Genomic DNA, 461373 nt, shown 5'->3' with positions numbered 1-461373 from the left:
GAAAAGGGACAGCCAGTCCTTGTTGGTACGGTTGCCGTTGAAACATCTGACTTGATTTCTAAGATGTTGGTTGAAGCAGGTATTCCTCATGAAGTGCTAAATGCCAAGAACCACGAAAAAGAAGCGCATATTATCATGAATGCGGGTCAACGTGGTGCCGTTACGATTGCGACCAACATGGCCGGTCGTGGTACCGACATCAAACTTGGTGAAGGTGTTCTTGACCTTGGTGGACTCTGTGTCATTGGTACAGAGCGTCACGAAAGCCGCCGTATCGATAACCAGTTGCGTGGTCGTGCGGGACGTCAAGGGGACCCAGGGGAATCTCAATTCTACCTTTCACTTGAAGACGAATTGATGCGTCGTTTCGGTTCTGATCGTATCAAACAAGTCTTGGAACGTTTGAATGCTGATGATGAAGATATTGTTATCAAATCACGTATGTTGACACGCCAAGTGGAAGCGGCTCAAAAACGTGTCGAAGGAAATAACTACGATACTCGTAAACAAGTCCTTCAGTACGATGACGTTATGCGTGAACAACGTGAAATCATCTATGCTGAGCGTTATGATGTTATCACAGCGGAACGTGACCTTGAACCTGAGATTAAGGCTATGATTACGCGTACGATTAACCGTACAGTAGATGGTCACAGCCGCAATGATCAAGAGGAAGCTCTTAAAGGTATTTTGAACTTTGCTCGTCAGGCTTTGGTTCCTGAGAATGCCATCTCACTTGAAGATTTACAAGAAGTGGGAGAGGTAACGAAACGTAGTGTTAATTATGACGCTATTAAAGTTTACTTGAATGAGTTAGCAGATGATGTTTATGATCGTCAAATCAAGAAATTGCGTTCAGAGGAAGCTATCCGTGAATTCCAAAAAGTCTTGATTTTGATGGTTGTTGATAACAAGTGGACGGACCACATCGATGCCCTAGATCAATTACGTAATGCCGTTGGTTTGCGTGGTTATGCACAAAACAACCCAATCGTTGAGTATCAATCTGAAGGGTTCAAGATGTTCCAAGATATGATTGGGGCAATTGAATATGATGTGACACGTACAATGATGAAAGCACAAATTCATGAACAATCTCGTGAAAATGTGAATGAACGTGTTTCGACAACAGCAACAGGCAATATCCAGGCCCACCAAGCAGATGCTAATGGTCAAGAAATTGACTTTAGTAAGGTTGGTCGTAATGACTTCTGTCCATGTGGCTCTGGTAAGAAATTTAAAAATTGTCACGGTCGTAAACAATTTTAGGAAAAAATAGGTAATTATTATGGTTTTTAAAGCAGTAAGTGAAAAAATTGATTTTGATGCAGTTAAAGAATCAACTACATTAACAGGTGAAGCTCTTGCCAAGAAACAAGCTCGTGATAAAGAGCTTGAAGCAATCATCAAGGGTGAAGATGACCGTACGCTTTTGGTTATCGGTCCATGTTCATCTGATAATGAAGAAGCTGTTCTTGATTATGCTCACCGTTTGGCTAAACTTCAAGAAGAAGTTAAAGATAAAGTCTTTATGGTTATGCGTGTCTATACAGCTAAACCTCGTACAAATGGTGATGGCTATAAAGGACTTGTACACCAACCTGATGCTGAAGGGAAACCAAACCTAATTAACGGTATCAAGGCTGTGCGTAACCTTCACTACCGTGTTATCACTGAAACTGGTATCACAACTGCTGACGAAATGCTTTACCCAGAAAATCTTCCTTTGGTAGATGACCTTGTGTCATACATTGCCGTTGGTGCACGTTCTGTAGAAGACCAACAACACCGTTTTGTTGCGTCAGGTATTGATGTTCCAACTGGTATGAAGAATCCAACATCAGGGAACCTTAACGTGATGTTTAACGGTATCTACGCTGCACAAAACAAACAAAACTTCCTCTTTAACGGTGAAGAAGTTGAAACTCCAGGGAACCCATTGGCACACGTTATTCTTCGTGGTTCAACGAATGAATATGGTAAAAACGTGCCTAACTTCTACTATGATGATGTGCTTGAAACAATCGAACACTATGAACAAATGGGCCTTGAGAATCCATTCATCGTTATTGATACAAACCATGATAACTCAGGTAAACGTTACTTGGAACAAATCCGTATCGTTCGTCAAACCTTGATTAACCGTGATTGGAATGAAAAAATCAACAAAGTGGCACGTGGTTTCATGATTGAATCTTACCTTGAAGATGGCCGTCAAGATGCGCCAGATGTCTATGGTAAATCAATCACTGACCCATGTCTTGGTTGGGATAAGACAGAAGAATTGATTCGTGAAATCCACGATACATTGTCAAAATAATAAGGTAACAGAAACCATATATGGGGAGTGAACCGTTTGGATGACCAAGCGGTTCGCTCTCTTTTCACAAAGAGAGGGAAATAGATGGGAATTCATCAAAATAGTCCGCTGATTGATGTAGCGGAAGTAAGGAAATTGCATGCTCTTACGGGAGACGCACTAGTAACTAAACAGGCTAATGATGAGGCCTTGGCAAAAATTATCAAGGGTGAGGACAAACGTATTCTCTTGGTTATTGGTCCATGTTCATCTGATAATGAAGAAGCCGTTCTTGACTATGCTCACCGTTTGGCCAAACTTCAGGAAGAAGTGAAGGACAAAATCTTTATTGTTATGCGTGTTTATACAGCTAAACCACGTACTAATGGGGACGGTTATAAGGGGCTTATCCACCAGCCAGATGCAGAGGGTGATGTAGACCTTCTTGCTGGGGTTAAGGCGGTTCGCCACCTTCAGTCACGTATTATTACTGAAACAGGCCTTCCAATCGCTGACGAGATGCTTTATCCGTCAAATCTTTCCTTCTTTGATGATCTGCTTAGCTATCACGCTATTGGAGCACGTTCTGTCGAGGACCAAGAACACCGCTTTGTAGCTTCAGGTATTGATGTGCCAATTGGCTTGAAGAACCCAACGTCAGGGAATTTGAATGTCATGTTTAATGGTATCTATGCGGCGCAGAACCAACAGCATTTCCTTTACAATGGTGCTGAAGTTAAAACAGATGGTAACCCACTCGCTCACGCTATCCTGCGTGGTGCCAACAATGAAAATGGTCAGAACATTGTCAACTACCATTACGAGGACTTGGTTAAGGCTTTGGACAAGTATAGTGCATTTAATTTGGAAAACCCATTTATTCTTGTTGATACAAACCATGATAACTCAGGTAAAAACTTCATGGAACAAGTTCGCATTGTGCGTGAAGTCCTTCTTAACCGTGAGTGGGATGAGCGTATCGCGGATACCGTGCGTGGCTTTATGATTGAGTCTTACCTTGAGGATGGTCGTCAAGACACACCTGAAGTTTATGGTAAATCAATTACAGATCCATGTCTTGGTTGGGCTAAGACAGATAGCCTTATTCGTGAAATCCACAATCGACTTTCGTTATAATTATGATTTTTGGACATGGTATAGACTTGCAGGAAATTTCAGCTGTAAAAAAGGCTTATGACCGCAATCCACGCTTTGCAAAAAAGGTATTGACACCAAAAGAGTGGGAGCGTTTTGAATCCCTTTCTGGTAATCGTCAGATGTCCTATTTAGCAGGGCGCTGGGCCGGTAAGGAAGCATTTTCAAAGGCTTGGGGTACTGGTATTGGAGCAGTCGGCTTTAAGGATATTGAAATATTGACCAATGACAAGGGAGCTCCAGTGGTGACCCAATCACCTTTTGAAGGCAAGGTTTTTATCTCGATTTCCCATAGCGGTGATTTTGTTCAGGCAAGTGTCATTTTAGAAAAAAACTAAGAGATAGATGTTGGAAGAGGATAGCTTATGATTTCAAGTTTACATCGACCAACCTTGGCAAAGGTTGATCTATCAGCAATTTCAGAAAATATTGAACAAGTGGTTAGTCACATCCCTAAACAGGTAAAGACTTTTGCAGTTGTTAAGGCCAATGCTTATGGTCATGGCGCTGTCGAAGTGGCCAAGCATGTATCTAAGCAGGTGGATGGTTTTTGTGTTTCCAACCTAGACGAGGCGCTTGAACTTCGTCAAGCTGGCTTAGAACAACCGATACTTATTTTAGGAGTCGTCTTGCCAGACGAGGTTCCTTTGGCTATTCAAGAAAACATCACTCTGACGGTAGCTTCGCTTGAGTGGTTGGAAATGGCTAAGAATCAAGGGCTTGATTTAACTGGTTTGACCTGCCATATTAAGATTGATTCAGGTATGGGCCGTATTGGGGTGCGTAACCAAGAGGATGCGGTTAGCTTGATTGCTGGTCTGAAATCACTTGGTGCGGATGTCGAAGGTATTTTTACCCATTTTGCAACGGCTGATGAGGCAGATGATAGTAAATTCAAGCGTCAATTAGCCTTCTTCACGGATTTGGTTAATAACTTGGTGGACCGTCCTCGCTTGGTACACGCTAGCAACTCTGCGACGAGTATCTGGCATGCAGAAACAGTCTTTAATGCGGTACGTCTGGGTGTTGTTATCTATGGTCTCAATCCTAGTGGCAGTGCTTTAGACCTTCCATATAGGATTCGTCCTGCTTTAAGTTTGGAGACTGCACTTGTTCATGTTAAGACCCTGCCAGCAGGTCAAGATGTAGGTTATGGTGCAACCTATACGACGACAGCTGATGAGGTTATTGGAACCATTCCGATTGGCTATGCGGATGGTTGGACTAGAGATTTACAAGGTTTCCATGTTATTGTGGATGGACAGCTTTGTCCTATTGTTGGGCGTGTGTCTATGGACCAGATTACTGTTCGCCTTCCTAAGGTTTATCCCCTAGGAACTCCTGTCACTCTTATGGGTGAAAATGGGGGAGCAAGCATTACTGCGACAGAGGTGGCTGAAAAACGTGGCACTATCAACTACGAAGTTCTTTGTTTACTTAGTGACCGCGTACCTCGTAGCTATGATTAATATCAATAAAAAGAGAAATCCAGTTTGATGCTGGATTTTTTGGTTTTAGTGAAGACCATTTTCATGTGTTATAATAGCTGATAAGGCTTCCTTTTTCACGGGAAGAAGAACACGATAGAAATGATAGAGGATATGATTCAACTAGATTCACCAATTGCGGATTTGAAAGGCTTTGGGCCTAAGTCCGCTGAAAAATTTACCAAATTAGATTTATACACGGTTGGGGACCTCTTGCTTTATTTTCCTTTCCGATATGAGGATTTTAAGAGTAAGTCTATCTTTGAACTGATGGATGGCGAAAAGGCTGTTATTACGGGAACAGTGGTGACGCCTGCCAATGTGCAGTATTATGGCTTTAAACGGAATCGTCTGAGTTTTAAAATCAAGCAAGGAGAGGCTGTGATTGCCATTAGTTTCTTCAACCAACCTTATCTTGTGGATAAGATTGAGATGGGGGCAGAAGTGGCTATTTTTGGCAAATGGGACCAGAAGAAGTCTGCTGTGACTGGTATGAAAGTCCTGGCTCAAGTTGAGGACGATATGCAGCCAGTCTACCATGTAGCCCAGGGTGTTAGTCAGGCCCAACTGATAAAGGCCATAAAGGCAGCTTTTGATAGTGGGGCCCTTAATTTGTTGGAGGAAAATCTCCCTCAGGTGCTGCTGGACAAGTACCGTCTCATGGGACGTCAAGAGGCTGTGCGTGCCATGCATTTTCCGAAAGATTTGGCTGAATATAAGCAGGCTCTACGTAGGACCAAGTTTGAGGAGCTCTTTTATTTCCAGATGAATTTACAGGTGCTGAAGGCTGAAAATAAGTCCGAAACCAATGGTCTAGCAATTGCTTACGATGAAGCCAAAATCAAAGCCAAAATTGCAGCATTACCGTTCCCCTTAACAGAGGCCCAACAGCGTAGTTTATCGGAAATCCTAGCTGATATGAAATCTGGGGCTCATATGAACCGTCTCTTGCAAGGAGATGTGGGCTCAGGGAAAACAGTTATCGCTAGCTTGGCTATGTATGGGGCCTATACGGCAGGATTTCAGTCTGCCCTCATGGTACCGACGGAAATCTTAGCAGAGCAGCATTATCAGAGTTTACAGGGGCTTTTTCCTGAGCTAGAGGTAGTGCTCCTAACTTCTGGGATGAAGGCGGCGGACAAGAAGGTAGCTCTTTCTAAAATCGAATCGGGGGAGGCTCAGATGATTGTGGGGACTCACTCACTGATTCAGGATGCTGTGACTTATCACAGGCTTGGGCTAGTAATTACTGATGAGCAGCACCGTTTTGGGGTTAATCAACGTCGTATTTTCCGTGAGAAAGGTGACAATCCTGATGTCCTTATGATGACAGCGACACCCATTCCTAGGACTTTGGCAATCACTGCCTTTGGGGAGATGGATGTATCTATCATTGACCAGATGCCAGCTGGACGTAAGCCCATCATCACCCGTTGGGTTAAACATGAGCAGTTAGATACTGTATTGACTTGGATTAAGGGGGAGTTGGAAAAAGATGCTCAGGTCTATTTTATTTCTCCTCTGATTGAAGAGTCTGAGGCTCTTGATTTGAAAAATGCGGTAGCTCTTCATCAGGAACTCACAGAGTTCTTTGGGGATTCAGCTACAGTAGCTCTGATGCACGGTCGTATGAAAAATGATGAAAAAGACCAAATTATGCAAGATTTCAAGGACAGAAAATCTCAGATTTTAGTATCAACTACAGTTATCGAAGTAGGGGTTAACGTGCCAAATGCTACAGTTATGGTCATTATGGATGCGGATCGTTTTGGACTTAGCCAGCTTCACCAGCTTCGAGGGCGTGTAGGTCGTGGCGATAAGCAGTCCTACTGTGTTTTGGTGGCTAATCCTAAAAATGATACTGGTAAAAAACGCATGCAGGCCATGTGTGAGACCACGGATGGCTTTGTTCTAGCTGAGGAGGATCTTAAAATGCGTGGCTCAGGTGAAATCTTTGGGACACGTCAGTCAGGTATTCCTGAATTTCAGGTGGCCGATATTGTGGAAGACTACAATATCTTAGAGGAAGCCAGACGGGTGGCTAGCCAAATTGTATCTGACCCTAACTGGCGAGAGAATCCTGAATGGCAGGTGCTAGGAGCACATTTGAGAAGCCAAGGTGAGTTTGATTGAGGAGGAAACCAATGAACAAAAGACGGTTAAAACTCGATTTTTTTGCAATCTTGCATCCCTTATTTCTTATGATGTTAGGTCTCATATTTTATTTTTTCGCCTTCATCTTGATTTGGTTTATTACCGAATTGACAAAGCTGATAGAAGGAAAGACAGACTTTCATACCCTATATCTTTATTCACTTCTTATCTCTCTATCTTGTTCGGTATTACTGATTATGTACGTCGCGGGTCTTATAGCTCAACTGATTATCCATATACAGCATCAAAAGGAAAGAACGCTTTTGCCAGTCTGGTGCATGCTTACAGCTGTACTGATGCTTGTGCCCCTATTCGAAGATTTTAGTATCTTAGGCTCGGCCTGGAATTTTAAAGGGTATTTTCTTTCCATAGTTGCCTACATTGCCTATCTCTTTACAAAGCTACCCAAGGTTATTGAAAGTTACCGCTATCATGCGACAATTCGCTATGCCGTTTGGGTGGCTCTGGTGTTGGGTCTTATCTTATCCATGCTTTAGACAGAAAAACTCTCAGTAAACTCACTGAGAGTTTTAAGTTTCCTTCAAGCTTATTACAAGCTTTCTTTAAGTTAGGCAACCTATAATAAAACCATCAAAACGAGATAGGTTTTGATAATAAAACGTTTTGGCTAGGCCAAACCATTCCTAAAAAGGAGGACATAACAATGACAGTAAAAATTAAAGTAACCTACAACCCAAATTTCCAAAAGCATCCTCAAGACTTTAAGGTTTATCAAAACTAATATTGATGCTAAGAAGAGGCTAAATTTACCCATATTCTACAATTTTCATCCCTCATTTTCCAAAATCCCTTTTTCCTTTTTTTCATTACGTAGAATCCCTCTTCTTAAAATCATAAAAAGTCTAGACGGAAGCACGACCAGTCTAGGCGATTAAAATAAGTAAGCTAACCAGTTGAGATTTTCTTGACTGGTTTTTATTTTTTTGATTTTTAGATAAAAAATATCGAAAAACGATAAAAATGTGTTGACAAGGAGAAATAAAGAGTGTAATATATAATTATCGATAAACGATAATAAGTTTTCGATAAAGATAATCTTATTCGCGAAAAAGAGAAATTATTTACTAAAACTATTTAACAAAGGAAAAACTTATCATGAAAACACTTAAACCAATCATCAACGCTCTTCTTATTCTTCTTATGGCAATCTACGGTCTTGCAATGCTTGCTTTACTTATCCTTCCTTTTGTGAACGTGGCCAATCTTTTCCCAGGTGCAGAGGTTCAATACCTTTCTGGTTGGGGTTACTGGCTGGTCGCAGAGCTACAATTTGCCTTCTATCTTGCCTTGATTTGGCTCCTTCGTAAAGATCTTAAAGACTTTACTTGGAAGGCACTTTGGACAGAAGATTTCTCTCTTTTCTTGAAAAAGGCTGCCCTTCTAACCTTTGTGCCATCAGCCTTGAATATCTTCTTGCAGTTGGGAACGACAGATCACCTAGTAATGGACTTCAGCACATCAGTTTGGCTCTTCTTGGTCTCTCTAGCTTGTGATGCTATCCGTCTTCGTAAGGGACAAACAGCTGTCAAATAATTGAATGTATCTTAGTTGAAAAGTAGTAAAATCTTATCTATAAACTAGTATTTTATATTGATATTCGATATAATTGATACTGTTAATAGTTAGCTGCTGATTTAGTATAAGGTCAAGGGCTCCTAGAGGCACCTTGGCTTTTTCTAGTCTATACTCCCAAAAAATCAAAATGTATTTACAATCGAGGTAACACATGACAACTATCTTATTCTATTTTTTAATCGTCCTAGCCTTGGCTGGCTCTAGTTATTATGGTTGGAAATCGGCTAAAAGTGCTAAAAATCGTCAGGAGACGCAAGAACAAAAACGACTTCGTAGTGTTCTCCTGTTCGTTAATGTCCTCCTTTTTGCGGGCTTTTTAAGTCTTGTTATTACCATTCTTAATGACGCCTTTATTCTGACTGGTCATGAAGGACTCTTACAACAAGGTTGGCGTATGCTTCTTGGTTCGGGAGTTACCGTGAAAAGTACTAGCACTAGTCTGACACTTTTTGCAGCAACCATTGATTTCCTTCGTATGGTAGTCAACATAGGTTTCTTGTTGTGCCTACGTGCCTTTCTGATTAACCTTTATCGTTCTGATATTTTCATCGCTAAAAATGCTAAGTTGGTTCGTTGGTCAGCGCATTTGCTCGTTCTTGGGGCTTTTATCAATAATGGTATCTTTACATTTGGAACTGGCAACCAGAGTTATAGTTTCTTTAACATCAGTTATTTGCTAGTTAGCTTTGTCCTCTATGCTGTCGCTATGATTTTGACTAAGGCTAATGCCATTGCTGAGGAAAATGAGTACACGATTTAGGAGGGGCTTATGATTATTGTCAATTTGGACGTTGAACTTGCCAAGAAGAAGATGCGCTCGGGTGAGCTGGCAGAACGGATTGGTATTACCCCAGCCAATCTCTCGGTTCTTAAGACAGGCAAGGCCAAGGCAATCCGTTTTACAACACTGGACGCTATTTGTAAAGAGTTAGATTGCCAACCAGGAGATATTCTTGAATATAGACCTGACGAAGAAAACTAAAAGCCTGAAGCAGTTCAGTCACCTTTCTGGTGACCATGCTTCAAGCTTTTTTTATTTTTTCTTCAACCATGCGACTAGCGCTAGACTGGCTAGCACGGTACCACAGACCATGGCGATATGTGTTTTTGAGATGGTTAGTTCATAGTGGAAATCTTTATTTTCCAATCTATCGGTTGCTTCAATGCTAAGTTTCATGTCTTATCCCTCGATATAATCTTTCAATTCTTGGCCTTTTAGTCCTGCACTAAGTGCAATGAGGAGTTTGAGGCGAGCTTTTGGTGCATTGAGTTCTTTAACAAACATAACGCCAGCTTCTTGGAGTTTGACCCCACCCCCTTCATAGGCGTAGACAGGTTCGGCGATACCGTTGAAACAGCGAGAGACGAGCACAACAGGGACTCCTTTTTCCATAAGCTTTGTGATTTCTCCTGCAGCTAGTGGTGGAAGGTTTCCAGCACCCATGGCTTCGATGACGACACCGTCAATCTTCTCAGGATCCAGGAGACTGATGATACCATCTCCAATACCCATCCCTGCATAGGCTTTTATGATTGGTACTGTTCCTGTAATTTGTTCCAAATCAAAGCGAACACGAGGCTCAGCAGTTTTGAACCAGAGGATGTCATGCTTCATGATGATGCCTAGTGGACCATGGGTTGGTGTGTGGAAGGTTGCTACGTTTGTGGTATGGGTCTTAGTCACATACTTGGCTGCATGGATTTCATCATTCATCACGACGAGGATTCCTTTGTCAGCGGCCTTGTCATCACTGGCAACACGTAGGGCTGAGAGATAGTTATAGACCCCGTCGCTTCCTAGCTCGTTTGACGAACGCATGGCACCAGTTAGAACGATTGGAATCTCAGGGACGGCCATGGTATCTAGGAAGTAGGCTGTTTCTTCCAGGGTATCTGTCCCATGAGTGATGACCACACCATCATATTGACCAGCTGTTTCCTTGATTTTTTTGTAAATATCCAGCATGTGGTAGGGTGTGATATGTGGGCTTGGGATATTAAGAAAATCGAGAACGGTTAGTTCTAAATTATCTAAATCAAGTCCCACATGGTTCATGGGATTATCAGCGTTTTGGCTGACCCTGCCATCATTATCCGCTGACATGGAAATGGTCCCTCCAGTGTGAAGGACTAGGATTTTTTTTATCATTTATACTACTCACTATCATATTTATGTTATAATTTATTTTAGCATAAAATGTTAGAAGGAGGGGAGCTCTGTGGCCATTAAAGCAGTCTTTTTTGATATTGATGGGACTTTTCTAAATGACCGAAAACGCGTGTCTAGTTCAACCAAAAAAGCCATCAGTCAAATGAAGGAAGATGGTATCTTAGTTGGTTTGGCAACAGGTCGTGGTCCAGGATTTGTCCAGCCTTTCATGGACAATCTGGGTCTGGATTTTGCAGTCACTTATAACGGTCAGTATATTTTGACTCACGACAAGGTCCTTTATCAAAACCAGCTCCCTAAATCAACAGTCTACAACTTGATTCGCTATGCCACCAAGCACCGTAGAGAGATTTCTCTAGGGACTAGTACAGGTCTTGTTGGTTCCAATATTATCAGTATGGGGACGAGTAAGTTTGGACAAATCGTCAGCCGTATTGTCCCTAAGTCCTGGGCTAAGATGGTGGAGCGTAGTTTCAAGTCTTTGATTCGTCGTTTCAAGCCACAAAGCATTGAAACCCTTAAAACTATCATGCGTGAGCCTATTTATCAGGTGGTTATGGTAGCGACGGTGGGCGAAACACAAGATATTGAAGAAAAATTTCCTCATGTGAAGATTACCCGCTCAAGTCCTTACTCAGCCGATATTATTTCAGCGGATCAATCTAAGTTGAAAGGTATCGCTCATCTAGGTGAGGTTTTTGGTTTCGAACTCAGTGAGGTTATGGCCTTTGGGGATTCGGAAAATGACCTAGAAATGCTGTCTGGCGTTGGCGTTGGTGTTGCCATGGGAAATGGTGAAGACGAACTGAAAGACCAGGCTACCCATGTCACTGATACTAATAACCAGAATGGGATTGCCAAAGCCTTGTCACACTACGGTTTGATTCACTTTGAAACAGAGAATTCATTTACCAGTGATGATGGCAACTTCAACAAGGTTAAGGATTTCCACCATTTGATGGATGGCTCAACTAACGACATGCCTCGTGTTTACGGTATCGAGGAAGCTGGTCACCGTGCGGACTTCAAGTTGGAAGAAATCGTCGAATTTCTTTATGCTTCATCAGGTGGGGACAAGCGTGTCTTTGGTCAGGCTGTTCTGGATTTGCATGCTGCTCTTGATAAGGCAGCCCTCAAAGTTAGTTCTAAAGAGCACTCAGAGTCAACGATGGTTGGTCAGGTGGATGCTTTGACTGACTTGCTTTACTTGACCTATGGTTCATTTGTCCTTATGGGGGTCGATCCTAAGCCTTTCTTTGATACGGTTCATGAGGCTAATATGGGGAAAATTTTCCCCGATGGAAAGGCTCACTTTGATCCCGTGACCCACAAAATTCTTAAACCAAGTGACTGGGAAGAGCGATTTGCACCAGAACCACACATTAAACGAGAGCTGGATCGTCAGATTCAAAAATCTCTACAAAGAAGTAAATAGAAAATATAAAGGTTTGGACAGTTTGCTCCAAGCCTTTTTCTAATAAAAATGACATTTATTAATGTATTTATTTGTGATAAAATAAAGACATTCTATGTATTTTTAAGGAGATTATTATGACTAAAGCAGATTGGTTAGACTTTTTTGAAGCCATCAATGGTCGTTCAGCGACTGAAGAAGAAATTGCAGCAGCACTTGCAGCTGGTGAGTTCCAAGATGACGCACCAGCAGTAGAAACTGCCCCAACACAAGAAGCGCCAGTGCAACCAGCTTTCGCTAGTGCCCAAGAAACACCAGCCCAAGAGGCTCAACCACAGCCAACTTTCGCTGGTGCCCAAGAAGCGCAACCACAGCCGACTTTTGCGAGTGCACAAGACGCACAAGCGCAAGCTCCTTTTGCAACTGCTCAGGCAGCACAACCACAACCAACCTTTGCGGGTGCTCAAACTGCACCAGTACAAGGAGTGCCAAATCAAGCGGCCCAACCACAAGCTGGTTTTGCGAATGCTCAAGCTGGTCAACAAGCAGCTTTTGCTAACGGTCAACCTCTTCAACCAGGTCAAAACGTTCAATTTATCAACGGTCAAGCCGTAGTTGTTCCAGCACAACCATCAGCATTTGCGACAACATTCAAAAACTACTGGACATGGTTGCTTAATGCATGGCGTCGTCCAGCTGACATGACAGACTATGGTAAACACAATGGTTGGCTTAACTATATCTTCTTGTCACTCTTCACTGGACTTGCCTTCTTTGCAATTTTGAGCGCTGTGGCACGTAAATTTATTAGCCCAGTTGTATCAACAACAAATGCATTGTCTAGTATGTTTGGTTCTTATGGAACAGATGCTTACTCATCTCCAGTTTCAAGCCATACATCTAGCATTGGTTTTGGAGCCTTCTTTGCTAGTATCCTAGCTGCCTTCCTCTTTATCTTTGCTTTTATCTTGGCAGGATTTGTGACACGTAAGGCCATCTTCCGTGACCCTGAGACTACTTTCTTGAATAGCTTTGACCGTTTTGGTCGTTTGACATCATTAGCCTTGCCAATCTTGCTTGTAACAATCTTGTTGGGAGCTATTGGACTTGTTGCCTTCCCAGGATTCTTGTTCTATGTTGTTTACTTCTTATTTGCAATTGCTAATCTATTTACAATTGTTCCTGTAACAACAGCGTGGAAGGCTGATAAGTTCTATCAAATGATTTTGGCAGCACTTTTGAATGGTGTGATTTTGTCAATCTTGTTTGCAATCGTATTTGCTATCATGTCATCATTTACAGTAGGTCTTCTATTCTAAGTAAACCTCTGACGATTTTTGAAAAAGCAAGTTTATAGGAGTCTTTATGGCAACAAAAGAAAAGTGGATTGATTTATTTGAAAAGGCAGTTGGTCGTCCGCCCCATGCTTTGGAGATTGAAGAAGGCCAGAAAGCAGACTTTGACTTAAAGGCTATTAAAGGCATTTCGGCAATGGGCTTGGACCAAGCAGCCACTCCTTCTGAACCAACAGAAGAAGTTGATGAGTATGACGTTGCCGAGGAAGTGTTTGAAGATGTACCGCTTGGTGATGAAGAGGAAACGACTCCTTTAGAAACTGAGGAGCTTGCACCAGTATCTCAAGCAGATCAAGGTCAAGCTGAAGAAAATTCAGAGGCTGCTTCTAAAGAAGCACAAGCCATCTGGATGAAGGCTTTTAAAACCTATGTTGGACGTCAGCCTCTCCCTGAGGAATTCTTACTTGGTAAGTCTTCAGGTTATGATGTGTCAACCATCCATCAGTTTATCTCAGATGGTAAGGCTGCGAAACCAGCCAAGCCAGCCATGGCTAAAGGGAAGAAAATCTTGATTATTGCTGGTGTTGTTGCAGCAGTCTTGGCACTTGCTGGTTACGGCTTTGGTTCTTATTACTACTCACGTGGTCAAGTAGCAGAGCGTTATGAAGCAGCAGCTAAGAAGAGTTTTAAAGATAGCTTGGAATACCAAGTATGGTCTGATACTAAAAAGGAAATTAAAACATCCGAAGTCAAGTACACAGACACTAAAAGTACACAAGCCTATAGCAAGAGCCAACTCCTGTCTGGCGAACGTATGCAAAAGGTTGGACGTCAGTTCCTTATTTTTCCTAAGTGGAGAGTCGTGGTAGATCCTGGAACGGTTGATTTAACCGTTAATACAGCTGATTTGAATGTGACTATTAACGGAGTTTCTTATGCTACTACAGATGGCAATAACTACACGGCTAAATTGAACCATCTCTATCCAGGAACTTACAATTTTGTGGCTTCTGGTAAGGTCAATGACCAAGATATCACTGTCTCATCTGAGGAAAATGTTACTTCTAAAACAGAAGTCAACCTTTCTGTAGAGTATCTTAGCTTTACCGTTAAGTCTAATCTTAAGGACGGAGACCTCTACGTTGGTGGTACCAAAGTTGGAACCCTTAACTCAGGGAAACTAGATGTTAACAAGGTAGCAGTAGCAGGTTCATCAGCTGTTTATGTTAAGAAGAATTTCGAAGATGGTAGCTCTATTAAAACAGAGACATTGTCTATTAAGAAAATCTCTGAAGGCCAAACGGTTACTCTTGATGCTGATGGTGTTCTTGACCGTGATACGGCAGATCGTCTTTTGACCGCTGCTTACGGTAAATTTGGTAGCTACGCATCTAATCACAACATGACACCAGATGGTGTATCCGATATTTTCCTTAATGGTACTGATGATACCATGTATAAGGATGTAACGGCTGATATTGATAAAAATACTACAGGTGCTAAAAACCGTGCTGCTGATAGTATTACTTTCTCGGACGTTGACGTCACAGAAGTCGTTCAGACTGGTGAGAAGACCTTCAAGGTGACCTTCACAGCCGTTTATGATTTCTACTATGGTTATGATTCGAAATTCAAGTCATCAGGAGATATCAAAGATAAAATCTCATGGTCATGTAATGTAGAATATGTTGGTGATGATAGTGACTCTAGCAGCAATGGTTCTAACTACAGCGACTACCGTATCAATGGCAAGGCTGGCGAATCACAAAATGTGAGTCGTGAAAATACTGTGAAATAGTAGATGCTTTCTCATAGAGCTAGTCATTGTTGAACTGATTACAAATAGGAGGTTAGTCCTCCAGACTAAAAAATGAAGAACTTGGCAATTGCCAGGTTCTTTTGTTTGTCTGTTATTACCTCTTAGGGGCTAAACCGTGCCACTTACCTAAAAGGCCTTGTTTTGTGTAAAGCAGTTGTTATAATGGAAGCATCAAAAGGACAGGAAAGGAGTATTATGAAAGTTAGAATCGAATTGGACCCATCCATGGATGAGCCTGAAATCTTGATTCGAGCTCCTCGGTTAACACAGGAATTGGCCCAGCTCCAAGAATCTATTCTAAAGCAAAAGTTAGTTCCTTTAGCCTTTTACAAGGATCGAAGCGAATATTTTCTGGATTTGGCAAATATTCTCTTTTTTGAAACAGACGGGGAAAAGATTTTTGGACATACCAAGGATGAGGCCTATGAGGTGAAGCAAAAGCTCTACGAATTAGAAGAGTTGCTCCCGATTGCCTTTTGTCGGATTTCCAAATCGACGATTGTTAATGCTAAGCAGATTTATTCTTTAGAGAAGTCTTTTTCGGGGACTAGTACGGTGAATTTCTATCAGACCCACAAGCAGGTCCATGTATCAAGACGCTACTATCAAGTTTTAAAAGAACGACTAAACGAAATGAGGTAAGATAATGAGAAAGAAATTAATTGGGATCCTCTTGATCCTTTTGGCAGCTTTGGTAATTGTACAAGACTATTTTATAAAATGGGAAATTAGTATTTGGATGTTGGCCTGGGTAGTCTTATTGGCAATTTTGTCCCTTTCTAGTCTTTTGAAGCGACATTTTGGTCTTGGTTTCGCCTATGGCATTGTGGCTCTATTTTCACTTAATGGACAGTTCCATTTTCTTCCAGTATCTAATTCGGTCCTTATCTTTTCTTCCATTCTTGCAGTTATTGGCTTGAACATTCTCTTCAATCCTTCTAGTAAAACAAAGAATCGCTTTGGACTGGGTTCTACTGGTTCAGACGCTAATAATGGTGGAAATGATATTGATGTCACTTTTTCAGTAGTGACCAAATATCTCAATGACCAGCAATTTACGCATGGGAGTGCGGAAGTTAGTTTAGGACAGGCTTCCGTTTATTTTGATAATTGCCGTATTGAGGGGCCATCTGCCCAGTTTGATGTGGACGTTTCTCTTGGAAGTCTTAGCCTCTATGTGCCCAGTGATTGGCGGGTACATGTGAATGTGGATAACTCTCTTTCAGCTGTACAGCATGAGGAAAATCCTAGCAACTTAACTAACAAGGACTTCTACATCAAAGGTGATGTTTCCTTGGGTAATTTAGAAATTATTTATGTTGGTGAGAATGCGATTGATTAAGTTAGTGGAGGGAACCTCTGATTAATATAATACCTATTGTTTTATCTCATCTCCTGTGATAAGATAGGCTCAATCTATTTTCAGGAGGGACAAGACATGGTTTCTACTATTGGTATTATAAGTTTATCTAGTGGGATTATCGGTGAAGACTTTGTCAAGCACGAAGTGGACTTGGGTATTCAACGTCTCAAGGACCTCGGACTCAAACCTGTCTTTTTGCCCCATTCACTAAAAGGATTAGACTTTATCAAAGAACACCCTGAAGCTCGTGCAGAGGATTTGATTCATGCCTTTTCTGATGATAGCATCGACATGATTCTATGCGCCATCGGTGGGGACGATACCTATCGCTTGCTACCCTACCTCTTTGAAAATGACCAACTACAAAAGGTTATCAAACCAAAGATTTTTCTCGGTTTCTCGGATACAACCATGAACCACCTCATGTTGCATAAACTAGGAATCAATACTTTTTACGGTCAATCATTTCTAGCAGACATTTGTGAGTTAGACAAAGAAATGTTGCCATATAGCCTCCACTACTTTAAAGAATTGATTGAGACTGGAAAAATCTCAGAAATTCGACCTAGTAACGTTTGGTATGAGGAACGGACTGATTTTAGTCCCAAAGCTTTGGGAACACCTCGTGTCAGCCATGCAAATACAGGTTTTGACTTGTTACAAGGAACTGCCCAGTTCGAGGGGGAAATTCTCGGCGGTTGCCTCGAATCCCTCTACGATATCTTTGACAACTCTCTACACGCAGATAGCACAGACCTCTGCCAAAAATACAAACTTTTCCCTGACTTATCCGACTGGGAAGGAAAGATTCTATTGCTAGAAACAAGTGAAGAAAAGCCTGAACCTGATGATTTCAAAAAAATGTTGCAAACTTTAAAAGAAACTAGGATATTTGAGGTCATCAGTGGACTCCTGGTTGGGAAACCTATGGATGAAACCTTCTATGACGACTATAAGGAAGCTTTAATGGACATCATTGATAGCAATATCCCAATTGTCTATAATCTGAATGTCGGACACGCAACTCCAAGAGCCATTGTTCCCTTCGGAGTCCACGCGTATGTAGATGCAAAGAAGCAAGTCATCCACTTTGACTATAACAAAGAAAGCTGAGATAAGACTCTCAGCTTTTTTTAGAAAGTAGGAGTATCTTAGTTGCTATAAAGCATGACACTTTAAGTGGATAATACTCCTGTATTTCTAAGTTCATCCAGTCTATCAGATTGATTGATACTCAAGGGGAGTGGGGCAAGGAACAATTTTTAAAAAGTTGTTCGGTCCTACTCCCTTTTTTCCTATTTTATAGTCTCTTTATTTGTGATAATATAGTATAGTGAAAAAAACTAGACTGGAATAACTTTACTCTTTTGAAGTTTTATGTGACAGCGATGATGGAGATAATCTAAGCGGATGCCTGCTTGGAGCGATAGTCAAGTAAACTCAAAATGAGGCTAGAAGGGAAATTGTTATGAGAAAAAAAGCGATTGGTATTGATTTAGGAACAACGAATTCCGTTATGGCTGTTGTTCGTGAAGATGTGCCAGAGATTATTCCGATGGGGACGAATGACGATCAGGTCTTACGTTCAGCGGTTTATTTCTCAAATATTAGTGGCCAAAATCATGTGTCTTTTGGTAAGGAAGCCATTGAACGTGGGACAGAAATCGGAAGTACAGAAAACTTTAAATTTGATTTTAAACGTGATATTGGGCGTCCCATTGCTAGTGATACACCAGACCACACACGTGTCAATTCTATTATTCTTTCGGCCTTGGTTTTGAACGAATTTCGTAAACGTGCCTATGTAGTTGGGCAGGAGATGGGCCAAGCAGATGGTATCAAGGATGCTGTTATCACAGTGCCTGCCTACTTTACGTCAGATCAACGTGCGGCAACTAAGAATGCTGGTCGTATTGCAGGATTTAATGTTTTGCGTATTATCAATGAGCCTACAGCTGCGGCCATTGCCTATGCCCACACTAAAAATGCTCAAGGGAATGTCTTGGTCTTCGACCTAGGTGGAGGAACTTTTGACGTTACCATCATGCGCGTGGCTGATCATGCCTATGATATTTTGGCAACTGACGGGAATTCACGCCTTGGTGGGATTGATTTTGATAAGCGTCTTGTGGGCTACATCATGCAGGAGTTGGAAAAACAAGGGGTCAATATGACTAACCTTTCCGAGAAGGAAAAAATTCAACTTCAATATAAGGCTGAGCAGATTAAGACTAGTCTATCTGTGAATGACCAAGCTCTCTATGAGCACTATGTCAATGGTCAAGGTTACGGTGTCTTGATAACTCAAGCGATTTTCAATGAAATTACCTTGGACCTCCTCAAAGATACTGAAATCAAGGTGCAATCTACCCTTCAAGCATCTGGCTTGAAATGGGAAGAGATTGACCATATTCTCCTTGTGGGTGGGTCAACACGTATGCCAATGATTCGTCAGATGATTCGTTTGATGAGTGGTTTGGAACCTAAGTTTGACCTTAATCCAGATACTATCGTGGCACAAGGGGCTTCTATTTTGGCTGACCTTATCGTCAATAATGAGGTTAGCTTCTCTGAGCACCAGGATGGTAAGACAACTGAGACAGATAGAGTGGTTGTCAAGGATGTGACCTCTCAGGGAATCGGTCTGCTCTTCAAGAAAAATCCAAACAAGAACTACAGTTTTGTGGGTGACTACTATAATAGTGTCGTGGTTCCACGTAACTCAGTCTTGCCTTTGGCTGTTACCAAGGATCTCTTTGCGGTCGTGGATGGACAGAGTAAGTTTAAACTTCGTATCACAGAAGGAAATTATGAAAATCCATTTGCTGTAAAGATTTTGGGACAAGTGGGAGGACAAGTGCCACAACCTCGTCAGAAAGGCGAGCTTTTGGCACAAGTCACCTATGCTTTCGATTCAGAACAAATTGTTACCGTAACAGTGTCTGATCCTCGAAGCAATACTGTTGTGGCACGCTTTTCAGTCAATGCACAAGTCAACCAAACCCAAGAAGTGGTTAAGGAAGACTTGTCAGAACTTCAAGCTATTTTTGCTAAATTCATCTCATGATAGACTACTACAAAGCAATTGATACAGAGACAGGACAGGAAGTATCTTATTTAAGAGAGGTCAGTAACCGTATCTCTCCAGAGATGTCGGCTCAAGATTGTTTCGTGGCACTTTCCTTTTTACGTGAAGAGCTGGAGGAGCTCTGGACAAATGGTACCTTGGATAAAGAGGGAGAGCGTTTGCGTAGTGAGCTCTACACGATTCGCTCAATCTTTTTCTCAGACCATGAGAAGTTACAATACGATCGAAAACTCAGACAGGCTCAGAGAAAGGCATTGGAAGCTGAAAAGGGAACGACCACTGATACTAGCAATGTAACAGCTAAAAAGGAAATCCCTTTTGAACCTGTTGTGGTGACTCAAACTAAAGAGTCATCTCTTAAAAATTACCTCTTTGCGGCCTTCGCCTTTGTGATTCTACTAAGCTTGATTCTCTTTTTCAATATCAATGTCATCGTTCTTATTATCGGAGCCATTCTAATTGTGGCTTTGATGTTACTTATGTCTTAGGAGATATTAATGGAAACCAATCAATTAACATTTGAACATATCTGTTTCAAATATAAGGGAAATGATAACCAGCTCTTTACAGATTTGGATGTTACTATGGAGACTGGCCAAGTTGTCGGTATCTTGGGTGCCTCTGGTTCAGGAAAAACAACCTTAACTGAGATTCTCCTTGGCCAGCTTAAACCAACCTGCCAACAATTTCGTATTTTAGAAAATGGCAAACCTGTGACTGCTGGTTCACGCTCTTGGTCCTATGTGCCCCAACAAAATCTTCTACGTGAGTACCTCAAGGTATCTGAGACCTTTGATTTTTATGCGGACCATCATCTGAAAGGAAGTGGTAAGCTGACTAAAAAGCATCGTATTGCAGGAATTATGGATGATTTAGGGTTGACGGAATTTGCAAACAAGAAGATTTCAGAGCTTTCTGGCGGGCAAAAACGCCGTGTCTCAATTGGTATTGAGCTTCTTAGCCCTAGTCCCTACTTTATTCTTGACGAGCCATCTTCAGGTTTGGATGCTCTCAGTGACCGTAATCTCTTACGTACCTTGAAAATTTTGGCTAAATCAGCTAACAAGTCAATTGTGGTTATTACCCACAATACAGAAAATCTGGCTATTTTTGACAAGATTATCTTCTTGTCTAAGGGACGTCCAACCTTTGCAGGGACTTATGAAGACTTGCTTTTGGAATACAAGACTAGCGATCCTTACATGATTCGCAAATATATGGATATGAATATCGCAGATGTCTACCAGGAGCTCAATGCTTCAACGCGCATTTACAAGATTTAGGGAGACTTATGAACGCAGCATTACGATTAAGTTGGTATAAATTTAAACACCACTACATGGATTTTGTGAAGGTTCTTCTGGGCATTGTCGCTTTTGAAGGCTTAATCCTCTATATCCAAGACAAGGGATTTTTGAAAGATTTCGAAACAACTCGAATGACCCTCTTTCTCTTGCTTTTCTCAACCAGTCTCTTGATTGTGGTTCAAAACAGTATTTATATTTCTAAGGAACGCTCGGTCCTCAACCGTGACTTTTTCTCAGGTTTGAGTCGTTCAGCCTTCGCCTTGGCTAGTATGGGGATTCACGCCTTCTTTGCCGTTTTGGAAACCATTGTCTTTATCCTATCTTACTCTGTCTTTAGTAAGTTCTTTGACAAGGAATTTCCAGATGCTGGTCATATTTTTGGTTCCTACCGTTGGGAAGTTGGGATTACAGTGCTCCTGGTTTTCTTGGCGTCGCATTTTATTGCCCTCTTTATCTCAGCCTTGGTTGGCAAATCTGAGATTACCTCTGTTATCCTAGCAGTCGTTGTGGGTATCATGCAATTTTCATTGTCGGGAACTATCCTGTCTTTGCCAAAGGCCATTGATTGGGTACAAAAATTTATCTATCTAGGTTATGGCCACAAGCTTTTTGGGATTTCTAGTGACTTGTCAGACTTGCCATCTAGTTTGGCTAAGTACCATGTTCCTGTCCCTAAGAGCCAGTTGGAGGCTTTTCAAGGTTCTACAGGCGAATTCTGGGGACAATGGTGGGCCTTGGTGCTTCATTGCCTAGTTTATGCCCTACTCTTTTTCGTCACACTTCAGAAGAAGGAGAAATAAATGCAACAATATGATGAATGGCTGATTGACTTCCAAGTGCAGCATGGTCGCAAGCCAAGTGATAAGGAAGTCGCAGAAGCTGCTAAGGCTGGTTTTGCCCTTTCTAGTGGCTTGAGCAGACAGAAAAATTCTAAATTCAGACAAGTTTTGTCTAAGGTTGGTTTGGGTAATCTCAAGTTTAGCTGGTTTTTAGTTTTGGAAATTTTGCTCTTGATTTGTATTGCTCTCTTTGGCTATGTTGTTGGCTATCTATTTATCTAGGAGGACCTCATGAAACAGTTTAAACATAAAAAGTTTATCGGTTTAGCCTTGATTGTCTTTTTGGTCTTCATGGTACTTGGAAAATACACTCAGAGCACGGCATTTACATCATCTTCAAGAGTTTATGCCACAACCGTTGTCGATAAGAATACCGGGAACAAGGTGCGTTTTGAAGTTCGTAAGATCAAGGGAGACAAATACGAAGTCAAAAATACGGAGACCGGGGATACTTATCAGGCTAATGCCCAAGCCGGCGAAGACCGTTCTTTGAGCTTTAAGTTGCCTGGAACTAACGGCAGCTCAGATGGTACTATCCGTATCACACCAAGTATGGTACCTGGAGGAGATGCGAAGGTTGAAATGACTGAATCAGACACCTATACTCAGGTTGAGGGAGGCTCTGAAGTCGTTGAGTCTAGCGAGGCTTCGTCTAGTTCTTCAAGTAGCCAAGTTAAAAGTATAATTAAGGATATTTTGGAATCAAGTAGTTCATCCTCTGGTAGTGATGCAAGCTCAGAATCGTCTTCTAACGATCCAAATAAGCCAAATGCAGATATCAAGACTAAGACTGATGTCAATGGTGATAAGGAAACCACTTATATTGCAGACTATTCGACTGAGGACATTAAGTCTATCACGGAAGCTTTTGGGAAATGGCTCTATCAGTCTGATTATGCCAAGGATGCTGTTTTAGTTCAAAGCAGCTTTGACAGCATCACCAAGGTCAATGATGGTAGTCCAACCTTCCTGTCATTTAAGGCACCTAAGGAAAAAGGTAGCAGCCAAACGATTACCATCCTTGCTAATCTCATCAATGCGGATGGCTATGAACATATTACTGGTGTTCCGAGTGGTATCATCAATGGCAAGGAAGTCTCAAACTATGATTTCAAGGATTATAAAAACACGGTTGATTCCTTTGCTTTAGGGATTAATGAGAATAGTGGCAAGACCGCAGACTATAGCCCAACATCATCCTTCCGTCTTTATACCTTGAAGGATAAGAAACATGCTATGTATGAAGACGATGCTGCTGAACAAAAAGCCCTCTTTAAGGACTTTTCAGCTGATGATAAAACTGGTGGCAATTATAATGGTTACAACAAGCTCTATAAGGATTTGGTTGACCAAGATAAGGATTCTTACCAAATCGTTCTAGGCTCCAACGGTACCGTTTATTATGTGACGAACTACTGGAAGGGCAATTACGATAAGAAGGCTGTTCAGACCTATAAGGTAGCACCAGATGACATGCAAGAGGCTTACCAAGAGTTGCTCAAGCATTACTCTAGTGCTAGCACATCTGAAAGCTCAGAATCTTCAAGTTCTTCACAATCATCAGAGTCAACATCAAGCTCATCAGAGGCTAAAACAGAATCAAAAACGGAAACCAAGACCGAACAAACAGGTATGGATGTTAATGCTATCAAGGATAATAACTTCCAAAGCCTAGAAGGGACTTGGAAGAATGGGAATGGCTTAAGTCTGAATTTTTCTAAGGACAATTTAACAGCTCCTGAGAATTATGTTGTTGAAAATACAAATGGAAAACTTGAGAATGGCTATCTCACATCAAGTTTAAGGATGGGTATTTCCGGAGCAGCGATTGTCTTTATTCCTAAGGGAGTAACGCTTCCGACAGTACAGGGATTTGTGGACGGTTCGGATAATACTAAAGACCGTATTTTGATTACCCAGTCAGCATCACCACAATCTGACGCCAAACAATTCTACTATAAAGCTGATTAGACCTGACAAGGGTGAAAGTCTTAAAAAAGTAATGTTATAACCTAAAAGTTGAGATAAAATTATCTCAACTTTTTATGTTACATTTGTAACTTTAATTTAATAGTAAGTCCATCTTATATAAATAAATGGATTCTTAGAGGTATTATAGACTTTATTAGAACTTTAATTATTGTGAAAACTTACAAAAAGCTATATAATGAGTAGTGTTGTAAAAAGGGCTTCCTAGGGGATTTTTGAGGAAGTTTCTTAAATCAGATTAAAGGGAGAGGGGGAAAAGAATGACTTTTATTATTGAATCGCTATTTGCTGTTTTTAAAGATTTTCATTGGCTAATATCTATAGACACACTCTTGATTTTCTTTGTCAATTATCTGATGTTTCATGCAGCTGGTAGGGTCAAGATTTCTTGGAGGCTACTTTTATTAGGTGGTCTTTTGTCAGTTGTTTTGACTCCCCTTCTTCCTATGGGATTCAAATTTTTACTTAATCCTCTCATATTATTTTGTTTTAGTTATTACAAACGTCCAGACTTGCCATGGATAGAGCCGGTATTTAATAGCTTTTATGCCTGGGGAACAACTAATATCATTATACGGGGCTTGTCATTAATCGTCTTTCCTTTACTTTTGGGAGCCGACTTGACTAGCCGTATTCCAGAATCTTTAACGGAGTTTATCTGTGTGGTAGTTACCTATCCTATTTACCTCTTGGTTCACCGTTTTATTGGCTATGAATATTTGCAGGTCGAGGAAAAGGAGCGCTTGCGCATACACTTCACCCCTATTGTTATTGGGGTTAGCTTTGCCTTTCTTTCATATGGGCTTTTAAATGAATTCATGCCTTACTTTGCTAGTATCTGGCCTGTGGAAGTGGTTAACAATTATGCTAAGTTGGTCGTTCTATTGGCAACAGGAGCCTTCTTTATCGTTGTTTCCTATGCCAATCAGTGGATAAAGGATGAACTTTTTCTGGAGTTGAAAGAGGAGCAGGAACGTCATTTCCAGAGCTTACAGGAATCTAGTAGGCATATCCTCCATCTTTATCAGGAGTTATACCGTGATGGAGTGCCTAAGGTAGTTGTACCTAAGAAGGCTAAGACTGTTCTGGCTACTAGTCAAGAGGGAGACAGTCAAAACCTATCTGAGGAAGAAGTTCCCTTCAGCAAGGTTATGCCAGATATTCCCAACCTTCTTTCTCAATTGTTACGTTCCGTCATTGAGAGTAAGTATATGGAGTTTCATGCTGTTGGAATTGATTTTATCATGGAGGTTCCAGACCCTATATCCCCATCCCATATTGATATAGTGGATTTATCAGCTGTCCTAACGACCTTCTTGGACAATGCCTTGTTGAGAGCTCATGGTCAAGAAAATAACTTAGTTCGTCTGTCTTATTACCAAAGTGGTGAGGTTCAGGTCCTCTCTGTAGAGACAACCCTTTCGCAAGACAGTGCTGAGGCACCTCACAAGGCGTACGAGAATCATCTGTCAATCAATGAACAGATCGAAGATATTATGGAGCGTTACCCTCAGTCTAAACTTAGCTTTAAGAATGATAAGTTCATCTATAGACAGCAATTTGAATACTAACCAACTTGTAAAAAAATATATAGAAAGGAGATTCGATGTTTGAGTCGTTTTTGGGAATAAATTTTTTAAATCTCTATAATACAGATGCCTTTCTAGCCATTCAGATTATTATAACGCTGACGATAAACTGTGCTATTTTCAAACGAATGACAGACATTCGTATCTCCTGGACGGTGTTTCTGACCTTAGCCCTGCTAGATGTGGTTCTTCAGTATAATATTAAGAGTATGAACATGATTGCTGATGTCTTTATTCTGATGGTTTTGGCTATTCTGGCTAAAGGAAAGACTTGGACGGTAACGCAGTATGCTTTTCATACCTTGTTTCCAGTGGTGACATCAGATTTGCTTTATCGTTTATTGGGACTCTTCTTTATTCCCCTTCTCTTAAATCTCCCTGTAGCTGAGGTAGGGTCTAATGCACTTTTCTATCTCTTATCTTACGGTTTGATTTTGCCACTTTATTTTGTTTTTGACCGTTTCTTGGGCTTGGATTTGAAGTGTTGGAAGGTCTATAGTGATGACTCTTTCCATAACCTCCAGATTTCTAGAAGAGCTGCCTTAGCCATGGCTACTTATTTATTGGGAATCTTTCTCAGTATGAATTTAGATGACTGGTTACCTGGTTATTCTTTAGATTTGGAATTGAGACTTCGTATGTTAGGGGTTCTCTTGTCTGCAGTGGCCTTTATTTTCCTAGTTGCTCATCTTAATCAACTGTCTAGGCAGTATTTGGAAGAGAGTTTGGCCATGGAGGAAAAACGGCATTTGAATAGTTTGACCAAGGCCAACCAAAAGATTGATCTTCTCTACAATGAATTGTTACAATACAGACAGTCTTATCAGACGGTTGTGGAACAATTTTCAGAGGAAGTGCGTGACCAGGAAGAGGCCCTTGCTGAACAGGTGTATCAGAATGTTCTTAGAGAGAGTGCCAAGGAGTTTGAACGTTTCCGTGTCATTGATAATCCTAAGCTAGAAAATATTCAATCCTTGCCCTTACGTAGTCTTCTTTCGGCTCGTATGATGGAGGCTAAACGTAGTAATATTCCAGTGACTTGTGATATTCCTGAGGAGATTTCAGGCTTTACCATGAACGTGGTTGACTTGACCTTGCTGGTGTCCATTTTCTTTAGTAATGCGATTGATGAGAGTAAGCAGGTGCCTGCCAGTCAAATCAATTTTAGTTTTCATCGTCATGATAAGGATGGGAGTTACCATTTCGTCATGGAAAATAGGACGCAAGAAGAAAAAGTTGACCTTGATGCCATTATGCAGGAAGAAAATCAGAAGAAGACCTCTGGTCTTAACCTTCACTCAGCCAAGGATATTCTTAGGAAGTATAGTGATGCCAATCTGATTACAAGCAGTGGTGATTACCTCTTCAAACAGGAATTGATTTTTAAATAAATATATAGAGCTAAATCAAAGGATTTGGCTCTTTTTTTCGTTACAGATCCATAAAGTAGGGCTCTTTGCTGCTGAGCTTATGCTTATGTCTGAAGCTTAGGACATCGGAGGAGGAAGGCGTGAGGGAGGAGTCTGATTGTTGCTTCATTCTGTGTTATAATAGCAAGGATTAGTGGTTCTTAGAGCTAAGTGAATGGCGACTTGCTTAGCCTAACGACTGGTGTAGAGACAAGAAAGGGACGTCTTATGAAATTACTTTATACGGATATGTCTCAGGATTTAACAGAAATTCTGACGGAGCAGGCGACTAGCTATGCTCAAAAGGGAAAGAGGGTCTTTTATATTGCCCCTAATGCCCTATCATTTGAGAAGGAGCGTAAGGTCTTGGAATACCTGCCTCAGTCAGCGTCCTTTGAGATTACGGTGACTCGTTTTACTCAGATGGCTAGGTACTTTATTCTCAATACGAGTAACCCAAAAACTCAGTTGGATGATACTGGTCTGGCCATGATTTTTTATAAGGTCTTGTCACATATGGGCGATGATGAGCTCAAGGTTTATGGTCGTTTACGCAAGGATAGTAACTTTATTAATCAATTGGTGGACCTTTACAAAGAGTTGCAGCAGGCTAATATGACAGTTCTGGATTTGCAGCATTTGGATCAGGCGGAGAAACAAGAGGATTTGGTAAGGATTTTCAGTGCGGCTCAGGATCTCTTGTTGGCGGGAGATTTCGACAATCAATCAAAACTCAGTGCCTTCTTCAAGGAGATTACCTCAGGCCACCTAGATAAGGCCTTGAGTAACACGGTTTTGGTCATTGATGGTTTTACGCGTTTCTCAGCTGAGGAGGAAGCACTGGTTGCACTCTTGAATGATAAGTGCCACCAGATTGTCATTGGGACCTATGCCAGTCAAAAAGCTTATAAGGCTAACTTTGTTTATGGCAATGTTTATCAGGCTTCAGTGGATTTTCTGAGGACTTTGGCTCAGACCTATAAGGTGACACCTGACTACGTGACGACAGACAAAGAGGGCAATCCTTCTTTTGCACGTATTAGTCGTCTTTTGGAGAGCCGTCATGATTTTAGTACGGTAGATGAGAAGGTTATTGATCAAGACAAGCAAGCCTTGCAGGTCTGGGAAGTGGTCAACCAAAAGGAAGAAGTGGCTCAGGTTGCCAAGAGTATTCGTCAGTTGCTGGCGGATGGCAAGCGCTACAAGGATATCTTGGTCCTGCTTGGTGATGAGGAGAGTTATAAGCTTCAGGTGGGTCAGATTTTCCGAAAATTTGATATTCCCTATTATTTCGGTAAGGAAGAAACCATGTCTAGCCATCCTTTGGTGCAGTTTGTGGATTCGCTAGAGCGTATCAAGCGCTATAATTATCGTGCCGAGGATTTGCTTAATCTCGTAAAATCAGGTCTCTATGGCGGTTTTACTCAAGAGGACTTAGACCTTTTTGAGTATTATGTCAATTTTGCAGATATCAAGGGGCGTCACAAGTTCTTGTCTGATTTTACGGCCAATAGTCGTGATAAGTATGATTTAGACCAGCTTAATGCCTTGCGCTCACAACTGGTAGAGCCTTTGGACAAGTTGCTTAACAGTCGCAAACAAAAGGGTTCTAGTCTGCTTAAGAAACTTGCGGTCTTTTTAGAGGCTGTGCAAGTGCCAAGTCAGATGGCTAGTTTGACTGCCAAGGCCAGTGAAGCTGAAAAAGAGCAGAATGAACAGGTCTGGAAGTCTTTCACCCAACTCTTGGAACAGGTTGAGACTATTTTTGGAGAAGAAACACTGTCAGTGGACGACTTTTTGTCCATCTTGCGTTCGGGAATGTTGGCCTGTGATTACCGTACGGTTCCAGCCACTGTTGATGTGGTCAATGTGAAGAAATACGATTTGATTCAACCACATTCAGCTCCTTACGTTTTTGCCTTAGGCATGACTCAGTCGCATTTTCCAAAGGTTGGGGAAAATAAGAGTCTCCTGTCTGATGAGGAACGTAGTCGTATCAATGAGGCGACGGATGAGCATAGGAGTTTGGATATTGTTACGCAGAGCAATAGTCAGCGGGGGCATTTTGTGGCTATGTCGCTTTTCAATGCGGCTAGTGAACAATTGGTGCTTAGTCAGCCACAAATTCTCAATGAGACTCAAGATGACATGTCGGTTTATTTGAAGGAGCTGCTTGACCTTGGTCTTCCTTTGGTTGAAAAGGGACGTAATCGTTTCGAGGCCAAGGGTGACCAGATTGGGAACTACAAGGACCTTCTATCGACTGTCATTGCCCTTAACAGTAGCCATCTAGATGCTGATTTGGATAAGGAAACGCAGACTTTCTGGTCAGTTGCTGTGCGTTATCTCCGTAAGCGACTTGATAAGGACCAAGTCTTGATTCCAAATGTGATTGACGATGTGACGACGACCAAGGTGGATGATCAAGTCATGCAGCTGGTCTTTCCGGGCGAAGAACCACTGAAATTATCAGCCTCGGCTCTGACGACCTTCTATAACAATCAATATCTTTATTTCTTACGTTATGTTTTGGGCCTTGAAGAGTTGGAGTCCATCCATCCAGATGCTCGACACCATGGGACTTACTTGCACCGTGTCTTTGAGCGTGTTATGGGGGATTCTTCGTCAGAAAACTTCGATGATAAATTGGAAAAGGCTATTGCTCAGACCAATCAGGAACAACCCTTTGAACTTCTCTATACAGAGGACCAAGAGAGTCGCTTGTCTCGTCAGATTTTGGAAGATATCGTCCGTTCAACCGCCAGTGTTTTGCGTGACAATGCGGCTGTTAAGGTTGAGCGTGAGGAAGCCAAGTTTGATTTGCTCTTAGCAAATAGCATCAAGATTACAGGGATTATTGACCGTGTGGACCGTTTAACGGATGGGGCTCTGGGTGTCGTTGACTACAAGTCAGGTAAAAATGTCTTTGACATTCAAAAATTCTACAATGGCCTCAGTCCGCAATTGGTGACCTATCTGGAGGCCCTTCGACAAACCTATATAGTCGATGCTGACCAGCTTTTTGGTGCCATGTATCTTCACATGCAGGACCCACAGCTTAACTTAGCTCAGTTTGGTCTGGATAAGCTAGCAGCTCAGGCTCATAAGGAATTAACCTATAAGGGACTTTTTGTGGCTTCAGAAACAGAGCATTTGACTGGTGGAAACTATGATTTGCAAAAGACTGTCACCTATGACAAGGAGGACCTAGAAACCTTGCTAGACTACAATATAAAACTCTTTACAGATGCTGCTGAGATTATTCGAAGTGGGAATTTTGCGGTCAATCCTTATACCGAGGATGGCAAGTCTGTTCAAGGGGATCAAATCAAGTCTATTACTCATTTTGAGGCCGACCGCCACATGGGACAGGCTCGTAAACTCTTGCGTTTACCAAGTAAGGGCAAGAAGGAAGCCTATTTGGAGCTGATGACAAAAGACGAGGACAATAATCAGATGCAAGTTGCTGAAAATATCATCCCCTTTCCAGTCACTGATCAAGCTGTAAAAGCAGACAAAAAAGACCAGGAGGACAACCATGTTGACTAAAGCTTTTTTAAGTCCAACAGAGATTAAGGAACGCATTGCCCAAGAAGCAGCTTCTGACAAGGAACGCAAGTTAACACCTGAGCAGATTGAAGCCATTTACAGTAATGGTAGCAATATTCTTGTGTCAGCTTCGGCCGGATCAGGAAAAACCTTTGTCATGGTTGAGCGTATCCTTGATATGATTGGACGTGGCGTTGGTATTGACCAACTCTTTATCTCAACCTTTACGGTAAAGGCTGCAGGTGAGTTGAAAGAGCGTCTGGAAAAGCGTCTGACAGAGCAGTTGGGAGAAGTTGAGACGGATGAAGAGCGTGCCTTTCTTTCAGACCAGATAGCCAAGATTGGGACGGCTGATATTGGAACCATGGATGCCTTCACCCAGAAATTGGTTAATCAGTATGGCTATCTCCTGGGTGTGTCACCTATTTTCCGCATCATGACAGATCCTGCTGAGCAGATACTCATGAAAAATGAGGTTTATGTTGATCTCTTCAATGATTACATGCAAGCCAAGGATGCCCAACTTTTCCAAAAATTGGTCCGCAACTTCGCTGGAAATGGTAAGACTAGTAAGGCCTTCCGTGATCTAGTTTACGATGTCTATAACTTTTCTCAGGCTACTGCAGGTCCTGAAAAATGGCTACGTCAGAATCTCTTAAAAGGGCAGACGGATGCTAATCCAGACAAGGCTAAAGTTGAGCTTTTAGAGGGTCTCAAAGATGGCTTGTTGGCTGATTTCTTAGCCTTCTTAAGAGACCATTTAGGTCTAGCTCAGCGTGAATTTGCCAAGGCCAAGTATCTGATTAATGTGTCAGATGCCATTAGCCTTCTGGAGGGAGCCTTGGCCAATGACCAAACCGATATGGAGGACTTGCTCAAACAACTCTTGACTCTGTCAGGAGGGACTGGCTTGACAAATATGACCCGTCCTAAAGACGAGGAACTCAAGGCCTACAAGGAAGCTTACAACAAGACCAAAAATGAGTTTGTGGCCCAGTTGCGTGAGATTGATACCCAACTAACGGTCCTCGAGGTTTTGACCAAGCATAATGATGACATCCTACCTCTGTTAGAGCTGCTTCAGGCCTTTGTGCTTGATTTTTCAGACCAGTATTTACAGGCCAAGGTTCAGGAAAATGCCTTTGAATTCTCAGATATTGCCCACTTTGCCATCCGTATTTTGGAGGAAAATCCAGAGGTGGCAGCCAGCTACCGTGACCGTTACCATGAAGTAATGGTAGACGAGTATCAAGACAATAGCCATACCCAAGAACGCATGTTGGAGCTCCTCTCTAACGGTCACAACCGATTCATGGTGGGAGATATCAAGCAATCCATCTATCGTTTTCGTCAGGCAGACCCTCAGATTTTTAATGGCAAGTTCCAGCTCTTCCTTGAAAATCCAGATGCAGGTAAGCTAATTCTCCTTAAAGAGAACTTCCGTAGCCAATCTGAAGTTCTTGATGCGACCAATGGTGTTTTCAGCCACCTCATGGATCAGGAAATCGGAGATATCCTTTATGACAAGACGCATATGTTGGTAGCAGGTAGCGAGAAGCAAAAAGAGCCCCATCCTGAAAATGAGACTGAGGTTCTGATTTACAATAGTGATGAAGCAAGTGTGACTCCTGACGAGGAAGGTTCTGATCAACCTATCAGTAGTGGTGAGATTTCCTTGGTTATCAAAGAAATTATCAACCTTCATAAGCAGGGTGTACGTTTTGAGGACATTACCCTCCTAGCACCAACCCGCAACACCTATCTGGACTTGATGGCAAGCTTCGAGGAGCATGGAATCCCTTTGGTTCCTGACGAGTACAAGTCAAGTTACCTAGAGTCGCTAGAAGTTATGATTATGTTGGATACCCTTCGTGCCATCAATAATCCTCTTAATGACTATGCACTCGTTGCCCTCCTTCGTTCACCGATGTTTAATTTCAACGAGGATGATTTGGCTCGTATTGCTGTCCAGGCTGACGAAGGACAATTCTATGACAAGCTTCTTGTAGCTTGCACTAAAACAGGGCTTCATCCGGAAGTTGTCACACAAGGACTTGATGCCAAGTTGACTCTTTTCACTGAGACTCTGGCAGATTGGCGTGATTACAGTAAGTGGCACTCGCTCTACGACCTCATTTGGAAGATTTACGACGATCGTTTCTATTATGATTATGTTGGAAGTCTCCCTCGAGCTGAGCAACGTCAGGCTAATCTCTACGCCCTTGCTTTGCGTGCCAATGCCTATGAAAAGACTGGTTTTAAGGGACTTTCTCGTTTTATTGGTATGATTGATAAGATCATTTCTAGCGGTAACGACCTAGAGGAAGTGACAGACTTGGTTCCTAAAAATGCCGTTAGCCTTATGACGATTCACAAGTCCAAGGGGCTAGAATTCAAGTATGTTTTTGTCTTGCAGATGAATCGCAAGTTCATTGGTCACAGTAGGGATGGACTAAGTGGTAAGTATATTATCAACCGTGAAAAAGGACTTGGCATTAAGTACCTAGCTGACCTTAAAGACCAGATAAACACCAATTTGCCCAAGTTAAATGTTGTTCTAGAGACCTTAACCTTCCAGGAAAATCGTAGGGAAGAGCGTCGAGCAAGTATCTCAGAAGAGATGCGTCTGCTCTATGTTGCAATGACTCGTGCAGAGAAAAAACTCTACCTGGTTGGTAAGGGTAGTAAGGAAAAATTAACCCAGCAATTTGGCACGGATGTCGAAAATAATCGCCTACCAGTAGCTCTACGTGACCAAATCGCTACTTATCAGGATTGGGTCATGGCTTTGGATACCGCCTTTATGAGAAAGGACCTCAAGTTTACTGTTCGCTTTGTTGAGGCTGAGGAGTTGACACCAGAGGCTATTGGTCAGGTTCAAGTCAAGGCGGCAGTAGATGCCGATGACTTATCTAACAACCGCCAGACGGAAGACATTAAGCGTGCCCTAACTGTCTTAGAAAGTGTTGAAAAACTCAACCAGCTTTATGCACCAGCGATTGACCTACCATCTGTGCGTACGCCGAGCCAGCTCAAAGCCTTCTACGAACCTGTTATGGATACCGAAGGGGTGGATATTATGGACAAGAAAGAGGAAGTGCAACCTCTTGAGACTACCGCTACCTTTGAGCTTCCAGACTTTGGGCAAAAAACTAAGGTCACTGGAGCTGCAGTTGGTTCAGCCACCCATGAACTCATGCAACGCTTGATTCTTTCTGACAAGGTGACCCTCCAAGATTTGACACAGGCCTTGAGTCGGGTATCGGCAGATGATCAAGTTAAGGCGCGTGTGCAGTTAGAAAAGCTATTAGGCTTTTTTGACACCGAACTTGGGAAGCTCATTCTAGCTAACCGTGGTAAGTTGCGTCGTGAAGCACCATTTGCTATGTTGGCAGAAGATCCCGCTAGTAAAGAAGACTTTGTCGTCCGTGGTATCATCGATGGCTACCTTCTTCTTGAAGACCGTATTGTCCTCTTTGACTATAAGACGGACCGCTTCACTCATCCTAGTGAACTTAAGGAACGTTACAAAGGGCAAATGAGCCTCTATGCTAAAGCACTCAGCCAAGCCTATCAAATCGATAAGATTGATAAATACCTTATTCTCCTAGGTGGAAAAGACCTGGAAGTCGTAGAAGTATAAGCTATAACATAACCATTCTTTCATAGTGAAAGAGTGGTTTTTTTGTGTCTTAATCCCACCAAAAAAGACCGGTGTGCACACACCAGTCTTTTCGATAGATTTCCATCAGTATTGTAAGTTCGTTAAAATATTAGAGGATGGAAATAGTTATGAAAAAAAGTATCTTGTAGGTTGCTTAGGCCTACAAGGGCTATTATAACAAACTCATCTTAGTCTAAACAAGGTTAGAAAAATTAGAAATAACTGCCACAAATATTACTAGTTTTTAATAGTTAGAATCCATAATAGCAATAAATAGAGACAAAAACCGCCAGCATTAGACTGACGGTTTTAGTTTATTTTAATCCTAATATCAACTAATCAAAGGCACTACCCAATTGACCCAGGCCCAGGAAATAGGCATAACCAGAATCATGGCTGGAATCATATCTGCTGTTGGGAATTGACGCAGTTTCATAATACGAAAACCGGTCGCAATCATGAGGAAGCCCCCGCAAGCCTTAAAGTCTCCAATCATGGCTTTTGTTGTTAGAGGGAGAATGAAACCAGCACTAACAAAGAGGAGGAAGAAAACGATAAATTGTGGAATGGCAATCATGGAGACGATGTAGCCTAGACTACAAGAGAAAATCATAGCCGTAAAGAAATCTAGGATAGATTTAGAAATTAAGATAGAAGCATCGCCTGTCATCCCAGACTCAAGACTCCCGTAAATTCCTGTACCACTCGCACAAAAAAGGACGATAACTGTCAAGAGCTGCGCATAAAATTCATCGTGAGCTAACCCTGTTTGCTTGCTTGGTGTAATCTTGGACAAGCCTTTTTCCATAAGCCCAGCTCCCTTGTTGATGAGGTTTCCAAACTTTAGGGCCAGCCCAATGATGGTACCGATAACTACCGCAAAGATAACGGCAGGCATGTTAACCATATTCATAATAGCGCTAATCCCCATAACCATAGAGGCTAGACCAAAGATAAGGTTAAGATTTTCCTTGAAATCGTCTCTGAGATAGTCCCCGAAGAGCCCTCCAGCGATTCCTCCTAAGATAATAGATAGCGAGTTGATGATAATTCCAGTTGGCATCAGTGATTTTCCTCCTATTTATTCTAAATACTATAAGTTTAGCATTATCAAAAATCGAATGCAAAATTGTCTCGTTTTTACAAACGTTTTCTTGAAATTGTACCTTTGAAATGATACAATAAATGAGAAGGTAAGGCAATAGCCTTATCTAAATCTATTGCCAGTGTTCTTAGAGTATTGTCCATAAAAAACAAGGTAATAACTCTAATTTATAATCTAATATAAAGTGCAAAATGAGACTATTGTTAAATAGATTCTCAAGAAAGGATAAAAGATGATTCGTTTTGAACACGTAACGAAACGTTATGAAGATAAGGATGCTCTCTCAGATCTTAACCTCGAGATTCGAGATGGGGAGATTTTTGGTCTGATTGGTCACAATGGGGCTGGTAAGACCACGACTATTTCCATTTTGACGTCTATTATTGAAGCTAGCTACGGTGAAGTTTACGTCGATGATATGGCCCTCAGCCAACATCGTGATGCTATCAAGAAAAAAATCGCTTATGTGCCAGATTCACCAGACTTATTCTTAAATTTAACTGCTAATGACTATTGGTACTTTTTGACACGTATCTATGATTTGGAAGCTAGTCAGGTTGAGGAACGTTTGACTAATCTTATGGCTACCTTTGACTTGACGGAAAGTCGCTATAACCTCATTTCTTCCTTCTCTCACGGTATGCGTCAGAAGGTTGTCGTTATCGGTGCTCTTCTGGTTAATCCGCAGATTTGGGTTTTGGATGAGCCTTTGACTGGTCTGGATCCACAGGCATCTTATGATTTGAAAGAAGCCATGCGTAACCATGCTAAGGAGGGTAATAGTGTGCTCTTTTCAACCCACGTTCTAAGTGTAGCTGAGCAGCTCTGTGATCGTATTGCTATTTTGAAGAAAGGAAAACTCATCTTCCAAGGGTCTCTAGCTGAACTTAAGTCTCAGTACCCTGACAAGGATTTGGAAACCATTTATCTGGAAATGGCTGGACGTAAGATTGAGGAGGTGTAGTCATGAACTGGAACCATGTTTGGGAGCTTTTTAAAATTAATCTCCTCTATGCAAATCCTCAAGCAGTAACTAACCTACAGAAACGTCAGGAGAAAAAGAAAAAGGCTAATTTCTCCATCGTTAATGCCATGCTTAGACAACAACTCTTGATTTTAATTATTTTTACGGTTGTATATAGCTATCTTTTTGTAGGTGTCGATTATAAGGCCAATCCTGGAGTCTTAACCCTATATCTTTTGACATTTTCAATCATGGGGCTTCTACAGACTTTTACGGCTCTCTATAGTACCTTTTACGATAGTAAGGATAGCAAGGCTTATCTGCCTCTTCCCTTAAAGCCATCAGAAGTCTTTTTGGCCAAGACCTTGTCAGGTTCTATGGTTGGGATGACCTTCATGGTACCTATCCTTAGCCTCCTCATTCTAGCTTACTGGCAATTTATTGGCCCATTGGGGATAGTCGTTGGGCTTCTGATCTTTATTGTTTCTCTCTTTATCAATCTCGTTTTTTCAGTGATTCTGTCTAATAGTATTGGAACGCTGATTGTTCGTAGTTCTCATAAAAAGCTCTATTCAACCATTTTGATGACCCTGTCAACCCTATTGATTATGTTGCCTATTATGTTGGTTGGTTTTATTAAAGGCTATGTTGATGGTGCTGGACATGCCGATTTTCCTTTGCTTCCTTATCTAAGAGGTTACTATGATGTCGTAGCTGCCCCTCTATCTCCGGAGGCTCTACTAAATTTCTATCTTCCTCTTATCTTAGTGCTTATCTTGGGCTTTTGGTTTTATAAGGTCAGAATGCCTCGTTATTTCCACGAAGCCATTTATAACCAAAAGGCTAGAAAGCCTCAGGCCAAAGCTGTTACTCGAAGCCAAAGACAGGTCTTGATCCGCCATCATTTATCTACTTTGGGGAATTCAACCCTCATTATCAATACCTATGTGGTGCCGGTCTTATATATGATCATGTTAGGTGGGGGTGCGGTATTTTTGAAAGATCTGGGCCCAGACTATTTCGGACTCCTGCTTTTGGTCGGAATTGCCTTTGGTTTCTTTTCAGCTCAACCAACAAGTTTTCTTGGTGTAGCAACATCCTTAGAGGGGACAAACTTTGACTTTATTCGTAGCCTGCCAATCAATACGGGTGACTATCTTCGTCAAAAGTTCTGGCTTTTCTATGCCTTGCAAGTCGGTGTATCCCTCTTACTAGGAGGACTTGGTTTAATCTTCCTTGCACATCTCCATCTGATTTTGGTAGCAAGTTTCACTCTTGGTTTTCTCGTAACAACCTATCTTGTAGGTGGTTATTACTTTGAACGTGACCTTAAATTGTTGGAAGTGAATTGGCAGGAAGTTACCCAGCTCTTCAATCGAGGTGGCGGACAGTGGCTCTATATGGGTATCTTTATTCTTACAATTTTCATCGCTGCCTTGCTAGGAGGTATTGTTTTCTTTGCAAGTAAGTTCTGGATTGCCTTAGTAGTCAATGCTATAGTATCTGGGCTTATAGCTTTAGTTGTCCTAATCGTTTATCTCTTTGTTGATCGCAGACGTTGGAAACGTATTAGAGCCATGTTTTTTGCCTAGAACAAACTGTTTAAAGAGTCTCTCCGATTGGAGGGATTCTTTTTTACTGAAAATCCTTAATATGTAAACTTATGCATTATATATGTTAAAATACCTGAATTTAGTGTATAATCATAAACATGAAACGAAATTTTGACTCAGTAAAACGCCTGGTTATCAAAATCGGGACTAGCTCTCTGGTTTTACCATCAGGGAAAATTAATCTTGAAAAAATCGATCAATTAGCTTTTGTTATTTCTAGCTTGCATAATAAAGGAATTGAGGTTGTCCTCGTATCCTCTGGTGCCATGGGCTTTGGTCTCAATGTTCTAGACCTTGAGAAACGCCCAGCAGAAGTTGGTAAGCAACAGGCTGTCTCAAGTGTAGGGCAGGTAGCTATGATGAGCCTTTATTCTCAGGTCTTTTCACATTATCAGACCAAGGTATCTCAGTTGCTTTTGACGCGTGATGTGGTTGAGTATCCCGAGAGTTTGGCCAATGCCATCAATGCCTTTGAGAGCCTCTTCGAGCTTGGAGTTGTCCCAGTTGTGAATGAAAATGACGCTGTCAGCGTAGATGAAATGGACCATGCGACTAAGTTTGGAGACAATGACCGCTTGTCTGCTATCGTTGCTAAGATTGTTGGTGCAGACCTACTCATCATGTTGTCAGATATTGATGGGCTCTTTGATAAGAACCCAAATGTCTATGAGGATGCGACCCTTCGTAGCTATGTCCCAGAGATTACAGAGGAAATTATAGCCTCAGCTGGTGGTGCCGGTAGTAAATTTGGTACGGGTGGTATGATGAGTAAGATTAAGTCAGCTCAGATGGTTTTTGAAAATCAAAGCCAAATGGTTTTGATGAATGGTGAAAATCCACGTGACATTCTTCGTGTCCTAGAAGGAGCCAAGATTGGTACACTCTTTAAACAGGAGGACTAAGATGACATATATTGATACATTGGGCCAGCAGGCCAAGGTGGCAGGTCGTCAGATTGCTAAATTGTCAACAGCAGCTAAAAACGACCTTTTAAATCAAGTAGCTAAAGCTCTAGTAGCTGAGAGTGCCTATATTATCACTGAAAATGCTAAGGATATGGCCAATGCCAAGGAAAATGGTATTTCAGAGATTATGCAAGACCGCTTGCTCTTAACGGAAGACCGTATCGCAGGGATTGCTGAGGGTGTCCGTCAGGTGGCAGACCTTCAGGATCCAATTGGTCAAGTGGTTCGTGGCTATACGAATCTGGATGGTCTCAAAATCGTTCAAAAGCGTGTTCCTATGGGTGTTATCGCTATGATTTTTGAGAGCCGTCCCAATGTCTCAATCGATGCCTTTAGCCTTGCCTTTAAAACCAATAATGCTATCATTCTCCGAGGAGGACGTGATGCCATCAATTCCAACAAGGCCTTGGTTACAGTAGCCCGTAAGGCTTTGGAAAATGCGGGTATCACAGCAGATGCCGTTCAGCTGGTTGAAGATACCTCTCATGAGGTAGCAGAGGAACTCATGGCGGCGACCAAGTATGTTGACTTGCTCATCCCTCGTGGTGGAGCCCGTCTCATCCAAACGGTTAAAGAAAAAGCCAAGGTTCCTGTCATCGAAACGGGTGTTGGTAACTGTCATATTTATGTGGATAAATATGCTAACTTAGAGATGGCGACACAGATTGTCATCAATGCCAAAACACAGCGACCAAGTGTTTGTAATGCTGCAGAATCTCTCGTCGTTCATGCTGATATTGCGGAAGACTTCTTGCCTAACTTGGAAAAAGCTATTTCAAAAGTTCAAGCTGTTGAGTTCCGTGCAGATGAAACGGCTCTGAAACTCATGGAAAAAGCTGTACCAGCTTCACCAGAAGATTTTGCGACAGAGTTTCTTGACTATATTATGTCTGTTAAAGTGGTAGACAGCCTTGATGAGGCCATTAAATGGATTAATACTTACACGACATCGCATTCAGAGGCTATCGTGACTCAGGATATCAGTCGTGCGGAGCAATTCCAAGATGATGTAGACGCTGCAGCGGTCTATGTCAATGCCTCAACCCGTTTCACAGACGGCTTCGTCTTTGGATTGGGGGCTGAAATCGGAATCTCAACTCAAAAAATGCACGCCCGTGGCCCAATGGGACTGGAGGCCCTAACGTCAACCAAGTTCTATATTAACGGACAAGGACAAGTTAGAGAATAAACCATCAAGCTCCATGAAGGAGCTTTTTTAAGTTGGTTTGCTAGACGACAGGCCTTCTGATATACTGGTGGTATCAAGAATGAGGAGATTTTGCCATGTTTAAAGCTTATAAGAAGTATTGGATGGGCTATGTCGATTTTACAGGACGTTCAACTCGCTCAGACTATTGGTTGGCAGTTTTAGCGAATACTATTGTAGGTATCATTTTATTTAGCATAGTTATAGTTGTAAGTGTTTTTGATAGTCCGAATAGTCATTATCATGTTATTCTCAGCTTACTGTATGGGTTTGCAATGCTATATTGTTTTGCTAACTATATTCCATCTATTGCCCTTCAGGTGCGTCGCTTACGTGATGCCGGTTTTCACTGGGCATTGATTTTCTTACGCTATGCGCCTGTTATAGGTGATATCGTACTGTTGGTTTTGTGTTGTCAACCCACAAAAGTAGAATTTCCTTTCAACAATTTTAATAATCTTCAGCAATGATAGTTACTTAACAGCCTCCTTAGGTTGTTTTTTAGTTGATTTGTCAAATTCTTTTTTTATTGCTATACTATAAGTATCAAAAAATGAGGAGATTTTATTATGATCGAAGCTTATAAGAAGTTTTGGGAGGGCTATGTAGATTTTGAGGGCCGTTCAACACGTTCAGATTATTGGTTTGCATACCTTGTTAATGCTTTAATTACCTGGGGACTATATATTGTGGTAGCAGTATTTGGAGGAATCGCAAGTGCAACAGACTCAACTGTCTTAGCTATTTTTTCGCTTATCCTCGGATTAATCATGTTTATTTATGCTGTCGCTGCCTTCTTACCTGGTCTTGCTGTAACAGTTCGTCGTTTGCGTGATGCTGGCTACAATTGGCCGTATATTTTTGTTGCATTTATCCCACTTGTAGGTTGGATTATCCTAATTGTTTTGCTATGTAAACCAAGTAAAGTGGAATACCCATTCAACAACTTCAATAATCCACAGCAATAATAATGACTTAACAGCCTCGCTAGGCTGTTTTTTAGTTGATTTGTTAAACTCCTCTTGTCTTGTTAGACTGGTAGTAACATAAAAAGGGAGATTTTATTATGATTGAAGCCTACAAAAAATTTTGGAAGGGCTATGTTGATTTTAAGGGACGTTCAACACCCTCAGATTACTGGTTTGCATATTCGGCACATGTATTGATTCTCTTTTCTTGTTATTTGCTCGAAGCAGTGGTTGAAAGAATGACAGCTGAAACAGGGTCAAGCGATTTATTTACTATTGGACTTATTTTACTACTTATCTTTTTTGCCTATGGTGTTGCTATGGTTTTACCTGGTATTGCTATAACTGTTCGTCGTTTGCGTGATGCTGGCTACAATTGGCTGTATATTTTTATTCCTTTAATCCCATTTGTCGGTATTTTTATCCTTGTTTTTCTACTATGCCAACCAACAAAAGTAGAAGTGCCAGTTAAAAACGTCGATAACCCACGGCAATAATGACAACCAACCAACTCTTTGAGTTGGTTTTTCTGATGTCAAAAAACTTTTATGTCAATGTTGCACATTTTAATATTTCTGATATAATCTTATCTGAGACTAATCGATACTAAAAATATATTTAAGAAATGTGAATATTCTATGAAACTACTTCGTCATTTAAAAGAAAAACGTTACCTTATTTTGGCATTTACCCTACCAGCTATCCTTTTGGCTTTGGCAATCGTCTTTTTGCAACCTGCTCACAATCATGCTAAGGTCCAAGTCAAGGTAGCCACTAAACAGTCATCATCAAGCAAACCCAAGTCTTCGTCCAAGTCATCTAGCTCTAGTTCATCGTCATCTTCAACAAGCTCAAGTGAGTCATCAAGTGAATCTTCGTCAGCAAGTTCAACGGTAGTAGTGGCTAGTCAGACAGAGGCGAGCTCTAGCCCTGCGGTAGCATCGGCGCCAACGCCTTCTTCAGCACAAGAGGCTTATCAAGCGCCCCAGTATAACTATGTGCCACCAACAACTTATACAGAGTCACATAGTGAGTCTTCAAGCTATACAGCCCCTGCCTACAGCGCAGATGTTAGCTCTGGGACAGCAGAATAAGGATTAAAGAAAAGGAATTTAGGTTTAGAGATGAAAAATAAAGTTTTAGCATTAGTAACAGGATTATCTAGTTTAGTCCTATTAGCAGCTTGTTCAAACCAGCAAAATGGGTTGACTTCGATGACTTCATCTTCATCAGTAGAGCAGTCACAATCAAGTAGTAGTGAAAGCTCTAGCATAAGTACAAGTTCAAGCTCTAGTCAAGAGAAAAAGGTAGATACCTCTGCCTATGATAGCATCATTAGTAAGTACCAAACGGCTGTGGCCAACAACCAAACGGATGCATCACTTAATTCTCTCATTGTGACCTATGCTAATTCTCAAACAAGTCCTGCCTCAACGGTCTATACTTACCATGATTTGGATGGTAATGGTGTTGATGAGTTGATTCTTGCTTTTAAGCCAGGTAAACTCTTTAAAGAACATGTGATTACGGATATTTACACTATATCTAAGGATAGTGGTCAGGTTGTTCGTCTGACAGAGGGGCCACAACTGGGCATGTTGGGTGAGCGTATGACATTGGCTTACCTTATGGATAAGACCTTTAGCTACTATGGTAGTGCTGGTGCCACAGCAGGTGGTGGTTCAGGTTACCACTTTAATAATGACGGCCAGTCTCTTGTCAAAGACGACAGCGATTCAGGTGCTGAAAAAGCAGATCTTTCTAGTTGGGATTGGAAGGACTTGGACAGTGCTTCAAGTAATAGTAGTTCTAAAACATCGTCGGAAGGTAAAACAAGCTCAACCTCACTTAAGGCTGATGAACTGAAGAATGGTAACTACAAATCGGCTGTAGGGACATGGAAGTCTTCAAATGGAAAGACCATCACCATTACTTCGGACGGACAGTTGGATTTCTGGGGCTATACTTACCCTATCGACAAAGTCTCACCCAATCAGCATGTGTCTGGGATATATACTTTAACTTATGTTGATTCTAGTCCAGTAGGTAATACTCCAATTCAGCTTTGTCCTAAAGGAGTTAGCGATGCAAGTGATGCGGGAGATAACAGTAAAGACCGAATCTTAGCGACGAATGGGGTGCCTTCAGAGGAAAGTTATTTTTACAGAGTGGATTAATTTTTGAGAACCAATATATCAATCATAAAGTCAGGCCTAGGGTCTGGCTTTTTTGATATCCTAACAACTTACGGAACGAGACAATTTCTCTATTCTTGTGCTATAATAAAAGTCATGACTAATGAATTTCACCATGTAACCGTTCTTTTGCACGAAACTGTTGATATGCTTGATATCAAGCCCGATGGCATCTATGTAGATGCGACTTTGGGTGGCGCAGGACATTCATCTTATCTTTTGTCACAATTGTCTGAAAAGGGACATTTGTATTGCTTTGATCAAGACCAAAAGGCTATTGATAATGCTCAAGTGCGTCTCAAGGACTATATTGATAAGGGCATGGTGACCTTCATTAAGGATAATTTCCGTAATCTCAAGTCCAACCTTGAAGCCATGGGGGTGTCTGAAATTGATGGCATTCTCTATGACTTGGGTGTCTCTAGCCCACAGTTGGATGAGCGTGAGCGTGGTTTCTCCTATAAACAGGATGCCAAGCTAGATATGCGTATGAATGAGGAGGCGAGTCTGACCGCTTATGATGTGGTCAATACCTATCCTTACAACGATTTGGTGCGCATTTTCTTCAAGTATGGTGAGGACAAGTTCTCTAAACAAATTGCACGTAAGATTGAACAGGCCCGTCAGGTTAAACCAATTGAGACCACGACGGAACTGGCGGAAATCATTAAATTAGCTAAGCCTGCTAAGGAATTGAAGAAGAAGGGCCATCCAGCCAAGCAAATTTTCCAAGCTATTCGTATCGAAGTGAACGATGAGCTTGGTGCTGCGGATGAGTCTATTCAAGAGGCCTTGGATTTACTTGCTGTGGATGGTCGTATTTCGGTCATTACCTTCCACTCTTTGGAGGATCGACTGACTAAACAGCTTTTCAAGGAAGCTAGTACGGTAGACGTGCCTAAAGGTCTGCCCTTTATTCCTGAAGACCTCCAACCTAAGGTAGCCTTAGTTAATCGCAAGCCAATCCTACCTAGTCAGGAAGAATTAGAAGCTAATAACCGCTCGCATTCTGCTAAATTGCGTGTGGCTAAAAAAATCAGGAAATAATTATGGAAAATAAGGAACATCAGATTGTCAATAGAGCCATTAGAAACCATATTCGTTTTATGACGCGTATGGAAAAGGCTTTCTATTCGGCAATTGTTTTGACAGCTATTGTGATGAGTATCGCAGTTGTATTTTTACAAGGGCGTAATCAGGCTATCAAGCAACAAATCACAGACCTTAATAGCAAGATTAGTGATGAAAAAACAGAGCTTAACAATGCTAAGCAGGCGGTTAATGAGTTGACTAACTCTGACCGTATTAAAGAGATTGCTAATAAGGCAGGCCTGTCTATTAATAACGATAGTATTAAGAGTGTGAGGTAACCAATGAACAGATTAAGAAAACTTAAACATTTATTTCTAAACTATGTCGTTAGGGATAGGCGAAAGCCAGCCCAGAATCGACAGCACGTTGGTCAGAACCTTATGGTTCTCAGCATCTTTATCTTTTTCGTCTTTATTATCAACTTTGTGGTGATTATCGGGGCAGACAGTAAGTTTGGTGTCGATTTGTCGACCCAGGCTGCTAAATCTTATAACACTAAGACCACAGTGGCTGCCAAGCGTGGGACGATTTACGACCGAAATGGAAATGTTTTGGCTGAGGATTCAACCAGTTATGCCATTTACGCTATCGTGTCGACCAGCTATGTGTCAGCGACTCAAGAAAAACTCTATGTCCAAGATAGTCAGTTTGACAAAGTTGCTGATATTTTAAAGGATAAGCTAGGAATTGAAAAGAGTGATTCCTTGGCCCAATTGCGTACTAAGGGTGCCTACCAGGTTTCCTTTGGACTAAAGGGGAAGGGAATTACCTACTCTGTTAAAGAAGAACTAGAAAAAGCCTTTAAAGATGCGGGAATTAAGGGGATGGCCTTTGAAGCAACAACGTCACGAATGTATCCTAATGGAACCTTCGCGTCAGAGTTTCTTGGTCGTGCCGAAGCTGTTGAAAATAAAAAAGACGGCTCATATTCTTTGATTGGTCAAACTGGTTTGGAGCGCTCGCTCAATAGCCTCTTGACTGGAACAGATGGAGAGGCCATTTATGAGAAGGATAAAAACGGTAATACGCTTCTAGGTACGGAAACCATTACCAAGGAAGCTATCGATGGTAAGAACATCTATACAACCTTGTCAGCGCCTCTTCAAACCTTCCTAGAAACGCAGATGGATACCTTTATGGAGCAGACGCAAGGGGTAAATGCTTCAGCGACAGTTGTTAATGCTAAGACAGGTGAGATTCTTGCGACGACACAACGTCCAACCTATAATTCTGATACCCTTGAGGGACAGGCTAAGAAGAATTATGACTGGGTTAACCGTCTTTACGAAGCCCAGTATGAGCCTGGTTCAACCATGAAGGTTATGCTCTTGTCAGCTGCTATTAACAATGGAAGCTTCAATCCGAATGCGACCTTCAGTAATGCTAATGGTATTAAGGTTGACGACGTTGAAATTAATGACTGGTCAATCAATGAAGGTATCTCAACAGGTCGTACCATGTCATTTGCCCAAGGGTTCTCTTATTCAAGTAACGTTGCTATGACCATGTTGGAACAAGAGATGGGAGACAAAGTTTGGTCTAACTACTTATCTCTTTTCAAATTTGGTCTTCCAACCCGTTTTGGGATGGTTGGTGAGTCTTCAGGGGTTGTCTCTCGAAACTCTGTTAATATAGCTCAATCATCCTTCGGACAAGGGATTTCAGTGACTCAGGTCCAAATGCTTCGAGCCTTTACCGCCATTTCAAACAACGGTATCATGTTGGAACCTCAATTTATCAAACAAGTTGCCGATGTTAACCAGGGCACAGCTCGTACAGCTAAGAAGGAAGTTATCGGTAAGCCAGTTTCTAAGCAGGCTGCCTCTGAAACGCGTAACTATATGATTTCCGTTGGTACGGATCCAGAGTTCGGTACCCTTTACAATAAATCTGAAGGGGCACCTATTATCAAGGTTGGTAACTATGATGTAGCCGTTAAGTCTGGTACGGCCCAAGTTGCCGATGAAAAGACTGGGACTTACAAAGTTGGTTCCAATGAAACCCTCAATTCAGTTGTAGCTATGGTACCTAAAGATAATCCAGAATACATCATGTATGTGACTGTTCTGGAGCCTAAGACTTGGGATAATAATTTTTATGCGACTGTGGTTAACCCGGTTTTGGAAGAAGCCATGTCTATGGGAGACACCCTAGATACTTCTATGTCTGAAGGTAGTGAAAAGACCGAGGAAACGAGTTATCAAACCGGCGATATTATCGGTAAGAGTCCAGGTGAGACAGCTAACACCCTTCGTCAAAACTTGATTCATCCGATTGTTCTGGGGGTTGGTGATAAGATTGAGAAGGTTTCTGTAGATGCCAAAGCTAATATCAAGGCTAATGAACAGATTCTTATCATGACCAATGACTTCACAGAACTTCCAGACATGTATGGTTGGACCAAGAAGAACGTTGAAACCTTTGCCAAATGGAAAGGTATTAAAATTACTTACAAGGGTGGCAAGTCAGGGACTGTTACCAAACAAAGTGTTGCGGCAGGAAAAGCCCTGTCTAAAACCAAGAAGATTACCATTACTTTAGGAGACTAAGATGACTATGAGTCTGATAGCAGGCGTGGCCGCCTTTGTGTTGACGGTGCTCGCTATGCCTCACTTTATTACTTACTACAAAATCAAGAAAATCGGTGGCCAACAAATGCATGAAGATGTGAAGCAGCATCTGGCTAAGGCTGGGACGCCAACTATGGGAGGGACAGTCTTCCTAGTGGTTGCCATCTTGGTTAGCTTGATTTTCAACTTACACGTCTTTAGCGAAGGACACCAGGCTTATGGTGCCACAGTAGGGATTCTCTTTGTGATTTTGATATATGGAATCATCGGCTTCCTTGATGATTTCCTTAAGATTTTCCGTCAAATCAATGAGGGACTTAAACCTTGGCAAAAGATGGCCTTGCAGATTATTGCAGGTTTACTTTTCTACTTTATCCACGTACTCCCTAGTGGGACAGATAGCCTAGCTATTGGAGGCTTGACCATTCGCCTCGGTGTCTTTTATGTTCTCTTTGTCCTTTTCTGGATCGTTGGTTTCTCAAATGCTGTGAACTTGACAGATGGTATCGATGGTTTGGCTTCTATCTCTGTAGTTATCAGCTTGATTGCCTATGGGATTATCGCTTTTGTCAAGGGTGAGTTTGCTATTTTGACCATCATCGTTACCATGATTGGTGCTCTTCTTGGCTTCTTCGTCTTTAACCACAAGCCAGCCAAGGTCTTTATGGGAGATGTTGGTTCCTTGTCACTTGGGGCTATGCTTGCGGTTATCTCTATTGCCCTACGTGTGGAGTGGACCCTACTCTTGATTGGTGTGGTTTATGTCTTTGAGACAGCTTCTGTCATGCTACAGGTCAGCTATTTCAAATACACTAAACGTAAGTATGGAGAAGGTCGCCGTATTTTCCGTATGACACCATTCCACCATCACCTCGAATTAGGTGGTCTTTCAGGTAAGGGTGACAAATGGTCAGAGTGGAAGGTTGATGCTTTCCTTTGGACAGTTGGAGCACTTGCAAGTGCCATTACCCTTTGGATGGTTCTTGGAAACGTTATGAAATAAATGAAAAGAGCAGAAATGCTCTTTTTTTGTTATAATGATAAGGATAGACTAGATAGAAAAGAAGTAAATAAATATGTCATTTAAAGATTTTAATTTTAAAACATTTATTCAGGAGGCCCTTGATGAAATTAAGTTTAAGGAGCCGACGCCTGTTCAGCAGAAATTGATTCCTGTAGTCCGTTCAGGTCGTGATTTGGTTGGTGAATCAAAGACGGGTTCAGGGAAAACACATACCTTCCTCTTGCCAATTTTTGAGAAACTGAATCCAAAGAGTGGCGATGTTCAGGTTGTTATTACAGCACCATCACGTGAATTGGCGACACAAATTTACCAAGCGACAAAACAAATTGCCAAACACTCTGAGACTGAAATTCGTGTGGTCAACTATGTGGGTGGTACAGACAAGCAACGTCAGATTGAGAAACTAAAGGTAGCACAACCTCATATTGTTATCGGGACACCAGGGCGTATTTATGACCTGGTTAAGTCTGGTGACCTGGCTATTCACAAGGCCCATACCTTTGTTGTTGACGAAGCTGATATGACCATGGACATGGGATTCTTGGATACTGTAGACAAGATTGCGGCAAGTCTGCCTAAGGAAGTTCAAATTTTGGTCTTCTCAGCAACCATCCCTCAAAAACTGCAACCATTCTTGAAGAAATATTTGACCAATCCCGTCATGGAACAAATCAAAACTTCAACAGTTATTGCAGATACCATTGATAACTGGTTGGTATCTACTAAGGGTCGCAACAAGAATGAACAGATTCTTGAGATGCTTAAGGGAATGCAGCCATATTTGGCAATGATTTTCGTTAATACCAAGGAACGTGCTGACGATTTGCACAGCTACCTAGTGTCAAATGGTCTTAAGGTTGCCAAAATTCATGGAGGTATTCCACCACGTGAACGAAAGCGTATCATGAATCAAGTCAAGAAGCTTGATTTTGAGTACATTGTAGCGACTGACCTTGCAGCGCGTGGGATTGATATTGAAGGGGTTAGCCATGTTATCAACGATGCTATTCCTCAGGATTTGTCTTTCTTTGTTCACCGTGTAGGGCGTACCGGACGTAATGGTTTGTCAGGAACAGCCATCACCCTCTATCAACCAAGTGACGACTCCGATATTCGTGAGCTTGAAAAGATGGGGATTACCTTTGACCCTAAAGTCTATAAGGACGGCGAGTTTCAAGATACCTATGACCGTGACCGTCGTGCCAACCGTGAAAAAGCCTATCAAAAACTTGATACGGAAATGATCGGTTTGGTTAAGAAGAAAAAGAAAAAAATCAAGCCTGGCTACAAGAAGAAAATTCAGTGGAAGGTTGACGAAAAACGCAAACGTGAGCGTCGTGCGGCTAATCGTGCTAAGGGGCGTGCTGAGCGTAAAGCTAAGAAGCAAAGTTTTTAAGTATTGGCTTCTAGGTGAGAGCAAATTTTAATTTAAAAATTCAAGAGGTTGAAACCAAAGTGTTTTGGCTTTTTTGATTATTATCAAACTTTTTGGAAACTCAAAAGACCTTATTTAGTTTGAAGATATATTTTTCTTTTGAGCCTAAGGTCTCAAAACTTCCCAACGCTTATGACTACAAAGTCTTAGTCGTCATTATCACAGCGACAAGTCTCAGTATATGCTCACTACACTCGCAAAATAATTGGCTGTCTTAAGAACTGAAACTATGACAGATTTTAAATAGTTTTATCACAGCCATTTTTAAGAAGCTTTCCGTTTAAAGTAAAATAATGTGTAAGTTTGAGGTTATTAGTTGAGTCAACTCTCAAAATCAGGTAGTGACATTTATGTCACTACTTTTTTGTTGGCTTTCTATCTATAATACAATCATAGCTTTTGAGAAAAGGCTAAAAAATATTTTAAAGGAGGTTGTTTTAATGACAACACAAATCATTAACAATTTTAACTCACTTAATTCCGAAGATCTTTCTACTGTTAAGGGTGGAGCATGTAGTTTTTGGGGAGCTACAGCTGCCGTAGGCGTCGGGGCTGTTGGAGGAGCCATTAAAGGTGGTATTCAAACAGGTACTTGGCAAGGTGCAGCCTTAAAGGGTATTGGTTATGGTATTAAAGATGGGATTACTTATGGCCTTATTTGTCGTTATTAGGCGATTACTGAGTCAATTTTTTGGCCAAATAGTACTTGCGCTACTAATTTATGGGCTTATATTCTTTGCTTGGCAACACTTTAGAGGAGAAATTTTCTCAATTGTGTGCATCTATGTCAGTATATCCCTAGCAGATGACGTCTATCATCTCGCAGAAGAATATGTTAAAAAGAAAGTTAACTAGGAATACGTTCCTGTTTGAAAAATAGCATGTAAAAACTTGGCAGAATGATTGTCAAGTTTTTTTATAGCAAAAGTGCTACAATAGGAGTCATGAAAGACACGATTCGAATTCTTCATATCAATGATTTACACTCTCATTTTGAACAGTATCCACAACTCAAGCGAGCTGTGGATGATTTGAGTCGGACAGATAGAGAGTTGATCAAGGTAGATCTTGGGGACAATGTGGATAAGTCCCATCCCTTATCTGATGCGACAGCCGGGCGTTTTAATGTAGCCCTGATGAATGAGTTGGGGATAGACTATGCGACTATTGGAAATAATGAGGGGATTGGTCTGGCCAAGGATGAGCTAGACTGTCTTTATGAGCAGGCTAAGTTTCAGCCTATCATAGGAAATCTCAAGGATGAGGGGAGACAGCCTGAATGGGCCAAGTCCTATCTTATCCACAGAACTAAAGCAGGTACAAACATTGCTTTCTTAGCCTATACCTTCCCATATTACATCACCTATGCTCCCAATGGTTGGCAGGTGTTAGAGCCTATGGCTAGGTTGGAAGAGGATTTGGCTCGTCCTGAGGTAAAGGATGCAGACATAGTCGTCGTTCTTAGCCATCTGGGTGTACGCTATGATGAGCAGATTGCAGAGACTTATCCGCAGGTAAACCTTGTCATCGGGAGCCACACGCATCACCTTTTTGAAGAGGGGAAATTAGTCAATGAAACCTATTTGGCAGCTGCTGACAGATATGGCTATTATCTTGGCTGTATTGACCTTACTGTGGAAAATGGGCGATTGATAGAATATCAGATTGAGGCTATCCCCACCAAGTCCTACATCTTGGATTTAGACAAGGAGGACGAAACCTTTATAAAGGCTATGTGTGAGGAAGGCCATCGTCGTTTAGCTCAGAAAAAAGTAGCTAATCTAGGTCGAGAACTAGATTTTGATGAGACCTGTCAATTGGTTTTACAGGCTGTTTGTCAGGAGACCGATAGCCAATTAACGCTTTTAAATACTGGACTTATCATGAAAACACTAGGTCCTCAAGTGACCATGGCAGACCTGCAAGAAGCCCTTCCTCATCAGATGCGGATGGCACGTCTAGTCGTGACAGGAAAAGAACTCAAAGAAATCTGTCAGGAAGTTTTTACTAAGGCTGAACTCCTTAAAAATCAAGCTATTAAAGGTATGGGATTTAGAGGGAAGACATTTGGTGAAGTAATCACGGGGAATTTTGCTTACAAAAACGGTAATTTGTTGTATAATAGAAGGGTTGTAGATTCCAATGAGAAGTTTAGTTTGGTCCTTGTGGATCAGTACTACTTTGCTTCTTACTTCCCTACAATTAAGGAAAAGGAGGTTACTCTTCTTTTTCCAGATTTGTTAAGGGAACTTGTGGCCAAGTATTTAGGAAAAAATGGTGCCAATTGGGATAAGATATAGAGACATTATTACAGCATCAGGATAGAAAATAAGAGAGAGCAGAAAGGATGGCACATGCGTAAAGAAATCTTGCCAGAAATGTTTAATTATAATAAATATCCAGGGCCAGACTTTGTGTATGTGGCTGATCTTCTGAAATCAGATGCCTGTCAGTTCACAGTTCTTGAAAATCACAAGGATGCTTTAGACGCTACCCGCTTTGGGCAACGTTTTTCTGAAATCATGCTCAAGTATGATTATATCGTTGGGGACTGGTCTAATGATCAGCTTCGCCTTAAGGGATTTTACGAGGACGAGCGACCTAATACGCGTAAGACAGACCGTATTAGCCGATTGTCAGAGTATTTGCGTGAATACTGTGCCTTTGGCTGTGCCTACTTTATTTTGAAAAATGAAGAGCCGCAGTTAATCGTCTTTGAAGAGGAGACGGAGCCTCGTCGCAAGCGCCGTCGTTCTAATAATCGTCGTAATGCTTCTCAGGAATCTAGAGAGCGCAATGCTTCTCAAAAGAATAAGGGGCAAAAAGCTTCTGCGAAGCAAAAGCCAGAAAAGTCCAAACGAAGAGATAGGGATCAAGAGGGTCCAAGCTTTGAGAAAATCAAGCGTCGTCCTAAGTTCAAATCTAGATCCGAGGACGGTGGTCGTGAGCGTAAGCCTAACTTCAAGAAGAGTCAGAAGCAAGCTCCAAAATCTAAAGGTCAAAACACCCCATCGAAGAAACAAATCCAGACCAAGTCAGATGGTCAACATTTCACAATCAGAAAAAAAGGAAATTAAACTATGTCAGAAGTAACAACACAAGCAAAACCAGAACGCCGTAAACGTCAGAAGTTAGAGGATATGGAAGGCTACAAACCTTCTATTTATGGTCTTACTCGTGACGAGTTGATTGATTGGGCTATGGAACACGGTGAAAAGAAATTCCGTGCTACTCAAATTTGGGATTGGCTCTACAAGAAGCGTGTGCAATCTTTCGAAGAAATGACCAACATTTCTAAGGATTTCATTGCTAAATTGAATGAGAATTTCTGTGTGAACCCATTGAAACAACGTATCGTTCAAGAATCTAAAGATGGTACCGTTAAGTATCTTTTTGAATTGCCAGATGGTATGTTGATTGAGACGGTTTTGATGCGTCAACACTATGGTTTGTCTGTCTGTGTGACAACTCAGGTTGGATGTAACATCGGTTGTACTTTCTGTGCCAGTGGTTTGATTAAGAAACAACGTGACTTGACTGCTGGTGAGATTGTGGCACAAATCATGTTGGTACAAAAATACTTTGACGATCGTAGTGACGGTGAACGTGTCAGCCACGTGGTTGTTATGGGTATCGGTGAGCCATTTGATAACTATGACAATGTGCTTCGCTTCTTGCGTACCATTAACAATGACAATGGTCTTGCCATTGGAGCGCGTCACATCACCGTGTCAACATCTGGTTTGGCACCAAAAATTAAGGAATTTGCTAACGAAGGTGTTCAAGTTAACCTTGCCGTGTCACTTCACGCGCCTAACAATGACCTTCGTTCAAGCATCATGCGTATCAACCGCTCGTTCCCACTTGAAAAACTCTTTGAAGCTATCGAGTATTACATCCAGACAACCAACCGTCGTGTAACTTTTGAGTATATCATGCTTAATGAGGTCAATGACCATCCTGAAAATGCTCAAGAGTTGGCTGATTTGACTAAGAAAATCCGTAAGTTGTCATACATCAACTTGATTCCATATAACCCAGTTTCAGAGCACGACCAATATAGCCGTTCAACGAAAGAACGTGTGGCTGCCTTCTACGATGTGCTCAAGAAAAATGGGGTTAACTGCGTGGTTCGTCAAGAGCACGGTACAGATATCGATGCAGCTTGTGGACAATTGCGTTCAAACACTATGAAACGCGACCGTCAAAAAGCTGTAGCAGAAGCTTCTGGTAAATCAGAAGGTAAGTAAGATGTTTCAGCTTAAGACTTGGGTAGATAAGGATGGAGAACTAACATCAAAAGGAAGAAAGTTAAGCCGAGTTTTGGTCTGTGCTTATCTCCTTTGTTTAGTGCTCCTATGTTGGACACCCCAGTACGGGCTAGTTGAAGGTGTTGAAACCCCTGGTATTCAACATTTTGGTCGTGTCGTGGTCCTATTAACCCCATTCAATAGTTTGACCAACTTTTATCAGCTAGATAGTCTTAAAGAGATTGTCTTTGTGCTTGGGCAAAATGTGACCAACATTTTCTTACTAAGTCCGCTAATTTTAGGGCTTTTAGCCTTGTACCCCAGATTCAGGTCTTGGAAAAAGGTCCTTTTAGCGACCTTTGTCATGTCTTTGACGATTGAGGTTGGACAAGTCATTCTAGATCTTCTCATTGATGCTAATCGTGTCTTTGAGTTAGATGATTTATGGACCAACACTTTGGGAGGTTTGGTGGCACTAGTTGTCTACCGCTTTCTTGTAAAACTGATTCAAACGCATTTAAAAGAGTAAAAAACCTGGGAGCTTACGCGTCTCAGGTTTCACTTATTTTCTATCATACAAATACAACACATTCAAAAGAGGGAAAAATGAATAAACACGTTTGGAGAAATAATGAAACACTTAATGATGACAGTAGTCACCGTATTAACGTTAGGAGTAACAATGACGATGGTTAAGGCAGATACTTATCAAAGTGGCCGTGATGCCGATATCATGCGAGAAAGAGGACAGGTTTGGAATTATTCTGAGTCTAAGAGAGAGCCTCAATTAGCCAACTACAACACCGATGGTCGCTATCTCAGTGAGGCAACTAACTTTGAATTATACAATTTTGTCAGAGAGTATAAGACATCTGATGAAATCAGACGCATTTGGAACCCCAAGAAGGACGAATCAGTTATCCACGATAAGGATAGCTACTCTATTGATGATGGGCACAAGGTCTATAATTTTGACTCCTTTGCTTATCAATTGCCAGAGTCTACTGATTTTGGGAAATTGACTTATATTGGTTACTTTCAGTTAGAAGATGGTACAATTTATCGCTATTGGAAGCAACCTTAGCATACGAGACTTATACGAGGTCTATTATTAACCATTTGTAAGGATAGGGGGAATAACTTGTTTTTTAAAGAATCAATCATTGCAAAACTTTGGTGGTTTTTCAAGTTAGAAAAACGTCGGTATATTGTCGGGATTTTGGCACTGAGTCTGGTTTCGGTACTCAATCTGATTCCTCCTATGGTTATGGGGCGGGTCATTGATGCTATTACATCGGGAAAATTGACCAATCAGATCTTGCTTTTGAATCTTGTGTATTTGCTTTTGGCAGCTTTAGGAATGTACTATTTGCGCTATGTTTGGCGGATGTATATCTTGGCGACCTCTTATCGCTTGGGTCAGATTATGAGGTCACGCCTTTTTGAGCATTTTACCAAGATGTCGCCTTCTTTTTACCAAAAGTACCGAACTGGGGATCTCATGGCTCATGCGACCAATGATATTAACTCTTTAACCCGTTTGGCTGGTGGGGGTGTCATGTCAGCCGTGGATGCGTCTATCACAGCCTTGGTAACCTTAATCACCATGTTCTTCAGCATTTCCTGGCAGATGACCCTGGTGGCTGTCTTACCCCTACCCTTCATGGCTTTTGCGACTAGTCGTTTGGGACGCAAGACCCATAAAGCTTTTGGAGAATCCCAGGCAGCCTTTTCAGAACTTAATAATAAGGTTCAGGAGTCGGTATCAGGGATCAAGGTAACCAAGTCTTTTGGCTATCAGGAGGCTGAGCTTCAGTCCTTCCAAGAGACCAATGAGATGACTTTTAAAAAGAATATGCATACCATGAAGTATGACAGCCTTTTTGATCCTTTGGTCTTGCTCTTTGTTGGCTCATCTTATGTTTTAACCCTTCTTGTCGGGGCCTTTATGATTCAGGCTAATCAGATAACGGTCGGAAATTTAGTAACCTTCATTACCTATTTGGATATGTTGGTTTGGCCTTTGATGGCCATTGGTTTCCTCTTTAATATCACACAGAGGGGAAATGTATCCTACCAACGTATTGAAAATCTTCTGGAGCAGGAATCAGATGTTCAAGATCCTGCACATCCTCTCCCAAGTATCGAAAATGGTCGCTTAGAATATGCGATTGACCGCTTTGCTTTTGAGGATGAGGATACTTTGCGAGATATTCATTTCACCTTGGACAAGGGCCAAACCCTTGGTTTGGTTGGACAGACTGGCTCAGGAAAGACGGCCCTTGTCAAGTTGCTCTTGCGGGAGCACGATGTTAATCAAGGAGCCATCTATTTAAATGGCCATGACATCAGAGACTATCGCCTATCAGACTTGCGTAGCTTGATGGGGTATGTTCCTCAAGACCAGTTTCTCTTTGCCAGTTCCATTTTAGACAATGTTCGTTTTGGTAATCCTGACCTCGCCTTTGAAAAGGTGGAAGAAGCGACTAAGTTGGCTCAAGTTTATGAGGATATCAAGGCTATGCCTGAAGGCTTTGAAACGATCATTGGTGAAAAGGGTGTCAGCCTATCAGGTGGTCAAAAACAACGTCTGGCCATGAGTCGTGCCATGATTTTGGATCCAGATATTTTGATTTTGGACGACTCCTTATCTGCGGTTGATGCCAAGACAGAACATGCCATTATTGATAATCTCAAGCATACCCGCAAGGATAAGACGACGATCATTACCGCCCATCGTCTTAGTGCTGTGGTGCACGCTGACCTCATCTTAGTCATGCAAAATGGTCGTATCATTGAACGGGGCCGTCATGAGGACTTACTAGCTCAGGATGGTTGGTATGCCAAGACCTATGAGTCTCAACAGTTAGAAATGGAAGGAGGAGAAGTTGATGCCTAATCAAAACCAATGGTCTGTGTTTAAGCGTCTCTTGACTTATCTCAAGCCTTACAAATTCTTGACCTTTCTAGCTTTGACCTTCCTCTTGTCCACTACGGTTATCAAGAGTATCATTCCCCTTGTGGCCTCTTATTTTATCGACCACTATCTGCATGATATGAATCAGGCGGCAAGCTTGATTCTGATTGGTTACTATGGGCTTTATCTCTTGCAGACGCTAGTTCAGTATCTGGGAAATCTCTTTTTTGCGCGTGTGTCCTATAGTATTGTCAGGGATATTCGCCGAGATGCCTTTGCCAATATGGAAAAACTGGGGATGTCCTACTTTGACAAAACTCCAGCAGGCTCTATCGTTTCTCGCTTGACCAATGATACTGAGACTATTAGCGAGATGTTTTCAGGGATTCTGTCTAGCTTTATTTCGGCTATCTTTATCTTTGTTACCACCCTTTACACCATGATGATCTTGGACATTCGTCTGACCGGGCTTATTGTGCTCTTTCTCCCTCTGATTGTTCTTTTGGTTAATCTCTACCGCAAAAAATCAGTGGTCATCATTGAAAAGACCAGAGCCTTGCTTTCAGATATAAATGCCAAACTGTCAGAGAGTATCGAAGGGATTCGCATCATTCAGGCCTTTAACCAAGAGAAACGTCTCAAAAAAGAGTTTGATGCCATTAATGAGGAACACCTGATTTACGCCAGCCGTTCCATGTCACTGGATTCTCTCTTTCTACGCCCAGCCATGAGTTTACTGAAGCTCCTGGGCTATGCTGTTCTCATGGCCTACTTTGGCTACCGAGGTATCTATTTGAGCATCACAGCAGGGACCATGTATGCCTTTATCCAGTATATTAACCGCCTCTTTGATCCCTTGATTGAAGTGACACAAAACTTCTCAACCTTGCAAACCTCGATGGTCTCAGCAGGTCGGGTCTTCGCTTTGATCGACGAGCGCACCTATGAGCCTGAACAGAGAGACACAGATGCTAAGGTTACCGAGGGGAACATTAGCTTTGAAAATGTCTCTTTCTCCTATGATGGTAAACACCAGATTTTAGATAACATATCCTTCTCTGTCAATAAAGGTGAAACCATCGCCTTTGTCGGTTCTACAGGTTCCGGAAAATCCTCTATTATCAACGTATTCATGCGTTTTTATGAGTTCCAATCAGGACGAGTTCTTCTTGACGGTGTGGATATTCGCGATTATAGTCAGGCAGAGCTGCGTAAGAACATTGGTCTTGTCCTTCAGGAACCCTTTCTCTATCATGGTACAATCAAATCCAATATTGCAATGTATCAGGATTTAACTGATGAAGAGATCAAAGCCGCTGCTGAGTTTGTGGATGCCAACCACTTTATCGACAAACTTCCAGAAGGTTATGATGCTCCAGTTTCCGAACGAGGTTCAAGTTTTTCAACCGGTCAACGTCAGCTTCTAGCCTTTGCTAGGACCGTTGCTAGCCAACCTAAAATTCTAATCCTGGATGAAGCGACAGCCAATATTGATTCGGAGACAGAGGCTATTGTCCAAAATTCTCTAGCAAAAATGCGTCAAGGACGCACAACCATTGCCATTGCCCACCGCCTATCGACAATCCAAGATGCCAACTGCATCTATGTCTTAGACAAGGGCCGCATCATCGAACACGGTAGCCATGAGGAGCTCCTAGCCCTCGGCGGCACCTACCACAAGATGTACAGCCTACAAGCAGGTGCAATGGAAGGAGAGTAGGCTAGTCTAGACCATAGCTTCTATATTCGAAAAGATTTCTTAAAAATCAAAATCGAGTGGTGACATTCATGTCACTACTTTTTTGTTGTCTTCCACTCTATAATAAAACCATAGCTTGAGAGAAAAAAGCTAAAAAATAATATTTTAGGAGGTTGTTAGAATGACAACACAAACAATTAACACTTTTGAAACACTCGATTTCGAGGCACTTGCAAACGTTGAAGGTGGAAAAGTCAATTGGGACCGTTTATCTAGTAGCGCTAGTGGTGCTGCTGAGGGAATTTATTTCTGTGCCGCATCAGGTGCTCCACTCTTTACGCTTGCACCTTATGCTATTGTAGGGTGTGGAGTTGTCGGAGCTGGTCTTGGTTATGCTTTCCCACATTAATTAAAAATTTACTAATTATGAAACTACAAAATAATAATGCAGTAGCATTACAGTTATTAAGACTAGGAAGTGCTGCAATAGTTGTTCTTCTCATTAATTTAGGTTTTTACCTTTATGAAAAAGTGACTCCGGTATGGATTCTGTTTGGATTAGGCTTGCTTACTATATTCGTAGGAGTGATCAACATTATTTTTTACCGGTTATCAAAAAAACAATCAGTAACAAAAAGCTATTTGACGCTAAAACAATCATTTGGTATTTTCCTTAGTGTTTCATTGTTTGTCTTGTGTGTCGAGTTTTTCAAACTACTAACACTAACGGACTTTACGGATCGCATTGTATTATTTATTTTAATGCTTTTATTGATTTTATTTGATATTCTTACTTATTTTCAAGTTAAAAAATATTTCAAAAGATAAAAGGTATCCATACTCATGACTAAAAAACGCCTAGTGTCTCTAATGATGTCTATGGGCTTCATCCTTGTTGCCTTACATAACTTGGGAGAAAAACTGAATTTCGGACTTCAATGCCTAAATATTATTGGGTTATGTCTTTTTCTCTTTCTTATGTGTACGATTATCAAGTACATAAGGTCAGACAAGTAGTGACATTTATGTCACTACTTTTTTATCGGCTTCCAATCTATAATAAATTCATAGCTTGAACACAGAACGCTAAAAACACTTTAAGGAGAAAAGTATGTTTAAAAACTCAAAACCGTATTTACTGGCTACCATTCTCATCGGAATGGGCCTCGCTAATCTATTTAGAAGTTTGGATGCAGTCCACCATACCATTAACTTGTTGGGGCTAACCTTGCTTCTTTATAGTCTGCTTTTTAAAAAATGGGCACAGTTTAAAAAGTAACCTTTTGCCCCTTTGAACGTGAGGTGCTTGCAAATGCTTATTTTTGATGTTCCCGAAGTAAAATTATTCTTGCTAATGATAGCGGAGATTGTATTATATTTGATTGCATATTTTTGTAATAGAAAAAATAAAGATATGTATATTCGCTTATTTAAAATATCAGTGCTAATGACGCTATTGTATTACATCTCCAGTAGAATGTAATCGCTAAGGGATTACTTGAGATCTTACAACAGTATAAAAAAATACAGAAAGGAATAGCGTTAAATGTAATAGCTTATTCAGTTTACAAGACTGACTGAGGTTATTCATAGCTTAATTGTTTTATCATGAAATTAAAGAATATTAGTCCGAGAGTATTGCGATTTTTTAGGGTCGCTACTGCTATATTGGGAGTTTTCCTTATAAGTACCAGTATTTCTCTCTACAAAAGCAAGACTTCTCCAGAGATTTGGTTAGCAGTCGGAGCACTAGCTTTAGTGGTCATTTTGGTAAATGGGCTGCTCTACTGTTTGCTTAAGAAGCGTTCCAATTCAGTAAATCCGTTAACAATATGGCAGTCCTTCATTGTCTTTCTGGTCATCTCATTTCTAGTGCTTTGTGTAGAGTTTTACACATTACTAACATTCAGTGATACCACAGACCGCATAGTACTAGTCGTATTAATGCTTTTGTTAATTCTCTGTGATTTTCTAGCTTACCTTCAAGCCAAAAAATATTTTAAACAATAAACGCATTTGCTTGATTATTCTGTAAGCAATCTAGAAGATATTTGCGAAAAAGTGTTATAATAAGAAAGTGATTAATGAAAAATATGAAAATTAGAGAAGTATTTCCAATACTTGACGGATATTCTTCTATCGTATAGACAAAACTTGCAAGGTCTGGGTCTTCAAAATATGTCATGAAAGGAGGATTACTATTTGAAACAATCGCTTATTTCTAGGAAATACATAAAATTTATCCTACAAGTTATCTTGGCTGTCTGTATTCAATGTGTGATAACATTTTTCTGGCATCAAGAAAGGACATTTTTATTTTACACCTTGTCACTCTATGTTTCTTTATCGCTCTCTGATGATCTTAGTCAGCTGATTTTTAGAAACGATAAGTGATGTATTTGTTTTAAGCAGCATGGAAAGTGACAGATTCGTGTCTTTAGCCATGCTAGATTCAGAATAATAGCCAATCATTCTTTAGATAACGCCCTAGTAGTTTATGTAAATGACTCAAGTAGAAAAGGAATTACCATGGTGATATTACAAAAAATTAGTTCTGCTGTGTTACGTTCGTTACGTGTCGTATCAGCAATCCTAGGAGTAGTCATTGGGAATATAGATTTAAATGCTCTATCTAGTCAGCATCCAATCTGGATTTGGCTACCATTTAGGATATATAGCCACTTTTTGGGACGCTGGCTTTTAAATGACTATAAGGGTGCTATGCTAAAGATGTGATTGAAAAATTAGTTGAGAGAAATAGGGAGGTTTTCTTAATGACAGGACTTAAATGGTTTGTAGGAGGCAAAGAGAGACGAGAACAAGCAATAGCTATCATCGATGAAGTAATTGAAACTATTGGAGATAAGCAAGATTATGCTGATTTGAAGCAGGTCCTGCACTCCTACCGAACGGAACTTGCAGACTCTCGTTCAGCCACTCCCTATATCTTAAGCAGGATGTCACTGGAAATATCCGAAGTGGTCAGAAAAGACCAGCTAACCTTGTCTCCCTTTATCGAGGAGCGAATGGCAGAGTTGCGAAAATTGCTAGCGATTCGTTATGGCTATTGATGTCATTAGGGAGGATTTCTTGGTTTTAAGGTTGAGTTGTCCATTGAGAAAAGAAAGATGGGGCAAAAAGGTTCTTTTCCAACCTGTTGAGGAGCAGAGAAAGAACCTTAAGTCCTAGTTATGATTATGCCTAGCGGACAAGTGATTGTGATGAAAGAATAGCCGATCCTTTCGATGATAATGCCCTTATAACTTGTTTAAACTACTCTAGTAGAAAAGGAGTTAAAATGGTGATATTACAAAAATTTAGTTCTGCTGTGTTACGTTCGTTACGTGTCCTATCAGCAATCCTAGGAGTAGTCATTGGGAATATAGCTTTAAATGCCCTATCTAGTCAGCATCCAATCTGGATTTGGCTACCTTTGGCATTGCTATCAATCTTTTTACTCGTGTTACCACAGTTGCTTAAGCGAGAGCTTGACCGTCGTCCACTTGAGGAACGACAGTTTACTCCTAAACAAATTTACGCTGGTATGGGCTTGGCACATTCTGCTATTATTTTAGCTGGTATTTATCGTTTGCTGACGGTGAGAGATGCCGAATGGCGTCTAATCATTATTGTTGTGATTGTTTTGGATATTTGTTTACTAGTTTTTCTGACACCTAGAGTGCTTAAAATCATTAAACAAAGTGAACGAGGTTAGAATGGCAGTTTATGATGGATATGCTTATAAAAATAGTGTTTATCTATGCTTTGTAGGTGTAATTCAATATAGTGAAAACTTTCTGTTTGATAGAAGTGTGAGGTTTAAGTTTTATGTCAAAAAATCTACGTGCCCTTACGGCCATTGTTTTGTCCCAAGTGCTTATTGAGTGGATGGGATTCTTTTTAGGTATTCCTCTAAGTAAGATTCTGGTTTTAACAGTACTTAGCAGTCTAGCAGAGATTTTGATGCATCTTTTCCTAAGCAAAAAATCTAAAGTTACTTTGGGTGATAAAGAGATATGGCATCAATACTTTTTATTCGTTAAGAAGACACTGTGGCTTTCCATTTTGTTTGTTGCAATTTTTCTTTTTTATACGATAATCAAATCTGATAGCTTTATGCTTTATTTTTACTGGCATATCTTCGTGTTATTCCACTGTCTTGGCTACATCATTTGTTTAAATAACATTAAAATAAATCGTAAAAATTGAAGATTAAATCTTGTTTATTTCCACACAATAAAAAATCCCATGGGAGTTCTCATCCTATGGGAATTTTTGTGATAAAGACTAATAAGGCAATGTCATCTGACTTTGGCTTAGGTCCACAGTTAATTCGTAGTTGCTATTGTCACGAATAGTGTGCTCAAAGTCTGTGGTATAGAGAACGAGTCGGAGTTTTTCGCCCTTGTTGAGTTTGTAGATGGTTGGTTGCAAGTCCAAACCGATAGTCATCCATTCATTTGGAGTGACATTCTCAATGCTAAGGAGGTTCTTGCGATTTTGCAGGTTAAGGTGTCCTTTGGTAATCACACGATATTTTGCCTGCTTGAATGGCAATTCACGTAAGGCTTCTTCCTTGAAGAGACGGCCGTTATCTAAATTCATGCGTTTGAGTGCGGGAATAGGTGCGAGATACTTCTTGTCACCCATTTCTAGAACTTGGGCTGAAATGAGACCACGATTTGTGCTAGATTTAACTTTGAGCTCTAGGTGGACACGACCATTAATCTGGATGTCTTGGTCCAGTTCAAAGTCAAAGGTAATGGCGTTGGCTTTGTCTGCAAAGAGGTCATCCTTGAAGCTTTGGTAAGCTTTACCGTATTTGGTGAAGGTTTCCTCTTCGTAATGGTTAGCGATGCTAGCTTCAGCCTCACCAAGCTGAATGTGTTTACCATTGTCGTGTCCAAAGTTATCGAGAACTTCCCAGGTCTGTTCAGACTGGTTGTTTTGCCAGATCACAGTAGGTAGTGTGTAGCCGTTCTCCAAACCAAGGAGTTTCTGACAAATCAAGGCGTTCATGCTTTCTCGGAAGTCAATAGACTGCCAAGCATTCATGTAAACGTGGGCACCATTGTGGAAGAAGAGGTGTTTTTCAAGAGAGTCTGGAAGAGCATTGAACATTTGATAGACGTTAATCGGTTTGACATTCCAATCCTGGCTACCATGTGTAAAGACAACAGTGGCTTTGACACGATCTGCGAATTGCACATAGTTACGGTCATGCCAGAACTGGTTATAGTCCCCATGCTTACGATCAATGGCTTTGCTTAGCTCTTTGAGGTAGGTCTCATAGTCTTTTTGGTGGCGTAGGTATTCTCCAGCTAATAGGGCACGAGAATAGGTAAATTCAGTCAAGGTGTCGAGATCTTCACCAGGGTAGCCTCCAGGGCTGACGAGGAGCCCATTTTCACGATAGTAGTCGTACCAAGAAGAAATACCGGCTTCAGCAATAACCATTTCCAAACCGTCAACGCCAGTTGTGGCTAGGGCGTTGGACATGGTACCTAAGTATGAAAGTCCAGTAGTAGTCACCTTACCAGAAGCCCAATCAGCAGTGATTGTATGCTGTCTGCTACGGCTAGTAAAGGCGCGTGAACGACCATTGAGCCAGTCGATGACAGCTTTATAGGCCAGAACCTGTTGATAGTCTCCAGAGGTCATGAAACCTTCTGAGTTGAAGGTACCGACACCGGATACATAGATAGAGGCCACACCACGAGCTAACATGTAATCGTTGAGTGTGTAGGTATCTGTGTGAGCAAAACGCTCCTGAGCTTTTGTGACAGGATTGATAGGCGTAAGGTCTGCCTCTGGTACCTTGATTTCAGGTTGTCTAAGAGAGATTTCACCTGCTGGTTTGACGAGCAAGTCTCCCTCCATCTTGTGGGTGAGCTTATCTGAAGCAGGCTCATTAGTCCCTTGTTGATAAGGACTTGCGGTCATCATGGCTGGAACTGGGAAGTCTACATTAGGACGTAAGATAGTCACCTTGACCAAGTCTAACTGCCCGTCTTTATCAGTATCTACAGGTGTTTCGACATAAACCACTTCACGGTGAAGCTGATTAGTGTCAAATGTTGCTAAGCTCTTACCATTAAAGAAGACGTAGTCATTACTTACAGGGATTAAATCCTGAGCTACTAACTGATCAATTAAGGTATTGCCAGACTGTGTGCGTGTCGCCAACAATTGATGAAGGTTGTTAAGACTGCCATCAAAAGTGATTGGAAAGGCCATTTTCTCTAGGAAAGCAGCACTGTCTGTAAAGTCCACATTAGGGACAAATCCTAGCAGTTGAAGGGCTACCAAACCAAAGACTTCAGCAGTCAAAGGACGGTCTGATTGGAAAAAGGTCAGGAGGTCAGTCTCTGTATCGGCAATCCAATTTTTCAAAGCTAAGTCGGTGTCTTCAAAGAAGAGGAAGGACTTGCGAACAAAGGCCTCAAAATTGGCTTTGGCACTAGCATCTAGAGAGACTTCAAATCCTAAAGAACGAAGTTCCTGACAAGCTATTTCAGGACTAACTGGGATGTAACTAAACTGATTAAATTTCATATTCAAAAACCTCAAAAATAATACGTAAACATTTCAGAAATATCTTTACATCAGACATTATACTTGATAAAATGATAGATGTCTAAATTATTGTAAAATCGAAAGGAAATAAAGAGACAAATGAATGATTTTCTAAAAGAAGCGTTCACCAGTGAATGGGTTTTGAAATACCTCACTGAGTTTATCGCGACTGCTTTTCTTGTAGCCCTTGGTAATGGTGCTGTTGCCAACGTTGAGCTTAAGGGAACAAAAGGTAACAAATCTGGTTGGATTGTTATCGCCTTTGGTTATGGTTTTGGTGTTATGATGCCAGCCCTTATGTTTGGTGATGTTTCTGGTAACCACATCAACCCTGCTTTCACACTTGGACTTGCTGCTTCTGGCTTGTTCTCATGGGTAGGCGTTCCTGGATACCTTATTGCACAACTTCTTGGTGCCTTTGTAGGTCAAGCTATCGTGGTTTGGGTTCACCAACCTTACTATGTACAGACTGAGAATCCAAACAATATTCTTGGTACTTTCTCAACGATTTCAGCAGTTGACGATCATGATGACACTCCAGAAAATCGTAATCGTGCATGGGCTAACGGTTTTGCCAATGAGTTTGCAGGTTCATTCCTTCTCTTCTTTGGTGCCCTTGCCTTGACTAACAACTACTTTGGTCACAAATTGGTCTCACAAGCAGTCCAATATGGGTATGATAAAGAAGCTGTAACAGGCCAAATGGCGAATGGATCTCTTGCTGTAGCTCACATTGGTGTTGGTTTCTTGGTTTGTGCCTTGGTTCTATCATTTGGTGGACCTACAGGACCAGCCCTTAACCCAGCCCGTGACTTGATGCCACGTCTTCTTCACCACATCTTGCCAACATCAGTTCTTGGTGAGCACAAAGGTGATTCTAAATGGTGGTATGCTTGGGTTCCAGTTGTAGCTCCAATCCTTGCAGGAATTTTGGCTGTATACTTGTTCAAAGCCCTCTACCTTTAATCAATAACAAAAAATCTGAAGTTAGTGCTTCAGATTTTTTTACGCTAAAAATTTTGAAAGTAGCAAAAAAACTGAGAAAGTTTTCTCAGTTACATAGGAGTAGTTATAACTAGGATTGTAGCACCTAAGGTGAAAAGATTCCATAGGACATGAAGTGAGATAGCCGCTGATAGATTTTCTCTTTTTTGGTAAATCATAGAGAGAGCCAAGCCCATTCCAATATAAAGGAGGAGGTGGGCAAGGTTGGTAGGCATATGGAATAGGCAAAAGAGACCGGTACTCACTAAAACAGCAACTGTCGAATAAGGAGCCAGCCAAGAGAAAATCCACTTGCGAAAGAGTAGTTCTTGTAAGAAGGCTGTGGTCATCATGCCAATGGCTACTGGTAGGATAGGGGTTGTCGTAAGAGTTCTTTGAAGTTCTGCATGATAGTTGGTGTGAGTCAGTAGCATAAGATTGCTTCCAATAACTCCCATCAGAAAAATAAGCACAAAGCCCCAGATAATAGCTTTAGTATCCTTTCGGTCGAGTCTAAAGTGAGTAAGCAAACCTTCATTTTTAGCCCAAAGATAGGTAATATAAAAAATAATGAGATTGACAGCGATAATTCCCCAGCTTTCAAGGCTAGTGAAGGTCAACCCAGTCTGATTGTTATAGGACGTTGTCATACCTAAAGCCAGGTTTGGGATAGCTATCATCAGCAGTAAAAAGAGTCCCTGATAGGTATGTCTAAACGCCAAATGATTGACGAGAGTTTTCATAGTCTCTATTATACTCTAAAATGAGGAAATAGCTAGTCCTACGGTAAATATAATATAATGATTTTCATAATTTATGTGAAAGAATGTGAAAAAATTACAATCCTGTTTTTTCTTAGGAAAATCCTTGTCACACAGGCTCTTTTCGGATAAAATAGAAAAGAATGGAGGTTGTCATGACGCAATCAGGGAATTTTAAGTTTCACACACCAATCTTTCGTGTGAATAACAGACAAGAAAATATTGATTTTTACCAAAATACATTAGGATTTAAGCTTTTGACTGAGGAAAATGCCCTTGCGGTCTTCACAGATTGGACAGACCGTAACTCACTTTTTGTGATTGAGGAGTCACCAGCTTACCGTTGCCGTGCGGTTGAAGGCCCTAAGAAAATTAATAAAGTGGTTATCAAGGTTTCAGATCCACTTGAGATTGAGTACCTTTTGGCGCGTGATGATCACCAAGCCAAGGCTATTTTCCAAGGGGAAAAAGGGTATGCTTTTGAAACAATCTCACCTGAGAATGGTCTTATTTTGATGCATGCCGAAGATGACTTGTCTACTCTCAAGACAGTCGAGTACGCAGATGTTGAAGAAAAAGAAGATTTCAAAGGAATGTCAGACTTTACGGTCGAGTCTTTGACCTTGAACGTTGTTGATACAGCTCAAGCAGCTTTCTTTTACGACAATCTTTTTGGTGAAGAATTGCCTTTGTCTATCCACTTTGAGAAAGCAGAAGGTCCTGACCTCCAAGTGAGTCCAGACCAGACTTGGGATTTGGAAATTCTAGAATTTAAGGTAGCTGAAGACTACGACTTGGTTGCCTTGCATGAGAAACTTGAAAAGGAACAGTTCTCAAGTTATCTAGATACTAAAGAAAGCCTACTCGCACTGACTGATATGAGTAATATTGAGGTTTGGCTAACAAAATAATGACTAATTTTAAACAAACATTGTCAACAATTACAGACTACATCAAGGCTGACATCTTCCCGGGTGCCAGCCTTGCACTTTATGACGGACAAGATTGGCAGGAGCATTATCTAGGAACTCAGGATGGAAATATTCCGGTAGTTCCAGGACTGACCTATGATCTAGCCAGTGTTTCCAAGGTGGTAGGAGTAGGGACCCTCTGTCTTTTCTACTTGCAGATGGGAAAATTGGACTTGGACGAGAAACTATCGACCTATTATCCTGCAGTAGTGGATAAGACGCTAACCCTTCGTCAGCTTCTTTCTCATAGTAGCGGCATTGATCCTTTTATTCCAAACCGTGATGAGTTAGACCAAGCTGGCTTGATTTCTGCTATTAATGCCATCAAAGTTAAGGATGATAAACCTTTCTTGTATACCGATATTAATTTTATTCTCCTAGGCTTGATGCTTGAGAAAGTCTCTGGACAAAGACTGGACAGGCTCTTTGACAGCGAGATTTTTCAACCGTTTGGTATGTCTGAAACACGGTTTGGGCCAGTTGAGGTTGCTGTTCCAACTGTTGAGGGAATTCCGGGAGGAACTGTTCACGATCCCAAGGCTCGAGTGCTCAAAGAGCATACAGGGTCAGCAGGTCTCTTTTCAACCCTAAAGGACTTGGAAATCTTTATTGACCATTATTTGAGGGATGATTTTGCTAAAAATCTGACGCAGAATATCAGCCAATCCAATAAGGAACGCAGTGTCGCTTGGGACCTTCAAGGCGATTGGATTCTTCATACTGGTTATACAGGTACCTTTGTGCTTATCAATATCTCAGCTCAACGTGCAGCTATTTTCCTCAGTAATCGTACCTATTATAGGGATGAGAGGGCTCAATGGATTAAGGACAGAGATGCTTTGATTGAGATAATGAAGAAGGAGCTGATTCGTGAAACGGTCGAGTAGACATTCTAAGGAAAGCAAACTTGTCCCTTGGTTTTTGAGTCTCCTCTTTTGTGTGCTTAACGGGAGTAGTCTCTTTGTCTGTGGTATGTTTTTTGGGGTGATGGTCGACTTGTTGGCATTTGATAAAGATTCCTTCTATTTAGGTGTTCTTGTATTTTCTTGTATAGTAGTCCCTATAATCGCTTCTTCTTATATCTTGATAAGAGAGATACTATACAAATTGATTCATTGCCTTGGTTATCGTGCCCAACCTGATTTGAAAGTCATTCGTATGAGGAGAGGATTTGATATTCACTTTCCTGTATTTGAAAAGTACAGTCAGGACTATAAGTTACTCTACAAGAAGCGTTCCAAGAAGCTTCAAATAGGGTATTTGCTTATATGTTTAGGATACTTTAGTGGACTTAGCCTTATAATAATTACCTTTACAGTTCTATTGAGAGGACTGTTTGAGCTCCTAGAACTAGAATCAAAACTGTCATCTTCTGAATATAAACAATTTCTTGGTTTTTTGGTCTGCATGGGAGTGTTTGTCTTTCTTTTTAAAGGGCAGAAATACTGGAAAAAGATCGTAGAGACATTAAAGAAAAGAGAATATGTATCAGTTCTTGCTGTCGAGCATGGCTATCCTATATTTGCGACAAAAGAAGAAGCTTAAGCAGTTGACCTACTGCTTAAGCTTTTTTACTTAGTAATGATTTTTCAACAGTAATGTGTTGGATACCAGCCTCTTCAAAGATTTTACCGACTTCCTGATAGCCATTATTGAGGTAGAACTTAAGTGCCCCGAGTTGAGCATGGAGAGAAATAGTCTGGAAGCCTTGCTCTTGTGCGAAATCTTCAGCTTCTTTCAAGAGAATGCTTCCCAGACCTTGACCTTGGTAGGCCTCGAGCACTGCCATACGTTGGAGGGTAAGCTGAGTCAAATCTTTATTAGGTAGTAGGCGTACGGTTGCTGCAGCCTTGTCTTTATCATCGTATAAAACAAAGTGAATACAGTAGGCTTCATTTGCGTCAATCTCGATAGAGTGAGGAACTCCTTGGCCTTTAACGAAAACGGTGTTTCGAATAGCCACAGCATCTAGATAAGTCTCTGAAAGTGTATCTCTTGTATGTTTGATAATCATAGAACCAGTGTAACAAAGATTCTAGTATATCGTCAACGAAAAAAAGCTTGATGAGAGGAGTTATCATCAAGCTCTTTATCTTGTTTTATTCATTTATCTTTCGACCGTTTGTATCTTGGATAGGACGGTTATTTTCAAATCCAAGGGTTTGAGTGAATTTCTCCACTTGTTCCTTGCTGACAGTTTCTTGATTCTTGAAGACAATCCAGTTAACACCTTCAGTACATGGAGGTGTTGTTAGGGAACCTTCAAAGTTGTAGTAGTCCTTGTCTTCAGGATAGAATTCATCAAGTGAGATGACTTGAGAAAGCTCAGTTTCAGTATTGGCCGCCTGAGGCATTTTGTCCCAGATTTGTTTTAAGGCTTGATTTTCATCACCATAATTATAGAGAACTGAGATAACTGTGATTTTCCCATTATCTGTCTTATAGACGAAGTGCCCCTCTAGAGGATAAGTCTGACCATCAATTTCATTCTCAGCTGGTGCGTGAAAATGGAACTGTTGCAACTTGTAAACTTCGTTACCAATCGTTAGGGTATTCTTTGGATTTTTAAAGCTGACTTCAATAGTATGCCCGTTATTTTCAACTTGAGCTTCTGATTCTTGATTATTAAGGTTTAGTTCAGGAAGATCAACATCCTCAGCTACGGTGATATTGATCGGAGATTGTTCTTTACCATTTTTGCTGAGTTCATAATCTTTCGAAAGGTCACCCCAATGGTCTGGACCAGTAGAGCCAGTATAACCCCATTGAACGTCCTTGGACTTTGAGTTTTCGGTTTTTGTCTCGGATTGGCAGGCTACGAGTAGGACTGTACTTGCTACGAGAGCTACTAATCCAATTAGCTTAAAACTTTTCTTATTCATTTATCCTCCTTATACTCTTTGGTCATATAACAATGATAGTTTACGTGTTATTAGAAACCATCCATTTGACGTAATTGAGTATCGTTTCTCTATGGTGCTTCTGAGAAGGAAGTGTTTGGAGATACCAAACGGAAACGCTTTTATTTTATAGCTAATCTGAGAAAAAGTCAAATGTAAATTATAGTAGATTTAGAAAAATATAATGAAAACAAGTGTTTTACAAAAAGAAAAGAACTCGCAATTGCGAGCTCTTTATTCATTTTTATCCCAAAGCGTCGTCCATTGAAAGAACTTCGTGGAAGACACGTTGTGTCAATTCGGTTTTTTGTTCTGGAGTGAGGTATTTAGTGTTTACACAGTATCCAGAGATACGTACGATAACATCTTCACCGCTCATGATCTTTTCATAAACGTCTGACAAGTCCATTACGTTCAAGTTAACGTGTTGTCCACCATTTTCGAAGTATCCGTCGAGGATAGTTACGAGGTTATCAACTTGTTCGTCGTGAGTCTTACCAAGGGCACGAGGTGATACTTGAGTAGTAAGTGAGATACCGTCAGCTGCATAACCGAAGTCAAGGCTTGCAAGTGAGTTCAAGTTTTGCAACCATCCACCTTTAGCTTTGTTAGATGGGTTAGCACCTGGTGAGAAGAATTCCAATTTAGACAAGTTCACTGAACCATCTTCGTTGAGATATACCCCTTTGTGAACTGGAGAGTTACCAGTTTGTTTAGAGTAAGCAACGTTAGAAGTGATTGTAAGAAGTGAAACTGTAGCTTCTGCATCTTTGTAGAGTTTGTGGCTACGAAGACGAGTAGTGTAAGCTTCAATCAACCATTCTGCCAATTCGTTTGAACGTGGGTCATCTTCACCCCAACGTGGGTATTCACCGATTGTTTCGTAGTCGTAGATGTAGCCATCTTCGTCACGGATTGGTTTAACTGTAGCGTATTTGATTGCTGACAATGTATCAACAGTATTTGCGAAACCACAGATACCGAATCCCATGTTAGCACGTTGTTTAGTTGGCAAGAAGGCCATTTGAACAGCTTCGTAGTTGTACTTATCAGTCATGTAGTGGATGATGTTAAGGGCATCTACGTAAGTGTCAGTCAACCAGTCAAGAGATTTTTCGAAGTTAGCTTTAACAGTGTCAAAGTCAAGAACTTCATCACGGATTGGATCGATGTCAAATACTTTGTAGTCTTTATGAACATCGTCGTAACCACCGTTCAAACCAGTAAGAAGGGCTTTAAGTACGTTAACACGAGCACCGAAGTATTGGATGTTGTGGCGTTGTTCTTCGTTTTCTGGGTCAAGTGGTGATACACAACATGAGATACAGCTCATTTCCCCGTATCCGTCTTTAGCCATAGTAGTCACACCTTCATATTGGATAGAAGAGTGCTTGTGGCTCATGTGCATACAGTAGCGACGGAATGAGTAAGGCAATTTGTCAGTCCAAAGAACTGTCAAGTTTGGTTCTGGAGAGTTACCGATGTTGTCAAGAGTGTTCAAGAAACGGTAGTCCATCTTAGTAACACGGTGACGTCCGTCAGCACCCATACCAGCCATAGAAGTTGTGATGAATGTTGGGTCACCTGAGTACAATTGGTCGTAAGCTTTTGTACGAGCAAACTTAACTGTACGAAGTTTCATAACGAAATCATCAACGAATTCTTGGATTTCTGATTCAGTGTAGGTACCACGAGCAAGGTCACGTTCTGCGTATACGTCAAGGACGATTGGCACACGACCAAGTGAAGTAGCGGCACCATTGATTACACGACATACTGCCATGAAGGCGATGTTTGTCCATTGGATAGCTTCTTTAGTATCGAAGGCAGGACGACGAACATCTACACCGTAAAGGTCACCAAGGCGAACGACATCTTGAAGTGCTTGGTATTGAAGGTTAACTTCTTCACGAAGACGGATAGTTTCTTCGTCGATTTCTTTAATAGCATTCCAGTCGTTAACTTTTTCTTGCATCAAGTAGTCAGCACCGTAAAGGGCAAGACGAGCGTAAACCCCGATGATACGTCCACGTGAGTAAGCATCTGGAAGACCAGTAACTGTGTGAGCGTGACGTGCACGACGGATGTTTGAAGTGTAAGCACGGAAGATACCATCGTTAACTGTAGTCACGTATTTTGTGAAAATTTCGTGTACAGCTGGGTCTGGTTCATAACCGTGTTCTTTCAAAGCAGTTTCCGCCATACGGATACCACCTTTAGGCATGAAGTTCAATTTGAAGAGCTCATCATTTTGGATACCATAGATAAGTTCATCTTCTTTTGAAATGTACCCTGCGTCAATGTCAGCAATTGAAGTTGGACGAGTATCCATTGGGAAGCGTCCTTCAGCTTCATAGCCTGCTTTAGTTTCATCTACGATTTTTTTAATTTTTAGAGAGCGTTCAGTTGGTCCTGCAAGGAAGCTTTCGTCACCATCATAAGGTGTGTAGTTTGCTTGAACGAAACGTGAAACGCTAGCTTTTTCTTTCCAGTCAGTTCCTTTAAAGCCTTCCCACGCTTTTTCAAAAACATCTGTGTTGGTTTTAACCGTTGCCATAGTTTGGATCTCCTATAATTCTAGTAACAAAATCATCTGTTACATTCTCTAGAAGTATTCTATCACACAGTAACCGCTTACACAACTTTAAAACTCCATTTTTAGAGACATTCTTTTATAATACAGTTTTGAAAACGATAAATCTGTATTATAAATTTCTGTTTTTTGATAGATTTTGGTATCATAAGGGGAGAATGCTTTGTAGGCCCAAAGTTTTATGTGAAAAGCTTTACAATGAGATAAATCTGAGAAAGGAGGCAGGAAGCCATGTTAGAGTTTCCTCTAATAAATGATACCAGTCGGAAAATCATCCATATTGATATGGACGCCTTTTTTGCTCAGGTCGAGATGAGGGATGACCCCAGTCTTAAGGACAAGCCGGTTATTATCGGTCATGATCCTAGAAAAACAGGGGGACGTGGTGTGGTATCAACTTGTAATTATGAGGCTAGAAAATATGGTGTCCATTCAGCCATGTCTTCTAAGGAAGCCTATGAACGTTGTCCTAATGCTGTCTTTATCTCAGGAAATTATAGCCATTACCGAGAGGTAGGGATGCAAATTCGTGAGATTTTTAAACGCTATACTGACTTGGTTGAGCCTATGTCTATCGATGAAGCCTATCTTGATGTGACGATAAATAAGCTTGGTGTCAAATCGGCGGTTAAGGTGGCTAAGCTCATCCAGTATGATATTTGGCAGGAACTTCACCTGACTTGTTCGGCAGGTGTTTCCTATAATAAATTTATCGCCAAACTAGCCTCTGATTTTCAAAAGCCTGCTGGTTTGACGGTGGTACTTCCAGAGGAGGCTCAGGAATTTTTGGAAAAGCTCCCTATTGAAAAGTTTCATGGGGTAGGTAAAAAGTCAGTTGAACGTCTTCATGACATGGACATCTACACCGGTGCCGATCTTCTGAAGGTTCCTGAGATGACACTGATTGATCGTTTTGGACGTTTTGGATTTGATCTCTTTCGAAAGGCTAGGGGGATTTCCAATAGTCCTGTTAGGCCCAATCGTGTCCGTAAATCGATCGGAAGTGAGCGAACCTACGGCAAGCTTCTCTATAATGAAGATGACATCAAGGCTGAGTTGACTAAGAATGCTAGGCGAGTAGCTGAAAGTGCTCAGAAAACTAAAAAAGTCGGTCGAATTATTGTCATCAAGGTCCGTTATTCGGATTTCTCAACCTTAACCAAGCGTATGACCTTGGACAAATCGACCCAGGATTTCGACACCATCGAAAGGATTGCTCACACCATTTTCGACCAGCTGGAGGAAAATAGCAGTGGTGTTCGTCTCTTAGGTGTTACCCTGACAGGTTTGGAAGACCAAGAGGGCAGGCAGTTAGATTTGGATGATTTGGAGTCATGATTAAAAAACAATATAATAGGTAGAGTTTTGCTTCATACCCTGAAAAGTGACCTTGAAGAATCATCAGACCTATGCTATCTTAAATAGTAACCAATAGAAATGAGGGAATAATCTTAATGAAAAAACTGTTTACTTACTTAGGACTCGTCCTAGCAGCTTGCCTGATTCTCGTAGCCTGTGCGTCAAACAAGCCAGCGGAAAAGAAAAAGGCCACACCAACACCGACAGAGCGTGCCAAGGCTGATGCGACGATTTTGATTGACACCATGCTTGGAAAATCAAGTAACGGTTTTTCAAAACTCTACGGAGAAAATTACGAAACATGGACTGAAACGAATGTCTTTGAAAAACAGGTTGCAGACACTATTGAAGAGAAGGGGTATACACCGGAAGAAAAGTATACGTTTAAATACATTGAAGGCTATGATGCCAAGACTCCAACTCAAGTACTTTCTAAGTTCCTTAAGGTCCGTCGTAATATGATTGGTAAGATTCAGGACTATAAGCTGAAGGATGTCAAAGTTAAGGGAAATGATGCGACAGTTACCTTTACTTCACGTTCTGTTAGTGCCTATGGAGCTGCAGCTGCTGTTCGTACTCTCCTTATGAGTCTCTATGACAACGACATTGACAAGTTGAAACAATGGAATCAAGCTGATAACAACGATGTGGAAAAGGGGAAAGCCAAAGATCTCACAACGAAGTTCCTTTATGGTGAAAACTTTAACGGTGATTTGACGCAATTTAAGGACATTGATAAAGAAATGTCCTATACACCTTTGACAGGTGCTGATAATCTGGAAAAGACCTTCAAGCTTACCAAAGATGATGGTGGAAACTGGACTATTTCTGTAGAAGATTATAAAGAGCTTGCCGAAGCCTTGGTCGACCATGACGAATCAGGAAGCAGAGCCGTTTACGCCGAACGTATCCATAAGAATTTGTCAGACTATCAACCTGAAGATAGTAGCGACTCAAGCAGTAAGTCATCAGATAAGGATAAGTAGTGTTTTATTGGATTTGATGTTAAACATGTACGGAAAGCTGTTTTGGACGAAAGGAGTTGTCACATGAGTGGCAGCTTTTTTCTATCTTGTTATTCTTCCTCTCACCCCCTATAACCTTTATCTATCACCACTTAGGATTTTATTATTAGACGAGTTGGGATGAAGATGGTAAACTGTTATCACTAACTATTAATGAAAGTATCGAGGAATATAGATATGAAAAAATGGCTTGCAGGTTTAGGGATTCTTGGCTTGTCAGTTTTGACTTTGGCTGCTTGTGGAAACAAGAGTGACGGTAAGGCATCTGGTGAGAAGCAGACGATTACTGTTGCGACGGACTCTGATACGGCGCCCTTCACTTTCAAAAAAGGTGACGACTTCAAGGGGTATGATATTGATTTGGTCAAGGCTATTTTCAAGGATTCAGACAAGTATGAGGTCAAGTTTGTGACGACGCCTTTTGATTCCATCTTGACAGGGGTGGATTCTGGACGTTATCAGATTGCGGCTAATGACTTCAACTACAATGAAGAGCGTGCGCAGAAATATGGTTTCTCAGATCCGATTTCACGTTCTAACTACGCCATCACTAGTGCTGAGGGGACCAAGTATACCAGCCTAGACGATTTGTCTGGTAAGACGACAGAAGTACTTCCTGGCTCTAACTATGCTCAATTGCTTGAAAATTGGAACCATGCCAATTCGGACAAGACACCAATTACAATCAACTACGCTTCTAGCTCAACTGGTCTTTCAACACGTGTTCAACACATTCAAGAAGGAAAAATTGATTTTATCCTTTACGATGCGATTTCGTCTGAGTACATTGTCAAAGATCAAGGCTATAAGTTGTCAGTAAACAAGATAAAAGACGATATCGGTATGAAGACTGATGGTCTTGAATATCTTCTTTTCTCAAATGATAAGCAAGGTAAGGAACTCAAGACTTTTGTCAATAAACGTATCAAAGAACTTAAGAAGGATGGAACCCTTGCCAAACTCAGCAAGGAATACTTCGGTGGCGATTACGTCAGTGATTTGAAATAAGACTGTTAAAAGTTGAGACTGCTGTCTCAGCTTTTTGACGTTAATAAAGTTGAATTATCAGTGATATGATTTCCTTATCACTTTGATAAGAAAAGACTATTTCACAGACTTTCTGAGTCGTGCTAAAATGAATATTATAAAATTTATGATAAGATATTTGAACGGTTAGCTCTAGGCTAACCGACTTTTTTAGAAAGAAAGGGCGACATTGTGAAAAAAAGTATTGAAGTATTTAATCGGTTACCTTGGTACCTCCAAGTTGTCGTTGGCTTAATTGGTTTGAGAGTAGTTGTTGCTCTGGCTAATCTCTTATCATGGTTAGTGGAGATCCTTTGGGGCTATGTTTTGCAATTGGTTACAATTGTCTTCAAATGGATTGCATCTTGGATGCCAGCTGGTAAGCTCTTCTCATGGAAGGCTGTCTTTGATGCAGTTCCTCAGATTGTAGAACGCTTGCCTTTAACCTTGGGCTTGACCATTGCAGGTGCCTTCTTCGGTTTGATTTTGGCCCTTGTCTTTGCGGTTGTTAAAATCAATCGAGTACGTATCCTTTATCCAATTCAAGCCGTTTTTGTGAGCTTCTTGCGTGGGACACCAATCCTTGTCCAACTCATGTTGACTTACTATGGTATTCCACTCTTCCTTCGTTACTTGAATGGTGAGTTCGGTTTAGATTGGAACATTAATGAGATTCCACCAGCTATCTTCGCTATTACAGCCTTTGCCTTTAATGAAGCAGCTTACATGAGTGAGACCATCCGTGCAGCGATTCAGGCCGTTGACGCTGGGGAAATCGAAGCTGCCCGTTCTCTTGGGATGACATCAGCACAAGTTTACCGTCGTGTCATCATTCCAAATGCGGCAGTTATTGCGACACCAAGTTTGATTAACAGTTTGATTGGTTTGACTAAGGGAACATCACTTGCCTTTAGTGCAGGTATCGTCGAAATGTATGCACAGGCTCAAATCTTGGGTGGTGCCGACTACCGTTACTTTGAACGTTATATCTCAGTTGCCCTTGTATACTGGGCAATCTCAATCTTGATTGAGTACATTGGTCGTTCAGTTGAAAATCACATGGCCATTAAGGCTCCTGAAGCGACTGACATTTCTGGCATTGGAGGTGACCGCTAATGATTAGTATCAAAAATTTGACCAAAGAATTTTCAGGACAAAAGGTTCTTGATGGCATTGATATTGACATTGAAAAGGGTGAAGTTGTAGCTCTTGTTGGTGCCTCTGGTGCAGGTAAGTCAACAATCCTTCGTAGCTTAAACTATTTGGAGCAACCTGATTCTGGTACCATTACCATTGATGATTTCAAGGTAGATTTCGAAACAATTACCAAAGAGCAAATCCTTACTCTTCGTCGTAAGTTGTCCATGGTGTTCCAACAGTTCAACCTCTTTGAACGTCGTACAGCCTTGGATAATGTTAAGGAAGGTCTTAAGATTGTTAAGAAACTTTCTGACGACGAAGCTACCAAGATTGCTAAAGAAGAGCTCGCTAAGGTTGGGCTTTCTAATCGTGAAAATCACTACCCACGTCACTTGTCAGGTGGTCAAAAGCAACGTGTGGCCTTGGCCCGCGCCCTTGCAATGAAGCCTGATGTGCTCTTGCTTGACGAACCGACATCTGCCCTTGACCCTGAGTTGGTTGGTGAGGTTGAAAAATCAATCGCTGATGCGGCTAAGTCAGGTCAAACCATGATTTTGGTCAGTCACGACATGAACTTTGTTTATCAAGTAGCTGACAAGGTGCTCTTTCTTGAAAAAGGGCATATCCTTGAACAAGGAACACCTGATGAAATCTTTAACCATCCAAAAGAAGAACGAACAAAAGAATTTTTCGCTTCTTATTCAAAACAATATCTTTAAGATGGGATTTTTGTTACAATAGAAAAGGTAGTGGGATAGGACTACAGTTTAGTCCATAGTCAAAATCCCACAAGGATGATTAGGAACTTTTGAATGTTTCAAAGGCGACTATAGTCCAATCAGAGGCTGCATCGTGCAGTTATTACTAGTCGAATTTAGAGGTTGGAGAATGTTATCTCAGCCTTTTCTATTTCTCACTTTAGGATGATTTATGTTATTAAATATTTTTAAATTTTATCTCTTAGGCCTTGTGATTGCTTTCTTTGTGTGCTTGGTGATTGGTGCCATTTGGCTTGGATGGCGTGCGTTACGTCGTGCAGACAAAACTGTTAAGGAGCGTCAAGGTGCCCTCTATGATGCTATTATGATGTCGATGGTTTCGATTCCAGTTTTGGCATTTGCTTTTATGGCGATTCTTATCGTGCTGAATGCATAATTCTAGCTTTGTTGGCACATTAGGTGTAAGATATCTCTACAAGAAAATCATATAAGGAGTTACTCATGTACGATACAATTGTTATTGGAGCTGGTCCTGCGGGGATGACTGCAGCACTCTATGCAGCACGTGCCAACCTTAAAGTGGCAACTTTGGAGCAAGGTGCTCCTGGTGGACAGATGAATAACACGTCTGATATTGAAAATTACCCTGGTTTTGAAAGTATCTCTGGTCCAGAATTGTCAATGAAGATGTTTGAACCCTTGGAAAAATTGGGCGTTGAAAATCTTTATGGTATTGTGTCTGGTATCGAAGACAAGGGTGACTATAAAGTTGTTAAAACTGGTGATGAGGAGTACCAAACCAAGACAGTTATCATTGCGACTGGTGCCAAACACCGTCATATTGGTGTTGCTGGTGAAGAAGAGTACAACAGCCGTGGTGTATCTTACTGTGCGGTGTGTGATGGTGCCTTCTTCCGTAATCAAGACCTCTTGGTTGTTGGTGGTGGAGACTCTGCCGTTGAAGAAGGAATTTATTTGACACGCTTTGCCAATAGCGTGACCATTGTTCACCGTCGTGATGAATTGCGTGCCCAAAAGGTTCTTCAAGACCGTGCCTTCGCCAATGAAAAGGTCAAGTTTATCTGGGATTCAGTCGTTGAAGAAATCAAGGGTGATGATATCAAGGTTCGCAGTGTTGATATCAAGAATGTCAAAACTGGTGAGGTGACTAACCACGAATTTGGCGGTGTCTTTGTTTATGTGGGACTTGATCCAGTTTCAGATTACTTGACAGGTCTTGACATCACTGACCAAGATGGTTGGGTAATTACAGATGATAAGATGGCGACACGTATTCCTGGTATCTTTGCCATTGGGGATGTCCGCCAGAAAGACCTTCGCCAAATTACAACAGCCGTAGGGGATGGTGCCACAGCAGGTATCGAAGCATACAACTACGTGACTGCACTTGGTGATAAGTAAAATAAATGGAAACTCGGGAGGTTCTCGAGTTTTTTGTGTGGTCTTGTAGGTATTTAGCATGACTAGATTTCTTTGTGGCAACATCTATGTGTAATTTTTTGTTATAATAGAAAAGTCTTACTAAAAAACAGTAAAAACGAGGTGACCAACTTGCGTGTTGTAGCAGGTGATTTTGGCGGGCGTCCGCTTAAAACATTAGAAGGCAAAACGACTCGTCCAACAACGGACAAGGTCAAAGGTGCTATTTTCAATATGATTGGTCCATTCTTTGATGGAGGGCGTGTTTTGGATCTTTTTTCTGGGAGCGGTAGCCTGGCTATTGAGGCTATCAGTCGTGGTATGTCGTCTGCTGTCCTCGTGGAAAAGGATCGTCGGGCACAGGCTGTTATTCAGGAAAATATCAAGATGACCAAGAGTGAGAAGCAGTTCCAGCTTTTGAAGATGGATGCGGCGCGTGCATTGACACAATTGACAGGTCAATTTGACTTGGTGCTTTTAGATCCGCCTTATGCCAAAGAGCAGATTGTGGCTAATATTACTCAGTTAGAGGAGCAAGGGCTCTTGGCTGAGGAGGTTATGTTGGTTTGCGAGACAGATAAGGCTGTGGATTTGCCTGAAGAAATTTCAAACTTTGGGATTTGGAAGCAGAAAACCTATGGTATCAGTAAGGTGACCGTTTACGTGCGTTAGCCTTTGATAGGGAAGTTGTAGAAAGGAATGCTATGACAAAGATTGCTATGTTTACGGGGTCTTTTGATCCAATTACCAATGGGCATGTGGATATCATTGCCAGAGCCAGCAAGCTCTTTGATGAGCTCTATATTGGACTATTTTATAATAAAAATAAGCAGGGCTTCTGGGACATTGAGACTCGCAAGCGTATCTTGGAAGAGGTTGTAGCAGATTTTCCCAATGTCAAGGTTATAACGGCTCACGATAGTCTGGCTGTAGATGTTGCCAGAGATCTTGGGGTGACTTATCTGGTTAGAGGCCTTCGCAATGCGACAGATTTTGACTATGAGGCTAATATGGATTATTTCAATAAGGGGCTGGCGCCTGAGCTTGAAACGGTTTATTTGATTGCTAGTCATGAGGTGACACCAGTGTCATCGAGTCGTGTGCGTGAGTTGATTTATTTTGAGGGGGACATTAGTTCTTATGTTCCGCAAGCAGTTGTTAAGGAAGTGGAGGCCAAGCGTGGCAAACAAGAACGAATCTAAATCACTATTAGGGAAAATTTGGCGGATTAAGTGGTGGTTATTAAGTATTTTTACGGTACTTTTCCTCCTCTTTTCCCTCTTTTTCCCGCTAAATAATTATTATGTTGAGCTTCCGGGTGGGGCTTTTGATACTAAGGAAGTTTTGACTGTAGATAAGAAAGCTGATGATTCAAAAGGATCCTACAATTTTGTGGCGGTGGCTCAAACCAAGGCAACTTTGGCCCTTATGCTCTATGCTCAGCTTAATGATTTTGCAAAGCTTCAAACAGCTGAAGAGGCGACTGGAAATTACTCTGACGAAGATTTCATGCGTATCAACCAGTTTTACATGGAGACTTCACAAAACCAGGCGATTTATCAGGGCTTGACTCTGGCTGGTAAGGAGGCTAGCTTGGAGTATATGGGTGTTTATGTGCTTCAGGTGGCTGATGATTCTAGTTTCAAGGGTGTCCTTAATATTGCGGATACGGTGACAGCTGTCAATGGCAAGACCTTTGATAATTCTACTGACTTGATTAAATACGTCCAAGGACTTAAGTTGGGTTCAAAAGTCAAGGTCACTTATACGACAGAGGACAAAGAAAAGACTGCCACTGGTAAGATCATTAAGATTGCTAATGGTAAAAATGGTATCGGTATTGGTTTGACGGATCATACTGAGGTCAAGAGTCCTGAAAACGTGAAGTTTAAACTTGATGGTGTTGGTGGACCAAGTGCGGGGCTTATGTTTACTTTGGCTATTTACGATCAGGTGTCTGGTCAAGACCTCAAGGCTGGCCGTAAAATTGCTGGAACAGGCACTATTGAAAAGGATGGGGCTGTCGGTGATATCGGTGGGGCCTACCTCAAGGTGAAATCAGCGGCTGATAGTGGCGCAGATATTTTCTTCGTGCCAAATAATCCAGTAACTAAGGAAATGAAAAAGGCTGATCCGGATGCCAAGACTAACTATCAAGAGGCCAAGGAAGCTGCCAAGAAACTGGGGACCAAGATGAAAATCGTCCCTGTTAAAACAGCTCAAGAAGCCATTGATTATTTGAAAAAGACTAAGTAAGAAGAGAGAGTAGGACAGGCAGAAATCCATGATTTTTGTCCTAGTCTTACTCTCTTTTTAAGGTCAAAGTGTTATAATAGTCTTTATGAAAAAACGTTATAGAACAGTCAATGATTACTATCGTGAGATTTTTGGCGAAAAGATTTTCAAACTTCCTATAGATGCGGGCTTTGATTGTCCCAACCGTGATGGAACAGTGGCTCATGGTGGCTGTACCTTTTGTACGGTATCGGGGTCTGGGGATGCTATTGTAGCTCCTGAGGCGCCGATTCGTGAGCAGTTTTACCATGAGATTGACTTTATGCACCGCAAGTGGCCAGAAGTTCAAAAATACCTAGTTTATTTTCAAAACTTTACCAATACCCACGCGCCGCTTGAGGTTATCAAGGACCGCTACGAACAGGCAATCAATGAGCCTGGTGTTGTTGGCATCAATATCGGTACCCGTCCAGACTGTTTGCCAGATGATGTGATTGATTATCTGGCAGAACTCACAGAACGTATGCATGTGACCGTCGAACTTGGCTTGCAAACGACTTATGAAGAAACGTCAGAGCTCATAAACCGGGCACACAGCTATGAACTCTATGTGGAGACGGTTAAGCGTGTGCGTGAGCGTGCGCCAAAGGCTGAGATTGTATCGCATCTGATTAATGGGCTGCCAGGGGAAACCCACGAGATGATGGTGGAAAATGTTCGCCGTTGTGTGACGGACAATGACATTCAGGGAATCAAACTCCACCTCCTCCACCTGATGACCAATACCCGTATGCAAAGAGATTACCACGAGGGGCGTCTTAAATTGCTGAGTCAGGAAGAGTATGTGTCAATCATCTGTGACCAGTTGGAAATCATCCCTAAGGATATCGTCATTCATCGGATTACTGGTGATGCGCCGCGAGATATGTTGATTGGTCCTATGTGGAGTCTCAACAAGTGGGAAGTCCTTAATGCCATTGACAAAGAGATGGAACGTCGTGACTCATGGCAAGGGTGCAAAGTAGCTAGCGAGAAGGAGGAAAAAGCATGATTAAACGCCCCATTCATCTATCTCATGACTTTTTAGCAGAAGTGCTGGATGATGAGAGTGTAGCTATCGATGCGACCATGGGAAACGGCAATGATACAGCCTTTCTGGCTGGCCTTGCCAAGAAGGTCTATGCCTTTGACGTGCAGGAGCAGGCGCTTGAAAAGACCAGTCAACGCTTGTCAGACCTGGGAATTGAAAATGCGGAACTCATTTTAGATGGTCACGAAAATCTGGACCATTATGTCACGGAACCTATTCGAGCAGCTATTTTCAATCTGGGCTACTTGCCATCTGCAGACAAAAGTGTCATCACTAAGCCCCATACGACTCTTGAGGCCATTGAGAAAATCCTTGACCGCTTAGAGGTTGGTGGGCGCTTGGCTATTATGATTTACTACGGTCATGATGGTGGTGATATGGAGAAGGATGCTGTGCTTGAGTACGTTATCGGTTTGGACCAGCGTGTTTTCACAGCTATGCTTTACCAACCCCTTAATCAAATTAATACCCCACCATTTTTGGTGATGTTGGAGAAATTACAATGATTACAGATATTAAAGAAAAACTTGCAGATATGCAGGCAAAATATATTGATAAGCAGAGTGCCGAGGGTACTTTGAAAAAGGTTGATAATCGTAAAACGGCTAAAATTAAGAAAAAGTTAGCTAGTCTTGAGGTCGAGCGTTGCCATAAACTTTTGGCCAAGGAAGATGTCACTGCCATTGATAAAAAAATTAGTAAGCAAAAAGAACTATTCTCAAACTGTTGTCATAAGGAAGGGTAGGAGGAGCTATGCATCTATCGTTAGCTTTGCTTGTTCTTCTTTTTAGCTTGATTTTATCGAACGTTATCAATCGTGTTTTTCCACGTCTTCCCTTACCCTTGATTCAAATTATTTTTGGAGTGGGTATCGGTTTTCTTTTTAAGGGACGTGCTTTCGAGCTTGAAACGGAACTTTTTCTAGCTTTCATTATTGCTCCCTTGCTGTTTCGTGAGGGTGAAGAAAGTGATATTACCAGTATTTTACGTAACTGGAAACTCATTCTATTTTTGATTTTTCCAGTCATCTTCGTGTCTACGCTGGGAATCGGTTATCTTGCTAAGGCTGTCTTGCCTGCCTCAGTGCCTTTGTCTGCCTGCCTAGCCATTGGGGCAGCCCTTGGGCCAACGGATTTGGTGGCCTATTCAGCTATTTCTAAACGCTTCAGTTTTCCAAAGTGGATTAGCTATATTTTGCAGGGTGAAGGACTTCTAAACGATGCCTCTGGCTTGGTTGCCTTTCAGGTGGCGGTTACCGCTTTGACAACGGGTGCTTTCTCCCTCCTTGATGCGAGCTGGAATTTGGTTATTTCTGTGCTTGGTGGTTTTTTGGTTGGCTTGATTACAGCCTTATTTAATCGTCTCTTTTTGACCATTTTGGATAATATGGATGCCGCAGATGTCACAGGTGCTCTCTTACTAGAGTTGGTACTACCGATTTCCTCTTACTTTGTAGCCGAGGAAATTCATGCTTCCGGAATTATTGCTGTTGTCGTAGCAGGGATTTCACTTGCCAGTCGCTTTAAAAAAATTACCGTTTTTGATGCCAAGTTGGATAGTGTTTCTCATACGATTTGGGGAACCATTACCTTCATGCTTAATGGCATGGTCTTTTTCCTCTTGGGGACAGAACTTCCAACCCTAGCAGCCCCAGTACTGCGTAGCACTACCTATGATAATCTCTGGATGCTTCTTGCTATCGTCCTTTTAACAGCGACCATGTTTGGCATTCGTTTTGTTATGATTAGTGCGGTATTTGCCCAAAGAGCTTGGAGGGCCAAACGATCACTGAAAAAAATCTGGAAGGGTGCAACTCTTTTAACCTTTTCTGGTGTCAAAGGAACGGTCTCAATTGCAACCATCCTTTTGCTTCCGGTTGCCAATATGACGGCTTTGGAACATAGTCTCTTGCTCTTTACGGTAGCGGGTGTCACTTTATTAAGTTTCTTAACAGGTATCTTAGTCTTACCTAAGCTAGCCACTGGACCAGCGCACACAACCAACCATTATATGCAGATTGCCATTCTTAATGATGTGGTCGGCGAGTTGGAAAAAGATCTAAAACAGTCAACTAATCAAGGAGCTGTCTATGCTACTATTGACAACTACAATCAACGCTTGGAAGATTTAATCTTGGAGCAGGAATCAAATGATGTCAAAGAAGAGTTGGCCAATATCCGAGTCATGATTATGGAAATTGAGAGTGAGGGTCTGGAATATGCCTACAAGAAGGGTAAGATTTCAGAACTCGAATACAATCTCTACCAACGTTATATCAAGAGCTTAGAGCGTCGTATTAACCGTGGTTTTGTCTCTAGTCTTTCTTACGCTCTAGCTGTCTTTGTGCGTGGCCTTCGTAGATTGTTGCACTTTGCTCTTACTTTCAAGTTTCGTATTAATCAGGATGAAACTAGGAGGGGTCCTAGGTTGACGGAAGAAAACCGTGACCATATGGCTGAACTTTATTTAACAAATACGGAGCAGATTTTAGAAGCCTTGAGTAATCTGGAAGGTGTTTATCATTCAGATCTCTTGTCTTATTTGAAGCGCAATCGACTTCAAGAGGCTGAAATAATTCAATCAGGTGCCTTTGTTGAGCGGGTTATCACCCACCTTCATCCAGACAATGTCGATGAAATGTTACGAGGCTACTATTTGGAACGTAAGGTTATCAACGAGTACGAGCAGGCTGAGCTTATCTCTAGCCGTTATGCCAAGCAGCTTCGTAAGGAAGTCAATACTTTGGAGGATTACTCTCTCAAAGAAACTAGCAACACGTTAACCTATGATATGATTAATCTGGCTCGAGGTCGAGCTTAAGCAGGCGTTTAGAGTATACAGCTTGTAGCTAAATGAGCAAAAAAGTCAATTTTTTAGAAAAAATATTGACTTTTTGTTTTTTTAGGGGTATAATTTCAGCGAAAAATTCATTTTTCTAAAAATTTTATGAGAATGTTCCTATGGAGGATTTATTTTGTCTATTAATAAGTTGTCTAAATATGGTATTGTTTTGGTTGCAGCTGTTACAGTTGCGACTGTAGCACAGTCCCAATTCGGTCAATCGTCTTCAAAAGTGTATGCCGATGAAATTGCTAGTACGGCGCCAAAAACGAGTGAATCTCCAAGCATAATAACTGCTACTAGCGAAAACGTTAGTACAACTCCAGCTGTGAGCACGAGTCCTGAGACAAGTGAAGCACCAGTGGTCAGCACAACACCAGCGACGAGTGAAGCATCAGCAGTAGTCTCGACTTCAGAAAATAGCGAAGCACCAGCGACGAGTGAGAATTCAGAGACAGCCACTATGCCAATTTGGAGTGAGACTGATACAGATAGTCCAATAAATGAAAAAGCTTTTAAATATATTTCTACACGTTTTGTTGAGTCAACGGATAGAGAAAATGATTTTGGTGGGGGCTCTTTCGGCTTAGCAAAAGACCAAATTTTTACTGTTCCTGATGAAAAAATTGCCGGCTATTATTATACAATCACCTCTGCGGATGGAAAAAAATATTTGCCTGGTGATATCATTAAATATGCTGATTTAAAATTTGATGACCCTTCGAACTATAGAGTTGGTGAAATTAATGTTTTAACTTATACGTACTATAAAGACAAGTCTTCTATGATAGAGGCTCCAAGTTTAAGTAAACCTTCTGGGTATAGTTATAAATACAATAGTTTAAAACCATCAACTTTTGATCAAGGAATTCGTTCGGCATGGGATCATGGTGATACTATGACATATCATGTTCATTATCGAGTCTTTGACAGAGATAGTAAATATGGTGTGCCGGTATTTGAGGATATTGCCCCCTATGATACTGTTATTGTTCCGAAAAATGGCTCCATTAAAGTAAATGCTAAGGTAATTCCAGGTTATACTTTAGATAGTCAACACATGTTTAATATGGATTTTAATTCCTCTGATAAAACTATGACTATTCAATCTGGAATTAGTGAAGATGGTTATTTCAGCGGTGTTGTCGATAAAAATGGAATTCCTATGGTCAGTTTTACTTATTTTAAAGATAATTCTGAATCGGCATTCAAGGATAGTATGACTCCAGCAGTCTCATCCTTAAATACTTCAGGTAAAACTTTAACTTACACAGTGAGAAAGTATTATAATGGTAGATTATGGAGTTACTATCAGCCCAATATTGAACCAGGAGAGTCAAAACAGCTTTTTTCATTTTCTATAGGGGCATTGGGACAACCAGATACTACTCTCTACGGGACTCCTGGTTATTTTGAAGTTACTTATGATGATGTGAAAGCTGGTAAGAATCTTTACGAATTTTGGCGTTACCAGCCAGATTTCTTTAATGCAGACGGTACACCTAAAGATACTGCTACACCATCGGCCAGCGTAGCGCCAGCGGTCAGCACAACGCCAGCTACTAGCGAAGCTCCGGCTGTTAGCACAACGCCAGCTACTAGTGAAACTCCAGCAGTTAGCACAGCACCAGCTACTAGTGAAGCTCCGGCTGTTAGCACAACGCCAGCAACAAGTGAAGCGCCAGCGGTCAGCACAACGCCAGCAACAAGTGAAGCTCCGGCTGTTAGCACAACACCTGCTACTAGTGAAACACCTGAAGTTAGCACAGCACCAGCAACAAGTGAAGCTCCAGCTGTTAGCACAACACCTGCTACTAGTCTAGTGCCTTCAAAAGACATTCATTCCATGAATTCTGTCACTTATTCCTCTACACAAACACGTAATGCAGGGATTAAATCGGAAGCCGATGGAAAATTGACAAGTCACGATTTACCAAAAACAGGAGATACAAACTCTAAAGTTGGTATGCTAGGTATGATTTTTGTAGGACTTGGTTTGACAAGCTTCGTTTATAAAGGGCGTCACAGACGTTCAAAATAGATAAGTGCTAATAGTAAGACTATAAGTGGAAAAAATAACGAGAAATCTGTTTTTACATAAACGGATTCCTCGTTTTTTTAATTTGTTCCTTTCTCATTATCGTGGTTTGGAAAAAGAAAGCCTAGTCCTAGGCATGTTAGGATTCCTGCAACAATCAGGATACTGTTTGAGATAGGGAGCAAGTCATAGATTGCATTAGCAATCATTAAACCAATCAAAGTACTCATGAGGCTAGATTTATAATCTTTTTTGATAAGATTTTCTATTGCAAAGAAAGCAAAAAGAGCGACTGGAAAGAGTGGCCAAAGGGACACCTCCATTTTTGGGAAGCCGAGAATACTGTAAGTGATAACTGTTACTGCTGTACCGATTAATCCAATACCTATTACTTTAGTCATGTTTTTACCTCGTTTTCTATATCTGAAAGATATTTTGCTTTAACACCTACTAAGTTATCAAAAGGTTAACTTACGGACAATATTATTTGTCTATGTGGTTCATTCTAGAATCTATTCGGTCAAAAAGGACTGTTTTGTTATCAAGTAAAGAAAAGTGGAGATATTTTACTGTAAAGGTAAAACGCTTACATAAAAAGGAGTATAATGATATTGAAAGATGTTTTCTCTAAGATTAAATGAAAGGTGGGGTAGTTGTATGTCCAGAAAAACTTGGTATTATATACTTATCTTTTTTGAAGTATTGTTAGCTCTTTCTATGCTTAGGTCTTATGGTTTGCATTTTGAGTATGAAACGCTCAATTCTGTATCTGTACTAAGTTCTCAACTTCCACAGCAAGTCGTTTTAGTATGGTTTGTTTTTAGGCTTTTGAAGGACAAGCGTAAAGCTGAGGGCGTCTTAGCTGTGCTTGCCTTCCATATTTGTCAGCTAGTTACCTATTTCATAATACCGGCTTCCATTTTTAAGCCCTGGTTAGTTTCACCAGTTTTAACTATTATGTGCCTAATTTGGCTTGTCATTACGATTAGGAAGACAGAGCTTCCAACACTCTTAGCCTCTCTTAAGAGTTCGTCAGCTTGGCAGTCCTCTGTACCCCTTCTTGGACTAGGGATGGTAGCTGTAGTATGGGCTACACATTACGTAAAGATTTCTACAAAAGATATTAGTGGTATTTTTTACATACTATATCCTGTTCTAGAGTGTGCAAGTATATTTTTGTTCCTTACATTAATAGCTGAAACAACTCAAAAGAAATTAAGAATTTCTTCAATCCTTATCATAGTTACTAGTTTACTTGAGTTGGTTTATGGTTTCTTGGTTGACCATATCATTACTGATGTCTCTCTTTTTCTACTAGTAGTATCATCCTATCTTGTCTATCGTACAAACGGCAACGCTTCCACACTAGTTGAAAAATGGCAGAAGAAGTATGGGTTTGAGTTGAGTGAAGATGATCTACTGGTGGAGAAAAAAACCAAACCAGTCATTGAAGAGCGTAAGAGTTATGATTATGCGGAGAGCCAAAGACAACTCAATCATCAAATTCTTCATTCTCCTTGGCTTTGGACCGCTTTTATTTTAGCACTTAGGGATTTAGTTGTTAATTTAACTTCTGTCATTTACTATCCTATAGACGAATCTAATCCCTTAGCAGGTATTGGTTGGTTTATGTACTTCATTATGATGACTCCATTAATTATTATTCCTACTATGATGCTTCCAAGAGCTATAAGCACCGCTAACAAAAACCGTCTATATGTAGTTGCTGGGCTATTCATTGTTTCATATGGTTCTATAGAACAGCTCATCGTTCCAGCCTTAATTTTGTACGGCGTATCGAAAATAAAAGAGGAGTAGTGATAAAAGAACAAGTCCCCTAGACATTATCTGGGGGACTTGTTTCTTTGAGCGATTTTTATAGAAGAGGGTTAATGTAAAAACGATGGTCATCAATTGGGATAATTTGAACAGGATTTTGGTAGAAGTCAGCTAGAACTTCCGGTGTGATAATATCGTTTTTTGGTCCTTGTGCCACGATTCTTCCCTGACGGAGTAGGAGAATGTGGTCCATTTTTTCAGTAATCTCTTCAGCGTGGTGGGTGACGTAAAGAACCAATGGAGCATGTGGAAGCGAGGTGATACGGTCAATCTGACGTAAGAGTTTTTCGCGGGCAAATAGGTCCAAGCCAACAGTCGCTTCGTCAAGAATAATGATGTCAGGATCTTCCATGAGACTGCGAGCAATCAAACAAATTTGTTTTTCTCCTTGAGACAGGCCATGGTATTTACGACCTATCAAATCTCCAGCGCCAAGTGAGGTTAGCATGTCCTTGGCTTCTTGCAACTCCTTATCCCCATATGCCTTGTAGAGGATTGAGCTCTTGTATTTACCAGTAAGGACGATTTTTTCAGCTGTCATATGTTGAGGAAGACGCTCAGTGATGAAGGAGCTGACGATACCGATATGTTGACGAAGACCTGTGATGTCTCCATTCCCAAAGGTGTAGCCTAGTATCTCAGCCTTTCCCTCAGAAGGGAAGAATTCAGCTGTCAACAAACGTAAGAGAGTTGATTTTCCAGCACCGTTAAGTCCCAGGATAGCCCAAGTTTGACCTTTTTCAACTGTCCAGTTAAGGCCAGACAAAAGTGTTTTTCCTTGGCGGGCCAAGCTGACATTTTCTAAGCGTATAAGTGACATAAGTCTCTCCTTCGATGATAAATTACTCTAATTATAGCATAAAATAGGAACCTATATTGGGAAATTGTGATATAATGGAAGTCAGAATTTTTTTAGAGGAGAAGAAAAAATGGAAGACTCCAGTGGTCAGTCCTTATTATTTCAATCTATTTTATTACTAATATTAACCTTGCTTACGGCCTTTTTCTCAGCATCAGAGATGGCTTTAGTATCACTAAACCGTTCACGTGTGGAACAAAAGGCTGAAGAAGGCGACAAGAAATTTATTCGCCTGCTCAAGGTTCTTGAAAATCCAAATAACTTCTTATCAACCATTCAAGTTGGTATTACCTTTATCAGTCTCTTACAAGGGGCTAGTCTCTCCGCTTCACTAGGTGCAGTAATAGCGACTTGGTTTGGTCATGCGGCTTGGGCTAAGACAGCAGGTAGCATGATTTCATTGGTTGTCTTGACCTATATCTCGATTGTTTTTGGGGAACTCTATCCTAAACGTATTGCTATGAACCTCAAGGAAAATCTAGCCATTTACTCAGCACCAGTTATTATTGTTACTGGTAAGATTGTTAGTCCCTTTGTTTGGATTCTTTCAGCATCGACAAATCTTGTGTCTCATTTGACGCCTATGACCTTTGATGATGCGGATGAGCAGATGACTCGGGATGAGATTGAGTACATGTTGGCCAAGAGTGAAGATACACTTGAGGCTGAAGAAATTGAAATGCTCCAGGGGATTTTCTCTCTTGATGAATTGATGGCACGTGAGGTTATGGTTCCTCGTACCGATGCTTTCATGATTGATATCGAAGACAATACTCAAGAAAATATCCAAGCTATTCTCAAGGAAAGTTTCTCACGTATCCCTGTTTACGAAGATGACAAGGATAAGATTATCGGTGTCATTCATACTAAAAACCTTCTAAAAGCAGGTTTTGAACTTGGTTTTGAAAATATCAAACTTCGTCGAATCATGAACGAACCTCTCTTTGTTCCAGAGACTATCTTCGTAGATGATCTCTTGGCGGCCTTTCGTAACACCAATAATCAGATGGCTATCTTGCTTGATGAATACGGCGGTGTTGCTGGTCTTGTTACCTTCGAGGACCTTTTGGAAGAAATCGTTGGTGAGATTGACGACGAAACAGATAAAACTAGTGTGGAAGTTCGTGAAATTGGTGAGAATACTTATATTGTCGAAGGAGCTATGACTCTTAATGACTTCAATGAACATTTTGATACAGAACTTGAGAGTGATGACGTTGATACTATCGCAGGTTATTATTTGACTGGTGTGGGGGCCATCCCAACTCAAGAAGTTAAGGAACACTATGCAGTTATCAACAAGGACAAACACCTCGAATTTATCAATGATAAGGTTAAGGATGGTCGCGTAACCAAACTTAAGGTAATCATCACGGCAGCTCCAGAAGAGGCAGAAGAATAGTTTTCTACATGTTTTTATTAGAAAATATTGAAACTTAAAAGCGACTATCTACTAATTAGGCACTTGCTCTCATTATGAGTGAAAGTGCTTTTTCTTATCTATCTTGGAATATCCGCTTATCAAAATAATAAGATTAGAAAATGTCTATAAAGCACGTTATAAAGCCTTTTTTACCTATCCAAACTGCTAGACTTTGTCAGAAAAAGAACTATAATTTTGGAGATGCTCTAACATATTTTAGCGTATTGATAGATTTAGAATAAAAATAAATAAGATTTTAATTAAAACAGTCTTTTATTACTTTTTTATGGTAGAATATAAATTGACTGATAAATGAAAAAAGGAGAATCTTAATGGCTTCTAAAAAATCTATATATAGTAGCTTGCTTTTACTCACCCTTACCCTAGGAGCTTTTGTACCAGTAACTTCTTTTGCGGACGACGGTATTGCGACAAATGATGCTGTTCTTACACAACCAACGACAGATCGTGCAGCAACAGGTCCTTCAACAGCCCCAAGTGATGGTGACTTGGCTCGTAGCAATGATTCAAACACAGGTGCGGCAACGCCAACAACACCTATAGCTCCTGAAGTACCAGCTGAACCAACAACACCAGCAACTCCAGAAACACCTGCGACACCGGCTCCAACAGCTGATTCATCTACAACACCAGCTGATAAACCAACTGAGAAACCATCCGATAAGCCAGAAGAACCGGCCTCACCAACTGATAAAGGGACAAGTGAAGCACCTCAAACCCCTGAAACTCCAGCAGTGAACGTTAATGGACAACCTGTTGTTACTGTAACACCAACAGCTCCAGTTGTCACTGCAGCTGGTCAAACAATTGTGTCTACACAAAACAGCCAAATTGTCATCGCTAACACTGATGGTACAACAAGTGTTGTCGCTCCTGAAGCAGTAGGATTCAAAGTGAATGCTGACGGTACATTGACTGGTAAAGATGCTAAAGGTAAGGAAGTTACACTTCCTAAGACTGGTGAAGCATCAACAGTAATCTTGACATTGGCAGGAACATTCTTTCTTGCTGCTGCAGCCTTTTTAGGGCTTAAGAAACGTGCCTAATAATATAGATGATAAAAGACTGGATTTTTCCAGTTTTTTTGTTTTTCTTCTGGTATAGTATAGATATCATTTAATTTTAGATGTATTATAGTATAACCTTTGCTTGAATTCAGGCAGATATGGAGCATGTTTCTGATAAAAGAGGTATAATAAAAACATGTAAAAAGCGTTTACAAGGAGGCTGCCATGGCAGAAATTGATTACAGTCAGGTGACTGGACTTGTTCATTCAACCGAAAGTTTTGGATCCGTAGATGGTCCGGGTATCCGTTTTATTGTTTTCATGCAAGGCTGTAAGATGCGTTGCCAATATTGTCATAATCCAGATACTTGGGCTATGGAGTCAAATAAGGCTGTTGAACGTACGGTTGAAGATGTCTTAGATGAGGCTCTTCGTTTCCGTCATTTCTGGGGTGAGCATGGTGGTATCACTGTATCAGGTGGTGAGGCCATGCTTCAGATTGATTTTGTCACTGCCCTCTTTACAGAGGCTAAGAAGCTAGGAATTCACTGTACGCTTGATACTTGTGGGTTTGCTTACCGCAATACTCCTGAGTATCATGAAGTTGTTGACAAACTTTTGGCTGTAACTGACTTGGTTCTACTGGATATCAAAGAGATTGATCCTGAACAACACAAGTTTGTGACCCGTCAACCTAATAAGAATATCTTGGAATTTGCTCAATATCTGTCTGATAAACAAGTTCCAGTCTGGATTCGCCATGTCTTGGTACCTGGTTTGACAGACTTTGACGAACACTTGATTAAGCTCGGCGAGTTTGTAAAGACCTTGAAAAATGTTGATAAATTTGAAATCCTTCCCTACCATACAATGGGTGAGTTCAAATGGCGTGAGCTCGGTATTCCATATCCTTTGGAAGGGGTCAAACCACCAACAGCAGATCGGGTCAAAAATGCCAAAGCTCTCATGCACACTGAAACGTATCAAGAGTATAAAAATCGTATCGGTGTTAAAACCTTGGATTGAAAAAGAAGCTCTTGACAAGGGCTTTTTAACTTTGCTATTATTTAAGGAGCAATAAAGAGCAGGTAAATTATGTTTCGTATTTTAAAATTTGATGATGACTTTGTTTATCTCAGTCATCCTGACGGGCGACTTAAGAAAATAGATCGCAAGCTTTTTGATTTTGATATAAAATTAGGAGACCGTATTGATGTCTACCAAGATGGGGACTTGACCGTTGTTACTCCAGCAGAAGTTCAAACGGACTTGAGCTTAGAGGGAGACAAATCTGTTAAATCACACCTCTTGCAAGGAATTTTAGATCTTTTCCTTGAGACTCTTAATATTCACAACAATCATTTGGGTGACTTGAAGAAGATTTTCACGCAATTATTGATTACACTCTTCATGGCTTGGAGCTTGCTAGGTGTTATTCTGGTTGAGATTCTTCTTTTCGCAGAATCGATTATTGTTTTCCTATGGAGACTCTTGGTTCGTCTTATTAAGTGGATGCATATTAAAGATAACACTAAGGTCTTGATTGATGAGACGCAAAAACGTCATGCTAAGCGTGAGCGTCAAAAAGCTCAAAGACTTGAGCAGGAAAGACGTCGTCAGGAAGAGCTAGAAGAACGTGAATACCTTCGTGAAACAGAACGTCAAAAGGAACTCATGATTGTTGAAGCTAGCCTTAGTCAGGAAGCAGAGCGTGAGAGCCTTTCAACTAGCCTTGCTTTGGAGCAAGCAGGTGCCTCAAGTCAATCTGCTAGTGAAGACTTGGTCGAAGAAAGCCAGTCAACTTCAGAGTCAGAAGTGATGTCTGAATCAGCAAAGTCTGAAAAATAGAACAAAAAAAGAACTGAGAGTTAAAATCTCGGTTCTTTTTCATATGAAAAAAGCACCAGAGGTGCTTGTGAGAGGTGACTAAAGTGTTTTTTCAGAGTCACGAACAATGAGCAAGTCAACTTTTGCGTGACGGAGAATGTATTCAGAAGATGAACCAATAAGCAAGCGTTCAAAAGTATTGAGACCAGTGGCACCAACCATAATAAGGTCAACATTTTCCTTATCAGGGATATCAACAGCCAAGAGGCTCTTAGGATTACCGAACTCAATAACTTTGCGAATCTTGGTTAAACCAGCTTCTCTGGCTTGGCGTTCAAAGTCAGCCAAAACAGCTTTAGCTTCGTCTTCTAGTTTTTCATAGATATAAGAGTCGAAAGTCGCAACGCTTTGAAGGGCGCGTGTATCGATAACGTGTACCAATAGTAACTGAGCATTATTACGTTTTGCAACGTGCACACCTTTAATAAAGGCCAGTTCTGATTCGTAAGAACCGTCGATAGCTACCATAATACGTTCATATTGTTGAGACATAAGCTCTACCTCCTATCTTTAGCTTTATTATACTCCTTTAATCAAAAAAATGAAAGCGTTGTTATGGATTTTCTGAAATCTTTTTTTGACTGCTTACTTTAGGATGTCCGTAGTAATGTGAAGATTTCAGTATTATCTAAAAATTGAAGATTGCATGAAAAAGAGGTATAATACAATCTGTTATTAGCTTCGTAAGAAATATGATAATTAAACAATAGGAAGACAAGTCTTCAGAAATGATACCAAATGGCTGAGCCTAAATAAAGTTGGTGTCAATAAAAGTGGAAATCCCCATCAGGTGTTGAATTTTCTTATTTTCTGCTAGATGTATCTGCTTTTAGTATCTTTTGAAAGGATTAACTTATGAAAACATTTGATAAATCATCAAAGTTGGAACACGTTGCCTATGATATTCGTGGACCAGTTTTGGATGAAGCCAACCGTATGATTGCTAACGGTGAAAAGATTCTTCGTCTTAATACGGGAAATCCTGCGGAATTTGGCTTTACAGCACCGGATGAAGTCATTCGTGATTTAATTATGAATGTTCGTAACAGTGAAGGGTATTCGGATAGTAAAGGGATTTTCTCAGCTCGTAAGGCGATTATGCAGTATTGCCAGTTAAAGGGATTCCCAAATGTAGATATTGATGATATTTATATTGGTAATGGTGTTTCAGAGATGATTTCCATATCTATGCAGGCCTTGCTTGATGATGGAGATGAGGTCTTGGTCCCAATGCCAGATTATCCTCTTTGGACAGCCTGTGTCAGTCTAGCAGGCGGTAATGCCGTACACTATGTATGTGATGAAAAATCTAACTGGTATCCAGATATTGATGATATCAAATCAAAGATTACATCAAATACTAAGGCAATTGTAGTCATCAATCCCAATAATCCTACAGGTTCGCTCTATCCTAAGGATGTTCTTGAACAGATTGTGGATATTGCTCGACAAAATGATTTGATTATCTTTGCGGATGAGATTTATGACCGCTTGGTTATGGATGGTAAGAAACATACTGCAATCGCTAGTCTTGCACCAGATGTCTTCTGCGTGTCTATGAATGGTCTTTCTAAGTCTCACCGCATCTGTGGTTTCCGTGTGGGTTGGATGGTTCTCTCTGGACCTAAAAAGAATGTCAAAGGCTATATTGAAGGGCTTAATATGTTGGCTAACATGCGTCTCTGTGCCAACGTGCTCTCTCAACACGTTATTCAGACTTCACTTGGTGGCTACCAATCCGTTGATGAGCTCTTGATTCCTGGAGGGCGTATCTATGAACAACGTGAGTTTATCACGAATACCGTAAACGCTATTCCAGGGCTATCAGCTGTTAAGCCAGATGCAGGGCTTTACATCTTCCCTAGGATTGACCGTAACATGTATGATATTGAAGATGATGAAGAATTCTGTCTTCGTCTCTTGAAGAAGGAGAAGGTTCTCCTAGTTCCAGGTAAAGGCTTTAACTGGAATGAACCAGATCACTTCCGTATTGTCTATCTTCCTCGAGTGGAAGAGTTGGCTGATCTCGGTAATAAAATCGAACGAGTCTTGTCATATTACAAGCGCTAATTCCTTAAAAAACTGGACAATAAGGCTTGTCCGGTTTTTATTGTTTCTAAAAGGGGGATATATTTGAGCAAAATCTGAACATTCTTCCTAAAAATGCCATAATATACTTAATATAATGAATAGTAGAATAATAAATAATTTTCAGACAATTGTTTGCAATTTCTGGGTTAAGTGTGCTATAATGATAGGGCTAGTGAGTCTTGACGCAGAAGATTAGTACAAGGCTTGATATTATTATGACTACAATAGAAAGTGAAGACAATAAATATGGCAAATTTGCTGGCTAAAACACGTAAAATTACATCTATCTTGCAACGCTCAGTAGACAGCTTGGAAGGAGATCTTCCATACAACAACATGGCTGCTCAATTGGCGGATATCATTGATTGTAACGCTGCTATCGTTAATGGTGGTGGTGCTCTCCTTGGTTTTGCCATGAAGTACAAAACCAACAATGATCGTGTGGAAGAGTTTTTTGAAGCTAAACAACTTCCAGAAGAATACACACGTGGTATCAGCCGTGTTTATGATACTCAAGAAAACATTGGTATTGACAGTGACTTGACCATTTTCCCAGTGGAGTCAAAAGATGACTTCCCAGATGGTTTGACTACAATTGCCCCAATCTATGGTGGTGGTATGCGTCTTGGTTCTTTCATCATTTGGCGTAACGACCATGATTTTGTGGATGAAGATCTTATCTTGGTTGAGATTGCCTCTACGGTAGTTGGTTTGCAATTGTTGAACCTTCAAACAGAGAATTTGGAAGAAACGATTCGTAAACAAACAGCTATTAACATGGCTATTAATACCTTGTCTTACTCAGAAATCAAGGCGGTTTCAGCTATCTTGAATGAATTGGACGGTTTGGAAGGCCGCTTGACAGCGTCTGTTATCGCTGACCGTATCGGAATTACGCGTTCAGTTATCGTTAATGCCCTTCGTAAGTTGGAATCAGCTGGTATTATTGAGAGCCGTTCACTCGGTATGAAAGGGACTTATCTTAAAGTCCTTAACGAAGGTATCTACGACAAACTGAAAGAATACGAATAAGAAGAATACTGAAAGAGAGTGAGGTAGGAGGACCTGCCCCACTTTTTTTAAAAGGAGATAGTAGCATGACAAAGGCATTGATATCAATTGATTACTCTTATGATTTTGTGGCAGATGATGGGAAGTTGACGGCTGGTAAGCCTGCCCAAGCCATTGAAGATCGTATTGCTCAGGTAACTCAAGAAGCCTATGACAATGGGGATTATATCTTTGTTGCCATGGATCGACATGATGAAGGAGATACCTTCCATCCTGAGACTAAACTCTTTCCACCTCACAATATTGCAGGGACATCTGGGCGAGAACTTTATGGTAAGTTAGCTAGTGTATATGATGCCATCAAGGACGACCATCGTGTCTTTTGGATGGACAAGCGACACTATTCAGCCTTTTCCGGAACGGATTTAGATATTCGTTTACGTGAGCGTCGTGTGACGACAGTTGTTTTGACGGGAGTTTTAACAGATATTTGTGTGTTACATACGGCCATTGATGCTTATAATTTGGGCTATGATATCGAGGTGGTAGAGAGTGCAACAGCCTCCTTGACACCTGAAGCTCATGACTTTGCTATTGGACATTTTAAAAATGTTCTTGGAGCAACAATTGTGGAGTAAGAGTTAGTTCTTACTCTTTTTTTATCATTGTCATAATGGAGAGAGGATTGAGAGTGGGAATCTGTCCTACTCTCAATTTTTTGTCTAAAATCATAGGATAGTATCAGTTTTTCGTAGTTTACTATAAGAAAACGATTACAGGCTATTGTATACTATTACCATATTAAGTCGAAATATATAGGAGGTAGAATAATGACTAAAAAATTAACTTTTCCTGATGGATTTTTGTGGGGTGGAGCGACAGCAGCCAACCAATGTGAAGGTGCCTATGATGCTGATGGGCGTGGTTTAGCCAATGTTGACGTGGTACCAATTGGTGAGGATCGCCTTTCCATTATCACTGGACGTCGCAAGATGTTTGATTTTGAGGATGGTTATTTTTATCCGGCCAAGGAAAGTATCGATATGTACCACCGTTACAAGGAAGATATTGCTCTCTTTGGTGAAATGGGCTTTAAGACCTATCGTCTTTCTATTGCTTGGTCACGTATTTTTCCTAAGGGTGATGAGGCTGAGCCAAATGAAGCTGGGCTTGCCTTTTACGAGGACCTCTTCAAGGAATGTCACAAGCATGGTATTGAACCTTTGGTGACGATCACACACTTTGATTGTCCAATGCACTTGATTACCGAGTATGGAGGATGGCGTAATCGTAAGATGCTTGGCTTCTATGAAAATCTTTGCCGTACCCTTTTCACACGCTTTAAAGGTTTGGTTAAGTACTGGCTCACTTTCAATGAAATCAACATGATTCTCCATGCCCCATTTATGGGAGCAGGACTCTGCTTTGAAGAGGGTGAGAATGAGGAGCAGGTTAAATATCAGGCTGCTCACCATGAGTTGGTAGCCTCAGCTATGGTGACGAAATTGGCTCATGAGATTGACCCTGAAAATAAGGTCGGTTGTATGTTGGCAGCAGGTCAATATTATCCAAATACAGCCCATCCACGTGACTACTGGGCAGCTATGCAAGAAGACCGTAGTAGCTATTTCTTTACTGATGTTCAAGCTCGTGGAGAGTATCCAAATTATGCTAAGAAACAGTGGGAACGTGATGGCATTGAGCTTGAGATGACGGAAGAAGATTTGGCCCTTCTTAAAGAGCATACTGTTGATTTTATTTCCTTCTCTTACTATGCAAGTCGTGTGGCTTCAGGTGATCCAGAAGTTAATGAAAAGACTGCTGGAAATATCTTTGCCTCTATTAAAAATCCCTATTTGGAAGCTTCAGAGTGGGGCTGGCAAATTGACCCACTAGGCCTTCGTATTACGCTCAATGCTATTTGGGATCGTTACCAAAAACCGATGTTTATCGTTGAAAATGGGCTTGGTGCTGTGGATACGCCAGATGAAAATGGTTATGTTGAAGACGATTACCGTATCGACTACTTGGCAGCCCACATCAAGGCTATGCGTGATGCTATTAATGAAGATGGTGTAGAGCTTTGGGGCTACACAACCTGGGGCTGTATCGACCTTGTTTCTGCTGGAACTGGTGAAATGAAGAAACGTTATGGCTTCATCTATGTGGACCGAGATAACGATGGTAATGGTAGTCTTAAACGCTCTAAGAAGAAATCATTTAACTGGTACAAAGAAGTTATCGCAAGTAACGGTGCCTCTGTAGAATAGGGTGTGAGTTCTCGACTAATGACATCTACGGTAAAGGTGGCGAGCAAGAGAATCTACAAGATCTGATTGATACTCTTGGGGCAGGTGACTTCATCCAACTTCGGGGTCATGCGGATTTGCGTGAAGTTTACCCACAGTATGAACTTTATGTCACCACCTCTCAGTGGGAGACCTTTGGCTTGACTCTGATGGAAGCGGTGGGAGCAGGTCTAGCCTTGGTTGGTTTTGATGCTCGTTATGGCAATCCAACTTTCATCAAAGATGGTGAGAATGGCTATCTGGTCCCTTATAGCGAGACTTTGGATGAGGACCTACTCGTTTCTCAGATGGCTGACAAGATTGTATTTGCCTTAGAAAGTGATCTTGAGTCTATGCACCAAGCCTCATATAACCTGGCAAAATAGTATTTGAAACCAGAAATCCTAGAGGATTGGAGAAAGCTCTTGATAGCCATACGATAAGTGTTTTGAAAAAGCTCTATCTCTGTAAACTGTAGTGACAAAAAAGTTACTACAGTTTTTTTTGTTTTACGAAAACCACTAGCTGTGCTAGTGGTTCCGAAAAGCTTTTAGCGATGTATCAAAAAAGTCCCCCTAAAGTGTTATATTAGATAAGGTTTCCCGACCACTAACTAATATACAAAAGGAGGACCCCTGATGAGACAGGATAATAATAGTTTAGCACATACTACATGGAATTGTAAGTATCATATTGTGTTCGCACCCAAATATCGACGTCAGATAATTTATGGGAAATACAAAGCAAGTATTGGTCAAATCTTACGATTATTATGCGAAAGAAAAGGTGTTGAAATTCATGAAGCAGAAGCTTGCCCAGATCATATTCACATGTTGGTGAGTATACCACCGAAACTAAGTATTTCCTCATTTATGGGATATTTAAAGGGCAAAAGTAGCTTAATGATATTTGATCGACACGCTAATTTAAAGTATAAATATGGGAATCGCAAATTTTGGTGTCGAGGGTTTTATGTTGATACGGTTGGACGAAATCAGAAGCGAATTGAAGAATATATTCGTAATCAATTACAAGAAGACGTGATAGCAGATCAGCTAAGTCTATTTGAGGAGTATGATCCGTTTACAGGTGAGAAGAATAAGAGAAAGTAATCTTAAAGAGACCCGCTAGACGGGTTAGCTAGCAAAGGTGGTGCTGAAGGGAAACCATTCGGTAGGCCTTTAGGCCTCGGCCGGTAGCAGAGGCTTTCAGCCGAAGAGCAAGCCACCCGTTCTCACGGGTGGTTTTGACTATCCTCCAAGCAAAATAGGCCTAATTATGGTAAAATAGAACGTATTGAAAAATCATCATTTCACGAAAGGAAGCAAGATGAAAATTACGCAAGAAGAGGTAACCCACGTTGCCAATCTTTCAAAATTGAAATTCTCCCCAGAAGAGACTGCTGAGTTTGCGACAACCTTGTCTAAAATTGTCGACATGGTGGAATTGTTGGAAGAAGTGGACACAACAGGTGTTGCCCCAACAACGACCATGGCTGATCGCAAGACCGTATTGCGTCCGGATGTTGCTGAAAAAGGGACTGACCGTGACCGCTTGTTTAAAAATGTACCTGAAAAAGATAACTACTACATCAAGGTACCAGCTATCCTAGAAGATGGAGGAGATGCCTAATGTCATTCAACAATAAAACCATTGAAGAGTTGCACGACCTCCTTGTCTCTAAGGAAATCTCGGCAACGGAATTGACACAAGCGACGCTTGATGATATCAAGGCGCGTGAAGAAGCAGTCAATGCCTTTGTAACGGTGGCTGAAGAAGCTGCCCTTGCACAAGCTAAGGCCATTGATGAAAAAGGAATCGATGCAGACAACCTCTTGTCAGGTATTCCACTCGCAGTCAAAGACAATATCTCAACAGATGGCATCTTGACCACTGTGGCATCAAAAATGCTCTATAACTACGAGCCAATCTTTGATGCGACAGCTGTTGCCAATGCCAAAGCCAAAGATATGATTGTCATCGGGAAGACCAACATGGATGAATTTGCCATGGGTGGATCTGGTGAAACATCTTACTATGGCGCGACTAAAAACGCTTGGGACCACAGCAAGGTGCCTGGTGGATCTTCAAGTGGTTCTGCTGCAGCTGTAGCTTCAGGTCAAGTCCGTTTGTCTCTTGGTTCAGATACAGGTGGTTCCATCCGTCAACCGGCTGCTTTTAACGGGATTGTTGGTCTCAAACCTACTTATGGAACAGTTTCACGCTTTGGTCTCATTGCTTTTGGTAGCTCACTTGACCAAATTGGTACTTTCTCACCAACGGTTAAGGAAAATGCCCAATTGCTCAATGTCATTGCCAGCGAAGATGCCAAGGACTCAACTTCTGCACCTGTTCGTGTAGCAGACTTTACTTCTAAGATTGGTCAAGACATTAAAGGGATGAAGATTGCCCTTCCTAAGGAATACCTCGGTGAAGGGATCGACCCAGAAGTCAAAGAAACCATCCTTAATGCGGCCAAACACTTTGAAAAATTGGGAGCAACTGTCGAAGAAGTCAGCTTGCCTCACTCTAAATACGGGGTTGCCGTTTACTACATCATCGCTTCATCTGAAGCTTCTTCAAACTTGCAGCGTTTCGACGGTATTCGCTATGGTTTCCGTGCGGAAGATGCTAAAAACTTGGATGATATCTACGTGAACACTCGTAGCCAAGGCTTTGGCGATGAGGTCAAACGCCGTATCATGCTTGGTACCTTTAGTTTGTCATCTGGTTACTACGATGCTTACTACAAGAAAGCTGGTCAAGTCCGTACCCTCATTATCCAAGACTTCGAAAAAGTCTTTGCGGATTACGACCTTATCCTTGGTCCAACAGCTCCAAGCGTGGCCTTTGATTTGGATTCGCTCAACCATGATCCGGTTGCCATGTACCTGGCTGACCTCTTGACCATTCCAGTCAACTTGGCAGGTCTTCCAGGGATTTCGATTCCTGCAGGTTTTGCGCAAGGTCTTCCAGTTGGTTTGCAGTTGATTGGTCCTAAGTATTCTGAAGAAACAATCTACCAAGCTGCAGCTGCCTTTGAAGCAACGACGGATTACCACAAGCAACAACCCCTTATTTTCGGAGGTGACAATTAATGAATTTTGAAACAGTCATCGGACTTGAAGTCCACGTTGAATTGAATACAAACTCAAAAATTTTCTCACCAACCTCTGCCCACTTTGGGAACGAGCAAAATGCCAATACCAATGTGATTGACTGGTCTTTCCCAGGGGTGCTTCCTGTCTTGAACAAGGGTGTTGTAGATGCTGGTATCAAGGCTGCTTTGGCGCTGAATATGGATATCCATCAGCACATGCACTTTGACCGTAAGAACTATTTCTACCCTGATAATCCAAAGGCCTACCAAATTTCGCAATTTGACGAGCCAATCGGTTACAACGGTTGGATTGAAGTGCAATTGGAAGACGGCTCAACTAAGAAAATCGGGATTGAACGTGCCCACTTGGAAGAAGATGCCGGTAAGAACACGCACGGAACAGATGGATTCTCTTACGTAGACCTTAACCGTCAAGGGGTTCCATTGATTGAAATCGTATCTGAAGCGGACATGCGTTCTCCAGAAGAAGCCTACGCTTATTTGACAGCTTTGAAAGAAGTCATCCAGTACACAGGTATTTCAGACGTCAAGATGGAAGAAGGATCTATGCGTGTAGATGCCAACATTTCCCTTCGCCCATATGGTCAAGAGGAATTTGGTACCAAGACTGAGTTGAAAAACTTGAACTCTTTCTCAAACGTCCGTAAAGGTCTTGAATACGAAGTGCAACGCCAAGCGAAAATCTTGCGTTCAGGTGGTGTCATTCGTCAAGAAACACGCCGTTACGATGAAGCCAACAAGAGTACTATCCTTATGCGTGTCAAAGAAGGAGCAGCGGATTACCGTTACTTCCCAGAACCAGACCTTCCATTGTTTGAGATCTCAGATGAGTGGATTGAGGAAATGCGTACTGAGTTGCCAGAGTTTCCAAAAGACCGTCGTGCTCGCTACGTGGCAGAGCTTGGTTTGTCTGACTATGATGCCAACCAATTGACAGCGACGAAAGTTACTTCTGACTTCTTTGAAGCAGCTGTAGCCCTTGGTGGAGATGCCAAACAAGTGTCTAACTGGCTCCAAGGTGAAGTCGCGCAATTCTTGAACGCAGAAGGCAAAACGCTTGAAGAAATCAAGTTGACACCAGAAAACTTGGTCGAAATGATTGCCATCATCGAAGATGGAACCATTTCATCTAAGATTGCCAAGAAAGTCTTCGTTCACTTGGCGAAAAACGGTGGCGGTGCGCGTGAATACGTTGAAAAAGCTGGTTTGGTACAGATTTCAGATCCTGAAGTCTTGATCCCAATCATCCACCAAGTCTTTGCAGACAATGAAGCAGCCGTAGCCGACTTCAAGTCAGGTAAACGTAACGCTGACAAGGCCTTCACCGGCTTCCTCATGAAAGCAACCAAAGGCCAAGCCAACCCACAAGTAGCCCTCAAGCTACTTGCTCAAGAATTGGCTAAGTTGAAAGAAGAGTAATAGATAAACAACCAGCCGAAAGGTTGGTTTTTTCTTTGCAGGGTATACAAAAACTCCTACGAATCGACTCGTTAGGAGTTTTTGAAAAAGACTAAGTGACTTTAGAAATGAGGAAGAGCTGAAGCAACCTTCATTTCTTCAGGAACAGTGACAATAACTTGATGAGCTTTTAAATGATATTTATCAATAATCCATTGGCGAAGTTTTTCTTTAGAGACATTAGAAGTACCTCGGAATTCCTGTCCATTATCATGAGCTGTCCAGTCTCCCATTTTCTTAAAATCGGTATTCTTAAGTAAGTCAGGGTATTGATCTAGCTCCTTAAGATGAACGATAGTAAAGGTGTTATCGTCACGTACAATGACGTTTTTCTTTAAAGCCTTACTTAAGTACCAGAAGAGCATAGCAACAGCACTAACTCCAACAACAAGTCCTGCAAAAGCAATTAAAAACTGTATGAAATTCATAATATTGCCTCCTTATGGGACATAGTATACTCCTTTTATAAAACGTTTTCAAATAAAAAATAATCTGTTACTTTCCGTAGTATTATGGAAAAAGAATGCGTTTTCATTGTCGCTTGTGAAGTTTATAATAGAAGTATCAAAGTCAGGAGGAAAAACGATGACTACTTTTAAAGATGGATTTTTGTGGGGTGGTGCTGTAGCTGCTCATCAACTTGAAGGTGGATGGCAAGAAGGTGGTAAGGGTATCAGTGTTGCTGATGTCATGACAGCTGGTCGCCATGGAGTTGCCCGTGAAATTACACCGGGTGTTTTGGAAGGTAAATATTATCCAAATCATGAGGCCATAGATTTTTACCATCGTTACAAAGGAGATATAGCGCTTTTTGCTGAAATGGGATTTAAGTGCTTCCGAACATCAATTGCTTGGACACGTATTTTCCCAAAGGGTGATGAATTAGAGCCCAATGAAGAAGGGTTGCAGTTTTATGATGATCTTTTTGATGAGTGCTTGAAGCATGGAATTGAACCTGTAATTACTTTATCCCATTTTGAGATGCCTTATCATTTGGTTACAGAATATGGTGGGTGGAAAAATCGCAAATTGATTGATTTCTTTGTTCGCTTTGCAGAAGTCGTATTCAAACGTTATAAAGATAAAGTTAAATACTGGATGACCTTCAATGAAATCAACAATCAGGCCAATTACCAGGAAGATTTTGCACCATTTACGAACTCAGGTATTGTATACGAGGAAGGTGACGACCGAGAAGCTATTATGTATCAAGCAGCACACTATGAGTTAGTAGCCTCTGCTCGAGCAGTAAAAATTGGCCATGAAATCAATCCAGACTTTCAAATTGGTTGTATGATTGCGATGTGTCCTATTTATCCTGCAACTTGTAATCCTAAAGACATTTTAATGGCCATGAAGGCTATGCAAAAACGTTATTACTTTACTGACGTACATGTTTTTGGTAAATATCCTGAACACATTCTCAAGTATTGGGAACGTAAAGGAATTTCAGTTGATTTTACAGATCAAGATAAAGAGGATTTACTTGGAGGAACAGTAGACTATATTGGATTTAGTTACTATATGTCTTTTGCTATCGATTCTCATCGTGAGAATAATCCTCATTTCGATTATCTTGAAACGGAAGATTTGGTCAAAAATAATTATGTTCAGGCATCTGAGTGGGAGTGGCAAATTGACCCAGAGGGCTTACGTTATGCATTAAACTGGTTTACTGATCACTATCATCTACCACTTTTTATTGTTGAAAATGGTTTTGGTGCCATAGACCAAGTTGAAGCAGATGGCATGGTTCATGATGATTATCGAATTGATTACCTAGGTGCCCATATTCGTGAAATGAAAAAAGCTGTAGTTGAAGATGGCGTTGATTTAATGGGCTATACACCTTGGGGCTGTATTGACCTGGTTTCAGCCGGTACCGGTGAGATGAGGAAACGTTACGGATTTATCTATGTGGATAAAGATGATGATGGACAGGGAAGTTATGAACGATCACCGAAGAAATCATTTAATTGGTATAAAGAAGTTATTGCATCTAATGGTGCAACGGTAGAATAAAATTAAGAAGCTGGGCGTATTCCCAGCTTCTTTAGTAAACATAGGAGAATAAATATAATTGGTAGCATTGCAGCAATTTTAACAACATTTGCCTTTTTACCACAAGTTGTGCGTGTGGTAAAAACAAAAGATACTGAATCAATTGCCTTAGGGATGTATGTTATGCAGGTTATTGGTATTGCTTTGTGGCTTGCCCATGGCCTTCATATTGGTGACTTACCTTTGATTTTGGCTAATAGTGTTTCGTTCTTGCTATCTGGTATTATTTTGATTTATAAATTGAAGTACAAATAATTATTTTCCGTATCGTTGAGGAAAAATCAGCAATGGTAATTGTAAGCGCTTTACTTTATAATTAAAGTGTAAATAAGAAATAACCCAATCAGGTATCAATTTGATGGGATTAGATTAAAGGAGAAAATCTTATGGCAAAAGCGTTGATTATTTGTGCGGCAGGAATGTCTTCATCACTCATGGCGAAGAAAACAACGGAGTTTCTAAAGGGAAAAGGTCAGGATATAGAGGTTGACGCTATTAGTGCTACTGAAGGCGGAAAAGCTATTGCAGCATCAGAGTTTGATTTGTACCTTGTAAGTCCTCAAACAAAAATGTATTTTAAACAGTTTGAAGAAGCAGGTGCTAAAGTCGGAAAACCAGTTGTTCAAATTCCACCGCAAGCTTATATTCCAATTCCAATGGGAATTGAAAAAATGGCTAATTTAATTGTAGAAAACATCTAATCTTTGATAAAGAAATAATGTTAATAACAAGGTTTGATTAATATTATCTATTAACTAAATTATAAATGATTCATAATATGACTTATGCTCAATAAAAAGAATTTAAGGTGTGAAAATATCCTATAATGGAAGGTGAGAATATCATTTTTAGGAGGATATGAGAGTGTCAAATACTAGAGAAAAAGGCATCCTTCAATTCTTGTTAAAGCACAGGGAACGTTATGTTACAAGTAAGGAACTTGCTGAATACTTGTCCTGTTCGGATAGAACTGTACGTAATCACTTGAAATCAATTGATCAAACCTTAAATCTCCAAGGTGTTAGGTTAGTGTCAAAACAAGGACAAGGCTATCGACTAATTTTTGAAAGTCAAGAAGTTTGCCAAACCTTTCGTCTAATCTATGAATTAGGCAACGATTATAGTACAAAAACGTCTATGTCTCAAGGTGATGATCGTCTAGCCTTCATTTTAAATAAGCTCTTGTTTGAACAGGTTCCGGTTCTTTTTGATGATTTAGTTGAGGAGCTATATGTTAGTCGATCAACTTTATCTAATGATTTTAAAAAGATTCGCCAGATGCTAGCTGACTATAGCTTAACTATAGAGAGTAGAGCGAATAAAGGTGTCTATGTTTCTGGTGAAGAACGTGACAAACGTCGCTTTATTATGAGTTATTTCTTGGAAAATCAGTTTTTTAAAGCATTGCATACTTATGTGAAGTCAAATTTTTTTGACCAAAATCTTCCATTAGAGGAGTTGGCAAAGATTGTTTTAGAAGAATGTCAGGAAGCTAATCTGAAGTTATCGGATTTTGTCTTACAAAATTTAGTTGTTCATATAGCATTAGCAATAGGTCGTATCAAGTCTGGTTTTGAAATTAGTAACTTAGACTGTCAGATGGTAGACAATGACATTGAACGCCAGGTTGCTAAGAGGATTCTTTCAAGAGTCAGTAGTGTAACCAATCAGGAATTTCCAGTTCAAGAGATTGATTATATTACCCTACATCTGTTAGCTAAAAGTCAGTTACCCCAAAACAATCAAACAGAGTTTTCTAAAGAGGCACTGAGAGACTCGGTGGTCCAAAGCTTTAAAACCTTAGGGTTAGATGATATATATCACTTTTCTTCGGATTTTCAGCTTATTGAGAGCCTTATAACTCATTTGATGACCTTACAGGTACGTTTAGCCAGTCATATTAATCTTAGTAATCCATTGGTAGATGAGGTTAAACAGAATTATAGTGATGTATTCTTCATGACCAAGGAAATTCTTGCAAATATGGAAGCTTTTTCACAGGCTACTATATCTGACGATGAAATAGTTTATGTCTGTCTTCATTTCTTGGCTGCTATCGAACGTCGAAAAGAAAACCATAAATTTTCAGTATTGGCGATTTGTGCGACAGGATTTGGAGCTGCTCAAATGCTTAAAAATCGTCTTGAATCTGAGCTTGGGAATCGTATAGAGGTGGTTGATGTCATAGGTTACTATGAGTTGAACCAAGAAAAAATAGACGGTATTGATTTTATTGTATCGGCTGTTGATTTATCAAACCTTTACTTTCAGATACCAGTTTTTACAGTGAGTGTTTTTCTTAAAACCGAAGAAATATCTCAGATCCGTCAGGCTATGGACCAGATGCAAGTTTCGAGAATTGGAAATCGTTCAGAAGTAGCTCGGATTAAAGACGATAATTTTAAACAATACTTTAGTCAAGATAACTTCTTTGTATGGACGAAATGCGATAAAACACGACTATTGGAAGAAATGGCTGAAGGTCTATCTGTCGGTGAATCAGATGATTTCAAACAATCTTTACTTTACGAAATTAAACAGCGTGAGGACTTAAGTTCTGTCGTCTTTTCCCAAAGAGTTGCAGTTCCACATCCCATTAGACCATTGGGGAAAGAAGTTAAAGTCTCAGTTGCTATCTGTCAAGAACCTATATCTTGGGATAATCAAAGTTCACATATTCAACTTGTTTTTCTTTTATCACCATCATTATATGGTAATGATGGGTTGAAGGATGTGACGAAGAAAATAGTTTCCTTAACAGAAAATGATGACTTACAAAAGCAATTAATCAATTGCAAGGATTTTGAAGATTTTATTACAATTTTTGAAAAAATAACATAGGAGGTTCATATGAATCAAGAAGAACTACAGGTTGCAGCCTTTGAAATTATTCTTCATTCAGGCACTGCTAGAACAGAAATTCATGAAGCGTTTGCTGATATGCGAGAAGGACGTTTTGACGAAGCGGAAGCTAAGTTAGACCATTCAAATGAAGAAATTTTAGAAGCACACCATGCACAAACAAAACTTTTGCAAGACTATGCAAGTGGTGTGGAAATCAAGATTGAAATTATTATGGTGCATGCTCAAGACCATTTAATGACTACAATGACTCTATTGGAAGTGGCAAAAGAAATGCTGGTTCTTCATAGAAAGGTTGGCTAAGCATATATAGTTAAACAAGGAGGAAGACAATGACAAAAAAAGAACAACTAGAAATCGAGCGTCAACGTCGGGAGACAGCATTAAAAAATACTTTCTTTAATCGCTATCTTCTTCTACGTTATACAATAGCACTCTTCTTTTTTGGCAATATTTATTGGCTTTTGAATCAATTTATTCGTCCTTCTTTTGTTATTGTTCTCCCTATTACATTAATTGTATTAGCGATTTTGGCTACTGTTGAGCAGTTTCGATTGTATGGCAAGCGTGATGAACGTTTGAAGGTGACTCAGATGTTTATTCGCTCACAGGCAGTTATTCAGATGGGACTACTTGTTCTAACTTGGACGAGTTTGTTCACAACTCTTTTCCCAATTTTTGAAAATAATCAAGCTGCACGTTTCTTCGTTTTCGTTATTCTTTTACTAGGTTTTGGCCTATGCTTGTTAAATCTTAAAAGAATTCAAGAAATATATGAACGTAAAGATAAGGCTTATCAACGCTTTATCCAGTTAGAAAAGAGTTCTGTGACCTTATAGCACCTTGAAAAAGGATAACTATTGAAATAAATTTATAATTATTATTAAGGAGGTCCGATTATGGATCAACAAAACGGATTATTTGGTTTCCTTGAAAATCATGTCATGGGACCAATGGGGAAACTTGCTCAGTTTAAAGTTGTACGTGCAATCACGGCAGCAGGTATGGCAGCTGTACCATTTACTATTGTTGGCTCAATGTTCTTGGTATTTAGTATTTTGCCACAAGCCTTCTCATTCTGGCCAATTGTAGCTGATATTTTCTCAGCTTCATTTGATAAGTTTACTTCTCTATACATGGTTGCTAACTATGCTACTATGGGTTCTCTCTCACTTTACTTTGTTCTCTCACTTGCTTATGAGTTAACCAAAATCTATGCAGAAGAAGAAGAACTAAATATGAATCCTCTTAACGGTGCTCTTCTTGCGCTCATGGCTTTCATTATGACAGTTCCACAAATCATTTTTGACGGTGGAATGATGAAGGCTGTAGGTAGCCTAAAAGAAGGTGCAGTCGTTGTTGACGGTTGGGCAATGGGTAATGGAGTTACTCGCTTTGGTACTACTGGTATTTTCACAGCTATTATCATGGCTATTGTGACAGTCCTTATTTATCGTACATGTGTAAAACGTAATTGGGTTATTAAAATGCCTGAAGCTGTTCCAGAAGGAGTTTCACGTGGATTTACAGCCTTGATTCCAGGATTCGTCGTTGCATTTGTAGTTATCTTTATTAATGGTGCACTCGTAGCGCTGGGAACTGACATCTTTAAAGTTATTGCTATTCCATTTGGGTTTGTTGCTAACCTAACTAACTCATGGATTGGATTAATGATTATTTATCTTTTAACTCAACTTCTCTGGATTGTGGGGATTCATGGCGCGAACATTATCTTTGCTTTCGTTAACCCGATCGCACTTGCTAACATGGCAGAAAATGCTGCTGGTGGACACTATGCTGTAGCTGGTGAATTTTCTAACATGTTTGTTATCGCTGGTGGATCAGGTGCAACTCTTGGCCTTTGTCTATACATTGCTTTTGCTGCTAAGTCAGAGCAACTAAAAGCGATTGGACGTGCCTCAGTTGTTCCAGCATTGTTCAACATTAATGAACCTTTGATTTTTGGTTTGCCAATTATCTATAATCCAGCATTAGCAATTCCATTTATCTTGGCGCCAATGGTTACAGCTACTATTTACTACTTTGTTAATGCATTACATTTGATTAATCCTGTTATTGCACAAGTTCCATGGCCAACGCCAGTTGGAATCGGAGCCTTCTTAGGAACTGCAGACCTCCGTGCGGTTGTGGTTGCTCTTGTCTGTGCAGTTGCTGCCTTCCTTGTTTACTTCCCATTCATCCGTGTTTACGATAAGAAATTGTTAAAAGAAGAACAAGAAGCTTAATTTATGATTAAAGATCTTAACGTTTGTTAAGGTCTTTTTTGTTATACTAGTGATATTCAATAAAGAATATTTTAAACAGGAGCAACCCTATGAACAAATTCTTAAGAGTCCTATTTATCCTTGTCATCCTAGCCATGACTGGTGCTATTATTTTTCAGCTATTCTTCCCAACCTATATGGGAAGTCATTCGGGTTACGGTATTTTAGTTGGATGGCAGAGGGAGATTGGTATTTGGAATGTGGCGGTTCTGGTCATCCTCCTTGCCGTTAACCTAAAGTACGATTGGTTTTATCTGAGAGCAGTTCTGATTGCTTTGATTCTAGGAGGCCTAGGTATTGGAACCAATCATTTCCTTAGCTATCTTCAATACCATCACTCTGTTAATGCTGTTGGAGCTTTTGAGAATTATCTTTTAGTCCTTGGCTGGATTGTCGGTTGGTGGCTGGAAAATTCTTCAAGAAAAACAGTTTAATTTTTCTGAAGTTATCGCCTGGCTCACAACTCCCTGTGTTATAATAAATAGGCATTATCATAATCGAGGAAAACACATGTCTAAACAATTAAAAGGTAGTCTGATGGTCATAACTGCTGGGATTGCCTGGGGAGTCTCAGGGGTTTCTGGTCAATACTTGATGGCTCATGGGGTTAATGTCAATCTTTTGACGAGTTTACGTTTGCTTCTGTCTGGTATTTTACTAACGGCTTCGGTCTTTTTTAGGCAGCGAGACAAATTAGTACAAGCTATTAAAGATAGAAAAACCTTAGTAAGTATCGCCTTATTTGCGCTCTTTGGTCTGGTACTAAATCAGTACGCCTATCTTAGTGCTATTCAATACACTAATGCTGGGACAGCGACGGTCTTGCAGTATGTCACCCCAGTTATCATCCTGGCTTTTGTATGTGCAAAATATCGTAGGTTCCCAACAGCAGCAGAGCTAGTGGCGATTATCATGGCTATTGTGGGAACCTTTACCATCGCAACGCATGGTCAGATAAGGGAGCTGGCGATTACACCTCTGGGCTTGTTCTGGGGTCTCTTTTCGGCGGTGACCTATGCACTTTATATCTTACTGCCTGCTAAGGCTATTGAAAAATGGGGAAGTTTGATTGTCATTGGTTTAGGTCTGTTGATTGGTGGTTTAATCTTTCCGATTGTTATCCAAGCCTGGAAGTACGAGCTACCCTTGACTAGTGGAAATCTTCTAGCACTCTTTGGGTTGGTCTTCATTGGGACAGTCTTTGCTTACACCGTTTTCCTTAAGGGGACAACCATGGTTGGAGCTGTCAAAGGGAGTCTCTTGGCTTCGGTAGAACCTATAGCGTCGGTCATTTTGACCGTATTAATTATGGGGGACCGCTTCTTTGCCATTGATGTGGTTGGAATGTTTTTAATTGTTCTTGCTGTTATCATCATATCGCTTAAGAATTTAGTTGCCCTTAAAAAACAAGAAAAAATTCAAAGATAAGATTGGAGCCTGAGTGATCGTGGCTCTTTTCTTTATTGTTCTGTAAAGGATGTTCTTAAAAAATAGGACTTAAGTCTCACACATAAACCTTAAAAATATGGTAGAATAAGAGGTAAACTAACATTTTGGAGAGAAAATGACTATAGACGATTATAGGCCCCATTTTATGGTGGAGGCTGTTTATGATTTGAAACCTGACCAGCTACGTGAACACGGTATTCGTGCCGTCTTGGTCGATTTGGACAATACCTTGATTGCTTGGAACAACCCTGATGGGACTCCTGAGCTACGTGCTTGGTTGGATGAGATGACAGAGGCTGATATTCCGGTAGTTGTGGTCTCTAACAATAAATATGAACGTGTTGAACGTGCGGTTGCCAATTTCCATGTGGATTTCGTGAGTCGTGCCATGAAGCCTTTCACTAAAGGCATTAATGAAGCGATTGAGCGTTACCACTTTAACCGAGACGAGGTCGTTATGGTGGGAGACCAGCTAATGACTGACATCAGAGCTAGCCACAGAGCTGGAATTCGATCGATTTTGGTTAAGCCTTTGGTGAAATCAGATGCTTGGGTAACCAAGTTTAACCGTTGGCGTGAACGTCGCATGTGGAAAAAGATTGAAAAAGCATATGGTCCAATGACCTTCAACAAAGGAATTTAATGGAAGAATTATTTTGTATTGGGTGTGGAGCCCAAATTCAAACAGAAGATAAAGAAAAAGCAGGTTTCACACCTGCTAGCTCTATTAAAAAGGCCGAAGAAACAGGTGAGTTATACTGCCAACGCTGTTTCCGTCTTCGTCATTACAATGAGATTGTGGACGTCCACATCACAGATGATGAATTTTTAAAATTGCTTCATGAAGTTGGTGATAGTGATGCCCTCGTTGTCAATGTCGTTGATATTTTTGATTTTAATGGATCAATCATACCAGGCTTATCACGCTTTGTTTCGGGTAATGATGTGCTCTTGGTTGGAAATAAAAAGGATATCCTGCCTAAATCTGTTAAAGATGGTAAGGTAACCCAATGGTTGACAGAACGTGCCCACGAAGAAGGGATGCGTCCGGTGGATGTCATGTTGACGTCTGCCCAAAATCACCACGCCATTAAAGAGCTAATCCAACGTATTGAAAACCTCCGTAAGGGTCGTGATGTCTATGTTGTTGGTGTGACGAATGTTGGTAAATCAACCTTAATCAATGCCATTATCAAAGAAATTACTGGTGATAAAGATGTTATCACAACCTCTCGTTTTCCAGGAACGACCCTTGATAAGATTGAAATCCCTTTGGATGACGGTAGCTATATTTTTGATACACCAGGAATTATTCACCGACACCAGATGGCACACTATCTGTCAGCGAAGGATCTCAAGTATGTTAGTCCTAAGAAGGAAATTAAGCCAAAAACTTACCAGTTAAATGCAGGACAAAGCCTATTCCTAGGCGGTCTTGGACGTTTTGACTTTATTGATGGGAATAAGCAAGGTTTTACAGCCTTCTTTGATAATAACTTGAAGCTACATCGTACCAAACTTGAAGGCGCAGATGCCTTCTATGATAAGCATGTTGGAAGTCTCCTCATGCCTCCTGGGCCAAAGGATCTTGCCGATTTTCCGAAACTTGTCCGTCACGAGTTCACTGTCAAAGATAAGACAGACATTGTCTTCTCAGGATTAGGATGGATCCGTGTCCAAGGAAAAGCTGCCCAACCAACCATCGTTGCTGCTTGGGCACCAGAAGGTGTTGGCGTTGTCGTACGAAAAGCGATTATTTAAACTTAATTAAGTAGTTAAAAGTATAAAAAGAGTCTTTTCAATGAACATGAGGTTTGCCTAGATTTACGTCATGAGCAAACGATGTATTTTTCGCAGTGATAGTCCAAGTAACATAAAATGTGACTTGGATTCGGAATTTTTGAGACCCTAGGTTCAAAAATTAGCTATGAAACCGAAGGTTTGCTAGCGTCCGTATCACCTAAGAAAAACAGCAAAAAAATTAAAAGGAATAAACATGTCATTAACATCAAAACAACGTGCCTTCCTCAAATCGGAAGCACACACCCTTAAACCTATTGTACAAATCGGGAAAAATGGTCTTAACGACCACATCAAAACTAGCGTTCGTAACGCTCTTGATGCCCGTGAATTGATTAAAGTAACCCTACTCCAAAATACTATGGAAGATATTCATGAGGTTGCTGAAATCTTGGAAGTAGAAATTGGCTGTGATACAGTCCTTAAGATTGGACGTATCTTGATTCTCTATAAAGAATCAGCTAAAAAAGAAAATCGTAAGTTGTCACCAAAGGTCAAAGCAATCCAAAAATAGTTGCCGACTTTGCTTGGTGAAGGACAAACTAAGGTATAGGAACACTTTTGAAGCATTAAAGCTAGCCTTAAGACAGTTGTATAATGCTTGAAAAAGAGGAGGCGTACATGGCACTAGATCTCGTAACCCCATTTACAAAGGTTCAACTAGAGGAAGAAATCAAAGATACAGGCCGTAAGCAAGTGGGAATATTAGGTGGAAATTTCAATCCTGTTCATAATGCCCACTTGGTTGTTGCTGATCAGGTGCGTCAGCAGTTGGGCCTCGATGAAGTTCTTCTCATGCCTGAATATGAGCCACCTCATGTCGATAAAAAAGAGACCATTGATGAAAAACACCGCCTTAATATGCTTATGTTGGCTATTAACGGTATCGAAGGATTGGACATCGAAACCATTGAGTTGGAACGTAAGGGAATCAGCTATACCTATGACACCATGAAGCTCTTGACAGAGGCTAATCCTGATACGGATTATTACTTTATTATTGGAGCGGATATGGTCGAATACCTACCTAAGTGGCATCGAATTGATGAACTTATCGAGATGGTCCAATTTGTTGGTGTTCAGCGTCCTAAGTATAAGGCTGGAACCTCTTACCCAGTTATTTGGGTGGATGTGCCCCTTATGGATATTAGTTCAAGTGCAGTCAGAGCCTACATTAAGAAGGATCGCACACCTAACTTTATGGTGCCACAGTCTGTACTTGCCTACATCAAGAAAGCGGGGCTCTATAAATGACCTATGAAAAATACCTAGACTATTCTCGTGAAGAACTTCTTGAAAAAGTTCGAGCGGTCATGAGCCCTAAACGCTTCAATCATGTTCTGGGTGTTGAGCGAGCTGCTATTGCTCTTGCTGAAAAGTACGGATATGATACTGAGAAAGCCGGATTGGCTGGTTTGCTTCATGATTATGCCAAGGAACTTCCAGATCAGGAATTCTTGGGGCTTATTGATAAATATAAGCTTGATCCTGAATTGAAAAATTGGGGGAATAATGTCTGGCATGGCATGGTTGGGATTTACAAAATCCAAGAAGATTTGGGATTGACTGACCCCGAAATTCTACGCAGTATTGAAATCCATACCGTCGGAAGCCATGAAATGTCAACCCTAGATAAGATTGTCTATGTGGCTGATTATATTGAGCATAACCGTAATTTCCCTTTGGTAGAGGAAGCTAGACAAGTAGCAGAGCAATCCTTGGATAAGGCCGTTGCTTTTGAGGCAGTTCATACCGTGGAACACTTGGCTCATCAGGCCTTACCGATTTTCCCACAAACCTTGGAAACCTATAATGCTTTTGTGCATTACTTAAAAGATTAATAACAAATTACTGGAGAATATCATTGACTAAAGAAGAATTACTTGAATTGGTTGTCAAAGCTGCTGATGAAAAGCGAGCTGAAGACATCGTTGCCCTAGATTTGTATGGTCTTACTAGCCTAACAGATTACTTTGTTATTTTGAGTGCCATGAATAGCCGTCAGTTGGAAGCTATTGCGGACAACATTCGTGAGAAAGTTAAAGAAGCTGGTGTGGACGCTAGTCACATGGAAGGTGACAATAAGGGTGGTTGGATTCTTTTGGATCTTAACGACGTCGTTGTTCACATCTTTACAGAAGATGAGCGTGCACACTATAACCTCGAAAAACTCTGGCATGAAGCACCAATGGTGGATGTGTCAGCTTATTTGGCATAAGAAATTGAACTCAGTTGGCGACAACTGGGTTTTGTTGCTTAATTGAAAATCTAATGGAAAGAAAGGATAGGGCCTCGTGTTTAGTTAATTTGTCAACTGAACACGAGCTAAAAGCTGTGAGATAAAGATAAACTTTCTTTGTACTGGCGATACGGCAGAAATTTTCCTATTTTCTCTGTGCTTTTGACGCTCTTTGTATCTTGATTTATGGCTACTTATGAAACTTTTGCGGCGGTCTATGACGCTGTTATGGATGACAGTCTTTACGATTTGTGGACGGATTTTTCCCTCCGTCATTTGCCAAAGACTAAGGACAAAAAGAAATTGCTTGAATTGGCTTGTGGAACAGGGATTCAATCGGTACGTTTTTCTCAAGCTGGTTTTGATGTCACTGGACTTGATTTGAGTGCTGATATGTTGAAGATTGCGGAGAAGCGTGCGTCTTCTGCCAAGCAGAAAATCGATTTTATTGAAGGCAACATGCTGGATTTATCACAAGCTGGCAAGTATGATTTTGTGACCTGTTATTCAGACTCAATCTGCTATATGCAAGACGAAGTAGAGGTTGGGGACGTCTTCAAAGAGGTTTACAATGCACTTAATGAAGATGGTGTCTTTATCTTTGATGTGCATTCGACCTACCAGACAGATGAGGTTTTCCCTGGCTATTCCTATCATGAAAATGCAGAAGACTTTGCTATGCTTTGGGATACTTACGAGGATGCGGCTCCGCATTCTATCGTCCATGAATTGACCTTCTTTGTTCAAGAGGAAGATGGGAGCTTTAGCCGTCATGATGAGGTGCATGAGGAGCGTACCTATGAGGTCTTGACTTATGATATCTTGCTGGAGCAGGCTGGCTTCAAATCCTTCAAGCTTTACGCCGATTTCGAGGATAAGGAACCTACTGAAACTAGTGCACGTTGGTTCTTTGTGGCACAGAAGTAAATAAAATATTGTTAATCTTATGCTTAGGAGGTAAGGAAAAATGAGTATACCAGTACCATTTGGTGAAATTATTGAAAAAGAAGTGATTACCAATATACCCAAAATTTATCAAAAGTTAAAGCAAATTTATAAGGACTTACAGTTTAAAACAGAAGAGGAGTTAGGTGTTGTTTATCAGAATTATTTAAAATTTACTTATGATAAATATTCTAAAGTTAAAACATTGCTTTATAAAAACGAAGGTAAATTTATATATGATTTCTATGAACATGTTTATTTGAATAGCGCTGATTTAGAAAAGCTAGAAACTGATAATACTGAGCAGATTTTTAATAAGTCGTCTAATATTATTTTGACAGGAACTGGTGGGATTGGTAAATCAATGCTTGTAAAACATATTTTTATCGACCAAATACAACAAGCTACATCAATTCCAATTTTTATTGAGTTAAAATCTCTTAATGATTTTGAGTTTTTGGACAACAGGTTAATTGATTTTATTTATCATGAGATTCGAAGCCATCATTTAGATTTAGAAAAGCAATATTTTGAGGTGACTTTAAATGCTGGAAGATATACAATAATTTTTGACGGATTAGATGAAGTAAATCCGTCAAAACGTTCGTGGTTAGATAGAGAGATTAAAGAGTTTGTAACTTTATACAATGAAAATCGGTATGTTTTATCTTCAAGACCGTCTGAGGAATTTATAGGATGGAATCAATTTATTGAGTATGAAATTAGTAAAATGGATAAGGTACAGGCACTAGCTTTAATCAATAAACTGAAGTATGATGAAAAAGTAAAAAAACGTTTTCATAAAGAATTAAATGGTCATTTATATGATACTCATAAATCTTTTGCCTCTATCCCACTCCTGTTAACGATTATGTTAATGACTTATGAAGCTGGGGCTTCTATTCCAAATAATTTAACTGATTTTTACAATCAGGCCTTTTATACATTGTACCAAAGACATGATGCATCTAAATCAGGATACAAAAGAGAACTAAAAGCAAAATTAACCCCTGAGGAATTTCGAAATATATTAGCATACATTGGTTTGAAAACATTCTTTGATGGGAAAGTAGATTTCGATAGAACTACACTTGATGATATAATTACTAAATATTGTTTAAAAAATAACTTTGAATTAAAGACGAATGATATAGTTTATGATGCGACTCACAGTGCTTGCATGATGCTTCAAGAAGGTGTTAGTTTAAAGTTCTCTCATCGTTCTTTCCAAGAATACTTTGCTGCAGTAGGTATTAATCAACTAGATGATAAACTTCAAAGACAGATATTAGTTAAGTGGTCTGAAGCAGATAGAAATAATATTAGTTCCCACAGAACTTTTATGAATGCACTTTTCACGATACAGAAAGAAAGAACTTTCAAAAATTTATGTATTCCAATTATAGAAAGTATAGATGAAAAGTATAGGAGAATGGGAGATATCGCAGAGAGAATTAGTACATGTTTTAAATACTTTATCTGTGACAAAGGCAGCAGAGGAAGTAAATCTGTATTAGGATTTTCACTAACAAATGAAGTTTACTTCTACTTCACTTTGCAATTTTTAATATTTGATAACATAGGCGTAAATATTTTGTCAATAAGTGATTTTGAAAGTATAAAAAAATTAGAGGCTAGTATAGTATCTAATTGGAAGATAGGTGAAAGAAAAAATTATAACATGTTGACAGATGATGAAAAATGTTTGATAAATAAGTGGGTAAATGGCTGGTATTTTAGTAGACACAATTACTTAAAAGAATGGTCAATTAAATTCGTTGAGGAAACAACCACTCAAAAACGGAGTCTACAGAATATAATAGATTCAATTTAACAGACAAAGGGTATAAAATGACAGTTACAGGTATTATTGCTGAGTTCAATCCTTTTCATAACGGCCACAAGTATCTCTTGGATCAGGCTGAAGGCGTAAAAATTGTTGCCATGTCTGGGAATTTTGTCCAGCGAGGTGAGCCAGCTATTGTGGATAAGTGGACTAGGGCTCAGATGGCTTTGGAAAATGGAGCAGACCTCGTGGTTGAGTTGCCCTTCCTGACATCAGTCCAGTCTGCCGATTATTTTGCTGCTGGAGCCGTGGATATCTTATCTCGACTGGGAATTGATAGCCTTACCTTTGGCACGGAAGAAGTTCTAGATTATCAGAATATAGCAGATGTTTATTCTGAAAAGTCTGAGGAAATGGAAGCCTTTGTGGAGAGTTTGCCGAGTGATTTGTCTTATCCACAGAAGACGCAAAAAATGTGGGAAAAGTTTGCTGGTGTGGACTTTACTGGCAATACCCCCAACCATATCCTAGGATTAGCCTATGCCAAAGCTTGTGCTGGTAAGGACATAAACCTGAATCCTATCCAGAGACAAGGAGCCGGCTATCATTCCTCAGACAAGGAAGTATCTTACGCCTCAGCGACCAGTCTTCGTCTCCACAAGCAAGATAGTGATTTTGTGGATAAGTTCATGCCCAATAGCAAACTTTTTCAGACTTCTCCACAGGTCTCTTGGGATAATTATTTCCAATTGCTGGTTTATCAGATTTTTACAAATCCCGATTTGACTAGTGTTTTCCAGGTGAATGAAGAGATTGCCAGTCGTTTAAAGACTGCTATTCGTGAGGTTTCTTCTGTGGAGGAACTAGTGGATAAGGTGGCGACTAAACGCTATACAAAAGCACGGGTACGTCGTATTTTGACCTATATCCTAGTTGGAGCTGTGGATAATCCTTTGCCTGAATCTATTCATGTGCTTGGATTTTCTCAAAAAGGGCAGGCTCATCTCAAATCTGTGAAAAAGTCTGTGGATATAGTGGCTCGGATTGGAAGGGAGCCTTGGGATATGCTTACACAACAAGCGGATAATGTTTATCAATTAGGTAATCCCGAGCTTTCTCAACAAAACTTCGGACGCATACCAATTAGAGTAAAATAGTTTTATAGAAGGTCTACCTCTAGTAGGCTTTTTTACTTTTCGGAAAATATTCTTAAAAAGGTCAAAAAAGATCAAATAAAGCTATTGACCTTTACTGACTAATAGTGTATGATAGTCACATAAGGATTTATCTTCCTTATAAGTCTTGTAGCGTGGGTTAGTTCCTTCTAAAAAGGTAATTATAGCTTGGCTACAAAAAAATGATAACAAAGGTCAAAAAAAGTCAAAAAAACTATTGACTATTACTGACCAATGTTGTACAATATAAACATAAGGAAATGAAATCCTTATGAAGGCTGTGTAAATAGCCCATATACCAATAAAAAAGGATTGCAGCTAGTCTGCAAAAATTTTCATCTGAAAGGTCAGTAAAAGTCAAAACTAAATTCTTGACCTGATCAAATGAAAGGTATATGATAAAACTATAAGGAAAAAGGATTCCTTAATGTACAAGTTTCTTTCGTCGAAACTCTTCATAGTTTTGAAAGAGGCTTGGGAGTTAGCTATATTGAGAGATTCACAGAAAGAAGGTGGCTCTTATGCTAAATGACAATTTATTTAAGACTGTGAAAGTTCTCAGTCTCCTACCAAGAGCAAAACCTGAAATTATTAGAAGAGTAGTTAAAGCTACTAAAAATTTTTAGGATTTTGGTCAGTAAAAGTCAAAAAAACACATTAACATAAAAATAACACTTAAAAAATTTCACAAGAAAACACAAAACGAGGTAATTATATGAACAACAACTTTAACAATATGGATGATCTTTTCAATCAATTGATGGGTAACATGGGTGGTTACCGTTCAGAAAACCGTCGCTACATGATTAACGGTCGTGAAGTGACACCTGAAGAATTTGCTATCTACCGTCAAACAGGTCAATTGCCTGGTAATGAAGGTGAAGCAGTGAACCCAACTCAACATCAAGGTAAAGGACCTAAACAAGATGGTATTATTGCTAAACTTGGTCGTAACTTGACTGAAGAAGCTCGTGAAGGTAAATTGGATCCTGTTATCGGACGTAACAAAGAAATCCAAGAAGCTTGCGAAATCTTGGCTCGTCGTACTAAGAATAACCCAGTCCTTGTCGGGGACGCTGGTGTTGGTAAAACAGCTGTAGTTGAAGGTTTGGCTCAAGCTATCGTTAACGGTGATGTCCCAGCTGCTATCAAGAACAAAGAGATCATCTCAATCGATATTTCTGGACTTGAAGCTGGTACGCAATACCGTGGTAGCTTTGAAGAAAATATTCAAAACTTGGTAAATGAAGTCAAAGAAGCTGGAAATATTATCCTCTTCTTCGATGAAATCCACCAAATTCTTGGTGCCGGAAGCACTGGCGATGGCCAAGGCTCTAAAGGTCTTGCTGATATCTTGAAACCTGCTCTTTCACGTGGTGAATTGACAGTGATTGGTGCAACAACTCAGGACGAATACCGTAACACTATCTTGAAGAACGCTGCTCTTGCGCGTCGTTTCAACGAAGTTAAGGTTAATGCTCCTTCTGCTGAAGATACTTTCAAGATTCTCCAAGGTATTCGTGATCTTTATGAAAAACACCACAATGTTATCTTGCCAGATGACGTCTTGAAAGCAGCGGTTGATTTCTCTGTACAATACATTCCACAACGTAGCTTGCCAGATAAGGCTATCGACCTTGTCGATGTAACAGCTGCTCACTTGGCTGCTCAACACCCAGTGACTGATGTGAATGCTGTTGAACATGAAATTGAAGAAGAAAAAGCTAAACAAGAAGCTGCAGCTGCCAAAGAAGACTACGAAGCAGCTCTAAACGCTAAGGTTCGTATTGAAGAACTTGAAAAGAAAATTGCTAACCATACAGCAGACCTTAAAGTCACTGCAACTGTTAACGATGTGGCTGAGTCTGTAGAACGTATGACTGGTATTCCAGTGTCACAAATGGGTGCAACTGATATCGAACGTTTGAAAGATATGGGTCACCGTTTGCAAACTAAAGTTATCGGTCAAGATAAAGCCGTTGAAGCAGTGGCACGTGCCATCCGTCGTAACCGTGCAGGATTTGACGAAGGTAACCGTCCAATCGGTAGCTTCCTCTTTGTAGGACCTACTGGTGTTGGTAAAACTGAGTTGGCTAAACAATTGGCTCTTGATATGTTCGGTACTAAAGATGCCATTATCCGTTTGGACATGTCAGAATACAGCGACCGCACAGCCGTTTCTAAATTGATTGGTACAACAGCTGGTTATGTTGGTTATGATGACAATAGCAATACTTTGACAGAACGTGTTCGCCGTAACCCATACTCAATCGTTCTTCTCGACGAAATTGAAAAGGCTGACCCTCAAGTCATCACCCTTCTCCTCCAAGTTTTGGACGATGGTCGTTTGACAGATGGTCAAGGTAACACTGTAAACTTCAAGAATACTGTGATTATCGCAACTTCAAACGCAGGCTTTGGTTACGAAGCTAACTTGACAGAAGATGCTGATAAACCAGAACTTATGGATCGTTTGAAACCTTACTTCCGTCCAGAATTCCTTAACCGTTTCAATGCTGTCATCGAATTCTCACACTTGAGCAAAGAAGATCTTTCTAAGATTGTAGATCTTATGTTGGTTGAAGTTAACAAGACTCTTTCTAAGAAAGACATTGACTTGGCAGTTAGCGAAGCTGCTAAAGAATACATGACTGAAGAAGGCTACGATGAAGTCATGGGTGTTCGTCCACTCCGTCGTGTGGTTGAACAACAAATCCGTGATAAAGTCACAGACTTCCACTTGGATAACCTTGATGCTAAACACTTAGAAGCTGATATGGAAGATGGTGTCTTGGTTATCAAAGAAAAAGATGCTGAATAAGAAGCATAAAACCTCCTAATCCTATTATGAAGCAGAGATGTTAGACGTCTCTGCTTTTCTTTGTTTTACGAAAACCACTAGCTGTGCTAGTGGTTCCGAAAAGCTTTTAGCGATGTATCAAAAAAGTCCCCCTAAAGTGTTATATTAGATAAGGTTTCCCGACCACTAACTAATATACAAAAGGAGGACCCCTGATGAGACAGGATAATAATAGTTTAGCACATACTACATGGAATTGTAAGTATCATATTGTGTTCGCACCCAAATATCGACGTCAGATAATTTATGGGAAATACAAAGCAAGTATTGGTCAAATCTTACGATTATTATGCGAAAGAAAAGGTGTTGAAATTCATGAAGCAGAAGCTTGCCCAGATCATATTCACATGTTGGTGAGTATACCACCGAAACTAAGTATTTCCTCATTTATGGGATATTTAAAGGGCAAAAGTAGCTTAATGATATTTGATCGACACGCTAATTTAAAGTATAAATATGGGAATCGCAAATTTTGGTGTCGAGGGTTTTATGTTGATACGGTTGGACGAAATCAGAAGCGAATTGAAGAATATATTCGTAATCAATTACAAGAAGACGTGATAGCAGATCAGCTAAGTCTATTTGAGGAGTATGATCCGTTTACAGGTGAGAAGAATAAGAGAAAGTAATCTTAAAGAGACCCGCTAGACGGGTTAGCTAGCAAAGGTGGTGCTGAAGGGAAACCATTCGGTAGGCCTTTAGGCCTCGGCCGGTAGCAGAGGCTTTCAGCCGAAGAGCAAGCCACCCGTTCTCACGGGTGGTTTTGACTTTATAAATTTTTTAGACTTTCCTTGGGTGCTACGGACGGAAGCGACTTCCTAACGGAATTCCATTCCTAAGATTTGAGCGTAGGTCTCAAATCTTCCGAGTGAGAGAAGCAATAGGGCTTCTCTCACTTTTAGCACTGCGGAAAGTCTTGTTTTGTGTATAGCTGTGACTTTTATAGTTATTCTTAAATATAAAATGAGATAAAATTGTTTAAATTATGATAATATGATAAATAGTTAAAAATATATTCTATTTTCAAGAAAGCGTTGACAACGCATTCATATCGCTATATAATTTTTGTGTAAAATTAAATTTTAGTTAGTGATTTCTTGGGTTTAATATTACAATCTTTTGTTATTTGATAAGGAGAAATAATGTTAAAAGTAGTTTTATGGATTTTGGCTATTCTACTTCTTGTAGGAATAGCAATGTTGAACCCTCTAATTGCAGCTGGTATTGTGATTGCAGGATTGTTAATCCAGTTGTTTTTGAAGAAATGAGTTAATAGGGAAAAAGTATGAAAAAGATAATATATGGTATTTTAGCGATTTTATTAGTGATTGTCGTAGGATTCATTTTTCTTAGCGTATATAAAGGGAGTGAGTCATCTGGTAATCAAAAACCAAAGACAGAAATCATAGTAAATGTAAAATCTTTGGAAAAGGTCAGTGAGTTAGTTTTACTCAATGCATCTATTCAAAAAGTTAAGTCAATAGAAAATAATACAAAGTTATTTGGTAGTAACTTTGTAATACCTGGTTCAGAAAAGAAAGCACTCATTATTCTAAATTATACGGCAAAATTCGGTATTAAGAATGATGTAACCATTAAAGATAATGGTAATCATAATTATCAAGTTACATTACCCAAATTTGAAGTTATTGGTGTTGAATTAGATAAAGACAAACCTTATACACTCTACGATACTAGTGGAGGGATTCTTAGTTATTCGACTAAAGACATAGATACTGGTGAGGCTGTTGCAGAAGGTTTTTCAAATAAGGAACAACAAGGTTTTATAAAGGACAATAAAAAATTATTAAAGGAGTCAGCCGAGAAGTACTACTCTACAATGATTAAATCTTTGGACCACGAGGCAAAAGTGACAATTGAAACTCAAAAATAAAGGTAAGGAAAAGATATGTTAAAGTAAATTTTTAATGTTAGCGTCTATGTATTTGCAGTTTTTGGATTTATATTTACATTGTTAATAATTTTTTTGGCTATGAGAGATTCTTCGAATGAAAATTCTACTAATGGCAATAATAGGTCAAAAGTAGGACCAAGTATTATGGGTTCGAAAAAAAACAGTAGCAAAAACGGAAGAACTATATAGTGATAAAAATATTAAAATAACAAGAACTGGTGGAAATATTATTATTGATAACTTAACGGATAAAGAAATTAATATAAAATCAACTTTTGTAATTAACAATAGTATTGAAGCAACACCATTTAGTTCGTCACAATCTAGTATCGATCCGAAAGGAGAGCAGTCAGTATCTATATCAGAATTTGTTGCAGTTAATCCAGGACAGAAAGTTGAGGAATCAGACGAAAAAGCAAAAAAAGCAAACTACTATAAGCATAAAATGAAGAGCGGTGAAAATATTGGGTGGACTGCTAATATACAGAATGGTAACTATGATACAATGAATTCATTTAGTATAAATTTTAATTACTAATTGTGAGGAGATGCAGAATGGATTTATTGGATAAACTGTTAAGTAATAAGATTGTTAATACAAATGGTTACACACGTTCAGATACTGGTACCAAAGTCCATTCCTATTTAAGGACACATCCTAAAAATCAAGGCTTAACGAAATCAGCAACACGTTCTATTATTAATGCTTTAAAAAAGAAATAGTAATTATATGAAAATAGGTTTAGTAGTGTTCTCTTTAATCTGATTAGTGGTGCCTTTTATTATTGAATGGTACTTTCTGTTGTGAAAAAAAGAACATTGAGTGACTATTACACTATCCATAAACTTTTTATAAGTTTTCATCATTGATAAAAAAGGTAAGTAGCCGATGCTACTTACCTTTATTCTTTATCATCACCTTGATACTTTTGCAAGCGTTCTTGGATGATGTTGAGTCGGGGTTCGAGGTCTTTTTTGAAGACGCGTGTTTTATAGTTGAGGTCTTGTTTGATGTCAGCAAGAACAAGGTTTTGTTCCTTGATGATGTCAAGGTTGCGTTTGATATTGTCCAGATCGTGAGAGATATTTTCTCGTGATTGGTTGAGGTCTAGGATTTCCTCTTTGATGTCTTCACGTCGTTTATAGGCGTAGTAGGCACCGTAGGCAAGAGCTCCAAGAGCTAGAAAGCGTCCGATTTTCATTCTGTTACCTCTTTAGCGATGCTGTCAGCAAGGTCGGCCAGGGCAACGAAGTCTGGTTCGTGTTCGTCAAATCCCATGTGGATACCATCGTCTGCACCGTAACGAGGAACGAGATGAATATGAGCGTGGAAGACGGTTTGTCCAGCAACTTCTTCGTTGTTATTAAGGATATTCATGCCGATTGCTCCAGTTGCTTTTTGCACGGCACGAGCAATTTTTGGAACACGGCTAAAGACAGTCTCAGCGGTCTCAGCAGACATTTCTAAGATGTTACGAACGTGCTCTTTAGGAATAACCAAGGTATGTCCTTTTGTAGCTTGTGAAATATCGAGGAAGGCTAGAACCTTGTCGTCCTCGTAGACTTTTGATGAAGGGATTTCTCCAGATATAATTTTACAGAAAATACAATTATCCATAATAACGACCTTTCCATGAGTTTTTGTTATAATAGATTATATCATACCAAAGAGAGAAAAGATAATGCTTAAATTAGAAAAGGTGACGGGTGGTTACGCTAATATTCCCGTCCTAAAAGATGTGACTTTTGAGGTGGCTGATGGTGAATTAGTTGGTCTCATTGGTCTTAATGGTGCTGGGAAATCAACAACAATTAACGAGATTATTGGTCTCTTAACACCTTATGGGGGACAGATTGCCATTGATGGGTTAACTATTCAACAAGATTCAGCTAGCTATCGTCAGAAGATTGGCTATATTCCTGAAACGCCAAGTCTCTATGAAGAGTTGACGCTTCGTGAACATTTGGAAACGGTGTTGATGGCCTATGGTCTTGATGTGACTGAGGGGATGGCACGTGCGGACAAGTACCTCAAACTCTTTCGCTTAGATGAAAAGTTAGATTGGTTCCCGACTCAGTTTTCAAAGGGAATGAAGCAGAAGGTTATGATTATCTGTGCCTTTATTGTTAACCCCAGTCTTTTCATTGTTGATGAACCCTTCTTGGGTTTGGATCCCTTGGCAATCTCCGACCTAATTGAGCTTTTAGCTGAGGAAAAAGCTAAGGGCAAGGCGATTCTCATGTCTACCCACGTTTTGGATTCAGCTGAGAAGATGTGTGATCGCTTTGTGATCTTGCATCACGGTCAAGTCTTAGCACAGGGGACTCTCGAGGAGCTCCGTCAGACTTTTGGCGACGATAGTGCTAGTCTTAACGATATCTACATGCAGTTAACTAAGGGAGAATTGTCATGATAGCTAAGCTATTTAAGGAGCGTAGCAAGCGATTCAATGCCCGCTGTGCTAAGTATAGTCGCTACGTTTTTAATGATCATTTTATCTTGGTTCTTCTCTTTCTGCTAGGTTTTGTATTGGTTCAGTATAGCCAGTTGCTTCGACATTTTCCAAAGAATCCGTGGGGAATCATTCTTGGCTTGCTTGTGCTTTGTCTTTTATTACCTTTCTGGGGGAATATTGCGACTTATTTAGAGCCAGCTGATAAACATTACCTTTTGGTGAAGGAAGAAGAGGTGCTTGACCATGTTAAGAAGGCAACGGGGCGTGCTTTTAGATTTTGGGTAATCGTACAAAGCCTGATTTTCATTTTGGTTATTCCTCTCTTTTTAGCCTTGGGACTTCCAGTCTGGGGAGTTATCCTTGTAGCTGTGGCTATGGCTATTCTTAAGTACTTTATTTTCCAGAAAAAGGCTCAACCTTTTTATAAGCAGTCTGGCCTGAATTGGACTGAGGCTATTGCAGCGGAAAATAAGCGTCAACAATCGATTCTGAAGTTCTTTTCACTCTTTACCAATGTTAAGGGGATTACGTCAAGTGTAAAACGCCGTTCTTATTTGGATGCTATTCTCAAACGTACAAAGAAAGACAAGGAACATACCTGGTACAATCTTTACCTAAGAGCCTTCTTGCGTTCTGGAGATTACTTTGCCCTTAGCTTACGCCTGTTTGCCCTAACGCTTTTAGTTATCTTTTTGGTTCCTGAAAAATGGTTGGCTATGGTGCTTGTGGTTGTTTTTGACTACCTCTTGCTCTTCCAGCTCACGTCCCTTAAATCGCACTTTGCTTATCAGAGAATGGCTAACCTTATGCCAGTTGGAAAAGACATGCAGGTAATCAATCTTAAGCGCTTGATTAGCCAGATTGTACTTGTGCTGACTCTGGTCCAGGCTATTTGCCTCTTCGATCTTAAATTTAACCTGATCTTGGTTGGAATTATGCTAGTTTTGAGCCTTGTTTACCTACCAGCCAAGCTTAAGAAGATGATTGACTAACACCTATTAAATAAGTTAAAATAGAAACGAATGACTAAAGAAAAAGGAGATGCCTAGGTGACATCAACAGATAAAGATTTGAGCCTGACTCCTCTCAAAGGAAATAGTGGTAAGGCCTATATGGGAACTTACCCAAACGGAGATCGCGTCTTTGTGAAGATGAATACAACACCAATCTTGGCAGCTCTTGCCAAGGAACAGATTGCACCACAGCTCTTGTGGGCTAAGCGTCTGGGAAATGGTGACATGATGAGTGCACAGGAGTGGCTTGATGGTCGTATTTTGACCAAACATGACATGAACAGTAAACAGATTATCCAAATTCTTGGTAATTTGCACCGCTCTAAACACTTGGTTAATCAACTCTTGCAGTTGGATTATCATATTGAAAATCCTTTTGATCTTCTACACGAGTGGGAAGAAAATGCCGCTTATCAATTGCGTGAAAATGGCTTCCTTCAAGACGTTGTTAGAGATTTGAAACGCCATCTTCCTGAGTTTCGTGCGGAGATTGCAACAATTGTTCACGGAGATGCTCGTCATAGTAACTTTGTCATCACAACCTCAGGATTGATTTATTTGGTTGATTGGGATTCTGTACGTCTAACAGATCGTATGTATGATGTGGCACAGATCCTCAGCCATTACATTCCATTGGCACATTGGCCCCAGTGGTTGTCATACTATGGTTATAAGAATAATGACCTTGTGATGGACAAGATTTACTGGTATGGGCAATTTTCATACTTGACACAGATTTCAAAATTCTTTGATAGTCGTGATATGGAACATGCCAACCGAGAGATTTATGAACTTCGTAAATTCAGAGAGACCTTGCACAGATATTAGAAAGTAGACATGCGAGTTAGAAAACGTAAAGGTGCAGAGGAACACCTAGCTAACCATCCTCAGTACGTTATTCTTGAGCCGGAAGCTGCTAAAGGTAAGTGGCGTGAGCTTTTTGGTAATGATAATCCTATCCATATCGAGGTAGGATCTGGTAAAGGGGCCTTCATTACTGGTATGGCCCAACAAAACCCTGACATCAACTACATTGGTATTGATATTCAGTTGTCTGTTTTGAGTTACGCCTTGGATAAGGTCTTGGCTTCTGGTGCTGAAAATGTCAAACTCTTGCGTGTGGATGGATCTTCCTTGACCAATTATTTCGAAGACGGCGAAGTGGATATGATGTATCTGAATTTCTCAGATCCATGGCCTAAGAGCCGTCATGAGAAACGTCGTCTAACTTACAAGACTTTCCTAGATACTTATAAGCAAATTCTGCCTAAAAACGGAGAGATTCACTTTAAGACAGACAATCGTGGACTTTTCGAATACAGTTTGGCGAGCTTTTCACAGTATGGAATGGTTCTCAACAAAGTTTGGCTGGACCTTCATGCAAGTGATTATGAGGGCAACGTCATGACTGAGTACGAGCGTAAGTTCTCAGAAAAAGGTCAGGTCATCTACCGAGTAGAGGCTCAGTTTAAAGATTAATTATTGAAAACTTGATTAAAAATAACGATTAGGCTATTGATGGTTAATCGTTTGATGTGGAGAGGTCGCATAGAGGCCGAGTGCGCACGCTTGGAAAGCGTGTAGTCCTTAACGGGGCTCGGGGGTTCGAATCCCCTCCTCTCCTTTGAGAAATAGACAAAGTGTCCCTTCCGTTTTAGAAGGGACACTTTTTAGGTATAGTAATTAAAAAGAAGATGGTTTTAACAGCTTTTTTATGATAGGAGGACTCAATCCTTAGTCCCAAGGGCTCTGAATCCCTGCTACCCAACCGGTACAGAGGGCGCTAGTAATGTTAAAGCCACCAGTATGGGCATTGATGTCAAGGACCTCTCCTGCAAAGTGTAGGTGAGGGACTTTTTTACTTTCTAGGGTCTTGGGATTAATTTCCTTAAGGTCAACGCCACCTTTAGTCACAAAGGATTTGGCAAGTGACATTTTACCTGTGATTGGGATTTCCATATCCTTAAGCTGACTGATAATGTTTTCCAAGTCTTTGGGGTGCAGTTGTTTAACCTTGTTATCAGCCTTGTCTTCTGCTAGGAATTCAGCGACTCGCTCAGGCACAAGAGCTTTGAGGGTGTTTTTGACAGATTTCTCACGGTTTTCCTCAAAGTAAGTCTTGAGATTCTCTTGGCTTTGGTTGGGAAGAAAGTCAAGATGAGCAATCTCACCACCCTTGACAAAGCTGGAAAGACGTAGGGCAGCTGGTCCAGATAGGCCAAAATGGGTGAAAAGAAGGTCGTGGGTAATCTTGTGTTTGCCATAGGACAGAGTGACATCGTCAAGAGAAATTCCCTGTAAAGCCTTGTGGGGAAAGTCCGTTAGGAGTGGACTTTCCGCAGCTTCAAGATTAGTGACATGGAGCTTAAAATGGCGGGCAATATCATGTCCAAAACCAGTTGAACCAGTCGATGGGTAAGATTTTCCTCCAGTTGTAATGATGAGTTTATCACTGGTAAAAGTCTGGTCTGAAGACTTAACTTGGAATGGCTCATCAACCTTTTTGACGGAGACAACTTCTGTATTGGTAAGGATACTAGCACCTAGTTCTTGAATTTTATTTTCCAGAGCTTGGATGATGGTCCGTGATTTATCTGTCTTAGGGAAAACACGTCCGTGATCCTCAACCTTGAGTTTGACACCATTGTCCTCGAAAAAAGCAATGATATCGTGGTTATCAAATTGTGAAAAGACGCTATAGAGGAAACGTCCATTACCAGGAATGCCTGCTAGAAGATCGTCTAAAGTCCCGTTGTTAGTAACATTACAACGTCCACCACCAGTACCAGCCAGCTTCTTTCCGAGACGTTTATTTTTTTCAATTAGGAGAGTTTGTTGGCCATAGAAGGCTGAGGCAATGGTCGCCATCATGCCAGCAGGCCCCCCACCAATAACGATAGTATCAAAATGTTTCATGCCTTTATTTTAGCATAATTTAAAAAGGGAGAATAGTTGGTAAATGGTCAGTTTTTTTAGACAATTTATGTTAGAATAGGAGTAGAAGTTTAAATTAGAATAGTTATTAACTATGGAGGAAAATATCGTGTCTGAAAATAACATGAAACACCGTTCATCTGTTTACGATAGCATGGTTAAATCACCTAACCGTGCCATGCTTCGTGCGACTGGGATGACGGATGATAGTTTTGAAAAGCCTATTGTTGGGGTTATCTCAACTTGGGCTGAGAACACACCATGTAATATCCACTTGCACGGTTTTGGTCAAATTGCCAAAGAAGGTGTTAAAGACGCGGGTGCTTGGCCAGTTCAATTTGGTACGATTACCGTTGCTGATGGTATTGCCATGGGGACACCAGGGATGCGTTTCTCATTGACATCTCGTGATATCATTGCCGACTCAATCGAAGCAGCTATGGGTGGTCACAATGTCGATGCCTTTGTTGCTATTGGTGGTTGTGATAAGAATATGCCTGGTTCTATGATTGCCATTGCTAACATGGATATCCCAGCGATTTTTGCCTATGGTGGTACCATTGCGCCAGGTAATCTTAACGGTAAGGATATCGACTTGGTTTCTGTTTTCGAAGGTATCGGTAAATGGAACCACGGTGATATGACTGCCGAAGAGGTTAAAGAACTTGAATGTAATGCCTGCCCTGGCCCTGGTGGTTGTGGTGGTATGTATACTGCCAACACAATGGCGACAGCAATCGAAGTAATGGGTATGAGTCTTCCAGGATCATCATCTCACCCTGCAGAATCGGCTGAGAAAAAAGCAGATATCGAAGAAGCAGGTCGTGCGGTTGTTAGGATGCTTGAACTAGGTCTTAAGCCATCAGACATCTTGACACGTGAAGCCTTTGAAGATGCCATCACTGTCACAATGGCACTTGGTGGTTCAACCAATGCGACACTTCACTTGCTCGCTATTGCTCACGCAGCTAACGTTGATTTGACACTTGAAGATTTTAACGATTTCCAAGAGCGTGTGCCTCACTTGGCTGACTTGAAACCATCAGGTCAATATGTCTTCCAAGACCTTTACAACGTCGGTGGTGTGCCAGCCGTTATGAAATACCTTCTTAAGAATGGTTTCCTTCATGGTGATCGTATCACATGTACTGGTAAGACCGTTGCAGAAAACTTGGAGGCCTTCGATGATTTGACACCAGGTCAAAAAGTCATCATGCCGCTTGAAAATCCTAAACGTGCTGATGGTCCATTGATTATCTTGAAAGGTAACTTGGCTCCAGAAGGTGCGGTTGCCAAAGTATCAGGGGTTAAAGTTCGTAACATTACTGGTCCTGCTAAAGTATTTGACTCAGAAGAAGATGCCATCGAAGCCGTTCTTTCTGATGAAATCGTTGATGGCGACGTAGTTGTTGTACGTTTTGTAGGTCCTAAGGGTGGTCCTGGTATGCCAGAAATGTTGTCATTGTCATCAATGATCGTTGGTAAAGGTCAAGGGGACAAGGTTGCCCTCTTGACAGATGGACGTTTCTCAGGTGGTACTTACGGACTCGTTGTTGGTCACATTGCTCCTGAAGCTCAGGTTGGTGGACCTATTGCCTACCTCCGTACAGGTGATATGGTTACAGTTGACCAAGATACTAAAGAAATTACTATGCACGTTTCAGACGAAGAGTTGGCGAAACGTAAAGCTGAAACTGAGTTGCCACCACTTTATAGCCGTGGTGTCCTCGGTAAGTATGCTCACATCGTTTCTTCAGCATCTCGTGGTGCCGTTACCGACTTCTGGAACATGGATAAATCAGGTAAAGCCTAATTTGCTAACATAAAAGAAATCACACCGGACATTTGTTCGATGTGATTTTTTTGTGTTAAATCCTAAGACGGTTGATTATAGTATCATGACAAGTGATCGTCTATCTGCTGTTAGCCTGATAAAAAACCGATTGGAGATGTCCAATCGGTTTTCCTTTTATTTTCCGCCTCGAGGTGAGATACCAAGAGCAATGCGTCCATAACGACTGATGCGTGTCATCTTCCAGACTGGTGAATAAGTGGTTTCCACCTTGACGGAGTTAATGCCGTCAATGGCTTTTAGCTTTTCAGCGATTTCATAAGGCATAGTCTCTTCACAGCCACAACCAGTATCAGTAAAGGTCATAAGGAAGTAGCAGTGGCCATTTTCATCGACGGTGATTTCATAAATCAAACCAAGGTTGTAAATATCTAGCTCAATCTCAGGGTCGAATACAGTGGTCATTTGTTCAACGATTGCCTCTAAGAAGGGCTGGGCCAAATCATTGACCTTAATATCATCACGGAAGTTTTTCATAGGACTCATTCTTTCTATTTTGCTTTTGTTTATTATGGCATAATTTAGGGCTTTTTTCAATCTTGGATGGCAATATGAAGCTTTAGTGAGCGAGTAAAGTGACAATAAAAAAACTCCAACAGTCAAACCGTTGAAGATAATGTGATTTATGCTTCAATATCAAGCAGTTTTGCAACCAAGGTTGCTCGAATGCCACCAATAATTGGAGCAAGAATGAAAATCCCAAACCTTGTGGAATTGTTCCCACCATTCCTAGATATAACAGATCTGATAGCGACCAAAGCCAATTTGGAAGTACCGATTGTTTAAGTCAAAGACTTTCCTTCTATATACATTTATACCCACACATAGTTTACCAAAAGCTCAGCTTCCTATCAAGTAAATTGTTTGAAGAGTGAAAGGAAAAAGTGACTTAAAAAGAGTCCTTCAGATATCCAGAATAACTAGTCAAATTGACAGAAAGGAGTGATTGTGATATTCTCATAGTAAGACATTTCAAGAGAAAATGAGGCTATTATGAGTATTGAAAAGACAGTCAGCGAGATTGCTGAAATCCTTGGCGTTAGTCGTCAAGCGGTCAATAATCGTGTCAAACAACTTCCAGAAGAAGATCTAGAAAAAAATGCTAAAGGGGTTACTGTCGTTAAACGCAGTGGCTTGATTAAGTTGGAGGAAATCTACAAGAAAACCATCTTTGACGATGAGCCAATCGATGAAGAAACAAAGCAACGTGAGTTGTTAGAGATTCTTGTAGACGAGAAAAACTCTGAGATTGCCCGTCTTTATGCTCAGTTGAAGGCTAAGGATGAGCAGTTGTCTAACATGGATGATCAATTGCGTGTCAAAGACGTTCAAATCGCTGAAAAGGACAAGCAAATCGATCAACAGCAACAATTGACCTTGACTGCTATGAAGGACAAGGAAGAGCTTAAACTGGAACTCGATGAGGCTAAGGTTGAGGTTGACGAAGCCAAGGCTCAAGTGGAAGAAATCCAGACCAAACAAGAAGAAGCTTCTAAAAAAGGTTTCTTTGGACGTCTATTTGGAAAATAAAAAAGAAGCTGGGACTCAGTCTCAGCTTTAACTATTATAGGAGATAAAATGGAAAATTTAGAAACTTATATTGCCTTTGATTTGGAGTTCAACACAGTGGACGGGGTTAGCCATATTATCCAAGTATCGGCCGTTAAGATGGACCAGCATGAGGAAGTGGATCAGTTTGACTCTTTTGTCTATTCGGATGTTCCTTTGCAGTCCTTTATTAATGGTTTGACGGGAATTACAGCGGATAAGATTGCCAAGGCACCAAAGCTAGAGTCCGTCCTGGCGGATTTTAAATCATTTGTTGGAGACACTCCACTTATCGGCTACAATGCCCTTAAGTCGGACTTGCCCATTTTGTTGGAAAATGGTTTGGACTTGGAAGAGCAATATGCTTTAGATGTTTTTGATGAGGCCTTTGACCGTCGTGCTTCTGATTTGAATGGTATTGTCAATCTTAAGTTGACTAGTGTGGCAGATTTCTTTGGAATTAAGGGACATGGTCACAACAGCTTGGAGGATGCTCGGATGACTGCTCAGATTTACGAGAAGTTTCTCGAATTAGATGAAAATGCCAAGCTTCTGGAGCAACAGGAAGAAGTCAGTAACAATCCTTTTGCTGCCTTAGGTTTGGGTGGCCTTTTCGACTAGGGCTTTACAGAAGCTGTAAAGGGTGTAAAGAGTGATAGCTAACTTTTTCTGTAAGAAAAGAAAATCCTCTAGGGTTAGGGCTTGCATATTACCTTGCGTTATAAGATAGAATCTAGGTATCAAGGGTGGCCAAGGTCCTCCTTTGATAGAAAATCTTAAAAGGAGGTGACTGAGATGTCGCAGTTTTCAACAGGAGAGTTGGCTAAGGCAGCAGAAGTGTCTGTTAGGACTGTCCAGTACTATGATCAACGAGGTATCTTGACGCCGTCTGAAGTCACAGAAGGTGGTCGGAGAATCTATCACGAATCAGACTTGGAACGCCTACAAGTCATTTGTTTCTTAAGAGATTTGGACTTCTCAATCAAACAAATCAAGAAACTCTTGCAAGAGGAGAATAGGGAACAGGTTTTAGAACTGTTGTTGACAGACCAAATCGAGAGTTTGGAAAAGTCTTCGAAGGAAATAGAGGTCAAACTAAAACGTGCCCGTCACTTGCAAAAAGCAACTGCTAAACGACATCAACTTTCGCTGGAAGATTTGTCAGACATTTCACGTCTTATGGAAAATCAAAAATCATGGCGTCGCTTGCAGTTGAGAATGTATGGGAGTGGCGTTCTAATCTTCATTCTTTATCTGATGAGCCTACTGGTTGTCATTTATTATTTTAAGGATCCCAGAGGTATCTTTATTGTCTGTCCTGCTTATATTTTAGTATTTAATTTAGTGGTGTTTCACTATAGAAAGCAGTTTGAATACCTCTGTCCTAATTGTCATAGGACCTTTGATCCAAGTTTTAAAGAATTTGCCATTGCCGGACATACCCCAAGGACTCGTAGGCTGACTTGTCCTCATTGTCATGTGAAAACCTACTGTCTGGAGTTGGCAAAGACTAAAACGAAATAAGTTATCAAACATAAAAAAACGCTTGAGAATTGCTTCTCAGGCGTTTTTAGCTTATTCAACTGAACTTAGAGCTTCAAGCATATTAAGTTTGGCAAGGCGTTTGTTGACGACGAAGCCAAGGATAATAAGGATTATGCCGATAAGAACAGCTGGTAAAAGGTAGGTAGCCAATCCGAGAGATGGATCAAACATGATACGATCTGGCGGAATGATGCTTACCATATAATGGTGAAGTGCCTGTCCAAGACCGAATCCTACGAAGATACCGATGATTGAAAGGTAAATGGTTTCACGATAGATGTAGAGGGATACTTCGTTATTGTAGAAACCAAGAACCTTAACGGTTGAAAGTTCGTGGATACGTTCTGAAACGTTGATATTAGTTAGGTTATAGAGAACAACCACAGCAAGGAGAATGGAAACCGTAATCAAGATACCAATAACCTGTGTCAATGAATTGACCATAGTGCTAATCTGCAGTTTAAGGTTGTTGTTTTGAACAACACCGTAAACATTAGGTAAGTTGATGAATTTGGCTGCCATATTTTCAACATTTTGCTTAGTTGGTTCAGCGAGAGTAACAAGGTTGGCATTATTCACTGAAGGTGTCCCAAAAGCTTTTTGGTAGTAGCTAGCATTCATAAAGAGGAAATGCCCCATGTACATTTCAGTGATACCAGCTATTTTAATCTTGACAGATTCATCCTGACTGTTTTGCACAGTAATGGTATCTCCAACCTTTAGGTTTAGGAGTTTTGCCATTTTTTCAGAGATAATAGCTCCGTCATTAGATAGCTTGAGAGTCTTATTACGGTCTCGGTCATGCAAGCTAACGTAACTATCAACGAGTTTATCGTCACGGTCGTTAAAGACAAGGGTTGAGATTTCTTGGGTGTCCTTGTTGCTACCGGCAATTTTTTGCAAGGTTTCAAAATGGACATTCAAGTATTCTTTAACGTCCTTGCTATCGAGGAGTTTAGTGAGTTCCTCATCCAAAGCACTTGACGTATTTGGTTGCTTGGCAACAATCATATCATAGTGAATGATGTCTTCAAACTGTTGCTGGTTAAGGTTAGATACAGAAGATCGAATTCCTAAACCTGCGAAGAGCAGTGCGATAGAACCTGCGACACCAAAGAGGGTCATAAACATCCGTTGCTTATAGCGGAAAATATTACGCATGGTAACTTTTTCCGTAAAGCTGAGACGTTTCCAAAGAGGTGTGATGCGCTCTAGGACAATCTTAGCTCCTGCACGAGGTGGTTTTGGAAGGAGGAGTTGGGAAGGTTTTTCCCAGAGCTCTTTCTTGGCAACCGCAAAGGCAGGTAGCACAGCAGATAAGAGACCTAAAAGGAAGGCCACAAGAGTAAGTCCTAGGTAGAAGTGCAATTCGAAAGCAGGAAGCTGCAAATCGCTCTTATAAGTATTGTGAATGAGAATCGGTAGTAGTGTATGACCGGTAATAACACCTGCGGTTGTACCAGTAATACTCGTTATTAAACCATAAATGACGAATTTATGGATAATTCGCGAATTACTGTAGCCTAGGGCGTTGAAGATACCAGCCTTACCACGTTCCTCTTCAACAAAGCGTCCCATGGTTACAAAGGTAACCAAAGCTGCCATAAAGTAGAGAGCGACAGGGAAGATATTACTCACATCGTGAATGATGTTAATATTACTTTCATAAGCAACATATCCCTCAGAACCCGGAATCTCTCGACGAGAGTAGAATTGATAGCTAGGCGCTGGTAAATTATCAACCATTGCTTGACTTTCTTCGAGTTCTTTTTGCTTGGCTTCAATTTTGGTAGTAGCTTCTTTGACGCTAGCGGCTTCGGCTGGGTTGCTTGTAGCCATTTGCTGGGTCTGTGCGAGTGCTGTTTCAAGTTCTTGTTTAGCTTGAGTAATTTGAGCTTGAGACTGTGACTTGATTTCAGTTAGGCGCTTCTCAGGTTCGTCTTTAAAGAGTTCCTTGAGTTCAGCCTTTCGTTCAGAAATCTTATTTGCGTATTCCTCACTAAAAGGACTAACATTTTCCAAATCCTTGTAGCGGATGCGGGCAATCATGTAATCATTAGAGGTGAAGTCCGTCTCTGGAACAATGGCATAGCCATCCAGTTTCCCCGTACCAGCGCTGGCATTACCAAGGCGGTTCCTAGAGATAAGTTCAGAGGAATTAACAAAACCAGTAATGGTATATGTTTGTTCCTTTAACTGTTTTTGCCCTGAGCTATCTACTGGCTCAGAAAAGTTAATCTTATCTCCGACGCTATATTCTTCTTTATAAGTTGAGGAAAGAGCGATTTCCCCGTCCTTAGTAGGAAGTTTCCCCTCAATAAGGTCGTAAGTAGAGATTTTCTTAGGTTTAGAGAAAATACGAAATGCCGTATTCGTCCCCTTGATGACAGCATCTTTGAAATAACCATACTCGATGTCTACATTCTTTTTCTTAATCGAATTGAGAAGGTCCTGATCGGTTTGGTTGATACTGTAAGTGCTGATTAAGCTCAAGTCAGCTGTTTGATGCGTCTTGAAGAAGTGTTCCCCAGTTTTTTTCATATTAGGAGAAGTTACTTTAAGACCAATCAAGGCAAAGGATCCCAGTGCCATAAGTAAGGCAATAGAGAGCATACGCCCTTTAGAAGCTACAAAGGTTCGCCAAACATCTTTCCAATAAGTTGTTTTTTTCATGACGGTGCTCCTTTCTAGTATTCCAAGTCCTCGATTTTTTGTGGATTAGGATTAAGTTCCACACTCTTAATCTTGGCATCGTGCATTCGAATGACACGATCGGCAATTGGAGCTAGAGAAGCATTATGGGTCACGATAATAACAGTTGTTCCCTGTTTGCGAGCCATTTCTTGAAGGAGGGTCAGGATTTGTTTCCCTGTTTGATAATCCAGAGCCCCTGTTGGTTCATCACAAAGAAGAATCTTTGGATTTTTGGCAACGGCGCGTGCAATGGCAACACGCTGTTGCTCCCCACCAGATAGTTGTGATGGGAAGTTGTCTAAGCGGTCTCCCAAACCGACTTCGACGAGTGTTTGAGTAGCATCTTTAGCGTTTGGAACGATTTCAGATGCTAGTTCGACGTTTTCCCTGGCCGTAAGGTTTGAAACTAAGTTGTAAAATTGGAACACAAAGCCAACGTCCTCACGACGATATGTTGTCAGTTCTTTGGCTGTGTATTCAGAGATATCCTTACCATCAATAATGACGCGACCTTCGTCATTGGTGTCCATACCACCCAAGATGTTAAGAACGGTTGATTTCCCTGCACCAGAGGCACCGAGAATGACGACAAGCTCCCCTTTTTCAATATCAAAGCTTACGTCGTTGTTTGCGATAATTTCCAGATCACCGGTTTTATAGCGTTTATAGCTATGCTTCATTTGAATATAAGCCATGAATTTCCCTTTCATACGAAAATAATGATGCTGATAATTACCTATCTTTCCGTACTCTATTGTAACGGATTTTCCTTGGAATATCTAGGTTTTGAAGCAAAAAAAGGTTTAAAAGACGATAAGATTTTCTTACATGTGACAGAAATTTGAGCGAAGCGTTTACACATGAGAAAAAACTATTCTAGATGAGCTTTGAGTGAGGTGAAAATTTGGTGAAATAGTTATAAAGTTAGGTTATTTTTAGTCTTTTACTGAGTAGATTTACTGTTTTTCCAAATTTACATCATTGTCGGAGAGTTTAGGTCGGTAAATGTTTCATAATAGGGTTGTCATAGGGAATCTGCTTTTGCGTCAGAGTCGATGATGAATAAAGAGTTTTTCATAGTTTCGAGCACGGATCTATCCAGAATACCGCCATTTTTTTGAATTTGGAGGATACATTTTCTATAAGGGTTAGTTTATTCATTGGGAAATAGGGGCCTTTTGGTAATCATTTTTTGTGTGTTAGTTATTTTTAAAGAAGTTGCGATTACCTTAAAATGTGATATCTAAATGAGGGATGTACATTTTTAGAATGAGTTGTTTATTGGGAGGTGGTTTATAAAGTTGTTTATAAATCCTTTTGTTGTAACTTTCTTTGAACTAATCGAGGGACTTTAGTTTCTAATCTTATTTTAGGGTATTGAGAGTTCGACATTCTTACTCAAGAATTCTATTTTATAGTTACATTTAAAGTGTTTGGACAGAATTTTGCTATCCGATAAAATTTTGGGGGAGATGAGTCAGCAAAAGTGGTTTTTGAAGAATCTGTCTAAAAAACAAGTATTATTTCCCTAAGTACTACTTAAAGAAATTACCATTTGCATAGCTTAAAAAAGCTAATCTGATAATAGATTGTCATCAATTTTAAGACATGAAGTTGTCATTTATTTAAAATGCTTAAAAATTAAAGAAATGCTTGAAATCAAGGGTTTTGCATGCTAAGATTGTTATCTGGGTGAAGGGTTGGTCAAACAGCTCAACCAACCTTTTACCTCCTACAGCAGCAAATTAGACTCGTTGTTAGCTAGTTAGAGCTAACCAAACAAATAGTGAGGGATTTATGATTAAGAACAAAGATAATGGTTTTATCGGCAAAGCAATAATCAGCTTGATTGCTACTTTGGGGACTCTAGCTCTATTCATGGGTACCAGTGGAGCTTCAGCTGATGTCAAAGAAGCGCCAAAACTTGATTTAGATGCCAATCAGACTAAGGTTCAAACCGTTAGTGATGAGGAATTGAAGACTCATGATGGGCAAGCTCAAGATACGAAGAAACAAGATACACCTGGACAAAAACAGCCAGAAACTGACGAATCTAAGACTTCAGATGAAGAAACTCCTGATTACATCGTTATCACTGAAGTAGTGGATTCGTCGGAGCATAAGCAGGACTCTAATCAAGTGGTTGATGGCGTCGCTCAAACGCTTAACCCAGACTTGTTGAATGAGATTTTAGCTCAAACTAGCGAAGTTGGGGAATACCAGATTTATGTCAAGAATGATGATGAGCTATTAATTTCAGGACCTGTACCTACCCAAACAGCGAATGAGGATGTGAATTACCCTACTTTAGAAAGTTCATTAAATTCGGCGAGCATCTACTTAGGTCAAAAGAATCGCTATAAATTAGCCAACGAAGAAGACGCACAGTCAGGCCTTGCTTTGGTTGAAGAATAAAGTTTTTATATGACTATCACAAAAAGACTTGGATTTCTTGTCCAAGTCTTTTGTATGTTATGACTGAATTGCTTAATGAGTGTATAGAAAAAAGGAACCGCGAGATTCCTTATCATTTTTTAGAATGGCAATTTACCTGCAAAGGCACCCATTGATTTTTTAGTCGCGTCGTCAATTTGTCCAAGAGCATCGTTAAGTGCTTGAACAGTCATATCTTGAAGTGTTTCCACATCATCAGGATCCACGACAGCATCAGCGAAAGTGATGTTAACCACTTTTTTGTCACCAGTTAATTCAGCAACAACTAAGTCTTGTGCTGATTTTCCAGTGAAAGTTGTAGCAGCCAATTCAGCTTGGCTTTTTTCCATTTGTTTCTGAAGCTTTTGAGCTTGCTTCATCATGTTTTGCATGTTCATCATAATATTTTCTAGATTCCTTTCATATCAAGGGTTTAGCCCCTGTTTCTTAAATTATACTGCCTTATTTTGCCTTATAGAATAGGCAGTCAAAACCTCAACTATTATACCATGTTTAGCTTGATTGAAAAAGTAGAAGGAGTATTGAGGGAAATTTGGTAAGACTTCATTTTTCTTATTCAAAAAAATGTTAGAGCAATCACAAAAGCCATAAATCCTTAAATTGTAAGATTTGTTATAAATAGTGTACAATGGTTTATTGTTAATCCAGTCAAGATTCGATTGGAGATAAAAAAGAAAGAGAAGATAAGAATGCAAAAAAGAAATATTTTGACGATTTTTGTAGGACTAATTATAGGGCTGTATACAGTCTTAGGAATGAGCCTATTTACTTTTTTTAATTTAAAATACCACTCTGTTTATTATGCTCAGCATATCCCTCATAAGGTGGGGACGGAGCCAGATCTAGTTATGTTGGTAGAGAATATGGGATGGATTTATACGCCGGAGATTGATGGTATTCGATACGACGATGATGGAACAAATGCTATTATAAATACTAAAAGCAAATCTTATTTAACAAAAAGCTTAGGAAGTTTTTTATATGATAAAGATAATATGACTATCGGTTTTGACAGTACGTTTAGATTTGAGGACGTCAGTTATTTTTCAGAAGAAGCAAAAAGAACTAAAGTTAATGAATCACAAATTAAACGAGAGATTAGGGAAGATTTTTCCCCAATTATGAAGGTTCAAACAAAACCCTTTATCAATCTTCAGTGGTTGTTTAATTTAATTTATCAAAGTAGGTTTAATTAGAGAATAAGATAGCATAGAAGTGTTTTGTAGGAACTCTTGCCTTTGCTATTTGAAAGTAGTTTAGGTTGAGTGAAATAGTTGGGAGAGTGGTTCGATATAATAGGTCTATTTCCTGGCTATCCATGACGGCTAACCTTTGAAAACACCTCATTTTTATGCTACTATGAAAGTTATGAAAAAACAGTTACAAGGCTTGACGCAGGTGGAGGTCAAGCGGCGGATAGATGCCGGTAAAACAAATCATTTTAAAGCAAAAACTGGCTCCAGCAACTGGGAGATTTTTAGACGTAATGTCTTTAACTCCTTTAATATGCTCAATTTTGCTATTTTTGTGGCCTTGATTGCTGTTCAGGCTTGGTCGAATCTTTTTTTCTTCGGAATCATTGTGCTTAATGCCTTTACGGGGATGATGACAGAGTTGCGTGCCCGTCGCATGATTGATAAGCTCAATCTCATGAATAAGGATCAGATCCGTGTGGTGCGTGATGGCGAGGTTACTTCTATTAATCCTCAGGATATTGTCTTGGATGATATCATGCTCTTGTCTGCGGGTGAGCAGGTGCCTAGTGATGCCGTGGTTGTTGATGGGATGGCTGAGCTCAATGAGGCTATGCTGACAGGTGAGAGTGACCTTATTCTCAAGAAGGATGGTAAGGAGTTGCTCTCGGGGTCTTATCTTGTGAGTGGTCAGGTTTATGCTATGGTTATTAACGTAGCCGAGGACAATTACGCCAATAAGCTCATGCTAGAGGCCAAGACGCATAAGCCAATCGTGTCACGTATCCTCTATAACATGGACAAGATTGCCAAGTTTACGGGCAAGATTGTGATACCGTTTGGGCTCGCTCTCTTTTTCGAGGCTTACTTGATTAAACAACTCTCTCTTCAAGAGTCGGTAGTTACCAGTTCGACAGCCCTTCTGGGAATATTGCCTAAGGGGATCGCCCTTTTGACAATCACCTCTCTTTTAACGGCCGTTATTAAGCTTGGAATGAAGCATATCCTGGTGCAGGAGATGTACTCTGTCGAAACCTTGGCGCGTGTCGATGTGCTTTGTTTAGATAAGACAGGGACGATTACACAAGGAAAGATGACCGTTAAGGGTCTGAAACTACTGTCAGAACGTTTCACTAAAGAGGAGTTGGAGCGCTTGCTTGCGGCTTACATGCAGCATAGCAAGGATAACAATGCAACGGCTCAGGCGATTCGGAATGCCTATGAAGGTCTGGAGCATCACTATCAGGTAGGGGATATTATTCCATTTTCAAGTGATCGTAAATGGGGTGCTATGAGCATTGACGGGGTAGGAACTCTCTTTTTGGGAGCACCTGAGATGCTTCTTAAGGAAAATCCAAAAGCAGTCGATCAGGCTCAGGCTCGTGGTTCTCGTGTTTTGATTTTGGCATGGAGTCAGTCAGCGGTTGATACAGAGACCATGAGTTTGCCGAATGACGTTGAAGCCTTGACTTTACTTGAAATTGCCGATCCTATTCGTGAGGATGCTGCAGAAACTTTAGAATACCTACGTTCAGAAGATGTGACGCTGAAGATTATTTCTGGTGACAATCCTGTGACGGTTTCTCATATTGCCCACCAGGCTGGTTTTGCGAATTATCAAAGCTATATTGACTGTTCTAAGGTCAGTGATGAGGAGTTGGAGGCTTTGGCTGAAGATACGGCAATCTTTGGCCGCGTATCTCCACATCAGAAGAAGTTGTTAATCCAAACGCTTAATGCCAATGGGCATACCACAGCTATGACTGGTGACGGTGTCAACGATATCTTGGCACTACGTGAAGCGGACTGTTCGATTGTTATGGCTGAAGGGGATCCCGCTACACGTCAGATTGCCAACTTGGTGCTTATGGATTCTGAGTTTAAGGATATTCCTGAAATTCTATTTGAGGGACGTCGTGTGGTTAATAATATTGCCCACATTGCACCTATTTTCCTCATCAAAACGGTCTATTCCTTCCTTTTGGGACTTATCTGTATTGCCAGTATTGTTTTTGGAAAGGCAGAGTACCTCTTGGTCTTCCCATTCATTCAGGTTCAGATGACTTTGGCGGGGCAATTTATCGAGGGTCTTCCACCATTTATTTTGACCTTCGAACGTAATATTCGACCTGTTGAGAAACATTTCCTCAGACGTTCGCTCCAGTTATCTATTCCTAATGCCTTAATGCTGGTTATCAGTGTTCTTATTTTCCATCTATCTCAGGTCTATCTTGGCATGAGCAATACGGACATGCTGACGCTGTCTTACTATATGATGGGATCAACGGGTGTCCTTGCCGTTATTCGTGCTTGTATCCCCTTGAATAAAGGACGTGTGGCCTTGATTATTTACTCAGTCTTTGGTTTCCTAATCAGCTCTTATTATCTTCGAGATGTAATTGAAATTTCGACACTTAATAGCTACACCTTACCAATCTATCTGGTAGCAATGGCTATCTGTACACCGCTTTTCTTCTGGATTAGCTACAAACAAGGTGCTTTCCAAAAAGCATAAGTCAAAACTCGAGCTTGGTAACAGGCTTGAGTTTTTTGATACCTCAACAGTAGGAAAGGCCTTGATGTGTATGAGGTATGGTACAATAGAGGCATGAAAACAGTAGGGCACTTGACGCCAAAAGTCATTAAAGCTTTTGATTTGGACTACAAGCCTGGTGAAGAAATCACGCTGTCTGCACAACGTAAGAAGCATATGGAAAAACATCGCCAGGAATTCAGTGATTTTGATGCTACCTATGAACGTATTCCAGAGATTATTGCTCATCCGGACTATATCGGTCGCCATCCTAATGGCCAGTCCTTGGAATATATAAAACGTATTGATGGTAATGTTCTGGTAGCGGTCAGATTATGTGATAAACTTAATGTCCGTACCATGTTTGTGATTAAAGATTCTAAGCTGAAAAATTATCTAAATGCTGGTAGAGCTAAGAAAATGTGATATAATATAAGTAAGAAGTAACAACGAGGGCGGAAGAGGCAGCCGCCGCACCTTCGGGTCTGAAAGAGATGCAGGACTGTCACCCTGCCGTTGTTTATCAAACCAAGAAGTCCCTTTTGGGGCTTTTTTATTTTGTAAAGTGTGGTGATAAGACTACCTCACTCTCTGAATTAGGTATAGACGAATCTTATAAGGGAGGAATTGTCAAAATTAACAGAAAATTCTTGACATCCCTCTAAAAAGGAGTACAATAGTTAGTAAATCAGAAAGTAACTGGTCTTAGATTTTCAGGGAGCCTGCGGTGATTGTGAGTAGGTAATCGAGATGAGCGAACATTGGGCTGATTGGATGATAATGAGAAGGTAACACATATTCTTCTCGGTTGGCACCCCTTACCGTGCAACTCCTTGTTAGAGGAGATAGAGATGATGGTCGTTTTTTTGAGACCATTAACTGAGGTGGTACCGTGTTAAACTAGATTTAATGCCCTCACAGAGTTTTTCTCTGTGAGGTTTTTTGTTTACTTTTATATTTAAAGAAGTGTTATTTCATTATTCAATGAAAGGTTGGGTATTTATGGATGCATTAAGCGATATTCGAATTGATATTGATAATATTGATAGACAGTTGCTTCGACTACTGGCCCAACGTCAAATACTTGTGGAAAAGGCAGGACGACTTAAGCCCAAGGGAGACAAGGTTGCTGTCCAGGCTAGTGATCGTGTTGCCCAAGTGATAGCAAACCGTCGTAAGGAGGCACTAGAGCTTGGCTTATCTCCAGATGTGGCTGAAAGTGTTTGGAGAAGCATGATTAAAGCATTTATTGCTTTGGAAGAGAAAGTGAACAAAGAATAATATGGTGCCAATACATCCTATAAAAGGAGCCTTGCATCAGTCTTATTACTCTCGATAAACCAGTTTGAAAGGAAATATTATGAGAAAAATTTTACCAGCCGATACCTTAACACCAATCTTGGCTTATATGCGTGTTCAAGGGGAACACAAGGTTATCCTTGAATCTATTCCTCGTGAGAAGGAAAATGCACGTTTTTCTATTGTTGCCTACAATCCGGTCTTTGAAGTGACCTTCAAGGATGGTGTTCTTTATGAAAATGGTAAGGCGATTGATCAAGATCCTTTCGAATACTTGGACCAAGTAACAGTCAAGGGCATCAAGTCTGACCTACCTTTCGCAGGTGGTGCTATCGGGTTTGCAGGCTATGACATGATTGGTCTCTATGAAAATATCGGTGAGATTCCAGAAGATACGATTGGAACACCTGATATGCATTTCTTCATCTATGAGTCTTATTTGATTTTTGACCACAAGAAGGAAAAGGTATATGTGGTTGAAGACAATATCTACTCTGGTCGTGACAACGATGCGGTGCGTCAAGCTCTTGGTCAGGTGGTAACCAATCTCCAGACTCAGGCGCCAAACGAGTTTACACCTCAGGCCTTGCAAGCCTTGCAATTTTCAAATCATATCGAAAAAGAAGTCTTCATGGATATGGTGGCTAAGGCCAAGAAACTTATTCGTGAGGGAGATATGTTCCAATGTGTGCTTAGCCAACGCTTTTCGGCGGACTTTGAGGGAGATCCTTTGGATTATTACCGTAACTTGCGTGTGACCAACCCATCAAACTATCTTTATTTCTACGATTTTGGAGATTATCAGGTGATTGGTGCCAGCCCAGAGAGTTTGGTTTCAGTGAAAAATGGAGAGGTGGTAACCAATCCGATTGCTGGAACTCGCCCTCGTGGTACTAATGAGGCGGAAGACGCTGCTTTGGCAGATGAACTCTCACATGATGTCAAAGAAACTGCGGAACACCGTATGTTGGTTGACTTGGGACGTAATGATATTGGTAAGATTGCCAAGAATGGTACGGTCAAGGTGACCAAGTATATGGAGGTTGAGTATTTCCGCTATGTGATGCATCTTACCAGTGTGGTTAAGGGACAACTCTTGCCGGGATTGACAGCACTAGATGCGCTAAAATCAACCCTACCAGCTGGAACCGTATCAGGAGCACCTAAGATTCGTGCCATGCGTCGTATCTATGAGCTTGAGCAGGAAAAACGTGGTATTTATGCGGGAGCTATTGGTTATCTATCTGCGACAGGAGATATGGACTTTGCCATTGCCATCCGTACCATGATTCTCAAAAATCAAAAAGCCTATGTTCAAGCAGGTGCAGGTGTTGTTTATGATAGTGTTCCTGAAAATGAATTTTACGAAACGATTAACAAGGCGAAAGCTATGACAAGAATAGGAGATGCCCAATGATTTTATTAGTTGATAACTATGACTCTTTTACCTATAATTTGGCACAATACCTAGGGACATTTACAGAGGTAAAGGTCTTGCGTAACGATGATGAGAACCTCTATGAAGAGGCGGAAAAAGCTGACGGGCTAGTCTTTTCACCGGGTCCAGGTTGGCCAGCTGATGCGGGTAAAATGGAAGCCTTGATTAAGGATTTCGCTGGTAAAAAACCGATGATGGGAATTTGCTTGGGGCATCAGGCTATTGCGGAAACTTTTGGTGGTAAACTTGGCTTGGCTAAAAATGTCATGCATGGAAAACAAAGTAACATCACTTTTGAAACGCCATCGCCTATTTTCAAGGATATCGACAATGATGTCCCAATCATGCGTTACCATTCCATCGTTGTTGACCAAATGCCAGAGGGCTTTGATGTGACAGCTATCACAACTGATGATCAAGAAATCATGGCCATTCAACATAAGGAGCTACCTATTTACGGTTTACAATACCACCCAGAAAGCATCGGAAGTCCAGATGGGCTTAAGATGGTTGAAAATTTCGTAAAAATCGTTGCAGGCTAGTTGGACAGTCTTTGGACTAGATTTGTCTACGCTCAAAATCTCTCGCGTGCATCAGAAAACATTGAACAGTTTTTAAAAGGAAAACAGATATGAAAGAAATATTCCTACAAATCTCAAACCGCCAAGACTTGTCTCAAGATCAAGTCCAAGCAGTCTTTGAGCGCATTCTCAAAAATGAAGTCTCAGAAAGCCAAATTGCTGCCTTCCTTATGGGGCTTAAGACTAAGGGGGAAACAGCAGACGAAATCACAGGTATTGTGCGTGCCCTCAAATCACATGCGACTGTCTTGCCTGAGACTTTCACAGATGCTATGTGTAACTGTGGAACTGGTGGGGACCAGTCTTATAGCTTCAACATTTCGACTACTGTTTGCTTTGTTCTAGCAGCAGGCGGTATTCGTATGGCCAAGGCTGGTAACCGTTCGATTTCCTCTAAATCTGGTTCAGCTGACGTGCTTGAAGCCCTTGGAATCAACGTTGCGGCATCACCAGAAACCCTATCTAAAGCACTTGACGAGGTTGGTTTGGCCTTTATCTTTGCTCAAACCATGCATCCAGCTATGCGTTTTATCGGTCCAGCCCGCCAAGCTCTTGGGATTCCAACGATTATGAACTTGGTTGGGCCACTGGCTAATCCGCTTGACCTTGAGACGCAACTCATGGGGCTCTATCGTGTGGAATTACAAGAAATTGTTGCTAATGCTATTCAACAGTTGGGACGTAAACGTGCGGTTATTATCACAGGTCCTGACAATATGGACGAAGCTGCCCTCTATGGCACTAACACCTACACCCTTTTGGAAGATGGTCACATCAGCCAACACACTTTCACTTATGAAGATTTGGGTATGGAAAAGGTTGAGTTGTCTGACATCACAGGTGGCGATGCCAAGGAAAATGCAGAGATTCTCCTTAGTGTCTTGAAAAATGAAGCTAGTCCTTATCTTGAAACAACAGTGCTTAATGCAGGTCTCGGCTTCTTTGCCAATGGTAAGGTTGAGACTATTAAGGAAGGTGTTGAGCTTGCTCGTCAATTGATTGCGGATGGCTCAGCCCTAGAAAAACTTCGCCAACTCCAAGAGGTACAAGTATGAGTAAAGCCTTTCTCCCAACAATCTTAGAACAAAAAGAAAAAGAAGTGGCCCAGTTGGTCATGGAAGACTTGCAGCCCTTACGTCAGACCTATCGTCTTTATGATTTTCTCAAGTCAAATCAAAACAAGCTTCAAATTATTTCTGAAGTGAAAAAAGCCAGTCCAAGCATGGGTGATATTAACCTAGATGTGGATATTGTGGCTCAGGCCAAGACCTATGAAGAAAATGGGGCAGCCATGATTTCTGTTTTGACGGATGAGGTTTTCTTCAAGGGGGATATTTCCTATTTGAAAGAAATTTCGTCACAGGTGGCTATTCCAACCTTGGCTAAGGACTTCATTATTGATGAGAAACAGATTGTGCGTAGTCGTAATTCGGGTGCGACAGTCATTCTCTTGATTATAGCGGCCTTGCCAGAGGCTCGCCTCAAGGAGCTCTACGATTTTGCGACAAGCCTTGGCTTGGAAGTCTTGGTTGAAACGCATAATCTGCCAGAATTGGAAGTTGCTCATCGTATTGGTGCTGAGATTATCGGCGTTAACAACCGTAATTTGGTCACTTTTGAGACAGATATCAACACCAGTCTTGAGTTATCAACGCATTTCAAGGACAAGCCTGTTTATATTTCTGAGTCGGCTATTTTTACAGGTCAGGATGCTGCCTTAGTTGCCCCATATTTTAATGGGATTCTAGTAGGAACTGCCCTTATGACAGCTGAAAATGTGGCTGAAAAGGTCAAGGAGTTGCAAATTGACAAAGGTTAAAATTTGTGGACTATCGACACCAGAAGCGGTAGCAACTGCAGTTGAAGCTGGTGCTGACTACATTGGCTTTGTGTTCGCCAAGAGCACGCGTCAAGTGAGTCTTGAACAAGCTCACGAGCTAGCTAAAGGGGTGACAGGCCAGACAAAAATCGTCGGTGTCTTTGTCTCACCAAGTCTTGAAGAACTGGAAGAAGCAATTGGTCAGGTTCCCTTAGATATCGTTCAGATTCATGGAGCTTTTGATGAAGACCTGATTCCAAAGATTTCAGTACCAGTTATTCGAGCTATTCAGATTTCGGATAGCGATTCTCAAGTCAAGAGCCAGGCGGATTATCTTCTCTTTGATGCTCCCATTGCTGGTAGTGGCCAGACCTTTGACTGGCAGCTTTTGGCTGACAAGCAGATTGAGCAGTACTATTTCATCGCTGGTGGCTTGACTGTGGACAATGTGGCAGAGGCCAAGGAAACTTTCCAGCCCTATGCCTTAGATGTGTCCTCAGGTGTCGAAACAGATGGTCACAAAGATTTAGACAAGATTAAAGCATTTATAGAAAGAGTGAAAGCATGACATATCAACAACCTGATGCAAAAGGATTTTACGGAAAATTCGGTGGTCAGTTCGTTCCAGAAACGCTGATGACAGCCGTTATTGAATTGGACAAGGCCTATCGTGAAGCCAAGGAAGATCCAAGTTTCCAAGCGGAATTGGATGACCTTCTCAAAAACTATGTGGGACGTGAAACACCTCTTTACCACGCCAAACGTTTGACCGATCATATTGGTGGAGCGCAAATTTATCTTAAACGTGAGGACCTTAACCACACAGGTGCCCACAAGATTAATAATGCCCTTGGTCAAGTTTTGCTTGCCAAACGTATGGGCAAGAAGAAAATCATCGCTGAAACGGGTGCAGGTCAACACGGTGTTGCAACAGCGACAGCCGCAGCCCTTTTTGATATGGACTGTACGATCTATATGGGTGAAGAAGATGTTAAACGTCAGGCGCTTAACGTTTTCCGTATGGAATTGCTTGGTGCCAAGGTATTTAGCGTGACAGATGGTTCGCGCGTGCTTAAGGATGCTGTAAATGCAGCCCTTCGTGCTTGGGTTGCAGGTATCGAGGATACGCACTACATCATGGGATCTGCCCTTGGTCCTGCACCATTCCCAGAAATTGTTCGTGACTTCCAATCTGTCATTGGTCGTGAAGCCAAACGCCAATATGCAGAGATTTCTGGCGGTAAATTGCCTGATGCTGTAATGGCTTGTATCGGTGGTGGTTCAAATGCTATCGGTATGTTCTACCCATTTGTTAATAATAAATCAGTAGCTATGTATGGTGCTGAAGCTTCTGGTTTGGGGCTTGATACTGAAAAACATGCCGCAACCTTTGCCAAAGGCCGTCCAGGTATCCTTCATGGAGCGCTTATGGATGTTCTCCAAGATGCTCACGGTCAAATCATGGAAGCCTTCTCTATCTCAGCTGGTCTGGATTACCCAGGGGTTGGTCCTGAGCACTGTTATTTCAACGAAATTGGACGTGCAACTTACGACTCTATCACAGACGAAGAAGCTCTTGAAGGCTTCAAACTTCTGTCACGTTTAGAAGGTATTATCCCAGCTCTTGAGTCTAGCCATGCCATTGCACTTGCGCAAAAAGTGGCAGCTAAGATGTCGCCAGACCAAAGCCTTATCGTCTGCCTCTCAGGTCGTGGGGACAAGGACGTTATGCAGGTTAAAGAACGTTTCGAAGCTGAAGCAGAAGGGAAATAAACCATGACAAAAACACTAACAAAACACCTACAAGCTATCAAAGACAGTAAACGCGGTATTTTCGTACCTTACATCATGGCGGGTGACCATGCTAAAGGTCTAGACGGACTCTTTGAGACCATAGCTCTCTTGGAAAATAGTGGTGTCTCAGCTATTGAGGTGGGTATTCCATGGTCAGACCCTGTGGCCGATGGTCCCGTTATTGAACTAGCAGGACAACGTAGTTTGGCTAAAGATGTGACTTTAACAGCTATCATCAAGAAGCTCCAAGAACAAAAAACACAGGTGCCTTTGGTTATCATGACCTACATCAATCCAGTTTATCAATATGGTATTGAAGCCTTTGTTAAGGATCTTGCAGAGACATCTGTCAAGGGGCTCATTATTCCTGATTTGCCAGACGAACACGCTGACTTTATTACCCCTTATTTGAAAGATAGTGATATTGCTCTCGTGCCTTTGGTGAGCTTGACTACAGGTATTGACCGTCAGAAACAGTTGATTGATGGTGCAGAAGGCTTTATCTACGCCGTTGCCATCAATGGTGTCACAGGTAAGACTGGTAATTACCGTGATGACCTTGACAAACACTTGGCTAACTTGACTGCCCATGCAGACATTCCAGTTCTCACAGGTTTTGGTGTGTCAACAGAGGACGACATCAAACGCTTTAACGCTGTATCAGACGGTGTTATCGTAGGATCAAAAATTGTCCGTGACCTTCACGACGGTAAGGAAAAAGAAGTCGCAGAATTTGTTACATTCGGTTCACATTTTGAAAAATAGAAGATGATGCTCTCCAGAAATGGGGAGTGTTTTTTATCAAAAACATTCTTGGGGATGATTTGATTTTCTTAGTTTCCAGTATTATACTATGGGTGAATAGTGGCAATTAAATTTATCTCTGGTTTTTATTTTCATCCCACTTATAGAAAGGAGGTAGACAAATGAAAGTATCATTAAGGGTAATACTAGGAGTCTGTTTCTTAATAGGAGCCTTACTATTTTTCTATCGTGGAGAGAATCACTATGCACTGATTTTCCTTGTGGTTGGTGTCTTATATCTCTACAAGGGCTTAAGCTGAGGGTTAAATCTCGTATGGAATGAATAAGCCTGTTTAGTGACATCTATGTCACTATTTTTTTCTTTTTGGAAGCTATAGAATGATTTTATAACTAAAAAGAAAGGAAGAGAGGGCATCACTGAACATGATTGATTATATTTTTTCATTCTTTCTATCACACAAGAAAGCTCTAGCAATACTCTTTATGATTATTTGTTTGGCTTTTATTTACCCTGGCATGTTTAAATTTTTGTATGTTGAAGGCAGGGATTTTGGCCGTAGCCTTGTCAACTCAATTTTATCTTAGTAAAGTGAGGCACCTCTTAGGAGGTGTTTGTTTTTTTAAAATAAATCTACAAATGTAGACAAAAAACTCTTGACACACTTTTGCGATAGTGTTAAAATAAATCTACAAACGTAAACAAATAATAACATTCAGAAAGGAACTATCATGCTGACAATTTCATCTGCGGAATGGGAAGTCATGCGAGTGCTCTGGGCTAAGGGGCAAGCGACTTCTTCAGAGATTATAGCAATTCTATCTAAGAAGCTAGACTGGTCGGCTTCGACAGTAAAGACCTTGATTGGACGTTTGGCGGACAAGGGTTATCTAACCAGTCAGCGTCAAGGACGAGGGTTTATCTATCAAGCTAGCTTGGGGGAAGATGAGGCGAATTTTCAGGCTTTAGAAGCTGTTTTTGACAAGATTTGTTTGACCAAACATAGCGATTTGTTGGGTCAACTCATGGCAAAGACGCCGATGACCCAAGCCGATGTGGATAAGTTACAGGCCTTGCTTGCAGCAAAAGAACTTGTGGATCAGGTGGTTTGTGACTGTGTGCCTGGCCAATGTGCTTGTGGGCATCATATGGAGGTGATATAGGAATGGCAAAAGAAACCTTTGTGGTTAATGGGATGACCTGTGCATCCTGTGTAGCCAATGTTGAAAATGCTGTTAATAAGTTGGATGGTGTGGACAAGGCTGTGGTCAACCTAACCACCGAAAAAATGTCTGTGGATTATGCTGGGGATAAGGTTAGTCCAGAAGCTATTGAAAAAGCTGTGGCTGACGCTGGTTATGAGGCTGAAGTCTACAATCCAGAGACAGCTAAAAGTCAGGAAGAACGTGAAGAAGACAAGATTCACAAGGTGCGTGAGCGTCTCGTTTGGTCATCAATCTTCACCGTTCCCCTCTTTTATCTAGCTATGGGTCCAATGGTCGGTCTACCTGTGCCAAACTTCTTGTCTCCTCATCATGCAGCCTTGACTTATGCCTTGGTTTTGCTAGTTTTGACAGTGCCCGTCATGTGGCTGGGCCGTTCCTTCTATAGTAATGGTTTTCGTACCTTGGCCAAGGGTCACCCTAATATGGATGCCTTGGTAGCCTTGGCAACATCGGCAGCCTTTCTTTATAGTCTCTATGGTACTTACCACATTTCTTTGGGGCATGCCCATCACGTCCACCAACTTTATTTCGAGTCAGTGGCCGTTATCTTGACCCTGATTACTCTAGGTAAGTATTTTGAAACCCTCTCTAAGGGTCGAACTTCAGAAGCTATTAAGAAACTTATGCACTTGTCAGCCAAGGAAGCAACTGTCCTTCGTGAAGGTAAGGAAGTCAAGCTTCCTGTGGATAAGGTTGTTCTTGGTGACCATATTTTGGTCAAACCTGGGGAAAAGATAGCCGTGGATGGTCAGGTAATTTCTGGTAGCTCTGCTATTGATGAGAGTATGCTTACAGGTGAGTCACTTCCTATTGAAAAATCTGCTGGTAAACCAGTATTTGCAGGTTCTATTAATGGTCAAGGTAGTCTGATTTATGAGGCGGAAAAGATTGGTAAGGACACCTTGCTTTCCCAAATCATCAAATTGGTTGAGGATGCCCAACAAACCAAGGCTCCTATTGCCAAGATTGCCGATCAGGTGTCAGCGGTCTTTGTTCCCGTTGTCATGGCTATCGCCCTTGTTTCAGGTCTCTTCTGGTACTTTATCATGGGACAAACCTTTACCTTCGCTATGACTGTAGCAGTCAGCGTCTTGGTTATTGCTTGTCCATGTGCATTGGGACTTGCGACACCGACAGCCATCATGGTTGGTACAGGACTTGGTGCTGAACACGGTATTCTCTACAAGCGTGGAGATGTGCTCGAGTTAGCTCATAAGGCTGATGTCCTCGTTTTTGACAAGACAGGAACCATTACTCAGGGTAAACCTCAGCTCGTTTCTAGCTATTCTTATGGCAATAGCGGAGCAGCCTTGCAACTTTTGGCATCCTTGGAAGCCAAGTCCGAACACCCTTTGGGTCAAGCCATCCTTGTGGCAGCAGAAAATGCTAACTTGGACTTGTTGGAGATGGACAATTTCTCAAGTTTGACTGGACGAGGACTAACTGCAAGCTATGCAGGAAAAACTTATCTAGCTGGGAATCAAACCCTTATGGCTGATGAAAAAGTCGACTTGACTTCAGCACAAGCTGATTTCCAAAGCTTGACAGCTGATGGTCAGACACCAATTTTCCTAGCTGAAGATAGTAAGTTAATCGGACTTTTTGGTGTAGCTGATCAGGTTAAAGCAGATAGTGCTGATATGGTGGCAGCTCTTCATCAAATGGGCAAGGAAGTCATCATGTTGACTGGTGATAATGACCAAACAGCCCAAGCCATCGCTCAAAAGGTTGGTATCAAGCGTGTTATCAGTCAAGTGCTTCCGCAAGAGAAATCTAGGGTGATTAGCGACCTTCAGGCAGAAGGAAAATCAGTCATCATGGTTGGTGATGGTATCAATGATGCCCCAGCCCTTGCGACTGCTGATATCGGTATTGCCATGGGTTCAGGGACAGATATTGCCATGGAAAGTGCCGATATGGTCCTTATGAAACCAAACCTCATGGATGTCGTTAAGGCTCTGAAAATTAGTCAAGCAACTATCACAACGATTAAAGAGAACCTCTTCTGGGCCTTTATCTACAATATCCTGTCTATCCCAGTGGCCATGGGTGTCCTCCACCTCTTTGGTGGCCCGCTTCTTGACCCAATGATAGCAGGACTGGCTATGAGCTTTAGCTCTGTCTCAGTCGTCCTCAATGCTCTGCGCCTCAAACGTCGCAAAGTCTAAGTGTCGATTGCTTATGCCCTCTATCAATTAAGACGTGTATCAAAAAACAATTTAAAGAAAAGGAAGAAAGAAAAATGACAAAAACATATAACATTACAGGAATGAAATGCCAAGGCTGTGTTAACACCGTTACCGAAAAACTCTCTGCTGTCAAAGGCGTAGACAAGGTTCAAGTTGACCTCGAAAACAAACAAGTCACTATTGAAGGGAAACCATGGAAGTGGTCTCTCAAACGTGCCCTCAAAGGCACTAAGTTCGAGCTTGGTGACGAAATTTAAGACAGGAAAATAACAGCTCTTAGGCTGTTTTTTTCTGCCCATAATCTTTTTGAAAATCCCTTCCTTTTGTGATATGATTAAAGTAATTATGTTCTCAAAATTGAGACTAGAAAATCAAGAAAAGAAAACGGTATACCTATGTCTAAACAAACCCTTATCCTTCTCTACGGTGGACGTTCAGCAGAACGTGAAGTGTCTGTGCTCTCAGCTGAGAGTGTTATGCGTGCGGTGGATTACAGCGCATTTGAGGTTAAAACCTACTTTATCACTCAGTCTGGTGATTTTATTAAAACACAAGAATTTACAGAAATACCAGGTGATGACGAGAAGCTCATGACTAATGACACAGTTGTGGCTAGTCAGGCTATCAAACCAAGCGATATTTATGAAGAAGGCGCTGTGGTATTCCCAGTTCTTCATGGTCCTATGGGTGAGGATGGTTCTATCCAAGGTTTCCTCGAAACCCTCAAATTGCCATATGTGGGTACTAATGTTCTTTCTTCAAGTGTGGCTATGGACAAGATTATGACCAAGCATATTCTTGAAGTTGCTGGTGTGCCTCAGGTTGCCTACACAGTCTTCATCGAGGGTGAAGATTTGGAAGTAGCAGTAGCTGAAACGCTTGAAAAATTGACCTTCCCAGTGTTTGTCAAACCTGCTAACATGGGGTCATCTGTTGGGATTTCTAAAGCTGAAAATGAAGCAGAGCTTCGTGCAGCGATTGATTTGGCTCTCAAATATGATAGTCGTATCTTGATTGAGCAAGGTGTGGTTGCCCGAGAAATCGAGGTTGGTATCCTTGGCAATACAAATGTCAAAACGACTGATCCAGGTGAAGTAGTCAAAGATGTGGCTTTCTATGACTACCAAGCCAAGTACATTGACAATAAGATTACCATGGACATCCCAGCTCACGTGCCTGCAGAAGTCATGACACAAATGCGTGCCTATGCGGCTAAGGCCTTCCGTGCTCTCGGTGGTTGTGGTCTTGCCCGCTGTGATTTCTTCCTGACAGAGGATGGAGCCATCTACCTTAACGAGCTCAACACCATGCCAGGTTTCACCCAATGGTCAATGTACCCACTTCTTTGGGAAAATATGGGACTTTCTTACTCAGACCTTATCAAGGAATTGGTAGACTTGGGACAAGAAATGTTTGATAAACGTGAAAGCCATTTGATTTAAGAAATATGATTTAGAACACAAACATCTTAGTCTTGGAGAAATCTCTGAGACTGAGGTGTTTTTTTCTTTACAGAAATCCAGATTTTATTTATATCTTTTCTTTATCACCTCGATAAAAAATACATATTATCCAAATAATCTAACAGGTGGTAGAATAAATCTAACGTTTCAAATGAAATAAAGCAACTCGTTCGTGTTTGATGAAGATTTGCGTATCGCGATGATTATCAGAGGCGAGTGAAGGTCAAAGGGCTAGAAGTAGATGGCAGTCAGCAAGTGTTGACGAAATTTTACACGCCTTTTGTATCTTAAATGAGGAGGTAAGTTTTGGACTGGTCCATTGTTCAACAGTATTTGCCCTTTTATCAGAAGGCATTCTTTTTAACTTTACATATTGCCGTTCTGGGGATTCTTGGTTCCTTCCTTTTGGGCTTGGTGGTGAGTGTTATTCGTCATTACCGAGTGCCGATTTTGAGTCAGCTTTCGACGGCTTATATTGAGTTATCTCGTAATACGCCGCTCTTGATTCAGCTTTTCTTTCTCTACTTTGGCTTGCCTCGTATAGGTTTGGTTCTATCGTCAGAGGCTTGTGCTGTGGTAGGTTTGATTTTCTTGGGTGGTTCCTATATGGCGGAGTCCTTCCGAAGTGGCCTAGAGGCTGTTAGTCAGACCCAGCATGAAGTGGGGTTGTCTATTGGTTTGACGCCATTCCAAGTCTTTCGCTATGTGGTCCTTCCTCAGGCAGTGGCTGTGGCGCTTCCGTCATTTAGTGCTAACGTCATCTTCCTTATCAAGGAAACGTCAGTATTCTCAGCGGTAGCCTTGGCGGATCTGATGTATGTGGCCAAGGATTTGATTGGTCTTTACTACGAAACGGATGTGGCTCTAGGCATGTTGGTGGTGGCTTATCTCTTGATGTTGCTGCCGATTTCTCTAGTCTTTAGTTGGATTGAAAGGAGGTTACGCTATGCAGGATTCGGGCTTTCAGGTTCTTCTTCAGGGGAATAATTTCCTACGTATCTTACAAGGTTTAGGCGTAACTATTGGAATTTCCATCGTCTCGGTTCTTCTGTCCCTTTTACTAGGAACACTTTTTGGGATTGTCATGACTTCGAAGTCTAAGATTATTCGTTTCTTGTCACGTATTTATCTGGAATTTATTCGTATCATGCCCCAGTTGGTCTTGCTCTTTATTGTTTATTTTGGTCTGGCTAGGAACTTTAACATCAATATCTCAGGCGAGCTATCGGCTATTATCGTCTTTACCCTTTGGGGAACGGCTGAGATGGGTGATTTGGTGCGTGGGTCAATCACGTCGCTACCTAGACACCAGTTTGAGAGCGGAAGGGCCCTTGGCTTGACCAATGGGCAACTTTATACCTATGTGATTATTCCACAAGTCTTGCGTCGCTTGTTGCCTCAGGCTATTAACCTGGTGACACGGATGATTAAGACTACGTCCTTGGTGGTTTTGATTGGCGTGGTTGAGGTGACCAAGGTTGGTCAGCAGATTATCGACAGTAACCGTCTGACTATTCCAACAGCTTCTTTCTGGATTTATGGCACGATTTTGATTCTTTATTTTGCCATTTGTTACCCAGTATCTAAGCTGTCTACTTATCTTGAAAATCGTTGGAGGAATTAAGATGACAGAAAGCATTTTACAAATCAAGGATTTGAAAAAGTCCTTTGGGGACAATGAGATTCTCAAAGGCATCTCCTTGGATATTAAACAAGGTGAAGTCGTTGTTATCTTGGGTTCCTCAGGTTGTGGGAAATCGACCTTGCTACGTTGCATCAATGGCTTGGAGACCATTCAAGGAGGCGATATTCTCCTGGATGGCAAGTCTATCACTGGCAGTAAGAAGGATTTTCATCTGATTCGTCAGAAAATCGGAATGGTCTTTCAAAGTTATGACCTCTTTCCACATTTGGACATCCTGCAAAATCTGATTTTGGGGCCGGTCAAAGCTCAGGGGCGTAATAAGGAAGAAGTCATTGCGGAGGCTGAGAAACTTTTGGACCGTGTGGGACTTCTGGACAAGAAGCATAGCTTCGCACGACAACTGTCAGGTGGTCAAAAGCAGCGTGTGGCCATTGTCCGTTCCCTGCTCATGCATCCTGAAGTTATCCTCTTTGACGAGGTGACGGCGTCGCTTGACCCTGAGATGGTTCGTGAGGTTCTGGAATTGATCAATGACCTCGCTCAAGAAGGACGGACCATGTTGATTGTGACCCATGAGCTTCAGTTTGCGCGTGCCATCGCTGACCGTATTATCTTTATGGATAAGGGAGTCATCGCTGAGGAAGGTACTGCTGAAGAATTCTTCAATCATCCAAAGACACAGCGAGCTCAAGAGTTCCTCAATGTCTTTGATTTCAGTCAGTTTGGTGCCTATTTGTAACCCATTGTTTTTAGTGAAAATATAATATTTTAGGAGATATTTATGAAATTAACAAAGAAAATTTTTGCCCTATTAGCCCTCGTCTTTGCCTTGGTGGCAGTGACTGCTTGCTCAAGTAACAGTAGCTCTGGTAAATCAACAGCCAAAGCACGTACCATCGAAGAAATTAAGAAGAGTGGTGAACTCCGTATCGCCGTCTTTGCGGACAAGAAACCTTTCGGTTATGTAGATAACAAGGGTGCTTACCAAGGTTACGATATTGAACTTGGGAACCGTTTGGCCAAAGATTTGGGTGTTAAACCTAAATACGTCTCAGTAGATGCGGCCAACCGTGCAGAATTCTTGATTTCAAACAAGGTAGATATTACCCTTGCCAACTTTACAGTAACTGATGAACGTAAGAAACAAGTGGACTTTGCCCTTCCTTACATGAAAGTCTCAATCGGTGTGGTGTCACCTAAAGACAAGGTCATTAAGGACGTTAAAGAGCTTGAAGGTAAGACTTTGATTGTTACTAAGGGAACAACTGCTGAAACTTACTTTGAAAAGAACTACCCAAATATCAAATTGCAAAAGTATGACCAATATAGCGATGCTTACCAAGCCCTCCTTGATGGTCGTGGCGATGCCTTCTCAACTGATAATACAGAAGTTCTTGCTTGGGCTCTAGAAAATAAAGGTTATGAAGTAGGAATCACATCACTTGGTAACCCAGATACCATTGCCCCAGCCGTTCAAAAAGGTAACAAAGAACTCCTTGACTTTATCAATAAAGACATTAAGAAACTTGGTAAAGAGAATTTCTTCCACAAAGATTATGAAAAAACACTTCGTCCAACTTACGGTGATGCAGCTAAAGCTGATGACCTCGTGGTTGAAGGTGGCGAAGTGAAATAAGACTGACAGCCTTCGTAAGAGGCAAGTCTTGCTTAATGAGAATAAAACAACCACCCCGTGGCTATCTAGCTCAGCTAGCAGCAGGGGTGGTTTTACTTGTTTTAGGGTGATTTTTTTCTCACTTTTTGCTTTTTATGTTTCTCCAACAAATGACAATACATGACAAGAAAAGGGCTCCCATCATTCCCCAAAAAAGAAATGGTTCAATATAATCAAAAAAAGTTTTGCGTTCACCATAGACCGAGGTAGAGCCATCTTTCCAAGTAATGGTTTTGTCCCTATCATCAATCCTTTTGTAGGACTCACCATTATAAGTCAAATAATGATCCTTCCGTACATACATATTCAAATAGTTATGGCCGTTCTTTGTGGGAAGGTCTGAGAACAGACTTTCCTTGGCGTAAACTTCAATGTAGATGGTTCCATCTTTAAGACCTTTAATTTTCTGAGTTCGAGCATTTTTGATAAGGAGTTTTCCATCTTGTATAATTTCCCAATCGTACTTACGACTTTTTCCTCCTTCGTTATAGGAAATAGCAAGCTTGTGATTTTCAGACTGCCATAGCCCGTAGATACTATTTTCACTGATACCATCATAAAAGCATCTAAGATAGATGGTGACTATAGGTACCATGAATAGAAAACAAATCCTCAAAATCTTGACTAAACGGTCTTTGAATTTACCCCAACGTGCTCGCCATCCAGTTTTGTACTTTTGTGTTCTTCGATATTCATTTTGTGAATGATCTTTTCTATCAATTTCCTGTTGATCACTATATTTTTTCTTTATTTGATGCCTCATTTAACCTATTTTTCCTTTTTATATTTTCTTTTGATTTTCCATTCAACGAAAAGGACATATATAAGCAAGCTTCCAAACATTCCAAATACGATATAAGGTTCCAGACGATCAAACAAGGTTATTCGTTGACCGTAAGGGGATTTTGAACCATCTTTCCAGGTAATGCTCTTGTTTTCATCATCAATCAGTTTGTAAGATTCACCATTATAGGTCAGGTAATTGTCTTTACGAACGTACATATTCAAATAGTTAAGGCCGTTTTTAGCGGGGAGGTCTGAAAGCAGGCGTTCCTCAGCGTAAACTTCAATGTAGAGGGTACCATCCTCGAAGCGTTTAATATCATCGATGCGTGCATTTTTAATGAGGACATTTCCATCTTGAACAATATCCCAATCACGCTTACTTCCTTTGCGCCCTCTTTCGTAGGATATGGCAAGCTGATGATTTTCAGATTGCCACAGACCGTAGATACCATCTTTATAAACCCCATCGTCAAAGAAAATCATATGGACGATGAAAATCGGTATCATGAGTAGGAAACATATCATAAACACATTGACTAGACGGTCTGTAAATTTATCCCAGCGTGCTCGCCATCCCGTTTTACGTTTTTGTTCTTTTCGATATGCTTTTTGTGAATGATATTTTCGGTTGAGTTTCTTTCGGTCAGCGTATTTTCTTTTTGATTGGTGTCTCACTTAGTTTTTCTCTCCTCTTTTGCCGAGCCTCTATAATGATAAGAACTGAGCAAATCCCCATAAGTATCAAATAGAGGGCTTCAAAAACCTCATCTATAGTTGTTTTCCGTTCACCATAAGGGCTGGTGGAACCATCTTTCCAAGTGATGGACTTGTTTCCAGAATTGATACGCTTGTAGGACTCGCCATCATAGGTAAGATAATTGTTTTTGCGAAGATAGAAATCCATATAGCTGAAGCCGTCCTTGGTGGGTAGGTCTGTCAGGTAGCCTTCCACAGTGTAGAGCTCCATGTGAAGAGTTCCGTCATTAAGCCGTTTGACTGGGCGAGTTCTAGCAGCATAGATAATATACTTACCATCCTGTACGACTTGCCAGTCGATATTTCCTCGTTTCCGAATATGCTTATAGGAAATCGCTAACTTATGATGATCAGACTGCCAGAGACCATAAATGTTATCTTCATTGACCGTATAGTGCTTGTAGTAATAAAAGCCACCCCATAGCAGTGCAATCAGCACTAAAATAATCAATTCAGCTGTTGGTTCTAGTATGATGAACTTTCTCCAATTAAAGCGCCACCCTTTAGGTTCTTCGATACTTTGACAGTCGCTATTTATATTTTCCTCTCCCTTAGAGAGATTGACTAATTTTTTCTTTGTCATGCCTAATCCTTTCATCAACCATTGTAACAAATTCGTCTTCCAAGCAAAAGCTAGCCTGATTTGTGATATAATTGGAAGTGATTGCAGGCAAGAAAATCTTATTTCTTGCCAGACTTGTAAAAATAAAACAGAGGATTTTAAGATGAAACTGACACTCCATGAAATTGCCAAGGTTGTTGGCGCTAAAAATGATGTCACAGCCTATGAAGATGTTGCCATTAACCAGATTGAGTTTGATAGCCGTAAGATTACAGCGGGCGACCTCTTTTTGCCACTAAAAGGTGCGCGTGACGGGCATGATTTTATCCAAACAGCCTTTGACAATGGTGCTCTAGCGACTTTCACAGAAAAAGAATTACCAGCTGATCAAGTCCACATCCTAGTTGATGACGCTCTTGAAGCATTCCAAAAGCTAGCTGCCTACTATCTTGAAAAGACTGAGGTTGATGTTATTGCTGTGACTGGTTCTAATGGTAAGACAACAACCAAGGACATGATTCATGATATCTTGGCAACAACCTATCGTACTTACAAAACCCAAGGCAATTACAACAATGAGATTGGTCTTCCTTATACAGCCCTCCACATGCCTGATGATACGGAGAAAATCGTCCTTGAGATGGGGCAAGACCACATGGGAGACATTCACCTCTTGTCAACCTTGGCTAAGCCAAAAACAGCCGTTGTTACCTTAATCGGAGAGGCTCATTTGGAATTCTTCGGTAGCCGTGACAAGATTGCCCAAGGTAAAATGCAAATGCAAGACGGTATGCCTGATGGTAGCCTCTTGCTTGTGCCAAGTGATCCTATCGTAGATCCTTTCTTGCCAAGCAATCTTGAAGTGGTACGCTTTGGGGATGGCGCGGAGCTTACAGTCTCTGAGTTGACAGAATTCAAGGACCATCTCACCTTTTCAACCAACTTCCTAGACGGACAAGTTACCTTGCCAGTCACTGGAAAATATAATGCCACAAATGCCATGGTTGCTGCTTATGTCGCAAAACACTTGGGTGTAACTGAGGAAAATATCCTCTCAGCTCTTGCTAACTTGCAGCTTACAAAAAACCGTACCGAATGGAAAAAAGCAGCCAACGGTGCCGATATCCTTTCAGACGTTTACAATGCCAATCCAACAGCCATGAAGCTCATTTTGGAGACCTTCTCAGCCATTCCTAAAAATGAAGGAGGCAAGAAAATTGCTGTCCTAGCTGATATGAAAGAACTCGGTGAACAGTCTGTGCAACTTCACACGCAGATGATACTAAGTCTGACACCAGATGCTATTGATACGGTGATTTTCTACGGTGAGGATATTGCAGAATTGTCGCAACTTGCTAGCCAAATGTTCCCTCTTGGTCATGTTTATTATTTCAAGAAAACAGCTGACGAAGACCAATTTGACGCTATGGTCAAACAAATCAAAGAAAGCCTAGGTGAGCACGATCAAATCTTGCTCAAGGGCTCTAACTCTATGAACCTAGCCAAGGTCGTGGAAGAATTACAAGCTAAGAATTAAGTTTTCTAACCTGCTCTCTAAAGCAGGTTTTTGCTTTACCCTGAAATTTGATATAATAGCAGGCATAGTAATTTCAGCAGGAGAAGAGAATGAAGGATTTTTTGACAACCACCCAAACTCATCCACCCCAGATACCTTTGCCCTATTATTTGCTTATGCTTTTGGCGATGGTACTTTTGAGTTACTTGAGTTGGCGTTGGTATAAGAATAAGATATGGCGTTGGACCTTTCTCACTTTCCAAGCCATTCAACTCTTTGCCCTTTATACCTGGTACCTCTGGCAGGGCTTTCCACTTTACATTAGTCTGCCCCTTTACCATTGCCGCATGGCCATGTTTGCTGTTCTCCTCCTGAAAAATAGTAGAATAAAGAGCTATTTCGCTATTATGGGAGTTGTCGGAACTTACTGTGCATTGATTTATCCAGTATTTGATCCCTATGAGTTTCCACATATCACAGGCTTTTCTTTCCTAATTGGTCACTATGCCCTACTGGTCAATAGCCTCAATGTCATTTTTAATAGTTATAAAACTCATCCCATCAGCAAGCGGCTGATTGTGGTGGCTACCTTATTACTAAATCTAGCTTTGGTAATAGTTAATCAGACCATCGGTGGAAACTATGGCATGCTTAAACACACACCATTTATTATGGGAACTCCCTTAGTTGTCAAATACCTTGCTGTTTCAGGAGCTGTGATTATTCTCATGGTAATCATGAAAAAAGGTCTGGAGCGTTTTGAAGACAAATATTAAATAAATGAAGAAACACGCTATCAGAAAGTTGATAGCGTGTTTTTTCATTTTATTTGTTTTATTCTAACACAAAACGCTTTCAGAATTGCTTTCACACTGTAATTTGGATATAATAAAAGAGCTGTGCCTGCGAGAATTATCGCAAGCCTCGACAACAAATGTAGCTTTTAAAAGCCAGAGATTTTCTGAAAGAAGCGCTACAACTATCTTACTTTTCAATCTGGTAAAAAACTATGACTGTCAGTTCCTATTGAGCATGGAAGTTTTACAATTCCCAGGGAAGCTATTGACGTTTGATACCGCTAAGGAAAAGTATCAAAAAGATTATTTTTAAAGAAGAAAGAAAACTATGAGTATCCAAGACGAAATCAAAAAACGCCGTACTTTTGCCATCATCTCTCACCCCGATGCTGGTAAAACAACAATCACTGAACAATTGCTTTACTTTGGGGGTGAAATCCGTGAAGCTGGTACCGTAAAAGGTAAGAAAACCGGAAACTTCGCTAAGTCAGACTGGATGGATATTGAGAAACAACGTGGTATCTCAGTAACCTCATCTGTGATGCAGTTTGACTACGCCGGCAAACGTGTCAATATCCTTGATACCCCAGGGCACGAGGACTTCTCAGAAGATACTTACCGTACTCTTATGGCGGTCGACGCTGCCGTCATGGTCGTTGACTCAGCCAAAGGTATCGAGGCCCAAACCAAAAAACTTTTCGAAGTTGTCAAACACCGTGGTATTCCTGTCTTCACCTTCATGAACAAATTGGACCGTGATGGACGTGAGCCACTCGACCTCTTGGAAGAGTTGGAAGAAGTGCTTGGTATTGCCAGCTACCCAATGAACTGGCCTATCGGTATGGGTAAGGCCTTCGAAGGACTTTACGACCTCTATAACGAACGCTTGGAGCTTTACAAGGGTGACGAGCGCTTTGCCAAGATTGAAGATGGTGATACTCTTTTTGCCAACAACCCATTCTATGAGCAAGCTAAAGAAGATATCGAACTCTTGACAGAAGCGGGTAATGAATTCTCTGAAGAAGCTATTTTAGCTGGTGAATTGACACCAGTCTTCTTCGGTTCTGCCCTCACTAACTTTGGGGTTCAAACCTTCCTCGATACCTTCCTCAAATTTGCGCCAGAACCACATGGCCACAAGACAGTTGATGGTGATGAGATTGATCCTCTTAACAAGGATTTCTCTGGTTTTGTTTTCAAAATCCAAGCCAACATGGACCCACGTCACCGTGACCGTATTGCCTTCGTTCGTATCGTGTCTGGTGAATTCGAGCGTGGTATGAGTGTTAACCTAACACGTACAGGTAAAGGAGCTAAGCTCTCTAACGTCACTCAGTTTATGGCTGAATCTCGTGAAAATGTCGAAAATGCCGTGGCAGGAGACATTATAGGGGTTTACGATACAGGAACTTATCAGGTTGGTGATACCCTTACTGTAGGTAAAAACAAATTTGAATTTGAGCCACTGCCAACCTTTACGCCAGAGTTGTTCATGAAAGTTTCTGCTAAAAACGTCATGAAACAGAAGTCCTTCCACAAAGGAATCGAACAATTGGTGCAAGAAGGAGCTATCCAGCTCTACACCAACTACCAAACAGGCGAATACATGCTTGGTGCTGTTGGTCAACTTCAGTTTGAAGTCTTCAAACATCGTATGGAAAATGAGTACAATGCCGAAGTTGTTATGACACCAATGGGTAAAAAGACGGTGCGTTGGATCCAACCTGAGGACCTTGATGAACGCATGTCATCAAGCCGAAATATCTTGGCTAAAGACCGCTTTGACCAACCAGTCTTCCTCTTTGAAAATGACTTTGCCCTCCGTTGGTTTGCGGATAAATATCCAGATGTAACATTGGAAGAGAAGATGTAATACGGCACAAAAGATGACGATTTTAAATCGTTCATCTTTTGACGCTAGCCCCTATCTTGTGTCTAGCTAGCCGTCTCACTAACTACGTCAGACGAATAATATCGATTCGTCTGACTTCGTGTCGTAAAATCTTAATAATGATATCTACACTACATACTATGAGACCGTGGCTAAGTCCCTTACTAACTCAAAACGGAAAATAATCGTTTCCGTTTTCTCATGTCGTAATGCTATGTATAGTTTATGTAAATCGTTCATCTTTTTACGCTAGTCCCTATCTTGTGGCTAGCTAGCCGTCTCACTAACTACGTCAGGCGAATAATATCGATTCGTCTGACTTCGTGTCGTAATATCTTAATAATGATATCTACGTCACATCTCTAAAACAACACAAAATATAGGACTATCTAATCAGATAGTCCTATATTTTTTATAAACCTAATAGTTATCAAGTATACCTATGATTAATTACTTTAGATAATCACGAATATGATAAATCAAGCTAGCTTCTAAAAGTATGCAAATTGTTGATAGCCAGAAACTTGTTGTAATTCCAAATTTTTCAGTAATAGAACTCATCAGAAAGACGAAAACTGAAAAAGCAAGGGTTGAAATGACTTCAAATACAGAATAAACATGTACTAACTGATTTTCATCGACAGTTTCCTGAAGAAAGACACTTTCAGGTACTTCTTTTAACTGAGAAAAGAAGCCGATTAAACTTGAGAAAATTAAAAATGTTTGTGTATTTGAGAAAAAGAGGATACTGGCTGTGATGGTCGCCATTGCTAAGAGTGAAAAGAGAATACTTTTCCACTTATGCGCTAAAAAATTTTCGGATAGTTTGTAGACAATTATTCCACCTAAAATGATACCAAGGGAATAGGCTGTATTTGAGTAGCCCCAGTAACTTTCAGTTTGTTTTAATACCTCGGTTACAAAAACAAGGATTACAGACGATACCCAGATTGTATTTGAGAAGTCCTCTAATAAATTTGCTTGAACAAATAACTTTAATTTAGGATTTTTTGCAACTAACTTCCATCCCTTTACTAGAGTATCAAGATTTGTCTCCGCTTCTAACTGCTCTATTTTGGCCTGAGGAAGAAAGAGCATCACAAAAGTGGAAAGGAGATAAAGGAGTAAGACTATCAACAGTGTGGGAAAAAGACCAAGCGAAGTATATAAGAGACCGCCCAGTCCCCATCCAATCAATTGTACTCCCTCACCACTCATTGATAAGGCAGCATTTGCCTTTCCCAAATTTGTGGCATATCTAGGAATCATGGCAAAAGATACGGGCGACGCAAAGCCATCTAAGATAGAAATAGCGACAACAAAGATATACATTCCTAAGGCTGGAACAAATTGAGCCTTAATGAGCATTACAAGGAGTATTGCTAATAAAAAAGTCTTTCCACATTGAGTGAATGAAAGCACTCTATTTAAGGCTAGTTTTTTAGTTACTAATGGCACCAGAAGGCTTGCCACGAAAGCTGACAATCCGATTAGAATCGGAACCATTGAGGTTGCGATAACGGATTTTGTAATGACGTAGATATTTGCAATGAGAGATACCCTAAGAAAAATGTCAGCTAAGTTAGCAAATAACTGAGAGATAAGTAATTTCAGAAAGGATTTAGACATATCGTTTCTCCATATTGGTTACCAAATCTGGAAATTGGATTCACATATTTTTTAAACAAAATAATTTTACAAGAATAATAATCTTATTTAATAATTTCCCATATATGCTTTCTAACTATTTTCCTCTATCAATTTTTTCAAATGTGCTTCATAAGTCTTTGCAATATTCTCGCTCCCTACCAATTTCATGGCATCAACACATTTCTTCATTTCGATTATAGACTGATTGCTTCCTTCTTTTTTATATTGATAATAATTTTGTGCATATTGAAAAACCAATCGTTCATAGATTTCAGTCTCGATAAAAAAGCATTGGTTTAATTGTTTTTCAAAATACAGTGCATCAATGAGTTCTTTTCTTTCTATGCATGTAATATAAACATTTAATAACATGGTTGATATCATGCGTCGATTATTAGGAATCTCTTTGTAAAAATCAGACCTTCTAGACATCTCCTTTGCCAAAACCATAAGAGTCTCATGGTTCAACACATCTAAGGTATTTGCAAAAATCAATAATTCATAATAACCCCAGTACTCAACACTAAATAGATAATCGGTTAAATCGGTTAAGTCCTGCTTTGTATAATAACTTTCTCCTGATAAATCCTGCAAACGAATTTTTAATAAAATAGTATTAATGTGATGAAACTTTTCTCGTTTAGGTTCTGATTTTAGTTGGGAATTAAGTAGTTTCTTTAATCCATTAATATTATGAGTCGATACAAAAAGCTGAATCTTTGCTAATAGTTCATTCAGTTCATCACGATGAAAATCATGGACGGCATACATAAATTCCTCAATAGGCATATTGATTTCATCTAAGATCAACATAAACTTTGAAACGGTTAAATCTGTTTGTCCCTTTTCAAAACGGGATAGTTGAGACGTTGAAATACCTGCTTTTGCGACATCTTTTAATCGTATCCCTCTTGATTCACGAAATTTTTTAAAAATTTCTCCAAATTTTTGCATGGGAAACCTCCAGTTTGCATATATGGGAACATATATTTTTTTGTATCTTAACATAAAATACAGTAAAACAAAAGTGAGGTAATTAATATGAAGAAACAAAAATTGTTGTTATTGGTTGTTTTAGTTTGCGAAGGAATTATTGTTATCTTAGTTGGATAATAATATTCTCAGTTAAAATTTAAGGAAAAGACGAGTAATGGAGCGCCAAATTAACTATTGTGGCATGTAGTTATTATCATATTTTGTTTAGTTGTTAGAAACTACATCTCAACTATGTATAGTTTATGTAAATCGTTCATCTTTTGACGCTAGCCACTATTTTGTGGCTAGCTAGCCGTCTCACTAACTACGTCAGCCGAATAATATCGATTCGTCTGACTTCGTGTCGTAATATTTTAATAATGATATCTACGTCACGTCTCTAAAACAACACAAAATATAGGACTATCTAATCAGATAGTCCTATTTTTGTTTTACGAAAACCACTAGCTGTGCTAGTGGTTCCGAAAAGCTTTTAGCGATGTATCAAAAAAGTCCCCCTAAAGTGTTATATTAGATAAGGTTTCCCGACCACTAACTAATATACAAAAGGAGGACCCCTGATGAGACAGGATAATAATAGTTTAGCACATACTACATGGAATTGTAAGTATCATATTGTGTTCGCACCCAAATATCGACGTCAGATAATTTATGGGAAATACAAAGCAAGTATTGGTCAAATCTTACGATTATTATGCGAAAGAAAAGGTGTTGAAATTCATGAAGCAGAAGCTTGCCCAGATCATATTCACATGTTGGTGAGTATACCACCGAAACTAAGTATTTCCTCATTTATGGGATATTTAAAGGGCAAAAGTAGCTTAATGATATTTGATCGACACGCTAATTTAAAGTATAAATATGGGAATCGCAAATTTTGGTGTCGAGGGTTTTATGTTGATACGGTTGGACGAAATCAGAAGCGAATTGAAGAATATATTCGTAATCAATTACAAGAAGACGTGATAGCAGATCAGCTAAGTCTATTTGAGGAGTATGATCCGTTTACAGGTGAGAAGAATAAGAGAAAGTAATCTTAAAGAGACCCGCTAGACGGGTTAGCTAGCAAAGGTGGTGCTGAAGGGAAACCATTCGGTAGGCCTTTAGGCCTCGGCCGGTAGCAGAGGCTTTCAGCCGAAGAGCAAGCCACCCGTTCTCACGGGTGGTTTTGACTTTATAAACCTAATAGTTATCAAGTATACCTATGATTAATTACTTTAGATAATTACGATTATGATAAATCAAGCCAGCTTCTAAAAGTATGCAAATTGTTGATAGCCAGAAACTTGTTGTAATTCCAAATTTTTCAGTAATAGAACTCATCAGAAAGACGAAAACTGAAAAAGCAAGGGTTGAAATGACTTCAAATACAGAATAAACATGTACTAACTGATTTTCATCGACAGTTTCCTGAAGAAAGACACATTCAGGTACTTCTTTTAACTGAGAGAGAAGGCCATTTTTTAGATATAATTTACAAAGTGAAAATGTGATTTTTGGCAAATTTAAACTTCAAGTAATACTTCAAAGAGAATAATTATTTAAATTCTTTACGGCTAAAAATAAAGTAACTTAAGAAGCAGTATAGTATAAGAGATACAGTGCTAAGTATAAAGGTCAGAACAGAAATTGATTCTGCATTTTGGAGAGATTGGAAAAGGAATACATCAGATGGGAGATTCAGATGGAGAAGATTACTACTGATAAGATGAGAGAGATTATCAAACAGAAGACAAATCAAACTATAGATTAGATAGGCTTGAGGGATTCTCTTTAGGGTCACAAATAAGAGAATGCAAAGAAAGGTAATACACAAGAATAAAGGGATTTGATTTGTCAAAATCGTCAAAGCAAGATGAAAATCTACTGTTTCTGAAAGTAATGTTCCAACTAGTAAACTGCTAATATAAGCTATTAGTACGTATACAATGTTTAGGAAAATGGTGCTGAGAGCCTTATATATGAAAACCTGATTTCTCTTTGGCTGCTTGATAATGATATTATTTATTGTTCGGTTTGAAAAATCCTCTCCAAAATAAAGGTTAGCAGGAACAATAAAAAATAGTGTAATAAATTGAGAGAGCAATTGGATAACTGAGGAGGTATATCCTTCATTTCCACGAAGTAAGAAAGCAGATAAGATGGATAAGGTCAGTAAGATTCCTAGAGATAAAAATAGTCTATGCTCTTTATAAATTTTAAAAAGATCTGCTTTAAAATAGTTACTCATATTATTTTCCTTCCTGGATGAGGTCAAGATAAAAGTCTTCAAAGGTGATTTGTTTATTGAAAATCTCTTTTACTTCAATATCGTGTTGCACAATCAATCTAATGATAGGCATGATGTTTCCATCATCTTTCAAAGTAATATATTCTCCATCAATGGCATAATTGATAAGATTATCTCGTAAGACATCGACCATTTGACTATTAGACCCTGTCCTGATATAAATTTGTTTTTCCAATTGCTTCTGCAATGATTCTTTTTTTAATTCTTTGACAATACTACCATTGTGCATGATAATATAACGATCAACAACCATCTCTAACTCTGACAGTATGTGGCTAGAAATCAGAATAGTCATTCCAAATTGTTCTCGTAATTTCAAAATGATCGCCCTCATTTCTTTAATACCAACAGGATCTAAGCCATTAATTGGCTCGTCTAGAATAAGGAAGTCAGGTTTATCCAAAATAGCTAAAGCAATGGCTAAGCGTTGGCGCATGCCTAGAGAAAAGTCCTTAGCTTTCTTTTTGGAGTTCACATCACTAAGGCCGACAATCTGAAGTGTTTGACGAATCACTTCTTTTCTATTTGGCAGATTTAACTGGAGAGCCATATATTGCAAGTTATCGATTGCTGACAAATTCGGTTGGAGAGCAGGAGACTCAATTAAGGCCCCCATACGATAGCCTTTTGTTTTAGTAATATTTCCAGAACTAGGGGATATTAGACCTGATAGCATCCTGAGAAGAGTAGTTTTACCAGCTCCATTTTCACCAACAAGACCACAGATTTCTCCTTTTTTAATATCGAAAGATACATTATTGACGGCGATTTGTTGATCATATTTTTTTGTTAATCCTTGTATTGACAAGAGTTTTGACATTATTTTTCTCCTCGTGTTTTAAAATGATGTTTAAGTAATAACAAACATAAACATATTGATAGGATAAGGTAAATGTAACTAACAGTGATTGCATTTACATAGATAATTAGGAATGAAAAAGATAATTGAGAAATCATCATTCCTAATTGAATGATTGTCCCAATTCCACCTATAGAAAAAGTTTTTTACACGATCATACTTTAATTTGTTTTTTTATATGATAAACTATTTTGTGAAAGATATAAAAAACATTACATAAATGTAACAAGAGGTAATTTATATGAGTAATTACGGAAAAGTTTTTAAAATGATTCGTGAATCTAAAAATATGTCACTTAAAGAGGTGGCTGGTGACTTCGTAACCCCTGCTCAACTTTCACGCTTTGAAAATGGCAAAAGTAACCTTTCTGTAGATACTTTTTTTCATTGCTTAGAAAATATGGATGTTTTACAAGGAGAGTTTTCTACTTTCTATCATTCTTATTACCAAGACGAAGATATACGTGTTTCTGTAGAAATAAGACAAGCTGTTGAAAACCATAATACTAGCTATTTTAGAAAAAAAATAAAAGAATACCAGCAACGCTACGAGGAGAATCAAAGAAAATCGGACAGAGTTTTAATAGCTGTCTTCTATGTTATGTTAAATCGATGTGATGCAAATCAAAAAATACCTGAAGAAGAGAAACAAGTCATTACTGATTATTTAATGTCTATCGATGAGTGGTGTTTTTATGAACTTTGGATTTTAGGAAATTGTTCTAGGGCTTTAAGTTCTAAAACAATAGAAATCCTTGGTAATGAACTATTTCATCGTACTCAATTTTATAATGGTATAGATGAAAATAGGCGACGGGTTTATCGTATTTTGTTAAATATCACTAGTCAAGTTTTAGATAGAAAAGAGGATAGTATTGCAGCTAAATTTATAAAATATATAGAACGATTAGACATTTTAGAATCAGATATGTTTGGGCGATTACAATTGAAATTTATTAAAGGCCAATTTAGTTATTTGCAAGGTAATCCAAACGGTCTAGAGGTAATGAGAGAATGTCAGAGAATAGCGGAATTTCTAGAATGTTATGATGTGTCGCATCAAATTGATAGGTCATTTTCTCTGATTACAGATATGTAATCAATTTTAAGTGGTTCATTTTTTCCTGTAAGATAATACGTGTAAGTCTTACAACTACAATAGAAGGATAATATAAAAATGAAAAAATTACTTATTGCAGGTGGACTCGTCGCTTTGGGAATTGCAGCTTTCTTGTTTAATAGTGGGACAACTACTAACAACTCAGCAAGTGCTAGCACAGAAGATAAAGTTGTTCTTTTTGGGAAAGTCGATTTCTCAGATGACGATGATAAAGATACAGATGTGTCATCAAGTAAAAAGGATGATGATCATGAGGAAAGCTGGCTTGAGCATTTCATCAAGACACATAAAAACCATTTTTCAAAAACTATTCGTAAGTAATGAAAGTTGCTTATACGTATCGAACTCTGGATCGACTATCTTCAATTCATTTTAGTTTTAAGATTCATCTATCAGCAACCTATCCAAACTATCAAGCTATTTTAGATATTGCCATTCCATGATTGGATCAGATAATAATTATTGTTCGTACTGTTTATTGCCGTTTTTTATAAAAACAAGAAAAACCATAGGACTGTCACTTAAGACTGTCCTATGGTTTCTTTTATTTTTCTGTATTGAGTAATCTGCCTAGGAATCGTTGCAGGGCGAAGAAAACAATAAGGCTGGCCAATGTTTCTCCTAGGAAAGATGAGCTATTGACAATGAGTGAATAGAGATAAGGGCTTTGTCCTTTAGGGGCATAGCTTCCCCAAAAGATGACACCGGCTATAAAGTGAATGAGGTAACGAGCAAAGCTACCAAGCAGAATCCCCCAAGTGATATACATCAGAGACTTAACTTTATGGCCTTGTTTAATGGCTTTATCAAGGGCTGGTTTGACCACACCACTGATACCAATCAGACTAAAGGCGACAAAGTACTCCAGAAAACCTTGTGTCAAGGTCAGCCAACCACCGGCTGCTTGTCCTGTGACTACTTGGAGAAGCCCCCAGATAAGACCGCCCATAGCACCAGCTTTTAAGCCCCAGCGAAAACTGAGGAGAAAGATGGGCACCATCTTAAAGGAAAGGGAAATCCAAGGGCCTAGTGACATGGGCTGAGTAACTAGGTCCAGGATATAAGCAATGGTTGCAAAGAGTGCAACCTCAATCATTGGTCGAATACTTGTTTTCGACATAAAAAAACCTCCTATACCAATCGTCTTGATTGGCTATTTTTGCCACATCAAAACGTTGTCATAGAAGTTCTTCTATTTCAATCTATTTTGAGACACATCCCTACGCAGGTCCTAACCTGATCAGGTGGTAAGAGTTTAGGCAAGTCTTGAAGAAAAAATTCAAGCTAGCCATTCTCAGCAATTGCTCCTCTTGTGACTCCTTAATTGTACTACTAGAAACCCATTTCTGCAAGTGTCTGAAATCCTAAAATTGTGGTATAGTTAAAGCAAGGATTATCTTTAAAATACAATAAAAAGGAGAAATAACTATGGGACTTTTTTCAGGACTGCTTGGCAATGCGTCTAAGAAAGATAATGATAAGGTTGAGCGTCAATTGGAGGGTATCTTAATTCCAGGTGAACAAGTGGAGTTAGCCTATGTCCTTGTTCGTGACCTGATTGTCTTTACAGAGAAACGCTTGATTTTAGTCGATAAACAAGGTGTTACAGGGAAGAAGACTTCTTACAAGTCTATCCCTTATCACTCAATCTCTCGTTTCACTGTAGAGAGCTCGGGCCACTTTGACCTAGATGCTGAACTTAAGATTTGGATTTCATCAGCACTGGAGCCTGCAGAGGTCCTTCAATTTAAGAGTGATAATAATGTATTTGAAATCCAACAAGCTTTGGCAGCAGCAGTGCTTGAGTAATGAGGAAGAAAAATGTTTATTGAAAAAGAACTGGGTTATAAGCGTCACTGGATTAATATTGACTCAGATATTATTTCTGAGCAATCCTATCTTTATACCAAGTATGATATTGATCAGGAAACCATAGAGTATGCCTTGGATAAAAATGAACGAGCCCACATGGATTACAACCGTGAGACTGGGACAATCACCTTTATCTATAATGTTCTGGCGCTTGAAAAGGACAAGGAACACTATGAAACCATTCCTCTGACCTTTATTGTTCAAGATACACGTTTGGTGACCATTAGTAACGAGGATAACGCTTATGTGATAAGCAAGATGCAAGATTATGTGGATAACCATGAGGATTTGTCTATCTACAAATTGCTCTTTGCAGGACTTGAGATGATTTCAAATGCCTACTATCCCGTCATTGAACGTTTGGATCAGCAAAAGGATGAGGTTAGTCGACGCCTAAGACAGACAACGACAAGTAAGAATCTTTACGACCTTTCAGATTTGGAAACAGGCATGGTCTATTTGGTGGCTGCAGCCACACAAAACCGTCTTCTATTGGAACACATCAAGGGGCACGCCATTTATCGTCGTCTCAATGAGGTCGAAAAAGAACAGTTTGATGATGCCATGATTGAAGCTAGACAGTTAGTAGCCATGACGGACCTCATTTCTAAGGTCTTACAGCAATTATCAGGTTCTTATAACAATATCCTAAACAACAACCTGAACAACAACTTGAGCAATCTGACCATTATTGAGGTACTCTTGGGAGTGCTTGCCGTTATTACCGGTTTCTTTGGGATGAATGTTCCTCTACCGTTTATGACTGTCAGTCTAGCCTGGATTTTCATCATTATCGGTAGTGCAATTCTTTGTTTGGTCTTGGCCCGCTACTTGCGTTGGTTGGTCCATAAATAATAATTAGTGGCTGAAACCGTCTTCTCAAATTGGAGGCGGTTTTAAAACGTTATTCACTGTCTTTTTATTCTTAAATATGATAGACTAGATGAGTTGTTAAAATAAACGACTATTAAATACAGGTAGTTAACATACTACACAACCAAGTCTCATAAGGTGGCTTCGCACCGCCTTCAAATAGAAAGAAGAATACTTTGAAATTTACAGATTTAAACCTATCAGAAGACATCCAATCAGCTGTTGTAGCTGCCGGTTTTGAAAAGCCATCACCTATCCAAGAGTTGACGATTCCACTGGCTCTTGAAGGTAAGGATGTTATCGGTCAGGCCCAAACTGGTACTGGTAAAACAGCTGCCTTTGGTTTGCCGACCCTAGATAAAATTCGTACAGAAGAAAATACAATCCAAGCCCTTGTGATTGCCCCAACACGTGAGTTGGCAGTGCAATCTCAAGAAGAGCTTTTCCGTTTTGGCCGTGATAAGGGCGTTAAGGTTCGCTCAGTCTACGGTGGCTCTAGTATTGAGAAACAAATTAAGGCCCTCCGTTCAGGTGCCCACATTGTTGTAGGGACACCAGGTCGTCTCCTTGACCTTATCAAACGTAAAGCTCTGAAACTCAATAATATCGAGACTTTAATTTTGGATGAAGCTGATGAAATGCTTAACATGGGCTTCCTTGAAGATATTGAAGCTATCATTAGCCGAGTACCAGAAGAACGTCAAACCCTTCTTTTCTCAGCAACTATGCCTGATGCCATCAAACGTATTGGTGTGCAGTTCATGAAAGATCCTGAGCATGTGAAAATCAAGGCTAAAGAATTAACAAATGTTAACGTTGACCAATACTTTATCCGAGTGAAGGAACAAGAGAAGTTTGATACCATGACCCGCCTTATGGACGTTGACCAACCAGAATTGTCAATTGTCTTTGGACGTACCAAACGTCGTGTGGATGAGTTGACACGTGGTTTGAAACTTCGTGGTTTCCGTGCAGAAGGTATCCACGGTGACCTTGACCAAAATAAGCGTCTTCGTGTTATCCGTGACTTCAAGAACGACCAAATCGATATTTTGGTTGCGACAGACGTTGCAGCGCGTGGTCTTGACATTTCAGGTGTCACTCACGTCTACAACTACGATATTCCACAAGATCCAGAAAGCTACGTTCACCGTATTGGACGTACAGGACGTGCAGGCCAATCAGGTCAATCTATTACTTTCGTAGCACCAAATGAAATGGGTTACTTGGGAATTATCGAAAACTTGACTAAGAAACGCATGAAAGGTCTTAAGCCACCAACAGCTCAAGAAGCCTTCCAAGCTAAGAAGAAAGTTGCCCTTAAGAAAATCGAACGTGACTTTGCGGATGAAGCTATCCGTTCTAACTTTGACAAGTTCAAAGGTGATGCGGTTAAATTGGCTCAAGAATTCACTCCTGAAGAATTGGCACTTTACATCTTGAGCTTGACCGTTCAAGACCCAGAGACAATGCCAGAAGTGGAAATTGCTCGTGAAAAACCATTGCCATTCAAACCATCAGGTGGTGGCTTTGGTGGTAAAGGCGGCAAAGGTGGCCGTAGCAACCGTGGTCGCGATAACAACCGTCGTGGTGGATACCGTGGCGACCGTAACCGCGATGACCGAGACGGTGGCCGTCGTGACTTCAAACGCAAGTCTAAGAAGAATAGCCGTGACTTCGAAAACCATGGCAACAAACGCCCACACCGTACCTCAAGCGAGAAGAAAAACGGCTTTGTTATCCGTAACAAGGGTGATAAATAAACAATGAAAACGCTCTATGAAAATAGAGCGTTTTTTTATATACCTATTTTTTGAGACTTCCCTTAGGTGAGTGCGGACGTCAGCGAACTTTTTCAAAGTTCCTAATTATAGTATTTTTTTATGAAAGCGCAAACATTTTAAGTGTAAAATAGTTATTATTAGAAAGTAGAAGTAGTAGTCTCAAGTAAATTCAAAAAAACACACGGTTATTTTTCCGTGTGTTCTTTGATATAGGCTAGTTTTTTCTCTCGGCTTTTTTTCTTAAAGAGTGCTTCGGCGCTCATGGCTTCAGGCTTGCTAGCGAAGGCTTCTGAGTAGAGGAGTTTAACTGGTAGGCGAGCTCTGGTATACTTAGCGCCCTTGCCTGAGTTATGGGTTTTGAGGCGGCGTTCGACATCTGTGGTGTAGCCTGTATAGAGGGTGCCATCAGCACACTCAACCACATACATGTAGGCCTTGCTATCCTTTTCTGTCATCGTTTAGGACTCACCCTCAGTCTTTTTTCCAAAGTAAATCTCATAAATTTCGTCAGTATAATCGCCATTTTCCTTATGCACAAAGAGTGGTGGAAGGATTTTCAAGCCATCTGTCGAGCCGTCTTTAATGGCTTCAATCAGGAGCATATTTGCCTCACGTCCCATCTTAGGATAGATAAACTGGATGCGTTTAGGTGCTAGATTATACTGGCGCATGGTGTCGATGATATCCAAAAAACGATCTGGGCGATGTACCATGGCAATGCGTCCATTGGATTTGAGGGCATGACGAGCGACCTGGCAAATTTCCTCTAGATTGGTTGTGATTTCGTGACGGGCCAAGAGGTAGTGCTCGGACAGATTCTTCTTGGACGTTTCTGTCGCCTTAAAGTAGGGTGGGTTACAGAGAATAAGGTCCACCTGAGATCGTGGAGCATGGTCAAGCAAATTTTTCAGGTCGTCATTAACAACGGTCACCTGGTCCTCTAGTTGGTTAAGAGTGACGGAACGTTTAGCCATGTCAGCCAAGCGTTCTTGTAGCTCAACCAAGGTAATTGGTGCTTCAGTTCGTGTACTAGCAAAGAGGCCAACGGCACCATTTCCCGAACAGAGGTCGACGATTAACCCCTTCTTTGGAATTTTTGGGAATCGCGAGAGGAGGACACTGTCGATAGAATAGCTGAAGACCTCCTTATTTTGAATGATTTTTACATCTGTGGAGAAGAGTTGGTCAATGCGTTCTCCATCTTTTAAAATTGGGTTTGTCATAGCTTTTATTGTAACAAAAAACAGCTCCCAAAGGAACTGTTGTGAGTGATTACTCTAGGACACCAAAGGTGTAACCTTGATCTTTGAAGTATTCGATAATTTGTGGAAGGGTCTGAACTGTGAGCTCCTTACCAGCAGTGTCGTGCATAAGCACAACCTTAACATGACTCTCAGGGAAATATTTTTGTGAACCATCCAAGTAGGCCATCATGGTTTCAGATGTCGTTGGGCGAACAGAGGCTGGTTCTGCATCACCACAAAGCATGTTCCAGTCAATCCACTGGACACCTTCCTTGGCGAGAGCTTGGTCAGTACTTTCTAAACCTTGCCATGACATATGACCACCAGGATAACGGAAGATTCTTGTCTTGAAGTCTTTACCTAGGATGGCTTGGAAATTAGCCATGGTTTGGTTAACCTCAGAAACAATCTGACTTTGATTAGGAACACGTCCTGGATAAAGGAGATTAAAGTTATGGCTGAGGCTATGGTTGGCAATCGCATGTCCTTCTGTAATTTGGCGTTTGAGGATGTCCGCATTTTCTTGTGTAATGGTGTAACCAATGTGGAAGAATGTGGCGTGAACACCGTATTCTTTCAAAATACTCATGACTTGTGGGGTCAGTGTTGGATCAATCCCATCGTCAAATGTTAAAAAGACTACCTTGTCGTCGATATCCTGAGACTGGCCTCGAATAGTGTTATTCACAGCAGTAACATCGTAAGCATAGTCAGAAGCTGCAATGCTGTGGTTACTACCTTTCTTGAGTTGTGTTTCATCATCTTCTTTAGCTTTTTCTGAAGATGAGCTTGTGCTATTAGCGACTTGTTCAGTCTTTTCAGCCTTGGCTACTTGTTCAGATTTCGTGTTATGGCGTTGGAATAGGACAAAGCCTAGGATAGCCAGAACAGCCAAGTTTGCAATAATGAGGCAAAGATTAAGTGCCTTTCGATTTTTCCCTATAATCTCAATACTTTTTTTCATAGTTACATTATAGCTCAAACTATTAGAAAGTGCCACACCATTTTCAAGACTTTTACAAAGAAATTCGGTGAAAAAAGAGCTCCTTTTTTGGTATAATAGTAAAAAACTTGTAGAAAAAGAGGTAAAAACGTGTTTTACGCTTATTTACGTGGGCTTGTTGTCTTCCTTCTTTGGATTATCAATGGTAATGCCCATTACCACAATCGCGATAAATTATTGAACAAGGATGAAAACTATATCTTGGTTGCTCCGCACAGAACTTGGTGGGACCCTGTTTATATGGCTTTTTCAGCCCGTCCTAAGCAGTTTATTTTCATGGCTAAGAAAGAACTCTTCAAGAGTCGTATCTTTGGTTGGTGGATCCGTATGTGTGGAGCCTTCCCAATTGACCGTGAAAATCCTGGTCAAGAAGCTATCAAGTACCCTGTTAACATGCTTAAGAAGAGTAACCGTAGTTTGATTATGTTCCCAAGTGGTAGCCGCCATTCATCTGATGTTAAGGGTGGGGTTGCAGTTATCGCTAAGATGGCTAAGGTTAAGATTATGCCGGTTGTCTATCAAGGACCTCGTGAACTCAAGGGGCTCTTGACAGGTGAACGTGTGGATATGAACTATGGTAATCCCATTGATATTTCAGATTTGAAGCGTTTGAATGACGAAAATATCCAAGAGGTTGCTCGTCGTATCCAGTCTGAATTTGATCGCCTTGATGAGGAAGCTTTGAGCTATCAAACAGGCAAGAAACCCAATCCTTTGACTTATATTTACCGAGTACCTCTCGGTATTGTGGCTATCATTGCGGTACTTTTGACCATGGTTTTCTCATATGTAGCTAGCTTTGTTTGGAATCCTGAAAAACACCGTGCCAAAGAAACTCAGAAATAAGCTAAAAACTCTATCAGACATAGATCTGATGGAGTTTTTTTACTTTTTGATATATTTTTTAAATTTTTTACGAATAAGAAAGAAAATATATCAATTAAGGAGAATAGCGTGAAGGAAAAGATTCTAGCCTATGTCAAAGATAATCGTTTGTTTGTGAGTGTCATCGCTGTACTGATGGTGATTTTTTGCTTCTTTCTATGGATGACTTGTGGTGCCGGCAACAGCATGGAGGCGGAGACGTCTTATACAGATGTGACAACATTGTCAACCTCCTCATCCAAAGAAGGGTCAAAATCACTTACTGAAGTGTCTTCTCAGTCAAAGACTGAAGAAAGTGAAAAGGATAAGTCAAAAGTAACAGTGGATGTTAAGGGGGCTGTGGCTAATCCAGGTGTTTATACCTTAAAAGCAAGCGCTAGGGTAACTGATGCCATCAAGGTCGCTGGAGGAATGACTGAGGATGCGGATGCTAAGAGTATTAATTTAGCCGCAAGCTTGTCAGACGAAGAGGTTATCTATGTGGCAACTAAGGATGAAAACCTTTCTGTCCTTGGTCAATCAGGAACTAGTCAGGTGTCTGACAAGGGAGGGCAAACTAATGCTAAGGATGGGAAAATTAACTTAAATACAGCGACTGCAGAGGAATTGCAAACCATTTCTGGAATTGGAGCTAAGCGAGCAGAGGATATCATCGCCTATCGCGAAAGTCATGGCGGCTTTCAGTCCGTAGATGACCTGAAAAATGTTTCAGGAATTGGTGATAAAACGTTAGATAAAATCAGAGAGTCCATCTATGTGGCTTAAAAAAGCGCCAATCAGTCTTTTTTCCTTGTCTCTTTTAATAGCTGCCCTTTATTTTACGATTTTTATCACTAATGTTTATGCTATTGGGACTTTTGTCTTTCTGATGGTCTGTTTTTTGAAGCATCATTGTAAGAATAAGACAGCCCTAAAGTTGGTGGGACTTGTAGGTAGTTTCTTTTTGGTCTACTTTTTATTCTTGCATCATAGAGCTAGCATACAAGATAAACAAGCCCCTGCTGAAATCAATCAGGTGACTCTGGTTGCTGATACGCTATCGGTTAATGGTGAGCAATTATCCGCTATCGGTAAGGCAAAGGGACAAACCTATCAGGTCTTTTACCGACTCAAATCTGAGAAGGAGCAGCATTTTTTCAAGACTACTAGTCAAACGCTAGTATTAAAAGGGAAAATTACGTTAACCACAGCAACTGGTCAACGTAATTTTCAAGGGTTTAATTATCAATCTTATCTAGCCAGTCAAGGTATTTATCGAATCGCTCAGATTGAGCGCTTGGACCAAGTGGTACCTCAAAAATCTCTATCTCCCCTAGCTTTTTTCCATCAATTGAGGAGGAGGGCTTTAGTTCATATCCAGACGCACTTTCCTAATCCTATGAGACACTATATGACAGGCTTGCTCTTTGGGTATTTGGATAAGGAGTTTGATGAGCAAAGTCAGCTTTACACAAGCTTAGGTATTATTCATCTATTCGCACTTTCGGGGATGCAAGTGGGATTTTTTCTGGGATGGTTTCGCTATGGACTCCTACGCTTGGGCCTTCCTAAAGATTATCTATTTATTATCTTGCTGCCTTTTTCCTTATGCTATGGTTTAATGACAGGTTGGACAGCTTCAGTCCTACGTTCCCTGATTCAAAGTTTGTTAGCGGAGTTTGGTATTAAAAAACTGGATAATATGGGGATAACCTTGCTTCTATTGTTTCTCTTTTTACCTCATTTTCTTTTGACAGTGGGAGGTGTTTTAAGTTGTTCCTATGCCTTCTTGTTGTGTTTGTTTGATTTTGAAGAGATGTCATCTCTTCAAAAGTCAATCTGTACGAGCTTGGTATTGAGTCTTGGGATTTTGCCTTTTCTAACTTACTATTATGGGACCTTTCAACCGGTGAGTTTAATTCTGACGGCGATGTTTTCGATAGTATTTGATAGCTTTCTCTTGCCTGTCTTGACGGTCTTCTTTGCCCTTTCAGGACTAGTAATCTTTTCTCAAATTAACCCACTTTTTGAATGGATGGAGACCTTTTTGACTTGGATACAATCCTGGATAGGCCAGCCTTTGATTTTAGGGAAACCTAGTTTGTTTCAGTTTGGCTTGATGATAGCTGTATTGGTTATGCTCTTTGATTTTTGGAAAAAGCCTCAGTTTAGGATTTGCCTTTTGATGATTTTTGGTCTTTTGATGGTCTGGGTCAAACATCCTTTAACCAATGAGGTGACTATGGTTGACGTTGGTCAGGGAGATAGTATTTTTCTGAGGAGTATGAAAGGCGATACCATCCTAATTGATGTGGGTGGCAAGGTGACTTTCGGGTCAAAGGAAAAATGGCAAGAGGCTAGCCAGACGAGCAATGCGGAGAAAACCTTGATTCCCTACCTACAGGCTAGAGGAGTGTCTCAAATTGACCATCTGGTTCTGACTCATACGGATACAGACCATATTGGTGATTTGGAAGAAGTAGCCAAGCGGTTTAAGATTAAGGAAATCTGTGTCAGTCAAGGAGCTTTGACTAAGCCTAGTTTTGTGAAACGACTTCGAACTTTAAAATGCCCAGTTCGCACTCTAAAGGCTGGAGACAACTTACCCATGATGGGAAGTAAGCTACAGGTTCTTTATCCAAATAAAGTTGGTGATGGTGGTAACAACGATTCGATAGTTCTTTACGGAAAACTATTAGGAAGCAGTTTTCTGTTTACTGGTGATTTGGAAAAAGAAGGTGAGGAGGAACTGATGGCCAGTTATCCCAATTTAAAGGCAAGTATCCTCAAGGCTGGACACCACGGTTCAAAGGGTTCTTCGTCTGAAGCGTTTTTGGACCAGTTGCAGCCCACCCTTGCCCTTGTTTCAGCTGGTGAGAACAATCGTTATAAACATCCAAATGATGAAACTTTGAAGCGTTTTAAGGAACGTCACATTAAGGTTTTACGAACAGACCAGAACGGTGCTATCCGTTTTAAAGGGTGGTTTAAGTGGTCAAGTGAAACTGTCCGATAATTGTTAGCGTTCTTAATTTGTCATGCACCTCAATCTATGGTAGAATGTAAAGGCTAATATTCCAGTATAAGAAAGATTGAACAGTATGCGTAAAATTATCATCAATGGTGGTAAGAAACTTCAGGGAGAAGTTACAGTATCAGGGGCTAAAAATTCAGTTGTTGCATTGATTCCAGCCATCATTTTATCTGATGGAGTGGTTACTCTTGATGGGGTGCCAGCAATCAGCGACGTCGATAACCTCATTGAAATTATAGAAGTAATGGGTGGTTCTGTTAAGCGTGATGGCGAAACACTTGAAATTGATCCACGAGGCGTTAAGGATATGCCAATGCCATTTGGTAAGATTAACAGCCTTCGTGCTTCTTACTATTTCTACGGTAGCTTGCTTGGACGTTACGGTCAAGCAACAGTAGGTTTGCCTGGTGGCTGTGATTTGGGACCACGTCCTATTGACCTTCACCTTAAGGCGTTTGAAGCGATGGGTGCTAGCATTTCCTATGAAGCAGAGTCTATGCGTATTGCGACTGATGCTGGTCAACGCATTCAGGGTGCTCATATCTACATGGATACAGTCAGTGTTGGAGCGACCATCAATACCATGTTGGCAGCGGCTAAGGCTGATGGTCGTACGGTTATTGAAAATGCGGCGCGTGAACCTGAGATTATTGATGTAGCAACTCTTCTTAACAATATGGGCGCGCGTGTACGTGGCGCTGGTACAGAAGTCATCACGATTGACGGTGTAGAAAGCTTACATGGCACTCGTCACCAGGTTATTCCAGACCGTATTGAAGCGGGTTCTTACATTGCTATGGCCGCGGCTATTGGTAAGGGAATTAAGGTTAAAAATGTTCTTTATGAACACCTTGAAAGTTTTATTGCTAAACTTGAAGCAATGGGTGTTCGTATGACCGTTGAAGAAGATGCCATCTTTGTGGAAGAGCAAGGTGATCTAAAACCTGTTGACATTAAGACGTCGCCTTATCCAGGTTTTGCAACAGATTTACAACAACCTATGACACCATTGTTATTGAAAGCAAGTGGTCGCGGAAAAATCATAGATACAATTTATGAAAAACGTGTGAATCACGTTCCTGAATTGGCTCGTATGGGTGCTGATATTCAAGTACTCGGTGGACAAATTGTTTACAATGGTCCAACGCAACTTTCAGGTGCACCAGTAAAAGCTAGTGATTTGCGTGCGGGTGCGGCACTTGTTACAGCGGGTCTTATGGCAGAAGGTCAAACTGAAATTACCAATATTGAGTTTATCCTTCGCGGGTATTCAAATATCATTGAGAAACTTTCTGACCTTGGTGCAGATATTCGTTTGATTGAAGATTAAGTCTAAGGTTCAACCCCTAGTGGTTGAGCCTTTTTCCATTTTTAAAACTGTGTTATAATACTATCATGGATATTTGGACTAGTCTGGGTGCTTTTGCCTTTTTTGAGTCGGAGCGCCTTTCTTTTAGACCACTCATCTTTTTGGATCGTTTTGATTTACATGAAATTGTATCAAATCCTCAGAATCTACAATTTTTCTTTCCTGCCACTCAAACACAGCATGAAACGGATTGCCTTTTGGTTCATTATTTCATGAAGGAACCTCTAGGTGTATGGGCTATTGTAGATAAAGAGTTAGATAAGATGATTGGCGTTGTTCGTTTTGAAAAGATTGATGTCCAGAAACGGACTGCAGAGCTTGGCTATTTTTTGAATGCCTCATACTGGGGGAGAGGTCTAATGACTGAGGCGGTTACCTGTCTGTCAGATTTGGCTTTGACAGCTATGGGAATGGAACGTATTATTCTTATTGCCCATTTGGAAAATAAGGCATCGATTCGTGTAGCGGAAAAATCAGGCTTTAAACTTGTGTCCCGCTTTAAGGGAGCAGACCGATACACTCGTACCATGCGTGATTATCTCCGCTTTGAGAAGGAGGAGAACTGTGAGTAAACACCAAGAAATTCTAGATTATCTTGAGGCCTTGCCTATCGGTAAGCGTGTTAGTGTGCGTAGTATTTCAAATCACTTACAGGTTTCTGATGGAACTGCCTATCGAGCCATTAAAGAAGCTGAAAATCGAGGGCTGGTTGAGACTCGTCCTCGGAGTGGGACGGTTCGAATTGAAAAGAAAGTTCAAGTTCGCCTTGACAGGCTGACCTTTGCGGAGATTGCAGAGATTACAGAGTCTGAGGTTATCTCTGGTCATGAAGGTCTGGAACGTGTCTTCAGTAAGTTCTATATTGGAGCCATGACTATTGAGAATATCACCCGTTATCTCACCAAGGGAGATCTTCTTATTGTTGGGGACCGTGAGGATATTCAATTGCTTGCTCTGGAACACAATAATGCTATTCTAGTGACAGGGGGCTTTCAGGTTTCCGATAGGGTAAAAGAGCTTTCTCGTTTGAAGCAATTTCCGGTTATGGTCACAACCTACGATACCTTTACCGTGGCAACCATGATTAACCAGGCGCTTTCGAATGTTCGTATCAAAACAGATATCAAGACTGTAGCTCAAGTCTATACCAGACGAGAAGACTACAACTACATGACTCCAGAAATGACGGTCAGAGATTTTCAGAATTTGGTTAAACGGACCAACTTGGTACGTTTCCCAATTCTATCTGAGTCTGAAAAAGTGATTGGGATTGTCACCATGCGGGATGTGTCTAATCAGCAACCAACGACCATGCTTAAGGCAATCATGACCAAGCCGACGGTGACAAGACTTGAGACTAGTCTGGCAACTGTTGCCCAAAAGATGATTTTTGAAGACTTTGATATCATTCCTGTTGTGGACGAAGAAAAACACTATCTAGGTGTTATCACCCGTCGTCAGGTTTTGGAAGAACTTCAGGACAATAATCGTGGCAACTTGCACACCTTTAGTGATCAAATGATAGCTAACCTAAATCAGGACAAGCATGCTTTCAGCTTTGAGGTAGAGCCCACTATGATTGACAATTCTGGGAACCTCACTCAGGGTGTTCTTGCAGAGATGGTTAAAGAGGTTGTCTATCGTATCATGGAAAAGCAGGAGCAAAATGGTCTTGTGATTGAAGAGATGATGTTTTACTTTCTTCAGGCAGCTCAGATCGATGACAAGGTGACGATTACACCAAGTATTATCGCTGAGACCAGACGTAGAGCGCATCTGGACCTTATGGTTACTCACGGAAATCATACCGTCTGCAAATCAGTCGTTGTGGTTAAGAAAACTTAGGAACGAATAAAAAATAAAAGATATAAAGAAAACGGAGAAAACAATGATTACATTAAAATCAGCACGTGAAATTGAAGCGATGGATAGGGCAGGGGATTTTCTTGCTAGCATTCACATTGGTCTACGTGACCTCTTGAAACCAGGAGTAGACATGTGGGAAGTAGAAGAGTATGTGCGTCGTCGTTGTAAAGAAGAAAATGTTCTTCCCCTTCAGATTGGAGTTGAGGGAAGCATTATGGATTACCCTTATGCGACATGCTGTGGCCTTAATGACGAAGTGGCACATGCCTTTCCACGTCACTATATTTTGAAAGATGGTGACCTCTTGAAAGTTGATATGGTCTTGTCAGAACCTATTGATAAGTCAGTCCTTGATGTGTCAAAATTGGACTTTGACAATGTTGCTCAGGTTAAAAAATACACGGAATCATATTCTGGCGGTTTGGCTGACTCATGCTGGGCTTATGCGATTGGAACGCCATCTGATGAAGTTAAAAAACTTATGGAAGTAACACGTGAGGCTATGTACCTTGGTATTGAACAAGCAGTAGTCGGTAACCGTATCGGTGATATCGGGGCAGCTATCCAAGAATACGCTGAAAGTCGTGGTTACGGTGTTGTTCGTGATTTGGTTGGACACGGAGTTGGGCCAACAATGCACGAAGAGCCAATGGTGCCAAACTATGGGGTAGCTGGACGAGGTCTCCGTCTCAAAGAAGGAATGGTTTTGACTATCGAGCCAATGATTAACACTGGTACTTGGGAAATTGATACGGACCTTGAAACGGGTTGGGCTCACAAAACTCTTGACGGTGGACTTTCTTGTCAATATGAACACCAATTTGTTATTACTAAGGATGGTCCAGTAATTTTGACTTCTCAAGGCGAAGAAAGAACTTACTAATATGAAACGACAAGGCTTAATGGCCCGTCTATTGGATAAACTCCAATGGCGCCCTTTGCAGGTTTATCTTATGCATTATCGTAGTGCAGAGATAGATATTTCAACTATCGCAGTGGCTTACTACCTCATTTTGACGGTTTTTCCGCTTATTGTCATTGCGGCAAATGTCTTTCCCTATCTGAATATTGATACGACTGATCTCTTGAAGTTTATGAATGAGCACCTTCCTAAGCAGTTTTATGCACCTGCAGCCAACGTTGTTCAGGATATCTTCTCGACACCTTCTGGACAGTTGTTGGGAGTTGCCTCTTTGACGGGATTCTGGACAATGATTAAGTCCTTGTCTTCGCTTCAAAAGGCGATTAACAAGGTATATGGTGCTTCAGAACACCGTGATGTCTTTATTAGTCACATTGTTGGTGGTTTCATGAGTCTGGTCATCTTGTTCCTGCTCACCTTTGCACTAATGCTGTCTACGATTATTCAGTCGGTCCTTAGAGTTATTACACAGACCTATCCTATTGGTTCCAAAATGACTCAGTTTATTTTAAATAGTATCCAGCCTCTGAGTATTGCAGTTGTCTTCCTGGGAATGATGGTGCTTTATTTTGTGCTTCCGAATGTGAAGATTCGAAAAATCCGCTATGTTATGCCAGGGACTATCTTTACGACTTTAGTGATTGGCTATTTAAGCAACTTGTTTGGAACTTATGTGATTCGTACCTTGAGTCGATTAGTTGATATCAAGTTATTTGGATCCATTATGATTTTCGTCTTCATGCTTTGGTTCATCTTCTTGGCCAGGATTTTGATTTTGGGGGCCGTCTTTAATGCGACCTATCAAGAGCTTAGACAAGGTGAACTGAAAAGTAGAAGAGGAGATGTGATTACTATTATTCAGAGCTTTTCTGGAGATGGTAGTGACAGCAAAAAACACAAAAAAGATGAGGATGATTCCTAGATGATAAAGAGAGCTTGGTGAGATCCAGGCTCTTTTGACGGGAATATTATCCTTTGTAGATAATAAAAAGATAATGATTATGGAGGAAAAATGAAGAAACAAACTGTTCGTGATTTAACACATATTGCTATTGTGGCAGCTCTTTATGTAGTCTTGACTGTTGTGCCACCTTTTAACTTAATTTCGTATGGTCCCTACCAGTTCCGAATTGCAGAAATGTTCAATCTGTTAGGATTTTATAATCGCAAGTATATCATTGCCGTGACTTTGGGCTGTGTGATTGCTAATTTCTTTAGCTTTAACATGATTGATGTGGTTGTCGGAAGTCTCTCGACACTGGTCTTTGTCGGTTCAGGTGTTTATTTCTTCGACCGATTTAAGAACCAAGATATTTTAGGTGGACTTTTTGACAAGGCTCATGTTTACTTTGCCTTTTACTTCTCATTCTTCATGGTGACAATTGCAGCTGAGTTGACCTTGGTTACTCAGGCACCATTTTGGGCAACTTGGTTCACTGTTGCTATGGGAGAATTGGCTTCTCTCTTAGTTGGTGCAATTCTTATTAAGAAATTGGCCAAAGTTATTGATTTTGTTTCCTAAATTAACGTCTGTAAAGGCGTTTTTTTCTGCTTTTATGTTAAAATGTTCCTATGGAAAAACGAATGAAAGAGCTGGTTGTTAAACTTAACCAGTATGCAAAAGAGTATTATACGGAAGATAATCCATCAGTGTCAGATGCCGAGTATGATAAGCTTTATCGTGAGCTTGTAGCTTTGGAGGCTGAATATCCAGAACTTGTTCAAGCAGATAGTCCAACACATCGTGTGGGAGGGCTGGTACTTGATGGTTTTGAAAAATATCAACATGAGTATCCGCTTTATAGTTTGCAGGATGCTTTTTCACGAGAAGAGCTAGATGCCTTTGATAAGAGGGTTAAGGACGAATTTCCTAATGCTGATTATATGGCTGAACTCAAAATCGATGGGCTTTCTATCTCGTTGACCTATGTGGATGGTATTCTTCAGGTAGGTGCGACACGTGGTGATGGTTCTGTAGGTGAGAATATCACTGAAAATGTCAAGCGTATCTCAGATATTCCTCTGAAGTTGGACCAACCTCTTAATATTACGGTGCGTGGGGAGTGTTACCTGCCTCGGGCTGAGTTTGAACGCATCAACATCCAACGCCAGGAAAATGGTGAGGCCGAATTTGCCAATCCACGTAATGCTGCAGCAGGAACTCTTCGTCAATTAGATACCAAAGTAGTTGCAGAGCGTCGTTTGGCGACTTTCCTTTATCAGGAAGCTAGTCCAACGGAGCGTCTAACACAAAATGATGTCTTAAATGAAGTGGCAGAACTCGGTTTCTCTGTTAATCCACGACGCATTGTCACATCATCGATGGATGAGATTTGGGACTTTATTCAAGCTGTAGGAGAAGATCGTGATCACTTGGCCTATGACATTGATGGTGTTGTCATCAAAGTCAATAGTTTGGCTATGCAAGAAGAACTCGGTTTTACAGTTAAGGCGCCACGTTGGGCTATTGCTTATAAATTCCCGGCTGAGGAAAAGGAAGCAGAGCTTCTCTCAGTGGACTGGCAAGTAGGTCGTACGGGTGTAGTAACGCCGACTGCTAATTTGACTCCAGTGCAATTAGCGGGGACAACGGTTAGTCGAGCCACCCTTCATAATGTAGATTACATTGCCGAAAAAGACATTCGTATCGGTGATACCGTAATTGTCTACAAAGCTGGTGATATTATCCCTGCTGTACTTCGTGTAGTAGAGAGTAAGCGTACGACACAGGAGCCGATGGAAGTACCGACTCAATGTCCATCTTGTGGCAGTGGTCTTTTACATTTTGAAGATGAAGTTGCCCTACGTTGTATCAATCCTTCTTGCCCTGCTCAGATTAAGGAAGGTCTGATTCATTTTGCCTCTCGAGATGCCATGAACATCGCAGGTATGGGACCTTCAGTGGTTGAAAAGCTCTTTAAAGCTGAATTGGTTAAAGATGTGGCTGATATCTATGGCTTGAACAGTCAGGATTTCCTTCAATTGGAAGGTTTCAAGGAAAAGTCGGCTGAAAAACTTTACGCAGCCATTCAAGCATCAAAAGAAAATTCTGCAGAGAAATTGCTCTATGGCTTGGGTATTCACCATGTTGGCGCCAAAGTTAGTAAGCAGTTGCTAGAAGCTTTTGGCAGCATACAAGAGTTAGCCAGTGCAGATGTCGAGGCTATTGCTGCTGTAGATGGTTTAGGAGAGGTTATTGCCAAGTCCATCCAGCGCTATTTTGCTAAGGAGGAGGCTCAGGTTCTTATGAAAGAACTGGAATCCTATGGCGTTAATTTGTCCTATCTTGGACAAAAGGTGGCAGATGATGCTATCTTATCTGGTAGGACAGTTGTTTTGACAGGAAAATTGGAGCATCTTAAACGTAGTGAAGCAAAGGCAAAACTAGAAGCTCTGGGTGCTAAGGTGACAGGTTCTGTCTCTAAGAAAACAGATTTAGTAGTTGCTGGTAGTGATGCCGGAAGTAAGTTGGAAAAAGCACAAAGCCTAGGAATTGAAGTAAAAGATGAGGCTTGGTTGCTGGATTTATAGGAGTTCAATATGAAACAAAAACGTGCCCGCTTAATTTATAATCCAACATCTGGACAAGAAATTATGAAAAAAAATGTTGCCGAGGTCTTGGATATTCTGGAAGGTGCTGGCTTTGAAGCGTCAGCCTTTCAAACAACACCAGATGAGAACTCAGCAAAAAATGAGGCCACTCGTGCGGCCAAAGCAGGCTTTGACTTAGTTATTGCTGCTGGTGGCGATGGTACAATCAATGAGGTTGTTTCTGGGGTTGCCCCGCTTAAAAAACGCCCACAAATGGCGGTTATTCCAACGGGAACGACAAATGACTTTGCACGCGCCTTGAAGATTCCAAGAGGAAATCCTGTTGAAGCAGCCAAGGTTATCGCTAAAAATCAGACCCTTCAGATGGATATTGGCCGTGCCTATGATGACAAATACTTCATCAATATTGCGGCTGCTGGTTCCTTTACGGAACTAACCTATAGTGTACCTAGTCGCTTAAAGACAGTACTTGGTTATTTGGCCTACCTTGTTAAGGGGGCAGAGTTGTTGCCACAAGTTAAGAAGGTTCCTGTTCGTATTACGCATGATGAGGATGTTTTTGAAGGTGGTCTTTCCATGATTTTCGTTGCCTTGACCAATTCAGTTGGTGGCTTTGAAACGATTGCCCCAGATGCTAAACTGGATGATGGTAAATTTACTCTAATCATGGTTAAGACAGCTAACCTCTTTGAATTGGTTGACCTCATTCGTCAAATTCTCCAAGGTGGTAAACACATCTATGACAAGAGAATTTCCTATATCAAAACGAGCTCGCTGTATATTGAGCCTTTAAGTGATGATCGTATGATGATTAACCTCGATGGCGAATACGGTGGTGATGCACCAATTCATCTCCAAAATCTGAAGAATCATATTGAATTTTATGCAAATATTGATGAGATTTCTGATGATGCCATCACTCTTCCAGATACAGACGAATTAGCTCTTGAAGCCATTGCACAAAAATTCAGTACAGAAGCTGAAAAGATTGAGAATGACTAATGTTAAACCTTTAAGCAACCTAAGATAGGTTGCTTTTTTAGTATATTTGTAGAAAATGACGCTTTCATTTGTTACAATAGAAAAAACTGGGAAATTGTTATATAGAATATTTAGAGGAGTAGAGGTTTAATAAAGAGAGTAAACATTATTTAAGTGATGATCATCTAAAGAATGGTGATCAGGCTTTTGAGTCGGCTTTTAGTAATAAAGGGCCAGAGTTTGAATCTGCTTTTCAGGAGGAAAAAGCTGAGAAGCGGCATTTCTTTTTGACTCTTGCTCTACCACTGATACTCTTAAGTGTGAGCTGGGAATCGGTCTTCTTATCTTGGAAGTATAAGCCGATAATTGTGTATCTGGCTGTAATTGTGGCATGTTTTGTCCTTGCTATCATTCTCTTTAGAATGGGACAGAAGCTAGGTAGATTTCTCTTCACCGCAATCGTGGTTGGCTTGATTGGACTATCCTTCTTTGCCACTTTAGGTGGTTCTGTCTATCGAGGGGCTATGAAAAAATACAGGTTGATTCAGCAGGTATCTCAGTCAGATCTTGATGAGGATAAACCTGATAGCGATGATCCCAAAGACTACGAAGATGAGTCTGCGATTTATAACTGGACGGAAGAAGATTTTAAAAATCTGAAACCCAAGGCTGATACCTTACGTTCGATTATTAAAAGTCATGGTAAGGGTAATTATGTCGAGATGGAGTTTAGTGGTCTCAAGGTGAGGTATGACCGTGGAGATGGCAATGAGTATATTAATCTCTCTTTTGTGAAGGACGAAAAGAGACGCTTTGTCTATGATGGTGGAATAGCGACTTATCCCCTTGATGGCGTTACGGTAGTTGATAATTATAGTAGTAATTGGTCGGAAGAACAGCTTAACCGGTTACGCACTAAAGACCAAGATTATCTTGGTCCAGCAACACCTTTGTCTGAGGTAGTGAGGGAACATTCTCAGGCAAAAAGGGCCTGGAGAAGTATCAATGTTCATTCATCAGGAATCATACATAAGTCAGTTGATCTTGATTACACTGATCAGAATAGTCCTATTGAGAAAGCACAATTGTTAAGACTATCTTTTGAGTATAACGAAAAGAAAAAGGACTATTATTTGAGCTATAATTCTGTGGCTCGTCGCTACTAGGGATGACTATCTATGATAATGAATAACTAGACAGCAATTTTTTAGTAATAAGAGGTTTGATTATAAAGGGGGATTTTATAATGACAGCATCAAAAACCAAACGTCTCTTGTATTTTATGTCCGAATTGGAAAAGGGAAATGACATTTCAAAAACGGACTACCTAGCTCGCTTTGGCATAAGTGAGCGTACCCTTAAAGAGGACGTGAGTGAACTCAAGGAAAATTTGACTGAGTTACGTCCAAATATGAAGGTTAAGTATTCTAGAAAATACGGTTCCTATCATGCCCAGTATGAACAGGGCTATGGTAACCTTAAATACAATCAGGCAGTTATCCTATCTAAGATTCTTTTAGAGAGTCGTGCCCTTCGAAAGGATGAAGTAGCAGAAATTATCAACATCTTTGTTGAGAGGGCTGTAGACGACAAGGAGCGCAGACGTATCAAGCGATTGACTGAGCTAGAACTAGATAGTTATCAAGAACTTAAGATTTATCAGGATCAAGATAAGTCACTCTTACCAGCTATTTCAGCCATTTTCGATGCCATTGTGGACCAACGTCCTTTGTCTTTTAGTTACCGTAAGCCAGGGGAAAAAGTGGAGGAATATAAGGTTTTTCCAATTTCAGTCATTTTTGACAACCACTATTTCTACTGTATTTCTTACAAATTGGATGAGAACTATAGTTGTGATTACAAGTTCTCTGAAATTCGTTATTTCCGTGTCGATCGTTTTCAGACCATTCATAAATCTGAAAATGACGTCGCCTTCACGCTCAGTCCAGAACAACAAGCCCGTCTCATTACAGATGAGCAGGTGCGCTACCAAGCTTTCTCAATGCTTTCTGGTAACGAATGGGCTCGAATTACCTTTGAGTATAAAGGTCTCTACCGTGATGTCTTGGAGTCTGATATTCCAAAACTGAAATTGCTAGAGGAAAGCACTAGTGATGGTGTTGATCAGGTCCGTTATGAGATTGAAACCTTTAGTTTATTAGGCTTTCAAAAGTATATTCAACGCTTTGATGGAGATTTTGTTTTCCTTAAGATTGAAGCAATGGATAATTAATGAAAAAGGCATTCGTTTATCCGAATGTCTTTTCAAATCTGACAAAAATAGTATAATTGTGTTAAAATAGGAATACGGAAGCGTTATCATTTCCATAAGGAGGGAAAATATGAAAGAAAAGAAAAAAGAAATGCAAAAACAAGTCTTAACTCTTTTAGGAATCTTGATTTTTGCCTTTGTCAATGTGTTTATCTTTGATAATAAGATGGGCGCTGGTTTTTCCGCCTTCTCAACTATTACCCTGATGAGTATTGGACTTTTGTCTAAGCGCACCAGTCTGCGAGTTTTGGCTATTATTTCCTATCTCATCAATGTGGTAGCAGCCGTTTTTGGCTTCAACTACGTTGGTTTTCTAACAGCAGTTCAAGCCATTGAACTTATCTTCGTTATCTGGTATCTTTACCCACGTGACACGTTTTTGAGACGAGATACAACTGATAAATACACTTACCGCTATCGTTGGATTCATTTGCTCCTGACGGTTTTGATCTCAATTGGAGGTTATATCGTTTTTGCAGTTGTTTCTAGTATTTGGGATGGTTCCTTCCTAGAATACGGTGGGAACACAGCTCTCATCTTTGCTATGCAATATTTGCTCTTTTTGAGCATTACCAAGTCGAGACAAGATGAACCGACCAAGGTTGCCCATTTGTTCCAAAAGGAACGCCGTACTAAGGAAATGAAAGCAGCAATAGAGGCCGAACGCCAAGCCAAAGAAAGAGCACTTGCACAAGCTTTTGAGGTACCTTTGAAGGCACCAAGTCAAACAGCTGCAAAATTTGGTAACAACATAGTCAAATTTGCATCTGTCTGGCTATTGGTAATGGACATGTCCATCTTGGCTTACTTCTTCCGTCCAAATGATGTTGGTTTCGGCTTTGGTGCCTTCTTTGTACTCTTGACCATTGTCTTGTCTTTGATTTTCAAATCTGAGGAAGACAAGGAGGACGTTTTCTCTATCATCTATCACAAGATTCGTCCTATCCAACCTATTTTCTTCATTCTGCTCTTGATTGCTCACGCGCATAAGTTTAGCTACGGGGCTGCTTACGCTCTCTTGTTCTCAGCTGCTTATTTCTTCTGGGCAATCAATAAGATTAATATGAAGACCCTCTTGACCTTTACAGTCATCATTTATTTCTTCCCAGTCTTTGGTTACCTATCTAACCCTTATCGTCTAGGTGCTGAAAACCTTAAGATGGTAGGTGAACTGGTGACAGATCGTAATAAGTCTAATACCTTCTATATCGGTCATTATTGGTCACTTTTAGGTTTACAGATTGATGGTGAATATGAAGGAGTCCCTGTTGCTTGGCAGGCTGCTAAGTATGCAAATATTGAGACCTTATATGATGAGGAGGATAACACCTCAGGTATTTTCTATGAAGATAATCATGGTGACTATGTTTATGATTTACACCTAACAAATAACAAAGGTACCATTGAAGTAACAACGGGCTCTGGCAAAGATAAGAAAGAATTCCAATTCATGGACTTTGCCAGAACCTATTATCGATATGAAAAATTGAAAAAAACGGATAACCAAAAGCGTTATAAAGATTTTTACAAGATAGGTACTGTTTCGACTGAGTTGGGAACTTATAATCTTTATCTCGAAATGAATCAAGATTGGGTTGATGACTATCAAAAAGATCCTACTAATGTTGACTACCGTTTACTTATTTTTGGAGACAAACTGACACCAAAAGAAGCTTACGAAAAAGCATATCATTACTAAAAAAGTATCTCTGCAATTTGCAGAGATACTTTTGTCTGTCAGTCTTTGTATCCACGTTTGGACAACTCTCTTACAAGGACGGCTCCCAAGATTGAAGGTACTAATTGTCCTAATAGCAAATTGAAAACGAGAGCAAGATAAGGAAGTTTAAGTAAGGCGCTAAGCCAGATAGGTACCACTAAGGATGGAACGAGTAGGATTGGGAGTACGATAAACCAGCTTGACAACTTGGCTTTACGGATGAGGTAGATGCTACCAGTTGTTAAAAAGCTAGCACAGAAACCACCAACCACGTCAATCAATCCCAAACCTCCAAAAGAGTTTGCGATGGCATTAGCCAGACTAATTGGGAATACCAAAAACGGGAAGATGTAGGTTAATCCATATAAAGCGGTAGCCAGACGCATTTGAACCGCACCAAATGAAATGGCTTGAGAGACAAAGAGGATAGCGATGTAAAGAGCCATCATAATAGCTGACAGAACGAGCTTTTGAGTGGTATTAAGTTTGGTTTTCATCATTTCTCCTTAATTGGGCATAGTAAAAGAGTAGCAGGTCTACTCTTTTTGTGATTTAGGTCTAGAGTTATTTTATAAATCAATCTCTAAGACAATAGGTGTGTGGTCTTGGCGATCACCAGAGTCAATCATGTCTGATTTTGTGACCTTATCGGCAATACGATTTGAAGTCAACCAGTAGTCGATTCTCCAGCCTGTATTGTTGATTTTAGATGTTTTGCTACGTTGAGCCCACCAAGTGTAGGCTCCTGTAACGTCGCCATTGAGGTGACGGTAGGTATCTGTGAATCCTTTGGCAAGGAGGTTAGTGAAGCCAGCACGTTCTTCATCTGTAAAACCAGGTGAACGACGATTACTTGAAGGGTTAGCCAAGTCGATTTCCTTGTGGGCAACATTATAGTCACCAGTCGCAAGAACGGGTTTCTGAGCGTCCAATTCAGCTAGGTAATCCGCATATTTTTCATCCCAGATTTGACGTTCAAGCAGACGTTTGAGGCCATCACCAGCGTTTGGTGTGTAGACCTGTGTCACAAAGAAATTGTCAAATTCGAGAGTGATGATACGTCCTTCACAGTCCATGGTTGAAGGTGCTCCGATTTCAGGATAGGTAATGACTGGATTCAGTTCTTTTTTATACAAGAACATGGTTCCAGCATAACCTTTACGGGCAGGTTCAACAGATGAACGCCAAGTATTGTCATAGTCAGGGAAGTAGTCTTCCAAGATTTGCAAATGCTTTTTAGTCGGACCTTTAGCAGACAGTTTTGTCTCTTGAATAGCAATGATATCTGCATTTTCAGCGACCAAGGTGTCGATAACAGCGCGTGATAATTGAGCGCGTGCAGAATCACTAGTAAGGGCGGCATTTAGGGAATCAATATTCCAAGAAATTAATTTCATGTGTACAGTTTCCTTTTTTGAATCTTTCCTTTCTATTGTAGCAGAAAATAAGGTGTCAGGCGAGTTATGGGTTTGATAAGGGAAGCTAGGAGGAGTATACTTATCTTAGATTGAGAGGTACATATTAATGAAAAAGCAATCCTACATTTATTACTTGTTTTGGGCTCTCTTGTTGATACAAATCATGCTTACCATCATGACTAGTCTGTCACAGGGAATTATTCTTCCCGTTGCCATTTTTCCAGGGATGAGTCTCTTCTTTCTGTTTTGCTTAAGGTATCTCTTAGGCTACAATCTTAAGAAATCTCCTTCAGAACCCTTATTTGTCCTTCGTAGGAGTGGTCTTGGAACTAGTTTAAATCCTAGAAATCCCCTAGGCTATAAGCTTAGTCTCCTAGTGGTCATGGGTGTTTTAGTTCTCCTTTTCTGCCTAACCCTATTAGCCTTTCTTGGAAAATAGAGTCTTAGTTTTTTTTATTTGCAATTATCACTAACTAGTTATAATATACTCTCATAACAAATAAAAGAATTACTGGAGGAAAGATTTATGACGATTGAACTTGGCATTTCAACTTTTGGAGAGACAACCCTCCTAGAATCAACTGGAAAAGCTATCTCTCATGACCAACGTATTAGAGACCTCGTTGAAGAAATTGAATTGGCGGATCAAGTTGGACTAGACATTTATGCGATTGGAGAGCATCACCGTGAAGACTTTGCGGTATCGGCACCGCAAATTGTTCTTGCAGCAGGTGCTGTGAATACCAAGAAGATTCGTTTATCTAGTGCAGTAACCATTTTGTCGTCTATTGACCCGGTTCGTGTCTATCAGCAGTATGCAACCATTGATGCTCTGTCAAATGGTCGTGCAGAAATCATGGCGAGTAGAGGTTCTTTTGTTGAGAGTTTTCCACTTTTTGGCTATGATCTTTCAGACTATGATGAACTTTTCAATGAAAAACTAGACATGCTTCTGGAAGTGAAAAAGCAAACGAATTTAACTTGGCAAGGTAAGCATACTCAATCTGTTGACAATCGCCCTGTGTATCCGCGAGCAGTCCAAGATGATTTTCCATTATGGGTAGCGACAGGTGGTCACATTGAGTCGACCATTCAAATTGCGGAAAAAGGTCTGCCAATTGCCTATGCTACAATTGGAGGAAATCCAAAGGCCTTTGCAAAATTAGTTGAGGTTTATAAGGAAATCGGTGCTCGAAATGGTTATTCGGATGAACAACTTAAGGTGGCTGCCCATTCTTGGGGTTGGATTGAAGAAAATAATTTCCAAGCGATAGAGAATTATTTTTATCCAACGAAACAAACGGTAGATAACATTGCTAAAGATCGCCCACACTGGTCTGAAATGACTAAAGAGCAGTACTATGCTAGTGTTGGACCAAACGGAGCCATGTTCGTTGGGGACCCTGCTCACGTTGCTCAAAAAATCATTCGTATTATTGAGGATTTACAGCTAGATCGCTTCATGCTTCATCTCCCGATTGGTTCTATGCCACATGAAGACGTTCTAAAGGCTATTAAACTTTATGGTGAAGAAGTGGCACCGATTGTTCGTCGTTATTTTGAAAATAAAGGATAGTAGCTTGAAGGTAAACCTCAAGTTCTCTCTACTATTGTCATCATCACTGTTCTATGATAGGATGGAAGATAATTGATAAAGAGAAGAGGAAAATTATGCGAAAGCTGTCAGAAGCAGAATGGATAAGTCGTTTTGAGCAAGTTCAGGGGCGTAAACCGAAACCTGATGAATTACAATTAGCTTATCAGTCTGGCCTTATTGGAATCTCGAAAAATTATAATTATATCTATATTCTTCTGGGGGCTCTAGTAGCAATCGTAGTTGGCATTGGCTTGACTCTAGTCTCTAGTTCAATGAAGAACGTCAAACAGACCAAGTCATCTGCCACAGTGGCTAGCTCGATATTTTCATCGACAGAGAAGGCTAGTGCCACATCAAGTACTTCATTGGCCGAAAATCCGAAGACAAGTGAATCTAGCAGTGCAAGTATTGACACACCTGATGCTAACCATGCTAAGGAAGCCTATACTGAAAATCCACGTTGGACCAATGACAAAGCTAGTCAACTTGCTAGTTTGATGGTTTCTTGGGGTAACCAGATGAATCAGCCTGGATACAAAGAAATCACTAATGAAGCCTCTTCCTTGCCTATCCGTTGGATGTCGGACCATAACCAGACTGTGGATGCTACTTATGCTGCAAATGGTAATAGCAGTTCTGAGTATACCATTGTTTCCGTTTACGAGAGATGGGAAAATGTATCTGTTCACCGTTATTTCTTTACCATCAAAAAAGATGGAACTCCCTTTGTTCTTTATTCACCAACTACCAATGGTGGTGTCTATTATGTCAAAGAAACAGAGAATGCAGACCTTAAATCAGGATATGCAGATATTGTAAACAATTAAAAACTAGGAACCCGACTGGGTTCCTAGTTTTTACTTTGAAGACAAGTCAAGCTGTGCTCAGCTCGTCTACAGTTATTCGCTCTTATTTAACCTTCTTAGCTAACATGGTTGCAAATTGAAGGGCGATGGGATTGCCATATTCATCCAAACGGTGAAGGTGACCAAGATTTTCATTATACTTGACTAACTCCCAGTCACTATAATAATTTTTCAACTCTCCCTCTTCAAACGTAAATGGGAAAGGCATGGTACAAGGGTGTTCCTCAGTATCCATGGCACAAACAATCAGATTGTAACCACCTACGACAGTACGCTCTTGCATATTCTTGATAATAGCCGGAATTTGATCGGGATCAAGGAACATAAAGACTACTGTTGAGAGGATGAAATCAAAGGTTTCAGACTCAGGAAGAGCAGCAGCATTGATATCGTAGTAGCCAGCTCTAACATTGTAATTTTCCTCATCTGCAATCATTTGGATGCGTTGTGTAGCTTCGTTATTAACATCAACGGCTGTAACATCATGCCCAAGAGATGCCAAATAAAGAGCGTTACGACCGTGACCACAGCCTAGGTCAAGGGTGCGACCAGGTTTGATATGGCCAGATTGGACTGCTTCAAGAACCTCGGAATGGGCTTTAGTATCATACTTTTTAGCCATGTAGTCTTCAGGTTTACAGTAAAAAGAAAGATAGCATTCCAAATCATCTGAAGCGGCTGCGATGCGATGCCAAGCTTGTGGTTCAACAAAAGGAATCTCTGTCTCGGAGGTAAAGAGGTGCTCTGCAGTAACCTCTCCCTCTTCGTCTAATTCGTAGAAGTGAAGAGATCCCGATAGAATGGTCAATTTAGCCCAAGTTCCCGCCTTAGTATTGTGTTTTTGCGTCACCATTTCCGGAAGTGTTGTAGCTGTCCAGTTTGGTAAACGTTTGTAGCAAAGAAGTTGCTGATCTATAGTCATTTTATGAGTTCCTTTCAAACGGTATGGCTCTATTATAGCAAAAGTATAGAAAAAGAAAAAAGGCCTAGCCGGGTGAGCTAGACGATTTTCTTGTGAGAGATCTGATAATCTAGGAATGGGGAAAAGTGTTTGGGGAAGATAGGTATAAATGTTAAGAAGGGTTCCTAGACTATTTAGAAAATGTTTATGAGAACAATAAGTTTTAAATGATAAAATACTTATCTATAACTCATTAGGTCTCTCTTTACATTATCTATTGTACCAAAAAAAATCAGAGAAAACTTACATATTTTCAAAATATGTAAGAAAAAATCATGAACAGTCATTTTCTGGTCTTGAATGGTAATTTTGTGAGAATTATTTTGAACGATTACTAATCTAGTAAGCTAATACCAATGCCTATGTGCTTTAGATACAATAAAAAACGCCTAGCTGCTGTTGCTAGACGTTCTTTATTAGGAGAGATCTGGAAATCTAGGAATGGGGGAAAAGTGTTTGGGGAAGATAGGTATAAATGTTAAGAAGGGTTCCTAGACTATTTTTATTCTGTTTATGAGAATAATGAGCAAAAACTAACAAAGTTGAGTTTTCTAACTCATCCGGTCTCTCTTTACATTTTCTATTTTACCAAAAAAAATGGAGAAAACTTTACATATCTTTAAAATATGTAAGAAAAAATCATGAACAGTCATTTTCTGGTCTTGAATGGTCATCTCACTTGTATAAAAAAAAACAGAACCTGATAGGTCTGCTTATAAATTATAGTGATGGTGTAAGAACTTAAATCTTGCTATAGAGCTTCTTAACATTGTTAATATCAACTGGTTGGATACTTGTCTTACCACCTTTAGGTTCCATTACAGAGGCAACAGCACTGTTGTGCTCAAGTCCAATTGAGTGGCCTAATTCGTGTTGCGCAGTGTTAAGGAGTTTTCCACCATTCTTTTGATAATAATTGTTTTGAACATGGAAGGTGTTCAAGTAAACAGTAGCATTACTATATTGCTTAGTTGGGAGGTAGTAAGTAGAGTAGGTAACCCCAAGAGGAGCTGCTACATTACCTTCATAACGTTCATCAGCAATGATGTTAGCTTTTTGTTTATCGTTAGTGAGCAAGAAATTAAAGGCACCAGTGTTATTCCAAGAAGTGATAGCTTGTTTGTAGGCATTCACGATTTCAGGATTTTTAGCATTGATGAAGACTGTTGCTTCCTTACTTGACCAGTGAGGAGTGTCGTAATTCTCTTTTACCAGTTCGTTATTCTTTTGCCATACTTGAGCAATTCGGTCCACTGGTTTAGCAGGTTGGATAGGAGTAGCTTTAGGAGCTGTAGGTTTAGTGACAGTCGTTGTTGGCTTCTTAGGTTGTGTCGTTGTAGAAGGCGCTGGCTTGTTTACAACAGTTGTTGGTTTCTTAGGTTGAGTTGTAGATGTTGTAGGTTTGTTAGCGACTGTGGCTGGTTTTTTAGGTTGACTAACAGCAGGAGTTGATTGTTTAGGTTTTGTTGTAGCTGTTGTCGTGGGCTTTGTAGAAGGTGTTAATGGTTTTGGAATATAAGTAGATAGAATCTTATGAACGTTACCATTATTAATTTCTGTTGATACCCATGTAGCACCATCTTTTGACCAGGTTTGTGCTTGAGCGACAGTTTCGGTCTTTGGTTCAGAGTGATTTTCTACAGCCTTATGATTGCTATCTGTATTTGTCGGAATTCTAGTCCCATAGGTTTTGCTACCAGTCTGGCTGTCGACAGTACTGCTAGCTGTTTGACTATCTTGTTTCAATTCCTCAAAAGTCGGAGTATTTGTGGGCGTTTGTTCATAGTCATTTTCATGTGTATGAAGATCATCTACAGAGGTATGTGACACAGTAGTCACAGTAGTAGGTGTTTCACTAGATACACCTGTTTGAGTGATGGTATTGGTATTTGTAGTTGTTTCAAGTTCAGAAAATGTCATAGCCTGGTTAGGATCTGAAACATAGGTTTGATCCGCAGAGGCATGCTGAGGACTTCCCACAAGAAAAGCACTAATGATACCAACAGTTGCAAGGGTTAAGATGGTCTTTGTCTTAGTCCCTTGCGTTTTAAAAGAACGTAACATAACTTTCTCCTTTTTAATATAAAACAAAAACAGTTCTCATGATAACATCTAAAAATGAAGATAAAGTGACAGGGAGATAACAATTGTTTTATAAATGAAATGAGGTAAGTTAAAAAGACTTTATGCTGTACAAAAAGGAATATTATCCGATTAATTATGATAAAATGTTAAATAGGTATATTAAAGTATATTAGAAAGAAAGAGGGAAATAAGATGCTTTCTATTATCGTCCTTGAAGATGATGCCTTGCAGCGTCATCGTGTTAGTCGTTTATTGGACGAAGCAGTTGAGGAGTCGAAGGCCGTTGTTGATGGGATTACCTTTTATGAGCAAGGTCAGGAATTGTTAGATGCTGATAGAGGTTCGGGTAAATCCATGGTTTATCTTTTGGATATTGACCTTAAAAATCAAACGAAGCAGGGACTAGATATTGGGCTTGAAATCCGTAAGGAAGACTTGAAAGCACAAATCGCTTTTGTTACAGCCTACTCTGAGTTTATGCCCTTGACCTTCCGTTATAAGATTCAAGCTCTGGACTTTGTTGATAAATCCATGGAAGATGCAGATCTTAAGAGAGCCTTGGTAGAACTTTTAGATTTTGCGTATTCGCAGGTTGAGCAAGAAACCAAGGCACAGAGTCTGACGGTAAAAACGGATAAAAATGATGTTAATATTCCTTATGATGACATTTTATACATTGAAACAGCCCCTGTGCCACATAAGTTGATTGCTCACACCAAGTCAAATCTAGTAGAATTCTATGGAAAAATTGCAGAAGTAGCGAAATTGGATGATATTTTCTTCCAAACGCATCGCTCTTTTGTTGTCAATGTGAGTAATGTGACAAGTGTGGATCGTACGGCTAATATGGTCTTCTTTGAGGGAGACGAGTCATGCCTCCTCTCGCGGACACGTAAAAAGGAACTTTTGGAACGATTGAAAAATCGTTAAGGCTCAGATTTTCCCCTTCTTCTCTAATCATTATTGAAAGTTTTCTGAAATTCGAGATAATTATTTAATTTTATCTCATATAATAGCAGGAAGTGTGATAAAATAGTAATGTGGCTTTTTACTGCTTATTTAAGATTACTAGAAGGAGGTGGCTAACCATTAAATGATGCTCAATTTGCAAATTGCATTAGAATATCTTTTGCATTTCATCGTCATACAGTGGATTTACGAAAAGACCAGCTTGGTCAAGATACCACGTATGATTCTTCCTATTGCGTTCTTAGTTGAATGTATAGGGGGGATACTGGGGATGTCATATAATGTCGGTTTGTCCTTTATGACACCGTTCTACCTTCTTTTCTATGCTTATTTCTATGGCAAGGAAAGAACCACCAATATGTTGGCATTTTATGCTTTCTATCCTCTTGTTCTTTATCTTTTGATTTTTAATGGTTATGCCTACTTTTTGATGCCGGGATTTGGTATCACATCGGATTTCCTTAACAAAAGTTATCTTTATTTCATTTTCTTTGACCTTTTAATTATTCCAACATTTGTCGCTCTTTCCAAACTTCTTAATATTGATTTTAAATATTTGAGGGTTTTGGAGCGAGATCGCAAATTTGGTCGGATAATGTTTTTCACTAACTTTGTTTTGATTAGTTATGTGATTATGAACTATTCCGTAGTTGTGGCTTCGCGTTTCTTTGATTTGTACTATGCTGGCCATATTATAACCTTGATTGGCTATATAGCGATTCTTTATGCTGTTTACAGTGTCAATAGATACGCAGATGAGTACTTTGAAAATGAGCGAAGAAAAGAAAATCGTCGTCACTTGGATGACCTAGAGAAGTATTCTGAACAAGTCGAAAGTCTTTACGAAACGTTACGCAGTTTCCGTCACGACTATACTAATGTTATGATTTCGCTTAATGAAGCCATTCAGATGAAAGACATCGACCAAATCAAGATGATTTATGATAGTGTCTTGAAAGATTCGGCATCAGATTTGAAGCAGCAAAAGTTTGATTTGGCAAAATTAACTCGTGTGACCAACATGCCGCTTAAGAGTCTGTTGTCATCTAAAGTAGCCGAAGCTTTTGATAAAGGTATTCAATGTCATGTTGAGGTTGAAGAGGGCGTCTTCTTCACAGATATGCGTCCACTCGACTTGATTACAATCATATCCATTCTTTGTGATAATGCTATAGAAGCTACTGTATTAGCAGATGAACCAAAATTATCTATCGCTATCTTTAAGATGGAAAATCAATCCGTTATTGTTGTTGAGAATTCAACTAAGGAAGCTTCTATTGATGTAGCTCCTTTGAAACAAAGAGGATTTTCAACAAAAGGAACAGGTCGAGGATTGGGCTTGGCAAATATCGAAGAGATTCTCTTTAGATACGATAATGTCACGCTTGAAACGGAATCAGCACAACACCGTTTTGTCCAATTATTGTCTATTACACCAAAAGAAGATTAATGGGGATTTAATAAGAATTTTTAGAATTCTTGTTAATCCCTATTTTTATGTTAAAAAGTATGGTAAAATAGGGAAGTTAATCATGTGTTTTTTAATTCAGGGGGATTTATTATGTTGAAAGACGAATGGTTAGAGTACTTTGAGGCCGTGAATGGCCGAAAACCAAGACCAATCGACTTTAAAGAAGCCTTGGAACGAGGAGAGTTTGTTCTCTCTGAAGGTGCAGAGGCTCACCAAGTAGCTGATCAAGGAGAGTCTTCAGCTGACCAACAGTTTGAAGAAGGAACCGCAACTGCCAGAGCACTAGCCCAGTCTCAGAAAGAGCGTGACAACGCGCAAGAGGCTATGGCAAATGTGGCTCAAGAAAAGAGAAAGGCCCTATCTCAAGAGACTGTTGGTCAAGTAAGAACCATTCAGTCGGGCCGCCAGGCTGAGGATATTCAAAAAGAAGAGGAACAACGCAAACGCGTCGCAGAGGCTAAGGAGCGTTTGGCAAGTTATGCGCCAACCCGTCCAGATGCAGAAAATCATTCTGTTAATACCTCGAGTGAGCCTAATCAATCTATTCCAGTTTTCAGTAACCAAGCACAGCATCTTGGATTGTCTGAGGATTTGACAAAACTTGATCATAAGGAAGAAAAAGCAGCTAAGAAGCTTGCTCGTCAAGCTACTCGTGATAAGAAAAAGGCTGAAAAATTAGCTGCTAAAGCTAAATCTAAGGAAGAACAGACAGTTGCCAGACTAGAAAAGAGATTGGAAAGTCAGGTTCGTCTTCTAGAAACGATTCAAAACGCTAATCAAAAATCGCAAAAGGCCAAAAATTGGGGCAAAGGAGCCTTGATTTCTAGTCTTGTTGCTGTTGTTTTGATGTTGCTTGTTGGTGGTGTATACGGTTTTTGGCGTAATGCTTCGGGGAACATTGAGGGGACTTGGGAATTAAAATCGTCTAAGGTATTGGACGAAAATTCTGGAAAGTTAACCAATGCTCTGAAAGAACATGAAGATAAAGATGAAATTTACGTCTCTTTCCTTAAAGTTGATCAGTCTAATAATTTACAAACACATTCTTACTTTTATAAAAAAGGTGAGGAGGATCAGCCTACTTTTACAGCTTCAGATTATTTGAAGGAATATCAAGTTGTTGATCAGTGGAATAAATCGATTACCTATACTAAAGAAGTTTCAGAATTTAAGCGTGAGTTGACTAAAGTTGTCTCGCAACTTTATCCAAATGCAGATAAGAATCTAGTAGATTACTATATTTCGGATAATGTAGATAACTATCGACTCTACCGTAAAGGGAAACGCACCAAGTCTTATACTGTAAATAAAGATACCTTGGTTGTTTCTACCTACAACGAGGATGGCAAGTTGACCAGTCGTGATACTTACGAGAAAGTGTCGAAGGCAGCTGCTAAGGGTTTAGAAGCTGAATATGCTGAAGCAAAGGTAGCTTATGAAAAAAATCACAAGACTACAACTAAGAAATAGTCGAAAAGGAAGTTAGAGTTTGACTCTAACTTTTTTTGTAGAAATTTTAAGTCTGTCAAGTTTTTTTCTTGACACATAAAAATGATATGGTATACTAGTTAAGGTCGAGGGGCGATAAGTGCCCCCACCATAATAAAAAACTAAAGAAAAGAGATATTAAAAATGGCAGTAAAAATCCGTTTGACTCGTATGGGTTCTAAGAAAAAACCTTTCTACCGTATTAACGTTGCAGATTCACGTGCTCCACGTGATGGACGTTTCATCGAAACAGTTGGTACTTACAACCCACTCGTTGAAGAAAACCAAGTAACACTTAAAGAAGAACGTGTTCTTGAGTGGTTGTCTAAAGGTGCACAACCTTCAGATACAGTTCGTAACATCCTTTCAAAAGAAGGCGTTATGAAGAAATTCCACGAATCAAAATTCTCAAAATAATTTTTTAGCCTATGGATACCATTGAAAATCTTATTATCGCTATCGTTAAACCTTTAATTGCTTCACCAGATCAGTTGACCATCAAAATTATTGACGGTCCTGAGTTTTTGGAGTACCATCTTGATCTTGCCCCAGCCGATATTGGGCGTGTTATCGGGAAAAAAGGACGTACTATTACGGCGATAAGAGCGATTGTCTATTCGGTACCTACTCAAGGTAAAAAAGTTCGTCTTGTTATTGACGAAAAAGAGAAAGCTTAAGAGGTGACCCTAGGGTTGCCTTTTTTGCATATTTTGGTTATACCTAGGAGTCTTTGGTATAATAAGAGCGTCAAAGCATTAAGCTCAGGAAAAACTAGAAATCTAGTTTAGAGGTCGGTTTAATGACTAAGTTGAAGCATTAGCCTAAAAAAGGAGTAATTATGACTTATCAGGAAGCGTTGGATTGGATTCATGGACAATTAAAATTTGGCATCAAGCCTGGGTTGGAGCGTATGGCTTGGATGCTTAAAGAGTTGGGAGATCCACAAGATAATCTCAAGGCTGTGCATATCGTGGGAACAAACGGCAAAGGGTCTACAGTCAATGCCCTCCAAACCATTTTCACCCAAGCAGGTTATGAAGTTGGAACCTTTACTTCACCCTATATTATTGACTTCAAGGAACGAATCTCTCTTAATGGTCAGATGATTTCAGAAGAGGACTTACTTGACCTGGTTAATCGTGTGAAGCCTGTGGTTGAACGTCTACCAAAAGAGACAGAGCATGAAAATGCGACAGAGTTTGAAATTATCACAGTCTTGATGTTCCTCTATTTTGGTCAGATCCATCCTGTGGATATCGCATTCATTGAAGCGGGAATGGGTGGTCTTCATGATTCGACTAATCTCTTTAAGCCCTTGGCAGTCCTGTGTCCATCGATTGGTTTAGATCATCAGGCTATTTTGGGAAATACCCATGCTGAAATTGCAGCAGAAAAAGCTGGTGTTTTGAAGAATGGGGCTCCCTTTATTTATGCGACTGACCGTACTGATGTTCGAGATGTTTTCGAGAAGAAGGCGCGTGAAGAAGGTTCTAAGACCTATGAGCTGGGGAGAGATTTCACAGCTGAAGGGTCAAGCCATTCCTTTGATTTTACCTATGGAGAGCAAAGGTTAGATGATATAGCCTTGGCTATGGCCGGTCAACACCAAGTGGCAAATGCTAGCTTGGCTATCATGGCTTCTTTATTGCTTCAAAAAGATTATCCTAAAGTAACTCTTGAACTCATAAAGAATGCCCTGGCTCATGCCCATTGGCGAGGTCGAACAGAATTTTTAAGACCTAATCTCATGATTGATGGTGCTCATAATAATGAGAGTGTTAAAGTTTTGATTGACTTGTTGCAATCAGAGTATGCCAATAAGGAGATTGAACTTCTCTTTGCAGCGATTGATACCAAGCCTATTGACGGTATGCTTGCCCAACTAAAATCGGTTGGTGACTTGACTGTAACGAGTTTTGACTATCCAAACAGTGTTAAATTAGATAAATACCCAGAGGCTTATAAGCAGGTACCAGACTTCAAAACATGGATTAAAGAACATGTGACGACTGACAATAAGAAACTTTATGTGGTAACGGGATCTCTATACTTCATTTCTCAGGTCAGAAAATGGGTTTTAGAGCAGGCAAGTGATGGTTAAGACTTGAAAGATGACATTTAGGGGCGTATAATAGCCCTCGTATGTTTTAAAAGTAAGGAGATCACAATGTTTCAACGTCTGAAAAACATTTTAATCGGTGAACCTTTAACTCATGATGATAGTGGTGATGGACACTTATTGTCCAAGATTCAGGCCTTGGCCATGTTGTCGAGTGATGCACTTTCATCTATCGCCTATGGTCCAGAGCAGGTCGTCTTGGTTCTGACAGCTGTATCTAGTGCGGCTATTTGGTGGTCAATCCCTATTGGACTTTTGGTTCTCGTCCTTTTGGCCAGTCTTACCATTTCTTATAGACAGGTTATCAAAGCCTATCCTCAAGGTGGTGGCGCCTATATGGTAACGACGGAAAATCTGTCTCCTAAGTTTGGCTTGATAGCTGGTGGTAGTCTTTTGGTCGATTACATGTTGACGGTTGCTGTTTCAGTGGCCTCAGGTGCAGATGCCATTACTTCAGCCCTTCCCTTCCTGCATCCTTTCAATCTTGAAATATCAATGATTTTGGTGCTTGTTTTGATGGTTATGAACCTTAGGGGAATGCGTGAATCTGCAAAATCTTTGATGATACCAGTTTATCTCTTCATTGTTTCGACGCTCTTCCTATTGGGATTTGGTTTCTTTCAAATTCTAACGGGTCATATGCCTAACGCAGCCACAGCACATTTAGGACAACCAATTACAGGTGTGTCTTTGATTCTTATTTTAAGGGCCTTTACTTCAGGTTCTGCCTCATTGACAGGGGTAGAAGCTATCTCTAACGCGGTGCCTTTCTTTAAGAAACCTAAGGCCAAAAATGCAGCTTCAACCCTCTTTATTATGTCTAGCATTTTGGGGGCTATGTTTGCGGGAATCACCTTCCTCAACTGGTGGACAGGTATTACACCTCATGCAGGAGTAACCATCTTGTCACAAATGGCTAGAGAAATTCTCGGTCAGTCATGGATTGGTAGTATTCTATTTTACGTTTTCCAATTCTCTACTGCCATGATTCTTGCAGTAGCGGCTAACACAGGTTTTTCAGCCTTTCCGATGTTGTCCTTTAATATGGCGAAAAATAAATACATGCCTCACATGTACCTTGAAAAAGGGGCACGTATGGGATACTCTAATGGGATCTTGACACTTGCAATTGGCGCCATTACCCTTTTGTTTATTTTCCGAGGAAATACGGAACGTTTGATTCCGCTTTATACCATCGGTGTATTCATTCCATTTGCTCTTTCTCAAACGGGGATGGTTATCCATTGGATTCGTGAATATGGTAAGGGATTCTGGAAACATTCTTTAGCTAATATCTTGGGGGCTCTCATTTGTTATGCTATTGTTCTCATTCTCTTCCTTTTCCGTTTAGGAGATATCTGGCCATTCTTCCCAATTATTGCAATCTTGATGTGGATGTTCCTTAAGATTAAAAAACACTATAATGGTGTTGCTCAACAGTTGCGTATTGATGGAGCGGTAGAAGAACACCATTATCAAGGAAATATTGTTCTTATCCTCGTTGGGAATGTTACCAAGGCTAATATCGGAGCTATTTCCTATGCGCGTTCTATTGGTGACAAGGTTATCGCCATGCATGTATCTACTAAGGATACTGAGAACAAGGACAAGGAAACTGAACAAGAGTTTAAAAAATATTTCCCTGAAATTGAGATGGTTCATATCCAATCACCGTACAGCTCAATCACTCAGTCAACCATTCAGTATGTGGACGAGGTCGCCACTCAAGCTGAGAAGGATAATGCGACTCTGACAGTCATGATTCCTCAGTTTGTGCCTAAAAAATCATGGCAAACCATGCTTCACAACCAAATGAGTTTACGATTGAAATATTATCTCAAATGGCGTGAGAATATTGTGGTTTCATCCTATTCTTACCACTTGAAAGACTAAAAAATATAAGCGAAGATAACCTCTATATGAAAGGTGGTCTTCGCTTTTTTTGAGATTTAGGTAGCTAGGAAATCTTATTTTTTGCAAGAAAAATCCAGCAAAATAAGGTATAATAGATAGTATTATAACGTTGCAAGAGGAAATTATGGCAAATCAAGAAAAAGTAGAACAAGCAGTCTATCAACTATTGGAAGCTCTAGGTGAAAATCCTGAGCGTGAGGGACTTTTGGACACACCAAAACGTGTGGCTAAGATGTATGCTGAAATGTTTTCAGGTCTAAATGAAGACCCTAAGGATCAATTTACAGCTGTCTTTTCAGAAGTCCATGACGAAGTTGTCCTTGTCAAGGATATTCCTTTTTACTCTATGTGTGAGCACCATTTGGTTCCATTTTATGGTAAGGCCCATGTGGCTTATTTGCCAAGTGGAGACAAGGTGACAGGACTTTCCAAATTAGCGCGTGCCGTTGAAGTAGCTGCTCGTCGTCCGCAGTTGCAAGAACGCCTTACAGATCAAGTTGCTACAGCACTTGAAGAAGCTCTGAATCCTCGAGGAGTTTTTGTCATGGTTGAAGCAGAGCACATGTGCATGACCATGCGAGGAATTAAGAAACCAGGAAGTAAGACAATCACAACTGTCGCTAAGGGCCTTTATAAAGAAGACCGTGAAGAACGCAAGGAAATTCTTTCATTGATGCGTGATTTTTAGGAGTTAAGATGTTTATTGGCAAACATGAGATTGCAGGTAAGGCCTGTATTATGGGAATCTTGAATGTCACCCCTGATTCTTTCTCAGATGGTGGCGATTTTGACACTGTAGAGGATGCGTTGGCTCAGGTTGAGCGTATGATTGCCCAGGGAGCAGCCGTTATCGATGTAGGTGGCGAATCTACAAGACCAGGAGCAGAATTTGTGACCGAGGAAGAAGAGATTGCTCGTATCGTGCCAGTTATTCAGGCTATCAAGGCAAAATATGATGTGCTCATCAGTATTGATACCTATAAGACAGCTACTGCCAGAGCTGCTCTTGAAGCAGGGGCAGATATTCTAAATGACGTCTGGGCTGGACTCTATGATGGTCAGATGCTAGCTTTAGCAGCTGAAAAGAATGTGCCGATTATTCTCATGCATAATCAAAAAGAAGAAGTATACAATGATGTCACAGAAGATGTCTGTACATTCCTCAGTCAACGAGCCCAGGCCGCCTTGGAAGCAGGAGTGGCCAAGGACAATATCTGGATTGATCCAGGTTTTGGCTTTGCGAAAAATGTCCAACACAATATTGACCTGCTAAAAGGTTTGGGTAAGGTCGTTGCCTTGGGCTATCCTGTTCTTTTTGGGATTTCTCGTAAGCGTGTTGTGGACTACCTACTAGGTGGAAATACCCAAGCTAAGGACCGTGATCAGGGAACGGCTGCTCTATCTGGCTATGCTGTTAGCAAGGGCTGTCAGATTGTCCGTGTGCATAATGTTGATGCCAATCGTGATATTGTTAAGACCATTTTAGGGATTTTATGATACTAAAAAAAGCTCGATTGAGCTTTTTTTCTTAGTCTTGAATTGTCCAAACGCTGACAGATTTTTCAGAAACTGGGAAGTCTCCCCATCCGTCTTCGTCAATGGTTACAGTATCAGAGCAGTTTCCAAGAATGTCATAGAAGATTTGTCCAGCCCAATCACTACCAATTTCCATAGACTTGCTGTTAGCAGCATCATTAGAGATTGTTACAGCTAATGGAGCGCCATCTTCGTTGCCAGAGCGTGTCCATCCAATACAGTTTGGATCATCAAAGTAGTCTGTTTGCTCTCCGTAAGCAAGGTCTTTACGAGCGTAGAGCAAAGTATCTAGGATTTCTTGGAAATTTTCTTGGGCAAATTCACCTTCGATGCCATAGTAGTCACCATAAAATAGGCAAGGAAGACCGTCTTCACGGAGAAGAATGAGAGCATAAGCAGCTGGTTTAAACCATTCTTCAACAGTAGATTCTAGAGCTTGTCCGCGTTGAGTGTCGTGGTTGTCTACGAAGGTTACAGCATGTTCAGGATGATTTTTGACCAAGGAGTGATCGAAAATTGTCGTCAAATCATAATCGGCACCATCTAAGCTAGCCTTGTGTAGATTGTTGTGAAGGGAAACATCAACGAGGTCAAAACGTTTTTCAATCTTTTCAAGATAGGTATTGTTATCCTCTTCGTTACCATTCCAAAATTCACCAAAGACATAGAAGTCTTGACCTTGTTTTTCTTTGACATCACGGATAAAGTTACGCATGAAGAATGAATCGATGTGCTTGATTGCATCCATGCGGAATCCTTGAACACCTGTTGTTTCAACGAACCAATCCGCCCATTCGTAAATGTTTTCAATAACTTCAGGGTGTTTATAGTCTAGGTTAGCATACATAAGATAGTCAAAGTTACCATTCTCATTGTCAACCAAGTCGTTGTCTGCCCAACCTTTGTTGTCACCTTGGATAAGATAGATACCACTTTTATTACGTTTAGCATCGAAGTCAGTTCCGTTAAAGTGGTACCAGTGCCATTCAAAATCGTTGTAGGCTTTATTGCGTCCGTCAAAGGTGAAGTGTGTCCAGCCTTCGATCTCAAATGGTTCGCTGATTTCTTGGGTACGATCCTCTGGGTCAACTTCGACCACTTCGAAGGTCTCGAGTTTATCGGCTGCTGCCTTGTGGTTAAGCACAACGTCGGCCATAGGTACAATACCAACTTCTTTGAGTTGGTTGATAGCATTGAGATACTCTTCTTTAAGGCCGTATTTGGTGCGGACAGTTTCTTTTTGGTCGAATTCTCCAAGGTCAAAGAGGTCATAGACTCCGTAACCAACATCATCTTTGTTGGTAGCCTTAAAAGCAGGTGGCATCCAAACGTGGCTGATGCCCAGGTCTGCTAAATGTTGGGCATCTTCAGCCAAATTGTTCCAGTGTTGACCGTCGCTTGTGAGATACCACTCAAAGTACTGCATTGCGGTTTGATTTGTCATAGTTTTTTTCCTTATTAGTTGAGATAGTCTTGCTTGTAATCAGGAGTCTTTTTAACTCCTGTGCCTATATTTTACCAAATCAGAAGAATTACGCAACCGATTGCATAAGCGTAAACACAATAACTTCAGATTTGTCTAAAATATCATACTAATAAGAGTCCAACTTTTCAACTGTTTTGTGCTAGAATAAAGAGGAGTCTAGTCGTCTGAAGGAGAAATTATGGATAAAATTATTTTAAATGGTTGCCGTTTTTATGGCTATCACGGGGCTTTTGCTGAGGAACAGACCCTAGGGCAAATTTTTGTGGTAGATTTGGAATTGGCTGTCGATTTAACCAAGGCATCACAAAGTGACAATCTAGAAGATACGGTTCACTATGGTTTGGTTTTTGAAGCCGTGCAAAGACAAGTAGAGAATGAAAAGTATATTTTGATTGAGCGTTTGGCTGGTGCGATTTGTGAGGACTTATTTGAACAGTTTCCACCAATTCAATCTATTAAAGTTCGAATTACCAAGGAAAATCCACCAATTAATGGGCATTATAAGAGTGTTGGTATCGAATTGGAGCGTAGCCGATGACAAGAGTTTATTTGAGTTTGGGATCTAATATGGGAGACCGTCAGGGCTATCTTCAAAAAGCTGTGAAGGCCTTGAATGATCTACCTGAGACGGAGGTTAAAGCAGTATCCTCTTGTTACGAAACAGCTGCTTGGGGACTGACAGATCAGGCTGATTTTTTGAATCTTGCCTTGGCTTTAGAGACGAAGTTGCCAGTAGAGACCTTACTAAGGTCATGTCAGCAAATTGAAAAAGACCTTGATCGCGTTCGTCATGAACATTGGGGGCCTCGGACAGTAGATATAGATATTCTTCTATATGGGCAGGAAATCTGGGAGACTGAGCACCTTAAAGTGCCTCACCCATATATGAGTCAGAGAGCTTTTGTTCTGGTGCCCTTAGTAGAAATAGCAGATGATTTGGTTGATCCTAAAACTGGCCAAGCCTACAAAAATTATTTGAGTCAATTAAACACCAGTGATGTCCGTAAATTGGAGCTTATGGACTAGCTTTGCGTGAAATTCCTTGTCGTCAAGATGGGGAATTTTTGCTATAATTAAACTTGGCTTTTTGCTGTATTTTTCTTCTAATTTTTAGGGAAAAATACTCACTCATTTTTAGGTAGTGATAGTAATATGGGGAAGTCTATCACGATACCTACAAAGAAAACAATGTATAGAAAAAGTATGGAAAATAACATGTTAGATGAACTTAAAGAAGATTTAGTGGGGATTGATATTCGTTTCGACGAACCCTTAAAACGTTATACATATACCAAGGTTGGTGGTCCAGCAGATTATTTGGCCTTTCCACGTAACCGCTATGAACTCTCTCGTATTGTCAAATTTGCTAATAAGCATGACATTCCTTGGATGGTGCTTGGTAATGCCAGTAACTTGATTGTTCGTGACGGTGGTATCAGAGGTTTTGTGATTATGTTTGACAGGCTCAATGGTATCGCAGTTAATGGTTATCAAATTGAAGCTGAAGCGGGAGCTAACTTGATTGCGACAACCAAGGTAGCCCGTTTCCAAAGTTTGACTGGTTTTGAATTTGCAGCGGGGATTCCAGGTAGTGTTGGTGGTGCCGTCTTTATGAATGCTGGTGCCTATGGTGGCGAGATTGCCCATATCTTGGTTTCTGCTCAGGTTCTTACAAAAGACGGTGATATTCGTACGATTGACGCAAGAGATATGCGCTTTGGTTATCGTCGTTCAGTGCTCCAAGAAACAGGAGAAGTGGTTATTTCAGCTAAATTTAACCTCAAACCAGGAGACTACGAGCAAATCAAGAATGAGATGAACCGTCTTAATCACTTGCGAGAGCTTAAACAACCTCTTGAATACCCTTCATGTGGTTCGGTCTTTAAACGCCCACCAGGTCACTTTGCGGGTCAGCTGATTATGGAAGCTAACCTCAAGGGACATCGTATCGGCGGTGTCGAGGTGTCAACTAAGCATGCTGGTTTCATGGTCAATGTTGATCACGGGACAGCTAAAGATTACGAAGACCTTATTGCAGATGTTATCGCCAAAGTTAAGGAAAATTCAGGTGTTACACTAGAGCCTGAAGTACGTATCATTGGCGACAAATTAAACTAATAAAACCCTATCCCTATATTTGCTATCCATGGAGGATTTATGACAATTGACTAATCCGATTATTGCCTTTCGAAACGTCTCAAAAGTGTTTGAAGACAGTGGCACACAAGTTTTAAAAGACATCAACTTTGAACTAGAAGAAGGTAAGTTCTATACCCTACTTGGGGCTTCTGGTTCTGGTAAATCAACAATTTTGAACATCATTGCAGGTCTCTTAGATGCGACCAGTGGTGACGTCCTTTTGGATGGAAAGCGTATCAATGATATTCCTATCAATAAAAGGGATGTCCACACCGTTTTCCAATCCTATGCCCTCTTTCCACATATGAATGTCTTTGACAATGTGGCTTTTGCCCTTAAATTGAAAAAGGTGCCAAAAAAGGAAATCGAAGAGCGTGTAGAAGAAGCCTTAAAGATGGTTCAACTCAATGATTATCAAAAACGCTCAATTCAAAAATTATCAGGTGGTCAACGTCAACGTGTGGCCATTGCCCGAGCAATTATTAACCAACCACGTGTGGTCCTTTTGGATGAGCCTTTGTCAGCACTGGATTTGAAACTACGTACTGAAATGCAATACGAGTTGCGCGAATTGCAGCAACGTCTAGGGATTACCTTTGTCTTTGTTACCCACGACCAAGAAGAAGCCTTGGCCATGTCGGATTGGATTTTTGTTATGAACGATGGTGAAATTGTTCAATCAGGAACTCCGGTTGATATCTATGACGAACCTATTAATCACTTTGTTGCAACCTTTATTGGAGAATCTAACATCCTCCCAGGTGTTATGATTGAGGACTATTTGGTTGAGTTCAATGGGAAACGTTTTGAATCTGTCGATGGAGGAATGCGTCCTAACGAACCTGTCGAAGTGGTTATTCGTCCTGAAGATTTGCAGATTACACTTCCTGAGGAAGGTAAATTGCAAGTTCGCGTGGAAACTCAGCTCTTCCGTGGGGTCCACTATGAAATCATTGCCTATGACAATCTTGGCAATGAATGGATGATTCATTCAACCCGTAAGGCGATTGAGGGTGAGATTATCGGTCTTGATTTTACGCCTGAGGATATTCATATCATGCGTCTTAATGAGACAGAAGAAGAGTTCGATGCACGTATTGAAGAATATGTGGAAGTGGAAGAACATGAAGATGGCTTGATTAATGCCATTGAGGAGGAGCGCTATGAAGAAAACAGCTAGCCTCTTCTCGGTACCTTACCTCCTTTGGCTCCTACTCTTCGTGGTTGCTCCAGTGCTCATGCTACTCTATCAGTCTTTCTTTGATATCAGTGGCAACTTTACATTGGATAATTATGGCACCTTCTTTTCCAGTTGGACTTACTTAAGGATGAGTTTTAACTCGGTTCTTTATGCAGCCATCATTACTCTAGTAACTCTCCTTATCTCTTATCCGACGGCATATCTCTTAACCAGACTGAAGCATAAGCAACTTTGGTTAATGTTGGTCATTTTGCCAACCTGGGTCAATCTCCTTCTGAAAGCCTATGCTTTTATGGGGATTTTTGGCCAACAAGGTGGTATCAATGCCTTTCTCGGTTTCTTTGGGATTGCACCCATGCAAATCCTCTTTACGGACTTCTCCTTTATTTTCGTAGCTAGCTACATTGAAATTCCTTTTATGATTCTACCGATTTTCAATGCACTGGATGATTTGGATGAAAATATTGTGAATGCAAGTAAAGATTTGGGAGCCAATGATTGGCAGACCTTTACCAAGGTTATTTTTCCCTTATCGCTTAATGGGGTACGCTCTGGTGTCCAGTCGGTCTTTATTCCTAGTCTCAGCCTTTTTATGCTGACACGCTTGATTGGTGGTAACCGAGTTATCACCCTAGGGACAGCTATCGAACAGCACTTCCTCACGACACAAAACTGGGGAATGGGGGCAACCATTGGTGTTGTTCTTATTGTTGCTATGATTGCGACAATGTGGTTAACAAAGGAGAGACGTCAATGAAAAAATTTGCAAATCTCTATTTAGCTCTTGTCTTTGTTATCCTTTATCTGCCAATCTTTTATTTAATCGCCTACTCTTTCAACAGTGGTGGCGATATGAATAGTTTCACAGGTTTTACTCTGGATAACTACCAGAGCATGTTTTCAGATAGCCGTCTTATGTTAATTCTGGCTCAAACCTTCTTTTTAGCTTTCCTTAGCGCTCTTCTAGCAACGATTATTGGTACCTTTGGGTCTATCTTTATCTATGAGAGTAAACAAAAGCAACAGACTGGGATTTTATCCCTAAATAACGTACTCATGGTTGCACCGGACGTTATGATTGGTGCAAGTTTCTTGATTCTCTTCACCTTGATTGGTTTCCAACTAGGTTTTGTATCTGTCTTATTGAGTCACATTGCCTTTTCAATCCCAATCGTGGTTCTCATGGTGTTGCCACGTCTCAAGGAAATGAATCGAGATATGGTGAATGCCGCTTATGACCTGGGTGCGACCCAATGGCAGATGTTACGTGAGGTCATGTTGCCATACTTGACACCTGGTATTATTGCTGGTTATTTCATGGCCTTTACCTATTCATTGGATGACTTTGCAGTAACCTTCTTTGTAACGGGGAATGGTTTTTCAACACTTGCTGTGGAAATTTACTCACGTGCACGTAAAGGGATTTCTCTGGAAATAAATGCCTTGTCAACCGTTGTTTTCCTATTCTCTATTCTTTTAGTGATAGGTTATTATGCGATTACCAAGGAGAAGGAGGAGCAGGATGCGTAGACTCTATCAATTTCTGGCAGGTATCTTAGCCATTATCTTCTTCCTTTGGGGCATCTCTGCCTACATGCAGAGTCGTACAGGAAATGTGTCGGACAAATTAGTTATCTATAACTGGGGTGATTATATTGACCCAGACCTCTTGACCAAGTTTACAAAAGAAACGGGTATCAAGGTTCAGTACGAAACCTTTGATTCCAATGAAGCCATGTATACCAAGATTAAGCAGGGCGGAACAACCTACGATATTGCTGTGCCATCAGACTATACCATTGATAAAATGGTTAAGGAAGACCTTTTGGTGAAGTTGGATAAATCTAAAATCAAAGGTTTTGACCAGATTGACTCAAGCTTTAAAGGACTTAGTTTTGACCCTCACAATGACTATTCCATCCCTTATTTCTGGGGAACTGTCGGTATTGTTTATAATACAAAATTGGTGAAAAAAGCACCACAGCACTGGGATGATCTTTGGTCACCAGATTACAAAAACCAGATTATGCTCGTGGATGGTGCGCGTGAAGTCCTTGGTTTCTCACTGAATAGCCTGGGATATAGCTTGAATACGAAGAACATGACTGAATTACGTTTGGCTGAAACTAAACTTAATAGTCTAACACCAAATATCAAGGCTATTGTTGGTGACGAGATGAAGGGCTACATGGTTCAAGGTGATGCGGCCATTGGAGTAACCTTCTCAGGGGAAGCCAGTGAGATGCTTGATAAAAATGAGGACCTACGTTATGTTGTCCCATCTGAAGGCTCAAATCTTTGGTTTGATAATCTGGTGATTCCTAAGACTGTAAAGCATGAAAAAGAGGCTTATGCCTTTATCAACTTCATGCTTAAACCGGAAAATGCAGCGCAAAATGCTGAATATATTGGTTATGCCACACCTAACGAGGCAGCCAAAGCCTTACTTCCAAAGAGTATTACGGATGATAAGGCCTTTTACCCATCAGAATCAACCATTAAAAACCTTGAAGTCTATAATAACCTAGGTCAAAAGTGGCTAGGAATCTATAACGATATTTACCTTCAAGTTAAGATGTATCGTAAATAAAAAGTTACCTTTTGACCTTTAGCTTCTAAAATCGGTCAAAAAAATACGAGAGGCTGAAACGCTAGTGTTTCAGCCTCTTTTCTGATTGTCCAAGTGCTTGAAAAAGATATACTATTTTTCTTGAAAAATTGTATTGCTGTGCTATAATAAAGCAAAGAAATTTTTAATGTTTATTTTGGAGGACTTAACATGCAAGCAGCATTTCTCTTTTTACTGATTTCATTCTTGATTATCTTGGGAATTCTCATCAGTATGCTTTATGTCGTACGTCAACAGTCAGTAGCTATTGTTGAACGTTTTGGACGCTATCAAAAAATCGCAACGAGTGGTATCCATATGCGTTTGCCATTTGGTATCGATAAAATTGCAGCTCGTATTCAACTACGTTTGCTTCAAAGTGAGATTGTGGTCGAAACCAAGACCAAGGACAATGTCTTTGTTATGATGAATGTGGCTACTCAGTATCGTGTAAATGAGCAAAATGTTACAGATGCTTACTATAAACTCATGCGTCCAGAGGCTCAAATTAAATCATACATTGAGGACGCCCTTCGTTCATCAGTTCCTAAATTGACGCTTGATGAGCTCTTTGAGAAAAAGGATGAGATTGCCCTTGAGGTTCAACACCAAGTAGCAGAAGAAATGACAACTTATGGTTATATCATTGTTAAGACCTTGATTACCAAAGTTGAACCAGATGCTGAAGTTAAGCAGTCTATGAACGAAATCAATGCTGCCCAACGTAAGCGTGTAGCAGCCCAAGAATTGGCAGAAGCTGATAAAATCAAGATTGTCACAGCAGCCGAAGCCGAAGCTGAAAAAGATCGTCTTCACGGGGTCGGTATTGCCCAACAACGTAAGGCTATCGTTGATGGATTGGCTGAATCTATTGCAGAACTCAAAGAAGCTAATGTGGGGATGTCTGAAGAGCAGATTATGTCTATTCTTTTGACTAACCAATATCTAGATACCCTTAATACTTTTGCGGCTAAAGGCAATCAAACCTTATTCTTGCCAAATAATCCAAACGGTGTGGATGATATTCGTACCCAAATTTTGTCAGCCTTGAAAGCAGATAATAAAAATTAAGCACAAAAAGAAGCCAGATCTATACGATCTGACTTTTTTTGATTTATTTTTCTAGGAATTGAGCCAAACGAATAACTTCAATCTTATAGTCATCTGGATCAGTGATAAAGTAATACATTTTTGGTTTACCAGGAAGACCTGAGAGGTCTGTAACAGTGTATCCAGCCTCTTTGTGAGCTTGGTGTGTAGCTTCTAAATCATCGACACCAACAGCGATATGACCGTATCCATCTCCTAAATCATAGGCTTCGTGGTCATAATTGTAGGTTAATTCCAACTCGTAATCAGGATCATCTTCGAGTTGCAAGTAGACAAGGGTGAACTTATATTCTGGAAAATCATTTCGACGAGCTTCTTTAAAACCAAGAGCTTCTTTATAAAATTTAAGTGAGGCTTCTAGGTCCTTGACACGGACACAAGTGTGTAGAAATTTAGCCATGTGAGATACTCCTTTTATCTAATTCTGTAAGTTTATGATAGCATTTTGAAACCGTTTTTTCTACTATTAGCTCTTTTATGCTATAATGACGAAAAACAATCTGTGGAGGATGATTATGACGATTTTAGCGATTGATTTTGGAGGAACACAGGTAAAGTCAGCACTTGTTTCGGAGGAGTTTGTCATTGAAAAAAGTCTGCCGACGCAGTCATCTCCACAAACCTTGGACCAAGCTATTGATGTTATTGATCATATAGTCACTTCAGTTGAAGCCAAGCTGTCAGGTATTGCTATTAGTGTTCCTGGGACGGTTGATACTGAGGAAGGTGTCATTTATCATGGTGGCTTATTGAGATTTTTCCATGGTTTTCGTATTAAAGATGTCCTTGAAGCCAAGTACCATTTGCCTGTAATGGCTCTTAATGATGGTAAAGCGGCAGCCTTGGCAGAGCTAGCCACAGGTCATTTGCAAGGAGTGACCAATGGTGCAGCCCTTGTTTTGGGTTCAGGTCTTGGTGGTGGACTTATAATTAATGGTAAACTTTTTCAAGGAAGTCACTTTCAAGCGGGCGAGTTGACCTTTCTTTTACCAGTTCAAATGGAAAAAGTTGAGTCTTCATTGATGCGAGGCATGACTCTGTCAGCTGTAGGTTTAATTACCAAAATTAATGAAGTGTTAGGTAACTCTGACTTAAAGAATGGTTTAGCCGCATTTGAGGCAATCAATGTAGGAGATAAAATGGTCTATCCATTTTTTGAAAGCTATTGCCGTAACTTAGCCATTACCATTTTGAATCTTCAAACCATTTTTGATATGGAAACCTTTGTTATTGGAGGTGGCATTTCAGCCCAGCCGATTCTTATCAAGGAGGTCAACCGCCAGTTTGATAAGGTTCACCATGAGGTTGACTTTATCGGTAAAATTATTAAACGTCCCCAGATTGTGGCTTGTCATCATCATAATGGAGCTAATCTAATTGGGGCAGCCTATTTTCTTAAGCAAAAATAAACGGATACTAAAATCAATTACTGATAAAAATATACATAAAATACCTAACTTTTTTGAGGCGATCGGTTAATTCCGTTCGTTTTTTACTGTTAACACTTTACAATATTCAGAAAATTCGCTATAATAGGACCATTAAAATTTTGGAGGTGTCTTTATGACAATTTATAATTTCTCAGCAGGACCTGCTACATTACCAAAACCAGTGCTTGAAAAAGCCCAAGCTGAATTGCTTAACTATCAAGAATCCGGTATGTCCGTGCTAGAAATGTCCCACCGTTCTCCAGAATTTGACAAAATCGTTAAAGATGCGGAAGCGACACTTCGTGAGCTTATGGCCATTCCTGATAACTATAAGGTTATTTTCTTGCAAGGTGGCGCTTCAACACAATTTACAATGGTCCCACTTAACCTCGCTCAAGGTAAGAAAGCTTACTACCTTGTAGGTGGTTCATGGGGGAAAAAAGCTTATACAGAAGCTGTTAAACTTTCAAAAACCATTCCTTTTGAACCAATTCTTTTGGCCTCTTCAGAAGAAACTGTTTACGATCACATCCCAAGCTTTGACCCAGCAACAATTGATCCAGAAGCTGCTTATGTTCACTTGACAACGAACAATACCATTGAAGGAACATCTATCTACGATTTGCCTGATACTAATGGTGTGCCAATTGTAGCTGATATGTCTTCAAATATTTTGGCTGCTCGTTACAATGTTGAGGACTTTGCCCTTATCTATGCTGGTGCTCAGAAAAATATTGGACCTGCTGGGGTGACAGTGGTTATCGTTCGTGAAGACTTCCTTAACGACCAACCACAATTGTCTGCCATGTTGGATTACCGTATTCAAGCTGAAGCAGGATCACTTTACAATACACCACCATGTTTCAACATCTATATTTCAAAACTCGTCTTTGACTGGGTTAAAAATGAAATTGGTGGCGTGGACAAGATGGCTGAAATTCAACGTGAGAAATCAGGACTTCTCTATGATTACATTGAGTCATCTGATTTCTACACAAATCCTGTCAAAGATGCCAAGGATCGTTCTGTCTGCAATATCCCATTTGTAACACCAAGTAAAGAGTTGGATGCTAAATTTGTAGCAGAAGCAGATGCTCTAGGTTTCAAGAATATCAAAGGACACCGTTCAGTAGGTGGTATGCGTGCTAGTGTTTATAATGCATTCCCACGTCAGGGTGTACTTGACTTGATTGACTTTATGAAGAAATTTGAAGCCGAAAATAAATAATTAGGTAAAGAGATGGAAATTAGACAAGCCTTCCCAAATGAAATTGGGGCTATCATGACTGTGATTGAGAGTGCTAGAACTGCTTTAGCAGAAGCGGGGAGTACCCAATGGCAAGGAGCTGATGGTTACCCTACTGAAGAAACTATCTTTGACGATGTCCTTAATGGGCAGGCCTATGTAGGAATTGTTGATGGTCAAATCGTTTCTTATGCTGCGGTGATTGTTGATGGAGCCCCTGCTTACGACAAAATCTATGACGGGGACTGGAAACACCACAATAAGCGCTACATTACTTTTCATAGAATCGCCGTTTTAAGTGAATTTTCGGGTCAGGGCATTGCTCAAACCTTCATTCAAGGTCTTATTGAGGGAACGGATGCTCATGATTTTCGTTGCGATACGCATGAAAAGAATACTGTCATGCAGCATATTTTGGAGAAACTTGGCTATGTCTATTGTGGCAAGGTTCCTATTGATGGTGAACGTCTTGCTTATCAGAAAATCAAAACTAAGCGGGAGAAAGCCTTTTATCAAGAACTTGATGAAGCAGCTCACCACGGGATACATTGATTTAAGAGGAATAAAATTATGGTATTTAGTGTAAAAACGTATAACAATATTAACCAGATTGGTTTGAAGGAACTTGGAAATCATTTCCAAATTGATGGTGATTTAGCGGAAAATCCAGATGCCTACATCATTCGTAGTCAAAATCTCCATAATACCGTCTTCCCTGACAACTTGAAAGCTATTGCGCGTGCTGGTGCAGGAACTAACAATATTCCAGTTGACGAAGCAACTGAAAAAGGAATTGTTGTCTTCAATACTCCAGGTGCCAATGCTAACGCTGTTAAAGAAGCTGTTCTGGCCTCTATCTTACTCTCAGCACGTGACTATATTGCGGCCAATGCTTGGGTTAACACACTTAGTGGTGACGATGTTCCTAAACAAATTGAAGCAGGGAAGAAACAGTTTGCTGGTAGCGAGATTGCTGGTAAGACCCTTGGTGTTATCGGGCTTGGTGCTATTGGTGCACGTATTGCCAATGATGCTTACCGTTTGGGTATGAAGGTCTATGGTTACGATCCATACGTTTCTATTGAAGCAGCTTGGAATATTTCTCACCATGTAAGACGTGTTTCTGATCTCAAAGAGATTTTTGAAAACTGTGATTATATCACTGTTCACGTTCCATTGACATCTGACACAAAAGGAACTTTCAATGCGGATGCCTTTAACCTTATGCAAAAAGGGACAACTATCATTAATTTTGCCCGTGCAGAGTTGGTAGATAACGATGCCCTCTTTGATGCTTTGGAAACAGGTGTGGTTAAACGTTATATCACCGACTTTGGTACAGAAGAGCTACTTAACAAACCTCATGTGACTGTCTTCCCACACGTTGGAGGATCAACAGGTGAAGCAGAACTTAACTGTGCGATTATGGCCGGTCAAACCATTCGTCGTTTCATGGAAACAGGTGAGATTGTTAACTCTGTTAACTTCCCACGTGTGCAACAGGCCTTGAGTGCCCCATACCGTATCACCTTGATTAATAAAAACGTGCCTAATATTGTGGCTCGTATCTCTACAGCGGTTTCTGATTTTAATATCAATATTGATAATATCATCAACCGTTCTAAGGGAGACTATGCCTATACACTTCTTGACCTTGATGAAACAGACAAGTCTAAGATTGATGAATTGGTTGCTAAGTTTGAGGCTAGCGACAATATCGTTCGTGTGCGTTTGATTAAAGGTAAATAATAAGAGTTAATTGACAGGAACAAGAGATTCCTGTCTTTTTGTTATAATAAATATATGTTTTATCGTCAGTATTATTTATCTCCTATTGGACGCTTGTGTTTGGTGGCAAGTGACCAAGCGCTTTATGGCATTTGGTTGGAGGGACAAAAGCATTTTCAGGCAGGAATCAAGGAAGAGGAGCTAGTAGACAACTCAAATCCTATCTTGAAAATGACGAGGGATTGGTTAGAGGCTTATTTTAAAGGGAAGAATCCAAGTCCAGATATCCTCCCTTTAGCTGATAGAGGGACAGCCTTTCAGCTAAAAGTTTGGTCAGCTTTACGGGACATTCCTGTGGGTCAGAGCAGAACTTATAGTCAGATTGGAAAAGTGATTTCATGTCAATCGGCACAGGCCGTAGGAACTGCTGTTGCTAAGAATCCATGGTTGATTCTCGTCCCTTGTCATCGGGTTCTTCCTAGTAGTGGTCATATAGGAAAATATGCAGCAGGAGAAGAAGCCAAGCGTTTTTTACTTCATTTAGAAGGCATTAGGTTTGACAATCCTTAGACAGATGTCTTATGCTAGAAAAAAGGAGAAAAACATGTACACTTTTTATGAATATCCCAAATGTAGCACTTGTCGTAAGGCAAAGGCGGAACTCAATCAATTAGGTTTAGATGTTAAATCTATTAATATTAAGGAAAACCCACCTTCGGCTCAGTTTTTAAAAGAGCTTTTGGCAGGATCAGATTTAGAGCTTAAGAAATTCTTTAATACGAGTGGACAATCCTACCGATCTCTAGGATTAAAGGATAAGCTACCAACGCTATCTCTTGATGAAGCTGTTGAACTCTTAGCTTCAGATGGTATGTTGATTAAACGTCCTATCTTGATTAAAGATGGTAAGGTTTTACAGGTTGGATACCGTACGCCTTACCAAGACTTAAATTTATAAAAAATAAGCAAAAAATCTTGCCACAGTAAATAGAAGTATGGTAAGATTAAAACAGTTGCCGCTATAGTTAAATGGTATAATAGAGCAATGGTAATGCTCCGTTCCGAGTTCAATTCTCGGTGGTGGCATCTGTGATAGAGTCCAGCCTTTGGGTTGGATTTTTTTATGTTCAAAGGGGCTGATTTATGGATCCCAATTTTTCAAAAGAATTTACTGAAAACTCTTGAAATTCAAAAAAAAAGGAGTAGACTAATAGGTGATTAAACCTAGGAGGCAAGTTGTGAAATACTACGTTCAATTCATGTTGATTTGTTTGTTTGCCGTTATTGGTGAAGCTCTGTCAACATTCTTCAAATTACCTATTCCTGGAAGCATTATTGGCTTATTCTTGCTTCTGATTGCTCTTCAGCTTAAGTGGATTCGTCTACGTCATATACATGCTGTGGCAGAATTTTTAATTGCCAATATGACTATTCTATTTTTGCCAGCAGGTGTCGGTATTATGGAACGTTGGAATGCTATTTCAGCGAATATTGTCCCTATTATTTTGATTATTATGGGAGCCTTGGTTCTTAATATTGTAGTGATTGCAGTAGTCGTCGGTTTCATCAAAAAACATTTTGAAGGTGATTACGAGGAGGTTAAACGTGGCTAATTTTTTTAACACACCCTTGTTTGGGCTAACACTTTCTGTACTAGCTTACACATTAGGGCTATTGATTTATCGCCGTTTCCCTAATCCTTTGACGACGCCTCTTCTTGTATCGACTGCCCTGATTATCGTCATTTTGCACTATACAGGAATTTCCTACAAGGATTACTATGTCGGTGGCTCTTATCTTAACAGTTTGATTATTCCTTCAACAGTCGCGCTAGCAGTTCCTTTTTATAAAAATCTACACCTCATGCGCCACCACTATAAGAGTATTCTAATTGGATCAACGGTTGCTTGTGTTCTAAATACGACTTACACGGCCCTGATTGCTAAGCTTTTTGGTATGAATTATTTCCTTGCTATCTCTCTCTTTCCTAAGTCTGTAACGACTGCCATGGCTGTAGGGATTTCGGAAAAAATGCAGGGGATTACAACAGTGACCTTGGTTGTAGTTGTTATTACGGGTATCTTAACCTCTGTCTTAGGTCCTGTCTTTTTAAAAATGATTGGGATTAAAGACCCAGTCGCTATCGGACTTTCACTAGGAGGAACCGGACACGCTGTAGGTACAGGAACTGCCTTCAGATATGGTCAGGTTGCAGGTGCCATGGGTGGTCTCTCAATCGCTGTAACAGGGATTCTATATGTCTTTATTAGTCCTATTGTGGCGAGTTTGATTCTGAAATAAAAAATTAAGGTTTGGATAGGTTTTCCAAGCCTTTTTAGCTGTGAAAAGCAAGCAAAATCTGACCTTTTATGTTATAATTAAGGTTATGAATTATGGAGATTATATCTGGGATTTGGGTGGTACCTTGTTGGATAATTACCAGGTATCAACCCAAGCCTTTCTAGCAACTTTAGAACAATTTGAGCGTACAGCAGAACCTCAAGCAGTCTATGATGCCCTTAAGGTATCAACGAGCACTGCCATTGCTATGTTTGCGCCTGATATAGCTGATTTTCGAACCTTATATAAGCAGGAGGAAGCCAAGTATTTACAGGAACCTGTTCTTTTTGAAGGTGCTAGGGCTGTCCTAGCTAAGATTATGACCGAGGGTGGGCGTAATTTTTTGGTTAGCCACCGTAATCACTTGGTGCTAGACATCCTTGATAAAGCAGAAATTGCCTCTTATTTTACAGAGGTTGTAACTTCTGAAAATGGTTTTGCTAGAAAGCCGAGTCCAGATAGTTTCCTTTATTTAATTAAAAAATACGATATTAAACACGGCTTGGTCATTGGTGACCGCCAGATAGATATAGAGGCAGGAAAAGTAGCGGGTCTGGATACCTTGCTTGTTGACGGCCATAAATCATTATTGGAGATTGTGACATAAATGACTGATGAATTAAAAAATCTTGAAGAAAAAGCGCAAGAATATGATGCCAGCCAGATTCAAGTCCTAGAGGGACTTGAAGCGGTACGTATGCGCCCAGGTATGTATATTGGCTCAACCTCAAAAGAGGGGTTGCATCATTTGGTATGGGAGATTGTCGATAACTCAATCGATGAGGCCTTGGCTGGTTTCGCCACTCATATTCAAGTCTTTATTGAGCCGGATAATTCTATTACGGTTGTCGATGATGGTCGTGGTATTCCAGTCGATATCCAAGAAAAAACTGGCCGTCCTGCAGTTGAAACGGTCTTTACAGTACTTCACGCTGGTGGTAAATTTGGCGGAGGCGGTTATAAGGTCTCTGGTGGTTTGCATGGGGTTGGTTCTTCGGTCGTTAATGCCCTCTCAACACAACTTGATGTTAAGGTTTATAAAAATGGCCATATCCACTTCCAAGAGTATAAACGTGGGGTCGTGGTAGCAGATTTAGCAGTAATTGGTGAAACAGAGAAACATGGTACGACTGTCCACTTTACGCCAGACCCAGAGATTTTCCAAGAAACAACCGAGTTTGATTTTGGAAAATTGGCTAAACGTATCCAAGAGCTAGCCTTTTTGAATAAGGGGCTCCGTATCTCTATCACAGATAAGCGTGAGGGTCTCGAACAAGAGAAACATTATCACTACGAAGGTGGTATCACGTCTTATGTGAAATACATCAATGAAAACAAGGATGTTATCTTTGACGAACCTATCTACACTGATGGTGAGATGGATGGTATTTCGGTTGAAGTTGCTATGCAATACACAACTGGCTATCATGAAACGGTGATGAGTTTTGCTAACAACATTCACACCCATGAAGGTGGTACCCACGAACAAGGTTTCCGTACAGCCTTAACGCGTGTCATTAATGACTATGCGCGTCAGAATAAGATTCTCAAAGAAAAAGATGATAATTTGACTGGGGATGATGTTCGTGAAGGGTTGACTGCTATCATCTCTGTCAAGCATCCAAACCCACAGTTTGAAGGTCAAACCAAGACCAAGCTTGGAAACTCTGAAGTGGTTAAGATTACCAATCGCCTCTTCAGTGAAGCTCTGAGTCGCTTCCTCTTGGAAAATCCTGCTATTGCTAAGAAGATTGTTGAAAAAGGGATTTTGGCTTCTAAGGCCCGTATCGCCGCTAAGCGTGCCCGTGAAGTGACACGTAAGAAGTCAGGGCTTGAAATTTCTAACCTTCCAGGGAAGTTGGCAGACTGTTCATCAAACAATGCCGAAATGAATGAACTTTTCATTGTCGAAGGGGACTCAGCCGGTGGTTCTGCTAAGTCAGGGCGTAACCGTGAATTCCAAGCTATCTTGCCAATTCGAGGTAAAATTTTGAACGTTGAGAAGGCTAGCATGGATAAGATTCTAGCCAATGAAGAAATTCGTTCTCTCTTCACAGCTATGGGAACAGGTTTTGGAGCTGAATTTGATGTCAGTAAGGCACGTTACCACAAGTTGGTCATTATGACCGATGCCGATGTCGATGGGGCTCACATCCGTACCTTGCTTCTGACTTTGATTTACCGCTTTATGCGTCCAGTCTTGGAAGCAGGCTATGTCTACATCGCTCAACCACCAATTTATGGGGTTAAGGTTGGTTCTGAGATTAAAGAATACATCCAACCTGGTGCCGATCAAGAAGACAAATTGCGTGCTGCTCTTGAAAAGTATAGTGTGGGACGTTCAAAACCTACGGTACAACGTTATAAAGGTTTGGGTGAAATGGATGACCACCAACTTTGGGAAACAACCATGGATCCTGAAAATCGTTTGATGGCACGTGTTTCTGTGGATGATGCTGCAGAAGCAGATAAGATTTTCGATATGCTGATGGGAGACAAGGTTGAACCTCGCCGCGAATTTATCGAAGAAAATGCCGTTTACAGTACTCTAGATATCTAATATTCTTTTAGAAAAGGGTGCAATGCTAGGATAACTATGATATAATCGTAATGTTATTCTACATTTATGAACATAATAGACGATTAAGGAGAAACTATGTCTAGCGGAATTGTTTTACTGATTGTAGTGGTAGTTATGCTCGTAATTATCGCTTACTTAGTCGGTATTCTTATTAGAAAACGAAATGATTCGCGGATTGCAGAGCTTGAAGAACGCAAGCAAAGATTATTTGACTTGCCAGTTAATGAAGAAATTGAAGAAGTCAAAAAGCTTCACTTGATTGGACAAAGTCAGACAACCTTCCGTGAATGGAATCAGAAATGGATAGATATCTCGACAAATTCATTCGCAGATATTGAAAATCATATTTTCGAAGCTGAAAATATGAACGATACCTTCCATTTCTTCAAGGCTAGTGGTGAAATTAATAACATTGAGAGTCAGTTGGATCTTGTGGAAGAAGACATCAAGTCTATCCGCGAGGCGCTCTCAACCTTGAAAGAACAAGAAGAAAAGAACAGTGCTCGTGTTAAGCATGCACTAGACTTGTACGAAGAGTTGCAAAACTCAATCGAGGAAAACTCTGATAATTTCGGTTCTACCATGACCGAAATCAATAAACAGCTTAAAAACATTGAAGCTGAGTTTGCAGAATTCGTGACGCTTAACTCATCAGGTGACCCTGTTGAGGCATCAAGTATCTTGGACCGTGCTGAAGAGCACACCATTGCATTGGGTCAAATTTCAGAGAAGATTCCTGCTATTGTAGCTAAGTTGGAAGATGATTTCCCAGATCAGTTGGATGATTTGGAGTCTGGCTACCGCAAGTTGATTGAGCAAAATTATCACTTCCCTGAAAAAAATATCGAACGTCGCTTCCAAGAAATTCGTGAAGCTATCCGTTCAAACTCAAGTGAGTTGGTTTCTCTTGATTTGGACCGTGCGGAAGAAGAAAACGCTGAGATTCAAGAAAAAATTGACAACTTGTATAGCATTTTCGAACGTGAAATTGCATCATACAAGGTTGTTATGCGTCAAAAGAAAATTTTGCCAGATTATCTCAAGCATGCTAAAGAAAACAACAAGAAACTTCAAGAAGAGCTTGAGCGTCTCATGTTGACTTATATCTTCGATGAAACTTATGCGGCAGATGTTCGTAGCTTTGCGTCTGATATTTCAGGTGTGGAGACAGCTGTGCTTCCAACCCTTGAAAACTTTGAAACTCAGGTGAAACCTTTCTCAGAACTTGAAAAGATCTTTGAAAAGAGTCTCAATACCTTGTCTGCTGTTGAAAATGGTCAGGTTGAGGTCTTTGAAAAACTTCAGGCTATTGAGAAAAACGAAGCTAAGGCACGTGAAGAGCTTGATGTTTATGTTAATAAATTGCATGTTATCAAACGTTACATGGAAAAACGTAACCTTCCAGGTATTCCTCAATCCTTCTTGAGTGTATTCTTCTCAACAAGTGCTCAAATTGAGGCCCTTATGGATGAACTCAGCCGTGGACGTATCAATATCGATGCGGTAATGCGTTTGACAGAAACATCTAAAAATGCCATTGATCATTTGGAAGAGACTGCCTACTTGGTTGTTCAAAATGCAACCTTGACTGAGCAACTCTTGCAATACTCAAACCGCTACCGTTCGTTTGAACCTGCTGTTCAAAGCAGCTTTGAACATGCGCTTAAATTGTTTGAAGTTGACCATGATTATGATGCATCTTTGGAAGAAATCTCTTACGCCTTGGAAACAGTTGAACCAGGTGTGACAGATCGTTTTGTATCATCTTACGAGAAGACACGCGAACAAATTCGTATGTAAGAGAAAGATTCTGGACTAGGGTCCAGAATTTTTTGTAAGATCCGTTTTTCATTTCATGTTAAAATTAAATCTAGTGAAGGCTTAGATAGGCATCAAAGAATCGAGGTAATTATGTCAGAAATTAAAGGTTTATTAGTTATGGACGTAGATTCAACGCTAGTCCAAGAAGAAGTTATCGATTTATTGGGAGAAGAAGCAGGCGTTGGTCAAGAAGTTGCTGAAATCACAGAGCGTGCCATGCGTGGAGAATTGGATTTTAGACAGGCCTTGAATGAGCGTGTAGCGACCCTCAAGGGATTGCCAGAGAGTATATTTGATAAGGTCTATGCTCGTATTCATTTCAACAAAGGAGCTAAGGAACTGGTGGATGAACTTCATGCCCGTGGTTTTAAGGTAGGCTTGGTTTCTGGAGGCTTCCATGAGACTGTGGATAGACTAGCAGCTGAAGCAGGAATCGATTATGTCAAGGCTAATCACCTAGAGGTGGTTGATGGTGTCTTAACTGGTAAGGTTTATGGTGAGATTGTTACCAAAGATGTCAAGGTAGCCAAACTCAAAGATTGGGCAGCAGAAAATGGTCTCGAACTCTCGCAAACCATTGCAATGGGTGACGGTGCCAATGATTTACCTATGATTAAGACAGCTGGTATTGGTATCGCCTTTTGTGCCAAACCAATTGTCCGTGAACAAGCGCCTTATCAAATCACAGAACCAGATTTGTATAAGGTAATTGAGATTTTGGATGAGGTTAAGAAATAGAACAGATAAAAAGAGTCCTTTGGATAATTCCAAGGGACTCTTAGTGCATCAAAAAAGCACCGAATCGGTGCCACTTTCTCAAGTTGAATACGGACTAAGCCTTATTTTTAACTTTGCTGTATTGTTTCGAATGGTTCCACTCTCTCTTTGTAACAATTTTTGGTTGACTTCTCCTCAAACTCATCCTATCATAGAGGAGTCTAGTATTGAAATGGGGGAAGAGACATGTTATACGAATATCCAGCGATTTTTCACACGATTGAGGAAGGTTATCAAATTAGTTTTCCTGACTTTGGTCGTAGCATTAGGGCAGATTCTTTGCCTCTTGCCATGACCAAAGCATCTGTGTTTTTATCACATATTATAAAGGGCTATGGAGATAAGCCTTTACCTGTGCCGACTGCGGTAAGTAGTATTCCTAATGAGGAAGAACTCGTCGTTTTGATTCAAACAGAGCTTGATTAAGACTAAAAAACTCTCGGAAGATTAATTCCCGAGAGTTTTAGGTTTTATTGGCCACATAGACGCCCAGGACGACTAAAATGCCTGCAAAAATTTGTAGCTGCGAGAAGGGTTCTCCTAAGACGACAACAGCAGCTAGAATTGAGATAATTGTCGAAATCCCAATAAAGGATGCTGTTCGGTTAACTCCGATATTTGCGATGGCAAAATTTGATAGCAGATAGCCCAGAACACTGCATCCCAAGCCTTGATAAAGGATGGTGATAGTGAATTTTGGATTGCTCACAGGGAGAAGCAAGAGCTCTTTCAAATCACCTGCTAGAAAGCCTTGGCTGAGTGCAAAGAGTCCAAATGTCAGGCAACCACTGGCAAGCATAAAATAGGTAATCTCAAGGCTACTAAATTGACTGGCTCTTTCGACATCAACGCAATAGAGGGCGTAGGAGACGACTGCTAGACCTAGAATCAAGTAGCCCACCAAGGAGAAGTGGGTAGAACCGCCAGCAGCAAAGACAGCTATGATGATACCGATGAGGGTTGTGATGACACCGACCACCTGCCAACGGCTAGGCCATTCTTTTAAAATAAGGCTAGACATGATAAGGGCAACGACTGGGATGCAGGCCAGAAAGGCCCCACTTTCAGAAGCCGTCGTCATACGAATGCCAATGGTTTCACAGATAAAATAGATTATCGGATTGAGGATGGCAATACGTGTCAGAGGTTTAAGATTTCTACCGTTAATGTTTATCCGACGTCGACTGATGAGAAAATAGAGATTGATAAAAAGGAAGGCTGTGACAAAGCGCCAAGAGATTAAAGCCAGGTCACTGACCTGTGCTGTAATAGATTTGGTAAAGATAAAACTGAGCCCAAAGAGAATCTCACAAGTCGCTGCAGCCAAACATCCCAAGACGATTTTATTTTTCATTGTCTCACCTCCTGAATTTGGATTTCCACGCCTATTATAGCACTTTCAGGAAGCGTTTACATCAATCTAAATCTAAAAAATAGACTAGCAGAAGAGCTAGCCTTTTTTATCTTATTTAGTTACCAATTGAGACAGTCCCGTCTGATCCAACTTTGACATTTGTACCGTCTTGGCTATTAACGTCGACTGAGCCATCTTGACCAACTGTTGCGCTGTTACCTTCGCTATCGTTGGCTTCGACAGTATTATTACCGTTTGTTTTTGCTGAGTTACCGTTTCCATCGCTGACCTCAGTTGATCCGTCTTTGTTGACTTTTACTGAAGCACTTGAATCAGTTGAAGAAGATTCTTTGGTCACCTTACTTGATGATGGTGCTGAAGATGACGAGTCAGTTTTGTCTTTAGAGTTGCCACATGCTGCTAAGGTCAACAAGGCAAGAACTGAGACAGAGGCTAAAGTTAATTTAGAAAATGTTTTCATAATAGTCTCCCTTTTTTCTTAGTAAATTCATTTTAAATGAAAAAACGAAATTTTAAAAGCGCTTCCAGTTGTTTTTACCCAACTGTAATCCCTCGGTAATATCAGTGTTGTACAAGGTTAATCTATTGGAAAATAAGAGCTAAAAGCCCTTACGCTTTTTCTTCTTTTGATAGATATTTCAAAGCGTTCAGCTCGGTCCTTAAGGCTCTCTTTGTTATAATAATAAAAAAAGATTGAGGTGATATGATGTATCAAACAACAATTAAAGGTGACAAACGTTTCCATTCGTTTTCAGAGGGTTATGGAGCACCTGTGGAACTTTTTGGCTACACGGAAGATGGGGAAACACCGATGAGCTTGGTGAATATTGCCTTGGCTTCCTGTGTGACCATGTGTCTACAGAGTTATTTTGCCAAGTATCAGGGAATCGAGGAGCTTGCTATTCAGGTTGATTCCAACTATGAAGAAGGGCATTTCACCCTTGCCATTCATTTACCTGAGGATTTGATTTTGGAAAATGAGCAAGAACTCTTGGCTTTTGTGGATAATTTTTGCCGAGTGAAGAAGCTCTTTCGTGAAGATATTCAGGTTGATATTAGCTTAGCCAAATAAGCTTACTATCCTTTATGAACTTCGTGTTATACTAGTAGATAAAGACGTGTCATTTCACTAGGTGTGGAATGAGCAACAATAGGAGGGCTTGCTATGCAAGACAAACTACATGAAATCCGTGTGTTTGAGAATTTTCAAGAAGAACTATTTGAAACGGGACATGTCATCGTGACAACTAAGGTGGTTGAGAAGTCCCTGAATTATTTTGGTAATGCTCACGGGGGGTATTTGTTTACGCTTTGTGATCAGGTCGCAGGGCTCGTGGCCATTTCAACAGGCGACTATGCGGTGACGCTTCAGTCTAATATCAATTATCTCAAGGCAGGGCATTTGTCTGACCAACTCAAGATTGAAGGCCTGTGTGTTCATAATGGTAAGACGACTAAGGTGGTGGAAGTTGTCGTTACTAATCAGGAAGAGAAAATCCTTACAAGGGCTACATTTACCATGTATGTGACAGGCTCGGTCGAGGAATAAAAAAGGAGCGTTTATGTCAGATTTTCAAACCATGGATGACTTTGCGGTCTTTGTTAATGACTACCTGACACCAGACCAATTGAGCGTTCAAGCCTATTCTTATGCGTCAGACCAGCAGGAGCTCTCTCTTCTTGTGACCATTGATGATTATGAGATGATGTGTCGTTGGCATGCTGTCTGGACTTTTTCAGGGTTACACCAGGCCTTCTTCCAGTCTGTAATGGACTCGGCTAACAGCTTTTCTATTGATAGTGATAGCTTGGCTATGAAGGTGCGTGTAAGGGATCAGGAGCTCTTGTTTCAGGCAAAGGGGCTTGAGATGGTGGTTGTCGATTTGCCTGAGCCCCTTTTTCGTTTAGCTGATGTGTCTTTTAACGAAGGGGGAAAACGCTTTACCTACCTTTGTGAAGATCAAAGTGTTACAGCAGAAGATTGGGTCTTGGTTCCTATAGGTTCTGGTAATGCTGAAAAAGAAGCATTTGTAGAAAAGATTTCCTATGTCCTAGCGGATGAGATTCCAGTTGAACTGACAAAACTGAAAAAGGTGATTCAAAAGCTGGATTTAGTAACCGTTCGTTATGATGTGAAGGTTGTTCGAAAGGGATTTTTGAGTTTTTCAGGGATGGCTTTTGAAGGCGAGGAACTAGGTAAGCCAACAGACTTCCTTTGGGTGTCCTTTTTGGCAGAACAAGATGATTTGGCTGTTCCTACCTATGGTATTCGGATCAATGATGGTAGTCGCAAGACTTATGTAACGGCCTTGGCTGGTGAGGATGATAGTATGGAAATGATTGCTCTTGCACCGGCTACTTATGCAGTTTTTAAACTTAGAGGGCCTGCAACAGCAGCTGTTTGGGAGAGTTTTCATTATGCTAAGAAACATTTTGAAATGATTGATCAGCCAACTGTAGAGGTTTATCCACCAGGGAATCGTCAGGCTGAAGATTATGAGATGGAAGTTTGGATTCCAATAAAGGAGGAAGTATAGATGCGTCTGGATAAGTTTTTGGTTGATTGTGGTGTTGGTAGTCGCAGTCAAGTCAAGACCTTTCTCAAAAAGAAGCAAGTGACCGTAAATGGTCAGGTGGAGACGTCGCCCAAGACTCAGATTGATGAGAATCAAGACCAGATTGCTTTTCAAGGTCAAGCATTAACACACGAGACCTTTGTTTACTATCTTTTAAATAAGCCTCAGGGTGTCATTTCAGCGACGGAGGATGCTCGTCACAAGACAGTGCTTGATTTACTGGATGATACAGCTAGACATAAGCAGGTCTTTCCTGTTGGACGTTTGGATATTGATACTCACGGTCTCCTGCTTTTGACCAATAATGGCGATTTAGCTCACGCTATGCTGTCTCCAAAGAAACATGTTGATAAGATTTATCGGGTTAAGGTTGATGGAATCATGGATCAGGAGGATATTCTGGCTTTTGAAAAAGGAATTGAACTCAAAGATCACACTTGCCAACCAGCTAAACTAGAGATTATTTCAGTAGATAGGGCTATTGGGACTAGCCTGGTTCAGATTACCATTGCTGAAGGGAAATTTCATCAGGTTAAGCGTATGGTAGCAGCTTGTGGTAAGGAAGTGACAGAGTTACAACGTCTAAGTATGGGGCCTTTAAGCCTGCCCAATGATTTAGAAGTCGGTGCTTGGCGACGTTTGACCGAGGAGGAGTTGGAAGCTTTAACGGTTTTTGGAATTCCTTTGGCTTAAGCTAGTCTAAGAGTTGCGAAATAGGCAGATTTTTGTTACTATTATTGTGAAATATTAGAAGAAAAAACGAGGTAAATTCAAGTGGCATTTGGAGATAACGGACCACGTAAGAAATCATTTTTTGAACGTCTAACAGTATTGGTCGTTTTGATTATGCTATTAGTAACAGTTGGGGCATTGATTTTCCAAGCAGTCGCAGCTGTCCTTTAAGACGCTATCAAGCGTTTTTTTGTGTATGTCGGAAATTCTTTCGTTTGTGATTGAATTTGTACATGGCATACAAATCAGAAAGAGAGAAATAGAGATGAGTATGTTTTTAGATACAGCCAAGATTAGTGTCAAAGCTGGTCGTGGTGGTGACGGGATGGTTGCCTTCCGTCGTGAGAAATATGTACCCAATGGCGGTCCTTGGGGCGGTGACGGTGGTAAGGGTGGCTCAGTCATTTTCAAAGTTGACGAAGGCTTACGTACCCTTATGGATTTCCGTTATAATCGTAAATTCAAGGCTAAGAATGGCGAAAAAGGGATGACTAAGGGAATGCACGGTCGAGGTGCTGAAGACCTCATCGTTAGTATCCCGCCTGGTACAACGGTGCGTGATGCTGAGACAGGCAAGGTTATTACTGATATGGTTGAGGATGGCCAAGAGTTTGTCGTTGCTCACGGTGGACGTGGTGGACGTGGAAATATCCGTTTTGCGACACCTCGTAACCCTGCTCCCGAAATCGCTGAAAATGGTGAACCAGGTGAAGAACGTGAACTTCAATTGGAATTGAAGATTTTGGCGGATGTTGGTTTGGTTGGTTTCCCATCCGTTGGTAAATCAACGATTCTCAGTGTGGTAACAGCAGCAAAACCAAAGATTGGTGCCTATCACTTTACGACAATTGTTCCTAACTTGGGGATGGTTCGTACGAAGTCAGGTGAGAGCTTTGCCTTGGCTGACCTTCCAGGGTTGATTGAGGGGGCTAGCCAGGGTGTTGGTTTGGGAACACAGTTCCTTCGCCACATTGAGCGTACACGTGTTATCCTTCATGTGATTGATATGTCAGCAAGTGAAGGGCGTGATCCTTACGAGGATTATCTTCAAATTAACAAAGAGTTGGAAACTTACAACCTTCGCTTGATGGAACGTCCACAAATTATTGTGGCTAATAAGATGGACATGCCTGGGGCTGAGGAAAACTTGAAAGAGTTTAAGGAAAAATTGGCTGCTAACTATGATGAATTTGATGAGTTACCACAAATTTTCCCAATTTCAAGTTTGGCTCACCAAGGTTTGGAAAATCTCTTGGAAGCTACTGCAGAGTTGCTTGATGAGACTGATGAATTCTTGCTTTATAGCGAAGACGATATGGAACAAGAAGAAGTGTACTACGGCTTTAACGAGGATGAACGTCCATTTGAAATTAGCCGTGACGACGATGCCTCATGGGTACTTTCTGGTGAGAAACTTGAAAAACTCTTTGTCATGACTAACATGGAACGTGACGAATCTATCATGAAATTTGCACGTCAATTGCGTGGTATGGGAGTTGATGAAGCGCTTCGTGAACGTGGTGCTAAGGATGGCGACATCGTTCGTATCGGTAACTTCGAGTTTGAGTTTGTGGATTGACGTTGAAAGACTCTCTAAGTGCTGAAGCACAAGATAGTCTAGGCCAGTCGCTATGGCGGTCTGCCAAGCAACCTTACTAACTACGTGAAGTTGGTGAATATTAAAATATTGAAATAAGAGGTTTACAATGGGAGATAAACCGATATCCTTTAGGGATAAAGATGGAAATTTTGTTTCTGCGGCCGATGTTTGGAATCCAAAGAAACTTGAAGAACTCTTTACGCGCTTAAATCCTAACCGAAAACTCCGTCTTGAGCGTGAACGCTTGGCAAGGGAAGAAGCAGCAAAACACCCTGAATTAAATGAAGAAACAGAGCAAGTCTAGCACTTGCTCTGTTTTTCTTATCCAAAATGGCAATCAAAAACAGCTACTTCAGTCGAAGTAGCTGTTTTAATGATTAGGCGTTTAGAACCTTGTCCAAGAATTCTTTCAAACGTGGGTGTTGTGGGTTATCAAAGATTTGATCTGGAGTACCATCTTCGAGGAACTCACCGTCCGCAGTAAAGATTACTCGGTTGGCAACTTGACGGGCAAATCCCATTTCGTGAGTAACGATAATCATGGTCATACCTTGCTCTGCCAATTCTTTCATAACGTTAAGAACGTCTCCGACCATTTCGGGGTCAAGGGCAGAAGTAGGTTCGTCAAAGAGCATGATATCAGGATTCATTGCCAAACCACGTGCAATTGCCACACGTTGTTTTTGTCCACCTGACAAGCTATCAGGTGTAGCATCGGCTTTGTCAGCAAGTCCAACACGATCAAGAAGATCCATAGCTAATTTATCAGCTTCTTCCTTGTTCATACGTCCAAGTTCAACAGGTGCAAATGTTACGTTTTCAAGGACTGTCATGTGTGGGAAGAGGTTGAAATGTTGGAAGACCATCCCGATATTTTCACGGGCTTTGTCAAGGTCTGTCTTAGGGTCTGATAATTCATAGCCATCAACGACTACTTTACCAGATGTCACTGTCTCAAGTAGGTTAAGGGTACGAAGGAAGGTTGATTTACCTGAACCTGAAGGACCGATGATACATACAACGTCACCTTCGTAGAATTTGGCGTCAATGCCTTTAAGGACTTCATTGTCGCCGTATGATTTGTGCAAGTCCTGCACATCGATTTTCAATTCAGCCATTATTTAAGTCTCTTTTCTAGTCGTTTAGCCAATTTCGTCAAGCATGTGATGATGACCAAGTAAAGGATGGCCAAGATCGCATACATACGGAATGATTGGTAGTTACGAGCAATGATGATTTTACCAGTTTGGAAGAGTTCAACCAAACCGATAGCGGATACGATAGTCGTATCTTTCAATGAGATAACAAATTGGTTGATGAAGTTTGGCAACATCAAGCGAACCGCCTGTGGCAAGATGACCTTACGCATTGTTGTATTGTAAGGAACACCCAAGCTTCGGCTGGCTTCCATCTGACCAATTGGGACAGCTTCGATACCACCACGTACAATTTCGGCAATGTAAGCACCACCGTTAAGTGAGAGGGCGATTGTTGCTGCCACGAAGTCATTGATTGGTGACTGGTGACCAGTGATATTTTCAATCAAGTTAGGAATACCCCAGTAGATGAAGGCTGCAACGATCATCAATGGGATACCACGAACCACGTCAACAAAGACTTGTGAAATCACACGAAGTGTCTTGTTTGGTGCAACTGCCATCATACCGAAGATAACACCGATAATCATGGCAATAGCAAATGAAAGAAGGGTCAAACCAAGGGTAATTCCAAGACCTTGGAGAAGTTGTTTGTAGTTGTTTTTAATCAAGCCTACAATGGTTGTTTCATCGGTAGCTTTTTTTGTGCTTCCTTCTTTTGATTTGTTGCTATCGAGGTATTTATTGATAATCTTATCGTAAGTACCATCTTTAACGATAGCAGCTAAACCATTGTTGAACATTTCAATCAACTCAGGATTAGCACCTTTTTTAACAGCAAAGCCGACTTCACCAGTAGCAATACCTTCAATTGGTGTTGTAAAGTTACGCCCTTGTTGGATAGCGTATAGAAGAACGGCTTCATCATCCATAAGAGCATCGATTGAACCAGAGTTCAAGCTGTCGTACATAGTAGAAGCTTCATCGTAAGCACGAACAGTAAAGCCATATTCACCAGCATGGTCTTCCAACCATGAGTAAGATGACGTACCATTTTTAGCTCCTACAGTCTTACCTTTGAGATCCTTGTAAGATTTAACCTTACTTCCTTTAGCTACAGCCAAACGAATGTTTGATGTGTAGTAAGGATCTGAGAAGTCAAAGATTTGTTTACGAGCATCAGTGATGGTCATACCAGCCAATACGGCATCAGCTTGGCTAGATTGTACAGCATTAAGTGATGCATCGAAACCAGGGTTTGTCAATTTGACATTGAAACCTTGGTTTTTAGCAATGGCATTGATGATATCGACATCGATACCTACATATTTACCTGAACCATTTTGATATTCGAATGGAGCAAAAGATGAGTCCATTGAGATAGTGTAGGTTTCCTTAGCAGGAGTGGCTTTTGCGTTGGCATCACCAGTCAATTTAAGATCTGCTGAAGGTTTTGATGAAGAAGATTTTGATGAGTCACCCAACCATTTGTTCATGATTTTGTCGTAGGTGCCGTCATTCTTCATTTCCTTAAGAGCTTCGTTGAAATCTTTGATAAGATCTTCGTGTTTTCCACCTTTTTTAACAGCGAAAGCGAAGCTACCGATAGATTCAGGCTTAATGTTGATAGCGTAGTCTTTTCCTTGACCAATAGCGTATTTAACAACTGGTGTGTCGTCCATAGCTGCATCAACAGAACCAGAATCCAAGCTGTTGTTCATCAAGTCGCTAGTGTCAAAAGTTTTAACAGTGAAACCATATTTGCTAGCATTTTTATCAAGCCAAGTTTGAGAAGCGGTACCGTTTTTAACACCGACTGTTTTACCCTTCAATTGTTTGTAGTCGCTGACTTTATCGCTACTACGTGTGTAGATAACAATTGAGGTGTCGTAATAAGTGTCTGAGAAAGTAAAGACCTTCTTACGTGCGTCGGTAACAGTAGTACCGGCCATAAGGGCGTCAGCTTGGCCTGATTGAACAGCATTGACAGCTGCATCGAAACCAGGGAAGGTTTGGTTAACGTCCCAATTTTTACGTTTGGCAACTTCGTTGATGATATCAACGTCGATACCCTTGTAGGTCTGATCAGAATCTTTGAATTCAAATGGGGCATAGGCTGTGTCTGAAACGACTGAGATAGTCTCGGCAGATACCTTTGCTCCGAAAACAAAGAAAACTGACATGACACTCAAGAAGAGTGTCAGAAGTTTTTTCTTCATTATAAAAAGTCTCCTTTATAAAATACCTTCCTATTCTATCAAAAAAAGGTCTTGTTATCAAACTTCTTAGAGTTTGATGTTAGGAAATATAACAAAGTTCGTTAGATATGAGAAGAGTTTTAGAAGAATTTGACAAGCTTGTGTCAATTAGTTACACTGTAATCGAATACATGTAAGATTTGTTACAGGAGCTAAAAAAATGAAGAAACGTATGCTTGAGAAATATACTAGCCTATATGATAAAGTCCCAAGTTGGCTGATGATTATGCTGTCCTGTTTTATTGCCTTTGGTTATTTCCTTATAAGTGGATTTCTATCAGGGATTGTTGTGGGAATTCCAATGGCTATTGTTCTTTCGTTCCTAGTATTAAATGGCAACATTCAGTTCCAGGATACACATTCGATTTACTATAAAATATTTTCAACCTTGTATTTTCAGTTGGGAGCCTTTGCCTTTACTGCCTTAGCTATCTTTTTCTGGGTTAAAGTTGTTGAAAAACGTCCCATTCGTACACTTGGATTTTTTAAGGGGCATATTTGGTTGAACTTGCTTAAGGGGTGGGGATTTGGGACTTTACTCTTGTTAGTTAGTTTCCTTGGGACTTATTTACTAGGCGGTTTAGAATTTGTGAAGGTAGACTTTTCGCAGAAAACCCTCTTATACATACTTTCCCTAATACCTTTCTGGTTTATCCAAGGTGGAACCGAGGAACTGGTGACACGTGGTTGGTTGCTTCAGACGGTGACTAATAGATTGAACCTTTCTTGGGGAATTGCTATTTCAAGTTCTCTCTTTTCAATGCTACACTTGGGAAATCAAGGAGTTACCGCCTTGTCTCTCATCAGTATTGTTTTAGTGGGTGTTCTCATGGCTCTTTACATGCTCAAGACAGATAATATCTGGGGTGTTGCTGCCCTTCACGGTGCTTGGAACTTCGCGCAAGGAAATCTAGTTGGCGTGTCAGTTAGTGGACAGAATGCAGGCGGCAGCTTATTGCACTTTCAGGCCAGGTCAGGTGTACCTGATTGGTTGTCAGGTGGTGCCTTTGGCCTAGAAGGGAATATCGTTACCTGTGTGGTTCTGGTGGTAGGTATCATCATTCTTCGATTACAATTAAAGAAAGAAAACTTTTAAGGCTGAGTTCTAAAGACTCGGTCTTTTTACTTCTATGTTAAAATAGAAGTAAAGTTTGTAAAAGAGGAAGAGATGATAGTTAAGATTGAGCAAGGTATGATTTGGGTACAGATTGTCTATGGACTTATACTTCTTATCGCTTCCATCGGTTTATTCTGTTGTTTTCTTATAGATGATTATCGTTTTGGGAATTTTGTGGATAACTGTGTTGCCTTCCTCGTTTTACTAATATTTCTTCATGCTCTGATTAATTTAGTTGACGGTATTGTGAGACTTAAAGGTCATAAAAAAATATTGGAAATTAACAATGATACCTTTATTTATTATGGAAGGTTATGTGGACGGGTCACCTTTGAGATTCCGCTGTCTGAGATTGACTTGGTTATGAAGGATTGGTCAACGCCAATGGATGATGCCAAACACTCATCAACTATATACTATATCCTAAAACGTATCTATGATTTCGGGAATATAAGGTCTTGGGAAAGGAAGAGGTATAGAGTTTTATACATTTTTTTCAAAGATAGTAAAACGGCCTTGAAATATGATAAAAAACTCGGTTATCAGACACGAAGAAAGCGCAAATACGTTGCTGAGACACGAATGATACATATTCCCATCACTAGTGGAGAATTTTTCTCCGACCAAGAGATGAATGATTACATAAATGAAAGGAAAAACCATGATAGATAGAAAAGAAGACAACCAATTTCATTTGGTTTCTAAATATGAACCTTCTGGGGACCAACCTCAGGCCATTGAAGCCTTGGTTGATAATATTGAAGGTGGGGAGAAGGCTCAAATCCTAAAGGGAGCGACAGGGACAGGTAAGACCTATACCATGAGTCAGGTCATCCAGCGCGTGAATAAACCAACCTTGGTTATCGCCCATAATAAAACTTTGGCAGGTCAGCTTTACGGAGAATTCAAGGAGTTTTTCCCAGACAATGCTGTAGAATACTTCGTTTCCTACTATGATTTCTACCAGCCAGAGGCCTATGTGCCATCATCAGATACCTATATCGAAAAAGATAGCTCTGTAAACGATGAAATTGATAAGCTACGACACTCAGCAACGTCGGCCCTCCTTGAGCGTAATGATGTTATCGTTGTGGCTTCTGTTTCTTGTATTTACGGTTTGGGTTCGCCTAAAGAATATGCTGATTCAGCAGTCAGCCTTCGACCAGGTCAAGAGATTTCTCGAGATAAGTTGCTCAATGACCTAGTTGATATCCAGTTTGAGCGAAATGACATTGATTTCCAACGTGGGAAATTCCGTGTACGCGGTGATGTGGTCGAGATTTTCCCGGCTAGCCGTGATGAACATGCCTTTCGTGTCGAATTTTTCGGTGATGAGATTGACCGCATCTGTGAGATTGAGAGTCTGACAGGACGCAATCTAGGTGAAGTTGAGCACCTTGTTCTTTTCCCCGCGACTCACTTTATGACCAATGAAGAGCATATGGAAGAAGCCATCCAGAATATTATGGAAGAGATGGAAGCTCAGGTTAAGCAATTTGAAGCTGAGGGTAAGCTCATCGAGGCTCAACGTATCCGCCAAAGGACAGAATACGATGTTGAAATGCTTCGTGAGATGGGCTACACCAATGGTGTTGAAAACTACTCACGACACATGGATGGTCGTAAAGAAGGCGAGCCACCTTTCACCTTGCTTGATTTCTTCCCAGAAGATTTCCTCATAATGATTGATGAAAGCCACATGACCATGGGTCAGATTAAGGGAATGTATAACGGGGACCAAGCTCGTAAGAAGATGTTGGTTGATTACGGTTTCCGTTTGCCATCGGCACTTGATAACCGTCCCCTTCGACGTGAAGAATTTGAGAGTCATGTTCATCAGATTGTCTATGTGTCTGCTACTCCAGGTGACTATGAGATGGAGCAAACTGAGACTGTCGTTGAGCAAATTATCCGTCCGACAGGGCTTCTTGATCCAGAAGTCGAAGTTCGTCCAACCATGGGACAAATGGATGACCTCCTCGGTGAAATCAATGCTCGTACTGAAAAAGGCGAGCGTGTCTTTGTAACCACTTTGACTAAGAAGATGGCTGAAGACTTGACTGACTATCTCAAGGAAATGGGTGTCAAGGTCAAATACATGCACTCTGACATTAAGACTCTAGAGCGTACTGAGATTATCCGTGACCTACGTTTGGGTGTCTTTGATGTTCTTATCGGTATTAACCTTCTCCGTGAGGGGATTGACGTTCCTGAAGTTAGTCTGGTTGCTATTTTGGATGCTGATAAGGAAGGCTTCCTTCGTAATGAACGTGGACTTATCCAAACAATCGGACGTGCTGCCCGAAATAGTGAGGGGCACGTTATCATGTATGCGGATAAGATTACAGAGTCTATGCAGAAGGCCATGGATGAAACAGCTCGTCGTCGTGAAATCCAGATGGCCTATAATAAGGAGCATGGCATTGTTCCACAAACGATTAAGAAAGAAATTCGTGACCTTATTTCTATTACCAAGGCTAATGAAGCAGAAGTGGCAGAAGATACTGTGGACTACAGTGCCATGAACAAGAAAGAACGCCAAGAAGCCATCAAGAAACTTCAAAAGCAAATGCACGAAGCGGCAGAACTGCTTGACTTCGAGTTGGCGGCTCAAATCCGTGATATGGTTCTTGAGCTGAAGAGTATGGATTAAGGCTAGTTACATCACTTAGGCAATATAAGTAAGAAAGGAAATATATGTCACGTTCACAAGCAACTATTTTAACTAATATGTGTCTCATCGAAGATGGCCGTGGAAATATTGTCATGCAAATCCGCGATCCAAAGCGTTATTACTGGTCGGGAGCAGCCCTACCCGGTGGCCATATCGAAGCACATGAAGGTCTGGTAGAATCAGTTATCCGTGAGGTTAAAGAAGAAACTGGCTTGACCATCAAAAACCCTAAATTAGTTGGTATGAAGCATTTTTACACGACAGATAACGAACGGTACTTGGTTTTCCTCTATAGGACCTCAGATTTTGAAGGAGAAATCCATTCAACAGAGGAGGGCGAAGTTCGCTGGGTTGCCAGGGAGGATGTGCCTAAGATGGACTTGGCTTATGACATGCTCAATCTGCTACGTGTCTTTGAAGAAGACAATCTCTCAGAACTTTTCTATCGGGAGCGCCTTGAAGATGACTTCGTCCGAGAATTTTGGTAATAAAATGAACTATTTATTCAAATGAATGAATAGTTTTTTTGTCTTAAAATCAGATAGAAGGCTTTAAAATAAACGAATTACAAGATTTATAGCAATGCCAATATTAATAAAAATAAAATTATAATCAATAAAAGTCCATTTTTTCGTTGACAAATGCATAATAATACATTATTATACTTACATAAGTTAATAAATATAGAAAAGAGATTGATTATGAAAACATGGAAAAAACTTTTGTTGGGATTTGCAGGGATTTTCGCTTTGACAGCTTTAGCAGCTTGTTCTTCGTCGAAGGACTCTTTGGAAAAGGTACAAGATAAAGGGACATTGACAGTTGCTCTTAATCCTCACTTTGCTCCTTTTGAATTTAAGACAATTCAAAATGGTAAGGATACGATTGTTGGGGCAGATGTCGAAATTGCTAAGGCAATTGCAGATGAGCTTGGCGTAAAAGTCAAATTCTCTGAAATGTCTTTTGATAATGTCTTAGCAAATGTTCAATCTGGTAAAGCAGACATCGCCATTTCCGGAATATCTGCCACTAAGGAACGTCAGAAAATCTTTGATTTCTCAGATACCTACTATGAGTCTGAAACGGTTCTTGTTGTCAAGAAAGATGCGACAGGAACTTACAAACAAACAGGTGATTTTGCTAAAAAATCTGTAGCTGTTCAAAAAGGTTCTATTCAAGAAAATATCGCCAAAGCCAACTTGTCAGATGCTAATGTGGTATCCTTGGCGCAACCTGGCGAAGCCATCAATGAATTGAAGTCTGGTCAAGTTGAAGGAGTAGTTCTTGAAAAGGCCATTGCAAAAGGTTATGTAGACCAAAACAGCGACCTAGCTGTGTCAGACATCACGCTCAAGTCTGATTCAAAAGATGCCTATGCTGTAGCGATGCCTAAAGGAAGCGATAAGCTAAAAGAAAAGGTTAATAAGGTTATCGCTAAACTCAAAAAAGAAGGTAAGATTGACAGCTATGTTCAAGATGCCTACACTCTTTCACTTAAGAGTTCTAGCAAATAAGGAGTTATTATATGAAGAAATTTTGGTTTATCCTTACAGCTCTAGTCGCTACCTGCTTTCTAGTTGCTTGTAGCGGAAGTCAGGGAGTAAATCCCAAAACGATTAAGGAAAAGAAGAAAATTGTCGTGGCAACAGAATCAGAATTTGCACCATTTGAGTTCAAATCATTGGTTAACGGCAAAGATACGCTAGTTGGAGCAGACATCGAGTTGGCCAAAGCTATCGGTGAAAAACTCGGTGTAAAGGTTGAATTTTCCGTGATGTCTTTTGATAATGTTCTTGCTAACGTGCAAAGTGGTAAAGCCGATATTGCCATTGCAGGGATTTCGGTGACAGACGAACGTAAGAAGGTTTATGATTTTTCAGACAGCTACTATACGTCAGAAAATGTAGTGATTGTCAAAAAAGACAAGGTAAATGACTATACAAGCACTGATAGTCTCGCAAAACAAACTGTCGGTACGCAAAAAGGCTCTGTTCAAGAAACCGTTGCTAAGAAACAAATTTCTAAGGCAAGTGTAGTATCACTGACTTCAAATGGCGAAATGATTAATGAACTCAAGTCAGGACAGCTTCAAGCAGTTGTACTTGAGAAGGCCATTGCAGAAGGTTATATCGCTCAAAATGATGATTTAACCCTTGCCAACTTTAACCTCAAGTCAGACGGTTCAGATGCTTATGCAGTCGCAACACGTAAGGGGTCAGATGACTTGCTTAAAGAAATCAATGCCGTCATCAAAGAGACTAAAGACTCTGGAAAATTTGACCAATGGTTAAAAGAAGCATCAACCTACAAACAAAGTAAGTAAATTTAAAACTTCTGAGCACCTGAAACGAGTCAATTTCAGGTGCTTTCATCAACGGCGGAAAGTCTCGTTTGGTGTTGGCTTTGCTCACTCAAGGGGAGTCGTCAAAAATTCTTAAATCTAAATGGGGGAATACCCCATTTTTTATTGAATTCTCTGCTAAAAACAGTTATTATCAAAGTAGGTAAGTCTGTCAAAATAGACAAATGACATCGTATAGAGTGCTTAAGAAAAGCAAGGAGAAACTATGAAGCTACCACGTTTTGGTGTTGAAGAATGGCTGAATGTCCATGAAAAGTCTGCCATATATGATATCGCAGGAGTTTCAATTAAGGCCCTCACAATGGAAGAATTATTTGACTTATCAGGCCTTGATAAGGAAGCCTTTTTTGCTCAACTACTAAAGAAAAAGATGGATTACGGCTGGATTGAAGGGGCACCAGAGTTCAAAACTCAAGTGTCTAGCTTATACAAGGACATGCCGGTTGATAATATCCTCCAAACTAATGGGGCTACAGGAGCGACGATGCTAGCTCTTTATGCGCTTATTGAGCCTGAGGACCATGTCATTTCCATGTATCCAACTTATCAGCAGCTCTATGACATTCCTAAGTCACTAGGAGCAGATGTGGACCTCTGGGAGATTGAGGAGGACAATAACTGGTTGCCTGATTTGGACCAACTTCGCCGTCTGATTCACCCAAATACCAAGATGATCTGCATTAACAATGCCAACAATCCTACTGGTGCCCTTATGGATACTGCTTACCTTGAGGAGCTTGTGACTATCGCTAAAGAAGTAGACGCCTATATCTTCTCAGATGAGGTCTATCGCAGTTTTGACCAACCTGCACCTTCTATTGTGGATTTGTATGAAAAGGGCATTGCCGTCAACAGTCTTTCAAAGACCTATTCCATTCCTGGTATTCGTGTGGGTTGGGTAGCTTCTAACACTGAGGTGGCGGACATTCTACGTGACTACCGCGACTACACGATGATTTGTGCTGGAGTCTTTGATGATATGGTGGCTACCCTTGTCTTGGAAAATAAAGAGGCCATCTTGAAACGCAACCGTCAGATTGTAGAGGAAAATCTCGCCCTTATGGATGCCTGGATTGCCAAAGAGCCTAAGGCGTCTTGGGTTAGGCCTGCTAGTGTGTCAACTTCCTTCGTCAAATTAGATGTGAATCGTCCTATCGAAGATTTTGCCTTAGAGCTTCTTCAGGACTATGGTGTGCTTGTGGTTCCAGGGAACCGTTTTGACAAGGAGTCCCATGTCCGCATCGGTTATTGTTGTGATAAGGAAGTCCTTCAAAAGGGCTTAGAAAAACTGTCGCAATTTCTTAATAAATGTTGACAATACCACTAATTTTAAGTAAAATAAACGAGCAAAAATTATATTTATACAGGAGTTTCTTATGAAAAAACTATTCCTTGGAGCCATGGCTCTCCTTGCTGCTGTTACCTTGGTAGCATGTGGGTCAAAAAAAGACGCTTACGAATCTATTAAAGAAAATAAAAAACTTGTCGTGGCTGTCAGTCCAGACTATGCACCATTTGAGTTCAAAACTTTGGTAGACGGTAAAGACCAAGTTGTCGGTTCAGACATCAAATTGGCACAAGCTATCGCTGATGAACTTGGGGTTAAACTTGAAGTGACAACAATGAGCTTTGACAATGTCCTTTCTAGCCTTCAAGCTGGTAAGGCTGATATTGCCATCTCTGGTATCTCAGTGACTGATGAACGTAAGAAAACCTTCGATTTCTCAGATCCTTACTACGAAACACAAAATGCTATCATCGTTCGTAAAGATCAAGAATCTACCTACTCAAGCCTTGATGCTTTTAAAGGTAAAAAAGTAGCTGTTCAAAAAGGTACTATCGAAGAAGGACTTACTAAGAAACAATTGAAGGATTCAACAGTTGTATCACTTACAGCAATGGGTGAAGCCATTAACGAGGTTAAATCTGGCCAAGTTGATGCTGTTGACCTTGAAAAACCAGTAGCAGAAGGTTACGTGGCACAAAATCCAGATTTGGCTTTGGCAAGTGTTGCCCTCAAAGTTGACGATGGTGATGCTAAAGCAGTTGCAATGGCTAAAGGCAATGACAAATTGAAAGAAGCAGTCAACAAAGTCATCAAGAAAATGAAAGCCAACGGTACTTACGACGAGTACATCAAGGATGCTTCTAAATACACAGCAGTTGAGTAAAAGATAAGCTAGAGGATGATTCCTCTAGTTTTTTTGTATGGCAAAGCCTCAGATAGTCTCCAATAAGATTTAGAAAATAGCCTTGATATCAAAAATACTCAAACTTAAAATATATTTCTTGACAGAAAAAGACGAGTCTTGTATACTTGAATAGAACGTGTAAAATGTTACATTATCTTGAGGAGGTGAATTCAATGTCAAAAACAGTAGTACGTAAAAACGAATCACTTGACGACGCTCTTCGTCGTTTCAAACGTTCTGTGACTAAAGCTGGTACTCTTCAAGAGGCTCGTAAACGTGAACATTACGAAAAACCTTCTGTAAAACGTAAACGTAAATCAGAGGCAGCTCGCAAACGTAAAAAATTCTAATTAAGAATGAAATTAACAGAAAAAAGCTTGAGTCTTCTCAAGTTTTTTTCTTTTCATCGAATAAACAAGTCAGTTAGTAGTCCTGAGATACAAAAAATAAGACGACTGAGATTTCAGACGTCTTGAGTTTCATATGTCTTTAGTTGAACAAATAAAAATTATTTGTTTGCAAGAAGATCGCGGATTTCAGCAAGCAATTCTTCTTGTGATGGACCTGCTGCTTCAGCAGCATCCTCAGCTTCTTTTTTGCTAAGAGCTGTTGCTTTGCTAGCAGCTTTAACAACGAAGAAGAGAGTAGTACCAACGATGATGAAGTTGATAACTGCGCTCAAGAAGCTACCGTATGCGATACCGTTCCATGACAATTTAGAAAGGTTCTCAACGTTAGCGGCCTTAACAACTGGGTTAAGGATAAGTGGTGTGATGATATCACCAACAAGTGAAGTGATAATAGCGTTGAAAGCAGCCCCCATAACAACGGCTACAGCGAGGTCAAGGACGTTACCCTTGAACAAAAAGTCTTTAAGTTCTTTAATCATTTTGACAATGAATCCTTTCTTTTATTTACTTCTAATAGTTTATCTGATTTTGTAAATCTTGACAAGAGATTTGCTCATGAAAAAATCGATTTTATTTTACTTTCATTTTTCATCGTGTTATAATTAGAGGTAATGCAATTATGGTAAGATAGGGGGCGATTAGATGGTAATTGATAAAGCTTTAATAGAAGATATTAAGAGTAGTACCAATATCGTCGACGTGATTGGTGAAGTTGTCAGTCTTAATCGCGCAGGTCGTAATTACCTTGGCTTATGCCCCTTCCATAAGGAAAAAACTCCCTCATTCAACGTTATTGAGGATAGGCAGTTTTACCATTGCTTTGGTTGTGGCAAGTCTGGCGATGTCTTCAAATTTTTAGAAGAATATCGTCAGATTTCTTTCCAAGAAAGTGTCAAGGTTCTGGCAGACCGCTTAGGTATTGCAGTTACGATAGATGCACCAAGACAGGCTCAGCAGCAGAATTCTCCTAATCAAGCTTTCTATGATCTTCATGAGGATGCGCTGAAGTTTTATCACGCAGTCTTGATGACGACTAAGATAGGAGAAGCAGCGCGTGCCTACCTCTATGAACGTGGCATGACTGACGATTTACTTAAGACCTTCCAGATTGGTCTAGCCCCTGACGAACCAGATTACCTCTATCAGTCTGTATCAAAAAAATATGACGAAGAGGTACTGACAGAATCAGGTCTTTTTAATCTTTCTGAAAGTAATCGTCTTTTCGATACCTTTAAAAATCGAATCATGTTCCCGCTTAAAAATGAGTTTGGAAAGACCATCGGTTTTTCAGGGCGTGTTTGGACTAAGGAAGATATTGAAAAAGGACAAGCCAAGTACAAAAATACAAGGGCTACTCGTATTTTCAATAAGTCCTATGAACTCTACCACCTCAATCAGGCTAAGCCAGTGATACAGAAAACCCATGAGGTCTATCTGATGGAAGGGTTCATGGATGTTATTGCGGCCTATAGAGCTGGGCATGTTAATGCAGTGGCTTCTATGGGAACGGCTTTGACTCCTGAGCATGTCAATCGTCTTCGTAAGTTAACCAAGAAAATTGTTCTTACCTATGATGGTGATAAGGCTGGGCAAAATGCGATTGCCAAGTCTCTTGAGCTTTTATCGGATTTTCAAGTCGATATTGTTAAAATTCCAGATAATATGGACCCTGATGAATATCTACAGAAAACATCTGAAGAGGCTTTGGGTAAACTCTTGGTCGAATCCCGCATTTCAGATGTGGAATTTTGGATAGGACAGCTCAAGCCTGCCAATGTAGACAATCTTCAAGCAGAGATTGCCTATGTCGAGCAGATTGCTAAGATTATTGCCAAGTCACCTTCTGTAACGGCACAAAATTCCTACATTTCCAAGGTGGCTGACCTTCTGCCAGACTTTGATTTTTTCCAAGTCGAGCAAGCGGTCAATAACGAACGATTGACTATGAGGAATCAGCAGACGGCTCAATTATCGGCTGCTAGTAATAGTGCTTATGAGTCTTCAGCGTCAGGATTCAGAGGGACGGTCAAACTACCTTCTACACCTAAGATTACAGGCCTTCGTCGAGCGGAAAACCAACTCTTCCATCGCATGTTAAATCATCCGATGATTTTGAATGACTATCGCATGAGAGAGGAGTTTTTCTTCCAAACACCTGAGTTAGAGGAGCTCTATCATATTCTGAAGCAAGATGGTCAAATCGATACGGTGGCCTTGTCTGTACTTTCTCAAGAGGTGCAAACAGCCTATTATCAGGTTTTAGAGGAGATTTTGCCACCTGAAACCAGTTTAGAGGAAGTCCAGGCTATTGAAGAGCGTAGAAATCATTTTCTGAGGGAACAGGACTTCCGTAGGCAAAGTAAACAAATAAGAGAATCAAGTAACCACGGTGATGTGGATGCAGCGGTAGAAGCGCTGCAAATGCTCATCGACCAAAAACGAGATATGGAGTAACACATGGCAAAGAAAAAACAAAATACAGCATTTAACGTTCAAGTCGCTGATTTCATCCGTAACCACAAAAAGGCTGGTACAGCAATTGATGATGAAGTCACAGAGAAACTAGTTATCCCATTTGTTCTTGATGCTGATGGGATTGATGACCTTTTGGAACGTTTGACAGACGGTGGTATCTCTATCACTGATAAGGACGGAAATCCTTCATCTAAATATGTTGTTGAAGCCCCAAAACCAGAAGAATTGACAGACGAGGAGCTTCTTGGTTCAAACTCAGCTAAGGTCAATGACCCTGTTCGTATGTACCTCAAAGAGATTGGGGTAGTTCCTCTCTTGAGTAACGAAGAGGAAAAAGAATTGGCTATCGCTGTTGAAAATGGTGACTTGGAAGCGAAACAACGTTTGGCAGAAGCTAACCTTCGTTTGGTAGTCTCAATTGCTAAACGTTATGTGGGACGTGGTATGCAGTTCTTGGACTTGATTCAAGAAGGTAATATGGGGCTTATGAAAGCCGTTGATAAATTTGACTACTCTAAAGGTTTCAAATTCTCAACTTATGCGACATGGTGGATTCGTCAAGCAATCACTCGTGCCATCGCAGACCAAGCACGTACCATCCGTATCCCAGTTCACATGGTTGAAACTATCAATAAATTGGTCCGTGAACAACGTAACCTCTTGCAAGAGTTGGGACAAGACCCAACACCTGAACAAATTGCAGAACGTATGGATATGACTCCAGATAAGGTTCGTGAAATCCTTAAGATTGCTCAAGAGCCAGTTTCTCTTGAAACACCTATCGGTGAAGAAGATGATAGCCATTTGGGTGACTTTATCGAGGATGAAGTTATCGAAAATCCAGTAGATTACACAACTCGTGTGGTTCTTCGTGAACAATTGGATGAAGTGCTTGATACCCTTACAGACCGTGAAGAAAACGTTCTACGTCTCCGTTTTGGTCTTGACGATGGGAAGATGCGTACTTTGGAAGATGTTGGTAAAGTCTTCAACGTTACTCGTGAACGTATTCGTCAGATTGAAGCTAAAGCCCTTCGTAAATTGCGCCACCCAAGCCGTAGTAAACAACTTAAAGACTTTATTGAAGACTAAGATAGTAAATGGAAGGGGCCTGATTATTAGGTCCTGATTTTGGAGGAAAAGCTATGTCTGAAGTAAAATACACTGAAGAAGAAATTGAAAAAATCAAAGACCGTATCTTGGAAGCCTTAGAAATGGTCATTGACCCAGAGTTGGGGATTGATATTGTCAATCTTGGCCTTATTTACGATATTCGTTTCCAGCAAGATGGCTATACTGAAATCGACATGACCTTGACGACTATGGGCTGTCCTTTGGCAGATCTTTTGACAGACCAAATTTATGACGCTATGAAAGAAGTGCCTGAAGTCACTAAGACTGAGGTCAAGTTGGTCTGGACACCAGCATGGACTATCGAAAAAATGAGCCGTTATGCCCGTATCGCCCTAGGTATTCGTTAGGAGAAGGCTTATGAAAACACTGGCTATCGTTGTTCCTTGTTATAACGAGGAAGAGACCATCCATCCTTTTTTAGAGGCTTGTCAGGCAGTTGAACGACAAATGACCAATCAGTTGACTTTCAACTATTATTTTGTCAATGACGGTTCAAAAGATCGCACCTTAGAAGTTCTGAGACAGGTTTCAAAACAATTTGAAAATGTTCACTATCTCTCTTTCTCTCGTAATTTCGGGAAGGAAGCAGGCTTACTTGCAGGCCTTGAAGCAGCTGAAGGCGACTACGTCACAGTTATGGATGCCGATCTTCAGGATCCACCTGAACTTCTCATCGAGATGTATGCCAAAATCCAAGAAGGTTACGACGTTGTCGGGACACGACGTGCTGACCGCAAGGGTGAGCCACCTATTCGTTCACTCTTTGCTAAGGCCTTTTATTGGTTGATTAATAAAGTTTCTGACACAGAAATGGTAGACGGGGCGCGTGATTTCCGCTTGATGACTCGTCAAGTCGTTGATGCCATCCTTGAGCTCAAGGAAGTGAACCGCTTTTCAAAAGGGCTCTTTTCTTGGGTCGGCTTTGATGTGGCCTACGTCTCTTATGAAAATCGTGAACGTGTAGCAGGAGAAACCTCATGGTCTTTCTGGAGCCTATTGAGCTATTCACTTGATGGCTTTATCAACTTCTCAGAAGTACCGTTGAAGCTTGCCACATGGGCAGGAACCTTCTCATTCTTAATCTCTTTGGTTGGAATTGTCTTTGTCGTTATCCGAAAACTAACTATAGGTGGGAGTGTTGCAGGCTGGGCAAGCCTCGTCTCAATCATCCTCTTTATCGGAGGAATCCAACTCTTAGCCTTGGGAATCATCGGGAACTACATTTCAAAGATTTTCCTAGAAACCAAGAAACGGCCAGTGTATGTTATTAAAGAAAAAGGGTGAAGGAATGAGTGAAAAAAAGAAAACAATTAACGCCTTTATGTTAATTGTTCTTTTGTTTGGTCTAATATCATTGTTTGCAGCTTATCCTCTTTCAAATGGGGATGAAGGCTTCCATATGGCAAAAAGTTATTCTATGTTTTCCGAGACATTTCCTAGGGAGACCTCGGAAAAAAAATTAAGAGAAATTGAACTTATTGCTATTAGCCAACCTAAACAAATTTCTATAAGAAAATTTTATGGTGAAAAGATTAAAAGTGTTGCCAATGATGGAATTAAATTTAATGTTTTAACCGATCAAAATCTAACATCAAAAATAGATGTTGGGCATTTTATCCCCGCAATTGGTTTACTTATAGGAAGGATAGTTTATCCAAGTTATGGTGTAATGCTATTTTCTGCTAGATTATTTAATTTAATCTTCTTTTTGGGAGGAATGTATCTAATTTTTAGAAGGGCTAAGTTTGATCATCTGATTTTCTTGATGATATTTACTGTTCCTTTTATGCAAAAAATAGCTAGTCCATCATATGATATCTTTGCGTTTCTTGCTGTAGCAGCCTTTGGGACAAATTTCTTGTATTTGAGTCAGTTAAAAAAAGTATCAGATGTAAGGAAAGAAGATGTTGTTTATACAGTAATGACTATAGCATTGATTTTGTTAACAAAACTTAACTATATTTTTGCTTTACCAGTATTATTGGGGATTCCAATAGTATATAATCCTATATTATCAGCACTTAAACGTTGTTCTAGAATATCAAGAGTGTTATTAGCAATTGTAACTAGTTTATTATTCTTAACAGTTGTTTTATTTGTTCACAGAGTCTATAATATTCCCGATTTGATAAAAGTATTTTTCAATAATTACTTTAATGTTGCAACTATGGGTGGGAGGGGTGCAACATTATTCTCTGTAGTTCAGGATAATCTTCCGGATATAGTGAATATCTGTTGGATTGTTTGTTTAGTATTAGTAATGATGTCAACTCAAAAGAGTGGATACAGACTACCTACTGCTCTAGCTGGTCTAATAGTTTATCTATTAAATTGGTTTGGTATATTTTTAGGCTTTTATAGCTCACATCCTGAACATTTTTCTTTTGATGATCTGACAGGTAGATATTTACATGCATACATTATTTTTCTTATACCATTGATGTCCTGGTTAGGAATGAAAATGAATTTTAAAATATCCCCAAAAGCTAAGTATTATATTGCTATTTTTTCAACATCCAGTGTTTTAATATTATATTTAATTACAATTGTCTATAGAGGATTTATCTTAGGGATTACACCTGCGTGGAAAAACTAAGGATGAAAGCAGATTTTTTCTGCTTTTTTTGTTAAAATGAAACTGACATTATTGGAAACTACAAGGAGAAAAATATGATTCTAGTAACAGGTGCAAATGGCCAACTCGGAACTGAGCTTCGTCACCTTCTTGACGAACGTAACGAAGAATATGTAGCAGTAGATGTGGCAGAAATGGACATCACAGATGCTGCCAAAGTAGATGAAGTTTTTGCGGAAGTAAAACCAACCTTGGTTTATCACTGTGCTGCTTACACAGCTGTTGATGCTGCTGAAGATGAAGGTAAAGAGCTTGACTATGCTATCAACGTGACAGGTACTGAAAATGTCGCTAAGGCTGCTGAAAAACATGGTGCAACGCTAGTTTATATTTCAACAGACTACGTTTTCGATGGTGAAAAACCAGTCGGTCAAGAGTGGGAAGTTGATGACAAACCAGATCCACAGACAGAGTACGGTCGTACAAAACGTATGGGTGAAGAGTTAGTTGAAAAACATGTTTCAAGCTACTACATTATCCGTACAGCTTGGGTGTTCGGTAACTATGGTAAGAACTTTGTCTTCACCATGCAAAATCTTGCCAAGACTCATAAGACACTTACAGTTGTTAATGACCAACATGGTCGTCCAACTTGGACACGTACATTGGCAGAGTTTATGACTTATTTGGCTGAAAACCGGAAGGAATACGGTTACTATCACCTGTCAAATGATGCAGCAGAAGATACAACTTGGTACGACTTTGCGGTTGAAATCCTCAAAGAGACTGATGTTGAAGTGAAGCCTGTAGATTCAAGTCAATTCCCAGCTAAAGCTAAACGCCCTCTTAACTCAACAATGAGTTTGGCTAAGGCTAAGGCTACTGGATTTGTCATCCCAACATGGCAAGATGCTTTGAAAGAGTTTTACAAACAAGAAGTGAAATAAAAACCAAGGTCAGTTGAATTAATCTGAAATATATTTGGCTGCCCTTTTTCAATAGAGTTTTCAGGAGAAACTACGTATAAAAATGTCAGATTTACTCATTATTATCCCAGCCTATAACGAAGAAGGCTCAATTGAAAATGTTGTTAACAACATCATTCAAAACTATCCTCAATATGACTACGTTATTGTCAATGACGGTTCCCGTGATAAAACTTCACAAATTTGCCATGAGAATCATTACAATATTGTTGATTTGCCAGTGAATCTCGGTCTTGCTGGGGCTTTTCAAACAGGTTTAAGATATGCATATGAGCATGGTTATAAAAAAGCGGTGCAATTTGATGCTGATGGTCAACACTTACCTGAATATATTCAAAGTTTGGAAGAGAAAATCAATGATGGCTTTGATTTAGTTATTGGTTCTAGATTTGTTACAGAGAAACGACCAAATTCTTTACGAATGTTAGGAAATATCTTGATAAGTTCAGCCATCAAACTTACCACTGGTAAAACAATCAAGGATCCAACTTCAGGAATGAGAATGTTCTCAGAAGATTTAATTAAAGAGTTTGCACTTAATATTAACTATGGTCCAGAGCCAGATACCGTTTCTTATCTCATCCGTAATGGTGTAAAAGTTGCGGAAGCACAAGTTAGAATGGAAGATAGACAAGCGGGAGAAAGTTATTTGACTCTCTCTCGTTCGATTAAATATATGACTCATATGTTTGTGTCAATCCTACTTATTCAAAACTTTAGAAAGAGAGGCTAGACTCCATGACTATTTGGTTTCAAATTGTTCTAATTTTTGTATCTCTAGCAACCGTTACCTTTATTCTTAGAGGGATTCGAAAATCTCAAGTCCAAATTAATGACTCACTATTTTGGATTTTCTTTTCACTAGTTTTACTTGTATTTAGTGTCTTTCCAAAATTAGCTGAGATAATTGCGAGAGCATTAGGAATTGTTTCGGCGGTAAACTTTATTTTCCTCTTTATCATTTTCCTTCTACTGATTAATCAATATCAATTAACAGTTCGCTTATCTAAACTTGATACAAAGTTCAAAAACTTAGTACAAACAATTGCCTTGAGAGGGAAAGATAAGTAAAAGAGATTATACAGTCGTTTTAGTTAGGGATGAAATATCTTAATGACTATTTAAATAAAAAAGGAGACAAATGACTTCAGAAAATCAACATACATTTGTTATATGTGCTTATGGAGATAGCCCATTCCTAGAGGAATGTATTTTATCATTAGTAAATCAAGAGTTGAAATCTCAGGTGATTTTGTATACGTCGACTCCTAGTGATTATATTGAAAACTTGTGCTTGAAATATAATATTCCTTACCACTCTAAAGTAGGAGGGGGAATAGGGAAAGATTGGAACAATGCACTTTCCTTCGTTAAAACGAAGTATGCTACTATTGCTCATCAAGACGATTACTATCTTCCTACTTACTCCCTAGAAATTATGGAGAAGGCAAGTAAAGTACCAGATTCTCTAATTATTTATTCTGATTACTTTGAGGAAAAAGATGGACAAAAAATTGCTAAAACAACAAATTTGAAAATCAAAACCTTCATGTTGAAAGCAATAAATATATTATCTTCAAATAAAATTTGGAGAAGACGAATTCTAGCATTTGGAAATGCTATATGTTGTCCTGCTGTAACCTACAATCTTGATAAACTCAAAGGTTTCCAATTTGATGAGAATTTAAAAGGGAATTTGGATTGGGTTGCTTGGTATAAAATTGGTAGTATGAATGGTTACTTCTCTTTTGTTCCGAAGGAGCTAATGTGTCATCGTATTCATCAAGAATCAGAGACTTCTAAAACAATTAGTGATAACACTCGTTCGAAAGAAGATTTAGAGACGTTTGAAATTTTCTGGCCTAAATGGATAGCACGATTAATAATGAGGCAGTATGTAAAAGCACAAAATTCTAATGACTAATCAGTAGTAATATCTTAGAAGCTTAAAATGCTACTTAAAGAGAGATATTATAAGTAATTATGTTTTCCATTCCTCTAAAAATCTTATGATATAATAAGTGGAATATTGTTAATCGAAAGAGAGTAAAGTACTTGAAAAATGTAACTCCCCAAAAAGTTTTTTTCTGGAATATCCTTGGTAGTATGTCTTCCGCAGCTGTTTCCGTAATCCTTCTTTTTATTGTTACTCGTGTTTTAGATAGTGCTTCAGCAGATATCTATAGTTTTGCATATGCTATTGCTAATTTATTTGTGATTGTAGCTAGTTTTCAAGTAAGAGATTTTCAGGCGACAGATATCAAAGAAAAGTATTCTTTTGATACTTACTTGATTGCTAGGATAGTTTCAAATATTTTAATGGTTCTACTTTTGATTGGTTATATCATTTTAAATCCTAATACACATGCAAATATAGGTATAATATTTTGGGTGTCTTTTTTCCGAGTGAGTGAAGCTCTATCAGACGTTTTTCAAGGATTATTTCAACAAAGAGAACGATTAGATATTGCAGGTAAATCATTGTTTTTGAGAAATACAATCTCTACTGTTGTATTTGCTCTAGTTCTACTTGTTTCAAAAAATCTCTTGTGGTCAGTAATATTGCAAACAATAAGCTCATTTCTTTTTATTGCTTTATTTGATTATACTAATTCAAGGTTATTCCATATCTTAAATTTCAGAAATGTAAAACCGCGCAAAGTTGTTAATGTATTTAAAGATTGTCTACCATTGTTTATTAATGCATTTCTATTAGTTTCAATTTACAATCAACCAAAGTATGCTTTAAATGATATTTATAATAAGGGATTAATTGGTAATGGTGTTCAAAGAGACTTTAGTATTTTATTTACGCCGATATTTGCAATGAATTTAATGATTATTTTTCTAAGACCAATGATTACACAACTTGCAGTGTTTCTTGAAGAAAAGAAAATTTCTCATTTTATTACGTATAAAAATAATCTATTTCGTATTTTATTAGGTACATGTACACTCATCTATATAGTTGGAGCTTTCATTGCTATTCCAGCATTAGATATAGTTTATGGAACAGATTTGAAACAGTATCAAAGTAGCTTTTTAATTTTATTGATGGGTGGTGTTGCTAGTACCTTCTCAACTGTGTGTGATAACATTCTAACAGTATTTAGAAAACAACACTATTTAATCATTTCTTTTGTAGTTGGTTACTTGGTTTCGATAATGACTGCAAGAACACTTGTGTTGAAATATGAAATATTGGGTGCCTCACTATCCTTTTTGTGTGCTATGATTTCATGGTTAATTGTATCGTTAGTAATTTATTTTATTACGAGTCCTTATACTATTTTTAGAAAGAAAAAATAATATGAAATTTTCAATTGTGGTAGCTGCTTATAATGTTGCAGATTACTTATCAGAGTGTATTACTAGCTTAGCAAATCAGAAATTTCAAGCATCAGACTATGAAATCCTTATTATTGATGATGGTTCTACAGATGGCGTGACGGGAGAACTTTGCGATAAGTTAGCTTCTAAATACAAAATGGTAAGGACAATTCATCAAGACAATGGGGGATTATCTGCAGCTAGAAATACTGGAATTAAACACTCTAAAGGTGAGTTTATACTCTTTGTTGATGGTGATGATTTTTGGAGTAATCTAGAGTTCCTTGATAACTTATCTAGAAATATTGATACCTATAAAAGCGATGTAGTAATTTTTTCTTATGATAAGTATTATGGAAAAGATGAGAGTGCTAGAATTGATTTTAACTCTGTTCCAGAGTCAGGAAATATTGAAGAAAACGTTATTGACTTGGTTAGGAATAGTGTTTTAACGGCTCCAGCATGGAACAAATGTATCAGAAGAAATTTATTTGTTGAGGAAACTTTAGATTTTCCTGTTGGATTCCTATCAGAGGATTGCTTATATTGTTCATATCTTTTAAAACTAACTGCGAAATATTCTATTTTGAATATAGAATCTTATAAGTACAGGCAGAATCGAATTGGAAGTATTACTAATGTGGTTAAAGAAAAAAATGTATATGACATATTAAAAAGTATAGATATAGGTTTAACGAATATTGGAGAATGTAAGAATAATGTTCGTAAAGCGATAAATATTTACTTTGCAATTTCATATATCTCAGTCTTACCATATGTAAGTCAATATATTTCAAATTCTGAGATTATGTATCTGTTAAAAAAATACAAGTATCTTTTGAAATTTTCAAATGAAATAAAGAATAGTTCGTTTAATTTAACCGGTAAGATTACAAGATTATTAGGTCTAAGATTATCAATCATTTTATTACCAAAGCTATTGAGAATATATAAAACAATGTAATAGTAAAATTTTAAGAGGAGTATTAATGTCTAAACCAGCTATTTCAGTAATTATTCCGGTTTATAATGCACAAGAAGGACTCGGTCAGTGTATTGATTCACTTTTAGATCAAACATTTTCGGATTATGAAATTATTATTTTAAATGATGGCTCTACCGACAACTCTTTGGAAGTAATTCAAAACTATGCTTCAAAAAATGATGGTATTAGGGTTGTAGATAAGGAAAATGAGGGTGTAGCTAAGACTAGAAATCGAGGGATAGCCCTTGCAAAGGGTGAATACATAGTCTTTATTGATAATGATGATTTTATTGCTCCAGATTACTTAGAGTGTTTTTATAAGGCGATAGAAAAGGAAAAATTAGATATTGTTATTGGTGGCTATAAACGTGTTAACAAAGAACATAAAATTCTTTTCCAACAAGATCTATCTCAGACTGATTGGTCAAAATATATAGTGGTGGCACCTTGGGCACGTATCTATCGCACTTCATTTTTAAGGGAAAATAATATTCAGTTTTTTGATTATCCAATTGGTGAAGATGTTATCTTTACTTTAACTGCCTATAATTTAACTGATAAAATAAAGGTAATTGATTACAATGGGTATAATTGGTTCTTTAATGAACGAAGTATTTCAAATACTTCGCAAAGAGGTTTTAACCCTAAAATTGATATAATTTATTTTTTAAGTTGTTTAAAAGATGTTGCAGGAGATTCTGAATATATAAAATATTATGTCAAACGATATTATATTTGGTATTTACTCTTTTCTGGGAAAGCTGCATCAAGTAAGCAATTTGTTGAACAACATAGGAGAATACAGGATTGGATTTGTAAAGAAAATTTTAGATCAAAACTAACACCATTTTCAAAATCAGTAAGGGGAGAGAGAATCCAGACTAAGATTTATGTTGTGATATTTAGGCTGATAGAACATTTGAAGTTGGTTACATTATTTTCAAAGTTCTATTGTAAAGGGTAGTATTTATCCTCACAAAGCAGAGTAATTCTGCTTTTTTTTGTTACTCAATAGCAAGAGGACTTTTTCTTTTTTGTATAAACTATAGTATAATTAAGGTGGTATGCACTTTCAAAGATTACTACTTTAGTCAATCTTTGAAGCTTAGTAATATTAGTAGTTATTAGGTACTAATTGATATTTTGTTAAACAAAATGGATGGAAAAATGAATAATTTAATCTCAGTGGTTGTGACTTGTTACAATCATGAAAAGTATATTGAGCAGTGTCTACGAAGTGTTTTTAATCAGACCTATACTAATATCGAATTAATCGTTTTGGATGATGGTTCGACGGATAGTTCAACTCAAATTATCCAAGAGGTTTTGAAGGATTCACCTTTTGAGACAAAATTTGAAACTCATGAAAACCTTGGAGTGGTAAATAATCGAAATTTAGGACTCGAGCTTATTAGAGGTGATTATTTGCTATTTGTAGATAGTGATAACTACCTCGATACGGATTATGTGGAACAGTTGTATAGTAAGTTGACGGAAACAAATGCTGACATCGTGTACTGTGATCTTTTTAACCCAGAAAAAGAAGAGTTCTATCTTAAAAGCCGTGAATTTGACTTAACTGCTTTCCTAAATGCTAGTTTTATTGATAATTGTTCTTTGATTCGTAGAAGTATTATTGGAAATACTCGTTATGATGAGAAGTTAAATCGTAAAAAGCTTGAAGATTATGACTTTTTATTGAACTTGATTATTAATAACAGTGCTAAAGCGGTATATCAACCAAGCACTAAGCTTAATTATCGTGTCTTTGAAACAGGGTCAATTTCTGGACGTGACTCCGTTCGCTACCATTATGAAATCTATCTTGATATTCTTGAGAAATATCTTGATAAGCTTCCTCATGAAGTTTACAAGGCAGTTTGTGATAACCTCATGGTTTTGGAAGAGAGGTTGGATAGCTTGCTTAAACATCACGATGAAGTGACAGACTATGTTAATCGCTTGAAAAAAGAACGTGATCAACTTGAACGAAGAAAGTATACACAATCTAAGAGATTGAAGGATGCCCATAAAGAGATGGAGCTGATCCGAGGTTCGCTGTCATATCGTTTGGGGAACGCACTAATTACACCTATAAAGACAGCAGGAGTAATTGCTAAGAATCCAAAAGCGATTAAAAATTATTTAAGAGCTTTAAAAGTCAAAGTGATACAGCTACGTCGTCGAATGACACCACTTAAGGTTCGTCAGTTACGACGTCTCAGAAATAGTCAACGCTCTGCCTTGTCGTATAATGGTAAGAAAGTGTTGGTTTATGTTATTTTTGAGTCTGAAGCTCGTCTTCAAGAATACAAATTACGTTTCTTGCAAGCCTTGGCTCCATTGGTAGATGATGTTATTGTAGTTGTCAATGGACAGCTTCACGATGATGATATTAATACCCTTGAGACCTACGGTAGTGTTCTGACTCGTGATAACAAGGGATATGATACTGCAGCCTTTAGAGAAGGAATCTTTGCCTTTGGTAAAGATAAGCTTAAAGATTACGACCAGCTCCTCTTGGTGAATGATACTAATATTGGTCCTATGAGAGATTTGTCTCAAGTATTCCAGGAAATGGCTGATAAGCAACTAGATTTCTGGGGGATTTCCTTTGGAGAAGAACAAGAGGATGTTACTAAAGAGAATCCTTACGGCTACATTCCTAAGCATCTTCAATCTTATTTCCTAGTTATTGAAAAGCTCATGTTAAACGATGATGACTTTTATGAGTACTGGGCACATTTGACGGATACAGATTCTCGTGATAAGGCTATTGGTCGACATGAGACACGTTTTACCAAGCATTTTGCCGATTTGGGTTATCGTTTCGATGCGGTCGTGCAAGAATACGAAGATTCTGCCATGTATATCCACCCGCTTAAGATGCTCAAAGCAGGTAGTCCTTTGGTAAAATATACGGCTCTGAAAAATTATGATGAAGACCAGTTCTTGTGGCAAGGTCTGGATCGTGATTCAGAAGTTCCTGACTTGTTAGAGTTTGTCGCAGAAGAAACAGATTACCCAGTGTCAATTCTGGAAGATATTGTGAATAAATTTAAGGCTGTTCCACGTGATCAATATATTCTATTGATTGATGGGGTTGAAAATATTATTCCGCAATGTACCCGTTACCGTGTCTTGAACAAGGCAGAGCAATTACGTAAGCATGGTTTTGCAGTCAAAGTTGTTAACCTATCTGATTTCCAACTATCGATGGCTCAAAACGCTAGTCACATCATTATCTACCGTTCACCAATCTCACCTGAACTTTTGCGTCTCTGTCATTTGGCTAAGGAATATGGAAAACCTGTCTTCTTTGATATTGATGATTTAGTCTTTGATACGGTTTATACAGATCAATTGAGTTATACGCAAGGGTTGACTTCGGTTGAAAAAGGAAACTATGATGCAGGTGTTCGAAATTATGGCTATATGCTAGAAAACTGTGATGGTGCCATTACTTCGACTAACCAGTTGCAAGAGGAGTTGTATAAGTACCAAAGTAAGGTTTTACTTAATCGAAATTTGGCTTCCGATGACTTAATCGCTATTAGTAGTCAATATATCAAAGATTATTCTCAAACATCTGATATTGTTAAGGTTGGTTATTTCTCTGGTTCAATTAGTCATAATGAGAATTTCGAATTGATTAAACCAGCTATTAAGCAATTGCTTACAAAATATAGCAATGTCCAATTACATATTGTCGGGATTTTGGATATCCCACAAGATATGAAGCCCTTTGAAAATCAAATTGTAACTCACGATTATGTGGACTGGGACAAATTGCCTGCTTTGATTAGTGAGGTTGATATTAACCTGGCACCGCTTGTGGATTCTATCTTTAATCGTGCGAAATCTGAAATTAAATGGATTGAAGCTGCCTTGGTGAAGGTACCAACAGTAGCAAGTAAGATAGGAGCTTTCTCAGATGCGGTTGTTGATGGTGAAACGGGATTGTTAGCTACTGATGACCAGTGGTTTGACAAGCTTGAAGCCTTGGTTTTATCTCCAGAATTAAGACAGAAAATTGCAGATGCTGCTTATCGGGCTGTTCTTGAAAACTGTACGTTAAGCAAGAAAGATGATATGGTGACTTATTTTGAACAGAATTAAACAAATAAAAGTTGAAAATTTATTTTTCATCTTAGCGACGATTTTTATTTTCTCATTTATGTTTGTATTTCCAATTAATCGTGTGCCAGATGAAACAAACCACGCGCGTATGACTTGGGAGACCTTCCATAAACCAACCGAGACATCGTTTAAATGGATGGATGAGATTCCAAGTAATGATAAGGTTAAGTTAGCGGAATATAAACAGATTTTTGCTCAAAAGATTGATATGAGTAAAGAACCTTTTCAATTTGGTGTGAGTTTAAAAACAATCTCCTTTATTCCACAGCTGATAGGGATGACGATTGGAAGTTGGATTAGTCCCACAGTTGGAATGATTATCTATATGGGGCGTATCTTTAATGCACTGGCCTATATACTAGGAATTTACTTTTTAATACGTTATTTCAAGTATGGGAAAACAGCCCTAATGTTTATTTCGCTGCTACCTATTATGGTTCAGCAAGCTTCGTCACTTTCTTATGATGTGATGAACTATTTGGAAGTGATGTTGGCTCTCGGTTTTATCACCAATCTTGCCTATTCTAAACGTTTTACCAATCGTAATATTATCCAGGTGATAGGTCTTGCGATTTTACTGTTAGCAACTAAGCCAAATAACGTTTTATTGTTGGGATTGATTCCGTTTGTACCACTAGAGTTTGAAGGTGTTCTTGCTTTTCTAAATCGTCCAGTGCAAGCTATTAAGACCTTTATTTCAAAATATAAAGTAGTCTTCTACCTTCTCTTTGTAGTAGGTGTCGTGGTGGTTCTGCAATTCTTAATGAAGAATCAGGGCGGTCTACGTCATTATGGCGAAGTTTTGCGTAATACGCTCTTTAATCCTGAGTTGAATGACAATTTGAATGGTATCTTGTCACTTGGAATGTTCGGTTATCTTGGTAACCTTACTTTACAAATGCCACTGTGGTTAATATTTATTGATATCATCGTTCTTACAATTTTATTCTTGTCAAGTAAGAAGGATTTCTTCACTAAAGACTTTGCTAATGCATCCTGGATTCTCTTCCTACTAGAGGTTCTAGCTGCTGTTACAGTAATGTATATGCAGTGGACACCAGTTGTTCTTGGTCAGGGAGCTAATATATCTGTTGGTGCTCAAGGTCGTTACTTCACGCCATTTATCATTCTTTTGTTGCCACTAGTCGCAAACACAGCTAAGCTTGATTTATCTCGACAGAAAAAATTGAAGATAGCAACTCTGACTTTAATTGCTAATTTCTTAGTGGCTATGTATCTGATTCTTTTCCATTACTGGGGGGTATTTGCATAATTTATGACTAAAACAATTTTATTTATTTCTCCAACAGGAACTCTAGATAATGGTGCTGAAATCTCGATTGTCAATCTTATGAAATTTCTTGTGAAAAAAGGATATCGTGTATTAAACGTTTTTCCTGATTATAAAGTTCCATCCCAAGAGGAGTATCAAATAGAACTTCAGAAGGCAGGGATTGAAACCCACGGTCTTTCAGCTGTCAAATGGTGGTGGGAAGAAGCACCGGGTGGTTCGCCAGGCAATCATTTTTTGCGAGTAAATTCTTATAATAAGAATGTCAAAGATATTCGAAATATTATTGTAGATAACAAGGTGGACCTCGTTATCAGTAATACAGTCAATGTTTTTCAAGGAGCACTTGCTACAGCTTTTGAGCATGTCAAACATTTTTGGTTGATTCATGAATTTCCTGAGGGGGAGTTCGGTTACTATAAAGAAAAACTAGACTTTATAGACACGTTTTCTGATGAAATCTTTGCTGTCACAGGAGCTTTGACCGAGGATTTAGAAAAGTGTTTTCCAAATAGGAAGATTTATTCCTTCGCACCTTATACTCAAATTGAACCTAAAGAAGGAGTAAAAACTGAATCCAATAATCAACATCGTATCGTTTCAGTTGGACGCTTGACTCAGAGAAAGAATCAGCTTGAGTTAATAAAAGCTTTTCAGATGCTTGATTTAGCAGGAACTGAACTTGTATTTTTAGGTGCATGGGATGAGGATTACAAACAACTCTGTGATGATTATATCGCAGAGAACGATTTGAAAAATGTCTCATTTTTGGGGTATTTAGATGATCCTTGGTCAGAGATTACTGATAAGGATTTAGCTGTTTTTCCGTCTAGTATGGAAACGTTTGGTCTCGTTTACGTAGAATCTGTTTTAAATGGTATTCCAACAATTTTATCAGATAATGCGGGACATAAATCTGCTTTCGAATATATGAACGAGCAAGGTCATATCTACCCTTTGGGTGATTTGGATGCCTTAACTAGAATGATTTCAGAGGTCCTTGATGGATTTGACCAAGAGAAACTTGAAGCAGTGCAAGCTGTTCCAAGTTTAAAAGAGAGATATTCTCTTGAGAGTGTTTATGCTAATATTACTGAAAAGATTGAGGGCGATGAATTGCGTCATAAAAAAGTAACTCAGAAAGATATCGATTTTTTAAACAGCCGAAAAGCTCTAACAAAGAGTGTAAAATCTGCTGTGAAAAAATTATTTCAGCTTAAAAAAATGAATTAAGGTAAAATCTCGTTATCTATGATTAAGAATGAAAAGGCCGTTTTTGACTGGCCTTTTTGTTTTACTCTTTCTGTCCAATCATGCAAAATACCTTCCAAAATGGTATAATAAAAGCTACTATGTATAATTCTGTGTATTTGAGAGATGTGACGAATGGAGGTAAACTTTGAAGGATATTTTTATCATAGGTAGTAGAGGTTTGCCTGCTCAATATGGTGGTTTCGAGACATTTGTTGAAAAATTGATTTCTCATAAGGTATCACCTGCTATACGTTATCACGTGGCTTGCTTATCTGACGAAAGTACTGGCAACCATTTTGACTATAAGGGTGCGGATTGTTTTACGGTCAATCCTCCAAAGCTAGGTCCTGCGCGTGTCATAGCTTACGATATGATGGCTATCAATTATAGCTTGAAACTTATTAAAAAAGAGGGAATTCAATCCCCAATTTTCTATATTTTAGGAAATACCATTGGTGCCTTCATTGTTCATTTTGCCAAGAAAATTCAGTCCGTTTGTGGGATTTTGCTAGTCAATCCTGACGGTTTGGAATGGAAACGTGCTAAGTGGTCTAAACCTGTTCAAAGTTATCTCAAATACTCTGAAAAAGAGATGACAAAGTATGCGAACTTAATTATTTCTGATAACCGAGGTATTGAGACCTATATTCAAAATACCTATCCGTGGGCTAGAACGACTTTCATTGCTTATGGAACTGATTTATCTAAGACGACTTTGACTGCTGAGGATGACCCTGTTCGAGATTGGTATCAGAAATGGCAGACTCAAGAAAAAGATTACTATTTGATATTGGGTCGATTTGTTCCTGAAAACAATTACGAAATTGCGATTCGTGAATTTATGAAGTCCTCTACAGAGCGTGATCTTGTTATCATCTGTAATCATGAAGGAAATGCTTACTTTGATGAGCTACGACAGATTACAGGATTTGATAAAGATAAACGTGTGAAGTTTGTGGGTACTGTCTATGATCAGGATTTGCTTAAGTATATTCGCAACCAAGCCTTTGCTTATATTCATGGACACGAAGTAGGTGGAACGAATCCGGGCTTATTAGAGGCCTTGGCTCAAACGGACCTCAACCTTATTTATAATGTAGACTTTAACCACCAGGTTGCTCAAGAGACTGCCTTGTATTGGAATAAAGAGGATGGGAATTTGTCTCAGCTTATCGATTCTGTAGATGGTCAAGTGTCGTTTGAGGACTTGGGAAATGCTGCTAAAGCAAATATGAAAGAAAATTACACCTGGGAAAAAATCGTGGGTGAATACGAGGAGCTATTTTTATCATGAAAGTAACTATTCTCATGTCTACTTATAATGGCGAGAACTTTTTAGCGGAGCAAATTGAAAGTATTCAGCAGCAAACTTATACTGATTGGACCTTGTTAATTCGTGATGATGGTTCTAAAGATAAAACGAGAGAGATTATCAAACGTTTCGCTTTAGAAGATGATCGCATTACTTTTATCAATCCTGATCAAACTGAAAATTTAGGTGTAATAAAGAGTTTCTTTACGCTTTTGAAGTATCAAGAATCTGACTACTATCTTTTCTCGGACCAGGATGATACTTGGTTACCTGATAAGCTATCTCTTCAGCTTGAGGAAGCGAGTAGATACCCATCTGATAAACCACTTTTGGTATACACGGATTTAAAGGTTGTGAACCAAGATTTAGAGGTGCTTCATGAGAGTATGATTCGTACTCAATCTGACCATGCTAATACTAAGTTGGTTCAAGAAATGACAGAAAACACCGTTACTGGAGGTGTGTCGCTAATTAATCATGCTCTAGCCGAATTATGGACTGGCGAGGAACCTAATGAGCTTCTGATGCATGACTGGTATTTAGGTTTGCTTGCTTCAGCATTTGGTCATCTGGTCTATATTGATCAGCCAACAGAGCTTTACCGTCAGCACGCAGATAATGTTTTAGGTGCTAGAACTCTTCGGAAACGTATGCAGAATTGGATTCGACCTCAGACTTTATTTAATAAATACTGGAAGTTGATCAAGGCTAGTCAGAGTCAGGCAGAAAACCTTCTTTCTTTGCCACTGGATACTAAAAGTAGGGAGTTGGTTGAAAACTTTGTGACTATTATGGATCAAGGGTTGAGAGAGCGTTATCATCGTTTGAAAACATATGGTTATCGTAAAAACAGGGCTTTTCATACCTTTGTATTTACGAGTTTGATTTTGACAAAATTCATGTATAAGGAGGACTAAATGAATTTCTTTAGTCAGAAAAATAGGATTTTACTTAAGGAACTGATTAAAACGGATTTTAAATTGCGTTATCAAGGTTCTTTCATTGGTTATCTTTGGTCTATTTTGAAACCTTTGATGATGTTTACAATTATGTACCTTGTCTTTGTTCGTTTCTTGAGATTTGATGATGGGACACCACACTATGCAGTAGGCTTGCTTTTGGCTATGATTTTTTGGGGCTTCTTTACAGAGGCTACCAATATGGGGATGCTTTCCATTGTTTCACGAGGAGACCTCTTACGTAAGCTTAACTTTCCAAAGCAAACAATCGTTATCTCTTCTGTGCTAGGAGCAGCGATTAATTTCTTGATTAACCTAGTGGTTGTTTTCGTATTTGCCTTGATTAACCATGTTCCGATTGGTTTCAATACTTTGGTTATCATTCCTCTCTTTATTGAGGTGCTATTGATGGCAATGGGAGTTGCTTTTATTTTATCAGCACTCTTTGTTAAATACCGTGATATTGGTCCAGTTTGGGAAGTAGTACTTCAAGCTGGTATGTATGCAAGTCCAATTATCTACTCAATCACTTATCTTATTCAAAGAAATCAAGAGTTTGTTGCAAAGATTATGATGTTGAATCCAATCGCTCAGATTTTACAGGATATGCGTCATTTTATCATTGACCCAGTTAACCCAAGAGGATGGGATATTATTAACAATAAGTTGATTGCTTTTATTCCTTATGCGATTCCTGTAGTGATTTTTATCATTGGTTTCCTTGTCTTTAATCGAAATGCTAAACGATTTGCGGAGATTCTATAATGTCAAATAATATTGCTGTAAAAGTAGATCATGTAAGTAAGTATTTTAAATTACCAACTGAGGCGAGTCAGAGTTTGAGAACGACTCTAGTCAATCGCTTTAAAGGAATTAAAGGGTATACTGAACAACATGTCTTAAAAGATATTTCATTTGAAGTTGAAAAGGGTGATTTCTATGGAATTGTTGGACGTAATGGTTCTGGTAAGTCAACGCTTTTAAAAATTATTTCTGAGATTTATGTTCCGGAGAAAGGTAAAGTTACAATTGATGGTAAGTTAGTATCTTTCATTGAACTTGGAGTTGGGTTTAACCCCGAATTGACTGGTCGTGAGAATGTCTATATGAATGGTGCTATGCTTGGCTTTTCAACGGAAGAAGTGGATGCCATGTATGATGACATTGTAGACTTTGCTGAACTCCATGATTTCATGAATCAAAAGTTGAAGAACTACTCAAGTGGTATGCAGGTTCGTCTGGCCTTTTCAGTGGCTATCAAGGCTCAAGGTGATATCCTTATCTTGGATGAAGTCTTAGCCGTAGGTGACGAGGCCTTCCAACGTAAGTGTAATGATTATTTCATGGAACGTAAGCAATCTGGAAAGACAACTATCTTAGTTACCCATGACATGTCAGCAGTTAAAAAATACTGTAATAAAGCAGTTTTAATTGAACATGGTTTGGTAAAAGTGGTTGGTGATCCAGACGAAGTTGCTAACCAATATAGTTTTGATAATGCTGCTGGTCAAAAGGTTTCAAACGACGACGTTGTTGTTGAAAATCCTAAAATCACTGATTTACAAGTAAAACTCTTGAATGACAATATTGTCAGTCCTGACCAAGATATTTCATTTGAGATTTCATATGATGTCAATGAGGATATTGAGACCTATATTGCCTTTTCATTGACAGATATTGACCGTGGTATCTGGATTTATAATGACAATTCCATGGACAATAAAACGAGTGGTTCTGGAAGAAAAACACTCACATATAAATGTAGTCTTGCCCATCTTAATAACATTAAGCTTAAGCTTCAGGTTTCTGTTCGAGATAAAGAGGATCAGATGATTGCTTTTGCTGATTCAGATAACTCACCAGTTATTCTCTTGAATCGAACTGATATTGAAGATGATGATAAGTCTGCTAAAGATTCTGCAACCGGAATGGTTCAGAGAAATGGAAAATGGGAGATTCAAGAATAAATGAAACGTCTCTTATTGTATGTTCATTATAATAAGTACGACGAATTAAGTGGTCATGTGCTCTACCAATTGGAGCAACTTCGACCACTTTTTTCTAAACTTATTGTGATTTCAAATAGTCAACTAACGGAATCGGCAACATTAACTCTCAAAGAGCTTGGCATAGATGAAGTTATCCAGAGAGAGAATCTGGGCTTTGATTTTGCAGCTTGGAGAGATGGTATGGCTCATATTGGATTCGAACATTTAATAGACTTCGATTCGGTTACACTCATGAATGATACTTGCTTTGGCCCTATATGGGATATATCTGACCTAGTTGAAAGTTTTGAACAACGCCAGAATGTTGATTTTTGGGGGATGACGAATTTTAGAAAGACCAAATATTTCGAAGAGCATTTGCAAAGTTATTTTATATCTTTCAAAAATCATGTTGTCGCTTCGGAAGTCTTTCAGAAATTTTGGACTTCTATAAAGACTTTTACTGATGTTCAAGATGTTATTGACAATTACGAAACTAGGGTTACCAGTGTTCTTACTGAGGCGGGTTATCGTTATGATGCTGTCTTTAATACCATTGAATCAGAGGCGGAAGATCTAATTCATCCTGACTTTTCTTACTACAGACCAATAAGTACCCTTGAGCATAAGGTACCATTCATTAAACTAAAAGCTTTTACCGACAATGAAAAAAAGGGAAGGTTACTTTTAGACTATCTTGCTAACCTATCAACATATCCAGTAGCACTAATTAAGTCACATCTAAATCGTTACCATTCCCCTGACAGTTTAGTCATTTTAGATGAGAAAATTATTGGCCCTTCTTTTAAAACCTTAAGCAAGCATAAGTATCGTATAGCTATCCATGTGCACATTAGCGACCTTGAGAGACTGAAAGTATTTTTTGATAGTAAGTTATCTGCTTTCTATTTTTTCACTTTATCAAGTCATTTAGATAAAAATGAAGTTGAGAATACCTTATTAAATAGTTTTGATAAAGATAGATTTCATATAATCTCACAACGGTTTGATAATCATTATCATGCCTTGGTTTCCTTGGCTTCTAAGCTTTGTGATTATGACTTTGTTGGGCATTTCCACACAGAAGCCTTTGGAAATGAAGGTAAACTTGTTGATGAAACTACAAGACATGCTCTTGTGGATATGCTATCAGATGAAGAGAAGGTAGTATCAATCTTTGACCATTTTCCAGAGGTTGGACTTATTTTTGCTGATTTGTCAAAAGAACTCTATTGGACGGATGCAATTGATACTTTAAATCAAGAACAGACAGTTAAATTAACTAACGAATGTCGAAAAGTAATCAATCATTCGCTTCATGTTTTTCAAGGTTTTATGTGGCTGTCAAAAGATTTTCTGAAAAACATTATTCTAAAGGATGAGCATATTTTCTATGACTTTGACGAAAATACTCTCCCTTATCTTTTCTATCGAAAAGCCTGGGATGTAGGAATTGATTATCGTATTATTGCTTCAGAGGAAATATCTTTTGCAGAACGGTATAAGATTCATCTTATTGAAATGTCACAGGTGGCAGAACCACTGACCTTAAAGAGTAAATTTTCAGCATATCGAAAAGCCTTGTTAAAGAAGTTAGGTTTAAAAAAATCTTCAGCTGTTTAACTTCCCCCTCCCACTTACGAATATGTAAGTAGGAGGTTTTTTCTTATGTATAGTATTGTAGCTGAGGAGTCGGGGCTTTTGCCTCGTGAGCGGCTTTTACAAAAGGGAGCAGAGGTTTTATCGGATCAGGAGTTGTTGGCGATAGTGCTGCGGACAGGGACTAAGTCTGAGTCGGTTCTATCGATGGCCAATCGTATTTTGAAAGGGATGACGAGTTTGGCGGATTTGTCTCGTTTGTCCCTGAATGAGCTTCAGAAGATTCCTGGTATTGGGCGTGTGAAGTCTATTGAGCTCAAGGCTATGGTGGAGTTGGCTAAGCGGATTGAGAAGGCTGAGTTGGCTCGTTCCGAGCAGATTATGTCCAGTCAGCAGGTGGCCCGTCGTATGATGTTGGATATTGGGGACAAGCCTCAGGAACATCTGGTGGCTATCTATTTGGATACGCAGAATCGTATTATTCAGCAGAAGACAGTCTTTATTGGTGGGGTCCGTCGTTCGATTGCTGAGCCACGTGAGATTTTACATTATGCCTGCCATCTGATGGCAACGTCTTTGATTGTGGTTCACAATCATCCTTCGGGGGAAGCCTATCCTAGTCGTAATGATATTGATTTTACTCAAAAGATTAAGCGGTCCTGTGATGACTTAGGGATTTGTCTGCTTGATCATCTGATTGTTGGAAAATCAACCTATTATTCCTTTCGTGAGGAGAGGGAGGATTTTGATCTTTAGGTTGAACCAATGTGATAAAGACAAGAGAAAAGCAACTGAGTACAGTCTCAGTTGCTTTTAAAGTTCGTTAACGACGTATTCAAAGAGTTTGAGGTCTTCTTCGCGTTTGTCTAGGAGAAGCTCTGGGTGCCACTGTACACCAAGGAAACGAAGGTCTGGACTATTTGACTCAACGGCTTCGACGGTGTTGTCCTCAGGGTCACGCGCAATGACACGAAGGTCAGAGGCCAAATGTTTGATACTTTGATGGTGGAAGGAGTTGATAGAGGTTTCACGTCCGTAGATTTCTGCCAACTTACTGTTCTCATCAACAATCATCTCATGGTAGAGGTAATCAGACGGCTTGTCCTGCCAGTGATGCTCAATATCTTGATGGAGGCTACCACCTAGTGCGACGTTCATGAGTTGGGTTCCACGACAGATTGAAAAGATGGGTTTCTTCTGCTTAGTGGCTTCCTCGATGAGTGCCATTTCAAAGATATCCCGTTCGAGGAAGAAGTCATCTTCACTGGCATGGTTCTCTTCGTTGTAGAATTTAGGGTCAACGTTTTGCCCACCGATCAGGATAAGCTTATCAATCATGGAGATGTAGTTCTTGGCTTCCGAAGGATCGGATACTGGTAGTAGGATTGCTAGGCCACCGGCTCTTTGAACTCCTTCTACAAAGCCAGATGGGGCATAGGACCAGTTGATGTCTTCATGGGCTGGATTAGGCCTTACATTGGCAGTGATTCCGATAATTGGTTTAGTCATTGTTTCTCCTTGATTTTTCTTCTTCTTTCATGAAATAGAGTAGGGTTTGTAGTTCGCTAGTCAAGTCTACGTATTGGACTACCACATGGCGTGGAAGATTGAGGTTGACCGGAGAGAAACAGAGAATGCCTTCAATTCCGGCATCAACCAAAAGATCAGCCACCTCCTGGGCCTTAACTGATGGCACTGTCAGGATGGCTGTTTTGATATCTTCTTGGGCAATCTTGTCCTTAATCTGGGAAATCCCATAGATAGGAATCTTGTCCTCGGTTTGAGTTCCAACCAATTCGTTATCGTCTGTATCAAAAGCCATGACCAGCTGCATGCGGTTACGCTCTTGAAAACGGTAGTGGAGGAGGGCACGCCCAACATTCCCAACACCTACGAGGAGTACCTTGGTAGTCGCATTGTCATTTAGGAGTTCAGCGAAAAATGTCATCAGCTTGTTTACGTCATAACCAAAACCACGGCGACCTAGCTCACCAAAATAGGAGAAGTCACGACGAACAGTAGCAGGGTCAATCCCAATCGCTTCAGCAATTTGTTTAGAGCTTGCTTTATCGATATTTTCACGATGGAATCGTTTGAAAATACGATAGTAGAGAGAGAGACGTTTGGCAGTGGCGTTTGGGATGTTTTTCTCAAATGTCATTGATCGCTTTCCTTTCTTTAATTAGTATGATTCTCCTATATTTTAAGAAAAGTTTGTGAAGATTGCAACAAAATAGTGTAGATGAGGCGATATAAAAAACCTATCACAAGGATAGGCTCTTTCTATGTAGTAAGAAAAAATTTAGACTTCTTCTTGCTCGAAAACATTACGGTCAACCAAACTCTGCATCAAGAAATAGAATTTCTCTTGCAAGATGTGATGATCTTCATTTTTAAAGATATTAACGTTACGCAGACCAGATTTGTCTGTAATTGACAATTTGAAACCAGTCAAGTCTTTGTTAATAGTGATTTTAAGTGGGAAACCTTCGCCTGAGTTAGGCACTTTTTCGAGAAGGCGGTGCAACTCGTAGTTTCCGATTTTATTTTGCACAAAAGTCGTATCACGTAGGGTGAATTTTTTGACATTAGGACTGATGGTGTAACGGTATTTACAGTCAGTCAAATGAATGCTTTTTTCAAATGCCATGTTAGTCTCCTATGATTTGATTAAGTTTTTCTGCTAGAGCTTGGAGTTCTTCAGCGGTATTTTCCTCTGATAAACTAATGCGGATGGCTGTTTTTAACTTGTCAGAGTCCTTGCCATAGAGGGCTTGGATGACGTGGCTAGGGTCAACAGTTCCAGCGGTACAAGCAGAACCCGTTGAAACAGCAAAGCCAGCTAGGTCTAACAAGGTTAAGAGAGGGCCATTTTCCTTACCAGGAAAACTGATGTTGATGACGTGAGGTAGGCTAGATCCTCCACCATTAATTTCATAAGGAATGGTAAGGGTATCTAGAAAGGCCTGACGAATCTTTTCAACATGCTGGTAATTGTCTTGGTAGTGGTCGCTAGCATGTTTGTAAGCAGCGGTCATACCTGAAATCCCGACCAGATTTTCAGTGCTGGCACGACGTTTTTCCTCTTGTTCACCACCATGGAGTAGGTTGTCAAAATGCAAATCGTTATGATAGAGCAGGCCGACACCTTTAGGTCCATGGAATTTATGGGCACTAATAGAGAGAAAATCAGCTCCAAGTTCCTCTGGGTGAATAGGAAGTTTTCCTGCTACCTGAACGGCATCAACGTGGAAGGCAGCTTGGTGATTGGCAAGCAAGTCACCAATTTCCTTGATTGGAAGCAATTGGCCGGTCTCGTTATTGGCATACATAACAGAAACTAGAATAGTATCGTCACGTAAGGCCTCTGCAATTTGTTGAGCAGTAATAACCTGATTTTCTGGTTGAATATAGGTTACTTCAAAACCAAAACGCTCTTCCAAGTAGGCCATGGTGTGAAGGACAGAGTGGTGTTCAATAGCAGTTGTAATCAGGTGTTTGCCTTTAGCTTGATTGGCTAGGGCATAACCTTTGATAGCTGTATTGTTTCCTTCAGTCCCACCAGAAGTGAAAATGAGCTTACGAGCAGGGACTTTAAATTGTTTGGCCATTTCTTCACGGGCTTCACGAAGTTCCTTGGAAGCTTGACGACCATAAGCATGGAGGCTGGATGGATTCCCAAAGGTTTCAGTCATAACATGTGTCATAGCTGAAATAGCAGCAGTATTTAAAGGAGTTGTTGCTGCATTGTCCAAATAAACCATAGCTTAGTCCTCGTGTGCTGTATATGCAAAGAGTGGACTAAGTGGTTGACGTTCGAAGATACGAGTAGTAGCTTTAGCGATTAGCTCACTTGCTGAAATATATTTAACGTTTGTAGGCACTTTTTCTTTAGTCGCAACTGAATCTGTCACCAAGATTTCTTTAATTGGAGCAGCGTTGAGGACTTCAGCAGCACCTCCTGCAAAGAGACCGTGACTAGCAACTGCATAAATGTCTTTAACGCCACCACGTTCAAGGATTTTAGCAGCTTCAGCAAACGTTTTACCAGTATTAAGGATGTCATCAACCAAGATTGCTGTTTTTCCTTCAACCTCTCCGATGATGTAGCCTTCTTCACGTTCTGAATCATCTTGAGCGTAGTCAATGATAGCGATTGGTGCATCAAGGTATTCCGCCAAGCTACGAGCACGTTTAACACCTGAGTTTTTAGGGCTAACAACGACAACATCACTTCCTGTGAATCCTTTTTCGTTGTAGTATTCAGCAAACAATGGCATTGTGAAGAGGTTATCTACTGGGATGTCGAAGAAACCTTGAACTTGGACAGCGTGAAGGTCAAGTGTCAAGAGACGATTGACACCAGCTTTAACCAGCATATTGGCAATCAATTTAGCAGTGATTGGTTCACGTGAAGCAGCGATACGGTCTTGACGTGCATAACCAAAGTAAGGCATAACCACGTTGACAGAGTTAGCACTGGCACGTTTGCAGGCATCAATCATGATGAGCAATTCCCAAAGGTGGTCGTTAACAGGGTTGCTTGTAGATTGGATGATATAGATATCGTCCCCACGAACAGACTCTTCGATGTTGATCATGATTTCACCGTCAGAAAATTGACGTGAAGATACTTTACCAAGTGGCAATCCGGTAGCCTCAGCAATTTTTTCAGCAATTTCTGGGTTTGAGCTGAGCGAGAACAATTTCAATTGTGGGTTTGCTTTTTGATGTACCATGACGATGGTGACTCCTTTAAAAAAATAAGATGCTAAGCCCAGTTAGGGCTATTGTAATAAAACTACAGATAGTTCTATTTTAGCAAAAAGAAGCAGAAATTTCAGCCATCAAAGTATGATATTAGTGAAAAATACCGAACCTTTGCTAGATAAAATTCCTTTGTATGCGTTTTTAGACCTCTGGAAGTCATTTATGAGATAAAATGCTTGTATTATTTAACGCTGCATGTGTTTAAACATAAAAAAAAGACAAGGAGCCAACTCCTTGTCTAAATTTTAGTCTTTGTCTCGTTTGAGGGTAGCTACAAAGCGTGCAACCTTACTCTTGGCATACTTAAAGTCAATGTTATTTTCTTTAAGGAAGGCATCAAAGTCGTCTTTACCTTTCTCAGCATCCGAAACTTCTAGTTCAAGCTCGTAATCTTTCTTATCAGCATAGACATTGACATCGAGGGCCATGAGACCGATGTTTGTTTGGTACTCGCGACGAGTTGTGGTTAAATGTCCGAGGATGGTTAGGTCCTCTAGTTTAACCCCACGTTCCAGAAGAATGGATTTGATCTGACAATCAGGGAAGTCCAGCGACTTAGTCAAAGCCTTAGCGTCCGCACAGTCCATGGTAAGGTTGTACTCCATGTTCCCGACTTTTTCAGGGATTTTCAAGGTCAGCTCACCATGAGTGGGAAGTGTCCTAATACGCAAAGACAACTTTTTATTTCTCATGTCACTCTGAGGAGTGTCGATGTAGTAGTTGGTTTGCGTAACAGGTGTCACATGGGAGAAAAGCATCGCTAAACGATTGTACTCGTCTTTGGTGAGTAGAGTCTTGTACTCTATCTCTAAATGGTTCATGTGTGTCCTCCCTTGTGCTTTCAAATGTGGTATAATATAACAGATTGTATTTATTTTATAAAAAACTAAAGCTTTTGACAAGGAGGAGTCCTATCTTGACCATGGATTGGGAACAATTTTTAGACCCCTATATTCAGGCCGTAGGTGAGCTCAAAATTAAGCTCCGAGGCATTCGGAAACAATTTCGTAAGCAAAATCGTCACTCGCCTATTGAATTTGTGACGGGACGTGTGAAGTCAGTGGCTTCCATTGAGGAGAAAATAGCCCTTCGTGGCCTCTCAGTTGAAAATTTGGCTCAAGATATGCAGGATATTGCTGGTCTCCGAGTCATGGTCCAGTTTGTCGATGATGTGGATGAAGTTTTGGCCTTGCTTCGTCGCCGTAGTGATATGACCATTGTTTCAGAGCGTGACTACATCAGAAACCGTAAACATTCGGGTTATCGCTCTTATCATGTTATTATCTCTTATCCCGTTGATACCATTGATGGTCGTAAGGAGATTCTTGCTGAAATTCAGATTAGGACTTTGGCCATGAACTTTTGGGCCACCATTGAACATTCCCTTAATTACAAGTATCAGGGAAACTTTCCAGAGGAAATTAAGCTTCGCTTGGAAACTACGGCCCGCATGGCTTATGAACTTGATGAAGAAATGCGTAAGATACGTGATGATATTAGAGATGCCCAGTTGCTCTTTGATCCAATTAACAGAACTTTGAAGGATAGTGTAGGAAATAGTGATGACACAGATGAAGACCTCTTCGGATGAGATGAAGGTAGCTATTATTGCCAATGGCAAACCCCAAAGTAGGCGTGTGGCCTCAAAACTTTTTAATGCCTTTCGAGATGATCCAGATTTTTATTTGACCAAGAAAAATCCAGATGTGGTCATCTCAATTGGTGGTGATGGTATGTTGCTATCGGCCTTTCATATGTATGAAAAAGAGCTTGCTCGTGTGCGTTTTGTAGGGATTCACACGGGTCATTTAGGCTTTTATACGGATTATTTGGACAGTGAAGTGGATCAATTAATCGAGACGCTTCGAAAAGATAGTGGTGCAAAGATTTCTTACCCTCTTTTGAATGTCAAATTGACCCTGGCTGATGGTCGTTCTTTTACGTCGATTGCCCTCAATGAAGCAGCCATCAAGCGTAATGAGAAAACCATGGCAGCAGATGTTTGCCTTAATGATGTCTTGTTTGAGAGCTTCCGTGGAGATGGGTTGTCAGTGTCGACGCCTACAGGATCAACGGCCTACAATAAATCACTGGGTGGTGCGGTCCTTCATCCTACCATTGAAGCCTTGCAACTGACAGAGATTGCCAGTCTTAATAATCGTGTGTACCGGACCTTAGGAAGTCCCCTTATTGTGCCCAAGCATGAGAAGATTACTGTTTATCCTACCCGAATGGGAAGCTACACTCTATCCGTTGATAATAAAACCTATACCAACCGTAATGTGAAAAAGGTAGAATTTTCAATCGACCAACGTAAGATTTCCTTTGTGGCTAGTGCCAGTCACACAAGTTTCTGGGAACGCGTACGTGATTCCTTTATTGGAGACATGGAAGAATGAGATATGAATTTACCGTAGGACGTTCATGTCGAGTTAAGACCTTTTTGAAGGAGCATGATATTTCAAAAGGACTTCTGGCCAAGATTAAGTTTGAAGGTGGTCATATTTGGGTCAATGGCGAGGAGCAGTTTGCGACTTATCCTGTCCATGAAGGAGATGTGGTTGCCATTGAAATCCCTGACGAGGCACCGCATGAAACCTTGAAGCCAATTCCTTTTGACTTGGATATCGTCTATGAGGATGATAACTTCTTGGTGATTAACAAACCCTATGGCTATGCTAGTATTCCAAGTGTTAACCACGATAATACCATGGCTAATTTTGTCAAACATCATTTTGTCAGCAATAATTATCCCAACCAGCGTGTGCATATTGTGACACGTTTGGATAAGGACACCTCTGGTCTCATGCTGTTTGCTAAGCATGGTTACGCCCATGCTCGTATGGATAAACAGTTACAACAGAAGTCTATCAAGAAACATTACTATGCCTTGGTTGAAGGTGACACCAAACTTGAGAAGCAGGGTGAAATCATTGCACCGATTGCGCGTGATGAGGATTCCATTATCACACGTCGAGTCCATAAGTCGGGGAAATATGCCCACACTAGTTATCGTTTGGTAGGTGATTATGGTAGGGTTAAACTGGTTGATATCAATTTGCATACTGGGCGTACTCACCAGATTCGCGTCCACTTTGCCCACTTAGGCCTTCCCCTTTTGGGAGATGATCTTTATGGTGGTTCTCTAGACTATGGTATTGAGCGCCAGGCCTTGCATTGTCACCGTCTTTCATTTGTTGATCCTTTTACCAAAAAAGAGATGGTCCATGCATCTTCCTTGACAGATGATTTTGAAACCGTTATCATGAACTTACAAACTAAAAAAGATTGATTGAGGAATTTTTTTATGCGTAGTCTATTTGGTGAACTTCGTGAACATATTTTAGGGAAGGGTATTAAGATTGTTTTCCCTGAGGGTAACGACGACCGTGTGGTTCGTGCAGCAGCCCGTTTGAAATTTGAAGGATTGGTTGATCCTATTATTTTGGGAGACCCAGCAGAGGTTCACAAAATCTTGAACGATCTTGGTTTTGCAGACTTTAACTATACAATTATTAATCCTGAAACCTATGAAGATTTCGAGGAAATGAAGGAAAAATTTGTTGAAATCCGTAAAGGAAAAGCAACAATCGAAGATGCGGAAAAGTTGCTTCGTGATGTCAATTATTTTGGTGTTATGTTAGTTAAACTTGGTCTGGCTGATGGAATGGTTTCAGGTGCTATTCACTCAACAGCGGATACGGTACGTCCTGCCCTTCAAATTATCAAAACAAAACCTGGTATTTCTCGTACATCAGGTGTCTTCCTTATGAACCGTGAAAATACCGATCATCGCTTGATGTTTGCTGACTGTGCTATCAATATTGAACCAAATGCTCAAGAATTGGCAGAAATTGCAATTAATACTGCCGAAACAGCTAAAGTTTTTGGTATTGACCCTAAAGTGGCCATGCTTAGCTTCTCAACAAAAGGTTCTGCTAAATCGCCAAAAGTTGACAGGGTTGTTCAAGCAACAAATATTGCTAAAGAAATGCGTCCTGACTTGGCTATTGATGGGGAGTTGCAGTTCGATGCAGCATTTGTTCCAGCAACAGCGGCTATTAAGGCTCCAGATAGTGACGTAGCAGGACATGCTAATGTCTTTGTTTTCCCTGGCTTGCAAGCAGGTAACATTGGATATAAGATTGCCCAACGTTTGGGAATGTTCGAAGCTATCGGACCAATCTTACAAGGTCTTAATAAACCAGTAAACGATCTTTCTCGTGGTGCTAGTGCTGAAGACATTTATAATTTAGCGATTATCACAGCTGCTCAAGCTCTTAATAACTAATTTTGTCTCAAAAAAGAGGTCTGACCAAGGTGTTAGGCCTTTTTGTTTTATGCATGGCTGGTGATTAAAAATAAATCGATTAAAGTAGCTAGAAATCCAGGAAATACAATGGACTGTTGAGTTTTTCGTGTTTCATTATGTACTTTGCTTGTGCAAAATATTCTGAAAGTGACTGCTTTTCTTGATTATTTATGCTATAATGAAAGAGTAAAATTTTATTTTTTGGAGAAATCTTATGAAAAAAAGCAAATGGTTAGCCCTTGCGGGTGTCGCCCTTCTAAGTGTTGGTGCCTTAGCGGCTTGTTCTTCTAAGTCAAGTACTAGTGGAACGACTTATGGTTATGTTTATAATTCAGATCCAGAATCATTGGATTACATCACTTCAAATACAGGACCTACAAAAATTGCTGTAACTAATGGTGTAGATGGACTTATGGAAGCGGACAAATATGGTAATCTTGTCCCTTCAGTAGCTGAAGATTGGTCTGTCTCTCAAGATGGTCTGACTTATACTTATAAAATCCGTAAGGGAGTTAAATGGTATACTTCTGATGGTGAAGAGTATGCTGATGTGACTGCTAAGGACTTTGTGACTGGTCTTAAGCATGCGGCTGATGGCAAGTCTGGAGCCCTCTATTTGGTACAAGATTCTATTGCTGGATTGTCTGACTACCTTTCTGGTGCCAATAAAGATTTCTCAAATGTTGGCGTTAAAGCAATCGACGATTATACATTGCAATACACCCTTAAAAAACCGGAGCCATACTGGAACTCTAAAACAACTTATGGCTTGCTCTTCCCAGTTAACGAAGACTTTCTTAAGAACAAAGGGAAAGATTTTGGTAAGTCAACAGACCCAACATCTATCCTCTATAATGGTCCTTTCATTCTCAAATCTTTGACAGCTAAATCATCTATTGAGTTGACTAAGAATGAAAATTATTGGGACAAGAAGAATGTACACTTTGATGCCATCAAATTGTCATATTATGACGGTTCGGATCAAGAGGCTCTAGAACGTGGTTTCACGGATGGTGCCTATAGTTTGGCTCGTGTCTACCCAACGAGTTCTAACTATGCTTCAGTTGAGAAAAACTATAAAGATAATATTTATTACACAGCACCAGGTGCATCTACATCGGCTATTGGTGTGAATATTGACCGCCAAAGCTATAAATTCTCAGCCAAGAAGACGGATGCTGAAAAGACATCAACTAAGAAGGCTCTTCTAAACAAAGACTTCCGTCAATCAATCAACTTCGCAATTGATCGTACGGCTTATCAATCACAAATGAATGGTAAAGATGGTGCAGCTCTAGCTCTACGTAACCTCTTTGTTCCTTCTGATTTTGTCAGTGCAGGTGATAAGACCTTTGGAGATCTTGTAACAGAGAAAATGTCCTCTTATGGTGATGAATGGTCAGGTGTAAACTTTACTGATGGTCAAGATGGCCTCTACAATGCTGAAAAAGCTAAGACTGAGTTTGCCAAAGCTAAGGAAACTCTCCAAGCAGATGGTGTTCAATTCCCAATTCACTTGGACCTTCCTGTTGACCAAAGTTCTAAAATCAATGTTGCTCAGGCCCAATCTTTGAAACAAACCATTGAGCAATCATTGGGTAGCGATAATGTGGTTATCGATGTTAACCAATTATCATCTGATGACATACAAAATGCAACCCTTAACGCGGCTAATGCAGCGGCAGAAGACTGGGATATTTCAAACGGTGTCATTTGGGGTCCAGACTATCAAGACCCATCAACTTACCTTGATATCTTTAAGACAACTTCAAGTGAAAATACCAAGACTTTCATGGGGTATGATGATCCAAACAATGCTGCCGCAGCTCAAGTAGGTCTTAAAGATTATGACGCCTTGCTTGATTCAGCAGCTTCAGAAACAACAGACCTCAACGCTCGTTACGACCGTTATGCTCAAGCCCAAGCTTGGTTGGAAGATAGCTCTCTTGTCATTCCATTGACTGTTGGTAACGGTGCAGCACCAGTTATCTCACGTTTGACACCATTTACGGGTGCTAGCATGCAGGTGGGTGATAAGAACTCATCAGACTACTTCAAATATGTGAAACCACAGGAAAAAGTAGTTACTAAGAAAGAATATGAACAAAGTCGTGAAAAATGGCTTAAAGAAAAGAAAGCATCTAACGAAAAAGCTCAAAAAGATCTTGAGAAACACGTTAAATAAAAGGACGATGGAACTTTCTCATTAGATTGGGAAAGTTCTTTTGGAATTAAAGGAAGAGACATGAAAAAATATATTTTATTGAGAACCCTCCGTTCTCTATTGTCAATATTTGTCGTGACGGCCTTGACCTACACGATTATCTATACCATGGTGCCGAGGCGTCTGATTTTCAGACAGGACCCTAACTACAACAAGATTGCTAAGACAGCTGATTCTAAGACAAACTATGAAAATACAATCTTTGAACGTATGGGGTACATTGATTACTATGACACCAAGGAGTTACAGGAGAAAGCCAGCACACTTGATAAGTCGGTAACAACTAAGCCAACAAAAGCCAATAAGGCTATCTACCAAAAATATGTGGATAGTTTGGGTCATGGCTGGCGTTTGCATCAGTTTAAGCAAAGTAAACAATTCTATGCGACACGTGATGTGCCAGTGCTTGAACGTGTGTTTGAATTCTACACACACCTCTTTGAATTTGACAATACTGGATGGGTTAAAGATAAAACGAATCCAAACTTGAAGCGTTACATCCGTATTGAAAATGACCCAGCTATTGGTTGGTCAGTTGTTGGTTCAGGGACTAAGCACAAATATTTGCTTTACTTTAACAGTCAGTTCCCATTTGTTCACCAAAACTTTGTGAAGATGAATCTTGGAACGTCATACCCAACTTATGCTGAGCAAGGTGTTCTTGATGTTATTACCCAAGGTCAAGGACAAACGCAAAGCTCAGAGGTCAACTTCCCTACTGGTAAGAGAATATCTTCAGTAGATATCTACTCTCGTACTTATAAATCACCAAGTCAGGCTGATGCTAGAGATCGTTCTTACTATGGAAATGACCCATACACAGCGACCAAGAGTCGCTACCAATACCCATCAATGGTGACAAGTTCTGCCATTGCAGGTTTGATTGGTTTGGTCTTGTCTTATGCTTTGGCAATTCCATTGGGATCATACATGGCACGCTTTAAAAATACCCTCTTTGATAGTGTATCAACAGGTGTCTTGACTTTCTTGCTTTCACTACCAACCATCGCCTTGGTTTATATCATTCGTTTGATTGGTTCTGAGATTGGTCTTCCAGATTCCTTCCCTATCTTGGGTGCGGGTGATTGGCGTTCATACGTCTTGCCATCTGTTATTCTCGGTCTCTTGTCAACACCGGGTCTTGCGATTTGGATTCGTCGTTACATGATTGACTTGCAATCACAAGACTTCGTTCGTTTTGCACGTGCCAAAGGGTTGTCAGAACAAGAAATTTCGAATAAACACATTTTCAAAAATGCTATGGTTTCCTTGGTTTCAGGGATTCCAGCTTCTATCGTTAGTGTTATCACAGGGGCAACCTTGACAGAAACGATCTTCGCCTTCCCTGGTATGGGTAAAATGTTGATTGACTCTGTTCGTGCTTCAAATAACGCTATGGTTGTGGGTCTTGTATTTATTTTCACAGCCCTCACCATCTTCTCATTGCTTGTGGGTGATATTCTTATGACTATAATTGACCCACGTATCAAATTGACATCTAAAGGAGGTAAATAATGGCTTCAATTGATAAAAGTAAGTTCCAATTTGTAAAGCGCGATGATTTTGCCTCTGAAACAATTGATGCACCAGCCTATTCTTACTGGAAATCGGTGATGCGTCAGTTCTTCAAGAAAAAGTCAACAACTGTCATGTTGGGAATCTTGATTACTATCATTTTGATGAGTTTTATCTACCCGATGTTTTCAAAATTTGACTTTAATGATGTGTCTAAGGTTAATGACTTTAGTGTACGTTATGTGCATCCTAATGGCCAGTATTGGTTTGGTACAGATAGTAACGGGAAATCCCTCTTCGATAGTGTTTGGTTTGGAGCTCGTAATTCTATCCTTATTGCTGTTATCGCTACCTTCCTTAACGTTGTTATTGGTGTGCTTGTAGGTGCTGTTTGGGGGATTTCTAAGACCTTCGATATGATTATGATGGAAATCTACAACATCATCTCAAATATTCCTGCCCTCCTTGTAGTTATCGTCTTGACTTACTCATTGGGTGCTGGTTTCTGGAATATGATCTTTGCCATGACTGTTACAGGGTGGATTGGTATTGCCTATACTATCCGTATTCAAATCATGCGTTACCGTGATTTGGAGTATAACTTGGCTTCTCGTACACTGGGAACACCAACTCCTAAGATTGTGGTTAAAAACATCATGCCACAACTAGTATCAGTTATCGTAACTATGGCTAGTCAGCTCTTGCCAGGATTTATCTCTTACGAAGCCTTCCTTTCATACTTTGGTTTAGGGCTTCCTGTTACGACGCCTAGTCTTGGTCGTTTGATTTCAGACTATGCACAGAACGTTACAGTCAATGCTTATCTCTTCTGGATTCCATTGACTACCTTGATCCTCGTTTCCCTTGCTCTCTTTATTGTCGGTCAAAACTTGGCGGATGCCAGCGACCCACGTACGCATAGATAGGAGTCCAATATGACAGAAAATAAAAATGTAATATTATCGGCTCGCGATATCGTCGTGGAATTTGACGTTCGTGACCGTGTTTTGACAGCCATTCGAGGAGTTTCCCTTGATTTGGTTGAAGGTGAAGTTTTAGCCTTGGTTGGTGAGTCTGGTTCAGGTAAATCAGTTTTGACTAAGACTTTCACAGGGATGCTTGAAGATAATGGTCGTGTCGCTAGTGGTTCGATTGATTATCGCGGTCAAGATTTGACTAAGCTTAAGAGTCACCAAGATTGGGCATCTATTCGTGGGGCTAAGATTGCGACTATCTTCCAAGATCCTATGACCAGTCTTGACCCAATTAAGACTATCGGTAGCCAAATTGTTGAAGTCATTGTCAAACACCAAGGAAAATCAGCCAAAGAAGCTAAAAAAATGGCCATTGATTACATGGACAAGGTTGGTATTCCTGATGCTGAAAAACGTTTCAATGAGTATCCTTTCCAATACTCTGGTGGGATGCGTCAACGTATCGTTATTGCCATTGCCTTGGCTTGTCATCCAGATGTCCTTATCTGTGACGAACCAACAACTGCCCTTGATGTGACCATTCAAGCTCAAATCATCGACCTCTTGAAATCACTCAAAGAGGAGTACGGTTTCTCAGTGATTTTCATTACCCATGACCTTGGTGTGGTAGCAAGTATCGCTGATAAGGTTGCTGTTATGTATGCTGGTGAAATCATTGAATACGCAACTGTTGAGGAAATTTTCTATGAGCCTTGTCATCCATACACGTGGAGCTTGCTTTCAAGCTTGCCACAGTTGGCCGATGATAAGGGTGAGCTTTTCTCAATTCCAGGGACACCACCATCACTTTATACACCGGTTGTTGGGGATGCCTTTGCCTTGCGTTCAGACTATGCTATGCAGATTGACTTCGAGGAAAAAGCACCACAATTCCAAGTTTCAGATACTCACTGGGCTAAGACCTGGCTCTTACATGAGGATGCACCAAAAGTTGAAAAACCTGCGGTTATCCAAAATCTACATGAAAAAATCCGTGCTAATATGGGATTTGCACATTTAGGAGATGAGGAGGAAGGCAATGCCTGAGAAGTTAGTTGAAGTAAAAGATGTGGAGATTTCCTTCGGTGAAGGAAGCAAGAAATTCGTTGCTGTCCACAATGCTAATTTTTTCATCAACAAGGGTGAAACCTTTTCCCTCGTTGGTGAGTCTGGTAGTGGTAAAACCACTATCGGGCGTGCCATTATTGGTCTAAATGATACAAGTAATGGTGAGATTATTTTTGACGGTAAGAAAATCAATGGACACTTGTCTCACTCTGAGAAAAACGACCTTATCCGTCGTATCCAGATGATTTTCCAAGACCCTGCGGCTAGTTTGAATGAACGTGCAACAGTCGATTATATCTTGTCCGAGGGCTTGCATAACTTCCATCTCTATAAGGATGAGGAAGATCGTAAAGCTAAAATCAAGAAAATCATCAAAGAAGTGGGACTTCTTGAGGAGCACTTGACACGTTACCCTCACGAATTTTCTGGGGGACAACGTCAACGTATTGGGATTGCACGTTCCTTGGTCATGCAACCTGACTTGGTTATCGCTGACGAACCCATCTCAGCCCTTGACGTGTCAGTTCGTGCCCAAGTTTTGAACTTGCTTAAGAAATTCCAAAAAGAGTTGGGATTGACCTATCTCTTTATCGCTCACGACTTGTCAGTGGTCCGTTTCATTTCTGACCGTATCGCTGTTATTTACAAGGGGACAATCGTGGAAGTTGCTGAGACAGAAGAACTCTACAACAATCCTATCCACCCTTACACCAAGTCACTCTTGTCTGCTGTTCCTATTCCAGACCCAATCTTGGAACGTAAGAAAGTCTTGAAGGTTTATAATCCAAACCAACACGACTATTCTGTCGATAAACCAGAAATGGTTGAAGTACGTCCAGGACACTTCGTTTGGGGTAACAAGGCCGAAATCGAGACTTATCGTAAAGAACAAAGTAAATAAGTCTTTTCAATGCAAAAAAAATCGTGTTCCAGAAGGAACACGGTTTTTCTTTAGTCTAAATTTAAGCGTTTGGTCATGATATAGTAGGTACCAAAGTAACTTGCTGCGATGAGAATGAGAGACTGAACTAGACTAATGATATATGACGAGTTATTAATTGCAGTATATGTTGCATCTCCGGTCAAGGCTGCACCGAGTCCAAAGAAGAAACCAATAAAGAATAGGATAGCCTGAATGGCGAAAAAGGCGACAAATCCCATAAGAACTTTGTTAGTGTTGAAGAGATTTCCGATACTAATACAGAGGTAATAGAAAAGGATACCAGCAATCATTGACAAGATTGTAGAAGGGATGAAGAGGTAAAAAGCGCCTATCTCTTTTAGGATCTGGCCAAAGTAGCTGGTAGCTAGTAGGATATCTTTCATATCAAGGCAGAAAGCAGCTATAATTCCAATCGAAAGGAGTATAACGAGTGATGAAATGATATCTAAAATAAAGGCTACCAAGAGTTTAGACAAGATTAATTGGTGAGCAGAAACTGGGAGCGTATTGGTTAGATAACCTTCTCTCCCAAAGACAGTCTTTGCAAAGCGTCTGACAATGAGGACTATTGTCGCTATATAAATGGTTCCCCATACGATAATGGTAGCAAAAACCATCAGTGTGAAGAAAGCAAAGAAGAGTAGACTAGGTTCTTGATGGCTCTGTTCAGTTACAAAAATAGATTTTCGAAGCATTAAACCCAAGGGGATAGAGAGTAGGATGGCAATACCATAGATGCCAAGATACCATTTACGGACCGATTGTAATTCATATTTAACTAATTTCCAAAACATGCTCATACCTCCTAGTTGTGGAACATCTCTCTAAAGAGTTTGTCGATAGATTTGCCATGGGCTTGACGGATATTATCAGCATCACCCTGAAGTTCAATCTGACCGTATTTTAAGAAGACAACTTCATCTAGGACGGATTCAATATCTGAAATCAAATGGGTTGAAATGATAACAGAAGCATCTTCAGAGTATTGGTTGATGATGGTTTTAAGAATGTAGTCACGTGACGCAGGATCGACTCCACCGATAGGTTCATCGAGGAGATAGAGTTTAGCTTCACGACTCATAACCAAAATCAACTGAACTTTTTCTTTGTTACCTTTTGAGAGGTCCTTAAGGCGCAAATCAGGCTGGAGCTTTAAATCCTGCAAGTGTTGCAAGGCAAGAGGATAACGGAAGTCAGCATAGAAATCTTGGAAGAAATCCAAGTAGTACTGTATTGTCTTACTTTCATCTAAATAGGTTGTGTCAGGCAAATAAGCCACTTGTGCCTTTGTGATAGGTGATGGCTGAAATCCATTAATAGTTGCTAAACCTGAAGTCGGTTGAAGGAGGCCGTTCAAAATTTTGATTAGGGTTGTTTTACCACTACCGTTTGGTCCTAAGAGACCAATGATTTTACCAGAAGGGATGGACATGGTCACATCTCTAAGGGCTGGAATACCATTATAGGTCTTGGTGAGATTTGTTAGAGTTACAATATCAGTCATCGGTCTATAAGTCCTTTCCTGTTTGTTCGATGTAGTCAGTGATGATAGATTTGATTTCAGGTGAGCTAAAACCAATGGCTGTCATCTCAGTGACAAAGTTTTTCATGAGACTTTGGGCAATCTCGTGTCGTTTTTGATCAATTAGTTTTTCATCTTCGGTAACAAAGCGACCAGAGGTACGGGCAGAGTAGACCAACCCCTCTTTTTCAAGTTCTTGGAAGGCTCTTTGTACGGTGTTGGGATTGACCCCGGCTTCCTGAGCAAATTCCCTAACAGGTAGGAGTTGTTGTCCCATACTCAATTCCTTGGAAGCTATCTTCAGTTTGACGCGATAGGCGATTTGGAGATAAATTGGCGATTTTTCATCAAATGTCCAAGCCATAAGAGACTCCTTTCTAAAAGTATAACAGTATTATTTTTGTACTACCATAATGATACAACTAAAATACTGAATTTGCAAGTAAAATTCCATATTTTCTCTAATTTCTCTGGCTTTTCCCAAACTTATATTCCTATTTTTGGTACAATAGGGGCAAGTATATTCGACCTGAAGGGAGATTATTTTGAAAATTTTAGCAACAGATATGGATGGTACCTTTCTAGACCATCTTGGTGCCTATGACAAAGCACGTTTGGATAACCTTTTGGATGCTTGTGAAGCTAAAGATTACGTTTTTACCGTAGCTTCTGGCCGAGCTCTCTTGGCCTTGGAGGAGCTTTTTGATGGTTTTGTGGACCGCATTGCTATTATTGCGGAGAATGGGGCCTTGGTTCAGTACAAGGGCGAAGTCCTGTTTGAGTCCAAGCTAGAACCTAAAGATTATTTAGAAATTGCAGACACGACTTTAGCCTTGCCAACTTGTGAAGGGGTTCTCTTGTCTGGACGTCGAGGTGCCTATGCACCAAACGATGCAGATCCAGCCTATCTTAAGGCCATGGAACGTTACTATGAAAATGTCATGGTAACAGACCTTGAAGCGGTCACAGATGATATTTTCAAGGTAACTGCTAAGTTCCAAGGGGATACCATTATGGAACGTGGTGACTACCTCAACACGATTTTTGAGGATATGACAGCTGTGACAACTGGCTTTGATTCTATGGATATTATCCTTAAAGGTGTGGACAAGGGCTTTGGTCTTTACCATCTTTGTCAAGAGTTGGGGCGTCAAGCTTCAGATGTTGTAGCCTTTGGTGATAATCTCAATGATATGGAGATGTTGACCTTTGCTGGGCATGCGGTTGCTACGGAAAATGCCCGCGATGAGATTAAGGCAGTAGCTGACGAAGTGATTGGTCACCATAAAGATGGTGCAGTCTTTGATTTCATGGAAGGATTGGTAGGTTCGGATGTCTGAGATTAAATTGTTGGCCTTGGACCTAGATGGGACCCTCTTTACTAAGGATAAGCAAGTAACAGCTGAAAATAGAGCTGCTCTTAAGGTGGCAGAAGCTAAGGGGGTTCATGTGGTCATTACGACTGGTCGTCCTCTGCCAGCTATTACTCATATCTTGGAAGATTTGGGCTTGTTAGACGATAAGCACTATAGTGTGACCTTCAATGGTGGCTTGGTTCAGCGTAATAACGGCGATATCCTCATAAAGAAAGAGATGAGTCGAGAAGATTTAAAGAAGATTTATGCTGTTTTTGAGCCTCTGGGGCTCCCGATGGATGTTATCAGTGATGGCATTGTCTATGGTGTGCCAAGTAAAGGCAATCATTCTCTCTATCGTCAGGCTAATCCTACCTTGACCTTCGTTGATGTGGAGAGTATTGATGACATTCCTGAAAATATCGTCTATAATAAAGTAGTTACGGTCTGTGAGGAAGCGTTTTTGGATGCTCAAATTCAAAAAATACCTGACCATTTATACCAAGCGTTTGAGGTCTTTAAGTCTCGTGAAATTATCCTAGAGGTTATGCCTAAAGGTGTTCATAAGGCTGTGGGTTTGAGACTCTTGACTGATTACCTTGCTCTGGATAAAAGTCAGGTCATGGCTATGGGAGACGAGGAAAACGACTTGACAATGCTGGAGTGGGCTGGTCTTGGTGTGGCTATGGCGAATGCTGTTCCTAAGGTCAAGGCTGTTGCCAAGGCAGTAACGACAAAAACTAATGAGGAATCTGGAGTGGCTGAGGCCATCCACAAATATATTCTAGAGAAATAAGGAGAACCAAATGGGTCTATTTGATCGATTATTTGGACAAGAGGAAAAACAGTCACAGGAAACTGTAGCAAATCAGGAAATTTCAGAAACTGAGGCTCTTGATAATCAAGACTTGTCAACAAGTGAAGGGATAAGCGAGAGTCAAACAGAACAGCTCAGTGAGTCAGAGACTCAAGTAGAAGAGATTTCATCCACAGAATCTGTTGAATCTAGTGATTCTACTGTGACAGAAGAAAGTGAAGCAGTGTCTGACGAAGACCGTTCTGTTGATAATCAGGCTTCAAGCGAAGCAGAAGGCGTTTCAGAGTCAGAAGAAAGTCAAGTTGCTGTGGATAACCACTTTGCGGATGTCATGGCTGATTACTATGCTAAGAAGGCTCAAGTAGCCGCTGCTGCAGAAAAAGGTGAAACTGTCACTTTTGAAGCTGTTCAAACCCGTAAAGTTGAGGAAAAACCTGAAGAAGTTCAGGCTTCAAAAACTGAAACAGAACAAGAAAAATATAACCGTACCCTCAAGAAGACGCGTACTGGTTTTGCTGCTCGCTTGAATGAATTCTTTGCGAATTTCCGTCGTGTTGATGAGGAGTTCTTCGAAGAATTGGAAGAAATGCTGATTCTTTCCGATGTTGGGGTTAATGTTGCAACGCAATTAACGGAAGATTTGCGCTATGAAGCCCGCCTCGAAAATGTCAAAAAGACTGAGGATTTGCAACGCTTGATTATCGAAAAACTTGTGGATATCTACGAGAAGGATGATGTCTACAAGGAGCAGATTAATTTCCAAGATGGTTTGACAGTCATGCTTTTCGTTGGTGTCAACGGTGTTGGTAAGACAACGTCTATCGGTAAGTTGGCGCATAAATACAAAGAAGAAGGCAAAAAAGTTATGTTGGTAGCTGCCGATACCTTCCGTGCGGGAGCTGTCGCTCAGTTGGTTGAGTGGGGGCGTCGTGTTGATGTGCCAGTAGTGACTGGTGCTGAGAAGGCTGACCCAGCTTCAGTGGTCTTTGACGGTATGGAAAAGGCCCTTGCTGAGGGAGTCGACGTCCTTATGATTGATACTGCGGGACGTTTGCAAAATAAAGACAATCTTATGGCAGAGCTTGAAAAGATTGGTCGTATTATCAAACGTGTGGTTCCAGAAGCACCTCATGAAACCCTCTTGGCCTTGGATGCCTCAACAGGTCAAAATGCCCTTAGTCAGGCTAAGGAATTTTCAAAAATTACACCTCTTACAGGTCTTGTCTTGACTAAGTTGGACGGTAGTGCCAAGGGTGGTGTGGTTCTAGCCATTCGCCAAGAGTTGGATATTCCAGTTAAGTTAATTGGTTTTGGTGAGAAAATTGATGACATTGGTGAGTTCCATTCAGAAGAATTCATGCAAGGTCTCTTGACTGGTTTGGTTTAAAAGAGTATTTAAAAAAGAGTGAGTACTGAGAAAAGGAATTCACTCTTTTTAATGGTGTCCTCACCTTGAAAAAAGTCGCTTTTATTGGTAAAATAGTAAGGAAAAACACATGCTCTGAAAAGTGAGCTGTAACTTAATCACTGAACAACCCCTAAGCCAAAAAAAGAGATGATTGTTTTCTCTTTTTTAAGGTGAGTCATAAGAAGATTTTTAATCTTAGTTTAAGGAGAAGACATGTCTGAACGTGGACTTTTGATTGTTTTTTCAGGGCCTTCTGGTGTCGGAAAAGGAACTGTTCGTCAGGAGATTTTTTCAACACCTGACCATAAATTTGAATACTCAGTATCAATGACCACACGTGCTCAACGTCCTGGTGAAGTTGATGGAAAGGATTATTTCTTCCGTTCGCGTGAGGAATTTGAAGAGCTTATTCGTAATGGTCAAATGTTGGAATATGCTGAGTATGTGGGTAACTACTACGGAACACCTTTGACTTATGTTAATGAAACCTTGGATAAAGGTATTGATGTTTTCCTTGAAATCGAGGTTCAAGGTGCCCTTCAGGTTAAGAAAAAGGTCCCAGATGCTGTCTTCATCTTTTTGACACCACCGGATTTGAACGAGCTTCAAGAACGTTTGGTTGGTCGTGGGACAGATTCTGAGGAAGTTATTGCTCAACGTATCGAGCGTGCGCGTGAAGAAATTGCTCTTATGAGCGAATACGATTATGCTATTGTTAATGACGAAGTGCCTTTGGCTGCTGAGCGTGTCAAACGTGTTATTGAAGCAGAACACTTCCGTGTTGACCGTGTGATTGGCCGCTATCGTAATATGATTTCAGAAAAGAAATTATCAGATAAATAAATTAGAAATAGGTATAGAATTATGATGTTGAAACCCTCTATTGACAAACTTTTGGATAAAGTGCCTTCAAAATATTCATTGGTTATTTTGCAAGCAAAACGCGCCCATGAATTGGCCGCTGGTGCTGAACCAACTCAAGAGTTTACGTCAGTAAAACCAACCCTTCAAGCCCTTGAAGAAATTGAATCTGGTAATGTGACTATTCACCCAGATCCAGAATCTAAACGTGAATTGGCACGTTTGAAAGTGATCCAAGCACGTCTTGCTGCTGAGGAAGAAGAACGTAAAATCAAAGAACAAATCGCTAAAGAAAAAGAAGAAGGCGATAAAATCTAAAATCAAAGTCATGCTTTGGTTTATGAGGAGAGGGGAGCTGAGGCATAGTGTCTCAGCTTCCTTCTTTATGATGATAATCAAGAGCTCAGCTTTTCTTGAGCTTGAAAGATACTGGTTTTAAGGAAGTGACAGGAGGAAATTTATGGTTTTAGTAGCACAAATTATTGTAGACGTTCCTCTGATGCAGACGGACAGACCTTATAGTTACCTGGTACCGGAAGCCATGCAAGAACAAATCGCCATCGGTATGCGGGTTCATGTGCCTTTTGGTAAAGGAAATCGTCTACTTCAAGGTTTTATTATTGGCTTGGAAGAGCAGGAAAATTTAAGAGATCTTCCTGAACTAAAACCCATCGCTGAGCTTTTAGATTATGAGCCAGTGCTTAATCAGGAACAGCTGGATTTGGCTGATCAGATGCGACATACGGTCTTTTCTTATAAGATTTCCATCTTGAAGTCAATGCTACCTGGTCTCCTTAATTCTCAGTACGATAAGGTTATCATGGCGACTGATAAACTAGGTGAAGAAGATAAACAGACTTTTCTTCAGGGGCAGGATCATGTTCTTTTCTCGCAGTTGTCAGAGGAGCAGCGTCAAGCCATTCCTCGTCTGGTCCAGTCTGGGCGTGTAACGGTTGATTACCTTGCTAAGGATAAGCAGAACATTAAGACTGAGAAGCACTATAGTGTTCAAAAGGGCATTCTTGAGACTTTGGCTATTTCGCAGCGGGCTAAGAGGCGTTTGGAGATGCGAGACTTCTTGCTCGAGAAGAGTGAGCCAGGGAAGGTGGCAGACCTCCACAAACTTTTTTCACGAGATGTGGTTAAGTTTTTCATCGAAGCTGGTGCCTTGGTCATCACTGAAGTTGAGGTCAATCGTGCCGATAGCTACTTTGAAAAGGTAGAGAAGACGGATTTTCTTGAGCTTAATGCTCAACAGGCACATGCTGTTGAAGAAATGACGCGCCAAATTGGACAAGGCGGCAAACCATTCTTATTGGAAGGGGTAACGGGATCAGGTAAGACAGAGGTCTATCTGCATCTTATCGAGAGGACCTTGGCTATGGGGAAAACGGCTATTGTCTTGGTACCAGAGATTTCCCTGACGCCCCAAATGACCAATCGTTTCATTTCACGGTTTGGTGACTTGGTGGCCATCATGCATTCAGGCTTGTCAGACGGTGAGAAATTTGACGAGTGGCGAAAGGTTAGGTCAGGCCAGGCCAAGGTTGTGGTAGGAGCACGTTCGGCGATCTTTGCTCCCTTGGACAATATCGGAGCTATCATTATCGATGAGGAACATGAGGCTACTTATAAACAAGAATCCAATCCTCGCTACCATGCTAGAGATGTGGCCTTGCTTAGGGCTAAGAGTCATGGAGCCGTGCTTGTTCTTGGTTCAGCAACACCGTCTATTGAGACTCGGGCGAGAGCTCAGAAAGGGGTTTACCATTTTCTTGAGTTGACTCAGAGGGCTAATCCTAATGCCAAAATTCCTCAGGTGGAAGTGGTGGACTTTAAGGATTTTGTGGGCCGTCAAGAGGCTAGTGATTTTACGCCACCTCTCTTAGAGAAAATCCGAGAACGCTTGGGACGTAAGGAACAAGTCGTGCTAATGTTGAACCGTCGTGGCTATTCCTCTTTTGTCATGTGTCGTGACTGTGGCTATGTGGATGATTGTCCCAACTGTGATATTTCCCTAACCTTGCATATGGATACCAAGACCATGAATTGCCACTATTGTGATTTTCAAAAAGCAATACCACATGTCTGCCCTAACTGTCAGAGCCGTCAGATTCGCTATTATGGGACTGGGACACAGAAGGCTTATGACCAATTGACGGAACTTTTGCCAGAAGCCAAAGTGATTCGTATGGATGTTGATACGACACGCAAGAAAGGGGCTCACGAGAAACTCTTGGAGGCCTTTGGAAGTGGTAAGGCTGACATTTTGCTTGGAACTCAGATGATTGCCAAGGGCTTGGATTTTCCAAATGTTACCTTGGTAGGGGTCTTGAATGCAGATACGTCGCTAAATTTACCAGATTTTCGTTCAGCTGAGCGTACCTTCCAACTGTTGACTCAGGTGGCTGGTCGTGCTGGTCGTGCTGACAAGGAAGGGGAAGTTATTATTCAAACCTATAATCCTAGTCATTATGCCATTCGGTTTGCACAGCAACAGGATTATGAAGGTTTCTACGCCTATGAAATGGGGATTCGACGTCAGTTGGCCTATCCCCCTTATTTCTATACGGTAGGAATTACGCTTTCTCACAAGGATGAAGAGTTTGTAGTTCGCAAGAGCTATGAGGTTATGGCTTATTTAAGAGAGCACCTGTCAGACAAGGTGACCTTCCTAGGGCCTACGCCTAAGCCAATTGCCCGAACACATAACCTTTATCACTATCAGATTATTATCAAATACCGTTTTGAGGATAACTTGGAAGAAACGCTTAATAGGGTCCTTGACATGACTCAGGAGCCTGAGAACAAGGACCTGCGTTTGATTATTGATCACGAACCTCAGAATTTTACCTAATCTAGAAAAGGAAGAATATGACAAAATTAGTATTTATGGGAACGCCTGCCTTTTCAGCGACAGTGCTGGAAGGACTTTTGACCGATGAGCATTATGATATTGTCGCTGTGGTGACGCAACCAGACCGTGCTGTCGGCCGTAAAAAAGAAATCCGCATGACACCGGTCAAGGAAGTAGCCTTGGCGCATGACTTGCCAATTTATCAACCTGAAAAGTTGTCAGGTTCTGAGGAAATGGCACAGCTTATGGCACTTGGTGCTGATGGGATTGTTACTGCGGCTTATGGACAATTTTTGCCAAGCAAGTTACTTGATAGCATGGATTTTGCAGTGAATGTCCACGCTTCACTCCTGCCCAAATATCGTGGTGGAGCACCTATTCATTATGCCATTATCAATGGTGATGCAGAAGCGGGTGTGACAATCATGGAAATGGTCAAGGAAATGGATGCTGGTGACATGGTTAGCCAAAAGGCCTTGCCAATTCTTGACGAGGATAATGTTGGTACCATGTTTGAAAAATTGGCAGTCTTGGGGCGTGACCTCTTGCTTGAAACCTTGCCTGCCTATATCGCTGGGGAAATCAAACCTGTTCCTCAAGATGCCAGTCAGGTAACATTTTCGCCAAATATTAGCCCAGAAGAGGAGCGCCTTGATTGGAATAAGCCGGCTCGTGACATCTTCAATCAAATCCGTGGTATGTACCCATGGCCTGTGGCCCATACCTTGCTTGATGGCAAACGTTTCAAAATTTATGAAGCGGATTTGGCAGAAGGTCAAGGACAGGCTGGTCATATTATTGAAAAAACCAAGAAGAGTTTGGTAGTTGCGACTGGCCAAGGAGCTATTTCGCTTAAGACAGTTCAACCTGCTGGAAAACCTCGTATGGCTATTGCTGATTTCCTTAATGGGGTCGGACGCAATCTTGAAGTAGGTGATGCATTTGGCCAATGATTGGAAAAAAACAGCTCGTGGACAGGCACTCGAAGTCTTAGAAGAAGTCTTCCAGGAAGGGGCTTACTCAAATATTGCTCTCAATGCACATCTGAGCAAGTCGCAGCTGACAGATAAGGACAAGGCCTTAGTGACGGAGATTGTCTATGGGACCGTGGCTCATAAGATTACTTTGGAGTGGATTCTAGCCCATGTTATTGAGGACCGTGATAAGCTTGAACCTTGGGTTTATGACCTCTTGCTCTTAAGTCTCTATCAGCTAGCCTATTTAGATAAGATTCCATCCCATGCAGTAGTTAACGATGCTGTTGCTATTGCCAAAAATCGTGGCAATAAAAAGGGTGCTGAGAAGCTGGTAAATGCGGTTCTTCGTAAACTATCTAGCCAGCCTTTGCCAGATCCAAGCCAGATTAAACGTGTCAATAAACGCTATTCCGTTCAGTATTCTCTACCTGTATGGTTGGTTAAAAAACTTATCGACCAGTACGGGGAAGACCGTGCCCTTGCTATTTTCCAAAGCCTCTTTGTGAGAAATAAGGCTAGTGTGCGTGTAACGGATGCGTCACGTTTGGAAGAGATAGAGGAGGCCACTGGGGCTGAGCGTTCAGTCCTATCACCAGTCGGGCTTGTTAAGTCTTCCGGTTACTTTGCTGGAACAGATTATTTTAAAGAGGGCTTGTTGACCATTCAGGATGAGACCAGTCAACTGGTTGCGCCAACTTTAGGGATTCAAGGTGAAGAAGAAATCCTGGATGCCTGTGCGGCACCTGGTGGTAAGACGGTACATATGGCCTCTTATTTGACGAGTGGACATGTGACGGCGCTTGATCTCTATGATCATAAGCTTGCCCTTATCGAAGAAAATGCCCAACGTCTTGGCCTAGCTGATAAGGTTAAGACACAGAAACTGGATGCTAGTCAGGTACATCAAGTCTTTCCGGCTGATAGTTTTGACAAGATTTTAGTGGATGCTCCTTGTTCAGGGATTGGGCTCATTCGTCGGAAACCCGACATCAAATATAACAAGGATCTCCAAGACTTTGAGTCCCTTAAGGCTGTGCAGTTGGATATCCTATCCAGCGTTTGTCAAACCCTACGAAAAGGTGGTATAATAACATATAGTACTTGCACCATCATAGCAGAAGAAAATCAAGAGGTGATTCAAGCCTTTCTTGAGAGCCATCCTGATTTTGAGCAAGTTGCCTTAGACCATCCATGCAAAGACATCGTGGTCAATGGCTGTTTGGCAATTACCCCCGAACAGTATCTAACTGATGGTTTTTTCATCGCACAGTTGCGTAAAAAAGCTTAGGGTTACAGAGGAGGAAATGCTGACGCAAGTCAGAAAGAAAACTATGGAAATATCATTATTAACGGACATTGGCCAAAAACGGTCAAACAACCAAGATTTTGTTAATAAATTTGTCAACCAAGCTGGTGTTACCCTTGTCGTTGTTGCAGATGGAATGGGTGGACACCGTGCTGGAAATATTGCCAGTGAGATGTCAGTGACTGACCTTGGTCGTGACTGGATTAACACTGATTTTCGTGAGTTGAGTCAAATTCGTGATTGGATGATTGCTGCCATTGATGCAGAAAATCGTAAAATCTATGAACTTGGCCAAAACGAAGAATATAAGGGAATGGGAACAACTATCGAGGTTCTTGCCTTTGTTGATAATGCTGTGATTTTCGCCCATGTTGGGGATTCACGTATTGCCCTTATCCGTAATGGTGAGTATAAGCAATTGACGAATGACCACTCTTTGGTCAATGCTCTTATCAAGGCTGGTCAGTTGACCGAAGAAGAAGCAGCGGTTCACCCACAACGTAATATCATTACGCAATCTATTGGGCAAGCTGCTCCGATTGAGGCTGACCTTGGTGTCCAACAATTGGAACCAGGAGACTATATTTTGGCTAATTCAGATGGTTTGACCAATATGATTTCAGTCGAACAGATTGTTCATATTGTCAACAGCCCTGGTTTCGTCGAAGAAAAAACGAGTCGTTTGGTAGCTGCAGCCAATGAGGCTGGTGGTCATGATAATATTACCGTTGCTCTCATCAAAATAGAAAGTGAGGAAGGATAATGATCCAAGTTGGCAAATTGTTTGCTGGACGTTATCGAATCCTTAAGTCTATCGGGCGTGGTGGTATGGCGGATGTTTATCTGGCTAACGACCTGATTCTGGATAATGAAAGAGTAGCTATTAAGGTGCTACGTACCAATTACCAAACGGATCAGGTGGCTGTGGCGCGTTTCCAGCGTGAAGCGCGTGCCATGGCAGAACTCAGTCATCCTAATATCGTTGCTATCCGAGATATTGGCGAAGAAGACGGCCAGCAGTTTTTGGTGATGGAGTATGTAGATGGTTCGGACTTGAAGAAATATATTCAAGACCATGCGCCACTTTCTAACCAAGATGTTGTGCGTATCATGGGGGAGGTTCTTTCCGCCATGACTCTTGCCCATCAAAAGGGCATTATCCACCGTGACCTTAAGCCACAAAACGTTCTTTTAACTAAGGACGGTACAGCCAAGGTTACAGACTTCGGAATTGCGGTTGCCTTTGCAGAGACTAGTCTAACTCAAACTAACTCTATGTTGGGTTCTGTCCACTACCTCTCACCAGAGCAGGCTCGTGGATCGAAAGCAACTATCCAAAGCGACATCTATGCTATGGGTATTATGCTTTTTGAAATGTTGACAGGTCATATTCCTTATGATGGTGACAGTGCAGTAACCATTGCACTCCAACATTTCCAAAAACCACTACCATCGATTTTGGCAGAGAACCGTAACGTTCCCCAAGCTTTGGAAAACGTGGTTATTCGAGCAACAGCCAAAAAACTAGAAAATCGTTACAATAGTACTTTGGAAATGAGCCGTGACTTGGTAACGAGTTTGCATCCTAGTCATCGACGCGATGCCAAGGTAGTCTTTGATGATATGACGGATACCAAGACCTTGCCGAAGGTTGATCCAGTTCCATCAGCAAGTCTTGAGAAAAAAGCCGTTGCTGCTGAGCCATCAGAGCCTACACCTGCTCCAAGTAAACAACCAAGGAAAAAAACGACACCAGCTAAGAAGAAAAAGAAGAAAAACTTCTTCTCAACCTTGCTCAAGGTTTTCCTAGGACTGGTCTTTATTGGTATTATCATCTTTGCCTATTTGGTATTTACCAATCCTGATAATGTTCAGGTGCCTAATGTGGTCGGTCAAGAGTTGTCCACAGCTCAGACTAAAATTGAGGGTGCTGGATTTAAGGTAGGAGAAGTCAAAGAAGTGGAAGATGACTCTGTCGATACGGGTAAGGTCATCAAGACCGATCCTACAGCTGGAACCACACGAAAAGAAGGATCAAGCATTGATGTTTATGTTTCTTCTGGTAGTAAAGGTTTCGCTTTGAAAGACTACAAGGGTAAAAACTATAAGGATGCCATTGAGGACTTAACTTCGAATTATGGTGTTTCTGAGGACCAAATTGATATTCAGCATGTCGAAGACGACAGTGCTGAAGAGGGAGAAATCCTATCTCAAAGTCCAGGGAAAAACAAGTCCTTCAATCCTAAGGATAGTAAGGCTAAGATTAAGTTCCGTGTGGCAACTCCTAAGACAGTTACCATGCCTGATGTGACTGGTTTGACGGTTTCAACAGCAGTTCAAACCTTGAATCGTAAGAATATCTCAAGTAGTAGCATCGAGTACCACGACTATAATACTGGTGCCAAATTAGATAAGGATAAGGTTCCTAGCAGTACGGAGGTCCTTTATCAAGATCCACAAGCTGGTACAAGTGTTGATGGTACAGTGATTCTCTATGTTTCGGTTGCAACAGCAAGTTCAAGTCTCCAGTCAAGCTCAAGCAGTACGACACATTCGTCATCAACGAGCTCAAGTACTGACAGTACAACTTCAAGCACTGAAACCTCGACAGAGGCTACTCACACAGAGCTACAATAGATTAAAAAAAACTTAGACATAATGAAGAGAGGTTATTTAATCTCTCTTTTTTGATACCTAGAGATCTTGTCGATAGCCTAAAAAACCTGCTTGCCAGAGGTCAGAGATTCTTTTATAATGAAAACATCACATATAGGAGAGACGCTATGAGAAACCGTAGAAAACTGAGAAGGTACATCATTACCTACGATATTGTCATGACGGTCTTGGCCCTTATTTCCATTGGCTTAGTTATCTTTGATTTAGTTGGCTTAATTTCAATTGGAAGGCGACCTTTCAGAGTGATAGATCAGTCTATAACGCTCATCTTTGCCATTGATTATGCGATTCGTTTCTCCTTGGCACCTCGTAAGCGAATCTTTGTTAAAACACATGTCTTGGATTTGTTGGCTATTATTCCCTATAATGAAGTCTTTACCTTCCTCCGTTTTTCAAGAGTAGGACGCTTTGCCAGGTTGGCCAAACTCTCACGTTTAATTGGTTTGAGTAGCAAGCTCAAGCATATTTCCAATCGTATCAATCGCAGAAATGGCTTTTATTTTCTACTTTCGGTTAATAGTGTTATCATTCTTATCAGTAGTGCTATTATTGCCCGAGTAGAACACCATAATTTTATAGATGCTATTTGGTGGTCTGTAGCAACGGTTACTACGGTAGGTTATGGCGATATCGTTCCTCAAACATTGGTAGGTAAGGCCGTTGCGGTCGTTCTCATGTTTAGTGGGATTGCCACTCTGGGGTTGTTAACAAGCTCTCTCAATAATATTTTTGTGCGGTCAGGTCGTCAGACTGAAAGAAAATTGGCTGAGATTGAGAAGGAGTTGGCGGAACAACGTGTCATACTGGAGGAAATCAGAAGTACGGTGCAACTCATAAATAGTAAAATGGACGAAACTGACGATTAAGATTTTTTGAATGAAAGACAGTGTTTCCTGTAATGGAGGCACTTTTTTTATTACTTCTGCCCCTTTTCTATCTTGATTAGTCGGTGCTCAAACTGGGTCTTTTTGTCAATTGCCTTAAAATTTGATAGAATGAAGCCTGTATACTTTTATTTGAGAGGTCCTTATGACCAAATTTAATTTTTTCTTAGTGGTGGAAGCCCTGCTTTTGACTCTGGGCCTGATTACCATCTTTAATAATGATATTACCAGTTTTATTTTCATTTTGGTCTTGACCTTGTTGGCCGTTCGCTTTTTTAACAAGGAGTCCAAGAGTGACTTTGTCTTGACCATTTGTTTGATCTCACTTTTTCTGGTTTCCATGTGGAATATCTATGTGGTGCTTGCGATTTTGGTGGGTGTGGCCTATGTTATGATTAACCATTTTTCACAGGTCAAGAAAAAGAATCGCTACGCTCTTATTCAATTCAAGGAAGACGACTTGGATCCTCAGGCTGTGCGAAATCAGTGGATTGGAACTCGGATGGAACCTGTCAGTGATCGCTATGACTTTGATGATATCAATATCATTCGTTTCTTTGGGACAGATGTGATTGATTTGACCCAGGTTATCGTCTCGGGGCGAGATAATGTTGTGATTTTGCAGAAACTTTATGGTCCGACGACTATCTTGGTACCAATTGATGTTTCCGTCAAGCTCAATATATCAGCGATTTATAGCTCTGTCACCTTCTTCAATGAAGATGAGTACGACCTCCGTTACGAAAGATTGACCTTGCAGGGGCGGAGTATGAACATGCTCATCGAACAGTGAAATTGATTCTCAATGTGGGAGCTGGACCAGTGGAGGTACGTCGCAAATGAAGAAACAGTACCTATTTTTGATTCTGATTTATTCAGTTGTTGTTCTGGTTGGCGTTACCCTAGTGGTTATGGATAGCTTTAACCTTAACTTTTCATTGGTTTTTGGTAATCTGTCTCAGGTCTTCCATTTCCTTTTTAACATGTTTTTTGTGGTTCTGAGTTTGCTCATTTTGCTTTATATTCTTTGGGCCATTGCCAATGATAACAGTATGCGATCAGTCAATCAGGATTTGCGCCGCATTATCAATAATCAACCAGTCAAACGTCAAGGAGATATTGAGTTAGACAAGAATATGATGCGCTTATCTCATAAGATGCGTAAATTGACTAAGGACTTGCAGAAAACTGAGAATGCCCAGGCTCTTCAAAGCCGTGATATTATTAAGAAGGAGCGAGGACGTATTGCTCGTGACCTTCACGATACCGTTAGTCAGGAACTTTTTGCGGCTAGTATGATTCTTTCTGGTGTCTCTCAGATGGCGGACCAGCTAAGTAAAGAAGATTTGCATAATCAAATTCAGGCGGTTGAGGCCATGCTGACGGATGCTCAAAATGATATGCGTGTCTTGCTTTTGCATCTTCGTCCGACAGAGCTTGAGAACAAGACCTTGCAAGAAGGCTTGCAGATGATTCTTAAGGAATTAACCGATAAATCCAATATCCATGTCGTCTACAAGGATATGGTTAAGAAAGTGCCTAAGCGTATTGAAAATAATCTCTTTAGGATTGCCCAAGAGTTTATCTCTAATACTCTTAAACACGCCAAGGCTAGCCAGATAGAGGTTTATCTCTATCAAAATAGTCAGGAAATTCAATTGAAAATGTTGGATAATGGTGTTGGTTATGATTTAAATGCGTCGACTGACGAGATGAGTTATGGACTGAAAAATATCCAGGAGCGTGTCGATGAAATGGCGGGAACTGTGCAGTTCCTATCTGCTACAGGTAAAGGAACATCTATTGATGTTCGTGTGCCGATATTAAGAGGAGAAGACAATGTCGAATAAGATAAATGTGATTTTGGTCGATGACCATGAGATGGTCCGTTTGGGCCTTAAGAGTTTCCTGAATCTCCAAGGAGATGTCGAAGTGGTTGGAGAAGCGAGCAATGGCCGAGAAGGTGTTGACCTTGCCCTGGAACTTCGTCCAGATGTCGTCGTAATGGACCTTGTCATGCCTGAATTAGATGGTGTTCAAGCGACTTTGGAATTGCTCAAAGAATGGCCAGAGGCCAAGATTTTGGTTTTGACTAGCTATTTGGACAATGAAAAAATTTATCCAGTCATTGAAGCTGGTGCTAAAGGTTATATGCTTAAAACTAGCAGTGCGGCAGAGATTCTCAATAGTATTCGTAAGGTTTACCGTGGTGAAGAAGCTATCGAAACAGAGGTGGACAATAAGATTAAATACCACGATAGCCACCCGGACCTACACGACGACTTAACGGCACGTGAACGTGATATCCTGGCGCTTTTGGCTAAGGGTTATGACAATCAGACCATTGCTAACGAGCTATTCATTTCATTGAAAACCGTTAAAACGCACGTGTCTAATATCCTAGGAAAACTCAATGTTGATGACCGTACTCAGGCTGTCGTTTATGCCTTTAGACATCATTTGGTTTCACAGGATGATGAATAAAGTTATCAACTAACCTTGTTATTTAGAGGCTAGGGAGAGTTATCGTAATTCTTACCCCTTACTCGGATTTTGCGAGTCAAATCTTTTGACTTTATTTCTAGCAAAACATATAATGAAATTATCCTAAAACTTTTCTTTTTTCATATGAGGTTGAAGCGACCTCATATCATCTATCTAAGTTCGCTTAGATGATGAAATCTCCTAACTCCTAGCAATCGGTATTTCCGGTTGCTTTTTTTGAAAAAAGTTTAAAAAAGTGTTGACAGCCAACTAGTTTTTCTGTAGAATAATAAGAGTCTTTTGGGGTATAGCCAAGCGGTAAGGCAAGGGACTTTGACTCCCTCATGCGTTGGTTCGAATCCAGCTACCCCAGTTCTACCTGAGGGTAGAGACACAGATTATGGTCCGTTGGTCAAGGGGTTAAGACACCGCCTTTTCACGGCGGTAACACGGGTTCGAATCCCGTACGGACTATGAGTGCCAGCTAGAGAAAGCTGGTTTTTTTGTGTCCTTTTTGATAAAATAGAGGGGTTGACTGGCCTAAGCCAGACATTTTATACCACTTTAAAATCATAAATGACAAGACCTTGACCCGAAGAAATAACTTTGTTTAGTGATGGTTATCAGATGATGCTAAGCAGTTGGTCGAGTCGTGGTTTCATTTGAATAAGAAAACATATAATAAGGAAATTCAATGACATACTATAACGTTGGAAAGATTGTGAATACACAGGGCTTGCACGGGGAACTTCGTGTTTTGTCTGTAACAGATTTTGCGGATGAGCGTTTTAAGAAGAAGAGTGTCCTAGCCCTTTTTGATGACAAAGACAATTACATCATGGATGTTGAGATTGCGAGTCACCGTAAACATAAAAACTTTGATATCGTTAAGTTTAAGGGGCTTTACCATATCAATGATGTGGAGAAGTATAAGGGCTGCAGCCTCAAGATTGCTGAGGAAAATTTAACAGACCTTGATGATGGGGAATTTTACTACCATGAAATCATTGGCCTTGATGTTTACGAAGGTGATACTTTGATTGGTCAGGTCAAAGAGATTCTCCAACCGGGCGCTAATGATGTTTGGGTAGTAAAACGTAAAGGCAAAAAAGATTTGCTCTTGCCATACATCCCACCTGTAGTTCTTGATGTTGATGTTGCAGCTGGACGTGTTGAGGTTGAGCTCATGGAAGGATTAGACGATGAAGATTGATATCTTGACACTATTTCCAGATATGTTTGCTCCCTTAGAGCATTCCATTGTTGGTAAGGCAAAGGATAAGGGCCTTCTAGAAATCAACTATCACAATTTTCGTGAAAATGCGGAGAAGGCTCGTCACGTAGATGATGAACCTTACGGTGGCGGTCAAGGTATGTTGCTACGTGCCCAGCCAATTTTTGATACCTTTGACAAGTTAGACGTCACAAAACCTCGCGTTATTCTCTTAGATCCTGCGGGTCGTACCTTTGATCAGGCCTATGCAGAAGAATTGGCGCAAGAAGAGGAATTGGTCTTTATCTGTGGTCACTATGAGGGCTATGATGAGCGCATCAAAACCTTAGTGACAGATGAGATTTCCTTGGGAGATTTTGTCTTAACTGGGGGAGAGTTGGCTGCAATGACTATTGTAGATGCGACTGTCCGCTTGATTCCTGAAGTTTTAGGTAAGGAAGCTAGTCATAAGGATGATAGTTTCTCATCAGGGCTTTTGGAATTTCCACAGTACACGCGCCCAGCTGAGTTTCGTGGCATGAAGGTGCCAGATGTTCTCTTGTCAGGGCACCACGTCAATATTCGACGTTGGCGTATGGAACAGAGTTTGCGTAAGACCTGGGAGCGTCGACCAGACCTCTTGGAAAACTATGACTTTACGGATGAAGAACGTCAGATTTTAGAAGAGATAAAAGCAGAAGGAAAATAAAATGTCAGAAGAAAAGATATATGATATTACCATTATCGGTGGTGGACCAGTAGGTCTTTGGGCTGCCTTTTATGCCGGCCTACGTGGCATGACTGTGAATATTATCGAGAGTTTGTCAGAGCTTGGTGGTCAGCCAGCCATTCTCTACCCTGAGAAGAAAATCTACGATATCCCAGCCTTTCCTCAGACAACAGGTGCCGAATTGACAGAAAATCTCTTGACCCAGCTTAAGCGTTTTGAAGATCGTGTTAGCATTCATTTGAAAGAAGAAGTGCAAACCTTTGAAAAGAAAGAAGGCATCTTCACAATTGCCACAAGTAAGGGTCAACACTTGTCTAAGGCTATCGTCATTGCTTGTGGGAATGGTGCCTTCGCTCCCCGTCCTTTGGGTGTGGACAATGAAGAAGATTATGCGGACAATAACTTGTTCTATAATGTGCATAGCCTTGACCAATTTGCCGGCAAGAAGGTTGTGATTGCTGGTGGTGGAGATTCAGCTGTTGACTGGGCTAATCACTTGGATGGGATTGCTGAGAGCGTGACTTTGATTCACCGTCGTGATGCCTTTCGTGCCCATGAGCATAGTGTAGAGCTTCTTCATCAATCGTCAGTTAATGTGATGACACCCTATGTGCCACTTGAAATTAAGGGTGAAAATGGTTTTGCCCAAAGTATGACCGTTCAAAAAGTTAAGTCAGACGAGGTTGTGGAATTGCCACTTGATGCCCTTATTGTTAGCTTTGGCTTCTCAACCAACAATAAAAACCTTCGTAACTGGAATGTTGATTACAAACGCTCTAGCGTTGCTGTTAATGCGCAGTTTGAAACCTCACAAGAAGGTGTTTATGCTATCGGTGATGCGGCAGAATATGAGGGTAAGATTGATTTGATTGCTGTGGGAATGGGTGAAGCTCCTATCGCTATCAACCAAGCTATCCAATATATTGATCCAGACGGTAAGAACCGTCCGGTTCACTCAACATCATTAATTGAAGAATAATGTCAAAAGAAGGAAAGTCTCAAAAGAAGACTTTGTCTTCAATCTAAGGAGAGACTTGTCTCTCTTTTTTCATATCTAAAAACGTGGTATAATACACCTATGGCTACAACGAAAAAAACGAAAAAAGGGACTGCTTCTAAGAACGGTAAGAAGCGGCTTACAAAAGCAGAATTAGACAGACAGAAGGCGATTAAGCGAATGCTATGGACCTTCTTTTTTGCCTTTGTCTTAATTTTCCCAGTCTTTCGATTGGGTTTCTTTGGGGTTACCCTCTATAATCTCTTTCGAGTATTTGTGGGGAGTATGGCTTATCCTTTAATTTTTGCTATCTATGTTTATCTCTTTGGCTTTAAATGGTTACGTAAACATAGTAACTACGTAACAGGATTTTGGATGGTCTTCGCGGGTCTCTTGTTGGAGTTTCACGCCTATCTCTTTAGTCTAGAACGCATGAGTGGTCTGGATATTTTCCCTGGTACCAAGGACTTGCTTTTTGGGGAACTGGTCAGTGTGCAAGTAGCTCGTTTTGCGGGTGGTGGTATGTTGGGGGCTCTCCTATACCAACCGATTTCCTTCCTCTTTTCAAATATCGGTAGCTTCATGATTGGGGTATTGATTATTCTCTTGGGTGCTTTCATTCTTAGCCCTTGGGATGTCTTGGATATCATGGAGTATACTAAGGAAGCATGGCAGAAAGGGGCTGAGAAGCGTTTGGAACGGACGGCTCAACGTCAGGAAAAGAAGGCAGAACGTCAGGCTCAGAAAGAACGTGAGGCGGAAGAACGTGCCGAAGCCGAGCGTCTGGCTGATTTAACTGTTGACGAGGAGACAGGAGAAATCTTAGATGATGCCGCAGAGGAGTTACCACAAGAAACTGAGATTTTTGCACTTGAACCTGAAATCAGTGATTATGCCTCTGAGGACTACTATGATAATCTCCCTCCAGAGGATTATGAGGATTTCCAAGAAGATTATGCACCTTATCCAGAGGATCTGCCAAGAGAGGAGTTTCCCCCATCTATGGTGGTTGAGGGAGATGATGCTCCTGTCGAGGTTGATTTCACACCGAAGGAACTCCTGCAGTATAAATTACCTCATATAGATCTCTTTGCACCTGATAAGCCTAAGAGTCAATCTAAAGAGAAGAACATCGTTCGTAAGAATATTCGAATCTTAGAAGATACCTTCAAGAGTTTCAATATTGATGTCAAGGTTGAGCGAGCTGAAATTGGACCGTCAGTGACCAAGTATGAGGTCAAGCCTGCTGTTGGGGTCCGGGTCAATCGCATTTCAAATCTAGCTGATGACTTGGCTCTGGCTCTAGCTGCGAAAGATGTCCGTATTGAGGCACCTATTCCTGGAAAATCTTTGGTTGGTATCGAAGTGCCTAACTCAGAGATTGCGACGGTTTCTTTCCGTGAACTTTGGGAACAGTCCAAGACGGATCCTAATAAGCTCTTGGAAGTTCCTCTTGGTAAGGCGGTTGATGGTTCGGCTCGTAGCTTTGATTTGGGACGGATGCCTCACTTGCTAGTCGCTGGATCTACGGGTTCTGGTAAATCGGTTGCGGTTAACGGTATCATCTCTAGTATTCTTATGAAGGCTCGTCCTGACCAGGTGAAGTTCCTCATGGTCGATCCGAAGATGGTTGAACTTTCGGTTTACAATGATATTCCTCATCTCCTTATCCCTGTAGTGACCAACCCACGTAAGGCCGCCAAGGCTCTTCAAAAAGTGGTAGATGAGATGGAAAATCGTTACGAACTCTTTAGTAAGTTTGGCGTGCGTAACATTGCTGGCTACAATGCCAAGGTGGAAGATTGGAATGCCCAGTCGCAAGAAAAACAGATTCCCTTGCCTTTAATTGTGGTTATCGTTGATGAGTTGGCTGACTTGATGATGGTAGCTAGTAAGGAAGTGGAAGATGCTATTATTCGTTTGGGACAAAAAGCGCGTGCTGCGGGAATTCACATGATTCTCGCCACTCAACGTCCGTCGGTTGATGTGATCTCCGGTTTGATTAAGGCCAATGTGCCATCTCGTGTGGCCTTCGCCGTGTCTTCGGGAACAGATAGTCGTACCATTTTAGATGAAAATGGGGCAGAAAAGCTACTCGGACGTGGGGATATGCTTTTCAAACCGATTGATGAGAACCACCCTGTTCGTCTACAAGGTTCCTTCATCTCTGATGATGACGTGGAACGTATTGTGACCTTTATCAAGGATCAGGCTTCAGCTGACTATGATGAGAGCTTTGATCCTGGTGAAGTTTCTGAAAATGATTTTGGTGGAGGTTCCTCTGCCAATGGTGGTAGCTCAGAAGGTGACCCACTCTTTGAAGAGGCCAAGGCTTTGGTCCTTGAAACACAAAAAGCTAGTGCTTCCATGATTCAACGCCGTCTGTCAGTTGGTTTCAACCGTGCCACTCGTTTGATGGAAGAATTGGAAGAAGCAGGTGTTATCGGACCAGCTGAAGGTACCAAACCACGTAAGGTTTTGATGACTCAAGAATAATGGACTGGAAAGAGTCTCAAGCCTAGTTCTAAAGGAATTAAAATCGACAAAAGAAATGAGAAAAATGAGTGTTTTGCCATTTATTTTCTCATTCTTTTTTTATGTTCAAAATAGACCAAAAAATTGCAAAATATTCCATAAGAACGCTTACAAAACGAACATTTTTTGCTATAATAGGAGAAAAAGTGAGTAACAAAAACTAAGGAGTAAAAAATGGACAATTTATTAACCGTTCATTTTCATAGTATGCATGGCGACTATTCCAGATACAGTATGTGGAAGTGGCTAGATGGTTATTGGGGCGAAGAAGCCCATTTTTCACGTGAGGATGATTTTGGTCTTGTTGGTCAGGTTACTTCTCCCTCCAATCGTTTTATTGATTCTGTCAATCTTTTGGTCAAAACGGAAGACTGGTCGAGGCAAACACATGATTACCGTGTCCGACGCTTCCTAGGGGATGCTCCCAATGCTATTTGGATAGTTGAAGGTGATCCAACTGTTTATTATTCTAAACAGGCAGCCTTGACTAGCCATAGTTTCGAAGGTCGCGACCAGCATGCCTTTGATATGGCTCTCCGAAGACAGGAATTTGACCAGAAGTGGGGCTTTCAAGGTTGGTTAGGTCATAAGTATGAAAAAGGGGCCACAGAGTTTCGCCTTTGGTCACCTCTAGCTCGTCGTGTGCAGCTCTTACTTTTTAAAAAGGGCAGTAAAAATCCTAAGATCATTAAGATGAGCCGAGGAACCAGTGTCAATAAAGACCGTCATGAGATGAATACTCACGGTGTTTGGAGTGCCACTGTTAAAAAGGATTTGGATGGGGTAGCCTACCAGTTTCGTGTGTATCATGAGGAAAGTTTTTATCAGGATACGAGAGACCCCTACAGTATCGCCCTTAGCTTAGATAATAAAAAAAGTTTGGTGGTCAATCCACAGCGACTTGTTCCAAGAGGGTATGAAAAGGTTACCAAGCAAAAAGCGAGCTGGCGTAAGGCAAATGCTTGCTCATCCGTTATCTGTGAGATGCACCTCCGTGACTTCTCAATCTCAGAGACATCTGGTGTTAAGAAGTCCTATAGAGGAACCTATCTAGGTGCTTGTCAGAAAGGGACTAGAAATGCCCATGGAGATTTGACTGGTTTTGATTACCTCAAACGTATGGGCTACAACTATGTCCAACTGCAACCAGTCTTTGATCACCATAAAACCTATGATAAAGGTGGGAAGCTTCTCTACAACTGGGGGTACGATCCTGAAAATTACAATGTTCCGGATCGTCAGTTTGCTGCTGATCAAAAGAATCCCGTGGCACCAATTTTAGAGCTTAAGAAAATGATTCAGGCCTACCATGAAGCAGGAATAGGGGTTATCATGGATGTGGTTTATAACCATACTTACTCATCTTACAGCTCTCCTTTCCAACTATCTGTGCCGGCTTATTACTACCGTATGCATGACAATGGGTCTTTCCAAGATGGATCAGGCTGTGGAAATGAGACAGCCAGTGAAAAGGAAATGTACCGTAAGTATATGATTGATTCCTTAACCTATTGGGCAGAAGAATTTGGAGTGGATGGTTTTCGTTTTGACCTTATGGGCTTACATGATGTTGCTACGATGAATGCCATTCGTTCGGCCATGGATGATATTGATCCTAGGATCCTTCTTTATGGTGAAGGATGGGATATGGGAATTGGACTTCCTGTAGACCAAAAGGGCAAGAAGGATAATGCAGCCTTGATGCCTAGAATCGGATTTTTCAATGACAATGCGCGTGACGCGGTCAAGGGGGCAGAGGTCTATGGGTACATCAATAACGGCTATGTGTCTGGAGCCCCATTGGAAGACCAGATTGCCAAGAGTCTGCTTGGTAGCCGTGGTTTTGTAAACTACCTCATGCCAGGTCAGGTCCTCAACTATATCGAAGCGCACGACAACTACAATTTGAATGACCTTATGCATCATTTGCATCCACATGATTCGCCAGAAGATATTGAAAAACGTATTTACTTGGCAAATGCTCTTAATCTAAGTATGCAAGGGATGTGTTTCATGCAGTTGGGACAAGAATTCCAGCGTAGTAAGATGGTTGCAACAGGTGAAGATGGAAATTACACGGAAGCGGATGTTAAGCGTGCCATGAATAGCTACAATGCCCCTGATGCTGTTAATCAGGTGGATTGGAATCAAGTGACTCTTAAGAAAGACTTGGTTGCTAAAGTTGCCAAATTAATTGAGCGTAAGCAAACCGTACAAGAATTTTCATATCGTTCATATGCAGATATTTACGATAATCTCTATGTCGCAAAAGCTGAGTACGATTCAGGTATTGTTGAATTACATATTTCTGGAAAATTACGTAAGACTTTTGTGTTCGATAATATGAAAAAAGATTTGGAGATTTACTGACAAGAATGTCAAAAAATGTTATAATACAGTAAACGCTTACATAAGTGGTTTTGTTTACTTGTAAGCCCTATCGGTCTGAAGGGTTTTCTAGTGTATTTACATATATTTCAATGTTTTAATTTCTTGATAGTTAGAACTATCAAGGCTAGTTTAAGAAAGGAGTGATGGTATGAATCTCGATGAAGCCATGTACACATTTGGAACAGGTGAGAACTTCCACCTTCAGAATTATTTGGGTGTGCATGAATTAGAGGGAGAAGAAGGTTTTATCTTCCGTGTGTGGGCCCCTCATGCTGAGCAGATTCAGGTAATTGGAGATTTCACAGGTTGGTTTGATGAACCTCTGGATATGACCAAAAACCATATCGGTGTTTGGGAGGCGACTTCAGCTCTCCCAGAGGAAGGACAACTCTATAAGTTCTTGGTGAAACGTAAGGGAGGTCAAGTCGTCGAAAAGATGGATCCTTTTGCGACTTACTTAGAGCCTCGTCCTGGAACAGGAGCTGTGATTCGTAAGAAGAAAACTAAGAAGTGGAAGGATGGCCTTTGGATGGGTCGTCGTAAACGCTTTGGTTTCCAAAAACGTCCGGTTAATATCTATGAAGCTCATGCATCATCTTGGAAACTAAAAGAGGATGGTCAACCTTATACTTTCAAAGAATTGAAAGAAGAGTTGATTCCATATTTGGTTGAGATGAACTATACTCACGTGGAATTCATGCCACTCATGGCTCATCCTCTTGGGATGAGTTGGGGTTACCAGCTTATGGGTTACTTTGCTTTTGAGCATACCTATGGCACACCAGAAGAATTTCAAGATTTCGTAGAAGCATGTCACCAGAATAATATCGGTGTCTTGGTAGACTGGGTCCCAGGTCACTATACACAGAATGACGATGCTTTGGCCTACTTCGATGGTACACCAACTTTCGAATATCAGGATCATGATCGAGCTCATAACTATCGTTGGGGCGCACTTAACTTTGACTTAGGAAAAAATCAAGTTCAGTCTTTCCTTATTTCAAGTGCTCTTTACTGGATTGAAAATTATCATATCGATGGTATCCGAGTGGATGCAGTATCTAACATGCTCTATTTGGACTATGATGAAGGTCCATGGATGCCTAACAAGGACGGTGGAAATCGTAACTTGGAAGGCTACGGCTTCCTTCAAAAACTCAATCGTGAAATTAAAAAACGCTATCCAGATGTTATGATGGTTGCGGAAGAATCAACTGCAGCAACGCCAATCACCCAACCGATTGAAGAAGGTGGTCTAGGTTTCGACTTCAAATGGAATATGGGTTGGATGAACGATATCCTCAAATTCTACGCAGAAGATCCAGTTTACCGTCAGTATGACTTCAATCTGATGACCTTCAGTTTCATGTATTGCTTCAATGAAAACTATGTTCTACCTTTCTCACATGATGAAGTGGTTCATGGTAAGAAGAGCATGATGCATAAGATGTGGGGTGACCGCTATAATCAATTTGCTGGTCTTCGTAACCTCTATGCTTACCAACTCTGTCACCCAGGTAAGAAATTGCTCTTTATGGGTTCTGAGTTTGGTCAATTCTTGGAGTGGAAGTTTGATTATCAACTCGAATGGGGAAATCTTGAAGATGAGATGAACCAGAAGATGCAGGCCTTCACTAGCCATATGAATGGTTTCTACAAGGACCATAAATCTCTCTGGCAGATTGATGATTCTTACGATGGTATTGAAATTATCGATGCGGATAACCGTGCTGAAAGTGTGCTTTCCTTCATTCGTAAGGATGACAAAGGCGATAAGGGTGACTTCCTTGTCTGTGTCTTCAACCTAGCTCCAGTGGAACGTCAAGACTTCACTATTGGATTGCCAGTCGCTGGTATTTATCAAGAAGTACTTAACACTGAGATGGAAGAATTCGGTGGTGTCTGGAAAGAAGGAAATCCTGAAACTCGTACCCAAAAGGCGAAGTGGAAGGATTATGAAAATACCCTTAGCTTCACATTGCCAGCTCTTGGAGCAAGTATCTGGCGTGTTAAACGTCGCTTGAAATAAAGGGTAGAATTAAACGTGTACACGATTTGTTTTTCAGGGATGATAGCAAGAAAGTCACGGTTGAAAGAAGCTTTCTGACGCCCAAACTATTGCCACACTGAGAAACTTACTTTAATTGTCATAATCAGTTTCGGCTGATTGTCTAACATCCTTTTGAGGATGAAACTAAAAATCATGAGGGGGACTATTCATGAAAAATGAAATGTTGGCTTTGATCCTTGCTGGTGGGCAAGGAACTCGTCTTGGAAAATTGACCCAAAGTATTGCCAAACCAGCTGTTCAGTTTGGTGGACGCTACCGTATCATTGACTTTGGTTTGTCAAACTGTGCCAATTCAGGAATTAACAATGTAGGTGTCATTACACAGTATCAACCACTTGCTTTGAACAATCATATCGGTAATGGTTCAAGTTGGGGATTGGATGGTGTTAACTCTGGTGTATCAATTCTTCAACCTTACTCAGCTAGCGAAGGTAATCGTTGGTTTGAAGGTACCAGCCACGCTATTTATCAAAACATTGAGTATATCGATAGCATCAATCCTGAATATGTTTTGATTTTGTCTGGTGACCATATTTACAAGATGGACTATGATGATATGCTCCAATCTCACAAAGATAACAACGCAAGTCTTACTGTCGCCGTTCTTGATGTGCCACTTAAAGAAGCTAGCCGTTTCGGTATCATGAACACTGATGCTAATAACCGTATTGTTGAGTTCGAAGAAAAACCTGAAAACCCTAAATCTACGAAAGCATCAATGGGTATTTACATCTTTGATTGGAAACGTCTTCGCAATATGTTAGTATCAGCTGAAAAGAGTTCAGTTGATATGTCAGACTTTGGTAAGAACGTTATCCCAGCTTATCTTGAAACAGGTGAAAGCGTCTTTGCTTATGAATTTGAAGGCTATTGGAAAGACGTAGGTACTATCGAATCCCTTTGGGAAGCAAATATGGAGTACATTTCTCCTGAAAATGCCCTGGATAGTCGTAACCGTCAATGGAAAATTTACTCACGTAACGTGATTGCTCCACCAAACTTCTTTGGTGAGAATGCTCATGTTGAAGATTCACTCGTTGTTGATGGATGTTTGGTTGATGGAACTGTTAAACATTCTGTGCTTGCAACAAATACACAAATTCGTGAAGGGGCAGTCGTTGAAGATTCAGTGATTATGAGTGGTGCAATTATTGGTAAAGGTGCAAAAATTAAACGAGCTATTATCGGTGAAGGTGCACACATTTCCGATGGTGTGGAAATTGACGGTACAGAAGAAGTGCAAGTCGTAGGATACAATGAAGTAGTGGGGGTACCAAAAGATGAAGATTGATAAATATTCTGCAATTCTAGGAAATACCGTAGGATTCCATGACATGGGTGGTTTGACTGAGCACCGTCCTATTGCCAGCCTACCATTTGGCGGAAAATATCGCCTCATCGACTTCCCGTTGTCTAACTTGGCTAATGCTGGTATCCGTAGCGTCTTCGGAATCTTCCAAAACGAAAACATCAGTTCTGTCTTCGACCATATTCGTTCAGGTCGTGAGTGGGGCTTGTCTACTCTTCTCAGTCACTACTACCTTGGTATTTACAATACTCCTGTTGAAAGCTCAACTGTTGATGAGGAATACTATCGTCAAATTTTGACTTACCTTAAACGTTCAGGCTCAGATCAGACTGTAGCTCTTAACAGTGATGTTTTGGTCAACATTGATCTTAACCAAGTTTTCCACCTTCACAATACAACAAAACCAAAAGTTACTGTGGTCTACAAAAAACTTCCTAAAGAACTCATTTCAGATGTAAACAGCGTTTTAGAAATTGATGACTCTGACAAAGTGCTTGGCCATGAGCTCTTCCAGGGTGGCGATAAAGAAGTTTACAATATGTCTACAGACATCTTTGTTGTGGATACACCATTCTTGATTGAAAAATTGGAAGAAGAAGCAGCTAAAGAAGAACCTCGTAAGCTTCGTTATGTACTTCGTGATTTGGCAGTTGCTGAAAATGCTTTTGCTTACGAGTACACTGGTTACCTTTCAAATATCCACTCAGTAAAAGCGTACTTTGATGCTAACTTGGATATGCTGGAATCACAAAAATTCTATAAACTTTTTGCACCAAACCAAAAAGTTTATACAAAAGTTAAAAATGAAGAGCCAACATACTATGCAGACTCTTCTGAAGTTAAGCTTTCACAATTTGCATCTGGTTCGATTGTTCGAGGTAAAGTTGAGAACTCAATGATTTCACGTAATGTTGACTTTTCTGAAGGTTCTAGTGTTAGCCATTCAATTATCTTCCCACGTGTTAAAGTTGCTAAAGGCGCAACAGTTGAATATGCTATTGTGGATAAAGGTGTTGAAATCGCTGAAGGTGTTACGGTTCGCGGTACAGAAAACAACCCAGTTATCATCAAAAAAGGTAGCGTTGTAACAGAGGATATTGTACGATGAAAATTTTATTTGTAGCAGCAGAGGGTGCACCTTTCGCTAAAACTGGTGGTTTGGGTGACGTTATCGGTGCTCTTCCTAAATCTCTAGTCAAAAATGGTCACGAGGTTGCCGTAATTCTCCCATATTATGATGTGGTTTCGGCTAAATTTGGCGATCAGGTTGAAGACCTTAGCTTCTTCTATACAAATGTTGGTTGGCGTCGTCAATATGTCGGCATCAAGAAAATTGTCCGTGATGGTGTGACCTTCTTCTTCATTGATAATGAGCAGTATTTCAACCGCGGTACGGTATACGGTGAGTGGGATGATGGTGAGCGTTTTGGCTTCTTCCAAATGGCTGCCCTTGAGTTGATGGAAAAAGTGGACTTTATTCCAGATATTCTCCATGTTCATGACTACCACACAGCCATGATTCCATTCCTTCTTAAGGAAAAATACCATTGGATTCAAGCTTACCAAGGTATTAGAACAGTCTTCACTATCCATAATATTGAGTTCCAAGGTCAATTTGACAGTGGTATGCTTTGGGAAATCTTCGGTGTTGGTTACGAGCGTTATGCAGACGGTACGCTCCGTTGGAATGACTGCCTCAACTGGATGAAAGCAGCCGTTCTTTATGCAGATCGTGTAACAACAGTTTCTCCATCTTATGCTGGTGAAATTCAAACACCTGAATTTGGTAAAGGTCTTGATCAAATCATGCGCATGGAATCTGGTAAGTTGTCTGGTATTGTTAATGGTATCGATACGGACCTCCTTGATCCAGAAACAGATACTCACATTCCTTACCACTTCTCAGTGGATGATTTGTCAGGTAAGGCCAAAGACAAGGCAGCTCTTCAAGAACGTGTTGGTCTCCCAGTTCGCGAAGACGTTCCATTGATTGGTATTGTGTCACGTTTGACTGACCAAAAAGGTTTCGATTTGGTTGTCAACGAACTTCACAACATCTTGCAACATGATGTTCAGATTGTTCTTTTGGGTACTGGTTACAGCGACTATGAGAACTCTTTCTCTTGGTTCGGTCACGCTTACCCAGAAAAAATGTCTGCCAACATTACCTTCAACCTAGAGTTGGCTCAACAAATTTATGCTGGTTGTGACATTTTCCTTATGCCTTCAGCCTTTGAACCATGTGGCCTCTCTCAAATGATGTCTATGCGCTATGGTACCTTGCCAGTGGTTAGCGAGGTTGGTGGTCTTCGTGATACTGTTGAACCATACAACCCTGTGACAGGCTCAGGTACAGGATTCTCATTTGGTAACTTCTCAGGTTACTGGATGGTTCAAACCCTTGAAAAAGCTCTCGATGTTTACGAAAACAATGCTGATGCTTGGAAACAACTCCAGCACAATGCTATGACACGTGACTTCTCATGGGATACAGCAAGTTTGGCATATGTTGATTTGTACAAACAATTAGTATAATTGCAAAGATAACTTTTCTCGCAAGGGAAAAGTTATCTTCGTGTAAAGCGTTTGAAAACGCTTCTATATAATCTTGACAAAAGTCAGGATAGCATCTCTCAATCTTGCTGATAAAGCAATGAAAGAGAAGATATCTAAAAATCTGAATAGAAGACTAACTCTAATCATGTTATAATAAACCTGACTGTTTTGACAGTTTTGTAAATAAAGATTTTGAAATATCTGTTTCGAATCTTGATTGGCAAGGTTTGGAAGTTTGAGGAAAATTTCCAATTCCCTCTTATCTGAATATTCACTCTATAAGATGTGTATCAAAGGTATAGAAGTATAAGAAAGGATTTCTATGCAAGTCGAAAATTTAACAAAAGAACAATTTATCCGTGATTTTAAAGACACGCTCCATCATGAGCAGTTGATTAAAGTGGCTAAGGCTACACCAACTGAAATTTTCACAGCCTTGGCTGGTTTGATTCGTAAGTATTACACTGACACATGGATTGAACGTAACCATGCGCTTTCAGACAATCAAGAAAAGATTGCTTTCTACTTCTCAATCGAATTCCTTCCAGGTCGTATGTTGGAAACTAACCTCCTCAACCTTGGTATTCTTGACCTTGTTAAAGAAGGTTTCGCAGAACTTGACATCGACTTCCGTGAAGTAGTAGAAGCTGAGCATGATATGGCACTTGGTAACGGCGGTCTTGGTCGTTTGGCTGCTGCCTTCATGGATTCGCTTGCAACTACTGGTTATCCAGGTTTTGGTAATGGTCTTCGTTACCGTTACGGACTTTTCAAACAACGTATTGTTGATGGTTACCAAGTAGAGCTACCAGATGGTTGGTTTGGTTCAACAGGAAATGTTTGGGAAACGCGTAAAGACCATGATATTGTCTATGTAAAACTCTTTGGTGATGTTGTCCTTGAAAGTGACGAAGATGGTCGTTTTGTTCCAACTTATAAGAATGCTCAAGTTCTTCGTGCTGTGCCTTACGATGTGCCACAAATCGGTTATCAAAATGGTGTGATTAACAACCTTCGTCTTTGGGATGTAGAAATTCCTGAAGAATACGAATTGGATTACACAACTTTGGAAGCTCGCCGTCGTGTGAAAGATATTACAGCCATTCTTTATCCAGATGATACAACGATTGAAGGTAAAGAATTGCGTTTGGTTCAGGAATACTTCATGACAAGTGCAGGTCTCCAAACCATTATCAAATCATACCTCAAGATGGGCTTGCCATTGAAAGATATCCACGAAAAGGTATCTGTTCACATCAATGATACTCACCCTGCGGTTGCACCAGCTGAATTCATGCGTCTCCTCCTTGATGAATACGGTCTTTCATGGGAAGATGCTTGGAATGCGACTGTTAAGACCATGAGCTACACTAACCACACAATCCTTCAAGAAGCTCTTGAAAAATGGGATCAACAGCTCTTTAAACGTGTTCTTCCACGTGTTTACCAAATCATCTTGGAAATCGACAACCGTTATGTAGCTGAAATGGCTGGACGTGGTGTTGCTGCAGATGTTATCGAACGCACTCGTATCGTGAAGGATAACCAAGTGCATATGGCTAACTTGGCGATTATTGGTGGTCACTCAGTCAACGGGGTTGCCAAACTCCACACAGAACTTCTTAAAGAAGATACCCTTCACGACTTCTATACTATTTATCCTGAAAAATTCAATAACAAGACAAATGGTATCGTTCAACGTCGTTGGACACAAATTGCAGCTCCTGAACTTTCAGCAGCAATTGATGACGTGATTGGTAACGGTTGGCGTAACAACATCCATGAGCTTGAAAATCTTACAACCTACTTGGATGACAAGGAAGTCTTGAACCAGTTCTATCAAGTTAAGAAAACTGCTAAACAACGTTTGGCAGACTACATCAAGGAAACAACAGGCGTAGAAGTGTCTACTGATGCTATCTTTGATGTTCAAGTGAAACGTCTTCACGCTTACAAACGTCAATTGCTTAACCTTCTTCATATCATCAAACTTTATTGGGACCTTAAAGATAATCCAGATAAAGACATGGTACCTCGTGTATTTATCTTTGGTGCCAAAGCTGCGCCTGGTTATCACTTCGCAAAATCAGTTATTAAACTCATCAACGAAGTTGCCAACCTTGTTAACAATGATGAAAGCCTTCAAGGAAAACTTAAAGTTGTCTTCCTAGAAAACTACCGTGTCAGTCTTGCGGAACTTATCATTCCAGCAGCTGATGTTTCTGAGCAAATCTCATTGGCTTCTAAAGAAGCATCTGGTACATCAAACATGAAATTCATGATGACTGGTGCTATTACCTTGGCAACACTTGACGGTGCCAACATCGAAATCAAGGACGAAGTAGGCGATGAGAATATTGTCATCTTCGGTATGGACAAGGACGAAGTTTATGAACACTATGCACGTCACGATTACTACTCTCGTGCAGTTTATGAGAATAACCCAGTCGTTCGTCGTGTCGTTGATACCTTTGTTAACGGTACGATTCCAAATGCTCAAGCTGAAGGTACTGAAATCTATGAAGCCCTCATCACCCACAACGATGAGTACTTCCTCTTGGAAGACTTCGCCGCTTATGTAGAAGCTCAAGAGAAAATCGATGCGCTTTATCGTGATCATGACAAGTGGGCACGTATGAGCTTGGCAAATATTGCTAAATCTCATAAGTTCACTTCTGATGATACAATTACAGAATATGCAAAAGAAATTTGGGAATTGAAAAAATAAGCGTTAGCTCATGAATCACAAAAAAAGATAACGGCTAGAAATGGTCGTTGTCTTTTTATTTTTTTTAGAAGAGGGGTGTCATAGACAGCCAAAGAGCATTTATAATTGGCAGGAGAAGTTTATCTGCAGATCTATCTTAGCTCTTGAAACTTGCACTTGCTTATCAAGGTGTTATAATAACCTATAGGTATAAGCATCAAAAAGGGGGGAAATACATGGGTTTACGCAGCCAATTAATTACTAAGGAGTTTCCAGAATTAGATAGGGTAGAGCGCTTAAACAACGAGGCTTTTCCAGAAGAAGAACGTATTCCATTAAGTGAGTTTTTACAATTGGATGGTCGTGATGATTATCATTTCTTTGCCTTTTATGACGAGGATGATTTTGTTGGGTTTGCCTCAGTTCTCTACAATGCCAAAGTTTTTTATGTGAGTTTCTTTGCCATCGTTCCTCAAATGCGGAGTCATGGCTACGGAAGTGAGATTATTGATAAATTGGTGGACTTTTATGGACCATCTCGGTCTATGGTCTTGGAAGTAGAGCGCTTGGATGAACCAAATGACAATCCTGAGCAACGTGAGGCACGTTGGGATTTCTATAAGCGTAATGGTTTCAAGACGTCCAATGCTTTCTTGGAATATGAGGGCTTGAGTTTTGAGATTCTCTATCGTGGAGATCACTTTGACGAAGAAGCCTACAGAGAAATATTCCGCAAACTTCAGGAAAATGCTTATTTTGACTTCAGTATTAAACATCGTCGCTTGAGTGATTTTTAAACAATCAAACCAAACAGGTCTTAGTCGACCTTTTTTTCATTTGTTTTCAGCGTTTGCCAATCGTTTTCAGAATATTTTGTCGTCCTATGCTATAATAGAAGTACTATGAAGAAAGTAATTTTACAGTATCTGGCAAGTGCCCTGGCTGTAATCCTTATACTTGGTCTTGTGGTTTTCAACAGACAGCGAAATCACTCTCTGGTAAAGAAGGTCAAAGACCCTGAGATTTCCTATATCTATCAGGATTCTTTAGAAAACCTAGATAGACTGGCCCTTAGTCAGGCTGGAGTTATCCAATCCTATCAACTCGATTCTTTGTCTGTTAGGAAGGAAGATGGAAAGATTCACCTCGTTCTCCATATCAATCATTCCTATGATATGCAGGTAAATCTTGTCCTAAAGTCTGATATCTACGGTGATTTATCTGTGGTTCAAGCGACGCCATCAAAGGCTTTGAAGCTAGCCTTGGAGGACGAGTCTTATCAGAAACGGTTGACCTTAATTTCGCAAAAGGCAGATGCCATTATATCTCGTGATCACTGGGATCAAGGCATTAAACCGGCCTATGTGGCTCAGGTCAGAAGTAAGATGAAGAAGACTTCTTTGAACCAGTTGGAAAAGGTTCTGCAAGAAATTGATCAAGAAAGTAAGGAAGTGGGCTCGGATACCTATACGGCCTTTTTCCAAGCTTCTCAACTGCCTAATCACGACAAGCTCAATTTGGTTATGGAGCACATGCAGGTTTATGTGGATAAGTACCAGTTCCTCCAGTTAGGGAAGTCAGGTTATAAATTTTCCAAGAAGCTAGAGCCAACCAGTCCTTTTTACAGTTACTTCCGTGAGGCTATTATGGAGACCTATCAGACGGATCTAGGGCTTGGAGTAGATGAGTTAGGTATCAAGCTCCACCTTTTTAGGTCTTGGATTGATAAGCAGTCCATGGACTATATTAGGACCAACTACAAGGGCAAGACGGATTTTGACAAGCTTCTGGCTTACAGCAAGGACAAGAAGATTAAGTTGGATTATACTACAGGTGCTTCTTACCATAACCGAAGCTTGGGTGATTTCACCTATCCGCAAAATATGAAAATCCAGCTACCTCAGACCAGTGTCATGGGACCTTACGGTGTCAGCAATTCCCGTTTTATTGAATTTATTGTCAATATGGATACAGGGAAATTTGTTTCTGAGTGGAATGTCTACAAGAAAAGGAAAGACGGTAGTATCGACTCTAATCCTAAGCATTACAAGGTTGAAGATGGTGCTGACATTGCTGATACGGACTCTGCTAACTACGGCCTATCTAAGGGATTAAATGCTGACTTACCAGCCTATCTCAATAATAGCCATACCTATCTCGACGTTCGTCACCCTGCCGACAATGCGATTAGACGCAAGATGGTTAAAAAGTGGAAAAATGCCAAGAATGTCTTAAATGGTGGGCGCTATGCTGATATTGTTAAAAAAGGAGGCTTGAAAGACCTTGAAACATGGAGACAAGTTAAAGCTGAAGACCGGCTCCAGGTCTACAATGCTTACCTTGATTATATTCGCTCTCATCTTGTGCTTAATGGGTTTGACAGCTTTTACCAAGAAACCTACAAGCCCCAAGGTGGAGACAAAAAAGACTGAAAACCTTGATAGTGTCCTTGTCGCTAAGAATTTCTATCGAGTAAGGGATGCTTATGCCATTAAGCTCTACGGACAGGATGAGGGGATGTCCTTTGATGTAGCTGGCCAAAGACTTTTTGGATCAAACATTGCTATTAAGGATGGCCTATTATATGGCTCCAGTCTTGGGGATTTAACCATTGAGGCTTATTTTCAAGGAGAGCTGTCCTACCTTTTAGAGGCTACCCAGAAGCTCCCAGTGGACAAAAATCGCATCAAGGCTAATCACTATAGTCAGGACATCGTTCTGAATAACGTTTGGTCTAGTCTAGAAGGTCAAGAAACCTCCAACAGTATCATCACTCAGTTTCAGGATAAGACCTTGCTTAAGCTGCGGATCAGCTACAACAAGGATTTCCTTCCAACTAAGATTCAAGGTTTTTACAATAGCCAAACCTTTAATGGCTGGCGGGATCTCTTTTACATAGATTATCCATATAGTGATCAGGAAGCCTTCAATCAGGCTCAAGATGCCTATATACAACACATCCAGTACATGGAAACGCATCCTGAGGAAGAAGCAGGAGAGTTTGGTTAATAAAGCAAAATCACCTTTATCTCGAGATAAAGGTGATTTGTTTGTTCCTAAGAATTAGGTTTTAGGTTTACCTTGTGGTAACTTCTGGAAAAAGCTTGTCTAGGATTTTTGGAGTGATAGCTTGTCCAGGACCTTCAGCACAATAGGTGTGCATATACATAGAGGGATTGAAGTTGAGCTCGATACAAGTGCAATGAGGTTTTTCCTTGCTAGCAGGCTGAGTTTTATCTGGAATGATGAGGTCAACCCCGCAAGCCCAGGCCCCCATGCTAGTCGCCATAGCTGCAGCTAATTCTTGATAGGATGAATCCATGGTCTCAGTGGCATCAATAGAGTCACCACCCGTAGAGATGTTGGAGTTACGGCGGAGATTGACCTTTTTCCCTTCTGGGAGAATATCATCAGGTGCATAACCTTGCTGAGTCAACATCAATTGTTCAATGTCTCCTAGCTCAATGATTTCCAGCGGTGAGCGGTGATCACGGCCTCTCAATGGATTGGCATTTTTCTGAGCGACTAATTCACGAATGGTGTGTTTGCCATCACCGACAACATTGGCAGCGACACGAAGGAGAACAGCCTCACAACGCCCGTCCAGAATGAAGAAACGGTATTCAGTTCCTGGGATAAATTCTTCAACAAGAACAGCTGTATCTTCTGCAAAGGCAATTTCGAGAGCTTTCTTATAGTTATCAAGACTGGCAGGCTCTTGGAAAATGGAAATGCCCAGACCGAAGTTGGTTGATTTTGGTTTAACCACAATTTGCTTGCCCTTGATAAGAGGATAGTAGGCTAGACCTTGTTCTAGACTGGTAAATTCGTCGCCGGCAGGGACAGGGAAGCCAGCATCATCTAGGATTTTTTTGGTCACGGTTTTATTAGCCATGGCAAGAGGAACTACATAGTTGTCTTTTGAGGTCATGTTACCATTTTTGACGTACTCAACATGATCTTTATGCCAGAGTTTAAGGAATTGATCCTGCTCATCTAGGATTTCAAAATGAAGCCCTTTTTGAATGGCATCAAAGAGCAGCATCTGGGTAGAAAGTTCAATTTCCTCATAACCCTTAAGGGCATAGTGGGCAGTCCAGTCGTAATCATGATAGGCAAGAGCCTTGTCAAGGGCAAAGTCAGCAAGGGACTTGTCTTTGATATGAGGAAGAAGTTGGGCTGCTAGTGTCTGACTAGGATCTGCAAAGGCATCTTTAACTTGTTTGACCAGACCTTGATGATAGTCACTAAGCCCAAAATGTTGCACCAGTTGGTCTAGAGCTGACGTAATATTCTGAGTTTCAGCTTCAGAAGGTAGAGGTTCTAAAGGATGAGAGAGGGCAATTTTTTCATTCAGCGCGCGACCTTGAGCCAGAGCCTGATCAACATTTTCAGGGGCATCCAGCCAGAGGAAGGCTAGAAGGAGTAGGTGTACGGTATCCATGGTATTTTGGCTAATACCGATACGCTCAAAGGGGTTGAGGTCGAAGTTACGGAATTCCAGGTAGGTGATTCCCTTATCAAGGAAGGAGCGATTAACCTTTTGTCCACGGAAACGAACAGCTGAGTAAAATTCTTTCTCCGCAATCAAATCACCTTGTTCGATATAGTTTTCGATGGCAGAGACATAGTCCTCTAGGCTTGAAAAGGATACTTGGATTTCTTCCTTATTGACATAACCATGGTCGCTGTTTCGGAAGGAACGCACGGGTTTTGGCACTTCTTGGTCGAAGAAGCCTTGCTCAGCAACAGGTGCAGCACCAAAGAGATAGGTAATCACCCAACGATAGCGCAAATAGTTCTGAGCCAGCTTAAGATAGAGGGCGTTTTTGAAAGCAATTATATCAATCTGGTCACTTTCTTGGAATAGGGCCTCAACCAAATCTTTCCCTAGTTCCATATTATAGTGGATACCTGAGATGGCTTGTAGTTTAGTTCCGTATTTTTCGGCCAGGTAGTTACGATAATGGCGTTCAAATTCATTTTCCAGTTGGGCAACTTGGATTTCTTGGGCCTTGATGCGAGGTGGCATAGATAAGGGCCAAAGAAGTTCATCTTTACTAATGGAACGTCCAGCTACATCGGTAATGGCTCCAAGAAAACGACGAGCCTCAGTAGTCGATTTAGCAACTGGTGTGATGAGCTCCATCTGAAACTCACAAAAATCTGTTTGAATATAAGGGTGGAAACTTCGAGCTCCTAGGCAGGAAGGGTGAGGCGTATGTGCTAATTTTCCCTGTCTATCGACACGAAGACTTTCGCGTTCAATTCCAAAGTTAGCTTGAAGGATAGGGCTAGTAGGCTCCAGCTTTTGAAGCAGTTGATTTATAGTCATAGAGTCACCTTTTCATCTAATGTTAGTGATAGTCTATTATAAATAGGAGAAGAAAACAACTTTCCGCTACGGTTAAGGGGAATTTCCGAATGTTTTAGATAAGAATTCTTAAAACCAGTTGCTTTTTAGCTCTATTATATGCAAAAATTGTAAAATATCCACCGATTTTTATGTAAAATGTTATTTCTCTTGCAATTTAAATCAAATTAGCCTATACTAATGACGTATATATAAGAACGAAAGCATCCCTAGGGTCTGCCCTCAGGGGCTTTTGTGTGCTCTCAAAAGGGTATAACCGTTCTTTTATAGATAAAGGATGAGCGTTAAGAGTAGCTTTCCGACAGTATGCTCTGCTCAAAAATGATGCTTTCACCGTGATGGATTACAGGACTAGCTTATATCTATCAATGCCTGAAACACGCTCTGCTCAGGGCAGGCGATATTTTTCGCCGTGGTAGGGGTCATCCTGAACCTATTTGCACTTGTTCGAAGTTGCTCACGATTCGACAGCACGCTCTGCTCAAAAGCGATGCTTTCGCCGTGATGATATTCCTATAACTGCAGAAGCAGTTATAGGAAGCGGAGTTATCGAGACTTTGGCTCGATAACTAGTCATGGAACGACTGAGTCGGTCGCTGACGTCCGCCATCACTCAAGAAAGCATCAAAAAAGAAAAACAAATTAAACGGAGGTAACTATGTTTCAAACCCTTATCCCCCAGATAAAGGAATACAAGAAACCCTCAATCCTAGCGTCCCTCTTTATGACACTAGAAGTCATGTTTGAGATTTCCATTCCCTTTGTCATGGCTAATCTTTTGGACAAAGGTGTCCAGCAATCCAACATGTCTAACATTTGGCTCTACGGTGGCCTCATGCTGGTCTGCGCCTTTCTATCACTATTCTGCGGTATGCAGTCGGCACGCTATGCAGCCTTTGCCTCTGCTGGATTTGCCAAGAATCTACGTCAGGCCATTTTCAAAAAGGTTCAAACCTTCTCTTTTGAAAATATCGATAAGTTTTCAGCTGGTGGTTTGGTAACACGTATGATGACTGATGTTACTAACGTGCAGAACTCTTACCAGATGATTATCCGTATCTGTGTACGTGCACCTCTTAACTTGATTTTTGCCATTGCAGCAAGTTTCCTGATTAATGGCGAAATGGCTTGGATTTTCGTTGGTGTGACACTCTTCCTTGGACTGGTTTTGGCCATTATTACCAAAATCGTATACCCTCTCTTTACTCAAGTGTTTGAGGCTTATGACAACCTCAACAACAGTATCAAGGAAAATATCACCAACATGCGTGTGGTGAAATCCTACGTTAAAGAGCAGGAAGAGACGGACAAATTCAAGAAGGCCTCACGTCGTATTTACAAGATGTTCATGCGTGCCATTCGTGTGGTTGTCATGTCTAACCCAGCCATGATGTTGTCTATGTATGCATCCTTCCTCATGATTTCTTGGTTTGGTGCTCATCTTATCGTTGTCGGCAAGCTATCTACAGGTGAATTGACTTCCATGTTCAGTTACACCATGACCATCCTCATCTCACTCATGATGTTCATGATGATCTTTGTCATGTTGTCTATCTCTATGGCCTCTGTAGAGCGTATCAATGAAGTGCTTAATACTGAATCTACCATTGTTTCACCTGAAAATGGCTTGACAGAAGTCGCAGATGGTTCTATCAGCTTTGATCATGTGGATTTCTCATACACGGATGAAAATGGTGACAAGACCCATGTCCTCAAAGATATCACTTTGGATATTAAGTCTGGTGAAGTTATTGGTATCCTTGGTGGAACGGGTTCGGGTAAATCAAGCTTGGTTCAGCTGATTCCTCGCCTTTATGATGTGGAAGAAGGTCAGGTTAGGGTTGCCGGCCATGATGTTAAGGACTATGATTTGGATAGCTTACGTAAGCAAGTTGCCATGGTCCTTCAAACCAATGTCCTTTTCTCAGGAACCATTAAAGAAAATATGCGTTGGGGAAATAAACAGGCAACAGATGAGGAAATCATTGAAGCTTGTAAGATTGCCCAAGCTGATGAATTTATCCAAGAGTTTAAGGATGGCTATGATACCAAGATTGAACGTGGTGGAGCCAATGTCTCAGGGGGACAACGTCAACGTCTTTGTATCGCACGTGCCCTTCTCATGAATCCGAAAATCTTGATTTTGGATGATTCGACATCGGCAGTCGATACCAAGACAGATAGTTTGATTCGTCAAGGTTTCGCATCGAGTCTCAAGGAAACAACTAAAATTATCATCGGCCAACGGATTTCATCTATTCAAGATGCAGACCGTATCCTCGTTATGAATGATGGTCGTATCGATGCTATTGGTACTCATGACGACTTGATAGCTAATAATGCCATTTATCGTGAAGTATACAAGATGCAAACACAAGGGAAAGGAGTAGCAGATGCAGAATAAGAAAAAAGCTAATTGGGGCTCTCTAGCACGTCTTCTACGCTTTTTGTGGCAAGACTACAAACTTTCGCTTAGTATTGCTTTTGTCCTCATTGTTGTTGCTTCTTTGGCAACAGTCAATTTGACGGCTTCGATTCAGTCCTTGGTTGACGTTTACATTCAACCTTTGCTCAAATCTGGTAGCCATGACTTTGGACCATTGTTACGTTTCTTGACTTCAGTTGGGGTCTTTTGTCTTATCGGTGTGATTGCCAACTATGTGGCCTCCCTCCTCATGGCGACGATTTCGCAAGATTCTCTGCGTTCCCTTCGTAATCAGCTTTTTGCTCGTATGCAAAAGCTTCCGATTCGCTACTTTGACACTCACCAACACGGGGACATCATGTCTATCTATACCAATGACATCGATGCCCTTCGTCAGGCTGTTGAGCAGTCTATTCCGCAGTTGTTACAAACGGCCATTACCCTTATCGGGGTGACTGTGACCATGCTCACGGTTAGCCCTCTCCTCTTTATCGTGGTTCTAATCATGGTAGGCATCATGTTTATGGTCATCAAAAATGTATCAGCCAAATCAGGTCGTTACTTCGGTGAACAACAAAAGAACCTAGGGATTGAGAATGGTTTTATCGAAGAAATGATGTCAGGTCAAAAGGTAGTCAAGGCCTTCGTCCACGAAGAAGAAAGCATGGCTGACTTTGACAAGATTAATGAACAACTCTTTGAATCGTCATATTTAGCCAATCGCTATGCCAATGTTCTCATGCCAATTCTTGGGAACTTAGGAAATGTTTCCTTTGTTTTGACTGCCTTGGTCGGTGGGGTATTTGCTCTAAATGGTGTCGGTAGCTTAACTATCGGTGGTCTCATGGCCTTCCTTCAATTGAACCGTTCCTTCAATGGTCCTATTACTCAGGTGTCTCAACAACTTAACTTTGTCCTTATGGCACTTGCTGGTGCAGACCGTATCTTTGACCTTTTGGATGAACCAGAAGAAGTTGACCAAGGTAAGGTCACTTTGGTCAACTACGAATTGGTAGATGGTCAAATGGTTGTGACAGACAAGAAAACCAATCTTTGGGCTTGGAAACACCCACGTCCAAATGGCGACTATGAATTGGTCGAATTGGTCGGAAATGTGGTCTTCCAAGATGTTGATTTCTCTTATGATGGTAAGAAACAAATCCTTCACGACGTTAACCTCTATGCGGATAAGGGGCAAAAGGTTGCCTTTGTTGGTGCGACAGGTGCTGGTAAGACGACAATTACCAACTTGATTAATCGTTTCTACGACATCCAATCTGGTGTGATTACTTATGATGGTATCGATGTGAAGCTGATTGAAAAAGATTCTCTTCGCCGATCACTTGGTATCGTGCTTCAGGATACCCATCTCTTCACAGGGACTATCGCTGAAAATATTGCCTACGGCCGTGCGGATGCGACTCGTGAAGAAATTCTTGAGGCTGCTCGTATTGCTAACGTGGATTCCTTTGTGCAACATCTGGACAATGGTTACGACACTGTTCTTACAGACGATGGTGCAGGCTTGTCTAATGGTCAACGACAGCTGATTGCCATTGCGCGTGCTGCCCTTGCTAATGCACCGGTTCTCATCCTTGATGAAGCGACGTCTTCGATTGACTCTCGTACCGAAAAAATGGTGCAAGAAGGGATGGACCGACTTATGGAAGGACGTACGGTCTTTGTTATCGCCCACCGTCTTTCAACCATCGTTAACTCTGACGTTATCATGGTTATGGACCATGGACGTATCATTGAACGTGGTGACCATGACAGCCTTATGGAGCAAGGTGGCACTTACTACCGACTCTATACTGGTGGTCTTGAAATTGATTAAGATTAAAAGAACTCAGGTTTTGCCTGAGTTCTTTTGCATCTGAAGAAAATGATTCTTTTGAGACTTTTCTTGTAAAAACGATAGATTTGATATCTTAAATCTCAACTTCTTTTAAACCGTGTGAGTCCAGGCGATAAATCTTTTGGCAGACTTGTCTGAGGTAGTTGACATCATGTGAGACTGTCAGAATGGCACCTGGATAGTTCTCGAAGAGCTGTCGAACTTGGGGTTGTGAGGTGGGTGAAAAATTTCTGGTTGGTTCATCTAAGATAAGGAGCTGAGGGCTTTCTAAGACCAGGTGTAGCAGGAGTAGTTTTCCTTTCTGTCCTCCAGATAAATCAGAAATGGCATGGCTCATTTCATCATGACTAAAGTTGAGGTTGGCGAGATGGGAGCTTATAACCTCTCGTTCAGACTTGTCGCCTGTCTTACTTAAAAACGCTATCGGTGACAAATCATTTTGCAAGATAGTATTGTAATGTTGAGGCATGTAGCCAATAGTCAGGTCTGTCTTCTTGCTAAGTTCTTGGTAGAGAAAGTGTAAGAGAGTGGATTTACCACAGCCGTTATCTCCAACAATACCAATTTTTTCTTGCCCTTTCAAAGAAAGTTTGAGATGGTCAATGGTCAGGTGAGGAGCGATGTTTATCTGCTTTTTATCCAGATTTAAGAGATATTTTCCCTGAGGTAGAGGAGTGATATGAGAGAAGAATAGTTCAATACTGTCTTCTTTATCAGGCATTTGTGTCATATCTTGGGCAAGGCGGTCGTAGCGTTTTTCTTGCGAGAGGACTGCTTTCATCTTTTTGGCAACCAATCGTCCTTGCGTGCTATCATGCGTATTACGTAGGGTAGTTTGGACATTTTGTTTGATACGGCGATGCTTGGCCATGGCTTTGTCATAGGCTTTTTTCTCGGTTTTCGCTTGCTGTATCTGTTGCTGGAAGGCATCAGTGCGTTGCTGGCTATAGTTATCATAGTCGAGGTGCTCCACACTGGTCCTGGCTTGTCGACGACGTTTAAGCAGTTCCAGATGGATAATAGTATCTGCCGTCTGGCTTAGAAGGTCCTCGTCATGTGAGATATAGATTATGGTTTGATCAGAATGTTTGATAAAATCTTTTAGCCAAGTCATAGTAGTCAAGTCCATATCGTTTGAGGGCTCATCAAGAAAAATGATGTCGTGGGGACGGGCTAATTCTCGGATGAGTTGAATTTTGAGTTTCTCGCCACCTGACAGAGAGGAGATAAGCTGACTGCTAGCAAAACGCTCACTATCAAAATGAAGTTCATCAGCCAGACGATAGAGGGTAGCATAGTCTAGGTCATAAGTATCCGCAAAGAAGTAGTCGTTAAGGGTTAGGGATTGTAAGTCATCCGAAATCTGTTGGGGAATATAGACCTGAGGGCTATCTGGTTTATTAATAGTTCCCTCGTAAGAAAGATGGTCGAAATGTGCTTTAGGATTGACAAGAAGGGCAAGGAGACTAGATTTTCCATTGCCTTCCTCCCCAATGATGGCGACTTTTTCACCAGTAGCTATCGTTAGATTTAAGTCATGAACGAGTTCACGCAAATCTTTGGTATGGGTAATAGTTAGATGTTGAATCTGTATCATAGGACCTCCTAGGTCTGAGTGCTTGTTGATAGTGTTTCATGGAAAATATGGTTCTTACTTCAAACAATATCAAAGGTCAAAAAACAGTCCTACCTTATAAGATAGAACCGTCTTGAATCTAGCTAAAAAGCCCTCTAGGAGATAGTGATGGTGTGGATGCAAAAAAACGCAGATACCACCAATAAATTTTCTACAGAAAAAGAGCGCAAAAAAGACATGAAAACAATCTATCAAATAAAGCAGGTTTATTGTGAATAGACTTAGTTGTTCATGTCTCCATTTACCTCCGAATGTTACTTGCCTTGATTGTACGCTGTCCGAGAGATTTTGTCAAATGAAAATAAAATATCCAACCTTATTAGACTGCCAATCTACCTTATCAATAGTCTCCACCTATGCTATACTAAAAGCAATACTAAAAATGGAGATTATTTATGGAAAATAAGTTTGTAAAGAAGCCAACACCTAAGGGGGATAAGTCCACAAGAATTGTTTTTATAGGTCTCTTAGTGACATTGCTTTTTATAATCGCAGGGACGGCTATCTTCTTTGCTGTGAATAGTAGCAGTAAGGCTACCAAAGGTTCATCTGCATCCAGCAAATCGAGTACGACTGTCTATTCCGGTAGCAATGCAGAAGATCCCTTGTTCAAAATCACCCTGAAAACCTTCGGAGATAATAAAGAATTTTTACTCGTGACACCAAATCCTGGTCATGATAGAAACATGTTTAACATTGTGGGGGTAGCTGGTCAATACTTAGTCACTCAAGAGTACAAGGGGGGTGAATCTGGTAAGAAAAATGCCAAGGGTGAAACTCTTTATAAGTATGACTACTTTAACGTCTATGTGTATGACACGGAAAAACCAAATCAGAAACCTAAACAGATTGACCTCTTGAAATTGGCTAAAAAATCTGGAGATGAAGATTATTTAAATCAGGCAAGTCTAAGGCTTTTCATGCTTAATGAGCAAGCTTACTTACAAATGCCTTTTGGTGCGTCATCAGCTGATTTTGCTTCTAATAAAAAATACCTCAATCTCAAAACGCAAAAGATTGAGGAAATGAATATTCCAGCTAACTCGCATACTTTGGACTCGGAATTGGATTACGCCAATGTTGATATGCGTAAGACTTTAGAGCCTTTTGGTCTTGAAATGTGGCCAGGTGCAACTAATGGTAAGGATCTAGATTATCCAACAGAAACACCAATTGCGAGTCTGCCTGCTCTTTATTACATTTCTGAAAAAGACAGAAGCCTCAATATGGATAGTACCAACTTTGCCAAAGAGCATAAGGATGCTTATGAAGCGATTAAGACCAAACATGCTAGGATCTACACCATTCCAAGCAAGATTAACAATGAAGCCTGGTTCAATACCTTACTCCATTGGATGGCACCTGAAGGCCAGGATGCCTACGAGTTACCGGTTAGGGCATTTAGACCGACTCAGGAAGAAGGGAAAGTCAAGTCCTACCAAGAATTGCAGACTTGGAATGACAAGCATATCAGAAAAAAATAGAGGAACTTACCTCTGAAACCAATAAGATTATGAACCCAAGTTTATGATGCTTGGGTTTTTTGTGTGGTCTGATATAGCAATTGTTGTTTTAGTTTTTTTGTGAAATTCTTGTTATATGATAGCTAAGTTTAAAATAGGTTGATTATTTAGTTTGTTTATCCGATTATTAAAAATATTTCAATAGACTCTATTGGCTTATAATAAGCAGAACAAATCATTTAATGAAGATTAAAATTATTGACACTTATATTGACGTATAATTATCAGAATGTTAGAATTTAAAGTGCATCATCATAATAAAATAAAATTAAAGCAATAACCCAAATATTATAATTTTTTATGGAGACTTTATGAAAGATTTTTTTAATCAACGTCAACGTTATTCATTGAGAAAATATTCTATTGGCGTTTGTTCGGTCTTACTTGGAATTGTTCTTTTTTCTGGACAGGCTGTACAAGCTGATGAAGTTATAACAGGTAATGATAACGTTGTGAAATCTGTAGAAGCAGCTGAATCCGCAATATCGGATACTACTATATCAGAAGTTCCAACTGCTATAGAAAAGTTACCAGTAGAAGAAGTAGTAACTGTACAGAATGAAAAAGTTTCTATACAACAAGACACGTCATCTGAAACAAACACTAGTAGAAATTCTACGTCTTTTGCTAGTTCTGAAGAATCATATGTGGCTCAAGTAAATCAAAGTCAAGCTACAAGTGATTTATCTGAAGGATTAAAATCAGATACGGTAACATCTGAAACATCAAGATTTAGTCTCCGTCGAGGGAGAGTTTTAGCAACCGTAGAAACAGTTGAGAGTCCTACAGAGATACTATCATCAGAAGCAATCCCAGCTGAAGTACCCATACGACGTAGTGGACGTCGAGGAAGAAATCTGTCATCATTAAATACCTCTGAATCGAATAACGGGACTCCTATAAATAGTAGTTTACCTACGGTCACTATACCAACCAGCAATCAAAATAATACTTTAGCTACACCAGACGAAAATATAACGAAATCAACCAAGCAAACAGTTGTTTTTGAAGGTGCAGGAGAAAAGACGCCAGCTACTAATATTAAAGATGATTATGTTTTCACAGGTAAGAAAGATTTAACAACAAACGCTATTACTTGGAAAACAAGCTCGCATACATACGGCAGTGTACCAGTTCCAGTGGTGACAGGCTACTATGCAGATAAGGCGGAAGCTGGATTTAAGACAGTTACTCTTGATGAACCAGAGGTGACAGATAAGGTTATATACAAACCGTTGGGAAAAATTATTCAAGTAGATGAGAACTTTAACGTTATTCCTAACTCAAATTCAGTAACTTATGAGAACAATCCGTACAATCCAAGAGAGGCTGTAGAAACTGCTATTCCAGCTGCTCCCGCAGGATATAAGATTAGAGAATTACAACCTCATGCATGGGGCTATAATATTGTTGACAAAACAATTGAACCCAATGATGAAAGTGATCCCGATCGTATCTCAAAAGATACACCAATTGTTTATGTACCACTTACTTCTGTCGTAACGAAATCAACCAAGCAAACGGTTGTTTTTGAAGGTGCAGGAGAAAAGACGCCAGCTACTAATATTAAAGATGATTATGTTTTCACAGGTAAGAAAGATTTAACAACAAACGCTATTACTTGGAAAACAAGCTCGCATACATACGGCAGTGTACCAGTTCCAGTGGTGACAGGCTACTATGCGGATAAGGCGGAAGCTGGATTTAAGACAGTTACTCTTGATGAACCAGAGGTGACAGATAAGGTTATATACAAACCGTTGGGAAAAATTATTCAAGTAGATGAGAACTTTAACGTCATTCCTAACTCAAATTCAGTAACTTATGAGAACAATCCGTACAATCCAAGAGAGGCTATAGAAACTGCTATTCCAGCTGCTCCCGCAGGATATAAGATTAGAGAATTACAACCTCATGCATGGGGCTATAATATTGTTGACAAAACAATTGAACCCAATGATGAAAGTGATCCCGATCGTATCTCAAAAGATACACCAATTGTTTATGTACCACTTACTTCTGTCGTAACGAAATCAACCAAGCAAACGGTTGTTTTTGAAGGTGCAGGAGAAAAGACGCCAGCTACTAATATTAAAGATGATTATGTTTTCACAGGTAAGAAAGATTTAACAACAAACGCTATTACTTGGAAAACAAGCTCGCATACATACGACAGTGTGCCAGTTCCAGTGGTGACAGGTTACTATGCGGATAAGGCGGAAGCTGGATTTAAGACAGTTACTCTTGATGAACCAGAGGTGACAGATAAGGTTATATACAAACCGTTGGGAAAAATTATTCAAGTAGATGAGAACTTTAACGTCATTCCTAACTCAAATTCAGTAACTTATGAGAACAATCCGTACAATCCAAGAGAGGCTGTAGAAACTGCTATTCCAGATGCTCCTGCAGGATATAAGATTAGAGAATTACAACCTCATGCATGGGGCTATAATATTGTTGACAAAACAATTGAACCCAATGATGAAAGTGATCCAGATCGTATCTCAAAAGATACACCAATTGTTTATGTACCACTTACTTCTGACGTAACGAAATCAACCAAGCAAACGGTTGTTTTTGAAGGTGCAGGAGAAAAGACGCCAGCTACTAATATTAAAGATGATTATGTTTTCACAGGTAAGAAAGATTTAACAACAAACGCTATTACTTGGAAAACAAGCTCGCATACATACGGCAGTGTGTCAGTTCCAGTGGTTTCAGGCTACATCGCAAATAAGTCTCAAGCTGGTCAACTAGAAGTTACTGTAGCGACACCTAACGCGGAAGAGACTGTCAGCTACACACCGGTGGGAAGAATCATTCTTGTGGACGAAACGGGGAATCAAATCGTTGGCACAAACGCTGTTCCGTATACCAACGCTTCAGATCCGACTAAGGTAGAGTCAACCACTCTACCAACGCTACCAGCAGGTTATGAGATTAAGCCTGGACAAAATATCTTGGGTCTTAACTCAAGTAGTCTTCAAGTCCTTCCACCAGATGCGACAGATGATACTAAGATTATATTAGTTTCTAAGAAAGAGTCTTTGAGTCAGGGCACCAGTCAGACGGTTACCTTTGTTGGTGCAGGTGAAAATACACCAACTACTAAGGTTCAAAATGATTTTGTTTTTACTGGGACAAAGGATATGGTTTCAGGTGTGAGCACTTGGGATGTGTCAAGTCATAGATACGGCAGTGTGCCAGTTCCAGTGGTTCCAGGCTACATCGCAGATAAGTCTCAAGCTGGTCAACTAGAAGTTACTGTAGCGACACCTAACGCGGAAGAGACTGTCAGCTACACACCAGTGGGAAGAATTATTCTTGTGGACGAAGCAGGGAATCAAATCGTTGGTACAGACGCTGTTCCGTACAATAACTCGTTGGATCCGACTAAGGTAGAGTCCACCACTCTACCAACGCTACCAACAGGTTATGAGATTAAGCCTGGCCAAAACATCTCGGGTCTTAACTCAAGTAATCTTCAAGTCCTTCCGCCAGATGCGACGGCTGAGACTAAGATTATCTTGGTTTCTAAGAAAGAGTCTTTGAGTCAGGGCACCAGTCAGACGGTTACCTTTGTTGGTGCAGGTGAAAATACACCAACTACTAAGGTTCAAAATGATTTTGTTTTTACTGGGACAAAGGATATGGTTTCAGGTGTGAGCACTTGGGATGTGTCAAGTCATAGATACGGTAGTGTGCCAGTTCCAGTGGTTCCAGGTTACATCGCAGATAAGTCTCAAGCTGGTCAACTAGAAGTTACCGTAGCGACTCCTAATGCTGAAGAGCTTGTCAGCTATACACCGGTGGGAAGAATCATTCTTGTGTCCGAAGCGGGGAATCAAATCGTTGGAACAGACGCTGTTCCGTATAACAACGCTTCAGATCCGACTAAGGTAATGTCAACCACTCTACCAACGCTACCAGCAGGTTATGAGATTAAGTCTGGCCAAAATATTTCAGGTTTTAACTCAAGTAATCTTCAAGTCCTTCCATCAGATGCGACAGCTGATACTAAGATTATCTTGGTTTCTAAGAAAGAGTCTTTGAGTCAGGGTACAAGTCAGACGGTTACCTTTGTTGGTGCAGGTAAAAATACGCCAGCGACTAAGGTTCAAAATGATTTTGTCTTCACTGGGACAAAGGATATGGTTTCAGGTGTCAGCATTTGGGATATGTCAAGCCATAGATACAGCAGTGTACCAGTTCCAGTGGTTCCAGGTTACATCGCAGATAAGTCTCAAGCTGGTCAACTAGAAGTTACTGTAGCGACCCCTAATGTGGAAGAGCTTGTCAGCTACACACCGGTGGGAAGAATCATTCTTGTGGACGAAGCGGGTAATCAAATCGTTGGAACAGATGTTGTTCCGTATACCAACGCTCCAGATCCGACTAAGGTAGAGTCCACCACTCTACCAACGCTACCAGCAGGTTATGAGATTAAGCCTGGCCAAAACATCCCAGGTCTTAACTCAAGTAGTTTTCAAGTCCTTCCATCAGATGCGACAGCTGATACTAAGATTATCTTAGTTTCTAAGAAAGAGTCTTTGAGTCAGGGCACCAGTCAGACGGTTACCTTTGTTGGTGCAGGTGAAAAAACGCCAGCGACTAAGGTTCAAAATGATTTTGTCTTCACTGGAACTAAGGATATGGTTTCAGGTGTCAGCACTTGGGATGTGTCAAACCATACATACGGCAGTGTGCCAGTTCCAGTAGTTCCAGGATACATCGCAAATGTGGGACACGCGGGCTCTCTTCAAGTAACACCAGAAGCTCCTAACGCTGAGGAATTAGTTACGTATAAACCGTTAGGAAAGATTATTGCAGTTGATACTGATGGCAAAGAAATTCAAGGTGTACCAACAATTCAATATCAGAATGATCCCGAAAATCCAACCAAGGCGGGCAAAACCTTATCTCCACTTATCTCAGGTTATGAGACTGATGTTCTCAATATAACCCCAAGTAAGCCAGAAGAAGATACCCCAGTTGTTTATCGTAAGGCTATTCAAGAGGCGACTATCACTTATATTGACCAAACGACTGGTACAAGTCTTGAGAGTGATCGTGTCACAGGTAAGTCAGGTGAAATTATTGAATATACTACAGCCGACAAGATTGCATTTTATGAAAGTCGTGGTTATGAATTGTTAACTGATGAGTTACCAAAACAAGCACACTATGATACTGATACGTCTGTTGTCCAAGCATGGAGAGTTACTTTGAAACATAGGACTGTAATAGTCGGTTCTAGGAATCCTCATGATGGTGATGTCATCAACCCGGATGATCCACTAAGTCCAAAATATCCAAGTAAATATCAGTGGCAGAAAGGTGTTGCTGCGACCGTTCATTATGTTGTGTCAGATGGAAATGCTAAGGCACCAAGCGACAAGGTTCAAGTTGCACAATGGACACGCACCGTTACATATGATATGGTGACTGGTCAGGAACTTTCGTCAACAGTATGGAAAGCTAATAAAGCAACCTATGATGCAGTTGTGACAGAAGTTTTAGAGGGCTATTATGCTGATAAAGCAAGTGTGTCAACTAAGAAAGTTATTCAAGAAAACCTTGAGGAAACGGTAATCTACAAACCGCTCGGAAGCTTACTACTCAAATCAAAAGATTTGAACTTTCCAGAAGTTTCATCTGTAAAATATCCTAATAATCTAACAGACCCAACCAAATCAGGTCTACCAGTTGTTCCGGATATTCCAGGTTATAAACCTTACCTTCAGGACCCTAAGTATCCTAGTAAGTTTGGAAAAGCTATCCAGCCAGGTAGCACCATTATTCCTGAAAATTCTGGAGAGGATACCCTTATATACTATATAGCGATAAATCAAGATAAACCAAAATCTCCTTTAAATCAAACGAGTAAGCCAAGCAAGAGTCAGCAACCAGAACATCCTTCTATTGAAAAGAAACCAGAGGTATCTTCGCAACCGGAAGAAGTAAAACAAGTAAATGAAGCTTCGAGAATCGTTGTTAAGACAGCTTCACAGGCTGCTACTACAAAAGTAGCTTTATATAAAAAACAAGTAGTTCTTCCCCAAACTGGTGAAGAAACAGAGCAAACAGTCGAAGTAGCAGGCTTTTCTGCTCTGATTGTGGCTCTTGGTCTGGGAATTCAAGGCTATCGTCGTAAAAAAGAAGATTAATCTAATTGAGACGGACAAATCTCTTATTAGTTTTAAATAAAGTAAACCAGCAGTTCAATTTGAGTTGCTGGTTTCTTTTTTGGGGAGAATGTTTGAGTTTAATATGTTACTCTTAAGTAATTATATGAGAATCGTTTGAATAGTTGTTATGATTCGTCAATACTGTAATAGTAGGATAAAGTGAAGTTAATGCTCTGAAATAGCGTACAAATATGTGCGATAATAATTGTATTATTAGAGAATGTTCGTTTTTTTAATGTCATAGAGAAGTTCAGAAAAAGATTTGGAATAGCGTTTTAATTAGAAAATAAAACGATAAAATAATTATTTTTATATTGAGTGAAGTGTTAATAAATATTGTTATATAAGGTGTTTTGTTGTTTTTGGGTTGATATTGCTAATCTTTTTGTAGTTGAATAATCAGAAAGTTGAAAAATAAAATTAAAAAATTTTGACAAAAATCTTGACCGCTAATTGTCAGAATGTTAGAATATAGTATACTCACTTTTATAATTGGATTAATTTTATAAGTGTGTACCTATAACTAACTAACTTTTTAGAGGAGGTCTTTTAATGAAAGACATTTTCAATAGACGCCAGCGCTTTTCATTGCGTAAATACTCGTTTGGTGTCGCTTCAGTCTTACTAGGGACAGCGCTCTTTGCTGCTCGTATTGCTCAGGCTGATGAAGTAACATCCCCAGAACCTTCATCTTCAACACCAAGCTCTACGGTAGCAGGTGAGAGCTCTGCCGATTTAGTTGAAACGCCTACAGCATCAACAGCTCAAGCAGATCCTACTGCAGCTGTATCTTCAACTGAGGCAACTGCGTCAACATTTAACTTGACGCCAGAAGCTTCAACAACAGATAAGGCTGCCGCAGAGACAACTGACAAACAAGCTACAGAAACTGCAAAACCTGAAGCAGCTAAACCAGCTTCAGAGACTGCAAAACCAACTGAAAAAGCTGCTACAGAAACAGCTAAACCAGCTACAGCTGCATCTACAAATGCAGCTAGCAACAACGTTGAAACTACAGCTTCAGCTACAGCAGCTTCAAACGCTTCAGCTACAGCAGCTCCAGTAGCTGGAAATACAGAAACAGCTGAAACCGCAGTAGAAGCTACAACTGCCCAACCAAATATTGCTACACGTGCTAGCGTAGCAAGCGCAGGTGTGGACGTTGCTTCAGTTGCAATAGCGAATAATGAACGTAGTAATGCTGCTACGTTGGTTACAGAAGGTGGACGTCGCCGTAATCGTCGTTCGGCAACTGACCCTGTATCAACAAGTTATACAGAAGGTTCAGAAGCTGCAACTCCAGTGATGAGTGATCCAAATGGTGCAAAACTTAAGAATCGTCCACTTGTAGTCCCTACACCAAAAGATCCTACTGACCATGTTACTGCAGGAATCAACTACCAATTGAATCCGAGTGCATCTCAGTATACATATATTGTTACTGATTTGATGGGATTCAATACAGAGTATAATACTAAGTTCTATTATCGTATGTCTAAACCATATGATAACTCAACTAATGTAACAATCGAATTGGTTGATGGTGCTACAAACACTGTTAAAGAAACAAAACAAATTAGTGGTGCAGGAACAGTGAATCTTGGTCAGGCTACTCTAGCACCTATTTCAGGCAATAAACAGGCTTATATTGAATTCCGATTTGAAAATGTTAAAGATGCTGATAAGACAGATCGTCCAGCTCTCCGTGCAACATGGAAATTCAACGGTTCTGCTAATGATTTCGATGGTCAACGTACTGCGATTCAAATTTATGATGTAGTTAACACAGCCAACGAAGGAACGACTATAACTGATCCTCAATATTACATCCCACGTCTAACTACTAAGACGACTTACTATAAAGTTGTTGATAAAAATTCATCAACTTATGATCCAAATCGCTTGGTTGGAAACTTTGTCTCAAATGGCAGTAGTTATGTGATGAATTCTTCTACGCCAGGTGACTACAAGCTGGTAAATGACGCTGGAACTCCACAAGTTGATGCACAAACATATCGTGCAACAGGCTCTGAAGAGAGTCTTGGTTCATTTACACTTACTGGTATGGAAGGGCAAGATTTCCATGCTTCAGCTCTTCGTGCTTTTGATGGGTATAAGCTATATCAAACAGCAGATTCACGCTCGCTTGTAGATGTTCTAAAAAAACCTTACGAAGTTGGCCAACGTTGGTTTGACGTTGCCAATGCTGAAGGTGGTGTAAAACGTATTAAAGAAGTTGTAGGCGAAGATGGTACTGTCCGTATTGAAATGTGGGCAATCAAATCTGACAGTCTAAATAAAATTTCTAAAGATTTAAACACTGATGGCTATGTTAAGGTTTATGAAACAGTAATTCGTCCTGGAAGTAACAATAAAATTGACCACCCAGAAGACTTCGGTAAGAATCCTGAAATCGATGATGCTGGATGGAATAAAGATAATAATAAGCCAGTTAGAGATGGTTTGAAACCAGAATTACGTGATAAGCTTGTTGTTGGAAAACCATTTGCTATTTTCTCAGATAAACAAAATACAAACTATCTTGGTGATTTGGAATATGGTAAACCTAACGTAGCTGATTTTATCTATAAACGTCCAAACGGGACATTTTATAAAATGTCCTGGGGAGGGGAAGCAGCTAATAATACTATAGAGTATACAATTACTGAGGTGAGTGCCTCAGAAGCTGCTGGCTATCAACCACGTTATTCAGCTGCGGGTGAATTTTATGCGAACCGTGGCGCTACTGGAGCTGCATATGCTATTAATGGCGTTCCAGTTTCTTCAGGTAACGTTTTCCGTTTGGAAAATAAATTGACACCCAACTATGAAACGGTCTACTACTATGTTAAAGGTGAAGCTACTAAGGTAACTCCTGAATTTACTAAGGTTCTCGAAGATAAAAATGTAGAGAATAAGCGAACACTTAATGATAATGACTTCAGCTTTAAACTTGTTGAATTGAAAACTGATGATTCAGGTGAAGAACTTGAAGGTGGTCATACTGAAACCGTCACAAATAAATCTGGCAAGGTAACTTTTAGTGATATTAACTTTACTAAAGTTGGAACTTACAAATATAAAGTAACAGAAGTTGCTGGAGAAGATAAAAATGTTGACTACGATGCCATGGAAACTATCATGACTGTAGTTGTTACTGAAAAAAACCAAGCAGGTGATTTAAAAGCTACTGTTACTTACAGCTCTTCTAAAGGTGAAACATCTTCAACAACTGATACAGAGTTCAACAACGTTGTCGTAGCTCCAGTTAAAGTGAAATTTGACTTCACTAAGAAATTGGCTGGACGTGAACTTAAAGATGGCGAATTCAGGTTCATCCTTAAAGATGCAAACGGTCAAGAAGTTGAAACTGTAGCTAACAAAAAAGATGGAACTGTAACATTTACAGAAATTTCATTTGATAATACTAAAGTAGGTACTCACACTTATACTGTAGAAGAAGTTATCCCTGCAGCTAAAGAAGTAGGTATGACGTATGACACTATGAAGGCAACGATCACTGTTGAAGTTGCTAAGAATGGTCACACCTTGACTACTGTAACAAACGTAACATCAACTGGCGGTGTCAATGCTGATGGAACATCAACAGAAGGAACTGATGATAAAGAATTCAACAACAAAATCACTCCTCCTGAAACACCTGAATTCCAACCTGAAAAATTTGTTCTTAACAAAGAGAAATTTGACATTACAGGATCAAAACTTGTAGATGATGACGATGAGTTGACCGATGAGTACACTGCTACAAATGCAAATCCATACGCAGATGGAACTTCAAACAACGAAGCAGAAAATATCAATACGAAGTCAGTTGAACGTGGTGAAAAGATCTACTACCAAGTATGGTTGGATACTAAGAACTTCACTGACAGAAACAACATCCAATCTGTTGGTATCTCTGATACTTATGATGCAGATAAATTAACTGTCAACGCTGCTGATATTAAAGCTTATGACAGTGAAAGTGGTGCTGACGTAACTGATAAGTTTGACATCAAAGTTGAAAATGGCGTCATTACAGCAACATCTAAAGCTTCTATGAACAAATCTTTAGGTGATGCTGATAACACTCAAGTTGTCGACACAACTAAATTTGCATTTGGTCGCTACTACAAATTCGATATTCCAGCAACAGTTAAAGCTGACGTTGCAGGTGGCGTAGACATCGAAAACAAAGCGAACCAAATCGTTCACGTTTACAACCCAGTAAGTAAATCTGTAGAAACTCCAGAAAAACCAACTCAAAAACGTGTGAACAGTGTACCTATCTCAGTAGACTTCAACTTTACTAAACGCTTGGAAGGTCGTGAATTGAAAGCTAACGAATTCAGCTTCGAGTTGAAAGATAGCGACAATGTTGTGATTGCAACTGTTACCAACGATGCAGCTGGTAACATCACATTCTCTCCAGTAGAGTACACAAATAAAGCTGGTAAAAAAGTTACAGCCCTTAAATACACGAAGGGTCAAGAAGGTACTTACACTTACACAGTAGAAGAAGTAGCTGGAACAGACGCAACCGTTACATACGACACAATGAAAGCGAATGTAACAGTAACTGTTTCTCACGATGGAACAGCTAAAGTTCTTGTGGCAACTGTTGGCGATATCGCTGATAAAGAGTTCAACAACGTAGTAACACCTCCAACTGAACCTAAGTTCCAACCAGAGAAATATGTTGTGTCTGAAGAGAAATTCGATATCACTGGTGACAAGCTCGTTGATGATGATAAAGAGTTGGCAGACAAGTACGCAGACACAAATGCGAACCCATATGCGGACGATGCATCAAACAACGAAAAACAAAACTTGAATACTAAGACTGTTAAACGTGGCGACAAGTTGGTTTACCAAGTATGGTTGGATACAACTAAATTCTCAGCAACTAACAAAGAAAATGTTCAATCTGTAGGAATCTCAGATGACTACGATGAAACTAAGTTAGATCTTGATGCAACTAAGATCAAAGCTTACGATTCAGTAACAGGTGATGATGTTACAGCTAAATTCGATATCACAGTTGAAGGTGGCGTGATTACTGCAACCCTTAAAGCTGGCTTCACTAAGTCACTTGGCGATGCAGAAAACACTCAAGTTATCGACACAACTAAATTCGCCTTCGGACGTTACTACAAGTTCGATATTCCAACAACAGTGAAAGCAGATGTGGCAGCTGGTGTAGATATCGAAAATACTGCGGCTCAAGTAGTTAACTACTACAACCCAACTTCTAAGACAGTTGAAAAACCAAGCAAACCAACTGAAAAACGTGTCAACAGCGTACCAGTATCAGTAGAATTCAACTTCACTAAACGCTTGGAAGGCCGTGAGCTTAAGGCTAACGAATTCAGCTTCGTCCTTAAAGATTCAACAGGTAAAGTTGTTGAAACAGTAAGCAACGATGCAGATGGAAACGTTAAGTTCTCAGCTATCGAATTCAAGAAAGAACAAGAAGGCGTTCACAACTACACAGTTGAAGAAGTAGCTGGAACAGACGCAACCGTTACATACGACACAATGAAAGCGAATGTAACAGTAACTGTTTCTCACGATGGAACAGCTAAAGTTCTTGTGGCAACTGTTGGCGATATCGCTGATAAAGAGTTCAACAACGTAGTAACACCTCCAACTGAACCTAAGTTCCAACCAGAGAAATATGTTGTGTCTGAAGAGAAATTCGATATCACTGGTGACAAGCTCGTTGATGATGATAAAGAGTTGGCAGACAAGTACGCAGACACAAATGCGAACCCATATGCGGACGATGCATCAAACAACGAAAAACAAAACTTGAATACTAAGACTGTTAAACGTGGCGACAAGTTGGTTTACCAAGTATGGTTGGATACAACTAAATTCTCAGCAACTAACAAAGAAAATGTTCAATCTGTAGGAATCTCAGATGACTACGATGAAACTAAGTTAGATCTTGATGCAACTAAGATCAAAGCTTACGATTCAGTAACAGGTGATGATGTTACAGCTAAATTCGATATCACAGTTGAAGGTGGCGTGATTACTGCAACCCTTAAAGCTGGCTTCACTAAGTCACTTGGCGATGCAGAAAACACTCAAGTTATCGACACAACTAAATTCGCCTTCGGACGTTACTACAAGTTCGATATTCCAACAACAGTGAAAGCAGATGTGGCAGCTGGTGTAGATATCGAAAATACTGCGGCTCAAGTAGTTAACTACTACAACCCAACTTCTAAGACAGTTGAAAAACCAAGCAAACCAACTGAAAAACGTGTCAACAGCGTACCAGTATCAGTAGAATTCAACTTCACTAAACGCTTGGAAGGCCGTGAGCTTAAGGCTAACGAATTCAGCTTCGTCCTTAAAGATTCAACAGGTAAAGTTGTTGAAACAGTAAGCAACGATGCAGATGGAAACGTTAAGTTCTCAGCTATCGAATTCAAGAAAGAACAAGAAGGCGTTCACAACTACACAGTTGAAGAAGTAGCTGGAACAGACGCAACCGTTACATACGACACAATGAAAGCGAATGTAACAGTAACTGTTTCTCACGATGGAACAGCTAAAGTTCTTGTGGCAACTGTTGGCGATATCGCTGATAAAGAGTTCAACAACGTAGTAACACCTCCAACTGAACCTAAGTTCCAACCAGAGAAATATGTTGTGTCTGAAGAGAAATTCGATATCACTGGTGACAAGCTCGTTGATGATGATAAAGAGTTGGCAGACAAGTACGCAGACACAAATGCGAACCCATATGCGGACGATGCATCAAACAACGAAAAACAAAACTTGAATACTAAGACTGTTAAACGTGGCGACAAGTTGGTTTACCAAGTATGGTTGGATACAACTAAATTCTCAGCAACTAACAAAGAAAATGTTCAATCTGTAGGAATCTCAGATGACTACGATGAAACTAAGTTAGATCTTGATGCAACTAAGATCAAAGCTTACGATTCAGTAACAGGTGATGATGTTACAGCTAAATTCGATATCACAGTTGAAGGTGGCGTGATTACTGCAACCCTTAAAGCTGGCTTCACTAAGTCACTTGGCGATGCAGAAAACACTCAAGTTATCGACACAACTAAATTCGCCTTCGGACGTTACTACAAGTTCGATATTCCAACAACAGTGAAAGCAGATGTGGCAGCTGGTGTAGATATCGAAAATACTGCGGCTCAAGTAGTTAACTACTACAACCCAACTTCTAAGACAGTTGAAAAACCAAGCAAACCAACTGAAAAACGTGTCAACAGCGTACCAGTATCAGTAGAATTCAACTTCACTAAACGCTTGGAAGGCCGTGAGCTTAAGGCTAACGAATTCAGCTTCGTCCTTAAAGATTCAACAGGTAAAGTTGTTGAAACAGTAAGCAACGATGCAGATGGAAACGTTAAGTTCTCAGCTATCGAATTCAAGAAAGAACAAGAAGGCGTTCACAACTACACAGTTGAAGAAGTAGCTGGAACAGACGCAACCGTTACATACGACACAATGAAAGCGAATGTAACAGTAACTGTTTCTCACGATGGAACAGCTAAAGTTCTTGTGGCAACTGTTGGCGATATCGCTGATAAAGAGTTCAACAACGTAGTAACACCTCCAACTGAACCTAAGTTCCAACCAGAGAAATATGTTGTGTCTGAAGAGAAATTCGATATCACTGGTGACAAGCTCGTTGATGATGATAAAGAGTTGGCAGACAAGTACGCAGACACAAATGCGAACCCATATGCGGACGATGCATCAAACAACGAAAAACAAAACTTGAATACTAAGACTGTTAAACGTGGCGACAAGTTGGTTTACCAAGTATGGTTGGATACAACTAAATTCTCAGCAACTAACAAAGAAAATGTTCAATCTGTAGGAATCTCAGATGACTACGATGAAACTAAGTTAGATCTTGATGCAACTAAGATCAAAGCTTACGATTCAGTAACAGGTGATGATGTTACAGCTAAATTCGATATCACAGTTGAAGGTGGCGTGATTACTGCAACCCTTAAAGCTGGCTTCACTAAGTCACTTGGCGATGCAGAAAACACTCAAGTTATCGACACAACTAAATTCGCCTTCGGACGTTACTACAAGTTCGATATTCCAACAACAGTGAAAGCAGATGTGGCAGCTGGTGTAGATATCGAAAATACTGCGGCTCAAGTAGTTAACTACTACAACCCAACTTCTAAGACAGTTGAAAAACCAAGCAAACCAACTGAAAAACGTGTCAACAGCGTACCAGTATCAGTAGAATTCAACTTCACTAAACGCTTGGAAGGCCGTGAGCTTAAGGCTAACGAATTCAGCTTCGTCCTTAAAGATTCAACAGGTAAAGTTGTTGAAACAGTAAGCAACGATGCAGATGGAAACGTTAAGTTCTCAGCTATCGAATTCAAGAAAGAACAAGAAGGCGTTCACAACTACACAGTTGAAGAAGTAGCTGGAACAGACGCAACCGTTACATACGACACAATGAAAGCGAATGTAACAGTAACTGTTTCTCACGATGGAACAGCTAAAGTTCTTGTGGCAACTGTTGGCGATATCGCTGATAAAGAGTTCAACAACGTAGTAACACCTCCAACTGAACCTAAGTTCCAACCAGAGAAATACGTTCTTAGCAAAGATAGAGGTGAGTTTGATATCACTGGTACCAAACTTCTTGATGATGATGCAGAGTTGACTGATAAATATGGAGAAACAAATACTAATCCATATGTCGATAAAACTGATAACAACGAAAAAATTGATACAGGTAAAGTTGACGAACTTGGAAAACCAATATTCGACTTTATAAACATCAATACTCAACCAGTAAAACGTGGTGACACAATCAACTACCAAGTATGGCTTGATACAACTAAATTTGATGCGAACAATAAGGATAACATTCAATCTGTTGGTATCACTGATACTTACGATAAAGCTAAATTGGAAGTAAGTGAATCAGCAATCAAGGCTTACGATGGTAAGAGTGGTGATGACGTTACAGACAAATTCCATATCACAGTTAATAACGGAGTGATTACTGCAACTCTTAAAGCTGGCTTCACTAAGTCACTTGGCGATGCAGAAAACACTCAAGTTATCGATACTACTAAGTTCGAATTTGGACGCTACTACAAGTTTGTCATTCCAGCTAAGGTTGCTGACGGTGCTTATGATGGTGCTGAAATTGAAAATACAGCAGCTCAAGTAGTTAACTATTACAACCCAACTACTAAGAAAGAAAAACCAGTAGAAAAACCAACTGAAAAACGTGTTAACAACGTTCCAACTGCTATCGAGTTGATCTTTGGTAAGACACTTAACGGACGTCAGTTGAAAGATCAAGAATTTACTTTCGAATTGAAAGATGAAGAAGGTAATGTTCTTGAAACAGTTAAGAATGATGCCGAAGGTAAAGTTAAATTCTCTACTATCAACTATGCTAAAGCAGATCTTGGTAAGACATTCAACTACACAGTAGAAGAAGTTAAAGGAACTGACACAACAGTTACTTACGATAACATGAAAGTCAATGTTACTGTTCAAGTTATCCAACCTGCACCAGGTGCTCAATTAACAACTGTCGTTTCTTACGCTACAGTAGGTGGAGATGCTTATGGCGCTGACGATCGTGTCTTCGATAACGAGGTAATTCCTAACTTCAAACCAGAGAAATACGTTGTTTCAGAACCAAGATTCGATATCATTGGTAACAAACTTGCCGATGATGATAAAGAGTTGGAAGACAAGTACGCAGATACCAATGCGAAACCATATGCGGACGTTGCGTCAAACAACGAAAAAGAAAACTTGAATACTAAGTCAGTTGAACGTGGTCAAAAGATTTACTATCAAGTATGGCTTGATACTCGAGAATTTACAGCAGAAAACAATCTTCAAACAGTTGGTATCAAAGATAACTACGAAAAAGATAAGCTTGATATCAACGCTGATGATATCAAGGTTTACGATGGTATCACTGGTGAAGATGTAACAGCTAAATTCGACATCAACGTTGAAAACGGTGTAATCAGTGCTTCATCTAAAGCAAGCTTGACTAAACCTATCAGCGCTACAGACGCAAGTCCAGTTATTGATACAACTAAATTTGAGTTTGGTCGTTACTATAAATTTGATATCCCAGCAACTGTTAAACAAACAGTTAAAGCTGGTGTAGATATTGAAAATACCGCTAACCAAACAATTCACCAATACAATCCATTCAATAAGAAAGTTAAAGATTCTGAAAAACCTACTCAAAAACGTGTCAACAGCGTACCAGTATCAGTAGAATTCAACTTCACTAAACGCTTGGAAGGCCGTGAGCTTAAGGCTAACGAATTCAGCTTCGTCCTTAAAGATTCAACAGGTAAAGTTGTTGAAACAGTAAGCAACGATGCAGATGGAAACGTTAAGTTCTCAGCTATCGAATTCAAGAAAGAACAAGAAGGCGTTCACAACTACACAGTTGAAGAAGTAGCTGGAACAGACGCAACCGTTACATACGATACAATGAAAGCGAATGTAACAGTAACTGTTTCTCACGATGGAACAGCTAAAGTTCTTGTGGCAACTGTTGGCGATATCGCTGATAAAGAGTTCAACAACGTAGTAACACCTCCAACTGAACCTAAGTTCCAACCAGAGAAATATGTATTGAATACAGAGAAATATTCAATCACAGATAACAAACTTCTTGATGATGATTCAGAGTTAACAAACAAATACACTGAAACAGAAGCTAATCCTTACGTTGATAAAACTGATAACAACGAGGCAGAAAACATCAATACGAAGTCAGTTAAACGTGGTGATAAACTTGTTTACCAAGTGTGGTTGGATACAACTAAATTTGACGCAGCTAACAAGGACAACATCCAATCAGTAGGCATCTCAGATGACTACGATGAAGCGAAGTTGGAACTTGATTCTACTAAGATCAAAGCCTACGATTCAGTAACAGGAGCTGATGTAACATCTAAATTTGATATCACAGTAGCTAACGGAGTAATCACAGCAACTCTTAAAGACGGCTTTACTAAGTCTCTAGGAGATGCAGAAAATACTCAGGTCATCGACACTACTAAATTTGAATTTGGACGTTACTACAAGTTCGACATCCCAACAACAGTGAAAGCTGATGTTGCAGGTGGCGTAGACATCGAAAATACGGCATCACAAGTAGTAAACTACTACAACCCAGTAAGCAAGACTGTTGAAAAACCAAACAAACCAACTGAAAAACGTGTGAATAGTGTTCCAGTTGAAGTAGAGTTCAACTTCACTAAGAAACTTGAAGGTCGTGAACTTAAAGCTAACGAATTCAGCTTCGTACTTAAAGATTCTGAAGGTAAGACTCTTGAAACTGTAAGCAACGATGCATCTGGTAACGTTAAGTTCAAAGCTCTTGAATTCAAGAAGGGTGAAGAAGGTGTTCACAACTTTACAGTTGAAGAGGTTAAAGGAACTGACGGAACTGTAACATACGATACTATGAAAGCAAATGTCACAGTAACAGTATCACACGACGGAACAGCTAAAGTTCTTGTGGCTACTGTAGGCGACATCGCAGACAAAGAGTTCAACAATACAGTAACACCACCAGAAACTCCAGAATTCAACCCAGAGAAATACGTTCTAAACGAAAAAGAATTTGACCTAACAGGAACTTCATTATTAGATGATGATAAAGAATTAGCAGACAAGTATGCAGATACAAATGCAAACCCATATGCTGATAAAGCTGATAACAATGAAGCTCAAAACATTAACACTAAATCAGTTAAACCAGGTCAAAAACTAGTTTACCAAGTATGGTTAGATACAACTAAATTTGATGCAAACAACAAAGACAACATCCAATCTGTAGGAATCTCAGATGACTATGATGAGGCTAAAGTTGATGTTGATGCTTCAGCAATCAAAGCTTACGATGGTAAAACTGGTGCTGATGTAACATCTAAATTTGATATCACAGTAGCTAACGGAGTAATCACAGCAACCCTTAAAGATGGCTTCACTAAGTCACTTGGCGATGCAGAAAATACTCAAATCATCGACACAACTAAATTCGAATTCGGACGTTACTACAAGTTTGATATTCCAGCAACTGTTAAAGCGGACGTTAAAGGTGGAGTAGACATCGAAAATACTGCGGCTCAAGTAGTGAACTACTACAACCCAGTAAGCAAGACTGTTGAAAAACCAAGCAAACCAACTGAAAAACGTGTTAACAGCGTACCAGTACAAGTAGAGTTCAACTTCACTAAACGTCTGGAAGGACGTGAATTGAAAGCTAACGAATTCAGCTTCGTATTGAAAGATTCAGAAGGTAAAGTCCTTGAAACTGTAATGAACGATGCCTCTGGTAACGTTAAGTTGTCTAAACTTGAATTCAAGAAAGAACAAGCGGGCGTTCACAAATTCACAGTTGAAGAAGTGAAGGGTACTGATGGAACTGTCGCTTACGATGCGATGAAAGCAGTAGTAACTGTAGAAGTTAAACATGACGGAACAGCGAAAGCTCTTATCACTAACGTAACAGATCCAGCAGACAAAGAGTTCAACAACCGTGTAACTCCTCCAGAAACTCCAGACTTCAATCCAGAGAAATACATCTTGAACGAATCTAAATTCGATATTACAGGTGACAAACTTCTCAACGATGATAAAGAGTTGAAGGATAAGATTGCGGAAACAAATGCAAATCCTTACGTTGATAAGACTGATAACAACGAAGCTCAAAATATCAATACTAAGACACTCAAGAAAGGTGATAAAGTATACTACCAAGTATGGTTGGATACAACTAAATTCACTGAAGCACACAATATTCAATCTGTTGGTATTACAGATAAATATGACAGTGCAAACTTGACTGTCAACGGAGCTGGTATTAAGGCATACGACTCTGTAACAGGAGAAGATGTGACAGCTAAGTTTGATATCAAGGTTGAAAACGGTGTGATTACTGCAACATCTAAAGCTGACCTTACTAAGTCACTTGGAGATGCAGAAAATACACAAGTCATCGACACAACTAAGTTCGCCTTCGGACGTTACTACAAGTTTGAAATCCCAGCAGAAATTAAACAATCTGCTAAGGACGGTGTTGACATTGAAAATACAGCTTCACAAATCGTTCACCAATACGACCCAACTAAGAAATCTGTTGAAAAACCAGAAAAACCAACAGAAAAACGTGTAGTCAATATCCCAACTAAGGTTGAATTTGAATTCACTAAGAAACTTGAAGGTCGTCAACTTAAAGCTGGTGAGTTTAGCTTCGTACTTAAAGACAGCAAGGGTAATGTGATCGAAACTGTAAGCAATGATGCTAAAGGTAAGATCAAGTTCTCTGCACTTGAGTACAAACGTGGTGAAGAAGGTACTCACATTTATACTGTTGAAGAAGTACAAGGTAACGATACAACTATTACTTACGATAAGATGGTAGCTAGAGTCGTTGTTTCAGTAACTAAAGACGGTAAAGTCTTGACAGTAACTTCTCAATTGCCAGAAGATACTGAGTTCAACAATATTGTGACACCACCGACTCCTCCAACACCACCGACTCCACCAACTCCTCCAACACCAGTAGTTCCACCAGTAACACCACCGACTCCTCCAACACCAGTGGTTCCACCAGTGACACCACCAACTACACCAGAAGCTCCTAAAGGACCAGCACTCCCTGAAACAGGTGATGATGCGTCTATGGCAGCTATGGCTCTCGGAGGAATCCTTGCGGCAGCTGGACTTGGTTTGGCAGGAAAACGCAAAAAAGAAGACTAAATAGTGATTAGGTACACATCTAATTGAGTTAGTTAGACTATTTCAGTTTTCGAAAGAGAGACTCATCCCGAAAGGGGTGGGTCTTTTTGATTTGTAATGAGAGGATTTTGGTAGCTGATATGTCTTGATGAGAGCTTTTTAAATTTTGGTAAAATTAGAAGTCAAAATTTTGGGAAGATTTATATCCTTTATCATAAAAAAGAGTTATTTTGAATTCTCAAGCAATTATTTCAACTAAAGAAATGTTTAAGGCAATATATACAATACTGATGGATTAGATAATTCTTCGTATTTTAGTAGACTTCATTACTTATTATATTTAGATGAAGTTAAGGTTATCCCTAATCCCACTTAAATCTAAGACTGATTAGTGTTTACAGTTAAAATTAGATAGTTAACATCAAAAAATAGGGAGAATAGTTAGGAAAAGAAATAGATCTTTATAAATAAATAGAAAATATCGGGTAAAAACATGGTGGATTCCGTATTTTTATAAGACTAACTTTGGTAATTTATAATATAAGAAGAGTTAAAAATGATAATAGGGAAGTCTTACTTTTAAAGGGTTTTTACGTTTAAAAGTTGTTTCAATCCTTACTTCTATTTGAAATTTACTTATTTAAGAAAGCCAATTATTAGAAAAATGAACGTTAAAAGTGAATTCAAGATGGCTTTTAAAGAAGAAAATTAATATCAAAATATTAGAAAAAACGATTTTATGATAAATAACAGTAAGCGTTTTAAACGCTTATAATACAAGTGTTTTAACGTAAGGCTGCTTTTTGTAAGAGTTTGAATTTAACAATTGTCAGACAACTAAAGTTTTTTTAGAAAAGATAGATTAATCACTTGACTCTAAATTGTCAGAATGTTAGAATGAGAATGAATCATGGATATGAGGGGAATTAACTTGTAGTCATGTATCTATAACTAACTATTTTTTTAAGAGGGAGACTTAAACATGAAAGACATTTTCAATAGACGTCAACGATTTTCATTGCGTAAATATTCGTTTGGTGTCGCTTCAGTCTTGCTAGGAACGGCACTCTTTGCCGCTCATACTGCACAGGCCGATGAAGTAACAGCGCCTGACGCTTCTTCATCAAACCCTGATTCATCAGTTGAGGGGGAAAGTTCATCAAACCTGGTTGAGACATCTACAGCATCTACAGCTCAAGCAGATCCTACTGCAGCTGTATCTTCAACTGAGGCAACTGCGTCAACATTTAACTTGACGCCAGAAGCTTCAACAACAGATAAGGCTGCCGCAGAGACAACTGACAAACAAGCTACAGAAACTGCAAAATCTGAAGCTGCTAAACCAGCTTCGGAAGCAGCTAAACCAACTGAAAAGGCTGCTACAGAAACAGCTAAGCCAGCTACAGCAGCATCAACAAATGCAGCTAGCAACAAGATTGAAACAACAGCTTCAGCGACAGCCACTGCAGCAACTCCAGCTGCAACAGCGGCTAACCGTACTGCAGCAACAGCCGCTCCAGTAGCTGAAGAAACAGCAGCAGCCGAAACTGCGGCAGCAACTACAAGTCTTAACACACGCGGTTCTGCACGTTTTTATTCTGTAGGATCAGCAGCAGTTCGTAGTGCAACGCTTGACCGCGCAGCTACTGATTTGACTAATGCTGGCGCTTTGGCGACAAGAAGTAGCCGTCGTAACCGTCGTGCTGTTACAGACCACAACGTTGAGGCGGTTTCTGTAGAAACTTATCTTAAAGATGGTGAAAAAGCGACTCCAGACATGACGGATCCTAATGGTGCAAGTGTTCGTTCGCAAACAGTACCATCAGGTTATCAAGCTAAAGAAGGTGATTATTATACTTATAGTATCGTCGACCTTACTCGCTTCAATGAACGTTACAATACAAGCTACTATGTACGTGCTTACAAGAGATTTGATGCTTCAACAGATACGACTGTTGAATTGATCAACAAAAACACTGGTTCTGTAGTTGAAACAAGAACAATTACTGCCTCTAGTGGTATTCAAAAATTCACGACTACTCAATCTGCTTCTAAAGGTGAATTAACTTTCCAAGTAGATTATGATAAAGGTTTAGGAACTGGACCTGGTAAAACGGACCAACCATTTATTCAATTTGGTTATGAAGTTGGGGCAAGTATCCAAGCTTTAGTAGCTCCAGGACATAACCTTACTACTGAAGAACAAAAATTATATGATGCAGTTTATGCTGCTCGTACATCAACAGATATTATCAACGTTGTAGAACCAGCATATAACGGTCGTACGATTACAGATACTAATGCCAAGATTCCAGTATCAGTTAATAAAACAACTTACTATAAAGTAGTTGATAAAAACAACCCAACATTTAACGCTAATAAAACAGATGTAACTGTTCAAGATTATAAAGAAAATGGCAATGAAGTAAACTTGGCTTCATACACTCTTAAAGCTATGGAAGGTCAAAACTTCACAGCATCTGGAGAGCGCCAATTTGATGGATACAAACTTTATCAAGCAGCTGATGCAAATGATCAATCAGGTTATGTAAGCCGTCCTTACACTGTTGGTACGAAATTCATGGACGCTGAGCGTGCAGGAATTAAACGTATTAAAGAAATCGTGGGTGAAGATGGAACTGTAGTTGTTCGTGTTTATCTTCTAGATCCAAAACAACAAAGCAAGCGTTCTGATGGTACATTGAGCACTGATGGCTACATGTTGCTAGCAGAAACGAAACCAATTAAACCAGGTGATTACAACAAACAAGAATTAGCTGTTAAGAAATCACCTCTTAATACAATTGCTTTTACTGATAGTAAAGGTGTAACCTATGCAAATGGTAAAGAAGTTCCATTTGACTTCCAAAAAGCTGCTGGATATACACCATATAAAACTGTATTCGTACCATTCTTAGGAGACAATATTGGTCACCTTTCTCCAAATGAACAATTGGTTCGTGGAGTAAATGGTATCGGTACTAACGTTGACTTGCTTAACTCTTTGACACCGTATAAACAACCTGTTTACTACTACGTGAAGCAAGAACCTGTAACAGTTACTCCAGAAGTTGAAAAACAACTTGAAGGACGTGTACTTGTTGATGGTGAATTCAGCTTCAAGATTAAAGAAGTCAATGAAAACAAATCACTTCCTTCATATGAAGAAACTGTTACTAACAAAAACGGTAAAGCGACATTTAGTAACTTAACTTTCAATAAAGTTGGTACTTACATCTACACAATCACTGAGGTTAAAGGGGCAGATACAAACGTCGATTACGATGGTATGACAGTTAAGATGACTGTTACTGTAACTGAAAACTCTAAAGGTGATTTGCAAGCTTCTGTTAAATACAGTGGTACTGGTGGATTTGCTTCAAGTGCAGATGATAAAGTCTTCAACAACTACGTTGTAGCTCCAGTTAAGACTAAGTTTGACTTTAGCAAGGCTCTCGCAGGTCGTGAGTTGAAAGCCGGTGAATTTAGCTTCGTATTGAAAGATTCAACTGGTAAAGTTCTTCAAACTAAAACAAATACTAAAGCCGGTGTTGTAGCCTTTGATGATTTGACCTTTGACAATACTCAAGTTGGTACCCATACTTACACTGTAGAAGAAGTTATCCCAGAAAACAAAGAAGCTGGTATGACTTACGATACAATGAAGGCTGAAGTAACAATCACTGTTACTAAGGAAGGTCACGTTCTTAAAGCAACAAACACTCTTCCATCAGATACAGAGTTCAACAATACATTCACACCAGGTGCGGTTAAAGTTAACCTTGAATTTGATAAATCACTTTCAAACGGTACTTTGAACGCAGGTGACTTTAGCTTCACATTGACTGGTGATAACAATGTTAACGAAACTGTAACTAACAAAGCTAACGGTAAGATTAACTTCAGCGAATTGTCATTTGACCGCGAAGGTGTCTACAACTACACTGTTAAAGAAGTGAAGGGCAACAATGCCGATGTAGACTACGATGAAATGACTATCGCAGTTAAAGTAACAGTTACTAAAGATGCCGCTACAGGTCTTTTGGTTGCTAAGACTGAAATGACTTCAACAGGCGGTGAAGCAACTGGTACTGATGACAAGATCTTCAACAACCACGTTGTAGCTCCTGTGACTGCACAATTTGACTTCAGCAAAGCTCTTGCAGGTCGTGACTTGAAAGCTGGCGAATTTAGCTTTGTATTGAAAGACAAAGATGGTAAAGTCCTTCAAACAAAACAAAATGATGCCAACGGTAAAGTTAAATTTGACGCATTGACATTTACAAATGCTCAAGTTGGTAACCACAAGTACACTGTAGAAGAAGTTCAAGGAACTGAAGCAGGTATGACTTATGACCCAATGAAAGCTAACGTAACAGTTACTGTTACTAAGTCAGGTCATGCGCTTACTGCTGTTGCAACTCTTCCAACTGATAAAGAGTTTAACAATACCTTCACATCTGCTCCTACTCAAGCTCAATTCAAGTTCACTAAACGTCTTGAAGGTAAAGTACTTGAAGCAGATGCCTTCACATTCGAATTGCTTGAAAATGGCAATGTAATCCAAACTAAGAAAAATGCAGCAGATGGTTCAATCACATTTGATGCTATTGAATACAGCGCTGAAGGTGAACACACTTACACTGTGCGTGAAAAAGCTGGTAACGATACAAATATCGATTACGATACTATGAACGCAGTAGTGAAAGTTAAAGTTACTAAAGATGCCGCTACAGGTCTCTTGAGTACTGCTGTTACAATGCCAGAAGACACAGAGTTCAACAACTACGTGGTTTCTCCAGTTGTAACTAAGTTCGACTTTACTAAGAAATTGGCAGGTCGTGAACTTAAAGCTGGTGAATTTAGCTTCGTATTGAAAGATGCTGCTGGTAAGGTCGTTGAAACTGTTAAAAATGATGCTGCTGGTAACGTAACCTTCTCTGAATTGTCATTCGACAATACTAAAGTTGGTACACACACTTACACTGTAGAAGAAGTAATTCCTGAAAACAAAGAATTCGGAATGACTTACGACCAAATGAAAGCTACAGTGACAGTTGAAGTTGCTAAGAATGGTCACACATTGACTACTGTTACAAACGTATCTTCAACTGGTGGGGTTGATGCCAACGGTAATGCTACTGACGGTACTGCCGATAAAGAATTCAACAACAAAGTAACTCCTCCAACACCTCCTGAATTCCAACCAGAAAAATTTGTCGTTTCTAAAGAGAAATATGACATTACTGGTGACAAGTTGATGGATGACGACGATGATGTACCTGGTAACGAGTACACTGAAACAAATGCAAATCCATATGTTGATGGTGTTAAAAACAACGAACCAGAAAACTTGAATACTAAGACTGTTGAACGCGGTTCTAAATTGGTATACCAAGTATGGCTTGATACTACTAAATTCACAGAAGCTAACAACATCCAATACGTTGGTGTATCTGATAAATACGATGCAGAAAAATTGGACGTTAACGCTGCTGACATCAAAGCATACGATTCAGTAACTGGTGCAGACGTGACTGCTAAATTCGACATCAAAGTTGAAAATGGTACAATCACTGCAACTTCTAAAGATGAATTTATCAAAGATAAAGTAAACAACCCTGTTATCGATACTACTAAATTCGCATTTGGACGTTACTATAAATTTGATATCCCAGCAACTGTTAAAGAATCTGTTAAAGCTGGTGCTGATATTGAAAATACAGCCAACCAAACAGTTCACGTTTACAACCCAGTAAGCAAGACAGTTGAAAAACCTGAAAAACCAACACAAAAACGTGTTAACAGCGTTCCAGTTCCAGTGGAAATGAACTTCACAAAACGTTTGGAAGGTCGTGAACTTCAAGCTAACGAATTCGAATTCGTATTGAAGAAAGACGGCGTTGAAGTTGAACGCGTGAAGAACGACGCTGCTGGTAAGATTGTCTTCAAGACTCTTAAATTTGGTCGCGATGATCTTGGTAAGACTTACAACTATACAGTTGAAGAAACTCCTGGTACAGATACAACTGTCAAATACGACACAATGGTTGCCACTGTTAAAGTTGTTGTTTCACACGACGGTACAGCTAAAGCAATCGTTGCCAACGTAACAGATGCTGCTGATAAAGAATTCAACAACCGTGTAACACCTCCAGAAGAACCTAAGTTCCAACCAGAGAAATACGTTGTTTCTAAAGCGAAATTCGATATCACTGGTACTAAACTCGTTGATGACGATTCTGAATTGACAGATAAATATGGTGAAACAAACAACAATCCATATGTTGATAATACAAACAACAACGAATTGGAAAACTTGAATACCAAGACAGTTGAACGTGGTCAAAAACTTTACTACCAAGTATGGTTGGATACAACTAAATTTGATGCAGCTAACAAAGACAACATCCAAACAGTAGGAATCACAGATAACTACGATAAGGATAAATTGACTGTTAATGCTTCAGATATCAAGGTTTATGATTCTGTAACTGGTGCAGATGTTACTAACAAGTTCGATATCACTGATAACAACGGTGTTCTTACAGCTAACCTTAAAGCTGGCTTCACTAAGTCACTTGGCGACGCTGAAAATACTCAAATCATTGATACAACGAAGTTTGAATTTGGACGCTACTATAAATTTGATATTCCAGCAACAGTGAAAGACGATGTTGTAGCTGGTGCAGATATCGAAAACAAAGCAGCTCAAGTTGTTAACTACTACAACCCAGTAAGCAAGACAGTTGAAAAACCAAACAAACCAACTGAAAAACGTGTAAATAGTGTTCCAATCTCAGTAGAATTCAACTTTACTAAGAAATTGGAAGGTCGTGACCTTAAAGCTGGCGAATTCACATTCGAGTTGAAAGATAGCGACAATGTTGTGATTGCAACTGCAACCAACGATGCAGCTGGTAAGATTAAATTCTCTCCAGTAGAGTACACAAATAAAGCTGGTAAAACTGTTACAGCCCTTAAATACCAGAAGGGTCAAGAAGGTACTTACAAGTACACTGTAACAGAGGTTAAGGGTACAGATGCAACTGTCACTTATGATGAAATGGCTGCTGTTGTAACCGTTACTGTATCTCATGATGGTACAGCGAAAGCCTTGATCACAAACGTGACAGACCCTGCTGATAAAGAATTTAACAACCGTGTAACACCTCCAGAAGAACCTAAGTTCCAACCAGAGAAATACGTTGTTTCTGAAGAGAAATTCGATATCACAGGTGACAAGCTCGTTGATGATGATAAAGAGTTGGCAGACAAGTACGCAGACACAAATGCGAACCCATATGCGGACGATGCCTCAAACAACGAAAAACAAAACTTGAATACCAAGACTGTGAAACGTGGCGACAAGTTGGTTTACCAAGTATGGTTGGATACAACTAAATTCGACGCAGCTAACAAGGACAACATCCAATCAGTAGGAATCTCAGATGACTACGATGAAGCTAAATTGGAACTTGATTCTACTAAGATCAAAGCTTACGATTCAGTAACAGGCGCAGAAGTAACTGATAAATTCGATATCGCTGTGAACAAGGGTGTGATTACTGCAACTCTTAAAGCTGGCTTCACTAAGTCACTTGGCGACGCAGAAAACACTCAAGTTATCGACACAACTAAATTCGCCTTTGGACGTTACTACAAGTTCGACATCCCAACAAAAGTGAAAGCTGATGTACCTGGTGGTGTGGATATTGAAAATACAGCGGCTCAAGTAGTTAACTACTACAACCCAACTACTAAGAAAGTTGAAAAACCAAGCAAACCAACTGAAAAACGTGTTAACAACGTTCCAGTTGAAGTGGAATTCAACTTCACTAAACGTTTGGAAGGTCGTGAGCTTAAAGCTAACGAATTCAGCTTCGTACTTAAAGATTCAGAAGGTAAGACTCTTGAAACTGTAAGCAACGATGCGGCTGGTAACGTTAAGTTCTCTAAACTTGAGTTCAAGAAAGGCCAAGAAGGCGTACACAACTACACAGTAGAAGAAGTTAAAGGAAGCGACGCAACCGTTACATACGACACAATGAAAGCGAATGTAACAGTTACAGTTAAACACGATGGTACAGCTAAAGTTCTTATCGCGACTGTAGGCGACATTGCGGATAAAGAATTTAACAACCGTGTAACTCCACCAGAAGAACCTAAGTTCCAACCAGAGAAATACGTTGTTTCTGAAGAGAAATTCGATATCACAGGTGACAAGCTCGTTGATGATGATAAAGAGTTGGCAGACAAGTACGCAGACACAAATGCGAACCCATATGCGGACGATGCCTCAAACAACGAAAAACAAAACTTGAATACCAAGACTGTGAAACGTGGCGACAAGTTGGTTTACCAAGTATGGTTGGATACAACTAAATTCGACGCAGCTAACAAGGACAACATCCAATCAGTAGGAATCTCAGATGACTACGATGAAGCTAAATTGGAACTTGATTCTACTAAGATCAAAGCTTACGATTCAGTAACAGGCGCAGAAGTAACTGATAAATTCGATATCGCTGTGAACAAGGGTGTGATTACTGCAACTCTTAAAGCTGGCTTCACTAAGTCACTTGGCGACGCAGAAAACACTCAAGTTATCGACACAACTAAATTCGCCTTTGGACGTTACTACAAGTTCGACATCCCAACAAAAGTGAAAGCTGATGTACCTGGTGGTGTGGATATTGAAAATACAGCGGCTCAAGTAGTTAACTACTACAACCCAACTACTAAGAAAGTTGAAAAACCAAGCAAACCAACTGAAAAACGTGTTAACAACGTTCCAGTTGAAGTAGAATTCAACTTCACTAAACGTTTGGAAGGTCGTGAGCTTAAAGCTAACGAATTCAGCTTCGTACTTAAAGATTCAGAAGGTAAGACTCTTGAAACTGTAAGCAACGATGCGGCTGGTAACGTTAAGTTCTCTAAACTTGAGTTCAAGAAAGGCCAAGAAGGCGTACACAACTACACAGTAGAAGAAGTTAAAGGAACAGATGCAACCGTTACATACGACACTATGAAAGCGAATGTAACAGTTACAGTTAAACACGATGGTACTGCTAAAGTTCTTATCGCGACTGTAGGCGACATTGCGGATAAAGAATTTAACAACCGTGTGACTCCTCCAGAAGAACCTAAGTTCCAACCAGAGAAATATGTATTGAATACAGCTAAATTCTCTATCACAGATAACAAGCTTCTCGATGATGACTCAGAATTGGCAGACAAGTACGCAGACACAAATGCGAACCCATACGCTGACAAAGATGGTAACAACGAAGCAGAAAACATCAATACCAAGACTGTTAACCGCGGAGATAAGATCTACTACCAAGTATGGTTGGATACAACTAAATTCTCAGCAACTAACAAAGACAACGTTCAAACTGTAGGAATCACTGATGACTTCGATGAAACTAAAGTTGATGTAGATGGTTCAGCAATCAAAGCTTACGATTCAGTAACTGGAGCTGATGTCACTGATAAATTTGACATTAAAGTTGAAAATGGTGTGATGACTGCAACACTTAAAGCTGGCTTCACTAAGTCACTTGGCGACGCAGAAAATACTCAAATCATTGATACAACTAAATTTGAATTTGGACGTTACTACAAGTTTGATATTCCAGCAACAGTTAAAGCTGATGTACCTGGTGGTTCAGACATCGAAAATACAGCTGCACAAGTTGTTAACTATTACAACCCAGTAAGTAAGACTGTTGAAAAACCAAATAAACCAACTGAAAAACGTGTTAACAACGTACCAGTTGAAGTGGAATTCAACTTCACTAAACGTTTGGAAGGCCGTGAGCTTAAAGCTAACGAATTCAGCTTCGTTCTTAAAGATTCAGAAGGTAAGACTCTTGAAACTGTAAGTAATGATGCTTCAGGTAACGTTAAGTTCTCTAAACTTGAGTTCAAGAAAGGCCAAGAAGGCGTACACAACTACACAGTAGAAGAAGTTAAAGGAAGCGACGCAACCGTTACATACGACACAATGAAAGCGAATGTAACAGTTACAGTTAAACACGATGGTACAGCTAAAGTTCTTATCGCGACTGTAGGCGACATTGCGGATAAAGAATTTAACAACCGTGTAACTCCACCAGAAGAACCTAAGTTCCAACCAGAGAAATACGTTGTTTCTGAAGAGAAATTCGATATCACAGGTGACAAGCTCGTTGATGATGATAAAGAGTTGGCAGACAAGTACGCAGACACAAATGCGAACCCATATGCGGACGATGCCTCAAACAACGAAAAACAAAACTTGAATACCAAGACTGTGAAACGTGGCGACAAGTTGGTTTACCAAGTATGGTTGGATACAACTAAATTCGACGCAGCTAACAAGGACAACATCCAATCAGTAGGAATCTCAGATGACTACGATGAAGCTAAATTGGAACTTGATTCTACTAAGATCAAAGCTTACGATTCAGTAACAGGCGCAGAAGTAACTGATAAATTCGATATCGCTGTGAACAAGGGTGTGATTACTGCAACTCTTAAAGCTGGCTTCACTAAGTCACTTGGCGACGCAGAAAACACTCAAGTTATCGACACAACTAAATTCGCCTTTGGACGTTACTACAAGTTCGACATCCCAACAAAAGTGAAAGCTGATGTACCTGGTGGTGTGGATATTGAAAATACAGCGGCTCAAGTAGTTAACTACTACAACCCAACTACTAAGAAAGTTGAAAAACCAAGCAAACCAACTGAAAAACGTGTTAACAACGTTCCAGTTGAAGTGGAATTCAACTTCACTAAACGTTTGGAAGGCCGTGAGCTTAAAGCTAACGAATTCAGCTTCGTTCTTAAAGATTCAGAAGGTAAGACTCTTGAAACTGTAAGTAATGATGCTTCAGGTAACGTTAAGTTCTCTAAACTTGAGTTCAAGAAAGGCCAAGAAGGCGTACACAACTACACAGTAGAAGAAGTTAAAGGAAGCGACGCAACCGTTACATACGACACAATGAAAGCGAATGTAACAGTTACAGTTAAACACGATGGTACAGCTAAAGTTCTTATCGCGACTGTAGGCGACATTGCGGATAAAGAATTTAACAACCGTGTAACTCCACCAGAAGAGCCTAAGTTCCAACCAGAGAAATACGTTCTTAGCAACGGTAACGGTAACTTCGATATCACTGGTACTAAGCTTCTTGATGATGATGCAGAGTTGACAGATAAGTACGCTGAAACAAATGCAAACCCATATGAGGATTCTTCAGATGGTAAGAAACTTTCAAATGGTGAAATCGTAGGTAAAAACGAAGCAGAAAACATCAATACTAAAGCTGTTAAACGTGGTGACACTATTAACTACCAAGTATGGCTTGATACAAATCAATTTGATGCAAACAACAAGGATAACATCCAAACTGTTGGTATCACTGATGATTATGATGAAGCTAAATTGGATGTTAAGGTAGCTGATATCAAGGCTTACGATGGTAAGACTGGTGCTGATGTTACTGACAAGTTTGACATCTCTATCGCTAATGGTGTGATTACTGCTAACCTTAAACCTGGCTTCACTAAGTCACTTGGCGATGCAGAAAACACTCAAATTATCGATACTACTAAGTTCGAATTTGGACGTTACTACAAGTTTGTCATCCCAGCTAAGGTTACTGACGGTGCTTACGATGGTGCTGAAATTGAAAATACAGCAGCTCAAGTTGTAAACTACTACAACCCAACTACTAAGACTGTTGAAAAACCAAACAAACCAACTGAAAAACGTGTTAACAACGTTCCAACTGCTATCGAGTTGATCTTTGGTAAGACACTTAACGGACGTAAGTTGCAAGACAAAGAATTTACTTTTGAATTGAAAGATGAAAAAGGTAATGTTCTTGAAACTGTTAAGAATGATGCCGAAGGTAAAGTTAAGTTCTCAACTATCAACTATGCTAAAGCAGATCTTGGTAAGACATTCAACTACACTGTAGAAGAAGTTAAAGGAACTGATACAACTGTTACTTACGATAACATGAAAGTCAATGTTACTGTTCAAGTTATCCAACCTTCAGTAGGAGATCAATTGTCAACAGTTATCTCTTACGCTACAGTAGGTGGAGATGCTTATGGTGGTGACGATCGTGTCTTCGATAACGAGGTTACTCCTAACTTCAAACCAGAGAAATATGTTGTTTCAGAACCAAGCTTCGACATCATTGGTAACAAACTTGCTGATGACGACGATTCAGCTGATAAAGTTGAAATCCAAAACTTGAATGGTAAGACCCTCAAACGTGGTCAAAAGATCTACTATCAAGTATGGCTTGATACTCGTGACTTCACTGCAGAAAGCAACCTTCAAACAGTTGGTATCACAGACAACTACGAAGAAGCTAAGCTCGATATCGACGCTTCTGAAATCAAGGTTTACGATGGTATCACTGGTAAGGATGTTACAGACAAGTTCGATATTAAAGTTGAAAATGGTGTTCTCTACGGTACATCTAAAGCAAGCTTGACTAAAGCTATTAGTGCAACAGATGCTACTCCAGTCATCGATACAACTAAATTCGAGTTTGGTCGTTACTATAAATTTGATATTCCAGCTGTTGTTAAAGACATTGATGCTAACGACGGTGTAGATATTGAAAATACAGCTAACCAAACAATTCACCAATACAACCCATTCAATAAGAAAGTTACAACTCCTGAAAAACCAACTCAAACACGTGAAAACAACGTTCCAGTTCCACTCGAGTTCAACTTCACTAAACGACTTGAAGGACGTGAGTTGACTGCAGGCGAGTTCAGCTTTGTATTGAAAGACAAAGACAACAAGGTTCTTCAAACAGTAACCAACGATAAAGATGGTCACATCAAGTTTGAAAAACTCTTGTTCAACAAAGCAGATCTTGGTAAGACATTCACTTACACAGTTGAAGAAGTAGCTGGTAAAGATACTTCAATCACTTACGATGCTATGAAAGCGACTGTAACAGTGGAAGTTACTAAGGAAGGCAAAGTTCTCACAACTGTCGTTAACCACGCTTCAACAGGCGGATTCGCTTCAAGCGCTAACGATAAAGAGTTCAACAACAAGGTGGTTCCACCAGAAACACCTAAGTTCCAACCAGAGAAATATGTTGTGAACAAAGAGAAATTTGACATCACTGGTGACTCACTCGTTGATGATGATAAAGAATTGGCAGACAAGTACGCAGATACAAATGCGAACCCATATGCCGATGACGCATCAAACAACGAAGCTGAAAACATGAATACTAAATCTGTTAAACGTGGTGAAAAACTTGTTTACCAAGTATGGCTCGATACAACTAAATTCGACGCTAACAACAAGGATTACATCCAAACAGTTGGTATCTCTGATGACTACGATGAAACTAAATTGGATCTTGATGCTTCAGCTATTAAAGCTTACGATTCAGTAACAGGTGAAGATGTAACAGCTAAATTCGACATCAAAGTTGAAAATGGTATGATTACTGCTAACCTTAAAGATGGCTTCACTAAGTCACTTGGAGATGATGCAAATACTCAAATCATCGACACAACTAAGTTTGCCTTTGGTCGTTACTATAAATTCGATATCCCAACCACTGTTAAAGACTCTGTTCCTGGCGGTGTAGATATTGAAAATACAGCTGGACAAGTAGTTCACTTCTACAACCCACAAACTAAGAAGACAGAAATTCCTACTAAACCAACTGAAAAACGTGTAAACAGCGTTCCAATCTCAGTTGAATTCAACTTCACTAAGAAACTTGAAGGCCGTGAGCTTAAAGCTAACGAATTCAGCTTCCAATTGAAGGATGAAGCAGGAAATGTCATCGAAACTGTTAAGAACGATGCTTCAGGTAACGTTAAGTTCAAAGCTATTGAGTACAAGAAAGGCCAAGAAGGTACTTACAAGTACACAGTAGAAGAAGTTAAAGGTACTGATGGCACAGTTCAATACGACGGTATGAAAGCTGTTGTTACAGTTGAAGTTAAACATGATGGAACAGCTAAAGCACTTATCACTAACGTGACAGATGCTGCTGATAAAGAGTTCAACAACAAAGTAACTCCTCCAGATACTCCAGACTTCAACCCAGAGAAATACATCCTTAACGAATCTAAATTCGATCTTACAGGAGTTAAACTTCTCGATGACGATAGCGAATTGAAAGATAAGGTTGCAGACACTAATGCAAATCCTTACGCTGATAAGACTGATAACAACGAAGCTCAAAATATCAATACTAAGACACTCAAGAAAGGTGATAAAGTATACTACCAAGTATGGTTGGATACAACTAAATTCACTGAAGCTCACAATATCCAATCTGTAGGTGTTACAGATAAATATGACAGCGAAAACTTGACTGTTAACGTTAAAGATATTAAAGCATACGACTCTGTAACAGGAGAAGATGTGACAGCTAAGTTCGATATCACTCTCGTTAACGGTGTGATTACTGCAACATCTAAAGCTGACCTTACTAAGTCACTTGGCGATGCAGAAAATACACAAGTTATCGACACAACTAAGTTCGCCTTCGGACGTTACTACAAGTTTGAAATCCCAGCAGAAATTAAACAATCTGCTAAGGGCGGTGTTGACATCGAAAATACAGCCTCACAAATCGTTCACCAATACGATCCACAAAGTAAGACTGTTAAGAAACCTGAAAAACCAACAGAAAAACGTGTAGTTAACATCCCAGTTGAAGTTGAATTTAACTTCACTAAGAAACTTGAAGGTCGTGAACTTAAAGCGGACGAATTCAGCTTCGTTCTTAAAGATAAAGATGGAAACATCCTTCAAACAGTTAAGAATGACGCTGCAGGTAACGTTAAATTTGCTGCTCTTGAATTCAAGAAAGGCCAAGAAGGTACTCACAACTACACTGTAGAAGAAGTTAAGGGTACTGACGGAACTGTTTCTTACGACTCAATGAAAGCTCTTGTTACTGTTGAAGTATCACATGATGGTAAAGCGAAAGCTCTTATCACTAAAGTGAACGACCCGGCAGACAAAGAATTTAACAACACTGTTCGTCCACCAGAAAAACCTAAGTTCCAACCAGAGAAATACGTTGTTTCTAAAGAGAAATTCGATATCACTGGTATGAAACTTGTTGACGATGATGCTGAGTTGAAAGATAAAGTAGGCGATACTAACAAGGATCCTTACGCTGACAGCACAGCTAACAACGAAGCTGAAAATATCAATACTAAGACACTCAAGAAAGGTGATAAGTTTGTCTACCAAGTATGGCTCGACACAACTAACTTCACTGACGCTCACAATATCCAATCTGTAGGTGTTACAGATAAATATGACAGCGAAAACTTGAACATCAACGTTGCTGATATTAAAGCATACGACTCTGTAACAGGAGAAGATGTGACAGCTAAGTTCGATATCCAAATCGTTGACGGTGTGATTACTGCAACATCTAAAGCTGACCTTACTAAGTCACTTGGCGATGCAGAAAACACACAAGTGATCGATACTGCCAAATTGGCATTCGGACGCTACTACAAGTTCGATATTCCTGCAACTATCAAAGGCACTGCTAAAGATGGTGTAGACATCGAAAATACTGCGTCACAAATCGTTCACCAATACGACCCAACTAAGAAATCTGTTGAAAAACCAGAAAAACCAACAGAAAAACGTGTAGTCAATATCCCAACTAAGGTTGAGTTTGAATTCACTAAGAAACTTGAAGGTCGTGAACTTAAACCTGGTGAGTTTAGCTTCGTACTTAAAGATAGCAAGGGTAATGTGATCGAAACTGTAAGCAATGATGCTAACGGTAAGATCAAGTTCTCAGCTCTTGAGTACAAACGTGGTGAAGAAGGTACTCACGTCTACACTGTAGAAGAAGTACAAGGTAACGATGTAACTGTTGCCTACGATAAGATGGTAGCTACAGTCGTTGTTTCTGTAACTAAAGATGGTAAAGTCTTGACAGTAACTTCTCAATTGCCAGAAGATACTGAGTTCAACAACACTGTTATCCCACCATATACACCACCAACAACTCCACCAAACACACCTCCTACTACACCACCAACTACGCCTCCAACACCACCGACTCCTCCAACTCCAGTGGTTCCACCAGTGACACCACCAACTACACCAGAAGCTCCTAAAGGACCAGCACTCCCTGAAACAGGTGATGATGCGTCTATGGCAGCTATGGCTCTCGGAGGAATCCTTGCGTCAGCTGGACTCGGTTTGGCAGGAAAACGCAAAAAAGAAGACTAAGATAGTTCATAGGTTAAATCCCTCAACATAGTTAGTTAGACTATTTCAGTTTTCGAAAAAGAGACTCATCCCGAAAGGGGTGGGTCTTTTTTGTGTTATGTTCAAAGTGATGAATACAGGCTTTCTAAGGTTAATAAAATTTTTTAAACCAAATCTCAAACCTTTGATATGCTTGTTAAGTATATTGGCATCTTCTATTTTTGTAATCGAATACTGCGCTTCTAAAACATTTTTTGTATTGTTTGTGTTTAAGAAAAGTCCTTAAGTATGTTTGAAATTAATGATTGACCTTGCTTCAAGTTTTCTCTATCAGCTCAAAGAACCTATCTACTCTCTTCTCCTGAAAGTGAAATAGTAAGAGTTGGTAAAGATTATAGTAGTCGCTGAGTTCCTCTGAGAAATTCAGTGTCTTTTCAATGACTTTATGTGGTTATAAAGTTTGACGGAAGGTCTTTGAGTAAAAAGGGGTGAGAGATAACTTACGGCTGTCCTTTTGGAAGAGTCGTCAATGATTTTTTAAGGCTCGATAGGGTCGTGATTTTTTGATAAAATGATTCATAATCACAATTCTAGTCTTAAAAATACCTGCTTTATAATCTCTATAGTAGTTTTATCTATTACAGACATTATAGAGCAATTTTTTAATTATTCAGTCAAAAACAAAGTTCTATGGAAAGATAAACCATTAAAAATACTGACATATTTTCAATCTAATTACATTAATAAATCTAAAAAAATGTATATTTACACTTGATCTTAGTTAAATTATGAGTGTATCTATAAATGTTGAAAGTGTAAAAGGTAAGAATCATTCTATGATTCGAAAATTGTAAGACTTTTACAAAGTAATATATATTGATATTGTAAGATGTTATAAATACTTTAAATACAATTATTGATTTATGCTTTGAATTATATATGTAAAGTTGTATAGGTTCTGTATAAAAAGAAGGTGTTAGAAAATAAATACTTTGAAAAGAATAATGCTTAAGTTATTTTAAAAAAAGAGAGAAAACTAATTTTATGATAGTAAAATATTGATTCAATTTTAATTTTATGATATATTTTTCGTTAGGGAAATTCATTTTATATTATTTTTAGAAGAGATAAGAGTAATCAAAATCTAATGATTACTTGTCTAGGAGGAAATATGGGTAAAGATATCTTTAGTAAGAAGAGTCGTTTCTCGATTCGTAAATTGAATATTGGAGTCTGCTCGGTCTTGCTTGGTACTTTGATCATGATTGGTCACACAGCTCAAGCGGATGAAACGACATCTGATGGAGCAACAGTTGCAGCTACAGCTGTAAGTGCAAGTCAAGGTGAAGGAGTTCCGGCCGCAACTTCGCCAAGCACAGCATCAGAAAGTGTCTCAACTACTACGGTAACACCAGCTGTCACTGAAACAGTCGCAGCGACATCAGTTGAGCCTACAAGTTCAGCGCCGGCAAATTCAGTAGCGACATCAACAAGTCAAGCGGTTGCTTCAGAAGCTACAGGCTCAACAAATGTATCAACTGCAAAACCAGCAACTGCATCAGAGGTACCTGCATCAGAGGCATCTCGTTCAGTTACAGCTTCTACAACATCTTCAACTACAGCAAGCTCAGAGATCACTAATACAAATAATATTACTGTGTCGGAAACACCAAATGCGCCTCGTGTACGTAGTCGTCGAAGTATCGCACAAGGAGAAACACGTTCAGCATCAACTGAAACACGTGCGTCAGATGGTGCACAAAATCTTGATTATTCTAATAAAGAAAATGTTCAAGATTACGTACAGATTAGCTACGAAGTAGATAAGGCTAATAATGTTCTTCATTGGACTGTTCTTGATAATCCTGGTCGAAAAGCAAATTCCGCTAGCGGTTATGTTTACTTTACGATTCCTAAAGATTCTGTTGGGGCACCAACAAACTGGAACGTTGTTCAAACTGACAAAAATGGAAAAGTAGTCAATACACGTAATTACTGGAAGGATAACGATGGATCATACTTAATGGGTCAAAATGGTAGAATGAATACCTATACTGGCGCTGAAATGACAAAGCGTTTGACTCAACTTTACAAAGATACAAAAAATCCAGCAATTAAAGGAAATGAAGCAGCGGTAGCGGCTCAAACAGCAGAACGTTCACAGGCTTTGTATACGATGACAGCGGATAATAATGCACTTCGTAATGTTATGTGGACGATTACATTTGACACACCAATCGTAGATAAATCTAAGCCACTTGACTATGTTGCAGGTATGCAAGGAACAGGAGTTATTGGCGGAAGAACGAATATTATGACTGGTTATGCGGATAACTTCATTGATAATGAAAGTTCAAAATTCCAAGCAGTAGCAGTCAAAGAAAAGTATACTGCAAAAGTTGGTGGAAGTTTTGATGCTACTCCGGCTAATTATGTAACCAATAAAGCTGGAACACCAGAATTCCCAAATAACTATCGTGGTGCAACAACATTTGCATGGAAAGACGGCCAAGCTCCAACTGCTACACAAGCAGGTACTTATACAAAAACCGTAGTGGTTACTTACCCAGCTCATTATAATCAAGCTCCACAAGAAGTGACAATTACTTTTGAAGTTCAAGGTGAAACACCAAAACCAGTTGCACCAGCAAGTCAGGTTCCAGAAATTACTTCAAATCTTAATGGTAAAGCAAGTACACCAGCTGATGTGACTGTAAATGCAACAGCAGGTTCAACTGTCAAACTTTACAACAATGATGGCGTAGTGATCGGTGAAGCAGTGGCCAATGAGCAAGGTGTAGCAACAATCCATCCAACAAATAGCCTTCCAGAAGGAGAAATTACAGCTACCTCAACACCAGCAGGTGGAAGTGAGTCAGCTAAGAGTGCACCGATTACAGTTACAAAAACACCGTTGACCTATGTAGGTGGAGGAGTTAGTGGTGATAACTACACTCAACTTTTGGTTACCGAGTCACATCTTACAGTTTACCCGGGTGATCCTGTCAATGTAACAATTCAAGCAGCAGGATCACCGTCAGTTGAAAAATTTTGGATTCCTAATAATCCTTATTTGGCAAAAGGACTAGCATATACGAATGATTCTAATGGTGGTTTTCTGGATACAGCTGGCTCAAATACTTATAGACAGCGTAAGGCATACTATCGTGGTAATGTTGATATGACGCAGTCTGCAGGTAGTTCCACTGCTACCTATGCTGTTAGAAATAAAAATGGTAAAGTAGTAACGAGAAATCTTACAATTACCGTTCTTGAGACAGCTAAGAAGTATGAGCCAACTCCTGGAGGAGCAAAAGTAGAAGTTGCTGATCCTAATAATATAAGTGCAACTGAGAAGGCAGCTATTGAAAAAACGGTTGGAGACGCGAATACTGCGCTTCCACAAGGAACAACATACGTTGCGGATGAAAAGGGTAATGTTACTATTACTTATCCTGATAAATCAGTAGATAAAATTGCTGCTGCATACTTAGTTACACCTGCAAAAGACACCACAGCTCCAGATAAACCAGTAGTGAATACAGATCTTACAGGAAAGGCTGGCACTAAGCCATCAGTTGAAGTGAGTGCAGAACCAGGCTCAACTGTTGCCCTTTACGATAAAGATAACAACAAGATCGGTGAAGCAACAGCGGGAGAAAATGGTAAAGCAACCATTACCCCAACCGTTGATATTCCAGCAGGAAATGTGACAGCTAAAGCAACAGATGCGGCAGGTAACACATCAGTTGCAAGTGATCCAAAAGTAGCGACAGATACAACAGCTCCAGCGAAACCAGTAGTGAATACAGACCTCACAGGTAAAGCAGGCACTAAGCCATCAGTAGAAGTGAGCGCAGAACCAGGCTCAACTGTTGCTCTTTACGATAAAGACGGTAATAAGATTGGTGAAGGAACGGCTGCTAGCAATGGTAAAGTAACCATCACGCCAACAGTTGATATTCCAGTAGGTAATGTAACAGCGAAAGCAACTGACCCATCAGGAAACACATCAGACGCAAGTGATCCTAAAGTAGCGACAGATACCACAGCCCCAGCGAAACCAGTTGTGAATACAGACCTTACAGGAAAAGCTGGCACTAAGCCATCAGTAGAAGTAACTGCAGAACCAGGCTCAACTGTTGCTCTTTACGATAAAGATGGCAACAAGCTTGGTGAAGGAACGGCTGCTAGCAATGGTAAAGTAACCATCACACCAACAGTTGATATTCCAGCAGGAAATGTAACAGCTAAAGCAACAGATGCGGCAGGTAACACATCAGACGCAAGTGATCCTAAAGTGGCGACAGACACCACAGCCCCAGCGAAACCAGTTGTGAATACAGACCTTACAGGAAAAGCTGGCACTAAGCCATCAGTAGAAGTAACTGCAGAACCAGGCTCAACTGTTGCTCTTTACGATAAAGATGGCAACAAGATTGGTGAAGGAACGGCTGCTAGCAATGGTAAAGTAACCATCACACCAACAGTTGATATTCCAGCAGGAAATGTAACAGCTAAAGCAACAGATGCGGCAGGTAACACATCAGACGCAAGTGATCCTAAAGTGGCGACAGACACTACAGCCCCAGCGAAACCAGTAGTGAATACAGACCTAACAGGAAAAGCCGGCACTAAGACTCCAGTTGAAGTCAGTGCAGAACCAGGTTCAACTGTTGCTCTTTACGATAAAGATGGCAACAAGATTGGTGAAGTGACAGCAGGCGCAGATGGCAAAGCTACCATCACGCCAACCGTTGATATTTCAGTAGGTAATGTAACAGCCAAAGCGACAGATGCAGCGGGTAACACATCAGACGCAAGTGATCCTAAAGTAGCGACAGACACTACAGCCCCAGCGAAACCAGTAGTGAATACAGATCTTACAGGAAAAGCAGGCACTAAGCCATCAGTAGAAGTAACTGCAGAACCAGGCTCAACTGTTGCCCTTTACGATAAAGATGGCAACAAGATCGGTGAAGCGACAGCAGGCGCAGATGGCAAAGCTACCATCACGCCAACCGTTGATATTTCAGTAGGTAATGTAACAGCCAAAGCGACAGATGCAGCGGGTAACACATCAGACGCAAGTGATCCTAAAGTAGCGACAGACACTACAGCGCCAGTGAAACCAGTAGTCGCTACAGACCTTACAGGTAAAGCAGGCACTAAGACACCGGTTGAAGTAAGCGCAGAACCAGGCTCAACTGTTGCTCTTTACGATAAAGATGGTAACAAGATTGGTGAAGCGACAGCAGGCGCAGATGGTAAAGCAACCATTACCCCAACAGTCGACATCCCAGAAGGTAATGTAACAGCGACAGCGACCGATCCAGCAGGAAACACCTCAGATCCAAGTGCTCCAGCTAAGGCAACTACTGGCGCAGATACAGAAGCGCCAGCGAAACCAGTAGTCGCTACAGACCTTACCGGTAAAGCCGGCACTAAGACTCCAGTTGAAGTGAGCGCAGAACCAGGTTCAACTGTTGCCCTTTATGATAAAGATGGTAACAAGATTGGTGAAGCGACAGCAGGAGCAGATGGTAAAGCAACGATTACGCCAACCGTTGATATTCCAGCAGGGAATGTGACAGCGACAGCGACAGATGTTGCTGGTAATACATCAGTTGCAAGTGATCCAGTTGAAGCAACTCGATTACGTACAGATGCGGATAAGAATGATCCAACAGCTAAGGCTCAAACAGTGACTCCAGGTTCAACACCAAATGCACAAGATTCAATTGGTAATGTTGCAGATTTACCAAGTGGAACAACATACGAGTTCAAGACACCAGTAGATACTGCTACAGAAGGTGAAAAAGACGCAACAGTCGTTGTGACATACCCAGACGGAACTACAGATGAGGTTCCAGTTAAGGTTACTGTAAAAGACCCACGTAGCGATGCGGAAAAGAATGATCCAACTGCTAAGGCACAAACAGTAACTCCAGGTTCAACACCAACTGCACAAGACTCAATTGGTAACGCAGGAGATCTACCAAGTGGTACAACATTTGCATTCAAGAAACCAGTAGATACTGCTACAGAAGGTGAAAAAGACGCAACAGTCGTTGTGACATACCCAGACGGAACTACAGATGAAGTTCCAGTTAAGGTTACTGTAAAAGACCCACGTAGCGATGCGGAAAAGAATGATCCAACTGCTAAGGCACAAACAGTAACTCCAGGTTCAACACCAACTGCACAAGACTCAATTGGTAACGCAGGAGATCTACCAAGTGGTACAACATTTGCATTCAAGAAACCAGTAGATACTGCTACAGAAGGTGAAAAAGACGCAACAGTCGTTGTGACATACCCAGACGGAACTACAGATGAAGTTCCAGTTAAGGTTACTGTAAAAGACCCACGTAGCGATGCGGAAAAGAATGATCCAACTGCTAAGGCACAAACAGTAACTCCAGGTTCAACACCAACTGCACAAGACTCAATTGGTAACGCAGGAGATCTACCAAGTGGTACAACATTTGCATTCAAGAAACCAGTAGATACTGCTACAGAAGGTGAAAAAGACGCAACAGTCGTTGTGACATACCCAGACGGAACTACAGATGAGGTTCCAGTTAAGGTTACTGTAAAAGACCCACGTAGCGATGCGGAAAAGAATGATCCAACTGCTAAGGCACAAACAGTAACTCCAGGTTCAACACCAACTGCACAAGACTCAATTGGTAACGCAGGAGATCTACCAAGTGGTACAACATTTGCATTCAAGAAACCAGTAGATACTGCTACAGAAGGTGAAAAAGACGCAACAGTCGTTGTGACATACCCAGACGGAACTACAGATGAAGTTCCAGTTAAGGTTACTGTAAAAGACCCACGTAGCGATGCGGAAAAGAATGATCCAACTGCTAAGGCACAAACAGTAACTCCAGGTTCAACACCAACTGCACAAGACTCAATTGGTAACGCAGGAGATCTACCAAGTGGTACAACATTTGCATTCAAGAAACCAGTAGATACTGCTACAGAAGGTGAAAAAGACGCAACAGTCGTTGTGACATACCCAGACGGAACTACAGATGAAGTTCCAGTTAAGGTTACTGTAAAAGATCCAAGTGCACCAGCTACAGATGCAGATAAGAACACTCCAGTAGCGAAAGATCAAACTGTTAAACCAGGAGATAAACCATCTGCTAAAGATTCAATCGGTAATGTAGATGATCTTCCTAAAGGCACAACTGTAGAGTTCAAGACACCAGTGGACACAACAACACCAGGTGAAAAAGATGCGACAGTAGTGGTAACATACCCAGACGGATCTAAGGATGAAGTTCCAGTTAAAGTAACTGTAAAAGATCCAAGTACACCAGCTAAACCAGTTGTCGCTACAGACCTTACTGACAAAGCAGGTACTAAGACTCCGGTTGAAGTGAGTGCAGAACCAGGTTCTAAGGTTGAATTGTTCGATAAAGACGGCAACAAGATTGGTGAAGCAACAGCTGATGAAAATGGTAAAGCTACGATCACACCAACTGTAGCAATTCCAGCCGGTAATGTAACAGCGAAAGCGACAGACCCAGCAGGAAACACTTCAGATGCCAGCGATCCAATGGTAGCAACAACTGATACAACAGCTCCAGCTAAACCAGTTGTCGCTACAGACCTTACTGACAAAGCAGGTACTAAGACTCCGGTTGAAGTGAGTGCAGAACCAGGAACTAAGGTTGAATTGTTCGATAAAGACGGCAACAAGATTGGTGAAGCAACAGCTGATGAAAATGGTAAAGCTACGATCACACCAACTGTAGCAATTCCAGCCGGTAATGTAACAGCGAAAGCGACAGACCCAGCAGGAAACACTTCAGATGCCAGCGATCCAATGGTAGCAACAACTGATACAACAGCTCCAGCTAAACCAGTTGTCGCTACAGACCTTACTGACAAAGCAGGTACTAAGACTCCGGTTGAAGTGAGTGCAGAACCAGGTTCTAAGGTTGAATTGTTCGATAAAGACGGCAACAAGATTGGTGAAGCAACAGCTGATGAAAATGGTAAAGCTACGATCACACCAACTGTAGCAATTCCAGCCGGTAATGTAACAGCGAAAGCGACAGACCCAGCAGGAAACACATCAGATGCCAGCGATCCAATGGTAGCAACAACTGATACAACAGCTCCAGCTAAACCAGTTGTCGCTACAGACCTTACTGACAAAGCAGGTACTAAGACTCCGGTTGAAGTGAGTGCAGAACCAGGTTCTAAGGTTGAATTGTTCGATAAAGACGGCAACAAGATTGGTGAAGCAACAGCTGATGAAAATGGTAAAGCTACGATCACACCAACTGTAGCAATTCCAGCCGGTAATGTAACAGCGAAAGCGACAGATCCAGCAGGAAACACATCAGATGCCAGCGATCCAATGGTAGCAACAACTGATACAACAGCTCCAGCTAAACCAGTTGTCGCTACAGACCTTACTGACAAAGCAGGTACTAAGACTCCGGTTGAAGTGAGTGCAGAACCAGGTTCTAAGGTTGAATTGTTCGATAAAGACGGCAACAAGATTGGTGAAGCAACAGCTGATGAAAATGGTAAAGCTACGATCACACCAACTGTAGCAATTCCAGCCGGTAATGTGACAGCGAAAGCGACAGATCCAGCAGGAAACACTTCAGATGCCAGCGATCCAATGGTAGCAACAACTGATACAACAGCTCCAGCTAAACCAGTTGTCGCTACAGACCTTACTGACAAAGCAGGTACTAAGACTCCGGTTGAAGTGAGTGCAGAACCAGGTTCTAAGGTTGAATTGTTCGATAAAGACGGCAACAAGATTGGTGAAGCAACAGCTGATGAAAATGGTAAAGCTACGATCACACCAACTGTAGCAATTCCAGCCGGTAATGTAACAGCGAAAGCGACAGACCCAGCAGGAAACACTTCAGATGCCAGCGATCCAATGCTAGCAACAACTGATACAACAGCTCCAGCTAAACCAGTTGTCGCTACAGACCTTACTGACAAAGCAGGTACTAAGACTCCGGTTGAAGTGAGTGCAGAACCAGGTTCTAAGGTTGAATTGTTCGATAAAGACGGCAACAAGATTGGTGAAGCAACAGCTGATGAAAATGGTAAAGCTACGATCACACCAACTGTAGCAATTCCAGCCGGTAATGTAACAGCGAAAGCGACAGACCCAGCAGGAAACACATCAGATGCCAGCGATCCAATGCTAGCAACAACTGATACAACAGCTCCAGCTAAACCAGTTGTCGCTACAGACCTTACTGACAAAGCAGGTACTAAGACTCCGGTTGAAGTGAGTGCAGAACCAGGTTCTAAGGTTGAATTGTTCGATAAAGACGGCAACAAGATTGGTGAAGCAACAGCTGATGAAAATGGTAAAGCTACGATCACACCAACTGTAGCAATTCCAGCCGGTAATGTAACAGCGAAAGCGACAGACCCAGCAGGAAACACATCAGATGCCAGCGATCCAATGCTAGCAACAACTGATACAACAGCTCCAGCTAAACCAGTTGTCGCTACAGACCTTACTGACAAAGCAGGTACTAAGACTCCGGTTGAAGTGAGTGCAGAACCAGGTTCTAAGGTTGAATTGTTCGATAAAGACGGCAACAAGATTGGTGAAGCAACAGCTGATGAAAATGGTAAAGCTACGATCACACCAACTGTAGCAATTCCAGCCGGTAATGTAACAGCGAAAGCGACAGACCCAGCAGGAAACATTTCAGATGCCAGCGATCCAATGCTAGCAACAACTGATACAACAGCTCCAGCTAAACCAGTTGTCGCTACAGACCTTACTGACAAAGCAGGTACTAAGACTCCGGTTGAAGTGAGTGCAGAACCAGGTTCTAAGGTTGAATTGTTCGATAAAGACGGCAACAAGATTGGTGAAGCAACAGCTGATGAAAATGGTAAAGCTACGATCACACCAACTGTAGCAATTCCAGCCGGTAATGTGACAGCGAAAGCGACAGATCCAGCAGGAAACACTTCAGATGCCAGCGATCCAATGGTAGCAACAACTGATACAACAGCTCCAGCTAAACCAGTAGCGAACACAGTTAAAGCTGGTGACACAGCAATCACAGGTACAGCCGAAGCAGGCTCAACAGTAGAAGTAACGCTTCCAGATGGCTCTAAAGTATCGGCTAAAGCTGGTCAAGATGGTAACTTCAGTGTACCAGTCAGCGGTTTGAAGGAAGGTGACACAGTTTCTGTCACTGCAACAGATGATGCAGGCAACACCTCTAACCCAACATCAGTGACTGTAGGTAAGGGAACTGATACGATAGCGCCAGACGCACCAGTTGTGAACACAGTTAAAGCAGGCACTACAGCAGTAACAGGAACAGCCGAAGCAGGCTCAACAGTAGAAGTCACTCTTCCAGATGGCTCTAAAGTATCGGCTAAAGCTGATCAAGATGGTAACTTCAGTGTACCAGTCAGCGGCTTGAAGGAAGGTGACACAGTTTCTGTCACTGCAACAGATGATGCAGGCAACACCTCTAACCCAACATCAGTGACTGTAGGTAAGGGAACTGATACGACAGCTCCATCAGCACCAGTTGTAAACCCAGTTAAAGCAGGCACTACAGCAGTAACAGGAACAGCCGAAGCAGGCTCAACAGTAGAAGTAACGCTTCCAGATAGCTCTAAAGTATCGGCTAAAGCTGATCAAGATGGTAACTTCAGTGTACCAGTCAGCGGTTTGAAGGAAGGTGACACAGTTTCTGTCACTGCAACAGATGATGCAGGCAACACCTCTAACCCAACATCAGTGACTGTAGGTAAGGGAACTGATACGATAGCGCCAGACGCACCAGTAGTGAATACTGATCTTACAGGTAAGGCGGGCACTCGTACTCCAATCGATGTTATTGCAGAACCAGGTTCTAAGGTTGAATTGTTCGATAAAGACGGCAATAAGATTGGTGAAGCGACAGCTGATGAAACAGGTCTCGCAGTGGTAGTTCCAACAGTTAACATTCCAGAAGGTAGCGTGACAGCTAGAGCGACAGACCTAGCAGGTAACGTTTCAGGAGCTAGTGCTCCAATGTTTGCCACAACAAGTGGAACAGTAGATTCCTTCAACAATGGTAAGGGTTCTGAGAATACTCCAACAGTTGTTAAACCATCACTAAATGGTAAAGTTGAGTCATCAACAACTTTAGCTAATCATATGAACCTTAAAGCAAGAGCAAACATTTCATCAACTGAAAAAGATGCTTCTACACTTCCAGAAACAGGAGACGAAGTATCTATCGGTGGCGTAGTCCTTGGTGGAATTCTTGCGGCAGCTGGACTTGGTTTAGTAGGAAAACGCAAAAAAGAAGACTAAAATAGTTAATAGGTTAAATCCCTCAATATAGTTAGTTAGACTATTTCAGTTTTCGAAAAAGAGACTCATCCCATAAGGGGTGGGTCTCTTTTGTGTCTATTGAACGATGATTTTTACTTACATTAAAATATTAGATATAAAATTGAATAAGAGAGATTAGCCCAATTATTTTTCTTTTGAATTATTAGTATTTTGAATTTCAATAGAATATTTTTACAAATGTTAGAGTCTTTATAATTATTTATATGAAAAGGCTTTAGAGGTTTTCATGAAAGAAAAGTATGGTTGCTAAATAATTATTTATATTGATTAAAAATTAGAGAAAATACTTGCCTAAAGATTAAAAAAAGGATATGATAGATTTCGGAAGAAGGATAATAAATGTATAGAGTGCGTGTTTTTCAGTAACGTCTTCGTTTTTGAAGTGCCTTTGGGGTACAACGATTAACATATAGGAAGATTATGAATGAAACAAGCAAATCATGTTTTTGAAAAAGTGACAAAATACGCCATTCGTAAATTGTCAGTTGGTGTCGGGCCAGTTGCTATCGGAACATTCTTGTTAGCAGGTGGTCTTTTCGTGTCTAAGCCAGTTTCGGCGGATCAGATTACTACGGATGCTTCGGTACATATGGCCTATGTTACTGAAAATGAATTGACAGCTGAAGAGCAGAAGCAAGTGATTCATGCTATTCCAAAGGAATATCAAAATGATGATACTTTTTATCTGGTCTATAAACGTAAGGGAGACAGTCAAGCTACTCTTCCTCAGACAGGTAGTTCTGACTGGGCCGCAACAGGTTTAGGGCTGACAACAGCAACTTTGGCTGTGCTCCTATTTTCAAAAAAACACCGCAAAAAGATTATTGGATTGGTCTTGATTGGAGCAGCAGGGCAAAGTTTACTTGTCCCTCTTGAGGTTCTTGCTTTGCAAAATAAGGAGTTACAGGCATATAATCAGACTCTGACTGTCTCAGATGAGGCGGATCTAGCTAAAGGTGTTATTACAATCGATGGTTATGAGTATGTCGGCTATCTTCGTTACTCGGCTAAGCCTGAACTTGAACAACCTTTGGAGAATACTTTGAAAGGACTTGAGCCATCAAGAGAAGATAAAAACACAGCAAGCCGGGATGAAATAGATAAAGAAATCAGTTGGAAAAAAGGAACTCAGGAGCCAGGTCATGAGGGCGAAGCTCTAGTTCAACCTGCTAATCCAGAGTACACTGGACCAATTAGCGCTAAAGGTACGCAAGAATCAGGTCATGAAGGTGAAGCAGCTGTTCAACCTGCTAATCCAGAGTATACGGGCCCAATCAGTGCTAACGGCACACAAGAAGTTGGCCATGAGGGTGAGGCAGTGGTTCAACCCGCCAATCCAGAATATACTGGTGTTATCAGTGCTAACGGTACGCAAGAGGTTGGTCACGAAGGCGAGGCTCTAGTTCAACCCGCCAATCCAGAGTACACCGGCCCAATCAGTGCTAACGGGACACAAGAAGTTGGCCACGAAGGCGAGGCTCTAGTTCAACCCGCCAATCCAGAGTATACGGGCCCAATCAGTGCTAACGGTACGCAAGAGGTTGGTCACGAAGGCGAGGCAGTTGTTCAACCTGCTAACCCAGAGTACACCGGTTCAATCAGTAGCGATACTACAAGTGCCAATGGTACCCAGGAAGTTGGTCATGAGGGAGAAGCGTGGGTTCAACCTACCGCTCCAGAATATACGGGCCCAATCAGTGCTAACGGCACACAAGAAGTTGGCCATGAGGGTGAAGCTGTGGTTCAACCAGCGGCTCCAGAATATACTGGTCCAATCAGTGCTAATGGCACACAAGAAGTTGGCCACGAAGGCGAGGCAGCTGTCCAACCAGATAATCCAGAGTACACTGGACCAATCAGTGCCAATGGAACACAAGAATCAGGCCACGAAGGTGAGGCCCTTGTTCAACCTGAGAATCCTGTTCATACCCCAGTTGTCGGCAGTATCACAGAGACTGAAACGCAAGCCATCGATTATCCTATCGAAGTGATTACGGATGATAACAAGTATATGGATGAAGAAGTTGTCGAACAAGAGGGTAAAAAAGGTAGCCAAGAAATCCAGAAAATTTACCAAACCATTGATGGTGTCAAGGTTGGTGAGCCGACTATTGTGTCAGGTAAGGTTATTGAGGTGCCACAACCTAGAAAAATCCGTCGTGGTAGCAAGCCTCTAGATGGCACAACGACGGAGGAGTCCATTGTAGAGCTTCCATTTAAAGAAATTGTCCAAGAGGATGATAGTCTTGAAAAGGGAACTCTTAAGGTCGTTCAAGAAGGCCAAAAAGGTCAAAATAAAATCACTAAGGTCTATAAGACCTATAAAGGGAATAAGACGTCTGAGGCACCAACTGTCACTGAAACCGTGCTAGTTCCTGTCCAAGATCGTATCGTTCGCAAAGGGGCTAAGATATCAGAAAAACCAGTTCTTACACTGACACAGATTGACAAGGATGACTTGGGTCGAAGTGCCAAGCTTAGCTACCAATTGACTAATCCAGGTTCAGTAGCCATCACGACTATTAAAGCGGTACTTAAGAAAGATGGACAAGTTGTCCAAACGCTTGATGTTCCTAGCACGACCTTGACTGCTGATTTAACAAACTTAGACTATTACAAGCCGTATACACTTACAACAACCATGACCTTTGATCGTGGCAATGGTGAGGAAAGTCAGGTCCTGGCAGACCAAACCATCCAACTTGATCTCAAGAAAGTTGAGCTTAAAGATTTTGCCCGTACGGATTTGATTAAGTATGACAATCAAACAGAAGTGGATGAAACCCGTCTGACAGCTGTACCTCAAGACCTTACGAATTATTACTTGAAGATGACTTCGGCAGATCAGAAAACAACTTACTTGGCTGTCAAGTCTATCGAAGAGACAACAGTTGATGGTAAGGCGGTTTATAAGGTAACTGCAGAAGCGGACAATTTGGTGCAACGTGATGGCCAAAATCATTTTGCTCAAACTTATAGCTACTACATTGAGAAACCGAAAGCTAGTCAAGCCAATGTTTACTATGATTTTGCTGAGTTGGTCAATGCCATTCAGGCTAATCCATCAGGTGAATTTAGACTGGGTCAAAGTATGAGTGCTCGTCACGTTGTTCCAAACGGCAAATCATACATTACGACCGAATTTACTGGTAAGTTGATTAGTGATGGTGACAAACGTTTTGCCATCTATGATTTGGAACACCCATTGTTCGATGTTATCAATGGGGGAACCATTAAGAATATCAACTTTGAAAATGTAGACATCAATCGCCCTGGTCAGAATCAAATAGCAGCAGTTGGATTTAACCTTAAAAACAAAGGTTTGATTGAAGATGTTAAGGTGACTGGTTCAGTTACTGGTAATAATGACGTTGCGGGGATTGTCAATAAGATTGATGAAGATGGCAAGATTGAAAATGTCGCCTTTATCGGTAAGATTAACTCTGTTGGTAATAACTCGACAGTTGGTGGGATTGCTGGCTCAAACTACATGGGATTTGTTAACAGAGCTTATGTGGATGCGACTATTACGGCCAATAATGCCAATGCAAGTATGCTGGTACCATATGTCACCTACATGCTTAATAGCTGGAAGTCTGGAACTAAGGCAAGGGTAACAAATTCAGTAGCCAAAGGTGTTCTTGATGTTAAAAACACAAGATATGTCGGTGGTATTGTTGCCAAGACTTGGCCTTACGGAGCTGTTCAAGACAACGTGACCTATGCCAAGGTAGTTAAAGGTCAAGAAATCTTTGCATCTAATGATGTTGATGACGAAGATGGTGGACCTTATATCAAAGACCTCTTTGGGGTTATCGGCTATAGTTCTGCCGAAGATGGCACTGGTAGAGATACCAAGAGTCCGAAAAAACTCAAACATTTGACTAAGGAAGAAGCTGACAAGCGTGTTGAAGGCTACAAAATAACGGCTGATACATTTGTCAGCGAACCTTACGCGTTGAATACTCTTAATAATGTTTCTAGTCAAGCTGATTTTGCCAATATTCAAGACTATAATCCAGAATACAACCAGGCTTATAAGAATATTGAGAAACTTCAACCGTTCTATAACAAGGATTATATTGTCTATCAAGCAAACAAACTGGCTAAAAACCATAACTTGAATACCAAAGATGTACTCTCAGTGACACCAATGAAAGACAGTAATTTTGTCACAGACTTAAGCGATGCTAACAAGATTATTGTTCACTATGCTGATGGTACTAAAGACTACTTCAAGCTTTCAGATAGTTCAGAAGGTTTGAGCAACGTTAAGGAGTACACTGTTACTGATTTGGGTATCAAGTACACTCCGAATATTGTCCAAAAAGATCACTCAAGTCTTATTAATGGTATTGTTGATATCCTTAAAACGATTGAGTTGCAGTCTGATCCAATTTACCAAAAACTTGGTCGTACCGGTCCAAATAGAGTAAATGCCATTAAGAACCTCTTCTTGGAAGAAAGCTTTGAGGCTGTTAAAGCTAATTTGACTAACCTTGTGACTAAGCTGGTTGAAAATGAGGATCACCAGCTTAACCAATCACCTGCCGCTCAACAAATGATTCTTGATAAGGTCGAGAAAAATAAGGCTGCTCTCTTGCTAGGTTTAACCTATTTGAATCGTTATTACGGTGTTAAGTTTGATGATGTCAATATCAAAGAAATCATGCTCTTCAAGCCAGACTTCTATGGTAAAAATGTGGATGTCCTTGACCGTTTGATTGAGATTGGCTCTAAGGAAAATAATATCAGTGGATCAAGAACATATGATGCTTTTGGTGAAGTTCTAGCGAAATATACTAAATCTGGAGATTTAAATGGTTTCCTAAACTATAATAGAGAATTGTTCACTAATATCGACAATATGAATGATTGGTTCATCGATGCCACTAAGGACAAGGTCTATGTTGTAGAGAAAGCTTCGCAAAATGAAGGTGTCGGTGAGCACAAGTATCGTGCTTACGATAACTTAACACGTGGCCTACACAGAAAAATGATTCTGCCATTATTGAATCTTGATAAAACAGAGATGTTCTTGATTTCAACCTATGACACCATGTCATATGGAACAGCTAACAAGTACAATACGACTCTTGAGAAACTGAAACCTGAGATTGATCTAGCTGCCCAACGTCAAATCAACTACCTTGATTTCTGGCATAGATTGGCTACAGACAAAGTTAAAAACAGATTGTTCAAAGATATTGTCAATCCTGTCTGGGAAGGTTTCTATGTCTGGGGTCATGGTTGGCCAGGTTGGCCAGAGCGCTACGGTCAATTTAAAGACAGTACAGAAGTCTATGCGCCAATCCGTGAAATCTATGGTCCAGTTGGTGAGTACTATGGAGACAACGGAGCTATGGCCGGTGCCTATGCTGCTATCTATGACAATGCCTTTGATAATCGTGCCAAAGTTACTTTCGTCATGTCTAACATGATTAGTGAGTACGGTGCTTCGGCCTTTACGCATGAAACGACCCACATCAATGACCGTATTGCTTACTTTGGAGATTATGGTCGTCGTGAAGGAACAGACGTTGAAGCATATGCCCAAGGTCTTCTTCAATCACCAGCTACTCAAGGTCATCAAGGTGAATACGGCGCCTTAGGACTTAACATGGCCTTTGAAAGAGAAAACGACGGTAATCAGTGGTATAACACTAATCCAAACAAGTTGAACTCACGTGAAGCCATCGACCGTTACATGAAGGGCTACAACGATACCCTCATGCTTCTTGACTCACTTGAAGGGGAAGCGGTCCTCAGTCAAGGAAATCAAGAGCTCAATAACGCATGGTTCAAGAAGGTAGATAAACAGCTACGAGGTAACAGTAAAAATCAATACGACAAGGTTCGTGCTCTAAGTGATAGTGAAAAGGCTATTAACTTGACCTCTATTGATGACCTTGTGGACAATAACTTCATGACCAATCGTGGTCCAGGAAATGGTGTCTATAAACCAGATGATTTCTCTTCTGCTTATGTCAATGTTCCTATGATGTCTGCCATCTATGGAGGAAATACCAGCGAGGGTTCTCCTGGTGCCATGTCCTTCAAGCATAATACCTTCAGACTCTGGGGTTACTATGGCTATGAAAAAGGCTTCCTAGGTTATGCGACTAACAAGTATAAACAAGAAGCAAAAGCGGCTGGTAAGGACACCCTTGGAGACGACTTTATCATTAGCAAGATTTCTGATGGTCAGTTCAACTCACTAGAAGCCTTCAAGAAGGCCTACTTCAAAGAAGTGAAAGACAAAGCGTCACATGGTTTGACGACAGTTACAATTGACGGCACAACAGTAAGCTCTTACGATGATTTATTAGCCTTGTTTAAGGCTGCAGTAGCAAAAGATGCTGCAAGTATTAAAACAGATAATAACGGTAATAAATCAGTGTCAACAAGCCATACGACGAAACTCAAAGAAGCTGTCTATAAGAAACTCCTACAAGAGACAGATAGTTTCACAAGTTCTATTTTCAAATAATAGATGAAAGAATCCCCTTTGGCGAAAAGCCAAGGGGATTTTTGAATCTTTCTTGAAATCTTGTGCCAAAAAGTCTGAAAACCTAGTAGTGATAAGGGATTTAGAAATCAAGCGGTAAGATGTGAGTTAGGAGGTTTAAAAAAATATTCTTTTTGAAGGTATAAATTTTGTATTTTAATAAATAGAATCAAAACCAAATAATGTCGTATCGGGAATGGGTGTTTTTAATAAAAAAGATTATCGGTTAAAAATATTTCGAAAATTATAAAACTAACAAAAAGTGGGGTTTTGGAAAATGAAAGCACGAATGTTTTGATGTTTCAAAGGACTTAGATAAAAGTTTTAAATTAATGTTTTCTAATAAAAGTTAAACTTTTACACAATTATTAGTATATATTTGACAATTTAATAATTATAGTATAAAATGGAAATTGTATATAAAGTAATTTGGATATTGAGGAAATTTATTATTATGAGAGATATGTTTAATAAACGCCAACGTTTTTCATTAAGAAAATATAGCTTTGGTGTAGCCTCTGTCCTTTTGGGAGTTTCAATCTTCTCAAATGCGCAGGGTGCCCAAGCTGATGAAACGGTAGCACCAACTACCGCAGGTATGGAAACAACTGCTGAGCCAGATGTCGTCGTGGAGCAATCAACGCCAACAACAGCATCAGTAGCGCCAGCAACAACAGAAAACGCACCAAGTTCAGTCTCTACTGTGGCCTTGGCTAGTGAACAACCGCAATCAGCAGCTCAAAACAGCCAAGCAGCTTCAACAACTAGTCAAACAGCAGCTAGTTCAGAAGCAACTTCTCAGGCTGCATCGCAAGCGAGCTCTGAATCTGCAGTAGCAAATGTTTCATCTGTAGCTACTAGTGCACAAGCTCTTAACTCAACAGCTGTAGCAGAAACTCCAGCTGCTGGTCAAGTATCAGCACAAACAAGTGCGGCTGCTTCAGTTGCGACTGCAGCAGAAACTGCAAGTGCAGAGTCTACAACTAACGCTGTAAATAGCGTCCTTAAAGTAGCGACTAGCGAGTTGGCTGTGACAAGCAGTGAATTGAATGCTGCTGAAGCAAGTCTTAACTCTGAAAATCTCATCAATGCTATGGGACTTGCGGTATCAAACCGTAGCCTTCGTACAACTGATGCGGTTGCTGTTTTGACAAATGCTGGAGCAGGCTCAACAAACCCTGACTTGACAAACCTCGGCTACAAACTTGCCTTTTTGCCAGAGCGTCAACAATACTTTGTTAACATTGATTATATCAACCACCTTAAAGTCGGTCGTGATAGCGATGGTGTCATGAGAGCTTATGACTACATTGACGATGCGACTGGTAGATATGTGGTCGTCGTAAACTATGCCAACCTTGGTATTATCGACTATGTGGATGAAGCTGGAAATAAGATTCCAAACTCTTCAACCTACCGTATTAACAACTCAACTGAAACAATCACAGCAAACGGTAAAACTTACAATAAAATCTATGATGCCGGTATAACAGAACTTCCACCAGTGCCAGCAGGATACCGCATCAAATATGCCTCTGCTGATAAGTCTAGAGCTAATGCTTATGTGGATGTTTTAAAAGCAGAACGTCAATATGATTATGTTAACGGTATTGCAACGATTCGCTCAAATCGTTCTTGGGCTTATAATCAAAGCCGTGTCGTTGACCTCGTTCAATTTGCCAATGGCGCTCAAGGTTTAGATGCTTCTATTGATGCTAATGGTGGTGGTCAATACCTAGCTCCAGGTTACCGTTACCACATTATCGTTGAAAAAGACACGAAAGATGTCACTAAAGCAACAAGTCAAACAGTGACTTACACTGGTGCTGATACGAAGACACCAGCTGCTAACACTCAAAATGACTTTAGCTTCAACGGTAAAGAAGATCCTACAACTAATACAACAACTTGGACTGAAACGACTCACACTTATGGAACAGTCAAAACTCCAGTTGTTACTGGTTACTATGCCGATAAAGCCGTAGCAGGTGGCAAGACAGTTACTCCAGATGCACCAAATGCGACAGACACAGTGACATACAAAGCCTTTGGTAAATTTATCGCTGTGGATGAAAATGGCAATCCAATTCCAGGTGTATCAACAACTGCCTACACTAACGATCCTAATGATGCGACTAAGATGATTGCCATCGACAAGACGCTTCCAAGTATTCCTGGTTACACTGTTAAGGTTGTCCCTGCATCACCATCAAATCCAGGTGAAGACACTCGTGTCGTTTACGTAGCAATCGTTAACGATGTGACTAAGGCGACGAAACAAACAGTTACTTTCCAAGGTGCTGGCGATAAAACTCCAGCTGCAGATGTGAAATCTGACTATACCTTTGCAGGTAAGGATAACCAAGCGACTGGTAAGGTGACTTGGAATGAAACTAGCCACACTTACGGTACAGTTAAGGTTCCTGTTGTTAATGGTTACTTTGCAGATAAAGCGGTAGCAGGTGGCAAGACAGTAACTCCAGATGTTCCAGAAGCAACTGACACTGTAACTTATAAGGCCTTTGGTAAATTTGTCATTGTCGATGAAAATGGTAACCCAATTGCAGGTGTGTCAGATACTGCCTACATCAATGATCCTAACGATCCAACTAAGATGATTGCAGTTGACAAGAACTTGCCAACTATCCCAGGTTACACTGCTAAGGTAGTACCTGCAACACCAGGTGACTTGTCTAGCGATACTAAGGTTGTTTATGTTAAGAATGATCAAAAAGCAAGTGTTGTTTACCGTGATAAAACAAGTGGTTCAATCCTTGAAACTGTTACTTTGGCTGGTAAGTCTGGTGAAGCGGTTAACTATTCAACAGCTGAACGTATCAAACACTATCAAGACCTTGGCTATGTCCTTGTAACAGATGGTTACCCAGCTGGTGCAAGCTTTGACTTGGATAGCACAGTTGACCAAGCTTGGACAGTAAGCTTCAAACGTGTAGCACTTGACTTTAATCCAGACAATGCTCACGAACCAGGAACACCAATCTATCCTAACCAACCAAACGGTCCAAAATGGCCAGCTAAGGATGCTTACCTTAAAGATGTGACATATACTGTTCACTATGCAAGCAAAGATAGCAATGCTAAATTGCCAGTAGACAGTGTTCAGAAAGCACAATGGAAACGTTCATTGACGCTTGACTCTGTAACAGGTGATATTCTTACTGCAGGTGAATGGAAGGCAGATAAGACTAAGTTTGATCTCGTGATTACACCAATGGTTAACGGTTACTTCGCCGATAAAGGCCGTGTGGCTTCTCAAGATGTCACTATGGACAGCAAGGTTGAGACTGTAACTTACACTAAATTTGGTAAGATTATTGCCGTTGACGAAAAAGGGAATCCAATCCCAGGTGTTGAAGCAGTTGCTTACACAAATGATCCTAACGATCCAACTAAGGCTGCTATGACTCTTGTTCCTGAAGTGAAAGGTTACAAGGCTGATAAGACTGGTGTGACACCAAGCAACCCTGGTGAAGATACAAAGGTTGTTTACAAGGTGGTTAATGCAGAACCTGCTAAACCGGCAGTTAACAAAGAAGTTGGTACTATCGTTGTTATCTACCGTGACGAGTATGGTAACCAAATCAAGATGCCACTTGTGATCACTAACTCTGTTGGTTCTGAAGTTAACGTTCACGGTGACCGTTATATCTACCGTAATGGTGTGAAATACGAATTGATTCGTCAAGAAGGTAAATCTACAGACAAGATGACAAAAGGTCAAACAGTCGTGACCTATATCTATCGTAAGGTCGAAGATGGCTCAACACCTTCAAATGGTAATAATGGTCAATCTGGAAATGGTGGAAATTCAACTTCTAAAGCTGTAAAAGCGGCCTCAAATGGATCTAAAGGTTCTAAAGGTTCTAAAGGTTCTGGATCAGCAGCCGATGGCGCTTCAGATGGTAAAGGTTCAGATAAGAAGAAATCTGGAAACAAAGATGGTAAGAAGGCAGATGGTTCTGATAAAGCTAAAGAAGGCGACGGACAATTGCCAGTAACAGGTGAGTCAGATAACAACCTTGCAGCAATGGGTGTTGTTGTTATGGGACTTATGTCAGGACTTGCGGCTATGAATCGTCGTAAAAACCAAGACTAAGATTTCCACACCTTATCTCTCATAAAATCCAAAAATAAAATCTCTCTCGAGTGTGATTGCTCGGGAGAGATTTTTTGGTCTGCGGATAAAAATTACGGAATCTCCCAAGGTTTGTGAATCTTTTAAGCAGTATTTAGCTTGATAAGGTACAATAGAGTAAGACAAAACGAATGAGGAGACTGTCATGAAGTTTTTACATACGTCAGATTGGCATGTGGGGCGAACCCTCAATGGCTGGTCTTTGTTGGAGGAGCAGGAGTGGGCCTTTCAACAGATTGTGGATTTGGCTATTAGCGAAAAAGTGGATGGGGTTATCATTGCGGGAGACCTCTATGACCGTGCGGTGCCGCCTGTGGATGCGATTAAGCTATTTAATAAGACCTTGGCCCGCTTGGTGTTGGAGGAGCAGATTCCTGTCTATGCTATCAGTGGCAACCACGATGGTGCTGAACGTTTGCATTTTGGACGAGACTTTTTTCAACATCAAGGTCTTCATTTAAGCACACGTTTGGAGGAGGCTTTTGAGCCTATTGAGTTGGAGGCTTGCCAGATTTTCCTGCTTCCCTTTATCGACCCTATTGATGCCCGTATTTACTATAAAGACGATGAGAATAAGGAAATTCAGGGGATTGGTGATGCCTTGGCCTATATTCTCGAGGATATGGAAAAAGCTTTTGATCCTGACAAGGCCCATATTTTGGTGACGCATTTTGCAGTTTCTAAGAAGGATGATAGCGATGGTCAAAGTCTAAGAGAATTGATGTTGTCTGAAACTAGCAATACGGTAGGTGGTCTTTCTAATGTGACCAGTGACCTTTTTAAGGCTTTCGATTATGTGGCTTTAGGACATATCCATACGCGTTTTGCCAGTCCGAGCCAGCGAGTGCAATATTCAGGCAGTCCGGTCACCTTTAATGTCAAAGAAGCCAAGCGTAGGGAAGAAAAAGGCGTTTATATTCTTGACTTAGATGCAACTGGAGACTTGTCTCAGGCCTTCCATCCTTTAGAGGTCAGACGGCCGATTGTGACCTTGCAGGAGCCTTTTGAAACCTTGGTGTCACCTGAATTTTATAAGGTACAACCTTGTCAAAAGGCTTGGTTTGCCTTTGATATTCAATTGTCCAGTCGTAAGGAACTAGAGGGCATCAATGTGCGTGCCCGTCTGGAAGAGATTTATGGGACAGACATTGTAGAAATCACTTTCAGTCGTTTGGGTGATGTCAGGGAAGAAAGCTTGACTGTAGATCAGCACTTAAAAGATTTGGAAATGCAGTCGCCTCAGGAAATTGTCTCTGATTTTTACCAGACAGTGACTGGGGGCGATGTCTTGTCTGAGAGACAAACTGCCCTTGTGGAAAGTATTTTTGAGGAGATTGGAAGGAGTGGACAATGAGACCAGTTCAGTTAGAATTGACCAATTTTGGACCTTATCGTAAGGAAGTCATCAATTTCACCCAGTTTGACCACGCTCCCCTCTTTTTGATTGGTGGGGACACGGGGGCTGGTAAGAGTACACTCTTTGATGCCATGACGGTTGCCTTGTTTGCCACAACCAGTGGCGATCGCAATGTTGAGGAGATGCGGTCAACCTTCGCTGGTCCAGAGGATGACTTGACCAAGGTAATTTTTTATTTCCAACAAGGCAAGCAACTTTATCGCATTGAGCGAGTGCTCCAGCAGGAGAGAGCCAAGCGAGGTGGGGGCACGACCATGCAAAAGGCGACGGCTTCTTTAGTCACTGTGGATAAGATTTGGGGTAAGGAAATTGAAAAGCTTGGGGATAAGATCAAGGAAGTGAGTGACCAGATTGAGCAGATTTTGGGGCTCAATGCTGAGCAGTTCAAGCAGATTATTCTCCTACCGCAAAATGATTTCAGCCGTTTCTTGAAAGAAGATTCCAAGACCAAGACTCAAATTTTAAAGAAAATCTTTGGAACGGGTATTTTTGACCGTTTTCAAAAGAGCTTGGAAGAGCGTCTTCGTCAGAGCAATAAGGATATGGATAAGCGCCAAGCTCAGCTAGATGGCCATTTTGCCAGTCAGGTGTGGTCTGAGGAAGAATTAGCTGTCTTGGAGCAAACACCAGCCTCTGAAAAATTGGCACGCCTTGAAGAGCTTTTGTCTCAGCGTCAAGAAAGTCTTACGGAGCAAAAAAGCATCTTGAAGGATGCCCATGAGGATTTGGCAAAATTGCAGAAGAGCTTGCAAACTGCCCAAGATTTGGCAAAGATTTTCCAAGAATTGGAGCAAGCCAAGGAGCGTTACCGTCTGGAAATTGAGGAAGGTGCTCAGGAACAGGCAGAGGCTAAAGTGCATCTGAAGGAATTGCAGTTTGCCCAAGGGTTGCAAGAAACTATTAGTAGCCTCAAACAATATCAGAAACAGTTGTTGCAATTAGAGCAGGATCTTGAAATCGCTCAGGAAGAATTGAGTGAAAAGCAGCAGGCTTTTGAGAAAGTAAAGGCTCAAAAAGAGGCACTTGCAGCCCAATCTGAGGATTTTCTTCAGAAAGAAGGGAAACTGGAAGTATGGAAAGAGGCTATTATTTATGCTCAGAGTCTTGTCCGAGAGCAGGAGAAAATCAAACATTCACGTACTAACTACAAGCAGTTGGAAGAAACCTATCAACAGGCGTCGAAAAAGATTGAGACTCTTAACAAGTCCTTGTCAGATTTGGAGGCCAATCGCCTAAGTTTAGATAGCTTGCATGAAGCCGAAAAACTCCTCCAGTCTGTGGGTTACAGTGTGGATAATCAACTGGCTCAGGACCTGAAAGAAATAGAGGACTTGAAGCAGGAGTTGGCCAAGACGGAAAAACGTCAACAAGGGTTATCTTTGGATATTGACCAAGTTCAAGAAAGTCTCAAGGAATTGGAAGACCAGTTAGCAACCACTTTAGCTTCACGTCGTCAACTCATGATTGCCCAGTTGCAGGCAGAATTAGAGGATGGACAGCCATGTATGGTTTGTGGTTCCATTGACCATCCTAAGGTCGATGGGACACAGGCGAATGAAGCGGCCTTGAAGGATCTCATGAATCAGGTGGAGGAACTTCAAGCTCAAAAAGAAAAGAAAGTCGCTACCTTGTCAAACCGTCAGGCTACCTTGAGCGAAGTTGAATCTAAACGTCAAGATTTGCTTGACCAAGTGGCTAAAGTCAAGCTAGCTCTCGAAAAACACTATCAAGAACTCCAGGAGCAAGTTAAGGGACAATTTGATTTTGATTTTTCAGAGGACTATGAAGCAGACTGTGGACAAGCCTTACTCCGAAAGGTTGAGCAGTATTATCAAGATCTACACAAACGCTTTGATAAGGAAGAGGCAGATCGTGTCCATTATCAAGAGAAGTTAGGGCAAGCTCAGGAAAAATCGATAGATTTGGCTAAAGCCTATCAAGAGGCTAAGGCGGCGCTTGACCAAGCTAAGGAACGTCTTAAGGAGTTACAAGAAGCTCATCAAGAGCTTGAATCTGTTGAGGTTTATCAAGAACGTATTTCCCTAGCAAAGCAGGAGTTGGACCTCTACAATAAGCAAGTCAAGGAAAATAGTGAAGCCTACAACCAACTTCATGCTGACATTCAAGGCATCAAGGGGCAACTTGAGAGCTTAACCAAGTCTAAAGAAAATGCTAGCCAAGAAACTAAGCGTTTATCGGCTGAACTAGACCAAAGTCTTATGGCTGAAGGGGCCCTCACCAATGACCTAGAGCAAATCCAGCTTTGGCTTCTTGAGGTGAATAAGCAAGCGATTCCTGAGCTCCAGGCTCAATTGACAAGCTACCAAACTCTTAAACAAGAGTTGAAGGCGCAGATTGTCAAGGGTCAAGAGCTTATCAAAGACCAAGAAAAGCCAGACCTTGGCAATCTAACACAAGCAGTAGAGGATTGTCAGGAGAGCTATGATAAGCAGCTGGCTCAGGTGTCTGTCATTGAGAAGGGGATTAAAGATGCGACGGCTACCTACCAAGCGGCCAAAACCCTTCAAGACAGTAATCAAGAGGCCTTTAAAGCTCACCAAGAGCTCAGCGATCTTGTTAAGGTGGTTAAGGGAGAAAATACAGCACTAACTGGACGACTCAATCTTGAAGTCTATGTTATCCGTCAGTATTTCCAACAAATCTTAGACTATGCCAATGCTAACTACATCGGTCTCTTAACGGATAACCGCTATTCCTTTGTCTTGAGTGAAGAAGGGCGTCGGGCGCGTGATCACTTTGGTTTGGACATCAACGTCTATGACCAGCTGACAGGTAGCGAGCGTTCCGTCAAATCCTTGTCTGGAGGAGAAACCTTTATCGCTGCACTGGCTATTGCCCTATCCCTCTCAGAGGTGGTGCAAAATACCAGCAAGGGTGCTGTTGTTGAAGCTCTCTTCATCGACGAAGGGTTTGGCTCACTGGATAAGGAAGCTCTGACCAAAGCCATCGCTGTTCTGGAACAAATCGGTGAAAACCGTATGGTCGGTGTCATCAGTCACGTGGACGACATGAAAGAAGGCATCGCTCAGCAACTCGCTATCATCAAGTCGCATGATGGCAGTAGCCGTATTAAGATTGTGGATAAAGGGTAAAATATAAAAACTAAATTACTATCAATTAACGAGAATCAAAAGATATATCCTTTAACAGGAGTCTATTATCTGAGGAATAACTATCTTAGAAAATGTTCAATAGGCAATAGTTCCCCAAGTCTGTAGAATCCTACTTGTTGACGATTTAATTCAAGCTATTTTTAGTGGAAACTGAGTTTCTTCTTATAGAAAACGTTTTTTGTTATATTATTTCTTAAAGCAAGAAAATTCCTAAGAAGTTATACTTCTTAGGAATTTGTTTTTTTCATTGCTTATAGGTAGTCTACTGCAAGAATAGGAGTGTTCTTTTTAGCCGGTACACGAGTTTTAACACCATTATTCCCTTTAGGGAGACGTAATTTTGTAGTTCCTTGGTTTGAAGAATTTGTTTGGTGTTTGTAGTTAACAGGGATACGTGTTTTCGCACCGTTATTGCCTTTAGGAAGACGAAGTTTTTTAGCACTTGTTGGTGTAACTGGTGTTACAGGTTTTTCAGCTGTTCCTTCAGTCACTTCCTTGTAAATATAAGTGATTGTCACAGTATTTGAGATACGAATTTTGTGTGACTTAATTTCTTGGTCATCAATTAATTGTAGCTCATATGTTTTACCATTTGCCTGGATTGTTTTAGGAGCAGTCGGGAAATAGGCATAGTAAGCTAAATCAATATCACGTCTAACCATGTTGACTTGGATTGGAGCAATTTCCTGTCCCTTATTATCGACAAAACGGGCCTGTTGCGCGACAGTTGGCGCAAGGTCAACATCATCGTAGAAGTAGGTAACATCAATAATAGGACTTGAAGCAATCCCTTTTTTAGGTGCGCCGTAATTACTCTTATTGTTAAGCACCATGTCGTCGTATTTAGCAAAATACCATGTTTTTCCGTTTTCATCGGTAACCGTTGCTGGCGCAAAAGCAGCTGTGTCGTATTCAGTGAAAGCAGGAGTTTTAATCGTTGCGTAAAGCACATCTTTTTGAGAGCTGAATTGTGAGTAACTTGCTTCAGTTGTTCGACGGATGTGATGGATACGTACTTCTGACACGCGTTCATCAACTGTTGGTGTGTTTACAACTGAATTTGATTCTTCAAAATTTACAGGAGTTGTATTTTCAATTGCTGGTGTAGGAGTATTTGCAGGTGCAGTTACTTCCTCAATAAGGACAGCAGTGTTATCCGAGTTAACCTCAGTGGCAGGATTAGCAGTAGTAGCTGTGTTTACTAATTCGTTAGCTAGATTGACATCAACGGCTGAAGCAGGGATGTTTTCAACAACTAGGTTTTCAAAAGAAGTGTTATCAAGAGCCTCTGTAGTGGGAAGGTTTACTGGCAATTCTTGTTCATCTGCAAGTGCAGAAGATGATAGACCAAGTGCTAAAATTGCAGCACTAAGACCAATTGTAGCGTGTAATTTCTTATTCATGTTTATTAATTCCTCCTTGATGTACACTAATTATATCATGCCCTGATAATAAATGTCAAAAAATTAGAGAATGTGTTTAGGAGGTTTTTTCTCGATAAGAAGCAATTGATAATGCTTTATAAAAAACATAACAGTAATATTTAGTTAACATATTTATCAATATTGTTTTCTTCTTATATCCTTCTATAGAACTCATGATATCCATTTTTTATCTAATAATGTTTTTATAATCAAAAAAATTAATAAAAATCGATGTGATAATTTTATTTAATAATTTAAGGCTATTAGGAGACTAAAATGTCTAATTTAGAGTACTAAATGAATATTTTTGTAAAATGATGCCGATTTTGATGAGGGTGAGATTAGGTGTTATTAGCTTCTACGAGATATATCTTACTTAGATAAAACTAAGTTTAATCCCCGAAAAAGTTTATTTTTATAAACCTCGTTGTAGTAGTTTTATCGTTTTTCTTTTCATTGAATGACTTGATTGTGCTTCTGAGTTTCACATATATGAATTACTTTAAGAGTGATGGTAGTTTAATGACATCCTACCGACATACTAATTTGGACTATAAAATGTGAATCATAAATTTGAAGAAGTTCAGGTTTGGATTGATAGAAGAGCCTCTCAGACCAAGAGCAAACCATCAGTTCTCACGCTAGACTTCTTAACTGTCGGTTTTTGAAATAAAAGTAATCTAATTTGGAATAGATTTAATCTATTAGAAAATTAAGTGATATTATGGTATAATTTAATGTTGTTAAGTCTCGAAAAAATAAGGAAAACGATATGAAGTGTACTGGGATTTCAGATCTTGTGTGACAATGAAAGCAGTTATAAACATTTTTTGATAGTCCTATTGTATTATGACTTTTTGAGACAAGAAAAATATCACAGCTAGAAAAGTAAGAAAATGACAGAAAAAATTTCCGTAATTATTCCCGTTTACAATGTGGAAAATCAACTCCAGACCTGTCTAGACAGTGTCCTGGGGCAGACCTATCAAAATCTTGAAATCATCCTTATCAATTATGGCTCAATAGATGACAGTGATGCCATTTGCCGTAGCTATGCTGCTAGGGATTCTCGCATTCTCTATTTCAAAAAGGATAATGGAGGGCTTTCAGATGCTCGCCATATTGGTATTCGTCAGGCTAAGGGAGCTTACGTTACCTACGTGGATGCTGAGGATTGGGTAGAGCCAACTTATCTGGAGGAGCTTTATCAGGCACTTCAGGCTCACAAAGCGGATATCGCAGTCGCCAATTACAGTGTTTATAAGGAATCGGAAGATCGCTTTTATTTTTACATCAAGGATGAAGATTATTATGAGCAGGCGTATTCACCCGCTCAGATTATTGATGGGCTCTTTGAAGAAACCAATAACATCAACATCGCTCTGATTTCTGCGACAGGTAAACTCTACAAACGTTCCTTGTTTAATGACTTGCTTTTCCCAAAAGAGCATGCAGGAGAAGATGGCTTTTTCAACCTTAAAGCCTATCTCATGAGTGAGCGTACGGTTTATCTCAATAAGGGGCTTTATGTTTACCGTGAGAGTCCAGAGATGCCATCAGCGACTTGGATGCAAGATTGGATGATGACCTTGGTTTATGCCATGGAGGAGCGCTTGGCTATTGTTGCTAGCCATGGTTTCCCTCTGGAAAAATACATGGTTACCTACCGTCAGATGCTGGAGGCTTGCTTGAAAAATGTAGAGGAGCAAGGTCTCACAGATTCTGATGCCTACCGCTCCATTCAGGAGAAATTTCAGGTCTTGAGCTTGGCTCCTCAACGTTATGAGACTAAGAAGCGTGCCATTGTTCTAGCAGCCAATTATGCCTATGTTGACCAAGTGCTTACGACCATCAAATCTATCGTTTTCCATCATCGCAACATTCGTTTTTACTTGATTAACGATGATTTTTCTCAAGAGTGGTTTAGAGGACTTAACCGTCATCTGGCTGCCTTTGGTAGTGAAGTGATTAACTGTCGTGTGGATAGTAGTCAGATTAAGCAATACAAGACCGATAGCAATTATGCTAGTTATCTTCGCTATTTTGTGGCGGACTTTGTATCTGAGGAACGAGCCCTCTATTTGGATAGTGACATGGTGGTTACAGGTTCCCTAGAGGACCTCTTTACCCTTGATTTGAAGGGGCGTCCTTTGGCTGCTGTGCGTGATTATGCCATTCAGGTTCAGGACCGTCAGGCAATGTTTGATGCAGGTTTCATGGTGATTGATACAGCTTATTGGAAGCAGTACAACATGAGACGCCACTTGATTGACATGACTAGCGAATGGCATGATAAGGTTCCATTTGCGGAGCAGTCCATTCTAAACATGGTCTTCCGCAACAACTGGTTGCCCTTGTCTTTTGATAACAACTATGCGGTCACCAAGTCTAGTCTAGCTGGCTTCCATTTGCCAAATGGTCAAGACTATCCTAAAGTTCTGCATTATGCCTCACATCGTAAGCCTTGGTTGCCTTTAGCCTGCCAAGCCTATCGTGAGGTCTGGTGGTTCTATGCTCAAATGGATTGGTCAGGAGTCGCTGAAAATGCTGCTTTGTCGCCACTTTCAGAGGACATGATTTATCCTAAGGGCCGTCCATTCACTTGTTTGGTCTACACCAACATTTCAGAAATTCCGCATTTGACGGATCTTATCTCGGCTCTTCCTAAGGTACAGTTTAAAATTGCTTCTCGCCAGCATGTGACAGATAAACTGGCCCAATTGATTACCTATCCAAATGTGACGGTCTACTCAGCCATTGCGGGCTTAAATGGGCTGGATTTGGAATTGGTGCGGACCAGTGACTTGCTTTTGGATATCAATCCAGGAAGAAAGGTAGTGGAGATTCTTGATGCCTTTAGGTTTGAAAATAAACCGATTCTAGGGTTTGAGGACCTCAAGTCAACCAAGCATAATCAACAAACCTACTCAAGAGATCGTTGGAAAGAGATGGCTGAGACCATTCGCCAAATGCGCAAGAAGAGTCTGTAATCCTTTGCTTGGATAAGTAGGCTGAAATGGCGTCTCTGTCTCGTTTCAATCGAAATAACATCAGCCTGTCTATGGGCAGGAAATAGGAGTAATAGTGAAAAAAATTAGTCAATCGATAATCACCAAACGTGTCTTATGGACCCTCTTTTTCCTCTTTATTTATTGTTTGGGAAATCAATTGGTTCTACCGTTTGTGGATTTGAAAAATGCAAATATCTTTGGGGGAGCCATAGGTTCCTTGGCTTTCTCTAGTGCCATGATGGGGGGAAACCTCAGGTCCATGTCTCTATTTTCAGTGGGCTTGTCGCCCTGGATGTCGGCCATGATTCTCTGGCAGATGTTTTCTTTCTCTAAGAAAATGGGCTTGAAAAATCTTCCCATTGAGATTCAGGACCGTAGACGCATGTATTTGGCCCTAGGGATTGCCATTGTTCAATCTTTGGCAGTATCCTTGAATTTACCTATCGTTTCAGGGGTTAATGCTAGTCTCGCTATTTTCATGAATACCATTTTATTAATTGCCGGGACCTTCTTCTTGGTTTGGCTATCAGACCTCAACTCTCTCTTTGGGATTGGAGGCTCCATTGTTATCTTGATGGCAAGTATGATGGCCAATCTGCCCTATCAAATCATGGATAGTATTGAAAAGTTAGGTATCGGTTGGGATGTCTTGCTTCCTCTGATTCTATTCAGTTTGGTCTTCCTCTATATTTCAGGGGTTGTGCAGAGGGCTAGATACCGTATCTCAATCAATAAAATCAATATTCATAACCGCTTTAAACAGTATTCTTACTTGGATATTATGTTGAATCCAGCCGGAGGGATGCCTTTCATGTATGCCATGTCGCTGGTTAGTATTCCGCAGTATGTTTTTATGCTGATTCAATTTATCCATCCTGAAAGCAAGTGGACTAGTGGTGCCATCAAGGCTTTGACAGTCGGTCAACCTCTTTGGTTGGTCGTTTATCTGATCATGCTCTTCGTTTTAGGGTTAGCCTTTGCCTTCGTTAATGTCTCTGGTGAGCAAATCTCTGAGCGAATGCGCAAGTCAGGTGAGTATATCTACGGTGTTTATCCAGGCCAAGAAACTAGTGCTTATATCAACCATTTGGTGCTTAGACTTGGTTTTATCGGTGCCCTTTATATGCTCTTTATGGCAGGTGCTCCAATGCTGATTATCTTGGTCAATCCAGATTACCTACAACTGAGTATGATTCCTGGGACATTCTTGATTTTTAGCGGTATGATTTACAATGTTAACGAGGAAATGAAAGCCTTGAAGCTTAACACTTCCTACACCCCACTTTTTGAAAATGTATAAACTCTCACCCCTCGTGGGGTTGAGAGGCAGGCTGGTGATGTCTGATCGGTCTGCCCCTCAATCTCAAGTATTGTGATGAAAAGACAATGAAGGAGAACTCATGTATTATTTTATTCCAGCTTGGTATGGACAGACGGATGAATTTTGGAAGACGGTCATTGATCCTTGGTACCGTATCCGCCAAAAAATTGAATTTGATGACAGCTTGCACCAAGTTCGTATCTTTCAGGATGAGGACTTAGCCCCTCAGCTTTTGCTTTTGGCCTACCAACCACATTTGCGTTATTTCTTGCATCGTCATGATGTATTGGAAGTTGGCTATACAGCTATTTTTGACTTGATTCAGGGTATCACTGATGAAGATATGAAAAATCTTCAGGTGACAGATTTGGAATGGCCAGAAGGGGCTACCTTTGTTCACACACCATTTGCTATCGTGGTGCAATGCCAACACAAGCGTTATGCCGAGATTGAGTTTGGCTCAGAAGGCTTTATTGGCATGATTCGCTACTATAAGGATGAGCAAATCATTCGCGAAGACATCTACGATGACCGCGGTTTTATCTCAAGTAGTCTTTATTATGAAGGTGGACAACCAAGCTATCGAAACTATCTTAATGCCAAGGGAGTCTGGCAACTCTGTCATTTCTTTGATGGCCGTGGAATTGTAGCCAACCCTCGTACGGAAGGTCGTTTTAATAAGAGTTACTACGGTGATCTTTCAGAAGTTATCTGGGAATTTTTGACTAAATTCTTGGACGAAAAGGTAGAAGCAGAGGACCGTTTTGTTATTGCCTCAGATCTACGCCATAACAAGCACCTCTTTAAACATTTGCCAGCAGCTAATACTAAGATTTTGACTTGGTTCGCAGAACGTAATCAGGACGATAGTATTGACACCTATGCAGGCTTTCTGCCACAAGTGGACTTGTTGATTGCTGACCGTTACGATTACTTGGAGCAGCTTCAGGTTGCCTATCCAGAAGAGGCTAAGAAACTCAAACACATGGCTTCTTTCGATACCCGTTTGGCTTTGGGAACCAGTCAACGTGTCAAAGAGTCTAAAATCTTTTATCAGGTTGACTTCGATCAGTTGGATTTAGAGGCTATTTATCAGGTCTTGGCTTTTGTGGCTAAGTATCCTAAGACACAGGTTGAATTTGGAGCATTCAATGCCAATCCAGAGCAACTTGGTAGCCTGCAAAATCAAGTGGAAAAAATGATTGAAGAACGATTGAGTCCAGATGCCTTTGAAGAGGTTGTCGAAAGTAGTGGTGCAGAAAATAAATTGGAAGAAAATAATGAAATCGTCAGCCGATTTTCTTTCCAAGACCTGCGTGACGAGACTGCCCTTATTAAGGCCCTTCAGTTTACACGACTCATTGTCGACTTGAGCAAAGAACCTAATCGTTATACACAGATTGCTGGAATTAGTGCTGGTATTCCACAAATTAACCGTGTGGCGTCTGAGTATGTGACCCACCAAGAGAATGGTTATATCTTGAAGCACTTGTCCGATTTTGAAAAAGGGGCTTACTACTATTTGGGACAGTTGAACAACTGGAACCGCTCCCTTATCTACTCTATTGAGAAAATTAAGGAAAATACAGGAGACCGTTTGGTGCAAAAATGGGAAGATTGGTTGAAGGAGGAGCAGAATGACCAAGGATAATCGTCTGAAGATACTACAAGTTGGATCATCCAACTGGTCAGAAAATCAGGAAATTCCTGAAAATATGAAATGGTATTATTGCAATCTTGGTCAGCTTGAGACCTTACAAGAAACCATCGAAGAAGACGAAATCAAGACTTTCACAGCTGTTATAGTGGACAGTCTTGCCGGTCTTGAGGAATTGATGGCTATTAAAGAGCATTTGATTCCTCATGCTATTTTCTTTGATCAAACGATTGAAGTGTCGGATGAGATACTTGCTCAGTTCATCAAGGAAATGTGTGCTGTGCCGACTGATTTTTCAAATCAAGGACAGTTGCTCTTTACCCTTTCAAAAGCACTCTTTTCAGGCCAATACGGGGATAAGATGTTTCCTTTCACTACCCAGGTTAACCCAAATTTTACTGGTGAGGTGACCTACCACGGTCATGAAAATGTCATTTTAAAAGGTGATTATGGTCAAGATTTTAGTCCTGTCTTGGACTGGACCTATAATGTCAGAGCCAGCAAGGAAAATCCTATCGAGCTTTGGTTGGAATTTGAAAAAGAGGAGACTTGCGAGTGTCGTTTGATTCTCAATCTTTTGCCAGAAGGTTCGGTCGCAGGTATTTTTAAGACCTATATCGTTTCAGAAGAAGAAATGCGCAAGGGGGCCATTGTCCTTGATGAGGACATGACCTTCCTCTTGGCTGCTAGTCTTGAAATGAAGGGCAAAGGTCAGATTACAATTGGTGGTCTCCACCAACGTTTGACCCGTTTCCAATTCGGTAAATTTGTACTTGGTGGTGGTATTCTCCACGACAGCAAGCGTCAGGAAATCAACTATTTCTTTTATCCTGGGGATTTCAAGCCACCTTTGTCTGTTTACTTCTCAGGTTTCCGTCCTGCCGAAGGTTTCGAAGGTTTCGGAATGATGAAAGGGATGGGAACACCATTCCTGCTCTTTTCAGACCCTCGTCTCCAAGGGGGAGCCTTCTACATGGGAACTGAAGAGCTTGAAAATAGTATCAAGGACACCATCCAACATTACTTGGACTATCTAGGTTTTGACAATAGTCAACTCATTCTCTCTGGAATGTCCATGGGAACCTTTCCATCTATGTACTATGGTGCGGACTTTGAACCTCATGCCATCATCATGTCTAAACCCCTAGCCAATGTTGGAACTATCGGTAATCGTGCTAGACTTTTGGCACCAGAGGTTTTCCCGACAGGAATTGATGTCTTGTATTTGCAGACAGGACGCTTGGATAATGAGGGGGTTGAGGCCCTTAATCAGAAGTTCTGGAATAAGTTTGAAAAAGCAGATTTTTCAAACACGACCTTTGGTCTTTCTTACATGAAAGACGAGGATATGGATCCAACGGCCTATGAGGATATTACCAAGTCCCTCTATTATTCAGGGGCTAAGATTCTCAGCAAGGGAACATCAGGTCGACACAACGATGATTCATATACGGCGACAACTTGGTTTGTCAATTTTTACCGTATGATTTTAGAAAATGATTTTGGAAGGAAGGAGTAAGAATGTTCAGAAACAAGAAATCAGAAATCTTGTGGGGCTTAAACCACAAAGCCTACATGTATGGCTCAAAAATTGTTAAGCGCCAAGATGGTTCTGTGCAATTTTACAATCCTTTGGTGCCATCAGGAACGGAAATCCAGTCTTGGATGGCCATCCAAAACTATCAAGCTGCTCGTACCCAGCCTGCCCTCCCACTTTTGAAAAAAGGGCATAGCTACGACTTGACGGCCAATCTCGAAGCCGTCCCAACTGGCTCAGTCTTTTTGAAAGTCAGCTTTTTGGACCGTTATGACAATGAAATCAAACAGCTTATTGAAAAAAGTACCCACATGACCTTTATTTACCCTCATGATGCCTATACCTATCGTATTTCTCTCTTGAGTGCTGGGGTCAAAGAGCTGGATTTCTACAGCTTAAAACTGGAAGAAACAGGAGAAGAACATGTTTAAACAACTGAATCCTATTCTCCCTGTTAAGGAGATACTCAAGGAAATCAACGGCCTAGCCGATGAAATGGCCGGTCTGAGCAACCTTGAGTTGAAAAATAAAACGCAGGAATTTAAGGAGCGTTTAGCCCAAGGAGAAAGCTTGGACGACCTCCTGCCAGAAGCTTTTGCGGTTGTTCGTGAAGCAGATAAGCGAGTGCTAGGCATGTTTCCTTATGATGTTCAGGTCATGGGGGGCATTGTCATGCACCAGGGCCATATCGCTGAGATGAATACCGGTGAGGGTAAGACTTTGACGGCAACCATGCCAGTCTACCTTAATGCCTTGTCAGGTGAAGGGGCTATCCTCGTTACGACCAATGAATATTTGGCTATCCGTGACGCCGAAGAAATGGGTCAGGTCTATGAGTTCCTAGGTTTGACGATTGGTGTGCCTTGTGTGGAAGGCAGTAATGAGATGGAACCAGCTGAAAAGCGTGCCATCTATCAATCAGATATCGTTTACACGACCAATGCCAGTCTAGGTTTTGACTATTTGATTGATAACCTTGCTTCTAACCAAGACGGGAAATACATGCGTCCTTTTAATTATGCTATCGTCGATGAGGTTGACTCGGTCCTTCTTGATAGTGCCCAGACGCCCTTGATTATTTCTGGTGCGCCCCGTGTTCAGTCCAACTACTATGGAATGATGGATACACTCATGACCACCTTGGTCGAGGGTGAAGACTACATCTTCAAAGAGGAAAAAAGTGAAGTTTGGTTGACCACTAAGGGTGCCAAGGCTGCTGAAAATTACCTCGGTATCGGCAACCTCTACGATGAGGAAAATAGTACCTTTGCCCGTCATTTGCTCTTTTCACTTCGTGCCCACTTGCTCTATAAAAAAGACAAGGATTACATCATTCGTGATGGCAAGAAGGGGCCAGAAGTGGTCCTTCTTGATAAATCGACAGGTCGTCTCTTGGAATTGACCAAGCTCCAAGGTGGACTCCACCAAGCCATCGAAGCCAAGGAATTAGTGGCCTTGTCACAAGAAACCAGAGCCATGGCTTCTATCACCTACCAAAGTCTCTTTAAAAAATTCAAGAAAATTTCAGGGATGACTGGTACTGGTAAGGTTGCGGAAAAAGAATTTCTCGATACCTATGGTATGAAGGTCATTCAAATTCCAACCAACCGTAAGAAACAACGTATCGACTATCCAGATAAGATTTATGCGACTCTGCCAGAGAAGGTCTTTGCTTCTTTAGAGTATGTTAAGCATTATCATGAAAAAGGCAATCCGATCTTGATTTTCGTTGGTTCGGTGGAAATGTCAGAGCTTTATTCTTCTTTACTTTTGCGTGAGGGGATTGCTCATAACCTCCTAAATGCCAACAATGCACCTCGAGAGGCTGAGATGATCGCTGAGTCAGGACAAATGGGTGCCGTGACAGTTGCGACTTCAATGGCTGGACGTGGAACAGATATCAAGCTCGGCAAGGGCGTAGCTGAACTGGGTGGATTGGTCGTAATCGGTACGGAACGTATGGAAAGTCAACGTATTGACTTGCAAATTCGTGGCCGTTCTGGACGTCAGGGAGACCCTGGTATGTCTAAATTCTACGTCTCACTTGAAGACGATGTGATTAAGAAATACGGTCCATCATGGGTTCACCGTACCTATAAAGAATACGCCATTAATGATCACATTGAGCCTAAGGAACTGACCGGTCGCAAGTATCGTATATTGGTTGAAAAAGCCCAAGAAGCTAGTGAGAGTTCTGGTCGTACCTCACGTCGTCAAACGCTTGAATTTGCAGAAAGTATGAACATCCAACGTGAGATGATTTACGCACAACGTGACCGTCTCATCTACCACAATCAAGGTTTGGACACTGTTATCGACGAGGTTCTTGACGATTTCATCGATCAAGCTATGACTGAGGAAGATTTCTCAAAAGCGGAAAATCTTTACCATTTCATCTTGCGTAATATCAGCTTCCGCATCAATGAAATTCCTAATGATTTAGACCTCAACAATCGTGAGCAAGTCTTGGAACTCATCTATCAGTTTGCCTATCGTGAACTTGATGCTAAGAAGCAGGAGTTGAAAACCAAGGAACTTAATGAGTATTTCCAACGCCTATCCATGCTTAAGGCTGTGGATGACAACTGGGTAGAGCAGGTAGACTATCTGCAACAACTCCAAATGGCTATCGGTAGCCAGCAACTCAGTCAAAAGAACCCTATTGTCGAATATTACCAAGAGGCATACAAGGGCTTCGAAGCCATGAAACGTCAAATCAGAAAGGATATGGTTCGTAATCTTCTCCTTAGTCAGGTGCAAGTCACTAAAAAAGGAGATATCATCAGCCATTTCCCATAAAATAAGGAAATTATGACAGTATATAACATTAATTTAGGCATAGGTTGGGCTAGCAGTGGTGTCGAATATGCTCAGGCCTATCGTGCTAAGATTTTCAGGGAAATGGGACAAGAAGCAAAATTTGTTTTTATGGACCTCATCCTTGGGGATAATATCGAGCATATGACTAGCAAGATTGGCTTTTCAGACGATGAAATCATCTGGCTCCATAACTATTTTACAGATATCAAGATTGCGCCATCGACCATTAGCCTAGCGGAAATCGAGACCATCTTACCTGCCAATCCTGAGCGCAAGGAAGTTGCTGGTCGCCTCATTCGTTACTATTACCCACAAGACAATATGGTGGTGGCATGTAACCTTCGTGCGATGGACGAAGATGCAGTGGAAACAGTCAGCTATTTTGTCAACGACAAGCTCTTGCGCAAGGATTTCTACTCTTACACCCGTTACTGCAGTGAGTATTCTGCGCCTAAGGACAATCAAGCCAAGGTTTACCAACGTCGTTTTTATAACGAAGATGGGTCTATAGCCTATGACATGATTGTCGGAGACAATAATCAGGATATCTATCGTTTTCCTGATCAGGTTCTTTATGGTAAGCAAGAATTCCTTCGCTATTTCTTCAAACGTCTAGCCCTAACCAAGGATGATGTGGTCATCTTGGACCGTGAAACAGGTATTGGCCAGTTGGTCTTTGAAGAAGCGCAAGCTGCTCGCCTAGGTGTAGTGGTTCACGCTGAGCATTTTAGTGTCAATCAAACTGATGGCAACTATATTCTCTGGAATAACTATTACGAGTACCAGTTTACCAATGCGGACAAGGTTGATTTCTTTATCGTGGCAACTGATCGTCAGAAGGAAATTCTTCAAGAGCAGTTCCGTCGCTACACCAACCACGATCCAAAGATTTACACTATTCCAGTTGGAAGTCTGCCTGAATTGGTCGGGCAGGACAAACCACGTAAGCCATTCTCAATGATTACGGCCTCACGATTGGCTCAGGAAAAACACATTGACTGGTTAGTTCGTGCGGTTATCGAGGTTCATAAGACTCTGCCAGATATCACTTTTGATATCTACGGTAGTGGTAGTATGGATGCCAAGTTGCGTGAGATTATTGTCGAAGCACAAGCTGGCGACTATATCCGACTCATGGGGCACGCTGACTTGACTGACATTTATAGCCAGTACGAGGTCTACCTAACAGCTTCAACCAGTGAAGGTTTCGGCCTTACTCTCATGGAGGCGGTTGGTTCAGGTCTTCCGATGATTGGATTTGATGTGCCTTATGGAAATCAAACCTTTATCGAAGACGGGGTCAACGGTTATCTCCTCCCTGTCGCTGAAAATCATGTTGTGGATGTCATCACCAAGTCCTATAAGGATGCCATTGTCCGTCTCTATGAAAAAGGCAATATCGAAGCCATGCGTCAAAAATCTTATGACCTTGCCAAAGGCTTCTTGACCAGTCAAGTCAAGGCAGCTTGGAAACAGTTACTTGAGGAGGTACGCTCATGATATTCTTATGTGATTACTACAATCAAGCCAGTAAGGATCTAGCTTACTCACTTCAGGTAGCAGGCTATGATGCCACAACAGTTGTCATCAATCCAGATGGTTTTCTCCCTCAAGACGCTCTCTCTCCTTTTACCTATTATGTGGAAGCAGCAGAGGAAACTGGCAAACTACGCTTTTTCAACCAAGTTCCTGTGCCAGCCTTTTGGGAAATTTCAGGGAACAATCAGATGGCGCGTGTGTCTAATCTTACCGAAGAACGTGCCCGCATCACCTACCCAGAAGGTAGCAAGGCTCGTATCGTTAAAAGTGTCGAATGGTTAGACAAGTCAGGAAAGATTCGCCAAGTGGACCACTATAACAAATACGGTTTCTGCTTTGCCAAAACCACTCATGATGAGAACGGTCAGGCAGTCTTTACCAGCTACCAAACCAAAGAAGGTGACGAACGTATCTTGGAAAATCATCTCACCAGTGATATTCTCTTGACTCTACCAGGACAAGCCCTTCGTCGTTTCGCCAACCGTACCGAATTTGTTAAAGCCTTCCTAGCTCAGGTCTTTGGTGATATCGATCACATTATCTTTAATAGCTTGGCAACACCTTTCGTCGTCTCATGGACTATGCAAAATAAGGGTGCCACTGATGTTCTTGTCTGGCAAGAGCCACTGGGTGATGTCCTTCCAGGTAATATGAATGGTATCTTAGAGGATAATTCAGCCAGAGCCAATGCCATCATCATTCCTGATAAGGTGACTTATAAAAAAGCCTTGACGCTGGTGCCTGAGGATAAAAAACATAAGGTCTTGTCACTTGGCTATGCCTATGACTTCAAGGAAAATCATGGCAAACCTCGTAATGCCTTTATTGCAACCAATTCAGACCAAATTGAGCGTTTAGAAGCCTTGGTTGAGTCACTCCCTGATGTGACCTTCCAGATTGCGGCAGTCACTGAGATGTCACAAAGATTGCTCTCAATGATGCGTTATTCAAACGTTGTACTCCATCCAAACGCTAGTCACAAGCAGTTGGACAAGCTCTATCAAGAGTCTGACCTTTACTTGGATATCAATCATCATAATGAATTGTATAAGGCGACGCGAACTGCCTTTGAACACCAATTATTGATTCTGGCCTTTTCAGAAACAGCTCATGGACCTGTCTATACAGCACCGGAGCATATCTATGCCAGTCAGAACTATCCAGCTATGGTTGCCAAGATTAAGAAGGTCCTAAGCGACAATCAAGCTATGCAAGAGGCCATGCAAGTTCAAGAAGCTCAAGCCAATACTCTGACTGCTTCTGAGTTGGCCGACCGCTTACAATCACTTTTAGGAGGAAATCATGTCTAAAAAAGATTTATTCTACGGTGACGTTGAAGGCCGTATGGAAGAACTCAAGCAAAAGCCTATCACAAAAGAAAAAGAAACCAGAGGAGAGAAAATCAACAAGAGCTTTTCAATCATGCTCGGACTTGTTATTATCATCGGTTTGATCTTCACCCTTATTGGTTTGTTGAGGTAGTCTTATGATGTTAGTATTTATGGTTCTAGCAGTGATTCTTTCGGTTACCCTTATCGTCCTAGTGACCATCCAACCACGTCAAACGCAGATTTTCTCAACGGATGCCACTAGTAATATCGGTAAACCAAGTTATTGGGCTAGCCAACCGATTCGAAAAATGTTGACCTTGGCTATCAGCATAGCCCTCTTTATCCTCTTACTTATTTTTATGATTGTTTCTTATAAGTAGAGGACTTCCTACCATATAATAGAAAGAAGTATGTCATGCGCGTACATTTTACAAATTTATTTGGCCAGTCCTCACGCAGTGTGGCCTTGATTGCCCAAAATGATACCATGAAGATTGCCAGAGAGCTCGGTGCTAATGAACTAGGAATTTATTTCTATGATAGTAGTCAAGAGCCAGATGGAGAGCTTAATTCCCGCTTTGATGGGATTGTAGCAGGACTAAGTGTTGGAGACATTGTTTTCTTCCAGTCTCCATCATGGAATGGTAGTGAGTGGGACAGCCGATTGCTCCGTAAATTCAAAGCCGTTAATGCTAAGACCGTTATGTTTATCCATGACGTCCCGCCTCTCATGTTTGATAGTAACTACTATCTCATGTCTTCTTATATTGATATGTACAATCTCTGTGATGTCGTCGTTGTTCCATCTGAAAAGATGCGTGATCGACTAATTGAGGAAGGGCTAACAGTTGAGAAGGTTATCATCCAAAAACTTTGGGACTTACCTCATAGTCTGGACTTGCACCAGCCTGCTTTCCAAAAGAAAATGATTTTTGCCGGAAACCCAACACGTTTCCCACATATCTTAGACTGGAAACAAACGACCCCTCTCCACGTCTACGCAGATAAACAAGAGGATAAGGATTATTCCAAAGTCCACCTCGAAGGCTGGCGAAATAAACATGAGCTTTTGCTAGAACTATCTAAGGGAGGATTTGGTCTGGTCTGGGGAAATTCGGAAAAACCAGAGGACGAGCTTGACTACTATAAGATGAACATCTCTTATAAACTCTCTACTTACTTAGCCGCAGGTCTCCCAGTTGTTGTACCTGACTACCTCTCAAATGCAGACTATATCAAAGAACATGGTCTAGGCTTCGTCGTTTCAGGTCTGGAAGAAGCAGACCGTTGCGTTCAAGAATGTACCGAGGAGCAGTATGCACAGATGGTGGCTAATGCTCGCCACACAGCCTATCTCATTAGTAACGGTTACTTCACAAAGAAACTTTTTATCGATGCTATCATGGCATTAAGCTAATAGAAAAAGGATTATCGAAAGGTAATTTTAGAATATACAAGGCCTTGTGGTGAAATATGAGTCATATATTATTTATTTGAAGTAACTAGTAATTTATTTAATCTGACAAAATCATGAAGAAATCGTATTATCTAGAGATTGGATTAGAGAGTTTGAACAAAAAATGGAGGATGATATCATGAAATCAATTGTATTAGGAGCTAATTTTCAATATGCTGAAATGGTTCTAACCACGATCAAATCCATATGTTGTCATAATCGAGGAATTCGTTTTTATTTGATTAATAATGATTTTCCGACAGAATGGTTTTACAATCTTAATAGGAAATTAAAGAAACTAGACTGTGAAATTGTAAACGCACGAGTAAATAGAACACACATAAATCAATACAAAACAAACATTGATTATGAGCTCTTTCTATGTTATTTTATTCCAGATTTTGTTGAAGAAAATACGGTGCTTTATTTGGATTGTGACTTGGTTGTTAATCAAGACTTAACTCCTTTATTTGACATAGATTTAGGTGACTATCCTCTTGCTGCTGTCCAAGATTTAGGAGCGCAGTACTATTTTAATGAGTATATTTTTAATTCTGGAGTAATGTTAATTAATAATCGTCTGTGGAAACAAGAAGAAGTTTGTAAGCAGCTGATTGAAATGACTAATGAATTACAAGATAAGGTTATTCAAACTAATCAGAGTATCTTAAATATCTTATTTAAGGATCGTTGGTTAGCTTTGGACTTTAAATATAACTGCATAACCTTGCATACACATTTTTCGAATTATCGACCAGAAGCTGGGGCATATCCGCCTATTATTCATTACCTAACGAATCGAAAACCATGGGGACTTTACGAACGCTCTATATATCGAGATGTTTGGTGGTATTATAATGCTCAAGATTGGTCAGACATGAGCGAGCTAACTTCTTATCTGACAAAAAAACAGGTGAGGCAGTACACCGGGATTCAACATTCAGCCCTAGTCTATACATTCTCAAGTGACTTGAGAAATATGGCCTACTTGATTGAAAATCTGCCGAATGTCAAGTTTTATATCGCTGCTCCTGTTATGGTAGCTGAGAGTATTACAGCTTTACTGGCCTATCCAAATATTTCCGTCCTATCTGATATAGCAGGACAGCCCTCTTTGGTTGAGAGTTTGATTGAACGTTGTGATTTCTTACTTGACATCAATGCTGACTTCGAAGTTGATGGAATCATTGGTCGTTTTCAACAAGCTGGGAAACCAGTATTTGCTTTTGAAAGTGTTGCTCATGGGGAGCAAGGACAGTTCCTTTATGACAATCGAATCCTGAAGAGATGGTTATAGCTATTGAAGCCTTTTGTCAAAATGAGGAGTTACCTGTAAAAAAACTCAATCCTATCCGAAAGTAATAGATATTCAGCAGAGTCTTGATTATATACTAGAACACCATTCTTCTGTCATTCGCTATGGTGATGGAGAAATGGATATTATGATGGGACATGGGATTCCTTATCAAGACTATGATGAAACACTGGCAGAACAGCTTAGAAGTATGATCCAATTAGAAAGCTCTCCAGATTTTCTGGTTTGTCTTTCTGATGTTTTTGAAGGCTTGGAACGCTACAATCTGGAAGCTGTCAATTTTTGGAAAAAGCATTTAGAGCATTATAAAGAAGCCTATCATAGATTTTGTACAGCTAGTTTCTATGGTTCGACCTTTATATCTCGTCCTTATATGGATCTGAAAGATAAGTCTGCCTCAGTAGCTCACTTTGAAAAATTAAAGAAACTTTGGGATAAACGAGATATTTTGATTGTAGAAGGTGAAAACTCACGTTCAGGAGTTGGTAATGATCTTTTTAATAATGCTCGGTCAGTTCAACGTATCATTTGCCCTTCTAGAAATGCCTACAGTAAAATTCAAGACATTCAAGAAACAGTTGAGAAATATGCTGATGGTAAATTAGTATTCCTGATGCTTGGACCCACAGCTAAGGTTTTAGCTTATCATTTAAGCAGAAAAGGGATTCAAGCGATTGACCTAGGCCATATTGACTCAGAATATGAGTGGTTTAAGATGGGGGCAACTTCAAAAGTAAAACTCTCACATAAGCATACTGCGGAGCATAATTTTGATCAAGGAATTGAACTAATGGAAAACGAGGAGTACAGCGAACAAATTATTAGTAGTGTTTTAGACTAGAAAAAACAATTAAATATACTTTTATTTGAGATGAGTTTTTAGGGGTTACCATCATTTATTCAAACTATCAACTAAATCGTAATTAGGCAGTAGAATTTTGAAGCTACTGTCTTTTTATTTTGAATAATATGTAATAATTCTGAATATTCTCTAGGAGTAATTGTGGTTAAGTTTTATTAAAAAGAATATCAATTAAAGGATATTGTTATATTAAAATATCAAAAATCAACTGGTTTTACATCTGTAAATATCACTTTAGGTGGGTAAAAGATGGGTATTTTTAAAGTTATTTTCCCATAATATTGACTTCTGTTTAATAATTGAAGGTTTTTAAAAAAATAGTTATTGTCTTATTTTGTAAAACCCCTAAATGCTTTTACTATAGAGTTAATTTAAATTTATATTTTTATTTGTAAGGTTGCTTATATTTTTTACAAACTCAAAATATAAGCTAATTTTACTTAGGAAATTTAAGTTAAATCGGAAGAGGTTAAAGAAAAACTAAAAGGTTAAAACTAAAACACTAAAATGTTGCTACAATTTTAATAATATGATATATTTGAGATTAGGGAAATTCAATTTATATTATTTTTAGAAGTGACAAGAGTAATCAAAATCTAATGATTCCTTGTCTAGGAGGATATATGGGTAAAGATATCTTTAGTAAGAAGAGTCGTTTCTCGATTCGTAAATTGAATATCGGAGTCTGCTCGGTCTTGCTTGGTACTTTGATCATGATTGGTCACACAGCTCAAGCGGATGAAACGACATCTGATGGAGCAACAGTTGCAACCACAGCTGTCAGTGCAAGTCAAGGTGACGGAGCCTCAACCACAACTCCGCCAATCACAGCACCAGAAAGTGCAGCAACTACTACGGTAGCACCAGCAGCTACTGAAACAGTTACATCGATGTCGGTTGCACCTACAACATCAGTTGCACCAAGTGTAGCAGTAAGTTCAGAAGCACCAGCTTCAACAAGTGCTACAAGTTCAGCACCGGCTTCATCGGCAGCAACCTCAACAAGTCCAGTAGTTGCTTCAGAAGTTCCAGGTTCAACAAATGTATCAACTGCAAAACCGGCAACTGCCTCAGAGGCATCTCGTTCAGTTACAGCTTCGACAGCGTCAGTAACTACAGCAAGCTCAGAGAATGCAATCGCAAATAATGTTACGGTTTCAGAAACAGCAAATGTTCCTCGTGTACGTCGTCGCCGTGACACTGGGGGAACATCACGTTCAGTTGATGAAACAAGACTTGATCGTGTCACAGTAACGAAAGATAACTTTGATAGTTTCTTTAAAGAAGGTGGTACGGCAAATTATGATGAAACGTCTGGCACAATTAAATTAACAGATGACGTGTCAGGTCAAGTTGGTAGTGCTTACCTTCGTTTTAAAATTGATCCTAGGGAAGACTTTACCTTTACTGGTAAGGTAGATATTGGTGATAAATACGAAGGTCATACTGTAGGTAGTCGTCTAGGTGGTGATGGAGTCGGCTTCGTCTTCCATACAGGTAATGTAGATACTATTGGTCAATCCGGAGCGTCTATTGGTATGGGTACTATCAAAAATGCCTTTGGTTTCAAACTAGACTCATGGCACAACACTTCTAACCCAAATGCTAACCAAAATGCATCAGCCGATCCAAGATATGGTGGAAATGCATGGAGAAGTAATGCCTTCGGTTCATTCTACTCATCAAATAATGCTGGTAGGGTAACGACAAGTAGCTCAGCAGCAAAAGCTCTAAATCCAAAACCTAATGGCGAATGGGTAGACTTTAAAATTGAATATAAAGGTCAATCAAAAGAGTTTATTGTAACTTACGGTTCTGAAAAATGGTCAACTAATTTGAAGACTGCGAATGCTTCAATCATGGAACCAACTGCTAAGACTGCTCTTAACAACTCAAATGCAACTTATGCATTGTCATTCTTAGGAAGTACGGGTTCGGGTACCAACTTGCAACGTGTGCAAATTGAAAAATTTGAGTTTACTGCACCACAAATTGTACAAGTAGCCTTCTATGATGAAGCGGGTAATGAGCTTGCAGCAAGTAGTGCGATTCCAGGAGATAGAGATCAAGTTGTTAATTTGAGTAATATCGAAGCAGTACAAAAAGCTATTACGAAATTAAAGACTAAAGGTTATACACTTAAGGAAGTTAATTCTGATAAAGCAGAAACATATAACTCGGGAGCCAACACTGTAACACTAAGAAGTGGTGGACAGTTACTGAAGTATGTATTTGCAGTACCTACTCCAGAGGTAACTAAAACATTACCTTCAGATGGCGGTATGTTGCGAAACGGAGGTATTAAATCAACTGATAGAACTCTATCAGGGACAGGAACACCTGGTGCAACTATTAATATTAAAGTTGCAGGGAACACAGTTGTAGACAACGTAACAGTTGAAAGTAATGGTAAGTGGACAGCGACACTTCCAACTGGATTAAATAGTAATGTAACGACACAAGATCAATTAGTTCCAAAAGATAGTTTAGTAGTTACACAAAAAATAGGTGTCAGTGAAAGTGAAGCAGCAACAGTAGATGTTGCACTAGGTGAATCAAGTGTAGTGCCATCAACAGAATCAAAAGACCAACAAAGTATTGTTGCAGAAACTACAACAGTCACATTAAAAGTCCCTCATGATGCAGGGGTAACCTACTTTGATTATCCTAAAACAGGTGGTAGAAGTGAGGTAGCTATTAAACGCGATTCAATTCCTGGAGCGTGGGCTTCAAAAGATGCATCAAAAGCAGTAGTTACCTCTTACTCTACGGATGGTTTTGTTGATACAATCGTACTTGAAATGAAAGAGCAAATCCAACCAGGTAAAGCTAAGGTAATTTCAAATATTAAAGAAACTAAATATTCAAGTCCAGTTGGTTGGAAAGAAATTAATGTAGAAGAAAAACCAGATACAACACCACCAGTAGCACCAACTGTTAATAGTGTTAAAGTGGGGGCTACTAACCTTACTGGTACAGCAGAAGCTAATTCTACAGTAGAAGCTACATTACCAAATGGTAGTAAAGTAACTGCAACAGCAGGTTCAGATGGAAGCTTCACTATCCCAGTTTCAGGTTTAAATGAAGGAGATACAATTAGTGTTACAGCAACAGATGCAGCAAGTAACAAGTCAACTCCAAGTGTAGTAACTGTAAAAGAGAATGTTCGCCCTGTAGTAAATATTCCATATGATGACAAAGCTAACCAAATTATCTATCTATATTCTGGTGAAGAAAATAATATAGAACTAAAAGTCACTGATAACTCAGGGAAAATTGCTAAAGCATTTTTAGTATTTGCTCAAGATAATCGTACAGGTTTAGGAACAGAAGATGCTGGATACCTAAATGGTAAAACGAAAAGTGCTTTATACTTAAAAGCAAATAGATTTGGTTCAGAAACAACAGCTACTGAGGCAAATCCTGCTATCATTAAATTAACAGCAAATATTCCAAATGGATCTTACACAGATGGTACAGGAATAACTCGTTATGTCTATGCTGAAGATTTAGCAGGAAATACAAATTATGATAACGTAGGAGCTGCTGGTGATACAGGTGCACCAGGCCGTATTCGTTTTGTTTGGAAACCACAAACATTCAAATATAACTCTCAAGCACCATCAACACCTATTACATCAAGTGCTATTCCGGAAGCAAGTGCTATTGAAAAAGCTGTTAAAGATGCTAATCCAACTTTCAGTGACAAGATTGGAAGTGTTTCTATAGATGGTACTAATGTTAAGGTTACTTATAAGGATGGAAGTACAGATGTTATTCCAGCAAACTCAGTATTTACAATTGAACCAATTGCACCAAAAATAACACCAGTTAAAAATCCATCAAGTCTGGAACAACCAGAAAAAGATGCAGTTAAGAAAGCTGTAGAAACAGCTAACCCAACAGCAACTAGGGTTGAAGTAGGTCAAGACGGTTCCACAACATTAACCTACTCAAATGGTTCAACAGCTACCTTAACACCAGCCCAAACTGTCAGTCAAGCAGATGTTACCCCCCCAGTAGCCCCAACTGTGAACCCAGTTACCGCAGGTGCTACAGCCGTCACAGGTACAGCCGAAGCCGGTTCAACTGTAGAAGTTACTCTTCCAGATGGCTCTAAGGCCACAGCAACAGCTGATCCAGATGGCAACTTCAGTGTTCCAGTCAGCGCCTTGAAGGAAAATGACACCGTATCTGTTACAGCAAAAGATGCTTCAAACAATACATCAACACCGACAACCGTTACCGTACCAGATACGACAGCTCCAGTAGCCCCAACTGTGAACCCAGTTACCGCAGGTGCTACAGCCGTCACAGGTACAGCCGAAGCCGGTTCAACTGTAGAAGTTACTCTTCCAGATGGCTCTAAGGCCACAGCAACAGCTGATCCAGATGGCAACTTCAGTGTTCCAGTCAGCGCCTTGAAGGAAAATGACACCGTATCTGTTACAGCAAAAGATGCTTCAAACAATACATCAACACCGACAACCGTTACCGTACCAGATACGACAGCTCCAGTAGCCCCAACTGTGAACCCAGTTACCGCAGGTGCTACAGCCGTCACAGGTACAGCCGAAGCCGGTTCAACTGTAGAAGTTACTCTTCCAGATGGCTCTAAGGCCACAGCAACAGCTGATCCAGATGGCAACTTCAGTGTTCCAGTCAGCGCCTTGAAGGAAAATGACACCGTATCTGTTACAGCAAAAGATGCTTCAAACAATACATCAACACCGACAACCGTTACCGTACCAGATACGACAGCTCCAGTAGCCCCAACTGTGAACCCAGTTACCGCAGGTGCTACAGCCGTCACAGGTACAGCCGAAGCCGGTTCAACTGTAGAAGTTACTCTTCCAGATGGCTCTAAGGCCACAGCAACAGCTGATCCAGATGGCAACTTCAGTGTTCCAGTCAGCGCCTTGAAGGAAAATGACACCGTATCTGTTACAGCAAAAGATGCTTCAAACAATACATCAACACCGACAACCGTTACCGTACCAGATACGACAGCTCCAGTAGCCCCAACTGTGAACCCAGTTACCGCAGGTGCTACAGCCGTCACAGGTACAGCCGAAGCCGGTTCAACTGTAGAAGTTACTCTTCCAGATGGCTCTAAGGCCACAGCAACAGCTGATCCAGATGGCAACTTCAGTGTTCCAGTCAGCGCCTTGAAGGAAAATGACACCGTATCTGTTACAGCAAAAGATGCTTCAAACAATACATCAACACCGACAACCGTTACCGTACCAGATACGACAGCTCCAGTAGCCCCAACTGTGAACCCAGTTACCGCAGGTGCTACAGCCGTCACAGGTACAGCCGAAGCCGGTTCAACTGTAGAAGTTACTCTTCCAGATGGCTCTAAGGCCACAGCAACAGCTGATCCAGATGGCAACTTCAGTGTTCCAGTCAGCGCCTTGAAGGAAAATGACACCGTATCTGTTACAGCAAAAGATGCTTCAAACAATACATCAACACCGACAACCGTTACCGTACCAGATACGACAGCTCCAGTAGCCCCAACTGTGAACCCAGTTACCGCAGGTGCTACAGCCGTCACAGGTACAGCCGAAGCCGGTTCAACTGTAGAAGTTACTCTTCCAGATGGCTCTAAGGCCACAGCAACAGCTGATCCAGATGGCAACTTCAGTGTTCCAGTCAGCGCCTTGAAGGAAAATGACACCGTATCTGTTACAGCAAAAGATGCTTCAAACAATACATCAACACCGACAACCGTTACCGTACCAGATACGACAGCTCCAGTAGCCCCAACTGTGAACCCAGTTACCGCAGGTGCTACAGCCGTCACAGGTACAGCCGAAGCCGGTTCAACTGTAGAAGTTACTCTTCCAGATGGCTCTAAGGCCACAGCAACAGCTGATCCAGATGGCAACTTCAGTGTTCCAGTCAGCGCCTTGAAGGAAAATGACACCGTATCTGTTACAGCAAAAGATGCTTCAAACAATACATCAACACCGACAACCGTTACCGTACCAGATACGACAGCTCCAGTAGCCCCAACTGTGAACCCAGTTACCGCAGGTGCTACAGCCGTCACAGGTACAGCCGAAGCCGGTTCAACTGTAGAAGTTACTCTTCCAGATGGCTCTAAGGCCACAGCAACAGCTGATCCAGATGGCAACTTCAGTGTTCCAGTCAGCGCCTTGAAGGAAAATGACACCGTATCTGTTACAGCAAAAGATGCTTCAAACAATACATCAACACCGACAACCGTTACCGTACCAGATACGACAGCTCCAGTAGCCCCAACTGTGAACCCAGTTACCGCAGGTGCTACAGCCGTCACAGGTACAGCCGAAGCCGGTTCAACTGTAGAAGTTACTCTTCCAGATGGCTCTAAGGCCACAGCAACAGCTGATCCAGATGGCAACTTCAGTGTTCCAGTCAGCGCCTTGAAGGAAAATGACACCGTATCTGTTACAGCAAAAGATGCTTCAAACAATACATCAACACCGACAACCGTTACCGTACCAGATACGACAGCTCCAGTAGCCCCAACTGTGAACCCAGTTACCGCAGGTGCTACAGCCGTCACAGGTACAGCCGAAGCCGGTTCAACTGTAGAAGTTACTCTTCCAGATGGCTCTAAGGCCACAGCAACAGCTGATCCAGATGGCAACTTCAGTGTTCCAGTCAGCGCCTTGAAGGAAAATGACACCGTATCTGTTACAGCAAAAGATGCTTCAAACAATACATCAACACCGACAACCGTTACCGTACCAGATACGACAGCTCCAGTAGCCCCAACTGTGAACCCAGTTACCGCAGGTGCTACAGCCGTCACAGGTACAGCCGAAGCCGGTTCAACTGTAGAAGTTACTCTTCCAGATGGCTCTAAGGCCACAGCAACAGCTGATCCAGATGGCAACTTCAGTGTTCCAGTCAGCGCCTTGAAGGAAAATGACACCGTATCTGTTACAGCAAAAGATGCTTCAAACAATACATCAACACCGACAACCGTTACCGTACCAGATACGACAGCTCCAGTAGCCCCAACTGTGAACCCAGTTACCGCAGGTGCTACAGCCGTCACAGGTACAGCCGAAGCCGGTTCAACTGTAGAAGTTACTCTTCCAGATGGCTCTAAGGCCACAGCAACAGCTGATCCAGATGGCAACTTCAGTGTTCCAGTCAGCGCCTTGAAGGAAAATGACACCGTATCTGTTACAGCAAAAGATGCTTCAAACAATACATCAACACCGACAACCGTTACCGTACCAGATACGACAGCTCCAGTAGCCCCAACTGTGAACCCAGTTACCGCAGGTGCTACAGCCGTCACAGGTACAGCCGAAGCCGGTTCAACTGTAGAAGTTACTCTTCCAGATGGCTCTAAGGCCACAGCAACAGCTGATCCAGATGGCAACTTCAGTGTTCCAGTCAGCGCCTTGAAGGAAAATGACACCGTATCTGTTACAGCAAAAGATGCTTCAAACAATACATCAACACCGACAACCGTTACCGTACCAGATACGACAGCTCCAGTAGCCCCAACTGTGAACCCAGTTACCGCAGGTGCTACAGCCGTCACAGGTACAGCCGAAGCCGGTTCAACTGTAGAAGTTACTCTTCCAGATGGCTCTAAGGCCACAGCAACAGCTGATCCAGATGGCAACTTCAGTGTTCCAGTCAGCGCCTTGAAGGAAAATGACACCGTATCTGTTACAGCAAAAGATGCTTCAAACAATACATCAACACCGACAACCGTTACCGTACCAGATACGACAGCTCCAGTAGCCCCAACTGTGAACCCAGTTACCGCAGGTGCTACAGCCGTCACAGGTACAGCCGAAGCCGGTTCAACTGTAGAAGTAACCCTTCCAGATGGCACTAAAGCATCAGCAACAGCTGACCAAGATGGCAACTTCAGCGTTCCAGTTAGCGGTTTGGAAGAAGGTCAAACAGTCTCTGTTACAGCGAAAGACGCTTCAAACAATACATCAACTCCAACTACAGCAACTGTAGCGAAAGCTGATGATAAGACAGCTCCAGATGCACCAGTTGTGAACCCAGTTAAAGCAGGTGACACAGCAGTCACAGGTACAGCTGAAGCAGGTTCAACAGTAGAAGTAACCCTTCCAGATGGCACTAAAGCATCAGCAACAGCTGACCAAGATGGCAACTTCAGCGTTCCAGTTAGCGGTTTGGAAGAAGGTCAAACAGTCTCTGTTACAGCGAAAGACGCTTCAAACAATACATCAACTCCAACTACAGCAACTGTAGCGAAAGCTGATGATAAGACAGCTCCAGATGCACCAGTTGTGAACCCAGTTAAAGCAGGTGACACAGCAGTCACAGGTACAGCTGAAGCAGGTTCAACAGTAGAAGTAACCCTTCCAGATGGCACTAAAGCATCAGCAACAGCTGACCAAGATGGCAACTTCAGCGTTCCAGTTAGCGGTTTGGAAGAAGGTCAAACAGTCTCTGTTACAGCGAAAGACGCTTCAAACAATACATCAACTCCAACTACAGCAACTGTAGCGAAAGCTGATGATAAGACAGCTCCAGATGCACCAGTTGTGAACCCAGTTAAAGCAGGTGACACAGCAGTCACAGGTACAGCTGAAGCAGGTTCAACAGTAGAAGTAACCCTTCCAGATGGCACTAAAGCATCAGCAACAGCTGACCAAGATGGCAACTTCAGCGTTCCAGTTAGCGGTTTGGAAGAAGGTCAAACAGTCTCTGTTACAGCGAAAGACGCTTCAAACAATACATCAACTCCAACTACAGCAACTGTAGCGAAAGCTGATGATAAGACAGCTCCAGATGCACCAGTTGTGAACCCAGTTAAAGCAGGTGACACAGCAGTCACAGGTACAGCTGAAGCAGGTTCAACAGTAGAAGTAACCCTTCCAGATGGCACTAAAGCATCAGCAACAGCTGACCAAGATGGCAACTTCAGCGTTCCAGTTAGCGGTTTGGAAGAAGGTCAAACAGTCTCTGTTACAGCGAAAGACGCTTCAAACAATACATCAACTCCAACTACAGCAACTGTAGCGAAAGCTGATGATAAGACAGCTCCAGATGCACCAGTTGTGAACCCAGTTAAAGCAGGTGACACAGCAGTCACAGGTACAGCTGAAGCAGGTTCAACAGTAGAAGTAACCCTTCCAGATGGCACTAAAGCATCAGCAACAGCTGACCAAGATGGCAACTTCAGCGTTCCAGTTAGCGGTTTGGAAGAAGGTCAAACAGTCTCTGTTACAGCGAAAGACGCTTCAAACAATACATCAACTCCAACTACAGCAACTGTAGCGAAAGCTGATGATAAGACAGCTCCAGATGCACCAGTTGTGAACCCAGTTAAAGCAGGTGACACAGCAGTCACAGGTACAGCTGAAGCAGGTTCAACAGTAGAAGTAACCCTTCCAGATGGCACTAAAGCATCAGCAACAGCTGACCAAGATGGCAACTTCAGCGTTCCAGTTAGCGGTTTGGAAGAAGGTCAAACAGTCTCTGTTACAGCGAAAGACGCTTCAAACAATACATCAACTCCAACTACAGCAACTGTAGCGAAAGCTGATGATAAGACAGCTCCAGATGCACCAGTTGTGAACCCAGTTAAAGCAGGTGACACAGCAGTCACAGGTACAGCTGAAGCAGGTTCAACAGTAGAAGTAACCCTTCCAGATGGCACTAAAGCATCAGCAACAGCTGATCCAGATGGCAACTTCAGTGTTCCAGTCAGCGCCTTGAAGGAAAATGACACCGTATCTGTTACAGCAAAAGATGCTTCAAACAATACATCAACACCGACAACCGTTACCGTACCAGATACGACAGCTCCAGTAGCCCCAACTGTGAACCCAGTTACCGCAGGTGCTACAGCCGTCACAGGTACAGCCGAAGCCGGTTCAACTGTAGAAGTTACTCTTCCAGATGGCTCTAAGGCCACAGCAACAGCTGATCCAGATGGCAACTTCAGTGTTCCAGTCAGCGCCTTGAAGGAAAATGACACCGTATCTGTTACAGCAAAAGATGCTTCAAACAATACATCAACACCGACAACCGTTACCGTACCAGATACGACAGCTCCAGTAGCCCCAACTGTGAACCCAGTTACCGCAGGTGCTACAGCCGTCACAGGTACAGCCGAAGCCGGTTCAACTGTAGAAGTAACCCTTCCAGATGGCACTAAAGCATCAGCAACAGCTGATCCAGATGGCAACTTCAGTGTTCCAGTCAGCGCCTTGAAGGAAAATGACACCGTATCTGTTACAGCAAAAGACGCTTCAAACAATACATCAACTCCAACTACAGCAACTGTAGCGAAAGCTGATGATAAGACAGCTCCAGATGCACCAGTTGTGAACCCAGTTAAAGCAGGTGACACAGCCGTCACAGGTACAGCTGAAGCAGGTTCAACAGTAGAAGTAACCCTTCCAGATGGCACTAAAGCATCAGCAACAGCTGACCAAGATGGCAACTTCAGCGTTCCAGTTAGCGGTTTGGAAGAAGGTCAAACAGTCTCTGTTACAGCGAAAGACGCTTCAAACAATACATCAACTCCAACTACAGCAACTGTAGCGAAAGCTGATGATAAGACAGCTCCAGATGCACCAGTTGTGAACCCAGTTAAAGCAGGTGACACAGCAGTCACAGGTACAGCTGAAGCAGGTTCAACAGTAGAAGTAACCCTTCCAGATGGCACTAAAGCATCAGCAACAGCTGATCCAGATGGCAACTTCAGTGTTCCAGTCAGCGCCTTGAAGGAAAATGACACCGTATCTGTTACAGCAAAAGATGCTTCAAACAATACATCAACACCGACAACCGTTACCGTACCAGATACGACAGCTCCAGTAGCCCCAACTGTGAACCCAGTTACCGCAGGTGCTACAGCCGTCACAGGTACAGCCGAAGCCGGTTCAACTGTAGAAGTTACTCTTCCAGATGGCTCTAAGGCCACAGCAACAGCTGATCCAGATGGCAACTTCAGTGTTCCAGTCAGCGCCTTGAAGGAAAATGACACCGTATCTGTTACAGCAAAAGATGCTTCAAACAATACATCAACACCGACAACCGTTACCGTACCAGATACGACAGCTCCAGTAGCCCCAACTGTGAACCCAGTTACCGCAGGTGCTACAGCCGTCACAGGTACAGCCGAAGCCGGTTCAACTGTAGAAGTTACTCTTCCAGATGGCTCTAAGGCCACAGCAACAGCTGATCCAGATGGCAACTTCAGTGTTCCAGTCAGCGCCTTGAAGGAAAATGACACCGTATCTGTTACAGCAAAAGATGCTTCAAACAATACATCAACACCGACAACCGTTACCGTACCAGATACGACAGCTCCAGTAGCCCCAACTGTGAACCCAGTTACCGCAGGTGCTACAGCCGTCACAGGTACAGCCGAAGCCGGTTCAACTGTAGAAGTTACTCTTCCAGATGGCTCTAAGGCCACAGCAACAGCTGATCCAGATGGCAACTTCAGTGTTCCAGTCAGCGCCTTGAAGGAAAATGACACCGTATCTGTTACAGCAAAAGATGCTTCAAACAATACATCAACACCGACAACCGTTACCGTACCAGATACGACAGCTCCAGTAGCCCCAACTGTGAACCCAGTTACCGCAGGTGCTACAGCCGTCACAGGTACAGCCGAAGCCGGTTCAACTGTAGAAGTTACTCTTCCAGATGGCTCTAAGGCCACAGCAACAGCTGATCCAGATGGCAACTTCAGTGTTCCAGTCAGCGCCTTGAAGGAAAATGACACCGTATCTGTTACAGCAAAAGATGCTTCAAACAATACATCAACACCGACAACCGTTACCGTACCAGATACGACAGCTCCAGTAGCCCCAACTGTGAACCCAGTTACCGCAGGTGCTACAGCCGTCACAGGTACAGCCGAAGCCGGTTCAACTGTAGAAGTTACTCTTCCAGATGGCTCTAAGGCCACAGCAACAGCTGATCCAGATGGCAACTTCAGTGTTCCAGTCAGCGCCTTGAAGGAAAATGACACCGTATCTGTTACAGCAAAAGATGCTTCAAACAATACATCAACACCGACAACCGTTACCGTACCAGATACGACAGCTCCAGTAGCCCCAACTGTGAACCCAGTTACCGCAGGTGCTACAGCCGTCACAGGTACAGCCGAAGCCGGTTCAACTGTAGAAGTTACTCTTCCAGATGGCTCTAAGGCCACAGCAACAGCTGATCCAGATGGCAACTTCAGTGTTCCAGTCAGCGCCTTGAAGGAAAATGACACCGTATCTGTTACAGCAAAAGATGCTTCAAACAATACATCAACACCGACAACCGTTACCGTACCAGATACGACAGCTCCAGTAGCCCCAACTGTGAACCCAGTTACCGCAGGTGCTACAGCCGTCACAGGTACAGCCGAAGCCGGTTCAACTGTAGAAGTAACCCTTCCAGATGGCACTAAAGCATCAGCAACAGCTGACCAAGATGGCAACTTCAGCGTTCCAGTTAGCGGTTTGGAAGAAGGTCAAACAGTCTCTGTTACAGCGAAAGACGCTTCAAACAATACATCAACTCCAACTACAGCAACTGTAGCGAAAGCTGATGATAAGACAGCTCCAGATGCACCAGTTGTGAACCCAGTTAAAGCAGGTGACACAGCAGTCACAGGTACAGCTGAAGCAGGTTCAACAGTAGAAGTAACCCTTCCAGATGGCACTAAAGCATCAGCAACAGCTGACCAAGATGGCAACTTCAGCGTTCCAGTTAGCGGTTTGGAAGAAGGTCAAACAGTCTCTGTTACAGCGAAAGACGCTTCAAACAATACATCAACTCCAACTACAGCAACTGTAGCGAAAGCTGATGATAAGACAGCTCCAGATGCACCAGTTGTGAACCCAGTTAAAGCAGGTGACACAGCAGTCACAGGTACAGCTGAAGCAGGTTCAACAGTAGAAGTAACCCTTCCAGATGGCACTAAAGCATCAGCAACAGCTGACCAAGATGGCAACTTCAGCGTTCCAGTTAGCGGTTTGGAAGAAGGTCAAACAGTCTCTGTTACAGCGAAAGACGCTTCAAACAATACATCAACTCCAACTACAGCAACTGTAGCGAAAGCTGATGATAAGACAGCTCCAGATGCACCAGTTGTGAACCCAGTTAAAGCAGGTGACACAGCAGTCACAGGTACAGCTGAAGCAGGTTCAACAGTAGAAGTAACCCTTCCAGATGGCACTAAAGCATCAGCAACAGCTGACCCAGATGGCAACTTCAGCGTTCCAGTTAGCGGTTTGGAAGAAGGTCAAACAGTCTCTGTTACAGCGAAAGACGCTTCAAACAATACATCAACTCCAACTACAGCAACTGTAGCGAAAGCTGATGATAAGACAGCTCCAGATGCACCAGTTGTCGATACAGATCTTACAGGTAAGGCAGGTACTCGTACACCAATCGATGTTATTGCTGAACCAGGTACTAAGATTGAATTGTTCGATAAAGACGGTAACAAGATTGGTGAAGCTACAGCTGATGACAATGGTAAAGCCACTATCATACCAACGGTTGATATTCCGGAAGGTAATGTGACAGCGAGAGCGACAGACTCATCAGGTAATGTCTCAGATGCTAGCGCCCCAATGCTTGCAACAAGGGGTGGATCAACAGATACCTTTAATAATAGTAAAGGTTCTAATGTTACTCCAACGGTTGTGAAACCATCACCAGCTGTAGATGTTCAGGCAGTGGATTCATCAGATAAGCACATGAATCTCAAAGCAAGAGCAACTATTTCAGCAGCTCAAAAAGACGCTTCTACTCTTCCAGCTACAGGAGAAGAAGCATCAACTGCAGCTGTAGTACTAGGAGGAGTTCTTGCAGCATTTGGACTTACCTTGGCAGGTAAGCGTAAAAAAGAAGACTAAGATAAATTAAAAAACTTGTAGAAGTGATTTAATAAGTCATCTGAGTTTTCAAACGAAAAGACTCATCCCTAAACTGGGGTGAGTCTTTTTCTACCATTTGTCAAGTATAATACGGTTTCGAACTCAACATTATTTCTGATAGAGTATAATGGGAATTTTTTGAGAAATAGTTCAAGCCATTTTTTCTGACATTTGAGCATATAAAAACGACACCTTATCTGGCATTTTTTGAAATGGCAGAATAAGATTGCTTTGCCAGTCCAACTAACTTTTCAGCTATGTTGCCTATTCTGTTCTCTGAAATACGTTTAGAGGTGGACTGGCGAAAAGTCTCTTTCAACTCAACTTCTGATAATTCTAGCACCCAATGCTTGGTTGGGAAGATGGAAACAAGATTCCAATATTGCTCACCTGTAGGAGTAGATAGTAGATTTTCGATTTCTGGGAAGGCGACTTGAAGAACTTTGTGCAGCCTATTCTTCGTCCTTACGATATCCTCTGTCAGATTTTGGTAGAATCGACTAAGATCATGCAAGTTTTGATAGACTTTTTCTTGAACATAAGTTGGCTTACGGTTTAAAACGAATTGTGACGAAGCTAGTTTCTCTGCATAAATCTTATCGGTTTTCCGAACTCGTAATCCATCAAGTTGCTTCTTAGCTTCCAAAGGATTAAGACGTGTATAGTCATAGCTGTTTTCTTCTAGAAAAGCTTGGAGTCGGCGAGAGTAGACACCAGTAGCTTCGAAAATAATTTCAGGGTTGCTCACGGTCTTTAGATCCTTCAGTAGATGAGAAAATCCGATAATGTCATTAGGCATAGTATATCCATGAACCCTTTTACCATTCACAAGAATAGCGACTTCTGAGCTTGCTTTACTCACATCAATTCCAAAAACTACTCGCATGATATTACCTCTTAGTCTTGAATGATTCCTTGCTTTAGTGATGCCATTTTCAATACTCGACGTTTTTCGTCCCACATACTTTGATAACATTCTTCCTAAAACAGGTGTCTTGTCAGTTTTAGTTACGACGTCTAGCGCCAAAGGACTCATCGACTTAACAAGACACCTCTACTTTAACATAACGAAAAAGTAGTGAGTACTTTCTCCCGTCGGAGATTTCCTTACTACTAATCTTAGTATGTTTTATTTGTTATGATAGGGAGATAATACTAACTCAGGTAATTCGTTCATTTATTTTTTACCTTTCTCTTTAAATAGTTTTAGAGTGTTTCTTAAATATAAACTAAAACTTTTGAAATTGTTATGTAATTATGACTTTTCAAAATTGTATTGCAAATAGTAACAAGTTTCTCACTCTATAATAAGACTTTTTAATCTGGTACATGTACTAAATATTTTTTTAAAGTAAAATAATTTATTTATCAAGTATTTTATAGTTTTATTTTTCATTTTGTTGTCAAATCAATATTTTTAATAAATTAAATGTTATTTTATCTTTTTTTTACAAATCAACAAAATCTGTATTAATTAATTTTTATATTGATAAATATTTTGAAAGAAAAAAGTTTGATTTTCTAATATTTGTTATAAATCGAAAAAATAGAACTAATAAAGTAAGTGAAACATTATAAAATAAATGTTTTGAGCTCTAATTGTATAAGTTAAATTATTTTCCAAGATTTTCATTTTGAGTGAGAATCTCTCGATTATTAGAAAATTATGTTATAATGTGATAAAGATTTCTATCAATGGGGTAAAGGTAGAATGAGGCAAATATGTTTTTCAGACGAAATGCAGGTAAATATCGCGAAACAGATCGCGTAACTCGTTTCAAACTTATCAAATCAGGAAAAAACTGGCTTCGGGCAGCAACTGCTAACTTTGGACTTTTCAAAGTTGTTAAAGGAAGTGCAGATGCGCCGTCAGTTTCAGCGCAAAGTGTTGAGGAAAAAACACCGGTTCTCTCAGGTCAAGCATTACTAAAAGGAATAGCGGCTGCGGGTGCATTGGCTGGAGGTGCAGTTACGACTTACACTGCTCAAGCCGAGGAGATGACAAGTCCTGCTTTGGAGAGACAGCTAACTGCTAATCAAGATGTGACAGCTAACTCTGACTCAGTTGTATTGAGTACAGCGTCTGTTTCTGAAGCTTCAGTGGTAGCGTCAACAAGTCAAGAGTCTACCAGTTCTTCAGTTGACACCCAAGCAAGCACAGATGCATCTATATCATTATCCCAATCAGTTTCCCAATCTGTATCCCAATTGTTATCAGCTGAATTGTCACAAGCTATCTCAGAATCAGCATCTCTAAGCAAGGAATACTCTACCTCTGAGAGCCAGTCTCACACTGAAAGTGCTAGTGGTTCAAACTCAGAATCAGTTTCTGAATCAGCAACTTCAACAAGATCAGCTACCTCTGAGACAGCGACTCAAGATGACAAAAAAACAATCTTGGATCAAAACGTTTCAGAAGCAGAGTTGCTCGTTAATATAGCTAAAAATTACCAAGCAAAATTAACAGATACAGCTGCAAAAGCTGAAATCCAAACAGCTATTGCATCAGTTCAGGAAGAAGTTGCCAAATCAACAACCTTGCTTGCTGCATCAGCAACAAACGCTGCTTATGCTGAACAACGTGAGCGCCTTGGAAGTGCCGTTGAGGGTATGCTAACCAAGATTACAAATGCAGGTTTCAACGGGAATTCTACAGTTAGTGGTAGCCCGGCAATTATTTCAAATCTTAATTTAGCGAAGGGTGAAACTAAGGTTTATATTGGAAGTGGGACAGATACAGTTTATAATGTCCCAATCTATTATAAATTGACAGTGAAAAACGATGGAAAGAAACTCACATTTGTCTATAATATTTCATATGATAATCCAGCAACCTCGACAATCGAGAAACATACAAAAATAGGATATAACCACACACTATATAATACTGGAACAGGTGCGAATTCGACACAACCAATGTTTACACTTGGGAAAGGTTTGGGTACACCATCAAGTGTAACAAGTTATCTTACCGATTCTTCAGGGGCTAGATTTACAAATAACAATAGGCTTAGAGATAATACTACTCCTATTGATGCCAAGAATCCTGGATATACATGGGCAAATGGTGCACAACTAACCGGCTACTTTGCAAGACAAGGCTATGGATTAACCTCAACGTGGACTGTTCCTATCAATGGTGAAGATACTTCCTTTACCTTTACACCTTATGTAGGTGCGGACGATGATCCTACTTTTACTAACTATTTAAATGGTAAAATTGTTGAATCAGATACTACTAGTCAATCCCGTAGTCTCTCACAAAGTTTATCTATTGTTCAGTCCACGGTAGTTTCAAATTCTGTCTCTAAGAGTCAGGCTACTTCGAAGTCAGTTTCGCAATCTCTTTCGACAGTGGCCTCAGAATCGATTAGAAAGTCAAATGAAACTAGCAGATCTTTATCCACTAGCGAATCATTGCGGACAAGCTTATCCCAGAGTCAATCTACAAGTCATCGAATATCACAATCGGTGAGTACAAGTTCTTCATTGAGTGCATTTAATTCGCAAAGTTTATCAAGCTCAATAAGTCAATCAACGAGTCAGCGACTATCACAATCAGCAAGTACAAGTTCTTCATTGAGTACATCAAGATCGCAAAGTCTTTCTAGTTCGATAAGTCAATCTTTATCGACGAGTGCAAGTAGATCTGCTAGCGCCTCAGCTCGAATAAGCTTGTCTCAGAGTCAATCAACGAGTCAGCGACTATCACAATCAGCAAGTACAAGTTCTTCATTGAGTACATCAAGATCGCAAAGTCTTTCTAGTTCGATAAGTCAATCTTTATCGACGAGTGCAAGTAGATCTGCTAGCGCCTCAGCTCGAACAAGCTTGTCTCAGAGTCAATCAACGAGTCAGCGACTATCACAATCAGCAAGTACAAGTTCTTCATTGAGTACATCAAGATCGCAAAGTCTTTCTAGTTCGATAAGTCAATCTTTATCGACAAGTGCAAGTAGATCTGCTAGCACCTCAGCTCGAACAAGCTTGTCTCAGAGTCAATCAACGAGTCAGCGAATGTCTGAGTCAGCAAGTGCGTCAGAATCAGCAAGTACTTCAGCATCAGCAAGTGCGTCTGAGTCAGTAAGCGCCTCTGAGTCAGTAAGCGCCTCAGCCTCAGCAAGTGCCTCTGAGTCAGCAAGTGCCTCGGCTTCAGCAAGTGCGTCAGAATCAGCGTCTGCATCTGAGTCAGTAAGTGCCTCGGCTTCAGCAAGTGCGTCAGAATCAACAAGCGCCTCTGAGTCAGCAAGTGCGTCAGCCTCAGCAAGTGCGTCAGAATCAGCGTCTGCATCTGAGTCAGTAAGTGCCTCGGCTTCAGCAAGTGCGTCAGCCTCAGCAAGCGCCTCAGAATCAGCAAGTACATCAGAATCAGCAAGTGCCTCAGCCTCAGCAAGTGCGTCAGAATCAGCAAGTACTTCAGCCTCAGCAAGTGAGTCTGAGTCAGTAAGTGCCTCGGCTTCAGCAAGTGCGTCAGCCTCAGCAAGTACATCAGCCTCAGCAAGTACATCAGAATCAGCGTCTGCATCTGAGTCAGTAAGTGCCTCGGCTTCAGCAAGCGCATCAGCCTCAGCAAGTACTTCAGAGTCAGCAAGTGCGTCAGCTTCAGCAAGTGCGTCTGAATCAACAAGTGCGTCAGCGTCAGCAAGTGCTTCTGAGTCAGCAAGCGCCTCAGAATCAGCAAGCGCCTCTGAGTCAGTAAGTGCATCAGCGTCAGCAAGTGCGTCAGCCTCAACAAGCGCCTCAGCTTCAGCAAGCACCTCAGAATCAGCAAGCGCCTCTGAGTCAGTAAGTGCATCAGCGTCAGCAAGTGCGTCAGCATCAGCCTCAGCAAGTGCCTCGGCTTCAGCAAGTGCGTCAGCATCAGTCTCAGCAAGTGCCTCGGCTTCAGCAAGTGCTTCAGAATCAGCAAGTGCGTCAGCCTCAGCAAGTACATCAGAGTCAGCAAGCACCTCAGCTTCAGCAAGTGCGTCAGCCTCAGCAAGTACATCAGAATCAACAAGTGCCTCAGAATCAGCAAGTACATCAGAATCAGCAAGCGCCTCAGCCTCTGTAAGTGCGTCTGAGTCAGTAAGCGCCTCTGAGTCAGCAAGTGCGTCAGCCTCAGCGTCAGCTTCAGCAAGTGCATCAGCTTCAGCAAGTGCGTCAGCCTCAACAAGCGCCTCAGCTTCAGCAAGCACCTCAGAATCAGCAAGTGCGTCTGAGTCAGTAAGCGCCTCTGAGTCAGTAAGCGCCTCTGAGTCAGCAAGCGCCTCAGCCTCAGCAAGCGCCTCAGCTTCAGCAAGTGCCTCTGAGTCAGTAAGCACCTCAGCTTCAGCAAGTGCGTCAGCTTCAGCCAGCGCCTCGGCTTCAGCAAGTGCGTCAGCCTCAGCAAGTGCATCTGAGTCAGCAAGCGCCTCAGAATCAGCAAGTACATCAGAATCAGCAAGCGCCTCTGAGTCAGCTTCAGCAAGTGCCTCGGCTTCAGCAAGTGCGTCAGCCTCAGCAAGTACATCAGAGTCAGCAAGCACCTCAGCTTCAGCAAGTGCGTCAGCCTCAGCCTCTGAGTCAGCTTCAGCAAGTGCGTCAGCCTCAGCAAGTGCATCTGAGTCAGCAAGCGCCTCAGCTTCAGCAAGTGCGTCAGCCTCAGTAAGTTCTTCAGAATCAGCGTCTGCCTCTGAGTCAGTAAGTGCCTCGGCTTCAGCAAGTGCGTCAGCCTCAGCAAGTACATCAGAATCAGCGTCTGCATCTGAGTCAGTAAGTGCCTCGGCTTCAGCAAGCGCATCAGCCTCAGCAAGTACTTCAGAGTCAGCAAGTGCGTCAGCTTCAGCAAGTGCGTCAGCTTCAGCAAGTGCGTCTGAATCAGCAAGTGCGTCTGAATCAACAAGTGCGTCAGCGTCAGCAAGTGCTTCTGAGTCAGCAAGCGCCTCAGAATCAGCAAGCGCCTCTGAGTCAGTAAGTGCATCAGCGTCAGCAAGTGCGTCTGAGTCAGTAAGCGCCTCTGAGTCAGTAAGCGCCTCAGCCTCAGCAAGTGCCTCTGAGTCAGCAAGTGCCTCGGCTTCAGCAAGTGCGTCAGAATCAGCGTCTGCATCTGAGTCAGTAAGTGCCTCGGCTTCAGCAAGTGCGTCAGAATCAACAAGCGCCTCAGCCTCTGTAAGTGCGTCTGAGTCAGTAAGCGCCTCTGAGTCAGCAAGTGCGTCAGCCTCAGCGTCAGCTTCAGCAAGTGCATCAGCGTCAGCAAGTGCGTCAGCCTCAACAAGCGCCTCAGCTTCAGCAAGCACCTCAGAATCAGCAAGTGCGTCTGAGTCAGTAAGCGCCTCTGAGTCAGTAAGCGCCTCTGAGTCAGCAAGCGCCTCAGCCTCAGCAAGCGCCTCTGAGTCAGCAAGTGCGTCAGCCTCTGTAAGTACTTCAGAATCAGCAAGTGCCTCTGAGTCAGCAAGTGCGTCAGAGTCAGCAAGCGCCTCAGCTTCAGCAAGTGCCTCTGAGTCAGCTTCAGCAAGTGCCTCGGCTTCAGCAAGTGCGTCAGCCTCAGCAAGTACATCAGAGTCAGCAAGCACCTCAGCTTCAGCAAGTGCGTCAGCCTCAGCCTCTGAGTCAGCTTCAGCAAGTGCGTCAGCCTCAGTAAGTTCTTCAGAATCAGCGTCTGCCTCTGAGTCAGTAAGTGCCTCGGCTTCAGCAAGTACATCAGAATCAGCAAGTGCGTCAGAGTCAGTAAGCGCCTCAGCTTCAGCAAGTGCGTCTGAGTCAGTAAGCGCCTCAGAGTCAGCAAGTGCGTCAGCCTCAGCAAGTGCGTCAGCCTCAGCGTCAGCTTCAGCAAGTGCATCAGCGTCAGCAAGTGCGTCAGCCTCAACAAGCGCCTCAGCTTCAGCAAGTACATCAGAATCAGCAAGCGCCTCTGAGTCAGCTTCAGCAAGTGCCTCGGCTTCAGCAAGTGCGTCAGCCTCAGCAAGTACATCTGAGTCAGCAAGCACCTCAGAATCAGCAAGTGCGTCAGCCTCAGCAAGCGCCTCTGAGTCAGCAAGTGCGTCAGCCTCTGTAAGTACTTCAGAATCAGCAAGTACATCAGAATCAGCAAGCACCTCAGAGTCAGCAAGCGCCTCAGCTTCAGCAAGTGCGTCAGCTTCAGCAAGTACATCAGAATCAGCAAGCACCTCAGAATCAGCAAGTGCGTCAGAGTCAGCAAGCGCCTCAGCTTCAGCAAGTGCGTCAGCTTCAGCAAGTACATCAGAATCAGCAAGCACCTCAGAATCAGCAAGTGCGTCAGCGTCAGCAAGTGCGTCAGCCTCAGCAAGTACATCAGCCTCAGCAAGTGCGTCAACTTCAGCAAGTGCGTCAGCGTCAGCAAGTGCGTCAGCGTCAGCAAGCGCCTCAGCTTCAGCAAGTGCGTCTGAGTCAGTAAGCGCCTCGGCTTCAGCAAGTGCGTCAGCCTCAGCAAGTGCATCTGAGTCAGCAAGCGCATCAGAATCAGCAAGTACATCAGAATCAGCAAGTACATCAGAATCAGCAAGTGCGTCAGCGTCAGCAAGTGCGTCAGCCTCAGCAAGTACATCAGCCTCAGCAAGTGCGTCAACTTCAGCAAGTGCGTCAGCGTCAGCAAGTGCGTCAGCGTCAGCAAGCGCATCAGAATCAGCAAGTGCGTCAGCTTCAGCAAGTGCGTCTGAGTCAGTAAGCGCCTCGGCTTCAGCAAGTGCGTCAGCCTCAGCAAGTGCATCTGAGTCAGCAAGCGCATCAGAATCAGCAAGTATATCAGAATCAGCAAGTACATCAGAATCAGCAAGTACATCAGCCTCAGCAAGTGCGTCAACTTCAGCAAGTGCGTCAGCGTCAGCAAGTGCGTCAGCGTCAGCAAGCGCCTCAGCTTCAGCAAGTGCGTCTGAGTCAGTAAGTGCATCTGAGTCAGCAAGCGCCTCTGAGTCAGTAAGTGCCTCGGCTTCAGCAAGTACATCAGAATCAGCAAGTGCGTCAGAGTCAGTAAGCGCCTCAGCTTCAGCAAGTGCGTCTGAGTCAGTAAGCGCCTCAGAGTCAGCAAGTGCGTCAGCCTCAGCAAGTGCGTCAGCCTCAGCGTCAGCTTCAGCAAGTGCGTCAGCGTCAGCAAGTGCGTCAGCGTCAGCAAGCGCCTCAGCTTCAGCAAGTGCGTCAGCCTCAGCAAGTGCATCTGAGTCAGCAAGCGCCTCTGAGTCAGCTTCAGCAAGTGCGTCAGCCTCAGCAAGTACATCAGCCTCAGCAAGTGCGTCAACTTCAGCAAGTGCGTCAACTTCAGCAAGTGCGTCAGCTTCAGCAAGTGCGTCAGCCTCAGCAAGTACATCAGAGTCAGCAAGCACCTCAGCTTCAGCAAGTGCGTCAGCCTCAGCAAGTACATCAGAATCAACAAGTGCCTCAGAATCAGCAAGCGCCTCAGCCTCTGTAAGTGCGTCAGCTTCAGCAAGTGCGTCAGCATCAGCCTCAGCAAGTGCTTCAGAATCAGCAAGCGCTTCAGAATCAGCAAGCGCTTCTGAGTCAGTAAGCACCTCAGCTTCAGCAAGTACATCAGCGTCAGCAAGTGCGTCAGCGTCAGCAAGTGCGTCAGCGTCAGCAAGCGCCTCAGCTTCAGCAAGTGCCTCTGAGTCAGCTTCAGCAAGTGCCTCTGAGTCAGTAAGCACCTCAGCTTCAGCAAGTGCGTCAGCTTCAGCCAGCGCCTCGGCTTCAGCAAGTGCGTCAGCCTCAGCAAGTGCATCTGAGTCAGCAAGTGCGTCAGCATCAGCAAGCGCTTCTGAGTCAGCTTCAGCAAGTGCTTCAGAATCAGCAAGCGCTTCTGAGTCAGCTTCAGCAAGTGCTTCAGAATCAGCAAGCGCCTCTGAGTCAGCTTCAGCAAGTGCGTCAGCCTCAGCAAGTACATCAGAGTCAGCAAGCACCTCAGCTTCAGCAAGTGCGTCAGCCTCAGCAAGTGCGTCAGCCTCAGCAAGTACATCAGCCTCAGCAAGTGCGTCAACTTCAGCAAGTGCGTCAGCGTCAGCAAGTGCGTCAGCGTCAGCAAGCGCCTCAGCTTCAGCAAGTGCGTCTGAGTCAGTAAGCGCCTCAGCTTCAGCAAGTGCGTCTGAGTCAGTAAGCGCCTCGGCTTCAGCAAGTGCGTCAGCCTCAGCAAGTGCATCTGAGTCAGCAAGCGCATCAGAATCAGCAAGTACATCAGAATCAGCAAGTACATCAGAATCAGCAAGTGCGTCAGCTTCAGCAAGTACATCAGAATCAGCAAGTGCGTCAGCGTCAGCAAGTGCGTCAGCCTCAGCAAGTACATCAGCCTCAGCAAGTGCGTCAACTTCAGCAAGTGCGTCAGCGTCAGCAAGTGCGTCAGCGTCAGCAAGCGCATCAGAATCAGCAAGTGCGTCAGCTTCAGCAAGTGCGTCTGAGTCAGTAAGCGCCTCGGCTTCAGCAAGTGCGTCAGCCTCAGCAAGTGCATCTGAGTCAGCAAGCGCATCAGAATCAGCAAGTATATCAGAATCAGCAAGTACATCAGAATCAGCAAGTACATCAGCCTCAGCAAGTGCGTCAACTTCAGCAAGTGCGTCAGCGTCAGCAAGTGCGTCAGCGTCAGCAAGCGCCTCAGCTTCAGCAAGTGCGTCTGAGTCAGTAAGTGCATCTGAGTCAGCAAGCGCCTCTGAGTCAGTAAGTGCCTCGGCTTCAGCAAGTACATCAGAATCAGCAAGTGCGTCAGAGTCAGTAAGCGCCTCAGCTTCAGCAAGTGCGTCTGAGTCAGTAAGCGCCTCAGAGTCAGCAAGTGCGTCAGCCTCAGCAAGTGCGTCAGCCTCAGCGTCAGCTTCAGCAAGTGCGTCAGCGTCAGCAAGTGCGTCAGCGTCAGCAAGCGCCTCAGCTTCAGCAAGTGCGTCAGCCTCAGCAAGTGCATCTGAGTCAGCAAGCGCCTCTGAGTCAGCTTCAGCAAGTGCGTCAGCCTCAGCAAGTACATCAGCCTCAGCAAGTGCGTCAACTTCAGCAAGTGCGTCAGCTTCAGCAAGTGCGTCAGCCTCAGCAAGTACATCAGAGTCAGCAAGCACCTCAGCTTCAGCAAGTGCGTCAGCCTCAGCAAGTACATCAGAATCAACAAGTGCCTCAGAATCAGCAAGCGCCTCAGCCTCTGTAAGTGCGTCAGCTTCAGCAAGTGCGTCAGCATCAGCCTCAGCAAGTGCTTCAGAATCAGCAAGCGCTTCAGAATCAGCAAGCGCTTCTGAGTCAGTAAGCACCTCAGCTTCAGCAAGTACATCAGCGTCAGCGTCAGCAAGTGCGTCAGCGTCAGCAAGCGCCTCAGCTTCAGCAAGTGCCTCTGAGTCAGCTTCAGCAAGTGCCTCTGAGTCAGTAAGCACCTCAGCTTCAGCAAGTGCGTCAGCTTCAGCCAGCGCCTCGGCTTCAGCAAGTGCGTCAGCCTCAGCAAGTGCATCTGAGTCAGCAAGTGCGTCAGCATCAGCCTCAGCAAGTGCTTCAGAATCAGCAAGCGCTTCTGAGTCAGCTTCAGCAAGTGCTTCAGAATCAGCAAGCGCTTCTGAGTCAGCTTCAGCAAGTGCTTCAGAATCAGCAAGCGCCTCTGAGTCAGCTTCAGCAAGTGCGTCAGCCTCAGCAAGTACATCAGAGTCAGCAAGCACCTCAGCTTCAGCAAGTGCGTCAGCCTCAGCAAGTACATCAGAATCAACAAGTGCCTCAGAATCAGCCAGCGCCTCAGCCTCTGTAAGTGCGTCAGCTTCAGCAAGTGCGTCAGAGTCAGCAAGTGCGTCTGAGTCAGCAAGTGCTTCAGAATCAGCAAGTACATCAGAATCAGCAAGTGCGTCAGAGTCAGCAAGCGCCTCAGCTTCAGCAAGTGCGTCAGCTTCAGCAAGTACATCAGAATCAGCAAGCACCTCAGAATCAGCAAGTGCGTCAGCTTCAGCAAGTGCGTCTGAGTCAGCAAGTGCCTCGGCTTCAGCAAGTGCTTCAGAATCAGCAAGCGCTTCTGAGTCAGTAAGCACCTCAGCTTCAGCAAGTGCGTCAGCCTCAGCAAGTGCATCAGCTTCAGCAAGCGCCTCTGAGTCAGTAAGTGCCTCGGCTTCAGCAAGTGCGTCTGAGTCAGCAAGTGCGTCAGAGTCAGCCAGCGCCTCAGAATCAGCAAGTTCTTCAGAGTCAGTAAGCGCCTCAGCCTCAGAAAGCACCTCAGCTTCAGCAAGTACTTCAGAATCAACAAGTGCCTCGGCTTCAGCAAGCGCCTCAGCTTCAGCAAGTGCATCTGAGTCAGCGTCAGCCAGCGCCTCAGCCTCAGTAAGTACTTCAGAATCAGCAAGTGCGTCAGAGTCGGCAAGCGCCTCTATTTCGGCTTCTAATTCTGTAATTTCAAGTAAAGGTCAGCCAGCCATTCTATCACTTGAAAGCCTAGATATTGAAAGCGTCATTGCCTCAGATTCTATCAGTACATCATCAAGCGTTTCAGAATCAGAGTCAGCATCATTGAGTGTCTCATTGAGTGAATCACAATCTGCCTCAGTAAGTGCTTTGATTTCTGCAAGTGAGTCTGTATCGTTGAGTGAAGCACAAAGTGCAAGTGTGTCTGTGTCAGAATCAGCAAGCACATCTGCTTCAGCGTCATCGAGCGCATCCGCTTCAGAATCAGAGTCAGCTTCTACATCAGTAAGTCTTTCAACCTCTGCCTCAACAAGTGCTTCAGTGTCTGCCTCATTGAGTGTCTCAGAATCAACTTCTGAAGTGAAAGATCCTAAACACAAACGTGGTAGCCAAGCGCTTCCTAAGACTGGTGAGAAAGACTCATCATTAGGTATGGTCTTGGGTGCTTTGGCAACTGCAACAGGTCTCGCCTTTCTTGCTAAACGTAAGAAAGATGAAGAAGAAAGTGAAGACTTCTAAGTCTTAGTAAGTTTAATCATTATCTTCTAGCGAGATAATCAAATATCCCCTATCGATTAGAGTGATTTCCTAATTGGTAGGGGATTTTTTTTAGTTTGATATTCTAAAAATACAAATAGTTTTAATAAGTCTTAGGGTTACCATTATTATCGTATTTTTAGGGGGATGAAAGAAGTGATTAATTGCTAGAAAGCAATCTTGAAATGAGATTTTTTGCTTAATTTTATGATAAAATTTAAAGGAGTGTTTTAATCAAAAATAAATGGAGTATATATGTTCTTTAGAAGGAATGAAGGTCAATATCGTGAAACCGATCGTGTGACACGCTTTAAATTGGTTAAGTCAGGGAAGCACTGGCTTCGTGCGGCGACGTCGAATTTTGGTCTTTTCAAGGTGCTTAGAGGAGGCGTGGATACACCGTCTGTTGCTGGCCATCAGGTAGAGGTGGATGCACCTGCTTTTTCAGGTCAGACAGTGCTTAAGGGAGTGCTTGCAACGGGGGCCTTGTTAGGTGGTTCTGTTGCGACTCAAGTAGCTCATGCAGATGAAATGACTAATCAGCCGATTTTGGAAAGTGAAGCAGGAGCTAAGACTGATCTTTTGGCTGCATCTGATTCCGTTGTTCTTGGAAATATGGAGTCTGTGTCCAGTGTTCAAGAGAGTCAAGTAAATAGTCAAGAGTCATCAGAAACTGCGTCAAGTCAGACTTCGGAGGCTTCTTTGAGTGAGTCTTTATCACGTAGCCAATCGGTGTCTGCTTCTGAATTAGCTTCAAGATCGACATCCTTGTCATTGAGTGCCTCGCTTTCTGCTTCCTTGTCAGCTTCATTAACTTCTAAGTCGGAATCAGTAAGTCAGACGGATTCTTCTTCACATAGTCTGTCAGAGAGCGCAGCTGAAAAATCATCAGAGCATAGTGCAAGTGCATCTGTTCAGTCAGTTAGCAAGAGTGATAGTGGTAGCGACTCTAAAGTAGGGCTATCCCTTGTCAGCTCAGAGTCAACTTTGTTAAACACATCCTTGACATCTGAAGTGCAAACGAATCGCCAATTATCTGATACGGCGACTGGGCTACTAGCTGCCTCGGTTGTGGCTGATGCTGAGCGTTTAGAACAAGAAAAGCGTCTCAAAGATTTAGCCTTAGACATTTATACCTATAAAGCTCAAGCTGTTGATTTGCCAAATACGGAGGTTGCTATTCTCAAGGGAGATAAAGCCTTGGATGCCATTCGTGTCAGTCTGGCTGATCGTGATAGCGATGTGTCTCCTACGATAACTCAGGCTCGTCAGGCTAGAAATAGTCTTGCCAATGCGGTGCTTCGTGCGACATCTGGTCAGCGTGATCCTCGTAATGGTTCTCGCATTGATGCTGATAGCAACCTCCGTGCACCCCAGTATAATTTAGGTCTGGCTAACAATGCCTTGATTTCTGTTTATAACTCTGACTACATCAATCAAGCTTATAATGTTGTTGAAACCATTCCTACACGAAATAGTATTAAAAGCATTGGCTACGCTTCTGGTAGTGATCGAGTGAATGGCATCAACGTGCCTCAGACCTCTGCATTGAAAAATAGTGCAGTCGCCTTTAATATTGTGGGGACTGTTGGGCAGACAGAGGTCGTAACGCCTGGGAAAATTTATAATGTTTCTTTTGTAGTGACTAATACGGCTAGGCAGTCAGTGACACGTACGCTTCGTATTCAGGTTTTGCCACAAAATGATGGCATTCGTAATCCGATTACGGCGGTGACAACGGGGACTTATGTTAATGACACAAGTAATCTCGCTCAAGCCGAAAAAGATAAGGTTTGGGAAGCGTTTAAGGCTACTAATCCAAATATTGCCACTTCAAAGGATTTTAAATCTTATTCCGTTTCATCATCTGGTGTGGTAACCATTACTTATAAAGATAACACCACTAATGATGTGACGGCTCCAGTGAAGCGACTAGCAGCACCAACCGTTGAAACGAGATTATTGGACAAGGCTTACACACAGACGCCTGTAACGGTGACGGGAGCTGAGCCAGGTTCCACAGTCGTTCTATATAATAATGACGACGAAGTGGGAACAGCTGTGGCAGATGCTTCGGGTCAAGCGATTGTGACGCCGACTGTTAAGTTACAAACAGGTGGTGTAACAGCCAAAGCTCGCATCATGTATGGTGATTATGCGGTGTATTCCGATGCTAGCAATTCCGTGGCTGTAACGGACGGAACGCGTCCTGAAGTGACGGCCAAGTTGACTGTTGATGGTGTGGAACCTAAGTCAACGCCTCTCGAAGGCGGTGGGAAAAACTATACCCTCTATGCTGGTGATGATGCTGTTTTGACTTTCACAGCTACAGATGACAGTGGCAAGCTTAAAGAAATGAAAGTTGTTGCAAGAGCCGATTTGAATGACAATGCCTTGAACGGCAATTTCTTTGGTAGTAGCCAGTACGGAACTGGTAATATTGCACCGATTACGGGAGATATCACAGCTACGACTGATAATCCTGCAACCATCACAACGACCATTCATTTGAAGGATGACCTTTATCATTCTTTCCGAAACACATGGCAACGTAATGTTGCTGCTATTGACAATGCGTCAAATATGAACCGTCCAAATGGTTTGGGTGAGATTCGTATTACTCAGGGTCGCTTGTCAGATCGTACACCGGGTGTGGCGCCGACAAGCACTATTCAGGTGACCAGCCTGACTGCCTTAACAGATGCAGATAAGAGTAAGATTATTGAGGCTGTATCTGCCTTGAATCCAGAGGTCGCTAACCGTATTAAGTCTTATACGGTTAATAGTGATGGTACGGTAACGATTACTTATAAAGATAGTACGACCAATGTTGTGACGGTGAAATTGTCGGATAGTGATTACAGCCAGTCAGTGTCGCAAAGTGCCAGTCAGTCTAAGCAGGAATCTATTTCTCAAAGTCGAAGTGAGTCTGTTAAGCAATCTGCATCGACTAGCCTTTCATTGAGCACGGTAGCCTCAAAAAGTGTTTCAAGTTCTTTGAGTGAATCTTTGAAGACCAGCCAATCTCGAAGTCAATCTGCTTCAACAAGTGCGTCTTTGAGTACTGTGAAGTCAGCGAGTGTCTCAAGTTCTTTGAGTGAGTCCTTGAAGATGAGTCAATCTCGAAGTCAATCTGCATCAACAAGTGCGTCTTTGAGTACTGTGAAGTCAGCGAGCGTTTCAAACTCCTTGAGTGAGTCTTTGAAGACGAGCGTTTCACAAAGTGAATCCGCTTCAACAAGTGCGTCTTTGAGTACTGTGAAGTCAGCGAGTGTCTCAAGTTCCTTGAGTGAGTCTTTGAAGACGAGCGTCTCACAAAGTCAATCTGCTTCAACAAGTGCGTCTTTGAGTGCTGAGAAATCGGCGAGCGTTTCAAGTTCATTAAGTGAGTCCTTGAAGACCAGCGTTTCACAAAGTGAATCCGCTTCAACAAGTGCGTCTTCGAGTACTGTGAAGTCAGCGAGTATCTCAAGTTCCTTGAGTGAGTCCTTGAAGACTAGCGTTTCACAAAGTCAATCTGCATCAACAAGTGCGTCTTTGAGTACCGTGAAATCAGCGAGTGTCTCAAGTTCTTTGAGTGAGTCCTTGAAGACAAGTCTCTCACAAAGTGAATCCGCTTCAACAAGTGCGTCTTTAAGTACCGTGAAATCAGCAAGTGTCTCAAGTTCCTTGAGTGAGTCCTTGAAGACGAGCGTTTCGCAAAGTGAATCAGCATCAGCGAGTGCGTCTTTGAGTACTGTGAAATCAGCGAGTGTCTCAAGTTCCTTGAGTGAGTCCTTGAAGACCAGCGTTTCACAAAGTCAGTCAGCATCAACGAGTGCGTCTTTGAGTGCTGAGAAATCGGCGAGCGTTTCAAGTTCATTAAGTGAGTCCTTGAAGACCAGCATTTCACAAAGTGAATCCGCTTCAACAAGTGCATCTTTGAGTACCGTGAAATCTGAGAGCATTTCAAGTTCCTTGAGTGAGTCCTTGAAGACTAGTATTTCGCAAAGTGAGTCTGCTTCAACGAGTGCTTCTTTGAGTGTTGAGAAATCAGCAAGTGTTTCAAATTCCTTGAGTGAGTCCTTGAAGACAAGCGTCTCACAAAGTGAGTCAGCTTCAACAAGCACATCTTTGAGTGCCGTGAAATCAGCTAGTGTTTCAAGCTCATTAAGTGAGTCCTTGAAGACAAGCGTTTCGCAAAGTGAGTCAGCTTCAACAAGCACATCTTTGAGTGCCGTGAAATCGGAGAGCGTTTCAAGTTCATTAAGTGAGTCCTTGAAGACTAGCGTTTCGCAAAGTCAATCAGCCTCAACAAGTACATCTTTGAGTGCCGTGAAATCGGCGAGCATTTCAAGTTCCTTGAGTGAATCCTTGAAGACAAGCATCTCACAAAGTGAGTCCGCTTCAGAGAGTGCGTCTGTTTCAGAGTCGAAATCCGTATCAAATTCCGAATCAGCCTCAGCGAGTGTATCAGTGTCTGAATCGCAATCAGTCTCAACTTCCGAGTCAGCTTCAGAGAGTGCTTCAGTTTCCGAGTCACAATCAGTTTCTAATTCAGAATCAGCTTCAACAAGTGCATCAGTGAGCACATCACAGTTAGAGTCAAATTCAGTCTCAGCTTCAGAAAGTGCATCAACTTCAACATCTCAGTCTGAGTCGAACTCAACTTCAGCCTCAGTAAGTGCGTCAACATCAACATCACAGTTGGAGTCAAATTCAGTCTCAGCTTCAGAAAGTGCGTCAACATCAACATCTCAGTCTGAATCGAACTCAACTTCAGCATCTGAAAGTGCATCAACATCGATCTCTCAATCAATCTCAAATTACGAGTCAGCTTCAGAGAGTGAGTCAGTATCTGAATCGCAGTCAGTCTCAAACTCAGAGTCAGCCTCAGAGAGTGAATCAACATCAGCTTCACAATCCGAATCAAACTCAGTTTCTACTTTAGTGAGTGAATCAACGTCAGCGTCACAATCAGAATCGAACTCAGTTTCAACTTCAGAGAGTGAATCAACATCGACATCACAATCCGAATCAAACTCAGTTTCAACTTCAGAAAGTGAATCAGTAAGCACATCACAATCCGAATCGAACTCAGTTTCTACTTCAGAAAGTGAATCAACGTCAGCGTCACAATCCGAATCAAACTCAGTTTCAACTTCAGAGAGTGAATCAACATCGACATCACAATCCGAATCGAATTCAGTTTCAGCTTCAGAGAGTGAATCGACGTCAGCTTCACAATCCGAATCAAATTCAGTCTCAACCTCAGAGTCAGCTTCAGAAAGTGCATCAGTAAGCACATCACAGCTGGAATCGAATTCAGTTTCGACTTCCGAGAGTGAGTCAACATCGACATCACAATCCGAATCAAATTCAGTTTCAACTTTAGAGAGTGAATCAACGTCAACATCTCAGTCTGAGTCGAACTCAATTTCAGCATCTGAAAGTGCCTCAATTTCAGCATCACAATCCGAGTCAACCTCAGTTTCTACTTCCGAGAGTGAATCAACATCGACATCACAATTCGAGTCAAACTCAGTTTCGACTTCCGAGAGTGAATCGACATCAGCATCACAATCCGAGTCGAATTCAGTTTCAGCTTCAGAAAGTGTATCAGTAAGCACATCACAGCTGGAATCAAATTCAGTTTCAACTTCAGAGAGTGAATCACTTTCAGAATCACAGTCAGTTTCAAATTCAGAGTCAGCCTCAGTCAGAGAATCAATTAGTGAGTCACAATCTGCCTCAAATTCAGAGTCAGCCTCTGTAAGTGAATCAACGTCAGCGTCACAATCCGAATCGAACTCAGTTTCAGCTTCAGAAAGTGAATCAACGTCAGCTTCACAATCCGAATCGAATTCAGTTTCTGCGTCAGAAAGTGAATCAACGTCAGCATCACAATCCGAGTCAAACTCAGTTTCTACTTCAGAAAGTGAATCAACGTCAGCATCACAATCCGAGTCACATTCAGTTTCTACCTCAGAGAGTGAATCGACATCAGCTTCACAATCCGAATCAAACTCAGTTTCGATTTCAGAAAGTGAATCAATTTCAGAATCACAGTCTGTTTCTAATTCAGAGTCAGCTTCAGTCAGCGAATCAATTAGTGAGTCACAATCCGAGTCAAACTCCGTTTCAACTTCAGAAAGTGAATCAACATCAGCATCACAATCCGAATCGAACTCCGTTTCAACTTCAGAAAGTGAATCGACGTCAGCTTCACAATCCGAGTCAAACTCCGTTTCAACTTCAGAAAGTGAATCAACGTCAGCATCACAATCCGAATCGAATTCAGTTTCAACTTCAGAGAGTGAGTCAACGTCAACATCACAATCCGAATCGAATTCAGTTTCTACTTCAGAGAGTGAGTCAACATCGACATCACAATCCGAATCAAACTCAGTTTCAGCGTCAGAAAGTGAGTCGACATCAGCATCACAATCTGAGTCAAACTCAGTTTCTACTTCAGAAAGTGAATCAGCGTCAGCATCACAATCTGAGTCTAACTCCGAATCAGCGTCAGAGAGTGCATCTGTCTCAGAATCACAGTCTGTATCAAACTCCGAATCAGCGTCAGAGAGTGCATCAGTCAGCGAATCACAATCAGTATCTAATTCCGAGTCAGCGTCAGAGAGTGCATCAGTCAGCGAATCACAATCAGTGTCTAATTCCGAGTCAGCATCAGAAAGTGCGTCTGTATCTGAATCACAATCAGTGTCTAACTCAGAGTCAGCATCAGAAAGTGCGTCTGTCTCAGAATCACAGTCTGTATCAAACTCCGAATCAGCGTCAGAGAGTGCATCAGTTTCTGAATCACAGTCTGTTTCAAACTCAGAGTCAGAATCAGTAAGTGTATCAGTAAGCGACTCACAATCAGTGTCTAACTCAGAATCAGCATCAGAGAGTGCGTCAGTTTCTGAATCACAGTCTGTTTCAAACTCCGAATCAGCCTCAGAAAGTGCATCAGTTTCTGAATCACAGTCTGTATCAAACTCAGAATCAGCCTCAGAAAGTGCATCAGTTTCTGAATCACAGTCTGTATCAAACTCCGAATCAGCCTCAGAAAGTGCATCAGTTTCTGAATCACAGTCTGTTTCAAATTCAGAATCAGCCTCACTAAGTGAATCAGTTTCAGCTTCACAGTCTGAATCGAACTCAGTTTCTACTTCAGAGAGTGAATCAACGTCAGCTTCACAATCCGAATCGAATTCAGTTTCTACCTCAGAGAGTGAGTCGACATCAATGTCACAATCCGAGTCAAACTCAGTTTCTACTTCAGAAAGTGAATCAAATTCAGAATCACAGTCTGTTTCAAATTCAGAATCAGCTTCAACAAGTGAGTCATTTTCAGCATCACAGTCTGTTTCAACTTCCGAGTCAGCCTATGTAAGTGCGTCTGTTTCAGTCTCACAATCAGTGTCTACTTCAGAATCAGCGTCAGAGAGTGCATCAGTTTCAGAATCACAGTCTGTATCTAATTCCGAATCAGTCTCAGAGAGTGCATCAGTTTCTGAATCACAATCAGTGTCTAATTCCGAATCAGCGTCAGTAAGTGAATCCATTTCAGCATCACAGTCTGCTTCAACTTCAGAATCAGCGTCATTAAGTGCGTCAGTTTCAGAATCACAGTCTGTCTCAAATTCCGAATCAGCATCAGTAAGTGAATCAGTCTCAGCATCACAGTCTGCTTCAACATCAGAGTCAGCGTCATTAAGTGAATCCATTTCAGAATCACAGTCTGTCTCAAACTCAGAGTCAGCATCAGTAAGTGAATCAATTTCAGAATCACAATCAGTGTCTAATTCCGAATCCGCTTCATTAAGTGCGTCAGTTTCAGAATCACAGTCTGTTTCAAACTTCGAATCAGCGTCAGTAAGTGAATCAGTTTCAGCTTCACAGTCTGAATCGAACTCAGTTTCATCGTCAGTAAGTGAATCAATTTCAGAATCACAATCTGCCTCAACTTCCGAGTCATCGTCAGAAAGTGAGTCAACATCAGCGTCACAATCCGAGTCGAATTCAGTTTCGACTTCAGAGAGCGAGTCAATGTCGACATCACAATCCGAGTCAAACTCAGTTTCTACCTCTGAGAGCGAATCAACATCAACATCGCAATCCGAGTCAAACTCAGTTTCGACTTCAGAGAGTGAATCAACATCAGCATCACAATCCGAGTCAAACTCAGTCTCAGCTTCAGAAAGTGCCTCAACGTCAACATCACAATCCGAGTCAAATTCAGTTTCAGCTTCAGAAAGTGCATCAGTAAGCACATCACAACTGGAATCGAATTCAGTTTCGACTTCAGAGAGTGAGTCGACATCAGCATCACAATCCGAGTCAAACTCAGTTTCTACTTCAGAAAGTGCCTCAACTTCAACATCTCAGTCTGAGTCGAACTCAACTTCAGCCTCAGTAAGTGCGTCAACATCAACATCACAGTTGGAGTCAAATTCAGTCTCAGCTTCAGAAAGTGCCTCAACGTCGACATCACAATCAGTATCAACTTCTGAGTCATCCTATGTAAGTGCGTCAGTGTCTGAATCACAGTCTGTTTCCAACTCAGAGTCAGCCTCAGAGAGTGAGTCGACATCAGCTTCACAATCCGAATCAAATTCAGTTTCAGCCTCAGAGAGTGAGTCGACATCAGCGTCACAATCCGAATCAAATTCAGTTTCGACTTCAGAAAGTGCGTCAATCTCTGAGTCACAATCAGAGTCGAATTCCGTTTCAACTTCAGAGAGTGAGTCAGTTTCGGAATCACAGTCTGTCTCAAACTCAGAGTCAGCTTCAGAAAGTGCTTCAGTATCTGAGTCACAATCGGTTTCAAATTCAGAGTCAGCCTCAGTAAGTGAATCAATTTCAGAATCACAATCTGTATCAAATTCTGAATCCGCTTCAGAGAGTGCTTCAGTTTCAGAATCACAGTCTGTTTCAAATTCTGGGTCAGCATCATTGAGTGCGTCAGTGTCTGAATCACAATCAGTGTCTAATTCAGAATCATCGTCAGTAAGTGAATCAATTTCTGAATCACAGTCTGTTTCAAACTCAGAATCAGCCTCAGAGAGTGCATCAGTGTCTGAATCACAATCTGTCTCAACTTTCGAATCCGCATCAGAAAGTGCATCAGTAAGCGAATCACAATCAGTGTCTAATTCCGAGTCATCGTCAGTAAGTGCTTCTGTATCAGAATCACAATCAGAGTCTAACTCAGAATCCGCATCAGAAAGTGCGTCAGTATCTGAGTCACAATCCGCTTCAACTTCAGAGTCAGCCTTAGTAAGTGCGTCAATTTCGGATTCACAATCAGTCTCAAATTATGAGTCAGCTTCAGAGAGTGAGTCAGTCTCTGAGTCGCAATCAGTCTCAAACTCAGAATCAGCATCTGTAAGCGAATCAATTTCTGAGTCACAATCAGTCTCAAACTCAGTTTCATCGTCAGTAAGTGCATCAGTTTCAGTTAGTGAGTCATCATCATTGAGTGAATCACAGAGCACAAGCGCATCCGTTTCGGCTTCTGAATCAGCATCATTGAGTACATCGAGCTCATTAAGTGCTTCTGTATTTGAAAGTCAATCTCAAGCCTTCAGTGCTTCAATTTCTACAATCATTTCAACTGTTGAGTCTATTTCGAACTCGGCTTCAAGCTTCATTTCAACAAGTGAATCGATTTCGACATCTAATTCAGCATCATTGAGTGAGTCGGCGTCATTGAGTGCATCCGTTTCTGGATCACAATCAGTCTCTAATTCAGTGTCTGCATCAACAAGTGCTTCTGTCTCAGCATCACAGTCTATTTCAAACTCAGTTTCAGCGTCAGAGAGCGAGTCAATATCAGCTTCACAATCCGAGTCAAACTCAGTTTCAGCGTCATTAAGTGCATCAGTTTCTGAATCACAGTCTGCTTCAACTTCAGAGTCAGCGTCAGTAAGTGAATCAATCTCAGAATCACAGTCTGTATCTAACTCCGAATCAGCATCAGAGAGTGCCTCAGTTTCTGAATCACAGTCTGTATCTAATTCAGAATCAGCGTCAGAAAGTGCATCAGTTTCAGCTAGTGAGTCAGCATCATTGAGTGAATCGCAGAGCACGAGTGCATCAGTTTCGGCTTCTGAATCAGTATCATTGAGTACTTCGAGCTCATTAAGTGCTTCTGTATTTGAAAGTCAGTCTCAAGCTTTCAGTGCTTCAATTTCTGCGATTATTTCAACTGTTGAATCTGTTTCGAACTCGGCTTCAAGCTTCATTTCAACAAGTGAATTGGTTTCGACATCTAACTCAGCATCCTTGAGTGAGTCGGCGTCATTGAGTGCATCTGTTTCAGGATCACAGTCAGTCTCTAATTCAGTGTCTGCATCAGAAAGTGCTTCTGTCTCAGCATCACAGTCTATTTCAAACTCAGTTTCAGCTTCAGTCTCAGCCTATGTATCAGAATCACAATCAGTCTCAAATTCAGTGTCTGCATCAGAAAGTGCTTCTGTCTCAGCATCACAGTCTATTTCAAACTCAGTTTCAGCTTCAGTCTCAGCCTATGTATCAGAATCACAATCTGCCTCAACTTCAGAGTCATCGTCAGAAAGTGAATCGACATCAGCTTCACAATCAGAATCAAATTCAGTTTCGACTTCAGAGAGTGAATCAACGTCAACATCACAATCTGAGTCAAACTCAGAGTCAGCATCATTAAGTGCTTCAGTTTCAGCTAGTGAGTCTGTATCCTTGAGTGAATCACAGAGCACAAGTGCATCAGTTTTGGCTTCTGAATCAGCATCCTTGAGTGAGTCAGCGTCATTGAATGCATCTGTTTCAGGATCACAATCAGTCTCTAATTCAGTGTCTGCATCAGAAAGTGCTTCTGTCTCAGCATCACAGTCTATTTCAAACTCAGTTTCAACTTCAGTCTCAGCGTCAGAATCAGCAAGCGCAGCCGCTTCAGAAAGTTCTTCGATTTCAACAAGTGAGTCTGTATCGTTGAGCGAATCGCAAAGTGCAAGTGCATCTGCATCAGAAACTGCTTCATCAAGCGTTTCAGTATCCGAGTCAGCATCTACATCAGTATTCTTGAGTGCCTCTGAAAGCACAAGTACTTCAACGTCATTGAGTACATCAGCGTCAGCAAGTACATCCGCTTCAGTCTCAGCCTTAGAATCGACTTCAGTAAGTGTCTCAATTTCAGAGTCGCAGTCAGTATCGAACTCCAAGTCCGTTTCAGAGAGTGCGTCTGTGTCTGAATCAGAATCCATTTCAAACTCAGAATCAACTTCAGTAAGTGAGTCAGTCTCAGAATCACAGTCTGTGTCAACCTCAGTAAGTACTTCGATTTCAGCTAGTGAGTCTGTATCGTTGAGCGAATCACAAAGTGAAAGTGCATCCGAGTCTGTATCAGCAAGCACATCTGCTTCAGTCTCAGCGTCAGAATCAGCGAGCGTATCCGCTTCTACATCAGTATTCTTGAGTGCCTCTGAAAGCACAAGTGCATCAACAAGTATTTCAACATCATTGAGTACTTCAGCAAGTCTTTCAACCTCTGCCTCAATGAGTGCCTCAGAATCAACTTCTGAAGTGAAAGATCCTAAGCACAAACGTGGTAGCCAATCACTTCCGAAGACTGGTGAGGAAAACTCATCATTAGGTATGGCCTTGGGTGCCTTGGCAACTGCAACAGGTTTCGTCTTTCTTGCCAAACGTAAGAAAAATGAAGAATAGGTCGAAGATTATTCGTATTTCAGAATTGTAATAGTCTTTGCAATGCTCAGATAAGCACAAAAAAACACCTTCATGTTAGCTAACCATTCTAGCTAGAAGGTGTTTTTTGATTTGGAGATGTTGTGATAGTTTCAAAATGGAACAAACCTTTTGAAATACTAACGACTACATAAAAATAGGAGACCACTTAAACATGGACTCCTATTTGTTGGTTTTCTCATTATCTTGTTTATACATCACTGTTCCCACAGTTACGAGAATAGTTAACAGAATCGGTATAAATCGAAAAACTCCCCAGTCAGGGTCATAAGCCAAAAGGACAGAAGCTATATAAAAAATGATGCTTGTGTATAAGAAGTTTTTATTACCTTTTTTACGACCAATACCTGTTAAAATAGTTGCAATGATAAAACTAATCAAACTAGGTGCTAGGAAAATTATTATAAGCATTCCCCAAGGATTTGACAGACCGAAGAGCAAGAATAAGACAAGATAGACTATGGCTAAATAAAAGGCAATTGACAGGAGAATAGAAGCAACTCTGTTGTCTGGAGAATTATTCTTAATGAGGTCCGGCTTAATGACCTCTTGACCAGTCTTACCCTTATCTTGGCTTGTGTTGAAGTTTGTATGTTGTACTGACATCTTTCTCACCTACCCCTCTATTTGTATCTAAATAGGTTAACTATTTTCACCTTTATTATACTCCTTTTTTTCCTTAGTTTCAGCAAGATCGATAGGCTTTTGAGCCATTTTTATAAGATGAATTGTTGCTCGTGTTCTGCTTTCTTACTGGCACTATAGGTCCCAATTTAAAGCCCTTACACCTCAGTAAGTAATGAATGGCTTAGATAGTTAGAATTTAGTTTTTATATGAGAAGCTAGACTAAAAAAGACACCATCTTAACAGACCTAATGGTTTGGTAAGGATGGTATTTTTTGTCGCTTTGAGAGAAGTGCCTTAAGGATTTTGTGAATTTTCATTAGATTTCCTTGTAATCCCATTAAAAGAAGTACCTTATCAATAATCATTCTAAATAGCTATAGATTATCAATTATCTTTTTCTCAACAACACTAAAATGAGTATTTTTATATTCCAAAACACTCATTTAAAACTAATGTCATTAAAGTAATAAAAGGACTTTTCTAAAAATTATGAAAATTTATCGAATCTTATTGAAAAAAAGCTTTCAATGATTTAGAATGAAGCTATAAATGGGAAAAAGGAGTCTTTTTATTATGGACAAAAAAGTACATTATAAGATGCACAAAGTTAAGAAACAATGGGTAACCATCGCAGTTACAGGGATGTCACTCGGTGCAGTCTCAGCTGTTTCATTAGGGACTAACGACGGTGTCGTTCAGGCCGACGAACACACGGATGCTACTGTAGCCATCCCCGATATTTCTGTTGATACGGGGACTGTATCTAACGATACAACGACTGCTCAGGATCCAACTACAGCAGTTGCAACGACAAACAATGCCGCAACTGACCAAGCAGCTCCAACAGCAACTTTCGATTTGACAACTGATACAACAAATACAGTTGCAGCGAATGCTGTTGATACGGCAGCGACAGTCGGCACTGATCGTGCGGCAACTACAACAGATACAACAGCAACTAACGATACAGCTGTTGATACAACAAATAACAATACTACAACTGATACAACAGCAACTAACGATACAGCTGTTGATACAACAAATAACAATACTACAACTGATACAACAGCAACTAACGATACAGCTGTTGATACAACAAATAACAATACTACAACTGATACAACAACAGTTACAGACCGTGCAGCGACACGTGAACGTCGTGCGACTGGTGCCCGCCGTGGTCCTACAGGAGGCCGTCGTGCTACTCCAGTTAACGGCAACAATACTGTCACAGTAGTAAATAACGACCTTCCAGCAACTAACAATGTCGTAACTGATGGTCCAAGCCACATCAAAACAATCGATGGTAAACAATACTACGTTGAAGATGATGGCACTATTCGTAAGAACTATGTCCTCGAACGTAACGGCGGAAGCCAATACTTTAACGCTGAAACTGGTGAATTGTCTAACCAAAAAGAATACCGTTTCGACAAGAACGGTGGAACAGGTTCATCAGCTGATAGCACAAACACAAACGTTACTGTAAATGGTGACAAGAATGCCTTTTATGGTACAACTGATAAAGATATCGAACTTGTTGATGGTTACTTTACTGCCAACACATGGTACCGTCCAAAAGAAATCTTGAAAGATGGTAAAGAGTGGACTGCCTCAACTGAAAATGACAAACGTCCATTGCTTACGGTTTGGTGGC

346 protein-coding genes, 4 tRNA genes, 6 pseudogenes and 1 riboswitch (2 of these 357 running past the window's edge) are annotated in these 461373 nt (G+C 40.9%); of the genes and pseudogenes, 300 read left to right on the top strand and 56 right to left on the bottom strand.

The window, feature by feature from the left end:
- From secA to BSR19_RS08935, 10 genes are all read left to right on the top strand, one after another.
- On the top strand, positions 1–1269 hold the final stretch of the coding sequence (gene secA / locus BSR19_RS08980) for a preprotein translocase subunit SecA (RefSeq protein WP_004183450.1). Its footprint begins 1281 nt before the window's first position; 1269 of the gene's 2550 nt are visible here — the last part of the coding sequence; its start codon lies off the left edge, out of view; it ends in the stop codon at positions 1267–1269.
- Between the two features lie 19 nt (positions 1270–1288).
- A complete protein-coding gene (locus BSR19_RS08975; RefSeq protein ID WP_002891816.1) occupies positions 1289–2320 on the top strand; it encodes a 3-deoxy-7-phosphoheptulonate synthase in 1032 nt (343 codons plus the stop codon).
- A gap of 84 nt (positions 2321–2404) precedes the next feature.
- Positions 2405–3436: a 3-deoxy-7-phosphoheptulonate synthase gene (locus BSR19_RS08970; protein ID WP_060972522.1), complete on the top strand. Its 1032-nt coding sequence runs from the start codon at positions 2405–2407 to the stop codon at positions 3434–3436.
- Positions 3437–3438: 2 nt separating this feature from the next.
- The gene (gene acpS / locus BSR19_RS08965) at positions 3439–3792 is read left to right on the top strand and encodes a holo-ACP synthase (RefSeq protein WP_002891813.1); all 354 of its coding nucleotides are present in this window, start codon (positions 3439–3441) and stop codon (positions 3790–3792) included.
- 27 nt (positions 3793–3819) lie between these two features.
- Entirely contained in the window at positions 3820–4923 is a 1104-nt protein-coding gene (alr, locus tag BSR19_RS08960) for an alanine racemase (RefSeq protein WP_060972523.1), read from the top strand.
- A gap of 132 nt (positions 4924–5055) precedes the next feature.
- Positions 5056–7074, top strand: coding sequence for an ATP-dependent DNA helicase RecG (recG, locus tag BSR19_RS08955; RefSeq protein WP_156247025.1), 2019 nt, complete (start codon positions 5056–5058; stop codon positions 7072–7074).
- 11 nt (positions 7075–7085) lie between these two features.
- Positions 7086–7592 (top strand): hypothetical protein, encoded by a 507-nt coding sequence (locus tag BSR19_RS08950; protein WP_156247024.1) that lies wholly within the window; start codon positions 7086–7088, stop codon positions 7590–7592.
- A gap of 619 nt (positions 7593–8211) precedes the next feature.
- On the top strand, positions 8212–8649 hold the full coding sequence (locus tag BSR19_RS08945) for a hypothetical protein (protein ID WP_156247023.1): 438 nt from the start codon (positions 8212–8214) through the stop codon (positions 8647–8649).
- Between the two features lie 193 nt (positions 8650–8842).
- Positions 8843–9451, top strand: a complete 609-nt coding sequence (locus tag BSR19_RS08940; protein WP_073688474.1) for a DUF2975 domain-containing protein — start codon at positions 8843–8845, stop codon at positions 9449–9451.
- A gap of 9 nt (positions 9452–9460) precedes the next feature.
- Positions 9461–9673, top strand: a complete 213-nt coding sequence (locus BSR19_RS08935) for a helix-turn-helix domain-containing protein (RefSeq protein WP_002884695.1) — start codon at positions 9461–9463, stop codon at positions 9671–9673.
- A 198-nt stretch (positions 9674–9871) separates the two neighbouring features.
- Here BSR19_RS08935 and BSR19_RS08930 read toward each other — a convergent pair whose 3' ends face one another.
- Positions 9872–10837 carry an asparaginase gene (locus BSR19_RS08930; protein ID WP_156247095.1) on the bottom strand — a complete coding sequence of 322 codons (966 nt, stop codon included), beginning with the start codon at positions 10835–10837 and terminating at the stop codon, positions 9872–9874.
- A 73-nt stretch (positions 10838–10910) separates the two neighbouring features.
- Between BSR19_RS08930 and BSR19_RS08925 the strand changes: the two genes are divergently transcribed.
- The 16 genes from BSR19_RS08925 (at position 10911) to addA (ending at position 34165) form a co-directional block, all read left to right on the top strand.
- Entirely contained in the window at positions 10911–12296 is a 1386-nt protein-coding gene (locus BSR19_RS08925; protein ID WP_156247022.1) for a Cof-type HAD-IIB family hydrolase, read from the top strand.
- A 116-nt stretch (positions 12297–12412) separates the two neighbouring features.
- Positions 12413–13594, top strand: a complete 1182-nt coding sequence (locus BSR19_RS08920) for a DUF6574 domain-containing protein (RefSeq protein ID WP_156247021.1) — start codon at positions 12413–12415, stop codon at positions 13592–13594.
- A 46-nt stretch (positions 13595–13640) separates the two neighbouring features.
- On the top strand, positions 13641–15368 hold the full coding sequence (locus BSR19_RS08915) for a zinc ribbon domain-containing protein (protein WP_156247020.1): 1728 nt from the start codon (positions 13641–13643) through the stop codon (positions 15366–15368).
- Positions 15369–15584: 216 nt separating this feature from the next.
- Positions 15585–16031 (top strand): LytTR family DNA-binding domain-containing protein, encoded by a 447-nt coding sequence (locus BSR19_RS08910; RefSeq protein WP_037598460.1) that lies wholly within the window; start codon positions 15585–15587, stop codon positions 16029–16031.
- A 4-nt stretch (positions 16032–16035) separates the two neighbouring features.
- The gene (locus BSR19_RS08905) at positions 16036–16731 is read left to right on the top strand and encodes a hypothetical protein (RefSeq protein ID WP_060972531.1); all 696 of its coding nucleotides are present in this window, start codon (positions 16036–16038) and stop codon (positions 16729–16731) included.
- A gap of 96 nt (positions 16732–16827) precedes the next feature.
- The gene (locus tag BSR19_RS08900) at positions 16828–17865 is read left to right on the top strand and encodes a S66 family peptidase (RefSeq protein ID WP_060972532.1); all 1038 of its coding nucleotides are present in this window, start codon (positions 16828–16830) and stop codon (positions 17863–17865) included.
- A gap of 355 nt (positions 17866–18220) precedes the next feature.
- Positions 18221–19819, top strand: a complete 1599-nt coding sequence (locus tag BSR19_RS08895) for an Hsp70 family protein (protein WP_156247019.1) — start codon at positions 18221–18223, stop codon at positions 19817–19819.
- Positions 19816–20328 carry a hypothetical protein gene (locus tag BSR19_RS08890; RefSeq protein ID WP_156247018.1) on the top strand — a complete coding sequence of 171 codons (513 nt, stop codon included), beginning with the start codon at positions 19816–19818 and terminating at the stop codon, positions 20326–20328. Before BSR19_RS08895 ends, BSR19_RS08890 begins: the two co-directional genes overlap by 4 nt.
- A gap of 9 nt (positions 20329–20337) precedes the next feature.
- The gene (locus BSR19_RS08885; protein ID WP_156247017.1) at positions 20338–21123 is read left to right on the top strand and encodes an ATP-binding cassette domain-containing protein; all 786 of its coding nucleotides are present in this window, start codon (positions 20338–20340) and stop codon (positions 21121–21123) included.
- A gap of 8 nt (positions 21124–21131) precedes the next feature.
- Positions 21132–21947 carry an ABC transporter permease gene (locus BSR19_RS08880; RefSeq protein ID WP_037604722.1) on the top strand — a complete coding sequence of 272 codons (816 nt, stop codon included), beginning with the start codon at positions 21132–21134 and terminating at the stop codon, positions 21945–21947.
- Complete coding sequence (locus BSR19_RS08875) at positions 21948–22208, top strand: hypothetical protein (protein ID WP_156247016.1); 261 nt, start codon at positions 21948–21950, stop codon at positions 22206–22208.
- Between the two features lie 9 nt (positions 22209–22217).
- Positions 22218–23957, top strand: a complete 1740-nt coding sequence (locus BSR19_RS08870) for a DUF6287 domain-containing protein (protein ID WP_156247015.1) — start codon at positions 22218–22220, stop codon at positions 23955–23957.
- 278 nt (positions 23958–24235) lie between these two features.
- Positions 24236–25546: an ATP-binding protein gene (locus tag BSR19_RS08865; RefSeq protein WP_156247014.1), complete on the top strand. Its 1311-nt coding sequence runs from the start codon at positions 24236–24238 to the stop codon at positions 25544–25546.
- Positions 25547–25581: 35 nt separating this feature from the next.
- Positions 25582–26955: a GHKL domain-containing protein gene (locus tag BSR19_RS08860; RefSeq protein WP_156247013.1), complete on the top strand. Its 1374-nt coding sequence runs from the start codon at positions 25582–25584 to the stop codon at positions 26953–26955.
- A gap of 246 nt (positions 26956–27201) precedes the next feature.
- Complete coding sequence (gene rexB, locus BSR19_RS08855) at positions 27202–30522, top strand: ATP-dependent nuclease subunit B (protein WP_156247012.1); 3321 nt, start codon at positions 27202–27204, stop codon at positions 30520–30522.
- Entirely contained in the window at positions 30512–34165 is a 3654-nt protein-coding gene (gene addA, locus BSR19_RS08850; RefSeq protein ID WP_060972538.1) for a helicase-exonuclease AddAB subunit AddA, read from the top strand. The genes rexB and addA overlap by 11 nt, the downstream gene beginning before the upstream one ends.
- A 352-nt stretch (positions 34166–34517) precedes the next feature.
- On the opposite strand, the gene BSR19_RS08845 is transcribed toward addA, so the two are convergent.
- Positions 34518–35249 carry a DUF554 domain-containing protein gene (locus BSR19_RS08845; protein WP_002891763.1) on the bottom strand — a complete coding sequence of 244 codons (732 nt, stop codon included), beginning with the start codon at positions 35247–35249 and terminating at the stop codon, positions 34518–34520.
- A 274-nt stretch (positions 35250–35523) separates the two neighbouring features.
- Between BSR19_RS08845 and BSR19_RS08840 the strand changes: the two genes are divergently transcribed.
- The 29 genes from BSR19_RS08840 (at position 35524) to BSR19_RS08705 (ending at position 62399) form a co-directional block, all read left to right on the top strand.
- On the top strand, positions 35524–36255 hold the full coding sequence (locus BSR19_RS08840; RefSeq protein WP_002891761.1) for an ABC transporter ATP-binding protein: 732 nt from the start codon (positions 35524–35526) through the stop codon (positions 36253–36255).
- 2 nt (positions 36256–36257) lie between these two features.
- The gene (locus BSR19_RS08835) at positions 36258–37847 is read left to right on the top strand and encodes an ABC transporter permease (protein WP_156247011.1); all 1590 of its coding nucleotides are present in this window, start codon (positions 36258–36260) and stop codon (positions 37845–37847) included.
- Between the two features lie 119 nt (positions 37848–37966).
- The gene (gene proB / locus BSR19_RS08830) at positions 37967–38770 is read left to right on the top strand and encodes a glutamate 5-kinase (RefSeq protein WP_013991140.1); all 804 of its coding nucleotides are present in this window, start codon (positions 37967–37969) and stop codon (positions 38768–38770) included.
- Between the two features lies 1 nt (position 38771).
- Positions 38772–40022 (top strand): glutamate-5-semialdehyde dehydrogenase, encoded by a 1251-nt coding sequence (locus BSR19_RS08825; RefSeq protein ID WP_156247010.1) that lies wholly within the window; start codon positions 38772–38774, stop codon positions 40020–40022.
- A gap of 95 nt (positions 40023–40117) precedes the next feature.
- Positions 40118–40510 carry a DUF805 domain-containing protein gene (locus BSR19_RS08820; RefSeq protein WP_156247009.1) on the top strand — a complete coding sequence of 131 codons (393 nt, stop codon included), beginning with the start codon at positions 40118–40120 and terminating at the stop codon, positions 40508–40510.
- 99 nt (positions 40511–40609) lie between these two features.
- Positions 40610–41008, top strand: coding sequence for a DUF805 domain-containing protein (locus BSR19_RS08815; RefSeq protein WP_118184944.1), 399 nt, complete (start codon positions 40610–40612; stop codon positions 41006–41008).
- A gap of 98 nt (positions 41009–41106) precedes the next feature.
- The gene (locus BSR19_RS08810; protein ID WP_118184942.1) at positions 41107–41505 is read left to right on the top strand and encodes a DUF805 domain-containing protein; all 399 of its coding nucleotides are present in this window, start codon (positions 41107–41109) and stop codon (positions 41503–41505) included.
- A gap of 141 nt (positions 41506–41646) precedes the next feature.
- Positions 41647–42102 (top strand): Wzz/FepE/Etk N-terminal domain-containing protein, encoded by a 456-nt coding sequence (locus BSR19_RS08805; RefSeq protein ID WP_118184939.1) that lies wholly within the window; start codon positions 41647–41649, stop codon positions 42100–42102.
- A 30-nt stretch (positions 42103–42132) separates the two neighbouring features.
- Positions 42133–43185, top strand: a complete 1053-nt coding sequence (locus tag BSR19_RS08800) for a hypothetical protein (RefSeq protein WP_118184937.1) — start codon at positions 42133–42135, stop codon at positions 43183–43185.
- Positions 43186–43299: 114 nt separating this feature from the next.
- Positions 43300–44250 (top strand): 16S rRNA (cytosine(1402)-N(4))-methyltransferase RsmH, encoded by a 951-nt coding sequence (gene rsmH / locus BSR19_RS08795; RefSeq protein WP_156247008.1) that lies wholly within the window; start codon positions 43300–43302, stop codon positions 44248–44250.
- A gap of 2 nt (positions 44251–44252) precedes the next feature.
- Positions 44253–44573: a cell division protein FtsL gene (gene ftsL, locus BSR19_RS08790; RefSeq protein WP_002884540.1), complete on the top strand. Its 321-nt coding sequence runs from the start codon at positions 44253–44255 to the stop codon at positions 44571–44573.
- A 3-nt stretch (positions 44574–44576) separates the two neighbouring features.
- A complete protein-coding gene (pbp2x, locus tag BSR19_RS08785; protein ID WP_118184933.1) occupies positions 44577–46844 on the top strand; it encodes a penicillin-binding protein PBP2X in 2268 nt (755 codons plus the stop codon).
- Position 46845: 1 nt separating this feature from the next.
- Complete coding sequence (gene mraY / locus BSR19_RS08780; protein WP_156247007.1) at positions 46846–47868, top strand: phospho-N-acetylmuramoyl-pentapeptide-transferase; 1023 nt, start codon at positions 46846–46848, stop codon at positions 47866–47868.
- A gap of 73 nt (positions 47869–47941) precedes the next feature.
- Entirely contained in the window at positions 47942–49285 is a 1344-nt protein-coding gene (locus BSR19_RS08775) for a DEAD/DEAH box helicase (protein WP_014634998.1), read from the top strand.
- 479 nt (positions 49286–49764) lie between these two features.
- On the top strand, positions 49765–49995 hold the full coding sequence (locus BSR19_RS08770; RefSeq protein ID WP_002884558.1) for a Blp family class II bacteriocin: 231 nt from the start codon (positions 49765–49767) through the stop codon (positions 49993–49995).
- A 273-nt stretch (positions 49996–50268) separates the two neighbouring features.
- Positions 50269–51624 (top strand): bifunctional metallophosphatase/5'-nucleotidase, encoded by a 1356-nt coding sequence (locus BSR19_RS08765; RefSeq protein ID WP_156247006.1) that lies wholly within the window; start codon positions 50269–50271, stop codon positions 51622–51624.
- A gap of 54 nt (positions 51625–51678) precedes the next feature.
- Entirely contained in the window at positions 51679–52401 is a 723-nt protein-coding gene (locus tag BSR19_RS08760; protein ID WP_156247005.1) for a YutD family protein, read from the top strand.
- Between the two features lie 63 nt (positions 52402–52464).
- A complete protein-coding gene (gene rlmN, locus BSR19_RS08755; RefSeq protein WP_156247094.1) occupies positions 52465–53574 on the top strand; it encodes a dual-specificity RNA methyltransferase RlmN in 1110 nt (369 codons plus the stop codon).
- Between the two features lies 1 nt (position 53575).
- Positions 53576–54103, top strand: coding sequence for a VanZ family protein (locus tag BSR19_RS08750; protein ID WP_156247004.1), 528 nt, complete (start codon positions 53576–53578; stop codon positions 54101–54103).
- A gap of 159 nt (positions 54104–54262) precedes the next feature.
- The gene (locus tag BSR19_RS08745) at positions 54263–54658 is read left to right on the top strand and encodes a hypothetical protein (RefSeq protein WP_231605963.1); all 396 of its coding nucleotides are present in this window, start codon (positions 54263–54265) and stop codon (positions 54656–54658) included.
- A 57-nt stretch (positions 54659–54715) separates the two neighbouring features.
- A complete protein-coding gene (locus BSR19_RS08740; RefSeq protein ID WP_156247003.1) occupies positions 54716–56473 on the top strand; it encodes an ABC transporter ATP-binding protein in 1758 nt (585 codons plus the stop codon).
- Positions 56466–58211 carry an ABC transporter ATP-binding protein gene (locus tag BSR19_RS08735; RefSeq protein ID WP_156247002.1) on the top strand — a complete coding sequence of 582 codons (1746 nt, stop codon included), beginning with the start codon at positions 56466–56468 and terminating at the stop codon, positions 58209–58211. Before BSR19_RS08740 ends, BSR19_RS08735 begins: the two co-directional genes overlap by 8 nt.
- A gap of 160 nt (positions 58212–58371) precedes the next feature.
- Positions 58372–58599 carry a Blp family class II bacteriocin gene (locus BSR19_RS08730; RefSeq protein ID WP_073686171.1) on the top strand — a complete coding sequence of 76 codons (228 nt, stop codon included), beginning with the start codon at positions 58372–58374 and terminating at the stop codon, positions 58597–58599.
- Between the two features lie 17 nt (positions 58600–58616).
- Positions 58617–59018 (top strand): hypothetical protein, encoded by a 402-nt coding sequence (locus BSR19_RS08725; RefSeq protein WP_070575405.1) that lies wholly within the window; start codon positions 58617–58619, stop codon positions 59016–59018.
- A 283-nt stretch (positions 59019–59301) separates the two neighbouring features.
- Entirely contained in the window at positions 59302–59469 is a 168-nt protein-coding gene (locus BSR19_RS11500; protein WP_002884432.1) for a hypothetical protein, read from the top strand.
- 329 nt (positions 59470–59798) lie between these two features.
- Positions 59799–60200, top strand: a complete 402-nt coding sequence (locus BSR19_RS11880) for a hypothetical protein (protein ID WP_156247001.1) — start codon at positions 59799–59801, stop codon at positions 60198–60200.
- Positions 60201–60964: 764 nt separating this feature from the next.
- The gene (locus tag BSR19_RS08715; RefSeq protein WP_156247000.1) at positions 60965–61261 is read left to right on the top strand and encodes a bacteriocin immunity protein; all 297 of its coding nucleotides are present in this window, start codon (positions 60965–60967) and stop codon (positions 61259–61261) included.
- Between the two features lie 227 nt (positions 61262–61488).
- Complete coding sequence (locus tag BSR19_RS08710) at positions 61489–61905, top strand: hypothetical protein (protein ID WP_156246999.1); 417 nt, start codon at positions 61489–61491, stop codon at positions 61903–61905.
- Between the two features lie 113 nt (positions 61906–62018).
- On the top strand, positions 62019–62399 hold the full coding sequence (locus BSR19_RS08705) for a bacteriocin secretion protein (RefSeq protein WP_156246998.1): 381 nt from the start codon (positions 62019–62021) through the stop codon (positions 62397–62399).
- 78 nt (positions 62400–62477) lie between these two features.
- On the opposite strand, the gene BSR19_RS08700 is transcribed toward BSR19_RS08705, so the two are convergent.
- A complete protein-coding gene (locus BSR19_RS08700; protein WP_156246997.1) occupies positions 62478–64745 on the bottom strand; it encodes a Xaa-Pro dipeptidyl-peptidase in 2268 nt (755 codons plus the stop codon).
- Positions 64746–64865: 120 nt separating this feature from the next.
- Here BSR19_RS08700 and gla point away from each other — a divergent pair, with 120 nt between their 5' ends.
- A complete protein-coding gene (gene gla, locus BSR19_RS08695) occupies positions 64866–65732 on the top strand; it encodes an aquaglyceroporin Gla (RefSeq protein WP_037602504.1) in 867 nt (288 codons plus the stop codon).
- An 89-nt stretch (positions 65733–65821) separates the two neighbouring features.
- Here gla and BSR19_RS08690 read toward each other — a convergent pair whose 3' ends face one another.
- On the bottom strand, positions 65822–66493 hold the full coding sequence (locus BSR19_RS08690) for a CPBP family intramembrane glutamic endopeptidase (RefSeq protein WP_084869533.1): 672 nt from the start codon (positions 66491–66493) through the stop codon (positions 65822–65824).
- 173 nt (positions 66494–66666) lie between these two features.
- On the opposite strand from BSR19_RS08690, the gene BSR19_RS08685 reads away from it, so the two are divergent.
- From BSR19_RS08685 to BSR19_RS08675, 3 genes are read left to right on the top strand one after another with little or no spacing between them, the layout of a single operon-like run.
- The gene (locus BSR19_RS08685; protein WP_156246996.1) at positions 66667–67422 is read left to right on the top strand and encodes a CppA family protein; all 756 of its coding nucleotides are present in this window, start codon (positions 66667–66669) and stop codon (positions 67420–67422) included.
- The gene (locus BSR19_RS08680) at positions 67422–68369 is read left to right on the top strand and encodes a serine hydrolase domain-containing protein (RefSeq protein ID WP_156246995.1); all 948 of its coding nucleotides are present in this window, start codon (positions 67422–67424) and stop codon (positions 68367–68369) included. Before BSR19_RS08685 ends, BSR19_RS08680 begins: the two co-directional genes overlap by 1 nt.
- Positions 68353–69027, top strand: coding sequence for a hypothetical protein (locus BSR19_RS08675; protein WP_156246994.1), 675 nt, complete (start codon positions 68353–68355; stop codon positions 69025–69027). The genes BSR19_RS08680 and BSR19_RS08675 overlap by 17 nt, the downstream gene beginning before the upstream one ends.
- A 16-nt stretch (positions 69028–69043) precedes the next feature.
- Here the strand turns inward: BSR19_RS08675 and BSR19_RS08670 are convergent, their stop codons facing one another.
- The 3 genes from BSR19_RS08670 to pflB all read right to left on the bottom strand — a co-directional run bounded on the left by BSR19_RS08670 (position 69044) and on the right by pflB (position 72939).
- A complete protein-coding gene (locus tag BSR19_RS08670) occupies positions 69044–69496 on the bottom strand; it encodes a GNAT family N-acetyltransferase (protein ID WP_073688431.1) in 453 nt (150 codons plus the stop codon).
- An 85-nt stretch (positions 69497–69581) separates the two neighbouring features.
- Positions 69582–70364, bottom strand: coding sequence for a carbonic anhydrase (locus BSR19_RS08665; RefSeq protein WP_156246993.1), 783 nt, complete (start codon positions 70362–70364; stop codon positions 69582–69584).
- Between the two features lie 262 nt (positions 70365–70626).
- The gene (gene pflB / locus BSR19_RS08660) at positions 70627–72939 is read right to left on the bottom strand and encodes a formate C-acetyltransferase (protein WP_002891716.1); all 2313 of its coding nucleotides are present in this window, start codon (positions 72937–72939) and stop codon (positions 70627–70629) included.
- Positions 72940–73206: 267 nt separating this feature from the next.
- On the opposite strand from pflB, the gene dinB reads away from it, so the two are divergent.
- From dinB to BSR19_RS08585, 15 genes are all read left to right on the top strand, one after another.
- A complete protein-coding gene (dinB, locus tag BSR19_RS08655) occupies positions 73207–74313 on the top strand; it encodes a DNA polymerase IV (RefSeq protein ID WP_013991108.1) in 1107 nt (368 codons plus the stop codon).
- Between the two features lie 116 nt (positions 74314–74429).
- Positions 74430–75320 carry a peptidase gene (locus BSR19_RS08650; protein ID WP_073949691.1) on the top strand — a complete coding sequence of 297 codons (891 nt, stop codon included), beginning with the start codon at positions 74430–74432 and terminating at the stop codon, positions 75318–75320.
- Between the two features lie 216 nt (positions 75321–75536).
- Complete coding sequence (locus BSR19_RS08645; RefSeq protein ID WP_156246992.1) at positions 75537–76367, top strand: transporter substrate-binding domain-containing protein; 831 nt, start codon at positions 75537–75539, stop codon at positions 76365–76367.
- A gap of 387 nt (positions 76368–76754) precedes the next feature.
- Entirely contained in the window at positions 76755–77501 is a 747-nt protein-coding gene (locus tag BSR19_RS08640) for an amino acid ABC transporter permease (protein WP_134954496.1), read from the top strand.
- Positions 77501–78244 carry an amino acid ABC transporter ATP-binding protein gene (locus tag BSR19_RS08635; protein WP_002891704.1) on the top strand — a complete coding sequence of 248 codons (744 nt, stop codon included), beginning with the start codon at positions 77501–77503 and terminating at the stop codon, positions 78242–78244. The genes BSR19_RS08640 and BSR19_RS08635 overlap by 1 nt, the downstream gene beginning before the upstream one ends.
- A 211-nt stretch (positions 78245–78455) precedes the next feature.
- Positions 78456–78680 carry a DUF4059 family protein gene (locus BSR19_RS08630; protein WP_002884393.1) on the top strand — a complete coding sequence of 75 codons (225 nt, stop codon included), beginning with the start codon at positions 78456–78458 and terminating at the stop codon, positions 78678–78680.
- 32 nt (positions 78681–78712) lie between these two features.
- On the top strand, positions 78713–79666 hold the full coding sequence (gene trxB / locus BSR19_RS08625) for a thioredoxin-disulfide reductase (protein WP_255296714.1): 954 nt from the start codon (positions 78713–78715) through the stop codon (positions 79664–79666).
- A 141-nt stretch (positions 79667–79807) separates the two neighbouring features.
- On the top strand, positions 79808–80356 hold the full coding sequence (gene rsmD / locus BSR19_RS08620; protein WP_148512873.1) for a 16S rRNA (guanine(966)-N(2))-methyltransferase RsmD: 549 nt from the start codon (positions 79808–79810) through the stop codon (positions 80354–80356).
- A gap of 32 nt (positions 80357–80388) precedes the next feature.
- Positions 80389–80886 carry a pantetheine-phosphate adenylyltransferase gene (gene coaD, locus BSR19_RS08615; RefSeq protein ID WP_073949696.1) on the top strand — a complete coding sequence of 166 codons (498 nt, stop codon included), beginning with the start codon at positions 80389–80391 and terminating at the stop codon, positions 80884–80886.
- Entirely contained in the window at positions 80864–81940 is a 1077-nt protein-coding gene (locus BSR19_RS08610; RefSeq protein WP_037598428.1) for a SepM family pheromone-processing serine protease, read from the top strand. The genes coaD and BSR19_RS08610 overlap by 23 nt, the downstream gene beginning before the upstream one ends.
- Positions 81941–82025: 85 nt before the next feature.
- Positions 82026–82970: a tRNA modification radical SAM protein MnmL/YtqA gene (gene mnmL / locus BSR19_RS08605; RefSeq protein WP_148512875.1), complete on the top strand. Its 945-nt coding sequence runs from the start codon at positions 82026–82028 to the stop codon at positions 82968–82970.
- Positions 82967–83515, top strand: a complete 549-nt coding sequence (gene mnmM, locus BSR19_RS08600) for a tRNA 5-(aminomethyl)-2-thiouridylate-methyltransferase MnmM (RefSeq protein WP_013991103.1) — start codon at positions 82967–82969, stop codon at positions 83513–83515. Before mnmL ends, mnmM begins: the two co-directional genes overlap by 4 nt.
- On the top strand, positions 83512–83754 hold the full coding sequence (locus BSR19_RS08595; protein ID WP_002891697.1) for a hypothetical protein: 243 nt from the start codon (positions 83512–83514) through the stop codon (positions 83752–83754). Before mnmM ends, BSR19_RS08595 begins: the two co-directional genes overlap by 4 nt.
- Before the next feature lie 8 nt (positions 83755–83762).
- Entirely contained in the window at positions 83763–85829 is a 2067-nt protein-coding gene (locus tag BSR19_RS08590) for a cation:proton antiporter (protein ID WP_156246991.1), read from the top strand.
- A 154-nt stretch (positions 85830–85983) separates the two neighbouring features.
- Positions 85984–87891: an LPXTG cell wall anchor domain-containing protein gene (locus BSR19_RS08585; protein ID WP_156246990.1), complete on the top strand. Its 1908-nt coding sequence runs from the start codon at positions 85984–85986 to the stop codon at positions 87889–87891.
- Positions 87892–87968: 77 nt separating this feature from the next.
- Here the strand turns inward: BSR19_RS08585 and BSR19_RS08580 are convergent, their stop codons facing one another.
- Positions 87969–88289, bottom strand: a complete 321-nt coding sequence (locus tag BSR19_RS08580) for a hypothetical protein (RefSeq protein WP_070839168.1) — start codon at positions 88287–88289, stop codon at positions 87969–87971.
- A gap of 256 nt (positions 88290–88545) precedes the next feature.
- Here BSR19_RS08580 and BSR19_RS08575 point away from each other — a divergent pair, with 256 nt between their 5' ends.
- On the top strand, positions 88546–89706 hold the full coding sequence (locus tag BSR19_RS08575; protein WP_156246989.1) for a hypothetical protein: 1161 nt from the start codon (positions 88546–88548) through the stop codon (positions 89704–89706).
- A gap of 58 nt (positions 89707–89764) precedes the next feature.
- On the opposite strand, the gene BSR19_RS08570 is transcribed toward BSR19_RS08575, so the two are convergent.
- Positions 89765–90547 carry an ABC transporter ATP-binding protein gene (locus BSR19_RS08570; protein WP_037599137.1) on the bottom strand — a complete coding sequence of 261 codons (783 nt, stop codon included), beginning with the start codon at positions 90545–90547 and terminating at the stop codon, positions 89765–89767.
- Positions 90548–90656: 109 nt separating this feature from the next.
- Here BSR19_RS08570 and BSR19_RS08565 point away from each other — a divergent pair, with 109 nt between their 5' ends.
- From BSR19_RS08565 to BSR19_RS08550, 4 genes are all read left to right on the top strand, one after another.
- Positions 90657–91988: a hemolysin family protein gene (locus BSR19_RS08565; protein ID WP_037599138.1), complete on the top strand. Its 1332-nt coding sequence runs from the start codon at positions 90657–90659 to the stop codon at positions 91986–91988.
- A 353-nt stretch (positions 91989–92341) separates the two neighbouring features.
- A complete protein-coding gene (locus tag BSR19_RS08560) occupies positions 92342–93076 on the top strand; it encodes an LPXTG cell wall anchor domain-containing protein (RefSeq protein ID WP_049546022.1) in 735 nt (244 codons plus the stop codon).
- Between the two features lie 186 nt (positions 93077–93262).
- Entirely contained in the window at positions 93263–94063 is an 801-nt protein-coding gene (gene pflA, locus BSR19_RS08555; RefSeq protein WP_002891689.1) for a pyruvate formate-lyase-activating protein, read from the top strand.
- A 69-nt stretch (positions 94064–94132) separates the two neighbouring features.
- A complete protein-coding gene (locus BSR19_RS08550) occupies positions 94133–94885 on the top strand; it encodes a hypothetical protein (protein WP_002891688.1) in 753 nt (250 codons plus the stop codon).
- Positions 94886–94963: 78 nt separating this feature from the next.
- On the opposite strand, the gene BSR19_RS08545 is transcribed toward BSR19_RS08550, so the two are convergent.
- On the bottom strand, positions 94964–95416 hold the full coding sequence (locus BSR19_RS08545) for a universal stress protein (RefSeq protein ID WP_002891687.1): 453 nt from the start codon (positions 95414–95416) through the stop codon (positions 94964–94966).
- Between the two features lie 363 nt (positions 95417–95779).
- On the opposite strand from BSR19_RS08545, the gene BSR19_RS08540 reads away from it, so the two are divergent.
- From BSR19_RS08540 to gatB, 9 genes and pseudogenes are all read left to right on the top strand, one after another.
- Positions 95780–96994 (top strand): pyridoxal phosphate-dependent aminotransferase, encoded by a 1215-nt coding sequence (locus tag BSR19_RS08540; RefSeq protein WP_004183315.1) that lies wholly within the window; start codon positions 95780–95782, stop codon positions 96992–96994.
- 267 nt (positions 96995–97261) lie between these two features.
- The gene (gene codY, locus BSR19_RS08535) at positions 97262–98047 is read left to right on the top strand and encodes a GTP-sensing pleiotropic transcriptional regulator CodY (RefSeq protein ID WP_002884784.1); all 786 of its coding nucleotides are present in this window, start codon (positions 97262–97264) and stop codon (positions 98045–98047) included.
- 65 nt (positions 98048–98112) lie between these two features.
- The gene (locus tag BSR19_RS08530; protein ID WP_014634960.1) at positions 98113–98664 is read left to right on the top strand and encodes a cysteine hydrolase family protein; all 552 of its coding nucleotides are present in this window, start codon (positions 98113–98115) and stop codon (positions 98662–98664) included.
- 192 nt (positions 98665–98856) lie between these two features.
- Entirely contained in the window at positions 98857–100296 is a 1440-nt protein-coding gene (locus BSR19_RS08525; protein WP_060972570.1) for a 6-phospho-beta-glucosidase, read from the top strand.
- Positions 100297–100316: 20 nt separating this feature from the next.
- Positions 100317–100700, top strand: a pseudogene (locus tag BSR19_RS08520) (glycosyltransferase); the annotation flags it as partial.
- 252 nt (positions 100701–100952) lie between these two features.
- Positions 100953–101426 carry an IS200/IS605 family transposase gene (gene tnpA / locus BSR19_RS08515; protein WP_002891962.1) on the top strand — a complete coding sequence of 158 codons (474 nt, stop codon included), beginning with the start codon at positions 100953–100955 and terminating at the stop codon, positions 101424–101426.
- 217 nt (positions 101427–101643) lie between these two features.
- Entirely contained in the window at positions 101644–101946 is a 303-nt protein-coding gene (gatC, locus tag BSR19_RS08510; protein WP_002884769.1) for an Asp-tRNA(Asn)/Glu-tRNA(Gln) amidotransferase subunit GatC, read from the top strand.
- The gene (gene gatA, locus BSR19_RS08505) at positions 101946–103412 is read left to right on the top strand and encodes an Asp-tRNA(Asn)/Glu-tRNA(Gln) amidotransferase subunit GatA (protein ID WP_060972571.1); all 1467 of its coding nucleotides are present in this window, start codon (positions 101946–101948) and stop codon (positions 103410–103412) included. The genes gatC and gatA overlap by 1 nt, the downstream gene beginning before the upstream one ends.
- Positions 103412–104854 carry an Asp-tRNA(Asn)/Glu-tRNA(Gln) amidotransferase subunit GatB gene (gene gatB, locus BSR19_RS08500; protein ID WP_003018306.1) on the top strand — a complete coding sequence of 481 codons (1443 nt, stop codon included), beginning with the start codon at positions 103412–103414 and terminating at the stop codon, positions 104852–104854. Before gatA ends, gatB begins: the two co-directional genes overlap by 1 nt.
- A gap of 101 nt (positions 104855–104955) precedes the next feature.
- On the opposite strand, the gene BSR19_RS08495 is transcribed toward gatB, so the two are convergent.
- The gene (locus BSR19_RS08495) at positions 104956–105321 is read right to left on the bottom strand and encodes a hypothetical protein (protein WP_037599146.1); all 366 of its coding nucleotides are present in this window, start codon (positions 105319–105321) and stop codon (positions 104956–104958) included.
- Positions 105322–105478: 157 nt separating this feature from the next.
- Between BSR19_RS08495 and BSR19_RS08490 the strand changes: the two genes are divergently transcribed.
- The 23 genes from BSR19_RS08490 (at position 105479) to BSR19_RS11495 (ending at position 126993) form a co-directional block, all read left to right on the top strand.
- The gene (locus BSR19_RS08490; RefSeq protein WP_037599147.1) at positions 105479–106915 is read left to right on the top strand and encodes a 6-phospho-beta-glucosidase; all 1437 of its coding nucleotides are present in this window, start codon (positions 105479–105481) and stop codon (positions 106913–106915) included.
- 54 nt (positions 106916–106969) lie between these two features.
- Complete coding sequence (locus BSR19_RS08485; RefSeq protein WP_004183305.1) at positions 106970–107209, top strand: SemiSWEET transporter; 240 nt, start codon at positions 106970–106972, stop codon at positions 107207–107209.
- A 131-nt stretch (positions 107210–107340) separates the two neighbouring features.
- Complete coding sequence (locus BSR19_RS08480; protein ID WP_003096262.1) at positions 107341–107655, top strand: PTS cellobiose transporter subunit IIB; 315 nt, start codon at positions 107341–107343, stop codon at positions 107653–107655.
- Between the two features lie 157 nt (positions 107656–107812).
- Positions 107813–109795 (top strand): BglG family transcription antiterminator, encoded by a 1983-nt coding sequence (locus BSR19_RS08475; RefSeq protein ID WP_155123762.1) that lies wholly within the window; start codon positions 107813–107815, stop codon positions 109793–109795.
- Positions 109796–109804: 9 nt separating this feature from the next.
- Positions 109805–110119 (top strand): PTS cellobiose transporter subunit IIA, encoded by a 315-nt coding sequence (locus BSR19_RS08470; protein ID WP_003096270.1) that lies wholly within the window; start codon positions 109805–109807, stop codon positions 110117–110119.
- A 29-nt stretch (positions 110120–110148) separates the two neighbouring features.
- Positions 110149–110655 carry a hypothetical protein gene (locus tag BSR19_RS08465; RefSeq protein ID WP_004183299.1) on the top strand — a complete coding sequence of 169 codons (507 nt, stop codon included), beginning with the start codon at positions 110149–110151 and terminating at the stop codon, positions 110653–110655.
- A gap of 60 nt (positions 110656–110715) precedes the next feature.
- Complete coding sequence (gene celB / locus BSR19_RS08460) at positions 110716–112062, top strand: PTS cellobiose transporter subunit IIC (RefSeq protein ID WP_037599149.1); 1347 nt, start codon at positions 110716–110718, stop codon at positions 112060–112062.
- 89 nt (positions 112063–112151) lie between these two features.
- Positions 112152–112535, top strand: a complete 384-nt coding sequence (locus tag BSR19_RS08455; RefSeq protein ID WP_156246987.1) for a hypothetical protein — start codon at positions 112152–112154, stop codon at positions 112533–112535.
- Between the two features lie 76 nt (positions 112536–112611).
- Positions 112612–113529, top strand: coding sequence for a DMT family transporter (locus BSR19_RS08450; protein WP_060972574.1), 918 nt, complete (start codon positions 112612–112614; stop codon positions 113527–113529).
- 136 nt (positions 113530–113665) lie between these two features.
- Positions 113666–114193 (top strand): YqeG family HAD IIIA-type phosphatase, encoded by a 528-nt coding sequence (locus BSR19_RS08445; RefSeq protein ID WP_002891674.1) that lies wholly within the window; start codon positions 113666–113668, stop codon positions 114191–114193.
- Positions 114193–115311, top strand: coding sequence for a ribosome biogenesis GTPase YqeH (yqeH, locus tag BSR19_RS08440; RefSeq protein ID WP_060972575.1), 1119 nt, complete (start codon positions 114193–114195; stop codon positions 115309–115311). Before BSR19_RS08445 ends, yqeH begins: the two co-directional genes overlap by 1 nt.
- Before the next feature lie 235 nt (positions 115312–115546).
- Entirely contained in the window at positions 115547–115864 is a 318-nt protein-coding gene (yhbY, locus tag BSR19_RS08435) for a ribosome assembly RNA-binding protein YhbY (protein ID WP_156246986.1), read from the top strand.
- 107 nt (positions 115865–115971) lie between these two features.
- Positions 115972–116604 (top strand): nicotinate-nucleotide adenylyltransferase, encoded by a 633-nt coding sequence (locus BSR19_RS08430; RefSeq protein WP_002884372.1) that lies wholly within the window; start codon positions 115972–115974, stop codon positions 116602–116604.
- Positions 116601–117191: a bis(5'-nucleosyl)-tetraphosphatase (symmetrical) YqeK gene (gene yqeK, locus BSR19_RS08425; protein ID WP_060972576.1), complete on the top strand. Its 591-nt coding sequence runs from the start codon at positions 116601–116603 to the stop codon at positions 117189–117191. Before BSR19_RS08430 ends, yqeK begins: the two co-directional genes overlap by 4 nt.
- A gap of 23 nt (positions 117192–117214) precedes the next feature.
- Positions 117215–117568 (top strand): ribosome silencing factor, encoded by a 354-nt coding sequence (gene rsfS / locus BSR19_RS08420; protein WP_060972577.1) that lies wholly within the window; start codon positions 117215–117217, stop codon positions 117566–117568.
- A gap of 207 nt (positions 117569–117775) precedes the next feature.
- Positions 117776–118516, top strand: a complete 741-nt coding sequence (locus BSR19_RS08415) for a class I SAM-dependent DNA methyltransferase (protein ID WP_013991077.1) — start codon at positions 117776–117778, stop codon at positions 118514–118516.
- A gap of 40 nt (positions 118517–118556) precedes the next feature.
- Entirely contained in the window at positions 118557–120368 is a 1812-nt protein-coding gene (locus BSR19_RS08410; protein ID WP_060972578.1) for an NACHT domain-containing protein, read from the top strand.
- Between the two features lie 17 nt (positions 120369–120385).
- Complete coding sequence (locus BSR19_RS08405) at positions 120386–121477, top strand: nucleotidyltransferase (protein WP_060972579.1); 1092 nt, start codon at positions 120386–120388, stop codon at positions 121475–121477.
- Positions 121478–122210: 733 nt separating this feature from the next.
- Entirely contained in the window at positions 122211–124316 is a 2106-nt protein-coding gene (locus BSR19_RS08400; RefSeq protein ID WP_110981263.1) for an AAA family ATPase, read from the top strand.
- Positions 124317–124510: 194 nt separating this feature from the next.
- On the top strand, positions 124511–124984 hold the full coding sequence (tnpA, locus tag BSR19_RS08395; protein WP_002891962.1) for an IS200/IS605 family transposase: 474 nt from the start codon (positions 124511–124513) through the stop codon (positions 124982–124984).
- Positions 124985–125497: 513 nt separating this feature from the next.
- Positions 125498–125623 (top strand): hypothetical protein, encoded by a 126-nt coding sequence (locus BSR19_RS11820; protein WP_002884447.1) that lies wholly within the window; start codon positions 125498–125500, stop codon positions 125621–125623.
- A 17-nt stretch (positions 125624–125640) separates the two neighbouring features.
- Positions 125641–126249, top strand: coding sequence for a DUF4230 domain-containing protein (locus BSR19_RS08390; protein WP_002884297.1), 609 nt, complete (start codon positions 125641–125643; stop codon positions 126247–126249).
- Positions 126250–126825: 576 nt separating this feature from the next.
- Positions 126826–126993, top strand: coding sequence for a hypothetical protein (locus BSR19_RS11495; protein ID WP_162837453.1), 168 nt, complete (start codon positions 126826–126828; stop codon positions 126991–126993).
- A 179-nt stretch (positions 126994–127172) separates the two neighbouring features.
- Here the strand turns inward: BSR19_RS11495 and BSR19_RS08385 are convergent, their stop codons facing one another.
- Positions 127173–127472 carry a hypothetical protein gene (locus BSR19_RS08385; RefSeq protein ID WP_037602683.1) on the bottom strand — a complete coding sequence of 100 codons (300 nt, stop codon included), beginning with the start codon at positions 127470–127472 and terminating at the stop codon, positions 127173–127175.
- Positions 127469–127888, bottom strand: coding sequence for an HIT family protein (locus BSR19_RS08380; protein WP_048790350.1), 420 nt, complete (start codon positions 127886–127888; stop codon positions 127469–127471). The genes BSR19_RS08385 and BSR19_RS08380 overlap by 4 nt, the downstream gene beginning before the upstream one ends.
- A gap of 64 nt (positions 127889–127952) precedes the next feature.
- Between BSR19_RS08380 and BSR19_RS08375 the strand changes: the two genes are divergently transcribed.
- From BSR19_RS08375 to BSR19_RS08355, 5 genes are all read left to right on the top strand, one after another.
- The gene (locus BSR19_RS08375; protein WP_048674716.1) at positions 127953–128684 is read left to right on the top strand and encodes an ABC transporter ATP-binding protein; all 732 of its coding nucleotides are present in this window, start codon (positions 127953–127955) and stop codon (positions 128682–128684) included.
- Positions 128684–129718, top strand: coding sequence for an ABC transporter permease (locus BSR19_RS08370; RefSeq protein WP_414820574.1), 1035 nt, complete (start codon positions 128684–128686; stop codon positions 129716–129718). The genes BSR19_RS08375 and BSR19_RS08370 overlap by 1 nt, the downstream gene beginning before the upstream one ends.
- A 57-nt stretch (positions 129719–129775) precedes the next feature.
- Positions 129776–130567, top strand: coding sequence for a cell cycle regulator CcrZ (ccrZ, locus tag BSR19_RS08365; protein WP_002884270.1), 792 nt, complete (start codon positions 129776–129778; stop codon positions 130565–130567).
- Between the two features lie 9 nt (positions 130568–130576).
- Positions 130577–131218: a tRNA (guanosine(46)-N7)-methyltransferase TrmB gene (gene trmB, locus BSR19_RS08360; protein WP_002891657.1), complete on the top strand. Its 642-nt coding sequence runs from the start codon at positions 130577–130579 to the stop codon at positions 131216–131218.
- A 58-nt stretch (positions 131219–131276) separates the two neighbouring features.
- Positions 131277–131363, top strand: a tRNA-Ser gene (locus tag BSR19_RS08355).
- Between the two features lie 110 nt (positions 131364–131473).
- On the opposite strand, the gene BSR19_RS08350 is transcribed toward BSR19_RS08355, so the two are convergent.
- Positions 131474–132655, bottom strand: coding sequence for a BaiN/RdsA family NAD(P)/FAD-dependent oxidoreductase (locus tag BSR19_RS08350; RefSeq protein WP_156246984.1), 1182 nt, complete (start codon positions 132653–132655; stop codon positions 131474–131476).
- Positions 132656–132767: 112 nt separating this feature from the next.
- On the opposite strand from BSR19_RS08350, the gene ilvD reads away from it, so the two are divergent.
- The gene (gene ilvD / locus BSR19_RS08345) at positions 132768–134486 is read left to right on the top strand and encodes a dihydroxy-acid dehydratase (protein ID WP_171963636.1); all 1719 of its coding nucleotides are present in this window, start codon (positions 132768–132770) and stop codon (positions 134484–134486) included.
- A gap of 156 nt (positions 134487–134642) precedes the next feature.
- On the opposite strand, the gene BSR19_RS08340 is transcribed toward ilvD, so the two are convergent.
- The gene (locus BSR19_RS08340; RefSeq protein WP_022495745.1) at positions 134643–135002 is read right to left on the bottom strand and encodes a metal-sulfur cluster assembly factor; all 360 of its coding nucleotides are present in this window, start codon (positions 135000–135002) and stop codon (positions 134643–134645) included.
- 516 nt (positions 135003–135518) lie between these two features.
- Between BSR19_RS08340 and BSR19_RS08335 the strand changes: the two genes are divergently transcribed.
- From BSR19_RS08335 to BSR19_RS08325, 3 genes are all read left to right on the top strand, one after another.
- The gene (locus tag BSR19_RS08335) at positions 135519–136055 is read left to right on the top strand and encodes a DUF536 domain-containing protein (RefSeq protein WP_002884601.1); all 537 of its coding nucleotides are present in this window, start codon (positions 135519–135521) and stop codon (positions 136053–136055) included.
- Positions 136056–136103: 48 nt separating this feature from the next.
- Complete coding sequence (locus tag BSR19_RS08330; protein WP_156246983.1) at positions 136104–136694, top strand: 3'-5' exonuclease; 591 nt, start codon at positions 136104–136106, stop codon at positions 136692–136694.
- Positions 136695–136868: 174 nt separating this feature from the next.
- Positions 136869–137597, top strand: a complete 729-nt coding sequence (locus BSR19_RS08325) for a MerR family transcriptional regulator (RefSeq protein WP_156246982.1) — start codon at positions 136869–136871, stop codon at positions 137595–137597.
- A gap of 51 nt (positions 137598–137648) precedes the next feature.
- Here the strand turns inward: BSR19_RS08325 and BSR19_RS08320 are convergent, their stop codons facing one another.
- Complete coding sequence (locus BSR19_RS08320; protein WP_156246981.1) at positions 137649–140291, bottom strand: FtsX-like permease family protein; 2643 nt, start codon at positions 140289–140291, stop codon at positions 137649–137651.
- A 14-nt stretch (positions 140292–140305) separates the two neighbouring features.
- On the bottom strand, positions 140306–141007 hold the full coding sequence (locus BSR19_RS08315) for an ABC transporter ATP-binding protein (protein ID WP_002884692.1): 702 nt from the start codon (positions 141005–141007) through the stop codon (positions 140306–140308).
- A 1102-nt stretch (positions 141008–142109) separates the two neighbouring features.
- Here BSR19_RS08315 and BSR19_RS08310 point away from each other — a divergent pair.
- On the top strand, positions 142110–142727 hold the full coding sequence (locus BSR19_RS08310; RefSeq protein ID WP_048674703.1) for a hypothetical protein: 618 nt from the start codon (positions 142110–142112) through the stop codon (positions 142725–142727).
- Between the two features lie 119 nt (positions 142728–142846).
- On the opposite strand, the gene BSR19_RS08305 is transcribed toward BSR19_RS08310, so the two are convergent.
- Complete coding sequence (locus BSR19_RS08305) at positions 142847–143146, bottom strand: YbaB/EbfC family nucleoid-associated protein (protein WP_048674700.1); 300 nt, start codon at positions 143144–143146, stop codon at positions 142847–142849.
- A gap of 309 nt (positions 143147–143455) precedes the next feature.
- Between BSR19_RS08305 and BSR19_RS08300 the strand changes: the two genes are divergently transcribed.
- The 20 genes from BSR19_RS08300 to BSR19_RS08210 all read left to right on the top strand — a co-directional run bounded on the left by BSR19_RS08300 (position 143456) and on the right by BSR19_RS08210 (position 162345).
- Positions 143456–143962 carry a hypothetical protein gene (locus BSR19_RS08300; RefSeq protein WP_048674697.1) on the top strand — a complete coding sequence of 169 codons (507 nt, stop codon included), beginning with the start codon at positions 143456–143458 and terminating at the stop codon, positions 143960–143962.
- Positions 143963–144125: 163 nt separating this feature from the next.
- Positions 144126–146474 carry an HAD-IC family P-type ATPase gene (locus tag BSR19_RS08295; RefSeq protein WP_060972588.1) on the top strand — a complete coding sequence of 783 codons (2349 nt, stop codon included), beginning with the start codon at positions 144126–144128 and terminating at the stop codon, positions 146472–146474.
- A gap of 93 nt (positions 146475–146567) precedes the next feature.
- Complete coding sequence (locus BSR19_RS08290; protein WP_014634923.1) at positions 146568–146918, top strand: PBECR3 domain-containing polyvalent protein; 351 nt, start codon at positions 146568–146570, stop codon at positions 146916–146918.
- A gap of 576 nt (positions 146919–147494) precedes the next feature.
- Positions 147495–147773 (top strand): chorismate mutase, encoded by a 279-nt coding sequence (locus BSR19_RS08285; RefSeq protein ID WP_004183228.1) that lies wholly within the window; start codon positions 147495–147497, stop codon positions 147771–147773.
- Positions 147774–147852: 79 nt separating this feature from the next.
- Positions 147853–149208 carry an anthranilate synthase component I gene (trpE, locus tag BSR19_RS08280; protein WP_060972589.1) on the top strand — a complete coding sequence of 452 codons (1356 nt, stop codon included), beginning with the start codon at positions 147853–147855 and terminating at the stop codon, positions 149206–149208.
- Entirely contained in the window at positions 149205–149771 is a 567-nt protein-coding gene (locus BSR19_RS08275) for an aminodeoxychorismate/anthranilate synthase component II (RefSeq protein WP_002884711.1), read from the top strand. The genes trpE and BSR19_RS08275 overlap by 4 nt, the downstream gene beginning before the upstream one ends.
- Positions 149772–149860: 89 nt before the next feature.
- The gene (gene trpD, locus BSR19_RS08270) at positions 149861–150865 is read left to right on the top strand and encodes an anthranilate phosphoribosyltransferase (RefSeq protein WP_060972590.1); all 1005 of its coding nucleotides are present in this window, start codon (positions 149861–149863) and stop codon (positions 150863–150865) included.
- Complete coding sequence (gene trpC / locus BSR19_RS08265; protein WP_060972591.1) at positions 150862–151629, top strand: indole-3-glycerol phosphate synthase TrpC; 768 nt, start codon at positions 150862–150864, stop codon at positions 151627–151629. Before trpD ends, trpC begins: the two co-directional genes overlap by 4 nt.
- Positions 151616–152197, top strand: a complete 582-nt coding sequence (locus tag BSR19_RS08260) for a phosphoribosylanthranilate isomerase (RefSeq protein WP_060972592.1) — start codon at positions 151616–151618, stop codon at positions 152195–152197. Before trpC ends, BSR19_RS08260 begins: the two co-directional genes overlap by 14 nt.
- Positions 152194–153402 (top strand): tryptophan synthase subunit beta, encoded by a 1209-nt coding sequence (gene trpB, locus BSR19_RS08255; RefSeq protein ID WP_060972593.1) that lies wholly within the window; start codon positions 152194–152196, stop codon positions 153400–153402. The genes BSR19_RS08260 and trpB overlap by 4 nt, the downstream gene beginning before the upstream one ends.
- A 3-nt stretch (positions 153403–153405) precedes the next feature.
- On the top strand, positions 153406–154188 hold the full coding sequence (trpA, locus tag BSR19_RS08250) for a tryptophan synthase subunit alpha (protein WP_060972594.1): 783 nt from the start codon (positions 153406–153408) through the stop codon (positions 154186–154188).
- 161 nt (positions 154189–154349) lie between these two features.
- Positions 154350–154487, top strand: coding sequence for a hypothetical protein (locus tag BSR19_RS11490; protein WP_197092245.1), 138 nt, complete (start codon positions 154350–154352; stop codon positions 154485–154487).
- Between the two features lie 430 nt (positions 154488–154917).
- Positions 154918–155349, top strand: coding sequence for a CopY/TcrY family copper transport repressor (locus BSR19_RS08245; protein WP_060972595.1), 432 nt, complete (start codon positions 154918–154920; stop codon positions 155347–155349).
- 2 nt (positions 155350–155351) lie between these two features.
- On the top strand, positions 155352–157580 hold the full coding sequence (locus BSR19_RS08240) for a heavy metal translocating P-type ATPase (RefSeq protein ID WP_060972596.1): 2229 nt from the start codon (positions 155352–155354) through the stop codon (positions 157578–157580).
- A 74-nt stretch (positions 157581–157654) separates the two neighbouring features.
- Positions 157655–157858, top strand: a complete 204-nt coding sequence (gene copZ / locus BSR19_RS08235) for a copper chaperone CopZ (protein WP_002891592.1) — start codon at positions 157655–157657, stop codon at positions 157856–157858.
- Between the two features lie 138 nt (positions 157859–157996).
- Positions 157997–159043, top strand: coding sequence for a D-alanine--D-alanine ligase (locus BSR19_RS08230; RefSeq protein WP_060972597.1), 1047 nt, complete (start codon positions 157997–157999; stop codon positions 159041–159043).
- Between the two features lie 327 nt (positions 159044–159370).
- Positions 159371–160051, top strand: coding sequence for an amino acid ABC transporter permease (locus BSR19_RS08225; RefSeq protein WP_002884251.1), 681 nt, complete (start codon positions 159371–159373; stop codon positions 160049–160051).
- Positions 160011–160688, top strand: a complete 678-nt coding sequence (locus tag BSR19_RS08220) for an amino acid ABC transporter permease (protein WP_022496121.1) — start codon at positions 160011–160013, stop codon at positions 160686–160688. Before BSR19_RS08225 ends, BSR19_RS08220 begins: the two co-directional genes overlap by 41 nt.
- 1 nt (position 160689) lies before the next feature.
- The gene (locus tag BSR19_RS08215) at positions 160690–161448 is read left to right on the top strand and encodes an amino acid ABC transporter ATP-binding protein (RefSeq protein ID WP_002884697.1); all 759 of its coding nucleotides are present in this window, start codon (positions 160690–160692) and stop codon (positions 161446–161448) included.
- A 42-nt stretch (positions 161449–161490) separates the two neighbouring features.
- Complete coding sequence (locus BSR19_RS08210; protein WP_002884332.1) at positions 161491–162345, top strand: cysteine ABC transporter substrate-binding protein; 855 nt, start codon at positions 161491–161493, stop codon at positions 162343–162345.
- Between the two features lie 118 nt (positions 162346–162463).
- On the opposite strand, the gene BSR19_RS08205 is transcribed toward BSR19_RS08210, so the two are convergent.
- The 3 genes from BSR19_RS08205 to BSR19_RS08195 form a co-directional block, all read right to left on the bottom strand.
- Positions 162464–162979, bottom strand: a complete 516-nt coding sequence (locus tag BSR19_RS08205) for a hypothetical protein (protein WP_371212473.1) — start codon at positions 162977–162979, stop codon at positions 162464–162466.
- 173 nt (positions 162980–163152) lie between these two features.
- Positions 163153–163845 carry a hypothetical protein gene (locus BSR19_RS08200; RefSeq protein WP_002884728.1) on the bottom strand — a complete coding sequence of 231 codons (693 nt, stop codon included), beginning with the start codon at positions 163843–163845 and terminating at the stop codon, positions 163153–163155.
- A complete protein-coding gene (locus BSR19_RS08195; RefSeq protein WP_231605962.1) occupies positions 163814–164509 on the bottom strand; it encodes a hypothetical protein in 696 nt (231 codons plus the stop codon). The genes BSR19_RS08200 and BSR19_RS08195 overlap by 32 nt, the downstream gene beginning before the upstream one ends.
- 142 nt (positions 164510–164651) lie before the next feature.
- Between BSR19_RS08195 and BSR19_RS08190 the strand changes: the two genes are divergently transcribed.
- The 3 genes from BSR19_RS08190 (at position 164652) to BSR19_RS08180 (ending at position 168674) form a co-directional block, all read left to right on the top strand.
- Positions 164652–166025, top strand: coding sequence for a UDP-N-acetylmuramoyl-tripeptide--D-alanyl-D-alanine ligase (locus tag BSR19_RS08190; protein ID WP_037602772.1), 1374 nt, complete (start codon positions 164652–164654; stop codon positions 166023–166025).
- A gap of 89 nt (positions 166026–166114) precedes the next feature.
- Positions 166115–166780 (top strand): YwaF family protein, encoded by a 666-nt coding sequence (locus BSR19_RS08185; RefSeq protein ID WP_156246979.1) that lies wholly within the window; start codon positions 166115–166117, stop codon positions 166778–166780.
- Positions 166781–167129: 349 nt separating this feature from the next.
- Positions 167130–168674 (top strand): peptide chain release factor 3, encoded by a 1545-nt coding sequence (locus BSR19_RS08180; RefSeq protein WP_002884210.1) that lies wholly within the window; start codon positions 167130–167132, stop codon positions 168672–168674.
- Between the two features lie 468 nt (positions 168675–169142).
- Here the strand turns inward: BSR19_RS08180 and BSR19_RS08175 are convergent, their stop codons facing one another.
- Positions 169143–170321: a ryptide export MFS transporter gene (locus BSR19_RS08175; RefSeq protein ID WP_139724838.1), complete on the bottom strand. Its 1179-nt coding sequence runs from the start codon at positions 170319–170321 to the stop codon at positions 169143–169145.
- Positions 170322–170432: 111 nt separating this feature from the next.
- On the bottom strand, positions 170433–171296 hold the full coding sequence (locus BSR19_RS08170; protein WP_084869299.1) for a helix-turn-helix domain-containing protein: 864 nt from the start codon (positions 171294–171296) through the stop codon (positions 170433–170435).
- Positions 171297–171898: 602 nt separating this feature from the next.
- On the opposite strand from BSR19_RS08170, the gene tnpA (BSR19_RS08165) reads away from it, so the two are divergent.
- Complete coding sequence (tnpA, locus tag BSR19_RS08165; RefSeq protein WP_002891962.1) at positions 171899–172372, top strand: IS200/IS605 family transposase; 474 nt, start codon at positions 171899–171901, stop codon at positions 172370–172372.
- Positions 172373–172550: 178 nt separating this feature from the next.
- Here the strand turns inward: tnpA (BSR19_RS08165) and BSR19_RS11875 are convergent.
- The 3 genes and pseudogenes from BSR19_RS11875 to BSR19_RS08150 all read right to left on the bottom strand — a co-directional run.
- Positions 172551–172796 (bottom strand): annotated as a pseudogene (locus tag BSR19_RS11875) (MFS transporter); the annotation flags it as partial.
- Between the two features lie 79 nt (positions 172797–172875).
- Positions 172876–173568 carry an ABC transporter permease gene (locus tag BSR19_RS08155; protein ID WP_084870136.1) on the bottom strand — a complete coding sequence of 231 codons (693 nt, stop codon included), beginning with the start codon at positions 173566–173568 and terminating at the stop codon, positions 172876–172878.
- A gap of 1 nt (position 173569) precedes the next feature.
- Complete coding sequence (locus BSR19_RS08150) at positions 173570–174448, bottom strand: ATP-binding cassette domain-containing protein (protein ID WP_084870134.1); 879 nt, start codon at positions 174446–174448, stop codon at positions 173570–173572.
- A 280-nt stretch (positions 174449–174728) separates the two neighbouring features.
- Between BSR19_RS08150 and BSR19_RS08145 the strand changes: the two genes are divergently transcribed.
- The gene (locus BSR19_RS08145; protein WP_084870133.1) at positions 174729–175586 is read left to right on the top strand and encodes an Rgg/GadR/MutR family transcriptional regulator; all 858 of its coding nucleotides are present in this window, start codon (positions 174729–174731) and stop codon (positions 175584–175586) included.
- A 78-nt stretch (positions 175587–175664) separates the two neighbouring features.
- A complete protein-coding gene (locus BSR19_RS08140; RefSeq protein WP_084870131.1) occupies positions 175665–175928 on the top strand; it encodes a hypothetical protein in 264 nt (87 codons plus the stop codon).
- 223 nt (positions 175929–176151) lie between these two features.
- On the opposite strand, the gene thiT is transcribed toward BSR19_RS08140, so the two are convergent.
- A complete protein-coding gene (gene thiT, locus BSR19_RS08135; RefSeq protein ID WP_049545591.1) occupies positions 176152–176727 on the bottom strand; it encodes an energy-coupled thiamine transporter ThiT in 576 nt (191 codons plus the stop codon).
- Positions 176728–176807: 80 nt separating this feature from the next.
- A riboswitch (TPP riboswitch) is annotated at positions 176808–176928 on the bottom strand.
- A gap of 107 nt (positions 176929–177035) precedes the next feature.
- Between thiT and BSR19_RS08130 the strand changes: the two genes are divergently transcribed.
- The 3 genes from BSR19_RS08130 to BSR19_RS08120 all read left to right on the top strand — a co-directional run bounded on the left by BSR19_RS08130 (position 177036) and on the right by BSR19_RS08120 (position 180115).
- Positions 177036–177416: a PH domain-containing protein gene (locus BSR19_RS08130; RefSeq protein WP_021152428.1), complete on the top strand. Its 381-nt coding sequence runs from the start codon at positions 177036–177038 to the stop codon at positions 177414–177416.
- Between the two features lie 12 nt (positions 177417–177428).
- A complete protein-coding gene (locus BSR19_RS08125; RefSeq protein ID WP_049545590.1) occupies positions 177429–178334 on the top strand; it encodes a magnesium transporter CorA family protein in 906 nt (301 codons plus the stop codon).
- 194 nt (positions 178335–178528) lie between these two features.
- Positions 178529–180115, top strand: coding sequence for a DEAD/DEAH box helicase (locus BSR19_RS08120; protein WP_049545589.1), 1587 nt, complete (start codon positions 178529–178531; stop codon positions 180113–180115).
- Between the two features lie 206 nt (positions 180116–180321).
- Here the strand turns inward: BSR19_RS08120 and BSR19_RS08115 are convergent, their stop codons facing one another.
- The 3 genes from BSR19_RS08115 to BSR19_RS08105 are packed head-to-tail and all read right to left on the bottom strand — an operon-like array spanning position 180322 to position 182344.
- On the bottom strand, positions 180322–180591 hold the full coding sequence (locus BSR19_RS08115; protein ID WP_008535312.1) for a GIY-YIG nuclease family protein: 270 nt from the start codon (positions 180589–180591) through the stop codon (positions 180322–180324).
- A 3-nt stretch (positions 180592–180594) separates the two neighbouring features.
- Complete coding sequence (locus BSR19_RS08110; protein WP_049545588.1) at positions 180595–181359, bottom strand: tRNA1(Val) (adenine(37)-N6)-methyltransferase; 765 nt, start codon at positions 181357–181359, stop codon at positions 180595–180597.
- A gap of 49 nt (positions 181360–181408) precedes the next feature.
- The gene (locus tag BSR19_RS08105) at positions 181409–182344 is read right to left on the bottom strand and encodes a polysaccharide deacetylase family protein (RefSeq protein WP_049545587.1); all 936 of its coding nucleotides are present in this window, start codon (positions 182342–182344) and stop codon (positions 181409–181411) included.
- 129 nt (positions 182345–182473) lie between these two features.
- Here BSR19_RS08105 and BSR19_RS08100 point away from each other — a divergent pair, with 129 nt between their 5' ends.
- The 14 genes from BSR19_RS08100 to BSR19_RS08035 all read left to right on the top strand — a co-directional run bounded on the left by BSR19_RS08100 (position 182474) and on the right by BSR19_RS08035 (position 198942).
- Positions 182474–183229 (top strand): lysophospholipid acyltransferase family protein, encoded by a 756-nt coding sequence (locus tag BSR19_RS08100; protein WP_049545586.1) that lies wholly within the window; start codon positions 182474–182476, stop codon positions 183227–183229.
- Positions 183230–183337: 108 nt separating this feature from the next.
- Complete coding sequence (locus BSR19_RS08095; protein WP_049545585.1) at positions 183338–184033, top strand: helix-hairpin-helix domain-containing protein; 696 nt, start codon at positions 183338–183340, stop codon at positions 184031–184033.
- Complete coding sequence (locus BSR19_RS08090) at positions 184023–186263, top strand: DNA internalization-related competence protein ComEC/Rec2 (protein WP_156246978.1); 2241 nt, start codon at positions 184023–184025, stop codon at positions 186261–186263. Before BSR19_RS08095 ends, BSR19_RS08090 begins: the two co-directional genes overlap by 11 nt.
- Positions 186264–186348: 85 nt before the next feature.
- Positions 186349–187611 carry a UDP-N-acetylglucosamine 1-carboxyvinyltransferase gene (locus BSR19_RS08085; protein WP_002884638.1) on the top strand — a complete coding sequence of 421 codons (1263 nt, stop codon included), beginning with the start codon at positions 186349–186351 and terminating at the stop codon, positions 187609–187611.
- Between the two features lie 65 nt (positions 187612–187676).
- Complete coding sequence (locus BSR19_RS08080; protein WP_049545582.1) at positions 187677–188222, top strand: GNAT family N-acetyltransferase; 546 nt, start codon at positions 187677–187679, stop codon at positions 188220–188222.
- Positions 188215–189495: a CBS-HotDog domain-containing transcription factor SpxR gene (gene spxR / locus BSR19_RS08075; protein ID WP_002884454.1), complete on the top strand. Its 1281-nt coding sequence runs from the start codon at positions 188215–188217 to the stop codon at positions 189493–189495. Before BSR19_RS08080 ends, spxR begins: the two co-directional genes overlap by 8 nt.
- Before the next feature lie 43 nt (positions 189496–189538).
- A complete protein-coding gene (locus BSR19_RS08070; RefSeq protein WP_004183173.1) occupies positions 189539–190399 on the top strand; it encodes a methionyl aminopeptidase in 861 nt (286 codons plus the stop codon).
- Between the two features lies 1 nt (position 190400).
- Positions 190401–191360 (top strand): YihY/virulence factor BrkB family protein, encoded by a 960-nt coding sequence (locus BSR19_RS08065; protein ID WP_004183170.1) that lies wholly within the window; start codon positions 190401–190403, stop codon positions 191358–191360.
- 90 nt (positions 191361–191450) lie between these two features.
- Positions 191451–191960, top strand: a complete 510-nt coding sequence (locus tag BSR19_RS08060; RefSeq protein ID WP_004183169.1) for a QueT transporter family protein — start codon at positions 191451–191453, stop codon at positions 191958–191960.
- A gap of 50 nt (positions 191961–192010) precedes the next feature.
- Complete coding sequence (ligA, locus tag BSR19_RS08055; RefSeq protein WP_156246977.1) at positions 192011–193969, top strand: NAD-dependent DNA ligase LigA; 1959 nt, start codon at positions 192011–192013, stop codon at positions 193967–193969.
- A 9-nt stretch (positions 193970–193978) separates the two neighbouring features.
- A complete protein-coding gene (locus BSR19_RS08050) occupies positions 193979–194992 on the top strand; it encodes a diacylglycerol kinase (protein WP_073689611.1) in 1014 nt (337 codons plus the stop codon).
- A gap of 299 nt (positions 194993–195291) precedes the next feature.
- Positions 195292–196137: an energy-coupling factor transporter transmembrane protein EcfT gene (locus tag BSR19_RS08045; protein ID WP_231605961.1), complete on the top strand. Its 846-nt coding sequence runs from the start codon at positions 195292–195294 to the stop codon at positions 196135–196137.
- Positions 196138–196217: 80 nt separating this feature from the next.
- Positions 196218–197204 (top strand): helix-turn-helix transcriptional regulator, encoded by a 987-nt coding sequence (locus BSR19_RS08040; RefSeq protein ID WP_156246976.1) that lies wholly within the window; start codon positions 196218–196220, stop codon positions 197202–197204.
- Between the two features lie 109 nt (positions 197205–197313).
- Positions 197314–198942 (top strand): hypothetical protein, encoded by a 1629-nt coding sequence (locus BSR19_RS08035; RefSeq protein WP_156246975.1) that lies wholly within the window; start codon positions 197314–197316, stop codon positions 198940–198942.
- A gap of 38 nt (positions 198943–198980) precedes the next feature.
- On the opposite strand, the gene BSR19_RS08030 is transcribed toward BSR19_RS08035, so the two are convergent.
- Both BSR19_RS08030 and BSR19_RS08025 read right to left on the bottom strand, forming a co-directional pair.
- Entirely contained in the window at positions 198981–199460 is a 480-nt protein-coding gene (locus BSR19_RS08030; protein ID WP_156246974.1) for a QueT transporter family protein, read from the bottom strand.
- Positions 199461–199532: 72 nt separating this feature from the next.
- Positions 199533–200360 carry an exodeoxyribonuclease III gene (locus BSR19_RS08025; RefSeq protein ID WP_002884246.1) on the bottom strand — a complete coding sequence of 276 codons (828 nt, stop codon included), beginning with the start codon at positions 200358–200360 and terminating at the stop codon, positions 199533–199535.
- A gap of 127 nt (positions 200361–200487) precedes the next feature.
- Here BSR19_RS08025 and BSR19_RS08020 point away from each other — a divergent pair, with 127 nt between their 5' ends.
- The 3 genes from BSR19_RS08020 (at position 200488) to BSR19_RS08010 (ending at position 202805) form a co-directional block, all read left to right on the top strand.
- Complete coding sequence (locus BSR19_RS08020; protein WP_156246973.1) at positions 200488–200820, top strand: hypothetical protein; 333 nt, start codon at positions 200488–200490, stop codon at positions 200818–200820.
- 87 nt (positions 200821–200907) lie between these two features.
- Entirely contained in the window at positions 200908–201957 is a 1050-nt protein-coding gene (locus tag BSR19_RS08015; protein WP_022496799.1) for an LLM class flavin-dependent oxidoreductase, read from the top strand.
- 95 nt (positions 201958–202052) lie between these two features.
- Positions 202053–202805 (top strand): DUF4767 domain-containing protein, encoded by a 753-nt coding sequence (locus BSR19_RS08010; protein WP_139724548.1) that lies wholly within the window; start codon positions 202053–202055, stop codon positions 202803–202805.
- 82 nt (positions 202806–202887) lie between these two features.
- Here BSR19_RS08010 and tehB read toward each other — a convergent pair whose 3' ends face one another.
- Together tehB and BSR19_RS08000 are read right to left on the bottom strand one after the other, a co-directional pair.
- Positions 202888–203766 (bottom strand): SAM-dependent methyltransferase TehB, encoded by an 879-nt coding sequence (gene tehB / locus BSR19_RS08005; RefSeq protein WP_156246972.1) that lies wholly within the window; start codon positions 203764–203766, stop codon positions 202888–202890.
- A gap of 780 nt (positions 203767–204546) precedes the next feature.
- On the bottom strand, positions 204547–205869 hold the full coding sequence (locus tag BSR19_RS08000) for a matrixin family metalloprotease (RefSeq protein WP_156246971.1): 1323 nt from the start codon (positions 205867–205869) through the stop codon (positions 204547–204549).
- Between the two features lie 213 nt (positions 205870–206082).
- Here BSR19_RS08000 and BSR19_RS07995 point away from each other — a divergent pair, with 213 nt between their 5' ends.
- The 9 genes from BSR19_RS07995 (at position 206083) to folP (ending at position 215348) form a co-directional block, all read left to right on the top strand.
- Positions 206083–206820, top strand: a complete 738-nt coding sequence (locus BSR19_RS07995; protein WP_022496803.1) for a LytR/AlgR family response regulator transcription factor — start codon at positions 206083–206085, stop codon at positions 206818–206820.
- Positions 206821–207130: 310 nt separating this feature from the next.
- Positions 207131–208309, top strand: a complete 1179-nt coding sequence (locus tag BSR19_RS07990) for a sensor histidine kinase (protein WP_002884300.1) — start codon at positions 207131–207133, stop codon at positions 208307–208309.
- A 111-nt stretch (positions 208310–208420) separates the two neighbouring features.
- A complete protein-coding gene (locus tag BSR19_RS07985; protein ID WP_022496805.1) occupies positions 208421–209800 on the top strand; it encodes a hypothetical protein in 1380 nt (459 codons plus the stop codon).
- A 162-nt stretch (positions 209801–209962) separates the two neighbouring features.
- Positions 209963–210235, top strand: a complete 273-nt coding sequence (gene rpsP / locus BSR19_RS07980) for a 30S ribosomal protein S16 (RefSeq protein ID WP_002884675.1) — start codon at positions 209963–209965, stop codon at positions 210233–210235.
- A gap of 11 nt (positions 210236–210246) precedes the next feature.
- Complete coding sequence (locus BSR19_RS07975; protein ID WP_002884680.1) at positions 210247–210495, top strand: KH domain-containing protein; 249 nt, start codon at positions 210247–210249, stop codon at positions 210493–210495.
- 161 nt (positions 210496–210656) lie between these two features.
- Positions 210657–211919 (top strand): bifunctional folylpolyglutamate synthase/dihydrofolate synthase, encoded by a 1263-nt coding sequence (locus BSR19_RS07970; RefSeq protein ID WP_022496806.1) that lies wholly within the window; start codon positions 210657–210659, stop codon positions 211917–211919.
- Between the two features lie 66 nt (positions 211920–211985).
- A complete protein-coding gene (locus BSR19_RS07965) occupies positions 211986–213830 on the top strand; it encodes an APC family permease (RefSeq protein WP_038676596.1) in 1845 nt (614 codons plus the stop codon).
- Between the two features lie 145 nt (positions 213831–213975).
- The gene (folE, locus tag BSR19_RS07960) at positions 213976–214539 is read left to right on the top strand and encodes a GTP cyclohydrolase I FolE (RefSeq protein WP_002884345.1); all 564 of its coding nucleotides are present in this window, start codon (positions 213976–213978) and stop codon (positions 214537–214539) included.
- Between the two features lie 8 nt (positions 214540–214547).
- On the top strand, positions 214548–215348 hold the full coding sequence (folP, locus tag BSR19_RS07955; protein ID WP_002884425.1) for a dihydropteroate synthase: 801 nt from the start codon (positions 214548–214550) through the stop codon (positions 215346–215348).
- Between the two features lie 31 nt (positions 215349–215379).
- Here the strand turns inward: folP and BSR19_RS07950 are convergent, their stop codons facing one another.
- Complete coding sequence (locus tag BSR19_RS07950) at positions 215380–216831, bottom strand: alpha-amylase (RefSeq protein WP_156246970.1); 1452 nt, start codon at positions 216829–216831, stop codon at positions 215380–215382.
- 220 nt (positions 216832–217051) lie between these two features.
- On the opposite strand from BSR19_RS07950, the gene folB reads away from it, so the two are divergent.
- The 8 genes from folB (at position 217052) to BSR19_RS07910 (ending at position 223892) form a co-directional block, all read left to right on the top strand.
- Positions 217052–217411, top strand: coding sequence for a dihydroneopterin aldolase (folB, locus tag BSR19_RS07945; RefSeq protein WP_156246969.1), 360 nt, complete (start codon positions 217052–217054; stop codon positions 217409–217411).
- Entirely contained in the window at positions 217408–217899 is a 492-nt protein-coding gene (gene folK / locus BSR19_RS07940; RefSeq protein ID WP_156246968.1) for a 2-amino-4-hydroxy-6-hydroxymethyldihydropteridine diphosphokinase, read from the top strand. The genes folB and folK overlap by 4 nt, the downstream gene beginning before the upstream one ends.
- Positions 217900–218088: 189 nt before the next feature.
- Positions 218089–218991, top strand: a complete 903-nt coding sequence (gene murB / locus BSR19_RS07935; protein ID WP_022496810.1) for a UDP-N-acetylmuramate dehydrogenase — start codon at positions 218089–218091, stop codon at positions 218989–218991.
- A gap of 46 nt (positions 218992–219037) precedes the next feature.
- Positions 219038–220192 carry an ABC transporter ATP-binding protein gene (locus BSR19_RS07930; RefSeq protein WP_038676592.1) on the top strand — a complete coding sequence of 385 codons (1155 nt, stop codon included), beginning with the start codon at positions 219038–219040 and terminating at the stop codon, positions 220190–220192.
- Positions 220176–220970: an ABC transporter permease gene (locus BSR19_RS07925; protein WP_002884253.1), complete on the top strand. Its 795-nt coding sequence runs from the start codon at positions 220176–220178 to the stop codon at positions 220968–220970. Before BSR19_RS07930 ends, BSR19_RS07925 begins: the two co-directional genes overlap by 17 nt.
- Positions 220967–221743: an ABC transporter permease gene (locus tag BSR19_RS07920; protein ID WP_002884421.1), complete on the top strand. Its 777-nt coding sequence runs from the start codon at positions 220967–220969 to the stop codon at positions 221741–221743. Before BSR19_RS07925 ends, BSR19_RS07920 begins: the two co-directional genes overlap by 4 nt.
- Positions 221736–222803 carry an ABC transporter substrate-binding protein gene (locus BSR19_RS07915; RefSeq protein ID WP_156246967.1) on the top strand — a complete coding sequence of 356 codons (1068 nt, stop codon included), beginning with the start codon at positions 221736–221738 and terminating at the stop codon, positions 222801–222803. Before BSR19_RS07920 ends, BSR19_RS07915 begins: the two co-directional genes overlap by 8 nt.
- A 189-nt stretch (positions 222804–222992) precedes the next feature.
- Positions 222993–223892 (top strand): SPFH domain-containing protein, encoded by a 900-nt coding sequence (locus BSR19_RS07910; RefSeq protein WP_002891518.1) that lies wholly within the window; start codon positions 222993–222995, stop codon positions 223890–223892.
- A gap of 43 nt (positions 223893–223935) precedes the next feature.
- Here the strand turns inward: BSR19_RS07910 and gloA are convergent, their stop codons facing one another.
- Positions 223936–224331, bottom strand: coding sequence for a lactoylglutathione lyase (gene gloA / locus BSR19_RS07905; RefSeq protein ID WP_156246966.1), 396 nt, complete (start codon positions 224329–224331; stop codon positions 223936–223938).
- 115 nt (positions 224332–224446) lie between these two features.
- Between gloA and BSR19_RS07900 the strand changes: the two genes are divergently transcribed.
- The 14 genes from BSR19_RS07900 (at position 224447) to BSR19_RS07835 (ending at position 236280) form a co-directional block, all read left to right on the top strand.
- Complete coding sequence (locus tag BSR19_RS07900) at positions 224447–225340, top strand: ROK family protein (RefSeq protein ID WP_156246965.1); 894 nt, start codon at positions 224447–224449, stop codon at positions 225338–225340.
- Positions 225341–225494: 154 nt separating this feature from the next.
- Complete coding sequence (gene serC, locus BSR19_RS07895; RefSeq protein ID WP_014634872.1) at positions 225495–226589, top strand: 3-phosphoserine/phosphohydroxythreonine transaminase; 1095 nt, start codon at positions 225495–225497, stop codon at positions 226587–226589.
- A gap of 12 nt (positions 226590–226601) precedes the next feature.
- Positions 226602–227159, top strand: a complete 558-nt coding sequence (locus tag BSR19_RS07890; protein WP_156246964.1) for a GNAT family N-acetyltransferase — start codon at positions 226602–226604, stop codon at positions 227157–227159.
- A gap of 18 nt (positions 227160–227177) precedes the next feature.
- Positions 227178–228356, top strand: a complete 1179-nt coding sequence (locus tag BSR19_RS07885) for a 3-phosphoglycerate dehydrogenase family protein (protein ID WP_156246963.1) — start codon at positions 227178–227180, stop codon at positions 228354–228356.
- Positions 228357–228410: 54 nt separating this feature from the next.
- Positions 228411–228905 (top strand): methylated-DNA--[protein]-cysteine S-methyltransferase, encoded by a 495-nt coding sequence (locus tag BSR19_RS07880; protein WP_156246962.1) that lies wholly within the window; start codon positions 228411–228413, stop codon positions 228903–228905.
- A gap of 34 nt (positions 228906–228939) precedes the next feature.
- The gene (locus tag BSR19_RS07875; RefSeq protein ID WP_037598335.1) at positions 228940–229293 is read left to right on the top strand and encodes an arsenate reductase family protein; all 354 of its coding nucleotides are present in this window, start codon (positions 228940–228942) and stop codon (positions 229291–229293) included.
- 57 nt (positions 229294–229350) lie between these two features.
- Positions 229351–229421 (top strand) — tRNA-Thr (locus BSR19_RS07870).
- A 152-nt stretch (positions 229422–229573) separates the two neighbouring features.
- Positions 229574–229948, top strand: coding sequence for a CidA/LrgA family protein (locus BSR19_RS07865; protein ID WP_037598332.1), 375 nt, complete (start codon positions 229574–229576; stop codon positions 229946–229948).
- Complete coding sequence (locus BSR19_RS07860; RefSeq protein WP_156246961.1) at positions 229941–230636, top strand: LrgB family protein; 696 nt, start codon at positions 229941–229943, stop codon at positions 230634–230636. The genes BSR19_RS07865 and BSR19_RS07860 overlap by 8 nt, the downstream gene beginning before the upstream one ends.
- Before the next feature lie 85 nt (positions 230637–230721).
- The gene (locus BSR19_RS07855; protein WP_155222460.1) at positions 230722–231282 is read left to right on the top strand and encodes an HAD-IA family hydrolase; all 561 of its coding nucleotides are present in this window, start codon (positions 230722–230724) and stop codon (positions 231280–231282) included.
- A complete protein-coding gene (gene gyrB, locus BSR19_RS07850; protein ID WP_037601635.1) occupies positions 231283–233235 on the top strand; it encodes a DNA topoisomerase (ATP-hydrolyzing) subunit B in 1953 nt (650 codons plus the stop codon).
- Between the two features lie 96 nt (positions 233236–233331).
- Entirely contained in the window at positions 233332–235056 is a 1725-nt protein-coding gene (gene ezrA, locus BSR19_RS07845) for a septation ring formation regulator EzrA (RefSeq protein WP_037601638.1), read from the top strand.
- A gap of 111 nt (positions 235057–235167) precedes the next feature.
- Positions 235168–235815, top strand: a complete 648-nt coding sequence (gene serB / locus BSR19_RS07840; protein ID WP_021143771.1) for a phosphoserine phosphatase SerB — start codon at positions 235168–235170, stop codon at positions 235813–235815.
- 225 nt (positions 235816–236040) lie between these two features.
- A complete protein-coding gene (locus tag BSR19_RS07835) occupies positions 236041–236280 on the top strand; it encodes a hypothetical protein (protein WP_156246960.1) in 240 nt (79 codons plus the stop codon).
- Between the two features lie 37 nt (positions 236281–236317).
- Here BSR19_RS07835 and BSR19_RS07830 read toward each other — a convergent pair whose 3' ends face one another.
- Both BSR19_RS07830 and BSR19_RS07825 read right to left on the bottom strand, forming a co-directional pair.
- Positions 236318–237208 carry a DMT family transporter gene (locus tag BSR19_RS07830; RefSeq protein ID WP_138261813.1) on the bottom strand — a complete coding sequence of 297 codons (891 nt, stop codon included), beginning with the start codon at positions 237206–237208 and terminating at the stop codon, positions 236318–236320.
- A gap of 115 nt (positions 237209–237323) precedes the next feature.
- Entirely contained in the window at positions 237324–237689 is a 366-nt protein-coding gene (locus tag BSR19_RS07825; protein ID WP_038676574.1) for a hypothetical protein, read from the bottom strand.
- A 246-nt stretch (positions 237690–237935) separates the two neighbouring features.
- Between BSR19_RS07825 and BSR19_RS07820 the strand changes: the two genes are divergently transcribed.
- The 7 genes from BSR19_RS07820 to BSR19_RS07790 all read left to right on the top strand — a co-directional run bounded on the left by BSR19_RS07820 (position 237936) and on the right by BSR19_RS07790 (position 242441).
- Positions 237936–238301 (top strand): OsmC family protein, encoded by a 366-nt coding sequence (locus BSR19_RS07820; protein ID WP_156246959.1) that lies wholly within the window; start codon positions 237936–237938, stop codon positions 238299–238301.
- 93 nt (positions 238302–238394) lie between these two features.
- Entirely contained in the window at positions 238395–238778 is a 384-nt protein-coding gene (locus BSR19_RS07815) for a PaaI family thioesterase (RefSeq protein WP_156246958.1), read from the top strand.
- Between the two features lie 13 nt (positions 238779–238791).
- The gene (locus BSR19_RS07810) at positions 238792–239766 is read left to right on the top strand and encodes an effector binding domain-containing protein (protein WP_156246957.1); all 975 of its coding nucleotides are present in this window, start codon (positions 238792–238794) and stop codon (positions 239764–239766) included.
- A complete protein-coding gene (locus BSR19_RS07805; protein WP_084870195.1) occupies positions 239767–240498 on the top strand; it encodes a pseudouridine synthase in 732 nt (243 codons plus the stop codon).
- 81 nt (positions 240499–240579) lie between these two features.
- Positions 240580–240708, top strand: a complete 129-nt coding sequence (locus BSR19_RS07800) for a DUF4044 domain-containing protein (RefSeq protein ID WP_002884629.1) — start codon at positions 240580–240582, stop codon at positions 240706–240708.
- Positions 240709–240802: 94 nt separating this feature from the next.
- Entirely contained in the window at positions 240803–242116 is a 1314-nt protein-coding gene (obgE, locus tag BSR19_RS07795; RefSeq protein WP_156246956.1) for a GTPase ObgE, read from the top strand.
- 127 nt (positions 242117–242243) lie between these two features.
- Positions 242244–242441 (top strand): hypothetical protein, encoded by a 198-nt coding sequence (locus tag BSR19_RS07790; RefSeq protein ID WP_002884415.1) that lies wholly within the window; start codon positions 242244–242246, stop codon positions 242439–242441.
- 73 nt (positions 242442–242514) lie between these two features.
- Here the strand turns inward: BSR19_RS07790 and BSR19_RS07785 are convergent, their stop codons facing one another.
- Complete coding sequence (locus tag BSR19_RS07785) at positions 242515–243255, bottom strand: amino acid ABC transporter ATP-binding protein (RefSeq protein ID WP_037601657.1); 741 nt, start codon at positions 243253–243255, stop codon at positions 242515–242517.
- Positions 243255–245453: an ABC transporter substrate-binding protein/permease gene (locus BSR19_RS07780; RefSeq protein WP_048673755.1), complete on the bottom strand. Its 2199-nt coding sequence runs from the start codon at positions 245451–245453 to the stop codon at positions 243255–243257. The genes BSR19_RS07785 and BSR19_RS07780 overlap by 1 nt, the downstream gene beginning before the upstream one ends.
- A gap of 199 nt (positions 245454–245652) precedes the next feature.
- Between BSR19_RS07780 and BSR19_RS07775 the strand changes: the two genes are divergently transcribed.
- From BSR19_RS07775 to rpsU, 9 genes are all read left to right on the top strand, one after another.
- Positions 245653–246588: a CPBP family intramembrane glutamic endopeptidase gene (locus BSR19_RS07775; RefSeq protein ID WP_156246955.1), complete on the top strand. Its 936-nt coding sequence runs from the start codon at positions 245653–245655 to the stop codon at positions 246586–246588.
- A 72-nt stretch (positions 246589–246660) separates the two neighbouring features.
- Positions 246661–247281 (top strand): hypothetical protein, encoded by a 621-nt coding sequence (locus BSR19_RS07770; protein ID WP_156246954.1) that lies wholly within the window; start codon positions 246661–246663, stop codon positions 247279–247281.
- A complete protein-coding gene (gene uvrB, locus BSR19_RS07765; RefSeq protein ID WP_156246953.1) occupies positions 247271–249262 on the top strand; it encodes an excinuclease ABC subunit UvrB in 1992 nt (663 codons plus the stop codon). Before BSR19_RS07770 ends, uvrB begins: the two co-directional genes overlap by 11 nt.
- 44 nt (positions 249263–249306) lie before the next feature.
- Positions 249307–249771: an 8-oxo-dGTP diphosphatase gene (locus tag BSR19_RS07760; protein ID WP_002891484.1), complete on the top strand. Its 465-nt coding sequence runs from the start codon at positions 249307–249309 to the stop codon at positions 249769–249771.
- Positions 249772–249984: 213 nt separating this feature from the next.
- Entirely contained in the window at positions 249985–250797 is an 813-nt protein-coding gene (locus tag BSR19_RS07755; protein WP_037598319.1) for a transporter substrate-binding domain-containing protein, read from the top strand.
- Positions 250798–250808: 11 nt separating this feature from the next.
- Positions 250809–251606, top strand: a complete 798-nt coding sequence (locus BSR19_RS07750) for a transporter substrate-binding domain-containing protein (protein WP_002891481.1) — start codon at positions 250809–250811, stop codon at positions 251604–251606.
- A gap of 244 nt (positions 251607–251850) precedes the next feature.
- Positions 251851–252960 (top strand): aminotransferase, encoded by a 1110-nt coding sequence (locus BSR19_RS07745; RefSeq protein ID WP_002891480.1) that lies wholly within the window; start codon positions 251851–251853, stop codon positions 252958–252960.
- A 61-nt stretch (positions 252961–253021) separates the two neighbouring features.
- Positions 253022–253816, top strand: a complete 795-nt coding sequence (locus tag BSR19_RS07740) for a transporter substrate-binding domain-containing protein (protein WP_002891479.1) — start codon at positions 253022–253024, stop codon at positions 253814–253816.
- Between the two features lie 194 nt (positions 253817–254010).
- Complete coding sequence (gene rpsU / locus BSR19_RS07735) at positions 254011–254187, top strand: 30S ribosomal protein S21 (RefSeq protein WP_002884573.1); 177 nt, start codon at positions 254011–254013, stop codon at positions 254185–254187.
- A gap of 158 nt (positions 254188–254345) precedes the next feature.
- Here rpsU and mscL read toward each other — a convergent pair whose 3' ends face one another.
- Positions 254346–254726, bottom strand: a complete 381-nt coding sequence (mscL, locus tag BSR19_RS07730) for a large conductance mechanosensitive channel protein MscL (protein WP_002884705.1) — start codon at positions 254724–254726, stop codon at positions 254346–254348.
- A gap of 163 nt (positions 254727–254889) precedes the next feature.
- Here mscL and dnaG point away from each other — a divergent pair, with 163 nt between their 5' ends.
- The 21 genes from dnaG (at position 254890) to radC (ending at position 279031) form a co-directional block, all read left to right on the top strand.
- Positions 254890–256701, top strand: a complete 1812-nt coding sequence (gene dnaG, locus BSR19_RS07725; RefSeq protein WP_060972641.1) for a DNA primase — start codon at positions 254890–254892, stop codon at positions 256699–256701.
- 3 nt (positions 256702–256704) lie between these two features.
- Positions 256705–257814 carry an RNA polymerase sigma factor RpoD gene (rpoD, locus tag BSR19_RS07720; RefSeq protein ID WP_002884252.1) on the top strand — a complete coding sequence of 370 codons (1110 nt, stop codon included), beginning with the start codon at positions 256705–256707 and terminating at the stop codon, positions 257812–257814.
- A 53-nt stretch (positions 257815–257867) separates the two neighbouring features.
- Entirely contained in the window at positions 257868–258203 is a 336-nt protein-coding gene (locus BSR19_RS07715; protein ID WP_002891474.1) for a metal-sulfur cluster assembly factor, read from the top strand.
- 10 nt (positions 258204–258213) lie between these two features.
- Complete coding sequence (locus BSR19_RS07710; protein ID WP_060972642.1) at positions 258214–259140, top strand: glycosyltransferase family 2 protein; 927 nt, start codon at positions 258214–258216, stop codon at positions 259138–259140.
- A complete protein-coding gene (locus BSR19_RS07705) occupies positions 259118–260452 on the top strand; it encodes a glycosyltransferase family protein (RefSeq protein ID WP_227071900.1) in 1335 nt (444 codons plus the stop codon). The genes BSR19_RS07710 and BSR19_RS07705 overlap by 23 nt, the downstream gene beginning before the upstream one ends.
- Before the next feature lie 74 nt (positions 260453–260526).
- Entirely contained in the window at positions 260527–261378 is an 852-nt protein-coding gene (rfbD, locus tag BSR19_RS07700; RefSeq protein ID WP_060972644.1) for a dTDP-4-dehydrorhamnose reductase, read from the top strand.
- A 76-nt stretch (positions 261379–261454) separates the two neighbouring features.
- Complete coding sequence (locus BSR19_RS07695; RefSeq protein WP_197092260.1) at positions 261455–262150, top strand: glycosyltransferase family 2 protein; 696 nt, start codon at positions 261455–261457, stop codon at positions 262148–262150.
- Positions 262151–262155: 5 nt separating this feature from the next.
- Positions 262156–262488: a DUF2304 domain-containing protein gene (locus tag BSR19_RS07690; protein ID WP_011227433.1), complete on the top strand. Its 333-nt coding sequence runs from the start codon at positions 262156–262158 to the stop codon at positions 262486–262488.
- A 70-nt stretch (positions 262489–262558) separates the two neighbouring features.
- On the top strand, positions 262559–263341 hold the full coding sequence (locus tag BSR19_RS07685; RefSeq protein WP_060972646.1) for a glycosyltransferase family A protein: 783 nt from the start codon (positions 262559–262561) through the stop codon (positions 263339–263341).
- Positions 263342–263472: 131 nt separating this feature from the next.
- A complete protein-coding gene (locus tag BSR19_RS07680) occupies positions 263473–264726 on the top strand; it encodes a lipopolysaccharide biosynthesis protein (RefSeq protein WP_156246951.1) in 1254 nt (417 codons plus the stop codon).
- 1 nt (position 264727) lies between these two features.
- Positions 264728–265711, top strand: coding sequence for a glycosyltransferase family 2 protein (locus tag BSR19_RS07675; protein ID WP_060972648.1), 984 nt, complete (start codon positions 264728–264730; stop codon positions 265709–265711).
- A gap of 25 nt (positions 265712–265736) precedes the next feature.
- Complete coding sequence (locus BSR19_RS07670; protein WP_156246950.1) at positions 265737–266696, top strand: glycosyltransferase family 2 protein; 960 nt, start codon at positions 265737–265739, stop codon at positions 266694–266696.
- Positions 266697–266899: 203 nt separating this feature from the next.
- Complete coding sequence (locus BSR19_RS07665; RefSeq protein WP_197092244.1) at positions 266900–269851, top strand: rhamnan synthesis F family protein; 2952 nt, start codon at positions 266900–266902, stop codon at positions 269849–269851.
- A complete protein-coding gene (locus tag BSR19_RS07660) occupies positions 269838–271145 on the top strand; it encodes a DUF2142 domain-containing protein (protein ID WP_156246949.1) in 1308 nt (435 codons plus the stop codon). Before BSR19_RS07665 ends, BSR19_RS07660 begins: the two co-directional genes overlap by 14 nt.
- A gap of 3 nt (positions 271146–271148) precedes the next feature.
- Positions 271149–272396: a glycosyltransferase family 4 protein gene (locus BSR19_RS07655; protein ID WP_155213512.1), complete on the top strand. Its 1248-nt coding sequence runs from the start codon at positions 271149–271151 to the stop codon at positions 272394–272396.
- A gap of 166 nt (positions 272397–272562) precedes the next feature.
- Positions 272563–273711: a beta 1-4 rhamnosyltransferase Cps2T gene (gene cps2T, locus BSR19_RS07650; RefSeq protein ID WP_155213513.1), complete on the top strand. Its 1149-nt coding sequence runs from the start codon at positions 272563–272565 to the stop codon at positions 273709–273711.
- The gene (locus tag BSR19_RS07645) at positions 273708–274646 is read left to right on the top strand and encodes a glycosyltransferase family 2 protein (protein ID WP_155213514.1); all 939 of its coding nucleotides are present in this window, start codon (positions 273708–273710) and stop codon (positions 274644–274646) included. Before cps2T ends, BSR19_RS07645 begins: the two co-directional genes overlap by 4 nt.
- On the top strand, positions 274647–275453 hold the full coding sequence (locus BSR19_RS07640; protein WP_101799709.1) for an ABC transporter permease: 807 nt from the start codon (positions 274647–274649) through the stop codon (positions 275451–275453).
- Positions 275453–276655 carry an ABC transporter ATP-binding protein gene (locus BSR19_RS07635; RefSeq protein WP_155213515.1) on the top strand — a complete coding sequence of 401 codons (1203 nt, stop codon included), beginning with the start codon at positions 275453–275455 and terminating at the stop codon, positions 276653–276655. Before BSR19_RS07640 ends, BSR19_RS07635 begins: the two co-directional genes overlap by 1 nt.
- Positions 276656–278299, top strand: coding sequence for a rhamnan synthesis F family protein (locus BSR19_RS07630; protein ID WP_155213516.1), 1644 nt, complete (start codon positions 276656–276658; stop codon positions 278297–278299). It abuts the gene before it with no gap.
- 45 nt (positions 278300–278344) lie between these two features.
- A complete protein-coding gene (gene radC, locus BSR19_RS07625; protein ID WP_156246948.1) occupies positions 278345–279031 on the top strand; it encodes a RadC family protein in 687 nt (228 codons plus the stop codon).
- Positions 279032–279088: 57 nt separating this feature from the next.
- Here radC and BSR19_RS07620 read toward each other — a convergent pair whose 3' ends face one another.
- The 6 genes from BSR19_RS07620 to BSR19_RS07595 all read right to left on the bottom strand — a co-directional run bounded on the left by BSR19_RS07620 (position 279089) and on the right by BSR19_RS07595 (position 283866).
- On the bottom strand, positions 279089–279784 hold the full coding sequence (locus tag BSR19_RS07620) for a gamma-glutamyl-gamma-aminobutyrate hydrolase family protein (RefSeq protein WP_064524131.1): 696 nt from the start codon (positions 279782–279784) through the stop codon (positions 279089–279091).
- Positions 279777–280436 carry a redox-sensing transcriptional repressor Rex gene (locus BSR19_RS07615; protein WP_002884205.1) on the bottom strand — a complete coding sequence of 220 codons (660 nt, stop codon included), beginning with the start codon at positions 280434–280436 and terminating at the stop codon, positions 279777–279779. Before BSR19_RS07615 ends, BSR19_RS07620 begins: the two co-directional genes overlap by 8 nt.
- Positions 280437–280577: 141 nt before the next feature.
- Complete coding sequence (locus tag BSR19_RS07610; RefSeq protein WP_002884733.1) at positions 280578–280925, bottom strand: DUF1831 domain-containing protein; 348 nt, start codon at positions 280923–280925, stop codon at positions 280578–280580.
- A 1-nt stretch (position 280926) separates the two neighbouring features.
- Positions 280927–282039, bottom strand: a complete 1113-nt coding sequence (locus tag BSR19_RS07605; RefSeq protein ID WP_156246946.1) for a cysteine desulfurase family protein — start codon at positions 282037–282039, stop codon at positions 280927–280929.
- A gap of 3 nt (positions 282040–282042) precedes the next feature.
- Complete coding sequence (locus tag BSR19_RS07600) at positions 282043–283014, bottom strand: ribose-phosphate diphosphokinase (protein WP_156246944.1); 972 nt, start codon at positions 283012–283014, stop codon at positions 282043–282045.
- A 276-nt stretch (positions 283015–283290) separates the two neighbouring features.
- Positions 283291–283866, bottom strand: coding sequence for a CYTH domain-containing protein (locus BSR19_RS07595; protein WP_022496737.1), 576 nt, complete (start codon positions 283864–283866; stop codon positions 283291–283293).
- A gap of 95 nt (positions 283867–283961) precedes the next feature.
- On the opposite strand from BSR19_RS07595, the gene BSR19_RS07590 reads away from it, so the two are divergent.
- From BSR19_RS07590 to BSR19_RS07550, 9 genes are all read left to right on the top strand, one after another.
- Positions 283962–284636 (top strand): GTP pyrophosphokinase, encoded by a 675-nt coding sequence (locus BSR19_RS07590; RefSeq protein WP_002884702.1) that lies wholly within the window; start codon positions 283962–283964, stop codon positions 284634–284636.
- Positions 284608–285444, top strand: a complete 837-nt coding sequence (locus BSR19_RS07585) for an NAD kinase (protein ID WP_002884507.1) — start codon at positions 284608–284610, stop codon at positions 285442–285444. The genes BSR19_RS07590 and BSR19_RS07585 overlap by 29 nt, the downstream gene beginning before the upstream one ends.
- Complete coding sequence (locus tag BSR19_RS07580; protein WP_002891441.1) at positions 285441–286337, top strand: RluA family pseudouridine synthase; 897 nt, start codon at positions 285441–285443, stop codon at positions 286335–286337. The genes BSR19_RS07585 and BSR19_RS07580 overlap by 4 nt, the downstream gene beginning before the upstream one ends.
- 15 nt (positions 286338–286352) lie before the next feature.
- Positions 286353–287336 (top strand): phosphate acetyltransferase, encoded by a 984-nt coding sequence (gene pta, locus BSR19_RS07575; RefSeq protein ID WP_037598296.1) that lies wholly within the window; start codon positions 286353–286355, stop codon positions 287334–287336.
- Between the two features lie 235 nt (positions 287337–287571).
- Positions 287572–289542 carry a peptide ABC transporter substrate-binding protein gene (locus tag BSR19_RS07570; protein WP_002884208.1) on the top strand — a complete coding sequence of 657 codons (1971 nt, stop codon included), beginning with the start codon at positions 287572–287574 and terminating at the stop codon, positions 289540–289542.
- 60 nt (positions 289543–289602) lie between these two features.
- Complete coding sequence (locus BSR19_RS07565; RefSeq protein WP_156246943.1) at positions 289603–291096, top strand: ABC transporter permease; 1494 nt, start codon at positions 289603–289605, stop codon at positions 291094–291096.
- Complete coding sequence (gene oppC / locus BSR19_RS07560) at positions 291096–292022, top strand: oligopeptide ABC transporter permease OppC (protein WP_156246942.1); 927 nt, start codon at positions 291096–291098, stop codon at positions 292020–292022. The genes BSR19_RS07565 and oppC overlap by 1 nt, the downstream gene beginning before the upstream one ends.
- Before the next feature lie 9 nt (positions 292023–292031).
- A complete protein-coding gene (locus BSR19_RS07555) occupies positions 292032–293117 on the top strand; it encodes an ABC transporter ATP-binding protein (RefSeq protein ID WP_049554143.1) in 1086 nt (361 codons plus the stop codon).
- A complete protein-coding gene (locus tag BSR19_RS07550) occupies positions 293110–294039 on the top strand; it encodes an ATP-binding cassette domain-containing protein (RefSeq protein ID WP_022496727.1) in 930 nt (309 codons plus the stop codon). The genes BSR19_RS07555 and BSR19_RS07550 overlap by 8 nt, the downstream gene beginning before the upstream one ends.
- A gap of 50 nt (positions 294040–294089) precedes the next feature.
- Here BSR19_RS07550 and BSR19_RS07545 read toward each other — a convergent pair whose 3' ends face one another.
- The 3 genes from BSR19_RS07545 to BSR19_RS07535 are packed head-to-tail and all read right to left on the bottom strand — an operon-like array spanning position 294090 to position 295967.
- Positions 294090–294875 (bottom strand): hypothetical protein, encoded by a 786-nt coding sequence (locus tag BSR19_RS07545; protein WP_021143813.1) that lies wholly within the window; start codon positions 294873–294875, stop codon positions 294090–294092.
- 11 nt (positions 294876–294886) lie between these two features.
- The gene (locus tag BSR19_RS07540) at positions 294887–295585 is read right to left on the bottom strand and encodes an ABC transporter ATP-binding protein (protein ID WP_156246941.1); all 699 of its coding nucleotides are present in this window, start codon (positions 295583–295585) and stop codon (positions 294887–294889) included.
- 4 nt (positions 295586–295589) lie between these two features.
- Positions 295590–295967 carry a GntR family transcriptional regulator gene (locus tag BSR19_RS07535; protein WP_022496273.1) on the bottom strand — a complete coding sequence of 126 codons (378 nt, stop codon included), beginning with the start codon at positions 295965–295967 and terminating at the stop codon, positions 295590–295592.
- Between the two features lie 181 nt (positions 295968–296148).
- Here BSR19_RS07535 and BSR19_RS07530 point away from each other — a divergent pair, with 181 nt between their 5' ends.
- The 29 genes and pseudogenes from BSR19_RS07530 to BSR19_RS07390 all read left to right on the top strand — a co-directional run bounded on the left by BSR19_RS07530 (position 296149) and on the right by BSR19_RS07390 (position 330746).
- Entirely contained in the window at positions 296149–296943 is a 795-nt protein-coding gene (locus BSR19_RS07530) for an HAD-IIB family hydrolase (RefSeq protein WP_156246939.1), read from the top strand.
- Positions 296936–297754 (top strand): Cof-type HAD-IIB family hydrolase, encoded by an 819-nt coding sequence (locus BSR19_RS07525; RefSeq protein WP_156246938.1) that lies wholly within the window; start codon positions 296936–296938, stop codon positions 297752–297754. The genes BSR19_RS07530 and BSR19_RS07525 overlap by 8 nt, the downstream gene beginning before the upstream one ends.
- 10 nt (positions 297755–297764) lie before the next feature.
- The gene (gene ftsY / locus BSR19_RS07520) at positions 297765–299162 is read left to right on the top strand and encodes a signal recognition particle-docking protein FtsY (RefSeq protein ID WP_156246937.1); all 1398 of its coding nucleotides are present in this window, start codon (positions 297765–297767) and stop codon (positions 299160–299162) included.
- A 234-nt stretch (positions 299163–299396) separates the two neighbouring features.
- The gene (gene gmk, locus BSR19_RS07515; RefSeq protein WP_002884259.1) at positions 299397–300026 is read left to right on the top strand and encodes a guanylate kinase; all 630 of its coding nucleotides are present in this window, start codon (positions 299397–299399) and stop codon (positions 300024–300026) included.
- A 21-nt stretch (positions 300027–300047) separates the two neighbouring features.
- The gene (gene rpoZ, locus BSR19_RS07510) at positions 300048–300362 is read left to right on the top strand and encodes a DNA-directed RNA polymerase subunit omega (RefSeq protein WP_002886855.1); all 315 of its coding nucleotides are present in this window, start codon (positions 300048–300050) and stop codon (positions 300360–300362) included.
- Positions 300363–300504: 142 nt separating this feature from the next.
- The gene (locus BSR19_RS07505) at positions 300505–302901 is read left to right on the top strand and encodes a primosomal protein N' (protein ID WP_156246936.1); all 2397 of its coding nucleotides are present in this window, start codon (positions 300505–300507) and stop codon (positions 302899–302901) included.
- 17 nt (positions 302902–302918) lie between these two features.
- A complete protein-coding gene (fmt, locus tag BSR19_RS07500) occupies positions 302919–303854 on the top strand; it encodes a methionyl-tRNA formyltransferase (protein WP_002884812.1) in 936 nt (311 codons plus the stop codon).
- Positions 303844–305166 carry a 16S rRNA (cytosine(967)-C(5))-methyltransferase RsmB gene (gene rsmB / locus BSR19_RS07495; protein WP_156246935.1) on the top strand — a complete coding sequence of 441 codons (1323 nt, stop codon included), beginning with the start codon at positions 303844–303846 and terminating at the stop codon, positions 305164–305166. Before fmt ends, rsmB begins: the two co-directional genes overlap by 11 nt.
- Positions 305167–305209: 43 nt before the next feature.
- Positions 305210–305947: a Stp1/IreP family PP2C-type Ser/Thr phosphatase gene (locus BSR19_RS07490; protein ID WP_037604753.1), complete on the top strand. Its 738-nt coding sequence runs from the start codon at positions 305210–305212 to the stop codon at positions 305945–305947.
- Entirely contained in the window at positions 305947–307821 is a 1875-nt protein-coding gene (gene pknB, locus BSR19_RS07485; RefSeq protein ID WP_156246934.1) for a Stk1 family PASTA domain-containing Ser/Thr kinase, read from the top strand. Before BSR19_RS07490 ends, pknB begins: the two co-directional genes overlap by 1 nt.
- Positions 307822–307967: 146 nt before the next feature.
- Complete coding sequence (locus BSR19_RS07480; protein ID WP_156246933.1) at positions 307968–308726, top strand: potassium channel family protein; 759 nt, start codon at positions 307968–307970, stop codon at positions 308724–308726.
- Between the two features lie 163 nt (positions 308727–308889).
- A pseudogene (liaF, locus tag BSR19_RS07475) lies at positions 308890–309587 on the top strand (cell wall-active antibiotics response protein LiaF).
- The gene (locus BSR19_RS07470; RefSeq protein WP_002891418.1) at positions 309584–310594 is read left to right on the top strand and encodes an envelope stress sensor histidine kinase LiaS; all 1011 of its coding nucleotides are present in this window, start codon (positions 309584–309586) and stop codon (positions 310592–310594) included. Before liaF ends, BSR19_RS07470 begins: the two are co-directional and overlap by 4 nt.
- Entirely contained in the window at positions 310584–311228 is a 645-nt protein-coding gene (locus tag BSR19_RS07465; RefSeq protein ID WP_002891417.1) for a response regulator transcription factor, read from the top strand. The genes BSR19_RS07470 and BSR19_RS07465 overlap by 11 nt, the downstream gene beginning before the upstream one ends.
- Positions 311229–311529: 301 nt before the next feature.
- Positions 311530–311601 (top strand) — tRNA-Gln (locus BSR19_RS07460).
- A 29-nt stretch (positions 311602–311630) separates the two neighbouring features.
- A tRNA-Glu gene (locus tag BSR19_RS07455) sits at positions 311631–311702 on the top strand.
- 220 nt (positions 311703–311922) lie between these two features.
- Positions 311923–312441: a ribosome maturation factor RimM gene (gene rimM, locus BSR19_RS07450; protein WP_156246932.1), complete on the top strand. Its 519-nt coding sequence runs from the start codon at positions 311923–311925 to the stop codon at positions 312439–312441.
- Entirely contained in the window at positions 312431–313150 is a 720-nt protein-coding gene (gene trmD / locus BSR19_RS07445) for a tRNA (guanosine(37)-N1)-methyltransferase TrmD (RefSeq protein WP_060972852.1), read from the top strand. Before rimM ends, trmD begins: the two co-directional genes overlap by 11 nt.
- 1 nt (position 313151) lies before the next feature.
- Positions 313152–314150, top strand: coding sequence for an NAD(P)/FAD-dependent oxidoreductase (locus BSR19_RS07440; RefSeq protein WP_156246931.1), 999 nt, complete (start codon positions 313152–313154; stop codon positions 314148–314150).
- A gap of 99 nt (positions 314151–314249) precedes the next feature.
- Positions 314250–316664: a DNA translocase FtsK gene (locus BSR19_RS07435; protein ID WP_156246930.1), complete on the top strand. Its 2415-nt coding sequence runs from the start codon at positions 314250–314252 to the stop codon at positions 316662–316664.
- A 213-nt stretch (positions 316665–316877) separates the two neighbouring features.
- Complete coding sequence (gene pulA / locus BSR19_RS07430; RefSeq protein WP_014634806.1) at positions 316878–319073, top strand: type I pullulanase; 2196 nt, start codon at positions 316878–316880, stop codon at positions 319071–319073.
- 169 nt (positions 319074–319242) lie between these two features.
- Positions 319243–321123 (top strand): 1,4-alpha-glucan branching protein GlgB, encoded by a 1881-nt coding sequence (gene glgB, locus BSR19_RS07425; RefSeq protein ID WP_037601788.1) that lies wholly within the window; start codon positions 319243–319245, stop codon positions 321121–321123.
- Positions 321124–321313: 190 nt separating this feature from the next.
- The gene (locus tag BSR19_RS07420) at positions 321314–322456 is read left to right on the top strand and encodes a glucose-1-phosphate adenylyltransferase (protein ID WP_037601791.1); all 1143 of its coding nucleotides are present in this window, start codon (positions 321314–321316) and stop codon (positions 322454–322456) included.
- Positions 322446–323582 carry a glucose-1-phosphate adenylyltransferase subunit GlgD gene (gene glgD, locus BSR19_RS07415; protein WP_037601795.1) on the top strand — a complete coding sequence of 379 codons (1137 nt, stop codon included), beginning with the start codon at positions 322446–322448 and terminating at the stop codon, positions 323580–323582. The genes BSR19_RS07420 and glgD overlap by 11 nt, the downstream gene beginning before the upstream one ends.
- Positions 323579–325009, top strand: a complete 1431-nt coding sequence (glgA, locus tag BSR19_RS07410) for a glycogen synthase GlgA (RefSeq protein WP_037601798.1) — start codon at positions 323579–323581, stop codon at positions 325007–325009. The genes glgD and glgA overlap by 4 nt, the downstream gene beginning before the upstream one ends.
- Before the next feature lie 343 nt (positions 325010–325352).
- Entirely contained in the window at positions 325353–327758 is a 2406-nt protein-coding gene (locus BSR19_RS07405) for a glycogen/starch/alpha-glucan phosphorylase (RefSeq protein ID WP_156246929.1), read from the top strand.
- Positions 327759–327973: 215 nt separating this feature from the next.
- The gene (locus BSR19_RS07400) at positions 327974–328534 is read left to right on the top strand and encodes a GNAT family N-acetyltransferase (protein ID WP_156246928.1); all 561 of its coding nucleotides are present in this window, start codon (positions 327974–327976) and stop codon (positions 328532–328534) included.
- Between the two features lie 105 nt (positions 328535–328639).
- Positions 328640–330169, top strand: a complete 1530-nt coding sequence (locus tag BSR19_RS07395; RefSeq protein WP_156246927.1) for a DUF1310 family protein — start codon at positions 328640–328642, stop codon at positions 330167–330169.
- Positions 330150–330746, top strand: a complete 597-nt coding sequence (locus BSR19_RS07390; protein WP_156247091.1) for a hypothetical protein — start codon at positions 330150–330152, stop codon at positions 330744–330746. Before BSR19_RS07395 ends, BSR19_RS07390 begins: the two co-directional genes overlap by 20 nt.
- A gap of 67 nt (positions 330747–330813) precedes the next feature.
- Here the strand turns inward: BSR19_RS07390 and gshAB are convergent, their stop codons facing one another.
- Complete coding sequence (gene gshAB / locus BSR19_RS07385; RefSeq protein ID WP_156246926.1) at positions 330814–333072, bottom strand: bifunctional glutamate--cysteine ligase GshA/glutathione synthetase GshB; 2259 nt, start codon at positions 333070–333072, stop codon at positions 330814–330816.
- A 697-nt stretch (positions 333073–333769) separates the two neighbouring features.
- On the opposite strand from gshAB, the gene BSR19_RS07380 reads away from it, so the two are divergent.
- Positions 333770–335515: an ABC transporter ATP-binding protein gene (locus tag BSR19_RS07380; protein ID WP_156246925.1), complete on the top strand. Its 1746-nt coding sequence runs from the start codon at positions 333770–333772 to the stop codon at positions 335513–335515.
- A complete protein-coding gene (locus tag BSR19_RS07375; protein WP_156246924.1) occupies positions 335505–337373 on the top strand; it encodes an ABC transporter ATP-binding protein in 1869 nt (622 codons plus the stop codon). Before BSR19_RS07380 ends, BSR19_RS07375 begins: the two co-directional genes overlap by 11 nt.
- A 94-nt stretch (positions 337374–337467) precedes the next feature.
- Here BSR19_RS07375 and BSR19_RS07370 read toward each other — a convergent pair whose 3' ends face one another.
- The gene (locus tag BSR19_RS07370) at positions 337468–338991 is read right to left on the bottom strand and encodes an ATP-binding cassette domain-containing protein (protein WP_156246923.1); all 1524 of its coding nucleotides are present in this window, start codon (positions 338989–338991) and stop codon (positions 337468–337470) included.
- A gap of 434 nt (positions 338992–339425) precedes the next feature.
- Here BSR19_RS07370 and BSR19_RS07365 point away from each other — a divergent pair, with 434 nt between their 5' ends.
- The 4 genes from BSR19_RS07365 (at position 339426) to BSR19_RS07350 (ending at position 376775) form a co-directional block, all read left to right on the top strand.
- Entirely contained in the window at positions 339426–340514 is a 1089-nt protein-coding gene (locus BSR19_RS07365; protein ID WP_156246922.1) for a hypothetical protein, read from the top strand.
- A 350-nt stretch (positions 340515–340864) separates the two neighbouring features.
- Entirely contained in the window at positions 340865–346723 is a 5859-nt protein-coding gene (locus BSR19_RS07360; RefSeq protein WP_156246921.1) for a mucin-binding protein, read from the top strand.
- 573 nt (positions 346724–347296) lie between these two features.
- Positions 347297–360535, top strand: coding sequence for an SspB-related isopeptide-forming adhesin (locus BSR19_RS07355; protein ID WP_156246920.1), 13239 nt, complete (start codon positions 347297–347299; stop codon positions 360533–360535).
- A gap of 961 nt (positions 360536–361496) precedes the next feature.
- Positions 361497–376775 (top strand): SspB-related isopeptide-forming adhesin, encoded by a 15279-nt coding sequence (locus BSR19_RS07350; protein ID WP_156246919.1) that lies wholly within the window; start codon positions 361497–361499, stop codon positions 376773–376775.
- A 45-nt stretch (positions 376776–376820) separates the two neighbouring features.
- Here the strand turns inward: BSR19_RS07350 and BSR19_RS11485 are convergent.
- Positions 376821–377352, bottom strand: a pseudogene (locus tag BSR19_RS11485) (transposase); the annotation flags it as partial.
- A gap of 573 nt (positions 377353–377925) precedes the next feature.
- Between BSR19_RS11485 and BSR19_RS11815 the strand changes: the two are divergent.
- The 5 genes from BSR19_RS11815 to BSR19_RS07325 all read left to right on the top strand — a co-directional run bounded on the left by BSR19_RS11815 (position 377926) and on the right by BSR19_RS07325 (position 403325).
- A complete protein-coding gene (locus BSR19_RS11815) occupies positions 377926–388089 on the top strand; it encodes an Ig-like domain-containing protein (protein ID WP_197092243.1) in 10164 nt (3387 codons plus the stop codon).
- Between the two features lie 466 nt (positions 388090–388555).
- The gene (locus BSR19_RS07340) at positions 388556–394621 is read left to right on the top strand and encodes a ZmpA/ZmpB/ZmpC family metallo-endopeptidase (RefSeq protein WP_156246917.1); all 6066 of its coding nucleotides are present in this window, start codon (positions 388556–388558) and stop codon (positions 394619–394621) included.
- A 472-nt stretch (positions 394622–395093) separates the two neighbouring features.
- Positions 395094–398756 carry a mucin-binding protein gene (locus tag BSR19_RS07335; protein ID WP_156246916.1) on the top strand — a complete coding sequence of 1221 codons (3663 nt, stop codon included), beginning with the start codon at positions 395094–395096 and terminating at the stop codon, positions 398754–398756.
- Between the two features lie 184 nt (positions 398757–398940).
- Positions 398941–400149, top strand: a complete 1209-nt coding sequence (locus tag BSR19_RS07330) for an exonuclease SbcCD subunit D (protein WP_156246915.1) — start codon at positions 398941–398943, stop codon at positions 400147–400149.
- Complete coding sequence (locus tag BSR19_RS07325) at positions 400146–403325, top strand: SbcC/MukB-like Walker B domain-containing protein (RefSeq protein ID WP_156246914.1); 3180 nt, start codon at positions 400146–400148, stop codon at positions 403323–403325. The genes BSR19_RS07330 and BSR19_RS07325 overlap by 4 nt, the downstream gene beginning before the upstream one ends.
- A gap of 272 nt (positions 403326–403597) precedes the next feature.
- Here BSR19_RS07325 and BSR19_RS11480 read toward each other — a convergent pair whose 3' ends face one another.
- Complete coding sequence (locus tag BSR19_RS11480; RefSeq protein WP_197092259.1) at positions 403598–404755, bottom strand: hypothetical protein; 1158 nt, start codon at positions 404753–404755, stop codon at positions 403598–403600.
- Between the two features lie 911 nt (positions 404756–405666).
- On the opposite strand from BSR19_RS11480, the gene BSR19_RS07315 reads away from it, so the two are divergent.
- The 13 genes and pseudogenes from BSR19_RS07315 to BSR19_RS07250 all read left to right on the top strand — a co-directional run bounded on the left by BSR19_RS07315 (position 405667) and on the right by BSR19_RS07250 (position 435493).
- Positions 405667–407760 (top strand): glycosyltransferase, encoded by a 2094-nt coding sequence (locus BSR19_RS07315; RefSeq protein ID WP_156246913.1) that lies wholly within the window; start codon positions 405667–405669, stop codon positions 407758–407760.
- Between the two features lie 94 nt (positions 407761–407854).
- A complete protein-coding gene (gene secY2 / locus BSR19_RS07310; protein WP_002891376.1) occupies positions 407855–409081 on the top strand; it encodes an accessory Sec system protein translocase subunit SecY2 in 1227 nt (408 codons plus the stop codon).
- Positions 409082–409181: 100 nt separating this feature from the next.
- The gene (asp1, locus tag BSR19_RS07305; protein ID WP_156246912.1) at positions 409182–410753 is read left to right on the top strand and encodes an accessory Sec system protein Asp1; all 1572 of its coding nucleotides are present in this window, start codon (positions 409182–409184) and stop codon (positions 410751–410753) included.
- Positions 410740–412278 (top strand): accessory Sec system protein Asp2, encoded by a 1539-nt coding sequence (asp2, locus tag BSR19_RS07300; RefSeq protein ID WP_156246911.1) that lies wholly within the window; start codon positions 410740–410742, stop codon positions 412276–412278. Before asp1 ends, asp2 begins: the two co-directional genes overlap by 14 nt.
- A gap of 2 nt (positions 412279–412280) precedes the next feature.
- The gene (asp3, locus tag BSR19_RS07295) at positions 412281–412727 is read left to right on the top strand and encodes an accessory Sec system protein Asp3 (RefSeq protein WP_048674049.1); all 447 of its coding nucleotides are present in this window, start codon (positions 412281–412283) and stop codon (positions 412725–412727) included.
- Positions 412720–415095, top strand: a complete 2376-nt coding sequence (gene secA2, locus BSR19_RS07290; RefSeq protein ID WP_156246910.1) for an accessory Sec system translocase SecA2 — start codon at positions 412720–412722, stop codon at positions 415093–415095. Before asp3 ends, secA2 begins: the two co-directional genes overlap by 8 nt.
- Positions 415096–415107: 12 nt before the next feature.
- On the top strand, positions 415108–416616 hold the full coding sequence (gtfA, locus tag BSR19_RS07285) for an accessory Sec system glycosyltransferase GtfA (protein ID WP_156246909.1): 1509 nt from the start codon (positions 415108–415110) through the stop codon (positions 416614–416616).
- On the top strand, positions 416613–417965 hold the full coding sequence (gene gtfB, locus BSR19_RS07280; protein ID WP_156246908.1) for an accessory Sec system glycosylation chaperone GtfB: 1353 nt from the start codon (positions 416613–416615) through the stop codon (positions 417963–417965). Before gtfA ends, gtfB begins: the two co-directional genes overlap by 4 nt.
- A complete protein-coding gene (gene asp4, locus BSR19_RS07275) occupies positions 417958–418137 on the top strand; it encodes an accessory Sec system protein Asp4 (protein ID WP_002883547.1) in 180 nt (59 codons plus the stop codon). The genes gtfB and asp4 overlap by 8 nt, the downstream gene beginning before the upstream one ends.
- A 4-nt stretch (positions 418138–418141) precedes the next feature.
- Entirely contained in the window at positions 418142–418366 is a 225-nt protein-coding gene (gene asp5, locus BSR19_RS07270; protein WP_155212142.1) for an accessory Sec system protein Asp5, read from the top strand.
- A 35-nt stretch (positions 418367–418401) separates the two neighbouring features.
- Positions 418402–419403, top strand: a complete 1002-nt coding sequence (locus tag BSR19_RS07265; protein ID WP_156246907.1) for a sugar transferase — start codon at positions 418402–418404, stop codon at positions 419401–419403.
- A gap of 178 nt (positions 419404–419581) precedes the next feature.
- Positions 419582–421598, top strand: a pseudogene (locus BSR19_RS11955) (SP_1767 family glycosyltransferase); the annotation flags it as partial.
- A 644-nt stretch (positions 421599–422242) separates the two neighbouring features.
- On the top strand, positions 422243–435493 hold the full coding sequence (locus BSR19_RS07250; protein ID WP_197092241.1) for an Ig-like domain-containing protein: 13251 nt from the start codon (positions 422243–422245) through the stop codon (positions 435491–435493).
- A gap of 220 nt (positions 435494–435713) precedes the next feature.
- Here the strand turns inward: BSR19_RS07250 and BSR19_RS07245 are convergent.
- A pseudogene (locus BSR19_RS07245) lies at positions 435714–436400 on the bottom strand (IS110 family transposase); the annotation flags it as partial.
- An 836-nt stretch (positions 436401–437236) separates the two neighbouring features.
- Here BSR19_RS07245 and BSR19_RS07240 point away from each other — a divergent pair.
- Positions 437237–447343: an accessory Sec-dependent serine-rich glycoprotein adhesin gene (locus BSR19_RS07240; protein ID WP_156247089.1), complete on the top strand. Its 10107-nt coding sequence runs from the start codon at positions 437237–437239 to the stop codon at positions 447341–447343.
- Positions 447344–447616: 273 nt separating this feature from the next.
- Complete coding sequence (locus BSR19_RS11810; RefSeq protein ID WP_156246904.1) at positions 447617–459049, top strand: accessory Sec-dependent serine-rich glycoprotein adhesin; 11433 nt, start codon at positions 447617–447619, stop codon at positions 459047–459049.
- Positions 459050–459250: 201 nt separating this feature from the next.
- On the opposite strand, the gene BSR19_RS07230 is transcribed toward BSR19_RS11810, so the two are convergent.
- Positions 459251–459694, bottom strand: a complete 444-nt coding sequence (locus BSR19_RS07230) for a hypothetical protein (protein ID WP_156246903.1) — start codon at positions 459692–459694, stop codon at positions 459251–459253.
- Positions 459695–460289: 595 nt separating this feature from the next.
- Between BSR19_RS07230 and BSR19_RS07225 the strand changes: the two genes are divergently transcribed.
- Positions 460290–461373, top strand: the 5' end (the start) of a protein-coding gene (locus tag BSR19_RS07225; RefSeq protein ID WP_156246902.1) for a glycoside hydrolase family 70 protein. The gene runs 3368 nt beyond the window's last position; only the first 1084 of its 4452 coding nucleotides appear in the window; the start codon lies at positions 460290–460292; its stop codon lies off the right edge, out of view.

Source organism: Streptococcus salivarius, assembly GCF_009738225.1.
Lineage (GTDB): Bacteria > Bacillota > Bacilli > Lactobacillales > Streptococcaceae > Streptococcus.
The sequence above is the reverse complement of the archived record's forward strand: the minus strand, read 5'-3'. Positions and strand labels throughout refer to the sequence as shown.

Excerpts from the sequence above, each read along its gene's own strand:
- BSR19_RS07750 (WP_002891481.1), top strand. The coding sequence starts at position 250,809 with ATGAAGAAATTTTGGTTTATCCTTACAGCTCTAGTCGCTACCTGCTTT.
- BSR19_RS08550 (WP_002891688.1), top strand. The coding sequence starts at position 94,133 with ATGTTTCGTATTTTAAAATTTGATGATGACTTTGTTTATCTCAGTCAT.
- BSR19_RS08305 (WP_048674700.1), bottom strand. The coding sequence starts at position 143,146 with ATGATGAACATGCAAAACATGATGAAGCAAGCTCAAAAGCTTCAGAAA.
- yqeK (WP_060972576.1), top strand. The coding sequence starts at position 116,601 with ATGACCTATGAAAAATACCTAGACTATTCTCGTGAAGAACTTCTTGAA.
- trmD (WP_060972852.1), top strand. The coding sequence starts at position 312,431 with ATGAAGATTGATATCTTGACACTATTTCCAGATATGTTTGCTCCCTTA.
- BSR19_RS07715 (WP_002891474.1), top strand. The coding sequence starts at position 257,868 with ATGTCTGAAGTAAAATACACTGAAGAAGAAATTGAAAAAATCAAAGAC.
- BSR19_RS08470 (WP_003096270.1), top strand. The coding sequence starts at position 109,805 with ATGAATCAAGAAGAACTACAGGTTGCAGCCTTTGAAATTATTCTTCAT.
- gtfA (WP_156246909.1), top strand. The coding sequence starts at position 415,108 with ATGACAGTATATAACATTAATTTAGGCATAGGTTGGGCTAGCAGTGGT.
- BSR19_RS08945 (WP_156247023.1), top strand. The coding sequence starts at position 8,212 with ATGAAAACACTTAAACCAATCATCAACGCTCTTCTTATTCTTCTTATG.
- celB (WP_037599149.1), top strand. The coding sequence starts at position 110,716 with ATGGATCAACAAAACGGATTATTTGGTTTCCTTGAAAATCATGTCATG.
- BSR19_RS07570 (WP_002884208.1), top strand. The coding sequence starts at position 287,572 with ATGAAAAAAAGCAAATGGTTAGCCCTTGCGGGTGTCGCCCTTCTAAGT.
- BSR19_RS08840 (WP_002891761.1), top strand. The coding sequence starts at position 35,524 with ATGATTCGTTTTGAACACGTAACGAAACGTTATGAAGATAAGGATGCT.
- BSR19_RS08185 (WP_156246979.1), top strand. The coding sequence starts at position 166,115 with ATGAAGGATTTTTTGACAACCACCCAAACTCATCCACCCCAGATACCT.
- BSR19_RS08415 (WP_013991077.1), top strand. The coding sequence starts at position 117,776 with ATGGCTACTTATGAAACTTTTGCGGCGGTCTATGACGCTGTTATGGAT.
- BSR19_RS07370 (WP_156246923.1), bottom strand. The coding sequence starts at position 338,991 with ATGATACAGATTCAACATCTAACTATTACCCATACCAAAGATTTGCGT.
- BSR19_RS07670 (WP_156246950.1), top strand. The coding sequence starts at position 265,737 with ATGTCTAAACCAGCTATTTCAGTAATTATTCCGGTTTATAATGCACAA.
- BSR19_RS08820 (WP_156247009.1), top strand. The coding sequence starts at position 40,118 with ATGTTTAAAGCTTATAAGAAGTATTGGATGGGCTATGTCGATTTTACA.
- BSR19_RS07325 (WP_156246914.1), top strand. The coding sequence starts at position 400,146 with ATGAGACCAGTTCAGTTAGAATTGACCAATTTTGGACCTTATCGTAAG.
- BSR19_RS08910 (WP_037598460.1), top strand. The coding sequence starts at position 15,585 with ATGAAAGTTAGAATCGAATTGGACCCATCCATGGATGAGCCTGAAATC.
- tehB (WP_156246972.1), bottom strand. The coding sequence starts at position 203,766 with ATGACTATAGATCAGCAACTTCTTTGCTACAAACGTTTACCAAACTGG.
- BSR19_RS07810 (WP_156246957.1), top strand. The coding sequence starts at position 238,792 with ATGTCAGATTTTCAAACCATGGATGACTTTGCGGTCTTTGTTAATGAC.
- trpA (WP_060972594.1), top strand. The coding sequence starts at position 153,406 with ATGACAAAAACACTAACAAAACACCTACAAGCTATCAAAGACAGTAAA.
- BSR19_RS08375 (WP_048674716.1), top strand. The coding sequence starts at position 127,953 with ATGCTTAAATTAGAAAAGGTGACGGGTGGTTACGCTAATATTCCCGTC.
- BSR19_RS08465 (WP_004183299.1), top strand. The coding sequence starts at position 110,149 with ATGACAAAAAAAGAACAACTAGAAATCGAGCGTCAACGTCGGGAGACA.
- uvrB (WP_156246953.1), top strand. The coding sequence starts at position 247,271 with ATGATAGATAGAAAAGAAGACAACCAATTTCATTTGGTTTCTAAATAT.
- BSR19_RS08595 (WP_002891697.1), top strand. The coding sequence starts at position 83,512 with ATGATTACAGATATTAAAGAAAAACTTGCAGATATGCAGGCAAAATAT.
- dinB (WP_013991108.1), top strand. The coding sequence starts at position 73,207 with ATGTTAGAGTTTCCTCTAATAAATGATACCAGTCGGAAAATCATCCAT.
- rpoD (WP_002884252.1), top strand. The coding sequence starts at position 256,705 with ATGGCAAAGAAAAAACAAAATACAGCATTTAACGTTCAAGTCGCTGAT.
- BSR19_RS08725 (WP_070575405.1), top strand. The coding sequence starts at position 58,617 with ATGAAACTACAAAATAATAATGCAGTAGCATTACAGTTATTAAGACTA.
- glgD (WP_037601795.1), top strand. The coding sequence starts at position 322,446 with ATGAAGATTGATAAATATTCTGCAATTCTAGGAAATACCGTAGGATTC.
- BSR19_RS07825 (WP_038676574.1), bottom strand. The coding sequence starts at position 237,689 with ATGAAAACATTTTCTAAATTAACTTTAGCCTCTGTCTCAGTTCTTGCC.
- BSR19_RS08000 (WP_156246971.1), bottom strand. The coding sequence starts at position 205,869 with ATGTTACGTTCTTTTAAAACGCAAGGGACTAAGACAAAGACCATCTTA.
- BSR19_RS08885 (WP_156247017.1), top strand. The coding sequence starts at position 20,338 with ATGGAAACCAATCAATTAACATTTGAACATATCTGTTTCAAATATAAG.
- BSR19_RS08340 (WP_022495745.1), bottom strand. The coding sequence starts at position 135,002 with ATGAAAAACTTCCGTGATGATATTAAGGTCAATGATTTGGCCCAGCCC.
- BSR19_RS08155 (WP_084870136.1), bottom strand. The coding sequence starts at position 173,568 with ATGAGTAACTATTTTAAAGCAGATCTTTTTAAAATTTATAAAGAGCAT.
- BSR19_RS08590 (WP_156246991.1), top strand. The coding sequence starts at position 83,763 with ATGCATCTATCGTTAGCTTTGCTTGTTCTTCTTTTTAGCTTGATTTTA.
- BSR19_RS07595 (WP_022496737.1), bottom strand. The coding sequence starts at position 283,866 with ATGAACCATTTAGAGATAGAGTACAAGACTCTACTCACCAAAGACGAG.
- BSR19_RS08905 (WP_060972531.1), top strand. The coding sequence starts at position 16,036 with ATGAGAAAGAAATTAATTGGGATCCTCTTGATCCTTTTGGCAGCTTTG.
- BSR19_RS07900 (WP_156246965.1), top strand. The coding sequence starts at position 224,447 with ATGACGATTTTAGCGATTGATTTTGGAGGAACACAGGTAAAGTCAGCA.
- BSR19_RS07230 (WP_156246903.1), bottom strand. The coding sequence starts at position 459,694 with ATGTCAGTACAACATACAAACTTCAACACAAGCCAAGATAAGGGTAAG.
- BSR19_RS07565 (WP_156246943.1), top strand. The coding sequence starts at position 289,603 with ATGAAAAAATATATTTTATTGAGAACCCTCCGTTCTCTATTGTCAATA.
- BSR19_RS07740 (WP_002891479.1), top strand. The coding sequence starts at position 253,022 with ATGAAAAAACTATTCCTTGGAGCCATGGCTCTCCTTGCTGCTGTTACC.
- thiT (WP_049545591.1), bottom strand. The coding sequence starts at position 176,727 with ATGTCGAAAACAAGTATTCGACCAATGATTGAGGTTGCACTCTTTGCA.
- ftsL (WP_002884540.1), top strand. The coding sequence starts at position 44,253 with ATGGAAAATAAGGAACATCAGATTGTCAATAGAGCCATTAGAAACCAT.
- BSR19_RS08975 (WP_002891816.1), top strand. The coding sequence starts at position 1,289 with ATGGTTTTTAAAGCAGTAAGTGAAAAAATTGATTTTGATGCAGTTAAA.
- BSR19_RS08920 (WP_156247021.1), top strand. The coding sequence starts at position 12,413 with ATGACTAAAGCAGATTGGTTAGACTTTTTTGAAGCCATCAATGGTCGT.
- BSR19_RS08405 (WP_060972579.1), top strand. The coding sequence starts at position 120,386 with ATGACAGTTACAGGTATTATTGCTGAGTTCAATCCTTTTCATAACGGC.
- BSR19_RS11500 (WP_002884432.1), top strand. The coding sequence starts at position 59,302 with ATGTTTAAAAACTCAAAACCGTATTTACTGGCTACCATTCTCATCGGA.
- BSR19_RS07525 (WP_156246938.1), top strand. The coding sequence starts at position 296,936 with ATGTCTGAGATTAAATTGTTGGCCTTGGACCTAGATGGGACCCTCTTT.
- BSR19_RS07780 (WP_048673755.1), bottom strand. The coding sequence starts at position 245,453 with ATGAAGAAAAAACTTCTGACACTCTTCTTGAGTGTCATGTCAGTTTTC.
- rpsU (WP_002884573.1), top strand. The coding sequence starts at position 254,011 with ATGTCAAAAACAGTAGTACGTAAAAACGAATCACTTGACGACGCTCTT.
- BSR19_RS07470 (WP_002891418.1), top strand. The coding sequence starts at position 309,584 with ATGAAGAAACAGTACCTATTTTTGATTCTGATTTATTCAGTTGTTGTT.
- rpoZ (WP_002886855.1), top strand. The coding sequence starts at position 300,048 with ATGATGTTGAAACCCTCTATTGACAAACTTTTGGATAAAGTGCCTTCA.
- BSR19_RS08220 (WP_022496121.1), top strand. The coding sequence starts at position 160,011 with ATGCAGGATTCGGGCTTTCAGGTTCTTCTTCAGGGGAATAATTTCCTA.
- BSR19_RS07365 (WP_156246922.1), top strand. The coding sequence starts at position 339,426 with ATGGAAAATAAGTTTGTAAAGAAGCCAACACCTAAGGGGGATAAGTCC.
- BSR19_RS08825 (WP_156247010.1), top strand. The coding sequence starts at position 38,772 with ATGACATATATTGATACATTGGGCCAGCAGGCCAAGGTGGCAGGTCGT.
- addA (WP_060972538.1), top strand. The coding sequence starts at position 30,512 with ATGTTGACTAAAGCTTTTTTAAGTCCAACAGAGATTAAGGAACGCATT.
- BSR19_RS08205 (WP_371212473.1), bottom strand. The coding sequence starts at position 162,979 with ATGGTACCTATAGTCACCATCTATCTTAGATGCTTTTATGATGGTATC.
- BSR19_RS08645 (WP_156246992.1), top strand. The coding sequence starts at position 75,537 with ATGAAAAAATGGCTTGCAGGTTTAGGGATTCTTGGCTTGTCAGTTTTG.
- BSR19_RS08685 (WP_156246996.1), top strand. The coding sequence starts at position 66,667 with ATGACGCAATCAGGGAATTTTAAGTTTCACACACCAATCTTTCGTGTG.
- BSR19_RS08900 (WP_060972532.1), top strand. The coding sequence starts at position 16,828 with ATGGTTTCTACTATTGGTATTATAAGTTTATCTAGTGGGATTATCGGT.
- BSR19_RS08275 (WP_002884711.1), top strand. The coding sequence starts at position 149,205 with ATGATTTTATTAGTTGATAACTATGACTCTTTTACCTATAATTTGGCA.
- BSR19_RS07745 (WP_002891480.1), top strand. The coding sequence starts at position 251,851 with ATGAAGCTACCACGTTTTGGTGTTGAAGAATGGCTGAATGTCCATGAA.
- BSR19_RS07835 (WP_156246960.1), top strand. The coding sequence starts at position 236,041 with ATGTTATACGAATATCCAGCGATTTTTCACACGATTGAGGAAGGTTAT.
- BSR19_RS07985 (WP_022496805.1), top strand. The coding sequence starts at position 208,421 with ATGTTGAAAGACGAATGGTTAGAGTACTTTGAGGCCGTGAATGGCCGA.
- BSR19_RS07775 (WP_156246955.1), top strand. The coding sequence starts at position 245,653 with ATGAAGAAACGTATGCTTGAGAAATATACTAGCCTATATGATAAAGTC.
- BSR19_RS08805 (WP_118184939.1), top strand. The coding sequence starts at position 41,647 with ATGAAACTACTTCGTCATTTAAAAGAAAAACGTTACCTTATTTTGGCA.
- gmk (WP_002884259.1), top strand. The coding sequence starts at position 299,397 with ATGTCTGAACGTGGACTTTTGATTGTTTTTTCAGGGCCTTCTGGTGTC.
- serB (WP_021143771.1), top strand. The coding sequence starts at position 235,168 with ATGTCAGAAATTAAAGGTTTATTAGTTATGGACGTAGATTCAACGCTA.
- BSR19_RS08490 (WP_037599147.1), top strand. The coding sequence starts at position 105,479 with ATGACTACTTTTAAAGATGGATTTTTGTGGGGTGGTGCTGTAGCTGCT.
- BSR19_RS08915 (WP_156247020.1), top strand. The coding sequence starts at position 13,641 with ATGGCAACAAAAGAAAAGTGGATTGATTTATTTGAAAAGGCAGTTGGT.
- BSR19_RS07620 (WP_064524131.1), bottom strand. The coding sequence starts at position 279,784 with ATGACTAAACCAATTATCGGAATCACTGCCAATGTAAGGCCTAATCCA.
- BSR19_RS07615 (WP_002884205.1), bottom strand. The coding sequence starts at position 280,436 with ATGACATTTGAGAAAAACATCCCAAACGCCACTGCCAAACGTCTCTCT.
- BSR19_RS07785 (WP_037601657.1), bottom strand. The coding sequence starts at position 243,255 with ATGGCTGAATTGAAAATCGATGTGCAGGACTTGCACAAATCATACGGC.
- BSR19_RS07760 (WP_002891484.1), top strand. The coding sequence starts at position 249,307 with ATGTCACGTTCACAAGCAACTATTTTAACTAATATGTGTCTCATCGAA.
- gatA (WP_060972571.1), top strand. The coding sequence starts at position 101,946 with ATGTCATTCAACAATAAAACCATTGAAGAGTTGCACGACCTCCTTGTC.
- tnpA (WP_002891962.1), top strand. The coding sequence starts at position 171,899 with ATGAGACAGGATAATAATAGTTTAGCACATACTACATGGAATTGTAAG.
- BSR19_RS07340 (WP_156246917.1), top strand. The coding sequence starts at position 388,556 with ATGAAACAAGCAAATCATGTTTTTGAAAAAGTGACAAAATACGCCATT.
- BSR19_RS08810 (WP_118184942.1), top strand. The coding sequence starts at position 41,107 with ATGATTGAAGCCTACAAAAAATTTTGGAAGGGCTATGTTGATTTTAAG.
- rexB (WP_156247012.1), top strand. The coding sequence starts at position 27,202 with ATGAAATTACTTTATACGGATATGTCTCAGGATTTAACAGAAATTCTG.
- rimM (WP_156246932.1), top strand. The coding sequence starts at position 311,923 with ATGACATACTATAACGTTGGAAAGATTGTGAATACACAGGGCTTGCAC.
- BSR19_RS07990 (WP_002884300.1), top strand. The coding sequence starts at position 207,131 with ATGTCATATAATGTCGGTTTGTCCTTTATGACACCGTTCTACCTTCTT.
- codY (WP_002884784.1), top strand. The coding sequence starts at position 97,262 with ATGGCAAATTTGCTGGCTAAAACACGTAAAATTACATCTATCTTGCAA.
- BSR19_RS08285 (WP_004183228.1), top strand. The coding sequence starts at position 147,495 with ATGGATGCATTAAGCGATATTCGAATTGATATTGATAATATTGATAGA.
- BSR19_RS07710 (WP_060972642.1), top strand. The coding sequence starts at position 258,214 with ATGAAAACACTGGCTATCGTTGTTCCTTGTTATAACGAGGAAGAGACC.
- BSR19_RS08380 (WP_048790350.1), bottom strand. The coding sequence starts at position 127,888 with ATGGATAATTGTATTTTCTGTAAAATTATATCTGGAGAAATCCCTTCA.
- gatC (WP_002884769.1), top strand. The coding sequence starts at position 101,644 with ATGAAAATTACGCAAGAAGAGGTAACCCACGTTGCCAATCTTTCAAAA.
- folB (WP_156246969.1), top strand. The coding sequence starts at position 217,052 with ATGGATAAAATTATTTTAAATGGTTGCCGTTTTTATGGCTATCACGGG.
- BSR19_RS08650 (WP_073949691.1), top strand. The coding sequence starts at position 74,430 with ATGAAAAAACTGTTTACTTACTTAGGACTCGTCCTAGCAGCTTGCCTG.
- BSR19_RS08295 (WP_060972588.1), top strand. The coding sequence starts at position 144,126 with ATGAAAGTTATGAAAAAACAGTTACAAGGCTTGACGCAGGTGGAGGTC.
- BSR19_RS08770 (WP_002884558.1), top strand. The coding sequence starts at position 49,765 with ATGACAACACAAATCATTAACAATTTTAACTCACTTAATTCCGAAGAT.
- BSR19_RS07585 (WP_002884507.1), top strand. The coding sequence starts at position 284,608 with ATGACACAGATGAAGACCTCTTCGGATGAGATGAAGGTAGCTATTATT.
- BSR19_RS08865 (WP_156247014.1), top strand. The coding sequence starts at position 24,236 with ATGACTTTTATTATTGAATCGCTATTTGCTGTTTTTAAAGATTTTCAT.
- BSR19_RS07350 (WP_156246919.1), top strand. The coding sequence starts at position 361,497 with ATGAAAGACATTTTCAATAGACGTCAACGATTTTCATTGCGTAAATAT.
- trpE (WP_060972589.1), top strand. The coding sequence starts at position 147,853 with ATGAGAAAAATTTTACCAGCCGATACCTTAACACCAATCTTGGCTTAT.
- BSR19_RS08705 (WP_156246998.1), top strand. The coding sequence starts at position 62,019 with ATGTCAAAAAATCTACGTGCCCTTACGGCCATTGTTTTGTCCCAAGTG.
- rsmH (WP_156247008.1), top strand. The coding sequence starts at position 43,300 with ATGACTAATGAATTTCACCATGTAACCGTTCTTTTGCACGAAACTGTT.
- BSR19_RS08230 (WP_060972597.1), top strand. The coding sequence starts at position 157,997 with ATGTCTAAACAAACCCTTATCCTTCTCTACGGTGGACGTTCAGCAGAA.
- BSR19_RS07705 (WP_227071900.1), top strand. The coding sequence starts at position 259,118 with ATGTTATTAAAGAAAAAGGGTGAAGGAATGAGTGAAAAAAAGAAAACA.
- BSR19_RS08170 (WP_084869299.1), bottom strand. The coding sequence starts at position 171,296 with ATGCAAAAATTTGGAGAAATTTTTAAAAAATTTCGTGAATCAAGAGGG.
- BSR19_RS07555 (WP_049554143.1), top strand. The coding sequence starts at position 292,032 with ATGACAGAAAATAAAAATGTAATATTATCGGCTCGCGATATCGTCGTG.
- trmB (WP_002891657.1), top strand. The coding sequence starts at position 130,577 with ATGCGAGTTAGAAAACGTAAAGGTGCAGAGGAACACCTAGCTAACCAT.
- acpS (WP_002891813.1), top strand. The coding sequence starts at position 3,439 with ATGATTTTTGGACATGGTATAGACTTGCAGGAAATTTCAGCTGTAAAA.
- trpD (WP_060972590.1), top strand. The coding sequence starts at position 149,861 with ATGAAAGAAATATTCCTACAAATCTCAAACCGCCAAGACTTGTCTCAA.
- BSR19_RS08895 (WP_156247019.1), top strand. The coding sequence starts at position 18,221 with ATGAGAAAAAAAGCGATTGGTATTGATTTAGGAACAACGAATTCCGTT.
- serC (WP_014634872.1), top strand. The coding sequence starts at position 225,495 with ATGACAATTTATAATTTCTCAGCAGGACCTGCTACATTACCAAAACCA.
- BSR19_RS07380 (WP_156246925.1), top strand. The coding sequence starts at position 333,770 with ATGTTTCAAACCCTTATCCCCCAGATAAAGGAATACAAGAAACCCTCA.
- BSR19_RS07970 (WP_022496806.1), top strand. The coding sequence starts at position 210,657 with ATGACTTATCAGGAAGCGTTGGATTGGATTCATGGACAATTAAAATTT.
- BSR19_RS07885 (WP_156246963.1), top strand. The coding sequence starts at position 227,178 with ATGGTATTTAGTGTAAAAACGTATAACAATATTAACCAGATTGGTTTG.
- BSR19_RS08335 (WP_002884601.1), top strand. The coding sequence starts at position 135,519 with ATGAGTATTGAAAAGACAGTCAGCGAGATTGCTGAAATCCTTGGCGTT.
- murB (WP_022496810.1), top strand. The coding sequence starts at position 218,089 with ATGTTAGATGAACTTAAAGAAGATTTAGTGGGGATTGATATTCGTTTC.
- BSR19_RS08480 (WP_003096262.1), top strand. The coding sequence starts at position 107,341 with ATGGCAAAAGCGTTGATTATTTGTGCGGCAGGAATGTCTTCATCACTC.
- BSR19_RS08390 (WP_002884297.1), top strand. The coding sequence starts at position 125,641 with ATGAAAAAGATAATATATGGTATTTTAGCGATTTTATTAGTGATTGTC.
- BSR19_RS07505 (WP_156246936.1), top strand. The coding sequence starts at position 300,505 with ATGGTTTTAGTAGCACAAATTATTGTAGACGTTCCTCTGATGCAGACG.
- BSR19_RS08245 (WP_060972595.1), top strand. The coding sequence starts at position 154,918 with ATGCTGACAATTTCATCTGCGGAATGGGAAGTCATGCGAGTGCTCTGG.
- BSR19_RS08080 (WP_049545582.1), top strand. The coding sequence starts at position 187,677 with ATGGATATTTGGACTAGTCTGGGTGCTTTTGCCTTTTTTGAGTCGGAG.
- BSR19_RS07995 (WP_022496803.1), top strand. The coding sequence starts at position 206,083 with ATGCTTTCTATTATCGTCCTTGAAGATGATGCCTTGCAGCGTCATCGT.
- BSR19_RS07820 (WP_156246959.1), top strand. The coding sequence starts at position 237,936 with ATGTATCAAACAACAATTAAAGGTGACAAACGTTTCCATTCGTTTTCA.
- fmt (WP_002884812.1), top strand. The coding sequence starts at position 302,919 with ATGACAAAATTAGTATTTATGGGAACGCCTGCCTTTTCAGCGACAGTG.
- BSR19_RS08950 (WP_156247024.1), top strand. The coding sequence starts at position 7,086 with ATGAACAAAAGACGGTTAAAACTCGATTTTTTTGCAATCTTGCATCCC.
- BSR19_RS07315 (WP_156246913.1), top strand. The coding sequence starts at position 405,667 with ATGACAGAAAAAATTTCCGTAATTATTCCCGTTTACAATGTGGAAAAT.
- BSR19_RS08875 (WP_156247016.1), top strand. The coding sequence starts at position 21,948 with ATGCAACAATATGATGAATGGCTGATTGACTTCCAAGTGCAGCATGGT.
- BSR19_RS08800 (WP_118184937.1), top strand. The coding sequence starts at position 42,133 with ATGAAAAATAAAGTTTTAGCATTAGTAACAGGATTATCTAGTTTAGTC.
- asp1 (WP_156246912.1), top strand. The coding sequence starts at position 409,182 with ATGTATTATTTTATTCCAGCTTGGTATGGACAGACGGATGAATTTTGG.
- gtfB (WP_156246908.1), top strand. The coding sequence starts at position 416,613 with ATGATATTCTTATGTGATTACTACAATCAAGCCAGTAAGGATCTAGCT.
- BSR19_RS08670 (WP_073688431.1), bottom strand. The coding sequence starts at position 69,496 with ATGATTATCAAACATACAAGAGATACACTTTCAGAGACTTATCTAGAT.
- BSR19_RS07950 (WP_156246970.1), bottom strand. The coding sequence starts at position 216,831 with ATGACAAATCAAACCGCAATGCAGTACTTTGAGTGGTATCTCACAAGC.
- BSR19_RS08320 (WP_156246981.1), bottom strand. The coding sequence starts at position 140,291 with ATGAAAAAAACAACTTATTGGAAAGATGTTTGGCGAACCTTTGTAGCT.
- BSR19_RS08700 (WP_156246997.1), bottom strand. The coding sequence starts at position 64,745 with ATGAAATTTAATCAGTTTAGTTACATCCCAGTTAGTCCTGAAATAGCT.
- BSR19_RS08815 (WP_118184944.1), top strand. The coding sequence starts at position 40,610 with ATGATCGAAGCTTATAAGAAGTTTTGGGAGGGCTATGTAGATTTTGAG.
- BSR19_RS08035 (WP_156246975.1), top strand. The coding sequence starts at position 197,314 with ATGAAAGAAAAGAAAAAAGAAATGCAAAAACAAGTCTTAACTCTTTTA.
- BSR19_RS08730 (WP_073686171.1), top strand. The coding sequence starts at position 58,372 with ATGACAACACAAACAATTAACACTTTTGAAACACTCGATTTCGAGGCA.
- BSR19_RS08290 (WP_014634923.1), top strand. The coding sequence starts at position 146,568 with ATGAAAACAGTAGGGCACTTGACGCCAAAAGTCATTAAAGCTTTTGAT.
- BSR19_RS08870 (WP_156247015.1), top strand. The coding sequence starts at position 22,218 with ATGAAACAGTTTAAACATAAAAAGTTTATCGGTTTAGCCTTGATTGTC.
- trpB (WP_060972593.1), top strand. The coding sequence starts at position 152,194 with ATGACATATCAACAACCTGATGCAAAAGGATTTTACGGAAAATTCGGT.
- BSR19_RS07600 (WP_156246944.1), bottom strand. The coding sequence starts at position 283,014 with ATGGTACATCAAAAAGCAAACCCACAATTGAAATTGTTCTCGCTCAGC.
- BSR19_RS11880 (WP_156247001.1), top strand. The coding sequence starts at position 59,799 with ATGAAATTAAAGAATATTAGTCCGAGAGTATTGCGATTTTTTAGGGTC.
- coaD (WP_073949696.1), top strand. The coding sequence starts at position 80,389 with ATGACAAAGATTGCTATGTTTACGGGGTCTTTTGATCCAATTACCAAT.
- BSR19_RS08445 (WP_002891674.1), top strand. The coding sequence starts at position 113,666 with ATGACTATAGACGATTATAGGCCCCATTTTATGGTGGAGGCTGTTTAT.
- BSR19_RS08890 (WP_156247018.1), top strand. The coding sequence starts at position 19,816 with ATGATAGACTACTACAAAGCAATTGATACAGAGACAGGACAGGAAGTA.
- BSR19_RS08325 (WP_156246982.1), top strand. The coding sequence starts at position 136,869 with ATGTCGCAGTTTTCAACAGGAGAGTTGGCTAAGGCAGCAGAAGTGTCT.
- BSR19_RS07640 (WP_101799709.1), top strand. The coding sequence starts at position 274,647 with ATGAATTTCTTTAGTCAGAAAAATAGGATTTTACTTAAGGAACTGATT.
- folE (WP_002884345.1), top strand. The coding sequence starts at position 213,976 with ATGGCAAATCAAGAAAAAGTAGAACAAGCAGTCTATCAACTATTGGAA.
- BSR19_RS08150 (WP_084870134.1), bottom strand. The coding sequence starts at position 174,448 with ATGTCAAAACTCTTGTCAATACAAGGATTAACAAAAAAATATGATCAA.
- rfbD (WP_060972644.1), top strand. The coding sequence starts at position 260,527 with ATGATTCTAGTAACAGGTGCAAATGGCCAACTCGGAACTGAGCTTCGT.
- BSR19_RS11815 (WP_197092243.1), top strand. The coding sequence starts at position 377,926 with ATGGGTAAAGATATCTTTAGTAAGAAGAGTCGTTTCTCGATTCGTAAA.
- BSR19_RS07545 (WP_021143813.1), bottom strand. The coding sequence starts at position 294,875 with ATGTTTTGGAAATTAGTTAAATATGAATTACAATCGGTCCGTAAATGG.
- gloA (WP_156246966.1), bottom strand. The coding sequence starts at position 224,331 with ATGGCTAAATTTCTACACACTTGTGTCCGTGTCAAGGACCTAGAAGCC.
- BSR19_RS07610 (WP_002884733.1), bottom strand. The coding sequence starts at position 280,925 with ATGGCATTTGAAAAAAGCATTCATTTGACTGACTGTAAATACCGTTAC.
- BSR19_RS08195 (WP_231605962.1), bottom strand. The coding sequence starts at position 164,509 with ATGACAAAGAAAAAATTAGTCAATCTCTCTAAGGGAGAGGAAAATATA.
- BSR19_RS08580 (WP_070839168.1), bottom strand. The coding sequence starts at position 88,289 with ATGACTAAAGTAATAGGTATTGGATTAATCGGTACAGCAGTAACAGTT.
- asp2 (WP_156246911.1), top strand. The coding sequence starts at position 410,740 with ATGACCAAGGATAATCGTCTGAAGATACTACAAGTTGGATCATCCAAC.
- radC (WP_156246948.1), top strand. The coding sequence starts at position 278,345 with ATGTATAGTATTGTAGCTGAGGAGTCGGGGCTTTTGCCTCGTGAGCGG.
- BSR19_RS08570 (WP_037599137.1), bottom strand. The coding sequence starts at position 90,547 with ATGTCACTTATACGCTTAGAAAATGTCAGCTTGGCCCGCCAAGGAAAA.
- BSR19_RS08935 (WP_002884695.1), top strand. The coding sequence starts at position 9,461 with ATGATTATTGTCAATTTGGACGTTGAACTTGCCAAGAAGAAGATGCGC.
- BSR19_RS08525 (WP_060972570.1), top strand. The coding sequence starts at position 98,857 with ATGACTAAAAAATTAACTTTTCCTGATGGATTTTTGTGGGGTGGAGCG.
- BSR19_RS07770 (WP_156246954.1), top strand. The coding sequence starts at position 246,661 with ATGATAGTTAAGATTGAGCAAGGTATGATTTGGGTACAGATTGTCTAT.
- pflA (WP_002891689.1), top strand. The coding sequence starts at position 93,263 with ATGGCAGAAATTGATTACAGTCAGGTGACTGGACTTGTTCATTCAACC.
- BSR19_RS07805 (WP_084870195.1), top strand. The coding sequence starts at position 239,767 with ATGCGTCTGGATAAGTTTTTGGTTGATTGTGGTGTTGGTAGTCGCAGT.
- BSR19_RS07395 (WP_156246927.1), top strand. The coding sequence starts at position 328,640 with ATGAAGAAAGTAATTTTACAGTATCTGGCAAGTGCCCTGGCTGTAATC.
- rlmN (WP_156247094.1), top strand. The coding sequence starts at position 52,465 with ATGGAAGGCTACAAACCTTCTATTTATGGTCTTACTCGTGACGAGTTG.
- BSR19_RS08140 (WP_084870131.1), top strand. The coding sequence starts at position 175,665 with ATGAAAAAATTACTTATTGCAGGTGGACTCGTCGCTTTGGGAATTGCA.
- BSR19_RS08115 (WP_008535312.1), bottom strand. The coding sequence starts at position 180,591 with ATGACAGAAAAGGATAGCAAGGCCTACATGTATGTGGTTGAGTGTGCT.
- BSR19_RS07580 (WP_002891441.1), top strand. The coding sequence starts at position 285,441 with ATGAGATATGAATTTACCGTAGGACGTTCATGTCGAGTTAAGACCTTT.
- BSR19_RS08970 (WP_060972522.1), top strand. The coding sequence starts at position 2,405 with ATGGGAATTCATCAAAATAGTCCGCTGATTGATGTAGCGGAAGTAAGG.
- BSR19_RS07965 (WP_038676596.1), top strand. The coding sequence starts at position 211,986 with ATGTTTCAACGTCTGAAAAACATTTTAATCGGTGAACCTTTAACTCAT.
- BSR19_RS07490 (WP_037604753.1), top strand. The coding sequence starts at position 305,210 with ATGGAAATATCATTATTAACGGACATTGGCCAAAAACGGTCAAACAAC.
- BSR19_RS11495 (WP_162837453.1), top strand. The coding sequence starts at position 126,826 with ATGGATTTATTGGATAAACTGTTAAGTAATAAGATTGTTAATACAAAT.
- BSR19_RS07975 (WP_002884680.1), top strand. The coding sequence starts at position 210,247 with ATGGATACCATTGAAAATCTTATTATCGCTATCGTTAAACCTTTAATT.
- BSR19_RS07375 (WP_156246924.1), top strand. The coding sequence starts at position 335,505 with ATGCAGAATAAGAAAAAAGCTAATTGGGGCTCTCTAGCACGTCTTCTA.
- folK (WP_156246968.1), top strand. The coding sequence starts at position 217,408 with ATGACAAGAGTTTATTTGAGTTTGGGATCTAATATGGGAGACCGTCAG.
- BSR19_RS07440 (WP_156246931.1), top strand. The coding sequence starts at position 313,152 with ATGTCAGAAGAAAAGATATATGATATTACCATTATCGGTGGTGGACCA.
- BSR19_RS08050 (WP_073689611.1), top strand. The coding sequence starts at position 193,979 with ATGAAACAAAAACGTGCCCGCTTAATTTATAATCCAACATCTGGACAA.
- tnpA (WP_002891962.1), top strand. The coding sequence starts at position 124,511 with ATGAGACAGGATAATAATAGTTTAGCACATACTACATGGAATTGTAAG.
- BSR19_RS08530 (WP_014634960.1), top strand. The coding sequence starts at position 98,113 with ATGACAAAGGCATTGATATCAATTGATTACTCTTATGATTTTGTGGCA.
- rpsP (WP_002884675.1), top strand. The coding sequence starts at position 209,963 with ATGGCAGTAAAAATCCGTTTGACTCGTATGGGTTCTAAGAAAAAACCT.
- BSR19_RS08495 (WP_037599146.1), bottom strand. The coding sequence starts at position 105,321 with ATGAATTTCATACAGTTTTTAATTGCTTTTGCAGGACTTGTTGTTGGA.
- BSR19_RS07535 (WP_022496273.1), bottom strand. The coding sequence starts at position 295,967 with ATGGCTTGGACATTTGATGAAAAATCGCCAATTTATCTCCAAATCGCC.
- BSR19_RS08025 (WP_002884246.1), bottom strand. The coding sequence starts at position 200,360 with ATGAAATTAATTTCTTGGAATATTGATTCCCTAAATGCCGCCCTTACT.
- gshAB (WP_156246926.1), bottom strand. The coding sequence starts at position 333,072 with ATGACTATAAATCAACTGCTTCAAAAGCTGGAGCCTACTAGCCCTATC.
- BSR19_RS07675 (WP_060972648.1), top strand. The coding sequence starts at position 264,728 with ATGAAATTTTCAATTGTGGTAGCTGCTTATAATGTTGCAGATTACTTA.
- ezrA (WP_037601638.1), top strand. The coding sequence starts at position 233,332 with ATGTCTAGCGGAATTGTTTTACTGATTGTAGTGGTAGTTATGCTCGTA.
- BSR19_RS08070 (WP_004183173.1), top strand. The coding sequence starts at position 189,539 with ATGATTACATTAAAATCAGCACGTGAAATTGAAGCGATGGATAGGGCA.
- yhbY (WP_156246986.1), top strand. The coding sequence starts at position 115,547 with ATGTCATTAACATCAAAACAACGTGCCTTCCTCAAATCGGAAGCACAC.
- proB (WP_013991140.1), top strand. The coding sequence starts at position 37,967 with ATGAAACGAAATTTTGACTCAGTAAAACGCCTGGTTATCAAAATCGGG.
- BSR19_RS08765 (WP_156247006.1), top strand. The coding sequence starts at position 50,269 with ATGAAAGACACGATTCGAATTCTTCATATCAATGATTTACACTCTCAT.
- BSR19_RS07355 (WP_156246920.1), top strand. The coding sequence starts at position 347,297 with ATGAAAGACATTTTCAATAGACGCCAGCGCTTTTCATTGCGTAAATAC.
- BSR19_RS08835 (WP_156247011.1), top strand. The coding sequence starts at position 36,258 with ATGAACTGGAACCATGTTTGGGAGCTTTTTAAAATTAATCTCCTCTAT.
- BSR19_RS07550 (WP_022496727.1), top strand. The coding sequence starts at position 293,110 with ATGCCTGAGAAGTTAGTTGAAGTAAAAGATGTGGAGATTTCCTTCGGT.
- BSR19_RS08540 (WP_004183315.1), top strand. The coding sequence starts at position 95,780 with ATGAAAACATTTGATAAATCATCAAAGTTGGAACACGTTGCCTATGAT.
- BSR19_RS11820 (WP_002884447.1), top strand. The coding sequence starts at position 125,498 with ATGTTAAAAGTAGTTTTATGGATTTTGGCTATTCTACTTCTTGTAGGA.
- BSR19_RS08110 (WP_049545588.1), bottom strand. The coding sequence starts at position 181,359 with ATGACAAACCCAATTTTAAAAGATGGAGAACGCATTGACCAACTCTTC.
- BSR19_RS07250 (WP_197092241.1), top strand. The coding sequence starts at position 422,243 with ATGGGTAAAGATATCTTTAGTAAGAAGAGTCGTTTCTCGATTCGTAAA.
- yqeH (WP_060972575.1), top strand. The coding sequence starts at position 114,193 with ATGGAAGAATTATTTTGTATTGGGTGTGGAGCCCAAATTCAAACAGAA.
- ftsY (WP_156246937.1), top strand. The coding sequence starts at position 297,765 with ATGGGTCTATTTGATCGATTATTTGGACAAGAGGAAAAACAGTCACAG.
- ligA (WP_156246977.1), top strand. The coding sequence starts at position 192,011 with ATGGAAAAACGAATGAAAGAGCTGGTTGTTAAACTTAACCAGTATGCA.
- BSR19_RS07855 (WP_155222460.1), top strand. The coding sequence starts at position 230,722 with ATGAATTATGGAGATTATATCTGGGATTTGGGTGGTACCTTGTTGGAT.
- BSR19_RS08545 (WP_002891687.1), bottom strand. The coding sequence starts at position 95,416 with ATGTCTCAACAATATGAACGTATTATGGTAGCTATCGACGGTTCTTAC.
- mnmM (WP_013991103.1), top strand. The coding sequence starts at position 82,967 with ATGATTAAACGCCCCATTCATCTATCTCATGACTTTTTAGCAGAAGTG.
- BSR19_RS08565 (WP_037599138.1), top strand. The coding sequence starts at position 90,657 with ATGGAAGACTCCAGTGGTCAGTCCTTATTATTTCAATCTATTTTATTA.
- BSR19_RS07925 (WP_002884253.1), top strand. The coding sequence starts at position 220,176 with ATGAAGAAAACAGCTAGCCTCTTCTCGGTACCTTACCTCCTTTGGCTC.
- BSR19_RS08410 (WP_060972578.1), top strand. The coding sequence starts at position 118,557 with ATGAGTATACCAGTACCATTTGGTGAAATTATTGAAAAAGAAGTGATT.
- BSR19_RS08665 (WP_156246993.1), bottom strand. The coding sequence starts at position 70,364 with ATGAATAAGAAAAGTTTTAAGCTAATTGGATTAGTAGCTCTCGTAGCA.
- recG (WP_156247025.1), top strand. The coding sequence starts at position 5,056 with ATGATTCAACTAGATTCACCAATTGCGGATTTGAAAGGCTTTGGGCCT.
- BSR19_RS08575 (WP_156246989.1), top strand. The coding sequence starts at position 88,546 with ATGTCCAGAAAAACTTGGTATTATATACTTATCTTTTTTGAAGTATTG.
- BSR19_RS07815 (WP_156246958.1), top strand. The coding sequence starts at position 238,395 with ATGCAAGACAAACTACATGAAATCCGTGTGTTTGAGAATTTTCAAGAA.
- BSR19_RS07540 (WP_156246941.1), bottom strand. The coding sequence starts at position 295,585 with ATGACTGATATTGTAACTCTAACAAATCTCACCAAGACCTATAATGGT.
- BSR19_RS07755 (WP_037598319.1), top strand. The coding sequence starts at position 249,985 with ATGAAAACATGGAAAAAACTTTTGTTGGGATTTGCAGGGATTTTCGCT.
- BSR19_RS08215 (WP_002884697.1), top strand. The coding sequence starts at position 160,690 with ATGACAGAAAGCATTTTACAAATCAAGGATTTGAAAAAGTCCTTTGGG.
- BSR19_RS08640 (WP_134954496.1), top strand. The coding sequence starts at position 76,755 with ATGCCAGCTGGTAAGCTCTTCTCATGGAAGGCTGTCTTTGATGCAGTT.
- BSR19_RS07240 (WP_156247089.1), top strand. The coding sequence starts at position 437,237 with ATGTTTTTCAGACGAAATGCAGGTAAATATCGCGAAACAGATCGCGTA.
- BSR19_RS08880 (WP_037604722.1), top strand. The coding sequence starts at position 21,132 with ATGAACGCAGCATTACGATTAAGTTGGTATAAATTTAAACACCACTAC.
- BSR19_RS08175 (WP_139724838.1), bottom strand. The coding sequence starts at position 170,321 with ATGTCTAAATCCTTTCTGAAATTACTTATCTCTCAGTTATTTGCTAAC.
- BSR19_RS08630 (WP_002884393.1), top strand. The coding sequence starts at position 78,456 with ATGTTATTAAATATTTTTAAATTTTATCTCTTAGGCCTTGTGATTGCT.
- BSR19_RS08020 (WP_156246973.1), top strand. The coding sequence starts at position 200,488 with ATGAAAAAGCAATCCTACATTTATTACTTGTTTTGGGCTCTCTTGTTG.
- BSR19_RS07665 (WP_197092244.1), top strand. The coding sequence starts at position 266,900 with ATGAATAATTTAATCTCAGTGGTTGTGACTTGTTACAATCATGAAAAG.
- BSR19_RS07480 (WP_156246933.1), top strand. The coding sequence starts at position 307,968 with ATGAGAAACCGTAGAAAACTGAGAAGGTACATCATTACCTACGATATT.
- asp5 (WP_155212142.1), top strand. The coding sequence starts at position 418,142 with ATGATGTTAGTATTTATGGTTCTAGCAGTGATTCTTTCGGTTACCCTT.
- BSR19_RS07655 (WP_155213512.1), top strand. The coding sequence starts at position 271,149 with ATGACTAAAACAATTTTATTTATTTCTCCAACAGGAACTCTAGATAAT.
- BSR19_RS08040 (WP_156246976.1), top strand. The coding sequence starts at position 196,218 with ATGACAGCATCAAAAACCAAACGTCTCTTGTATTTTATGTCCGAATTG.
- BSR19_RS08735 (WP_156247002.1), top strand. The coding sequence starts at position 56,466 with ATGCCTAATCAAAACCAATGGTCTGTGTTTAAGCGTCTCTTGACTTAT.
- BSR19_RS08330 (WP_156246983.1), top strand. The coding sequence starts at position 136,104 with ATGGAAAATTTAGAAACTTATATTGCCTTTGATTTGGAGTTCAACACA.
- pknB (WP_156246934.1), top strand. The coding sequence starts at position 305,947 with ATGATCCAAGTTGGCAAATTGTTTGCTGGACGTTATCGAATCCTTAAG.
- pta (WP_037598296.1), top strand. The coding sequence starts at position 286,353 with ATGCGTAGTCTATTTGGTGAACTTCGTGAACATATTTTAGGGAAGGGT.
- BSR19_RS08310 (WP_048674703.1), top strand. The coding sequence starts at position 142,110 with ATGATTAAGAACAAAGATAATGGTTTTATCGGCAAAGCAATAATCAGC.
- BSR19_RS08090 (WP_156246978.1), top strand. The coding sequence starts at position 184,023 with ATGTGGCTTAAAAAAGCGCCAATCAGTCTTTTTTCCTTGTCTCTTTTA.
- BSR19_RS08680 (WP_156246995.1), top strand. The coding sequence starts at position 67,422 with ATGACTAATTTTAAACAAACATTGTCAACAATTACAGACTACATCAAG.
- mraY (WP_156247007.1), top strand. The coding sequence starts at position 46,846 with ATGACTATGAGTCTGATAGCAGGCGTGGCCGCCTTTGTGTTGACGGTG.
- copZ (WP_002891592.1), top strand. The coding sequence starts at position 157,655 with ATGACAAAAACATATAACATTACAGGAATGAAATGCCAAGGCTGTGTT.
- BSR19_RS08760 (WP_156247005.1), top strand. The coding sequence starts at position 51,679 with ATGCGTAAAGAAATCTTGCCAGAAATGTTTAATTATAATAAATATCCA.
- BSR19_RS08125 (WP_049545590.1), top strand. The coding sequence starts at position 177,429 with ATGTTTATTGAAAAAGAACTGGGTTATAAGCGTCACTGGATTAATATT.
- BSR19_RS07405 (WP_156246929.1), top strand. The coding sequence starts at position 325,353 with ATGCAAGTCGAAAATTTAACAAAAGAACAATTTATCCGTGATTTTAAA.
- BSR19_RS08560 (WP_049546022.1), top strand. The coding sequence starts at position 92,342 with ATGGCTTCTAAAAAATCTATATATAGTAGCTTGCTTTTACTCACCCTT.
- BSR19_RS07830 (WP_138261813.1), bottom strand. The coding sequence starts at position 237,208 with ATGAAAAATAAAATCGTCTTGGGATGTTTGGCTGCAGCGACTTGTGAG.
- BSR19_RS07335 (WP_156246916.1), top strand. The coding sequence starts at position 395,094 with ATGAGAGATATGTTTAATAAACGCCAACGTTTTTCATTAAGAAAATAT.
- BSR19_RS07920 (WP_002884421.1), top strand. The coding sequence starts at position 220,967 with ATGAAAAAATTTGCAAATCTCTATTTAGCTCTTGTCTTTGTTATCCTT.
- trpC (WP_060972591.1), top strand. The coding sequence starts at position 150,862 with ATGAGTAAAGCCTTTCTCCCAACAATCTTAGAACAAAAAGAAAAAGAA.
- pbp2x (WP_118184933.1), top strand. The coding sequence starts at position 44,577 with ATGAACAGATTAAGAAAACTTAAACATTTATTTCTAAACTATGTCGTT.
- BSR19_RS08130 (WP_021152428.1), top strand. The coding sequence starts at position 177,036 with ATGGGACTTTTTTCAGGACTGCTTGGCAATGCGTCTAAGAAAGATAAT.
- BSR19_RS07880 (WP_156246962.1), top strand. The coding sequence starts at position 228,411 with ATGTTTTATCGTCAGTATTATTTATCTCCTATTGGACGCTTGTGTTTG.
- BSR19_RS07875 (WP_037598335.1), top strand. The coding sequence starts at position 228,940 with ATGTACACTTTTTATGAATATCCCAAATGTAGCACTTGTCGTAAGGCA.
- BSR19_RS08030 (WP_156246974.1), bottom strand. The coding sequence starts at position 199,460 with ATGAAAACCAAACTTAATACCACTCAAAAGCTCGTTCTGTCAGCTATT.
- BSR19_RS07400 (WP_156246928.1), top strand. The coding sequence starts at position 327,974 with ATGGGTTTACGCAGCCAATTAATTACTAAGGAGTTTCCAGAATTAGAT.
- BSR19_RS08210 (WP_002884332.1), top strand. The coding sequence starts at position 161,491 with ATGAAATTAACAAAGAAAATTTTTGCCCTATTAGCCCTCGTCTTTGCC.
- BSR19_RS08105 (WP_049545587.1), bottom strand. The coding sequence starts at position 182,344 with ATGAAAAAAAGTATTGAGATTATAGGGAAAAATCGAAAGGCACTTAAT.
- BSR19_RS07435 (WP_156246930.1), top strand. The coding sequence starts at position 314,250 with ATGGCTACAACGAAAAAAACGAAAAAAGGGACTGCTTCTAAGAACGGT.
- BSR19_RS08940 (WP_073688474.1), top strand. The coding sequence starts at position 8,843 with ATGACAACTATCTTATTCTATTTTTTAATCGTCCTAGCCTTGGCTGGC.
- pflB (WP_002891716.1), bottom strand. The coding sequence starts at position 72,939 with ATGGCAACGGTTAAAACCAACACAGATGTTTTTGAAAAAGCGTGGGAA.
- tnpA (WP_002891962.1), top strand. The coding sequence starts at position 100,953 with ATGAGACAGGATAATAATAGTTTAGCACATACTACATGGAATTGTAAG.
- BSR19_RS08145 (WP_084870133.1), top strand. The coding sequence starts at position 174,729 with ATGAGTAATTACGGAAAAGTTTTTAAAATGATTCGTGAATCTAAAAAT.
- glgA (WP_037601798.1), top strand. The coding sequence starts at position 323,579 with ATGAAAATTTTATTTGTAGCAGCAGAGGGTGCACCTTTCGCTAAAACT.
- BSR19_RS08010 (WP_139724548.1), top strand. The coding sequence starts at position 202,053 with ATGCGAAAGCTGTCAGAAGCAGAATGGATAAGTCGTTTTGAGCAAGTT.
- BSR19_RS07265 (WP_156246907.1), top strand. The coding sequence starts at position 418,402 with ATGCGCGTACATTTTACAAATTTATTTGGCCAGTCCTCACGCAGTGTG.
- oppC (WP_156246942.1), top strand. The coding sequence starts at position 291,096 with ATGGCTTCAATTGATAAAAGTAAGTTCCAATTTGTAAAGCGCGATGAT.
- BSR19_RS08385 (WP_037602683.1), bottom strand. The coding sequence starts at position 127,472 with ATGAAAATCGGACGCTTTCTAGCTCTTGGAGCTCTTGCCTACGGTGCC.
- BSR19_RS07690 (WP_011227433.1), top strand. The coding sequence starts at position 262,156 with ATGACTATTTGGTTTCAAATTGTTCTAATTTTTGTATCTCTAGCAACC.
- BSR19_RS07915 (WP_156246967.1), top strand. The coding sequence starts at position 221,736 with ATGCGTAGACTCTATCAATTTCTGGCAGGTATCTTAGCCATTATCTTC.
- BSR19_RS08430 (WP_002884372.1), top strand. The coding sequence starts at position 115,972 with ATGGCACTAGATCTCGTAACCCCATTTACAAAGGTTCAACTAGAGGAA.
- BSR19_RS08475 (WP_155123762.1), top strand. The coding sequence starts at position 107,813 with ATGAGAGTGTCAAATACTAGAGAAAAAGGCATCCTTCAATTCTTGTTA.
- BSR19_RS08015 (WP_022496799.1), top strand. The coding sequence starts at position 200,908 with ATGACGATTGAACTTGGCATTTCAACTTTTGGAGAGACAACCCTCCTA.
- BSR19_RS07645 (WP_155213514.1), top strand. The coding sequence starts at position 273,708 with ATGAAAGTAACTATTCTCATGTCTACTTATAATGGCGAGAACTTTTTA.
- BSR19_RS08450 (WP_060972574.1), top strand. The coding sequence starts at position 112,612 with ATGTCTAAACAATTAAAAGGTAGTCTGATGGTCATAACTGCTGGGATT.
- BSR19_RS08400 (WP_110981263.1), top strand. The coding sequence starts at position 122,211 with ATGAACAACAACTTTAACAATATGGATGATCTTTTCAATCAATTGATG.
- BSR19_RS08060 (WP_004183169.1), top strand. The coding sequence starts at position 191,451 with ATGAAGAAACAAACTGTTCGTGATTTAACACATATTGCTATTGTGGCA.
- mnmL (WP_148512875.1), top strand. The coding sequence starts at position 82,026 with ATGAAAAAACGTTATAGAACAGTCAATGATTACTATCGTGAGATTTTT.
- BSR19_RS08455 (WP_156246987.1), top strand. The coding sequence starts at position 112,152 with ATGAACAAATTCTTAAGAGTCCTATTTATCCTTGTCATCCTAGCCATG.
- BSR19_RS07790 (WP_002884415.1), top strand. The coding sequence starts at position 242,244 with ATGGGAGATAAACCGATATCCTTTAGGGATAAAGATGGAAATTTTGTT.
- asp4 (WP_002883547.1), top strand. The coding sequence starts at position 417,958 with ATGTCTAAAAAAGATTTATTCTACGGTGACGTTGAAGGCCGTATGGAA.
- obgE (WP_156246956.1), top strand. The coding sequence starts at position 240,803 with ATGAGTATGTTTTTAGATACAGCCAAGATTAGTGTCAAAGCTGGTCGT.
- BSR19_RS08745 (WP_231605963.1), top strand. The coding sequence starts at position 54,263 with ATGGTTAAGGCAGATACTTATCAAAGTGGCCGTGATGCCGATATCATG.
- BSR19_RS08775 (WP_014634998.1), top strand. The coding sequence starts at position 47,942 with ATGTCATTTAAAGATTTTAATTTTAAAACATTTATTCAGGAGGCCCTT.
- gyrB (WP_037601635.1), top strand. The coding sequence starts at position 231,283 with ATGACTGATGAATTAAAAAATCTTGAAGAAAAAGCGCAAGAATATGAT.
- BSR19_RS08715 (WP_156247000.1), top strand. The coding sequence starts at position 60,965 with ATGACAGGACTTAAATGGTTTGTAGGAGGCAAAGAGAGACGAGAACAA.
- pulA (WP_014634806.1), top strand. The coding sequence starts at position 316,878 with ATGGACAATTTATTAACCGTTCATTTTCATAGTATGCATGGCGACTAT.
- BSR19_RS07605 (WP_156246946.1), bottom strand. The coding sequence starts at position 282,039 with ATGGTTTATTTGGACAATGCAGCAACAACTCCTTTAAATACTGCTGCT.
- BSR19_RS08350 (WP_156246984.1), bottom strand. The coding sequence starts at position 132,655 with ATGAAACATTTTGATACTATCGTTATTGGTGGGGGGCCTGCTGGCATG.
- BSR19_RS07360 (WP_156246921.1), top strand. The coding sequence starts at position 340,865 with ATGAAAGATTTTTTTAATCAACGTCAACGTTATTCATTGAGAAAATAT.
- BSR19_RS07635 (WP_155213515.1), top strand. The coding sequence starts at position 275,453 with ATGTCAAATAATATTGCTGTAAAAGTAGATCATGTAAGTAAGTATTTT.
- BSR19_RS08240 (WP_060972596.1), top strand. The coding sequence starts at position 155,352 with ATGGCAAAAGAAACCTTTGTGGTTAATGGGATGACCTGTGCATCCTGT.
- BSR19_RS08190 (WP_037602772.1), top strand. The coding sequence starts at position 164,652 with ATGAAACTGACACTCCATGAAATTGCCAAGGTTGTTGGCGCTAAAAAT.
- BSR19_RS08065 (WP_004183170.1), top strand. The coding sequence starts at position 190,401 with ATGAAACGACAAGGCTTAATGGCCCGTCTATTGGATAAACTCCAATGG.
- BSR19_RS08710 (WP_156246999.1), top strand. The coding sequence starts at position 61,489 with ATGGTGATATTACAAAAATTTAGTTCTGCTGTGTTACGTTCGTTACGT.
- BSR19_RS07890 (WP_156246964.1), top strand. The coding sequence starts at position 226,602 with ATGGAAATTAGACAAGCCTTCCCAAATGAAATTGGGGCTATCATGACT.
- gla (WP_037602504.1), top strand. The coding sequence starts at position 64,866 with ATGAATGATTTTCTAAAAGAAGCGTTCACCAGTGAATGGGTTTTGAAA.
- BSR19_RS08085 (WP_002884638.1), top strand. The coding sequence starts at position 186,349 with ATGCGTAAAATTATCATCAATGGTGGTAAGAAACTTCAGGGAGAAGTT.
- BSR19_RS08690 (WP_084869533.1), bottom strand. The coding sequence starts at position 66,493 with ATGAAAACTCTCGTCAATCATTTGGCGTTTAGACATACCTATCAGGGA.
- BSR19_RS07330 (WP_156246915.1), top strand. The coding sequence starts at position 398,941 with ATGAAGTTTTTACATACGTCAGATTGGCATGTGGGGCGAACCCTCAAT.
- BSR19_RS07420 (WP_037601791.1), top strand. The coding sequence starts at position 321,314 with ATGAAAAATGAAATGTTGGCTTTGATCCTTGCTGGTGGGCAAGGAACT.
- BSR19_RS08860 (WP_156247013.1), top strand. The coding sequence starts at position 25,582 with ATGTTTGAGTCGTTTTTGGGAATAAATTTTTTAAATCTCTATAATACA.
- dnaG (WP_060972641.1), top strand. The coding sequence starts at position 254,890 with ATGGTAATTGATAAAGCTTTAATAGAAGATATTAAGAGTAGTACCAAT.
- BSR19_RS07685 (WP_060972646.1), top strand. The coding sequence starts at position 262,559 with ATGACTTCAGAAAATCAACATACATTTGTTATATGTGCTTATGGAGAT.
- folP (WP_002884425.1), top strand. The coding sequence starts at position 214,548 with ATGTTTATTGGCAAACATGAGATTGCAGGTAAGGCCTGTATTATGGGA.
- gatB (WP_003018306.1), top strand. The coding sequence starts at position 103,412 with ATGAATTTTGAAACAGTCATCGGACTTGAAGTCCACGTTGAATTGAAT.
- glgB (WP_037601788.1), top strand. The coding sequence starts at position 319,243 with ATGAATCTCGATGAAGCCATGTACACATTTGGAACAGGTGAGAACTTC.
- BSR19_RS11490 (WP_197092245.1), top strand. The coding sequence starts at position 154,350 with ATGAAAGTATCATTAAGGGTAATACTAGGAGTCTGTTTCTTAATAGGA.
- ilvD (WP_171963636.1), top strand. The coding sequence starts at position 132,768 with ATGGAGGAAAATATCGTGTCTGAAAATAACATGAAACACCGTTCATCT.
- alr (WP_060972523.1), top strand. The coding sequence starts at position 3,820 with ATGATTTCAAGTTTACATCGACCAACCTTGGCAAAGGTTGATCTATCA.
- BSR19_RS08845 (WP_002891763.1), bottom strand. The coding sequence starts at position 35,249 with ATGCCAACTGGAATTATCATCAACTCGCTATCTATTATCTTAGGAGGA.
- BSR19_RS07630 (WP_155213516.1), top strand. The coding sequence starts at position 276,656 with ATGAAACGTCTCTTATTGTATGTTCATTATAATAAGTACGACGAATTA.
- asp3 (WP_048674049.1), top strand. The coding sequence starts at position 412,281 with ATGTTCAGAAACAAGAAATCAGAAATCTTGTGGGGCTTAAACCACAAA.
- BSR19_RS08300 (WP_048674697.1), top strand. The coding sequence starts at position 143,456 with ATGCAAAAAAGAAATATTTTGACGATTTTTGTAGGACTAATTATAGGG.
- BSR19_RS11810 (WP_156246904.1), top strand. The coding sequence starts at position 447,617 with ATGTTCTTTAGAAGGAATGAAGGTCAATATCGTGAAACCGATCGTGTG.
- secA2 (WP_156246910.1), top strand. The coding sequence starts at position 412,720 with ATGTTTAAACAACTGAATCCTATTCTCCCTGTTAAGGAGATACTCAAG.
- BSR19_RS07465 (WP_002891417.1), top strand. The coding sequence starts at position 310,584 with ATGTCGAATAAGATAAATGTGATTTTGGTCGATGACCATGAGATGGTC.
- BSR19_RS07910 (WP_002891518.1), top strand. The coding sequence starts at position 222,993 with ATGCAAGCAGCATTTCTCTTTTTACTGATTTCATTCTTGATTATCTTG.
- mscL (WP_002884705.1), bottom strand. The coding sequence starts at position 254,726 with ATGATTAAAGAACTTAAAGACTTTTTGTTCAAGGGTAACGTCCTTGAC.
- BSR19_RS08635 (WP_002891704.1), top strand. The coding sequence starts at position 77,501 with ATGATTAGTATCAAAAATTTGACCAAAGAATTTTCAGGACAAAAGGTT.
- BSR19_RS08315 (WP_002884692.1), bottom strand. The coding sequence starts at position 141,007 with ATGGCTTATATTCAAATGAAGCATAGCTATAAACGCTATAAAACCGGT.
- BSR19_RS08180 (WP_002884210.1), top strand. The coding sequence starts at position 167,130 with ATGAGTATCCAAGACGAAATCAAAAAACGCCGTACTTTTGCCATCATC.
- BSR19_RS08750 (WP_156247004.1), top strand. The coding sequence starts at position 53,576 with ATGTTTCAGCTTAAGACTTGGGTAGATAAGGATGGAGAACTAACATCA.